General features: G+C 36.2%; 444 protein-coding genes, 19 pseudogenes and 1 riboswitch (1 of these 464 running past the window's edge). Of the genes and pseudogenes, 96 read left to right on the forward strand and 367 right to left on the reverse strand.

Annotated elements, in window-relative coordinates:
* Positions 1 to 479 precede the first annotated feature (479 nt).
* Positions 480 to 1,788: pseudogene (locus QRE67_RS15525) on the reverse strand (IS4 family transposase).
* Positions 1,789 to 1,894: 106 nt separating this feature from the next.
* On the opposite strand from QRE67_RS15525, the pseudogene QRE67_RS15530 reads away from it, so the two are divergent.
* Positions 1,895 to 2,101: pseudogene (locus tag QRE67_RS15530) on the forward strand (NUDIX domain-containing protein); the annotation flags it as partial.
* Positions 2,102 to 2,423: 322 nt separating this feature from the next.
* On the opposite strand, the gene QRE67_RS15535 reads toward QRE67_RS15530, so the two are convergent.
* From QRE67_RS15535 to QRE67_RS15545, 3 genes and pseudogenes are all read right to left on the reverse strand, one after another.
* Positions 2,424 to 2,798: a DUF3888 domain-containing protein gene (locus QRE67_RS15535; protein WP_286121063.1), complete on the reverse strand. Its 375-nt coding sequence runs from the start codon at positions 2,796 to 2,798 to the stop codon at positions 2,424 to 2,426.
* Between the two features lie 158 nt (positions 2,799 to 2,956).
* Positions 2,957 to 3,454 (reverse strand): annotated as a pseudogene (locus QRE67_RS15540) (transposase); the annotation flags it as partial.
* A gap of 152 nt (positions 3,455 to 3,606) precedes the next feature.
* Complete coding sequence (locus tag QRE67_RS15545; RefSeq protein ID WP_286121064.1) at positions 3,607 to 4,029, reverse strand: Lrp/AsnC family transcriptional regulator; 423 nt, start codon at positions 4,027 to 4,029, stop codon at positions 3,607 to 3,609.
* A 156-nt stretch (positions 4,030 to 4,185) separates the two neighbouring features.
* Here QRE67_RS15545 and QRE67_RS15550 point away from each other — a divergent pair, with 156 nt between their 5' ends.
* From QRE67_RS15550 to QRE67_RS15560, 3 genes are all read left to right on the forward strand, one after another.
* The gene (locus QRE67_RS15550; protein ID WP_286121066.1) at positions 4,186 to 4,386 is read left to right on the forward strand and encodes a DUF1272 domain-containing protein; all 201 of its coding nucleotides are present in this window, start codon (positions 4,186 to 4,188) and stop codon (positions 4,384 to 4,386) included.
* Positions 4,387 to 4,513: 127 nt separating this feature from the next.
* On the forward strand, positions 4,514 to 5,071 hold the full coding sequence (locus QRE67_RS15555) for a cysteine hydrolase family protein (RefSeq protein ID WP_286121068.1): 558 nt from the start codon (positions 4,514 to 4,516) through the stop codon (positions 5,069 to 5,071).
* 439 nt (positions 5,072 to 5,510) lie between these two features.
* Positions 5,511 to 5,933: a YfmQ family protein gene (locus QRE67_RS15560; protein WP_286121069.1), complete on the forward strand. Its 423-nt coding sequence runs from the start codon at positions 5,511 to 5,513 to the stop codon at positions 5,931 to 5,933.
* A 240-nt stretch (positions 5,934 to 6,173) separates the two neighbouring features.
* Here the strand turns inward: QRE67_RS15560 and yeiL are convergent, their stop codons facing one another.
* Positions 6,174 to 6,866 carry a transcriptional regulator YeiL gene (gene yeiL / locus QRE67_RS15565; protein WP_286121071.1) on the reverse strand — a complete coding sequence of 231 codons (693 nt, stop codon included), beginning with the start codon at positions 6,864 to 6,866 and terminating at the stop codon, positions 6,174 to 6,176.
* A 133-nt stretch (positions 6,867 to 6,999) separates the two neighbouring features.
* Here yeiL and QRE67_RS15570 point away from each other — a divergent pair, with 133 nt between their 5' ends.
* Both QRE67_RS15570 and QRE67_RS15575 read left to right on the forward strand, forming a co-directional pair.
* The gene (locus QRE67_RS15570) at positions 7,000 to 7,422 is read left to right on the forward strand and encodes a DMT family transporter (protein WP_286121072.1); all 423 of its coding nucleotides are present in this window, start codon (positions 7,000 to 7,002) and stop codon (positions 7,420 to 7,422) included.
* A 14-nt stretch (positions 7,423 to 7,436) separates the two neighbouring features.
* A complete protein-coding gene (locus QRE67_RS15575; protein ID WP_286125298.1) occupies positions 7,437 to 7,883 on the forward strand; it encodes a DMT family transporter in 447 nt (148 codons plus the stop codon).
* A gap of 168 nt (positions 7,884 to 8,051) precedes the next feature.
* Here the strand turns inward: QRE67_RS15575 and QRE67_RS15580 are convergent, their stop codons facing one another.
* The 14 genes from QRE67_RS15580 to QRE67_RS15645 form a co-directional block, all read right to left on the reverse strand.
* Positions 8,052 to 8,798: a hypothetical protein gene (locus QRE67_RS15580; RefSeq protein WP_286121073.1), complete on the reverse strand. Its 747-nt coding sequence runs from the start codon at positions 8,796 to 8,798 to the stop codon at positions 8,052 to 8,054.
* 12 nt (positions 8,799 to 8,810) lie between these two features.
* Positions 8,811 to 9,419, reverse strand: a complete 609-nt coding sequence (locus tag QRE67_RS15585) for a DUF58 domain-containing protein (protein WP_286121074.1) — start codon at positions 9,417 to 9,419, stop codon at positions 8,811 to 8,813.
* Positions 9,356 to 9,856 carry a hypothetical protein gene (locus QRE67_RS15590; protein ID WP_286121076.1) on the reverse strand — a complete coding sequence of 167 codons (501 nt, stop codon included), beginning with the start codon at positions 9,854 to 9,856 and terminating at the stop codon, positions 9,356 to 9,358. The genes QRE67_RS15585 and QRE67_RS15590 overlap by 64 nt, the downstream gene beginning before the upstream one ends.
* Complete coding sequence (locus QRE67_RS15595; protein ID WP_286121077.1) at positions 9,853 to 10,782, reverse strand: AAA family ATPase; 930 nt, start codon at positions 10,780 to 10,782, stop codon at positions 9,853 to 9,855. Before QRE67_RS15595 ends, QRE67_RS15590 begins: the two co-directional genes overlap by 4 nt.
* Positions 10,783 to 10,977: 195 nt before the next feature.
* Positions 10,978 to 11,400 (reverse strand): arsenate reductase (thioredoxin), encoded by a 423-nt coding sequence (gene arsC / locus QRE67_RS15600; RefSeq protein WP_286121078.1) that lies wholly within the window; start codon positions 11,398 to 11,400, stop codon positions 10,978 to 10,980.
* Positions 11,401 to 11,427: 27 nt separating this feature from the next.
* Entirely contained in the window at positions 11,428 to 12,468 is a 1,041-nt protein-coding gene (arsB, locus tag QRE67_RS15605; RefSeq protein WP_286121079.1) for an ACR3 family arsenite efflux transporter, read from the reverse strand.
* A gap of 258 nt (positions 12,469 to 12,726) precedes the next feature.
* A complete protein-coding gene (locus QRE67_RS15610) occupies positions 12,727 to 13,122 on the reverse strand; it encodes an ArsI/CadI family heavy metal resistance metalloenzyme (RefSeq protein ID WP_286121080.1) in 396 nt (131 codons plus the stop codon).
* A gap of 63 nt (positions 13,123 to 13,185) precedes the next feature.
* Entirely contained in the window at positions 13,186 to 13,491 is a 306-nt protein-coding gene (arsR, locus tag QRE67_RS15615) for an arsenical resistance operon transcriptional regulator ArsR (RefSeq protein WP_286121081.1), read from the reverse strand.
* 182 nt (positions 13,492 to 13,673) lie between these two features.
* On the reverse strand, positions 13,674 to 14,570 hold the full coding sequence (locus tag QRE67_RS15620; RefSeq protein WP_286121082.1) for a pentapeptide repeat-containing protein: 897 nt from the start codon (positions 14,568 to 14,570) through the stop codon (positions 13,674 to 13,676).
* A gap of 527 nt (positions 14,571 to 15,097) precedes the next feature.
* Positions 15,098 to 16,033 carry a metal ABC transporter substrate-binding protein gene (locus QRE67_RS15625; protein WP_286121083.1) on the reverse strand — a complete coding sequence of 312 codons (936 nt, stop codon included), beginning with the start codon at positions 16,031 to 16,033 and terminating at the stop codon, positions 15,098 to 15,100.
* Positions 16,034 to 16,051: 18 nt separating this feature from the next.
* Positions 16,052 to 16,918: a metal ABC transporter permease gene (locus QRE67_RS15630; protein WP_286121084.1), complete on the reverse strand. Its 867-nt coding sequence runs from the start codon at positions 16,916 to 16,918 to the stop codon at positions 16,052 to 16,054.
* Entirely contained in the window at positions 16,915 to 17,664 is a 750-nt protein-coding gene (locus QRE67_RS15635; RefSeq protein WP_286121085.1) for a metal ABC transporter ATP-binding protein, read from the reverse strand. The genes QRE67_RS15630 and QRE67_RS15635 overlap by 4 nt, the downstream gene beginning before the upstream one ends.
* 977 nt (positions 17,665 to 18,641) lie before the next feature.
* On the reverse strand, positions 18,642 to 19,301 hold the full coding sequence (bshB2, locus tag QRE67_RS15640; RefSeq protein WP_286121087.1) for a bacillithiol biosynthesis deacetylase BshB2: 660 nt from the start codon (positions 19,299 to 19,301) through the stop codon (positions 18,642 to 18,644).
* A gap of 15 nt (positions 19,302 to 19,316) precedes the next feature.
* Positions 19,317 to 19,667, reverse strand: a complete 351-nt coding sequence (locus QRE67_RS15645) for a YojF family protein (protein WP_286121088.1) — start codon at positions 19,665 to 19,667, stop codon at positions 19,317 to 19,319.
* A 240-nt stretch (positions 19,668 to 19,907) separates the two neighbouring features.
* On the opposite strand from QRE67_RS15645, the gene QRE67_RS15650 reads away from it, so the two are divergent.
* Positions 19,908 to 21,233 (forward strand): ArsB/NhaD family transporter, encoded by a 1,326-nt coding sequence (locus QRE67_RS15650; protein WP_286125299.1) that lies wholly within the window; start codon positions 19,908 to 19,910, stop codon positions 21,231 to 21,233.
* 33 nt (positions 21,234 to 21,266) lie between these two features.
* On the opposite strand, the gene QRE67_RS15655 is transcribed toward QRE67_RS15650, so the two are convergent.
* Together QRE67_RS15655 and QRE67_RS15660 are read right to left on the reverse strand one after the other, a co-directional pair.
* Positions 21,267 to 21,497, reverse strand: coding sequence for a hypothetical protein (locus QRE67_RS15655; protein ID WP_286121089.1), 231 nt, complete (start codon positions 21,495 to 21,497; stop codon positions 21,267 to 21,269).
* A 271-nt stretch (positions 21,498 to 21,768) separates the two neighbouring features.
* Complete coding sequence (locus tag QRE67_RS15660) at positions 21,769 to 22,179, reverse strand: VOC family protein (protein ID WP_286121090.1); 411 nt, start codon at positions 22,177 to 22,179, stop codon at positions 21,769 to 21,771.
* A gap of 391 nt (positions 22,180 to 22,570) precedes the next feature.
* On the opposite strand from QRE67_RS15660, the pseudogene QRE67_RS15665 reads away from it, so the two are divergent.
* Positions 22,571 to 22,987, forward strand: a pseudogene (locus tag QRE67_RS15665) (DUF817 family protein); the annotation flags it as partial.
* A gap of 48 nt (positions 22,988 to 23,035) precedes the next feature.
* Here QRE67_RS15665 and narI read toward each other — a convergent pair.
* From narI to QRE67_RS15705, 8 genes are all read right to left on the reverse strand, one after another.
* Complete coding sequence (gene narI / locus QRE67_RS15670; protein WP_286121091.1) at positions 23,036 to 23,731, reverse strand: respiratory nitrate reductase subunit gamma; 696 nt, start codon at positions 23,729 to 23,731, stop codon at positions 23,036 to 23,038.
* A gap of 165 nt (positions 23,732 to 23,896) precedes the next feature.
* Positions 23,897 to 24,499, reverse strand: a complete 603-nt coding sequence (gene narJ, locus QRE67_RS15675) for a nitrate reductase molybdenum cofactor assembly chaperone (RefSeq protein WP_286121093.1) — start codon at positions 24,497 to 24,499, stop codon at positions 23,897 to 23,899.
* A complete protein-coding gene (gene narH, locus QRE67_RS15680; protein ID WP_286121094.1) occupies positions 24,496 to 25,998 on the reverse strand; it encodes a nitrate reductase subunit beta in 1,503 nt (500 codons plus the stop codon). The genes narJ and narH overlap by 4 nt, the downstream gene beginning before the upstream one ends.
* Complete coding sequence (locus QRE67_RS15685) at positions 25,988 to 29,668, reverse strand: nitrate reductase subunit alpha (protein ID WP_286121096.1); 3,681 nt, start codon at positions 29,666 to 29,668, stop codon at positions 25,988 to 25,990. Before QRE67_RS15685 ends, narH begins: the two co-directional genes overlap by 11 nt.
* Entirely contained in the window at positions 29,649 to 29,945 is a 297-nt protein-coding gene (locus tag QRE67_RS15690) for a hypothetical protein (protein ID WP_286121097.1), read from the reverse strand. The genes QRE67_RS15685 and QRE67_RS15690 overlap by 20 nt, the downstream gene beginning before the upstream one ends.
* An 18-nt stretch (positions 29,946 to 29,963) precedes the next feature.
* A complete protein-coding gene (locus tag QRE67_RS15695) occupies positions 29,964 to 30,275 on the reverse strand; it encodes a hypothetical protein (protein WP_286121098.1) in 312 nt (103 codons plus the stop codon).
* A 40-nt stretch (positions 30,276 to 30,315) separates the two neighbouring features.
* Entirely contained in the window at positions 30,316 to 30,738 is a 423-nt protein-coding gene (locus QRE67_RS15700) for a hypothetical protein (protein WP_286121099.1), read from the reverse strand.
* Between the two features lie 193 nt (positions 30,739 to 30,931).
* Positions 30,932 to 32,431, reverse strand: coding sequence for a nitrate/nitrite transporter (locus QRE67_RS15705; RefSeq protein ID WP_286121100.1), 1,500 nt, complete (start codon positions 32,429 to 32,431; stop codon positions 30,932 to 30,934).
* A gap of 836 nt (positions 32,432 to 33,267) precedes the next feature.
* Here QRE67_RS15705 and moaA point away from each other — a divergent pair.
* The gene (moaA, locus tag QRE67_RS15710) at positions 33,268 to 34,287 is read left to right on the forward strand and encodes a GTP 3',8-cyclase MoaA (protein WP_286121102.1); all 1,020 of its coding nucleotides are present in this window, start codon (positions 33,268 to 33,270) and stop codon (positions 34,285 to 34,287) included.
* Between the two features lie 352 nt (positions 34,288 to 34,639).
* Here moaA and QRE67_RS15715 read toward each other — a convergent pair whose 3' ends face one another.
* The 6 genes and pseudogenes from QRE67_RS15715 to QRE67_RS15735 form a co-directional block, all read right to left on the reverse strand.
* The gene (locus QRE67_RS15715) at positions 34,640 to 35,350 is read right to left on the reverse strand and encodes a Crp/Fnr family transcriptional regulator (protein ID WP_286121103.1); all 711 of its coding nucleotides are present in this window, start codon (positions 35,348 to 35,350) and stop codon (positions 34,640 to 34,642) included.
* A 499-nt stretch (positions 35,351 to 35,849) separates the two neighbouring features.
* The gene (gene rd, locus QRE67_RS15720; RefSeq protein WP_286121104.1) at positions 35,850 to 36,014 is read right to left on the reverse strand and encodes a rubredoxin; all 165 of its coding nucleotides are present in this window, start codon (positions 36,012 to 36,014) and stop codon (positions 35,850 to 35,852) included.
* 221 nt (positions 36,015 to 36,235) lie between these two features.
* On the reverse strand, positions 36,236 to 37,456 hold the full coding sequence (locus QRE67_RS15725; RefSeq protein ID WP_286121105.1) for an NAD(P)/FAD-dependent oxidoreductase: 1,221 nt from the start codon (positions 37,454 to 37,456) through the stop codon (positions 36,236 to 36,238).
* A 216-nt stretch (positions 37,457 to 37,672) separates the two neighbouring features.
* Positions 37,673 to 38,908 carry an FprA family A-type flavoprotein gene (locus QRE67_RS15730; RefSeq protein WP_286121106.1) on the reverse strand — a complete coding sequence of 412 codons (1,236 nt, stop codon included), beginning with the start codon at positions 38,906 to 38,908 and terminating at the stop codon, positions 37,673 to 37,675.
* 526 nt (positions 38,909 to 39,434) lie between these two features.
* Positions 39,435 to 39,565, reverse strand: a pseudogene (locus QRE67_RS28705) (SAM-dependent methyltransferase); the annotation flags it as partial.
* A 50-nt stretch (positions 39,566 to 39,615) separates the two neighbouring features.
* Entirely contained in the window at positions 39,616 to 40,338 is a 723-nt protein-coding gene (locus QRE67_RS15735; protein WP_286121107.1) for a YwiC-like family protein, read from the reverse strand.
* Positions 40,339 to 41,085: 747 nt separating this feature from the next.
* Between QRE67_RS15735 and QRE67_RS15740 the strand changes: the two genes are divergently transcribed.
* From QRE67_RS15740 to ric, 3 genes are all read left to right on the forward strand, one after another.
* Positions 41,086 to 42,954, forward strand: a complete 1,869-nt coding sequence (locus QRE67_RS15740) for an anaerobic ribonucleoside triphosphate reductase (RefSeq protein ID WP_286121108.1) — start codon at positions 41,086 to 41,088, stop codon at positions 42,952 to 42,954.
* Positions 42,951 to 43,415 (forward strand): anaerobic ribonucleoside-triphosphate reductase activating protein, encoded by a 465-nt coding sequence (gene nrdG / locus QRE67_RS15745; protein ID WP_286121109.1) that lies wholly within the window; start codon positions 42,951 to 42,953, stop codon positions 43,413 to 43,415. The genes QRE67_RS15740 and nrdG (QRE67_RS15745) overlap by 4 nt, the downstream gene beginning before the upstream one ends.
* A gap of 268 nt (positions 43,416 to 43,683) precedes the next feature.
* On the forward strand, positions 43,684 to 44,391 hold the full coding sequence (gene ric / locus QRE67_RS15750) for an iron-sulfur cluster repair di-iron protein (RefSeq protein ID WP_286121110.1): 708 nt from the start codon (positions 43,684 to 43,686) through the stop codon (positions 44,389 to 44,391).
* 129 nt (positions 44,392 to 44,520) lie between these two features.
* On the opposite strand, the gene QRE67_RS15755 is transcribed toward ric, so the two are convergent.
* Positions 44,521 to 45,642: a TIGR04053 family radical SAM/SPASM domain-containing protein gene (locus QRE67_RS15755; protein ID WP_286121111.1), complete on the reverse strand. Its 1,122-nt coding sequence runs from the start codon at positions 45,640 to 45,642 to the stop codon at positions 44,521 to 44,523.
* Positions 45,643 to 46,009: 367 nt separating this feature from the next.
* On the opposite strand from QRE67_RS15755, the gene QRE67_RS15760 reads away from it, so the two are divergent.
* The 3 genes from QRE67_RS15760 (at position 46,010) to QRE67_RS15770 (ending at position 48,930) form a co-directional block, all read left to right on the forward strand.
* The gene (locus QRE67_RS15760) at positions 46,010 to 46,699 is read left to right on the forward strand and encodes a Crp/Fnr family transcriptional regulator (protein WP_286121112.1); all 690 of its coding nucleotides are present in this window, start codon (positions 46,010 to 46,012) and stop codon (positions 46,697 to 46,699) included.
* Positions 46,700 to 47,460: 761 nt separating this feature from the next.
* Entirely contained in the window at positions 47,461 to 47,688 is a 228-nt protein-coding gene (locus QRE67_RS15765; protein WP_286121113.1) for a DUF1858 domain-containing protein, read from the forward strand.
* A 12-nt stretch (positions 47,689 to 47,700) separates the two neighbouring features.
* The gene (locus QRE67_RS15770; protein ID WP_286121114.1) at positions 47,701 to 48,930 is read left to right on the forward strand and encodes a DUF438 domain-containing protein; all 1,230 of its coding nucleotides are present in this window, start codon (positions 47,701 to 47,703) and stop codon (positions 48,928 to 48,930) included.
* A 273-nt stretch (positions 48,931 to 49,203) separates the two neighbouring features.
* Here the strand turns inward: QRE67_RS15770 and QRE67_RS15775 are convergent, their stop codons facing one another.
* Entirely contained in the window at positions 49,204 to 50,283 is a 1,080-nt protein-coding gene (locus QRE67_RS15775) for a DUF5105 domain-containing protein (RefSeq protein WP_286121115.1), read from the reverse strand.
* A gap of 743 nt (positions 50,284 to 51,026) precedes the next feature.
* A complete protein-coding gene (locus QRE67_RS15780) occupies positions 51,027 to 51,923 on the reverse strand; it encodes a LysR family transcriptional regulator (protein ID WP_286121117.1) in 897 nt (298 codons plus the stop codon).
* Positions 51,924 to 52,060: 137 nt separating this feature from the next.
* Between QRE67_RS15780 and QRE67_RS15785 the strand changes: the two genes are divergently transcribed.
* Together QRE67_RS15785 and QRE67_RS15790 are read left to right on the forward strand one after the other, a co-directional pair.
* A complete protein-coding gene (locus QRE67_RS15785; protein WP_286121118.1) occupies positions 52,061 to 53,026 on the forward strand; it encodes a quinone oxidoreductase family protein in 966 nt (321 codons plus the stop codon).
* Positions 53,027 to 53,572: 546 nt separating this feature from the next.
* Positions 53,573 to 54,226 carry a hypothetical protein gene (locus tag QRE67_RS15790; protein ID WP_286121119.1) on the forward strand — a complete coding sequence of 218 codons (654 nt, stop codon included), beginning with the start codon at positions 53,573 to 53,575 and terminating at the stop codon, positions 54,224 to 54,226.
* 43 nt (positions 54,227 to 54,269) lie between these two features.
* Here the strand turns inward: QRE67_RS15790 and QRE67_RS15795 are convergent, their stop codons facing one another.
* The 4 genes from QRE67_RS15795 to QRE67_RS15810 form a co-directional block, all read right to left on the reverse strand.
* Complete coding sequence (locus QRE67_RS15795; protein WP_286121120.1) at positions 54,270 to 54,620, reverse strand: hypothetical protein; 351 nt, start codon at positions 54,618 to 54,620, stop codon at positions 54,270 to 54,272.
* A 333-nt stretch (positions 54,621 to 54,953) separates the two neighbouring features.
* A complete protein-coding gene (locus QRE67_RS15800; protein WP_286121121.1) occupies positions 54,954 to 55,379 on the reverse strand; it encodes a thioredoxin family protein in 426 nt (141 codons plus the stop codon).
* Positions 55,376 to 55,816, reverse strand: a complete 441-nt coding sequence (locus QRE67_RS15805; RefSeq protein ID WP_286121122.1) for a disulfide oxidoreductase — start codon at positions 55,814 to 55,816, stop codon at positions 55,376 to 55,378. Before QRE67_RS15805 ends, QRE67_RS15800 begins: the two co-directional genes overlap by 4 nt.
* A 307-nt stretch (positions 55,817 to 56,123) precedes the next feature.
* Positions 56,124 to 58,022: an endonuclease MutS2 gene (locus QRE67_RS15810; protein ID WP_286121123.1), complete on the reverse strand. Its 1,899-nt coding sequence runs from the start codon at positions 58,020 to 58,022 to the stop codon at positions 56,124 to 56,126.
* Between the two features lie 613 nt (positions 58,023 to 58,635).
* Between QRE67_RS15810 and QRE67_RS15815 the strand changes: the two genes are divergently transcribed.
* Positions 58,636 to 59,427, forward strand: a complete 792-nt coding sequence (locus tag QRE67_RS15815; protein ID WP_286121124.1) for an arylamine N-acetyltransferase family protein — start codon at positions 58,636 to 58,638, stop codon at positions 59,425 to 59,427.
* 540 nt (positions 59,428 to 59,967) lie between these two features.
* Complete coding sequence (gene pepF, locus QRE67_RS15820) at positions 59,968 to 61,758, forward strand: oligoendopeptidase F (protein ID WP_286121125.1); 1,791 nt, start codon at positions 59,968 to 59,970, stop codon at positions 61,756 to 61,758.
* Positions 61,759 to 61,887: 129 nt separating this feature from the next.
* On the opposite strand, the gene QRE67_RS15825 is transcribed toward pepF, so the two are convergent.
* On the reverse strand, positions 61,888 to 62,670 hold the full coding sequence (locus QRE67_RS15825; RefSeq protein WP_286121126.1) for a Cof-type HAD-IIB family hydrolase: 783 nt from the start codon (positions 62,668 to 62,670) through the stop codon (positions 61,888 to 61,890).
* Between the two features lie 229 nt (positions 62,671 to 62,899).
* Here QRE67_RS15825 and QRE67_RS15830 point away from each other — a divergent pair, with 229 nt between their 5' ends.
* Positions 62,900 to 63,148 (forward strand): hypothetical protein, encoded by a 249-nt coding sequence (locus tag QRE67_RS15830; RefSeq protein WP_286121127.1) that lies wholly within the window; start codon positions 62,900 to 62,902, stop codon positions 63,146 to 63,148.
* 89 nt (positions 63,149 to 63,237) lie between these two features.
* Here the strand turns inward: QRE67_RS15830 and QRE67_RS15835 are convergent, their stop codons facing one another.
* The 3 genes and pseudogenes from QRE67_RS15835 to QRE67_RS15845 form a co-directional block, all read right to left on the reverse strand.
* On the reverse strand, positions 63,238 to 65,109 hold the full coding sequence (locus tag QRE67_RS15835; RefSeq protein ID WP_286121128.1) for a thioredoxin domain-containing protein: 1,872 nt from the start codon (positions 65,107 to 65,109) through the stop codon (positions 63,238 to 63,240).
* A gap of 41 nt (positions 65,110 to 65,150) precedes the next feature.
* A pseudogene (locus QRE67_RS15840) lies at positions 65,151 to 65,312 on the reverse strand (DUF255 domain-containing protein); the annotation flags it as partial.
* Between the two features lie 151 nt (positions 65,313 to 65,463).
* On the reverse strand, positions 65,464 to 65,721 hold the full coding sequence (locus tag QRE67_RS15845; protein ID WP_353507084.1) for a helix-turn-helix domain-containing protein: 258 nt from the start codon (positions 65,719 to 65,721) through the stop codon (positions 65,464 to 65,466).
* A gap of 44 nt (positions 65,722 to 65,765) precedes the next feature.
* Between QRE67_RS15845 and QRE67_RS15850 the strand changes: the two genes are divergently transcribed.
* From QRE67_RS15850 to QRE67_RS15865, 4 genes are all read left to right on the forward strand, one after another.
* Positions 65,766 to 66,323: a recombinase family protein gene (locus QRE67_RS15850; protein WP_286121129.1), complete on the forward strand. Its 558-nt coding sequence runs from the start codon at positions 65,766 to 65,768 to the stop codon at positions 66,321 to 66,323.
* 11 nt (positions 66,324 to 66,334) lie between these two features.
* Positions 66,335 to 66,613 (forward strand): recombinase family protein, encoded by a 279-nt coding sequence (locus QRE67_RS15855; protein WP_286121130.1) that lies wholly within the window; start codon positions 66,335 to 66,337, stop codon positions 66,611 to 66,613.
* 152 nt (positions 66,614 to 66,765) lie between these two features.
* Positions 66,766 to 67,872 (forward strand): response regulator aspartate phosphatase, encoded by a 1,107-nt coding sequence (locus QRE67_RS15860; protein WP_286121131.1) that lies wholly within the window; start codon positions 66,766 to 66,768, stop codon positions 67,870 to 67,872.
* The gene (locus QRE67_RS15865) at positions 67,869 to 68,111 is read left to right on the forward strand and encodes a hypothetical protein (protein ID WP_286121132.1); all 243 of its coding nucleotides are present in this window, start codon (positions 67,869 to 67,871) and stop codon (positions 68,109 to 68,111) included. The genes QRE67_RS15860 and QRE67_RS15865 overlap by 4 nt, the downstream gene beginning before the upstream one ends.
* Positions 68,112 to 68,282: 171 nt before the next feature.
* On the opposite strand, the gene QRE67_RS15870 is transcribed toward QRE67_RS15865, so the two are convergent.
* The 5 genes and pseudogenes from QRE67_RS15870 to QRE67_RS15890 form a co-directional block, all read right to left on the reverse strand.
* On the reverse strand, positions 68,283 to 68,735 hold the full coding sequence (locus QRE67_RS15870; protein ID WP_286121133.1) for a YrhA family protein: 453 nt from the start codon (positions 68,733 to 68,735) through the stop codon (positions 68,283 to 68,285).
* 16 nt (positions 68,736 to 68,751) lie between these two features.
* Positions 68,752 to 68,904: pseudogene (locus tag QRE67_RS15875) on the reverse strand (DUF6572 domain-containing protein); the annotation flags it as partial.
* A gap of 114 nt (positions 68,905 to 69,018) precedes the next feature.
* Positions 69,019 to 69,099: pseudogene (locus QRE67_RS15880) on the reverse strand (WXG100 family type VII secretion target); the annotation flags it as partial.
* 148 nt (positions 69,100 to 69,247) lie between these two features.
* Positions 69,248 to 69,370, reverse strand: coding sequence for a hypothetical protein (locus QRE67_RS15885; RefSeq protein WP_286121134.1), 123 nt, complete (start codon positions 69,368 to 69,370; stop codon positions 69,248 to 69,250).
* Positions 69,370 to 70,155 (reverse strand): TrmB family transcriptional regulator, encoded by a 786-nt coding sequence (locus tag QRE67_RS15890; RefSeq protein WP_286121135.1) that lies wholly within the window; start codon positions 70,153 to 70,155, stop codon positions 69,370 to 69,372. The genes QRE67_RS15885 and QRE67_RS15890 overlap by 1 nt, the downstream gene beginning before the upstream one ends.
* 396 nt (positions 70,156 to 70,551) lie before the next feature.
* Here QRE67_RS15890 and QRE67_RS15895 point away from each other — a divergent pair, with 396 nt between their 5' ends.
* From QRE67_RS15895 to QRE67_RS15910, 4 genes are all read left to right on the forward strand, one after another.
* A complete protein-coding gene (locus tag QRE67_RS15895; protein WP_286121136.1) occupies positions 70,552 to 71,070 on the forward strand; it encodes a GNAT family N-acetyltransferase in 519 nt (172 codons plus the stop codon).
* Positions 71,071 to 71,100: 30 nt separating this feature from the next.
* Positions 71,101 to 71,547, forward strand: a complete 447-nt coding sequence (locus tag QRE67_RS15900) for a DinB family protein (RefSeq protein WP_286121137.1) — start codon at positions 71,101 to 71,103, stop codon at positions 71,545 to 71,547.
* A 407-nt stretch (positions 71,548 to 71,954) separates the two neighbouring features.
* Positions 71,955 to 72,410: an SRPBCC family protein gene (locus QRE67_RS15905; RefSeq protein ID WP_286121138.1), complete on the forward strand. Its 456-nt coding sequence runs from the start codon at positions 71,955 to 71,957 to the stop codon at positions 72,408 to 72,410.
* A gap of 202 nt (positions 72,411 to 72,612) precedes the next feature.
* On the forward strand, positions 72,613 to 73,023 hold the full coding sequence (locus tag QRE67_RS15910; RefSeq protein ID WP_286121139.1) for a VOC family protein: 411 nt from the start codon (positions 72,613 to 72,615) through the stop codon (positions 73,021 to 73,023).
* A gap of 853 nt (positions 73,024 to 73,876) precedes the next feature.
* Here QRE67_RS15910 and QRE67_RS15915 read toward each other — a convergent pair.
* Positions 73,877 to 74,788 carry a VanW family protein gene (locus QRE67_RS15915; RefSeq protein WP_286121140.1) on the reverse strand — a complete coding sequence of 304 codons (912 nt, stop codon included), beginning with the start codon at positions 74,786 to 74,788 and terminating at the stop codon, positions 73,877 to 73,879.
* Between the two features lie 444 nt (positions 74,789 to 75,232).
* Between QRE67_RS15915 and QRE67_RS15920 the strand changes: the two genes are divergently transcribed.
* Positions 75,233 to 75,574 carry a hypothetical protein gene (locus tag QRE67_RS15920; protein ID WP_286121141.1) on the forward strand — a complete coding sequence of 114 codons (342 nt, stop codon included), beginning with the start codon at positions 75,233 to 75,235 and terminating at the stop codon, positions 75,572 to 75,574.
* Between the two features lie 116 nt (positions 75,575 to 75,690).
* A complete protein-coding gene (locus QRE67_RS15925; RefSeq protein WP_286121142.1) occupies positions 75,691 to 76,752 on the forward strand; it encodes a DUF3900 domain-containing protein in 1,062 nt (353 codons plus the stop codon).
* Between the two features lie 218 nt (positions 76,753 to 76,970).
* Here the strand turns inward: QRE67_RS15925 and QRE67_RS15930 are convergent, their stop codons facing one another.
* From QRE67_RS15930 to QRE67_RS16000, 15 genes are all read right to left on the reverse strand, one after another.
* A complete protein-coding gene (locus tag QRE67_RS15930) occupies positions 76,971 to 77,897 on the reverse strand; it encodes an NAD-dependent epimerase/dehydratase family protein (protein ID WP_286121143.1) in 927 nt (308 codons plus the stop codon).
* Positions 77,898 to 77,980: 83 nt separating this feature from the next.
* Positions 77,981 to 79,309, reverse strand: coding sequence for a glycosyltransferase family 4 protein (locus QRE67_RS15935; protein WP_286121145.1), 1,329 nt, complete (start codon positions 79,307 to 79,309; stop codon positions 77,981 to 77,983).
* 39 nt (positions 79,310 to 79,348) lie between these two features.
* Entirely contained in the window at positions 79,349 to 80,404 is a 1,056-nt protein-coding gene (locus QRE67_RS15940) for a phosphotransferase (protein ID WP_286121146.1), read from the reverse strand.
* A gap of 5 nt (positions 80,405 to 80,409) precedes the next feature.
* Positions 80,410 to 81,585, reverse strand: coding sequence for a carboxylate--amine ligase (locus tag QRE67_RS15945; protein ID WP_286121147.1), 1,176 nt, complete (start codon positions 81,583 to 81,585; stop codon positions 80,410 to 80,412).
* Positions 81,575 to 82,903, reverse strand: a complete 1,329-nt coding sequence (locus QRE67_RS15950; RefSeq protein ID WP_286121148.1) for a glycosyltransferase family 4 protein — start codon at positions 82,901 to 82,903, stop codon at positions 81,575 to 81,577. Before QRE67_RS15950 ends, QRE67_RS15945 begins: the two co-directional genes overlap by 11 nt.
* Positions 82,900 to 83,556 (reverse strand): PIG-L deacetylase family protein, encoded by a 657-nt coding sequence (locus QRE67_RS15955; protein WP_286121150.1) that lies wholly within the window; start codon positions 83,554 to 83,556, stop codon positions 82,900 to 82,902. Before QRE67_RS15955 ends, QRE67_RS15950 begins: the two co-directional genes overlap by 4 nt.
* Before the next feature lie 752 nt (positions 83,557 to 84,308).
* Positions 84,309 to 84,860, reverse strand: a complete 552-nt coding sequence (locus tag QRE67_RS15960; protein ID WP_286121151.1) for an AarF/UbiB family protein — start codon at positions 84,858 to 84,860, stop codon at positions 84,309 to 84,311.
* Positions 84,861 to 85,928: 1,068 nt separating this feature from the next.
* A complete protein-coding gene (locus QRE67_RS15965; RefSeq protein WP_286121152.1) occupies positions 85,929 to 86,762 on the reverse strand; it encodes an exonuclease in 834 nt (277 codons plus the stop codon).
* 450 nt (positions 86,763 to 87,212) lie between these two features.
* Positions 87,213 to 87,413, reverse strand: coding sequence for a cold shock-like protein CspB (gene cspB, locus QRE67_RS15970; protein ID WP_286121153.1), 201 nt, complete (start codon positions 87,411 to 87,413; stop codon positions 87,213 to 87,215).
* Positions 87,414 to 87,663: 250 nt separating this feature from the next.
* Positions 87,664 to 88,542 carry a WD40/YVTN/BNR-like repeat-containing protein gene (locus QRE67_RS15975; protein ID WP_286121155.1) on the reverse strand — a complete coding sequence of 293 codons (879 nt, stop codon included), beginning with the start codon at positions 88,540 to 88,542 and terminating at the stop codon, positions 87,664 to 87,666.
* 16 nt (positions 88,543 to 88,558) lie between these two features.
* Positions 88,559 to 89,002, reverse strand: a complete 444-nt coding sequence (locus tag QRE67_RS15980) for a flavodoxin (protein WP_286121156.1) — start codon at positions 89,000 to 89,002, stop codon at positions 88,559 to 88,561.
* 142 nt (positions 89,003 to 89,144) lie between these two features.
* Positions 89,145 to 89,762, reverse strand: a complete 618-nt coding sequence (locus tag QRE67_RS15985; RefSeq protein WP_286121157.1) for an acetate uptake transporter — start codon at positions 89,760 to 89,762, stop codon at positions 89,145 to 89,147.
* 68 nt (positions 89,763 to 89,830) lie between these two features.
* Entirely contained in the window at positions 89,831 to 90,247 is a 417-nt protein-coding gene (locus QRE67_RS15990) for an NUDIX hydrolase (RefSeq protein ID WP_286121158.1), read from the reverse strand.
* Positions 90,244 to 90,585, reverse strand: coding sequence for an ASCH domain-containing protein (locus tag QRE67_RS15995; RefSeq protein WP_286121159.1), 342 nt, complete (start codon positions 90,583 to 90,585; stop codon positions 90,244 to 90,246). The genes QRE67_RS15990 and QRE67_RS15995 overlap by 4 nt, the downstream gene beginning before the upstream one ends.
* Positions 90,586 to 90,650: 65 nt before the next feature.
* Positions 90,651 to 91,106, reverse strand: coding sequence for a ferritin family protein (locus tag QRE67_RS16000; protein ID WP_286121160.1), 456 nt, complete (start codon positions 91,104 to 91,106; stop codon positions 90,651 to 90,653).
* A 266-nt stretch (positions 91,107 to 91,372) separates the two neighbouring features.
* Here QRE67_RS16000 and QRE67_RS16005 point away from each other — a divergent pair.
* Positions 91,373 to 92,125, forward strand: a pseudogene (locus QRE67_RS16005) ((S)-benzoin forming benzil reductase).
* Between the two features lie 314 nt (positions 92,126 to 92,439).
* Here the strand turns inward: QRE67_RS16005 and argH are convergent.
* From argH to QRE67_RS16020, 3 genes are all read right to left on the reverse strand, one after another.
* Positions 92,440 to 93,948 carry an argininosuccinate lyase gene (gene argH / locus QRE67_RS16010; protein WP_286121161.1) on the reverse strand — a complete coding sequence of 503 codons (1,509 nt, stop codon included), beginning with the start codon at positions 93,946 to 93,948 and terminating at the stop codon, positions 92,440 to 92,442.
* Positions 93,949 to 94,047: 99 nt separating this feature from the next.
* Positions 94,048 to 95,157 (reverse strand): serine hydrolase, encoded by a 1,110-nt coding sequence (locus QRE67_RS16015; RefSeq protein ID WP_286121162.1) that lies wholly within the window; start codon positions 95,155 to 95,157, stop codon positions 94,048 to 94,050.
* Between the two features lie 123 nt (positions 95,158 to 95,280).
* A complete protein-coding gene (locus QRE67_RS16020; protein ID WP_353507041.1) occupies positions 95,281 to 96,228 on the reverse strand; it encodes a nucleoside hydrolase in 948 nt (315 codons plus the stop codon).
* A gap of 265 nt (positions 96,229 to 96,493) precedes the next feature.
* Between QRE67_RS16020 and QRE67_RS16025 the strand changes: the two genes are divergently transcribed.
* From QRE67_RS16025 to QRE67_RS16040, 4 genes are all read left to right on the forward strand, one after another.
* Positions 96,494 to 97,006 carry a DoxX family membrane protein gene (locus QRE67_RS16025; protein ID WP_286121164.1) on the forward strand — a complete coding sequence of 171 codons (513 nt, stop codon included), beginning with the start codon at positions 96,494 to 96,496 and terminating at the stop codon, positions 97,004 to 97,006.
* Positions 97,007 to 97,163: 157 nt separating this feature from the next.
* Positions 97,164 to 98,494, forward strand: a protein-coding gene (locus QRE67_RS16030; RefSeq protein ID WP_286121165.1) for an IS3 family transposase whose coding sequence is annotated in 2 segments (ribosomal slippage) — positions 97,164 to 97,536 and positions 97,536 to 98,494 — 1,332 coding nt in all. Because the reading frame shifts where the segments join, the coding sequence is not laid out codon by codon here.
* Between the two features lie 554 nt (positions 98,495 to 99,048).
* Positions 99,049 to 100,239, forward strand: a complete 1,191-nt coding sequence (locus QRE67_RS16035; protein ID WP_286121167.1) for a DUF2515 family protein — start codon at positions 99,049 to 99,051, stop codon at positions 100,237 to 100,239.
* Positions 100,205 to 100,612, forward strand: coding sequence for a CBO0543 family protein (locus QRE67_RS16040; protein WP_286121168.1), 408 nt, complete (start codon positions 100,205 to 100,207; stop codon positions 100,610 to 100,612). The genes QRE67_RS16035 and QRE67_RS16040 overlap by 35 nt, the downstream gene beginning before the upstream one ends.
* Positions 100,613 to 100,807: 195 nt before the next feature.
* On the opposite strand, the gene panF is transcribed toward QRE67_RS16040, so the two are convergent.
* Positions 100,808 to 102,235, reverse strand: a complete 1,428-nt coding sequence (gene panF, locus QRE67_RS16045; protein WP_286121169.1) for a sodium/pantothenate symporter — start codon at positions 102,233 to 102,235, stop codon at positions 100,808 to 100,810.
* Between the two features lie 3 nt (positions 102,236 to 102,238).
* Positions 102,239 to 102,517: a YhdT family protein gene (locus QRE67_RS16050; protein ID WP_286121170.1), complete on the reverse strand. Its 279-nt coding sequence runs from the start codon at positions 102,515 to 102,517 to the stop codon at positions 102,239 to 102,241.
* A gap of 278 nt (positions 102,518 to 102,795) precedes the next feature.
* Between QRE67_RS16050 and QRE67_RS16055 the strand changes: the two genes are divergently transcribed.
* A complete protein-coding gene (locus QRE67_RS16055) occupies positions 102,796 to 104,280 on the forward strand; it encodes an aldehyde dehydrogenase family protein (RefSeq protein WP_286121171.1) in 1,485 nt (494 codons plus the stop codon).
* Positions 104,281 to 104,499: 219 nt separating this feature from the next.
* On the opposite strand, the gene fabG (QRE67_RS16060) is transcribed toward QRE67_RS16055, so the two are convergent.
* Complete coding sequence (gene fabG / locus QRE67_RS16060; RefSeq protein ID WP_286125301.1) at positions 104,500 to 105,240, reverse strand: 3-oxoacyl-ACP reductase FabG; 741 nt, start codon at positions 105,238 to 105,240, stop codon at positions 104,500 to 104,502.
* 134 nt (positions 105,241 to 105,374) lie between these two features.
* Here fabG (QRE67_RS16060) and QRE67_RS16065 point away from each other — a divergent pair, with 134 nt between their 5' ends.
* Complete coding sequence (locus QRE67_RS16065; protein WP_286121172.1) at positions 105,375 to 105,524, forward strand: YfhD family protein; 150 nt, start codon at positions 105,375 to 105,377, stop codon at positions 105,522 to 105,524.
* An 80-nt stretch (positions 105,525 to 105,604) separates the two neighbouring features.
* On the opposite strand, the gene shc is transcribed toward QRE67_RS16065, so the two are convergent.
* The 5 genes from shc to QRE67_RS16090 all read right to left on the reverse strand — a co-directional run bounded on the left by shc (position 105,605) and on the right by QRE67_RS16090 (position 111,033).
* On the reverse strand, positions 105,605 to 107,467 hold the full coding sequence (shc, locus tag QRE67_RS16070) for a squalene--hopene cyclase (RefSeq protein ID WP_286121173.1): 1,863 nt from the start codon (positions 107,465 to 107,467) through the stop codon (positions 105,605 to 105,607).
* Between the two features lie 99 nt (positions 107,468 to 107,566).
* Positions 107,567 to 107,992, reverse strand: a complete 426-nt coding sequence (locus QRE67_RS16075; protein ID WP_286121174.1) for a divergent PAP2 family protein — start codon at positions 107,990 to 107,992, stop codon at positions 107,567 to 107,569.
* Between the two features lie 76 nt (positions 107,993 to 108,068).
* Complete coding sequence (rarD, locus tag QRE67_RS16080; RefSeq protein ID WP_286121175.1) at positions 108,069 to 109,010, reverse strand: EamA family transporter RarD; 942 nt, start codon at positions 109,008 to 109,010, stop codon at positions 108,069 to 108,071.
* A gap of 182 nt (positions 109,011 to 109,192) precedes the next feature.
* Complete coding sequence (locus QRE67_RS16085) at positions 109,193 to 109,447, reverse strand: DUF1294 domain-containing protein (RefSeq protein ID WP_286121176.1); 255 nt, start codon at positions 109,445 to 109,447, stop codon at positions 109,193 to 109,195.
* A gap of 200 nt (positions 109,448 to 109,647) precedes the next feature.
* A complete protein-coding gene (locus QRE67_RS16090; RefSeq protein WP_286121177.1) occupies positions 109,648 to 111,033 on the reverse strand; it encodes an APC family permease in 1,386 nt (461 codons plus the stop codon).
* Between the two features lie 783 nt (positions 111,034 to 111,816).
* Between QRE67_RS16090 and brnQ the strand changes: the two genes are divergently transcribed.
* A complete protein-coding gene (brnQ, locus tag QRE67_RS16095; protein ID WP_286121178.1) occupies positions 111,817 to 113,163 on the forward strand; it encodes a branched-chain amino acid transport system II carrier protein in 1,347 nt (448 codons plus the stop codon).
* A 30-nt stretch (positions 113,164 to 113,193) separates the two neighbouring features.
* On the opposite strand, the gene QRE67_RS16100 is transcribed toward brnQ, so the two are convergent.
* The 5 genes from QRE67_RS16100 to QRE67_RS16120 all read right to left on the reverse strand — a co-directional run bounded on the left by QRE67_RS16100 (position 113,194) and on the right by QRE67_RS16120 (position 120,090).
* Positions 113,194 to 113,331, reverse strand: coding sequence for a phosphonate ABC transporter permease (locus tag QRE67_RS16100; protein WP_286121179.1), 138 nt, complete (start codon positions 113,329 to 113,331; stop codon positions 113,194 to 113,196).
* Between the two features lie 56 nt (positions 113,332 to 113,387).
* On the reverse strand, positions 113,388 to 116,750 hold the full coding sequence (locus QRE67_RS16105) for a tubulin-like doman-containing protein (RefSeq protein ID WP_286121181.1): 3,363 nt from the start codon (positions 116,748 to 116,750) through the stop codon (positions 113,388 to 113,390).
* Between the two features lie 173 nt (positions 116,751 to 116,923).
* A complete protein-coding gene (locus QRE67_RS16110; protein ID WP_286121183.1) occupies positions 116,924 to 119,017 on the reverse strand; it encodes a vWA domain-containing protein in 2,094 nt (697 codons plus the stop codon).
* Between the two features lie 464 nt (positions 119,018 to 119,481).
* Positions 119,482 to 119,679: a hypothetical protein gene (locus tag QRE67_RS16115; protein ID WP_286121184.1), complete on the reverse strand. Its 198-nt coding sequence runs from the start codon at positions 119,677 to 119,679 to the stop codon at positions 119,482 to 119,484.
* A 75-nt stretch (positions 119,680 to 119,754) separates the two neighbouring features.
* Positions 119,755 to 120,090 (reverse strand): hypothetical protein, encoded by a 336-nt coding sequence (locus QRE67_RS16120; RefSeq protein ID WP_286121185.1) that lies wholly within the window; start codon positions 120,088 to 120,090, stop codon positions 119,755 to 119,757.
* A gap of 142 nt (positions 120,091 to 120,232) precedes the next feature.
* Between QRE67_RS16120 and QRE67_RS16125 the strand changes: the two genes are divergently transcribed.
* Entirely contained in the window at positions 120,233 to 120,586 is a 354-nt protein-coding gene (locus tag QRE67_RS16125; RefSeq protein ID WP_286121186.1) for a hypothetical protein, read from the forward strand.
* 56 nt (positions 120,587 to 120,642) lie between these two features.
* On the opposite strand, the gene QRE67_RS16130 is transcribed toward QRE67_RS16125, so the two are convergent.
* From QRE67_RS16130 to QRE67_RS16175, 10 genes are all read right to left on the reverse strand, one after another.
* On the reverse strand, positions 120,643 to 121,401 hold the full coding sequence (locus QRE67_RS16130) for a class I SAM-dependent methyltransferase (protein ID WP_286121187.1): 759 nt from the start codon (positions 121,399 to 121,401) through the stop codon (positions 120,643 to 120,645).
* Positions 121,402 to 121,457: 56 nt separating this feature from the next.
* Positions 121,458 to 123,152, reverse strand: coding sequence for a peptide ABC transporter substrate-binding protein (locus QRE67_RS16135; RefSeq protein WP_286121188.1), 1,695 nt, complete (start codon positions 123,150 to 123,152; stop codon positions 121,458 to 121,460).
* Between the two features lie 480 nt (positions 123,153 to 123,632).
* A complete protein-coding gene (locus QRE67_RS16140) occupies positions 123,633 to 125,339 on the reverse strand; it encodes a peptide ABC transporter substrate-binding protein (RefSeq protein ID WP_286121189.1) in 1,707 nt (568 codons plus the stop codon).
* A gap of 391 nt (positions 125,340 to 125,730) precedes the next feature.
* The gene (locus QRE67_RS16145; protein ID WP_286121190.1) at positions 125,731 to 126,993 is read right to left on the reverse strand and encodes a dicarboxylate/amino acid:cation symporter; all 1,263 of its coding nucleotides are present in this window, start codon (positions 126,991 to 126,993) and stop codon (positions 125,731 to 125,733) included.
* 459 nt (positions 126,994 to 127,452) lie between these two features.
* Entirely contained in the window at positions 127,453 to 128,904 is a 1,452-nt protein-coding gene (locus QRE67_RS16150; protein WP_286121191.1) for a GntP family permease, read from the reverse strand.
* A gap of 69 nt (positions 128,905 to 128,973) precedes the next feature.
* The gene (locus QRE67_RS16155) at positions 128,974 to 129,765 is read right to left on the reverse strand and encodes an enoyl-CoA hydratase (protein ID WP_286121192.1); all 792 of its coding nucleotides are present in this window, start codon (positions 129,763 to 129,765) and stop codon (positions 128,974 to 128,976) included.
* Positions 129,766 to 129,788: 23 nt separating this feature from the next.
* Complete coding sequence (locus tag QRE67_RS16160; RefSeq protein WP_286125302.1) at positions 129,789 to 131,354, reverse strand: ATP-dependent acyl-CoA ligase; 1,566 nt, start codon at positions 131,352 to 131,354, stop codon at positions 129,789 to 129,791.
* Between the two features lie 480 nt (positions 131,355 to 131,834).
* On the reverse strand, positions 131,835 to 133,301 hold the full coding sequence (locus QRE67_RS16165; protein WP_483298684.1) for a sigma-54 interaction domain-containing protein: 1,467 nt from the start codon (positions 133,299 to 133,301) through the stop codon (positions 131,835 to 131,837).
* A 301-nt stretch (positions 133,302 to 133,602) separates the two neighbouring features.
* Positions 133,603 to 134,409, reverse strand: coding sequence for an ABC transporter permease subunit (locus QRE67_RS16170; protein WP_286121193.1), 807 nt, complete (start codon positions 134,407 to 134,409; stop codon positions 133,603 to 133,605).
* A complete protein-coding gene (locus QRE67_RS16175; protein WP_286121194.1) occupies positions 134,402 to 135,295 on the reverse strand; it encodes an ABC transporter ATP-binding protein in 894 nt (297 codons plus the stop codon). Before QRE67_RS16175 ends, QRE67_RS16170 begins: the two co-directional genes overlap by 8 nt.
* Before the next feature lie 136 nt (positions 135,296 to 135,431).
* Here QRE67_RS16175 and QRE67_RS16180 point away from each other — a divergent pair, with 136 nt between their 5' ends.
* Positions 135,432 to 136,067, forward strand: coding sequence for a TetR/AcrR family transcriptional regulator (locus tag QRE67_RS16180; protein WP_286121195.1), 636 nt, complete (start codon positions 135,432 to 135,434; stop codon positions 136,065 to 136,067).
* Between the two features lie 46 nt (positions 136,068 to 136,113).
* Positions 136,114 to 136,296 (forward strand): hypothetical protein, encoded by a 183-nt coding sequence (locus QRE67_RS16185; protein WP_286121197.1) that lies wholly within the window; start codon positions 136,114 to 136,116, stop codon positions 136,294 to 136,296.
* A gap of 252 nt (positions 136,297 to 136,548) precedes the next feature.
* Here QRE67_RS16185 and QRE67_RS16190 read toward each other — a convergent pair whose 3' ends face one another.
* The 8 genes from QRE67_RS16190 to QRE67_RS16225 all read right to left on the reverse strand — a co-directional run bounded on the left by QRE67_RS16190 (position 136,549) and on the right by QRE67_RS16225 (position 147,704).
* A complete protein-coding gene (locus QRE67_RS16190; RefSeq protein WP_286121199.1) occupies positions 136,549 to 137,577 on the reverse strand; it encodes an oxidoreductase in 1,029 nt (342 codons plus the stop codon).
* A 183-nt stretch (positions 137,578 to 137,760) separates the two neighbouring features.
* Positions 137,761 to 140,184 (reverse strand): DNA topoisomerase IV subunit A, encoded by a 2,424-nt coding sequence (parC, locus tag QRE67_RS16195; protein WP_286121201.1) that lies wholly within the window; start codon positions 140,182 to 140,184, stop codon positions 137,761 to 137,763.
* A 1-nt stretch (position 140,185) separates the two neighbouring features.
* Positions 140,186 to 142,150 (reverse strand): DNA topoisomerase IV subunit B, encoded by a 1,965-nt coding sequence (gene parE / locus QRE67_RS16200; RefSeq protein ID WP_286121202.1) that lies wholly within the window; start codon positions 142,148 to 142,150, stop codon positions 140,186 to 140,188.
* A 377-nt stretch (positions 142,151 to 142,527) separates the two neighbouring features.
* A complete protein-coding gene (locus QRE67_RS16205; RefSeq protein WP_286121203.1) occupies positions 142,528 to 142,941 on the reverse strand; it encodes a CoA-binding protein in 414 nt (137 codons plus the stop codon).
* 72 nt (positions 142,942 to 143,013) lie between these two features.
* Positions 143,014 to 144,255, reverse strand: coding sequence for a S1C family serine protease (locus QRE67_RS16210; RefSeq protein ID WP_286125303.1), 1,242 nt, complete (start codon positions 144,253 to 144,255; stop codon positions 143,014 to 143,016).
* 447 nt (positions 144,256 to 144,702) lie between these two features.
* Complete coding sequence (locus QRE67_RS16215) at positions 144,703 to 145,380, reverse strand: response regulator transcription factor (RefSeq protein WP_286121204.1); 678 nt, start codon at positions 145,378 to 145,380, stop codon at positions 144,703 to 144,705.
* Positions 145,381 to 145,398: 18 nt separating this feature from the next.
* Positions 145,399 to 145,851, reverse strand: coding sequence for an anaerobic ribonucleoside-triphosphate reductase activating protein (nrdG, locus tag QRE67_RS16220; protein WP_286121205.1), 453 nt, complete (start codon positions 145,849 to 145,851; stop codon positions 145,399 to 145,401).
* Entirely contained in the window at positions 145,848 to 147,704 is a 1,857-nt protein-coding gene (locus QRE67_RS16225) for an anaerobic ribonucleoside triphosphate reductase (RefSeq protein WP_286125304.1), read from the reverse strand. Before QRE67_RS16225 ends, nrdG (QRE67_RS16220) begins: the two co-directional genes overlap by 4 nt.
* Positions 147,705 to 147,941: 237 nt before the next feature.
* Here QRE67_RS16225 and plsY point away from each other — a divergent pair, with 237 nt between their 5' ends.
* Together plsY and QRE67_RS16235 are read left to right on the forward strand one after the other, a co-directional pair.
* Positions 147,942 to 148,538 (forward strand): glycerol-3-phosphate 1-O-acyltransferase PlsY, encoded by a 597-nt coding sequence (gene plsY / locus QRE67_RS16230; RefSeq protein WP_286121206.1) that lies wholly within the window; start codon positions 147,942 to 147,944, stop codon positions 148,536 to 148,538.
* Between the two features lie 108 nt (positions 148,539 to 148,646).
* Complete coding sequence (locus QRE67_RS16235) at positions 148,647 to 148,937, forward strand: HesB/YadR/YfhF family protein (RefSeq protein WP_286121207.1); 291 nt, start codon at positions 148,647 to 148,649, stop codon at positions 148,935 to 148,937.
* A gap of 26 nt (positions 148,938 to 148,963) precedes the next feature.
* Here the strand turns inward: QRE67_RS16235 and QRE67_RS16240 are convergent, their stop codons facing one another.
* Entirely contained in the window at positions 148,964 to 149,383 is a 420-nt protein-coding gene (locus QRE67_RS16240; protein WP_286121209.1) for an acyl-CoA thioesterase, read from the reverse strand.
* Between the two features lie 109 nt (positions 149,384 to 149,492).
* Between QRE67_RS16240 and QRE67_RS16245 the strand changes: the two genes are divergently transcribed.
* Positions 149,493 to 150,785: a glycoside hydrolase family 18 protein gene (locus QRE67_RS16245; protein ID WP_286121210.1), complete on the forward strand. Its 1,293-nt coding sequence runs from the start codon at positions 149,493 to 149,495 to the stop codon at positions 150,783 to 150,785.
* A gap of 16 nt (positions 150,786 to 150,801) precedes the next feature.
* On the opposite strand, the gene tlp is transcribed toward QRE67_RS16245, so the two are convergent.
* From tlp to QRE67_RS16270, 5 genes are all read right to left on the reverse strand, one after another.
* The gene (tlp, locus tag QRE67_RS16250; protein WP_286121212.1) at positions 150,802 to 151,026 is read right to left on the reverse strand and encodes a small acid-soluble spore protein Tlp; all 225 of its coding nucleotides are present in this window, start codon (positions 151,024 to 151,026) and stop codon (positions 150,802 to 150,804) included.
* 101 nt (positions 151,027 to 151,127) lie between these two features.
* Positions 151,128 to 151,262, reverse strand: a complete 135-nt coding sequence (gene sspN / locus QRE67_RS16255) for an acid-soluble spore protein SspN (RefSeq protein WP_000527988.1) — start codon at positions 151,260 to 151,262, stop codon at positions 151,128 to 151,130.
* A gap of 43 nt (positions 151,263 to 151,305) precedes the next feature.
* On the reverse strand, positions 151,306 to 151,449 hold the full coding sequence (locus QRE67_RS16260; RefSeq protein WP_286121213.1) for an FbpB family small basic protein: 144 nt from the start codon (positions 151,447 to 151,449) through the stop codon (positions 151,306 to 151,308).
* A gap of 185 nt (positions 151,450 to 151,634) precedes the next feature.
* The gene (locus tag QRE67_RS16265; protein ID WP_286121214.1) at positions 151,635 to 152,591 is read right to left on the reverse strand and encodes a 3'-5' exonuclease; all 957 of its coding nucleotides are present in this window, start codon (positions 152,589 to 152,591) and stop codon (positions 151,635 to 151,637) included.
* Positions 152,592 to 152,727: 136 nt separating this feature from the next.
* Positions 152,728 to 153,303 (reverse strand): TlpA family protein disulfide reductase, encoded by a 576-nt coding sequence (locus QRE67_RS16270; protein WP_286121215.1) that lies wholly within the window; start codon positions 153,301 to 153,303, stop codon positions 152,728 to 152,730.
* A 200-nt stretch (positions 153,304 to 153,503) separates the two neighbouring features.
* Here QRE67_RS16270 and QRE67_RS16275 point away from each other — a divergent pair, with 200 nt between their 5' ends.
* On the forward strand, positions 153,504 to 154,091 hold the full coding sequence (locus QRE67_RS16275) for a DUF4306 domain-containing protein (RefSeq protein ID WP_286121216.1): 588 nt from the start codon (positions 153,504 to 153,506) through the stop codon (positions 154,089 to 154,091).
* 546 nt (positions 154,092 to 154,637) lie between these two features.
* Positions 154,638 to 154,949 (forward strand): YmzC family protein, encoded by a 312-nt coding sequence (locus QRE67_RS16280; RefSeq protein ID WP_286121217.1) that lies wholly within the window; start codon positions 154,638 to 154,640, stop codon positions 154,947 to 154,949.
* Between the two features lie 126 nt (positions 154,950 to 155,075).
* Here the strand turns inward: QRE67_RS16280 and acnA are convergent, their stop codons facing one another.
* Complete coding sequence (gene acnA / locus QRE67_RS16285) at positions 155,076 to 157,799, reverse strand: aconitate hydratase AcnA (RefSeq protein ID WP_286121218.1); 2,724 nt, start codon at positions 157,797 to 157,799, stop codon at positions 155,076 to 155,078.
* Positions 157,800 to 158,091: 292 nt separating this feature from the next.
* Between acnA and sspO the strand changes: the two genes are divergently transcribed.
* On the forward strand, positions 158,092 to 158,241 hold the full coding sequence (gene sspO, locus QRE67_RS16290; protein WP_020063103.1) for a small acid-soluble spore protein SspO: 150 nt from the start codon (positions 158,092 to 158,094) through the stop codon (positions 158,239 to 158,241).
* Positions 158,242 to 158,274: 33 nt separating this feature from the next.
* On the opposite strand, the gene QRE67_RS16295 is transcribed toward sspO, so the two are convergent.
* Together QRE67_RS16295 and QRE67_RS16300 are read right to left on the reverse strand one after the other, a co-directional pair.
* Complete coding sequence (locus tag QRE67_RS16295; protein ID WP_286121219.1) at positions 158,275 to 159,000, reverse strand: polysaccharide deacetylase family protein; 726 nt, start codon at positions 158,998 to 159,000, stop codon at positions 158,275 to 158,277.
* A gap of 47 nt (positions 159,001 to 159,047) precedes the next feature.
* Positions 159,048 to 159,311, reverse strand: coding sequence for a hypothetical protein (locus tag QRE67_RS16300; RefSeq protein ID WP_286121220.1), 264 nt, complete (start codon positions 159,309 to 159,311; stop codon positions 159,048 to 159,050).
* Positions 159,312 to 159,431: 120 nt separating this feature from the next.
* On the opposite strand from QRE67_RS16300, the gene QRE67_RS16305 reads away from it, so the two are divergent.
* Complete coding sequence (locus QRE67_RS16305) at positions 159,432 to 159,575, forward strand: small acid-soluble spore protein P (RefSeq protein WP_000414451.1); 144 nt, start codon at positions 159,432 to 159,434, stop codon at positions 159,573 to 159,575.
* 149 nt (positions 159,576 to 159,724) lie between these two features.
* Positions 159,725 to 160,105: an Hsp20/alpha crystallin family protein gene (locus QRE67_RS16310; protein WP_286121221.1), complete on the forward strand. Its 381-nt coding sequence runs from the start codon at positions 159,725 to 159,727 to the stop codon at positions 160,103 to 160,105.
* Between the two features lie 173 nt (positions 160,106 to 160,278).
* Here QRE67_RS16310 and QRE67_RS16315 read toward each other — a convergent pair whose 3' ends face one another.
* Entirely contained in the window at positions 160,279 to 161,520 is a 1,242-nt protein-coding gene (locus tag QRE67_RS16315) for an MDR family MFS transporter (protein WP_286121222.1), read from the reverse strand.
* Positions 161,521 to 161,801: 281 nt separating this feature from the next.
* The gene (locus QRE67_RS16320; protein WP_286121223.1) at positions 161,802 to 162,194 is read right to left on the reverse strand and encodes a hypothetical protein; all 393 of its coding nucleotides are present in this window, start codon (positions 162,192 to 162,194) and stop codon (positions 161,802 to 161,804) included.
* Between the two features lie 137 nt (positions 162,195 to 162,331).
* Here QRE67_RS16320 and QRE67_RS16325 point away from each other — a divergent pair, with 137 nt between their 5' ends.
* Positions 162,332 to 163,534, forward strand: coding sequence for an alanyl-tRNA editing protein (locus tag QRE67_RS16325; RefSeq protein ID WP_286121224.1), 1,203 nt, complete (start codon positions 162,332 to 162,334; stop codon positions 163,532 to 163,534).
* Positions 163,535 to 163,872: 338 nt separating this feature from the next.
* Complete coding sequence (locus QRE67_RS16330; protein WP_286121225.1) at positions 163,873 to 164,466, forward strand: DUF6434 domain-containing protein; 594 nt, start codon at positions 163,873 to 163,875, stop codon at positions 164,464 to 164,466.
* A gap of 6 nt (positions 164,467 to 164,472) precedes the next feature.
* Here the strand turns inward: QRE67_RS16330 and QRE67_RS16335 are convergent, their stop codons facing one another.
* From QRE67_RS16335 to QRE67_RS16375, 9 genes are all read right to left on the reverse strand, one after another.
* Positions 164,473 to 165,570: an acetyl-CoA C-acyltransferase gene (locus QRE67_RS16335; protein WP_286121226.1), complete on the reverse strand. Its 1,098-nt coding sequence runs from the start codon at positions 165,568 to 165,570 to the stop codon at positions 164,473 to 164,475.
* Positions 165,563 to 167,026 carry an acyl-CoA synthetase gene (locus QRE67_RS16340; RefSeq protein ID WP_286121228.1) on the reverse strand — a complete coding sequence of 488 codons (1,464 nt, stop codon included), beginning with the start codon at positions 167,024 to 167,026 and terminating at the stop codon, positions 165,563 to 165,565. Before QRE67_RS16340 ends, QRE67_RS16335 begins: the two co-directional genes overlap by 8 nt.
* Positions 167,027 to 167,182: 156 nt before the next feature.
* On the reverse strand, positions 167,183 to 167,758 hold the full coding sequence (locus QRE67_RS16345) for a biotin transporter BioY (protein ID WP_286121229.1): 576 nt from the start codon (positions 167,756 to 167,758) through the stop codon (positions 167,183 to 167,185).
* A 165-nt stretch (positions 167,759 to 167,923) separates the two neighbouring features.
* Entirely contained in the window at positions 167,924 to 169,534 is a 1,611-nt protein-coding gene (locus QRE67_RS16350) for a long-chain fatty acid--CoA ligase (RefSeq protein ID WP_286121230.1), read from the reverse strand.
* A 460-nt stretch (positions 169,535 to 169,994) separates the two neighbouring features.
* Complete coding sequence (locus QRE67_RS16355; RefSeq protein WP_286121231.1) at positions 169,995 to 170,144, reverse strand: hypothetical protein; 150 nt, start codon at positions 170,142 to 170,144, stop codon at positions 169,995 to 169,997.
* On the reverse strand, positions 170,141 to 170,344 hold the full coding sequence (locus QRE67_RS16360) for a hypothetical protein (protein WP_286121232.1): 204 nt from the start codon (positions 170,342 to 170,344) through the stop codon (positions 170,141 to 170,143). The genes QRE67_RS16355 and QRE67_RS16360 overlap by 4 nt, the downstream gene beginning before the upstream one ends.
* Positions 170,345 to 170,648: 304 nt before the next feature.
* Positions 170,649 to 170,897: a DUF2164 domain-containing protein gene (locus tag QRE67_RS16365; protein WP_286121234.1), complete on the reverse strand. Its 249-nt coding sequence runs from the start codon at positions 170,895 to 170,897 to the stop codon at positions 170,649 to 170,651.
* 15 nt (positions 170,898 to 170,912) lie between these two features.
* Positions 170,913 to 171,371 (reverse strand): peptidoglycan recognition protein family protein, encoded by a 459-nt coding sequence (locus tag QRE67_RS16370; protein ID WP_286121235.1) that lies wholly within the window; start codon positions 171,369 to 171,371, stop codon positions 170,913 to 170,915.
* 14 nt (positions 171,372 to 171,385) lie between these two features.
* Positions 171,386 to 172,189, reverse strand: coding sequence for a protein phosphatase 2C domain-containing protein (locus QRE67_RS16375; protein WP_286121236.1), 804 nt, complete (start codon positions 172,187 to 172,189; stop codon positions 171,386 to 171,388).
* A gap of 147 nt (positions 172,190 to 172,336) precedes the next feature.
* Between QRE67_RS16375 and QRE67_RS16380 the strand changes: the two genes are divergently transcribed.
* Positions 172,337 to 173,146 carry a YitT family protein gene (locus tag QRE67_RS16380; protein ID WP_286121237.1) on the forward strand — a complete coding sequence of 270 codons (810 nt, stop codon included), beginning with the start codon at positions 172,337 to 172,339 and terminating at the stop codon, positions 173,144 to 173,146.
* A 264-nt stretch (positions 173,147 to 173,410) separates the two neighbouring features.
* Here QRE67_RS16380 and QRE67_RS16385 read toward each other — a convergent pair whose 3' ends face one another.
* The gene (locus QRE67_RS16385; protein WP_286121239.1) at positions 173,411 to 173,779 is read right to left on the reverse strand and encodes a VOC family protein; all 369 of its coding nucleotides are present in this window, start codon (positions 173,777 to 173,779) and stop codon (positions 173,411 to 173,413) included.
* A gap of 518 nt (positions 173,780 to 174,297) precedes the next feature.
* Between QRE67_RS16385 and QRE67_RS16390 the strand changes: the two genes are divergently transcribed.
* Entirely contained in the window at positions 174,298 to 175,842 is a 1,545-nt protein-coding gene (locus QRE67_RS16390; RefSeq protein ID WP_286121240.1) for a PAS domain-containing sensor histidine kinase, read from the forward strand.
* Between the two features lie 75 nt (positions 175,843 to 175,917).
* On the opposite strand, the gene QRE67_RS16395 is transcribed toward QRE67_RS16390, so the two are convergent.
* From QRE67_RS16395 to hutP, 8 genes and pseudogenes are all read right to left on the reverse strand, one after another.
* A complete protein-coding gene (locus QRE67_RS16395) occupies positions 175,918 to 177,501 on the reverse strand; it encodes an FMN-binding glutamate synthase family protein (protein WP_286121241.1) in 1,584 nt (527 codons plus the stop codon).
* A gap of 158 nt (positions 177,502 to 177,659) precedes the next feature.
* Positions 177,660 to 177,839 (reverse strand): annotated as a pseudogene (locus QRE67_RS16400) (alkene reductase); the annotation flags it as partial.
* Positions 177,840 to 177,892: 53 nt separating this feature from the next.
* Complete coding sequence (locus QRE67_RS16405) at positions 177,893 to 178,147, reverse strand: hypothetical protein (protein WP_286121242.1); 255 nt, start codon at positions 178,145 to 178,147, stop codon at positions 177,893 to 177,895.
* A gap of 874 nt (positions 178,148 to 179,021) precedes the next feature.
* Entirely contained in the window at positions 179,022 to 179,993 is a 972-nt protein-coding gene (gene hutG / locus QRE67_RS16410; RefSeq protein WP_286121243.1) for a formimidoylglutamase, read from the reverse strand.
* Positions 179,972 to 181,243: an imidazolonepropionase gene (gene hutI, locus QRE67_RS16415; RefSeq protein WP_286121244.1), complete on the reverse strand. Its 1,272-nt coding sequence runs from the start codon at positions 181,241 to 181,243 to the stop codon at positions 179,972 to 179,974. The genes hutG and hutI overlap by 22 nt, the downstream gene beginning before the upstream one ends.
* Before the next feature lie 12 nt (positions 181,244 to 181,255).
* The gene (hutU, locus tag QRE67_RS16420; RefSeq protein WP_286121245.1) at positions 181,256 to 182,914 is read right to left on the reverse strand and encodes a urocanate hydratase; all 1,659 of its coding nucleotides are present in this window, start codon (positions 182,912 to 182,914) and stop codon (positions 181,256 to 181,258) included.
* A 21-nt stretch (positions 182,915 to 182,935) separates the two neighbouring features.
* Positions 182,936 to 184,453 carry a histidine ammonia-lyase gene (hutH, locus tag QRE67_RS16425; protein WP_286121247.1) on the reverse strand — a complete coding sequence of 506 codons (1,518 nt, stop codon included), beginning with the start codon at positions 184,451 to 184,453 and terminating at the stop codon, positions 182,936 to 182,938.
* Between the two features lie 102 nt (positions 184,454 to 184,555).
* The gene (gene hutP / locus QRE67_RS16430; RefSeq protein ID WP_286121248.1) at positions 184,556 to 184,996 is read right to left on the reverse strand and encodes a histidine utilization transcription antiterminator HutP; all 441 of its coding nucleotides are present in this window, start codon (positions 184,994 to 184,996) and stop codon (positions 184,556 to 184,558) included.
* A gap of 307 nt (positions 184,997 to 185,303) precedes the next feature.
* On the opposite strand from hutP, the pseudogene QRE67_RS16435 reads away from it, so the two are divergent.
* Both QRE67_RS16435 and QRE67_RS16440 read left to right on the forward strand, forming a co-directional pair.
* Positions 185,304 to 185,378 (forward strand): annotated as a pseudogene (locus QRE67_RS16435) (methyltransferase); the annotation flags it as partial.
* A 92-nt stretch (positions 185,379 to 185,470) separates the two neighbouring features.
* Complete coding sequence (locus tag QRE67_RS16440) at positions 185,471 to 186,421, forward strand: hypothetical protein (protein ID WP_286121250.1); 951 nt, start codon at positions 185,471 to 185,473, stop codon at positions 186,419 to 186,421.
* Between the two features lie 127 nt (positions 186,422 to 186,548).
* Here the strand turns inward: QRE67_RS16440 and QRE67_RS16445 are convergent.
* Both QRE67_RS16445 and QRE67_RS16450 read right to left on the reverse strand, forming a co-directional pair.
* Positions 186,549 to 186,810 (reverse strand): annotated as a pseudogene (locus tag QRE67_RS16445) (DJ-1/PfpI family protein); the annotation flags it as partial.
* Positions 186,807 to 187,385 carry an AAA family ATPase gene (locus QRE67_RS16450; RefSeq protein WP_286121252.1) on the reverse strand — a complete coding sequence of 193 codons (579 nt, stop codon included), beginning with the start codon at positions 187,383 to 187,385 and terminating at the stop codon, positions 186,807 to 186,809. The pseudogene QRE67_RS16445 and the gene QRE67_RS16450, both read right to left, overlap by 4 nt.
* A 455-nt stretch (positions 187,386 to 187,840) precedes the next feature.
* On the opposite strand from QRE67_RS16450, the gene QRE67_RS16455 reads away from it, so the two are divergent.
* Positions 187,841 to 188,137 carry a hypothetical protein gene (locus QRE67_RS16455; RefSeq protein ID WP_286121253.1) on the forward strand — a complete coding sequence of 99 codons (297 nt, stop codon included), beginning with the start codon at positions 187,841 to 187,843 and terminating at the stop codon, positions 188,135 to 188,137.
* A gap of 104 nt (positions 188,138 to 188,241) precedes the next feature.
* A complete protein-coding gene (locus QRE67_RS16460) occupies positions 188,242 to 188,673 on the forward strand; it encodes a DUF2621 domain-containing protein (protein ID WP_286121255.1) in 432 nt (143 codons plus the stop codon).
* 26 nt (positions 188,674 to 188,699) lie between these two features.
* On the opposite strand, the gene QRE67_RS16465 is transcribed toward QRE67_RS16460, so the two are convergent.
* Both QRE67_RS16465 and QRE67_RS16470 read right to left on the reverse strand, forming a co-directional pair.
* A complete protein-coding gene (locus tag QRE67_RS16465) occupies positions 188,700 to 189,206 on the reverse strand; it encodes a CcdC family protein (protein WP_286121257.1) in 507 nt (168 codons plus the stop codon).
* Positions 189,207 to 189,296: 90 nt separating this feature from the next.
* On the reverse strand, positions 189,297 to 190,004 hold the full coding sequence (locus QRE67_RS16470) for a cytochrome c biogenesis CcdA family protein (RefSeq protein WP_286121258.1): 708 nt from the start codon (positions 190,002 to 190,004) through the stop codon (positions 189,297 to 189,299).
* Between the two features lie 671 nt (positions 190,005 to 190,675).
* Between QRE67_RS16470 and QRE67_RS16475 the strand changes: the two genes are divergently transcribed.
* Positions 190,676 to 191,584, forward strand: coding sequence for an EamA family transporter (locus QRE67_RS16475; RefSeq protein WP_286121259.1), 909 nt, complete (start codon positions 190,676 to 190,678; stop codon positions 191,582 to 191,584).
* 48 nt (positions 191,585 to 191,632) lie between these two features.
* On the opposite strand, the gene QRE67_RS16480 is transcribed toward QRE67_RS16475, so the two are convergent.
* Positions 191,633 to 191,848 carry a glycerol-3-phosphate responsive antiterminator gene (locus tag QRE67_RS16480; RefSeq protein ID WP_483298685.1) on the reverse strand — a complete coding sequence of 72 codons (216 nt, stop codon included), beginning with the start codon at positions 191,846 to 191,848 and terminating at the stop codon, positions 191,633 to 191,635.
* A 582-nt stretch (positions 191,849 to 192,430) separates the two neighbouring features.
* Between QRE67_RS16480 and QRE67_RS16485 the strand changes: the two genes are divergently transcribed.
* Positions 192,431 to 193,591: a M20 peptidase aminoacylase family protein gene (locus tag QRE67_RS16485; protein WP_286121260.1), complete on the forward strand. Its 1,161-nt coding sequence runs from the start codon at positions 192,431 to 192,433 to the stop codon at positions 193,589 to 193,591.
* Positions 193,592 to 193,684: 93 nt separating this feature from the next.
* Here QRE67_RS16485 and QRE67_RS16490 read toward each other — a convergent pair whose 3' ends face one another.
* The 5 genes from QRE67_RS16490 to alsR form a co-directional block, all read right to left on the reverse strand.
* On the reverse strand, positions 193,685 to 194,629 hold the full coding sequence (locus tag QRE67_RS16490; RefSeq protein WP_286121262.1) for an ABC transporter permease: 945 nt from the start codon (positions 194,627 to 194,629) through the stop codon (positions 193,685 to 193,687).
* Positions 194,622 to 195,533 (reverse strand): ABC transporter ATP-binding protein, encoded by a 912-nt coding sequence (locus QRE67_RS16495; RefSeq protein WP_286121263.1) that lies wholly within the window; start codon positions 195,531 to 195,533, stop codon positions 194,622 to 194,624. Before QRE67_RS16495 ends, QRE67_RS16490 begins: the two co-directional genes overlap by 8 nt.
* A gap of 103 nt (positions 195,534 to 195,636) precedes the next feature.
* Positions 195,637 to 196,212: an FtsX-like permease family protein gene (locus tag QRE67_RS16500; protein ID WP_286121264.1), complete on the reverse strand. Its 576-nt coding sequence runs from the start codon at positions 196,210 to 196,212 to the stop codon at positions 195,637 to 195,639.
* A gap of 216 nt (positions 196,213 to 196,428) precedes the next feature.
* Complete coding sequence (locus tag QRE67_RS16505; RefSeq protein WP_286121265.1) at positions 196,429 to 198,327, reverse strand: FtsX-like permease family protein; 1,899 nt, start codon at positions 198,325 to 198,327, stop codon at positions 196,429 to 196,431.
* Between the two features lie 152 nt (positions 198,328 to 198,479).
* On the reverse strand, positions 198,480 to 199,382 hold the full coding sequence (alsR, locus tag QRE67_RS16510) for an acetoin biosynthesis transcriptional regulator AlsR (protein ID WP_286121266.1): 903 nt from the start codon (positions 199,380 to 199,382) through the stop codon (positions 198,480 to 198,482).
* Between the two features lie 144 nt (positions 199,383 to 199,526).
* Here alsR and QRE67_RS16515 point away from each other — a divergent pair, with 144 nt between their 5' ends.
* From QRE67_RS16515 to QRE67_RS16525, 3 genes are all read left to right on the forward strand, one after another.
* On the forward strand, positions 199,527 to 199,892 hold the full coding sequence (locus QRE67_RS16515) for a CidA/LrgA family holin-like protein (protein ID WP_286121267.1): 366 nt from the start codon (positions 199,527 to 199,529) through the stop codon (positions 199,890 to 199,892).
* On the forward strand, positions 199,889 to 200,566 hold the full coding sequence (locus tag QRE67_RS16520; RefSeq protein ID WP_286121268.1) for an LrgB family protein: 678 nt from the start codon (positions 199,889 to 199,891) through the stop codon (positions 200,564 to 200,566). The genes QRE67_RS16515 and QRE67_RS16520 overlap by 4 nt, the downstream gene beginning before the upstream one ends.
* 759 nt (positions 200,567 to 201,325) lie before the next feature.
* Positions 201,326 to 201,526, forward strand: coding sequence for a DUF3903 domain-containing protein (locus QRE67_RS16525; protein ID WP_286121270.1), 201 nt, complete (start codon positions 201,326 to 201,328; stop codon positions 201,524 to 201,526).
* Between the two features lie 294 nt (positions 201,527 to 201,820).
* Here the strand turns inward: QRE67_RS16525 and QRE67_RS16530 are convergent, their stop codons facing one another.
* The 16 genes from QRE67_RS16530 to QRE67_RS16605 all read right to left on the reverse strand — a co-directional run bounded on the left by QRE67_RS16530 (position 201,821) and on the right by QRE67_RS16605 (position 219,447).
* Positions 201,821 to 202,576, reverse strand: coding sequence for a sulfite exporter TauE/SafE family protein (locus tag QRE67_RS16530; protein ID WP_286121271.1), 756 nt, complete (start codon positions 202,574 to 202,576; stop codon positions 201,821 to 201,823).
* A gap of 144 nt (positions 202,577 to 202,720) precedes the next feature.
* Positions 202,721 to 202,867: a BC1881 family protein gene (locus tag QRE67_RS16535; protein WP_286121273.1), complete on the reverse strand. Its 147-nt coding sequence runs from the start codon at positions 202,865 to 202,867 to the stop codon at positions 202,721 to 202,723.
* A gap of 630 nt (positions 202,868 to 203,497) precedes the next feature.
* Positions 203,498 to 204,553, reverse strand: a complete 1,056-nt coding sequence (locus QRE67_RS16540) for a nuclease-related domain-containing protein (RefSeq protein WP_286121275.1) — start codon at positions 204,551 to 204,553, stop codon at positions 203,498 to 203,500.
* A 500-nt stretch (positions 204,554 to 205,053) separates the two neighbouring features.
* On the reverse strand, positions 205,054 to 206,631 hold the full coding sequence (locus QRE67_RS16545) for a lipase family alpha/beta hydrolase (protein ID WP_286125305.1): 1,578 nt from the start codon (positions 206,629 to 206,631) through the stop codon (positions 205,054 to 205,056).
* 565 nt (positions 206,632 to 207,196) lie between these two features.
* Complete coding sequence (locus tag QRE67_RS16550; protein WP_286121276.1) at positions 207,197 to 208,960, reverse strand: ABC transporter ATP-binding protein; 1,764 nt, start codon at positions 208,958 to 208,960, stop codon at positions 207,197 to 207,199.
* Positions 208,960 to 210,711, reverse strand: coding sequence for an ABC transporter transmembrane domain-containing protein (locus tag QRE67_RS16555; protein WP_286121277.1), 1,752 nt, complete (start codon positions 210,709 to 210,711; stop codon positions 208,960 to 208,962). The genes QRE67_RS16550 and QRE67_RS16555 overlap by 1 nt, the downstream gene beginning before the upstream one ends.
* Before the next feature lie 124 nt (positions 210,712 to 210,835).
* Positions 210,836 to 211,057 carry a YneF family protein gene (locus QRE67_RS16560; RefSeq protein WP_098217765.1) on the reverse strand — a complete coding sequence of 74 codons (222 nt, stop codon included), beginning with the start codon at positions 211,055 to 211,057 and terminating at the stop codon, positions 210,836 to 210,838.
* Between the two features lie 78 nt (positions 211,058 to 211,135).
* Positions 211,136 to 211,576, reverse strand: coding sequence for a sporulation inhibitor of replication protein SirA (gene sirA / locus QRE67_RS16565; protein ID WP_286121278.1), 441 nt, complete (start codon positions 211,574 to 211,576; stop codon positions 211,136 to 211,138).
* Positions 211,577 to 211,733: 157 nt separating this feature from the next.
* On the reverse strand, positions 211,734 to 213,734 hold the full coding sequence (gene tkt, locus QRE67_RS16570) for a transketolase (protein WP_286121279.1): 2,001 nt from the start codon (positions 213,732 to 213,734) through the stop codon (positions 211,734 to 211,736).
* Positions 213,735 to 213,957: 223 nt separating this feature from the next.
* On the reverse strand, positions 213,958 to 214,440 hold the full coding sequence (locus QRE67_RS16575; protein WP_286121281.1) for a coproporphyrinogen III oxidase: 483 nt from the start codon (positions 214,438 to 214,440) through the stop codon (positions 213,958 to 213,960).
* 152 nt (positions 214,441 to 214,592) lie between these two features.
* Entirely contained in the window at positions 214,593 to 214,991 is a 399-nt protein-coding gene (locus QRE67_RS16580; RefSeq protein WP_286121282.1) for a hypothetical protein, read from the reverse strand.
* Positions 214,992 to 215,126: 135 nt separating this feature from the next.
* Entirely contained in the window at positions 215,127 to 215,861 is a 735-nt protein-coding gene (locus QRE67_RS16585) for a MerR family transcriptional regulator (RefSeq protein ID WP_286121283.1), read from the reverse strand.
* A 162-nt stretch (positions 215,862 to 216,023) separates the two neighbouring features.
* The gene (phnE, locus tag QRE67_RS16590) at positions 216,024 to 216,827 is read right to left on the reverse strand and encodes a phosphonate ABC transporter, permease protein PhnE (protein WP_286121285.1); all 804 of its coding nucleotides are present in this window, start codon (positions 216,825 to 216,827) and stop codon (positions 216,024 to 216,026) included.
* The gene (gene phnE, locus QRE67_RS16595; RefSeq protein WP_286121286.1) at positions 216,824 to 217,621 is read right to left on the reverse strand and encodes a phosphonate ABC transporter, permease protein PhnE; all 798 of its coding nucleotides are present in this window, start codon (positions 217,619 to 217,621) and stop codon (positions 216,824 to 216,826) included. Before phnE (QRE67_RS16595) ends, phnE (QRE67_RS16590) begins: the two co-directional genes overlap by 4 nt.
* Complete coding sequence (phnC, locus tag QRE67_RS16600) at positions 217,618 to 218,391, reverse strand: phosphonate ABC transporter ATP-binding protein (RefSeq protein ID WP_286121288.1); 774 nt, start codon at positions 218,389 to 218,391, stop codon at positions 217,618 to 217,620. The genes phnE (QRE67_RS16595) and phnC overlap by 4 nt, the downstream gene beginning before the upstream one ends.
* Before the next feature lie 123 nt (positions 218,392 to 218,514).
* Positions 218,515 to 219,447, reverse strand: coding sequence for a phosphate/phosphite/phosphonate ABC transporter substrate-binding protein (locus QRE67_RS16605; RefSeq protein WP_286121289.1), 933 nt, complete (start codon positions 219,445 to 219,447; stop codon positions 218,515 to 218,517).
* Positions 219,448 to 219,634: 187 nt separating this feature from the next.
* On the opposite strand from QRE67_RS16605, the gene QRE67_RS16610 reads away from it, so the two are divergent.
* Positions 219,635 to 221,218, forward strand: coding sequence for a bifunctional metallophosphatase/5'-nucleotidase (locus QRE67_RS16610; RefSeq protein ID WP_286121290.1), 1,584 nt, complete (start codon positions 219,635 to 219,637; stop codon positions 221,216 to 221,218).
* 256 nt (positions 221,219 to 221,474) lie between these two features.
* Here QRE67_RS16610 and QRE67_RS16615 read toward each other — a convergent pair whose 3' ends face one another.
* Together QRE67_RS16615 and QRE67_RS16620 are read right to left on the reverse strand one after the other, a co-directional pair.
* The gene (locus tag QRE67_RS16615) at positions 221,475 to 221,714 is read right to left on the reverse strand and encodes a DUF896 domain-containing protein (RefSeq protein WP_286121291.1); all 240 of its coding nucleotides are present in this window, start codon (positions 221,712 to 221,714) and stop codon (positions 221,475 to 221,477) included.
* Positions 221,715 to 221,759: 45 nt separating this feature from the next.
* Positions 221,760 to 222,416: a YneB family resolvase-like protein gene (locus QRE67_RS16620; RefSeq protein ID WP_286121292.1), complete on the reverse strand. Its 657-nt coding sequence runs from the start codon at positions 222,414 to 222,416 to the stop codon at positions 221,760 to 221,762.
* A gap of 141 nt (positions 222,417 to 222,557) precedes the next feature.
* On the opposite strand from QRE67_RS16620, the gene lexA reads away from it, so the two are divergent.
* Positions 222,558 to 223,178 (forward strand): transcriptional repressor LexA, encoded by a 621-nt coding sequence (lexA, locus tag QRE67_RS16625; protein WP_286121293.1) that lies wholly within the window; start codon positions 222,558 to 222,560, stop codon positions 223,176 to 223,178.
* A gap of 29 nt (positions 223,179 to 223,207) precedes the next feature.
* On the opposite strand, the gene QRE67_RS16630 is transcribed toward lexA, so the two are convergent.
* The 6 genes from QRE67_RS16630 to QRE67_RS28710 all read right to left on the reverse strand — a co-directional run bounded on the left by QRE67_RS16630 (position 223,208) and on the right by QRE67_RS28710 (position 227,286).
* Positions 223,208 to 224,008 carry a DUF4097 family beta strand repeat-containing protein gene (locus QRE67_RS16630; RefSeq protein WP_286121294.1) on the reverse strand — a complete coding sequence of 267 codons (801 nt, stop codon included), beginning with the start codon at positions 224,006 to 224,008 and terminating at the stop codon, positions 223,208 to 223,210.
* A 5-nt stretch (positions 224,009 to 224,013) separates the two neighbouring features.
* Positions 224,014 to 224,556 (reverse strand): DUF1700 domain-containing protein, encoded by a 543-nt coding sequence (locus QRE67_RS16635; protein WP_286121295.1) that lies wholly within the window; start codon positions 224,554 to 224,556, stop codon positions 224,014 to 224,016.
* 4 nt (positions 224,557 to 224,560) lie between these two features.
* A complete protein-coding gene (locus QRE67_RS16640) occupies positions 224,561 to 224,872 on the reverse strand; it encodes a PadR family transcriptional regulator (RefSeq protein ID WP_286121296.1) in 312 nt (103 codons plus the stop codon).
* A 649-nt stretch (positions 224,873 to 225,521) separates the two neighbouring features.
* Positions 225,522 to 225,860: a YmaF family protein gene (locus tag QRE67_RS16645; RefSeq protein WP_286121297.1), complete on the reverse strand. Its 339-nt coding sequence runs from the start codon at positions 225,858 to 225,860 to the stop codon at positions 225,522 to 225,524.
* 522 nt (positions 225,861 to 226,382) lie between these two features.
* On the reverse strand, positions 226,383 to 226,640 hold the full coding sequence (locus tag QRE67_RS16650) for a hypothetical protein (protein WP_286121298.1): 258 nt from the start codon (positions 226,638 to 226,640) through the stop codon (positions 226,383 to 226,385).
* A gap of 547 nt (positions 226,641 to 227,187) precedes the next feature.
* Complete coding sequence (locus QRE67_RS28710) at positions 227,188 to 227,286, reverse strand: dUTP diphosphatase (protein WP_353507042.1); 99 nt, start codon at positions 227,284 to 227,286, stop codon at positions 227,188 to 227,190.
* Positions 227,287 to 227,324: 38 nt separating this feature from the next.
* Between QRE67_RS28710 and QRE67_RS16660 the strand changes: the two genes are divergently transcribed.
* The gene (locus QRE67_RS16660) at positions 227,325 to 227,555 is read left to right on the forward strand and encodes a site-specific integrase (RefSeq protein ID WP_286125388.1); all 231 of its coding nucleotides are present in this window, start codon (positions 227,325 to 227,327) and stop codon (positions 227,553 to 227,555) included.
* Between the two features lie 562 nt (positions 227,556 to 228,117).
* On the opposite strand, the pseudogene QRE67_RS16665 reads toward QRE67_RS16660, so the two are convergent.
* The 3 genes and pseudogenes from QRE67_RS16665 to QRE67_RS16675 form a co-directional block, all read right to left on the reverse strand.
* A pseudogene (locus tag QRE67_RS16665) lies at positions 228,118 to 228,786 on the reverse strand (SH3 domain-containing protein); the annotation flags it as partial.
* Positions 228,776 to 228,964, reverse strand: coding sequence for a hemolysin XhlA family protein (locus QRE67_RS16670; protein ID WP_286121300.1), 189 nt, complete (start codon positions 228,962 to 228,964; stop codon positions 228,776 to 228,778). The pseudogene QRE67_RS16665 and the gene QRE67_RS16670, both read right to left, overlap by 11 nt.
* 74 nt (positions 228,965 to 229,038) lie before the next feature.
* Positions 229,039 to 229,803: an SGNH/GDSL hydrolase family protein gene (locus QRE67_RS16675; RefSeq protein WP_286121301.1), complete on the reverse strand. Its 765-nt coding sequence runs from the start codon at positions 229,801 to 229,803 to the stop codon at positions 229,039 to 229,041.
* Positions 229,804 to 230,112: 309 nt separating this feature from the next.
* Between QRE67_RS16675 and QRE67_RS28930 the strand changes: the two are divergent.
* A pseudogene (locus tag QRE67_RS28930) lies at positions 230,113 to 231,272 on the forward strand (IS3 family transposase).
* 995 nt (positions 231,273 to 232,267) lie between these two features.
* Positions 232,268 to 232,852: a hypothetical protein gene (locus tag QRE67_RS16695; RefSeq protein WP_286121305.1), complete on the forward strand. Its 585-nt coding sequence runs from the start codon at positions 232,268 to 232,270 to the stop codon at positions 232,850 to 232,852.
* Positions 232,853 to 232,893: 41 nt separating this feature from the next.
* Here the strand turns inward: QRE67_RS16695 and QRE67_RS16700 are convergent, their stop codons facing one another.
* From QRE67_RS16700 to QRE67_RS16840, 29 genes are all read right to left on the reverse strand, one after another.
* Entirely contained in the window at positions 232,894 to 233,250 is a 357-nt protein-coding gene (locus tag QRE67_RS16700; RefSeq protein ID WP_286121307.1) for a hypothetical protein, read from the reverse strand.
* Positions 233,251 to 233,373: 123 nt separating this feature from the next.
* Complete coding sequence (locus QRE67_RS16705; RefSeq protein ID WP_286121309.1) at positions 233,374 to 234,177, reverse strand: N-acetylmuramoyl-L-alanine amidase; 804 nt, start codon at positions 234,175 to 234,177, stop codon at positions 233,374 to 233,376.
* Positions 234,178 to 234,238: 61 nt separating this feature from the next.
* Positions 234,239 to 234,481, reverse strand: a complete 243-nt coding sequence (locus tag QRE67_RS16710; protein WP_286121310.1) for a hypothetical protein — start codon at positions 234,479 to 234,481, stop codon at positions 234,239 to 234,241.
* 1 nt (position 234,482) lies between these two features.
* Complete coding sequence (locus QRE67_RS16715; RefSeq protein WP_286121311.1) at positions 234,483 to 234,716, reverse strand: hemolysin XhlA family protein; 234 nt, start codon at positions 234,714 to 234,716, stop codon at positions 234,483 to 234,485.
* A gap of 51 nt (positions 234,717 to 234,767) precedes the next feature.
* The gene (locus QRE67_RS16720) at positions 234,768 to 236,723 is read right to left on the reverse strand and encodes a hypothetical protein (RefSeq protein WP_286121313.1); all 1,956 of its coding nucleotides are present in this window, start codon (positions 236,721 to 236,723) and stop codon (positions 234,768 to 234,770) included.
* A 1-nt stretch (position 236,724) separates the two neighbouring features.
* Positions 236,725 to 236,970, reverse strand: a complete 246-nt coding sequence (locus QRE67_RS16725; protein WP_286121314.1) for a hypothetical protein — start codon at positions 236,968 to 236,970, stop codon at positions 236,725 to 236,727.
* A gap of 11 nt (positions 236,971 to 236,981) precedes the next feature.
* A complete protein-coding gene (locus tag QRE67_RS16730) occupies positions 236,982 to 237,368 on the reverse strand; it encodes a hypothetical protein (RefSeq protein WP_286121315.1) in 387 nt (128 codons plus the stop codon).
* Positions 237,365 to 237,583 carry a hypothetical protein gene (locus QRE67_RS16735; RefSeq protein ID WP_286125389.1) on the reverse strand — a complete coding sequence of 73 codons (219 nt, stop codon included), beginning with the start codon at positions 237,581 to 237,583 and terminating at the stop codon, positions 237,365 to 237,367. Before QRE67_RS16735 ends, QRE67_RS16730 begins: the two co-directional genes overlap by 4 nt.
* A 31-nt stretch (positions 237,584 to 237,614) precedes the next feature.
* On the reverse strand, positions 237,615 to 239,708 hold the full coding sequence (locus tag QRE67_RS16740) for a phage tail spike protein (protein ID WP_286121317.1): 2,094 nt from the start codon (positions 239,706 to 239,708) through the stop codon (positions 237,615 to 237,617).
* 56 nt (positions 239,709 to 239,764) lie between these two features.
* Positions 239,765 to 242,008, reverse strand: coding sequence for a hypothetical protein (locus tag QRE67_RS16745; RefSeq protein WP_286121318.1), 2,244 nt, complete (start codon positions 242,006 to 242,008; stop codon positions 239,765 to 239,767).
* Between the two features lie 18 nt (positions 242,009 to 242,026).
* The gene (locus QRE67_RS16750; RefSeq protein ID WP_286121319.1) at positions 242,027 to 242,851 is read right to left on the reverse strand and encodes a phage tail domain-containing protein; all 825 of its coding nucleotides are present in this window, start codon (positions 242,849 to 242,851) and stop codon (positions 242,027 to 242,029) included.
* Between the two features lie 5 nt (positions 242,852 to 242,856).
* Positions 242,857 to 245,748 carry a phage tail tape measure protein gene (locus tag QRE67_RS16755; protein ID WP_286121320.1) on the reverse strand — a complete coding sequence of 964 codons (2,892 nt, stop codon included), beginning with the start codon at positions 245,746 to 245,748 and terminating at the stop codon, positions 242,857 to 242,859.
* A 238-nt stretch (positions 245,749 to 245,986) separates the two neighbouring features.
* Positions 245,987 to 246,349: a hypothetical protein gene (locus QRE67_RS16760; RefSeq protein WP_286121321.1), complete on the reverse strand. Its 363-nt coding sequence runs from the start codon at positions 246,347 to 246,349 to the stop codon at positions 245,987 to 245,989.
* A gap of 13 nt (positions 246,350 to 246,362) precedes the next feature.
* Positions 246,363 to 246,935, reverse strand: coding sequence for a major tail protein (locus QRE67_RS16765; RefSeq protein ID WP_286121322.1), 573 nt, complete (start codon positions 246,933 to 246,935; stop codon positions 246,363 to 246,365).
* Positions 246,936 to 247,268, reverse strand: a complete 333-nt coding sequence (locus QRE67_RS16770; RefSeq protein WP_286121324.1) for a hypothetical protein — start codon at positions 247,266 to 247,268, stop codon at positions 246,936 to 246,938.
* Entirely contained in the window at positions 247,265 to 247,624 is a 360-nt protein-coding gene (locus QRE67_RS16775; protein WP_286121325.1) for an HK97 gp10 family phage protein, read from the reverse strand. The genes QRE67_RS16770 and QRE67_RS16775 overlap by 4 nt, the downstream gene beginning before the upstream one ends.
* Positions 247,617 to 247,916, reverse strand: coding sequence for a phage head closure protein (locus tag QRE67_RS16780; protein ID WP_286121327.1), 300 nt, complete (start codon positions 247,914 to 247,916; stop codon positions 247,617 to 247,619). Before QRE67_RS16780 ends, QRE67_RS16775 begins: the two co-directional genes overlap by 8 nt.
* Positions 247,913 to 248,185, reverse strand: a complete 273-nt coding sequence (locus QRE67_RS16785; RefSeq protein WP_286121328.1) for a head-tail connector protein — start codon at positions 248,183 to 248,185, stop codon at positions 247,913 to 247,915. The genes QRE67_RS16780 and QRE67_RS16785 overlap by 4 nt, the downstream gene beginning before the upstream one ends.
* Positions 248,186 to 248,187: 2 nt before the next feature.
* The gene (locus tag QRE67_RS16790) at positions 248,188 to 248,457 is read right to left on the reverse strand and encodes a hypothetical protein (protein WP_286121330.1); all 270 of its coding nucleotides are present in this window, start codon (positions 248,455 to 248,457) and stop codon (positions 248,188 to 248,190) included.
* A 12-nt stretch (positions 248,458 to 248,469) separates the two neighbouring features.
* Positions 248,470 to 249,630: a phage major capsid protein gene (locus QRE67_RS16795; protein ID WP_286121331.1), complete on the reverse strand. Its 1,161-nt coding sequence runs from the start codon at positions 249,628 to 249,630 to the stop codon at positions 248,470 to 248,472.
* A gap of 15 nt (positions 249,631 to 249,645) precedes the next feature.
* Positions 249,646 to 250,230, reverse strand: coding sequence for an HK97 family phage prohead protease (locus tag QRE67_RS16800; protein ID WP_286121333.1), 585 nt, complete (start codon positions 250,228 to 250,230; stop codon positions 249,646 to 249,648).
* A complete protein-coding gene (locus QRE67_RS16805; protein ID WP_286121334.1) occupies positions 250,196 to 251,410 on the reverse strand; it encodes a phage portal protein in 1,215 nt (404 codons plus the stop codon). The genes QRE67_RS16800 and QRE67_RS16805 overlap by 35 nt, the downstream gene beginning before the upstream one ends.
* A 15-nt stretch (positions 251,411 to 251,425) precedes the next feature.
* On the reverse strand, positions 251,426 to 253,111 hold the full coding sequence (locus QRE67_RS16810; protein ID WP_483298710.1) for a terminase large subunit: 1,686 nt from the start codon (positions 253,109 to 253,111) through the stop codon (positions 251,426 to 251,428).
* Complete coding sequence (locus QRE67_RS16815; protein WP_286121338.1) at positions 253,107 to 253,481, reverse strand: hypothetical protein; 375 nt, start codon at positions 253,479 to 253,481, stop codon at positions 253,107 to 253,109. The genes QRE67_RS16810 and QRE67_RS16815 overlap by 5 nt, the downstream gene beginning before the upstream one ends.
* Before the next feature lie 124 nt (positions 253,482 to 253,605).
* The gene (locus QRE67_RS16820) at positions 253,606 to 253,917 is read right to left on the reverse strand and encodes a hypothetical protein (protein ID WP_286121339.1); all 312 of its coding nucleotides are present in this window, start codon (positions 253,915 to 253,917) and stop codon (positions 253,606 to 253,608) included.
* Complete coding sequence (locus tag QRE67_RS16825; protein ID WP_286121340.1) at positions 253,917 to 254,216, reverse strand: HNH endonuclease signature motif containing protein; 300 nt, start codon at positions 254,214 to 254,216, stop codon at positions 253,917 to 253,919. The genes QRE67_RS16820 and QRE67_RS16825 overlap by 1 nt, the downstream gene beginning before the upstream one ends.
* Positions 254,217 to 254,226: 10 nt before the next feature.
* Positions 254,227 to 254,388 carry a hypothetical protein gene (locus QRE67_RS16830; protein ID WP_286121341.1) on the reverse strand — a complete coding sequence of 54 codons (162 nt, stop codon included), beginning with the start codon at positions 254,386 to 254,388 and terminating at the stop codon, positions 254,227 to 254,229.
* A 340-nt stretch (positions 254,389 to 254,728) separates the two neighbouring features.
* Positions 254,729 to 254,968, reverse strand: coding sequence for a hypothetical protein (locus QRE67_RS16835; RefSeq protein WP_286121342.1), 240 nt, complete (start codon positions 254,966 to 254,968; stop codon positions 254,729 to 254,731).
* Positions 254,969 to 255,611: 643 nt separating this feature from the next.
* Entirely contained in the window at positions 255,612 to 256,127 is a 516-nt protein-coding gene (locus QRE67_RS16840; protein WP_033675503.1) for a DUF3231 family protein, read from the reverse strand.
* A gap of 346 nt (positions 256,128 to 256,473) precedes the next feature.
* Here QRE67_RS16840 and QRE67_RS16845 point away from each other — a divergent pair, with 346 nt between their 5' ends.
* The 3 genes from QRE67_RS16845 (at position 256,474) to QRE67_RS16855 (ending at position 259,271) form a co-directional block, all read left to right on the forward strand.
* The gene (locus QRE67_RS16845; RefSeq protein ID WP_033675502.1) at positions 256,474 to 256,779 is read left to right on the forward strand and encodes a WGxxGxxG family protein; all 306 of its coding nucleotides are present in this window, start codon (positions 256,474 to 256,476) and stop codon (positions 256,777 to 256,779) included.
* A 181-nt stretch (positions 256,780 to 256,960) separates the two neighbouring features.
* On the forward strand, positions 256,961 to 258,343 hold the full coding sequence (locus QRE67_RS16850; protein WP_286120780.1) for an IS1182 family transposase: 1,383 nt from the start codon (positions 256,961 to 256,963) through the stop codon (positions 258,341 to 258,343).
* Between the two features lie 622 nt (positions 258,344 to 258,965).
* Complete coding sequence (locus QRE67_RS16855; RefSeq protein ID WP_033675502.1) at positions 258,966 to 259,271, forward strand: WGxxGxxG family protein; 306 nt, start codon at positions 258,966 to 258,968, stop codon at positions 259,269 to 259,271.
* A gap of 370 nt (positions 259,272 to 259,641) precedes the next feature.
* Here the strand turns inward: QRE67_RS16855 and QRE67_RS16860 are convergent, their stop codons facing one another.
* The 4 genes from QRE67_RS16860 to QRE67_RS16875 form a co-directional block, all read right to left on the reverse strand.
* Positions 259,642 to 260,184, reverse strand: a complete 543-nt coding sequence (locus tag QRE67_RS16860) for a site-specific integrase (RefSeq protein WP_286121344.1) — start codon at positions 260,182 to 260,184, stop codon at positions 259,642 to 259,644.
* Positions 260,181 to 260,654 (reverse strand): ArpU family phage packaging/lysis transcriptional regulator, encoded by a 474-nt coding sequence (locus QRE67_RS16865; RefSeq protein ID WP_286121345.1) that lies wholly within the window; start codon positions 260,652 to 260,654, stop codon positions 260,181 to 260,183. Before QRE67_RS16865 ends, QRE67_RS16860 begins: the two co-directional genes overlap by 4 nt.
* Positions 260,655 to 260,680: 26 nt before the next feature.
* Positions 260,681 to 260,851, reverse strand: coding sequence for a hypothetical protein (locus QRE67_RS16870; RefSeq protein WP_286121346.1), 171 nt, complete (start codon positions 260,849 to 260,851; stop codon positions 260,681 to 260,683).
* A 144-nt stretch (positions 260,852 to 260,995) separates the two neighbouring features.
* The gene (locus QRE67_RS16875; RefSeq protein WP_286121347.1) at positions 260,996 to 261,118 is read right to left on the reverse strand and encodes a DUF3983 domain-containing protein; all 123 of its coding nucleotides are present in this window, start codon (positions 261,116 to 261,118) and stop codon (positions 260,996 to 260,998) included.
* A 128-nt stretch (positions 261,119 to 261,246) separates the two neighbouring features.
* On the opposite strand from QRE67_RS16875, the gene QRE67_RS16880 reads away from it, so the two are divergent.
* Positions 261,247 to 261,543 (forward strand): hypothetical protein, encoded by a 297-nt coding sequence (locus tag QRE67_RS16880; protein ID WP_286121348.1) that lies wholly within the window; start codon positions 261,247 to 261,249, stop codon positions 261,541 to 261,543.
* A gap of 295 nt (positions 261,544 to 261,838) precedes the next feature.
* Here QRE67_RS16880 and QRE67_RS16885 read toward each other — a convergent pair whose 3' ends face one another.
* The 12 genes from QRE67_RS16885 to QRE67_RS16940 all read right to left on the reverse strand — a co-directional run bounded on the left by QRE67_RS16885 (position 261,839) and on the right by QRE67_RS16940 (position 267,912).
* Positions 261,839 to 262,033 (reverse strand): hypothetical protein, encoded by a 195-nt coding sequence (locus tag QRE67_RS16885; RefSeq protein ID WP_286121349.1) that lies wholly within the window; start codon positions 262,031 to 262,033, stop codon positions 261,839 to 261,841.
* A 934-nt stretch (positions 262,034 to 262,967) separates the two neighbouring features.
* Positions 262,968 to 263,507, reverse strand: a complete 540-nt coding sequence (locus QRE67_RS16890; RefSeq protein ID WP_286121350.1) for a dUTP diphosphatase — start codon at positions 263,505 to 263,507, stop codon at positions 262,968 to 262,970.
* 35 nt (positions 263,508 to 263,542) lie between these two features.
* Entirely contained in the window at positions 263,543 to 263,707 is a 165-nt protein-coding gene (locus QRE67_RS16895; RefSeq protein WP_286121351.1) for a DUF3954 domain-containing protein, read from the reverse strand.
* An 18-nt stretch (positions 263,708 to 263,725) separates the two neighbouring features.
* A complete protein-coding gene (locus QRE67_RS16900) occupies positions 263,726 to 264,085 on the reverse strand; it encodes a cell division protein SepF (protein WP_286121353.1) in 360 nt (119 codons plus the stop codon).
* A 38-nt stretch (positions 264,086 to 264,123) separates the two neighbouring features.
* Positions 264,124 to 264,312: a hypothetical protein gene (locus tag QRE67_RS16905; RefSeq protein ID WP_286121355.1), complete on the reverse strand. Its 189-nt coding sequence runs from the start codon at positions 264,310 to 264,312 to the stop codon at positions 264,124 to 264,126.
* Positions 264,293 to 264,487: a hypothetical protein gene (locus QRE67_RS16910; protein ID WP_286121357.1), complete on the reverse strand. Its 195-nt coding sequence runs from the start codon at positions 264,485 to 264,487 to the stop codon at positions 264,293 to 264,295. Before QRE67_RS16910 ends, QRE67_RS16905 begins: the two co-directional genes overlap by 20 nt.
* A 34-nt stretch (positions 264,488 to 264,521) precedes the next feature.
* Positions 264,522 to 265,397 carry an ATP-binding protein gene (locus QRE67_RS16915; RefSeq protein ID WP_286121359.1) on the reverse strand — a complete coding sequence of 292 codons (876 nt, stop codon included), beginning with the start codon at positions 265,395 to 265,397 and terminating at the stop codon, positions 264,522 to 264,524.
* A complete protein-coding gene (locus QRE67_RS16920) occupies positions 265,339 to 266,187 on the reverse strand; it encodes a phage replisome organizer N-terminal domain-containing protein (RefSeq protein WP_286121360.1) in 849 nt (282 codons plus the stop codon). Before QRE67_RS16920 ends, QRE67_RS16915 begins: the two co-directional genes overlap by 59 nt.
* A gap of 283 nt (positions 266,188 to 266,470) precedes the next feature.
* Positions 266,471 to 266,626, reverse strand: coding sequence for a hypothetical protein (locus QRE67_RS16925; RefSeq protein WP_286121362.1), 156 nt, complete (start codon positions 266,624 to 266,626; stop codon positions 266,471 to 266,473).
* Positions 266,623 to 266,937, reverse strand: a complete 315-nt coding sequence (locus QRE67_RS16930; protein WP_286121364.1) for a DUF771 domain-containing protein — start codon at positions 266,935 to 266,937, stop codon at positions 266,623 to 266,625. The genes QRE67_RS16925 and QRE67_RS16930 overlap by 4 nt, the downstream gene beginning before the upstream one ends.
* 13 nt (positions 266,938 to 266,950) lie before the next feature.
* On the reverse strand, positions 266,951 to 267,661 hold the full coding sequence (locus QRE67_RS16935) for a Rha family transcriptional regulator (protein ID WP_286121366.1): 711 nt from the start codon (positions 267,659 to 267,661) through the stop codon (positions 266,951 to 266,953).
* Positions 267,661 to 267,912, reverse strand: coding sequence for a helix-turn-helix transcriptional regulator (locus QRE67_RS16940; RefSeq protein WP_286121368.1), 252 nt, complete (start codon positions 267,910 to 267,912; stop codon positions 267,661 to 267,663). Before QRE67_RS16940 ends, QRE67_RS16935 begins: the two co-directional genes overlap by 1 nt.
* 139 nt (positions 267,913 to 268,051) lie before the next feature.
* Between QRE67_RS16940 and QRE67_RS16945 the strand changes: the two genes are divergently transcribed.
* The 3 genes from QRE67_RS16945 (at position 268,052) to QRE67_RS16955 (ending at position 270,264) form a co-directional block, all read left to right on the forward strand.
* Complete coding sequence (locus tag QRE67_RS16945) at positions 268,052 to 268,480, forward strand: helix-turn-helix domain-containing protein (protein ID WP_286121370.1); 429 nt, start codon at positions 268,052 to 268,054, stop codon at positions 268,478 to 268,480.
* A 22-nt stretch (positions 268,481 to 268,502) separates the two neighbouring features.
* Entirely contained in the window at positions 268,503 to 268,931 is a 429-nt protein-coding gene (locus QRE67_RS16950) for an ImmA/IrrE family metallo-endopeptidase (protein ID WP_018765233.1), read from the forward strand.
* A gap of 178 nt (positions 268,932 to 269,109) precedes the next feature.
* Positions 269,110 to 270,264 carry a site-specific integrase gene (locus QRE67_RS16955; protein WP_286121371.1) on the forward strand — a complete coding sequence of 385 codons (1,155 nt, stop codon included), beginning with the start codon at positions 269,110 to 269,112 and terminating at the stop codon, positions 270,262 to 270,264.
* Between the two features lie 130 nt (positions 270,265 to 270,394).
* Here the strand turns inward: QRE67_RS16955 and glnA are convergent, their stop codons facing one another.
* The 4 genes from glnA to hflX all read right to left on the reverse strand — a co-directional run bounded on the left by glnA (position 270,395) and on the right by hflX (position 274,883).
* Complete coding sequence (gene glnA / locus QRE67_RS16960; protein ID WP_286121374.1) at positions 270,395 to 271,729, reverse strand: type I glutamate--ammonia ligase; 1,335 nt, start codon at positions 271,727 to 271,729, stop codon at positions 270,395 to 270,397.
* A 48-nt stretch (positions 271,730 to 271,777) separates the two neighbouring features.
* Positions 271,778 to 272,167 carry a transcriptional repressor GlnR gene (gene glnR / locus QRE67_RS16965; RefSeq protein WP_286121377.1) on the reverse strand — a complete coding sequence of 130 codons (390 nt, stop codon included), beginning with the start codon at positions 272,165 to 272,167 and terminating at the stop codon, positions 271,778 to 271,780.
* Positions 272,168 to 272,341: 174 nt separating this feature from the next.
* Positions 272,342 to 273,613 (reverse strand): methionine gamma-lyase family protein, encoded by a 1,272-nt coding sequence (locus tag QRE67_RS16970; protein WP_286121378.1) that lies wholly within the window; start codon positions 273,611 to 273,613, stop codon positions 272,342 to 272,344.
* Positions 273,606 to 274,883 carry a GTPase HflX gene (gene hflX, locus QRE67_RS16975; protein ID WP_286125306.1) on the reverse strand — a complete coding sequence of 426 codons (1,278 nt, stop codon included), beginning with the start codon at positions 274,881 to 274,883 and terminating at the stop codon, positions 273,606 to 273,608. Before hflX ends, QRE67_RS16970 begins: the two co-directional genes overlap by 8 nt.
* Before the next feature lie 92 nt (positions 274,884 to 274,975).
* Between hflX and QRE67_RS16980 the strand changes: the two genes are divergently transcribed.
* From QRE67_RS16980 to QRE67_RS16990, 3 genes are all read left to right on the forward strand, one after another.
* On the forward strand, positions 274,976 to 275,599 hold the full coding sequence (locus QRE67_RS16980) for a trimeric intracellular cation channel family protein (RefSeq protein ID WP_286121381.1): 624 nt from the start codon (positions 274,976 to 274,978) through the stop codon (positions 275,597 to 275,599).
* A gap of 95 nt (positions 275,600 to 275,694) precedes the next feature.
* Positions 275,695 to 275,832: a hypothetical protein gene (locus QRE67_RS16985; protein WP_286121383.1), complete on the forward strand. Its 138-nt coding sequence runs from the start codon at positions 275,695 to 275,697 to the stop codon at positions 275,830 to 275,832.
* A gap of 12 nt (positions 275,833 to 275,844) precedes the next feature.
* A complete protein-coding gene (locus QRE67_RS16990) occupies positions 275,845 to 275,979 on the forward strand; it encodes a hypothetical protein (protein ID WP_286121385.1) in 135 nt (44 codons plus the stop codon).
* A gap of 11 nt (positions 275,980 to 275,990) precedes the next feature.
* On the opposite strand, the gene QRE67_RS16995 is transcribed toward QRE67_RS16990, so the two are convergent.
* Positions 275,991 to 276,602 (reverse strand): poly-gamma-glutamate hydrolase family protein, encoded by a 612-nt coding sequence (locus QRE67_RS16995; RefSeq protein ID WP_286121387.1) that lies wholly within the window; start codon positions 276,600 to 276,602, stop codon positions 275,991 to 275,993.
* 45 nt (positions 276,603 to 276,647) lie between these two features.
* Complete coding sequence (gene spoVK, locus QRE67_RS17000) at positions 276,648 to 277,604, reverse strand: stage V sporulation protein K (protein ID WP_286121389.1); 957 nt, start codon at positions 277,602 to 277,604, stop codon at positions 276,648 to 276,650.
* A 118-nt stretch (positions 277,605 to 277,722) separates the two neighbouring features.
* Between spoVK and QRE67_RS17005 the strand changes: the two genes are divergently transcribed.
* Complete coding sequence (locus tag QRE67_RS17005; protein ID WP_286121391.1) at positions 277,723 to 278,685, forward strand: tyrosine-type recombinase/integrase; 963 nt, start codon at positions 277,723 to 277,725, stop codon at positions 278,683 to 278,685.
* Complete coding sequence (locus QRE67_RS17010; protein WP_286121394.1) at positions 278,685 to 280,592, forward strand: Gly-Xaa-Xaa repeat protein; 1,908 nt, start codon at positions 278,685 to 278,687, stop codon at positions 280,590 to 280,592. The genes QRE67_RS17005 and QRE67_RS17010 overlap by 1 nt, the downstream gene beginning before the upstream one ends.
* Before the next feature lie 86 nt (positions 280,593 to 280,678).
* Here the strand turns inward: QRE67_RS17010 and hfq are convergent, their stop codons facing one another.
* On the reverse strand, positions 280,679 to 280,903 hold the full coding sequence (gene hfq, locus QRE67_RS17015) for an RNA chaperone Hfq (protein ID WP_275893665.1): 225 nt from the start codon (positions 280,901 to 280,903) through the stop codon (positions 280,679 to 280,681).
* A 25-nt stretch (positions 280,904 to 280,928) separates the two neighbouring features.
* Positions 280,929 to 281,879, reverse strand: a complete 951-nt coding sequence (miaA, locus tag QRE67_RS17020; protein ID WP_286121400.1) for a tRNA (adenosine(37)-N6)-dimethylallyltransferase MiaA — start codon at positions 281,877 to 281,879, stop codon at positions 280,929 to 280,931.
* A gap of 185 nt (positions 281,880 to 282,064) precedes the next feature.
* Here miaA and QRE67_RS17025 point away from each other — a divergent pair, with 185 nt between their 5' ends.
* On the forward strand, positions 282,065 to 282,307 hold the full coding sequence (locus tag QRE67_RS17025; RefSeq protein WP_286121402.1) for a hypothetical protein: 243 nt from the start codon (positions 282,065 to 282,067) through the stop codon (positions 282,305 to 282,307).
* 101 nt (positions 282,308 to 282,408) lie between these two features.
* On the opposite strand, the gene QRE67_RS17030 is transcribed toward QRE67_RS17025, so the two are convergent.
* The 12 genes and pseudogenes from QRE67_RS17030 to QRE67_RS17085 all read right to left on the reverse strand — a co-directional run bounded on the left by QRE67_RS17030 (position 282,409) and on the right by QRE67_RS17085 (position 294,115).
* The gene (locus tag QRE67_RS17030) at positions 282,409 to 283,281 is read right to left on the reverse strand and encodes a cell wall-binding protein EntA (protein ID WP_286121403.1); all 873 of its coding nucleotides are present in this window, start codon (positions 283,279 to 283,281) and stop codon (positions 282,409 to 282,411) included.
* A 387-nt stretch (positions 283,282 to 283,668) separates the two neighbouring features.
* Positions 283,669 to 283,872, reverse strand: a pseudogene (locus QRE67_RS17035) (PTS fructose transporter subunit IIC); the annotation flags it as partial.
* Between the two features lie 19 nt (positions 283,873 to 283,891).
* On the reverse strand, positions 283,892 to 284,803 hold the full coding sequence (gene pfkB, locus QRE67_RS17040) for a 1-phosphofructokinase (protein ID WP_286121405.1): 912 nt from the start codon (positions 284,801 to 284,803) through the stop codon (positions 283,892 to 283,894).
* A complete protein-coding gene (locus QRE67_RS17045; protein WP_286125307.1) occupies positions 284,800 to 285,552 on the reverse strand; it encodes a DeoR/GlpR family DNA-binding transcription regulator in 753 nt (250 codons plus the stop codon). Before QRE67_RS17045 ends, pfkB begins: the two co-directional genes overlap by 4 nt.
* Positions 285,553 to 285,731: 179 nt before the next feature.
* Positions 285,732 to 286,895 (reverse strand): iron-containing alcohol dehydrogenase, encoded by a 1,164-nt coding sequence (locus QRE67_RS17050; protein ID WP_286121406.1) that lies wholly within the window; start codon positions 286,893 to 286,895, stop codon positions 285,732 to 285,734.
* A 124-nt stretch (positions 286,896 to 287,019) separates the two neighbouring features.
* Positions 287,020 to 287,559: a DUF420 domain-containing protein gene (locus QRE67_RS17055; protein WP_286121408.1), complete on the reverse strand. Its 540-nt coding sequence runs from the start codon at positions 287,557 to 287,559 to the stop codon at positions 287,020 to 287,022.
* A 320-nt stretch (positions 287,560 to 287,879) separates the two neighbouring features.
* Positions 287,880 to 288,215, reverse strand: coding sequence for a hypothetical protein (locus tag QRE67_RS17060; protein ID WP_286121410.1), 336 nt, complete (start codon positions 288,213 to 288,215; stop codon positions 287,880 to 287,882).
* 90 nt (positions 288,216 to 288,305) lie between these two features.
* Complete coding sequence (locus QRE67_RS17065) at positions 288,306 to 289,721, reverse strand: BC_2427 family protein (RefSeq protein ID WP_286121412.1); 1,416 nt, start codon at positions 289,719 to 289,721, stop codon at positions 288,306 to 288,308.
* Positions 289,722 to 289,855: 134 nt separating this feature from the next.
* The gene (locus QRE67_RS17070) at positions 289,856 to 290,563 is read right to left on the reverse strand and encodes a CsxC family protein (protein WP_286121413.1); all 708 of its coding nucleotides are present in this window, start codon (positions 290,561 to 290,563) and stop codon (positions 289,856 to 289,858) included.
* Between the two features lie 492 nt (positions 290,564 to 291,055).
* Positions 291,056 to 292,456 carry a GABA permease gene (gene gabP / locus QRE67_RS17075; protein WP_286121415.1) on the reverse strand — a complete coding sequence of 467 codons (1,401 nt, stop codon included), beginning with the start codon at positions 292,454 to 292,456 and terminating at the stop codon, positions 291,056 to 291,058.
* 300 nt (positions 292,457 to 292,756) lie between these two features.
* Positions 292,757 to 292,942 (reverse strand): hypothetical protein, encoded by a 186-nt coding sequence (locus QRE67_RS17080; RefSeq protein WP_286121417.1) that lies wholly within the window; start codon positions 292,940 to 292,942, stop codon positions 292,757 to 292,759.
* Between the two features lie 273 nt (positions 292,943 to 293,215).
* Positions 293,216 to 294,115, reverse strand: a complete 900-nt coding sequence (locus QRE67_RS17085) for a metallophosphoesterase (protein WP_286121419.1) — start codon at positions 294,113 to 294,115, stop codon at positions 293,216 to 293,218.
* A gap of 501 nt (positions 294,116 to 294,616) precedes the next feature.
* Between QRE67_RS17085 and QRE67_RS17090 the strand changes: the two genes are divergently transcribed.
* On the forward strand, positions 294,617 to 295,432 hold the full coding sequence (locus QRE67_RS17090; protein WP_286121421.1) for a formate/nitrite transporter family protein: 816 nt from the start codon (positions 294,617 to 294,619) through the stop codon (positions 295,430 to 295,432).
* 99 nt (positions 295,433 to 295,531) lie between these two features.
* Positions 295,532 to 295,804, forward strand: coding sequence for a non-specific DNA-binding protein Hbs (gene hbs, locus QRE67_RS17095; protein WP_286121422.1), 273 nt, complete (start codon positions 295,532 to 295,534; stop codon positions 295,802 to 295,804).
* Between the two features lie 21 nt (positions 295,805 to 295,825).
* Here the strand turns inward: hbs and QRE67_RS17100 are convergent, their stop codons facing one another.
* The 7 genes from QRE67_RS17100 to QRE67_RS17130 form a co-directional block, all read right to left on the reverse strand.
* Complete coding sequence (locus QRE67_RS17100) at positions 295,826 to 296,305, reverse strand: GNAT family N-acetyltransferase (RefSeq protein WP_286121423.1); 480 nt, start codon at positions 296,303 to 296,305, stop codon at positions 295,826 to 295,828.
* Positions 296,306 to 296,686: 381 nt separating this feature from the next.
* On the reverse strand, positions 296,687 to 297,505 hold the full coding sequence (locus QRE67_RS17105) for an alpha/beta hydrolase (RefSeq protein ID WP_286121424.1): 819 nt from the start codon (positions 297,503 to 297,505) through the stop codon (positions 296,687 to 296,689).
* Positions 297,506 to 297,530: 25 nt separating this feature from the next.
* The gene (locus tag QRE67_RS17110; RefSeq protein WP_286121425.1) at positions 297,531 to 298,349 is read right to left on the reverse strand and encodes an ABC transporter ATP-binding protein; all 819 of its coding nucleotides are present in this window, start codon (positions 298,347 to 298,349) and stop codon (positions 297,531 to 297,533) included.
* A 15-nt stretch (positions 298,350 to 298,364) separates the two neighbouring features.
* Positions 298,365 to 299,387 (reverse strand): FecCD family ABC transporter permease, encoded by a 1,023-nt coding sequence (locus QRE67_RS17115; protein WP_286121426.1) that lies wholly within the window; start codon positions 299,385 to 299,387, stop codon positions 298,365 to 298,367.
* Positions 299,380 to 300,387 (reverse strand): FecCD family ABC transporter permease, encoded by a 1,008-nt coding sequence (locus tag QRE67_RS17120; RefSeq protein ID WP_286121427.1) that lies wholly within the window; start codon positions 300,385 to 300,387, stop codon positions 299,380 to 299,382. Before QRE67_RS17120 ends, QRE67_RS17115 begins: the two co-directional genes overlap by 8 nt.
* Before the next feature lie 27 nt (positions 300,388 to 300,414).
* Positions 300,415 to 301,383, reverse strand: a complete 969-nt coding sequence (locus tag QRE67_RS17125; RefSeq protein WP_286121428.1) for an iron-hydroxamate ABC transporter substrate-binding protein — start codon at positions 301,381 to 301,383, stop codon at positions 300,415 to 300,417.
* A gap of 572 nt (positions 301,384 to 301,955) precedes the next feature.
* Positions 301,956 to 303,020: a lactonase family protein gene (locus QRE67_RS17130; RefSeq protein WP_286121429.1), complete on the reverse strand. Its 1,065-nt coding sequence runs from the start codon at positions 303,018 to 303,020 to the stop codon at positions 301,956 to 301,958.
* Between the two features lie 503 nt (positions 303,021 to 303,523).
* Here QRE67_RS17130 and QRE67_RS17135 point away from each other — a divergent pair.
* The 4 genes from QRE67_RS17135 to QRE67_RS17150 all read left to right on the forward strand — a co-directional run bounded on the left by QRE67_RS17135 (position 303,524) and on the right by QRE67_RS17150 (position 305,098).
* Complete coding sequence (locus tag QRE67_RS17135; protein ID WP_483298711.1) at positions 303,524 to 304,090, forward strand: bifunctional transcriptional activator/DNA repair enzyme AdaA; 567 nt, start codon at positions 303,524 to 303,526, stop codon at positions 304,088 to 304,090.
* Positions 304,074 to 304,622 carry a methylated-DNA--[protein]-cysteine S-methyltransferase gene (locus tag QRE67_RS17140; protein ID WP_286121431.1) on the forward strand — a complete coding sequence of 183 codons (549 nt, stop codon included), beginning with the start codon at positions 304,074 to 304,076 and terminating at the stop codon, positions 304,620 to 304,622. Before QRE67_RS17135 ends, QRE67_RS17140 begins: the two co-directional genes overlap by 17 nt.
* Positions 304,603 to 304,767, forward strand: coding sequence for a hypothetical protein (locus QRE67_RS17145; RefSeq protein WP_286121432.1), 165 nt, complete (start codon positions 304,603 to 304,605; stop codon positions 304,765 to 304,767). Before QRE67_RS17140 ends, QRE67_RS17145 begins: the two co-directional genes overlap by 20 nt.
* A 112-nt stretch (positions 304,768 to 304,879) precedes the next feature.
* Positions 304,880 to 305,098 (forward strand): hypothetical protein, encoded by a 219-nt coding sequence (locus QRE67_RS17150; protein ID WP_286121433.1) that lies wholly within the window; start codon positions 304,880 to 304,882, stop codon positions 305,096 to 305,098.
* Between the two features lie 110 nt (positions 305,099 to 305,208).
* On the opposite strand, the gene pepT is transcribed toward QRE67_RS17150, so the two are convergent.
* From pepT to QRE67_RS17170, 4 genes are all read right to left on the reverse strand, one after another.
* Positions 305,209 to 306,441, reverse strand: a complete 1,233-nt coding sequence (gene pepT, locus QRE67_RS17155; RefSeq protein WP_286121434.1) for a peptidase T — start codon at positions 306,439 to 306,441, stop codon at positions 305,209 to 305,211.
* 746 nt (positions 306,442 to 307,187) lie between these two features.
* The gene (locus QRE67_RS17160; protein WP_286121436.1) at positions 307,188 to 307,907 is read right to left on the reverse strand and encodes a YebC/PmpR family DNA-binding transcriptional regulator; all 720 of its coding nucleotides are present in this window, start codon (positions 307,905 to 307,907) and stop codon (positions 307,188 to 307,190) included.
* Between the two features lie 761 nt (positions 307,908 to 308,668).
* The gene (locus QRE67_RS17165; RefSeq protein ID WP_286121437.1) at positions 308,669 to 309,553 is read right to left on the reverse strand and encodes an alpha/beta fold hydrolase; all 885 of its coding nucleotides are present in this window, start codon (positions 309,551 to 309,553) and stop codon (positions 308,669 to 308,671) included.
* Positions 309,554 to 310,185: 632 nt separating this feature from the next.
* Positions 310,186 to 310,590, reverse strand: a complete 405-nt coding sequence (locus tag QRE67_RS17170) for a DoxX family protein (RefSeq protein ID WP_286121438.1) — start codon at positions 310,588 to 310,590, stop codon at positions 310,186 to 310,188.
* A gap of 769 nt (positions 310,591 to 311,359) precedes the next feature.
* Between QRE67_RS17170 and QRE67_RS17180 the strand changes: the two genes are divergently transcribed.
* A complete protein-coding gene (locus tag QRE67_RS17180) occupies positions 311,360 to 311,548 on the forward strand; it encodes a hypothetical protein (RefSeq protein ID WP_286121440.1) in 189 nt (62 codons plus the stop codon).
* A gap of 36 nt (positions 311,549 to 311,584) precedes the next feature.
* Here QRE67_RS17180 and QRE67_RS17185 read toward each other — a convergent pair whose 3' ends face one another.
* From QRE67_RS17185 to QRE67_RS17220, 8 genes and pseudogenes are all read right to left on the reverse strand, one after another.
* Complete coding sequence (locus tag QRE67_RS17185; protein WP_286121441.1) at positions 311,585 to 312,445, reverse strand: MurR/RpiR family transcriptional regulator; 861 nt, start codon at positions 312,443 to 312,445, stop codon at positions 311,585 to 311,587.
* Positions 312,446 to 312,614: 169 nt separating this feature from the next.
* A complete protein-coding gene (locus tag QRE67_RS17190; protein ID WP_286121442.1) occupies positions 312,615 to 314,039 on the reverse strand; it encodes a PTS transporter subunit EIIC in 1,425 nt (474 codons plus the stop codon).
* 24 nt (positions 314,040 to 314,063) lie between these two features.
* Positions 314,064 to 314,951 (reverse strand): N-acetylmuramic acid 6-phosphate etherase, encoded by an 888-nt coding sequence (murQ, locus tag QRE67_RS17195; RefSeq protein WP_286121444.1) that lies wholly within the window; start codon positions 314,949 to 314,951, stop codon positions 314,064 to 314,066.
* A gap of 876 nt (positions 314,952 to 315,827) precedes the next feature.
* Positions 315,828 to 316,835 (reverse strand): hypothetical protein, encoded by a 1,008-nt coding sequence (locus QRE67_RS17200; RefSeq protein WP_286121445.1) that lies wholly within the window; start codon positions 316,833 to 316,835, stop codon positions 315,828 to 315,830.
* 455 nt (positions 316,836 to 317,290) lie between these two features.
* Positions 317,291 to 318,664: a lytic polysaccharide monooxygenase gene (locus QRE67_RS17205; RefSeq protein ID WP_286121446.1), complete on the reverse strand. Its 1,374-nt coding sequence runs from the start codon at positions 318,662 to 318,664 to the stop codon at positions 317,291 to 317,293.
* Positions 318,665 to 319,011: 347 nt separating this feature from the next.
* Positions 319,012 to 320,844 (reverse strand): fibronectin type III domain-containing protein, encoded by a 1,833-nt coding sequence (locus QRE67_RS17210; RefSeq protein WP_286121447.1) that lies wholly within the window; start codon positions 320,842 to 320,844, stop codon positions 319,012 to 319,014.
* Between the two features lie 1,064 nt (positions 320,845 to 321,908).
* Positions 321,909 to 322,814, reverse strand: coding sequence for a DUF2935 domain-containing protein (locus tag QRE67_RS17215; RefSeq protein WP_286121448.1), 906 nt, complete (start codon positions 322,812 to 322,814; stop codon positions 321,909 to 321,911).
* A gap of 378 nt (positions 322,815 to 323,192) precedes the next feature.
* Positions 323,193 to 323,465, reverse strand: a pseudogene (locus QRE67_RS17220) (DDE-type integrase/transposase/recombinase); the annotation flags it as partial.
* Positions 323,466 to 323,827: 362 nt separating this feature from the next.
* On the opposite strand from QRE67_RS17220, the gene QRE67_RS17225 reads away from it, so the two are divergent.
* Positions 323,828 to 324,250 carry a DUF1801 domain-containing protein gene (locus QRE67_RS17225; RefSeq protein ID WP_286121449.1) on the forward strand — a complete coding sequence of 141 codons (423 nt, stop codon included), beginning with the start codon at positions 323,828 to 323,830 and terminating at the stop codon, positions 324,248 to 324,250.
* Between the two features lie 125 nt (positions 324,251 to 324,375).
* Here QRE67_RS17225 and QRE67_RS17230 read toward each other — a convergent pair whose 3' ends face one another.
* Genes QRE67_RS17230 through QRE67_RS17240 form a run of 3 tightly spaced genes read right to left on the reverse strand, consistent with a single transcriptional unit; the run spans position 324,376 to position 325,524 of the window.
* A complete protein-coding gene (locus tag QRE67_RS17230; protein WP_286121450.1) occupies positions 324,376 to 324,810 on the reverse strand; it encodes an SRPBCC family protein in 435 nt (144 codons plus the stop codon).
* A 41-nt stretch (positions 324,811 to 324,851) separates the two neighbouring features.
* On the reverse strand, positions 324,852 to 325,331 hold the full coding sequence (locus QRE67_RS17235; protein WP_483298686.1) for an SRPBCC family protein: 480 nt from the start codon (positions 325,329 to 325,331) through the stop codon (positions 324,852 to 324,854).
* Between the two features lie 16 nt (positions 325,332 to 325,347).
* On the reverse strand, positions 325,348 to 325,524 hold the full coding sequence (locus QRE67_RS17240) for a hypothetical protein (RefSeq protein WP_286125390.1): 177 nt from the start codon (positions 325,522 to 325,524) through the stop codon (positions 325,348 to 325,350).
* Positions 325,525 to 325,795: 271 nt separating this feature from the next.
* Between QRE67_RS17240 and QRE67_RS17245 the strand changes: the two genes are divergently transcribed.
* Complete coding sequence (locus tag QRE67_RS17245; protein WP_286121452.1) at positions 325,796 to 327,469, forward strand: ribonuclease J; 1,674 nt, start codon at positions 325,796 to 325,798, stop codon at positions 327,467 to 327,469.
* 374 nt (positions 327,470 to 327,843) lie between these two features.
* Here QRE67_RS17245 and QRE67_RS17250 read toward each other — a convergent pair whose 3' ends face one another.
* From QRE67_RS17250 to QRE67_RS17320, 15 genes and pseudogenes are all read right to left on the reverse strand, one after another.
* A complete protein-coding gene (locus tag QRE67_RS17250) occupies positions 327,844 to 328,266 on the reverse strand; it encodes a YfmQ family protein (RefSeq protein WP_286121454.1) in 423 nt (140 codons plus the stop codon).
* A 163-nt stretch (positions 328,267 to 328,429) separates the two neighbouring features.
* Positions 328,430 to 329,101, reverse strand: coding sequence for an LrgB family protein (locus QRE67_RS17255; protein WP_286121455.1), 672 nt, complete (start codon positions 329,099 to 329,101; stop codon positions 328,430 to 328,432).
* A gap of 23 nt (positions 329,102 to 329,124) precedes the next feature.
* Positions 329,125 to 329,481 (reverse strand): CidA/LrgA family holin-like protein, encoded by a 357-nt coding sequence (locus tag QRE67_RS17260; protein WP_286121456.1) that lies wholly within the window; start codon positions 329,479 to 329,481, stop codon positions 329,125 to 329,127.
* Positions 329,482 to 329,636: 155 nt separating this feature from the next.
* The gene (locus QRE67_RS17265; RefSeq protein ID WP_286121457.1) at positions 329,637 to 331,115 is read right to left on the reverse strand and encodes an aminotransferase class I/II-fold pyridoxal phosphate-dependent enzyme; all 1,479 of its coding nucleotides are present in this window, start codon (positions 331,113 to 331,115) and stop codon (positions 329,637 to 329,639) included.
* A gap of 192 nt (positions 331,116 to 331,307) precedes the next feature.
* Complete coding sequence (gene pdxR, locus QRE67_RS17270) at positions 331,308 to 332,741, reverse strand: MocR-like pyridoxine biosynthesis transcription factor PdxR (RefSeq protein WP_286121458.1); 1,434 nt, start codon at positions 332,739 to 332,741, stop codon at positions 331,308 to 331,310.
* Positions 332,742 to 333,114: 373 nt separating this feature from the next.
* A complete protein-coding gene (locus QRE67_RS17275) occupies positions 333,115 to 333,309 on the reverse strand; it encodes a hypothetical protein (RefSeq protein WP_286121459.1) in 195 nt (64 codons plus the stop codon).
* 452 nt (positions 333,310 to 333,761) lie between these two features.
* Positions 333,762 to 333,911, reverse strand: a complete 150-nt coding sequence (locus QRE67_RS17280) for a hypothetical protein (RefSeq protein WP_286121461.1) — start codon at positions 333,909 to 333,911, stop codon at positions 333,762 to 333,764.
* A gap of 593 nt (positions 333,912 to 334,504) precedes the next feature.
* Positions 334,505 to 334,735 (reverse strand): hypothetical protein, encoded by a 231-nt coding sequence (locus QRE67_RS17285; protein WP_286121463.1) that lies wholly within the window; start codon positions 334,733 to 334,735, stop codon positions 334,505 to 334,507.
* Positions 334,736 to 334,910: 175 nt separating this feature from the next.
* Positions 334,911 to 335,246: pseudogene (locus QRE67_RS17290) on the reverse strand (Y-family DNA polymerase); the annotation flags it as partial.
* Between the two features lie 556 nt (positions 335,247 to 335,802).
* Complete coding sequence (locus QRE67_RS17295) at positions 335,803 to 337,194, reverse strand: amino acid permease (protein ID WP_286121464.1); 1,392 nt, start codon at positions 337,192 to 337,194, stop codon at positions 335,803 to 335,805.
* A 536-nt stretch (positions 337,195 to 337,730) separates the two neighbouring features.
* Positions 337,731 to 338,936 (reverse strand): Ger(x)C family spore germination protein, encoded by a 1,206-nt coding sequence (locus QRE67_RS17300; RefSeq protein WP_286121465.1) that lies wholly within the window; start codon positions 338,934 to 338,936, stop codon positions 337,731 to 337,733.
* Positions 338,917 to 340,023: a spore germination protein gene (locus QRE67_RS17305; protein ID WP_286125309.1), complete on the reverse strand. Its 1,107-nt coding sequence runs from the start codon at positions 340,021 to 340,023 to the stop codon at positions 338,917 to 338,919. The genes QRE67_RS17300 and QRE67_RS17305 overlap by 20 nt, the downstream gene beginning before the upstream one ends.
* Positions 340,023 to 341,564, reverse strand: coding sequence for a spore germination protein (locus QRE67_RS17310; RefSeq protein ID WP_483298712.1), 1,542 nt, complete (start codon positions 341,562 to 341,564; stop codon positions 340,023 to 340,025). The genes QRE67_RS17305 and QRE67_RS17310 overlap by 1 nt, the downstream gene beginning before the upstream one ends.
* A gap of 606 nt (positions 341,565 to 342,170) precedes the next feature.
* Positions 342,171 to 343,043 carry an alpha/beta fold hydrolase gene (locus tag QRE67_RS17315; protein ID WP_483298713.1) on the reverse strand — a complete coding sequence of 291 codons (873 nt, stop codon included), beginning with the start codon at positions 343,041 to 343,043 and terminating at the stop codon, positions 342,171 to 342,173.
* A gap of 527 nt (positions 343,044 to 343,570) precedes the next feature.
* Positions 343,571 to 346,923 (reverse strand): annotated as a pseudogene (locus tag QRE67_RS17320) (trifunctional glycoside hydrolase family 18/polysaccharide deacetylase/glycosyltransferase family 2 protein).
* A 713-nt stretch (positions 346,924 to 347,636) separates the two neighbouring features.
* On the opposite strand from QRE67_RS17320, the gene QRE67_RS17325 reads away from it, so the two are divergent.
* Positions 347,637 to 347,951, forward strand: a complete 315-nt coding sequence (locus QRE67_RS17325; RefSeq protein ID WP_286121467.1) for a hypothetical protein — start codon at positions 347,637 to 347,639, stop codon at positions 347,949 to 347,951.
* A gap of 64 nt (positions 347,952 to 348,015) precedes the next feature.
* Here QRE67_RS17325 and QRE67_RS17330 read toward each other — a convergent pair.
* A pseudogene (locus QRE67_RS17330) lies at positions 348,016 to 348,351 on the reverse strand (endonuclease/exonuclease/phosphatase family protein); the annotation flags it as partial.
* 214 nt (positions 348,352 to 348,565) lie between these two features.
* On the opposite strand from QRE67_RS17330, the gene QRE67_RS17335 reads away from it, so the two are divergent.
* The 5 genes from QRE67_RS17335 (at position 348,566) to QRE67_RS17355 (ending at position 351,113) form a co-directional block, all read left to right on the forward strand.
* Positions 348,566 to 348,985 carry a VOC family protein gene (locus QRE67_RS17335; protein ID WP_286121468.1) on the forward strand — a complete coding sequence of 140 codons (420 nt, stop codon included), beginning with the start codon at positions 348,566 to 348,568 and terminating at the stop codon, positions 348,983 to 348,985.
* 504 nt (positions 348,986 to 349,489) lie between these two features.
* Positions 349,490 to 349,831 (forward strand): PadR family transcriptional regulator, encoded by a 342-nt coding sequence (locus QRE67_RS17340; protein WP_286121470.1) that lies wholly within the window; start codon positions 349,490 to 349,492, stop codon positions 349,829 to 349,831.
* Entirely contained in the window at positions 349,824 to 350,306 is a 483-nt protein-coding gene (locus QRE67_RS17345) for a hypothetical protein (protein WP_286121471.1), read from the forward strand. Before QRE67_RS17340 ends, QRE67_RS17345 begins: the two co-directional genes overlap by 8 nt.
* Positions 350,303 to 350,830 carry a permease gene (locus tag QRE67_RS17350; RefSeq protein WP_286121472.1) on the forward strand — a complete coding sequence of 176 codons (528 nt, stop codon included), beginning with the start codon at positions 350,303 to 350,305 and terminating at the stop codon, positions 350,828 to 350,830. Before QRE67_RS17345 ends, QRE67_RS17350 begins: the two co-directional genes overlap by 4 nt.
* 73 nt (positions 350,831 to 350,903) lie before the next feature.
* Positions 350,904 to 351,113 (forward strand): DUF2933 domain-containing protein, encoded by a 210-nt coding sequence (locus QRE67_RS17355; protein WP_353507043.1) that lies wholly within the window; start codon positions 350,904 to 350,906, stop codon positions 351,111 to 351,113.
* Positions 351,114 to 351,833: 720 nt separating this feature from the next.
* Here QRE67_RS17355 and mutL read toward each other — a convergent pair.
* From mutL to QRE67_RS17795, 88 genes are all read right to left on the reverse strand, one after another.
* Positions 351,834 to 353,756: a DNA mismatch repair endonuclease MutL gene (mutL, locus tag QRE67_RS17360; RefSeq protein ID WP_286121473.1), complete on the reverse strand. Its 1,923-nt coding sequence runs from the start codon at positions 353,754 to 353,756 to the stop codon at positions 351,834 to 351,836.
* Between the two features lie 8 nt (positions 353,757 to 353,764).
* Positions 353,765 to 356,437, reverse strand: a complete 2,673-nt coding sequence (gene mutS, locus QRE67_RS17365) for a DNA mismatch repair protein MutS (protein WP_286121474.1) — start codon at positions 356,435 to 356,437, stop codon at positions 353,765 to 353,767.
* Between the two features lie 169 nt (positions 356,438 to 356,606).
* A complete protein-coding gene (gene cotE, locus QRE67_RS17370; RefSeq protein WP_286121475.1) occupies positions 356,607 to 357,149 on the reverse strand; it encodes an outer spore coat protein CotE in 543 nt (180 codons plus the stop codon).
* A 129-nt stretch (positions 357,150 to 357,278) separates the two neighbouring features.
* Positions 357,279 to 357,710, reverse strand: a complete 432-nt coding sequence (locus QRE67_RS17375; protein ID WP_286121476.1) for a YlbF/YmcA family competence regulator — start codon at positions 357,708 to 357,710, stop codon at positions 357,279 to 357,281.
* 3 nt (positions 357,711 to 357,713) lie between these two features.
* Positions 357,714 to 359,243, reverse strand: coding sequence for a tRNA (N6-isopentenyl adenosine(37)-C2)-methylthiotransferase MiaB (gene miaB / locus QRE67_RS17380; protein WP_286121478.1), 1,530 nt, complete (start codon positions 359,241 to 359,243; stop codon positions 357,714 to 357,716).
* 512 nt (positions 359,244 to 359,755) lie between these two features.
* Positions 359,756 to 360,622, reverse strand: coding sequence for a 2-oxoacid:ferredoxin oxidoreductase subunit beta (locus QRE67_RS17385; RefSeq protein ID WP_286121479.1), 867 nt, complete (start codon positions 360,620 to 360,622; stop codon positions 359,756 to 359,758).
* On the reverse strand, positions 360,609 to 362,366 hold the full coding sequence (locus tag QRE67_RS17390) for a 2-oxoacid:acceptor oxidoreductase subunit alpha (protein WP_286121480.1): 1,758 nt from the start codon (positions 362,364 to 362,366) through the stop codon (positions 360,609 to 360,611). Before QRE67_RS17390 ends, QRE67_RS17385 begins: the two co-directional genes overlap by 14 nt.
* Positions 362,367 to 362,621: 255 nt before the next feature.
* A complete protein-coding gene (locus QRE67_RS17395; RefSeq protein WP_286121481.1) occupies positions 362,622 to 363,545 on the reverse strand; it encodes a dipeptidase in 924 nt (307 codons plus the stop codon).
* 61 nt (positions 363,546 to 363,606) lie between these two features.
* On the reverse strand, positions 363,607 to 363,867 hold the full coding sequence (gene spoVS / locus QRE67_RS17400; RefSeq protein WP_286121482.1) for a stage V sporulation protein SpoVS: 261 nt from the start codon (positions 363,865 to 363,867) through the stop codon (positions 363,607 to 363,609).
* Positions 363,868 to 364,017: 150 nt separating this feature from the next.
* Positions 364,018 to 364,812, reverse strand: a complete 795-nt coding sequence (gene ymdB / locus QRE67_RS17405; RefSeq protein ID WP_286121483.1) for a 2',3'-cyclic-nucleotide 2'-phosphodiesterase — start codon at positions 364,810 to 364,812, stop codon at positions 364,018 to 364,020.
* 190 nt (positions 364,813 to 365,002) lie between these two features.
* Complete coding sequence (rny, locus tag QRE67_RS17410; protein ID WP_286121484.1) at positions 365,003 to 366,565, reverse strand: ribonuclease Y; 1,563 nt, start codon at positions 366,563 to 366,565, stop codon at positions 365,003 to 365,005.
* A gap of 457 nt (positions 366,566 to 367,022) precedes the next feature.
* On the reverse strand, positions 367,023 to 368,057 hold the full coding sequence (gene recA, locus QRE67_RS17415) for a recombinase RecA (RefSeq protein WP_286121485.1): 1,035 nt from the start codon (positions 368,055 to 368,057) through the stop codon (positions 367,023 to 367,025).
* 144 nt (positions 368,058 to 368,201) lie between these two features.
* Positions 368,202 to 369,440, reverse strand: coding sequence for a competence/damage-inducible protein A (locus tag QRE67_RS17420; RefSeq protein ID WP_286121486.1), 1,239 nt, complete (start codon positions 369,438 to 369,440; stop codon positions 368,202 to 368,204).
* Positions 369,441 to 369,460: 20 nt separating this feature from the next.
* The gene (gene pgsA, locus QRE67_RS17425) at positions 369,461 to 370,039 is read right to left on the reverse strand and encodes a CDP-diacylglycerol--glycerol-3-phosphate 3-phosphatidyltransferase (RefSeq protein ID WP_286121487.1); all 579 of its coding nucleotides are present in this window, start codon (positions 370,037 to 370,039) and stop codon (positions 369,461 to 369,463) included.
* Between the two features lie 64 nt (positions 370,040 to 370,103).
* Positions 370,104 to 371,024: a helix-turn-helix domain-containing protein gene (locus QRE67_RS17430; RefSeq protein WP_286121488.1), complete on the reverse strand. Its 921-nt coding sequence runs from the start codon at positions 371,022 to 371,024 to the stop codon at positions 370,104 to 370,106.
* A 21-nt stretch (positions 371,025 to 371,045) separates the two neighbouring features.
* Positions 371,046 to 371,831, reverse strand: a complete 786-nt coding sequence (locus tag QRE67_RS17435; RefSeq protein WP_242144577.1) for a DUF3388 domain-containing protein — start codon at positions 371,829 to 371,831, stop codon at positions 371,046 to 371,048.
* 138 nt (positions 371,832 to 371,969) lie between these two features.
* Positions 371,970 to 372,218 (reverse strand): DUF3243 domain-containing protein, encoded by a 249-nt coding sequence (locus QRE67_RS17440; protein ID WP_286121489.1) that lies wholly within the window; start codon positions 372,216 to 372,218, stop codon positions 371,970 to 371,972.
* Between the two features lie 80 nt (positions 372,219 to 372,298).
* Positions 372,299 to 373,012 carry an elongation factor P 5-aminopentanone reductase gene (gene ymfI, locus QRE67_RS17445; RefSeq protein WP_286121490.1) on the reverse strand — a complete coding sequence of 238 codons (714 nt, stop codon included), beginning with the start codon at positions 373,010 to 373,012 and terminating at the stop codon, positions 372,299 to 372,301.
* 217 nt (positions 373,013 to 373,229) lie between these two features.
* A complete protein-coding gene (yfmH, locus tag QRE67_RS17450) occupies positions 373,230 to 374,516 on the reverse strand; it encodes an EF-P 5-aminopentanol modification-associated protein YfmH (RefSeq protein ID WP_286121491.1) in 1,287 nt (428 codons plus the stop codon).
* Positions 374,517 to 375,791, reverse strand: coding sequence for an EF-P 5-aminopentanol modification-associated protein YfmF (gene yfmF, locus QRE67_RS17455; protein ID WP_286121492.1), 1,275 nt, complete (start codon positions 375,789 to 375,791; stop codon positions 374,517 to 374,519).
* A 243-nt stretch (positions 375,792 to 376,034) separates the two neighbouring features.
* Positions 376,035 to 376,994, reverse strand: a complete 960-nt coding sequence (locus QRE67_RS17460; protein WP_286121493.1) for an ABC transporter permease — start codon at positions 376,992 to 376,994, stop codon at positions 376,035 to 376,037.
* Entirely contained in the window at positions 376,995 to 378,053 is a 1,059-nt protein-coding gene (locus QRE67_RS17465; RefSeq protein ID WP_286121494.1) for an ABC transporter permease, read from the reverse strand.
* Positions 378,046 to 379,578 carry an ABC transporter ATP-binding protein gene (locus QRE67_RS17470; RefSeq protein WP_286121495.1) on the reverse strand — a complete coding sequence of 511 codons (1,533 nt, stop codon included), beginning with the start codon at positions 379,576 to 379,578 and terminating at the stop codon, positions 378,046 to 378,048. The genes QRE67_RS17465 and QRE67_RS17470 overlap by 8 nt, the downstream gene beginning before the upstream one ends.
* 120 nt (positions 379,579 to 379,698) lie before the next feature.
* Positions 379,699 to 380,772 carry a BMP family lipoprotein gene (locus QRE67_RS17475; protein WP_286121496.1) on the reverse strand — a complete coding sequence of 358 codons (1,074 nt, stop codon included), beginning with the start codon at positions 380,770 to 380,772 and terminating at the stop codon, positions 379,699 to 379,701.
* An 88-nt stretch (positions 380,773 to 380,860) separates the two neighbouring features.
* Positions 380,861 to 381,586, reverse strand: coding sequence for a GntR family transcriptional regulator (locus QRE67_RS17480; protein ID WP_286121497.1), 726 nt, complete (start codon positions 381,584 to 381,586; stop codon positions 380,861 to 380,863).
* 234 nt (positions 381,587 to 381,820) lie between these two features.
* Positions 381,821 to 381,922: riboswitch (purine riboswitch) on the reverse strand.
* A gap of 206 nt (positions 381,923 to 382,128) precedes the next feature.
* The gene (locus tag QRE67_RS17485; protein ID WP_286121498.1) at positions 382,129 to 384,519 is read right to left on the reverse strand and encodes a DNA translocase FtsK; all 2,391 of its coding nucleotides are present in this window, start codon (positions 384,517 to 384,519) and stop codon (positions 382,129 to 382,131) included.
* Positions 384,520 to 385,063: 544 nt separating this feature from the next.
* Positions 385,064 to 385,267: a YlzJ-like family protein gene (locus QRE67_RS17490; RefSeq protein ID WP_286121499.1), complete on the reverse strand. Its 204-nt coding sequence runs from the start codon at positions 385,265 to 385,267 to the stop codon at positions 385,064 to 385,066.
* Complete coding sequence (locus tag QRE67_RS17495; protein WP_286121500.1) at positions 385,264 to 386,001, reverse strand: ClpP family protease; 738 nt, start codon at positions 385,999 to 386,001, stop codon at positions 385,264 to 385,266. Before QRE67_RS17495 ends, QRE67_RS17490 begins: the two co-directional genes overlap by 4 nt.
* 101 nt (positions 386,002 to 386,102) lie before the next feature.
* Positions 386,103 to 387,773: a ribonuclease J gene (locus QRE67_RS17500; RefSeq protein WP_286121501.1), complete on the reverse strand. Its 1,671-nt coding sequence runs from the start codon at positions 387,771 to 387,773 to the stop codon at positions 386,103 to 386,105.
* 529 nt (positions 387,774 to 388,302) lie between these two features.
* Positions 388,303 to 389,181 carry a 4-hydroxy-tetrahydrodipicolinate synthase gene (gene dapA / locus QRE67_RS17505; protein ID WP_286121502.1) on the reverse strand — a complete coding sequence of 293 codons (879 nt, stop codon included), beginning with the start codon at positions 389,179 to 389,181 and terminating at the stop codon, positions 388,303 to 388,305.
* Between the two features lie 11 nt (positions 389,182 to 389,192).
* Positions 389,193 to 390,425: an aspartate kinase gene (gene dapG / locus QRE67_RS17510; protein ID WP_286121503.1), complete on the reverse strand. Its 1,233-nt coding sequence runs from the start codon at positions 390,423 to 390,425 to the stop codon at positions 389,193 to 389,195.
* Between the two features lie 23 nt (positions 390,426 to 390,448).
* Positions 390,449 to 391,495 carry an aspartate-semialdehyde dehydrogenase gene (asd, locus tag QRE67_RS17515; protein WP_286121504.1) on the reverse strand — a complete coding sequence of 349 codons (1,047 nt, stop codon included), beginning with the start codon at positions 391,493 to 391,495 and terminating at the stop codon, positions 390,449 to 390,451.
* Between the two features lie 150 nt (positions 391,496 to 391,645).
* A complete protein-coding gene (locus QRE67_RS17520; RefSeq protein WP_286121505.1) occupies positions 391,646 to 392,245 on the reverse strand; it encodes a dipicolinate synthase subunit B in 600 nt (199 codons plus the stop codon).
* Entirely contained in the window at positions 392,242 to 393,144 is a 903-nt protein-coding gene (gene dpaA, locus QRE67_RS17525; protein ID WP_286121506.1) for a dipicolinic acid synthetase subunit A, read from the reverse strand. The genes QRE67_RS17520 and dpaA overlap by 4 nt, the downstream gene beginning before the upstream one ends.
* A 424-nt stretch (positions 393,145 to 393,568) precedes the next feature.
* On the reverse strand, positions 393,569 to 393,820 hold the full coding sequence (locus QRE67_RS17530) for a YlmC/YmxH family sporulation protein (protein ID WP_286121507.1): 252 nt from the start codon (positions 393,818 to 393,820) through the stop codon (positions 393,569 to 393,571).
* A gap of 259 nt (positions 393,821 to 394,079) precedes the next feature.
* Positions 394,080 to 395,318, reverse strand: a complete 1,239-nt coding sequence (locus QRE67_RS17535) for a M16 family metallopeptidase (RefSeq protein WP_286121508.1) — start codon at positions 395,316 to 395,318, stop codon at positions 394,080 to 394,082.
* A gap of 88 nt (positions 395,319 to 395,406) precedes the next feature.
* Positions 395,407 to 396,306 (reverse strand): polysaccharide deacetylase family protein, encoded by a 900-nt coding sequence (locus QRE67_RS17540; RefSeq protein WP_286121509.1) that lies wholly within the window; start codon positions 396,304 to 396,306, stop codon positions 395,407 to 395,409.
* Between the two features lie 161 nt (positions 396,307 to 396,467).
* Positions 396,468 to 398,621, reverse strand: coding sequence for a polyribonucleotide nucleotidyltransferase (gene pnp, locus QRE67_RS17545; protein WP_286121510.1), 2,154 nt, complete (start codon positions 398,619 to 398,621; stop codon positions 396,468 to 396,470).
* Between the two features lie 168 nt (positions 398,622 to 398,789).
* A complete protein-coding gene (gene rpsO / locus QRE67_RS17550) occupies positions 398,790 to 399,059 on the reverse strand; it encodes a 30S ribosomal protein S15 (protein ID WP_286121511.1) in 270 nt (89 codons plus the stop codon).
* Between the two features lie 100 nt (positions 399,060 to 399,159).
* Positions 399,160 to 400,128 carry a bifunctional riboflavin kinase/FAD synthetase gene (ribF, locus tag QRE67_RS17555; RefSeq protein ID WP_286121512.1) on the reverse strand — a complete coding sequence of 323 codons (969 nt, stop codon included), beginning with the start codon at positions 400,126 to 400,128 and terminating at the stop codon, positions 399,160 to 399,162.
* Between the two features lie 42 nt (positions 400,129 to 400,170).
* Positions 400,171 to 401,094 carry a tRNA pseudouridine(55) synthase TruB gene (gene truB / locus QRE67_RS17560; RefSeq protein ID WP_286121513.1) on the reverse strand — a complete coding sequence of 308 codons (924 nt, stop codon included), beginning with the start codon at positions 401,092 to 401,094 and terminating at the stop codon, positions 400,171 to 400,173.
* A 234-nt stretch (positions 401,095 to 401,328) separates the two neighbouring features.
* On the reverse strand, positions 401,329 to 401,685 hold the full coding sequence (gene rbfA, locus QRE67_RS17565; RefSeq protein WP_018764703.1) for a 30S ribosome-binding factor RbfA: 357 nt from the start codon (positions 401,683 to 401,685) through the stop codon (positions 401,329 to 401,331).
* Between the two features lie 15 nt (positions 401,686 to 401,700).
* Positions 401,701 to 401,982 carry a DUF503 domain-containing protein gene (locus QRE67_RS17570; protein ID WP_251227822.1) on the reverse strand — a complete coding sequence of 94 codons (282 nt, stop codon included), beginning with the start codon at positions 401,980 to 401,982 and terminating at the stop codon, positions 401,701 to 401,703.
* Entirely contained in the window at positions 401,979 to 404,048 is a 2,070-nt protein-coding gene (gene infB, locus QRE67_RS17575) for a translation initiation factor IF-2 (protein WP_286121514.1), read from the reverse strand. Before infB ends, QRE67_RS17570 begins: the two co-directional genes overlap by 4 nt.
* A gap of 4 nt (positions 404,049 to 404,052) precedes the next feature.
* A complete protein-coding gene (locus QRE67_RS17580) occupies positions 404,053 to 404,364 on the reverse strand; it encodes a YlxQ family RNA-binding protein (RefSeq protein ID WP_286121515.1) in 312 nt (103 codons plus the stop codon).
* The gene (gene rnpM, locus QRE67_RS17585; protein ID WP_286121516.1) at positions 404,365 to 404,637 is read right to left on the reverse strand and encodes an RNase P modulator RnpM; all 273 of its coding nucleotides are present in this window, start codon (positions 404,635 to 404,637) and stop codon (positions 404,365 to 404,367) included. It abuts the gene before it with no gap.
* A gap of 11 nt (positions 404,638 to 404,648) precedes the next feature.
* Positions 404,649 to 405,749 carry a transcription termination factor NusA gene (gene nusA, locus QRE67_RS17590; RefSeq protein ID WP_286121517.1) on the reverse strand — a complete coding sequence of 367 codons (1,101 nt, stop codon included), beginning with the start codon at positions 405,747 to 405,749 and terminating at the stop codon, positions 404,649 to 404,651.
* A gap of 17 nt (positions 405,750 to 405,766) precedes the next feature.
* The gene (gene rimP / locus QRE67_RS17595; protein WP_286121518.1) at positions 405,767 to 406,237 is read right to left on the reverse strand and encodes a ribosome maturation factor RimP; all 471 of its coding nucleotides are present in this window, start codon (positions 406,235 to 406,237) and stop codon (positions 405,767 to 405,769) included.
* A 338-nt stretch (positions 406,238 to 406,575) separates the two neighbouring features.
* Positions 406,576 to 410,877, reverse strand: coding sequence for a PolC-type DNA polymerase III (locus tag QRE67_RS17600; protein ID WP_286121519.1), 4,302 nt, complete (start codon positions 410,875 to 410,877; stop codon positions 406,576 to 406,578).
* Between the two features lie 125 nt (positions 410,878 to 411,002).
* On the reverse strand, positions 411,003 to 412,703 hold the full coding sequence (locus tag QRE67_RS17605; protein ID WP_286121520.1) for a proline--tRNA ligase: 1,701 nt from the start codon (positions 412,701 to 412,703) through the stop codon (positions 411,003 to 411,005).
* Positions 412,704 to 412,869: 166 nt separating this feature from the next.
* Positions 412,870 to 414,126, reverse strand: a complete 1,257-nt coding sequence (gene rseP, locus QRE67_RS17610) for an RIP metalloprotease RseP (RefSeq protein WP_286121521.1) — start codon at positions 414,124 to 414,126, stop codon at positions 412,870 to 412,872.
* A 17-nt stretch (positions 414,127 to 414,143) separates the two neighbouring features.
* The gene (gene dxr, locus QRE67_RS17615) at positions 414,144 to 415,286 is read right to left on the reverse strand and encodes a 1-deoxy-D-xylulose-5-phosphate reductoisomerase (RefSeq protein ID WP_286121522.1); all 1,143 of its coding nucleotides are present in this window, start codon (positions 415,284 to 415,286) and stop codon (positions 414,144 to 414,146) included.
* A gap of 20 nt (positions 415,287 to 415,306) precedes the next feature.
* Complete coding sequence (locus QRE67_RS17620) at positions 415,307 to 416,098, reverse strand: phosphatidate cytidylyltransferase (RefSeq protein ID WP_286121523.1); 792 nt, start codon at positions 416,096 to 416,098, stop codon at positions 415,307 to 415,309.
* 17 nt (positions 416,099 to 416,115) lie between these two features.
* The gene (gene uppS / locus QRE67_RS17625) at positions 416,116 to 416,892 is read right to left on the reverse strand and encodes an undecaprenyl pyrophosphate synthase (protein ID WP_286121524.1); all 777 of its coding nucleotides are present in this window, start codon (positions 416,890 to 416,892) and stop codon (positions 416,116 to 416,118) included.
* A gap of 85 nt (positions 416,893 to 416,977) precedes the next feature.
* Entirely contained in the window at positions 416,978 to 417,535 is a 558-nt protein-coding gene (gene frr / locus QRE67_RS17630) for a ribosome recycling factor (RefSeq protein WP_286121525.1), read from the reverse strand.
* Between the two features lie 2 nt (positions 417,536 to 417,537).
* On the reverse strand, positions 417,538 to 418,260 hold the full coding sequence (gene pyrH / locus QRE67_RS17635) for a UMP kinase (protein ID WP_286121526.1): 723 nt from the start codon (positions 418,258 to 418,260) through the stop codon (positions 417,538 to 417,540).
* Between the two features lie 66 nt (positions 418,261 to 418,326).
* A complete protein-coding gene (tsf, locus tag QRE67_RS17640) occupies positions 418,327 to 419,217 on the reverse strand; it encodes a translation elongation factor Ts (RefSeq protein ID WP_286121527.1) in 891 nt (296 codons plus the stop codon).
* A gap of 80 nt (positions 419,218 to 419,297) precedes the next feature.
* Positions 419,298 to 419,999, reverse strand: a complete 702-nt coding sequence (rpsB, locus tag QRE67_RS17645; RefSeq protein WP_286121528.1) for a 30S ribosomal protein S2 — start codon at positions 419,997 to 419,999, stop codon at positions 419,298 to 419,300.
* A 531-nt stretch (positions 420,000 to 420,530) separates the two neighbouring features.
* Entirely contained in the window at positions 420,531 to 421,310 is a 780-nt protein-coding gene (codY, locus tag QRE67_RS17650; RefSeq protein WP_286121529.1) for a GTP-sensing pleiotropic transcriptional regulator CodY, read from the reverse strand.
* Between the two features lie 76 nt (positions 421,311 to 421,386).
* A complete protein-coding gene (hslU, locus tag QRE67_RS17655) occupies positions 421,387 to 422,778 on the reverse strand; it encodes an ATP-dependent protease ATPase subunit HslU (protein WP_286121530.1) in 1,392 nt (463 codons plus the stop codon).
* A 21-nt stretch (positions 422,779 to 422,799) separates the two neighbouring features.
* The gene (hslV, locus tag QRE67_RS17660; protein ID WP_286121531.1) at positions 422,800 to 423,342 is read right to left on the reverse strand and encodes an ATP-dependent protease subunit HslV; all 543 of its coding nucleotides are present in this window, start codon (positions 423,340 to 423,342) and stop codon (positions 422,800 to 422,802) included.
* A 43-nt stretch (positions 423,343 to 423,385) separates the two neighbouring features.
* Entirely contained in the window at positions 423,386 to 424,285 is a 900-nt protein-coding gene (gene xerC, locus QRE67_RS17665) for a tyrosine recombinase XerC (protein ID WP_286121532.1), read from the reverse strand.
* Between the two features lie 65 nt (positions 424,286 to 424,350).
* Positions 424,351 to 425,655: an FADH(2)-oxidizing methylenetetrahydrofolate--tRNA-(uracil(54)-C(5))-methyltransferase TrmFO gene (trmFO, locus tag QRE67_RS17670; RefSeq protein WP_286121533.1), complete on the reverse strand. Its 1,305-nt coding sequence runs from the start codon at positions 425,653 to 425,655 to the stop codon at positions 424,351 to 424,353.
* 49 nt (positions 425,656 to 425,704) lie between these two features.
* Entirely contained in the window at positions 425,705 to 427,783 is a 2,079-nt protein-coding gene (topA, locus tag QRE67_RS17675) for a type I DNA topoisomerase (RefSeq protein ID WP_286121534.1), read from the reverse strand.
* A 144-nt stretch (positions 427,784 to 427,927) separates the two neighbouring features.
* Positions 427,928 to 428,797 carry a DNA-processing protein DprA gene (gene dprA / locus QRE67_RS17680; protein ID WP_286121535.1) on the reverse strand — a complete coding sequence of 290 codons (870 nt, stop codon included), beginning with the start codon at positions 428,795 to 428,797 and terminating at the stop codon, positions 427,928 to 427,930.
* 88 nt (positions 428,798 to 428,885) lie between these two features.
* A complete protein-coding gene (gene sucD / locus QRE67_RS17685) occupies positions 428,886 to 429,788 on the reverse strand; it encodes a succinate--CoA ligase subunit alpha (protein WP_286121536.1) in 903 nt (300 codons plus the stop codon).
* A 19-nt stretch (positions 429,789 to 429,807) separates the two neighbouring features.
* Complete coding sequence (gene sucC / locus QRE67_RS17690; protein WP_286121537.1) at positions 429,808 to 430,968, reverse strand: ADP-forming succinate--CoA ligase subunit beta; 1,161 nt, start codon at positions 430,966 to 430,968, stop codon at positions 429,808 to 429,810.
* Between the two features lie 193 nt (positions 430,969 to 431,161).
* Positions 431,162 to 431,935 carry a ribonuclease HII gene (gene rnhB, locus QRE67_RS17695; protein ID WP_286121538.1) on the reverse strand — a complete coding sequence of 258 codons (774 nt, stop codon included), beginning with the start codon at positions 431,933 to 431,935 and terminating at the stop codon, positions 431,162 to 431,164.
* Between the two features lie 228 nt (positions 431,936 to 432,163).
* Entirely contained in the window at positions 432,164 to 433,027 is an 864-nt protein-coding gene (gene ylqF / locus QRE67_RS17700) for a ribosome biogenesis GTPase YlqF (RefSeq protein ID WP_286121539.1), read from the reverse strand.
* Positions 433,028 to 433,049: 22 nt separating this feature from the next.
* On the reverse strand, positions 433,050 to 433,601 hold the full coding sequence (gene lepB, locus QRE67_RS17705; protein ID WP_286121540.1) for a signal peptidase I: 552 nt from the start codon (positions 433,599 to 433,601) through the stop codon (positions 433,050 to 433,052).
* Positions 433,602 to 433,702: 101 nt separating this feature from the next.
* Complete coding sequence (rplS, locus tag QRE67_RS17710; protein WP_286121541.1) at positions 433,703 to 434,047, reverse strand: 50S ribosomal protein L19; 345 nt, start codon at positions 434,045 to 434,047, stop codon at positions 433,703 to 433,705.
* Positions 434,048 to 434,194: 147 nt separating this feature from the next.
* Positions 434,195 to 434,929: a tRNA (guanosine(37)-N1)-methyltransferase TrmD gene (gene trmD, locus QRE67_RS17715; protein ID WP_286121542.1), complete on the reverse strand. Its 735-nt coding sequence runs from the start codon at positions 434,927 to 434,929 to the stop codon at positions 434,195 to 434,197.
* Positions 434,929 to 435,444 carry a ribosome maturation factor RimM gene (gene rimM / locus QRE67_RS17720; RefSeq protein WP_286121543.1) on the reverse strand — a complete coding sequence of 172 codons (516 nt, stop codon included), beginning with the start codon at positions 435,442 to 435,444 and terminating at the stop codon, positions 434,929 to 434,931. The genes trmD and rimM overlap by 1 nt, the downstream gene beginning before the upstream one ends.
* A gap of 120 nt (positions 435,445 to 435,564) precedes the next feature.
* On the reverse strand, positions 435,565 to 435,792 hold the full coding sequence (locus QRE67_RS17725) for a KH domain-containing protein (RefSeq protein ID WP_286121544.1): 228 nt from the start codon (positions 435,790 to 435,792) through the stop codon (positions 435,565 to 435,567).
* A gap of 14 nt (positions 435,793 to 435,806) precedes the next feature.
* On the reverse strand, positions 435,807 to 436,079 hold the full coding sequence (rpsP, locus tag QRE67_RS17730; RefSeq protein ID WP_286121545.1) for a 30S ribosomal protein S16: 273 nt from the start codon (positions 436,077 to 436,079) through the stop codon (positions 435,807 to 435,809).
* A 101-nt stretch (positions 436,080 to 436,180) separates the two neighbouring features.
* A complete protein-coding gene (ffh, locus tag QRE67_RS17735) occupies positions 436,181 to 437,530 on the reverse strand; it encodes a signal recognition particle protein (protein ID WP_286121546.1) in 1,350 nt (449 codons plus the stop codon).
* Between the two features lie 12 nt (positions 437,531 to 437,542).
* Positions 437,543 to 437,875: a putative DNA-binding protein gene (locus QRE67_RS17740; protein WP_286121547.1), complete on the reverse strand. Its 333-nt coding sequence runs from the start codon at positions 437,873 to 437,875 to the stop codon at positions 437,543 to 437,545.
* Positions 437,876 to 438,162: 287 nt separating this feature from the next.
* Positions 438,163 to 439,152, reverse strand: coding sequence for a signal recognition particle-docking protein FtsY (gene ftsY, locus QRE67_RS17745; RefSeq protein ID WP_286121548.1), 990 nt, complete (start codon positions 439,150 to 439,152; stop codon positions 438,163 to 438,165).
* Positions 439,153 to 439,166: 14 nt separating this feature from the next.
* On the reverse strand, positions 439,167 to 442,736 hold the full coding sequence (gene smc, locus QRE67_RS17750) for a chromosome segregation protein SMC (RefSeq protein ID WP_286121549.1): 3,570 nt from the start codon (positions 442,734 to 442,736) through the stop codon (positions 439,167 to 439,169).
* A 276-nt stretch (positions 442,737 to 443,012) separates the two neighbouring features.
* Positions 443,013 to 443,750: a ribonuclease III gene (gene rncS, locus QRE67_RS17755; RefSeq protein WP_286121550.1), complete on the reverse strand. Its 738-nt coding sequence runs from the start codon at positions 443,748 to 443,750 to the stop codon at positions 443,013 to 443,015.
* Between the two features lie 59 nt (positions 443,751 to 443,809).
* Positions 443,810 to 444,043, reverse strand: coding sequence for an acyl carrier protein (acpP, locus tag QRE67_RS17760; RefSeq protein ID WP_286121551.1), 234 nt, complete (start codon positions 444,041 to 444,043; stop codon positions 443,810 to 443,812).
* 83 nt (positions 444,044 to 444,126) lie between these two features.
* On the reverse strand, positions 444,127 to 444,867 hold the full coding sequence (gene fabG, locus QRE67_RS17765) for a 3-oxoacyl-[acyl-carrier-protein] reductase (RefSeq protein ID WP_286121552.1): 741 nt from the start codon (positions 444,865 to 444,867) through the stop codon (positions 444,127 to 444,129).
* Entirely contained in the window at positions 444,861 to 445,811 is a 951-nt protein-coding gene (gene fabD, locus QRE67_RS17770) for an ACP S-malonyltransferase (RefSeq protein WP_286121553.1), read from the reverse strand. Before fabD ends, fabG (QRE67_RS17765) begins: the two co-directional genes overlap by 7 nt.
* A gap of 14 nt (positions 445,812 to 445,825) precedes the next feature.
* A complete protein-coding gene (gene plsX, locus QRE67_RS17775; RefSeq protein ID WP_286121554.1) occupies positions 445,826 to 446,818 on the reverse strand; it encodes a phosphate acyltransferase PlsX in 993 nt (330 codons plus the stop codon).
* Positions 446,815 to 447,408, reverse strand: coding sequence for a transcription factor FapR (gene fapR / locus QRE67_RS17780; protein WP_286121555.1), 594 nt, complete (start codon positions 447,406 to 447,408; stop codon positions 446,815 to 446,817). Before fapR ends, plsX begins: the two co-directional genes overlap by 4 nt.
* 89 nt (positions 447,409 to 447,497) lie before the next feature.
* Positions 447,498 to 449,546: an ATP-dependent DNA helicase RecG gene (gene recG / locus QRE67_RS17785; RefSeq protein ID WP_286121556.1), complete on the reverse strand. Its 2,049-nt coding sequence runs from the start codon at positions 449,544 to 449,546 to the stop codon at positions 447,498 to 447,500.
* Between the two features lie 507 nt (positions 449,547 to 450,053).
* Positions 450,054 to 451,730: a DAK2 domain-containing protein gene (locus QRE67_RS17790; RefSeq protein ID WP_286121557.1), complete on the reverse strand. Its 1,677-nt coding sequence runs from the start codon at positions 451,728 to 451,730 to the stop codon at positions 450,054 to 450,056.
* A gap of 22 nt (positions 451,731 to 451,752) precedes the next feature.
* Positions 451,753 to 452,115 carry an Asp23/Gls24 family envelope stress response protein gene (locus tag QRE67_RS17795; RefSeq protein WP_070144601.1) on the reverse strand — a complete coding sequence of 121 codons (363 nt, stop codon included), beginning with the start codon at positions 452,113 to 452,115 and terminating at the stop codon, positions 451,753 to 451,755.
* 377 nt (positions 452,116 to 452,492) lie between these two features.
* Here QRE67_RS17795 and rpmB point away from each other — a divergent pair, with 377 nt between their 5' ends.
* Complete coding sequence (rpmB, locus tag QRE67_RS17800) at positions 452,493 to 452,681, forward strand: 50S ribosomal protein L28 (RefSeq protein ID WP_286121558.1); 189 nt, start codon at positions 452,493 to 452,495, stop codon at positions 452,679 to 452,681.
* Between the two features lie 73 nt (positions 452,682 to 452,754).
* Here rpmB and spoVM read toward each other — a convergent pair whose 3' ends face one another.
* The 9 genes from spoVM to fmt all read right to left on the reverse strand — a co-directional run.
* On the reverse strand, positions 452,755 to 452,835 hold the full coding sequence (gene spoVM / locus QRE67_RS17805; protein WP_286125312.1) for a stage V sporulation protein SpoVM: 81 nt from the start codon (positions 452,833 to 452,835) through the stop codon (positions 452,755 to 452,757).
* A gap of 65 nt (positions 452,836 to 452,900) precedes the next feature.
* Entirely contained in the window at positions 452,901 to 453,542 is a 642-nt protein-coding gene (locus tag QRE67_RS17810; RefSeq protein WP_286121559.1) for a thiamine diphosphokinase, read from the reverse strand.
* Between the two features lie 116 nt (positions 453,543 to 453,658).
* Positions 453,659 to 454,303, reverse strand: a complete 645-nt coding sequence (gene rpe / locus QRE67_RS17815; RefSeq protein WP_286121560.1) for a ribulose-phosphate 3-epimerase — start codon at positions 454,301 to 454,303, stop codon at positions 453,659 to 453,661.
* 2 nt (positions 454,304 to 454,305) lie between these two features.
* Entirely contained in the window at positions 454,306 to 455,187 is an 882-nt protein-coding gene (gene rsgA, locus QRE67_RS17820; protein ID WP_286121561.1) for a ribosome small subunit-dependent GTPase A, read from the reverse strand.
* Positions 455,188 to 455,558: 371 nt separating this feature from the next.
* Entirely contained in the window at positions 455,559 to 457,535 is a 1,977-nt protein-coding gene (gene pknB, locus QRE67_RS17825; RefSeq protein WP_286121562.1) for a Stk1 family PASTA domain-containing Ser/Thr kinase, read from the reverse strand.
* Between the two features lie 8 nt (positions 457,536 to 457,543).
* Entirely contained in the window at positions 457,544 to 458,296 is a 753-nt protein-coding gene (locus tag QRE67_RS17830; RefSeq protein WP_286121563.1) for a Stp1/IreP family PP2C-type Ser/Thr phosphatase, read from the reverse strand.
* Between the two features lie 4 nt (positions 458,297 to 458,300).
* Entirely contained in the window at positions 458,301 to 459,389 is a 1,089-nt protein-coding gene (gene rlmN, locus QRE67_RS17835) for a dual-specificity RNA methyltransferase RlmN (RefSeq protein ID WP_286121564.1), read from the reverse strand.
* A 4-nt stretch (positions 459,390 to 459,393) separates the two neighbouring features.
* Positions 459,394 to 460,734 carry a 16S rRNA (cytosine(967)-C(5))-methyltransferase RsmB gene (gene rsmB / locus QRE67_RS17840; protein ID WP_286121565.1) on the reverse strand — a complete coding sequence of 447 codons (1,341 nt, stop codon included), beginning with the start codon at positions 460,732 to 460,734 and terminating at the stop codon, positions 459,394 to 459,396.
* On the reverse strand, positions 460,731 to 461,373 hold the 3' portion of the coding sequence (fmt, locus tag QRE67_RS17845; protein ID WP_286121566.1) for a methionyl-tRNA formyltransferase. 302 nt of this gene lie beyond the right edge of the window; only the last 643 of its 945 coding nucleotides appear in the window; its start codon lies off the right edge, out of view — the gene reads right to left on this strand; the stop codon is at positions 460,731 to 460,733. The genes rsmB and fmt overlap by 4 nt, the downstream gene beginning before the upstream one ends.

Consider the following 461,373-nt stretch of genomic DNA (forward strand, 5'->3'; position numbering starts at 1 on the left):
ATTAGATGTGAATAATTATATTTTCTGTCAAATAATGAATATGTAACTTTACAACTATTCCTACATATCTTTCTTATTTCTCTGAAAGCTACCATATATTTCATATATGAATTATATGGCATAAATAAACAACAGTCAATTTTTTATAATATTCTTACTTTCAAAGGGGTAGCGTCACATCACCATCAAGCTAAGGTTTTGAAGTATACCCTAAATGAAAATTCTCTTTCTCTACAATTAGTTATTTTGAGAATTCAGCTCATTTTTTCTTTTTGGGGGTATTTACTTTTCTTAAGTTGATGGGCATGGGGGTTATCCACTTTCTTAGCTTGATGGATATGTGGCGGGACCCCATCGCTATCAAGCTAAGGTTAGGAAAGGCCAGTTTCAGAAGAAAATTTTTTCTTTTTCTAAAAATCAGTGTAGATCATTGGAAATTTTGCATATCAAATAAACCCTAACGGGTTTCACTTTTTTTATTAAGCTGCTTGATTGTCCGACATGGTACAATTATAAACGACACCTAATATATCAAAGACTGTTTTCTTCTTGTATCGATGAGATTTCCGTCCGTTTCGCTGTAGGAGGTTAAACAGACGAAGAAGAATCTTTGATAATCCTTGGGTGTCTTTTTGCATTGCTCGAAACAGAAGAAAAAAATAGTCTTTAATCATATATATGGCTTTATATTCACTCAGCTCTTGTTTCTTTTTTATGAGAAGTAACTTCCGCATTTGAAACATAATAGAGGAACAGAGTAGAATGGCAATCGTGTACTTGCCCCATCGGGACAATATCTGTAGGGGTATTTGTCATATATACATTGATACCACTGAGTCGTTTACTACGAGGAGAATACTTCATTCCTTTCTTCTTTTCTCTTACAGCTTGATCTTGTAATCGTTTTTTTTGTTGTTCTTTTGTTAGTCGATGTACAATCACACGAGTTGGTACTTTATCAGTCATTCCTACATAGGCTTCGGATATTTCACATGTTTGTCCTGGCTGAAGAGAGTTCATTAAGACCTCCATATCTATCTGTATATACTCTGTACCTTTCTTAATTCTTCCATCTTGAAAGTAATCAGGGTTGGGATTTTTTTGATAAATACGTGTATTCGACTTGATACGAGAGATATAGTAAGCTTTTTTATCTTGTATATGTTGAAGATCTTTCAAATGAAAATAACCTAAATCTCGGATACATAAATCATTCGCTGTTATAGTTGGGACACACAGAGAACCGTAGGTTCGATCATGTTGTTTACCTGGACCTGTATGAATATGTAGGAACTGTCCGCTTAACAGGTCATACTCAAGTTGAATTTTCATCCCAGCTGTATGACTGCAGCCTCCTGCACCTGGATAAACGAATGAAAAGATATCTGGAAGTTGAAATGCGGTGGAATCCAGGATCCGAATACGCTTGAAAACAGAAGTGAATGGAGAAGAAATCGGTATAAATGAGGCTAATTTTTGGTTTAGAAGTTCGGCTAATATGTGTTGCAAAAATTGAACGGCCGCTTTATTAAATCGTTGATTTAGTCCCTCAGGACTGATGAGAACTTCTGTTGACGCTTCTAAACAGCTAGATAGCTGAGTTAAAGAAGTCGTAGCGACATTTTGACTCATCCATACACATAAAGCGACTAAATCTTTGGCTTGGTACTTACTTGTTCGTTGCACAAAGCCAACATCTCTAGCAAGATTCCGTAAGATATTAGGGGATAAAAAGCTTTGAATTTCTTGAGCAAATAGTTGTAATTCATCAGATACAGAAATTGACATACAAAAACGCCATCCTTTCCTATGATTCTACAGAAAGAATAGCGTATTTTTTCATTTTAGGGGGAATTTTGTTTTGTTAGCTTGATAGCGATGTGGCGGGACCCCTATTAGAGAAGTTAGAGAAGAAACTGGTCTTGAAGTTAGTAACCTTGTTTATAAAGGACTTTATGAATATGTTAATCCAATCGCAAAAGACCGATATATGATATTTAATTATCTTATAAAGGATTTTAAAGGTGAATTGCTTCAAGACTCACTAGAAGGAAAAGCTGTTTGGGTGAATATTAAAGAAGCTTATAATCTTCCTATACAAGATTGATCAAAAATACGTCTAATAATGTTGATTTTCCAAATATAAAAAAAACTGTTTTTGAAAAAAGATTGTTCAAAACAGGTTCTTAAAAGATTCCACGAAGACGCTTTTTATAAAAAAGTTTGATTATTTTCTACCTTTGTTGTTCAACAATCGCGCTCGTTTGTTGAATAAATACTTTTTTGTAATTTGGCCAGTAATTCTTTGTATCTAACAAAAAAGTCTTTTATAGATACGACAGCAAAATAAGAGGATACTTCTAAATTACCTAATGGAACTTCATCATAAACTAAACTAATATTTAATTCTTTTTGAGGTGAAATTACCCTTTGATTTCAGTTACAGTAACTCCTTCTGTTTTTACATCAAAAGTTATAGTAACAGGACCTTCTGGTGGATTATGTGGACCTGTATAAGTGTCATATTCAACTTTCACTATAAAATCAAATTGAGAAAATCCACCAGATACTCGTGTAACCTCTAATATTTCTGCATTCCATAATCCATAACTACGATTTGGATATTTTTTATTAATTGTTTCTTTGGCATAAGGGTCTAATAATACTAAAAAAGCATCATAAAAATCAGTGTGTTTTTCTCCAACTCTGGTTTTCTTAGTTTCAGCGGTTCCTTGATTCGGTAAAATTAATCCTAAAACTGACAATGTTATAATAAAAGCGATGAAACTGTATTTCATACTATTAGGCTACCTCCTTTTTTATCAGGTAGCCTTTCCACTTGATAAAATAATATGTGTTAATCGATAAATTAAAATGTAACCTGTATTAGGGGTAGCACCACATTTTGACGTAAAACCCACTCTAAGACATTTATTGGTAATAAAATAATGCGTTTTATTACCCTAAGCCGTTTACTGCGTTCTTTATAGGTAATTTGCTTTTTATGTTCTTTAGATGCTAAATCCTTTTGTCTACGTTTCATTTGCGTTTCAGTTAATTTATACAGAATTAGTCTTGTAGGAAGTTTTTGATACATTTCAATATAAATCTCAGGAATTTCATATGTTTCACCTGACTGTAATTGGTCAATGAATTGCTCCATATCTAATTAGATGTACTCAGTGTGCTTCTTTATGGTTCCATTTTGAAAGTATCCAGGCTCTTTATTCTTCTGATATATACGTGTATTGAGCTTTAACCTTGAAATAAAATAAGCATTACACTCTTCTATAGTATGTAAGTCTTTTAAGTCGAAGTATCCTAAATCACGTATATATACATCGTTCGATTGAAGAGACGTTACACAAGTAGAAGCATAAGTTTTATCATTGTGCTTTCCTGATCCTACATGAACATGTAGAAACTGACCACTTAGTAAATCATACTCTAGTTCATCAAAAATTGATAAGTTCATATCAAAAACGCCATCCTTTCCTATGATTCTACAGAAAGAATAGCGTATTTTTTTCATTTTAGGGAATTTTTTCTTTGTTAGCTTGATAGCGATGTGGCAGAATCTCTTAAATAGCTTCGAAGAACTCTTTTCTAAAAAATACATTTATATTTTACTGGTGATGATAAGTTAATTAAAGTTGATGGATAGCCAAACTCCATTGAAGCATCTATAAATTCTTCTAAATGTTGCACCGATTCTGTGACTATTTTCACCAAATAACTATATTGTCCAGCTAATCTGTGGCACTCAAAGACCATCGGATTTTCTTTACAAAAACTTCTGAATTGTTGGCATTTTTTTGATTCAAATAAAACAAAAGCCGTTACATTCTTATTTAATTTCTCTGGGTTTATAACTGCCCTATAGGCTGTAATAATATTTTTATCCTCTAATTTTTTCACTCTTTCTTTTACAGCAGGTGTTGATAAGTTCACCATTTTTCCTAGTTCAGTCATAGATATACGTCCATCTTCTTGAAGAATATGTAAAATTTCTCGATCAATATGGTCCATTCTAAACACCCCTTTAAATTTAAAGCAAAACGCTTATAATGAATAATTTTTTTAAGTCTTTTGGATGAAATAGCTAATAATTTGTATTTAAACAAAATTATATTATATTTATAATTTTATGTATATAATGAAAAACATGTTATGGGAGGAATAAAAATGGGACTTGAGATGAGGAAATGTTGTGAGCAATGTAGTAATAAGATTGAAGAGCAATCTTTGGCGTTTATTTGTACACATGAATGTACATTTTGTGAGGAGTGTACAAAATTAATGAATTATGTTTGTCCTAATTGTCAAGGAGAACTTGTCAAAAGACCTAGACCCCTATCTAGTAGTGTCTGCTCTCTTAACATATAACAATACTACTTATTAGGTTTGTAGCGAAATAGGTTCAAAAGATAAAAGGGGGCGATATTATGATTATTAAAATGAAGAAAGATATGGAGAACATATATATAAATCATAACATAAAGGAGTTTTTATATTGAACCAAGCTTTGCTTATTATTGATGTCCAACAAGAATTAGTTGATGGTAATAACGAAACTAAAAATGTGCTTAATAAAGAGGCATTGTTAGATAACGTTAATTTGGTTATTAATAAAGCACTAGAATCACATGCTTTGATTATCTTTGTGAGGGATAAAGATGTTGCTGATGGCAAAGGTCCAGGTTTTCAGATACACCCGAAAGTAAAAGTGCCAACCAATGCAAAAATATTTGATAAAGTAGCTACAAATGCGTTTTATGGTACACCATTAATGGATTTTTTAAAGGAAAACGAGATCGAACATCTTGTTATCATGGGATGTAAAACAGAACACTGTATTGACACAGCGGTGAGAACTGCAACGGTGAATCATTTTGATGTTACTTTAGTTGGGGATGGTCATTCAACGACAGATTCTTCAATCCTATCTGCTGAAAAGATAATAAGTCATCATAATGAAATACTTCATGGTCATTATAATGTTGACAATTTTTCTGTTGTTCGGATCAGCCAAGAGGATCTGTTTCAACCAATTCATAACAATTACCGATAAATCACTATTCACTCTGTTAAATTGAGAATCTGAAAAAAATTATTGATCTATAGCAATCGGGCGTGATTATGGGAGAACCCAAACCACATTTAAACGACTGTTTTATTATATTTTTAATATAGAATTATATTACACCAAAAACTAAACAAGTTTATTTTAACCCCGCTCTAATTTTAGGACGGGGTTATGCGTATTTAAGACATTAAAATAAAATACATTTATTTTAACTTTACATTTAATGGTTTATTTCTTAGATAGAAATTTCGTTTTGGGGACAATTCAAAATGTAAGCTTGATGGACATGTGGCGGAACCCCGATTTACCGTTGACACTTCCTCATAACTTGATCAAGTTTCACATAATGTACAAAAATTAACTAATTGCACTATGATAATATTAGTTATGTAATGATATTATTTTAGAACGGAGATGATAAAATATGACGACCTGGTTAATACTTTCGTTGATTCTTATGGGTTGTATTAAAATAATAGTGACGTGTCTTCCAACCTCTGTTGTGGAGTCGTTTGCCAGCAAATTTGAATTGCATCCAAAGCTTAATGACGCGACTGTCACTGTAACCATCGACGGAAAACGCTTGGAAGGTGAAGATAAAATTCAAGTTATTAATCATTTTAACCAAGCGCTATTTTTAGAGCGATATTATTTCCCTCCAAATAGCAGTGGGACTCCATTGGTCATTGATACTAAGAGGGGCAAAAACGATGTTAGGTTTTCTGTGTACAGTTACAACGATCACGTTGATGTAGTCAAACAGTACAAGAAGAAAGTAGTCGCGTATAGTCTGCGTTCCAAAAGCCTTCAACAACGTTCTATGTTAGTAACGGGGGATGTAGTTTAAAAGGATCGTCAAAGAGACGGTCTTTTTTCACTTATCATTATAAATACTGATAAGTGAATTTAAAAATAATTCCTAAGCTAGATTATTACCGTGAATATGTGAAATGATATCTATCTTCTATTTCATTACATCCCCACTATTCTCAAAGACTTGAAATAAACCTGTGTTTTTCAAAAAAAATCCTAGTCAACAAGAAAAGGCATCCATATAACTTATCAAATTAGAGCTATACATCTAGCTTTATTTGTAAACATCCGCCGCAAGCTCATTTAAAAACCGCATGTCCATTACCTCAAAGTACCCGTTGTTCTTTTTTATTACCCCTTTATCACAAAGAATATTTAATGTTCGTAGTAAATGTCGGTAGCTTGTCCCTAACAGCTCCGATGTTTCAGTTAAATTCCCATTAAATATAATCTTTTTTTCTTTATGAATAACACTTTCTCCTGTTGCAAGAATATAGCTCGCTAATCTGTTTTCGAGAGGATAAAGTAAGTTAATTGAACTATTTTTTGAAAGTCTGTTTAATTTTTCAGCTAAAGAATCACAAATACACCTTAAAAATGTCGCATCATGAAGCAATTGCACTCTAACCTTTTCTAAAGGTATACCAATACAATATGAATCTTCCATTACCTGAACATTTGAAGATGTTTTTTGAGAATGAATCAATTCTACATCTCCTAACACTTGCAATCCGTCATAGAAACATAATAATAAGGATTTGCCATTACTTAATGTGTTATATGCCTTTGCTTTTCCCTCTACAAAGAAATAAAGATAATGAATTTCTTCATTCTCCTTACAAATATGCTCATTCTTTTTAAAGAGTAATAGTTCCATACATGATTTCATGTCGTTACTAAAAAATGCCCCAATATTATTCTGGTTAACATACTCATCTAACTTTTTAGAATTATACAGCTTTTTCATATATCTCCCTACCTCACCTTTGTGTCCCTTTACAATTATAAATAAGATTTCTTTCTCTCACTATGACATATGTCATAGTGATTCACAATTCAATCATGATACATTACATGTAAAAATGTAAGGGGAAAATGCTATGTACAACTTACTGTCTGTCCTTATAGGGGCTTTTATTGCCATTATGATTCCATTGAATGGCATCTTATCTGAGATTACGGGGAACTATACATCTAGCGTTATGATTCATATTGTTGGGTTAATTGCCATTATCATTGTTTTACTTATAAGTAAATCTAAACTTCGTATCCAACAAGGAATTCCTCTCTATCTTTATAGTGCAGGAGCTATTGGAGTTTTTACTGTACTGTTTAGTAATATAAGCTTCACTTCCCTTGGTGTCTCTATCACGATCGCTTTAGGTTTACTTGGGCAATCTGTTTCATCAATTATCATTGATCATTTCGGCTTATTAGGCATGAAGATTGTGAAATTTGAAAAGAAAAAAATCATTGGATTACTACTGATTTCTTCAGGAATCGGTGTAATGACTATTTTTTAATGGAGGACGAAATGATGCTATATATTTGTATTGCCATTTTAGTTGGGGTTTCCATTGTAGTCGCAAGAATTATTAACGCTAACTTAGCAGCTAAAATTGGTATTTTTCAAGGTACGCTTTTTAACTATATTACTGGACTATTTTTTTCTTTATTGTTTTTAATCTTTAGTAATGAATCTCTTCATATATCAACTTCAACATTGCAATCTATACCATTTGTAGTTTACTTAGGAGGTTTAGCAGGTGTAATTGTAATTGTATTATCAAACTATATCACTCCTAAAGTTTCATCTTTCTATTTAACATTGTTGATTTTTGTAGGACAATTATTTATGGGAGTTGCAATTGATTTTTTCACGTCAAACGATGTATCTATCGGTAAAATAATCGGTGGATTTCTAGTATTACTTGGTCTCACTTACAATTTAATGATAGATAAAACATACGAACCTATAAAGTAAAATTTTAAGCAGTGGGGGGTTTCTTCATCCCCACTGCTTATTAGCCCTCACCAATCGGGGTTTTACTGCCCGCGAATAGCGGGATAACTGCAAAACGAATCATTTTTTAACTATTCATAGGAAGGACTATATGCTCTTTTTATGGAAGTACATAAAAGCAAAAAGAGCTCATTTTTCATGAACTCTTTTTTCATTTTCTTTTATCCACCGCTGCATAATCTGCAGTTCGTCGCTTGAAACAGCTAACTCCCCATACCGCACTTTTTCATATATAGTAATAATGTCATCGTTTTTTTGTATACGAGAGAACCATTGTTGCATCGTCTCATAAATGCGCCGTTTCGCGAATGTTGGTAATGTACGTTCCCAGTTTACTAGCATTGCTCTCACTTCATCAGCTGGGAGGGGCGGAATATAATTGGTATCCTGGACATCTTCTTCAGATTCTTGTATTTCCATCTTTTCAGTAAGTTGTATGTTCGGTAATTGTTTCTTTTTTTGCATACGGCGGAAGACTAGAAATAGGATGATGGTTAACATCAATACAACCCCAAAAATCGTCAGTTGATTATTTTTTATAATCAGTGTGAAATTTTCTATTGCTTCTTTTAACTTTTGTATCACTGTTTTCTTATTACCATCAAATTTCCCCTTTTTAATTTTGTATTTATTTTTATCTTCACTAAAGTCCCACTTTCCTTTACGTGTAGGTTCCAATTCCGTAAGTTCACCACCACCCTTTGAAGGGGGAGGTGGTTCTTTATACGTTCTATTCTCCTTCTTTTCCTGTAAATGTTCTCCTATTTTTTCCTTTGTAAAAAAAACACCAATTGTTATTCCTATCGCTGCCACTAAACACAGTCCAATGACTATGAAACAAAATAAAATACGTTGTCCCTGCTTATTTTTTTCCATGCTCCCCTTCCTTTATTTCATGATTTGGACCCATCCCTTTTGTTTTTCTGGGGGATATCCAACAATCAGTGGAATACACCCTGCCGCTTGTTTTCGAAAACCAGTTTGATAGAAAAAATGTGAATTCAGCGGTGCATCCTTTTCTGTTAAAGAGGATAAGAGATCCATTGCTTTATAAAGTTGTTTCCGGTGTGTTCCTCCCGTTAAATGTATGACACCTTGTTCACGTATCCCGTTTATCCAAAGCTCAAAAGAGCAATCTTGTGAAATGAGTTGTCGGCAGACCCCTGCTGTTACTTGAATTAAATATTCCATATCAGGACGAAGTGTATAGCCTGTTTTACCTGATATATTCAAATACACTGCATAGCGGTCTCCTTGTGTATATTCATATTTTTTCGCACTGATGACACCTGTTTTTGCAGTAGCACCCCAGTGAATCGAACGAAATGACTCCCCTTCATATGCCTTCACACCAATAATTTTCGTTTCATCATATAACGGAGAGATGGCCGCTGGACGAAATCCATGTTTCCAGCTTGTCATTTCTGGTATTATTACTTTGGACATTTGAGGAAGAATATGAAACAATCGGAAATAATTAGCTCTGCGTCTCGCCATCCATGAACGCCTCTGCCCTTTGCAATACCTGTTAGCGTTATTGTTGTCATCCCTTTCCCCTCTATTTGCAAGGGGATTTGGTATAAGTTATGGGAGCGTTGCACTTCCAGCTCGCCCCTCCATAACAGGTGTTCATCAGAACGAAACTGCAGAGACATGTTGAAGATTGGAAAATGCGCTGGATTGATAACCTGCACCTCACAATTTCCTGTTTCTTCAATAAACAAACGCTCCTGTTCTTGAGAAATTTCCCACTTCACCCGCTTTACAGCTCTCATATACATATGTAAAAATCCCATTAGGAACAGATAAAGCAAAAAAACTACAAATATCAGGAACTGATTCGTAAAGATAACGATTACCAAATTAAGAACTCCCACACCTATCATGACAAATGGTTCCACGATAGGATGTTTCCTTACAATCATTCCATTCATACGCTCTCCACTGGCACGGATACTTGTTCCAAAATTTTTTTCATTACCCCTACTTTTGTTGTTTTCATATCACCTTCAATTGTAAGTGTAAGCCGATGTGCACAAACTGGGGTTGCTAACACTTTTAAATCATCAGGAGTTGTATATTCCCTACCTTTTAATAATGCTCGTGCTTGTGCCGCCCTCATAAATGCTAGAGAACCACGTGGACTCACCCCAATCTCTACAAGCTCATGATTACGTGTTGCCTCTACAATATCCAACAAGTACTCTTCCACTTCATCTTGCATATGGATTTTCTTCGCTTGTTCTTGCAGATTTAATATATCTACAAGAGAAACAACACTTTGTAATAATTGAAGCGGGTTCTGCTCTTTAAATCGTTGGAGCATTTCTTTTTCATGTCTACGATTAGGATATCCTTGCCGAATTGTCAGCAGAAAGCGATCCAACTGCGCATCTGGGAGTGGAAAAGTTCCCGCTGATTCTAAAGGGTTTTGTGTAGCCAATACGATAAACGGATTTGGTAATTGATGCGTTTCTCCTGCAATCGTTACTGTTCGTTCTTCCATCACCTCCAACAATGCTGATTGTGTACGAGGAACCGCTCGATTGATTTCATCTACAAGAACAAGATTAGCAAAAATCGGACCTTTTCTCGTTTTGAAATCACTCTCTTTCATATCAAAATATTCTAATCCTACGACATCTCCAGGCAATGTATCAGAAGTAAACTGCACACGTTGAAATTCTCCATCTATACTTTTCGCAAGGGTTTTGGCAAGCGTTGTTTTCCCTGTTCCGGGCACATCTTCTAATAACACGTGTCCGTTTGCCACTAATGCAATCATGGCTAAATCAATTACCTCTTCTTTCCCTACAATCACTTTTGAAACATTTTCTTTAATCTGATTTAATATAGACATGATAGAAACCTCCTACTCTTTATAATTAGATTATTCTGACTTTTAAAGGTATTGTATCACCTCTTCTGCGTTTTAGTAACCATGAAATACCATTTGTAATTTCTAAATTGTAGGTTCTTTCTTGTAAGCTCGAGCAAATTAAAAAAGCCGATTTCCTACAAAAGGAACTATCGGCTTTTCTTACATCAAATTGTTTTATTCACCTGTTTCCGCAAATTTCGTAATACGGTTCCCAATCTCGTCACGAACACGTTGGAAAACAGCCCACCTCTCATCTTCTGTTCCTTCAACTTTGGCCGAATCATCAAATCCCCAGTGGACTCGCTCTTTGTTTTTGGGAGTTGCTGGGCATACATCATTTGCATGACCACACAGTGTAACAACTAAGTCTGCACGCTTAAGAATATCTTGATTAATGATATCAGATGTCTGATTTGTAATATCAATATTTACTTCTTTCATTGCCTTTACAGCTTTTGGGTTTACACCATGCGCTTCAATACCAGCTGAGTATACATCCCAGCCCTCACCTAAAATCTTTTTTCCCCATCCTTCAGCCATTTGGCTGCGGCAAGAGTTTCCTGTACATAAGAAGTAAATCATTTTTTTGTTTGTCATGTGATCGAACCACCTTTATGTTTTAATTTAAAGTTTTTGATTTTGAAAATATTTACGCTGAAACCATAGCGCTACATTTACAAGTGCTATCATAACTGGCACCTCTACTAAAGGACCGATAACAGCTGCAAATGCGATGCCAGAATGAATGCCAAATACACCGACAGCTACTGCAATCGCTAACTCAAAATTATTACTACCAGCTGTAAAAGCGAGTGTTGTTGTAACTGGATAACCAGCACCTAATTTTTTTCCTAAGAAGAAAGAAACAAAGAACATGACAATAAAGTAAATGAGCAACGGAATCGCAATTCGAACAACATCTAGTGGTAAGTTAACTACCATTTCCCCTTTTAAAGAGAACATAACAACAATCGTAAATAGTAGTGCAATTAATGTGATCGGACTAATCTTTGGAATGAATACTTTTTCATACCATTCCCTACCTTTTGTTTTTACAAATATATATCGCGTTATCATTCCAGCAATAAACGGAATCCCCAAATAAATGAATACGGATTTTGCGACTTCCAGCATTGTAATACTTACAACAGCACCTTCGATTCCTAACCAATCCGGAATCACTGTAACAAACACATACGCATACACAGAGAAAAATAATACTTGGAAGACCGAATTAAAAGCAACCAGCCCAGCAGCGTATTCTGTATCTCCTTTTGCAAGATCGTTCCATACAATGACCATCGCAATGCAACGAGCTAATCCAATAATAATAAGACCAACCATATATTCTGGTTTATCTCCTAAAAAAATAATGGCAAGAAGAAACATTAGTATGGGACCAATAATCCAATTTTGAATAAGAGATAATAGTAGTATTTTTGTATCCTTAAAAACACGCCCCATTTCCTCATAACGGACTTTCGCTAGTGGAGGATACATCATAAGAATCAAACCAATAGCAAGCGGAACAGAAGTTGTTCCGACTTGGAAACTATTTATGCCATCTATAAAACTTGGAAAGATGAAGCTTAATGTAATTCCCACTATCATCGCTAAAAAGATCCAGAGTGTTAAATATCTATCAAGGAAAGATAATCGTTTCATTTTGTTCTCCTTTTTGTTTTAACAACATGAAGTTGGATTTACAACCTTTTCACTATGATCTATACAACAACTATATAAATCCATTTTGATTTTCGACATATAGCCGCGGCTATGGATAACAAAAGGTGACCTGCACTCGTTTTCTTTCTTTGTTTTCACTATGTCTGGGCAGAAAAAGGATCTGACCACTTCTATGCATAGCCGGATGCTCTCTCTCACCTAAAAAGAAGGGTTTTATGTCGGTTTTTTAATTTGTATTTATATAGAAGATTCTACTTTATGAATCTCACTGTTAGCCTTCGTGTAGAAAAACTCCCATTCATTACCATTAGGGTCTGTCACCCAAAACTTATCTTGCACAGCGTAGCAACAAGTCGTATCCATTTCTTCACGGGCAAAGAACCCTTCTTTTTCTAAGCGTTCTTTATGTAACAATATTTCTTCTTGAGTCTCTACCTGAAAGCCAAAATGGTTTACTTGATTTCCTTTCACTTCATCTCTTACGTTTAGCGTAAAATTTAAGCCTGGTTTTTCTAGTAAAAATTTTGCATAATCCTCTTTTACTTTGACAGGCGTTACTCCAAATACTTTTGTGTAAAACTCAATTGATTTTTCAAGATGAGTTACATTAATACCTACATGTACATATTTCATAATTTATTTCTCCCTTTCTCCATTTTTATTAATCAAAAAAAATTGATTTAAAAGATAAAAAAACTAGCAGCAACTGCCTTTGCCAGTTTTTCTAAACACGCAACAAAGTTCTTCTGACAATAACTTATTTACTTCATCATCATTTAAATCATAATAGCTCCACGTTCCCTTTGTTTCTTTTACAATGAGATTCGCATCAAGCAATATTTTTAAGTGATAAGACAATTTAGACTGTGTCATTCCAAATACTTCTGTTAAATCACACACACATGTCTGCCCTCGTTGACATAATTCATACATAATTTCTAATCTCTTTTGATCTGCGAGAGCTTTAAATTTTTTTTCATATTGTTCAAAATTTGGTTTCATTATGCCGAATCCTTTCATCAACTTTTTTTGATATTTCTATTATATGTACAGCTACCTAATAAATGCAATCAATAAATCAATTTTTTTTGATTTTAAAAAGCAATTAGCGTATTTTTATCTCGCTATTCGCAGGCAGTAAAAATCCAATCTCTCATTTATAACACAGAGAAATTGGGATTCTTTTAATTTATTTTATTTGTTCTTTTGCTCAAAGCAGACCAGTGTGTTGGACGAGAAAGCAAGTGAGGTAATTTTGTGTGTGCATCGCCCTTCGCCGAGTTAATCTGAACTTGGGTGAGAAAGATACGCTCTGCGAAATCTGCTCCTCTAAGGTCGGCATCTCGTAAATCAGCACCGATAAGGTCAGCCGCTCTCAAATCGGCGCCTCGGAGGTCAGCAGCAATCAGGTATGCTCCTCTTAAATTGGCTCCTCTGAGATCTGCTCCTCTAAGATTTGCACCCATAAGATCTGCTCCTCGATGGTCAATTCTCTTGCTTTTTTGGGAATTCTTATGCTGGCGACGTGCCTCCGTCCACACTAGCTCGCTTGTCCTTAAAAGTAAAGCGTTTACATCTGACCGGTGTGATGGAACGTCTAGCTCCATGAGTGAATCGGGACTAAGTTGAGAAAGTCGTTCCGTCTCGTCAAGGACAAAGCTAAGCTCTCTATGAATCGGACGAGACGCTTCCAACGTTAGAGCTTCGGTCAGATACCAGAGCATCTCATGCAGTTGTTGCATAATTGGGAACACATTGTACATTTTCTTCGCCTTTTCTGGACCTTCACGCCAGTCGATTCCTCCGAAAGTAACTTGGGAAACCTTTTGCCCCGCGCCGAAGCATTCAAAAACGGTACATCCTTTAAACCCCTGTTGTCTGAGGCCTTTATGAATACTGCAACGAAAGTCCGATTGCAGATTGGGGCAGGGCTTGCCAGCATCTTTATCAATTGCAAAATCTACTGAAGCTGCGAAAGGTAGTGCAACACAACACAAGCCGAAGCAGTTCTCGCAGTCAGCATGCAGACTGTTACGACTAATGTCACGTTTTGGATTTGGATAATCATGGTTCTCAAACAATATGTGCACATCCTTTGTTTTCGTATTACTTATATAATTTAATATACAGGTAATTATACAGGATTAACAGTTTGTTTGTTGCTTCACTTGTGTTAAAAAGCGTCTTCCAGTTCACTAATACTATCACTGAATAATTTCACAGTAAACTTCAGGTTATATTTAGGAAATAGTTTTAGAAAAGATGCTTTTAGATAATTACTTTAATTCCCCCCGCAGCGTTAGCACAATACGAAAAATCAAAATCTCTTTTTTATAAACGATACATTCTTTCCAATATATAAATCTATTTTGATTTTTCGACATATAAGCCGCGACTATGGATAACAAAAGGTGACCTGCACTCGTTTTCTCTCTTTGTTTTCACTATGTCTGGGCAGGGAAAGGATCTGACCGCTTCTATGCATGGCCGGATTCTCTCTCCCACCTAAAAAGAAGGGTTTTATGTCGGTTTTTTAATTTGTATTTATATACATTTATGTTTATAACAAAAACAAGCGCAAAATATGCGCTTGTTTTTTTGTATTATATTATTTTTGCAATCCATTAATAATCATATCCGTATTCCACTTCATCATTTTCAAATAAGTATCACCATCTTCCCCTTGTTGTCCAAGTGAGTCTGTAAAGATTGTACCAGCAATCGGTACTCCTGTTTCTTTTGATACTGTTTCCATACTACGCTTATCTACACTTGTTTCTACAAATAATGAGGGAATTTTATTAGATTGAATGAGACTAACCACATCGCGAATTTGATTTGGCGTTCCTTGGTTTTCTGAATTAATTTCCCATATATATCCCGTTTTTACTCCATACGCTTTACCAAAGTACTTAAAGGCACCTTCGCTTGATATTAAGAATCGTTTTTCTTCCGGAATTTGATTGATTTTACTAATTATTTCTTCATGAAGCTGCTTTAATTGTTCTGTGTATTTCTTCGCATTTTCAGTATAATATTCTTTATTTTTGGGGTCCTCTTTAATTAATGCTTTTTTTACATTGTCAGCATACGTAATCCCATTTTGAATATTCATCCACGCATGTGGATCTGGTTCTTTTTCTAACCCTTTTGTTTCTAAATAAATTGGTTCAACACCCTCACTTACTTTATAAACTGGTGCATCTTTCCCTGATTTATCAGAGGTCTTTAATAGTTTTTTAAACCAAGAGTTTCCTTCCTCTAAATTTAATCCATTATAGAAAATTACATCTGCATCTGTCATTTTCATAACATCTTTAGGAAGTGGGTCATATTCATGTGGGTTTTCACCGATTGCAACGAGACTATGAATCTCAACTTTGTCTCCACCTATGTTTTTGACCATATCATAAATAATGGAGTAAGTCGTAACAATGTGAAGTTTACCTTCCTTATCTCCCTTACCATTTGTACTACTAGAACATGCCGTTAAAGCAAACACACAAATACAAAGTATAGAAACCAAAACATTTTTCAATTTCATTCTTATCCTCCAATCTATTTAAGACAATTTTGCTTTATTTTTTCTAATTTTTAATGACTTCCAAAACAAACCTTGGGACGGTGAGAAAAAGAATGCCAATGCAAACAGGAACGCTGCGACAAGAACGATTGTTGCACCTGAAGCGAGATTGTATGTAAAACTAAAATATAATCCAACTACAGCTGAAAGTGCACCAATACCAGCGGCTAAATAAATCATCACCCATAAACGATTTGTTAGCAGATACGCAGTTGCGGCTGGTGTAATTAACATTGCCACAACAAGAATAATCCCTACCGTTTGAAGAGATGCTACTGTAACCATTGTAAGAAGAACCATTAAACCATAATGGATTAACTTATTAGGTAACCCATAGCTTTGTGCCATTGTTGGATCAAAAGTCGATACAAGCAGTTCTTTGTAGAATAAGTAGACAAGACTTATAATGACAATCCCAATGATCAATGTCATCCACATATCAGATGAACGAACAGATAAAACATTTCCAAATAATATATGGTACAAATCTGCACTACTTTTCATAAAGGTAATTAGGATAATCCCTACCGCAAATACGGACGTAAACATAATTCCAATCGCCATATCATGTTTAATCCGGCTATTTTGACTAACAAATCCGATTCCAATTGCGGTTATAACGCCCGTCACAACCGCACCTATGAAATAATTCACACCCATCATATAAGAGATAGCTACTCCGGGAAGGACTGCGTGTGAAATAGCATCCCCCATTAATGCCATTCCTCGTAAAATGATGAAACATCCAATTACACCGCAGATGACTCCCACCATAATAGAAGTTAATAATGCCTTCTGTAGAAAACCGTATTGCATGAGTGCATCTATAAATTCTAAAATCCTCATGATGAATGTACCTCCCCTGGACTATTAAAAAACATTCCGTGGTTCACATATGCTTTTGAAATAACAGTAGGTTCTAGTACTTGTTGTACTTCCCCGTAATGAATGAGGCGCTGATTTAATAAAAGCAACTCATCAAAATAAGCTTCTGCTTTACTCAAATCATGATGAACAACGATAATTGTTTTCCCTTCCTTACGCAATTCTCTCAGAATCTGAATAATCATTTCTTCACTTGTCACATCGATCCCAACAAACGGTTCATCTAAAAAGAAAATTTCTGCTTTTTGCGCGAGAGCTCTCGCCAAAAATACCCGTTGCTGCTGTCCACCTGAAAGTTCACCAATTTGGCGGTTTTTAAAGCTTTCCATACCAACTTTATGCAGACATTCAACAGCCCAATCTCGGTGTTCTTTTTTTGGCCTTTTAAGCATTCCTAGGGATGGATAGGTACCGATTAGCACGACATCTAAAACAGTAATTGGGAAATCCCAGTCAATATCGCTTCTTTGTGGTACATATGCAGCAAACTTCCTAGCGTTACGAATACTCTCTCCAAGAATACGAATATGTCCTTTATCGTTTGGTATTAAATCTAGAACCGCTTTCATTAATGTAGATTTACCTGCCCCATTTGGGCCAATAATTCCGACAAGCTTTCCTTTCTCTATACAGAAAGAAACATTTTGTATTACTTGATTCCCTTGATAAGAAACAAATAATTCATTCACAACTAAGGCTTCATTCATTTTTCATATGCACTCCTCTCTATTTTTGCTATAGGTTAATTATTTTGCATTAATGCAACTTTTTAACAAAAAAATATATCATCATTTTATACCTATAAAATAAACATATCTTTTTTTGCGTTAACGCAACTTTTTTATACGAGTCAAATTATATAAGCTTAGCGCAAATTTGTAAACTTATTTTTATTAGTCTACTAACGTAAGGTGAAAATTCATTCCAATTATATGAATTAAAAAACAAACATTTTGGATGTCTACACTCGAGACCTCTCAACCAATATAAAAAGGTTGGACAATCCTGCGGGAACACGGTTTGAATAATAGCAAATGTTTTTTAGTGGGAGGATAATAATTACTCTAAGAGAAAATATAAGGCATCTAATTTTACATTTTATGCTACTATCACTTGAAAGGGGATTGTATTTTGAAATTTAAAATACTATATAAATCCATTTTTATTTTTCGACATATAAGCCGCGGCTATGGATAACAAAAGGTGACCTGCACTCATTTTCTCTCTTTGTTTTCACTATGTCTGGGCAGGAAAAGGTTCTGACCGCTTCTATGCATGGCCGGATGCTCTCTCCCGCCTAAAAAGAAGGGTTTTATGTCAGTTTTTTAATTTGTATTTATATAGGCACGTCATTTTTATTGAGTTTATCAATTGTAAATGAGCATTTTTAGTTTATATAGACTGTAAGCTATTTGATACTTTAATTATGGATGTAGAAGATAAATAACCGTACACATCTTCATATGAATAATCCATAAAAATTATCCCCTCTTTTCAAGATTCGCTGTAGTATATGTGGCATATGATTAAGAAGTGCCTATTTATAAGAAAAAGAGATGCCCATACGTTGGCATCTCTTTTTTATGTATAACATGCTAGAAGGTGAATGACCCCTCCTTAACACTTTTACAAGTTGTTTGAAGAAGGGGACTTCTGTTGGAGTACTGTTAAAACTTCTAGCCCATTAAAATTTATATGTCCAAAACTGTTCAACTTGTAACCATTTTAATGTTGCTGCATCTTTGTTTTGCAGTTTTACTTGTGTTTCTTCAAGCATTGCTTCTGTTTGTGAACGGTGTGCACGCAGTGCATCTAGCTTTTGTTCGAACACTTCACTTACATTATTCACAACATCCGGTTCACCTAATACTTCTTCACGATTTTTCGTAATTGCAACCGCATGAATAACAGGGCGTGATTCTTTTGGCATACGTGAAACCGCACGAACTGTTGCACGACCAAATGCATCATGATCTGGATGAACGCCATGTTCTGGATAGAATGTAATGATTCGTGACGGATTCACATCACGAATAATCGCTTCAATTTTGTCTGCGACAAAATCTACATCTTCAAATTCTAACGTTTTATCATGGAAGCCAAGCATACGTAAATCTTCAATGCCCATCGCTTCACAAGCGTCTATTAATTCTTTCTTACGGATATTTGGAATCGTTTCGCGATTAGCGAAAACTTTTTTCCCCATATTACGTCCCATTTGGCCAAGTGTTCCGCACGCGTACGTAACAGGTATTCCTTGTTTTCTTAATAAACTAATTGTTCCTCCCGCTGCAAATGATTCGTCATCTGGATGCGGAAATACAACAAGTACATGTCTTTCCATACTGTCCTCTCCTTCTTACGCAAATGGCGTTAAGCTTAATTCAAGCGCTACTGCTAGACGCCCTTTGTCATCATGTCCTGCTAGTAATAGACGATCTTTCTCGTCTCTTTCCCAGTGCGTAACGCCTTCAGCATATACCCAGCCATGATCCATTTTCAAACCAATTCGGTATGGGTTCGTTCCTGTAATTTTCCCGCGTTCAAAACGAATGATTGCATTTCGAATAAATGCTCCTACCGTCATCATTTTTTCATTAAAGTGTGAAGCATATGCTCCGTTCGTTGTTTCTAAATGAATATATACATCTTTATTTACAAAACGTTCAATTTCATTTTGGATAACAGAAGTATCTTTGATTATTTCCATCGGATTTCACCTCTTTAAAACAGTTTACGCAAAAATAATGAGAATTGCTATCTCTATAATAGAGGACAATGCTTACTTTGCATAATTATTTGCCTTTATTTTCAATTTGGTATGTGAAATTTATACCTCCTCCTCATTTTTTCAAATCATTTTCTTTCTCTTTTTGAATTTGCTACAATAGAGCTTATGCGGAGGGATATTTTTCGACAATTTAATACATATTTTAAAGAAGGTGACATGTTGGAACATTCAGCACATGAAGTAGCAAATTGGCATTATTATTTTGCAATCGCCGTATTTTTAATCACATACGGATTTATTATTTCTGAGAAATTGAACCGTGCTGTTATTGCACTGTTCGGTGCTGCCATTATGATTATTTTTGGAATCGTAGACTTACATACTGCCTTTACATCACATATCCAATGGGAAACCATTACCCTGTTAATTGGAATGATGATTCTCGTACATATTACGAGTCAATCCGGTGTATTCGAATATGTAGCTATCAAAGCAGCAAAAGCAGCAGGTGGAAAACCAATTCGCATTTTATTATTTTTATCCCTTTTAACCGCCGTCGGTTCCGCATTTTTAGATAACGTAACAACCGTTTTATTAATCGTTCCTGTTACATTATCAATTACTCGTATCTTAAAAGTACAACCGGTTCCATATTTGATTTCTGAAGTACTGTTTTCAAACATCGGTGGTACCGCAACGTTGATTGGTGATCCTCCAAATATTATGATTGGATCAGCAAATAAACATCTTGATTTCAATGCATTTTTACTGAATTTAGCACCAATTGTAGTCGTTATTTCAGCTGTTACATTAGGCATTATTTATTTCATGTATCGAAAAAAATTAAAAACAACATCTGAGCAAATTGCTACACTTATGGCACTAAATGAAAAAGATTACATTCGTGATCGTAGCTTATTGGTAAAGTCCCTGTCGATTTTAGGATTAACGATTGTCGGTTTTGTTCTTCATTCCGTCATCCATGTTGATGCGGCAGTTATTGCGATGACTGGTGCTACAATACTTATGTTAATTGGTGTGAAACAACACGAATTAGAAGATGTTTTTGCTCACGTAGAATGGGTAACTATTTTCTTCTTTGCTGGATTATTCATTCTTGTTGGTGGGCTCATTGACATCGGTCTTATTTCATCAATGGCAAAAGAAGTGATTGATGTTACAAATGGAGATATCGGCTATGCGGCTATTTTAATCTTATGGGTATCAGGTGTAGCATCAGCTACCATTGATAACATTCCATTTGTCGCAACGATGATTCCACTTATTCAAGATTTAGCATCTGGGCTCGGTCTCTCTGTCGATTCCCCGCAAATAGAAGTACTCTGGTGGGCATTATCACTTGGTGCTTGCTTAGGCGGAAACGGCACGCTAATTGGCGCATCTGCTAACGTTGTTGTCGCTGGAATTGCAAGCCGTGAAGGTCACGGGTTTTCATACTTAGATTTCTTAAAAATTGGATTACCTTTAACAGTTATCGCATTATTATTATCACATGCGTATATATATTTGCGTTACTTACTATAAAAAAGGTTTGCAGCACCATGCTGCAAACCTTTTTTACATCCAAAATATCCCGATAATCGCAAGAGCCCCTAAAATAATCCCACCGATTTCACCAATAATTTTGGGTGTCAATTCAAATCCTTTCCTCACCTCGACAACTTGCTTTTCATGACGAAGTTGTTGTACTTCTGCTTGTAATTGATGCATGCTGCCGTGAAGTTCTTTGACCATTTCTTTTAACTCTACCAGTTCCTCCGCTGCAGGCTTTGATTTTTCTAAATTCATTTGAAACGACTCCTTTTACATAACGAGATTATTATTGATTTTCAGATAGAATGCCCTTTCATTTATACGTACTCATTTTAGAAACTACACTATATCACCAAGCTCACACTCTATATGCTGTAAAAATTCGACAACAATTGCTCCTTGTCCTGCAATTATATGTAGATTAGTGAATGTATTTAATTTTGGTCTTATAAACACAAATACCACCATTCAAGTTTTTAGAACGGTGGTATTTGTGTTTATCCTTATTTATTCAAAATTGAAGGAGTTAGCCTTTTGCAAGACTCAATTGCCATGAAACACCAAATTTATCTCCAACCCAACAAAATTTTTCACTAAATGGATAAGCTGCTAATGGCATGAGAACTGTCCCATCTTGTGATAGCTTCTCAAAAACTCGCTCTATTTCTTCTTCTGTATCACATGTTACATACAATGATATTGCAGGAGTAAATGTAAATCCATGCTTAACGCTACTATCTATACACATAAATTCTTGCCCATTAAGTGAAAATGTAGCGTGTAACACAGTCCCTTCCACACCTTCTTCGTTCGCTCCATAACGAGTTATACTAATTATTTCTGATTTGTCAAATATAGAAATGTAATGATTCATTGCCTCCTCAGCCTGGCCAGAGAACATTAAAAATGTAGTAATTTTTTGATTTGAATTTCCCACTTAAAACCACTCCTTTTATCAACTGTATGTACAACGTAAAATTACCATATTGGCAAGAGCGAACACATGTTCCTATTAATTATCTCCAAAGATATTCACATTGTCAACTCATTTAATTTTATCGTATTATTAATAGCAAAAAAACAATGTTCATTCCACTCCTTATGCACCATTATTATCCTTTTTATCAAGTGTTATATCTTCATTTTTTTGAAAGACAATCTATTTCTTTATACTTTTTTAAATTATAAAAAACATTTCAAGAAAAACCTTCCTCCCCTTACAAATACAGCAAAAATATAGTGATTTTTAGTTTTAAAAAGTTTATATTATAGTGGGCTTCCGTCATACTTTTCAAAAAAATGAACTTTATCATTTGAAAGGAGAAACAATGAAATATGTACGACAATTACTTTACTTTAGCTATCAACAAGCCTTATCTTGTATTTTCCCTGTAGCTATTTTTATAACGCTCGCCCTTTCAAAAATCATTCATATTCCCGGATTATATCGCTATGATTTCATTTTACTTGTCTGTCTTCTCATACAGTATGCAATGTATAAAACAGGCATGGAAACAAAAGATGAACTCAAGGTGATTGCGGTTTTTCATCTCATTGGACTACTACTAGAAATATATAAAGTATACTTCGGTTCTTGGGCCTATCCAGAACAAGCATGGACAAAAATTTTCGGTGTTCCGCTTTATAGCGGTTTTATGTACGCGAGTGTTGCGAGTTACATATGTCAAGCTTGGCGAAGACTGCATTTACAAATGCATAGTTGGCCGAATGCAATGTGGACAATACAAAAAGTTGGCTTTAGCATAGAAATCCTATTCTATTTTATAGATTCTTTATTGCCTGCTATTTTTATATCCATTACGAGATCGATATTGCTGAGGTGCCCGTGCCGGATAGCGTCCAGGAAAACTGAACATATGTATCAGTTGTGTAAAGGGAATGGACGCAAATAAGATGAAGGAAAAAATAACATGAACTTTAAAAAGCAATGGTACCGATAACATTAAATCAAACTGAGGTTGGAGTGTAAATAAACTTCTGAACCATGGACCGATTGATGTGCGGTATTCATAAGCCACAACGGTTGTGTTATAAATTAATGTCATATATGTTCCTAATCCAGCAATAATGATTAACATCACAATCACAAAATAGTCTCCGAATGTTGTATGTACACGAACTTTTGGAAATGATATTTTACGAATTATCATGACAACCAATCCAAATAAAACCATAAGTCCAGCAAATCCACCACCTGCAATAGCCAAAAAATGATACGTATGATCTGTAACACCTAACGCATCATATACACCTTTCGGAATTAAGACTCCCATTACATGTCCAACAAGAGCAAAAAGAATTCCAAAGTGGAAACTTACTGAGCCTAACCTTAACCACTTTTTCTCAAAGATTTCTGTTGATGGCGCATACCAGGTCATCCTTCGAAATACAAACCGGTAAATAGAACCTAATACGAGAATTGTACCTGAAATATAAGGAAAAATAACCCACCAAAAATTCTCTTCCATGTCTGACCTCCTTAGTAGATCATCAGTGTACTTTCATTCATTTTATCCCGCTATTTGCGGGCAGTAAGGCTCCCAGAGAGAAAGGAATAACTGCCCGTAAAAGCTCGATTGTGAAGGCTGATTATCGGCGAAGATGAAGAAAATCCCAATGATAAAAGCGTCACTTTATTGATATATCATAGGATACGGTAATGGCTCTAAATCAGCTTCCTCGCGCTGATTTTCTAACAAAGTAATTTCCTCTAATTTTGGTGCTTCGAAGACAAACATCATCAAAAGCTCCATCACTTTATGATATGGATTGCTGCTAGGAAGATTGTTTATGATTCGATGTATTGCGTAAGATAATCGATTCTTAAGCCGAATAAGGTTTTCATCCTCTGGTGCCACTGCCAAAAGCTCTAATAGCATCGGAATATAATCAGCCAATTCCTTACCAACATTTTCGTATCCAGCTTCACAGATCATCTTCTGTAATTTAATTAGTGCAGCACCACGCTTACGGCTGTCTCCTAATTCATGAGCCGTTAAATAGAGACTCGTTTTTTCTGTATAATCAAACGTTTCAACATAAAGTTCTTGAAGGTCTTTAAACGGTATTGTAAAAAGAGGTTTTAACCTCTCGAGAACTTCCTTTCGTACTTTCGACGTTGAAATCTGATTTTTTACGTATTCTTCGATAGTTGAATATTTATCATAAAAGGTATTATCTGGATAGTCAAAAACTCTAGACATTACAACTAAAATAGTTGATGCTTCATTCGTCATTGATTTTCACTTCTTTCAAATGGATAAGTTGTCATTCCTTCTGGTGGTGCTAAACTTTCGATACTACATGCCCCTTGCTTATAATGTAAATCCTCATCCATTTCGCGCCTTGCTGTTGGAATGACAAAACGTTCATTATATTTTGAAACCGCAAGTAATCTAGCCATATCTTCTAGTTCCTCTACTGTAGTACCAGCTTCTTCTAACAACTTACTTTTTTTCATCGCATCAATACCACCCACTGTTTGTGAACGCATATGAACACGCATAGCTGACATTTTTAATAATACTCTGCGGATTACATCGGTATCATCTGCTGTCAACAACGAAGCTAAATACTCCATTGGAATTCTCATTTGATCAACTGCTGGAATATATCCATCTGCACTGAGCTCACTCTCATTTGTGATATGATTCATAATCGGGCTAAGAGGCGGCACGTACCATACCATCGGTAAAGTCCGATATTCTGGATGAAGTGGCAAAGCAATTTTCCACTTCATTGCCATTTTATATACTGGAGACTGCTGTGCACTTTCAATCCAGCTTTGATTGATACCTGCTTCTTTTGCTTTTTCAATAACTTCAGGATCAAATGGGTCTAAAAATACTGAGAGTTGTGATTCATGTAGGTCTTTTGGATTTTCAACAGACGCAGCTTCCTTCACCCTGTCTGCATCATATAAAACAACGCCGATATAGCGAATACGGCCGACGCATGTTTCAGAACAAACTGTGGGTAGCCCTGCTTCAGTTCTTGGATAACAAAAATTACATTTTTCTGCTTTATGTGTATTCCAATTATAATATACCTTATGGTAAGGACATCCATTCATACAAAAACGCCAGCCACGACATGAATCTTGGTCAACGAGAACAATGCCGTCTTCCTCTCTTTTATACAAAGCTCCTGTGGGACAGGATGCCACACAAGATGGATTGAGACAATGTTCACAAATCCTTGGCAAATACATCATAAATGTTTTCTCATATTCCATCGAAATATGTTCCTGAAGCTTTTGGACATTTGGATCCATTGGGACAACTTCGCTACCACCTGCAAGATCATCATCCCAATTTGGCCCCCATTCTGGTTTATCAATATACTTACCAGTGATCATTGATTTAGGACGTGCAACAGGCAAATTCTCTTTCTTTGGACTTTGATGAAGATGCTCAAAATCGTATGTCCATGGTTCATAAAAATCAGTAATTCCGGCCATATTTGGATTGTAAAAAATGTTAGCCAATTTTGAAATAGGTCCCCCTGCTTTTAAATGCAGCTTTCCATTTTTTAATATCCAACCACCTTTGTAACGATCCGTATTTTCCCACTCTTTTGGGTAACCAGGTCCTGGACGTGTTTCGACATTGTTATACCATACGTATTCCATACCTGGTCGATTTGTCCATGTATTTTTACACGTTACAGAACAAGTATGACAGCCAATACATTTATCAAGGTGCATAACCATAGCAACTTGTGCTTTAATTTTCAAGCCAATCGACCTCCTTCAATGGTCGGATAATCGTCATCGTGTCCCTCTGACTTCCAGTTGGTCCGTAGTAATTAAATCCATAACTTAGTTGTGAATACCCTCCAATCATGTGTGTCGCTTTTGGATAAATTCTCGTTACACTGTTATGTGTTCCCCCACGTTTTTTATTAATCGTACTTCCTGGTACTCCCATCGTTCGGTCCTGTGCATGATACATATAAGCTGCACCTTGAGGCATACGGTATGTTAGAACAGCTCTAGCCACAACAACGCCATTACGGTTGTACACTTCAATCCAATCATTATCCTTAATACCAACTGATGCTGCATCCTTTTCGTTAAGCCATACAGTCTGCCAGCCTCGGAATAATTGTGCCATGTTAGTCGTATCCGTAAACATCGTATGAATTCCCCATTTTTGATGAGGTGTCAAATAGCGAAGGACTAGTGATTTCTCGGTATTTTCTACTTCTTTTTCACCTTTAATAAAAGGACCCTTTGTAATCGGTGGTAGATATAAAGGAAGTCCTTCGCCGAAATCTAACATTACCTCATGATCAAGATAAAAGCTTTGTCTACCTGTCAATGTATGCCACGGTATATGAAACTCCTTATTTACCGTAAACGGAGAGTAACGGCGATTATCATTCTCCAGACCACTCCAAACCGGTGTAGATATTGCCTGACGTGGTTGAATCGTTAAGGCGTCCAACGTATAATCCTCTTCTTCACGTCCTGCAGAAATATGTTCTAGTGATTTTCCTGTCTTTTCCTCCATTGATTTCCATCCCTCAACAGCACGTTTACCATTTGTTGCGCCGGACATAAGAAGAATCGCATTTATTGCTTGTTTATCTGAATGTAAATCTGGCTGACCTTTTCCAATTCCCTCACGCTTCGATATTCCCAGACGGTCAAGTAATTCTTTGTAGACTTTTTCCCCTGGTATTCGAACACCCTTCGTTCCATAGCCGTTTTTGATATTCGGTCCAACAGTTGTCCACATATCAAATACATTCGGATAATCTCGTTTTATGATATTGAAGTTTGGCATCGTTTTACCCGGAATTCCATCCACTTCACCTTTTCGCCAATCTTTGACTTTTCCAAAAGGTTGTGCAATTTCATTAATCGTATCATGTGCGAGAGGTGACATAACTAAGTCTTCATGTGCAGGCAGGTGCTCTTTAGCAAGTTCAGAAAAACATTTGGCAATTTCTCGGAAGCAGTCCCAATCACTTTTTGTATCCCACGGGGGTGAAATAGCTGCATTGAATGGGTGAACAAATGGATGTAAATCAGTACTACTAATATCGTACTTTTCATACCAGGTCGCTGCAGGTAGGATAATATCTGAGAAAAGACCGGAACTAGTCATACGAAAATCCATACTAACAAATAAGTCTGTTTTGCCTTCAGGTGGTTTTTCAGTAATATTGACATCCTCAGGTTGCCATGACTGTTCTATATCTGAAAGCACCGAGTCATCTGAACCGATTAAGTGCTTCACAAAGTACTCATGACCTTTTCCACTGTCGCCTAAGAGGTTCGAACGCCAGTTAAAAAAGACTCGTGGAAAATTTCGTGGATCATTTGGATTTTCAATGGCCCAATCTAGGGTTCCATCTGTAAGCTGTTTAGCTACATCTTTTATAAGTTCGTTGTCATCACTATTACGTGCACGAGCGTCTTTCATAACATCTAATGAGTTTTGTGAAAACTGCGGAAAGCTTGGTAACCAACCTAAACGTGCAGATAGTGCATTAAAGTCAGCTGGGTGTTTATTCGTGTATTTACTTCCCCACTCTGTTTCTTCCTCGTTTTTCTCATATTCATAGCGAAATTGTTCCGTAACAAAATAAAAGAACGACGTACCATTCATGAAACGTGGAGATTTTACCCAATCATTCGCAAATGCAATTTGAGAGAATCCTTCCAAAGGGCGCACTTTTTCTTGTCCAACATAATGAGCCCAACCGCCACCATTTACACCCTGAGAACCGGTTAATAAAACGAGATTTAGAATTGCACGATAAATTTGATCACTATGAAACCAATGGTTCGTGCCACCACCCATAGCAATCATTGATTTCCCTTTCGTACGGGCAGCATTATCAGCAAATTCTCTGGCAACTTGGATAACATGAGATTTATTCACACCAGTTATGCTTTCCTGCCAAGCCGGTGTGTAAGGTTTATTTGAATCATTATAATCTGAAGGATAATCTCCATTTAGTCCTCTACTGATACCAGTATGAGCTAGCATCAAATCATAAACAGTCGTAATTGTTAATTCGTTACCATATTGATCCTTAATATGTTTAGCTGGAACACCGCGTTCAACAGTTCCACCCTCTTTTTCTGCAAAATGAGGGAATTCTACCATAGCAATTTCATCAGCTTCGTTAAGAAAACTTAGTTTCGGATTAATTTCAATTCCATCTTCATTCTTTAAATCAAGATTCCATTTGTTACCTTTATCCCAACGTGAGCCTTGGCTCCCATTCGGAATAGAGAAATTATTCGTATTCTCATCCCACACAACTGTTTTCCACTCACCTAGTTCATATTGATTAGAAAAATCAGACGCCCTCAAGAAACGATCTGAACGATAACTACCATTCTTTTTATTCAATATGATTAAATAAGGTAAATCAGTATATTGCTTTGCATAATCTATAAAATAAGGTGTCTCTTTATCAACATAAAATTCTTTTAAAATGACGTGTGTCATCGCCATTGCAAGCGCACCATCAGTTCCTGCCTTTGCTGGTAGCCATATATCAGCAAACTTATCATATTCTGCATAATCAGGACTAACACCCACTACTTTCGTTCCGTTGTATCTTGATTCAACCATAAAGTGTGCATCTGGTGTTCTCGTTTGTGGAATATTCGTTCCCCATATAATGAAATACTTGGAGTTATACCAATCACCGCTTTCAGGGACATCAGTTTGATCTCCCCATACCTGCGGGGAAGCGGGAGGTAAATCAGCATACCAATCATAGAAACTGAGGATTGTACCTCCGATTAATGAAAGAAATCTTGTACCACCAGCATAGCTAACCATTGACATAGCTGGTATTGGACTAAAACCAACAATTCGATCTGGACCATATTTTTTGATCGTATAAATAGTAGAAGCGGCGATCATTTCACAAAGATCTTTCCAAGTTCCACGGACAAATCCACCTTTGCCTCGTGCTTTAACATATTGTTCACGCTTTTTAGGATTGGAGACAATATTTTCCCAAGCTTGAACTGGATTACCCGTCTGCTCTAATTCATTTTTCCATAATGCGTAAAGATCTCCACGTACATAAGGATATTTCACACGAGTTGGGCTATATGTATACCATGAAAAACTCGCACCACGAGGACACCCTCTCGGTTCATAATCAGGAAAATCATCACCCGTTGACGGATAATCAGTTTGCTGAGTTTCCCATGCGATAATCCCGTCTTTCACATGAATTTTCCAACTGCAAGATCCCGTACAGTTCACACCATGTGTTGAGCGCACTACTTTATCATGCTGCCATCGTCTACGGTATACATCTTCCCCCTCACGTGGACGAGGGCTTTCTTCTGTCCACCCGTCATTGATACGCTCACCACGCTTTAAATGTTTAAGAGCTTGTAGAAATTTATTTTGCTTCTTTTCCATCTATGCTTCCCTTCCCTTTCAGGTTATCACCTATTGGATTAAAATCTTCTCCCAAAAGTCGAAACGAATCTTTACCAGCTTGTAATTCCTCTAGAAACACATTCCAATTCATAGCATTTGCAGCAGCTAAAATAAGACGTTGTAAGGAATTCATATCATTAATATCATAGATTTTTTCTATAATTTCTCCGGATATCTCTCCAAATCTCATACGTAACACAGCAATTAAATCCTCACGGTCATCAATCAACATTGCATCCGTTTCAAATGAAAACAATGATCTTTTCAGCTCCTTCTACAGTTTGATCATTTTATAATAATCTTGCATTAACTGAGTCTTGCATCGCTTTGCTGTTTCCTCAAAAAAATGAATGACTTCTTCACCTGGGTGCATCGCTTGCTCAAAGCCTACAAATGTTGTTGCTGCATGTGAAAAAGATTGAGAAAATTTTAATATGACATCATAGCCATTTTCTTTTTTCAATATTGTTCCTTGAATGTCGAAAGGATGGATATGATACTTTTCAAATACTCCAAGCATCTGTTTATATAATGTTGGGAGCTCAAAACGTAATAATCTTTCTTCTACTATGTTATTTTCATTCATACTTATCCTCACTCTATATTCCCTTATTTTTCCTTGCTTATCATTCGTTATTTGATAGAAGATTATTCATTTCATCTTCATTATGTATTTCATCAATAACAATAAGACTATCTATTAACATAATCATCCGGTCATCAAGTTCTTTTGCTTGCAATCTTTCTTTCATTTCTTCCACAATACGACGCATAAGATCATGATCACGAGTAAGTTGAATAACGGTTTTCTCCATTTCTTGGTTTTCCTTGACGATATCCTTATATAATCCTTCTTCCTCAGACTCCGCATGTTTTAATGTCCGTGATTCCCAATGTTCAATTATTATTTCAGCAATCTGAACTGCCTTTTCCTTTTGATCTTTATGTAAACATTTGTAAAATAACTCTCTTAACTCCCTTGCTTCATTAAGAGCTGCTTCATGAATGGAAGAATGTGCATCTCGCTTTTTTAAACTAGGTCCTGACAATTACTTCACTTCCCTTCTGGTAATTAAAATAGATAATCAGATATACCTTAAATATTAAAGTTTGAAACTATTTCTATAAGCTTATCCATATACATTTTTTTTAAACTTCTTTGTCATGTTCTCGTTGGAGTCCATACATAAAAATGAATACATAAAGAACTCAAAAAAAGCCTAAGTTCTCTATGCATTCAAGTTACTTCCTCTCTTCTGTCAAATCGCTAAACAATCCGACATAGTATTTTACTTCTTCAGCTTCATTTTGCACTGCACTAATGGTGAGCCACTCTAAATAGATCTCATTATTCTTTCTTTTATTCATAATTTCACCCTGCCAATATCCATTAGCACGAATATTTTCCCACATTCTACGATAAAAGCTCGCATCGTGTAGTCCTGACCTTAAAATACTTGGAGTTTTTCCAATCACTTCTTTAGGTTGATAGCCTGTCACCCTCGTAAAAGCAGGATTCACCTTTTTAATAATTCCTTCTGTATTCGTAACCATCATTCCTTGTGCGACGCTTTCGATAATTTTTGTTTCTAAGTTCAGTTTTTCAAGATAATACATCCAGACAATAATAACAAAACTTACAAGTGAAAATTGTGCTAATGCCATAAAACCTATCGCATAATGTCCTGTTACATTAAATACTAATGATAGTACTAACGGTGGGAAAAAACCTCCTATTCCTCCCATAGCTGATACAATTCCGTTAACAATTCCTGCTTGCTTAGAAAAATAATAAGGAACAAGTTTAAAGATTGTTCCATTTCCAATCCCAGCACAGAAAGCAACAGTTAAGCACCCTATCGTATACAATGTAATCGTTGGCGAAAAGGATAAGAGCACACCAGAAAATGTTAATCCACCAAAAACAAATAATAAAATGAAAAATGGATTAAACTTATCACCTAACCAACCACCTACTGGTCGTAAAAAGGTTGCGATTGTAATAAAACCAGCTGTACGCATTCCAGCATCTACTGGAGTCAATTGAAAGTTTGAAACTAAAAAATTTGGAAGATAGACTGTAAAGGCAACAAATGAGCCAAATGTAATAAAGTAAAAGAAACTTAAAAACCAAAGTTTTTCGTTTCGATAGACAGCCTTAATTTGCTTTCCTAAAGGAGTGTTTTCTCTAGGTTCTTTTGAATCACCAAGAAAAAAATTTAAAATAGCAAAAATAAGAAGAGGTATTAGAAAAAGTCTTACAGTTGTAACCCAACCAATTGAATTTGCTAATATCGGAGCTGCAAATGAAGTAATTGCTGTACCAATATTTCCAGCACCATAAATTCCATTAATAAACCCATGTCTTTCTTTTGGATAATATTTTGGAAGTGAAGTTACACCTATCGAGAAGGTTGCACCACCAATTCCAAGTACCAAACCGCCAATAACTAGATCAGCAAGTGAATCAGAAATGCTAATATAAAAAACTGGGAAGAGTAATAGTAAAAAACTAAGGACAAAATTGATTCTTGCTCCAAAACGATTTGTCCAATATCCCAATAGAATCCTCATTAAAGATCCTAATATCACAGGGACTGCCGTAACCAATGCAACTTCATTATCAGATAATGTAATATCCTTTTTTATATTTGGCATTAAGGAAGAGATTAATACCCAAACCATAAATCCAACAATGAGACTAGAGGCTTGAAGAGGCAATTGCCATTTTTTTTTATTCATCTTATAAATTTTCTCCTTTCAAAGAGACCCTTTACTGTGGATTGTATTTAGTTTTTGGCAACATCGAAGATTTATTCCTTAATTAATTCAATCTCTGTATTCTTTAAGAAGATATGAATTCTTGATAAAGAAGCGAATATCCTATACTTCATCACAATACATATAGAATATGAAAGTTGATGAATTGTAATTTTTTTATAAATTAACAGAACATTGCTACCATGGTCTGTATACCTATCCACTTTAAAGAAATAATAGTGGAATTTTTAACAACTACAGATGTTATTTATTTATCCCGCTATTCGCAGGCAGTAACCCTCCCACTTTATAAGAATATCTTTCATCATTTAAATATTAATGGAATATCCAATTATACTCATGTTAAGTTAAATGCTAATGTTACAACGATCCAACATTCTTATTTTATTAAACCCTTTATTGATTCATAATTTGGTACAAGTAGGCAGTTTTATTCTCATAATGATGTTCACGCAACTAAAACATTGACTACCAAGCTAACACTCCCCCTTTCCAATGCACTTATCTCATGAAACAAGTAGCGTGCGTAATATTGCCCTATGTACATCAGATGAAATTATCGTTAATCAAACAAAATTCTAATTCGTGAAAAATCATTGTTTTTAGTGAAATAGTCTCACCAAAGGTATTAGTAAGGCAGTTAAAATTGAAATTAACATTGTACTTTCTAAATCTACATCAATTAGACTTTCGATGATCTAATTACAATAGTAGGATTTATACAGAGAATTTCATCTAATGTTTATTCGCGCCCTGAAATGGTTATAAATATTAAGCTTTAAAGGGAGAGGTTTTTATTGAAATTAAATAAGACGGTATATGATCACTTTAACCGTCCCCTTCGTGATTTACGAATTTCTGTTACAGACAAATGTAACTTTCGCTGTACGTATTGTATGCCAGCAGAGATATTTGGAACAGATTACCCTTTTTTAAATAAAGACGAACTTCTATCATATGAGGAAATAGAGCGCCTCACAAAAATTTTCGTTCATTCTCTGGGCGTACAAAAAATTAGAATTACAGGTGGTGAACCACTAATGAGAAAGGATTTACCTGAACTTATTAAAAAAATAAATCAAATTAACGGCGTGAAAGATATTAGCATGACAACAAATGGTTACTTTCTGTCTAAACATGCATATGCATTAAAAGAGTCCGGATTAAAACGTGTATCCATTAGTCTAGATTCGTTAAACGACGAAGTATTTGGAAGTATAAATGGTCGAGGAGTTACTGTAAAAACTGTGCTGGATGGAATTGATGCAGCAGCTGCAGCTGGTTTAAAAGTGAAAATTAATATGGTTGTAAAGCGTGGTATGAATGATCAAGAAATTATTCCAATGGCTAAATATTTTCTTGAAAAAGGCCATATTTTAAGATTTATTGAATATATGGATGTTGGGAATACTAATAAATGGAATCTTAAAGATGTTTATCCCAAAGAACAAATAATTAAAGACATCCATCAAGTAATACCTGTTGAGGCAATTGATCCGAACTACACAGGTGAAGTAGCTACTCGTTATCGGTATGTAGGAACAGAATCTGAAATCGGTATCATATCATCTGTTTCAAATGCATTCTGTTCAACATGTACTCGTGCCCGCCTTTCTGCAAATGGAACATTGTATACGTGCTTATTTGCAGAAAACGGTTATGAATTACGCGATTTTATAAGATCCAACCAATCAAACGAAGAACTAACAGAGCTTCTTCAAAACATATGGTTTAGAAGAAAAGATCGTTATTCTGTTGAACGAAGCGAATCTTCTACTGAACGTAAAAAAATTGAAATGTCCCATATTGGAGGATAATGTGGAAATAGATTCAGGTAAAGGATGTTGACGGTACTCCATTCACATCAGTTTTTTTGTTTACATATATGATAATTCATTCCTCGAACCGTTCGCATATCAACTTTTACTTTGGTATTCGTCTCATCCACTTGCCAAAAATCATTTGTTGGTGAGTGGATGACAACACATCCTTGTATCTAATTCCGGACCGTATTGATGAACGTTTTCTCTCTTTGTTTTCACTTGGCATGGGGCAGGAAAAGGATCTCACCGCTTCTATGCATGGCCGGATGCTCTCTCCCACCTAAAAAGAAGGGTTTTATGTCGGTTTTTTAATTTATATTTATATAGTTCAGTATAACCTATCCATCTACTCTATATATTCTCTAAAGGCTAACTTATTTTTAACTATTAGTCGCTTATTTCCAATTAATGTTATAAGCCCTAAGTCTTCAAATTTACTAAATTTACGACTGATTGTTTCCCTTGTCACCCCTATATAGTTTGCAATTTCTTCTCGTGTCAACGGTAAATTTATAAGTATTCCTTTATCAGTATCCTCCCCGTACCTTTCGCAAAATTCTAGAATTATATAGGCAATTCTAACTTCTGGATTATTTGTTGCAAGATTTTGAGCTAAATTTTCTGTATGTGCTAACCGTTTTGTAACGGTTTTCAGCAACTTTAATGCAATACCTGGATTCCGCTCCATTATATGATCCATATTATCTTTTGTTAACATACAAATTTTTGTATCTTCCATAGCATACGCACTAAAATTACTCTTCTCATCACAATTAAATATGTTTAATTCACAAAAGCACTCTCCACTCGTTAAAATATGTAAAATTTGCTCTTTCCCTTGAATGGTTAATTTAGATAGCTTTACTTGTCCTTTATTAATAATAAATAATGTGTCTGATTTCTCTCCTTCATGAATTAATGGTTGTCCCTTTTTAAATTGCTTATGTTTTGTCATCGAAGCTATTTTTAAAATTTCTTCATCAGATAGGGATTTAAAAATTAGAACTTTTCTTGGACAAGGCTTCACTAGATTTTTATGATAACAACGCTCTTTCATATTACTTTACCTCACCTAACTTTAAATATATTACATAAAGTGAAACTTTAATCAGTAGGTTTTTTCTTCATCCCCACTAATCAGTAACCCTCACCAATTGGACATTTACGGGTAGTTATCTCCATCTATATTCTTTAAATACGGGGGGCTTACTGCCCGTGCATAGCGGGATAAAGTATCTTCGCACCTAAATTATTATATCTTTTCCAAAGGACCACACCAGTGACCCAAGTCACATAAGAAAACGTTTTCTATATAAATTCATTTTTATTTTTTGACATATAAGCCGCGGCTATAGATAACAAAAGGTGACCGGCACTCGTTTTCTCTCTTTGTTTTCACTATGTCTGGGCAGGAAAAGGGGCTGACCGCTTCTATGCATGGCCGGATGCTCTCTCCCACCTAAAAAGAGGGGTTTTATGTCGTTTTTTAAATTTGTATTTATATATACAAAAAAGGTAACGAGAAATTATTTAATATTCTCGTTACCTTTTTCTTTTTATTCTTCTACTGGTGCAAAGTGTTCAGTATCTTCTCCACATACTGGACATACCCAATCTTCTGGTAAATCTTCAAAACTTGTTCCTGGTTCTATATCTTCATCTGGATCTCCAATTGCTGGATCATAAATATAACCACATGGTAAACAAATATATTTTTTCATTATCATGTCCTCTTTCTATATATTAAATTAAGATTTTAGTTTCTCTATAAATCCATTTTGACTTTTCGAGATATAAGCCGCGACTATGGATAACAAAAGGTGACCGGCACTCGTTTTCTTTCTTTGTTTTCACTATGTCTGGGCAAGAAAAGGATCTGACCGCTTCTATGCATGGCCGGATGCTCCCTTCCACCTAAAAATAAGGGTTTTATCTCGGTTTTTTAATTTGTATTTATATTTTTTACCTTGCTCATTATTTCACTTATATTCGTATTTTTCATATCAATCTCTTCCAATGATACTTGTTTTTCAATAGCAGACTTGTAAGGAATGGATGCAGCAACTCCTTCTAATGAGATGACACCTACTATTTTATTATCCTTGATAAATAACCTTGTATACTTCTCTTTCCCATCTTCTTCAACGATAGTTGTATCACATTGTTTTTCATCAACGAATCCAATTGAGAATAAAGATACATCGAATGCATTAAAGATAGTAGTTGGAATTGCTTTCTTGTAAATTGCAGGATTAGAAACCATATTACTTCCTGCAATTTTCCCTTGATCCATTGCGCGTCCCCATAGTCCGCCAATTTCACCATTTACTTCTGCTACATCCCCAGCAGCATATACAGATTCCACATTCGTTTCCATCTTCTCATTGACAACAATACCTCTATTTACATGAATAGGCGTATTATTTGCTAAAGAAATGTTAGGATTGACTCCAATTGAATAAACAACACTATCACAATCTATTAATTGTTCACCGTTCACTTTAATTCCAGTTACTTCTTCTTCTCCAAGAATAGAATCAATAGTCGTATTTACATATACCTTTACTCCGGCACTTTCAATTTTTTGTTTTAATAGAAGAGACATTTTTTCATCTAATTGTCTTCCCATTAGTGTAGCGGCAACTTCTACAATAGATACTTTTTTACCAGCTTTCATGATAGACCAAGCTGTTTCTAATCCTTGTACGCCCCCACCAATGTTTACAACATGCTTTTTATCTTCTAAACATGCTTTAAAGTTATCTGCTTCATGCATGTCTCTAATAGTAAAGACATTTTTTTTATTTATTCCATCTACTGGTAGCCTTCTATTATTTGCACCTGTACAAATTAATAATTTGTAATAAGAAATTTTTTCATTATTTGATGTAACAATATGTTGCTGCTCTGTATCAATTTTTACTACCTTTGTATTTGTGAAAACTGATATATTATTATTTTGGTACCATTTTTCTTTTTTGATTAAAACTTTTTCACTATGTAAATCTGAATATAGCTCTTTTGATAGTTTAATTCTGTTATAGGGTAAAGATGATTCTTCACCAAAAATGAATATATTTGAATCCTTGTCATGGTCTCTAACTATTTTTGCAGCATTTACAGCAGCTACTCCGCTTCCGATAATAACAAAATTCTTTTCCATGTTTTCACCTACGTTTTTCTATTAAATATATAAAATCCATTTTGATTTTTCGACATATGAGCCGCGGCTATGGATAACAAAAGGTGACCGGCACTCGTTTTCTCTCTTTGTTTTCACTATGTCTGGGCAGGAAAAGGATCTAACCGCTTCTATGCATGGCCGGATGCTCTCTCTCACCTAAAAAGAAGGATTTTATGTCGGTTTTTTAATTTGTATTTATATAGAACTTAATAATAAATCTGTGACAAATGTTGTTGCATGTTTGATTCGTTTTGTTTTCTCTTCATCCTTTGGAGAGAATCTTACACGAATAGGGAATTTAACGTGAGTCATACCTGTAGATTTAATAACGTTTGATGTACTTTGTACATTCATGTTTGTTTTATTTAGGTAATCTTGTACTACCTCAATTGCTTCACCACTCCAACCATATGATCCGAATGCAGCTGCAATTTTCCCTTCTAAGTTTATTTCTGTCATTTCTTTTAAAATTTCTTCTAAGTTTCCAATCATATCTCCATATTTAGTTGAAGATCCAATGAAGACTGCATCTGCTTCTTGAATACTCTCTATAATTTCATATTTATCTGATTTTTCAGTGTTGAATACTGTTACATTAATGTTATCTGCTTCGAATATTTCTTTGATAATATTTGCTATTTTTTTCGTATTGTTTTTAATTGTTGTATATACGATTGTTACTTTTTTACCTTGGGTTGTATCCTTGCTCATTTCTTCATATAAATCGATATATTTTTGTACATCTTGACGTAAAATGTATCCATGAGATGGAGCGATCATTTGTACATCTAAATCTTTTAATGCTTCTATTAACGTTCTAACGTATCTTCTATGTGGATGCATAATTGCATTATAGTAGCCAATAAAATCTTCTGTAATATCTACATTCGCTTCATCGCTAAAAATTTCATTATTCGCTACGTGCGTACTAAAGATATCACATGGGAATAAAATTTTATCTTCTACGCAATATGTAATCATCGTTTCTTCTGTATGGAGATATGGGGTTTCTTTAAATTTCAATGTTTTTCCGCCAATATCTAATGTGTCACCATCTTTTACAACTAAGAAATTTCTATTATGCAGCTTATACATTTCTTGTAACTCAGGTACTGCAATTTCTGTGCATACAATTGTAGCATTCGTAGCTCTTGATGCTAATGCTGCTAAACCACCTGAATGATCGGGTTCTGAATGATTCACTACTATATATTGAATTTCTTGTGGATCAATTAATTCACTTAAATATTCTACAAATTCTCTTCCAAACTCTATGTCAACTGTATCAATCACTGTTGGTTTTTCAGTTTTTAGAAGATACGCATTATAAGTTGTTCCTTTTGCTAAGATTAAACGATGAAACGGAACTTCCCTATTATCAATCTTCCCTACCCAATATATATCTTCTGTTAGCTTAATTTCTCTATTCATATTTTTTAATTCCTCCTGATTGTTATCTCTTAACAACACATTTATTATAAAAATTTTCCTAAGATAAAAAGAGGACTTGAATCACATTTTGCAAAAACAAATAAAAAAATACTTTAGTAAATGAAAATCTTTTTCTTTACTAAAGTATTTTTTATTACATATTTATTTTGTAGCCACAAGAACTAAAGCTGGTCCATTCGGTGAATAAGCTACTTTCTCAAAACTGGCATAAGCTTCTACGGACTGAAAACCACACTCTTTTAATATAGGCAGTAATTGTTTTTTTATAATAGGATATAACGGAATACTAGTTGATAATTCTTTATCATCTACATAAATCCATTTTGATTTTTCGACATATAGCCGCGGCTATGAATAACAAAAGGTGACCTGCACTCGTTTTCTCTCTTTGTTTTCACTATGTCTGGGCAGGAAAAGGATCTGACCGCTTCTATGCATGGCCGGATGCTCTCTCCCACCTAAAAAGAAGGGTGTTATGTCGGTTTTTTTATTTGTATTTATATACATTCAATGTTGCAATAAATAATACTCTTTCTCCCTCTAACGTATAATCACGCTTAAATGAGAAATGTTCCTTCTTAAGCACTGGAAATATGAAGTTTTTTTATCTAATACTTTTTCAAAATTTACAATTTGATGGTTGGAAAGTTAATGGACAATAAAGAGCTTGCTTTAATAATTGTAAGTTACATAAAGGCTTTGACTAATAATATTGTTGAAATAAAAAAATAAATGGAATTTAAGGTCTCCAAAACGCCCACTTTTAAAATCGAAATATTTCTACCATAAAGGAGTATGGATCGTACCAAACTTGGTATAAAGGCAATGGTAAACCACGGTGATACAATTAAAGTAGCAATTACAAGTAAAGAATGATACCCCCATGAAACAAAGCGATACGTTGGATTCTTTTTTTCACGAATCATCGTTTTTACATAAAACGTACTTCCCATAAAATATAAAAATGATATAGTCGCAATCACCCATATCTTCTCATCAACTGTTTTCATTGTGAAATAATAACTAATTATTCCCCCTATACAAAACAAAATAATAGCACATATATCATTTAATAAAGCTCGTTCGTTTTTTTGACGAGAATAATAAATATTTATGAAAAAACATGGAATCATGATAATAGAAAAGAACACAATACGCCATTCATACATAAGAGCAATGATCGCACATACAAAGGCCACACTAAAATAAAGAAAGAAACAATGTAAGTAATACTTCTTTCGTGGTTGTTTTACGTACATTAATAAAGGATACGTGGCTAAATATACAAACAGCCATGCTAAAAAGAGTGGTATGTGATACCACGTCCCTTTACCAATTAAAATCCCCAAAACAAATGGAATAAGCAACATTCCCCATGCTCCATGCTGCTTTGGAATAATTAACTTCATTCTTTCAACACCTCACACTCAAAATTTTTTATCAACAATGTCATATACTGATACTTACAAAAAAATTCATATGATGAACTCTATAAAGTGAAACTTTTATCAGTGGGGATTTTCTTCATCCCCCACTGATTATTAGCCCTCACCAATCGGGCTTTTACGGGCAGTTTATCCCTCCACCTATCTTCTTTTGTTTCCTTAGAATCTTGAGGTGGGAGTATTACTGCCCGCAAATAGCGGGGGAAAATTTTGTAGAAGTGATATTTCAAATAGTTTTTTCATAATAATTTGCTACTGAATCAAACAAAGAGCTTGAGAACAATGTCTATATAGAATAAATTCCCCATACTCTCTCTTCCATTAAGGATAAACTACGCTGAAAAAGGATACTGTGAATAAAATCACTGCATTATGTTTTTATACCTTTTATTTTATAAAGTGAAACTTTTATCAGTGAGGGGTTTTTTCATCCCTCGCCTAACTTCCTTGCTCCCGCTGAATTTTGAGGTGAGGGTATTACTGCCCGCGAATGGCAGGATAAACCTATTAAGTTCTAAAGCAATATCCACAAAAATCATTTAATAGACAATACTAGTTTATTAAAAACAATTCACATTTCCCATATATACGAATCATTAATTTTATATTGTTTTATAAGTACTATACTTTTTTGATATCCTTGCAAAACAATTCTATATGTAGTATTATTTCAACGTCACAAACACTACATATCGATAAGGAGTGGATCGAATGAATCCATCAAGTAGAATAAAAAAACAACCGTGGGATAATTTATGGACAACATTTAACACTATTGTACAGGATAACGATCAAGATTTAATGCAAGAAAATGCAAATGTCGACGGTCGGTCTCCAATGGGAATGATGGGAACATTTGCATCTGAGAGTGCAAAATATTATGCGATGGAACAATTACTTTCTGAACAAGTGAAAAAAGCGATAGATCAAAATATTTTATATCCGCACGATTTAGATTTTTATGCAACGGGTACGACAACATGCTCACAAATTCCATTAGCACAAATACTAGAAAAAGGGTTTCATACAGGTCATGGACATATGCGACAACCACAAGATATCAAAAGTGCGTTGGCGCTCTCTTCTATTATTTTTCAGGCAAATCAAAATATGCAGCACGGTGGACAATCCTTTGCACTGTTTGATATGGATTTAGCACCCTATGTGAGAAAAACGTTTGAAAGAAATAAAAAACGTTTAGAGACGTACCCATTAACAGCCGAGCAAGTAGAAGAGTTTGCGTGGAGAGAAACAGAAAACGATACGTATCAAGCTTGCGAAGCGTTTATTCATAATTCTAACAGCATGCATAGCCGCGGTGGTGGACAAGTACCGTTTGTTTCTATTAACTACGGAACGGATACATCAAAAGAAGGAAAATTGCTAATTAGACAGTTATTACGAGCAACCCAAGCTGGGTTAGGAAAAGGAGAAACACCAATCTTTCCAATTCAAATCTTTAAATTAAAAAAAGGTGTGAATTTTGAAGAAAGCGATCCGAATTATGATTTATTTGAACTAGCATTAGAAACGACAGCGAAACGATTATTTCCTAATTTTTCGTTTTTAGATGCACCATTTAATGCAATGCATTATGATGGTCGCCCTGAAAGTGAAGTGTGCTATATGGGCTGTCGTACCCGTGTGATGTCTAATATTCATGGAGAAGAAACAGCCATTGGAAGAGGAAATTTATCGTTTACGTCTATTAACTTAGTAAAGTTAGCATTAATAAGTGACTCAAAAGAAGTATTTTTTGAAGCATTGAATCATTATGTAGATCTCGGCATTCGCCAGCTACTAGAAAGATTTGCTTACCAATCTACAAAAAAAGCAAGGGATTTTCAGTTTTTATATTCACAAGGAGTATGGCGCGGTGGTGAAAAACTTCAACCAGAAGATTCTGTTGCTGAAATTTTGAAACAAGGTACGTTAAGTATCGGCTTTATTGGTCTGGCAGAATGTTTAGTTGCGCTAACAGGAAAACATCATGGAGAAGACGAAGAATCATGGAATCTAGGATATGAAATTGTTACATATATGAGAAAGAAAATGGAGCAAGCAACGGAAGAATATCAATTGAATTTTTCATTAGTCGCAACCCCTGCGGAAGGATTATCAGGAAAGTTTATAAAAAAAGATCGAGATGAATTCGGGATCATTAGCGGTGTAACAAATCATAACTATTATACAAACTCATTTCATATCCCGGTTTACTACTCCATTCAAGCGCTTGATAAAATTCGTTTAGAAGGACCGTTTCATACACTTTGTAACGGCGGTCATATTACATATATTGAATTGGACGGAGCAGCAATTCATAATCAAAAAGCATTAAAGCAAATTGTGCAGGCAATGGCGCAACATGGAGTTGGATACGGCTCTATTAATCACCCGGTGGATCGCTGTAAATGCTGTGGCTATAATGGAGTGATTGAGAATGAATGCCCAGGCTGCGGGAATGAAGATGAACACCATATTGAAAGAATCCGCCGTATTACTGGATACCTTGTCGGGGACATGTCGAAATGGAACAGTGCGAAGCGTAGTGAAGAAGCGGATCGAGTGAAACATAAATGAGAGTAATGAATATTATTCATGATAGTGTTGTAGATGGAGAAGGACTTCGGACAGTTGTGTTTTTTGCGGGCTGTCCGCATCATTGTTTTGGCTGTCATAATCCAAAATCTTGGAATCTTTGTAATGGTACTGAGATGAGTGCAGAAGAAATTATAAAAGAGATCGCAACAAATTCGCTGACTGATGTAACATTTTCAGGTGGAGATCCATTTTTTCAAGCTGCCGAAGTGAAAAAAGTGGCAAAGGCTGTGAAAGGTTTGAAAAAGAATCTATGGATTTACACTGGTTATACGTTAGAAGAGATACAGAATTCGCGAAACAACGATATGATAGAGTTGTTACATTATGGAGATGTTTTAGTTGATGGAAGGTTTGAACTCGAAAAAAGAGATTTGACACTTCCATTCCGCGGGAGCTCCAATCAACGTATTATAAGATTAAAACAAAAACCATCTATTTGAATATATTATCTCTTAAATAAACTAAGAAAAGACATAGATTGTATTTATAAAGTGAACCTTTTATCAGTGGGGGTTTTCTTCATCCCCCGCCTATCTTCTTTGTTTCTCTCTGAATCTTGAAGTGAGAGTATTACTGCCCACGAATAGCGGGATAAAATTACTGATGATGAAATTAACACATTACAAGTGATATATATCACCACGTGGATGCAAAATTATTGATATTCTTAATCCAGATACTAAATTTAAACTTTATGGAGGCATTCATATGGAACATACATTTACTGAGACTTCTGTTATTGGTGAGATTGTTACAAAATTTCCAAAGGCTAGCGATCTTTTTAAATCATATAGAATAGACTTTTGTTGTGGTGGTAATAGACCACTTATCGACGCTATTAATGAAAGAAATTTATCAGCAGAAGAGGTTTTAACAAAGTTAAATACTCTTTATCATGAAACAAAACTATTAAACGAATCGGAAATTGATTGGAAAACTGCTTCTTATAACGAATTGATTGACTATGTTGTGAATAAGCATCATCGCTATTTAAATGAAGAGTTACCACTGTTAAGTCCATACGTGACAAAAGTGTTACGTGTTCATGGAGCAGGACAACCTCATTTAGCTCAAATTCACAAGTTGTTTCATGAATTAAAAACTGAATTAGAGCAACATTTAATTAAAGAAGAAACAGAAGATTTCCCATTAATTTTAGCATTTGAGCAAAATCCAAGCGATGAAAATTATGTAAAATTACGCAAAGTAGTGGATGAATTGGAAAATGAACATAACCATGCTGGCGATATTATTAAAGAACTTCGTAAAATTACAAATGACTTTACTCCTCCAGTAGGTGCTTGTGGTACTTATCGTCTTGTCTATCAGCGACTTGAAGCTCTTGAATCCGATTTGTTCCAACATATTCATTTAGAAAATAATATTTTATTTCCACGTGCAATTGCAAAAGCTTAAATAAGAAAAAAGGTGAACCCTTAACTTGAGAGTTGTGGGGGATAACTTAAAAGGGGGCCATCCCCCTTTTCTTAGTTCCCTTCGTATAAAAAAATGGGACATGAGTAAAAAGTGCTCATGTCCCATTTTTTATACGTTTTTTTTCTGTTTTCGTAATGCTTTTGGAATGTATACACAGAAAGGTTCACTTTCCATGTAATCTCCAGTCATGGCAAAAGCTCTGGAACGAGATCCTCCGCAAACATATCGAAACTCACAAACCCCACACTTTCCTTTATACTTGTCCGGATTACGCAAGTCTTGGAAGACAGGGGAGTTTCGATAAATATCAGCTAGTGGTGTTGTTCGAACATTCCCGGCTTTGATAGGTAATAACCCACTTGGATACACATCTCCAATATGAGAAATAAATACAAAACCGTTTCCATCATTCACCCCTTTTGGAGCACGTCCAAGCCCATTAATCTGCCCCGTCATTCCAGTCATCAATACATCCTGATATTGAATAGCCTGATCTATTTTTTTATTTTCTCTCATTTTTTGTTGAATAACAACACGTCTATAGTGCTGAGCAGCTGTTGTTTTAATATCAAAAGAGACCTTCTTACTTAATTGATATAGCCATTGGAATACCCTTTCATGCTGAGCTGGTGAAATCATATCTGTTTCCTTGCCGCGCCCCGTTGGCACTAAGAAAAATACACTCCAAAGCACACAATCTAATTCCTCTACTAATTTTGCCATATCTTCAAGTACATTCACATTATAATTAGAAACAACAGTATTAATTTGAATAGGAATTTTCAATTCATGCAAATAACGAATCGCATTCATTGTTAATTCAAATGACCCCTCTGTCCCCCTAAAATGATCATGTATTTCAGCTGTTGGCCCATCCAAACTAAATGCCCATCTAGCAAGCCCTACTTCTTTTGCTTTTTGAATCGTTTCTTTCGTAACGTTTGGAGTAGCACTTGGTGTCATGGATACCCGAACACCTTTTTTTATCGCATAATCTGCAATCTCATATACATCCGGACGCATTAACGGATCACCACCGGTAAAAACAAGCATCGGATTATCCATTTCATATATATCATCAATTAGGTTTTTTCCTTCTTCAAATGTTAGCTCAAGAGGATGCCGATGATATTGAGCTTCCGCACGACAATGAAGACATTTTAATTGGCATGCTCTTGTTAACTCCCATATCACAATGAATGGATTTTTGTTAAAATCACGATTAATCAAGATTAAACCCTCCTATCGATTTATATTCTAATTGTAAAGTTATATAGACATTAATGTTGTGAGATACATCACGAATAAAATTCTCATTATAAAGTGAAACTTTTATCAGTGGGGATTTCTTCATCCCCCACTGATCATTAGCCCTCACCAATCGGGCTTTTACGAGCAGTTATCCCCCACCTATTTTCTTTATTTCTATCTGAATCTTGAGGCGGGAGTCTTACTGCCCGCGAATAGCGAGATAAATTTGTAAAAAAATGTTCACACTTTCTATCACAAATGTGATTTTTATTACTGTTTCATTTAACGGCTTGATATAACTTTATTATAGAAGGAATATGCCTGAAATTATTAAGGAGTTGTATATATGAAAGAAGAAATGATTAAAAAACATTTACGGGGAGTCTCCCTCTTTAAAGAACTTTCAGAAGAAGAACTTCAGCCATTTGTGGATATTTCACAAATGCGAATTTATAAAGCGAAGTCATTTGTATTTATGCAGGGTGACATACTTGACCGTGTGTTTTTTATCCACTCAGGTAGGGTGAAAATTCAAAAAACGGATGTAACTGGAAAAGAACAAATTGTTTCTGTGCTTCAAGCTGGAGAAATGTTTCCCCACGCTGGTTTCTTCCGAGAAGGTACCTTCCCCGCACATGCCGAAATACTTGAGTCCGCACAATTAATTGTTACTCCAATCGCTGATTTTGAGAAAATTTTGATTCAGTACCCTGAACTATGTATTAAATTGTTTAAGGTTCTTGGAGAGAAAATTGTGGATCTTCAGAACCGATTAGAAGAACAAATTCTTCATGATACATACGAACAAATTATTATGTTATTACTTCGCTTATGTAAATCAAATGGTACACAGATAAATGATACATATACATTAACGACCCATTTTACAAATCGAGAACTCGCCAATATGATTGGAACATCAAGGGAAACGGTTAGTCGCACAATTAATCAGTTAAAAAGAAAGAAATTAATTCATATTGATGAAAACGGCTGTTTCATTATTATTCCAGAGAAATTAGAAGAAGAAATCATCTGATCGAATACTAATAAATAAAAACCACCTTAATAGTTCAATATTACATAGATAAAGAATAATACGTTCAATAACTAAAGAGAAAAACAAAAAACAGGCTGTCGATAATTTTTTCGTAAGCCTGTTAATCGCTAATTATGATTATCGCTACTTTAAAATAAGAAAATCAGTATCCCCATAATAAATAGATTGGGGGTTCTTTTGTTGAATAAAATTTTCTCTTTATTACAAATAGTATCATTCAATTCTTTCTTTTGAGTTCTATATAAATCCATTTTGATGTTTCGACATATAAGCCGCGGCTATGGCTAACAAAAGGTGACCTGCACTCGTTTTCTCTCTTTGTTTTCACTATGTCTGGGCAGGAAAAGGATCTGACCGCTTCTATGCATGGCCGGATGCTCTCTCCCACCTAAAAAGAAGGGTTTTATGTTGGTTTTTTAATTTGTATTTATATATATCAACACTCCTTTTATGCAACGTACTTTCTTAACGCGACCTAGTTTTCTCTTCAAATTTTCCGCTTGGTTATTTTTATGAGCCTCATTCATTTTAACTCCAATTTTCGATTTTTTAGCAATTCTTTATTTGATTCCCTTATCAAAGTAAGTAAAAAAATTGATTGGATTATTAAAAAATCACACATGTACTTTTTTAAAAAATCTTTTAAAAAGTACATGTGTGATTTACCTCACAACCTATTCATTATCTCTATGTTACATTATTACTGAGAATTAATATCACTTGTTTCCGAGGTGAGAATGATGACAAAGATGATTGATTTTAGTCAAACAGTTTGCGATTTGGCTATCGAATACCCTGAAATCATCCCTATCTTAAAAGAGCTAGGCTTTGAACATATAACGAAACCCGGCATGCTGCAAACGGCCGGCCGTGTGATGACTATTCCAAATGGATGCCGAATGAAGGGAATTTCGTTCGATATAGTAAAAAAAACTTTTAAAAATAATGGATTTAACATTAAAGAATAGAGGAGAGTCCTTATGAGCGAGATAATTAACAATCGTGAACAAGAAAGTATGAATAAATTTGAACGCCAGGCAATCTTAAAGGAGATTATTAAAAATCTTCATAATGGAAAAAGTGTAGAAGAAGTAAAAGCACAATTTGAAGAAGCAGTCGGGAATATTACCGTTGCGGAAATTTCAAAGCTTGAACAGGCACTCATGGAAGAAGAAGGAATTCCAGTGGAAGAAGTACAACGTTTATGCTCAGTGCATACAGCTATTTTTAAAGGTTCCATTGAAGAAATCCATAGATCCGATAAACCCGAAGACGAACCTGGACATCCAATTCATACATTTAAGCTTGAAAACAAAAAAATCGATAAGCTTGTTAACTTCAAGCTTCAACTTCACTATGAACGATTCGAAAAAGAAGATAGTGAAGAAAACGTCTATAAACTAATCGAAGATTTAAATCTGTTGCTGGATGTGGATAAACACTACAGCCGCAAAGAAAATTTACTTTTCCCTTATTTAGAAAAATACGGAATTTACGGACCGACACAAGTAATGTGGGGGATCGATGACGTCATTCGTAACGCCATTAAAGATGTTAAACAAAAATTAACAAACTATAACGGAGATAAAAAGACAGTCTTAGACGGCGTTTACTTTGTCATCCGTGAGGCAAGTGAAATGATTTTTAAAGAGGAAAATATTTTGTTTCCGATGGCACTTCAAACTCTTACGGAAGACGAATGGATTAAAATCGCTCATGAAAGTGAGGAAATCGGCTATTGCTTAACAGGTCCTGCAGGCGTATGGAAACCTGAAAGAAAAGCGATACAAGAGCAGGCTATGTCTGAAGGATTCATTCGTTTAGAAACAGGTATACTATCTTTAAAACAATTAGAGCTAATGTTGAACCACTTGCCTGTGGATATTACGTACATTGATCAGGATGATGTTGTACGCTACTTCTCTCATGGAAAAGAGCGGATCTTTGCTCGCACAAAAGCGATAATCGGCAGAACAGTCCAAAACTGCCATCCTCCAAAAAGCGTTCATGTCGTTGAAAAGCTCTTAGAAGACTTCAAATCTGGAAACAAAGATTGTGAAGATTTCTGGATTAAGTTCAAAGATAAATATGTATACATTCGTTATTTCGCTATACGGAGTGAAGATGGAGAATACATGGGCGCCCTTGAATTCACACAAAATATTAATCCAATTCAAGAAATCCAAGGAGAAAAACGCATTCTCTCATAAGTTGAGATTGTCACAAGTCCCTTGATCTTTCCTCCTTTTGGAATAGTATTTTGCCAATGCAAAAAGACCTTCCGGTGAGATAAGAATTATTGCAAACTTCATTAACAATAATTCTTATAACCCGAAAGGTCTTCTGTGATATTTAAAGCAAAAGTTTCTTACGAATTTAATACTGAAAATACCGATTTTTATCAAGTATACGCATTTACTTATAGTTAATTACATTTCAAAAACTAAATCCTACAATTTATTAAAAGGACCCGTCCATCCTAACTAATTTTTATATAGTATTGGCGAAAGTCTCTTTATATCATATTCCTCTATGCGCCATTGATTTTCTCCATGTTTTTTCATGTTTACAGTTACAACTTCTTCAGTATCAGATGTTTTTGCTTCAGGTAATTGAGATGAAGTGAAATCAAATAAACGTTTCACTAATTCAGGATAAGAAATATTAGGATTCTCATTTCTAATTTTGTTACGCTCACTTTCTACTTTTATTTGCAAGTCAGAAAGCACAATAGGTTTCGATTTTATTTCGACTTCTGCTGTATCGCTTCCTGGGTTTACAGATAATACTTTCGTTTCAAATTTCACATTTTTTTGAAGTGCCGCCTTCAAATTTTTGAAGTAATTTGTAAATGATTGTTCATCAATACTAGAGTAAGTGTAAGAACCTGAAAGGGATGACGTTTTAACTGAGTTTTCTATCATGCTTGCAAATTGCTTACCATCTTCACCTGTTAATTCATTCATTTTTTCTAAATCTTTATCGTAAAAACCCGCATTTAAGTATGCAGCTAACGCTTCAGCTGGTCTATTCAAATCTTTCGCCTTCTTCACTAGCTCTTTACCATCAATTGTAAAATTAGTTTTCTCTAGTTTTTCTTTATCTGGATCCACACGATATTTTTTGTATTCAAGTTCATAGGAAGGTGCCTCTTTAACATCGAAATACAGCGTACCAGATACTTTTCTCCCTTTATCGATTTCTTCATAATTAAGTAGATCCTCGTCATTAGAATCGTATAGTTTCATTTTTTCGTCTTTTATGTACAATGAGAAATCCTCTTCCATTAATAACAAAGGTTTATCCCCTGTATTTTTAATATTCACTTTCACTTTAAGGATACGCTCATTTATTGATTTTTCGTATCTTTCTGGTAAAGCAAATTCCGCGTTTTCAAATTCCAATTCATAGCCTTTTTCCTTCGTCTTTTCTCCTACTTTTTTTACTTTTGCCGTATTGTCCTGTTTTACTTCTTTTGAACTTTCTGTTAAATTACAACCACTTACAACCCCTACTGTAAGTGCTGCTGCTAAACATGCTCCTGTGATTTTCTTAAACTGCACAACTATCTCTCCATTCTCCCTATTTGTAGGATATTTTGCAAGATTATCTATATTATATCATTAAATCTGTCTGTATTTATTTCTTAATATATCGAATTTAAAACGTTGTAGTTCTTACTTTAAAATTTTGAAATTAAAATAGGTGTAGAAACTTATGACATGTATTACTTACTTTTAACCCTTTGGAAAAATAAAAAGAAAACAAAGGTAAGTTATTAAGGTACTCAATTGAGGGTTATGGTGCAAGGAGTGTATTTATTTGAAAAAGGTATATAGATTCCTAATGAAATCTGTTCTTATGTAGCCGTTCCAAATAGTTGATGAATTCACTTCACTTGATTTTGGACACAGTTGTCCTGTAAAGCAAGTTGTCCTTTTTTAAAGTACTAGTATTAGTATGGATTTGGGTCAATATCTTGGTCACAAAAAATTTAGATTCAAGCTTATATAGTTCCCTCCTTTCACACTTTCTAGTGGAATCTTACATAACAGGCTAAACATTGTAAATCACCTTACGATTATTGGAATACATGAAGAATTTTACTTATTTCTTTGAAAATAAAAGTTGAGAAAGTATTCATATTTATGTGGCCTGATATAGTAAATTTGAGATTAGTATAACCACTGTCCTTAAAAACATGGAAAAGCCGATACTTGTTTTTCATCCAAATATCGGCTTCCTCTTCTTTAAAAACATCTATTATTCACTTTTCTTATTGAGTGTAAAACAAATATTTTCCCACTCAATAAGCTTTACCAAACGATGTTCTTGTTGCATCTATAAATTGCTGTAACGGCGAGGTTATCCACTTATCCTTATGCCAAGCAATTTGTGTAAAAATAGGAGCAATTGTACTTCCTAAAACTAACTCCTTCATTGTACCTTCTTGTATATCTTTTTCTACTACCATTGCTGGTAAAATCGCTATGCCTAGCCCTGCAATTACACATTGCTTAATTGCTTCCACACTAACAAACTCAATTTTATTTATAGGATATACGCCTTCTGCACGGAATGATTCTTCAAATATAGTACGATACGAACAGCCAAGTTCTGTTAATAAAAGCGTTTCGTTTTCAAAATCTTTTGTGGAAATTGTAGATTTCTCAAGTAAAGGATGATTAGGAAAAACCACTATTTTTAATTCCTCTTTGATAAGCGACTCTATATGTAAAGCATCTTCTGTTTTACATTCATCTAAAATAAACGCAAGGTCTAGTTTCCCTTCCATCAGTTGCTCTTTTGCATCCTCATTTGAATGCGCAGGCTTAAATATAAGCTTTATTTGAGGAAATTGTGCCTTAAACTCCTTTAAAATTGAAGGAAGTCGGTATGTACATTGACTTTCTTGCGCGCCAATAATTAATGTACCTGATATTTCTTCATCCTCTTTCACAGCCATTTTAGCCTCATAACTTAGCGCAATCATTTTATCTGCATATAGTTGAAACTTTCTTCCCGCTTCAGTCAAAAAGAGACGCTTACCTAGTCGCTCGAATAATGGTGTACCCAGTTCCGCCTCTAATGCTTTTATTTGAGCAGTCACACTCGATTGAGCAAAGTTTAATTTCTTCGCAGTCTGCGTAAAGTTTAAATTTTCTGCAGCAGTTTTAAATGTAATTAATTGTTTTATCTCCAATGCCATTCCCTCTTTTCAATCGATATTTCCGATTGATTTCATCGAAATAATCCTCTTTGTTGATTGATATATATATTGTAAGATAAGAATCATTAACAAACAATATTAACACACGTTACAAATTGGAGGTATTTCATATGAAAGCACTTTGTTTCAAGGAATTCGGAAATGCTGATGTATTAAAATATAAAGAAGTGTCAGACCCAATTATAAATCCGAATGAAATTCTTGTTCGCACAAAAGCGATTGGCTTAAATTTTGCTGATATATATAGACGTAGAGGTGCTTATCATCTCGCAGGAAAACCACCTTATATATTGGGTTATGAAGGGTCGGGAATTGTAGAGCAAATAGGTAGCGAAGTAACTAACGTCAATATTGGCGACCACATTGCATTTGCAGATGTCCCATTTGCAAATGCGGAACTCGTAGCTGTTCCTATGGAAAAAGCGATTCCACTACCAGATGGTATTTCGTTTAAAATAGCTTCTTCTGTTTTACTGCAAGGATTAACAGCACATTATTTAACCAAAGATAGTTATGAAATAAAAATAGGCGACACAATTCTAATTCACGCAGCAGCTGGAGGAGTTGGTCAACTTCTCATTCAAATTACTAAAATGCTTGGCGGAAAAGTTATTGGTCTCACCTCTTCTCCGCAAAAAGCTGCAGCAGCTTATTCAGCTGGAGCAGACCATGTATTTTTATATGAAGGACCATGGCCTGAAAAAGTGATGGAAGTAACAAGCGACCGAGGTGTAGATGTTGTGTATGAGTCAGTAGGTTCTACATTATCAGATAGTTTTCAAGTTACAAGAATCGGTGGCACGGTCGTTTTTTACGGGATGGCTGGAGGAGACCCTGCTCCCGTTGATCCACGAATGCTTATGGATACTTCTAAAACATTAACTGGCGGAGACCTTTGGAACGTTTTGACTACCTATGAAGAACGAGAAAAACGCTCAAAACAATTATTTGACTGGATTACTGCTGGAAAATTAAAAATTGCAGATCCTACTACTTTTTCTTTAATGAATGGTGCTGAAGCACACCGATTGTTAGAAAGTCGAAAGAGTACAGGGAAAATTTTATTGCTACCATAAAGTGAAACTTTAATCAGTGGGGTTTTCTTTATCCCCCACTGCTCGTAAAAGCCCTCACCTATCTTCTTGACTTCCTGCCCAATTTTGAGGTAGGGTACTACTGCCTGCGAATAGCGGGATAAACCATCTGTAATTAGTGATTCCTCAAAGTGCTGTTTTGTGTATTCGCTTAAAGAAAAGTAAGTGAAAAACTAAAATCGGTAAAGATTTCTTCAAAAAGAAGAGTAGGTAAGGTACTTGAGGGTATTCTAGTGAAATATACTATGATCTTGAAAATTTTTGCACCAGAACCGCTTTAACTCACTATCTAATACATGATAAAAAAAGAATCCAATGGGAGTGCTTCTTTTTTCACATCAGTAAGACTTTCTAGATAATCCTAACTATAGTTTTTAAAACATTTGTTTATAAATTTTCTCAATGTAAAGAGTACGTATATTTCCAGTTTATTTATTCAAAATTATAAACTATTAATTTACAATAATTTAAGAACCATATAACAAGAGAAAATGTATGAATAATATTCTATAGTAAAGGAGTCTATAAATGAAAAAAGCATCTTCCCTCTTCATGACTGTATCGTTATGTATATTTATATCTGCTTGTTCCAATCAAACGAAATCTGAAACAGAAGTAGAATCTGAATCTAATAAGGTTCCCGTGACGTCTCAACCCAATGTAGGGATTAGGCCTTATACAGAACCGTTATCTCAAGTGGGTCAAGAAGCAAAACATCCGCTCGGAACATTTATTTTAAAGCAATTAAGTGAACCAAATACAATGATAGAAGCGGGACCACTTCATATTCAAGTAGAAAGAATTAAAGTTACTCAGAGTACAGAAGTAAGCGGAATTGGAAAATACAACCTAAAAGAACGAGGATTAAGTACAGAGCAAATGAATGCAATACAATTAACAACCACTTTAGAAAATACTTCAGATCAAGCACTGGATTTGGAAAAAGGACCCTTCAAAACACTTATTTTAAGTAATGGAGAACAAGTAGATGTGTATAAAATGAGCGCAGATCCAAAAAATCGGACCTTACAAGCAAAGGAGAAAATGAAGCTCACACTCATCTGCTTCTTATCTCAAGTTCCAAACGATTTAAAATACATAAAGGTGATTACAGACGCGGTACGAGATCAACAAACCAAAAGTGAAGTGAGCCCTTTAACAAATACGGAGATTACCATGTAAACAAGAAAACAGCCTAATGAGGCTGTTTTCTTTTATTTTTTAATTAAAAACTACAGTATCCAACAACTGGTTTAGACGAACCTGTTTTAATGAAATAATCAGGAGCATAGCCATAGTTAAAACTGCCACCGTAACCATTATCATCTACATAATCCCAAACTTTACTTCCCATATAGGATTCGCCATTCACATAGCAATATAACCAAAGGTTAGTCCCATCTGGAATATTACTTTGAGTCCGTGTACCATTTATTGTTGGTGTCGTACGAATATCCAAACCAGAACCAGTTTTTTGTACCGGATAATAAGCAGCCTCTGTTACCGTTTGACTTGCAAATAAAACTGAACCTGCTACTGCTACTGAAGCAATGGATAATGCAACTTTTTTAAACATGTGTTACCTCCTAATAAATTATATTTTATTGCATATGGGGAATCCCCCTCATACCTATCAAATAAAAATTAGTCTTTACTCAACCTTGGTAAGCATGAGGGGGAAACCTCTAAAATAAATAGTTCTCCTATAAATTAAAAGAGTTTATTGTTAAAAACAAGAATAAAAATTAATATTTTCATATTTATCAACTTTTACATAGCAAACTAGAAAACCATTCATATATACATTCCATATCCTATCTGCATACAAAAAAGAGCTTAATAGAATTTTTCTAAAATGGATAAATCAACAAACTGATTTACATTCTTTACATACAAAACATCCAAACTCTTATTTGTTGTTTTCAAACCATGCTTGAAACGTTTCTCGAGACTGTTCTCCTAAAATTCGATTCATTTCTTTCCCGTTTTTGTAAGAAATAATTGTAGGTGTCCCTTTTATTTGAAACATATCCCACCCCTGTTGATATTCCTCTAAATTCATAACTTGCAAATCAATATTCATATTTTTTGCTAAAGGAACTACAATTGGAGAAACCTTCAAGCAATGAGGACAGGTTGTTTTATAAAAATAGACTATTTTTTCTTTGTGATTTGAAAGGTCTTGTTGCAATTGTTCTGGTTTAATTTGATTCTGATAATAATTTATCTTTTCTGTACTTGTTGTTTTTTCGCTTTTCGGTTCCTTATTTGTGATAAAAGTAATAACTGCAAATACCAATATAATAGCGGTACTAAAAATAAGCATTCTTTTCATATACTTCTTCTCTCCTTGCTTATTTTAATAAGGATAAAACTGCAAATAACAATGATAAGAAAGGCTATTAGAGCGAGCAGTGGAATCGTAATAAATCCAAACCAGTCTAAATAGTCTCCTGTACAAGGTATTCTTCCACATGTTGCTCCATTTGTAGAAAAAAAGAATACTTTTTGAAGCAAATAATGATAGATAGATATACATGCTCCTACAATGGCAATGATTAAACTGTAAATTCCAATTTTATAATCCTTTCGTATAATAGCTGCTCCTAATAAGACCACTAGTGGATACATGAGAATACGTTGATACCAACATAATGTACATGGTTCATATTTCATTACTTCAGAAAGATACAAACTGCCAATGGTCGCGATAAAAGCAACAGCCCATGCGTTGAACAATATGTATTCCAGTTTTTTTTCTTTATTATCCATGATCTCACCTTCCCTATTTGAAACATACAAATGCTCATATATAGAGCATTTGCAATGACAATAACCGTTTCAAAAGTTATTATAAATTAGTGATTCATTATTTCGAATACTTCCATCATGTTTCTCAACAACCTGCCTATTGAGAAACTTTTTCATATAAATTGATGAACAATAAAAAGCGTATTCGTTTCATTAAGTTTCATTACATACAAACTTGAACAAAATAAAAAGAGTGAAACAGCTATACTGTTCACTCTTTAGGACGATTCGTTTACTATTCTCATTCTTGTTTAATTGCCATACATCATTATTTCCTGTTTCTAATTTCCTTTTGTATTTTTCTTAGTGCTTTTTTCGATCCTCGTTCTATATCATGCTGTAGTTTTCGATCTTTATAAGTAATGAATAATGTATCTAAGTCGTACCCCTCTGGGTATAATTCAGTTGCTTTCAATTCCAGAGCGACTCGCTTACAATTCACTTCAATAAATTCTTCATTATATAGCACCACGATGTTATAAAAATTGTCTTTTTCCTTATATACAATCCCGTAATCATCGTACTCTAATAATTTTACTTTGTCCCCTTTCTCGAATTCATACTGTTCTTCTTTTTTCACTATGACCATTTTCGGTTTCTTTATTTTGTTTTCTTGCACTCGCTCTAAGCTATAATCTTTATTTTCCATATAATTCTTTGCTCGATCTAAAACACTTTCTCTTACATTCATTTTCTTAGAAATCCAAAGGGCGTTACTTTCTCCAGATTTTCCGATGATAAGCTTATACATCGGCTCTATTGTTTCATTATTAAATTGCATTGCCGCATTCATAAAATCACTATGAATTTCTGAAAAACGTTTAATTTCACCATAATGAGTCGTAGCAATTGTCATACATCCCATATGATAAAATTCTTCTAAAATGGAAATTGCCAGTGCAGCACCTTCATTTGGCTCTGTACCGCTACCAATTTCATCAAATAATAGCAGCGTGCTATTATTGGCTTCCCTCATAATTTCTGAAATATTTTTCATATGAGATGAAAAGGTACTTAATGCATTTTCAATACTTTGGTTATCACCAATATCAACAAAGATATTCTCAAAAAGCGAAATCTCTGTAGCTTTATCTGCAACAATATGAAACCCTGACATCGTCGCTAAAGTTAGTAATCCAATTGTTTTCAGCACAATTGTTTTCCCACCAGCATTTGGCCCTGTTATAACCAAGCTGCGATAATCTTTCCCGATTTCAAAATTCAATGGTACAATCTTTCCTTGTAACAGCGGATGTTTACATTCAACCAACTTTATATATCCGTGATTATTTAACTTAGGTTCTATCCCACCAATATGTTTGCTAAATTTAGCTTTCGCAAACACCATATCATATTGACTGATGAGTTCAATATTAATCTTGATATCACTCATTTCTTCATATACCATTCCTGATAAGGTTGCTAATATTTGATACTCTTCCATTGCCTCTTCCGCTTTTAAACTTGCTAACTCCACGTTTAATTTCGTAATTATAGTCGGTTCCATAAAAACAGTTGAACCTTTAGAAGAAACTTCAACAATCGTTCCTGCAACTTGATTTTTGTAAGAAGCCTTAATCGGAATTGTATATCTGTCGTCTTTTTTACTTATAAAGAATTCTTGAATATATTTCTTATTTGCACTACTATTTAAAAACTTATTTAATCGCTCTTTAATCTTTTCTTCCGTTGTTTCAATTTGGTTTCTAATTCGTTTCAATTCTTTACTTGCCGCAGAATCTACACTGTTCCCTTTAATGGAAAAGTTTATCTCTTCTTCAATACTTATAAACTCCGACATCGAATACGCATATGAACTTAATACTGGTGCAAAGAATTCTTTATCCAGCATGAATTTCTTAATTTTTCTACATCCTCTTAAAAAGTCCGATATGCTAACTAACTCTGTTGGATCTATAATCATACCCTTTTCAAGTTTTTGAATGATACTTTCAATATTAGAGATGCCCAAAAATGGCACATGACTTTCCGCATCTAATATAGCTCTTGCTTCCGTCGTTTCATTTAATCTATTTTTCACTACCTTAGCATTAGAACTCGGTTGTAACTTATCAAGCAATTGTTTGCCAAGTCCACTTACACAATAAGACTTCACAATTTCCTTTAACTCGTTATACTGCAACTTTTCAAATGTGATTGTATTCATTTTCATTCTCCTCACTATGATTTCATCATATATGAAGATACCTAATCATTAGATTTCAACGGGTTTCTTTAAAAATGAACATAAAAAAGCTGTGGGGATACCACAGCTTTACTTACATTACAAGGCAAGTGTAAAATAACGCATTATTAAATAAACCAACATTTTAAAAATGTATCGTTACTCCATAACACATACGATTACATGCTTTATAAAGTATTGTAGGTATCTTCATAGGTTTTGAAATAAATCCATGACAAATCTAGGGGTATAGAACGCTATAAAAATCCCCTGTCATCATTAGATTCATTTCATTAAATTTTTCCTATTTAGAACCTACCGCACTCACAAAAAGCACCTCTCATAATTTATGATTATTTTCATTGAAATCTAATTTATTGAAGTTATCATACTATATGCTTTGAAATAAGTAAAGGTACTTCTGTACGCTCATTTAGTTCGTTACCATTGTTTCACTTCTACACTACTTTAGTCGTAAGTATATTTACTTATGTATGACTAAACGTATTACGGATGTTTTCTTATCCATATTTATATACAATATATATGTACAAATTGTCTTGTTACACAGTAAAGCGTACAAGGAGAGATTCCAATGACAGAATTACAAAAGTACTTCTTTGCAAGATTGAATCTAAAAGAAAAAGAATCTATCGCATTTGAAGATTTAAGTGAACTTCTTATTTCAATGGCGCAAGCAGTTCCGTTTGAGAATTTAGATATTGTTAAAGGAAACGTAAAAGCAATTTCTAAAGAAAATCTTCAAGAAAAAATTTTAATCAACCAGCGTGGTGGCCTTTGTTATGAACTAAATCCGATTATGTATTATTTCCTGAAAGATTGTTGCTTCGATGTTCATTTAGTCTCAGGAACTGTTTATGATTCAGCATCAGAAACTTGGGCTGTTGATGAAGGGCATGTAGCAACTGTTTTAATACATAATAACGAACTATATTTAATTGAAGTTGGATTCGGTTCATTCCTTCCCCTTATCCCGGTTCCATTCACTGGCGAAGTTGTTCATTCTGTTACAGGAGACTATCGCATACGAAAAGAAACGACTGAAAAAGGTACTTACATTTTAGAAATGAGAAAGAACAATGATTTTTTAGATGTAGCATCATCCGAAGAATGGAAATTAGGTTATGCATTTGACATAGAAAAAATCGATGAGCAAAAATTAAATCAAGCTCAAAAAATAATTGTAGAACACGAAAGATCTCCCTTCAACAAAGTTCCTATCGTTGTAAAGCTCACTGACGATGGGCATGTTTCTTTAACAAAAGACAGCTTTACAAGAACTAAAAATGGTGAAAAAAGTAAGGAATTGATCACTGAACAGCAGTACACAGAATTACTACATACAGTGTTCGGCATTAAGCTTTAACATGAATCTATATAAATACAAATTAAAAAACCGACATAAAATCCTTCTTTTTAGGTGGGAGAGAGCATCCGGCCATGCATAGAAGCGATCAGATCCTTTTCCTTCCCAGACATAGTGAAAACAAAGAGAGAAAACGAGTGCAGGTCACCTTTTGTTATCCATAGCCGCGGCTATATGTCAAAAAATCAAAATGAATTTATATAATTTGAAGTATCTTCTAGTCTTGTCATTTTCGACAAAACCTTTTATTTTTTAGAAGGAATTTTTTATTATTTGTTGTATATCATTATTTGACATATTATCGATCGAATCGTGACCTATATCACATGAAGACATGTTACACTCATACAATATGAAATCCATATTAGAGGATGTTCAAAAAGTCCAGTAAAGATAGCTGCCCTATTTCTTCGTTACGTCGCCAGTCCGGTACTCATGTAGTTCACTCTACATTCCGTGTCCTCCTGGCTTCCGCGCCTCGAACTACTTGGCTCTCTTTATCCTCCTTTTTGAACACCTACTATTAGAAAGGAACTGATTATGACAACTTATAAAAGTAGATTAGATGTTCAAGAAGAAGAAAAATGGGATTTAACAGATATTTATGAGACGATTGAACACTGGGAACAAGACTATCAAAAGATCGAATCCTTAACGAATGATTTAGTAACATACGATGGTAATATTACTGACGGTACTAGCCTACTTGCATATCTTACTGTCAGTGAAGAGATATCTAGTTTGTTCAATCTGGTATATGCGTATGCTAGGCTTCAATTAGATCTAGATACACGTGAAACTGAAGCACAATCTCTTGTGGACAGAGCATCGCAACTACACGTTAAAATAAATGCTGCACGTTCTTTCTTCTCACCATTTTTACTAAGTATAAAAGAAGAAGTACTACGTTCCTATATTGAAAAAAACGAAGGATTAAAATACTTTGAAAAAGATTTATTTGAATTCTATCGATTTAAGAAACATGTTCTAAATAAGGATAAAGAAGAAATCCTATCGCAAATGGGGGAAGCTTTGTCCGCTCCTCAAAATACTTACGGAATGCTAAATAACGCAGATATTAAATTCGGAGAAGTCACAGCAGATAATGGAGAGAAAGTGGAACTAACTCGAGGTATGTTCTCGAAATTAATAAAACATGAGAATAGAGAAAAGAGAAAAGAAGCATATAAAGCCTACTATCAGCCCTATCTTCAATTGAAAAATTCTATTGCTTCTACTTTATCAGCAGCTATAAAAAACAATATAACAGTTTCAAAATTAAGAAATTACCCATCTGCTTTAGAGAAATCTCTATTTGGAGATATGGTACCTAAAGAAGTGTACGAAAATCTTATTGATACAACTAAGAAAAATATTCATACACTACATACATATAATGATATTCGAAAAGAAAAACTGAATTTAGACGAATTAAGACAGTATGACTTGAATGTTGATTTAGTAAAGGGTGTAAAACAGGATATTTCGTATGATCAAGCATTTGACATGATGTTACAGGCTTTATCTCCATTGGGAGAAGATTACATTCAGACGCTTCAATCGTTCAAAGGGAAACGATATATAGATGTGCGAGAAGTACCGGGTAAACGCTCAGGTGCCTATAATTTTGGTGTATATGGAATTCATCCCTTCATCCTTCTAAATCATAATGATGATTTGAGTAGCCTGTTTACACTTACACACGAATGTGGGCATGGTATGCACACGTACTATTCACATAAATACCAACCTAGAATTTCTGCTCATTATTCCATTTTTGTAGCTGAAGTAGCTTCAACGGTTAATGAAGTACTATTAATTCATCACTTATTAAAAGAAGCAAAAGACAAGGAAGTTCGTAACCATTTAATCAATTACTTTATTGAGAATTTCAAAGGTACCTTTTTTACGCAAGTCATGTTTGCAGAGTTTGAAAAGATTACACATGAAATGGCAGAACAAGGTATTCCATTAACTGTTCAAGCATTCAATGATGTCTACGAAAAGCTGTTTAGAGAATACAATGGGGATACATTATTATTTGATGAAGAAGTGAAATATGGATGGTCGAGAATCCCTCACTTTTATCGACCATTTTATGTCTATAAATACGCTACTGGTTTTGCTTCTGCAATTCAAATTGCAGATAAGCTTTTGAGCGGAGATCGTATCTGTCAAAAAAATTATATAGAATTCTTGAAGGGTGGAAGTTCTGATTATCCACTAAATCTTTTACAAAAAGCAGGTGTAGATTTAACTACCCCTGAACCGATTGAAAACGCAATAGCCAGTTTCAGAAAACTAGTCGACGAATTCACTTCTTTTGAATAAGGTTTACCTGTAGCAAAAGCCTCTAGATTCTAGAGGCTTTTCGTATATAAAAACACTTTTTCCACTCTAGCTTTGGAGATTTCCGGTTTGAAATAATTCTCTTTCTCCAAAAGGCTTTTCAATCATTCTTTATTTTAACAAGCCCACAAGTTCTAAGCCGTATGCAATCCCATTTTCACCTACATCTTTTGTTACATGCTTTGCAATTTTCTTTACTTCATCGTGCGCATTTCCCATCGCTACCCCATATCCTACGTATTGAAGCATTTCTAGGTCATTTAGCCCGTCACCAAACGCGTACACGTTCTCTTTCGTCAAACCAAGCTTTTCAATTACTTTTTCAATACCGATAGCTTTTGAACCACCTTTTGGCATGACATCCATTGAAAATTCATGCCAGCGAACAAAGTTAAGATTCTGAAACTGATTTATATAAGTGGACTCTTCTTCACTCCTGCAGAATAACAATGACTGATAAATCTCACTGTTCTTAAAGTACTCTGGATCATAGCTAGGATGCGAGAACCCTAACTTCAGTGGAGCGATGCTCTGCTCAATATGAGCGTGATACGCAACACTGGATTTTATATCTTTATGACCCATATATACAATTGGATGATGATTGGAAGCTGAAAAATCTGTCAGTGTCTGAAGTTCCTCGATAGAAAGAGGATTCTTATAAATGACTTCACCGTCTAACACAACATATTGCCCATTTAAACTTATATAGGAGTTAATATCTAATTCCTCACATATCTCTTTGAATGCAAAAGGAGCCCGTCCAGTGGCAATCGCAACCTTATGCCCGTCTTGCTTTAATAAGCGAATCGCTTCTTTAGTAGAAGTAGGAATCTTTTTATCGTGATCTAACAATGTTCCATCAATGTCAAAAAATATAATACTTTTCTCCATACTTATCCCCTTATTTCTAGCCAATTTTCAATTAGAACGATAATTGAATCATTATTAGTATATAAAGTTTTCTTTCACCTGTCATGCATAATCTCTAGTAGGGAGAGCGCCCGCTTAGTAAGCGATTTAGCAATTTTTAAAATCTAATTTTTCTAATAATTAACTTGGCTTTTGTAGTAAAATTAGTGTTACTTGTTATAAAGGATTCTTACAAGAGGAGTTGAACCAATTGAGAAACATCGATAAACGCAATCGATTAGATGAAGAGATTTTCAGCTACCGCATAACGAAAAACAATACCGTTTTTATTGATTATTGCGGGAAACAAGTGACCACTCTAAAAGGAAAAGAAGCTGAGAAATTTTTAGTAAAAATCAATCAAGCTAACAGTGAGAAAGAGATACAGCTTATAATGGCTAAAGTAACAGGGAACTTCAAAAGAGGCAATGAACGAAGTGCGGATTCTAAGAAAATGTAATTTTTAATTTCCTTTGATTGAATGACAATAGCAATGATTTTTATTTTCATTAAAAAGGTATACCCTTTATTTCAGGTATACCTTAATTTTCATATTTTCTTTAATATGTCAGCTATGTCTGTCAGCGGCCGCTCACATGCATAGTTTTGACAAATATAAACGGTTAGTTCGTTTCCAATCTTCTTATGATTTACTGCAAAATCTGCGATTCCTGCAAATTCATCTGGTGATGCAGCGACTAACACTGAATAATTCGGTGCAAATTCCCCCTGCAGTTTTTTCACAATCATTCGTCTTTCATCACTGTCTTCTCCAACAATTACGATTTCTTTTTTAGGAGATTCCATTAACAACAAGCTTTGTAAAAATTGCGCATGTCCACTGCCATAGGAAGATAATGCTTTTGAGAACGTTGTAAACATTTCTTCTACTTGCTGACGAAGGGCTTCATCCCCTACTAATGAAGCTAAACGAAGAAGTTCGACCGCCGCCACGCTATTTCCAGATGGCATTGCCCCATCATACACTTCTTTATCACGAATAAGCAGTTCTTCCGCATCGTTTCCTGTAAAGAAAAAGCCACCGTTTTCTTGGTCCCAAAATAATGTATTCATTTGTGAAACAATCTCTTGTGCCTTCTTCACATATTCTAGATCAAATGTTGTTTCATACATCTCCATATATGCCCAGAGTAAATACGCATAATCATCAATGTAGCCTTTATATTTCACTTCTCCGTCACGATAGCGAGCCATGACACGCTCTTCTACTATTAACTGTTCTTCAATAAATGCAAGAGCACATTTCGCAAGTTGTACGTATTCTTCGTTCCCAAACACACGACTTGCTTTCGCTAACGCACTAATCATCAATGCATTCCATGAAGTTAACACTTTATCATCTAAATGCGGATAAATACGAAGCGAACGCTTAGCTAACAATACCTCACGAGCTATCTCAAGCTTTTCTTTGATCTCCGCAATAGACAGCTCGAACTGCTCGGCAATTTTCTGCCAATCTGTATGAATTAAGTTTGGAATATTGGCACTTTCAAAATTGCCTTCTTCTGTTACATCATACACTTTACAATATAATGCTCCTAACTCATCGCCAAGTGCCTCTATTATTTCATCTTTTGACCAGACGTAGTACTTTCCTTCTACCCCTTCACTATCTGCATCAAGTGCAGAATAAAAACTACCATTTTTATCGATCATTTCACGTTTAATAAACGTTACGATTTCCGCTGCAACCTGTTTATACCGATCATCATGAAAAACTTGATACCCTTCTGTATAAGCATGAAGAAGCAATGCGTTATCATAAAGCATCTTTTCAAAATGCGGTACAAGCCATGTTTCATCTGTGGCATAACGTGCAAACCCGAACCCAACATGATCATAAATCCCGCCGTTTACCATGCCATCGAGCGTTCTCTTCACAAAATATAGCGCCTGTTCATTTCCCGTTAACAAATGATAACGAAGCAAATACATCAACATATGGGGCGATGGAAACTTAGGTGCCCCGCCAAACCCACCGTAAATCGTATCAAAATTACTTGCGAGTTGCTGGAACGTGCTATGTATTATTTCATTATGTAATACTGTTTCCTTACTTGCTTTTACTTTATTCTGTAGCCCTCCCATAAGCTGCTCCGTTACAGTAGTGATACGTTCTTGATCACTTTCATAAATATGAGCAAGCTGCGGCAAGATGTCCATCATACCAGGACGGTTATAATGGCTATGTTTCGGAAAATAAGTCCCCGCATAAAACGGCTTTTGATCCGGTGTTAAAAACATATTTAGTGGCCAACCACCCTGCCCTGTCATCATTTGACACACACTCATATAAATGGAGTCGATGTCTGGACGTTCTTCGCGATCTACTTTAATTGGGATAAAATATAGGTTTAAGAGTGATGCAACTTCTTCGTCTTCGAAGGATTCCCCTTCCATCACGTGGCACCAATGGCAAGTACTCAAAAGAACGGAAGTTAACTATACCCAATAGATAAGAAAATAGGTTTATTCTCTCGTTTCGCCGCTTCAAATGCTTCTTCTCCCCAAGAGTACCATTTAACAGGATTGTAAGCATGTTGAAGTAAATACGGAGATTTCTCAGCGATTAATCTATTAGGTATTTGTTTACTTTTGTTCATGAGCACCACCTCCTTTTTTAATATGATGATTTTAGTATACGGTATATTTATTCTTTGAGACAAAGAATAGAAGGTGCAGCCACTCTCCTCTTCGTTTTACAACCTTACCTAAAGTATTAACAACTCCTATATTTCCCTTTACATCAAATAGTTAATTAATTCCTTTGATATTCATTTCCACCTCAAAAAGATCATTTGGAGTTACATTCAAGTGTATACATAGCTTTGCAATTAATCGTGCTGGAATTTGACGTTTATCCATTTCTTTATTATTAATTAAATTATTTATGGTTGGTCGTCTTTCCTCTATTGTAATTGCCAATTGATTTGCAGAGATCTTTTGTGCTTTCATTATTTCTTTTAATTTACAATGTAAAACTAGTTGTGTGTTTTTATATAGCTGATATATTCGTTATTGAACGATTAACGTACAATAAAAAGGCGGTATACCCTTTGGAGATATATTCTAAAATACGAAAAGTTGCCATTTATTCTCGTAAATCTCGAAATGACACGGGAACAGAATTCGATGTTTTAGAAAAACATCGTGCAATCTTAATTGATTTTGTTATGAAGTATGGTTGGGAATATTGTTTATTTGAAGAAATAGGTACTTCTTACACTGTTGAGTTTCGTCCTGAATTTAAACGAATGCTTACAGATATTTCACTCGGTATCTTTGATGCAGTGGTTGTACTTCATTATGATCGAATTTCACGTGGTAGTACCAACGAATACGAATTTATAAAAAGCATATTCAAACAATCTAACATATTATTTTTAACTCCATATGGTGAAATAATTAACTTTCATGAAAATAGTATTAATACCGATAGTCAAGCAGTATTTTCTCATTACGAATTGCAACGAACCCGAGAACGTCTTCTTACAGGAAAAATACAAGGGGCGAAACAGGGACATTTGGTTATGAATACCATCCTATCTCTAAGAAACTACAACCACCCCCTCAAAAATCTCAAATATATCAGCGCATCGTTCATGAATATCTGAATGACAAATCTATGATGGAAATAGCTTTTTCTTTAAATCGCGAAAAAATCCTCACGAATAAAAACGCATTTTGGTCTGAAATTTCTATTCAACGTTTGCTCACAAACGAAACTTATTTGGGTAAAATAATTTATGGTAAAACAAAAGGTTCAGGTCATAAAAACAAAAACACCTCTCCCTTATTCCATAAAGAAAAAAATAACTGGATTATTGTTGAAAACGCACATATACCCTTGATTTCACAAGAAAATTACACCATGTGGAATTATTTCACTGTACCAATTATTTGAGTTTACTAAATACAAATAATTAATGAAGTTTTCTTTCGAATTTTAAAATAAAATTGTTAAACAAATGTTGAGAAATATAAAAAATTCATTTCTATTAAATCTTATTCTTGCTATTATTATTTATAAGAATATTCAAAAAGCGAGGGGATTTCATGAACGTTCAAATAAAAGGGAATGAACAAATTTCAAAATTACTAAATGACTGGTATCAAGTAATGATACACAAACAAGTGTTAAAAGCAACAAATTTAAAACAGGAAATTGACGAACATATCAGCATTTTAAAAGCTGCAGAAAACACAGAACTACAAGACCAAAATTTACTATTGTATTACTCTTTACTAGATTTCCGTTATAAGATGCTAACAAATAGTACATGTATTTCTCTTGACGAACTTGAAGTAATTGAAAAACTCAATAAAAAATCAGTTGATAACTACTTATCGTATTACTACCATTTTTACAAAGCAATCCATAATACTATGTTAGCTAACTATATGGAAGCTAGCGAACATTTTGAAAAAGCAGAAAAACTTTTAATGTACGTTCCTGATGAGATTGAAAAAGCAGAATTTAATTACAAACTAGGGGTACTATACTACCACATTCACCAGCCTCTATTAACAATTAAGCATGTACTTAAGGCAAAAGAATTATATGAGAAGCCGTCAAGTTATAAACTTAATCAGTTAGAATGTGACGTCACTTTAGGACTAGCAAGTATTACATTAAATCAGTTTGAACAAGCTGAAGAGTATTTTGTAAAAAGTTTAGAATCGGCTAAGAAGCAGAATCATGAAAATTTAATTATGTTGATTCGATACAATCTAGGTTTTCTCTATGCAAAACAAAATTTATCAGAAATCGCTATACGTTACTTAACAGATGTTTATAACAATGAGAAACCATACCATAAGACATTATTCTTGTTAGCACAGGAACACTACAAGATAAATCAAATCGAGAAAGCTAAAGCCTTTTTAGAAGAAGGTATTAAGATAGCTGACACGGAATATACACACCATTTCCGCATAATACAGGCGTTATATGACGTAGAATATAAACAGAATTTAGAAGCTGTTATTAGTGCAGGTATTAATTACTTTGAAACACAACAACTGTATGGCTTTATTGAAGAATACGCAGGATATCTTGCAAAACACTTCTACGATGAAGGTAATTCCGAAAAGGCTAGTAAATATTTTAATATTGCATATGAAGCAAAACAAACACTTATAAAAAGGAGTGCATTAAAATGAAAAAATTATTAGCTGGTTTTGTTAGTTTTGCGGCTGTATTAACTATAGGCAGTTTTACAGCTTCATATTCGCCACAGGCTGACCATGGTAGACCGCCTGCACCACAAAGACCTGACTTAACGTACAATATAGGTGATACACCTGCACCTGCTGAAAACCGTGGTGACACCTGGTCTGCTGATGGTGACACTGGTTCATCTGCTTACAATAAAGGCGATACACCTGCACCACAAGCGTAATATTTTAGTTAAAAAGAAAAGTCATACTAATTTGTATGACTTTTTTATGTTGGATACACTAATTAATTGTTGTTTCCAATTCTACATTTATAGTTTTAATACCTCCAGTATCAAAGAGAATGCTTGGGATTTATCTTTGTAATTAAATTACGCTCTGATTTTAATTTACTCTCAACTAAGACTTGTTTTTAATGCTTCCTCAAGCATCGTATTAAAATCACTATATGTTTCCATCAATGTACCAGATGGTTTATCTAGTTCTAAGTAAGTTCCATCAGATAATTTCTTACAATACCACGCAACATCTGAATCTCCTAGGAAAAGGTATACTTTTTGAAACCCATTCTCATACCAAATCTCATTCGTTTCTAAAAATCCATAAACGGTTTCGTTCCTTTCTGCATCTAGTAAAGAAGAATCAACTCCATAAATCACCAGACCGTTAAATTCTAAGCCATTTACAGTTTTAAGAAACTCTTCATATTCACTCAGTAAGTCAACATTAAAACTTTCTTTAACACGTTCTCTTAATTTCTGAACTTCGGCATTCGTTGCTGGTGTATTGAGTTTACTGTTATACTTTTTCTCTATTTTTTCAATTTTTAAAAGCATATCTCTCCACATATAAAATTCTTTATACTGTATTAATTTTGTCCTGTAAAAGTAAAATGTGTTCATTTTCCGTTTCTTCGCCTTCCCAATCCAAAGCGTCAAATATAGTTAAGTATACATTGTTTTTGTTTTCATTATCTACTAAAACCAAATCTACTTTATCTGTATCATGTAATGCCATGCAGTACCCTCCTTATTCTTCTTTTCGTATTATTTTCACTTTAGTTGGCGGTATTTTTTCTAAATGTTCAAATGGTGGCTTATTTCTACTTTTAACAATCGTACCCGATTCTGCTATTTGTGGCTTTGCTCCATTAAACATCTGATAGAATCGGTCGCTAGTTGTACCTGCCCATTGAGAAGCTATATATTCCGTATTTAAAATTATACTCTAAAGTAGACCTTTAACCTTACATTCAGGCAGGAATCCCAGTAGATAATATTGAAAAAGTCAAAATCCCGTATAAAAAATAGCAAAAAGCCAAATTCCCTACGATTAGGAATTTGGCTTCTTCGTTTATTTCTTAAAAATAGTCGAATAAATCATTAACAGACGAAGGTCGATCTTCTCCTTTTGCAATTTCAAATAAGTTTGCTCCTGCATTCCGTATCACTTCACTACAAAAATGAAGATCCATCGCAGTCATTATATATGCCAACCTTTCTCTTTGAAATAGCTTAACATTTTACGATAATTTTCTCCGTACTTTTCTTGAAATTCTTTTCCAAAATCCTCTTCGATATGTTGCATCATCATATCATGGTAAAAAGCATTTTTAATTACTTCAATTACTGCTGGATGATCTGTCTCTAATGCAGATGGCTTAATCTCGCCTCCGAAACTACCAATTAAGGCTGAACTAGAATCACAGAGAATCGAAAATTTCCTTTCATCAGTAGGCCAATCTTCATCTCTATAATGTTGAAATACATGTTTAAGAGGCGTTTTACATGTTCCAATTGTAATTAGGATGACACTAATCCCCTTGCATTCCGCTACAAGTAGCGCTTCCTCCACATAATGCAAGTCTTCTGACCATATATCAACAATAATCGATGTTTCAGCATTTGCAATGACCCGGCGTACAGCTATATCTAACGTATTACTCCCTTGCCAGTTGTAAAAGGCCGGTGCAGGTTTAGGTGGTGACTTTAATTGATTGATAAGAGCTTTTGAAGTTTGTTCAAATTCAGTTTGAAACAGACGTATTAATTGTTCAATTGGAACAGCATTATAGAGAACTGTTTCTCCTTCAATACTACGACAAGCTCCTTTTTCTGTGAGTGATCGCAGAGCAGAGTAAACATTCGTTCGAGAGACAGATACTCGTTTTGCAACCTCATAACCCGATAAATCAGACTCTTCATGTAGCGTAATGTAGCACCGCGCCTCAAGATCAGACAATCCTATCTTTTTAAGTAAATCAATCATTGAACACCCTCCTAATGCGTATATTTAATATATAGATTATAAGTAGTATTTAACCACACTCCTAATTAGAAGTATGATTAAATACTACTTATGTCTGCAAGTAAAGTCAATAAGCATCTGCTTCATTTTTTAAATTAATACATAGCGTAAAAAAAGCTAGGCGAAACATGAACAATCTGCTCCGCCTAGCCTCTTTGTATTCACATTCTAAATCGTCATCAACATTTTTATCATTACATAGATTCAGCAATTCTCATTACATCCTCCTCTGTGCTCTTTTTTCTTCTCCAACGTGGTTCAAACTTAAATTCAAATTATATAATTGCAGAAATCCCTTTTATCCTCTCCTAATTATGCTAAAATTATAAATATTCCATCTCAAAGGAGCCTATTAATATGACTGTCTGTTTAGCAAAGCCTACAATTGACTTAAAAGATGAATACTTAGAATTCTATCAAGAATGGAAAGAGAGTGGTGAAACGATGATCCCTTGGGTAATCGAAAAAGATCCTTCTAATTTCCATACAATGGTTCAAGAACTACTTGATGCAGAGCAAGGTAAAAACCTTCCTGAAGGCTGGGTTCCGGATTCTACCTACTGGCTTGTGACAAATGATAAGAAAATCGTTGGTGCTGTAAATATTCGCCATAGTTTAACAGAGCACTTATTCAACGCTGGTGGCCATATCGGTTATGGTATTCGCCCCTCTGCAAGACGAAAAGGATATGCTACAAAACTATTAGCTTTATCATTGAAAAAAACGAAAGAACTGGGCGTAACAAAAGCGCTTATTGTTTGTGATGAAAGTAATATCGGTTCTGAGAAAACAATTTTACATAATGGAGGTCTTCGTGATAATGATTTTATTGAAGAAGATGGGAATATTGTGAGAAGGTATTGGATTAACCTATAGAATATGACTCGTGAAAAAGGAGAGGATTACTTGTCTACATTAGTACTCCAATTGGAAAGCACGATTGATACTGCCTCTAAAAGGATTAAACTTCTTTCAGACATAGATACAAGACCGCAGCCATCTAAGTGGTCTAAAAAAGAGATATTGGGCCATCTTTGTGACTCTGGAACAGTAAATCATAAACGCTTTGTTAATATTCTTACGTCAAAAGAATCAATAACAATAACTGGTTATAATCAAGAGTTATGGGTGCAGGCACATAATTATCAGCGTTCTTTTTCATCCGATGAAATACTACAGTTATGGCAATCTATAAACAAGCAAATTATAAAACTCCTAACTAATGTAAAAGACGCACAATGGCAGCTTCCATGTAAAACAGAAGAGCAAAACATAGTAACATTCGAATGGCTCGTTACCGATTATATTGACCATATGGACCATCATCTGAAACAAATATTTGCAGATTATTAAAATAACACACCGCTTTTTCACCTAGCAAAAAGAGGTATTTGTAAAAACCGCTAGAATCGTTATTATAGACTCCCCCCTTTCATACATCAAAAACAATTTGGATAATTCATCCCATAAAGTGAAACTTTAATCAGTGAGGGTATTACTACACGTTAATACGGGATACATTTCGATCTCTATAAATCAAGAAATGAAAACATTGTGAACGAGTTAGAAAAAGTAATAACGAATCATGATCCAGTTATACAGCCATAAATCATTGAGTAAGTAGTCTATAAAACGTACTCCCTATTTTTAAAAAACTTTCAAACTAGAGTTGGCAAGATTTAAAAACAAAAGAATATTTATACCTTGACCGATGCGAACGTTTGTTTGTATAATGACGAAGTATATAAAGGAGGAATGATATGAAAATTTGGACTGAAGAAATTCAAATTGACACGCCTATCGAACATTTATTTTCGTTTTTAGATGGTTCATTAGAACAAATGCAAAAGCTGATGCCTCATGTGATAGAGAATACACCGATTAAAGAAACTGAGGCTGTTGTTGGAAATGTGTATCGCCAGAAATACAAAGAAGGTGAAGAAATTCAAGAATATGATGTAGAGACACTTGAATACGTGAATACACCTACACATAAAACATTAAAAATTGGTTTTGTTCTTGCTAATATGTTTGATGTCACTGCTACATACGAATTAAAACAAACAAATGAAAATCAAACGTTATTTAAATATACAGCTACAAATAAAGCGTTAACTGAGCAAGCTGAGTTCTTTATGAAATCAGCAACAAATCAAATTGCTGTAGACTTTGTTAATCGTTTTAAAAAAATTGCTGAGTCTGAATACAACAAGTAAACGAAAATTTGGGTAAAATAATAAAGTGAAACTTTGATCAGTGGGGGTTTTCTTCATCCCCTACTGATCATTAGTTGAACCAATCGGGCTTTTACGGGCAGTTTATCCCCCACCTAACTTCTTTGCTTCCTGCCGAACTTTGAGGTGGGGGTTTTACTGCCCGTTAATGCGGGATAAATAAAACATTAAAGGAGCGTTACAAATGAAACAACAAGCAACTCCATACCTTACATTCAACGGCAATGCTAAAGAAGCATTGGAATACTATAAAGAAGTTTTTGAAGGCGAAATTGAAGGGATCCAAACTTTTGGTGAGGCTGATTATCCGACACCACCAGAAATTGACGATAGAATCATGCACGCACGTTTCAAAAAAGATGGTTTATTCTTTATGGTATCAGATGCATTTTTAGGTCAATCTATTGAAGTTGGAAATCATATTTCGCTTGCTCTTGAATTGGACAGCGAAGAGGAAATTCAAAAAATTTATGATGTACTAAGCGAAAAAGGAACTGTATTTATGGAATTACAAGATACGTTCTGGGGAGCAAAATTCGCGAAAGTGCAAGATAGCTTCGGAGTAATTTGGGATCTAAACTATACAAAAGCTTAATCCATACTTCATACAAAAAGGTGCTTCCTATTTGAAAGCACCTTTTTGTATACATAATTTTTTATGACTATACATTCCTAGTCACTCATCTTTTTTATCCCTCTTTTTTCGATTCATATCTTTTAGCGTTTGACTATACGCCAAGATTAAGATAATAAATAGTATCCCCGCAATCGCAACCATTCCAAGAAAATATTCCATATTTGTCCCTCCTCTCTCAAAATGTTTCAATAGTTATGATTTCAGCTACCTTTATTCCTTTCTATCTTCTTTTATGACGTGTAAGAGTTCTCTTAAAAGCTCATTTTGCTCTTGTTGAAGTTTTTCAATATTCCGCAGTGCAGACGTTTTATAAGAGTTATTTTTGAGGAGTGTTTGCAGGAACGAAACAAAAGAAATAAAAAATACTACAATAAGCCCTGTGAAAAGCAACGACGAAATGATCCCAAATATGTTAAAACTCTCAAACAACTAATCACTTCCTTTTACTTCCATTGCAACAAAAGTATTCTCTCATAACAGTAATAATTGTTTTTATATACAAAAAGCCAACCTTTCTAGAAGTTTGCTAGAAAGGTTGGCTAATAAATATATAAATCCATTTTGATTTTTCGACATATAAGCCGCGGCTATGGATAACAAAAAGTGACCTGCACTCGTTTTCTCTCTTTGTTTGCACTTGGCATGGGGTAGGAAAAGGATCTAACCGCTTCTATGCATGGCCTGATGCTCTCTCCCACCTAAAAAGAAGGGTTTTATGTCGGTTTTTTAATTTGTATTTATATATATACAAAAAGCCAATCTTTCTAGAAGTTTGCTAGAAAGATTGGCTAATAAATAGCTAAAATAACACTTATCTCGCAGCACGTACCTCAGCAACTAATTTGCCGCCATCTACATACATAATGAGCTTAACAGGTATGTCGTTTGTATTTTCAAACACTAAATCTAAATATGGATACGCAATCGTAGCATCTCTTCCTTTCGGTACATAGCCTACTACTTTTGAGTGAGTCGTTCTCTCTACCATTTTTAATCCCGCATGATCTGCAGCATTATATAATGTAGAAGACGTTTGACATACGCCTCCACCGTATCCATCTACTAATTTACCATCTACAATCTCTTTCCCTAACTGATAGCCTTTATCTGGTGTTGTATCCCCTATTAATGCGTTAAAAGAGAATTTATCTCCTTTACCTAACACAACTCCACTGATACTATTTGCAGATAAACGAATATTTTCTATTCTGCCACCAGTAGAGCCACCTAAATTCGTTTCATATCTACCTAGCACTGCTCCGTTTGCACTAGCATCTTCCGGCTTCGCTACAGGTTTTTTCTCAACAATTGGTAATTGGTAAGAAGAATCCCACATTCCTACGTTCATCAATTTATCTACTAGCTCTTTCTCCATTAACTCATAAGAAGGCTTTCCTTCCTGCCAAGTTCCATCACTTGCCATTCGAGAAGGAACCATCTTCTTATCTACGCTCTTTCCAACCTCACTAGCAACCTTCGTTACTTCTTTTTTAAACTTATTTTCATCTTCAAAATAACCTAAGCTTGATAAATTTATATTTTTCACTTCTTTACCACTTCTTGTATCAACTAAACTTACACTTTCATTTACACCCGTCTTTGCTTCTACAACATGCTCACCCATACCACTCACTAATGCAATATCACTAGCTTTTGCACCACAACCACTTACTACACCTACACATAACGCCCCTATTACTAAACTTTGTACCTTACGTGACAATATACTCTCTCCTTTTCCCCATAATCTTTTTCTTATGTTTACCCATTTTATGTATGTATTATTACATTACTTTACAATATCACTCATATGTATTACAAATATATTTCCTTTATATTAAAATTACTCTTTTCTTTCCTAAATGTCTACACATATCCCCTTAAAAATTTTTAACTTTGTTAAAAATTTAAGTAATCCCTTATATATCCAGTATATACCAAAAATTACTTTGAAGACAATTTTTATATTTGAACATTTCACTACAGTGGCAATACTTTTATTTGTAATTGTTAATGATACATTATGGAAATAACTTCTTATTATACCTCCTTCTATTCTTATATACAAGAATTTATTGTATAGCATATAGGTGTTCGCCGTGTCATCCATCCGCTCCTGCACATACATTATGATGAATTCAACCAATCTTTAGAACGGAGGATGTTTATGTATCCCTACAATTCATATGACCCTTACAATCCTTATATATACCAACAGCAATACGATGCACAACCTCAATACCAACAATATGTAGAACAGGCAAGTCAGATTGATCCATACGATCCAAATCGTCAATTTCAAATGCCTATCTCATTTCCAGGTGGGCGTCAACTAGAAAGACGCGTAAATGAACTAGAGCAACGAGTAAACCAATTAAATCGGCAAGTAAATCAGCTTCAACAGCTCACAGAACGTCATACACGTAGATTGAATCGCTTAAATCAACGCTTACGTGCTGTAGAAAATAGACTAAACATTTCATTTACACCGCTTGAAGATGGATTTTAATTAGTAAAATGAAAAATTATATAAGGAAGGGATTCCCCCTTCCTTTATTAAATTGACGAAAGTTTTCTCCATCACTATACTGGTAAGAGTCAATGAAATGAAACAAGGTGATAAATATGGATTTTGAAATAAATTTTCTCTCCTTCTATGTTGTACAAGTAGAAGGAAAAGGAGAGCAAGCAGATAAACGCTACAAACATTTTCAAACGTTAGATGCTGAAGAGTATGAGGACAGTCCTTTAAAAGACTTCCTAGACGGAGAATTATTAAAAATCTCCAAACGAAAAGTAGAGCGCCATGCAAAAACAGAACAAGCTCCAACAAAAATCGGCCGTTTTATCGTAGAAACTGGGCATGAATTAGATTCAAACCCACACTATAATTTATTTAATCGTATTCGCTTTGCGGAAACAAAAGAAAACTTTAAAGATACAAACGAACCTCTCGTTTATACATACATCGATACGAGTGCAGTACGTGGAGGCGTATTTTTAGTGGCTCAAGCAAAACTTCGTAAATACTTCGACGATCCATTTGTATTCGTTATGAAGTGTGACTTTGAACCGAAAGTTGCTTCCATCTCTGACGAAGCAACACTCATTCGTAACGTCGAAATGGCCATTACGACAAAAAATATGAAATCTATCCAATATCCATACATGCCAGAGGACGGAATTGTCGAAGTGGGCGAGCTAAAAATTCACCAAGCATCGCACGCTCGCTACTTCGAGGACTTCTTAAAATTCGTAGAATACGAGCGTTCCATGCCTGAAATTATGAAAACACAAGTTATGGATATGGTTTACGACCAAATTGAAGATGTGTTTGAAGAAGGTACAGAAGAACGGGAGCAATTTGACCAAGCGATGGAAGTATGGGCTGCGAGTCCGAAACGTGAACTACAGGAACATTTCACAACAGAAGAAGTAATGGAAGCTACTGCACAACTTGTGGAGCATGCGCCAGAGGTTGAATTAAAAGTGAAACTGGACCATATTTCTGTGAAGAGCTTACTTTCTGATTTCGGAGATTCGATACATATCGCAAAAGTAAACGACCGCTATGTGTTTATGATTGAGGCGGATACGATTACGTTTGAAAAAGGATTTTCTCCGATTGAGTTTTTGAAACCGGATGAGTTAGAGAAAGTGATAGAGCGGATTGCAAGCAAGACGTGAAATAAAAGACATTTTAGTGTCACTAAAGCGATTTTTGTATTTAGTAATCTAAAGGTAAGCCAGTACAATCGTTAAAAACCCAGCCGTTCTTCTTCAATTACTTCGAAGAATTGGCTGGGTTTTTAATGACAAAATGGCTGGATTTACAATTGACAAATACACTAGCCCCTCACATATGAGTTATCTATTCACTCTTCATACATAAAAATTTATTTGAGTCAGCCTTTACTTTGATTTGCTTTCTTAAAGTAAGAAATCGTTTGGTCTAAACCAAATGAGACGTCTGAAGCAGGCTTCCATTTTAATATTTCAATCGCTTTACTATTATCTAACTGGCTATGAAGAATTTCTCCTTTTAATGAGGGTTTGTATATAGGAGAGACAGATGAACCCAGTTTTTCTGATATCATTTTGTAAAGTTCATTAATACTTGTTCGTTTATTATATCCTATATTAAATATTTCGTTTGCACCATTAGTAATGGCTAGTACGTTTGCATGAGCCACATCTTCTACATAAACGAAATCACGTGTCTGCCGCCCGTCTCCATTGATAAATGGGACTTGTGCATTCGTTAATTGATTTATAAAAATACTAATTACTCCCCCTTCTCCATTTGCTTTTTGTCTTGGGCCAAATACATTCGCATAACGAAAAATTGTAAAAGGAATCCCATATAACTGGTTGAAGAGCTTAATATAGCTTTCTGCAATTAACTTTGAGTTGCCGTAGAAAGAAAGTGGGGCAGTTGGAGTTTCTTCATCGATAGAACGATTCGATTCACCATAAACGGCACTGGTGGATGAAAATATGAATTTTTTCACTTTAAATACTTCACAGCATTTCAATAAATGAATGGTCCCTAGAATATTGGTTGTTGCATCTACCAGTGGTTTTTCTATTGATTTCCCCACATTGGCTTGCGCTGCCAGATGTATAACCATGTCTGGTTTTTCTTTTGCAAACATGATTTCTACATCCTTTGAAAGTAAATCCAACTCATAAAACTGCACTCCGTATGGAACATTACTAATATCGCCATTGGATAAATCGTCAAGTACAATTGGAGTATAGCCTTCGTTTAGTAATAACTCTACAATATGTGATCCGATAAAACCCGCTCCACCGGTAACTAGTATTTTCATTTTCTTTCACATTTCTTATTCATAATAATTCTCCTTTATAGATTGAGTCATCATTCCTTTTATTATGACATTCAATACGTGGTCTACCTATTGTTTATAAACGAGGAATAGATTCTTTCTATCTTTGAAATCATCACATCTTGAGTTAGATGTTGTCGTGAATATTCCTGAGCATTTCTTCCTAAACGTTCACGAAGACTCTTGTTTGTTAAAAGCAATTTAAGAGCATCGGAAAGTTGTTGTACATTTCCCGGTTCACAAATGATCCCTGTTTTTCCGTTTTGAATCATTTCTGGTATACCACCGCAATTTGTTGTAATTATAGCTTGACGAGAAAACATAGCTTCAATAATTGAAATCGGAAAATTATCGTTAATGGTAGGTAAGACATAGATAGCAGAAGAGGAAAGGATTTCTGGTATATCTGTTCTTCTGCCAAAGAACTTAATATTGTCAAGACTAAGCTGTAGTACTTGGTTTTCTAGTCTTTCTCTCATGACACCATCACCAACAATCCATATTTCTACATTAGATAAATCTTGTTGAATTTGTGAGAGCGCTTTTAGAAAAATGTCATGACCCTTTCTGGGAGAAAGGCGGGAAACACAGGAAATTACAAGATTATCATTACACTCTTGTTTAGATATAGAAGCTTGATGAAAATGTATGCCTGTATGAACAGTAACCAGTTGTTCTATCTTTGCACCATACTCTTTTAAAGGGGAATGAAAGGAATTACTGATCGTTATAATTTGATCGGATGCTCTTATTCCCTGTTTTTCAATTTCACTAAAATAAGCTTCTTCAATTGATCCTTTTTTTATTTTATCGAACTTTAATCGGCTTTTTGTAAAATGTCCATGTGGTGTGAAAAAAAGAGGTTTCTTATATTCTAGATTTAGTTGTCCTAATAAAAAGACAGAAAATAAATCTTGTGCATGAAACACATCATATTGTTCTAGGCTTCTTCCTCTTAAAAAAGACTTAAACACGTTCAAGAAACTGGTGTTTTTTATAATTTTTTCATTGGCTGTACCATACCGTTGTAGCATAAAGTCCCTTGCATGTTCAGCAACCTGCGGGATATCTTGCTCTAGGTGAACTGCTGTCATTTGAGTAGGTGAGATGACATCTACGTCATGACCATACTTTTCAAAACCTGTTTTTACGGACGTAATATAATTTGATAACCCTCCAGTATTTGGATATCGCAAAAACGTTACGTAGAGGATCTTTAGTTTATTTGTTTTACTTGGTATGCGATTCTTTTTGATTCCAAACGTCTGAAATGGTTCAATTAAGTGATTCGTTTTACTATCTATTTTATAGTATTCATCCATGACTTTTAGCAGGCTCGCATGGAAAGGACAGATGTATTCATTTCGCTCTTCCTTTATTGCATCCAGAAGCATCTCCTCCTAACTCCGCTGATGATGAAAATTTTATTTATCTTATAAACCTAATTCTCTTCCCCAGATTGAAATTTTTTCAAGGTGGTACGTTAATAACTCACCGCCGCGGTTATCGAATATTCTTCGTAACTGGGTATGCAACCCCTTTTCTAATGTTCTCTGCAAATACGCCATTTTATAAAGGTCAATTGGAGCTGTCTTAAATTGAATGCCATTCTTCTGCATTTGTTTTGTATATAATTTCACACAATGTGTGCGAATTTCTTCTGCATGGCTCTGCCAATCTTTTCTAAAACCTAATAATATTTCGACTAAAACAACCATATCAAACCAGACGGGTGCATATTTGATAGACTCCCAATCGATAAACTGGATGTTCCATGGTGCACCCGGTGTCACATTGTTACTGCATATGTTTTGCATATGAAGATCACCATGCGTGATAGATGAACCATTTTCAAATAGTTCTGGGAAAAAATCCGGTCCCTTATGACATAGTTTTATTAGCGGTTTATGATAGGGTTTAATAATCTCCCTTAACCGGTCGTCTTTCGCTGCGTCATCGAGAAAAGCAATCGTCTTTCCAATATATTTGGCTCGATTACTTCTCATGTGGCTTGATTCATAAATAGGAAGCCAAGATTTCCAAACATCTTTATGCTTTTTAAAATTGTCTTCAAATGTGTGTGCGTGCAGTTTGGCAACGGTGGGGATAATGTAGTCAAAATGTTTCGGTGAGAAAGTGATCTGGCCACGTACTTGCTGAACAAATTCCATGAATATCCAGGTGTTATTTCCATTTTTTTCAACATGGTATATTTGAGGAAGAAACTCTTTCAATATAGAATAAGCTCTCTGATATACATTAATCTCTACTTCATTTTTGTAATTTGTTGAATGATATATTTTTAAAATAATAGGATAGTGATTCGTTTTTTTTCGAAGAGATAATTTGTAGATATTCATTCTTGTTGTTGATTTTAGACACTCGATTTTAGCAGGGTCTATTACAACCCTCTCAGCCATTGAATAAGAAAGCTTTTCTGAAATCTTTAACTTCTCAAAATGATGGGATAATACTTTTGCCTCGTACAACGCTTTCATTCCTTTCGTTTTCGTTTCCAGGCGTTCTTCAAATGAGACCACGTGCTTCTAATGAATGGCATTGGATCATCCCATGCAAACAAAGCAAACTCTTTTTTGCCTCGCAAGCCTTCATAAAAATCTTTCCACGTCATTTCGGCTCTTTTTTTCTTATGGCGGAACGTTAAATAATACCGCACAAGATAAATCCATTTGACACCGTCTATTTGTTTGAGTCTCGGCACGGGGTTTTGCTTGGTTAAATATAAATAGTACATGTAAACAAAATCGAGGCCTGCAGGTTCTGTCAGGCTATGCGTTAACCAAAAACGAGGGTTTATTTCAATAAACTTATAAACCCCATCTCGGGGGTCCTTTTTAAACTCTGCCATGCCAATACCTTTAAGGTTCATTTTTTTAAAAAAGGGTAAACATATATCCACCAATTCTGGAACTTGTTTACTAACAATATGAGCTCCCGTTCCAAATTCAGCTGGGAATTGATGGTTCTTTTGCAAAGAAAATAACGCTAGTAGCTCCATATTGTCGTCATAAAAAGTGGCCACTTTATAAAAATGCTGATTGTCGCCAGGAATGATTTCCTGAAGGATGAGTTTTCCATGCTGTCGGTACAATTCATACTCATTTCTTAGTTGATCTGGATCTTTTATGAATATGGCCTTTTTATTTATTTTTTTTCGAAACTCATGACCCAAAGTTGGCTTTAATATACATGGGAAATCGAGGGCCAATATCGCTTCTTCCAGTTGTTCTTTATGTTCGACCACATACGTTTTAGGACATGGAATATTATGCTTCACTGCTAATTCATACATTTTATGTTTATCCAATATTTCTTCAATTAACGAATGTTCAGGAAATAAAAATAAATAGTAGTTAGCCAGCTCCATTCGATATTTTGAAATGAACACCACATAATCATCCGCACCTGTATACAAAACTGGTTTCAGTTTAAACTCTTTAGCCAAATTGATTAAAAAAGTTAGTAATTCCTTTTCTTCCGATAAAGGACTTGGGCATACTCCGCATGAAGCAAGGCGTGATTTTCCTATCTTATAAGGTTTCTCTATATCGAACGCATAAACGTCGATCCCTTTTCTCGCTAAGCTTCTGATGATTCCGATTCCATTGGCACTTAAGTCCAGTACAACTGCTGCGTGTTCATGATACATAGAATTCTTCCTCACTCAAATACTTTTTGTATATTTTTTCGATATGAGCTGTCATTGTCTCTCTAGTTAAATGCTTTTTAGCGAAGTTTCTTGCATTTTCACCCAACTGCACCCGATCTTGCTGATTTGCAATGACGAACTTTAATGCACGTGCCAGTTTAGTTGTATCTCCTGGAGCGACTAGAATGCCTGTCTTGGAGTGATTCACCAGTTCAGGTATACCTCCCGATGTTGTCGAAATGACACAAGCTCCACTATGCATGGCCTCAATGATAGAAACAGGCAGGCTGTCGTTTAGGGTTGGAAGTACAAAAACATCGGTTTTGCTTAAAATGTTTGGCACATCATCTCTTTCCCCTAAAAACTCCACCATGGAAAGATCTAAAGAATCGACTTGCTTTTCTAACGTGTCTCTCATCTCACCATCTCCGACAATGAGTACTTTAATGTTGTCAGTATATTTTCTTTCCATCTTTGAAAGTGCGTCAAATAATACATTATGGCCTTTTCTTGGACCTAATCTCGCCACACATGTAATAACGACCTTCTTGTGTGCTGATGTATTTTTTGTGCGATACTTCTCAGGATAATCAATGCCCGTAAGTACAGTTGTCATGTTCTCTTGTTTGGCTCCTAGCTGCATTAATGGATAACGAAATGAATCACTGAGAATGATAACGTGATTGGCAAATTCAATGACTTTTCTTTCTAATGTTTTATAATAGACTTCTTCCAGCGAACCTTTTTTAAATATGCCAAATTTCAGCCGATTAAAAGTAAACATCCCATGGGGTGTAAATAACAAAGGTTTTCCGTAATATACATTGATTCTTCCTAATATATTCGCTGTAAACAAATCTTGCGCATGGAAGATATCATATTTTTTTAAGTCGATATTGTGAAGCAGCATCATTTCATAGATATACATATGTCTGTGATTTTTCACAATCATGCTGTTATAACTTCCATAACGTGTATGAAAGAAATCTTTTAATTTGGGAACAACTGTTTCACGCATGATCTCTACTTTACTCTGAGGAAATTGATTAGGGGAGATAATGTCGACTTGATGTCCTTGTTGTCTTAACCCTTCACTAAGTGCTGTAATATAATTAGATAAACCTCCAGTATGAGGATAATCCCAAAACGTAGCAATTAATATAGAAAGGCTTTTCTTTCGGGCCGTCTTTGGCCCTGTATTTGTATAACGTTCGTGCATTTCATTCTTCTTTTTTTGAAATGAGGACGAATGAATTCCAAAATATTTATCCATTTCTTTAATTACATAGGGATATGGAAACATAAGCTTCTTTTTCATCGCCAGATCCTCCTTACCACTTCGAACGCTTCAGCATATTGTACGCCAATTGTCATTCCCCTAACTCTTCCTAAATACTGAACTCCTTCATATGAACGAGGATGAGGGAAATCTCTCATTTCTACGTCATAATGTTTGAGCGCCGCAATCTTTGAATCCATTTGATCTGTAATGTCGACAAAATAATTAGGTTTGAAAGCTTTATCATTCGTGTGGATGTTCCACTCACTAGAGGAAACCGTTTCAAATGTAATTAATTCTATCGGTTTTTGATTCGGCAGAGGTCGAGTCGCGGTCAAAACCGCCTGAAAAGTAATTAAATGATCAATATTGACATCTCCATAATGGTGGGTGAAGATTTTACTCGGTTTATAGGTCTGTATTAATTGTTCTATTTCTTTCGTTAACTGATACAGCGGAATTAATTCTAACTCTAAATTAGCATGCTTGAGGAATATCACTTCTTCAATACCAAGTACCTTATTTGCACGCTGGCTTAGCTGCTGCATATGATGAGCTTCCTCTTTTCTTCCTAAAGCAGTAATGATTGAAATTACCTGATAGCCATCTTCTACTAGTCTTTTTAAAGTCCCGCCAGATCCTAATAACTCATCGTCAGGGTGAGCACCAATGACTAAAACACACTCTCTCATTATTATTATCACTCCTTGTACTACTTAATTTATGATTTATGCTGTAAAAAGAAACTGTCATTAGCGGAGAGTCTGCTTGATCGTTTGTCATCTTTTAATGATCCTGCCAGTCTATCCCCCACCTATATAAATCCATTTTGATTTTTCGACATATAGCCGCGGCTATGGATAACAAAAGGTGACCTGCACTCGTTTTCTCTCTTTGTTTTCTTTTGGCATGGGGCAGGAAAAGGATCTGACCGCTTCTATGCATGGCCGGATGCTCTCTCCCACCTAAAAAGAAGGATTTTATGTCGGTTTTTCAATTTGTATTTATATAACTTCTTTGCTCCCTTCCCCACTTTAATGTAGGGGGATTACTGCCCGCAAATAGCGGAATAAAATAAGCCTGTATTAAAGACTGATCACTACTACTAATCAATCTTTAATACAGGCTTATAGTCTATTGAGATTTGCATGTTTATTTCTGCCTCTATATAAATCCATTTTGATTTTTCGACATATAGCCGCGGCTATGGATAACAAAAGGTGACCTGCACTCGTTTTCTCTCTTTGTTTTCTCTATGTCTGGGGCAGGAAAAGGATCTGACCGCTTCTATGCATGGCCGGATGCTCTCTCCCACCTAAAAAGAAGGGTTTTATGTCGTTTTTTAATTTGTATTTATATATGATGAATTCTAGAAGGGAATGATTAAAAAACAAAGTGGGGGCTTCAATATTTAAAAACGTTATGCGCAAAATACTCCGGTTTTTTATCTATGTTTCGCCCATGTCTTGTAAACAGAAGAACGTATATTCTTCACACAGTTCAAAAAATCTTGTGACAGTCCAAATTTTTCAAACCCTTTTAATAACTTAGTAGGAGTCTTACTATTTGAGGTAAAAGCTCTTTTATGATCAATGACTTTTAACTGACCTTCTTCATTTATTAACACGTGTCTTACTTCCGTGTCCCATCTGGTAAATCCAATCTTTTTTAATTCATCCAACATTGTTAATATCTTTTCAGTTAATTCTTCTGTGATCTGTTTTTCTCTTTTCAAGTGACGTGCAAGTGAAATTCCATGTATATACTCCATGACAATATAATTTTCTCCATATTCATAAAGTCGTGGAATAATAGGTGATGATTGTCCAATTACCAGAGCTTTCAACTCTTTTTTTTGAGTTTCTTCCAGGAAAAACATTTTCACACATGTATCATGGGTTAATTGATATACTTCTCCATCCTTCCCATCTCCAATGAGCTTATATTCCGCCAAGTCTCTTCTACTTATTCTTCTTTTGTTAAAGTACGTTTTCATTTTATAGCTCCTTAATAAGTATTTCGTGATCTTACAATAGCCTCACCTCACATTCTATGATTCATCACTTACATATGTAACCTAGACCAATATATATTTTTATAACTTGGTTCAATTCATAGGGTTTTTAGTAGATATTATTTTAAAACCTTAAAATGCAATAAAGTGAAAATTTGATGAGTGGGCAGTTTATCCCACACCTAACTTCTTTACCTCTACCGAACTTTGAGGTAGGAAGCAAATAGCGGGATAAACCACCGCTTAAAACCATAAAAAACGCCCATTGTTCAAACTTCTTCGGGACCAAGTCATTTCTCAACATTTCAATTGAATTTCTGAAGCCTAATGAATTGCAGGGTATGAATACTTACTGTAATATTCCATAGAAATTCTTAATCCCAACAATTTATAAAAAAGAGAAGAGCAAGCCCTTCTCTTTTCGTTCTATTATTTCTTAACTGCCCTTGTTGGCTATCTCGATCTACTTCAAGTAACTTCTTGATTCAATCCTCTCTAAAACATAGAAGTGGCATGGATATAGAGGGGGATCAGAATAAATAACTAAGGTAATCAATAACAATATTACTTGACTACTTGATATATAAGAAAAGCAGGGGCTATATAAAGTGAAACTTCCATCAGTGGGGGTTTTCTTCATCTCCCACTGATGGTTAGTTGAACCAATCGGGCTTTTACGGGCAGTTATTCCCCACCTATCTTCCTTGCTTCTCTCTGAATCTTGAGGTGGGGGTCTTACTGCCCGTTAATGCGGGATAAATCCATTTTAATTTTTCGACATATAAGCCGTAGCTATGGATAACAAAAGGTGACCTGCACTCGTTTTCTCTCTTTGTTTTCACTTCGCATGGGGCAGGAAAAGGATCTGACCGCTTCTATGCATGACCGGATGCTCTCTCCCACCTAAAAAGAAGAGGTTTATGTGGGTTTTTTAATTTGTATTTATATATAAAAACACCTGTATCTTCCTAAGGAGTTTCTCTCAGTCTGTAGTTTTCTATTCTAAAAGAGACTATGTTAACTTCATAATGCCTTCATTGTTATTTCCTATTATTCATTATTCATTGCAGCTAATATCTGCAGTTGCTGCTTAGCTTTCTTCAAAGCAGTTTTGAAATAACCTTGTAATAACTGCATAGTCGTATTATCGAAATCGTATTGATCTGAGACATTCTCCCATGTCCCACTATTTAGAAACGTCTCCCAGGTCAATTGCATACCTCCGTTTTTCTTTAGCTCTTTAAATACCCATCTCTTCATTTTCTTTTTTCCCTTATCAGTTAAAGAACCATTGTTTACAAGTACGAGTTCTATATTTCGCTTATATCGCTTGCGGATATCCTTTTGCTTCGCGACTGTAAGAAAGAGATTTGCAGTATTCTTTGCATCTGCGAAGGCACGATGCTGTGTTCCTTCCCATTCTAAATCAAACTGTGTCACTGCAGACATCAAGCTCGGATGACTTTGAAAAACCTCTGTATACGCCTGAAGTACAAATCCTTGTAAATCAAACCTTCTTTCTTTCTCAAGACAAGGACATTCTACATTATGGAATTTACAATCTTGTGTTAAAAATCCATAATCCTCTCTCCCCCATGTTACAAGCATATAATCTTCTCCAACAAACTCACGGAATCGCTCCATTACATAAGGGAATTTTTCTACACCTTTTAAATCCTGCTTTGTAATTCCCGTTAATTTTGTTGTATGACGGGATAGAGATGCAGTTGGTTTAACAAGTGAAGAGAAAACTTCGATGATACTCATTGTTCCTGCTTCAATCTTAATAGCTCCAATATCAACAATTTCCGTTGGAGCATGCGATTGGTAAGGTCTAAAATTCCGTTCAATATCAAATACAATATAATACTTTGGTTCATACATATTACTTACCTCTTCCTTATCTCTTCTTACTATTATATCCCTAATCTCTACTATGTAATAAAAAATGGTCTTGTTTGCAATTCAGCTATTATAGGCTTCAAAAATTACATACATTGTTACACTACGCATGAAGTGAAACTTTGATCAATAGGGGTTTTCCTCATCCCCCACTGATCATTAGCCCTCACCAATTGGGCTTTTACGGGCAGGAGAAAACGCAGTTGTAGTATGGGTGAAACTTTGATCAGTGGGGGTTTTCTTCATCCCCCACTGATCATTAGTTGAACGAATCGGGCTTTTACGGGCAGTTTATCCCCCACCTAATTTCTTTGCTTTTTGCTGAACTTTGAGGTGGGGGTATTACTGCCCGTTAATGCGGGATAAAATGAGGATCCAAAACAAAAAGAACGCAAAAAAAAGAGAAGGGTAAGCCCTTCTCTTTTTGTTTAATTACTTCTTAACTACGTTAGTAGCTTGTGGTCCACGGTTACCTTGTTCTACTTCGAAAGTAACTTCTTGACCTTCTTCTAAAGATTTGAATCCGTCGCCTTGGATAGCTGAGAAATGAACGAATACGTCTTCTCCGCCTTCAACTTCGATGAAACCGAAACCTTTTTCTGAGTTAAACCATTTTACTTTACCGTTTTGCATGAAAAAATCCTCCTACAATGTACCTATATGTACATATTCATTTTCAACCACTTTACAAGAATAACAAAAACATTAAAAAACTGCAACCGCAGAGGAGATTTAACATTGCTATCCTCTTCTGAAGTTACAGCTCATTTAAATCTCTATATTATTAAAAGTAAAATGGTTTATAATCACTATAGCATATCAATATAATAAAAGTAAAGCGGAAGTTGTTATTTTTTTGCAAGGCTCAAATAACATTCTTCCACTACATCACTTTTGATTCTCCTGATCCAGCAACAACATAGCCTTCATTTCGATTCACAATTCGCCAACCATGCCCTTTTATGGATCCACACGCTGTCATGGTTCCCTCTTCTAAACACACGCGGCAAATTGTGCTGATTCCAGCTTTATTTTGTGTTGAAGTTGTATATAGCACTTGTTGGTCGACACTTAAGTCTAAATAGCTACTTTCGTTCTGTTCACTTTGACATATGTGCCAGTTCAGCTTTTTATGTTTAATAATTTCATCTATGACGCAAAATGAAATACTACCGCTCTTTCCTCGGCATGAGCCACTCGCAGCTACGAGATAGGAGTTGTGCAGTGTCAAAGCAGAAATCATTTGGTTGCTTGCTGCCTTAATTCTTTTTAGTTTACAACTTTGAAGGTCAAAAAGCCAAATGCCACCGTATTTAGCATGTATCTTTGTACCAATAAACAAAAGATGTTTGTATAAAAATAACGAGCGAATAGATGGTGCACCGGAGCCATAACACTGGAATGGAAGAACTGTTTCCCATGTAGAACCAAAGTTGTTAGAAAGATATAACGTTTTATCACCGTGAGCGATAACCGTACCTTTCGTATCACTGCACACGCTCCAGCTAGTTGCTTTTGTTGGAAAGCGCTGAATGGTCCAGTTTTCACCACCATTCATACTACGAATAAAAATCCCTTCGTCTCCTACTCCGTAAATCATATCTCCATCACTATGTAAATCCCGGATTCGTTTTTGAAATCCATTTAAAATTTGTTTCCATTCTCCGTTCTCTTGGACAAAGAGACCATCATATGTAGTAGCTAAAATTAACTTTCCATCTTCTAATGTCGTTACAGCAGTTGCACTTAACAATGTCTCCACGATGACACTCCCATTCCTAGAACTTTTCAGCAAATGCGATTGCGAAGTTACTACACTTTTCGATATCTTCCTCCTCTTCTGGAGATAACTCGATTTTCAATCCTTCTTGTACAAGCTCTGCCCCACATTCCACAAGACGTTCTTCAAAAATTGTTACGGCTTCACAAAATTGTTCATAAGCTGTATCACCAGAACCAAAAACAGCCACTTTTTTCCCTGCCAAATCTACGCTTTCTAAATCATCATGGAAATCTTCCGCTTCAAAAGGTAATTCACCATCTCCCCACGTATAAGATCCAAGAATGATGCCATCATATGCTAATAGTTCTTCAGCATCCATACCTTCCATTTCTTTCAATTCCACTTCGTGATCAAATGCATCCAAACTCACTTTAATTAAATCAGCAATACTTTCTGTATTTCCTGACATACTCGCAAACGCAATTAAAATTTTGGCCATATTGACATTCCCCTTTGTTATTGATTATGATTCTCATTATAATAATAATGAGAATCATAATCAATTGTTTTTTTGAATCCATTTTTGACCAAATTATAAAAAAAGCACGAATTGACGTTATTGTCATTCGTGCTTTTTTGTCTTATTTTTTAAAAATACCAAACGGCTTTCCTACTGGTAATACAACTTTTCCAAAGTGTGTATTTAACACAGCTGCTCCTGAACCATAAAAAGATAATAGTGAGATACATAGTTCAGAATACGCCGCTAAATTGTGCATGGCATGTGGCATAACACCTAAAGTACTAAATGAAAGACCGATAAATAAGAAATCAATAAGTACAAAAATCATAAATAATACTTTATGTGTTTCCATTGCTCCAATTGTCATGAAGAGTGTAAAGATAAGATATCCGATAAAGGCTACACCAAGTTGTTTCGGATCTGCAGCCTGTGCTAGTTTTTCTCCGAATACACCAAACTGAATTAACCATGATGTACCAACGCCTAGCCAAAATAGACCATACGCACCAAATGCTGTTGTACCAAATGTATTGTTATGCTTTGCATCATGAATACATGCAAAGAGTTGTGCAAATCCTCCTAAAAAGATTGCCCATGGTAGTATAAATGAAACACCGTCTGTTAAACCTAACTTTTGTGATGATGCTACAAGCGTTACCATTGCTAATCCAAATAGACCAATTCCAGATGGATCTGCTGTTGTCATTTTCACATGATGCGTAGTTTGATTACTCATAAAAACCTCCTGATTTTGAACACATACTTGAATACAATACTGAAATCAGAAGGCTGTGTCAATGGTTTTTATTGTATGTTGTCGGACTTCACATCTTTGTAACATTGAAATATAATTTCGCTTACTTCATATGGCTTTATATCTATGTTTAACATGTCTTTTATAGGGACCCAAACCGGAATATATTGTCCACTTTCAACCTTTTTAAATTCTTCACCTTTTCCTGTACCAAATATACCACTCGTTATATGTACCTTATAAAAGTACTGTGTACCTTCGTATTCATACTTGGCCAAAAGCTTTTCAACTTCTACATGAATCCCCAATTCTTCATACACTTCTCGAATCGTCGCTTCTTCCGGCGTTTCATGTTCTTCTATTCCTCCACCAGGAAAAACAAAATATACTTCCTTGTTTCGAACACGTTTTATAAGAGCGATTTTATTTCCTTGCACAATAATAGCTGAGCCACGATCCCGCATCATGATATGACTTCGATTCCAATCGCAACCGTTCCCCACTGCTGTTCTTGTTCTTTCGTATATATTTCATATGTACTTTCGAGCATTTCTTCCATTTCCGAGTTTGTACAGTCTAACAACTCTTTATCAATGTCTTCATACATCTTTTGAAAGGTTGGATAACATTTTAACTCAGTTACTTTCACACAGAGCGTTTCTTTCGTTACTAAATTTGTAAATTCAATCTCATCGTCACTTTGTATTTTCCGACGTTTTTCATCATATAAACGTACTTCAAATATCTTTTTACCGGATTGAATGGATTGAAAAGGTTCATTATATAATCCCATTGTATGTATCATTTCTTCATCACCCCGACTTATTATATCACGAAAAAAAACTAGACAATCTTGCCTAGTTTTTCACTTTATGATAATGAAGATTGTAAAAATCCAAACCGCATGGCATGCTCGATTTCATCTGTAAAAGCTCTCAAGAATACATCTCGAATCGTTTGATTTTGCGTTAATAAAAAAGCATTTCGGTATTCTTCATAGGCTTCTAATTCATCCTCATACGCACGCTCTAACCCTTCTTTATAAGAAGCATACTGCACCGGGACTATTTGATACGTCGGTTGTTGTCCTGTTAATGTACTATATAATTGTGTAAAGAGCTGTAAATGTATTTTCTCATCTTCTAGTGCATGTAAAACTGCTTGCTTATGTTTTGCGTTCGGTGCTTCATTAGCTAAACGCGCATAAAATTCTATTGCAGTAGCTTCTCCTTGAACCGCTTTTAAAATTGCTTGTAACACTTCTTGATACGTTCCTTCCGGTCCCCTCGTTAAGTAATTATAGTAATATGGGTGTACATTGTACAAAAGGATCCCCTCCACGAAATAAACTTCCCTTTGCATTCTATGTGCAATGAGAATTTTTGTGCCCATATAGTGAAACTTTGATCAGTAGGGATTTTCTTCCTCAGGAAGCACTATGAATAACAATGCAGAACACCCCCTAATACATTTGTACTATTTTTATTCCATTTCTATAAAACAATGCCCTATACTATAGCATGTAGACAACAAAGACAAGATACATTGTCCACACAATTTGTTTCATTCAATATGAGAGGAGTTAAATAGAAATGCGCTATGTCATTTTAACAGGTACTTCACAAGGATTAGGAGAAGCAATCGCTATAGGTTTATTAGAGGAACATACAAGATTGATTTGTATTTCCAGAAAACAAAATGAACAACTCATTGAGAAAGCACAGCAGCTAGATATTCCTTTAGATTTTCACTCATTTGACCTCCAGGACGTACATAACCTTGAAAATCACATGGAAACCGTCTTCTCATCAATAGAAAAAGAAACGGTCTCCTCTATCCATTTAATTAATAATGCTGGCATGCTGGCACCAATGAAACCTATTGAAAAATCAGAGAGTGATCTTTTGATTTCAAACGTAAATGTCAATTTAATCGCACCTATGATTCTCACATCTTCGTTTATGAAACATACGAAAGATTGGCAAGTAGAAAAACGTGTCATTAACATTTCGTCAGGAGCTGGCCAAAAACCTTACTTTGGTTGGGGGGCTTATTGCACAACGAAAGCTGGCGTGAACATGTTTACACAATGTGTGGCGACCGAAGAAGCCGGAAAAGAATACCCTGTCAAAACGATTGCATTCGCACCAGGCGTAGTGGACACAGGCATGCAGCAATAAATTCGTCAAACAGAAAAAGAAGATTTCATTCACTTAGATCGCTTTATTGCTCTAAAAGAAGAAGGAAAATTACTCTCTCCTGAGTATGTCGCAAAAGCAGTAATCCATTTATTAGAAACAGAGGATTTCGAACAAGGCGGCGTCATTCGAATTGATGAAAAATAGTTTTATATGCATATACAAAAAGGCTCGCATACACGCGAGCCTTTTATTTCATCGGTTCTATATAAATCCATTTTTATTTTTCGACATATAAGCCACGGCTATGGATAACAAAAGGTGACCTGCACTCGTTTTCTCTCTTTGTGTTCACTTGGCATGAGGCAGGAAGAGGATCTGACCGCTTCTATGCATGGCCGGATGCTCTCTCCCACCTAAAAAGAAGGGTTTTATGTCGGGTTTTTAATTTGTATTTATATAATAATAACAACACTGATTCTATAATGAAGTATTAGTGATTACTCCCTAAATCCCTTCTTTTACGATTTCATAATATTCATAACTGTATCCATCACCTCTTTTTCAGCTTCTACAACTTGCCTTTTTTCCCTTTCAAATTCAGCTTCCGATTTCACAAACTGTTCTTTCCTCTTTTGAATCATACGCTTCATTTCTTTCTTACTTGGCCCTCCATATACAGTTCGTTTTTCAACAAAGGCTTCTGGTGAAATAATGTTACTCCATTCTTTTTCAGTGAGTACCATATGAAATTTTGCTTGCAAATACATATTTACATCTTTTAAATCCAGTTCATGTAACTCTTTTTCCTGCTGTGCAGACATTTTTGCTATATCACCTGCAGCATGATGAGCAAGACGAAATGGAATATCGTACTGCTTTGTTAATGTATCAGCAAAATCCGTAATCGTAATCGCATGTTTGGAAGAACGACTTCTTAGTGTTTCTGTTTCAACTTTCATCGTCCGGACGACTGCATTCATGATACAAAAAACACGGATTGCTTTTTCAAAACCTTCATATAAAAGTGGTTGCAAGTCGTCTTCGGTATCAACTATATCCCCAAACGGTGTATTATGAATCATTTGAAATACAGCAAAAGCTTCTCCAAACGATCTGCTGGTGAGAGCACGGGCATGTTCAATAGAAACTGGATTTCTCTTTTGCGGCATAATACTACTGATTTGTACGTAAGGATTTGCAACGGTAATACCGCTATATTCTTTTGTTGCTAATAATAAGAAATCATGAAGCCACCTACTACTATTCGTCATCGTAATCATGAGTGCCGCACTCGTCTCTAGTAAATAATCCGCACTGGCAATCGCGTCATATGAATTTTCAATAACATTTGAAAAACCAAGCAAATTCGCAACACGCTGTCTATTAATAGGAAAGCTTGTTGTAGAAAGTGCCGCCGCCCCTAGCGGAGAACGGTTGACAATATGATAGGCCTTCCATACTCTCTCTAAATCACGCTGCATCGTATCGTAAACAGCCAAAATATAATGACCAAATGTTGTTGGCTGTGCAGGCTGCGTGTGTGTGTAGGCGGGCATGATTGTTTCCATATGTTCCGCTGCAGTGTCCAACATACTTTCTTGCAATAACATAAAATGCTCCATAAAGCGTAATAGAAAACGTCGTAAACTCATGCGATACATGGCTACTCCCATGTCATTTCGGCTCCTACCAATATGCATATTGCTTACAAAATCTTCATTAGCTTCTTTTTGCATCAAATGTTCAATTAAGAAAAAAAGATCTTCATGCTCAGGCTCATACAGTAATTGATTTTCTGGAATTTGTGCAACCTTCTCTAATGCTGTTAAAATAACTTTCGCATCCTGTTGCTTCATTAATTTTTCTTCAACAAGCATAATGATATGAGTACGATGTACCATAAACATATCCTGTAATAAATAGTCTCGCTGAAATTGAAAGACATGCTGCAAAATACAATTTGCGTATGTCTTTCCTGGAAATTCCACACCTTCACTCTGCAAAAATTCTTCCTTTCCCCTTTGCATTCCCTTGTCCCCTTTCGCCCACATATTATTAATCATCATACCCAACGATTACGAAAAGGTGCTTATACAAAAATAAAACCGATGCTGGACGCATCGGTTTTATTTAATAACAGTTGCTTTATATTTTTCGCTCTGCAACACTTGAAAATGCAAGTTACGTAAGTGCTTGCGTAACTCTGCACTATCATCTTCTTCTAAGTTATTTGCTAAAAATACAATTTCTGTACAATTTCCAGGTTTATCCGTTGCATACACTGCTTTTGCTAACGTCCACGGTGTATAGCCATTTTTTTGCCCTGCATGACGGAACGATTTGCGATACTTTTTTGCTTTCATGTCTGTTTCAACAAGACTTGCCCACTCTTGTTCTTCTTCTTTTGTAAGACCTTTTTTATGATTCGCTTTTTCAAGTAGTACCATATAATCATTGGCTGAAGCAGCTGGCAATTTATCCGACCAGATTTTTTCATATTTTTCTTCTAAAAACAAAGGAATTTCTTTTTGTAATAATGGTCCTTTTTCCTTCAAACGCTCATGTATCAGTACTGCATAGCCACGATATTCTTCTGGAGACATTTCTTTTAACTTCTTTTCCAGTTTATATTTCGGAACATGTAATTCTTTATGCAAATATCCTGGAATATATAAAGAAGAAACGATAGGAAATAAAGGTTGATGTGAAGGCAATGATAGATTTTGTAAATTTTGATTAATATGATCTAACCCAAGTCGATCCATTAAATATTCAGTATTCGCATTTGAACTAAATTTCACCATACCTTTAGCAACTTCTTCTAAAGAAACTGTATTTTCATCCATTTTCTCTGTTCTTATTAAATATCTTTGCCAACGATCCTGTGCACCACCATCTGTATTCGGAATATAATAGCGATTCACATCATCAATAGATACAATGGTATTCGGATCAATTCTCCCATCTACAACCTGTTTCGTAAATTCTAATGCGACAATTAATTTCATCGTACTTGCGACAGGTAATACAACATCCGGATTCACAGAATAAACAACTTTATCATTTCGTTTTATAAGTAGGGCACTGTTTTTTTCATCTTTATGTTCTTCAACAAACGAAGCAATATATTGAGCATCATCGTTATTTGAACTCCAAACTTTTTCCACTAAAAAGTTACCCGATATAAGCAATATGAATACACTAATGATTCCAGCACATACTATAACTTTCTTCAAGTGAATTTTCTCTCCCAATATTTATCTTTTAATCTATTTATATATAAAATTACAGGCAAAACAATAGAGACGATTTCCTAAAGAATCGTCTCCACCATTGTAACTTGCAATCTCCTATTATGTCTATGTCATAATTCGAACGAAATTTTCAAGAAATTTTTTATAATTTAAACTCCAGCCAATTCTCACCCACTTCTGCAACGCTTTTGCATCAGGTTGGGGACGAAAATCAGCAATACTTTCTCCTTCGGCGCTTCCTTCCAAATCTATATCAACCCTACGATATACATACTCAATAAAAGAAGAATCTACAACAGCCATCATCGTTACAACATCATGAATTGGACTGCCTGATATTTTCGGGTTCATTTTCTGATATGCTTTATAATAATATTTAAAAATTGGTTCAATTAGCTTATTAAATTGTGTTTTCGAATGTTTTGCAATATACTTTACAGTTTCCGGGATAATAATCGCCTCATTTGTTACATTAAGTGGAATCAGTGTCAAATTCTTTGCATGTTGCATCACTAAATTCGCAGCAATTGCATCACCATGAAAATTTGCCTCTGCTACAGGAGTAACATTTCCTGGAACAAGAAAGGCCCCGCCCATACTATAATATTCTTTTACATTTTTCATTACATCTTTCTCCAAAATAAATGCTGTTGCTAAACTTGTCAATCTCCCTGCATCAACAAGAATAATTTCATTTTTATAACGATTAATAATATCAAAGATTTCACAAAATGGTTTAATATTTGGGCGAATTGTTTTTGGCGGGCGAATCGGTCCCAATCCTTCTGGTCCATGAATTTCAGGATAGTACGTTGTAAATTCACCAGATAACGGCATTTTAGCTCCGTTAATAATCGAAATGTCTTCTCTACCAGCGAGTTGCAGCAAATAAGCAGCGTTACTCGTTGCTTTCTCTTGCTTCACATTTCCGTATCCAGTGACAATACCAACAATTTCAATTTCAGGATGCAACAAGCCATACATAATTGCTAAAGAATCATCAATACCGGGATCCCCTAAAAAAAGAATTTTTTTCATGGCCTTCAACTCCATCCCCTCAATTGTTATTACTATATGAAGGAACAAAAGTATGCAGAATAAAAAGGTACATATTTTCCCCCGTGCTACCGTAACAATAATACCTCCACCGATAAGCGTTTCACTTCATCACACCAACACTTTTTGAACAAACGATGAATCCTTTATATAAATTGTATCTTTACATCATTTGTTCAAATTTTGTTCATTGTGATTCGCTTCACAAAAATACATAATAAACTTGTACATACATTTTATATTGCATTAGGAGGGATTTATTATGTTTATTGATTTTTTACGCAATGATAAAAGAGCACTATTTATCCTGTTACCGCTTCGTTTATATTTAGGATATACATGGTTATCTGCCGGTATAGGTAAGCTTTTGGGGCAATCATTTGATGCAAGCGGATTTTTAAAAGGAGCAATTGCAAAAGCTGGCGGAGATCATCCAGCTGTACAAGGCTGGTGGGCTGATTTCCTACAAAATTTCGCGCTTCCAAATGCCGATTTATTTAGTTTCCTTGTACAATGGGGAGAAATTTTAGTTGGACTTGGACTTCTTCTAGGTGGGTTAACAAAAACAGCTGCATTTTTCGGAATTGCCATGAATGCCGCTTTCTTATTAAGTGGAACTGTCAGCACAAATCCAAATATGATGCTGTTATCCATACTCATTTTAGTAGCCGGATATAATGCCGGACGTATCGGTTTAGATGGGTATGTTTTTCAAAAGGTTTTCCATAAAAACAATAGTAATCCAAACCCTTCAGCACGGAAATTCGCATCATAAATCAACGACATACTCATTACAGCTTCCGATAACACTGATTGTGTGAATGAAAAGTCCCTTCAGATCTTAAAATGTACCCTATAGAGTAGACACTAAAAAAGTCTCCCTATAGGGTTTTTGTATATAATTAAGAAAAACATAAAGACTGGGGAAATTTATGAGTAAAAAGGTTTTTACAGAGAAAGAAATTAAGCTGTTATCATCTAATCAATATGTTAAATCTGTCAGTTCAAAAAGTATCACATATACGGATAAATTTAAGCGTATATGTATTGAGGAAAAAGAGAAAGGCAAGTTTCCAAGACAAATCTTTGAAGAATGTGGGTTTGATGTAGAAATCTTAGGAATGGATAGAATTAAGGCAGCGAGTAAAAGATGGAAAAAGGCTTACAATGAAAATGGGATTAGCGGCCTACGTGACACTAGATTTGGAAATTCAAAGCGTTCTAGAGAAAGAGAACTGACTCTAGAGGAGAAAAACGCTCGCTTAGAAGCTCAAATTAACTTACTAAAGGCAGAAAATGAACTGTTAAAAAAGATTCGTTTGATAGAAAGGGGGCTAAAAAAGTAGTCCTTCTTTCTAGCCAAAAATATATCCTGATTCGTTCAGTGATAGAAACATATCAACTCAAACATATGGTGAAATACCTATGTGGAATAGCCGGTGTCTCAAGAAGCGGTTATTATAACTATTTCTCTGTGAAATCACAGGAACGAAGACATCAAAAAGATGAAAAGGATGAGGTAGTAAAAGGGCTCATCCTAAAAGCCTTCCATTTCAAAGGTCGTAAGAAAGGGGCTCGCCAAATCAAAATGACTTTGGCGGGTCAATTTCAGGTTGTCTACAATTTGAAACGTATACGACGAATCATGAAGAAATACGACATTATATGCCCAATTAGAAAGGCAAATCCTTATAGACGAATTAGGAAAGCTACAAAAGAACATCGAGTTGTGCCAAACCTATTGAATCGCCAATTTAAGCAAGGAATCCCTGGTAAAGTCCTCCTAACAGATATCACATATTTATTTTATGGAAAAGGTCAGAAAGCCTACTTATCAGTCATTAAAGATGGTTCAACTGGTGAAATTTCAGCCCATCATATATCAGAACGTATGACTGTAAAATTAGCTACAGATACTCTTCTAAAGTTAAAAAGGAACAAAAACTTTCAGAAAGCCAAAGATGCCTTGATTCACTCAGATCAGGGAATTCAGTATACGCACCCTAATTTTCAAAAAGCAGTTAAGAAACTAGGATTACAACAATCCATGTCAAGAAGAGGAAACTGTTGGGATAACGCTCCCCAAGAATCTTTCTTTGGCCATCTTAAAGATGAAGCTTCTATTCAAGCATGTACAACTCTAGATGAATTAAAAAAAGAAATTAAACAATATATGATCTACTACAATTATTACAGATATCAATGGAATTTAAAAAAGATGACTCCTGTGCAATACAGAGATCATCTTCTTCAAGCTGCCTAGGCTTTTTTTTAATGTCCTTTACAAAGGGTACATTTTACAATAAGACAATTTTCACCATAAAAAAAGCCGATTTTCCCACGTTAAGGAATTTCGACTTTTCTGTTTTACAGCATATTTACATATCGTTTATTAAATAATATATGGGTACGTCCGAGATACTTTCAAAAAAAATAGAAAGACCTCATTTATTCATAGCGTTCGTAATAAAATGATGATAACTGTTCTATTAAACTACTTTTAAAAATTCTTGCTATATAAATCCATTTTGATTTTTCGACATATAGCCGCGGCTATGGATAACAAAAGGTGACCTGCACTCGTTTTCTCTCTTTGTTTTCACTTGGCATGGGGCAGGAAAAGGATCTGACCGCTTCTATGCATGACCGGATGCTCTCTCCCACCTAAAAAGAAGGGTTTTATGTCGGTTTTTTAATTTGGATTTATATAGTTAAGAGATTGATTTCTACTAAATAAATCGAAAAAATCGACTATCTGATACTTACTGCAATAACCTACTCATCTTTTTTAAATTCATGTTAACGGGAGGAAAAGGGATGCACCACAACGATCAGAAAAGGAAATGGAATGGGGGTTCCAAAGTGAGCCCGTATTCTCTTTTAGATGTAAAAGATGAATTAAAGAAAAAAAGTAAAAACAAACAGACTTCTATTAAAACATGTAAATTAACGGAAGAAGAGACAATACTAATCCATGAAATTAAAGAACGAACAAGACAACTCAACAAAAATAATGTGACGAGAACACGTGCTTATTATCAGTTTTACCTCCGATGCCCAGAAATACACTGGGCCCTACTTGGACACATGGTATCTCGTAACGGTGGTTGGAATATGACGGATTTAAAAGGCGAGTTATATACAAGACTATTGTCAGAAAAAGATCAACTCACCTTCTTTTCTTTTCTAGAACGAGGAAACTGGTTAATCTTCCAGGATGTGTACCCACAATTTTTAGTGTATGAACAAAGTGTTAAAAAATCCAAAGGACTGTTTCATCTTCTACCACTTTTCAATGTATCAACGTTTATGGAAACGATGTGGAACCATTTTTGGAGAACAAGCAATCACTATACATTAGCCATTGCGACTATTATTAATGAACAAAGCTATTTAGAAAAAAGGGTTATTCAAAATGCACATTTTAAAAGGACCGTACTAAATAGTGTTGGATTCAAATTTTTTGACTTTTTTCGTTTTAATCATATCCTTTTTCCATTCTATGAAGATAAGACTAAACAAAAAATATTATTATTTGGCGATACAATGACACATTTCACCTCCCTGCATGAGCGGATTTTGTTGGGTAAGCGATTATACTCACTGTTGTTTCGCAATGAGAATATCTTATCAAAAGTAGTAAATTGGGCTCATGACCATCCACATACTGGTTCGCGAAAAGACTACTGGCCCCATTTGTTTTCTGATATAAATGAATCATTTTCTCGTGAATTTTATAAACGTCGGACAAAAAAATGTCAATTAAGAAAAGGTACGGATCGTTTATACAGTCCGCGATTAATATATGCATGGAAAGATCTTAATCATGAAGAAGCGGAAAGCGGAGACTGGTTTGAAGACTGGCATATCGTGGACTATTTAATCGATAAGGGAGAAAATACAAATGGAAAGATTAATGATGAATATTGCAAAACACTTGAAAAAATTGAACTTGCAATTCTGGCAAAAAAAAATGTCCTTCTCAGAGAAGAAGAAACAGAAGAGTAATCATCTGGCATTTGTAGTCACCATCATTTTCTCTTATTTCATTGGAACGTATTTAGACTTACTATTTGTCAGTAAACAAATGTATACCTTCCCAGTAAGACCATTCCCAGATATATTTACAATCAATGTCGCTTTTACATTATTGATATTGCCAATCTTTACTGCGCTCTTTTTACGAATCGCAAAAACGTTGTCTGCATTTTCAAGAATCCTGTTTATCGTTTTGATTGGACTTTGTGCAAGTGTATCCGAACAATTTGCTGAAAACTTAGGATGGTTCACTCATAGCGAAGCATGGCATCATTCTTATTCTTTTTTCGGATACATGATTTTCATGCTCCTTATATGGAAGATTTATCGATGGTTTCAATAACAAGCGACAGCGTTAGGCAAACCTAAAACAAACTTACTAAGATTTTTTTGCATATGCCTGTAACAAAACACTGTATCAAAAATAATTCGTAACATTATTGATTTCAGACCTTTTTGTTACAACAAAATATACAAAAAGGTAAACACAACTCATATGTGCTTACCTTTTTATTTATAAAAATTTCTCTTTATGCTACTACTTTTTTGCCGTTAACACACTACCAATTACATAGGCAATGAAAGCAAAACAGATTGGAAAAACAACCGTATGGATTCCAAATGGATTTGGGAGAAAGAGATGAACAATTATATAAGAACCTACTCCAACAATTATGGAGGCAATCGCACCAACTGCATTCCCCCTCTTCCAGTATAACCCTAAAACAATCGGCCAGATAAAGGCCGCTTCTAAACCACCAAAAGAAAATAAGTTTAACCAGATTAAGAAATCTGGCGGTTTAATCGCCGCGGCATAGACAAGTAAACCAACGATGGCAGTAATCCATAAACTCCCTTTTTTCACCACCGTAGCCGCCGCATTTTCATTGACATAGTTCACATATATGTCCTTTATGATTGAAGAACTCACAAGTAACAAGAGTGAGTTTACTGTTGACATAATTGCTGCCATAGGAGCAGCTAAAAAGATCCCTGCAAGCCAAGGCGGTAATACTTTCATTGCTAAGAGCGGCATCACTTTGTCTGGAACAGTTACACCAGGAAGCACAACGCGAGCAAATACACCTGTTAAATGCATTCCAATCATTATTGTACCAACAACAACCGTCCCTATAATTAATGCTTGATGCATTGCTTTTGAGTTTTTATATGACATCGCCCGGACACTAATTTGCGGTAAACCGACCACACCTACACCTATTAAAATCCAAAACGATGTGACATACGTTTTCGTTAAGCTACCATCGGCTCCAAACGGTGTAATTAAATTTGGATTTATTTGAACAAGTTCTTGCATAATCTTTTCAATGCCGCCACCAGCAACGATCGTAGCAATTAAAATGATTGTTGTACCAACTAACATAATAATGCCAAGTAAGGTATCAGATAAGGCAACCGCACGAAAACCACCAATTAACACGTAAACAAGTACAGAAAATGTAAAAAGAAATAAAGACGTTGTATACGAAAGACCTGTTAACGATTCGATTAACCTTCCACCGCCAACCCACTGGGCAACAGTTGCTGAAAATAAAAAGATAATAATACATAATGCGGAAAGAATCACAACACCCTTATGATTATATCGTCCTTTCAGATAATCGATTAATGTGATAGCTTCCATCTTTCTTGCGATAATGGCAAACTTTTTACCTATCACTGTTAATACAATGTAACCTGTTACAACTTGGATTGCCGATAATAGCACCCAGCCAAGTCCCATATTATAGGCAATACCCGGGCCCCCAATAAAGCTACTTGCACTACCATATGTCGCAATCATTGTCATCGCTAATAATAAACCGCCAAGTTCACGTCCACCAAGAAAGTATTCTTGTAAAAATTTATTATGGGCGGTTGCTTGCACGCGTTTTGATGCATATACACCTATTAAAAATACAATGATAAAAGAAATTATCATTGGGATTATTACATACCAGTTCATCTATCATTCCTCACTTTTTTCTTCCTCATCGAGCGAAATATCTTGAAATACAAAATGTATAACAACAACAAGAAGTATAACCATTACAATAAAACCGACTATACAACTATAAAAAAACCACGCTGGAAAGCCTAATACATATGTATATTCCTTTGGATCTTTACTTCCAAGCCCATAAGCAAAGCCATACCATATCATAAAATTAATGACAGCAAGTCCAAGACCAATCCAAGCTTCTCTATGGGCAATTCGAAAGCGCGGATCATCATGATAATCCTTCATTTTCCTCCTCCTCTCACGAGGTATAATTGTACCATTGTTTTTCTAGTTTTTCCTACTTGAAAAGAAAAAGGTGCAGGAATTTTTACTAGGATGAAGAAGCTACCTGTATATTACATAATTTTAACAATTGTAACGCAAATGAAATTTGAATTTTCAGTCTTTATTGATTATGATTCAAATTAGAGGTCTTTCACCTAGTAGTTTCTTTACAGCTCCTATTTCAGGAATAAACGCTGTTATATACTGCGTTTACAATATATTTTCAAGGGGGTTATACAATGAGTCAACTAGCTGTGAATCTTCATGAAAAAGTAGAGAAATTCTTACAAGGAACGAAGAAATTATATATAAACGGAGCGTTCGTTGAAAGCGCTTCTGGTAAAACGTTTAAAACGCCTAATCCAGCAACTGGTGAAACATTAGCTATCGTTTCAGAAGCCGGTCGCGAAGATATTCATAAAGCAGTCGTAGCTGCAAGACAAGCATTCGATGAAGGTCCATGGTCACGAATGAGCACTGCAGAGCGCAGCCGTCTGATGTACAAGCTCGCAGACTTAATGGAAGAACATAAAGAAGAATTGGCACAACTTGAAACATTGGATAACGGTAAACCAATCCGTGAAACGCTAGCAGCAGATGTTCCTCTTGCAATTGAGCATATGCGTTATTACGCTGGATGGGCAACAAAAATTGTTGGTCAAACAATCCCAGTCTCCGGAGAATACTTTAACTACACACGCCATGAAGCAGTTGGTGTTGTCGGTCAAATCATTCCATGGAACTTCCCACTATTAATGGCAATGTGGAAAATGGGAGCTGCTCTTGCAACTGGATGTACAATCGTCTTAAAACCAGCAGAGCAAACACCACTCTCAGCTCTATACTTGGCTGAATTATTTGAAGAAGCTGGCTTCCCGAAAGGCGTTGTCAATATCGTACCTGGATACGGTGAATCAGCTGGACAAGCTCTTGTGAATCATCCTCTCGTCGATAAAATTGCATTTACAGGTTCCACTCCAGTCGGGAAACTAATTATGAAACAAGCTTCTGAATCATTAAAACGCGTTACATTAGAGCTCGGTGGTAAATCACCAAACATCATCTTACCAGATGCTGATTTATCACGTGCTATTCCAGCAGCACTTTCTGGTGTTATGTTTAACCAAGGACAAGTATGCTGCGCGGGCTCACGCTTATTTATTCCAAAGAAAATGTATGATAATGTCATGGCTGACCTTGTTCTGTATTCAAAGAAATTAACACAAGGCGCGGGCTTAGATCCAGAAACAACGATTGGACCGCTTGTATCACAAGAGCAACAAAACCGTGTTATGGGCTATATTGAAAAAGGCATTGAAGAAGGTGCAGAAGTACTTGTTGGTGGAAACAAGCCTTATGAGCAAGGGTACTTTGTTTCACCAACGATATTTGCAGATGTAAATGACGAAATGACAATTGCGAAAGAAGAAATTTTCGGCCCAGTCATTTCTGCATTACCGTTTAATGATATTGATGAAGTCATTGAGCGTGCAAATAAATCTTCATTTGGCTTAGCTGCTGGTGTATGGACAGAAAATGTAAAAAATGCACACTACGTTGCAAGTAAAGTTCGTGCTGGCACAGTGTGGGTTAACTGTTATAACGTCTTTGATGCAGCATCTCCATTTGGAGGCTTTAAGCAATCTGGTCTTGGACGTGAAATGGGTTCCTATGCATTAAATAACTATACAGAAGTAAAAAGTGTTTGGGTTAACCTAAACTAAATGAGAGAGCCTGACCAAAATTGGTCAGGCTCTCTTTATTATGTATTGAAAGTGTTTTTATAGAAAACTAATTATCTTTATCCGCATACTATTCCACAGCATTTTAACGTACTTCCCGAAAGAAGTCCCCACCTTCAAGTGCGTAGTGGGTAGTTGACTACATGTGGAACTATTTCTTTCTTTTTAATACGAGCGCCACTTTATGATTGTTTACTCCTCTTACACTTGCAATCCTCCGCTAACATTCAGAACCTCTCCTGTAATGTAAGAAGCATGCTCTGATGCAAAAAAGGCTGCGGCGTTTGCAATATCTTGTGGCGTTCCAATTCTACCTACTGGAATTGCCCCGATCATCTTTTCCTTCACTTTATCTGGTATCGTCTTTGTCATATTTGTATCCATAAAGCCTGGACAAATCGCATTACACGTTATACCAAATGTACCTACTTCTTTTGCCGCTGTTTTTGTTAAACCAATAACCCCTGCTTTCGTTGCCGCATAATTCGCTTGTCCAATATTTCCTTGCCAGCTGATCGAAGAAATATTAATAATGCGGCCGTATTGTTGTTGTCTCATATAAAGAAGTGCTGGTTGCATACAATAAAACACGCCTGTCAAATTCACTTGTAACACTTGTTCCCATGCCGCTTTCTCCATCTTATGTAACATCGCATCTCTTGTAATGCCAGCGTTATTAACTAAAATATGTAATTTACCAAACGTTTGTACAGCATATTCAATTAGCGATTTTGCTTCATTTTGATTACTCACATCACAAGCATATAAGCTAACTTCATATCCTTGTTCTAAAAATTCATTTGTCGTTTCCCTTAATTTCTCCTCGTTCACATCACTAATTAGAACCTTCGCCCCTAATTTTGCAAATGTACAAGCAATTTCTTTTCCTATCCCTTGTGCAGCTCCTGTTACGACAGCTGTTTTCCCTTTTAAAAACTCCATCATTCTCCCCCCTATTTTTCTAACTTACTATATATATTTCGTCTTTTCCCCTTTTAACTCCTTTTTTGTATAAAATGGTCTATTTGTGTAAAACTAAAGTTGCAACGCAACATAACACAAGGAGATTGTGTCGAATGAATAAAAAAAGTATACAACAAAACAAAACTTCTGATGGCATTGATGTTGAGTTTTCTCGTGAACTCGCTGATCAAAATGATTTAGAAGCAAATGCACGTGCAGATGCCGCCGATGCACGTCAAAAACACCAAGCAAAACAAAAATAAGGTGCTTTTTTGTTCCTTATCATTTGACAATTGGGTCCTACTACCCATGAACATGAAATAAACCGAGAGATTCTCTCGGTTTATTTCATGTTATATTTTTTCATATAATGTGCAAATGTAAGCAATGGAAATAAACGATGGTAACTATGATAACGAATATAAAATCCACCCGCCAAGCCCGTACCAGTTGGATAATTTTGATTCTGAGAAGAGTGTGCCAACAAATACGAAATACCTTTTCGAATGACTGGTGTTTCTGTATCATGAAAAGAAATAAGTGCATCAAGAGCCCATGCCGTTTGTGCCGGCGTACTAAAAGGTAACGAAATAAATCGTTTCTCCTCACTACTTCGGCATGATTCCCCCCATCCACCATCACGATGTTGAATCGCTTCTAACCATGTAACAGCTCTTTTTAAGGCTGGATGATTAGATGGTACATGAGCAGCACGTAAACCCGTTACCGCCGCCCAAGTCCCATATATGTAGCATACTCCCCATTTTCCGTACCATGATCCATCCTTCTCTTGCTTCTGCAACAGCCATTTAACAGCTCGATCTTTTTGTTCCTTTTTAAGCGCATGCGGTGCATATGTCCCAAAAAACTCTAATACTCTACCGGTTATATCTGGTGTGGACGGATCAGTAATCATGTCCCCGACGTTATCAAGAGGCAAATGGGTAAGAATTCGACTCGTTACCCCTTTTTCAAATGCTCCCCAGCCACCATCACTATTTTGTAAACCGCTCACCCATTGTATCCCTTTCTTCCATGCTTGTTCCGCCTTATGATTTCCTTTCGCACTCTGTGCCAACGCTCTAAGTACCGCTGTTGTATCATCAATATCTGGTATCGTCGTATTCGTATCTGAAAATCCCCAACCACCCGCCACAAGAGATGGGGCATGCACGCTCCAATCTTTCTGCTCTGTATGTTGCTTTTGCAGCAAATAATCTGTTGCCTTTTGAATTACTCGATCATTACGTGGTACATTAGCTTCTTGCAATGCATAGCTCAGTAGCGCTGTATCCCATACGGTAGATGGAGAATTTTGCAGATGTGCTCCTGCCTCCATGTTCCATACATAAGACTTCAGCCCTAATACTGCATTTGAAATAATAGGTGACGCAGCGGAATGTCCAAGTGCAAGCAGTGCATAAATCATATAGAACGTTGCACTTGCATAACTGTAAAGCGTTCCATTTTTCTCGATTCGTTCTATCATAAAACGCTCCGCCTCATTATACCCTTTATGATGTAACGAAAGCGGATACAATAGATTTTTTTTTACATCATCCAGTATTGTTTGCAACGGGGGAGATCGTTCTTCTCGGAACCACTGCGTTGTACTTTCTCCTACTATATTGTCCAGATTTGGAAGCACACTTTTTGAAACAGAAAAACGTTTATTCATACACATTATCATGGGAACAAGGTGAATACGTGCTGAACTACTTAACTCATAGATGCTCAACTGTGAATCATCTGGCAAAAAGAAGATTGGTGTGGGAAAATGGAACAACGGCGGATACTCGTATTTTCCGTGGACAGCTAACATAAACTTTGTCATAAAATGCGCACGAGTAACTCCGCCCTGATGACGAATAAATGCTTCGGCTCGCTTCATATTTGCATCCTCTTTTGTATACTTTTTTGATGCAAGTAACGCTGCATAAGCCTGAATCGACGTTGACAAATTCCCGGCTGTTTCATCTTCATATAACTTCCATGTTCCTTCATTTGTTTGGAGGGATGCAATTCGAGCAACAAATGGTTCTATTTCTTCATCTTTCCCTAGCATTCGTAGTAATAAGATCATATGACAGTCCGTTAAAGGTGAACCTTCAAAACAAAACCTCCAAGTCCCATCTTCATGTTGCATCGTGCGAAGTGCAGTAGTTTGCCGTTCGATTTCTCGCTGTACTTTGTCATATAGTAACATCCTCTTCACCTACCTTTTACAATCCGTATACGATATTCGTATCGGCTCACAAATATGTATGAAACAAAAAAGCAAAGCGTATAAAAGTACACGCTTTGCTTATGAACAATACCAAATCGCCACAACAATTCCTAAAATTGCTCCGACAACAACCTGATAAGGTGTATGTCCTACAAGTTCATTTAATTTTTTATAATCTGTTTGTCTACCATGAAAAAACTCGTTTAAAATTTTTGCCTGTTTACTTACCGCAAGTCTTACTCCTGAAGCATCATACATAACAATAATCGCAAAAATAGCTGCAACTGCAAAAAATGAGCTCATTATCCCTTCTACCATACCAACTCCTGTTGCCAGTGCAGTAACAGTTGAAGAATGCGAACTTGGCATTCCTCCAGAAGCAAAAAACTGTGCAAAATCAAATTCTTTCATTTTTACTAATTTAAAGATGACTTTCGCAAGCTGTGCTATAAACCATGCAAGTACAGCCGACATAAGTGGATCATTATGTAAAATTGTTTCCATGTTTCAGCACCTCACTGATTGTAATGGAAATTCCATATTTACAGTATAAAGAAAAAAGCGTAGAAAATACTACGCTTTACGATACTTTTGCTGATTTATTTTTTAGAAACTTCGGCTGTTTGTTCAGCATAAACTTTGTTTTTGCCATTGAAAATACCAATAGGGCAATCCAAATTGAGAAGAACGCTGTCATATGAGCTGATGTGAAATGCTCTTTAAAAACAAAAACACCTAAAATAAGATTGATTGTCGGCGCAATATATTGTAAGAAGCCAATCATATATAGCGGAATGAGCCTTGCTCCTTTTGCAAAATAAAAAAGCGGTAAAGCCGTAATAATACCTGCTCCCATCAAAAGAAATGTTGAAGTAAGTGAAACCGAACCAAATGAGCCAAATCCATACTCACCAATCATAAATAGATAAATGAAAGCGATTGGTGTAACGATCATTGTTTCCATTGTTAGCCCAATCATAGCATCATAATCTAACAATTTCTTAGTTAAACCATATAACCCAAATGTAAATGCTAATGAAAGGGCAATCCATGGAATCGATCCAAAGCGAAAGGTCAAAATAATAACTCCTACTGCCGCTAAACCAACTGCAACATATTGCCAAAAGTTGAGTTTTTCTTTTAAAACGACTGTACCAAGTAAAATACTAACAAGCGGATTAATATAATAGCCTAAACTTGCTTCAATTATATGGTTATGATTCACAGCCCATATGTATACAAACCAGTTCCCACTAATTAAAATGGAAGCAATCGTTAATGAGATGAATAATTTAGGTCGTTTAAAAAGACTCACAAGTTCACCAAGAAATTGCCCAAATCGTTTCGATACACCTAAGATAAGTAACATAAAAACAAAAGCCCAAACGATGCGATGTGCTAATATTTCTTCTGCAGGAACTGCCTCTACCCATTTCCAATAAATAGGAAGGATCCCCCACATCATATACGCACCAGCCGCATAGATAATCCCTTGCTTTTGCACTGTCTTTTGACTCTCCATTTGCTCTTTTCCCCTCTTCTCTTTTTCTCTCCATTATAAGGTGTCTTTCTAGACCTTTACAAATATCCCCTTTGTAACTTTTTCGACAAAAATACTCATGTTATTATTTCAAGTCAGCTTTCACATTTCATAAATCTTAGTTTTTTCTAAGTATCTTTCATAATATGTAATCTTACTTCACCTTAAAGTATCCAAAATAGATACGCTGTTACAACTACAAGAATTGGGATACCTATTTTAAACTTATTTTTATGTGTTTTATGATGAAAGATATACATTCCAATCCATGCTCCTAATGCTCCGCCTGCTGCAGAAACTAAAAACAATGTATTCTCTGGGGTGCGCCATTGCTTTTTCTTTGCTTTTCGTTTATCTAATCCCATCATACTAAACGCAATAAGATTGATACATAATACATACAGCCATTTTACCATCATTGCTTACTTCCACATCGCTTTCTGTTTTAATCATGAATCCTTCTACAATAGTAATGTATTCTCTCGTTTTACAAAACAGAAATTATAATTACACATAAAGTGAAACTTTGATCAGTAGGGGTTCTACTCCCCGTTAATACGAGATAAAAAATAGTTGCAAACAAAAGAAGTCTACTTTTGTCTACAACTATTTCTTCACACTATTTGTTCAAGATTCCTTTTCTTGCATTGCTATGTTTTTTAGAATACATAAAATAAACCAAAACACCTATTACGATCCAGACGCTAAAACTAATTAAAGTCACGGAAGAAAGATTGAGTGCTAAATATATACAACATAAAATAGAAAATATCGGTAAAATAGGAACCAATGGTGCTCGAAATGGTCTCGGTAAATTTGGATTTGTTTTTCGTAAAACAATAACCGCAATAGATACAAATATAAAAGCTGTTATCGTTCCCATATTTACTAAATTCGCTAATAGGTTTAAATCTACAAATCCAGCTAGTAAAGCGGCGATAATACCTGTAATCCACGTATTTAGGAATGGAGTTTGAAATCTTTTATTTACACTAGAAAGTTTTTTAGGAAGTAAACCATCACGGCTCATCGAATACGAAACACGCACAAAAGCAAACATTGCTACTAAAAGAACGGTAGTCAGGCCGGCTATAGCCCCTACAGATAAGAAGCCAGCTACTTTATCTTCCCCAACAACACGAAGAGCATATGCAACTGGATCTGCTACGTTCAATTCAGTAAAAGGTACAATTCCAGTCAGTATAAACGAAACGCCAATATAAAGGACTGTACAAATACATAACGATACAATAAGACCGATTGGAACATTGCGTTGCGGGCGCTTCACTTCTTCTGCTGCAGTAGCAACTGCGTCAAACCCTAAAAAAGCAAAAAATACAGTGGCTGCCCCTCCGACAACTCCATGATATCCGTATGGAAGAAATGGTTGCCAATTTTCCGGTTTTACATACTGTGCCCCAACTACAATAAATCCAATGATAACGATAAGTTTAACAAGAACCATGATGTTATTAATTCGTGCACTTTCTTTTACTCCACGGCTTAACAAAAATGTAACGACTAAAATAACAAGAACGGCAGGCAAATCAATCATTCCACCTTTCCCCATACCAGGGGCTGAGGCCAAAATGGTCGGAATTTTAATATGAAATCCTAACAGTAATGATTGAAAATAAGCAGACCAGCCTGCGGCAACAGCCGAAGTTGCTAATAAATATTCTAACATTACACACCAACCGACTATAAAAGCAAAAACTTCTCCTAGTGTAATATATGTATACGAGTATACACTACCAGCAACTGGAACAGTAGAAGCGAATTCAGCATAACAAAATGCTACGCATGCACAGACAATAGCTGCCAGTATAAAGGACAGAATAATAGCAGGGCCCGCATGTTTTGCTGCAACAATTCCTGTTAATACAAAAATTCCTGTTCCAATGATTGCTCCAATTCCTAAAAGAGTTAAGTCAAATGCTCCTAGCGTTGGATTTAATACTTGCTTCTTTTCTTGGTCAATTTCTTTTTTCACTAGTAAACTCATTAGCGGAAACCTCTTTTCAACATAATCCCATACAACGCGGAACTCCCATCACCAACTGATCTCTTATAGGTAATTTATCTCTCGTCTAACGTCTTTGATTTCTCATCACTTTGAGGCAAGGATGTTACTGCCCTTTAGTGTGAGATACACAACATAGGTATAATTATTTTGATCCAATAATTAAATACTTTATCTTTTCCTTTTATAGTATAAAAGGAAAAGATACTGAAAAATCCAAACAAAAAATATACACTTGCTAATTAGAAAATTTTACATAAAGAAACACTTTTTCCAATGGTGCATCATTGAAAACATGATTGAATTTATCATATTCTTAATTGTATTGTCAATAATAAGATTTTTCACTTCTGTTTGGATAATTATGTGATATGAAGTATTATTTCACAAATACAAAATCATCAAATCCCTATTATTTCAAATAAAATGTTTGGTTTTATTTTTTTGATATTAATAATATATACATTCGTCCCCCAACAAGATGTGATATATTCAGTGAATGAATACCTTTCATTGTTATCGTAAGATAAATACAACAATAGTTTGTTTTTTCTCATAGCATAGTATTTGCTATATATTATTTATCCAATCAAAAATCACATTTATTATTTATTTAAAAAAATTTCAAATAAAAATATTTTTTGTTGCTATATAAATTTCATATCAGTATAATAAAAAACGTTGTGGTTATTCTCGTTTTAATATTCAGAATTTTCTTTGTAATATTATGGTATTTCTAATAAATATTTTACTGGAGGGTTTAACTTGGCAAATAAAGTACCATTTTCTCGTGTTCTTGTAATCGGACTTATGTTGTTTGCTCTTTTCTTTGGAGCTGGAAACTTAATTTTTCCAGCTATGTTAGGTCAAACAGCTGGACATAACGTTTGGATTGCTACGGCTGGATTTTTAATTACAGGAGTGGGTCTTCCGTTGCTAGGGGTACTAGCATTCGGCATTTCTGGTAGCGATGATTTGCAAACACTTGCAAATCGGGTTCACCCTTGGTTCAGTGCCGTATACACTTTTGTTCTTTACCTAGCAATCGGTCCCCTGTTTGCATTACCTAGAGCAGGAAGCGTTTCTTTTGAAATAGGAGTGAAGCCATTTTTACCTGAAAACACCGGAAGTATTCCATTACTTGTTTTCACAATCATTTTCTTTGGTATTACTTGTTGGTTCTCATTCAATCCAACAAAAATTGTTGATGTTGTCGGTAAGTTTTTAACACCAATCAAACTTACATTCATCGGTATTTTAGTGGTTGCTGCTTTTGTACAACCTATCGGCCCTATTCAAGCCCCTACACAAGAATATGTCAGCAATTCTTTTTTTAAGGGATTTCAACAAGGCTATTTAACAATGGATACACTCGCATCCTTCGTGTTTGGTATTATCATTATTAATGCCATTAAAGAAAAAGGAAACTATGCTAAAAAAGAAATTGTTGGCGTTTGTGCAAAAGCAGCTGCAATTGCCGCAATCGTACTAACTATTGTTTATACTTCGCTTTCCTATATGGGTGCTGCTAGTGTATCTAAATTAGGCCATTTAACAAATGGTGGCGAAGTGTTAGCAAAAGTAGCTAATTTTTATTTCAGTTCTTTAGGAAACTTATTGTTAGGCTTGATGATTACTGTAGCCTGTTTAACAACTAGCGTTGGGCTTGTGACGTCTTGTTCTTCATACTTCCATAAAGTATTTCCGAAGATTTCATATAAAACATTTGCAGCAGTTCTATCTATTTTTAGTGCGGTTATTGCAAATATGGGCTTAACAGAGTTAATTTCCATTTCTGTACCGGTACTTACTGCAATATATCCGCTAGCAATTATGTTAATTGTCTTAACATTTTTACATCCACTATTTAAAGGAAGAACGGAAGTATATCAATGGAGTTTATCTCTCACTTTTGTCGTTAGTATATTTGATGGATTGAATGCAGCGAATTTACCAATTCAAGCTATCAATACTTTATTTTCGAAAATTCTTCCTTTATACGATGCCGGTTTAGGTTGGATCTGTCCAGCTATTATTGGAGGGTTTATCGGATATTTAATTTATGTATTCCGAATAAAATACATTGCTAGTACACCGAAAACAAATCATTGAAAAACCATGCAGATAATTCCTGCATGGTTTTTATTCTTCATTTTCTTTTTCTATTTCCTCTTTACAATCTTCAAAAACTAACTCATCTTTCATTTCCATGCAAATCATCGCATGATAAATTTCTGGATATAACCCGAACACTTGATATACACTTCCTAGAAACGGCATGAGAATCCCCCTTTTTAAAGTAATTATTCCATACTTAAGGATTCCCTATCTTCACGCTACACATTCGTTTTTGACTCTTGTTCCTCTTCTTGAATGTTTAGAAGATGCAGCCATTTTTTATACGGTGCACTATTCGGATCGACATAGCCTTTTGCATAGGAGCGATCCCATAGTTGCCGTACAAACATCGCCGCTTCTTTTTTTGCAACCATTTCAGATCCCGTTCCATAGTAAGCTTGAAAATATGTTTTGATTTCATCAAGAAGCAATCGTAATAGTTCATCGGATGTTTCTTCTAACGTAGGATCATATTTCGCCTCACGATCGTACATTAAAATCATGTCTAAAATATTATGGACGTGTTCCTTTCTTAACCACCGTACATCTTGAGCACCTAACACAAAAGACTGCGTATACAAATGTCCACCTTGCTGCATTGCTTTTTCCTGTTCTTCTTCAAAACGTGAAAGAATATTTTCGTAAATAAACGGATTATGGAGCAATGCACGGTGTAATTTATAGCTTTCACTCGAAATATTTTTCCCCATAGATTGAATCAAAAAGCTGCGACCCACTCCGTTATATTGATAAACAAACTGACCATCCACTGCTACAAGACTAATCCAACGGTACATATATGCATACAGAAGGGCACGGTTACATTTATCATAATCTAGCTTCGTTTGCGTTACATTTAAGTCAGGCATAAAGGCCGGCAAGTGCCAATATTTATCTAAATGCGGTGTTAAATTGGATTTCTTTATATTTAATTTGTTAACGCGGCGATAATAGGATTGAAAATAGTCACCTTTATCATTCATAAACCCATTTGCAATATGACCAGATGAAAGCTTTGGAAAATCTTGCAATGATAAACCGTAATGAGCCCGGTAACAAATGACTTCGAACGGTGAAAATGCTGTATTCACTGTATCTTTTTCTTGAAACATTTCCTGAAGAAGCTCTTCCTGTAATTCTTGTTTAAGAGAAGGATGTACCCCCCAATACTGTAATTCACGATGATGAGCTACTTTCGGGATAAATGGACTTGCTAGATGAAAGAGATCTTCAATTTTTTCTCTCACATATTCATTGCGATCACGCTTCTCGAAATCGGCTTCTTTTCGCAACGCTTCAATAATATTAAGTTCAAGTTTATCACGATAACGTACTTGTAGTTCATCATAGCAATACGTTAAAATATGTTCTCTATAAAAATCTTCTACTTTTTGCGATTGACTTTCTTCCGCTTGGGCATCTCGGCAATACTCTCCATACAAGCTCATATAAATCTCAGCGGATATTTCTTTCGGCAGTACACCTAGATTTAAATGATGTTGAATGTCATGCCATATTTTCTCTTGTAATCGTTCGTTCGCCAGCACATATACATTTGTCGGATTTGTTTTTCCTTCAAACTCTTTGCTCCGTTTTTGAATTTCAAGAAGTAAATTTTCACGTGTTTCCTGCAAGTTATCAAAGAATCGCTCCCAATGTTGAATCATTTTACTAATCGTCTGGTAAAGCGATTGATAAACGAGTTCAAGTAACATTTCCTTTCGATATTCATTTAATTTATGCACATATTGCGTAACAATATCTTCAAATTCTTTCCGGAACATACGCTGCTGATTATAAAACATTTTTCCAAACCAGTTTTGTTGCTGTGCAAACTCTACACGCCGCACTGCCGTTACTGTACCATCTATATTGCTTACATTAAATTTCTTATCATAGTTTTGAATTAAATTCCGCTTCTGCTCATTGCTTTCATGTAACCGGTTCATCCGTTCTACTAACTGCTTCCGGATTTCATACAACATAAAACGTGCCGCAACTGGATGAACAGGATCCGTTTTCTTTAAAAACCATGTATTCAGTTGATACGACTGCCCTTCTGAACCGCTTGGCGTAAAACGATCCGCTTCTATCATGTCATACATAAGCGTTGTGACATGTTCATGCACACGGCTCGGTATCGCGTATGCATATAAGCGGACAGCATGATCCACTCTTGCCACTTCGCCCTTCATTTGTTCAGTAATTTTGAGCTTTGCGGCAGAAATTTTACACTCATGCTGCAATCGATTTAATTCTTCATCTTTTTGCACCGTACGCTGTACATAGCTTTCCACTGCCTCTAAAAACATTTTCGATTTTGCAACACCGATTTTCCCGCCCTCAGCACCTTCACGCGTTTCATAATACATTTGCTTATAAAAGATGTGCGCCTGCTCTGGACGGGTTGCAAGATGCTCTAAATCTTCTAAATAACTTTTCCCACGCTCTGGTTTTTCACGCTGCATACCGCGGCGAACATCTTGTTCATAGCGCTGTTTTTTATCTTGAAACAGTTGATCTAAATGAAGCCAAGATTCATCTAATCCTTGCACCGCCCATTTTAATGCACAGTATTTCAAGACATGTTCATATGGATAAATTAACTTTGCAGTCCCGGCCCCGCAGTATCGTGCTTTCCCGTTTGATTCAGCCAATTGCTGAATTTGATTATCTTCTTGTGCAAAATGGCTTGTAGACATTGGACTAAATAATTGCAAATAGATGGTATTCGTCATCTGCTCCATATAATCCGATAAATTATGCAAGTGATGACCATGTAAATTTTCATAATCATATAAGAAACAATAGTTATACGGTAAATGATGCTGTTTAATGGTATGATTCGTTCGTCCATCTTCATCCACCTGATCTGGACGATACTCTAGTTCAATAGTCACACCGCCTCGCTTTGATAATTCACCGGTGGAACCGAGCGTAATCGCATGAAGTTCTTTTAAAGAAGCATAACCATTCGCCTGCACGGTTTCAAACTCTTTTCCGCTAACCGTACGCGTCTTTACGAGTACATCTGGCATTAAAAATGCACCGCGTATTAAAATGTTATGATGCTGCAGCTTTTTCCGAAGCATTTCGCGTAAATACAATGCAATTTGTAGAAACATACCTGATCCCGTGCCACCAGCTAACGATGTAATAATAATAACGCGAACACCATATTCTGTTTTATCGCTAGTTACGGGGAAGATTTTTTCAATTTCCTGCCAAAAGGTGGTTAACTTATCATCTTTCATTGCTGCTCGTAATGCTAAACGCGAAATAACACGAAGTTGCCCTGCGCCCTCTGTTAATGGCTTATCAAGAACGGTATGATCCATCGGAAACCATTCTGGAATCGTTGGGTCTTCTGCAATATATTCTCTCGGAGTTTTGCTTGAACTTGTTTGCGTCATAAATTTACGAATATGCTGGAACTTACTTAACGTATTCACATCTGTATCAAATACATGCATCGCTACTTTTTTACGACGTTCTGGCGGCAACTTCTCATATATTTGATGCGTAATTGTACTCCCGATTCCACCTAAACCAATTAAAATCGTTGGAACTTGTAATGTCATGTGAACCACCTTCCTATTAGTGCGTGTTCAAAAAGGAGGATAAAGAGAGCCGAGCAGTTCGAGGCGCGGAAGCCAGGAGGATACGGAGTGTAGCTGGAACTACATGAGTACCGGACTGGCGACGTAACGAAGAAATGCGACAGCTATCTTTACCGGACTTTTTGAACTTCCTCTTATTCACATTCATATCGATATATTTCTTTTCCATAACCACGATCTATCAGTAGTATTTCATTCGGATATAATGTTTTGTGCTCATTTCCTACCTCTTCTTCTGTAACAAACATGCCATCGATTATCATCCCAAGCACTTGCGACTCCTTCGCTACAAAAACCGATTTTGAACCTTTTTTCGCTATAAATGTCACCGATTGTACCGTTTTACGTTCCGCTCGAAACGGAATACCAAAGTAATGTTTCCACCATCTATTTCTGAGTAATTCTGGCTCAGATTGATAGAGCCAATCTTTCGCAACTTCCTGATCCCATTCGTAATACAGCAGCGCTTTCCGGTGAAAACGAGGCCGTACAATCCATCCTAAAATAAGAATGGCAAGTATGAGTAGTAATATTGTGAATGGGATTACGAATTGAAAAATTGTCGCATAGCGCTCCCAAAATGGCACATTACGAATATGAAATGAGATATTTTTCTTCACTTCTTGTAACTTAGAATCTCGTACAGTGATGGTAGCTTCTACGGTGCCAGTATCTGTAAAATTGAATGTATCGGAGTAATAAGGACGAGGGTATACATAGATTTGATTGCCATGTTGCTGTAATTCATAGTTGATTGATTGATGAGATGCGACACTAGTAGATTGTAATAACGCCTTTACTGCTGCTTCTGTCATCGGCTCATCGTCCAATAATGGCTGTACGACAAACGGTCTGCTCACTTCTAAATTTGTCACCTTTTCTTCATAGTCTTTTGTAATAACTTGTAAAGATAGTTTTGGTTTTGGCATAGAATCAATCCGAAACTCTTTCGTCTGCCTATAAAATCCTTTTATATTCATATGAACTTTTCCGCGGACTGCCTGTTTTTTTATTTGCATTTCGTAGTAAAACACATGTCGTTTTTCATCCCATTTCATCGGGTACAATTGGCCATCTAACTCTACTTGTGCTTCAAAATAAGAAGCCTGAATCGGTAAGTCCGTCGGCTTTGCTTCAATAACAGCCTTCGTTTCTTCATACATTCCCTCTACATCCTTCCTTTTTTTATCCTCTTTGTCATAAGTAGAAACAGTATAGTCTAACGCTGGTTCAACAAGTACTTTCAATCCATCTTTTCCGATATCTTTATCAATTTCTAATGAGTATGAACCCGGTTTTATAACCGTATGATTTGTAGAACCGATATGAGCAATATCACCATATAATTTCGATTCTGCTGGAGCTTGAATCGAAAAAGCCGATTGTAATGCTAATGGTTTTGATAGTTGTTCTATATGGTATTGTGATGCGTCAACAGATTGTTGCACAAGCGTAATTCTCTTTAATGGAAAAGGTGTCGTAATTTCTAATTTTTTTCCTGCGATGTTCGTTTTTACTGCAGATTCGGCAGAAGAAAATGGATCTCGATTCGCTACTAAAGCAGCAGCTTGATTGACACTTTGAATGACACCATCTTCCCCGCTAGTCGGCATGACAATACCATTCGTTTCTTGCTTCCAAATCTCTTTAAATGTGTTCATTTGCAGTTGCTCTTGCCGTCCTAAATTTTCTTCCATTGTAATTAATACTGGATGTAATGAAATTTTTTTCGCTTCCATTTCTTTTTTAAATTGCCGTAATTTCTGAGCAATCTGCTCTTTACCACTATCTTTTTCTAATTCATTAAATGCCCCGTCAGTTAATACAATAAGCCAAAATTCACGCTTTCCATTTATGCTCGCTTCCTTTTTTATAGATTGCATCGCCGTTTCTACTGCTCCAAATGGAGTATTTAAATAATTTTTCCACGCTCCAATTTGGTCGATTTCTGTTTGCCGTTTTTCATTTGTAAGGGAAACATTTACTTCTTGAGATGGACGACTCATTGGAACATATGAAAAAGTATCTTTTTCATCTAATAATGCAACTAAACTTTGCAAGGCATAATTGGCATATTTCCAACGATCGTTATTCCTCATACTTCCAGAATCATCATATACGAGTGAAACGACCCGTTCTTTTGCCTCCTCCCCTTTTGCAAAAGTTGAAAAAGGATTAAAACATATTAGTAGAAGAAAGATGAATGTGGCAACAATTCGATTCTTCATGATGAGGCTTCGCCACCTTTGTAGACAAATTCCTATGTTTAAACTTATGAAAAGAAACAAGATATATGACTTGTATTTTCGGACAATAATCTATATAAATACAAATTAAAAAACGGACATAAACCCCTTCTTTTTAGGTGGGAGAGAGCATCCGGCCATGCATAGAAGCGGTCAGATCCTTTTCCTGCCCAGACATAGTGAAAACAAAGAGAGAAAACGAGTGCAGGTCACCTTTTGTTATCCATAGCCGCGGCTATATGTTGAAAAATCAAAACGGATTTATATAATCATAATTTCATTATGTAAACTAAATAACAAAAAATAAAACTGCTCATTGCAGCTTTATTTTCTTCTATATTTCATCGTTACATGTTCATTTATTTCTGTACGCCGCTTTAATAGTTCATTGCCCTCTACTGAATATTCTATGCAGAATGTATTTCAACTTTCGACGCCGGACATATTCATTCACCTTTACATGCTTTCTCTTTTCCTATAATAAAAATTTGCACATCGATTTCTTTTCCACTGTGCGGATGAAAAGCTGACATTTTTACTTTATAATCTAAACCTAAAGGTAAGAGACGTATAACCATTTCTACCGAAAGTGTTTCAAACGTTTGATTTTGAAAATGACATATTTTATGGTCCTTTCCATTCATAAGCGGCGCTGTTTGCTCACCATAATTTACCCCGCAATAACAGGCAGTAAAAAACACGCTTAAAACAGCGTGCTCTCATTGTTTCACATATACTTGTACGATCGGATTTTCCTTATTATCTGCATGTAAACGAATATTCCCTTCACTTGTATGATAAATTCCTGACAATAACATAATGGTTAGCACATTGGGCACTTTCCCATCCGTCCCATACTTTCGTTCAAGAACTTCTTTATATTCAAAATCAAGGTCTCCTTGTATATATGTATACACTTCAAATCCATCCTCTAAATCACAAACAATCCTGTCAATAATATCTGCACCCACTTGACGCTCCATTTCGTTACGAAGTGCATCTGTAAATTCATTCCAAGGGACTTCATATGTTTGAAATTGGTCTGTAGACTTCATATTTCTCACTCCTTTTTTTCATACACATTAACCATATAATTCCCCTTTCTCGTAACAATTATGAAACTTAGGTCAATCGTACAAGCCGTTCTTGTCCCGATAACATATCGTATTATTGTGGATACAGAAGGAGGCAAAAAACATGCATCGTCGACGATGTTACAACACATGTCAACGTTATTTTGGAAAAGTTGTACGAATTGAAGATCGTGATGGTTATATTCATCTTGGAAGAATTATTGATATAACAGATGATTCCGTTTGGATTGAACCAGTTCATCATTCATCTTTTGATACCGGTTTTGGTTACTATGATGCAGGTGATGGTGCATATGGAGGTGGCGGCTGTGATTTTTGCGGTGGGCTACGTCAATGTGACCGTTGCGGATTTGGTTTTGGTGGCGGCTTTGATGGAGGCTTTTTCAGAAGGGGCGCCTTTGAATTAGCTTTTGGATTTATTTTTGGAATTGCTTTAGCTGCATTATTTTTCATTTAATAGAAAAACAAGCTGACTTCAAAGACCGCTTCTTGCGGAATTTGCGTCAGCTTTTTTTATTTTTCACAAATAAATACGCGATGCCCTAATACATGCTGATACATTTGCAATACTTTTTCATGCTGAACCCAAGCATCATACAACTCTTTTGGAATATAGTGTGACACATTCCACTCTGGCTGTTCAGTTTGTGCTGCTATCGTCTCAGCAATGGTACCTCCACCAGCTATTGATATATGCTTGAAGTTTTCTTTTTGGAATAAATGTAGCCATTCTTTTTCTGTTAACAATTGCTGCATTCCATATATTTGTAATAGCTTCTTTTCTTCTTCTTGTGCTAAATGATTCTCAATCACCATCTCAATCACAACTAGTTTCCCAGCATCTTGTAACACACGGTAACATTCAGATATCACTTGCTCCTTATTTGTAAAAGCAAGTACAGACTCCCCTAAAACAAGATGAAACTGCCGATCATGAAACGGTAATTGCTCCGCATTGCCTTCTACCAGCTCAATCTGCACGTTTTCTTGCACCCATCTATTTTTTGCTTTTTGAATCATGATTTCATTATTTTCAATTGCTGTAACCTTATAGCCAAATTGCTTTTGCATATAAGCTGCTGTTCTTCCTGTACCGCAGCCAATCTCAAGTACATCCGCTTCTCGTTGCAATTGAAGCTGTGTTAATAATTGCTTCGTTAACGTAAACCCTCCTGGATGCGCACTCCCAATTCCGAAATAAGCTAAAAAATCAATGTATGTGTTCGGTTTCATTGGATTCTCCTTATACTTTTCTATTGTATGTATATTCAAAGGAGAAAAAGCAGTGCATAAAAAAGAGGGCGCGCCATCGCGTCCTCTTTTTTACCTTACTTATCTTCAGAAATATAAGCCCATTTATAGCTATAATCTCCACCAACTGGGTGAAGAATGATGTCTTTCACTTTTGGTTTTTGGATAACTGCATTACCACGTTGGTAAACCGGTGCAATTGCCGCCTCATCAAGCAATATTTTTTCAGCTTTTAGTAATGCTTCCCAACGATCTTTTGTTTTCGTTAATAATTCGCCTTTTCCTTTTTCAACAAGCTCATCATATTTTGCATTCGAATAACTCATTTGGTTATGTCCGCCTTTTGTAATGAACATATCGATAAATGTCATCGGATCTAAATAGTCTGGTCCCCAGCCTGCATAAGATAATTCATAATCTTGCTTTGTTTCTAATTCTAATTTTTGCTTAAATGGTTGGTTTTTCAAATTGATTGTTAATCCTGGTAAGTTTTTCTCTAAATCACCTTTTAAGAACTCACCTATTTTTTTCGCATTGTCAGTGTCGTAATTTAGTAATTCAATTGTTACTTCTTCTTTACCAAGTTCTTTTTTCGCCTTATTCCAGTATTCTTTCGCTTTTTTCACATCTGTTTTTAAAATATCTCCGTTTTCTTTACGGAAATCTTTCCCATCTGGACTCTTCGCAAAGTCTTTCGGAACTAAATAGTCAGCTGGTGTAGAGCCATCATTTATAACTACATTTGTTAAGCCCTTTTTATCGAATCCTATAGCAATTGCTTTACGTAAGTTTTCATTTTTCAATACTGTATCTTGTCCACCACGTTGTTGGTTTAGACGTAAGAAGAATACAGATGGTGTTTTTTCTGTAATAAAGTCTGGACTAGATTTGAATTTATCAACATATTCCGCTGCAAGTACTGCTCGATCAATCTGTCCGCTTTCATATAAATTCACACGAGTACTAACCTCTTTTACAACGTTAACGTTGATTTCTTCCAGTTTCACTGTTTTCTTATCCCAGTATTGTTCATTTTTCTTCATTTTCCAGCCTTCTTCATGCTTCCAATCATTTAATGTAAATGGACCATTATATAATGTTGTATCTGATTCTAAGCCAAATTTATCTCCTTTTTCTGTCACGAATTTCTCATTTAACGGATAGAATGTGCCAAATGATGTTAATTCAATAAAATAAGGAATTGGATTGTCTAACTCTACTTCTAATGTATAATCATCAACAGCTTTTACACCTAATGTGTCCAAAGCTGCTTTTCCTTCATTAATTGCTTTTGCATTTTTCAAATCATACATGATATACGCATACTCTGCTGCTGTATTTGGATCTAGCGCACGCTTCCAAGCAAAGACGAAATCCTTCGCTGTTACCGGATCGCCATTTGACCATTTCGCATTTTTATTTAATTTAAATGTATATTTTTTGCTATCATCACTTTTCGTATAAGATTCAGCAACACCTGGTGTAGCCTTATTATCTTTATCAAGGCGGTATAACCCTTCCATTACGTTGTTCATTACTTGAAACGATACTTGGTCTGTTGCTTTAGAAGAATCCATAGAAGGAATTTCGTTTGTCTCTGTTAAGTTTAATACTTGTTTCGCTGCTAATTTTCCACCTGACTTCTTATCGTCTTTTGGAGACGTATTTGCTTTATCTTTATCCCCGGATCCCGAACATGCTGATAATGCCATGCTTACTGCTAGAACTGGTGCTACAACTGCTGTTAGTTTTTTCATCTTTTTCTTATTCATTTTTGTACCCTCCCTAATTTATATGTACGATGCTAATTTTGAGAGATTTTCAGGTAACTCCCTATATAGTTATCTGAAGATTCTTATTAGTTAATATTCTACTATTTTTTTCAACTTTGTAAAGTATTATTTAAAAATTCCGAAAAATATTTTTCATTACAATAACTTTTATAAACATTCTGTTACATTTTTATATTCATTCTTCTCTCCACTATATGAATAGCTCATTCTTCCTATTCTTCTCTAGTTTTTTGAAGTTCTATTCTCTCTTCACATATATTTCCAATATATGCGAAGGAAAAATCTCATCATTTTGAGGTTTGGATATCACTACACCTATGAAATATTTCGCACATATTGTACATTCTTGCAGATAGAATCAATTCTTATGATGAAACACTTTTCGAACAAAATTTTTGTCATAGAAAAAAGCATTTCTAAAGTAGATTTTCTACTTTAGAAATGCTTTTTAGCTTAACATTATTTTCCGTCTTTTTCAGTTACATAAGCCCACTTAAAGCTGTATTCTGGACTAATATTATGTTTTACAATACCTTTAACATTTGGTTGCAGTACATAAGATCTACCAGATTGATATAGTGGTACAAGCGCTACATCTTCTTCAATTAATATTTTTTCAGCTTTTCCTAGCTCTTCCCAACGTTTCTTCGCATCAGACATTAACTCTGTTTGACCTTTTTTAATAATCTCATCATATTTTGGATTTGAATAGCTCATTTGGTTGTGAGAATGCTTAGATTCAAACATATCTAAGAATGTCATTGGATCCGCATAGTCTGGGCTCCAGCCACCAAAGGAGATATCATAGTCTTGTTCTTGTTCCACTTTTAATTTTTGCTTAAACGGCTGCAGTTTTATATTAACTGTTACACCTTTTAAATTTTTCTCAATTTGGTCTTTTACATATTCTCCAACTTTTTTCGAACTACCAGTATCATAGTTTAACAATTCAATTGTAACTTGATCTTTACCAAGTTCTTTCTTCGCTGCTTCCCATGCCGCTGCTGCTTTTTTCGCATCTGGTTTTAATCCATTTTTAAACGTTCCTTGGAAGTCCTTACCATCCGGGCCAGTTGCTAATCCTTTTGGTACTAAGAAATCTGCTGGTTTTGAACCGTCATTTAAAATAACAGTTGCTAAATCCTTTTTGTCGATTGACAATGCAATTGCTTCACGTAATTTTTTGCTTTTTAGCGGTGTATCTTGATCACCACGCTTTTGATTCAAGCGTAAGAAGAATGTACCTGTTTCCAAATACTCTCCAAATTCATCTTTCTTCGCTTTATATTTATCAACAAATTCTCCTGTTAATAGCGTGAAATCAATTTGACCACTGTCATATAAGTTTACATTTGTCGCTGGTTCTTTTACCACACTAAAGTTAATTTCTTCAAGCTTTACATTCTTCTTATCCCAATACGTATCGTTTTTCTTTAACTGCCAGCCTTGTTCATGCTTCCATTCAGACATTACAAACGGCCCGTTATATACTAATGTATCCGCTTCTAATCCATATTTATCGCCTTTTTCCTTCACAACTTTTTCATTTAATGGATAGTAGTTTACGAATGCCGTTAAATTCAAAAAGTATGGAACTGGCGTTTCTAATTCAACCTCTAATGTATAATCATCTACCGCCTTTGCACCTAACGTTGATACTTCCGCTTTTCCTGTATTAATCGCTTCTGCATTTTTGATAGAATATGCAATAAATCCGTACTCAGCAGCCGTTTTCGGATCTACTAGACGTTGCCAAGCATAGACGAAATCTTTCGCTGTTACTGGATCACCATTTGACCATTTTGCATCTTTACGAAGTTTAAATGTATATTTTTTGCCATCCTCACTTTTCGTGCTTGATTCTGCCGCAGCTGGGATTGGCTTATTATCTTTGTCAAGACGATATAACCCTTCCATTGTGTTCCCTATAATTTGTGATGATAGTGTATCTGTTGATTTTGAAGAGTCCATAGATGGAATTTCGTTTCTTTCTGTACGATTCAGTACTTGTTTTGCTGCATATTTAGCATCTGATTTACTATCACTACTTGACGATGTACTTGTCTTTTTATCCCCACCTGATCCCGAACATGCTGTTAATGCCATACTCATTGCTAATACTGGTGCTACGACTGCTGTTAGTTTTTTTATTTTTTTCTTTTTCACTTCTGTACCCTCCCTATTTATCTGCGCAATACTAATGTTAAAACACTTTCCGATAACTTTGTTTTTTTATATAGTTATCTGAAAATTCCTATTAACTAATATTCTACTAATTTTTTAGGTTTTGTAAAGTGTTATTATTAAAAATTTTTTAAAAATTATTTTATTACAGTAATATTTATAAAAATTCTACTCATTTTTACGATCTTTTCCTTCGCCTCCTATCAATCTCTATTTCGTTTATTAATTCTCATTTTCCCAAAATAAAATGAGAAATTATGTTACATAAATAATGTATAAATCTATCAATTTCTTTTTAACAAAAATAAAAACAGCCAGCAATGCTGACTGTTTTCTCTACACGAACGAACTCTAATCTTCTATTTTCCAACTCCTATCCGGCCATTTTCTCTTTCTGCATATTCACTAATAACCTCTCATGTTTCGCTTCATCAAATTCATTTTCACTTTTAGCAACAACAACAGTTGCAATACCATTCCCAATTAAATTAACAATGGCACGCGCTTCTGACATAAATCTGTCTACCCCTAGAAGGAGTGCTAACCCTTCTAACGGAATAACTTGCATTGCTGATAACGTGGATGCAAGTACGATAAAGCCTCCCCCAGTTACAGCGGCTGCACCTTTTGATGTAACCAACAAGATTGCTATTATAGTTAATTGTTGACCAAGTGAAAGATCGATATGAAAGACTTGCGCTAAAAAAATAGTAGCCATCGATAAATAGATTGTAGTTCCATCTAAGTTAAAAGAATACCCGGTTGGAATAACTAATCCTACCACTGGTTTTGAACATCCGAATTGTTCCATCTTCGTCATTATACGTGGTAATACAGATTCAGAGGATGACGTACCAAGTACGATAAGCAGTTCTTCTTTTATATGGGATAAATATTTCCACAAACTAAATTTATATAATTTACAAATCAGATTTAAAACAATAAACACAAACAGCGCCATTGTTGCATACACACAAATCATTAATTTTCCAAGTGGAATTAGCGTGCTCAAACCATATTTCCCAATTGTAAATGCCATTCCTCCGAACGCCCCAAGAGGTGCTAACTTCATGACAATTGATAAAATATTAAAGAAAACTTTGGATAATCGCTCAAAAAAGTCGATAACAGGCTGCCCATTTTTCCCAAGCATTGTCAAACCTGCTCCAAATAAAATAGAAAAGAATAATACTTGTAAAATATCACCTTTAGCAAACGCCTCAAACATATTAGACGGTACGATATGTAAAAAGAAATCGAGCCACTTCATTTCCTGACCGCTTTGTACATACTGCGAAATATCTCCACCTTTTAATTTGGATGGATCTAAACCATCACCCGGACGAACAACATTCGCAACGACGATGCCTATAATTAGAGCAAATGTAGTTACAATTTCAAAATATAAAAGTGCTTTTCCGCCAACACGTCCCACTTTTTTCATATTTCCCATGCTAGCAATTCCAAGCACAATCGTTAAGAAAATGATTGGTGCGATAACCATTTTGATCATATTAATAAATGTTTCACCAATTGGTTTCATTTGTTGCCCCGCACTAGGCCAAATCGCTCCAACTAAAATACCACAAATAATTGCGACAATAACTTGGAATGTTAAATTTCTTACAATTTTCATCTGTCAATTCTCCCCTGTTTTCTTCGTCTCTCCCCTATGTAGATAAAGCCATTATGAAATATATCTTTTTAAAATCCCCCTTGTTACTGAACTAGAACTATAATATTATGTTACACTATTAGGAGTTAAATTTAAATAGTATATCTTATTTATTTAAAAATAACATACTAATAGATAAAAAATCTATATATATCAATTTTGTTTTTTCGACATATAAGCCCCGGCTATGGATAACAAAAGGTGACCTACACTCGTTTTCTCTCTTTGTTTTCACTTGGCATGGAGCAAGAAAAGGATCTGACCGCTTCTATGCATAAACGGATGCTCTCTCCCACCTAAAAAGAAAGGTTTTATGTCGTTTTTTTAAATTTGTATTTATATATTATAAAAAGCAGACGCTCCACAAGACGTCTGCTTTACTTACCAAATATAAATCTTTCCTATACAGCAAATAAAAAGTTAGACAATTGAGAACGTTACGTACATACCAATTACAAAAAAGACAGCCATTGTTTTGATTATTGTAATTGCAAATATGTCTTTATAAGCTTGACGATGTGTTAATCCCGTAACTGCAAGTAACGTAATAACCGCTCCATTATGCGGTAAAGTATCCAATCCACCTGCTGACATTGCAATAACGCGATGCAATACTTCTAATGGAATCTGGAATGTACTAGCCGCTTCAATATATTTGTCTGCCATTAAGCTTAATGTAATACTCATACCTCCTGAACCCGAACCTGTAATTCCGCATAAAATATTCGTCATGACAGCTCCATTCACTAACGGGTTTGTAAACATCCCTGTAAGAGAATGCTGCACTGCTGCAAATCCTGGTAAAGCAGCAATTACTCCCCCAAATCCATATTCAGCTGCTGTATTCATTGTCGCAAGTAAAGAACCACTAATACCAACATTCATACTCGTATTAAAATTTAGTCTAACCTTCTTTATATTTAATAGAATCGTTGTTATGATTCCCATTATAAGAGCTAGTTCTACAGACCAAATACCGATAACTTGAGCCATATCTATTTTTCCGTACGCTTTTAAACCAATCACAGCAAAATCAAATCCACTCGCATACCACGTTGGTATTGCTTCCGTAAAAAACTTATTCATTACACCTACAATTAGCAATGGTAGAAAAGCAAACCAATCCTTTCCTACTATCCTCTCTTCCATAATACCCGGTGTTGGTACAGACATAGCAGCTTCACTATTCGCTGCCATTTCCGACTCCGCCTTAATCGCTTTATCTCCCATTCCGTAATACCCCTCACCATTTGCAAGAGCTTTCCGTCGGCAACGTTCCAAATACAGCATACCCAGTATAAAAATAAACAATGCACCAATAATCCCTAGTGTTGGTGCGGCATATATGTTTGTTTTAAAAAAAGTAGTTGGAATTACATTTTGAATTTGTGGAGAACCTGGTAGTGAATCCATTGAAAAAGTAAAAGCACTGAATGCAATTGTAGCTGGAATTAAGCGTTTTGGAATATTAGCTTCACGAAATAATTGTGCTGCAAATGGATAAATGGCAAATACTGCAACAAACAAACTTACACCACTATACGTTAAAATCGCTCCCATTAATACGATTGCTAAAATGGCTTGTTTCGCTCCAATAAAACGAACAATGATTTTTGCGATTTTTTCTGCAACCCCAGTTACTTCAACTAACTTTCCAAAAATAGCACCCAGTAAAAATACAGGAAAGTATAATTTTACGAAACCTACTAGTTTCTCCATAAAAATATTCGAGAAAAATGGTAATACGTGAGAAGGTTCTGTCAAAAATACTGCCAACAATGCACACAAAGGAGCAAATAAAATGACAGAAAAACCTCGATACGCAAAAAACATCAATAAGCTCAGAGCAATTAAAATAACGACAATGTCCATATACTTTCCCTCTTTTCACTCACATATAAAGTACGCTAAAAATGAAGTTACTAACCTACAAAGAATTCATTATTTATTGCTGAAATGCGGCACTCTTTTCTCAATAAATGCCGTAACACCTTCTTTTACATCTTCTGTTTGAAACACCTTTCCAAAATATTTCGCTTCAATATGAAGCCCATCTTCCAAAGATACTGCTGTTCCTTCATAGATTGCTTGCTTCATATAAGAAAGAGCTGGGAGAGAAAACCGACTTATTTCATTCGCGATTTCTTTTGCTTTTTCAAGCGCTTGCCCTTTCGCAACAACAAAGTTAGCCAATCCAATTTCTTTTGCTTCTTGCGCAGAAATAGGTTTTCCGATAAACATCATTTCTTTTGCTTTTCCTTCTCCAATTAATCTAGGTAAACGTTGTGTCCCTCCTGCACCTGGAAACAATCCTAGCGTAATTTCTGGAAGTCCTATTAAAGCATGTTCTTCTATTACTCTTAAATCACAAGCAATTGCCAATTCACAACCTCCCCCTAAAGCTAAACCATTTATAGCAGCAATTGTTGGCTTAGAAAGACGTTCCACTTTATTAAGAGGATGTTGCAGCCCCAGCGATTTCATTTCTGCATATCTTTCTCCTTTTCCGATCCAATCAGGAAATTCTTTTATATCCCCTCCTGCTACAAAGGCTTTCTCTCCTGTCCCTGTAATGATTACGGCAACTACATCCACGTCATTTTCAATTTCTTTTAATGCATCTGCTAGTTGTTGAATCACATACATATTCAGCGTATTTACGGGTAGATTATTGATTGTAATAATGGCTATTTTCTCCTCTTTTATCCAGCTCACAACACGACCATCCTTCATGAGAAATCCCCCTTTTCTTCAATTTATTTTTTTAGAATATAACCGGCTTCCTCACGATCCCACGCTTGTCCAATTCCTTCTTCTTTTAACTTAAACTTTTGAATACGTTCTGTGGCGGTCTTCGGAAAACACTCAATATATTGGATGTAACGTGGTATCATAAAATACGCCATTCGCTCTTCACACCACTTTATAATTTCTTCATAAGGTATTGACTCCCCATCCTTACAGACAATATATACTTTTACATCTTCTTCTCCTACTTCTGAAGGTACACCTACTGCCGCTGATTCTAACACTTTTGGATGAGCATCTATAATCGTTTCAATTTCCCATGAAGAAATATTTTCTCCTCTTCGTCTAATGCATTGTTTTAAACGGTCGCAAAAATAAAAATAACCAGCTTCATCTTCATAGCCACGATCGCCTGTATGGAACCATCCATCTTTCATCGCCTCTGCCGTCTTTTCTGGCATTTTATAATAGCCTTCCATTAAAACATTTTTCCTTAATGGTTGAATCATTAATTCACCAATCTCCCCTTTTGGTAAACTCTCTCCTTTTTCATTAACAACTTTTATATCTACATAGGGAAAAGGCTTTCCGATTGAGGAAATACGATTTGCAGCTAATGGATTCGATACACAAAAACCTGTCGTTTCTGTTAATCCGTATCCTTCAATAATTTGAACACCGAAACGCTCTTCAAACTCTCTCCAAAATTCCTTCGGTGTAGCAGCACACGCTGTCACTCTGGCTGGGTTATTACGATCGCTTTCCTTCTCTGGCTGTTTACAAAGTATAGGAATCATTGAACCTAATGAATTAAAAATAGTCGCTCCATGAAAGCGAATTTCATCCCAAAATCGCGAAGCACTAAACCGGTTACTCATTGCTGCTGTAGCATTCACATGAAGAGCACCTAATACGGTATGAGCTTGTGCATTAATATGAAATAACGGTAATGTTGTAAATAATATATCTTCTGATCTGGCATGTACCATCTTTTCAGCAAACGCTTGAGCAGCATTGATATATGCAGCATGACTTAACATAACGCCTTTTGGTAAACCCGTTGTTCCAGATGTATAGAGAATACTATTAATGGTTTTAGAAGAAAAAGAAGAATTTGGTACGTACTGATGATTATGTAGTAGCAATTGCTCTAAACGTATAGTTGAAATTTCTATTCCCTTTTCTTGGCGGATGTCATTCTTTTTTTGTCCTTTTACAATCATTTGAATCGTTTTCGATATAGAAGGAAGACATTCCAATATTTGTTTCATATACTGTTCCTCTAACACGATTGCCTTACACTCTGAATGAGATAATATGTATCGTAATCCTTCCCCTTTTATATGTACATTTAACGGAACAATCGTTGCTTCTAAAGTTGATAATGCAAACCAAATGTCCAAGTATTCAGGAGAATTATTAAGCATAACGCAAACTTTATCCTCTTTCCGAATACCTAATTCATAAAATCCTGCTGCTGTTTTTATAACCCGATTATAAAGTCCTTCGTACGTGATTTTTTCTTGTTCAAATTGTAAATACACTTTGTCGGGTGTTCCTTCAATGCGACTCATTAAAAATTGTGCTAAGTTTTCATTGCTCAATAGAATAGCCCCCTTTATCTAAAAACGTATATTTTATTCAAAAATTTATAATAATCAGTATTTATTATAAGCAAAAATTGTGCCAACCTTTATTTATCAATATAAACCCTTACATAACAAGATTTTCTATAGAGAAATCCCTATTTATTTTTCGCAAAAATGAGCCATAAAGTTACATAACCTTTCTTATTCATAGATTCGCAAATTTGCTACACATGTCTCATATTTGCAACAAACAGAAACACTCATTGTCTATATTCCGTAAAAAATAAAAAAGCTACTGGATTCAGTAGCTTTTCATAATCTCGTAAGATTCGATTAAAATATTCATTAAATTGTTATGTTTCAAATCTTATCAACCTCCTTCTATCACGCAAATACATTAGATACTATTACATTCTATTTGATACATAAATGACATCCTTTTAGGTTACTTCGTATTATAAAAATTCATGTATTTGCTAAATACGAATTACTCAATAAGTTGTACTTTTCTAGCTTTCTATATAAACTAGCTCGGTGTATCCCTAACATTTTAGCTGCTTCTTGTTTATTTCCTAATACTTTTTGTAACGCTTTAATAATCGCTCGCTTTTCCGCTGCTTCTACTTCTTCCTGCATTGAGAGAACCCCAGGATCATTTTTTTCTTCTTCCCTTTCCATTCTTACATAAACAGGTAGATGCTGCGTTTGTATCATATTTTCTTCCAAAACATTGATAGACCGCTCCAATATATTTTCTAATTCTCTAATATTCCCTGGCCAATTATATTCCATAAATATAGACATCACCTTTTCATCAACAGAAGGTATTCCACCTCCAAATTCTAGATTGAGTTTTTGAATTAAATAATTTGTAAGTAGTATGATATCTTCTTTTCTTTCTCTCAATGGTGGAATCTCTAACATAAACACATTTAACCTATAATACAAATCTTCTCGAAACTTCCCTTGCCGTACCATTTCTCTTAAGTCTTGATTCGTTGCTGCAATAAATCGAACGTCAAGCTGCGTTACTTTTGCTCCACCAACTCTTTCAAATTCTTTCTCCTGTAAAACACGTAATAATTTTGCTTGCATATCAAATGGCATTTCTCCAATTTCATCTAAAAACAAGGTTCCATGTTGCGCTAACTCAAACTTCCCTTGTCTTCCTCCTTTTTTCGCTCCAGTAAATGATCCTTCTTCATATCCAAACAGTTCTGCTTCAAATAGCTCTCTAGGAATTGCAGCGCAATTTAATCGAATCAGCGGCCCTTCAGCACGAGGACTAGCAAGATGGATTGCATGTGCAAATAATTCTTTCCCTGTTCCCGTTTCTCCTTTTATTAAAACTGTTGAATTACTTTTTGCTGCTTGCTTAGCATTCTTCTTCACTTCTTGTATTTTCTTACTATTTCCTATAATGCTTTGAAAAGAATATTTGGCACCTTGAATACGTTTGAGCTCTTTTTGATAATAGGCAAGTTTTGACTCAATCGCCTGAATTTGCGTCACCAACACTTTTAACTCCCGAACATCACGAAACATAATTTTCCCAACTGCCCCTATCGCCCTTCCTTCTTTCATAATTGGAATTCGCGTTGCAATCACATTTCTATCTCCTACTCGTTGTATATGTCCAATTTCCGCTTCACCAGTCTGCGTTACAATATGCATCCGTGTATTCTCAACCACCTCAGTACAATGCTTTCCAATTGCAGAATCAAGATTATCGATTCCTAATAAATTTGCGTAAGAACGACTCAAGAAATCGATGTTTCCTTTTTCATCAACACCTAAAATACATTCTGATAATAAATTTAATGCTTCTTCATACTTTTCAAGTGTTTCTTTTAAATATTCTTTCGATTTCTCTTCATTTGTTATGTTTTGAAACATGATTAACAATCCACTCCATTCTCCATTTCTATACATCCGCTCTCTAACATGACGAACCTCAATATAGTCTTTCACTACCTTTATACGATTCTATTTTAAAATCCCCTCTATTTTTCAGTCATAACAAAAGAAGTCCACTTTAATAGCAGACTTCTTTTATTGTGTTATTACTATTCTTTTATAGAGGATGTTTAAAAAGTCCGGTAAAGATAGCTGCCCTATTTCTTCGTTACGTTGCCAGTCCGGTACTCATGTAGGTCCTGCTACACTCCGTATCCTCCTGGCTTCCGCGCCTCGAACTGCTCGGCTCTCTTTATCCTCCTTTTTGAACATGTACTTATAGTGGTAAATCTCTCTTTTTAAACAACACAATCGCTGCAGTAAAGATGCAAAGTGCCCCGCATACTAATCCGATGCTTACTGGCCATATATTATATGTTCCTGCTACAATTTCTTCTGGACGAAACAATGTAAATAATGATATATTTCTCATCCATTCTAACTTATCACTTAATTTTCCCACCATATCTAATAAATAAAATAGAATCGTAACACTAGCAGAAATGCTGAGTGCTTTTCTTTCATCATTACATACACACGAAAACAAGAAAGAATAGGCACTAACAACAAGGAACACGAGACCACCGACTAGATTCATTTTGAAAAATAATTCTTGGTTTAAATTGTTGTCTTTCAAAAACCACTCTGCTCCTAGTACGCCCGCCCCATACGTAGCAAGAACAATAATCACTAAGCCTATAACGAGAACACTCCCTTGTGTAATCGCAATTCTTACTCTCGATACAGGTGTTGCTAATAAATACGCCATTGCTCCTTTATCAACATGACGGGCAATTAACTGCGTCGCAACTGTCACACTAAAAATAGTCAATATGATAATAAATAACATTCCGTAATATTTACCAGCTAAAAAATCATTTACATTTTGAATTGGATTTTCCATACCCGCAATCTTTTTTAAACTGTCTGGCATAGCATTCATCAATTCATTTAATCCTTTTGCGGATACGAGTGATGGAAATACCCATATTAATAGCCATAAATAAAGAGCTGAACCTATTGAATAACTCCATATATTTTTTTGATTTTCTTTGAAGCTAGCGAAAAACAGCTGTTTATTCATGCTTAGCACCTTCTTTCGCATCATAATAATGCATAAATAAATGTTCTAAGTCCATCGCTCTCGTTTGCAGAGCCGTAACATGATATTGCGCAAGTGTTTGTAATACAGTTTGATAATTGCCTTGGACAATAATCGAAGCTGTATTTCCTTTCACATTTTCAAATTGTAGATTTGTCTTTTGTAAAGCAATGATTTCCTCTTGTGAGGATAATGTTACATCCATGACTTGTCTTCTCATCCCTTGTAAATCATGAACATTTTCAACTGTTACGAGACGTCCATCTTTAATGATGGCTACGCGATCACACGTCCGTTCAATTTCTGTAAAAATATGAGACGACATGAAAATTGTTTTTCCTTTTTGTTTTTCTTCGAGTATTAGATCTATGAAAAGCTGCTGCATAAGTGGATCTAAGCCAGATGTTGGTTCATCTAAAATCAAAACTTCGGGATCATGCATAAATGCAGCAACAATTCCTACCTTCTGCTTCATCCCTTTCGACATTTTTCGAATTGGTGTTTTTACATCAAATTGGAGTCGTTCAATCAGCTCATCTCGGCGACTCGTCTGTTTCAATCCACGCATTCCTTGCATAAGTTTTAAAAATTCTAGTCCGTTCATTCCGTCTATAAAAGAAATTTCACCTGGTAAATAACCGACTTCTCTTTGAATTTTCGCTGCTTCATTCCAGCAATCCAATCCGAAGATTGTCGCATGACCAGCAGTAGGCTGTATAAATCCCATTAAGTTACGAATCGTTGTTGATTTTCCAGCCCCGTTCGGTCCTAAGTAACCGAATACTTCCCCTTCTTTCACTTGAAATGAAACATCAAATAAACCTTTTCCATTTGAAAATTGTTTCGTTACATTTTGAACTGAAATCATTATCCCACCTCATTTTTTGAAATATTATATGTTGTATATTTCAAAATTATTGTACTCCTCTTTTAAAACAGAAGCAACATTTTTTGAAATATATATACACCTAAATTTCAATTTTATTGTCTTCATTCTTTTTTTCTTGTATATTTTAAGTGAGGTGATCGAAGTGAACGGTTTTGAAAAAGTAAAAGAAAAGAAAAAGCGTGCTATCAAAGATGCTGCATTATTATTATTTTCGGAACGTGGATTTAACGAAGTAAAAATAGAGGATATTGCCAAGGAAGCAAAAGTATCGCAAGTTACCATTTATAATCATTTCGGTAGTAAAGATGCTCTTTTTAGGGAGCTTATTCAAGAATTTACGATAACTGAATTTCAATTTTATCAAGAGATAGCAGCTGAAAACATGCCCTTTCAAGACATGATGCATAAAATGATACTACGAAAAATGAAACGCGGAAGTTTATTTCATCCTGAAATGCTATTGCAAGCAACTCAAAAAGATCCAGAGCTTCGTGAATTTCTATATCGTTATCAAAGCGAAATCGTCATCCCTTGGTTTTTCGAAATATTAGAAGATGCACAGCGTAAAAATGAAATTAACCCACACCTTTCAAAAGAAATGATGCTATTATATATCAATATGTTTAATAAATTAGGTGAAGAGCACGGTATCCAGCTCTTAGAAGGAAATCGTGAAGAACATATAAAAGATATTGTCACGATGTTTTTTTATGGACTATCCAATCCTGAAAGCACGACTCCCACTAATTAGATCGACGACTAGAACTGATTCCATGTTAATCAAAGGGGAATGTTACATGCCATTAAGCTGTTTTTATTATGAAGTAGTTTGTATGTGTTGCAGAAAAATGTTTAGGGTATATGAAGGAACCCAGAAATATAAGCAGTTTAAAGAAAATATGAAAGGAAAATATACTTGTGAAGAATGTAGTCATAATATACGTATAGAAGCTATAATGAATTTCTTCAACAAATATTAAATATTTTCCCTTGAGAAAATTCCGATTATGTGAACCGATCATTCACCCATCTGGATGGCTTTTTTTGTTATTTTTTTGCTTAATGTCCCCAGGATGCCAATAAGTACATTTTGATTGAAATGAAAAACCTTTTCATTCTAAAACACGTTTTAATGAAGCACAAAAAAGTACTTTGTATACCCTGTTTATTATTAGGCTAATCCTACTGATCCTTATTATTGGTATGAAAAAAAGACACGGATTCGTGTCTTTTTATAGTGAAATGACTTTTCCTTTCTCACTGCTTTCAATAGCAGCTTGAACGATACGGATAACTTGTAAACCTTCCTCAGCTGTTACAGGAAGTGGCGATCCATTTAATATACTATCTCGAATCCCTTTATAATACATGTCGTAACATCCAACTTCTGTCGGAATACGAACAGTCTCCTCTTCTGTTTCCAAAGTAGCATAATTGTTAGGCTCATCTTCTCCATACAGGGAATCTCCTGGCTGTTTACCAGCTTTTAATTGCTCTTCTTGTGAATCCATACCAAACTTCACAATGGAACCTTTTTCTCCATGAATATTGAAATGAGGTCCTGCATGTTTCACATAACTGCTGCTATGTAAAATAACACGCTGTACCCCATAATGAAGTACAATGTGAAAATAGTCATCTGTCTGCGCTCCTGGTCGTTGTTTTACTACATCAGCGCTTACAGCATCAGGTGTTCCGAATAAATGAAGTACTTGATCAATTAAATGGGAACCTAAATCATACAAAATCCCTGACCCTGGCAAGTTCTTTTCACGCCAGCGATCACGGACATGCGGACGAAAACGATCAAAATGCGCTTCATATGTAAATATATTTCCAATTTGTTTTTCTTGGATTAATTTCTTAATTGTTAAGAAATCATTATCCCAGCGACGGTTATGATATACACTGACAAGTACATTATTTTCTTTTGCAAGTGTAATGAGTTCTTCTCCTTCTTCTATTGAAACAACGAATGGTTTTTCTACCACAACATGCTTTCCATGTAAAATTGCTTCTTTTACATATGGAAAATGCGTTGTATTTGGTGATGTAATTACAACAAGATCAATATCATCTTGCTTCACCAATTCCTCTATTTTGCTGACAACTCGTACAGTGGGTAATGCTTCTTTCACTACTTCTTCTTTCGAAGAAACAATGGTACGAATATCATATTCACCTATCGTTTGTAATAAGGGGATGTGAAATGTTGTGCTAGAAAATCCAAATCCAACAATCCCTACGCCTATTTTTTTCATATATTCCCTCCATCTATGAGAACGATTTCATTTTTATTATATCAAGATTGCTTTCATATACATAACTATTTGCTCGGATGCTCTCTCCCACCTAAAAAAAAAGATTTTATATCGGTTTTTTAATTTGTATTTATATACAAAAAGATCCTCGCTAGATTTAAACTAGCAAAGATCTTTTTCATTCTATTCAATTCGTTTCTTCGTCCACGTCTCAACCACTTCACCAACATCGCTTACATCTAAAACTAAACTACCGTTACTGTAGCGATCTTTGTTACGAAACGCCTTTGGATCAATTTCTTCTATCGCTTGTTTCTCTGTTCGCATATAGACAAGTTCATCATCACGAACAATTTCAACACCAACAATGCGGTATGGATTACGTTTTAACTCTTTAAAGATAACAAGGCCTCGCTTCGCCCTCGTTGATTTTTCGATTTCCGAAGCTTTAATCCGTTTCACAGCACCTCGCTGCGTCACAAGGAGAAGCTGATCTTTTTCACTGTCTAGTGGGCGACCACTGGCAACATAGTCATCCTCTTTTAAGTTAATTCCTTTTACTCCAGCAGCCCTAACACCAACTGGACTCACTTCTTCTTCGTTGAAAATAAGAGCATATGCTCCGTGCGTTGCAAGCAGAATATCTTGCGTTCCATCCGTTACAAATATATTAACAACTTCATCATCTTTTTTCAGGTTCACAGCAACAAATGCCCTTGAATAACGCTGTACTTTATATTGATTTAGTTCAGTTTTCTTAATCATACCATTGCGCGTTACAAACACAATAAATCGATTTTCTTCTTCAAAATTTGGAATAACCGTTGCCCAAATTAGCGTTTCATCCCGGTCAAGTGAGACAATATTGGCAACATGTTGACCTAAATCTTTCCAACGAATATCTGGCATTTCGTATACCGGGAGATAAATATAGTTTCCTTTACTTGTAAATAAAAGAATTGTCGCTGTTGTATTTGTATCGAAGCGTTCGAGTAAGATGTCGCCCTCTTTCATACCGAAGTCTTTTCCGTTCGATGCATTATGCGAGCGCCACCCTGTTCGCTTTACATATCCTTCTTTCGTTACAGTAACGATGACATCTTCATGTGGAATCATCACTTCCACATCGATTTTAATTTCTTCAATTTCTTCTTCAATTACAGCACGACGATTATCACTATACGTTTTCTTTACTCTCTTTAAGTCTGATTTAATAACTTGAAGAAGTCTTTTCTCACTTTGTAAAATCGCTTGTAATTCTGTAATTTTCGTTTGTAGCTCTTCAGCCTCTTTTTCTAACGCTGTAATATCTGTATTTGTTAAACGGTACAATTGCAATGATACAATTGCTTCCGATTGTGCTTCTGTAAAGGAGAATCTTGTACTTAAATTATTTTTCGCATCACGTTTATCTTTAGAAGCACGAATTGTTTCAATGACTTTATCTAAGATTGATAAAGCTTTCATCAAACCTTCCACAATATGCTGACGAGTTTCCGCTTTTCGCAATTCATATTGCGAACGACGTGTTACAACTTCTTTTTGATGCCCAATATAAGCATCTAAAATCTTTGGTAACGTCATTAATACAGGACGGCGATTATGAATTGCTACCATATTGAAGTTATATGGTATTTGTAAATCTGTGTTTTTATATAAGTACTTTAAAATACCTTCTGCATTTGCATCTTTTTTCAATTCGACAACAATACGGAGACCTGTACGATCCGTTTCATCACGAACTTCAGCAATTCCATCTAGCTTTTTATCTAAACGTAGCTCATCCATTTTCTTTACAAGATTTGCTTTGTTTACTTCGTAAGGAATTTCTGTAATTACAATCTGCTGCTTCCCACCACGAATCGTCTCAACTTCCGCTTTTCCGCGGATGATGATTTTTCCTTTTCCTGTTTCATACGCCTTTTTAATCCCATCAAGACCTTGGATAATTCCCCCTGTCGGGAAGTCTGGCCCTTTAATAAGCGTTAATAAATCGTCTACAGTGCTGTTTGGTTTATCAATTCGCAGCATTGTTGCATCGATAACTTCTCCAAGGTGATGTGGTGGAATTTCAGTTGCATAACCAGCTGAAATTCCCGTAGATCCGTTCACTAACAAGTTAGGGAACATCGCTGGCAATACAACTGGCTCTTCACTTGTATCGTCAAAGTTTGAAACAAATTCTACTGTTTCTTTATCAAGATCACGCAATAATTCAGAAGCAATAGGAGATAAACGAGCTTCCGTATAACGCATTGCCGCTGCTGGATCACCGTCGACACTACCATTATTCCCGTGCATTTCAACTAATACGTTACGTACTTTCCAATCTTGACTTAAACGTACCATCGCTTCATATACAGAAGAATCACCGTGCGGATGATAATTACCAATTACGTTACCAACTGTTTTGGCTGATTTACGAAACGGCTTATCATTTACGTTTCCTTCTACATACATAGAATACAAAATACGACGTTGTACCGGCTTTAAACCATCGCGTGCATCCGGAAGCGCACGATCTTGAATAATATATTTACTGTAACGTGCAAAGCGGTCACCAAGCACGTCTTCAAGTGGGAGGTCATGAAACTTCTCTGCTTGCATGTTATTCCACCTCCGTTGTTGAAATCATTTCATTTTCTAAAATGTTACCTTCTTCTTGCATACCAAATTGAACATTACGCTCAATCCATTTACGACGAGGCTCTACTTTATCCCCCATCAATGTAGCAACCCGGCGATCTGCTCGTGAAGCATCATCAATTTTAACGCGAATTAACGTACGCGTCTCTGGGTTCATCGTTGTTTCCCATAATTGGTCCGCATTCATTTCACCAAGACCTTTATAACGCTGCAGTATATAGCCTTTTCCGACCTTTTTCGTGACACCATCTAGCTCTTCATCAGACCAAGCGTATTCAATGACTTCGCTTTTTCCCTTTCCTTTACTTACTTTATATAAAGGAGGAAGTGCAATAAATACTTTACCCGCCTCAATTAGCGGCTTCATATAACGATAGAAGAACGTTAGCAACAGGACTTGAATATGCGCGCCATCTGTATCAGCATCGGTCATAATCACGACTTTATCATAGTTAATATCCTCTACAGAAAAGTCCGTTCCAACACCGCCACCAATTGCATAAATAATCGTATTGATTTCTTCGTTTTTAAAGATATCCGCAAGTTTTGCTTTTTCCGTGTTAATTACTTTACCACGCAGAGGCAATACTGCTTGAAAACGACGATCGCGTCCTTGTTTTGCAGAACCACCAGCAGAGTCACCCTCGACTAAATACAATTCGTTCTTTTGTGGATTACGAGATTGTGCAGGAGTTAACTTCCCGCTCAATGTTCCTTCCGAACGTTTTTTCTTTTTACCAGTTCGTGCTTCTTCTCTTGCTTTACGTGCTGCCTCTCGTGCTTGTGCAGCTTTTATTGCCTTTTTCACAAGAAGTGTTGCTACATCAGGATTCTCTTCTAAAAAGTAAGCTAAGTGCTCTGAAACAACAGCATCGACAGCTGAACGACCTTCACTTGTACCGAGTTTCCCTTTCGTTTGTCCTTCGAATTGTAGTACATCCTCTGGAACACGAACAGAAACGATTGCAGCTAACCCTTCACGAATGTCTGTACCTTCTAAATTTTTATCTTTTTCTTTCAGCATGGAAACTTTACGAGCATATTCATTAAAAACACGTGTCATTGCTGTTTTGAACCCAGCTTCATGTGTCCCGCCATCTTTCGTACGTACATTGTTAACGAATGAAAGAATATTTTCTGAATAAGCATCGTTAAATTGAAATGCAAGCTCCGCTTCAATTCCATTTTGTTCACCAGCAAAGTACACGACTGGATGAATAGAGTCTTTTTCTTCATTTAAGTAAGAAACAAACGCTTCGATTCCTGTTTCATAATGAAAGACATCTTCTAAATCATTACGTTTATCTGTTAAAACAATTTTCATTCCTTTTAACAGAAATGCTGATTCACGTAATCTCTCACATAACGTTTCATAATTATAATTTGTTGTACTGAAAATAGATGGATCTGGTTTAAAATGAATTGTTGTTCCGACTTGTTTCGTTTTCCCAATTTTCTCTAATGTTGTTACAGGAATACCACCATTTTCAAAACGTTGTTCGTATATATTCCCATCACGTTTGATGGTTACAATTAGCCATTCTGATAAAGCATTTACAACAGAGGCACCAACACCGTGCAAGCCACCACTTGTTTTATAACCGCCTTGTCCGAACTTACCCCCTGCATGAAGTACTGTTAAGATTACTTCAGGAGTTGGTTTCCCAAGCTTATGCATTCCCGTAGGCATCCCACGCCCTTTATCAATAACACTAATACTATTATCTTTATGTATTACGACAGAAATTTCGTCGCCAAATCCCGCTAATGCTTCATCAACGGAGTTATCTACTATTTCGTATACTAAATGATGCAATCCACGGCTGTCCGTACTCCCGATATACATACCCGGGCGTTTCCGAACGGCTTCAAGACCTTCAAGCACTTGAATTGCATCTTCATTATATTGAAACTGATGCTTCGCCAAACTCCTTGCCCCTTTCAAAATCAAAATAAGAACATATGTTTCTATTATAGGATAACGCCTTACCCTTACTTTTGGCAAGTCGTGTTATGTCTTTTATATACCATTTTCATAAGAAAAATCCTTGTTTTTTCACAAGGATTCCTCTAGGCTACTATTTCAGAAAAATAATCGTTTGTCAACGAGAAATGGATATGTATTCCAAAATCACACATTCCACCATTTTACAATCACCCAAATGACAAGTATCCAAAATGGGATGACAAGTAGCAATCCCCAAAAACAGCCTTTAAAAAATCTCATGATGAACACCTCGTTCATCGGCCCAGTTTACAAGGTTAACTAGAGCTGAATCGACCTTTCCCTTTCCAATGTCTATACTACCTTGTCATCGCATGTTCTACTTTAATACAACGATCCATTATAACAGTATAGCCTTGTTCTTTTAATACCTTATATGTATCTTCGTCTTGCACTCCTAATTGTGCCCAAAAAATATCCGCATCAATCTCTACAAATTCTTTTGCAACATCCATTAAAAACTCAGAGCGACGGAATACATTTACAATATCGACATGTTCCTTAATATCTTTTAATGACGGAACTGCTTTTTCTCCTAGCACTTCATCTACTGTCGGGTTAACCGGAATAATACGATACCCAGCGTCCTGCATCGCTTTTGAAACCATATATGATGTACGTTCTGGTTTGTTAGATAATCCAACAACCGCAATTGTTTTACTATTTTTCAACACTTCACCAATTTCCGTACGAGTTGGGTTTTCAATTACCATATTAAATCCCTCCTATTCCTTTAGTATAGCCGATAAAGAAAGTCTCTTTCAATACGAAAGAGACTTTCTTTATTAATTCGTAGCAGCCGAGTTATCTGCTAGTGTAGCTGTTTTCGTCATTTTTTCACCATTTCGATAGAATGTAACTTCAATTTTGTCTCCTACTTTTTTCTTCTCATACAAGTATTTACGGAATTGAAGTGCATTTTCAATTTTTTTCCCGTCTAGTGCTACAACAACATCATATTGTTCAAGTCCCGCTTTTTCAGCTGGTGAAACGGAATAAATTTTACTTAAGAGAACACCATTTGTTACATCTTTTGGTAACTTTAATTGATCTAATGCATATGGTTGTACCTCTTCAAGAGATGCGACTCCTACCCCCATTGCTGGACGTTTTACTGTTCCATCCTTTTCAAGAGATTCAATGACTGGCTTTGCTACATTAATTGGGATAGCAAATCCAATCCCTTCTACTTCCTGCTGTGCGATCTTGCTAGAGTTGATTCCGATAACTTCACCATTTTGATTGAATAATGCTCCCCCACTGTTACCAGGGTTGATTGCTGCATCTGTTTGAATAACTTGTGCTTGCCAATCTGCACGTTTGTCGCCATTAATATCAACTGGAATTTCACGTTCCTTACTACTAATAATCCCTTCGGTTACACTGCCATCGAAGCCTAGCGGATTACCAATTGCGATTGCTGATTCACCAGCACGAATTTTACTAGAATCACCGAGAGTTGCTATTTTTTTCACATCAGTACCATCAATCTCTACAACAGCTAAATCTAACCAAGGATCTTTCCCAACTAATTTTGCATCAACCATTTTGCCATTACTTAGCCTAACTGACAGTTTATTAGCTCCATCTACTACGTGATTATTCGTTACAATCAGAGCCTTATTCCCTGCTTTTTTATAAATTACACCAGATCCTGATCCAGCCTGTGCTTCTTGCTCCGCCGGCTGCGTGGCAAATGGATCAATATTTTGTTGCATATTGAATACACCAACAACAACATCTTTTGCTCCTTCAATCATACCTGGCAAATCTGTTTCATTTTTTGCTTTATTCACAACAGGAACCACCGTTCCCTCTACTTTTGAATTAGAAGATACTGGCGATGAAACAGCCGCTCCGTTTCCATTTGCCCATGGCATATATGGTGTTGCAAAACTAATTGTAACAGCACCAATCACAGCACCAACTAAACCTGTGAAAAAATAACCTTTTTTACTACCCGACTTTCTGATTTCCCTCGTTTCTTTATGCTCTTCATTCATATTTGGTCCCTCATAATATCCCATCATTCATTTCCCCTATCTGCTAAATTCATATTTTCAGTATAGTCACAGGTTGTGTCCTTCTTGTGAACTCATCGTGAAATCCGATTAAAAAAATACTTCTATACGTATTGTAGACAAAAAATAAGTAAATTGTACATATTTGCGCATACAAAAGAGAGTGTCATATACTATGATTTTTATCCCGCTATTCGCGGGCAGTAAGACCCCCACTGATAAAAGTTTCACTTTATTTGACTCATGTTATATAAATCCATTTTGATTTTTCGACATATAAGCCGCGGCTATGGATAACAAAAGGTGACCTACACTCGTTTTCTCTCTTTGTTTTCACTATGTCTGGGGCAGGAAAAGGATCTGACCGCTTCTATGCATGGCCGGATGCTCTCTCCCACCTAAAAAGAAGGGGTTTATGTCGGTTTTTTTATTTGTATTTAATAAATGCAAGTACTACTCCTCAAACTTATACCCGACACGAATGACAGTTCCAATATGCTTCGCTTTGTCACCTAGTTTATTTCGCAATTTTTTTATATGTGTATCTACTGTACGGTCATCACCATAATAATCATATCCCCACAATTGGTCTAGTAAATGTTGACGTGATAACACGATTCCCTTATTCTCCATTAAATAAACAAGAAGTTCAAATTCCTTGTGAGTTAATATAATCTCTTCCCCGTTTACCGTTACTGTACGTGAAAGACGATTCACATCAATTCCAGCCATAGAGAGTACATGCTCTTCTACCACGCCAACTGCTCCATCCGCACGCTTTAATAAAGTTTTCGCACGAGCTACCAACACTTTTGGACTAAATGGCTTTGTTACATATTCATCGGCCCCGAGTTCAAAGCCTAACAATGTATCATCTTCATCGGAACGTGCTGTAAGCATAATGATGGGTACCGCAGATTCTTTCCGAATACGACGGCAAACAGACCAACCATCAATTTCCGGTAACATTATATCTAACATAATTAAATCAATTGTATGTTCAGCAAATAATTCTAGCGCTTGTTTTCCATCCTCGGCTTCTACGACTTCAAAACCTTCATTTCGAAAATAATCGCTAACGATTTCACGCAACCTTCTTTCATCTTCAACAAGTAATACCGTTTTATTCATCTGACCTATCCCGCCTTTTTACTCTTTCAATCGAATGATACGTTGATTGGAGCTTCCGCGAAATGGAAGTGTTAGATCTCTTTTTTCGAGTTCAAACCTTCCATCGACCAAAACATCCCCATAGTGTAACAACTCCATCATATCATTATTTCGCGAATTCTGTATCTCTTCTAACGTATAACCTGTGTAAATCCATAAATTTTTTTTCAAATCTTTTACAGCTTTTGCTGCCTCTTTTACTTCAGCAGCTTGAAAAAATGGATCTCCACCTGAAAACGTTACATCAGTAAGCGGATTTTTTGCAATTTCTTTTATAATTTCTTCTGCGGTCATCTCGGAACCGTTACAAAGATTCCAAGACTGCGGATTATGACAGCCAAAACAACGATGCGGACAGCCCGCAAAAAACACGACTGTCCGCAATCCTTCTCCATCTACTACACTATCATGAATAATATTCATTACTCTCATTTATGTTTCACCCGATCCGCTTCTTCACTACGCTTCGCACTGTTCCATTTTGACATATCTCCTACAAGATATCCTGTAATGCGGCGTATCCTTTCAAAATAATGTTCATCTTCATTCCCACAACTTGGGCATTCATTATCAATAACACCATTATAGCCGCAGCATTTACAGCGATCCACCGGGTGATTGATGGATCCATATCCAACTCCATATTGTGCCATTGCCTGCACAATTTGCTTTAATGCTTTTTGATTATGAACGGCCGCTCCGTCCAATTCAATATACGTGATATGTCCGCCGTTACACAGTTCATGAAACGGTCCTTCTAAACGAATTTTATCAATCGCTTGAATCGAATAATACACCGGAATATGAAATGAGTTTGTATAATAGTTATGATTCGTTATACCTGTAATCATTCCAAATTCATTTCGATCTTGTTTAATAAACTTCCCTGATAACCCTTCTGCAGGAGTTGCGATTAACGAGAAATTTAATTGATGATATTCCGTTGCATGATCCATTTTCTTTCTCATACATGTAACAATTTCATACCCAAGTTTCCATGACTCTTCATCTTCCCCATGATGTTTTCCTGTTAGCGCAACTAAACATTCCGCCAGGCCAATAAAGCCGATACTTAACGTACCTTGTTTCAAAATTTCAGCAACAGAATCTTCTGGTTCAAGCTTTTCACCACCGCGCCATACTCCTTGTGAATATAAAAACTGAAAATCTCTTGCTCTTTTTGTGGACTGATAAGCAAATCTTTCTAACAATTGTCGAATGCCAAGGTCCATATAATAATTCAGTGCTTCAAAAAAGGCTTCTTTTGATCCACTTATTAATGCTAATTTTACTAAGTTAATGGATGTAAATGATAAATTCCCTCTTCCAATGGCTGTTTCTTCCCCATGAATATTAGACATAACACGAGTACGACAGCCCATATAACACACTTCAGTTTCAGGACGACCATCGTAATGCACCGCATTAAATGGTGCATCTAAGAATGAGAAATTCGGGAACAATCGTTTCGCTGTCGTTTCTAATGCCAGTTCAAACAAATCATAATTCGGATCACTTTCTTCAAAATTGACACCTTTTTTTAATTTAAAGATTTGAATTGGAAAAATTGGTGTTTCTCCTTTTCCTAATCCAGCTTGAGTCGCCCGTAATAATTGTCTAATTAACAATCTTCCTTCTTTTGATGTATCCGTCCCGTAGTTAATGGAAATAAACGGTACTTGTCCACCACCGCGGCTATGCATGCTGTTAGAATTATGAATAAACGCTTCGCAAGCTTGATACGTATCGTTTTCCGTTTCTCTCCACGCAAACTCTTCTACTTGCTCGGCTGTTAATGGGTACGTCTCTAAACGTTTTTTATTTCTTTCAAACGTTTTTCTCACATAGGGTGCTAAATCCATATCAAACAGTGCAAAGGATTGACCGCCGTGCTGCATATTTTGGTTTGCTTGAAAAATAATAGAAGAAAGCGCCAGCGCACTTTTGATATCTTGCGGCTGTCGCATATGTCCATGACCAGTATGAAACCCTTTTTCTAGCATTTGTGCTAACGGGATTTGTGAACACGTTGTCGTACCCGTTGCATAAAAATCTAAATCGTGCGGATATAAAATATTTTGATCTATCGCTTTTTTCACTTGTTCAGAAAGCAAATTTTCTATCGCATAATATTTTGCACTCTCAGATGCAAATGTCCCCATCATTCCCATTGGAGACCGACCGTCAACGTTTGCATTTTCTTGCATTAAATCTTGTTCATTCGCATGGATGATTCTTCCAAAAATGTCCATCAGATTCTCTTCACGGTCACTATTTTTTGTCATTACTTGATTCATTTCCTAACCTCCAACAACATCTTGTTAATTCAATACCAAAATGATACAACATATAGTTTGAATGAATCTGTGAAAAATGTAACATTCTTGTGAAAGTTTTTTTAAGAAACTTTGAACATTTCATTTTTAAAAAAGAAATGTTCTCTTTATAAATGTGTGGTACAATATGTAGGAAAAACTCTTTTTACCCTTTATCAACACATTTGAATAAAGGAGACTGAACTTATGCTTATTACATATCTTTTATTTGTCGTTGCTTATTTGCTCGGCTCGATTCCATTTGCACTTGTTGTTGGGAAAATTGGTTACGGAATCGATATTCGCGAGCACGGTAGCGGAAATTTAGGAGGAACGAATACATTTCGGACGTTAGGAAAAAAAGCGGGCTTTATCGTTACAATTGCTGATATTTTAAAAGGAACGTTAGCAACAGCTTTGCCGTTAATTTTCGTTTTAGATATCCATCCTCTTTGGTTCGGATTAGCAGCAGTACTTGGACATGTGTATCCAATTTTCGCAAAGTTCCGTGGCGGAAAAGCAGTTGCTACTTCTGCTGGTGTACTATTATGCTATGCCCCAATTCTCTTTGTGATATTAGCCATCGTCTTTTTCGTCCTGCTATTTACGACGAGATTCGTTTCACTTTCTTCTATGGTAACAGCTGTCATTGCTGTTATTGCAGCAATTATTACCGGGGATAAAATCTTCATTGTTGCGATGTGTTTATTAGCTGGTATGGTTATTTATAGGCACCGTGCTAATATTGGACGAATTATAAATAAAACTGAACCAAAAGCAAATTTAACGAAGAAACAAAAGTAAGGTTGTGACCCACATAACGCAAAAAGAAAACGCAAAGCATATAAATGGCGTCTTTTTGCGTTATTTTTTATACTAAAGAAAAAGCGATATAGCTTGGAGGAACCCTACATGAATATTTCCGTATCAAAAGAAGCAGTAAACTGGTATAAAGATGAACTAAATTTACAATCCGGCGACGCGCTTCGCTTTTTCGTACAATATGGTGGCTGTAGTACTGTACAAAAAGGACTTTCCCTAGGAATTCGCAAAGACGATCCTGCTCATCCAGCTGCCCAAATCCAAGAAGAAGGCATTTCATTTTTTGTTGAAGGCGATGATGAGTGGTTCTTCGACGGTCACGACTTATCAGTTATATTTAACGATGGTGATGACTTCCCTCAATTTCATTATGAAAAATAAAAAGCGTGGCTTATGCCACGCTTTTTTTATTGTTTCTTAATTTTTTCATATGTTGCATACCACTCTGGATATATTTTTTTTAGTGATACTGGACGAAACCCTTCTCTTTTTGCACAAATATTTGTTGTAGATGCTGTAATGCAAAGATCTCCATCTCCGTTATAAATTTCATATCCATATACAACACGCAGTGGGCTAACAGAATCTACCCATGTTTTCACAATTGCTTTCTCTCCATAACGCATTGCTTTACGATATGTAATCTGTAAATCTAGAACGGGTGAAACAATTCCGTCTTTCTCCATATCAATATAGGAAAATCCTAATTCTCGAATAAATTTTGTACGCCCTAATTCAAGCCATACTAAATAATTCGCATGATAAACGACACCCATTTGGTCTGTTTCCGCATAGCGGATATCAATTTCGTGTTCTGCTACAAACATATTACTATCTCCTTCTCGTTCATGTTTCCTCGCATACATTTAATCATAATACAGAGAAATCAAAAATAAAATAGAAACGGTGGATCTTTTTACTGAAAGGAGCGAGTATATGCTTCAAATCATAACTGTTCGTAGCGGAGATAGCGTCTACAGCTTAGCCTCTAAGTATGGTACAACACCTGAAACAATTGTAAAGGATAATGGATTAAATCCAGCGGAAACACTCGTTGTGGGTCAGGCGTTAATCGTGAATACGAAAGGAAACAATTACTACGTTCAACCGGGTGATAGTCTATATCGGATTTCTCAAACATATAACGTTCCTCTTGCTAGCTTGGCCAAAGTAAACAACTTATCATTAAAATCAATCCTTCATGTCGGTCAACAACTATATGTACCAAAAGGAACAAAACAAACGATAGAATCCATTGCCTATTTACAACCTTCTACTATTCCAATTAAAGAAAGCTTAGTCAACTCTACAAAGGCAATTAATCCTTTTTTAACATATTTAGCCTACTTTAGCTTTGAACCACAGCGAGATGGAACATTGAAAGAACCGACAGACACTGCAAAAATCGCTGGAATCGCCACACAAGGTCAAACCATTCCAATGCTCGTCATTACAAACATTGAAAGTGGAAATTTTAGCGCGGAGTTAGCCTCTATTTTTTTACGAAGTCCTACCATTCAACATAAATTTATTACCAACATTCTGCAGACCGCGGAAAAATACGGTATGCATGATATTCATTTCGACTTTGAAAACGTCGCACCAGAAGATCGCGAAGCATACAATCGCTTTTTACGAACTGTAAAAACACGATTACCTGAAGGTTATACATTAAGTACAACACTCGTTCCAAAAATAAGTTCGACACAAAAAGGAAAATTTTTTGAAGCACATGATTACAAAGCACAAGGAGAAATCGTTGACTTTGTTGTCATTATGACCTATGACTGGGGCTGGCAAGGTGGACCGCCGATGGCAATTTCTCCAATTGGTCCTGTCAAACAAGTACTTCAATATGCAAAATCACAAATGTCGCCGCGAAAAATTATGATGGGACAAAATTTATACGGTTTCGACTGGACGCTCCCATATAAAGAAGGAAATCCTCCAGCAAAAGCAATTAGCTCCGTCGCAGCCGTTGCACTTGCCCGAAAATACAATGTTCCCATTCGTTATGATTTCACTGCACAAGCACCTCATTTTAATTATTATGATGAAAATGGTGTGCAACACGAAGTATGGTTTGAAGATGCCCGCTCCATTCAAAGTAAATTTAATTTAATAAAAGAGCAAGGTGTCCGCGGTATTAGCTATTGGAAAATTGGTCTTCCATTCCCGCAAAACTGGCGTTTGCTTGCAGAAAACTTCTCCATTACAAAAAAAGGCTGACAACTGTCAGCCTTTTTTACGCATCATATCCAGATTCGTCTTTTATTTCACTTTTTAACGATTCAATACTTTCTAAACGCCGCTGATTTTTCGCTTCAATCGCAGCACGATCTTTTTCATTGGAAAGCTCTGCAGTTTCTTTTGCCTCATTAAAGTTGTCAATTGTGTTTTGCACCATTTCTTGCAACTTCTCTACATTATCACTACGATCATCTGGATTTGCTTTATATTGTTCTGACATGCTGTTCCCTCCTATATGAAATATACATACTACGTTAGTTTGTATAAAATGAACTAAATTATGTACGTAAAAAAAGGAGAATGAAACCATTCTCCTTCTTTTTAGCCATTATCTACAATTGGTTGTTTACCTGTTTGGTCTTGCATTTGTTTCCCTTTATTTCCACCGGCTTTTTTTGACTGTGTGCCAATTTGGTTTGGTGCAAAATCTTTTGAATTCTTTTTCGGATTTCCCATAACTTTCGCCTCCTTACAACTAGTATCATACTAGTTGTAAGAATTATTCAGCCTGTTTAAAAAGACGCATTTCATAACGCTTTTCAATCCGTTCTTCAATCCGTTCAATTGCATTACGATCGCTTAATAATTGCTGCTTATTTTCCTTCACAAGCTCTTCAAACGATTTCCGACGATTTCTTCTCATGCTGCTCATCCTTTCTCCTTCTCTTTCTTACCAGTTAGTATGAGCAAACGAAAAACTTTTTAATCAGATTTGCGAGAAAATTTTATATTTTGTTAAAGCAACATTTATTAGTAATAAAAAATTCCATCAGTAAGTCTTCAGCTACTGATGGAATTTAAAAACAATCAACTGATATAGATTCATTACTACCCATTCGTGCGAGATAAACTTAAATACTTTTCAATTTCTTCTTCTGCATTTGTTTCGTTTTGTTTATAATTATTCAACACCTGCATAACCGCATCATAAGACTCCAGAATATACGCCTCTAACCGAGCGATATCGTCTAAACATTCAATCATAATTCGCGTTACACCTATTTCACTTTTCAAAGCTGTTTCACACATTACAGCCGGGTATGCCGCTAATACTTCCTGTTCTGTCTTTGCTGTCAACACATATTTCTTTCTTCCTTTTACTTTCAACCTTACAATTGGATAAAAAGCTTTTATATCCATATAACTTCCAACGTTCGTATAACGAATCCACTCTACGTCTTTATTATGTTTCGCTAGCATTTCCTTTATCATTTCATACACTGCTTCTTCTTCAATCGTTTCCTTTGCTACTCTCTTTTGCCCCTCTTCTTGTATTGCCGCACATTTTTGATACACCGCTGCACATGTAAAACAATCATCAAGTGCATTATGTGAATTTAAGCGAATACCAAGCATTCGTTTAAGTGTTTCTAGCTTATGATTCGGCGCGTGCTTCATATATTTCTTTGCTAAAAACACTGTATCAATCACGTGATTATCAGGCTCTGGTAATCTCAGCTGTTTCGCATTACTTTTTAAAAAACGCATATCGAACGATGCATTATGAGCAACAATTGTATCTTCTCCTAAAAAAGCTAAAAATGCCGGCAATACATCATGAATGGTTGGCGCATCCGAAACACGGTAGTTTGTAATTCCTGTTAAACTTGTGATTCGGTCAGGAATAAATCGTTCTGGATTCACAAAAGAAACAAATTGTTCAGCAAACTCATGATTCCGATATCGAACCGCTGCCACTTGAATGATTCGATCGTTATACGGGTTAAATCCTGTCGTTTCAAAATCGATAACAACATAATCTCCTGTCATTGGTAAATGTCCCACATCATTCGCTCCTCTTACTATCATATAAATTTCTTTCATCATATCACGAACAAGCTATTTGATAAAAAAGAAAAGACAGAACTGGCTTCTTGCCAGCTCTGTCTTTTCTACATCTATTCAAGTGTGAAAAACTACACTACTTTACTTGCGCAATCCGCTTTTCCATCTCTTTTAATGTCATCGGTCCAATAAATTTATCTTGAATTACGCCTTTTGTATCCACAAAATATGAAGTTGGGATTGTAATTACTTTATACGTCGTTGTAACCGTTATATCTTTATCGAGTAAAACAGGAAATGTGATTCCCTTCTCTTCGGCGAATTTTTTCACTTTCTCCTCTCCACTAGCACCTTCAGAAACGGTATAATTTACAGCTAATATTTCCACATCTCCCTTATGCTTCTTATAAAAAGCTTCCATGTCTGGCATCTCTTTCTGACACGGACCGCACCATGTTGCCCAGAAATTCAAAATAACTTTCTTCCCTTTTAAATCAGAAAGCTTTACCTTTGTACCATCTAATTTTGATAACTCAAAATCTGGCGCGCTCTTCCCTACTTCTATTCCATTCTTTGCAATAACTTCTTTCATTGCTTCTTCACTTTGCACAGGTTTGTCTATCACCTGTTGTTCTTCTTTTCCGAACTTTTCATATACTGCGTAACCAGCTAAACAAAGTAACACAACAACAATCGTAAGTTTTCGCCACATGTACATCATTCCTTATATTTTGTGTCGTTTTATATGTCATTCCTAAAAAAATCTATACTGTATACTTTATTTTAGCTTATACGGACAGCCTTGGAAATATTCCCCTTCAAAATAGATAGAATATTTCTTACATTCATAAAAATATTTCCTTTTTATCATATAATAGGAATAATTACAATTTGGAAGGAGGATTCATTCCTTTGAGCAAAACCGTTATACACTGGCTGCAATATATCATCATTCTTCCCATCTTATTTTTCTCATTGTTTATTACAAGTTGGACTGCCAGCTACTTAAGCATTTCAGAGGACTGGAAAAAACATCTCGTCTTCACTCCTAAAACAGCAGACAACTCTAATCAAATTTATGAAATTGATAAATTGCTGTATGCTTTTAAGTACAATCCGCCTTTTACTACAATTTGTGTATTATCAATTGTATATTTGATTGGGATTATTATCGTTCGCGCCTTATATTGGCGAAAAAATAAAACAGGGCTGTTCAGTTTACAGCTTATGATTCTTCTCCCTATTTTTCTATACACGTGGCTTGTCACAAATTCTATGGGAGCGATGATCTATGGAGAAGAAGATTGGAAAAATTATCTCGTCTTTTCACCAAAAACAATCACGGATACAAATCAAATTTATTATATTGATAGATTAATATACGTTTTTCAACATTCTCCTATTTTTAGCACAATTTTTGTTCTTACTTTTCTGTATATCATCGTACTCTTTGGAATCAAAATTTCTCGTCGAATTCATTTAAACAAAATAAATAGATGAGGTGTTACATTTCCATTATCATAGAAGACTACGAAAACAAGCATGGCAATACTTTTTAATAGAGTAATAGTGCATGATTTTAGCTCACGAAAATACAAATGAAGAAAGGAGAGATTTTGTGCATAGACTCGAACAAATTATTCTATATAAATCCATTTTGATTTTTCGACATATAGCTGCGGCTATGGATAACAAAAGGTGACCTGCACTCATTTTCTCTCTTTGTTTTCACTGTGTCTGGGCAGGAAAAGGATCTGACCGCTTCTATGCATGGCCGGATGCTCTCTCCCACCTTAAAAGAAGGGGTTTATGTCGGTTTTTTAATTTGTATTTATATATATCTTTTGTTTTTTATTATTCCCAGTTGGAATTATTGTATGGCTCGTATCTTTTATAAGTAAGAATCAAACGAAACGAAAAACAGGCTGCATTTGTCTATATATCGCGATGTTTTCCTTTATTTTCTTCACTGTAATCGAATACGTAGCCTTTTACTCTATGACAAGCGTTACTACGGGATAAATATGTGATGAAAGGTTGATTGCTATGGGAGAACATCCAATCGCTAAAGAACTTCGCTATATGCGTATATGCTTTGTTATCTTTATTATCATTACATTATTTTCTAGTGGAGGAAAAGTTGTTGAAATTTCTTCAAATCATGATTCTTCTCCGGTTAATTTACAAACCAACAATATGACACAAATTGGTGAAAATATATTTGCGATAAGAGTAGAAAGTGAGAATGTCATCAAAATTTTCAAATATGATCCAACTACAAATAAAATTACGCAGATGAAAGAATTTAATCCTGAAGATGGTTCCACTTATGAATATCAACTAAATAAAGCTGAATGATGAAGTGAAACTTTATATAAGAAAAGGAAAGGGATGAAACCATGTAGTTTCATCCCTTTCCTTTTCGGCAACTAGTTCGCAAAATAAAAGAGCACCCTGTGCGAGTACTCTTTTATTTATATTTAATTAGTTAGATACCTTAGACTCTTCGATTTTCTCACGAAGAACCATTTGTAAAATACCACCGTGACGATAGTAGTCGATTTCAACTTCACTATCAAAGCGTGCTACTACTTCGAATTGTTTCGTATTTCCTTCTGGATCAATTGCGATTACTTTTACAAGATCACGTGGTTTAACTGTTTTGTCAATTTGAATTTCAAATGACTCATTACCAACAAGACCTAATGTTTCAGTACTTTCGCCATCTTTAAATTGCAATGGTAGTACACCCATTAATACAAGGTTACTACGGTGAATACGCTCGAAGCTTTCTGCGATAACTGCTTTAATTCCTAGCAGGTTTGTACCTTTCGCAGCCCAGTCACGAGAACTTCCCATACCGTAGTCTTTACCAGCTACAACAAGAAGACCTGTGTTATCTTGTTTATATTTCATCGCTGCATCATAGATTGACATCACATCACCTGTTGGCCAGTATGTTGTGAATCCACCTTCTGTGCCAGGTGCGATTTGGTTTTTGATACGAATGTTTGCAAATGTACCACGCATCATCACTTCATGGTTACCACGGCGAGAACCGTAAGAGTTGAAGTCAACCGGCTGCACGCCATTTTCTAATAAATAACGACCTGCTGGTGTATGTTTACCAATTGAACCTGCTGGTGAAATATGGTCTGTCGTTACAGAATCGCCAAATTTACCAACTACGCGTAAGCCTGAAAGTGTTTCCACTTCACCTGGCTCTTTTGATAAACCTTCAAAGAACGGTGGGTTTTGAATATAAGTTGAATCATTATCCCAAGTATACAAAGCTTCATTTGAAGTTTGAATTTCGTTCCAGCGTTCATTACTGTTAAATACTTGTGCATATTCTTTTTTGAATAATTCAGATGTTACAACACTTTGCACCACGTCTTCGATTTCTTTCGCTGTTGGCCAAATGTCGTTAAAGTAAATTGGATTACCGTTTTCATCTTTACCAATTGCATCGTTTTTCAAATCGATATCAACTGTACCAGCAAGCGCATATGCCACAACAAGTGGTGGTGATGCCAAGTAGTTTGCTTTTACAAGCGGATGGATACGACCTTCAAAGTTACGGTTACCAGAAAGAACAGATGTTACTAATAAATCATTTGCTGCAATTGCCTCTTCTAATTCTGGCGCTAATGGACCAGAGTTACCGATACAAGTTGTACAGCCGTAACCAACTGTTTGGAAACCTAATTGATCTAAGTAAGTTGTTAATCCAGATTTATCTAGATATTCTGTAACAACTTTAGATCCCGGTGCTAATGATGTTTTTACATATTCAGGTACTTTAAGTCCTTTTTCAATTGCTTTTTTCGCAACTAAGCCTGCACCAATTAACACGTACGGGTTAGATGTGTTTGTACAGCTTGTAATTGCTGCGATTGCAATTGCACCTGTTTTCATCGTTACTTCCTGATCTTTTAATGCAACTTTCACTTCTTTATCGAATTCTTGTTCATTGAACCCAAGTCCTTGCGTTCCAACTGGTGCCACAACTGCTTTATGGAACTCATCTTTCATGTTTGAAAGAGGAATTAAATCTTGTGGACGCTTTGGTCCAGAAAGGTTAGATTCAATTGCATTTAAGTCGATTTCAACAAGATCTGTATAAATTGGATCTTTGCTGTCAGCTGTATAGAATAAGCCGTTTGCTTTACAATATTCTTCAACGATGCGAATTTGTTCTTCGCTTCTTCCTGTTAAACGTAAGTACTCTAATGAAATATCATCGATTGGGAAGAATCCACAAGTTGCACCGTACTCTGGTGCCATGTTTGAAATTGTTGCACGGTCAGCTAATGGCATGCTTTGTAAGCCGTCACCGAAGAATTCAACAAATTTTCCAACTACGCCTTTTTGACGTAATACTTGTGTAACTTTTAATGCAACGTCTGTTGCTGTTGTACCACTTGGAAGTGTGCCTGTTAATTTAACACCGATTACTTCTGGAACTGGGAAGTATGATGGCTGTCCAAGCATACCTGCTTCTGCCTCAATACCACCAACGCCCCATCCAAGAACGCCAATTCCGTTAATCATTGTTGTATGAGAATCAGTTCCGACTAATGAATCTGGGTATGCAACAAGTTCACCTTCAGCATTTTTCACTGCATGAACAACAGGTGCTAAATACTCAAGGTTTACTTGGTGAACGATACCTGTTGCTGGTGGCACTGCACGGTAGTTATCAAATGATTTTTGTGCCCAGCTTAAAAATTTATAACGTTCTTCATTACGTTTAAACTCTAAGTCCATGTTGAATTGAAGCGCGTCTGGTGTACCCGCTCTATCAACCTGTACAGAGTGGTCAATAACAAGGTCTACTGTAATTTCAGGATTAATTTTATCTGGGTCTCCACCCATGTCTGCCATTGCTTTTCGAAGTGAAGCCAAATCAACGACAGCTGGAACGCCCGTGAAATCTTGTAAAATTACGCGAGATGGTTTGAATGGAACATCGATGTCTTGAACACTTTTTGTTCCCCATTTCGCTAAATTTTCAACATGCTCTTCTGTAATCACACGTCCGTCAACTTGACGAAGTACAGACTCAAGCAATACTTTAATTGAATAAGGCAATTGTGATACGTTGCCAACCCCTGCATTTTCAAGCGCTTTCAATTGATAATAATGATACGTCTTTCCATCTAGTTCGAATGTTGCACGAGATTGAAATGGATTATGTTTTACCATTATGTTTCCCCCCTGTTAAACGTGACTGAAGTTGTCTGAATATAAAATGTAGACAAATTTTTCAATACCTTACGATAATATCTTATTACAACTTTTTAAATAAGTAAATAATAAGAAACTTATAGTTATTCATAAGTTTTCTTTATCTTAACAAATTTGAATAGTCTTGGTTCCTCTTATGAATACTATTATCATAAAGCAAAGCTTTCTTTTCAGGAGCTTTTCTTCCCTGTTCATGAAACCGTGGACAGCTTACCATCCATTTAATATTTAATTGTAGAGGTGAAAACATATGGGTAAACGGAAAGCCAATCACGTTATTCCAGGAATGAATGCAGCATCAGCGCAAGGGCAAGGAACCGGTTATAATGAGGAATTTTCAAACGAACCACTTACACCAGCGCAGCGTCAAAATAATAAAAAACGAAAAAAGAATCAATAACAAAAAGTCCCAAAAGTATATCTTTTGGGACTTTTAATGTTTATAACGTAGTAGCTCAGAAACTTTCACAAATCTGTAGCCTTTCTTTTGAAGAGCAGGTAAAATTTTTTCTAGCGCCGCTACAGTTTGGCTCCGATCGCTCCCGCCATCATGAAGCAAAACAATATCGCCGCTCTTCGCGTTTGTTACAACATGCTTTACAATAGATTCTGTGCCCGGATTCGCCCAGTCTTTCGGATCCTGATGCCATGACCATAATACAATTTGATAGCCTGCTTCTTTTGCTATTGTAAGTACAGCATCATTAATATATCCACCAGGAGGACGGAAAAGTAATGGGTTCTCTACCCATTGTTGCAAATACTTTTTCCCTTCTAGAATATCATTTTTTAATTTCTCACCTGATGCATCCCGAGCATACAAATGGTTCATCGTATGATTTCCAATTTCATGCCCTTCCTTTAGCACCTGTTTTACTAAATACGGATTACGCTCAATTCGAAAGCCGATCATAAAAAATGTTGCTTCAGCTTTGTATTGATGCAATATTTTCAGCACCTGCGGGGTATATTTCGGATCAGGCCCATCATCAAAAGTAATCGCAATGACTTTTTCAGTGGTAGGTACGTCCCACGTTACATTACCTGTAGGCTCTAATTCTGTTCTCTCTAGCATTTTCGCTTCCACTTTATCCACTTGAACTATATGTATAACACAAATCATACAAATAATTAGTACAGCAATTTTGTTTTTCATCATAATTACTCCAAAGTTGAACAGGTTATTGAAATAAAATAACAACCTGTTCAATCAGTTAGTTGATCTACGTCTTGCATAATAGTTTGTAAATTACTTTCAAATTGCTCTAATTGTGGACGTTGTGTTTCAGATGCAACTTCAAGTGCATTTTGAATTTGTTCATACGCTTCTTGTACTTCTTCTCGTAAATGTTTTAAATCATGACCGTAATTCGGATCATTTCTCACAATATTGTTGTATAAATTCTCTGCTTGTACAACTCCTTGTTGTGCTGCTTGAAAAGCTTGCTGTTTATCTTTATGATACGGCATACGCTTTCCCCTTTCTGTATAGTTAGTCCTACTTATCTTTACCCTTTTTCATAAAAACATTCTCGTATAAATTTGCGAAGTTCTCTCATTCTAAATACAAGAGGGGAGGTGTACAACAATATGGAAAAGAACAACAGTAAATCCATTCGTCAAAATACAAAAAAAGGGCAGCCTTCTGGACAACCCGAACCATTAAGCGGCTCACATAAAGTAAAAAATCGAAATCATTCCAGACAAAAAAATCACGCTCACCACGATATGTAAGAAGAGGACAATGCACGCGCATTGTCTTTTTCACATAACATATTTAGAACAAATCTAATTTCCTCAGCATATTTTCCAGTTTCCTCTTCACCTCTAATCTCTATATGCATATCATAGTATGAATTGAGATTTTACGGAGGGTGTCTTACATGGACAAGAAAAAGAAAAGTTGTCTTTTTCATGTGGATGGTTTTGAAGAATGGATGGATCAATTTTGCTCCGATTCATATGCAAACTTCAGTTTTCCTAGTCATATCCACATCGACCTTTTCGAAACCGAACAAGAATACATTTTAGAAACTGATGTCCCTAACGTTTTAAAACAAAATGTACTTATAAAAAAGATGGAGACAGGCCTACAAATCCACATATTTCATAAAAATTCGTCCCTGCAGCGAACCATTACTTTACCTACCAACATTATCTATAAAAAAATGCTTGCCTGCCTGGAAAATGGTTTTCTCGCCATACACATTTCAAAAACAGAAGTAGCAAAAGCAAATGAGCGAAAAGTTCTCTTTTCCGATTAAAGCATCATACAAACAAAACGAAAACACTGTTTTTCATAAAAAACAGGATAGAAGAAAGCAGATTGTCCCCTGCTTTTTCTATCCTGTTTATTTTGTCTCTGTCTATGATGTAGTGTACTCTGAATCAAAAGGATTAACAGTATACAACCTTCATTCTGAACCATAAACACTTGTTATTTCACTTCAACCTCTACCTTACAGTTTTCATGAAGATTTCTTTTGTACAATAAATTTTTTGTCAATAAAAGGACCGGGAATGCACAAACAGAAAAAATGGCTAATATCGAAAAAACAGCAAAACCATTTTGATAGCCGTAATAATCTAGCAAAATCCCGCCAAACCAAGGGCCTATCACACCACCAATTCCGGAAAATCCCATAGCTCCAAAGTACGTTCCTTTTAAATGCGGGACTGCGATATCATCAATAAAAACATCTGTCATCGAAAACATCAATACTTCTCCCATTGTAAAAAGAATTGTACAAGCAAAGACACCCGACAACGACTGTGTCATACCAAATCCCAATAAACCTCCGCTAACAAGCAATGTTCCCATCATAATAGATACGAGCGGTGTATACTTCTTGCAAAATCGAATCAGTGGATATTGTACAATCACTACCGTAATCGCATTTAACGTTAACACATATGAAAATAATGTAACGCCATCTTGAAACACGTGCGAGTTCGCGAAATATTGAGATAATGTCGTTGAAAAGTGTGCATACCCAGTATTACTTAAAATAATTCCAACTAAGGCGATTAAAAAAATAACATCTTTTCGTAAAACACGAACCGCATTCATCATCGTAACTGGTTCTTTCGTATCTAGTTCCTGTTCACCAATCCGATATTTTTTAAATTGTAGCGCTAATACAATTGTATACAGGATATACACCACAGCCGCTACTAAAAATGGTGTTGTTGATTTCGCACTACCAAGCTGTAATCCAACAAGCGGGCCAATTGCAACACCAACATTAATAGCTCCATAGCGTAAATTATAAACAAGTAAACGATGCTCTGGCTTTGTTAAATCAGATAGCAGCGCCCTCGATGTCGGTTCAAAGAACGAACGACACATCCCATTTAAAGCATTTAACAAAAAGAATGATAGAACATGATCTGCAAATGAAAAACCAATAAATACAAAAATCCAAATGATGATGGACCATAACATAATTCTTTTACGGCCAAAGCGATCAGATAAATTCCCACCAATAAAACTAGCAAATACACCAACCAATGCACTCGTTCCAATAATTGCTCCTGTCATTCCAGCTGATATTTCTTTTACCGTTGTTAAATAGATTGCTAAAAACGGAATGCTCATTGAAGTTGCAAACCGTGCAAATAATGTCCCTAGAATAATGCTCATCCCAACCGGATGAATTTGTTGTAACTTGCCTCTCATCCTCTAAACCTACTCTCCTGATATCATACATATATAAATACAAATTAAAAAACCGACATAAAACCCTTCTTTTTAGGTGGGAGAGAGCATCCGGCCATGCATAGAAACGGTCAGATCCTTTTCTTGCCCCATGCCAAGTGAAAACAAAGAGAGAAAACGAGTGCAGGTCACCTTTTGTTATCCACAGCCACAGCTTATATGTCGAAAAATCAAAATGGATTTATATAGAAAAAGAAAGCTAAAAAGCGGCTTCCTCTTCCATTTTTCTATTATTAAAGTAGTTATACACGAGCTGTTCTAGATAGCTCCATATCAATCCCATATGTAAATTGTAATTCTTTAAAAACACTCTCGATTGAGATATTCATCTTATATTTTTCATTAAATTCAATAACCGAGCTTTCCACTTCTTCATGTGTATACTTATATTCTCCTGTTATCAAACTTTTCAAATCAAAACAGTCATTGATACAAATCTGTACCAACAGCTGATCGTACATAGACAATAAGTCTTCTTTCTTCCACAGTAGTTCTTTCACGTATAATCGATCAAATGTTACACTTCCACGATTACATTCCGTTAAAAGACGGGTCATTTCATGCAATTCTCGATATAGTTCAGAAATATTTGTATTAAGACGAATCAATTTGTCTACACCATTTTCATACAACATATCATCAACCCCCGCGTATTTCCTTTTTCTTATTATAGCAAGAAAATTCTAAAAAAGAGATTTTTTCTTCTGAAATGTTAGAAAACTCATTCAGATTGTTTTACAATGAAAACAGTTAATTTGAAAGGAGTACGAAAGTGAAACAAAAATTATATTACAACGATGCATATCAACAATCATTCACAGCACACATTACAAAACAAGAACGCGATAATGAAGGAAACTTATATGTCATTTTAACAAAAACGGCATTTTATCCAACTGGCGGTGGTCAACCACATGATATAGGGACGTTAGATGAAACTCCTGTCTTCCGTGTAGAAGAAGTCGACAGCGAAATTCGTCATTTCATAACAGAAGAATTACATACAAAAGAAGTAACTGGTCAAATTGATTGGCAACGTCGTTTTGATCATATGCAGCAACATGCTGGCCAGCATATTTTATCAGCTGCTTTTTGGGATCATTTCAACATTCCAACAATCGGTTTTCATCTTGGGAGAGAAACTGTAACAATTGATTTAGACACGCCTAAACTCTCTAGCGAAATAGCTGCACAAGCACTGCAAATCGCAAACCAAATTGTCTTTGAAAATCATCCAATTCACATTCAATGGATGAATCTAGAAGAAGCAAAACAGCTACCTCTTCGAAAAGAACCAACTATTACAGAAAATATTCGCGTCGTAATTATTGAAAACTATGATTACAACGGCTGTGGTGGCACACATCCGAAATATACGAGTGAAGTAGGAACCATTCATATTATCGGATGGGAACGTAATAAAGGTGGCATTCGATTAACCTTTGTTGCTGGTTGGCGTGCCATTCAGTTATTGGGACATTATCAACAAATTATTAAAGACGTTTCCCAGCAACTAAATAGTAGTGAAGAAGATATTGCAAACAAAGTTGAACAGCTTCTTACATCGCAAAAAGAAAGTGAAAAAGCCTTGCAAGCTGCGAATGAAAAACTACTATTGGTAGAAGCAAATGAATTACTACAGCAATCCGAAGAAACATCTGCTGGAAAACTGATTTCCGCAGTCTTTACAGATCGTACAATGCAGGAAATTGCGAAATTATCAGCAGTCATTACCGAACAAAATGAAAATGCGATTACATACTTCGTTACCCAAAACGAGGACAACTTACAGTGCGTTTGTGCATGTGGTAAAAACGTGACAGCAAATATGAATACGATTTTAAAAAGTGCCCTTCCCTTCATTAAAGGAAAAGGCGGCGGCAACCCGAAAAGTGCTCGCGGTGGTGGAAAAGCGATTATAACGAGCAAAGAATTCTTAACTCACTTGGTTCATTTGTTAAAAGAAACTGTTTAACCGTAAAAAAGGATAGCAACATGCCTATCCTTTTTTATTATTATCCCTCCTTATTTCACATAAGGGTTGATATCACTACTTATAAAGTGAAACTTTAATCAGAGGGGGGTCTCTATCCCCCTCTGATTATTAGCCCTCACCAATCAGGGTTTTACGAACAGTTTATCCCCCACCTAACTTCTTTGCTTCTGCTGAATTTTGAGGTGGGGGTATTACTGTCCGTTAATACGGGATAAACCAATATTTTATTTCAATCCTTTATAAATAAAACACTTCAATTAATAGAACATGTGTTTTATAATTAAAAATGGAAATTTTGGAAGAAAGAAGTGATATCTATGCGTCCTCCATTAACACGTGATATACAACTTAAAGACTTTTCAAATTATTATTGGCTAAAAAAAGAGTTACAGGAATTTTGCCGTGAACACGGTTTGCCAGCAGGTGGCTCTAAAGTGGAAATTACTGAACGAATTACAACTTTTTTGACAACAGGTAAAATACAGAGAAGTCAACTTGTACAGAAAAAGATAATCTTCTCCCCTTCTCATGAACCATTTAGTTTACAAACAATCATTACTGAAAATCATCGTTGTAGTGAAGATGTTCGTGCTTTTTTCCAGGAAATCATCGGATCAAAATTCCGTTTTACAGTCGCACTACAAACCTTTTTCAAAGAAAACGTTGGCAAAACATACGAAGATGCTGTGCAGTTTTGGTATGAAGAGCAAGAACGAAAAAAGAATCCTTCTTATAAAACAGAAATTGGTGCTCAATTTGAGTACAACCGCTTTACACGTGCCTTCTTCCAAGATCCAAATAATAAGGGAAAATCAAGAGAAGACGCGATTGCCGCATGGAAAGAAGTGAAATCAAAACCTGGAAGTAATGCATACGAACCACAAAAAGATAAGCTAAGAAGATCCTTTTGATCTATCCTAGCTTCCTACTTTTTCGAATAAGAGGGCAAGTCCAATTCCACCACCGATACCTAAAGTAGCAATGACATACTTCACCTGTCCTCTTTGTGCTTGATAAAATAGCCTAGTTACAAGCATCGCACCCGATGCACCATATGGATGCCCCAGTGCAATCGCACCACCGTTTACATTTAACTTTTCATATGGAATTTGCAGCTCTTGTGCACATGCAACTACTTTAGCTGCAAAAGCTTCATTCATTTCGATATAATCAATATCTTCTATTGTAAGATTCAATTGCTGCAATAATTTTTGCACAGCAAATATAGGTCCACTTCCTGGAAAAAGTGGATTTACACCAACTACTGCACTATGAACAAATCGAAGAACTGGCTTGTACCCAAGTTCACGCGCCCGATTTTCTTCCATAATAAGTACCGCACATGCCCCGTCATTCACACCACATGAATTGCCTGCTGTAACCGTTCCAGCTTGTAAAAAAGCAGGACTTGTTCGCTTTATGATCCTTTCGTAATTTATCCCACGCTTTATCGTTTCATCTTCTTTTATTTGAAAAGAAATGGGTATAATTTCTTCTTGTAAGTACCCTTTTTCCAGCGCTTCTAATGTTCGTTTATAACTTAGACAGGCATACACATCTTGCATATCCCTAGTAATGCCATAGCGTTTCGCTACATGTTCTGCTGCGATTCCCATATCAGGATCTCCGATATGATGGGGTGAAAAACGAGCTCGTTGTTGGAACGATGACGTACTTGTACTTTCAACACCACCGGCAATATAACAACTTCCCGCTCCCCCTTGAATGAAATGACAAGCCATTCGAACCGCCTCCAATCCAGCACCACACTGGCGGTCAACTGTCACACCTGGAACTGTGTATGGAAAACCAGCCTCCAGTGCTGATAAACGAGCAACATTTCCACCTGGTCCAACAACATTCCCTAATATCACATCATCTATTTCATGCTGAATCCCTTTACTCATATGCAAAAGTAAAGGTGCCGCTAATTTCTCAACCTGGTATTCTTTAAACACTCCATTTCGCTTACCGATTGGTGTTCTTTTTGCTTGTACAATAACCGCTCTATTCATATACTTTCTCCTGTTTCCCAATCCTATCTCTCACTACTTCACGGGCGATCTTCCCGCTGCTTGTATAAGGAATTTCATCTACGAAATACCACTCTTTTGGAATTTTATAAGAAGATAATTGTTGTAAACAAAAACGTTTTAATTCCTGTTTTGTTGCCCTTCCCCTTACCATCGCAACAGGTCTTTCACCCCAATAAACATCTTGTACGCCAACAATCACTACTTCTTCAACATTTGGATGTGTTAACAATACACTCTCTACCTCTTCAGGAAAAATGTTAATGCCACCATACAAAATCATATTTTTTTCTCGCCCTACTATATATAAAAAACCTTCATCATCCCTATATCCGATATCCTGAACTGTCATCCAGCCATCTTCTGTCTCTTGATAAGATAATTCACCGTCTTGTAAATATCCTATAAAAAATTGTTCACTTTTCACATAAACAGTACCAACTTCTCCTGGCTGTAATTCCTGACCGCTTCCATTACATATTCGAACCTGCACATTATGGCATGGTTTTCCCACTGAAGAAGCTTTTCTTTCATTCTCTTCATCTGTTAATGCAGTTACAAAACTTAATTCAGAGGCACCATAAAATTCATACCTTTTGGCATACGGAAACATTCTCTGTACGTTCCTTTTTGCTTCTGCTTCCCATTTCGCACCTGAAGAAATGATTTTTACTTCTTGTTCTATAGCTCTTTCTTCTTTATATAAAGCTTCTAGCATCGTGGGGACCGTGTACATTACTGAAATTTGTTCCTGTTCCAGTATAGAAAGGACGCGATTCGGAATAAACTTTTCTACGATATGTACCGTCTGTCCTAAGTACAACGCGCTCATTGCACCGTATAAAAAAAGTGAATGAACAAAAGTACCTGCAAGCAAGACAGAATCCTCATTCTTCATATGAAAATCATACACGTTACAATCAAAACTTTTTACCCATGATTGCTGTGCTCGAAGAAATGCCTTTGCTTTCCCGGTAGATCCTGATGTAAATCCCATATAAAAAGGTAAATCATCCACGCTTAATGAAGAATCATATCCATTCGATCTCTTGCATAATATTTGAGCCCATTCATTTAAAGTGAATACTTTCCCATTTATTTTTGGTAGCTCACTCATCTTATATTGTTCAGTAATCACAATAGATGGATTTGCAACCTTTAACTTTTCATCCAGTTCATCATGTTTCCATTTCAAATCCAGCGGAACACAAACCCACCCTGCCATCGCTGCCCCAGCAAAAATCTGTAAAAACTCAATCTGATTCTCTAGTAAAATCGCAATCGTTTTATTCATTGATTTCTCTTCCGTAAGCCAATTCGCAACTTGGCACACGGCACTATACCATTCTTTATAAGTTACTACTCTATCATTTTCCTTTATTGCCACTTTATTTGGATGCACACAAGCATGTTTCTCATAAGAAGTTGTAATTCCCACTGTTCTCTTCCTTTCTTGTAAAGTGAAACTTCTATCAAAGCTATCAACATATATTAAAACGAGATAAGAAAAAGAAACACGTAAATACGTGTTTCTTACATTCTTTTATACAACGAAAATTTTATCTATAGAAGAGTTTTCCTTCCCATAGATTTTTCAGCCAGCCTTTGAAATTTTATTATTCTTTAAAGCAGGAGTAATGATATGTTTCAATGAACGGTGCAGCCTTGCTACAAGAATTGCCGCAAACACAGCTTTTATTACATCTCCTGGTAAAAACACAACGCTTAATTTAGCTGCTTGCCATACCGCGATATCCATTACAAATGCCTGTACAGTAACACCAAACACATAGACAACAAAAATGCCACCAACCATGTTAATGAAGAATACTTTGATAACAGATACATGCCGTAAACGTTCTACGAGGTAACCGACAACAAATGCTCCCACAATGTATCCCATTAAATAGCCAGCACTCGGTCCGACAAAAACCGATGGGCCACCACGTCCACCCGCTAATAACGGTGCTCCGGCTGCTACAATGAACAGGAAAATCATTTGGCTTAATGCACCAAGACGTGATCCTAACAAGCCACCTGCAAGCATAACACCAAGAGACTGCAATGTAATTGGAACAGGTGTAAGGGAAAGTGCAATCGGTGGTATTAAACCTAACACACCCATAATCGCACTAAATAATGCAACAAAAACTAAATTTTTTGTATTCATCTTTCCATTTCTCCTATTTGTAAACTATAAACATTTTTTAGATAACATATTATATGTGATATCTTACCTTCACCTTTTTATATTGTCAACAATATTTTATTTATAGTTAACAAATGGAGTTATTCCGATTATAGTCACCAAAAGATACCGAAATAGAAATTCGACTTATTCTTTTATATGGTTTGCTAACTCTTTTCTCAAAGCTTGTTTCAAAAATTTCCCGACTGATGTTTTTGGAATCTCATCCATAAACACAATATCATCTGGTAACCACCACTTCGCAAATTGCGGTTGTAAAAACGTATATAACTCTTCTTTTGTCACAGAACTATTTTGCTTTATTACCACACATGCAACTGGCCGCTCTTGCCATTGCTTATGAGGAATTGCTACAACAGCTGCCTCAAATACCGCTTCGTGTGCCATCAGAGCGTTTTCTAAATCAACGGACGAAATCCATTCACCACCACTTTTAATCACATCTTTCGTCCGGTCTACAATTTTTATACAGCCTTCCTCATCAACAGTAACAACATCGCCTGTATATAACCAACCATCTCGGAATCCTTCAACCGTACGTTCATCGTTATAATAGCTTGCTGCAATCCACGGTGCACGCAAACATAATTCTCCCATCTCGTTTCCATCCCATTTTACTTCTCCATCAGCTCCAACAACTTTCATTTCAACACCAGGCACTAAGTAACCTTGCTTTGCACGAATCGTAAGTTGCTCCTCGTATGGTAAATCACACTCATAACTTTTCAAACGAGCAAGTGAAACAAGTGGACTTGTTTCAGTCATTCCATATGCATGCACAAAAGGCACGTTAAATTTTTGTTCAAATGCAGTTATGACACTTTTAGGTGCTGCTGCACCGCCGCATAAAATCCGTTTCATACTTGATAAATCATAACTATTGTTTTCTAATTCCTGCAGTACACCGAGCCAAATCGTTGGGACACCAGCAGCTAATGTTACTTTTTCTTCTTGCATCATTTCAAGCAAAATTTTCGGTGTAAACATCGGACCTGGCAAAACTAATTTTGATCCAAACCATGTCGCTGCAAAAGGTAAACCCCAAGCGTTCACATGAAACATTGGAACAACTGGCATCGCAGCATCACTTTCGGAAAGTGCAGCAGTATCGGCTAATCCGAGTGCCATACAATGAAGAACTGTACTGCGATGCGTATACACAACACCTTTCGGATTACCAGTTGTTGCGGACGTATAACACATGCCAGCTGGCATATTTTCATCTATATCCTTTATAAACGGGAAGTGAGGATCTCCCTCTTCAAGAAGTTGTTCATAGTGATAGACAGGATGAAGTGAAGTTGCTGGAAGCTCTTTTTTGTCAGTCATAATGATATATGCCTGTACAGTCGATAGTTCATCTTGAATTTTTTCTACAAGTGGTACGATATCTTCATCGACAAATAAAATGCGGTCTTCAGCATGCCTAATAATATAGGAAATGTGCTGAGTAGATAGCCGAATATTAATTGTATGCAATACGGACCCAATACTCGGAATCGCAAAATACGCTTCCACGTGACGATGATGATTCCACGCTAAAGTTCCAACACGCTCTCCTTCTTTTATACCCAACTTCTTTAATGCACTAGAAATCCTTCTTGTTCGTTCTCCTAATTGTTTATACGTTAGCGTTGTGATTGTATCATGCGTGCGTGAAACAATTTCTTTCTTTGGAAACAATTTTTCTGCCCTTTCAATCATTGAGCTAATTGTTAATGGTACATTCATCATCATATTCGTTCCGCCTCCCATTAAAGCGTTTTCACTTTTTGAATATTATATCAGACTTTCCTGATAAATAATGTAATTTTTCGGTATTTTCTGAATTATTTCCACAGAAATAATTATTAGATGTATATAACGTTCTTTATCTCTATTTTTCATAGTATCTCCCTACTATATAAGTGCTTATTTCATATCACTAGGTGTAGTATCTTTTTCCACAACTATATAAATCCATTTTGATTTTTCGACATATAAGCCGCGACTATGGATAACAAAAGGTGACCTGCACTCGTTTTCTCTCTTTGTTTTCACTATGTCTGGGCAGGAAAAGGATCTGACCGCTTCTATGCATGATCGGGTGCTCTCTCCCACCTAAAAAGAAGGGTTTTATGTCGGTTTTTTAATTTATATTTATATACACTCCTTTCATTTTCCTTCACAAATAATAGAGAGCAGTAACCTCGTAAGGTTACTGCTCTCTATTATTTGTATTATATGTATCTCGATACGCACCCTTTACAAATATATCCGAAACATCTGGTATCTGTAATGTCCGTAATATAAGACGGTTTGTATACAGGATTGGATATGCTTTATATGTAGGATTATCTTTCATCATAGTGGCTTCTTCTTAAACTTTTGATGATTTCGTACTTTTAAGAGAAGTACACTTCCGCAATCTGTACAAATATATGCATCAACTGGAGAAGACGTAAACATCGTCTCTTTCTTTCTTATTTGTGCATATCCAATAAACTCTCCTTCTCCAATATGATTAGACCCACAATAAGAGCATATGTGTATTTCTACCTTTTGCATGAGAGCACCGCCTTTGTTCTTTTCTACTCCTTTCGACAACAACCCATTATTTCCCTTCTATTAAAATTGATCCTTTTCTCACCACAAGTTAGAAGGAAAACAACCATAAAGAACATAAAGTGAAACTTTGATCAGTATGGGTTTTCTTCATCCTCCACTGATCATCAGCTCTCACCAATCGAGCTTTTACGGTTAGTTTATCCCCCACCTAACTTCTTTGCCTCTTGCAGAACTTTGAGGTGGGGTATTACTGCCCGCGAATAGCAGGATAAATAGAAAAGAGCCTTCGAAAGGCCCTTTTTCATTATTCTTTAATTTGCTTTTCTAATACATATAAATCTTCTTCTAAATTCGATAGTTTATCTGTAACAAGCTTTCTCGCATCTCCAATTGCTTGATTATATGCATATGGTCCAAGTAATTTTATCATCTCTTCTATTAAACGCTCCGCTTGAAAACGGCCAATCGCTGCTAACTCTTCTTCTTCAAAAAGTTGCTGAATCTGTTCTACGAGCTGTTCTTTTTTCTCATTTGGTATTTTCACAACCATCATTTGAAATCTTCTCCTCTATATTTTGGATAGTACTCTACGTAAATATTGCATAGAAAAGCGTGTTCCCGGGCATGTTTTCGTTACACCTTCTAGTTCTCGGTGACCGAGAATATCCTCTACACATAAAGAAAACTGTTGCATAAAAGTATAACATAAACGATGTAAGGAATGAACTTGTTCCGAAGTCGGATCATACTTATCAAAGTTACCTGTCATACAAATACCTATTGTTTCGCTGTTATGTCCCTTCGCATGTGCACCGATGAACAAACCTCTTCCTTCATATACTGTCCCATCTTCTTCGATAAAATAATTATAGCCGATTCCGCTCCATCCTCTCACTTTTTGATGAAATGCATGGGTTTTATATACGTCCCATCCTTCTTTAGCAGTATGATGAATAATAATCTTCGTTACATTTTGCAACGGCTGAAGTTCATCTTGGAAAGATAGCTGTGCTTTTTGAATATCCATCTATGATTCCTCCTTTACATATGAATCATAATTACTGTTTTATCATCTGGACGAATCCATTTTTTCTGTTCTAGTTCTTCTATTATATTAACGTAAGCCGCCGCACCCTTTTCCATCATATATTGCGCTGTTTGTACAAGTGACCAATCTGGATGAAATAGTCCATCAGAACAAATAAATATGTCAGTAACTTCTGCACGAGGCAATGTTCCTTGCTGAATAAGTGCAACCGCTTCTGGCATCCCGTTTGCAACCGAATAACCATTTGGCATATTTGCTAAATACCGATTGTACATGAGTTGTTCACGTATATCGTTAAATACATGTTCACCCGGTACAGACAGGCTATTTTTCCGATCTTCTTCACGTTTCTTCTTTGCCCGCCTACTAATTCCTTTCACTGTGTCTTTCGTCAATACCTGCACTGTTCCATCACGAAATGTAGCAACAATCATACAATCTCCGAGCTGTGCGTATTGAATTGTTTCATCTGTTATATGCACCACTGCGATACACGTACTCCAAAGCTGTTCTTTTTTTGTTATATCAACATCGTAAGCTTTCATTTTTTCTTGTAATATTCGATTCACATTTGCAATTTCCTTTTGTAACCCTTCTATTCCTTCAAGTGATTCAAAATACTGTTTAAACAAATGAGAGGCAAGGTAAGCTCCATTATGACCATTCTCATCTTGAAATGGTACAAGTGGTGTTGCTCCATCGCATACACCGTATACTTTTAATCCTTCATTGCGAATGAGTGCATCTTCACATTCTTTTTTTGTGGGACTTTTTTGCTGAAACGTTACAGTTTGCATGATTTCACTCCTTTTTCACAACTCCAGAAACCGATTTCATTTTTTGGACTAATCTAATTTTCCAAAATAAACTGTTTTCCCGCAAATCTCACAATTTCATATATAATCTTGAAATAATATGATTTTTTAGTGAAGGACGGGAAAAAGATGGTCAGATTTTTCGGCATTATCATTGGTTCTATCATTATAGCAATTTCCTTTAATCTTTTCCTTATTCCCCACAAGATTTTAAGCAGTGGAATAGGCGGAATTGCTATTATCTTGGGCATTGCAACTCCTATAAACACAGGTATTATTAACTTTGCTTTAAACTTACCTATTCTTATTTTAGGGTACATAGGACTTGGAAAAAAAGTAATTTTTAATACGATTGTTTCTGTCATTGTATTATCTGCTGCACTGTACTGGATTCCTGTAAAAATAGTCGCAACTGATCCGCTTCTTTCTTCATTATTTGGAGGCGTAATTGCTGGTGCTGGAATCGGCCTTGTATTTAACTGTGGTGGGTCAACAGGTGGCTTTGATATCATTGGTATGTTATTATCTCGCAAAAAAGATATTAAACTTGGTGGATTTCTTATTATTTTAAATACAGTGGTTGTTGTCATTGCTGGATTTTTCTTTAACTGGGATGTAGCATTAACAAGTTTACTATCCATCTATGTAACAGGAAAAGTAATTGATGCCATTCATACAAAACATCGTAAAGTAACACTTATGATTGTAACAAACCATGCTGAAGAAATGAAAAAGCAACTCCTATCAACCGTTATACGTGGGATTACACTCCTTGATGGTGAAGGCGCCTATTCAAGTGAGAAAAAACGTGTACTTATGACCGTTGTTTCACGCGAAGAGCTTGCTGGCATGAAATTAACAATTTCTGAAATTGACCCGCAGGCATTTGTCAATATTACAGAAACCGTTGAAGTATTGGGGTTATTTAGAAAAGTTTAAAACACTAGGTATAATCCACCTAGTGTTTTTATTTACTAGAAGCCAACTCAAAACCCTTCTTATCGCTCCATCAATTTTTTGATTCGATACCAATAGACCACAAAACACCATTTATCCCGCTATTTGCAGGCAGTAATACTCCCACCTCAAAATTTAGCGAAAGCAAAGAAGTTAGGTGGGAGATAAACTGCTCGTAAAAACCCGATTGGTGAGGGCTAATAATCAGTGGGAGATGAAGAAACCCTCACTGATTAAAGTTTCACTTTATTTATACTCCATAAATTCAATTCTGTTTCCAAATGGATCAAATACGTAAAACCGTAATACATCTGGACGAGCTTTATCATCTATAACTTGAACTTCCTTTTGAATTAAAGCGGCTTTAAATTCTTCAATCTGTTGAACGTAAAAGGCTGGGTGCGCTTTTTTAGCTGGAGAAAAATTCTGCTCTACTCCTATGTGGATTTCTTGATTTCCACAGCGAAACCAGCATCCCCCGCGCTTTCGTAACTCTTCTGGTTTTGGAATTTCTTCTAGACCAATCTTGTGTCCATAAAACTCCCTTGCCTTTTCTTCACAGCCTGCTGGTGCTGCAACTTGTACGTGATCAATTCCTTGAATATGAAATGACATAATCATCTCCCCCTTTTATATCTTTATTGTATATAAGGTTGCTTCATAAGCAACTTATGTAATTCTTATAGAAGTTTATAAGAAAAGTGAAAGTTTAAGATACATATAATTACTACATCCCAACGACCACGTCAATTCTGTTTAAAACAACCCTTACATTTATTTATCTATCCTTTAAGTTATATAAATACAAATTAACAAACCGACATAAACCCCTTCTTTTTAGGTGGGAGAGAGCATCCGGCCATGCATAGAAGCGGTCAGATCCTTTTCCTGCCCAGACATAGTGAAAACAAAGAGAGAAAACGAGTGCAGGTCACCTTTTGTTATCCATAGCCGCGGCTATATATCGAAAAATCAAGATGGATTTATATATTAAGATTTAAAAAACAAAATAAAGCGAAAATATATTCTACAACAGTAGCTTTTTAAAAAAATGTATAACGCATTTCATATAATATGTCTATAATAGATTACAGTGAATCTTTTTTAGATGTTAGTTGTACGGAGGAAAAGTTATGAGTAGGAAAAAGTTATCATCCATAAAAAAAAGTGATCGTTCAGTTATTCACCGTCGTTCCCGAGATCATATACAAAAAAACATTATGAAACAAAACCAATCTTTAAAAGAAATGTATGCTTCTCTTTTTGAATATAATCCTGATAGTATTATTTCATTTGACTTACAAGGGAACATATTACATGTAAATCCTTCTGCTGAAAAAATATTAGGATATTCTACGAAAGCACTAGAAGGAAAAACAATAAAATCTTTTGTGTTAACACACAGTTACGACCAAGTATTACAATATATTAAAAACGCAGTAATTGATAACCAACAAGAATACATACTTTCTATCAATCATAAGGATGGCTATCAAATTGACGTAGTCACAAAATTTGTTCCTATTTATGTAAATAATCAAATTATAGGTATTTATGCGATTATGAAACATCTGGAAAAATCAGAGCAAATCGAAAAAATGTTACAAGAAAGTGAAAAACGTTTACGTACTTTACTAAACTCCATGCCAGCTTTTGTGTTATTTAAAGATCATAAAGGTCGATGGTTAGAAGCAAATGACTACGCAGTTTCCAGTTTAGGCTTTGAAAATGTGCCCTATCGTGGAAAAAAAGATAGTGAATTAATCCAATATAACGAATCCTATCGGAATTCTTTCTTATACTGTGAAAAATCTGATGAATTCGCATGGGAGAACAAAGAGAGTATACGTGGTGAAGAAATTATTATACATGCTAGTTCTACGCCTCTCATTCTTGATATAATAAAAGTCCCTCTTTTTCATCCTGATGGATCACGGAAAGGGATCGTCATTATGGGGCGCGATGTTACAGATTTAAAGAAGACCGAGGAACTATTACGGAAATCTGAAAAACTGGCAGTTGTTGGACAGCTAACAGCGGGAATTGCTCATGAAATACGAAATCCATTAACTTCTTTAAAAGGATTTCTAACATTATTAGAACCTGATATTAGCAAAAATAACAAATGGTATGTCGATGTCATGTTAAGTGAAATTTCCCAAATGGAATCTATTACGAATCAATTTATGGCAATGTCTAAACCACAGGCTTTATCTATACAATCCTGTCAAATTCAGTCATTAATTGAAGAAGTGGTAACATTTATTTTACCAACAGCGATTATGCATAGCGCACATATTATTATGGATCATGCACCAACACTACCGACAATTCAATGTGATGGAAATCAATTAAAACAAGTATTTATAAATATATTAAAAAACGCAATAGAAGCAATGCCTTATGGAGGAAATATTTTCATTCAAACAATGCACGTAGAAGACAATTTTGTGTTAGTGCGTATTTCAGATGAAGGCTGTGGTATACCACAAGATCGAATCTCCCGTTTAGGCGAACCTTTTTATAGTTTAAAGGAAAAAGGAACAGGACTCGGTTTAATGATGTGCTATAAAATTATTGAGGAACATGGTGGCAAATTACAAATCGCAAGTGAATTAAATAAAGGAACCACTGTAGACATTCGGTTACCTATTCTTTCGGAAAAAACGGATGATTAAAATCAACCGTTTTTTCGTTAATCCTTTGCAATACTTCAGCCAATATTGCAAGAGGCTTTTCGCGCCATTAATTACTCATTTTTTCTCCCCATAAGGTACAACAGGGAATAACTTCGATAATGGAATAATGTTCCCTACTTCATCTTTAAATACAATATGACCTCTTGTTAAATGACGTGGACTTTTTGCACCTGCAGCTGCCGCTAAAGCAAACAAACTATATCGCATGCTAATAATATAGTTCATCACGCGCCATTGTTTTTCATTGGGATCCAATGCTTTTTGAAAGCGTGGATCTGTTGTCGCAACTCCAGAAGGACACTGCCCGGTATGACACTGAAGTGCCATAATACAACCATTTGCCATCATAAAACCACGTGCAGAATTTATCGCATCGGCACCAATCGCTAAAGCAATCGCTACTTTATCAGGGGTTACAAGCTTTCCAGACGCAAAAACTTTAAACTTGTCACGAACCTCAAAACGGCAGGCTGTGTCAATAAACGTAATTAAAGCAGGCATGAGTGGAATGCCCATACTATCTGCCATTGATTTATACGTTGCACCTGAACCACCTTCTGAGCCATCAATTGTAATAAAATCCGGATAAACATCTAATTCTTTCATCATTTGAAGTAACTCTTCCAATGGCTTTTGTTGTCCAATCACTAATTTCATTCCTATTGGCTTACCGCCACTTTCCTGTAAGTCTTGAATAAAAAGTAACGCTTCTGTTGTATTATGCAAAAAGGCAAAACGGTTTGGTGAATTTATCGTCTCCCCTTCTTTCACCTTTCTGACAGCAGCTATTTTCTGATTCACTTTTTTCCCTTCCAAATGACCTCCACGTATTTTCGCACCTTGCCCAAATTTCAATTCAAATGCTTTAATATTGGGCTCTTTTGCTTTTTCGATAAATTCTTCCATAGAAAAATTACCGTTTTCATCACGATAACCAAACAAACCTGGACCTATTTGTGCAATAATATCAGCTCCAGTTTGTAAATGCTCTGGAATCACGCCACCTTCCCCCGTATTCACCCATGAACCACCAGCCATTTTTGCTCCATTTCCAGTTGAAAGAATATAATTTTCTCCAATTGCGCCGTAAGAAGTTGCTGATGCTCCAAACATCCCGTTTACTTTCCATGGATATTTGCGACTCGGACCTACTACAATCGCATCATTTTCTTCGTATAACCAAAGATTTGTTTGATCTACTGTGAGTTTTTCTCTTCTAGAGAACACTCCTTCTTTATGAATAATATATTTCTTCGCGGGACGCTCTATAGAAAGATTCACATTTAATTCCTCAGTAAGTACGGGAAAAAGAGTGTTAGAAATATAGTACCCTGCTTTATCAAAATTACGTTTTGAACCAAATCCAAGAACTTCAGATCGATATTTTGCTAGAAACATAATACTTTGAAAATCATAACGAGAAAATGGTTTTCCATCTGTATCATGATCAAACCAATATTGCCGAAATTCTGGACCTATTTTTTCAAGTAAAAAACGCATTCTTCCCAAATACGGATGAAGTTTCAAAATCGAATGGTGTGTCCTTTTCTTAATAAAGAAAGTAACTACAAAAAAAGTAATGAATAGTACTATTAACAACAATAATACACTTATGATTACGAGCAGTGTTTGGCTCATCAGCTTGCTTCCCCCTAGCGGTTCTTTCCTTTTATTTATGTATATCCCCTATCACGTCACTACAGTACATAACAAAACATTCAACTGAAAACAGAACCACCATTTTTTCTGAAAACCATAAAAAAAGGAAGCATCACGCTCTCCTTTTCTGTCAACGATTATATCAGCTCAGCAAGATGTTGTTTCGCATCATACTCGACTAAACATTTCCCATTCTTTACACGATAGACAAAGTCTGGATTTGCAATTAGCGGCCGACCGAATACAGCTACATCAATGCTTCCTTCCTGCAATGCATCCTCTGCTTCTTGCGGATTTAAATTATCCACTCCAACAATTTCATTAAAAGCGAAATGAAAAAGAAGCTAGAAAATCACTTTTCTAACTTCTTTTAACTATCCCAAATTTGTGCTTTCACTATATGATTGAAATGTTTATAAAAAAGACTTCCATATACATTATCACCAGGCAGTGAATTGTGTACAGGATTACTTGGTACAGAATGCATTGAGTAGGATGAAGCAGAAGTTGTTGGTACGTATTGATAATAAATCGGTTTTATATAAGTGTGCACAATCGGGTAACTGCCGTATAAAGGATGAAATATAAGGTGAGGGACATGCATTCTATTCAAAAAAACATTCATTTTCTATTCTCCTCATTATAAAATACAGTATATGTGATTTCAGCTTTGTAGTTGAAATGTTTATTGATTAGCAAGTGCTTTTCAATATGAATTAAAGGCAATAATTACAGCAATCAATGATTCAGTCAAAAAAATACTGACCCACCTAAGGTAAATAAACGACCGATTAAAGTGTTTCTCTCTTCGATAATGTTTTCTTGATTCAGGAAAAACACCCCTTCCTTTTTATCTTATATAGTCTAAATTATATGAATTCCATATTATTTTGTGCATATCATGAATTACATAATAATTTATCGATTATTTTTTTGAAACATCCAATATTACCACTTTACTTTCCTCTAGCATCTTAAGGCTAATATGGTAAGCTACAATTTCATTGTTATAAAGATCTTTAATGGTAGACAAATATATATAAATCCATTTTGATTTTTCGACATATAAGCCGCGTCTATGGATAACAAAAGGTGACCTGCACTCGTTTTCTCTCTTTGTTTTCACTATGTCTGGGCAGGAAAAGGATCTGACCGCTTCTATGCATGGCCGGATGCTCTCTCCCACCTAAAAAGAAGGGCTTTATGTCGGTTTTTTAATTTGTATTTATATATTTTTTTCCTTTGAAAATGAGATAAGTAATATCCGTTACCCATTTTTCGTTGAGCTGTAAAGCTTTAAAATCTCGATTTAAGTAATTTTTTGAAACTACATATGCTTCTTTTGATACAAAATAAGGACGCTTTTTTCTTGAATGATACGTCATATGTTCTTCTAATTTTCCCCATAAAAAAATCCCCCTTATAGTAGACAGATATAAGGCTTTCTTTTCTCTGTCTACTATAAGGGGATCATATCAATATGAAGAGGCTTCTTTATGTTAAATGCTAACTTGCTTACTAATCGTTTCTCTTGCTAATAGAAAACTCATAATAACCTGTGCAGCGACCCGGCTTGTCATATCACGAAAATCAAGTGTTGGATCAATCTCCACAATATCCATACCTGTAACGAGAGGTTCTTGCCCAAGCGCTGTCATTGCATCAAGTAATGTCGTGCTATCCATACCCCCCGGACCGATTGCCGGGCAACCTGGTGCAAACGCTTGGTCTAACACATCCATATCAACAGAAACATAAATAGCAGTAACCCCTTGCCTACGCAGATTTTCAATACTCTCTGTAATAATATCTTTTATAAGACGTTCCCGAACATGTTGTATCGTATATACCGTTACACCATGTTCTTTCGCATATTCATGATACGTACGAGCATTCGAGAAGTTGCGAATGCCAATTTGGACAAGTTGCTTTCCGGTAATAACATCATTCTCTAGTAAACTACGAAATGGTGTTCCGTTCGATGGTCCGCCATCATCTAAGTTACGTAAATCATGATGGGCATCAAATTGGATGATCCCAATCTTTCCTTTACTACTCGCAAAACCACTTATACTTGGAAAGCTAATTGAATGGTCACCGCCAAGTACGATGGGTACCATTTGTGGATTCAACTTTGTCAGATTTCCTAGCGTCTTTGCAATGCGAGCATGACTTTCTTTTATATCCGTGACATGCATCGTAATATCACCGCAATCATACAAGACACTCTCTTTCATATCATGCTCTTCTGTAATAGCATACGTACTATATGCATCTAACATTGTCCGGATCGTTTTCGGTGCAAAACAGGCACCTGAATGACTAATGGATGGTTTCGAAAGCGGCGCACCAATTAATGCTGCTCCGAAAATTTCTTCACCCTCATCCCAATTCTTAATCATATCGCTCCATTTCGTTACTTCACGGTCGATAAACTTTGCATTTTTCTTTAAATAGTGGTCACGCTCCACACTTTTTCACCTCTTGTATATGCAATATTTCCTTGCTTCCATACTGTATTCACATGGCTTACACCGTAATGATACGGTACATAGGCATAATTATATGCATCCCATAATACGATGTCTGCCTTACGTCCAACACGAATTTTCCCAGCAACATCACCGCGATTAATTGCGTACGCTGAGTTTACTGTTACTGCGTTCCATACTTCTTCAGGTGTCATTTTTAGCTTCAGCATCGCAATGCTCATTATCAGCTGAATATTTTCAGTTGGACAACTACCAGGGTTAAAATCTGTCGCTAATGCAACTGCTACACCTTCATCAATCATTTTACGACCTCGTGCAAAGCTTTCTTTATTTAAGTAGAAAGTTGTTCCTGGTAATAACGTTGCTACTGTATTTGAATTCGCGAGCATGTCAATTCCTTTATCCGATGCGCCAACTAAATGATCAGCAGATGCTGCTCCAATTTCTGCTGCTGCTTCCGCGCCGCCAAGTGGGTCGATTTCATCGGCGTGAATTTTCACATCAAAGCCAAGTTCTTTCGCTTTTAATAAAAACTCTTTTGATTCTGCAACAGAGAACACGCCTGTTTCACAGAAAATATCAACGAACTCTGCTAATTGTTTTTCTTTCATTTCTGGCAATAAATCTAACATCCATTGTAAAAACTCTTTTGACTTGCCTTTATACTCTTTCGGAACAGCATGCGCTCCTAAAAATGTTGAAACAACGTCAATTGGATGCTCTTTTTGCAGCTGTGCTGCTGCCTCTAATTGTTTCCACTCTGTTTCATCATCTAATCCGTATCCGCTTTTCGCTTCCACTGTCGTAACACCAAATGATAACATGCGGTCTAAATGGAACTTCGCCTTTTGCACAAGTTCTTCTTTTGACGCTTGTTTCGTTGCATTCACAGTCGATAAAATCCCGCCGCCTTGCTCTAAAATTTCTAAGTATGGCACCCCTTGTAACTTAAGGGCAATTTCGTTTTCACGAGACCCACCAAATACAAGGTGCGTATGCGGATCAACAAGTCCTGGTGAAACCATTTTCCCTTGGCAATCAATGATTTCTTTCGCCTGTAATTCTTTCGCTTCTTCCGCGGTACCAACGAAAGCAATCACACCATTTTCAATTCCGACCGCACCATTTTCAATGAAAGGAAGCGTATTCATCGCTTCCTTTCTTAACAAGCCATCTTCTTGATCCATTGTCAGTAATTGACCGATATTCGTTAGTAAAATGTCTAGCATGTTTTCTCCCCCTTATTTCATCATCGGAATGTTAACGCCTTTTTCTTTCGCTGTCTCTACCGCTAAGTCATAGCCCGCATCAACGTGACGAACAACACCCATTCCAGGGTCAGAAGTTAATACACGTTCAATACGCTTTGCTGCTGCCTCTGTTCCGTCAGCAACAATCACCATTCCAGCATGAAGTGAATAACCCATACCAACTCCGCCCCCGTGGTGAACAGATACCCAGCTTGCACCGTTAACACTATTGATTAATGCATTTAAAATTGGCCAATCCGCTACTGCGTCACTGCCGTCTTTCATCGCTTCTGTTTCACGATTTGGTGATGCTACTGAACCACAATCTAAATGATCACGACCGATAACGATTGGCGCTGACAATTCACCACTAGCAACCATTTCATTAATAATACGTCCGAATTTCGCACGTTCTCCGTATCCTAGCCAACAAATGCGTGATGGAAGACCCTGGAATTCAACTTGCTGACGTGCCATACGGATCCAGTTACATAAATGCTCATTATCTGCAAATTCGCGTAAGATGACTTCGTCAGTTTTATAAATGTCTTCTGGATCGCCAGAAAGTGCTACCCAGCGGAATGGGCCTTTCCCTTCACAGAATAATGGACGAATAAATGCTGGAACGAATCCTGGGAAATCAAAAGCGTTTTTTAACCCTTCATCAAAAGCAACTTGGCGAATATTATTACCGTAATCAAACGTAATCGCGCCTTTCTTTTGCATCTCAAGCATTGCTTCTACATGTTTTGTCATACTTTCTTTTGCTAATTGTACGTAGCGCTCTGGATCTTCTTCACGAAGCTTTGCTGCTTCTTCTAATGAATAACCGACTGGAATATAACCGTTTAATGGATCATGTGCAGACGTTTGATCTGTTACTAAGTCTGGTGTAAAGTCGCGCTTAACTAACTCTGGTAAAATTTCTGCCGCATTTCCTAATAGTCCAATTGAAATTGGCTCTTTCTTTTCTTTGTATTCTTTCGCAACAGCCAATGCCTCTTCTAAAGATTCTGTGTACATATCACAATATCTTTTTTCAATACGGCGATCAATGCTACGCTTATCGACGTCAATTGCAATGACAACACCACCATTCATCGTTACAGCAAGTGGTTGTGCACCACCCATACCGCCTAAACCAGCAGTTAGTGTTAATGTACCTTTTAATGAACCACCAAAGTGCTGACGTGCTGCTTCACCAAACGTTTCATAAGTTCCTTGTAAAATCCCTTGTGTTCCAATATAAATCCAGCTACCCGCTGTCATTTGGCCATACATCATTAAGCCTTTTTTCTCAAGTTCACGGAAGTGCTCCCAGTTTGCCCATTTCGGTACTAAGTTTGAGTTTGCTAAAAGAACACGCGGTGCATCTTCATGGGATTTAAAAATAGCAACTGGTTTCCCAGATTGAACCAATAACGTCTCATCGCTCTCTAATGTTTTCAAAGACTCAACAATTGCATGGTAGCTATCCCAATTACGAGCTGCACGGCCAATACCGCCATATACAACTAGCTCCTCTGGTTTTTCAGCTACTTCTGGATCTAAGTTATTCATTAACATACGAAGTGCTGCTTCTTGTACCCAGCCCTTTGTTTGTAGTTCTGTTCCTCTTGGCGCGCGAATTGTTTGTTTTACGTTTTCCATTCTAATCTCTCCCTTTTCCCTTTATAGTGCTGCATTTACATCAATGCGTTCCATTGTCCAATGACTTGTTTTTAACCAGTGCGCAAGATTTTCAATATCAGTTGAGAAAACGCGGTCGTTTGTAATAGAAGGCACTTGCTGGCGACCTTGGTGATAAAAGATTTTTGTTACTGTACTCATTTCTTCAATACCACGGTATTCAGCCGCTTGCATCGCACAAATCATTTCAATCGCAATAACGCGTCTTACGTTTTGAATAATTTGATACGCATGACGTGATGCAATTGTCCCCATACTTACGTGATCTTCTTGGTTTGCTGATGATGGAATAGAATCAACGCTTGCTGGGTGTGCTAACGTCTTATTTTCTGAAACAAGTGAAGCTGCTGCATATTGCATAATCATCGCACCAGACTGTAAACCTGGCTCTGGACTTAAAAATGGTGGTAAATCATTTAACTGCGGATTCACAAGACGCTCAATACGGCGCTCAGAAATATTTGCAAGCTCAGCCATTCCAACCTTTAAAAAGTCCATTGCAAACGCAATTGGCTGACCGTGGAAATTACCACCGGAAATTACTTTTTCTCCATCATCAAAAATAAGTGGATTATCTGTTGCTGCATTCATTTCAATCTCTAGTTTTTCTTTTACATAATTTAAAACTTGCCAAGATGCACCGTGTACTTGCGGAATACAGCGAAGCGAGTAAGCATCTTGTACACGTAGTTCTCCTTGTTTTGTAACAAGTTTACTATCCTGAAGAACATTACGAATGCGACTTGCAACTTCTACTTGCTCTTTATAACCACGAGCTCTATGAACATTTTCATCAAACGCATCAATGATGCCACGTAATCCTTCAATTGTCATCGAAGCAATTAATTCTGATTGATTTGCAATTTCTTCAGCCTCTAGGTATGCAAGAATCCCTTGTGCCGTCATTGCTTGCGTTCCATTGATAAGCGCAAGACCTTCTTTTGCTTCTAATGTAATTGGTTCTAAGCCTTCTTTCGTAAGGGCTACCATTGAATGAACACGTTGCCCTTTATAGAACACTTCTCCTTCTCCTAATAGAACAAGAGCCAGGTGAGATAACGGAGCCAAGTCGCCACTTGCACCAAGTGAACCTTGCTGTGGAATCACTGGATGAATTTGACGATTCACAAATTCTAGTAACATATTTACAACAAGCGGACGAACACCAGATACACCTTTTAGCATGGTGTTTGCACGTAAAATCAACATTCCTCGTGATACTTCTTCCGGGAAAGGATCACCAATGCCACATGCATGCGATTGAATTAAATTGTGTTGCAGAGCTTTTACATCATCCTTTTGAATGAGTACATCACTAAACTTTCCAAACCCTGTTGTAATGCCGTAGACAACTCTTCCCTCTTCTACGATTTTTTCAACAACTTCACGGCATTCCGCAACTTTTTGCATGCTAGTTGAGCAAGCCGTTACCCCTTCTCCTTTAAATAACAACCGTTTCATTTCTTGTACTGTTAATGAATGTCCTGTTAACGTAATCATTATTTTTCCTCCTTATAAAGACAGAAGGAGGCCTTACCTTTTTAAGACAGACTTCTGTCCTAAAAAGCAAGGCCCCCTTCTAACTAATAGACTATGGGCAAATCATATGTGATTAATTCCTAAACCAATCGCCTCATGCTCAGATCCTTTTACAGGTGCACCTATCGTTCCATAAAGTGCAACAGCAATCCATTCGCCTTCTTTTTTACCGTCGTATGGTGTGCCGCGCACAATTGCAAACCGAAGACCTACTGTACGAAGAACGTCTGCTAACTGAATTTGACCTCTCGTTACCCCGTACAACGCTTCCATGATTGCATGATAAAGTGCATGCGTTTCTCTGTAAACATCTGTTTCAATTACATTGTTGCTTCGAGCCGCTGTTTCTATTGCTGCGACAACTTTTTGCGAATTCATAGAACCGACCTTCCCTGTACAATACTTCCAACCTTTTGGAAGTGATAATACCGGACTTTCTTGTTCCTCCGCAAGTGCCAGCAACATCGCCATGCGACCAATTCGATGTGTTCCTTGAAGAAGCATGTGACTCTCTCTTTTCTTTTGAATTATTTGAATATTACTTACTTTAAGAATATATGAAAACGGTTAAATCGTCAATGGTTTTTACTATAATAATTTGAATGAAAACTCCCGCCACTTATCTCCTTCGGATTTTGAAGTGGGGGTTTCTCGTGTATCATCTGTGGCAGATGCTTAACATGAGTGGAGTTGACTCGGCTGCCTGATGGCACAACCCCTCTATTCCATTGGCAAACGCCTTTGGAACTACTTTTTTCAATATGTTATAGGAACCATTCACATCTGCGTTGAGTAGGATGTTCACTTTCGAATTGATGAAAGATTACTAGAAAGATTTGAAGCATCACTTGCCTATGAAGGACTAAATAAAACAGATATTTTAACCTGTTTTTTATCAAATTATTTTCGTGCCTGCCCCCCCTCTGACACGATCCAAGCAATACCATCATATCTTTATTATGGAAAGGATGTGATAAATTGAATTACTATACTTGTGCCCCGTATTACCCGGTCTATCCTTACTTATATTATCCCCCCTACTATGAAGTTCGAACAGCTTATCCAATGAATGCCTATTATGCTTATTCACCTTATTACCATTATCGTAATGACCTGGTTTCTCCTTTATATGAAGGAGAATATTATTACGATAACCTTCGTCAAGATAATGTCTTGTACACGGCCATCTGGGAGAAACGGGATGGCCCGGACTGGCAAGCCCGACATGGCCTGACCGCAGAGCAATATCAGCGGACGTTTAACGAACTGGTTGCGCAAGGCTACCGCTTGATTCACATAAGTGGCTATACCGTGAACGGGCAGGATTATTATGCTGCAATCTGGGAAAAACGAGGTGGTCCTGCGTGGCAGGCTCGTCATGGTCTGACCGCCGACCAGTACCAGCAGACGTTTAACAGTTTGGTTGCACAAGGTTACCGCCTGGTGAGCGTGAGTGGCTATGGCAGTGGTGGGCAGGATCGCTATGCTGCGATCTGGGAGAAACGGGATGGCCCCGAATGGCAAGCTCGGCATGGTTTGACTGCAGAACAGTATCAGCAGACGTTCAATGAACTAACGTCTCAAGGTTATAGGCTCATCTACGTTAGTGGTCACACAAACGATGGCAAAGATCGTTATGCTGCAATCTGGGAGAAACGGGACGGTCCCGAATGGCAAGCCCGACACGGCCTGACCGCAGAGCAATATCAACGGACGTTCAACGAACTAAGCTCTCAAGGCTATCGGCTGATACAAGTAAGCGGCTATGGTAGTAATGGTAGAAGTCGTTTCGCGGCTATTTGGGAAAAACGAGGTGGTCCCGCATGGCAGGCTCGGCATGGCTTGACGGCCGACCAGTACCAGCAGACGTTTGACAGTTTAGTTGCGCAAGGTTACCGCCTGGTGAGCGTGAACGGCTACCAACTATGATAGCAATGTTTACTTATTAGATTTTTTAGGCCATATGTAAATGATATGGTCTTTTTTTATAGACAACAATAGACATTTGGAAATTTCAGAGGAAATAGCGTTCAAGAGGGATGCTACTATTCTGTTTCTTTTCTTTTTCATGAAATTGACGTACGATGGAAAGCGAATGCTTTGAATCCTTAATATGTATTACGTCCCCAACAGGAATAATGATTGCCTCATAATCTTAATTCATAATGCGGTTGCACCTGTAATCCCGTTTCACTTATAACTACCTCTTTTGTTAATCCCACTGTTTCAATTGTATAATACTCCTTCAACAAAGCTGTTACCACAGTAATCTCAAATTCAGCAAACGTCGGATATACAAATAATGGTATTTTTTTCATATTCTTTTCTCCTTCATCCATCGCATAAAATATAATTCGATTTTTTCTATTGTCACTTCATCAGTATTCACATATGTAACTGGAAATTGTTTATACCACTGTTTTTCAGTTTCTACTAACTCTAGCTGCTCTTCAAATGTACTGCGCCTTCTCGTTTTATCCTTCTCCTTTCTCTCTTGCAATCTCTTTTTAGAAACATCCAAATAAAAAATTGCATTTGAACGGCATTCTCTTAATTTATCTAATTCATTTTTTAGTTCGTTTTCAATATCCCAATCCACTCCTATAAGTTTTGGAAAATGTATTGTATAAAATTCAATATCTTCCGGACCACGATCAAATATTGCTATACGTCCCTCTACATCCTGATATTCTTTTATTTTTGCCTCAATAAATAGTTTTTGATTTGTAATAAACCCCTCTTTTGTATAAATATCAAAATTCAATTTTCTTCTTTTTTCTATAATTGCATGAGGATTTTCATATACAATTGATATTCCCCTCTGTTCTAATCTCCTTGCTAGCGTTGTTTTTCCACTTGCCATAAACCCTTGAAGTGAGATTACATACGTCATTACAATCATTCCTTTCCCACTATGATAACACTCAATTTTACAATAAACAGAATTTTACAAACAATCAACAAAATACTTCCCACCTTGTTTCCTATTTCTATCTGGCTTATAATAAAAAACAGAGACTATCATGAACGTATTGTATGTAAGCTTGGAGTTCCGAGCTTACATTATTTTTTGCTTTCTCTTTTCTATATAAATCCATTTTGATTTTTCGATATATAAGCCACGGCTATGGATAACAAAAGGTGACCTGCACTCGTTTTCTCTCTTTGTTTTCACTATGTCTGGGCAGGAAAAGGATCTGACCGCTTCTATGCATGGCCGGATGCTCTCTCCCACCTAAAAAGAAGGGTTTTATGTCGGTTTTTTAATTTGTATTTATATAGTAAAAGAGGTATACTAAAATAGAACATATGTTCTTAACGATTACATATAGTAAGGAGATAGAACAAATGGTATACGACACAAAAGTAATTTCTTGGAACGCATCTTTAAAACAACTACAACGCCGCTACACTAAAAAACAAGTGGATCGAAAACATTTTGAAGATGTTGAACTTATGAATTTCTTCCGCGACAATGACTACATTGTCCTTCCTACACATATTAGCGGCTTATCAACAAAACGTTTTACTTCTTATTCTGTTTTTACAACTGAAGATAAAGATCGTAAAGTTGGTACACTAATCATTGAATATTTACAAGATGAAGATAACATATTACGTGTAGAGCAACTATACTTCGTTTAATTCACAACGCTTGGCCAAAATGGCTAAGCGTTCTTGCTTTCTATCAATCTCACTGCTTATAATACAAGTAAAGGGAAAATTGCTATCGTAAAGGGGGTATACGATTGCTTGAAGGATGGTTTAGTTGGTTTATCGTCATTTGGACTGTTATATTATTAGGTCTTATGTCGATTGGTGGATACTTTATGTTCCGAAAATTCTTAAAACGATTACCAAAAGAAGATGGAATGTCTATTTTAGATTGGGAACAGCGCTATATTGATGAAACACGTCACTTATGGGATGACAAACAGAAGCAATTATTAGAAGAACTGGTCAGTCCTGTTCCTGAATTATTTCGCGATGTCGCACGTTCTAAAATTGCCGGTAAAATTGGAGAGCTTGCCTTAAAAGAAAGAGCTACAAAAATAACAGAAGATTTAATTATTAAAGGGTATATTGTTGCAACACCAAAGCGAGATCATAAATTTCTCGTTAAAAAGCTACAGGAAAAGCAAATTGATTATTCTCGTTACCAATCATTGCTGGCTAAGTAAAAAACCTCAAGGGCTCTTGAGGTTTTTTACGTTAACTTCATATCTTTTTCATTATAAAATCCGTCTTCTTTTTTCATTTCCTTTTGCAATTTCGTAAATGAACGATACATTGCGATACGCCAAGAGATAATCATCGCAAAGGCAAGCAAGAAGAACATACCGCTTAATTGTCCTAAATCAAGTGATTGACTTAAATACGTTTTAAAACCGATACGAACAACAAGCAAACCGATTAAAATAAATACAAATGCCTTTGAGCGCTTTAAATAAATGTCTTGTTCACGCACTTCAAATTTTGATGTTTTAATAAGAAAAATGGAGAAAAACAAACCAACACCAATTGATTCTAATATTTCTGCTGGTGTTAATCGAAATTCTGGGAAGATATACATCAGTGCCCCTGTACTCATAAAAAACGGTGGGAGTATAATTTTTTTCAACGTTGCCGGTTTCTTTGCTGCTTTTAAACGAATAAACATCGCCCCAACAGCCATACACACGGCAACAATACTTGATAAAAGAACTAAGTTCATACTTTCTCATCCTTTTTTGTGGAAATATGAAACATATAGTTTTATTATATGCTTTTCTATTAGTATTTCCAACATTTTCACAGGATAATACTAAAAACCGGTGAAACCACCAAATAAACTTGAGAAATATGCAATAATTTTTGTCATCCAGTTAAAGTATAGGAATATCCCCATAATGATCATGATATATCCGCCGATTTTCACAAATGCCCCGCTATGTTTTTTAATCCAAGACATTTTCGTAATAAAAAATGATAGGATAAAAAATGGAATGGCAAACCCCAATATATAAGCAATCATATATATCATTGCTGATTCTGGATTCGTTGCAGCAAGAGCAATTACAGAAACTAAAATCGGTCCTGTACAAGGTGTCCAACCAGCAGCAAATGCCAAACCTATTAAAACAGATCCGATATAACCACTTGGCCGGCTTTTAAACGTGAATTTACGATCTTGCATTAAAAAAGTAGGTTTAAAAAGACCAATTAAGACAAGTCCAAAAGCAATAATAAAGATGGCACCTAACTGTCTTATTAAATCTTTATAATCTTGGAAGAACGATCCGAGAAAACTTGTACTAAATCCAATCGCGATAAACACAATTGAAAATCCAAGTAAGAAAAACGCTGTATGTGTCATACTTCTTCTGCGAAGCATTGCATTTTCTTCTTTCAATTCTGAAACTGACATTCCTGTTATGTACGATAAAAACGCCGGGTAAAGTGGTAAACAACACGGTGAAATAAACGATAAAAACCCAGCCCCGAACGCTAAAAAGATATTAATATCCTGCATCGTTTCACTCCTCTCCTCTACAATATTGTAGCAAAAACGAAAGAAAATAGTATGAACAATTCATGAATTCCCTATTTACAACATTTTAATAAGAGAAATTCTACTATAACTGCACACAATCGTTTTCTGTAAAACGGTTTCATTTTCCTTCTATTATAAATATATTCAACCTTTCATTAACATAACAAAGCTTCCTTCATTCAACAAATCATTTGTTTATATAAATCCATTTTGATTTTTCGACATATAAACCGCGGCTATGGATAACAAAAGGTGACCTGCACTCGTTTTCTCTCTTTGTTTTCACTATGTCTGGGCAGGAAAAGGTTCTGACTGCTTCTATGCATGGCCGGATGCTCTCTCCCACCTAAAAAGAAGGATTTTATGTCGGTTTTTTAATTTGTATTTATATATCTTCCACCTCGTTCTATACATTTCTTGTAAAAAAATATTTTTTTACAATGAAAACTTTATACACCCTTTTCCTTATTTTACGATACTTCTATAAGAATAAATTTCAAGATTATGCATAAATATCATACTTTTATTATTATTCTATAAAATGTCATACTTTTCTTTCAGTTGACCCTTCATTTTTAATTTTGTATACTTCCATCTAGTTATACATGTCCGTTTTTGAAAAAACACATATATAGATGGGAGGAGTTTTCATGCTTCGTTATTCTCTTTTAGTTTTATTAGGAGCATGTAGTTACGGGATTTTAGCTATCTTCGTTAAACTTGCATATGCAGAAGGCTTTTCACTTGGAGAAGTCATTGGTAGTCAATATTTGTTCGGTTGGTTTATTTTACTTGGCATTACACTACTGGTTTCTAGACATCGCGTGCCACTAAAACAAATGCTTATTTTATTTATCGCCGGAACTTCTGCTAGCTTTACTGGTATTTTTTATTACGGTTCTTTGCAAACTGTTCCTGCATCTATTGCCATTGTTCTCTTATTCCAATTCGTTTGGGTTGGCATTATCATTGAAGCTGTCGTGACAAAAACGTTACCTTCAAGAGAAAAAGTAATTTCTGTTATCTTTTTACTTGCTGGTACATTCTTATCGAGCGGATTATTGGAATCATCAGCCGGCAGCTTTGAGATGAAAGGGATTCTATTAGGCTTATTATCAGCGGTTACCTTTGCAACTTATATTTTTGTAAGTGGTAAAGTTGCTATCGAAGTACCATCATTACCTCGCGGTGTACTATTAATGGCTGGGGCCTTAACGTTAGTTATGATCGTTTTCCCACCAACATTTATTTTTAATGGTGCCATTACACAAGGACTTTGGAAATACGGATTAGCATTAGGAACATTTAGTATTGTTATTCCATCCATCGCCTTTACAATTGGTATTCCAAAAATCGGTTCTGGTCTAGCAACCATTCTTGGCGCAGCAGAACTTCCTGTTACAACAATTATGTCTGTATTCATATTAAAAGAAGCAGTACTGTCTTCTCAGTGGTTTGGTGTAGGTCTTATTCTGGTCGGAATCGCTATTCCACAAATTGCGTATACAATGCGCGGAAGATACCAAAAACATCCTACTCATAAAAAAGTTGCTGCATAATGAAAAGAGGCTTCTCAGTTGAGAAACCTCTTTTTTCGCAAGCTGAATTTAACTTCCTTTCGTGCTAATAATGCCTGTCGGTTGTACAAGCTTTGCAATAAATTTGATCCCCTCCTTGTTATAACTAATACCGGCAATTTTCTCTAGATGAAGAAACACTAAACGGTTATGTTTCTTTAGCACATCAACATATCGTTTGATGACACTTATATTTCCAGTTATCAGAAATGCAATGCGAAGATTCCTTGATCTTCCGCTAAACAATTGAAAAATTCCTCTCTCATATTCACTTGTCTCCTTTACATACAAAAAAGACCATAAATAACGATAACTATTGGAAATTTCCCAGTTGCGTTATAATAGAGTCTCTCGTATTCACACCAATGTTATATTCACTTATCATTTACATGATTTAGTACACTGTATTTTTATGAATTTTCCGTTAATAAAACCGGCGAATTGTAAAGGTTTTTATATTTATATGTAAAAGATTGTAAATCGTATATTTTAACGTTCTGATAAAGTGAAACTTTGATCAGTGGGGGTTTTCTTCATCCCCCACTGATCATTAGTTGAACGAATCGGGCTTTTACGGGCAGTTTATCCCCCACCTAACTTCTTTGCTCCTTGCAGAACTTTGAGGTGGGGGTATTACTGCCCGTTAATGCGGGATAAAAGATTTATCCTAAAGAGATTTATTAAACACCCTATTTTCCTATATAATTACTTACGAAATCATTTTTTCTAATTCCCTTACTTCTTGAAATGAATGATACCATCCATCAACCGAAGCTTACCGTCCGTTCATAAGAGATAAAATGCGTCTTTAGAAAGAAGGTAACGACCATGAAAGCAATTCATTTGCAAAACGAAACGATTGATTTAACTGAAAAACTAATCTCCATTCGTCGTCATTTACACCAATTTCCCGAATTATCATATGAAGAAATTGAAACGACGAAATCCATTAAAAATTGGTTAGAAAAAGCTGACATCACCATTATTGATTCCAATTTAAAAACAGGAGTCATTGCAGAGATTTCTGGTAATAAAAACGGCCCAGTTGTCGCTCTCCGTGCTGATATTGATGCCCTTCCGATTCACGAAGAAACAGGGCTTCCATATGCTTCACAAATTCCTGGTAAAATGCATGCATGTGGTCACGATTTTCATACATCGTCTATTATCGGAGCTGCTTATTTATTAAAAGAAAAAGAAGCTTCACTTAACGGAACTATCCGATTGATTTTTCAACCTGCTGAAGAAAGTGGTGGCGGTGCCTCAAAAGTAATAAAATCTGGCCATTTACAAAATGTAAAAGCTATCTTTGGAATGCATAATAAACCAGATTTACCAGTCGGTACAATCGGTATTAAGGATGGTCCACTCATGGCGGGAGTAGATCGTTTTGAAATTGAAATTAAAGGGGTTGGAACGCATGCAGCTGTACCTGATGCTGGTGTTGATCCAATAGTTGCCTCTTCACAAATTGTCATGGCACTGCAAACCATTGTGAGCCGAAATGTAAGTTCTTTTCATAACGCTGTCGTAAGTGTAACAAACATTCATTCAGGAAATACATGGAACGTTATTCCTGAGAAAGCAACACTAGAAGGAACCGTTCGTACATTCCAAGATGAAACGCGCCAAAGAATCCCTGAACTGATGGACCGTATTATTAAAGGTGTCGCAGCTGCGCTTGGCGTTGAAACAAAACTTCATTGGTATCCGGGCCCACCTTCCGTTCATAATAATACAGAACTTACCGAATTATCAATTGGCATTGCACAACAAATGGGGCTTCAAGTTGTTTCACCAAAGCCCTCTATGGCGGGAGAAGATTTTTCATTTTATCAACAAGAAATTCCTGGTTCATTTGTCTTTATGGGAACAGAAGGTACACATGAATGGCATCACCCTTCCTTTACATTAGATGAAAAGGCATTACCTATTAGCGCACAATATTTTGCCTTGTTAGCTGAGGAAGCTATTAACAAATTATCATAAAGAAAAGCCGTTAAGCGTATCCTTAACGGCTTTTTCATATGTCATTATCTCGCTATTCGTAAGCAGTAATCCCCCACTGATGGAAGTTTCACTTTATGTTAAATCGCGCTTTAAAAATACAGTATAGGAAATCCCTAGGAATACGAATAAATAAATCATCAGAATACAAGACGCAAACGGAAATGATACACCTTGAACTAAATTTCCACTTTTTAATATTCCATACAAATCTGTATTTGCCGGTAATAAAAATTTCACCCATTCATATTTAGATGCTGGTATTAAAATGATTCCACCAGATAACGCCACAAATAAAGAGATACCTATTGCTCCCCCACTCGCTCTCGTTAAAACAGATATCATAAAAGCAAGTGCTGCATACACAAGAGTTGGCACCCATTCTAATATATAATACTGACTCACATCACCAAGTATATTTCGCTCGATAATGTTACCATTTTGTACAATAAATTCCGTCCATGCTGGTTGTTGAAATTTATAAATAATAAACCCATATAACAGTGAGAAAAGCATATTAAATATAAACATTAATGCAGAGAAAATAACAATTGCTACATATTTCGCTGTTAAAATTTTAAATCGATTTGCTGGGCGAATCATTAAAAATTTATAAGTACCCCAGTTGTACTCATTTGCGAAAATTGTACTGGCATATACAAGAATAAATGGTAATAAAATAGGAAAAACAATTAATCCGGTGTCTCTCATAAAGGCTAGAGGTGATTCACCCGCAGGTGGCGTATTCGTATCTAAGTGCTTCATTTTCAGTTGATACTCTTTAACAAGCTCATCTCCTGACCTTTGATTAATAATATCCTGTTTTGTACTTCCGAGTTTCTTTTCAATTTCTGTCGTTCTTTCTGTATACTCTGCTTTCCAATCTCCTGATGGAGACGGAAAATATTTAACAGACACCCAACCTAAGCCAATAACTAAAACTACAATAACGACAAACGGTATAATCGTCCGCTTCAGCTTAAAAATTTTATATATCTCATTATAAACTAAATTAAACAATATCCTTGCCCCCTGTTAACTCTAAAAACTTCTCTTCTAACGTTTTTCGTTCTTCATATACCCGGTAAATACGAATGTTGTGCTCTGTTAATATTTGAATAATCTTTGGAATTTCTTCATTATTCACTGTGAGAATCAATTCGTTGTCTTTCATTGTGACATCATATGTTAAGAACTCTGCTGCCTTCTTCACATCGTTGACACGTATATGGATTGTCTCCATCTCTACTTGTCCATCGTTTTGTACATTTTGTGTTGCTACGTATTGCCCGTGCTGAATAATGATAACTCGATCACACATTAATTCAACTTCAGATAATAAATGACTCGATACAAGCACAGCCTTTCCTTGCTCGTGGGCAATTTTCTTTATGTACATACGCATTTCATGAATTCCATTTGGATCTAGTCCATTTGTTGGTTCGTCTAAAATAAGTACATCTGGATTATGTATAAGTGCTTGCGCAATTCCTAAACGCTGTCTCATCCCAAGAGAATAGGCTTTGACTTTCCGATTGATAACCTGCTGCATTCCTAATAAATGAACAACTTCTTCAATGCGCTCTTCTGTCACATTTCCATTCATTCGTCCAAAGTATGTTAAATTCTCATAGCCGCTTAAAAATGGATAAAACTCTGGGTTTTCAATAACAGCACCAATTTTTGCAACTGTACTTTCAAATTGTTGTCGTACCGATTGACCATCAACCCATACTTCTCCTTCGGTCATACTAATCATACCGACCATCATTCGCATTAATGTCGTTTTCCCAGCACCATTTGGCCCTAACAAACCAACGACCTCACCTTTTTTAACTTCGAAGCTTATATTCTCTACTAACGTCTTTGAACCAATTCGCTTCGTTAGTCGGTCTACTTTCACAATGGATTTTTCATTTGTCATTCTATACAACCTTTCTTTTTAACACTTTTCTTCATACTCTAAGTTTCTTTCACTGTATCATGATTATTTTCCCCTGTAAAACGCAGAAAAAAGACATGATATTTCACGTCTTTTCCTCTACTTTATATGATTGTCCATATTGTGAGTCCTGTACAAACCGATAACATTGCCACATTGATAATACACTTGGCAAGCTAACGAATAGTGTTGTCACTGATAGTGCATATATTGTAATCGGTGCACTGCTTATCCCATGATAGCCTGTTGACTTTATAAAAATAACTGTGAATAATTTCAAAAACAACATGCCATGAATCAATCCAAAAAGAAGGGCTCCTCCCCAAAGTAACAGCTGCTCCTGACATAATAAACAGACAATTTTTCTTTTTTTCATACCGACAGTTTCATACGAGTGGCACTCCTGTCGTCTTTGTTTCAAGAATCCTTTTGTCATCTGGTATGTAACGAAACAGCACACAAAAAATAACAGGATAGACCCGTAATACAAAAGTCCAATTAAGAGCGGTATCTGTTTTATTTTCTCTATTACCGCTTCATTAGATTGAACCGATATGATAAAAAAATATAACATCGCACTCGTCGCAATACATATAAATTGCTTTAATCTTTGGGCAGCATAGTTTTGTATGTTTTTTTGTGCTAACCGAGATAAAGACATAATGATTCCCCCATCTTACTTCCTAACGTCAAACATTCTATACTACCAGTGTATACAAATATCATTTCATTCACATCGAACTACAATCGGAATCTTCCCTAAGACTTAAGTCTTAGAAAAACAAAACAGATACATTGTTAAAGCCGGGCGAATGCAGGAAACTTCACTATCGAATTAAAAAACGGAAATGTTTCACAATAACATTTCCGCTTTTCATCACATGATTTGTTTTTTGAGTCTTTTAAAATAACGATTTCTAAGCAGTAAAAAATAACATGTATGAATGAGTAAAAAAGCACCGATGACGATAACTGAAGAGATAAGAATCGGCGTTGTAAATACTTTTTGCAACGCTATGTAAGCTACACTTGTATGCAAAGCTGCCAATACAAATGGAATAAAAAACAAAGTTCCCATTTGCACCGTCATAATCCGCTTCATTTCCCCTTCATTCATACCTAATTTCATAAGAGATTGATAGTATTGTTGGTCCTGTTCCATATCTGTGAAAAAGCGGAAATATAAAAAACTTACTGCAGATAAATAGAAAATGACTCCAATAAATAAACCGATAAATAAAATTACACTTGCCACTTGCTTAGCCAGATTATGAATCGTCACACGAGAAGTAAATTCATATTGCCCCTCTTGCGTCATTTTCTTTTCCAATTGTTCTGCGAGCTTTGTTGTCTCTTCCCAATTCTGAATGGTATATGCTGTATAACTTGCTGTTTTACTGCTTCCTATAAGCAGCTCATCCACTTCATCTGATACCACATAGATTTTTCCTGAGAATATACCACCTGAAAAAATATTCTGTTCTAATGCACGTGTCACATGCACAGTCTGTTGACTTTCTTGTAAACTCATTTCAAAATCTGTAAAGTTACCACTCATCTTACCTTCCAATCCAAATGATGGAACTCGAACAGCTTCCTTTTCTTTTAATGATACTGTTTCAAAACCAAGCTTCCTTGCAATTTTATTATAGTTCGCCTGGGATAAAATAATAGCTAGTTCTTTTTTATTTTCAACAGATTGAAACTTTACTGGTGTCACTACTTTTTCATATACGATATGTTCTTTTTGAAAAGCCTTTTCGATTTCTGTTTCATATTGTTCCCGCTGCTGTTGATGCTCGTTATATGTAATGAAATTAAACGCAAATGGAATGTTTCGTACCATTTCTGATTTTTGTGTTCCAAGAAAGGCAGCAAATGTACCAATCGCACAAAATGAAACAGTTGAGACAATTGTCACCATAAAAAACATACGCGCGTTATCTTTCATTCGATAGGACAACATAGAAAACGATACTAAATTCGTTTTCTTCCAATATATATGTTTAAATCGTTTTAAAAATCGTATGATAAACACACTAAGCTGTGAGTATAAAAAATATGTACCAATTATTACGATTACAGAAACAGGTAATAATAAAAATGCAACAGTCCCAGGATTAGCTGTAACGGATAACCCATATCCAAGCAAAATAAAACTTCCTGCCAATACAGATAATAGTATAGAAGCTTTCGGTTCTGGTTTTGGTTTTTTATTCCCTTTTAATAGCGCAATGACTTTATTACTTTTCACGAAAAAGCTCGCTATGAAAGATACGAGAAAAAATAAAATAAAAAAGGAAATAACCGTGATTTTAACTGGCTGCATTGGCAAATATAACGGTAAATCTTTCACATGCATCATTGTGCTTGCCAACATAAAAAACAGTTTCCCAAACAAGATGCCCGCTCCTATCCCACTAATGAGAGCGCTAACACCAATTAACATATTTTCTACAAAAATCATCCAAGTCATTTGTATATTTGTCATACCATGAATCACAAATATACCAAACTCTTTATTCCGCATTTTTAAAAAGGTACTAACAGAATAAAAAACAAAGAAAAATGAAAAGAAATAAATAATGTACTCCGCAACAAACATTCCTTGCCGAATCGCTCCAGGAATTTGCTTTCCATTTATTACATCTGGATGATAAATAAAATATGCATATAGAAAAAAGATCATCACTGAAAAGGTACTACTTAGAAAATACGCTGCATACGTTCGTATATTTTGACTTACATTTTTACATGCGAGCTGAGAAAATGTCATATTTCTCCCCTCCCACATCTATTCTTATATTCATCATCATATTAAGTACGACATCTCCTTCTTCATTCTTCCCTTCTACTATAGTAAAAAACGACGGAAGAAAACATCGAACTTCCTTACATACCGCGCCATAGTCTTACAGTTTTGTCATTTTACTTGTCATTTTCAACTTCTATTCGCTTATTCTCTATTGCGATTTTTAAAAACTCCAATAGTTCAGGATTACTATTCGTTTTTCGATATGCAACTGCCATTTCAGCTACAAAATTCGTATCATATATTTCCTTATATACAACTTCTGTTTGATATAATTTATTCGCTGATACTGGAATGACTGTTATCCCAATACCTGCTGCTACAAACCCCATAACTGTTTGATATTCCGTTGCCTCTTGTACAATACGCGGACTGAATCCAGCCTCTCGACATAGTGATAAAATCGTATCATATAGTGCAGGCCAGACGTTCCTTGTTATAAAAACAAATGGTTCGTCCTGCAAATCTTCAATATGAATCTCTTGTTTTTCCGCAAGCGGATGCGCTTTAGGCAAACATAATGTGCATGAAAGTTTTTGAATTGGCTCTAATTCTATTAATTGGCTCATGATCGGCGGACGCAAAAATCCAACATCAATACGGTTGTCATGCAGTGCATCGACTTGTTCTGGTGTCGATAATTCATGCAATACAACAGATACCCTCGGAAATTTTTTTCGATATTCTCGAACAATAGATGGCAAAATATCATATATTGCCGCTCCTACAAATCCAATCGAAAGTGACCCAACTTCTCCCCTTTGTGCGCTCTGCGCAACTTCAACAGCTTTCTCAATTTGCTCAAATGCTATTTTCACTTCTTTTAAAAACATTCTCCCTGCTTCTGTCAGCTCAACTCTTCGCTTCGTTCTTGAAAATAACGTAACGCCCATCTCTTTCTCTAACTGCTGAATTTGTTGACTAAGCGGCGGCTGTGTCATTTGCAGGCGAGCAGCTGCTCGCCCAAAATGTAACTCCTCTGCCACAACAACAAAATATTGCAAATGCCGTAACTCCATTTCGGACACCCTTTTCCATTAATATGTATAATAAATTAATAACATACAATTTATATATTAGACAAATGTTTTTAAAAAACGTATAGTAGAAACTGTTAATTCTTTTTACATTTTTTATGTAAAAAACGAAAGAGGTGTTACTGTATGAAGTTTTTTAAATTAAGCGGACAAATTTTACTATTGTTTTGTTTCGCATGGACAGGTGAATGGATTGCAAAACAGGCACACTTCTCAATTCCAGGAAGTATTATCGGTATTTTTCTATTATTAATTTCATTAAAATTTAACCTGGTGAAAAAAGAATGGATTCAAGACGGAGCAGATTTTTTATTAAAAGAACTTATTTTATTTTTTATTCCTTCTGCCGTCGCTGTAATCCGTTACAAAGATACATTAATACAATATGGTATCGATCTCATAATGATTATCATGATTAGTACACTTTGTGTAACACTTGTAACTGGACTCTTAACTGAACTGCTTGTAAAGCGGAAAGGATCAACACAATGATCGGGCTTTTATGTTTACTATTAACACTATTCACATACTGGATTTCAAAAAAACTATATCAAAGTTGGAATTGGAGTATTCTTTCACCTCTTCTCGTCTGCCCAATTATTTTAATCGCACTTTTACTTGGATTAGATACATCATATGAAACATATGAATCTGGTGGCCAATGGTTAACCGAACTGTTAAAACCAGCAACAGTGGCCTTTGCTTGGCCGATATATAAATATTTCAATCTATTAAAAAAACACGCAAGTGCCATTTTAATTAACGTCATTGTTGGTTCTTTTTTATCCGTTATCACTTCGGCTCTTCTAGCAGATGCCTTTCAAATTAATTCGTCACTAGAACATAGCCTAGCACCACATATCGTTACAACACCAATTGCAATGGCAATCTCAGAAATGATTGGTGGTATGTCTCAATTAACAGCTGTCTTTGTCGTATTAACCGCATTAACAGGCGCACTCCTAGGTCCTTCTCTTATTCGCCTATGCCGCATTAAAACATCCATTGCGAAAGGAATTATGCTCGGCACAAGTGCAAATGGTACCGGTACATCAAAAGCATTTGAAATCGGTCCAGTTGAAGGTACTATTGCAAGTTTATCTATGCTATTAACTGCCGGAGCAAGCTTAGTCATTGTACCACTTATTTTATCTTGGTTACATTAATAAAAAGCAAGTATTCTCTTCTTTTATTACAAAGGAGGATAAAGTAATTATATAAATACAAATTAAAAAACCGACATAAACCCTTCTTTTTAAGTGGGAGAGAACATCCGGCCATGCATAGAAGCGGTCAGATCCTTTTCCTGCCCAGACATAGTGAAAACAAAGAGAGAAAACGAGTGCAGGCCACCTTTTGTTATCCATAGCCGCAGCTATATGTCGAAAAATCAAAATGGATTTATATACAATCTTATGAGAGCAAAAGAGCAGGATAGATTTAAGCAGAAAAAGACGCATCCTTTATGCCACAAGGAATGCGTTTTTTTGTTTGCTACTGCTAATGACATGTTATGTAAACCTCACATGTATATGATATACAAAGGTTTTTCGTGATTTAATATTTTAATTTGATGACCGTAGATATTAATTAGGTTCGGTTATGGTGAAGAGGTTGTTCCCCATACTAAGAAGATATGACTTTATTAGGAATATCAGTATGAACAACCAGCAGAATTCAAGTAAAAGCATTATGAACCAGAAATAATGAACGTTGCTGTACGAAAAGATTTCATTCTTTTCATTTGTACATATCTTAGCGGTACCAATCCATTCTTTCATCTTTTTCTCCTCATCCATACATAGCATTCTCTTTTTTCTTATTCTTCTCCTCGAAAAAAGAGGTGAAAACTTGAAATATATCGAATCATTATATCAACTTCAAAGACGGCTTATTCATGGAAACTCGGACGGAAGGATGAGAGGATGATTTCTAAATATGTCGTGGAGTGTGTCTTTTGTGAGGAGAATCGAAAATCCCGACAAGCAACTGTTACCGTTTCTGCTAGCTCCCATGCATTCGCAATTCAAAAAGTAACAGAAGAGTGTCAGCGTCGCTTTGGGAAATCTTTACTATTACAAACAGAAATTACCAAGGAACTACTTTTACACCAAAAAGAAAGCTGACCAATGATTGGTCAGCTTTCTTTATCCGATCATATTTTCACATGAAGATTAGGGGCATCCTCTTAGAAATCGGGATTTTCCCATTATGTACGTACCATAATGGGTATCGAACAATATTTCTATACAATTATACATTGAATAGAATAGGGCAAAACTTGTTCGCATTTTTAGAAAAGGGATAGGGATATATTACTAGTAGTACGTCGAACATTCGAACGTTACATTCATTATATTATAGTAAATCCTTTTATATGGGAAATATGAATTACTTACATAATCCATACGCAAAATATATTACTCTATTAATAGCATACATCCTGCTAAAAGCGGGGTCATGATCATCGCAAATTTCAAAATGATTTGCGGTGCAAAATTCGTAAACTTCGCTCCAACATATGCTCCAAACATCGTTCCAATTAAGACTTGTCCTAATAACATATAATCTAAATACCCTTCTGAGCTATATCCAGCTCCTCCGCCAATTGCAATCGGAAGAATAACGAGCATTGTTGTCCCTACTGACTGACGAATCGATAATCCTAGCAACACCATCAACCCAAGTTGAATGAACGGAGCAGATCCAATTCCAAATGCCCCTGCTAATAAACCCGTTACAATCCCTAATACAACTCCTTTTCCTAATACATACGGGGATAACCGATCTGATAAACTTGCAGACAATTTATTTTGATTTTGAAAGAAAAACAATCGGATCAACATGAATATTGCTGATAAAAATAACATTCCCGCTGTAAACCAATGTAGAAGATGCGCAGGAATGATTGCCCCAATTTGAGATCCAGCATACGAGCCAATCGCTCCAAACCCGCCTACAACACACCCAATCTTCACCGCAACATTTCCTTCTCGGTAATGGCTAATCATCCCTGATAGCGTCGTAAATGCCATTGCCGTCAATGATGTTGCGAGTGCAGCATGAATGGGCACATGAAAGACTAAAGTAAGCACAGCAATAATAAACCCAGCTCCCCCAGCTCCAACAAGCCCTAATAAAACTCCCATCATAAACATTGTTACAATAATTGCCACTATACTTCCCTCCATTAAGTCTATTATCTAATACCTATCAGCTGGTAAGCAAATAAAAAAGCACCCTGTGTGGATGCTTTCTCACTTAATTTCTTTACATCTATAAAAAGCGAAAGTATTTTTCAACAAAATTTATCTATTCATTTAATCTTGATTAATTAAGATAATCGCCGGACCAGACACAACCACTCCGGCAACTTCAATTTTTTCGAATTCTTTCACCGTAATCGATATAACACCTTCTCGTTCCATTAACTCCTTACTCAGGGTTTCAGTCGGTATTTGTTTCACCGTCTTACCTCCTTTTCATTCTTGTTTCCTAACACCTTTACACGCTCGCTGTAAAGGAAAATAATCCCAAAATAAGATAAAGTGAAACTTTAATCAGTGGGGTTTTCTTCATCCCCACTAATCATTAACCTTCACCAATCGGGTGTTTACGGGCAATTTATCCCCCACCTAACTTCTTTGCTTTTTGCTAAACTTTGAGGTAGGGGTATTACTGCCCGCGAATAGCGGGATAAAACCAATTAGGTTGAAGTATGTATCACACAATATTTTTTCCAACTAGAACACCTCCATTTATATTCCCACACCACACTCCTTATTCCATACAGAATATGCGATTCCTTTCTATAATATATTGAAAAATAAAAAAAAGCATCCTCTCCGGATGCTTTAATCATTTCGATTCACGTGAAAATTTCGTATACACGCCAATTCCCGCAAGCAGAACACCAAATCCTGCAAATACGGTACCTAATCCTAAAAAGAACGAACCTAATGTTTGTAAATCTCCCATATGTATATTCTCCCTTTTGTCGCATTATATATTTCATCTATATATTCGACTAAACGATTATATACTCCTTCTCATTTTTTATTTTCTATTGTTGAATTTTGGTCTTCGTCTCATCTCTTTTAAGCATTCACATAATTCATCCGTTCAATGACTTCTTTTATCTCTTGCAATTCTGCAACTGTGTATAACGCCTTCCCCTTCAAACGTTCATTTCTAAAATATGAAACAAGTTGTTCTCTCTTACTAAACCTAGGTAACGATTCATTTGAAAGGTCGATTACTTCATTCGTATTTCCCTCAGCCTCATTTGCAAAATATACAATTGGCTTAACTACATCCTTTAACTCTTTTTTTGAACCCTCTTCGAAATAATTATATAAAGCAGTTGCTAGATTTTTCACTTTATATGCAGGATTCCCTTTGTTTTCTACTCTCATAATTGTTGCCCCATCATTTGAAGACGATTCTTTTACAAAAACAAATGTTTCTTCTTTTAGCTGCTCTTGTTGGTACTTACCAATTTCATCAATCATAAATGTATACAGCCCTGCGTTTTCTTTCGTCACCCCGTGAATCATTCGTCCATTCCAATCCTTCGTCTCAATCACGTAGATTCCTGTAGTAAATAGTACCACATGGTCAATTTGACTATTTCCGCTCTGAACACCATTTCGATTATCTGCATTTGGCACAAAGACGTTTGGTAAAATATGAAATTCATTTTCAGATATGATGCCTTGCTGAACAAACCCTCTTTTCATATAATGCAACATTTCATGCGTGTTCAATTCTTCACTATTTATAGAGTATGTTCTTAGCTCCGTAATCAAATTTTGTAACATATGTATATCGTTGTTATGTTTCTTTTGAATTTCATTTCTTTCTTTATTGTGCTTCACTACGAGCTGATTCTTCAGTTCCTTTATCTGTTCAACCTCTCGATTCGTACTGATCTTAAGTTCGTGATATTTTTTTCTCTCTATACTTTTTAAGGTTTCTTGTTGCTGCTCATAATTCGCTACAGTTGCGGCAATTTCACCTTGATAACTTTCTATCGATTGCTTCTTTTCAAACTCTACTTGTTGATTATCTGACTCTAACTGCTTATTTCTGTAAAATAGCACAAAAACTGCCGCTAATAAAACTAGACTCACACATATTAGTACATATTCCATCTTCTCTTCTCCTTTATTACACCGTAAGTTCTTTCCGTACCTTAAGGTTCTTCAAAGCCCAAATGACTTTCTCTCTAAATAGCAGAATTCATTTAAAAATCCTATTTTTATATTTTATAAAACTACACTTATTCTATTATACTATGCAACAAGAAAACTCTCTTCAAAATTTATACATATTTTCATTTCGTATGATATTGAAACCTTTCTTCACAAAAAAGACTTCAAAGACCTTGTTTTCGCAAGGCCTTTTTAAGATTTTTTTGTGAAGCAATTATATATTTTAATATGGTATATTTTTCACAAACCTTTATCCCGCATTAACAGCAGTAAGACCCCCACTGATCAAAGTTTCACTGCATTTGTAACTGTTTGTTAAGCATCTTTTAATCGTTATTTTTACGTATCTCCAGATCTTTTGAAAAGAATACGTTCAAAAATATGATCAACAATCCAATTATGGAATAAGCTCTACATCAACATACTCATGTAGATACTTTTTATTTTTCAATATAGACAGAACGTACAATTGTACGAGTATAGGCTTTACCTTCTGTATTAGGCCCTTTCATATCAATAGTCACATTATACACACCTGATTGTGTGATGTTATTCAAAAAGCCCGTGAATGTAATTGCATCTAACTTTCGTAATTGACTCGATTGTGATACTAATTTCCCTTCCCGATCAACAACTCGTACAGTGACAGACAGGTTATCTTGATTTATTGACGATTTAGTAGATTGTTTCAATTGAAACTCTGCCTTTTCCGCCTTGATTTTCCCTGGCATTTTCAAAGTAAAAGGAGCATCTTGTTTATAATCGGTAATAATCATATACGCATCTTTTTGACCAGTCGTCAGTATTTTAACATGCCATTGTCCTATTTCCATTTGATCTATTTTGAATATCCGAATCGAAGCTCCCTTAAAATAAGAATCCTCGTTTCCTACAGTTTCTTTACTATCTTTATTCGTATATACTTTTCCAGATGGGGATATAAGTTGTATTTGTACTTCTGAAGATGCGGTTAAGACTGATACAACTCCTTCTGTTTTTGTATCTACCGCAAAAGTTTGATCAACCCAGTTATTTTGTATTAGTTCTCCACCCAACACGTTTTGATTAGAAGTTATATTTTTACCATCAGTTGTTTCTTGAGAACTATTGTTTGAAGTAAATGGAACTGATGTAACAACAGAAGTACGCAAATAAGGTTCAATTCGAGAAAACACGGCTGATCCTTTCCGGATATTATCATGATCAAACCTAGAATCAGTAAATAAATGTGTTCCATATGGTAATTTTGCACTCCACTCATTAACCAATCCATCATTGGAACCATATGCAGAAAGATATAACCCTCCCAACGATAAGGCAGAGAAAGCTGGTCCCCAACTTGTACCTGCTACCGTATAATAGCGATTCAATTTAGCATTCGGGTTGTTATCTATTATGGAACGAAATTGTGCCATTTCTCCTGTTTGTAGAGAGTATGTTCCATTATCCCTTTGTCCTAACAATGAAGCGAGCCATCCAGCCCACCAGCTGTATGATAAATCTGCCAGATTTGATCCATAATGCGGGGAAGCAAGTGTAATGGCTTTTCCTACAAAACGATTCGCACCATATTGAATAAGTGCCGCTTGAGTGTCAATCCCCCCTTTACTGTGTGCCACAATATTAACTTTCTTGCCAAAGTGGTTATAAATTTCCTCTAGCTTAGCAGCCAATAATTTACCGTTATCCCACTGACTAGCAGATCCCTTCCCTGCTGCATCGTATAGTTGAACAAAAACAGCTTGATATCCCGCACGATAAGCATAATCATACATATCATTCATACTGTGATAGACTGTTTCTCCATACCAACTATCCGCACTTCCATTTCTCCCTTGAACAAAAACAATAGGAGGCCTATTTTCATCATAATTTAAAGGTGTTTCTCCTAAAAACCAATCTCCTGGAGTGAAAGTTTCTGCTGGTGGAAACATTTTCCCATACGCAGGTGCAGTATTCGCCTCAACGTTTGAAATACCAAAAGTAGTAAAAAGTAAAATGGATGCAGCAATCAACATCACACATCTTTTAAACGTATACACAATAAACCCTCCCTTTCCTGAAAGGTGATGCAGAGTTTACACGTATCTCGTTATTTCATCTGAATATAATAGCAATTATCCTCTTAAAATTGCTAAATTAGATATTCAGCTGCATTATGAATAGTAGATTTTTGCAGCACCTTTTTATTCTTAATAGACGATATTCTCCCTATAGATCTCAATTCCTTTCATCAATAAAAATTAAGGATGTTTCTCAATACACCTTAGTTTTCCTAGATTTCTCACAAGATCATTTCATCATAATATTAAATTTCATTTTACAAGGAAATGTACTTACTATGAAAAATATTTAGCCATCCGAAGTACTAGGACACCATGCATAGAAACATGGTAAAACTTTTTCTATAAGACATAAAATATTACAAATTAGATGGATTAAACCTAATTGAAAAAGAGTTAAACCTTTATAATAAATTCGAAAACAAAGAGTTTGTACACTGTTGCATAATCTGAAAAAAGACCTTCAAATGAATGTGATCATTTTCAAAAGAATAAAAAAAAGGCCTTCAAAACCTTAATATTACAAGGCTTTTTGAAGGCTTCCTTTATTTTGTAGTAAATACATATTGTAATACAATCCTTGCTGTCCCAACAATTCTTGATGCGTACCTCTCTCCACAATTTCCCCATCATGCATGACAAAGATTTGATCAGAATCTTGAATCGTAGATAAACGGTGTGCGATAGCAATTGTTGTTCTTCCTTTTCGCATACGCTGCAACGCTGTTTGAATTGCTTCTTCCGTTTCTGTGTCAATATTTGCTGTTGCTTCGTCTAATACGAGTACTTTCGGATTTGTTGCAATCGTTCTAGCAAAAGCGATCAGCTGACGTTGTCCACTTGAGAACGCTGCTCCTCTTTCTACCACTTCTGTATCATACTGCTCTGGTAACCTTTCAATAAACGCATTTGCTTGCACAAATTTTGCAGCTTCTTTTATTTCTTCATTTGTAATACTTTCATCATACATACGAATGTTTTGATTGACATTCCCTGCAAATAAGAAAGCATCTTGCAAAACGAGTCCAATTCGCTTTCGAATTTCCTTCTCTTCGAATTTTTCTAAGTTTACACCGTCTATGAGAATACTTCCTGATTTAATATCATAAAAACGCATCAGTAAGTTCATAATGGTACTTTTTCCACTTCCAGTATGACCAACAAAAGCAACCGTTTGCCCTTGTTTTACATGGAAAGATACATTTTTCAAAACATCACGTTTTCCATCGTATGAAAATGTAACATCTTTAAATTGAATTTCTCCGTCAAGTACTTCCGGTTTTGCATTTCCTTTTTGAACAGGTGCTAAATCTTTTTCATCCATTAAATGAAAGACACGTGATGAAGAAACAAGTGCTTGTTGGAAGAAAGATAGTTTCATCATCATCTCATTGACAGGTTGAAAAAAACGGTGGATATAGTTAACAAAGGCATATAATACCCCAACTTCAACTGGGCTATTTAATGCATCAACTCCAAATAATGTGAGCACTAATACGATAGCCATAATATGAACAAGATCTGTTGCTGGGCGTAAAAATAATGCATCTAGTTTTAATGTACGTCGCCCCGCACCGTAATGTTTATTATTCACTTCTTCAAATTCTTTCCGCATCCGTTTTTCTTGGCGGAACACTTGCACAATGTTCATTCCTTGAATGGATTCATTAAGCTTTGCATTTAAAAAACTTAATTGATTACGGAGTTCTAAATAAAAAACCGAACTTTTCCGGCGATACACTGTCATAATTGTAAGCATAATTGGAATTAATACGAGAGAATATAATGCAAGTTTGACATCGAGTAAGAACATTGCCACTAAAATCCCGATTAAAAAGAAGACATTTTTAACAAATGTTGATAAAACACCGACATAGAAATCTTTAATTGCTTCTGTATCGTTTGTCACACGAGATACAAGGGTACCAATTGGCGTACGATCAAAGAAGCTGAGCGATAATCGTTGTACATGCTCATACACTTCGACCCGCATATCTTGTACAATTTTAAATGCAATGTTTTGGAAATATAATAAATTCAAATACGTAAACAATACTTTTAACAAATGAGCAACCATATATACCACAAAGAGCGTTATGAGTGCAGATTGCTCAAAGCTGCGTGGCACTAAATGTTCGTCAAGAAACTGCTTAATTAAAAACGGTCCCATCATTTCCGTAACAGTTGCACCAACTAGGAATAAAAACGCCAGTGACAACAACCCTTTATATGGTTTCATATAAGAGAGCAATCGCCATAAGTCGCTTCGTTTTTTCTCAGCCATTATATGCCTCCTTGCTCAACTAACGCTTCTAACTGTTGGCTTTCATACATGTCTTTATACCAACCTTCTTGCTCCATTAGTTGTTCATGTGTACCACGCTGCACGATTTTCCCTTCATCAATAACAAGGATGAGGTTTGCATGTTGAATTGCACTTAATCGATGTGCTGTAATAATCGTCGTTTTCTGTTCACGTTCACGTTTGAGCGCTGTTAAAATTGTTTCTTCCGTCTTTGCATCAACTGCGGATAAGCAATCATCTAATACTAAAATTTCGGCATTCGTTAATAAAGCACGAGCAATTGAAATACGTTGCTTTTGTCCGCCTGATAAAGAAACGCCTCGCTCCCCTACTACCGTATCATATCCTTCTGGGAACTGAACGATATCGTCGTGAATACAAGCAATATCAGCCGCATGTGCAATTTCTTTATATACGGCATCCGCTTTTCCAAATGCAATATTTTCACCAATACTTGCGGAAAATAAAAAATGATCTTGCGGAACGTATGAAATAGCAGATCGAACGCCGTGAAGCGTCATATCACGAATATCCTTATCTCCAATTTGCAGAGTTCCATTGAAATGATCATATTCCCGAATTAAACATTTCAATAACGTTGTCTTTCCTGCACCAGTACGCCCAACAACGCCTAACGTCTCACCTTTTTTCAAAGAAAAATGAATATCTTCTAAATTCAAGACATCATTTTTCTTATAAGAAAACGAATGAATCGCAAACGTAATATTACCGCTTGCCGTCGTTTGTACCGCTTCCTCTTTATTCTGGACATCTGAAGTTTGTGATAGTATCTTCTGAACGCGATCATAAGAGGCACGCCCACGCTCCATAATATTAAAGAGCCAACCGAATGCAAGCATCGGCCAAACAAGTGTCCCTAAATAGGTTGTAAATGTAATAAGTTCACCGATTGTCAGTTCACCACGAACAACTAATAATGAGCCATAACAAACAGCTATTAAAAATGAAAAACCTACAATAAGAGCAATTGTTGGATCAAATAATGAATCAATGCGAGCCACTAGCATATTTTTATGTACAACATCTTCTGACTTCTTACGAAACGCCTGTAAATCTTCTTTTTCTTGACCAAGTGAACGAATGACTTTCATTCCACTCATACTTTCTTGCACTTTATCATTAATTTCGGAAAACGCTTGCTGTGCTTTATGAAAACGTCTGTGTAATAAAGTACCATAATAGTTCGTTGAAATGGCTACAATCGGCATTGGGATTAAACTTAGTAATGTTAACTTCCAACTAATTGTAAAGCCCATCGCAACTAGCACACATCCACCTACTGCTAATGAATCGACAAGCGTCAATACACCCGCACCGGCTGTTTGTTGAATCGCCTGAATATCATTCGTTGCATGTGCCATTAAATCTCCTGTACGATGTGATTGATAAAAAGACGGGCTCATGTTTGTAAAATGTTCATATAGCTTTTTTCGTAATTGTCTTGCTAACTTTAAGGAAGATCCAAAAATCATAATGCGCCATATGTAGCGTAATATATACATCGTAACCCCGGCAACAACTAAAATAACAACCCACTGTAACAGCTTTTCAGATGTTAACGTTTGATTGCTAATTTCATCTACGACAATCCCAATTACTTTTGGTGCAACAAGCTCAAGCAACGCCACGCCAAACAACAAAATAATCCCCATTATGTACGCTCGTTTTTCTTGTTTAAAAAACCACGCTAGGTCTAAAAAGACTTTCATGATATCCCCCCTATCTCAAAATGAGCGATGTTTTCAGTTTACCAAAAATACAGAATTTTTAAAAGTTTTAAACACTTATTTTTAACAAAACGAAAGGGCACTCGGTGAGAGTGCCCTACAGCGCTTATTTTGTTTGTTGTTTGTTCATTGCGCTCATCATTTGATTGATTTTCTTTTGGGATGGTTTTTGTCCCATCTGCATCATCATCATTTTTAACATTTGTTCATTAATAGGTGGATTTTTTTGTAAATAATTCATCATATATTTACGGGCGATGAAAAATCCTAACGCCACGCCTGCTACTAGTGCTAATACGCCCACTAGCACAACTACCCAAATCGACATATATTTTCCTCCTTCATGTTGTCTACCTTACAGTGTACTAAAACCTTTTAAATAAGACAAGATTGTATTCGACATTTTTTACACATATGTTCGTGCTTGTTTCAGAGGATTTAACCAACCATACTGTTTACTATCATAATCCATTGCTAAAAATGTCAATTCGCATTTCCTTAACACCTCAAAGAAAGTCGTTTCCATTGCTACATTTCCTGACGTATTCATACGAATATATTGTGATTTTACCGTTACTTCTCCATATTCATCGCCTTTATGAAACATGTGCGTATGATGTGTTCTTTCATATTTCCCACAACCATGCAAAGTTTGTTCTAATTTATGATGAATTTTCATCACCTGCAGTGGTATGGTAATATACTTCATCTGCTTGTATAATACTTTCTTTTCCGAAAGGGATCGAGATGCCGAAAAGCGAGCAAACAGATCAAACAATAAAAATTCACGACCAAAATACTTCTTCGCAATATCTTCCTGAATTAAATACAGTTCATACGTTTTCATTCTTTCCCTCCCGATCTGGACAACCTTTTTCTCTTCATTATATAGAAGGAATTATGCAATGATTGTCTGACTGTGGAGAGAGAAAAAACTTTTTCTGTCGAATAGACTTATTTACAGAGAAAAATCCCTCCATGCCGGAGAGATTTTTCAAAAATCATTAAAGCATTTCTTTTACTTTGCGAACAACGTTTTCTACAGTGAATCCGTATTCTTCAATAATCTTTTCACCAGGAGCAGAAGCACCGAATGTATCGATAGCTAATACGTCTCCATCTAAGCCAACATAACGATGCCAACCGAAAGAAGCTCCCATTTCAATCGCAAAACGTTTTGTTACTGTTTTTGGTAATACAGATTCTTTATACTCAGCAGATTGTGCTTCAAAGCGATCCATAGATGGCATGCTGACAACAGCTGCGTCAACGCCCTCTTGTGATAATGCTTTTTGTGCTTCAATTGCTAAGCTTACTTCAGAACCAGTTGCAAGTAAGATTGCATCAGCAGTTTCTTTCTTGCTTGCAGAAATTACATATGCACCTTTTGCTACTTTTTCGTACGTATCGTCTTTTGCACCTTCTAATGTTGGAAGATCTTGACGAGTTAAGATTAATGCAGTTGGTGTATTTGTAGATTCTAATGCTAACTTCCATGCTGCAACAGATTCGTTACCGTCAGCAGGACGAATAACAGATACGTTTGGCATTGCGCGAAGAGCTGCTAGTTGCTCAACCGGTTCATGCGTTGGTCCATCTTCTCCAACTGCAATACTGTCATGTGTGAACACATATGTTACTGGTAATTGCATTAACGCCGCAAGACGAATTGCTGGACGTAAGTAATCAGAGAATACGAAGAACGTACCACCATAAGTTTTTAAACCGCCATGAAGTGCGATACCGTTCATTGCTGCACCCATTGCGAACTCACGTACACCGTACCAAATGTTTTTACCGCTGTAGTCTGCTCGTGTGAAGTCTTTTTCGTTATTCATGTATGTTTTGTTAGAACCAGCAAGGTCTGCAGATCCACCAAAGAATGATGGTACAGCTTCTGCAATTGCATTGATTACAGCACCTGAAGAAGAACGAGTTGCTGTTTTTGATCCTAATTCATAAGTTGGTAAGTTTTGATCCCAACCTTCTGGAAGAAGACCTTTCATTGCTGTTTGCAGTTCGTTTGCTAATTCTGGATGTGCTTGTGCATATTCACCGAACATTGTGTTCCACTCAGCTTGTGCTGTTTCACCAGCATTTTGTACTGATTTGCGGAAATCCTCGTACACTTCTTCTGGTACATGGAAATCTTGTTCAAATGTCCAAGTATATGATTCTTTTGTTAATTTTGTTTCGTCTACACCAAGTGGAGAACCATGTGAAGCAGATTTTCCTGATTTGTTTGGAGAACCGAAACCAATTGTTGTTCTTACTTCAATTAGCGTTGGACGTGTTTCGTCAGCTTTTGCTTCTTCAATTGCTTTCGCAACTGCTTCTACATCATTTCCATCCTCAACACGGATTACTTGCCAGCCGTATGCTTTATAACGATCTTCTACACTTTCAGAGAATGAACGATTTAAATCGCCATCTAATGAAATGTCGTTAGAATCATATAACACAACAAGTCGGCCTAAACCTAAGTGTGCAGCTAATGAAGAAGCTTCAGAAGAAACACCTTCCATTAAGTCGCCATCACCGCAAATTGCGTATGTATAATGATCGACAACGTTGTATGCATCACGGTTGTATTTCGCTGCTAAATGTCTTTCAGCCATCGCCATACCAACAGCAGTTGAAATACCTTGTCCAAGTGGACCAGTTGTTGCGTCTACGCCTGCAGTATGACCATACTCAGGGTGACCTGGTGTTTTACTTCCCCATTGGCGGAAACTCTTTAAATCATCCATTGTTACGTCGTAACCAGACAGATGAAGAAGGCTGTATAATAACATTGAACCATGACCTGCAGATAATACGAAACGATCACGGTTAAACCACGTTGGGTTATTTGGGTTATGTTTCATAAATTGCGTCCATAATGTATACGCCATTGGTGCTGCACCCATTGGCATTCCTGGGTGACCAGAGTTTGCTTTTTCAATCGCATCAATGGATAATGTGCGAATCGTGTTGATAGAAAGTTGTTCGATTGAATGTGACATGCTATTCTTCCCTTCACTTATATTAGTAAACGTTTTACACATCTATATGATATCTTTCCTTGCAAGATTATACAACATGTATCGACAAATATGTTGATGTTTTTTCGATTTTTTATAAAAAACTTAGTGAATTCCGTAATGTATGGGCATTCAATATGTTATACTTTTTCAATATCTATATTTTTCAAACAAAAGGAATTATCTGTTCATTTTGTTTTGATCATTAAACTCCGAAATGCAAAAGATATCCTTCCCCCTCTTTCACTTTATAGCATAGTTTAACTAAAGACTCTAATTCCGCACAAAGAATATCCCGATTTAAAAAAATCTTTTCATACTCTCCATCCGTATTACAATCACTCGTCCATTGAAATGATCCCGTGAGTTCTATTTTTTCAGGTGCTAACGAAAATATACTGATTAATGATTGATATAAATCAATCGCTTTTTCTGCTCCTTCTTTTTCAAATTTTGTAATACCATAATAATGAATTCCAAATCCCTTTTCTCTTTTTGCAGGAATGTATGTTGGAAGCCAATTTAAAAAATCTAACAAATATAGGACAATTTCATCACTTAATATGACACAGTCTTCAACTGCCGCATCTTTTTTATAACCAAAACTTTTTGCAATCCAATCAAAATCTTCAAAACTTAACTCTCTTTTTTCATGTGAAACAAACACAAATTCATGTTGTAAGGCCATAGTATCCCCTCCGCTTTTTCATCATCTCCCTTCATCATATAATAACCTGGAAGCATTTCCTTATTTTTCACCTAGAATCTGACCTTTTCACTAGTTACCGATAATCCCATATATAAATTGAGGGAACGTTTTTGTTAAGAGTGTCCTTCTCTTCATTTGAATTGCGAATGGACATTAATTGAATCATTACTTATTGATGTAGAACCAAGTGCTTGTACATGGATATGATCATGTAATATCCTCCCGCTCACATGCCACTTCAGAGACCATCCATCTGTTCCATCAGTATCATATCCGAGTAATTTCCTTTCTTTCCACGTAGCTGTACCTGTTGGAATAAGCCAGAACAACATAGTTTCTGTATGTTTTGCTTTCACATATATAATAATTTCTTTGGTGTCTTTTGGAACAGTAACCCAATTATCTATTTCAGGTATGTTTGTATATGTCTTTATAATCTCTGGAGCTTGTTCTTGTATCTGTGGTACATTCGCTAGATGCCAAGTGCTTATAGCGCCAAATAAGAATAAACTTTTACAAAAATGAAACATCCTATCACCTCATCGTCCATTAGCATTTCCTGAAACCTTCGTTATATAAATAACACTACAATTCCTTCTAATGGAACGAAAAAAGACGAACTTCTATATAGATAGAGAAGCTCGTCTTTTCAGTTATAAACAATCCTACTTTTTATTACGATCCGCATAAACCGCCATCGCATCACACATAAATTTTGCTAACCCTTCACCAAATCGATCGATATTTTTCGTAAAACGTTCATCATCGACATACATTTGACCTAATCCTTTGAATGCATCCAGTGAATACTCCCCAAAGTTTTGTAAATAGTCATACCATTCTTGAATTGCTTCTTGAGATTCTTCTGATTCAGGTGAACCATTGCGAAGAGTTGCAAGCTTCCTATAAATTGCATTAAATTCTTCTTGTGCCTCTTTCGGCATATTCGCTGCTTTTTTATTCGCCTTGTCGACTGCTTTATCCCCCCAACGCTCACGTGCTTCTTGTTCATATGGGTTATGGCTAAAGTCAAAGCCTTCAAATTTTTCTTTGTTCGTCATTTGAATTTCTCCTTTTGTATGTTGAATTGTCTTATCAATCGTCGCAATCACTTTATCCAGTCTAGAACGCTTCTCCACCAACATTTTACGGTGTAACATGAGCGCTTCCTCACGATTAAATGAAGGATTATTGATAATTTCTTTAATTTTCTTTAAAGGGAAACCAAGTTCTTTAAAAAACAAGATTTGTTGCAACATCTCCAGATCCTCATTGGAATAAAGGCGATAACCAGATTCGGTCGTTTCTCCCGGGGTTAACAACCCGATTTCATCATAATGATGTAGTGTGCGCACACTAATACCAACTAAATCCGCTACTTCTTTCACTCTCATTTTCATCGTTTTTGCCCTCCCTCAGTACATACAATAAAGTATAACGTAACGTTAGAGTCAATAAGAAAAGATAAAAATAATAAAGATTTATGAAAGAAAGACCTTCCTCCTTTTTAGGCAATGTATATACCTAAAATAGAGGAAGGTCTCTCACATGAATAAGGCGAACTATACAATCCGTTTTCGAATAGAACTAGAAATAAAGTCAATGATGATAACCATTATTATAATCCCAAGCAAAATAATCCCTACACGTGACCAGTTACGAGAACTTAAGGCAAAAATTAGCGGTGTTCCAATTCCACCCGCTCCGATTACACCTAAAATAGCCGCTGAACGAACGTTAATTTCAAAGCGATAGAGCGTGTAAGATAAGAAGTCCGGTAATACTTGCGGCAATACCGCATACCAAAGCACTTGAAAGCGATTTGCTCCAGTAGCAACTAGCGCCTCGGTAGGTCCCTTATCTATATTCTCAATCCCTTCAGAATATAATTTCCCAAGCATACCAATTGAGTGTAACCCTAAAGCTAAAACTCCGGCGAAAGAGCCAGGACCTACTGCTTTTATAAATAGAAGTGCCATGACTAATTCGGGGAACGTGCGGATAAAACTTAATACAAATTTCCCTGTGCCAGAAGTCATTTTTCCTGTACTCATATTTGTTGCAGCCCAAAACGCAAACGGCACACACAGAAAAGCAGATATAAATGTTCCTAAAACAGCAATCGCCAATGTATCAACAAGTCCGTGCAGTAAGTCCTCACCATCTGGTAAAGATACATAGCTCCAATCCGGATTAAATATTCCTGTCATAATGGCCTTTGTAATTTGACCAGCCGTTTCCTTAATACCATCAATTGGAACACCTGAAAACGCCCATATATATATTACCGCTAGTGCACCAATGATAATCCAGCGATATAAACTTGGTTTCTTTGGCTTTGGAATTGGTTTTGTCGTCCCATTCATAATAATTTCTCCCGTAGTATCGTACTCATATAGTCAATCATTAATACCACAATAAGTGTATAAATAATAATGGAAGCAGTTTGCTGATATTGTAAAAACCCAAGTGTTCGATCGTAATATAAACCAATTCCCCCAGCTCCGACTAAACCTAAAACAGCTGCGGCACGTACATTTACTTCAAATGTATACAATACGTAAGAAACAAAATGTGCTGTTACTTGCGGAATAACTGCATAAGCAATCCACTGCACTTTATTTGCCCCCACTGCTGTCATCGCTTCTAGCGGACCTTGATCGACAGCTTCAATCGATTCGTAAAGTAATTTTGCGACAATCCCAACTGAGAAAAAAGTAAGAGCTAAAATGCCAGGAAGCGGTCCAATCCCAAAGATTGCAACAAAAATTGCTGCCAATAATAAATCCGGTATCGTACGAATTAAATTTAATATAAATCGAGTTGGTCCATATAAAAAAGTAGAGGGGAACACGTTACTTGCTGATAGCAAGGCGAGCGGAATAGCGAGAATCGACCCTAAAGTCGTTCCGATAATCGCCATTCGAATAGTATCCAAAATTGCATTCGTAATTGCCCCAAAATAACTCCAGTCTGGTGGTACCATTTCTTTCAGCAAGTCCAGTATATTCGGAAGACCTGTTAACAACTTTGAAAAAGACGCATCTACTTGTACACTACTCCCCCAAAACAACAAAATCATAAGGATGATTGTTAACATATGTTTCAATTTCTTTGGAGGGGGTGGCATTGTTTTTCTGTTCAGGGTTACTTCGCTCATTTTGCTGCCCCTCCTAAAAACTCGTCTTTATGAACAGGGCGGTCATAAATTTCAGCGAACTTTTCATCTGTCGCTTCTTCTACTGGCCCATCGAAGACAATTTCTCCTGCATGTAGCCCAATGATACGGGTTGCATATTCTCTTGCTAAATCGATAGAATGTAAATTTACAATTGTTGTAATCCCGAATTCTTGATTGATTTGCTTTAAGTCATCCATAACCTGTTTCGTAGTGAGCGGGTCTAAAGAAGCAACTGGTTCGTCAGCTAAAATAATTTTTGCCTCTTGCGCTAGCGCTCTAGCAATGGAAACACGCTGCTGTTGTCCACCCGACAATTCATCAGCGCGTGAATATGCTTTTTCTAAAATGTTTACACGGTCTAATGCGCGAAATGCTAACTCCACATCTTCTTTTGGAAAGAGTCCAAGTGTTGTGCGCAATGTAGAATGGTATCCAACACGCCCGGCTAGCACATTTTTCAACACAGTAGAGCGCTTCACAAGATTAAAACTTTGAAAAATCATACCGATATCTCGGCGCATACGACGTAATTCTTTTCCTTTTGCCGCTGTAATGGATTGACTATCAATGATAATTTCCCCATCTGTAATTTCATGAAGACGATTAATAGACCGGAGTAACGTTGATTTCCCAGCTCCTGATAATCCTACTGTAACAACAAATTCCCCTTTATGTATCGTTACATTAATACCATTTAACCCTTTTGTACCATTGGAATATACTTTAGAAACATTACGAAACTCTATCACAAACCTTCCCTACTTTCCTAACGTTATATAAGCATAAAGTGAAAAAAAGGCTAACTAGCGGAAACCGAAAGTCGTTTCAGCTAGTTGGCCATCTTCAGTTATCATTTCAAAACATCATATATGTTACTGCGTTTTTACTTTCTTTCCGTAATCGCGAACAATATCAAATTTACTATCATCAGATTTGATATATCCTTCATGTGAATACACTTCTTTAATAATTTTATGCCCTTCTTCGTTCTTTCCAATTTCAATAAATGCATCTTGTAGTTTTTTCACCCAATCAGCATCCATGTCAGAACGTACAGTAATCGTATCGTTTGGAATTTCCTCTGTAAATTTCACAATTTTTGTTTGATCAAATACGTTTGGATAGTCTTTTTTTACAATGTTACGAGCATCCTGGAATACAACTGCCGCATCCACATCACCATTGAGAAGAGCAATAATAGATTGGTCATGCCCTTTTAATGTAACAGGTTTCACATCTTTTAATGGATCAATACCCTCTTTCATTAGAACAGCTGCAGGCCATACATATCCAGCAGAAGATGTCACATCTTGATAACCAATTTTTTTACCTTTTAAATCCTTAATACTATTAATGTTAGAATCTTTCTTTACGACGAACTCAGATTTATAAAAATCTACTAGATCTTTTGTCGGTTGTCCTGTTGCATCATCAACTCCAAAACGCTGTGCTTGAAGTATCACATTTGCTGCTTTTTTTTCATGTGCTAACACATATGCAGTTGGAGGTAAAAAGCCCACATCTACTTGCTTAGATGCCATTGCTTCTACAATTGTGTTGTAATTTGTTGAAATACTTACTTTGACAGGGATGTCAAGCTTATCGCTTAATAATTTTTCTAACGGTTTTGCTTTTGCTTCAAGCGTATCTGCATTTTGCGAAGGGACAAATTGAACATTTAATGTTTTGGGAACATACCCTTTTTTCGTATCTTTACTTCCACTTGTTTCCTTTGTTCCACACCCGCTTAATAGACCTACCGCTAATGCTACTGACGTACCCAATGCTAAAACTTTCTTAAACATGTCAAAGCCTCCAATTTTCGAATTATAAAATGACGAGCTGTAAACATGTAGAAATATAGCATATATTTTTCCAGTTCTTCTTTAATTTACAGAATCTTTACACTTTCTAAACATTCTATATATTACTCAATCATAATTATCTGTTATGCTTTATGAATAAGATAACAGTAAAAGAAGGTTGATAACATTGACTCCCGAAAACATTGTAAATATAGACATTTTGCTAACAAGTGATGTACATGGCACTATTTTTCCTATTCAATATCGGAATAACGAGAAAACAGAACGAGGAATCGCAAAAATTTCTACACGTATCGCACAAGAACGTGCTCAAAATGAACATGTACTCGTAATTGATAATGGTGATTTCATACAAGGAACTCCACTCACCTATTACTACGCCAAATATATGCAGGAAGAAAAAAATCCAATGTCCATCATAGCCAATCATATTGGTTATGATGCAGCGATTATTGGAAATCATGAATTTAACTATGGAATGGACATATTAAACAAAGCTGTTATGAACGCAAATATGCCTTACCTAGCCGCTAATATTTTAGATAAACAAACAATGAAGCCTTACTTTGGAAAGCCCTATCTCATCAAACACATACATCCTGATATAAAGGTTGCAATATTGGGCGTAACAACTCATTACATCCCAAACTGGGAACAGCCACATCATATTGAAAACTTAACATTTGAAGACGCTCTAGAATCAACAAAAAAATGGGCAGCTTACATTCGTGAAAAGGAACAGCCACACTTACTGATTGTGGCATACCATGGTGGATTTGAACGTGATTTACAAACAGGAGAGCCAACGGAAGTTTTAACTGGAGAAAATCAAGGATACGTAATGTGTCAAGAAGTAGAAGGAATCGATATATTGTTAACAGGACATCAACATCGTTATATTGCTCATACAAAAGTAAACGGTGTGGCAGTCTTACAGGCAGGCTGCAATGGGCAATTTTTAGGAAAAGTACATGTCTCCTTTACAAAACACAATAATAAGTGGATTGTTAAAGATTGTTATTCTGACTTGTTATCTGTAGAAGATGTTCCAGCAGATGAAACGGTACTTTCACTCACATCTACATATGAGAAAAAAACGCAAGAATGGTTAGATCAGCCAATTGGTACGATTGTTGGTGATATGCTGATCCACGATGTGATGCAAACGCGTTTACAAGATCATGCCTTTATTGAATTCATAAATAACGTGCAGATGCACGCGGCTGGTGGAAAGATTTCTTGTACGAGTCTGTTTCATAATGAAGCACCTGGCTTTCCAAATCGCATTACAATGAGAAATATTGTTTCGAATTATATTTATCCAAATACATTACAAGTGATTCGTGTTACAGGAAAAGATATAAAAGAGGCTCTTGAGCTATCTGCTACATATTTCACGCTAGATATGGACGGAAATATCATTGTAAATCCTTCTTTCATTGAACCAAAACCACAGCATTATAACTACGATATGTGGGAAGGAATTTCATATGTATTAAACATTTCAAAGCCAGTTGGACAAAGAGTCATTTCTTTACAACATGAAGGGTCTCCTATTCGATTTGATCAAGAGTATGATGTGGTCATGAACAATTATCGTGCAAGTGGTGGTGGAAATTATTCTATGTATCAAAATAAGCCCATTATAAAAGATATACCAATTGATATGTCTGAGCTTATTGCGAATTATATATTAGACCGAGGTACAATTGAAGCAACAACCAACCAAAATTGGCATGTTATCAAATAAGAAGTGATGAGTATATAAATACAAATTAAAAAACCGACATAAACCCCTTCTTTTTAGGTGGGAGAGAGCATCCGACCATGCATAGAAGCGGTCAGATCCTTTTCCTAAGTGAAAACAAAGAGAGAAAACGAGTGCAGGTCACCTCTTGTTATCCATAGCCGCGGCTATATGTCGAAAAATCAAAATGGATTTATATAGTACTAACATCCTTATCTATTTCTACTAAAATCAAAAAAAGATGGGCTATGCCCATCCTTTAATTTAGCTTTTCATTACCTTGCTTTTTTAACGCTTTTAATTTCGCCGGTGTAATGTCTTTACCTTCTTCGTTAACGACTTTGATCCCTTTTAATTCGTTTAACATATTTTGACGAAATCCTTTTAAATATTGTTCACGGAGCGATTGACGCTCACGTTGTTCTTCTTCAGTTAAACCTTCTGCTTTTGCCTTTTTCGCTAAGAAGTTAATGCGTTCAATGAGTTCGTGACTTAGCATCTCGAATCCCCTTTCTACTTAAAACTGTTTATTATCATACAATAGTTACTCTTGTTTATCAAGCATTTGCTTCGTATGCTCCACATAACGACGATGTACTGTCGCTTTTGATACATCATGCCCAAAACCACGGAGCGTTGCTGCAATTTCCTCAAATGTTAATTCATTACGGCGCAGACGAACAATCTCTTCAATTGGTACTTCTTTTTTTTCACGCCCTGTACTTAAATGACGGTTTTTTAAATTTTTCTCTGGACGAAATCCTTTTTCTACAGCTCGTTTCATCCCACGTTTTATCTTCAAATTATGAATTTTCCTCTGATATTCTTCTACTATACCAATAATATTTAGAACCATAGAATCAGAATCAGACAGCTGTAATTCACCATTATGTGTATGTGTATACACTTTTACCTCTTCTTTATGTAAACAGTGCATTAAAGCAATTTTTGCATTTCCTCTTCCGAGACGTGTTTCATCTTGAATCAAAAGCACATCGACCTGTTCATCACGAATCATATCCAGCACTTCTAATATCCCATCACGTTCAATGCTATAGCCACTCGCTTTTTCTTCTACAACTTTTATAACATTCATTTGATACAGCTTAGCTAAATGCAACAATTCATCTTTTTGGCGTGCTAATGATGTTTCCTGCGCTTCCTTCGTTGTGCTTACACGGGCATAAATGATTGCATTCATTTCGAAACCCTCTTCCTTATTTCGATTTTTCTATTAGTGTATCATGAATTGTCGTTTTGTTCGAACTTATGTTTGTAGAATGTTTTTTCGCATGTTATACTTATAAGTAAGAAAATTGAAAGAAAACGAGGTGTTGAAATCATGGAAAAGTTAACAAAACGACAGCAAGACATTCTCGACTTCATTAAGCTAAAAGTACAAGAAAAAGGCTATCCACCTTCCGTACGTGAAATCGGTCAAGCGGTTGGCCTTGCTTCTAGTTCTACTGTGCACGGACATTTATCTCGTCTAGAGGAAAAAGGTTATATTCGCCGCGACCCAACAAAGCCAAGAGCAATTGAAATTTTAGGATCCGACCGAATCGAAACGGATACGCAATCGGTCGTTCACGTACCGATTGTCGGAAAAGTTACAGCTGGTTCACCAATTACAGCAGTTGAAAGCGTAGAAGAACACTTCCCACTTCCTGCAAACCTCGTTTCTGGATCCGATAAAGTATTTATGTTACGTATTTCTGGAAATAGTATGATTGAAGCGGGTATTTTTGATGAAGACTTAGTTGTTGTTCGCCAACAGCAATCTGCTTACAACGGGGAAATCGTTGTTGCTTTAACAGAAGAAAATGAAGCAACTGTAAAGCGCTTTTATAAAGAAAAAGATCATTTCCGTCTGCAACCAGAAAACTCTTCTTTAGAACCTATCCTTTTGGATAAAGTGTCTATTATCGGAAAAGTAATTGGTGTATATCGTCATTTACACTAAAAAATAGACCAGTCGGACTGGTCTATTTTTTAGTTCGCTTCAATTGTTACATCCCCACCAGAAGTTTGTCCACTAATCTTTACTTTACCACTTCCAATTGTTACACTCTTCGTTTCTTCCTTAAAAATCTCCACTTCTCCAGCGAATGTTTTCCCACTTACTGTTGCATCTTTTGGTTTTTCTAGTAAACGAATATCGACATCTCCTGCTGTTGTGCTTGCTTTCACATCATATTTCGGATCATGATCGATAACATCCACATCTCCACCAGTTGTTTCTGCCACAACTTTACCACTTACTTTTTTCATATTCACTTCTCCAGCTTTTGAAGATCCTTCCACTTCACTTGCCGTTACTCGCTCTACTTCTACATCTCCACCAAGCGTTGACGCATTCACACGATCACTTTTCACATCAATTACTCTTATATCACCTGCTGACGAACTCGCTTTTATTTCCTGATATGAACGTTCCGGAACAATAACCGTTACTTTTGGTGTTTTAAATCCAAAAGATAAGAATGAAAAATCAAATGAAACTCCTTTTTTAATTTTCCCCTGAACTTTCAATGTATCTCCTTCTTCATCAATACTTACTTTTTGTTTCGCAACTCGCCCTGATTGCTTTACGTAAAAGGAAGAATTATTTCCTTTTTGAATCATAACATCTCCGGCATCTACATCAATTTCTAACTTTTTAATTGCTTTATTTTTAATAACTTTTTCTGTATCCCCTTTTTCCGCTTCTTCTACTGTTTTGGCATATGTTTGCGATATACCAATAACACCAACAATAATACAAGCAACAGCCCCTAACAATATCTTTTTCATCTCATCTACTCTCCTCTAATCATTTTGAGATTCCAATTGACATATTTCATACAAAAATTCCCAAACCATTTTGTACAGTAGTAAGCACCTATGCATAACAACAAACCAAGTCCGACAAACGTAATAGAAACAAATACCTCAAGCCATAAGAAAGTACCAGTTAATATTTTAATTACTACCAATAGTGGTGCCACAACGCTAACAACCCCACCAACCCAAAGTGCAAATATAAAACTTACTATTGCAATTAAAGGCCCTAATACAATAATAAAATTTAATAAACTAAGCCCGACCGCTGCCATCACAGCTCTTGTTATATTCGAAGCAGACGGATCTTTTTTCATCTCATCAAAACGATATAATGCCAACATTTCTTTCGCAATTGCTTTTGGTGAACCGAGCCCTTTAACAATTTCCCCTTCTGTCTTTCCTTCTTCTAGCCCAAACTGAAAATGTTCCTCATAATCGTATAAAATATCTTTTCTCTCTTCTTCCGGTAGCTTTCTAAGATGTCCCGATAATTCTCGAAGAAACTGTTCTTTATGCATTTCATCACACCTCTTCAATAATTTCTTGTACCCCTTTAGCAAAATCACGCCACTCCGTTACAAGTAAATGGAGTTGCTCTGCCCCTTGATTTGTTAATTGATAATATTTACGCGGTGGTCCTTCTGTCGATTCTTTTAAATACGTCTGAAAATATCCCTCTTTTGTTAATCGACGTAACAACGGATATACCGAACCTTCCGATATTAAAAATTTATTGGAAATTTGCTGAACGAGTTCATAACCGTAGCAATCTTTTCTTTTGACAAGTGCCAGTACACAAAGCTCTAACACACCTTTTTTAAACTGGACGTTCAAAGACAATCCTCCCTTCAATCAGTACTACTCAATACAAGGTACTTCCGTTACCAATAATATACCATTTACTATTATTCAATGCAAGGTACTAATGAATATTTAAAGGTGATTATTTCCAGTGATAGTCTTCATCTAGATTAACCTCATAAAGTGAAACTTTATGAGGTGGGGTTTTCTTCATCCTCCACACTAATTATTAGCCTTCACCAATCGGGCTTTAACGGGCAAACTAGCAACCTATCCACTAGTCAGCTCATTAACACTATCGTAATTTTTACTATATATAAATACAAATTAAAAAACCGACATAAAACCCTTCTTTTTAGGTGGGAGAGAGCATCCGGCCATGCATAGAAACGGTCAGATCCTTTCCCTGCCCCATGCCAAGTGAAAACAAAGAGAGAAAACGAGTGCAGGTCACCTTTTATTATCCATAGCTGCGGCTTATATGTCGAAAAATCAAAATGGATTTATATAGATACACCGAAAACTATCTTTTCTTCTACTATAATAAAGAACATTTTATAAAAAGGGACCATCCACTTTGTTTCGAGAGGTATAATGAAAAATTCCATATTTAACAATTTTTTAAAAAAGGAAAAGCTCACGGCATATTGAGACGTGAGCTTTTCCTTGAAGAATCATTTTCTTATTTATTACCTGGGGCGGGCTGATCTACTCCCTTAATACGATGCCTATGACCATTATCTTCGGTGGTATAAAAGTCGTAATAATGAACATGCATCCCATTTCCAACTGGAATGGCTGGTCCCGATTGTGCCTTATAATAATGGTTATGCCCATCTTCGAATACCACATATCCTTCTGTATAGTGTATATGTCCCCCCTCCTGTACTGGAATTGGTGGAGATGTTACATCTAAGCATTGATGCACATGACCTGCCTCAACAGATGTATAATCTACGGACCCATGATTATGATTCGGTACAAACCCAGAAACAAAATCACTTTTCCCTACCCTGTTCACACTAATCACTCCTTGTCCATAAATACAAACTCTATAAACTTATATGCTTAGGATAAGAAATGATTCCTAACACCAAGACCATATTAAGCTTTACTTTTCTAATTTATTTCATATCGCTTTAACATACCTCTTCCAAAACGTTTTCTTTCATAAAGTGAAACTTTGATCAGTAGGGGTTTTCTTCATCCCCCACCGATCATCACCCCTTACCAATTGGGCTTTTACAGGCAGTAATACGAGATAAAGTGAAACTTTAATCAGTGGGGGTTTTCTTCATCCCCCACTGATTATTAGTTGAACCAATCGGGCTTTTACGGGCAGTTTATCCCCCACCTAACTTCTTTGTTTTCTGCAGAAATTTGAGGTGGGGGTATTACTGCCCGTTAATGCGGGATAAATATATGCTTGTCTCATCCAAGCGTGCACGATGCTTCCACAATGGCATTTCTACTTATGTGCTCAATACTTACACACGTTTGTGAAAGGTTTACTCATGCAATAAAAAAAGCACCCATAGGATGCTTACACTGTTTCAACAATATAAACTAGTGATTTTTGTGAAGGAATTACGTATGAATTCCTTTCATGCCTATGAAGATAAGCACTGTACTTCTGAATGACTTTAAACTCTTTTAAACTTTTACTATTGAAGTGAGACACTCCATCACATAATACAAATATTCTGTCATTACCAAAATACAGTAAAGTAGAAATTTCTCTTTCGGTGTACGTGTCTCCTATTTCTAATTCTTTTTGGATCCTATCTTGATAAATTGACATTTGCTCACCTCCTTCTATCTTATAGATAAGATAAAGAGGATATGCCTACAATTAAAAAAAAGCGCCCGTAATGAATGCCCAGAGAAATTATTTTAATGTAGCGTAGATATCAAGTATTAGATTATAAAATTTGTGACTCCAATGTTCATTGGTATCTGCTCTAGTAGGAAAAGAAGTTCCTTTTCTTCGTAATCTGGATGCGGGGACTTCTTTTGTAGCTGAAAGTACTATCTTTAAAGAATTTAGATACCAAATAACGCTTTTATATAAATTAACTAACTACACCTTCCACAACTGTAGCTTTATTTTTTCGTTTCTATTCCGCACGAAATTTGTAACAATTCAGACACAATTATCATGTTTCTTTTCAGAAAATTCGTGTTAATATTTACTTGTTGAACCCGCCAATATTCGACAAAATACAACACGATTTCCAAACTCTTGAATCCCTGTCCTAACGGGGATTCCTCTCCTTATTTATGATTCATTTGTTGATTCCACTGAAGTTTCATTCTCTAGCTCCTTTTTGAACAAAATTCAAACTTGATTAGTATCCGTTATCTTGTCGTTTGTGGTTCTTTTCGTTTTTAGAAATATACGCTTGTATAACTTCTTTCCAATCAAATCCTAGAGATTCACCTTCCATTGATGAAGATGAATTACTTTCCCTTATTGAGCATTTAAATGGAAAAGTGGAAAGAGAATATATTGAAGAAAAAAGGCAGTATTTTAAAACATATTTTATTAATAATCTCACACAATCAAACAGACTCAATTACGATGACAAAAGTACAAGAAAGATTAGGTCATGACTCCATTCAAATCACATCAGATATTTATGCTCATATCTCAAAAAATATGGTCATGAAAAGTCTTAGTAAATATGAAGAGTTTGCAAAAGAAAATTTGCAATGAATATGGTCATTAAACGGTCGACAAAACATAGCCTGCTTTTGCGGGCTTTTCTTTATTCACAATTCTCCCTTAAAACATTTCCATTTATTTGCTATACTTGATAACGAACGATTATATTTCGCATAAGGATATATGCCGTTAAATAATTCCGACCGCTGATATAGCAATAAATATTGTTTTTTTATGTTTTGTTAATACAGATTAAAACTGATATAAAAAGAAATACATGTGGGCAAATTGTGGGGGAAACACTTAGATACTCTGTAATATTAAACTCTAAGTGTTTTTCTCTTTGTAACTTCTATTAGAAAATGTAAAAAAAGCGATCCCATAAGAAGTCACTTTTTATTTTACTTCCACATATGCGCCGTATAGAGTATATCATAGCGTTTAGATACATCTTTGTTACTCCTTTGCATTCTATCGCAAACTAAATTTGTGTTATTGTTATGTATTGTTATCAAATGTATTTATTTTGTGTTCAGTGTGTGGTCTTTTTTGTGGTCGGTGGTCTTTTTAAAATAGAGGGTCTGCTCATAGTTCAGTAGACCCTCTATTTTACTTACTTCACATATACATAGGCTTCATTAGCTGTTACATAGTATGTTGTTCCTTTGCTGTTGTGTACTTTGTATTGTGATGATCCGTTGACAGTTACTTTCGCATCAATTGTAAACCCTAATCCTGCATCTACAGAGCCAGCAACATCTTTATCCTGCCAAGATGGGGACTCATAGAAACGTAGGTTGTCCACTTTTGATACAACACGTTTACCTACAATAGATGAATCTACTGTGCTTTTCTTATTGAACTTTACATAAGAAGGATCATACTTAATCCATTGCTCCCCACCTAAATTAAGCCATCCATTTTTTTCAGCCCACACGATGTAGCTTTCTGGTTTGTTTAATTGACGAATTTTTGAATAGCTTGCATCTGGTCCTTTGCGTAAGTTGACGTTGTACCCTTCGATGTACGCAACTCCATCAGTAATAGCCGTTGGTATTTCTGCTGGTTTAGAAGGTTGTTCCGGAACAGATACATCTACACTAGAATTATTGTATGCACGTTGTACATCAGCACGGAATTGTGTTTCTGATACACCATGGCTACGTAAATAATCTAATGGATCCTCATGATCTGTACCACCTAACTTGTAAGTGATATCTTTATGTGTCCATAATCCTGTTACTGGGCTGATGCCTCTATCACGTAAAATCTTAGCCAATAAGTGCTGTTACAATTGCTCCAATAATAATTCGAAGAATCCATGTAGTGTTGGCACTGATTTTTTCAATACTTTCTTCAATTTTTATTACTTTACTTTCCACAACCGCAAGACGTATTTCCATGTTTTGAATCTTTGTTTTGTTTGTCTCACAATCTTTACATTTATCCAACGTTCTCATCTCCTTTGCAAAATAAAAAAGACCAGCTTATTGCTGCTCTTTTTTCTAAAAACCTTATTTTATTTAACAATCACTTATCGATAAACATATTTCTTTATTTCATTTTCCCATGCTTTATAGCCTTCGCCAGTTATATGAACGCCATCAACTGTCCATTCTCCCTTTAACTGACCGTCTTTATCTGTAAATAAAGAATGTAAGTTAATAAAAGTATGCCCATTTTCTTTAGCTACTCTTTCAAGTTCTTTATTCAGCCAATTGATGTCTTCATTGCTTAAATTTTTGGATTTAGCTAAAGGTTTAGTTGGAAGTATACTTTCAATGAATATCTTTGTATCTGGTAACTCTGATTTCATTTTTTCAAGAATAGCACTATAGTTTGTTACTATTTCCTCTTTTGGTGTTTTGGCTCCTAAGTCATTAATCCCAATCATAATAAATACTTTAGATGGTTTTAAAGCAACAATTTGATTTAAACGCTTCATCACACCAACAGTTGTATCCCCGCTAATTCCACGGTTATATGTCTTAACATATGGAAAGGCTTCTCCCCATTCATTAAAATTCGTTAAACTATCACCTAAAAACACCACTCCAGTGTCTACAGATGTAGCATTATTGAATAAAGATGTTCGCACTTTATACGATGGAGAACGTTCTCGTTTGTTGTCATTACTATCACTTGTAGTTGACGAAACTTCAGATGATTCTATTTTGTATTCTGGAGATGCTACTACTTTTCTATCATCACTTATATTTGAATAAACAAAATAACCACCTACTAGCAACAATGCTGTGTTTAATGCTATAGATATAGTTGCTATCTTCTTAAAATTCATGTTAGTAAATCCTCCTAGGTAAACTTCATTAAGTTAAATTTAACATACTAAACAATGAAATTATATATCGTTTCACAACAGCAATTTTAAAAAGGATCTCTATATCTACTGTTTGCGCCCCTTTCTGAAATAAAAAAGAGAGACAGTTGTCCCTCTTCGTTTTAAAAGCATTTTGTTAAAGATACTTAATGTACAATTCCATCTAAAAATGTGACTAAGCATTCATCAAAACATAAAGGTCTGATGCTAGACTAAAAAGTAGACACGGATTGTTATAATAAAAGAAATAACAATTAAGAGGTGTGTCTAATGACTAGAGGAAAAGGAAAACGTTATGATGAAACATTTAAACAAGAAACAGTAAAGTACATCTTAGAAAACAATAAACCAGTAGCTCAAGTAGCTAGGGAAACTGGGATAAATGAGAATACTCTACATGGTTGGGTAAAGAAATATAGTCAACAACCTGAAATCAAAGCTGTACAAACATTTTCTACACCTGATGCTGAATTGAGAGCTATGCAAAAACAGCTACGCGATCTACAGGAGGAAAATGGAATCTTAAAAAAGGCGATGCACTACTTCGCGAAAAGCCCTCGGTAAAATATGAATTTATTCAAAAGAATTGCTCCCATTACCGAGTGGAGAAGATGTGCTTAATTTTGGAAGTCTCAAAAAGTGGTTACTTTAAATGGTTAAAGCGTCCAAAAAGCAATCGCAAAAAAAAGCATGAAAAGCTAACTCAAAAAGTTTTACAAACTCACCTAGAACATAACCAGCGATATGGCAGCGTAAAAATTGCCAAAACATTAAACAAATGTGGTGTAAAAGTAAGTGAGCGAACTGTTTCTCGTATCATGACAAACAACCAATGGAAGTCTTGTACGGTTAAAAGATATAAAGCGACAACAAATTCAAAGCATTAACATCCCGTAAGTGAAAATACTTTGAATCGCCAATTTAATCCTGACAAACCAAATCAATCTTGGGTAACGGACATTACTTATATTCCAACCAACGAGGGCTGGTTGTATTTGGCAAGCGTAATGGATCTCTATTCACGAAAAATCGTTGGATGGTCAATGGAGAAAACGATGACTAAAGAGTTAGTAATCAGTGCCTTAAAAATGGCTTACAAGCGTCAGAAGCCAGAAAAAGGGTTAGTTCATCATTCAGATCGTGGTGTTCAATATGCTTCCAATGAATATCAAAAACTATTAAAAGAATATGAAATGATCGGTAGTATGAGTCGAAAAGGAAACTGTTATGATAACGCATGTATTGAATTGTTTCATGGAATTCTTAAGCGAGAATTAGTCTATCAAACGAGGTATAAAACAAGAATTAAAGCAAAAAAGTCCCTCTTTGAATATATCGAATTCTTCTACAATTCAAAGAGAATTCATTCAACGATTGACTACTGTACACCAAATGAATACGAACAACAATATTACATTCAAGTAGCTTAAGATTAGTGGAGAAATCTGTGTCTATTTTCTTGACGTAGTATCAATTCACACATCAGTAAAAAGTTAGATAAAGAAGCAATGAATAAATTCGAGGAGCGTATGCGAGATGTTCTTAAATAATTTTTCATTTATTTGTGGGCATTTCGTGGGCGCAAAAATAAATCACTAATCCCACAAATAAAAAAGACCCCGATACCGAAGTATCAAGGCCTCTCACTCTTAATAAAGAGTCATATATTGATCGCGTTCCCATTGGTGAACTTGTGTGCGGAACAAAAATCACTAAAGATTTATATCTATTAAGCTATGCATAAATGTTGTAGCACCAATGTTTAACGACAATTGTTTGTATATTGACTTTCGATAATATTCGTTTGCTTTTGAAATAAATATGGTCAAAATATGGTCATTAAACGGTCGACAAAACATAGCCTGCTTTTGCGGGCTTTTCTTTATTCACAATTCTTCCTTAAAACATTTCCATTTATTTTCTATACTTGATAACGAACGATTATATTTCGCATAAGGATATATGCCGTTAAATAATCCCGACCGTTGATATAGCAATAAATATTGTTTTTTTTATGTTTTGTTAATACAGATTAAAACTGATATAAAAAGAAATACATGTGGGCAAATTGTGGGGGAAACACTTAGATACTCTGTAATATTAAACTCTAAGTGTTTTTCTCTTTATAACTCTATTAGAAAATGCAAAAAAAAGCGACCCCATAAGAAGTCACTTTTTATTTTACTTCCACATATGCGCTGTATAAAGTATACCACATCACTTATAAGCGTTTATGTCATTCTATCGCAAGAGAAAATAAATTTATTGTTGTGTGAAGATATATAATGTATTTATTTTATATTAAGTGTGTGGTCATTTTTGTGGTCGGTGGTCAAATACAAAAACGTGGTGAATAATATAAACGCTAAATATCCCAAAAGTTTGATATAATGAATCCGTTATTATATATCTGGAGGGAAAGAATATGAAAAAACCTTTTTATAAAAAGTGGTGGTTTTGGGTTATTATTTTTGTAGTCTTGGGTGTTCTGGGAACTAACATAAACAATAAAAATAAAGATGCGAAACCAGCTGTAGCTGAAACCAAGAGTAAAGATACTAAAAAAGAAGCTAAAAAGACAGGGTTAACAGTGGATGAATACACTAAAAGAATCAATAGTGCATTGGATGAAATGGGTGACAAGACAAAGTTGAAAATTTCTTCATCCGAGGTTGTGGAAGACGGAAGAACAGCTATAGCTTTATCGAACAATATTTTTATCTTTCTAGAAACTGATAAGGATAAGATTATTAAAAAGGTTTCATTAGGGATGACTTCTAAAGCTTATTTTACTGAAATGGAAGATTTTAAATTCGCTTTCTTATTATTAATAGGAACAGTAGATGAATCTTTAAGTTTCGGTGAACGTAATTTAGTTAAGCAAGAACTTGGTATCAGTGACGAAAAAGTATTTAGCAAAGACCATACAAAGTCTTATAAAAAGAACGGAATAATGTATACATACAAAGGAAACATTAAAGAAGATTTTATTTTACAAGCAAAATTTTAGAGGAATAAAAAAAGCCCTTCTCACACGAGAGGGCTCTTATACTACTCTTCCAAACTAGCTGCCATTTCTTCCAAAACGTTTTCTTTCATATATAGAAACGCCGCTTCCTCATCCTTTGTCATCCCTCTTTGAGAAGACATTCCATCTAATAATAACCATTCCGCATCACCAACGATGTTTCTGTATTTCACCTTGTCCTCTTCGTGTAACAACATCGCTAACATTTCTTCAGTACTGGCGATAGATAGTGTTCTCCCACTTTCATCAACAAAATAAACTCCTATGGTATCAATTGCTTTGTAAATTTCAAAACGATATTCTTTGTGGCCACGTTTTACTGCCGCATGATAAAAAGTTAGTTGCTGCCCGCTAGACATCGATAATTCGTATAGATTCAATATCTCCATCTCCTTATGTAATAGTCAGTTACATGTAAAATTTTAACAGACATATATTAAGAAGATGTAAATTGGAAGTTAAGATAACAAAAAAAGCCGACTCATAAGAGCCGGCACTTTTTATTACTTCACATGTACATATTCACGCGCTTTAGTGATATAAAAATATTTACAACGATAGAATTCAGGTAACTCTTCTAAAATCGTAAATGCTTCACCTTTTTCCACGGTCTTTAATACTGCTGATTCGTCCCAAGATGGACGACTTCTTACGTTAAGACCATCATGATCAACTACCACTAATTTACCTGTGGCGTTTGCTCCTCCTGGTTGTGGATTAGATGGTTGTCCCCCTCCCATTTCATGAAGCTTAAATCCGAATACTTTGGAATAAGCACGTGCATATACCCATGCAAGCTTATCTAAGAAACCACCGTTCCCACCGTTTTTTAATAGATTGTTAGTCATAAGGTTGTCAATAAATCCATTTTCATGGAGAAACGCATGCATATGAGTTTCACGAAGTACAGCAAAGTTATCTCGTCTTACGCCTCCTCGTCCAATGCCAAACTGCTCAAAGAACGGATAAATTTCATTGAATAGTTTCCACGCAATATCTTCAGTAGATTTTGGCGCATTAGTATGGATATAAATTGTATATCTATTACCTCCACCGGAATCGACATGATAAGAGTTAAAGTAATCTGCTCCCCATTCATTAGCTCGTCTAGCACGCTCAGATAACCCTACATACTCATCTGTATCTCGAGTAGAATTAACTTCTACACCTTCTGTTTTATTCGCTAAAATCCAATCAATACGATTCCCTAGGTTCAATACAACGTCTTCTTCTGCTAATCCAAATGAAGCTGCACCAGGATCATATCCACCGTGTCCTTCATCATTCAAAAGTTTAAGTTTAACCATTATTCAACATCTCCTTCTAATTTAGTGAAAACAAAAAGAACACTGTCTAATGACAATGTCCTTACAGTAAACCTTTATTTTTAAGCGTCTCTTTTTGCTTCTGACGGTTTTTTGATAGATACGTATTAGTTACCATTGTGCCAATTGCAATTCCCCAACAGACGAAGCTCACGACTGCACTAATGATATCATCAGTAATGATATGATATCCTAGTGAGTCCATAAGTAATTTGATAGAGCCTAAAAAACCAAATAGCAAAATAGAAATCTCAGGATTTACGTATTTTTTTAGTATTTCATTCATGTTACACACCTCCCTTCAGTAACAAGCCAATAAGCGCTGCTACAATAGACCCTATGATGATTCGAAGAATCCACGTAGTATTGGCACTTATTTTTTCAAGCTGCTTATTAATACTCACGATATCTTTTTCATTGACAGTAGTACGTGTTTTGAGGTTTTGAATATCTTCCCGCATATCTTTTTGTTCGGACTTTATTTGTTGGATCTCTTGCTTTAAATCGAGAATTTCTTGCATTGTTCTCATCCCCTTTTTAGCCATAAAAAAAGAAGCACATGTATGCTCCTGTTACCTTGTGGCTGACAATATTCTTTTTGCTGGTTTGTTCCCAAGAGCTGGTTTAATATTTAGTGCTGGGCGGTTGACTTCCATGTATGGTTCAAAAACATAGAATTCTAAACCCTCATAAAGAAATAGGTTTTTCCATTCAAGATAACCTGTCGCATTACCATTAACGTTGTTGTTATCTATTGTAATTATCACGCTTGTTTCATCTATTGGCACTGTGAAAACAAAGTATGTTGAACCTGATCCACCTGTCGATGTACCTGCAATTAACCCATCATTGGAACCTCTTCCAACTCTAATCCTTTGTTTTGTTGTATCGTATGTTCCACCTACACGATACATAGTGTTAGGTTTTAGGTTATATATTTTAATGCTTGAACGTCTGTATGTTGCTTCGAAAATTCCACCTATTGTGTAATCATCTTTTACGACGAAAGGTGCGAGAATGTCCCACCGTCCACTTGTGAATGGCGGTATTAAATTCTTCCCTGGCACCAACTTAGCTTTTCGATTATCTAGTCGATAAGGTTCGAATGCAGTTACTTTGTCCCCTTCTTCCACCATCAATTCATGGAAAATAGTTCTTTCTGTACCTCCTTTTCTAGTAGCGAGGTTAAAATATAAACTATCTGTATTAGCTGGGATAAGGTAAAACTTTGATTTTGCTGTATCACTAGTAATACTAGTATCACTTATTGTATAAGTGCTTCCAGCTTTACCGATGAAATTGATGTTAGCGTTCTGCAAGAACGAAGCACTAACTGTAATTGTCTTACCACGAACTCTATTTAATTCCTCAGGTGTGAAGAAGTATTGCACGCCACCACTAGAAACATCCCCTTCAAATGATAGTTCGCTAGGTGTTTGTTGAACGTCATACGCCCAATTTGGGTTAGTTGATAACTTAATATTTTTTAAGTTAATAACATTCTTACCTGGCACCAACTTAGCTTTTCTATTCTCACCTTGCGTATCTAGGAAGTAGGTGGTATTTCCGTTACGGTCTTTAATGATGAAGGATTGGATGGTACTATTCAAAAAACCAATATCATTGAACCTTCTACCGATGTGCAATTTCGTTATGTTAGATGTTCCAATATGCGCCCCTTGACCCACTAACAAATCATTTACATATAAATAACAAGACGCGTTATTCCATTCTAAGCGAACTTTGTTCCTCCCTTCGACTAATGGAGACGACACACGGATTCTTTCTGTACCTTGTAGATACACCATCAAAAAAGAATTTTGTCGGAATAGCAACCACCTTGCACCATCTGTATCGAAAATAAATTGGTCTGATTCATTATATTTATAATCAGCGATTACTTCGATACTTCCGCCTGCTCCATCTAAATTTATAGAAGTAGTTAACTTTTCCATTTTACGTTCCCCGATTGTCTGGCTTGTTGGATATGGTTTAGGCTCAACCTGTAAACCCGCAATATAGAAAGATACTACATCGCCATTTACTGTGGTAGGCGGAAAAATAATTGCTTGCATATTGGTAATAGGCGTTTCTCGATATGTGATTTCGTTCCACTCTCCTACTTTTAAGTTAAGAAAAGTTTTGTCGATCCCTGTGCCTGCACCACCACGGAACCCCACGCGAATAGAATTATGTTTAGAATCTGTTGGCATTATATAAAAACGTAAAGTATGCATTACATTAGACGCCGTAATAGTGCCATGCATTGTATACGGTGTACTTGCATTGTTTGTATAAGTAACTTTGTAAACGTCGTATTTGCTCGGATGTTTAACATCTGTTACCAACTCTTTTTCACTTGATGACCATGTTCTTAAATCGGGATTAATTATATTTATCGTCCCTTCCTCAACCATAACCCCGCCATCTTCAGTGATTCGCGGCTGGTTCAATCCGAATTCACCTTCTACGCTTTCACGTTGAAAAGAAAAGTTATAATTTTTAACTGCACGTTTTAAGAAAGGCATATTACATGCCCTCCATTTGCTCTGTCTCATAAGCAAGAATCATAGAAGCTGTATCACCATTGATTTTCGTTGTATTTGCACTGTTATCATTGTAACGTTGTACCAATCCTTGTGTTGTCAGTACTCCTTCATTCACTGTAGGAACGAATGCACTTTGAATCGCTTGTAATTTTGTTTGAATTTCTAAAATCTCCGACTCCGATAAGGTCATAAGACCGCCAGTGGAAGGTGGATTTTCAAATAACATGTTCCTCACTCCTATGCTTGCAATAGTGTATAAGTTGTTACAGTTCCGGTTGCTGTCAGGTCCACACGTACCCATGGCAAAGCGACTTTTGCTCTGGCGATCTTTGTTGTCGAGAAAGATTCATCACTTACTACAGTAGCTCCATCATTTGACCATTCCAATTTAATCGTTCCGGCAATATTGCTGTTTACTGTAATCTCGGAATAGGATCCAGTAGCTGGGTCAATACATTTGATCCATGCAGATTTAGAAGCTGCCGGATTAGATACTGCATTATGTGTTTGGATTAATTGTGATAATCGTCCTTGTACTTCCACTGGAACCATAATCTCACTATCTGCAATACTTATAAGTCGTGCCCAATCTTTGACTGTTTCTATGAATTTGTTACCAATCATTCAATCACTTCCACTTCTGGTTGCTGGGATACTGTTTCGATTGGAATAACTTGTTTAATATCAATTTTAGAAAAAATTAATTGTCCAATTAAAACAGTCATTACATCATTACTGTTTAATTGTTCGTTTAATTTTTGCGCTTCTTCAATACCGTATTTTTCTACCTGTACTGTATGTTTTACTCCACCATGTGTATGGATTTCAACTGTTTGCATGTTCAACCATCTCCTTTTGTGATTTTTCGTTTTAGAATGTACCCCCTGTACGAGATTGAATGAATAAACGTGAAATAATATTTGCATTTACTCGCCCGAGCTTGTCCGGTGTAATCGTAATTTCATGCCATTGACCACGTTTAATTTTACCGCTATCATCTTTCGATAAATACGGGATTAAATTAATGTTTTGTGCAGAAGTAGACTCAACCGGAACTACGTTTCCATCTACTTTAACAACTACCTTGCTAGGTTTTTCGGAAAGCTTATAAATACCATGCAGAATTTCATGCGTATGATCCGGCAAAGTGATGGAATGAGTATGATTCGGTATACTAATTTCATGCGTGTGCGATGGGATGCTGACTTGATGACTATGCTCTGGAATACTGACATTATGCGTGTGCGATGGAATATTCACGGAATGTGAATGCGATGGTACATTAACTTGATGTTTATGGGCCGGTACAGAAACGCTATGAGAATGGTCGCCAGATGCAGTATAAGTCCATAAGTCTGATTCGTCTCCTGTTGGAATCGCAGAACCAACAGCACCTCCACCATTGTTAACTGCTGATATAAAGTTTCTATAAGGCATTCCTGCTGGATTGTCTCCAATCGTTGTTTGGAATCCAAACATCATATGACGATGATTACCACCGCCACTAGATGTACTAACTGAACCTCCACCTGCTTCGCTCGTATATGAACCGCCACCGCCTGCAGAACTAGTTTGAGTTGAACCGCCACCACAACTGCTTGTCTGTGTAGAACCGCCACCGGAAGATGTTGAATTTACTACTCCGCCACCTGCGCTTGTAGAATCTACTACTGCACCACCTGCACTTGTAGATTGTACGGTTGCTCCTCCGCCTCTTGTAGCTTTGGAATATGCTCTAAATTCTTCTGTTTGATAAGTTAGTATAAGAGAATTTATATTTACTAAGTCATCCGGCAAATAGAATCTAATTACAGCAGGATTTTCCGGATCGCAGTTGTCATTATAATCATGAGAATCGATATTCGTAGATCCTTGCGAATAGGTTTCGTTCACTAATTGTTTCTTCTGTAAATCAGTAATTGTGGTTCCGATATCGTCCCGAACGTTCCCAATCTCAAGCTGGATATTTGACGGATCACCATAGATGTCAGGCTTTGTTATTTTCATGATACGTAGATCGACGTTCGTATCAGTATCCTCATCATACACACCGACTATTTTAGAAACGTCATATCTTACAAGTTTGTATGGATCAATAAGCTCATAATCGATACAATCCACAGAGACAGTGACTTGTGGTTTCTTATATTTGTCTAATAGACCACCGCCAGATGCCTTTAATGATGGAGCGTCTTCAAAACGTCTATCCACCCATATTCGTTTATGAATGCCATATTCATCAATAATAGATTGCTCTGCTTGTAAATATGGCACACCACCATTTACTTTCTCAATGCCAAGTTGATTTACGCCCTCACCATATCCCAAAGGATAAATTCTAGTTATTAACCCTGTTGGATCTTCATCTTTCTCAATGCCTTTTAAATTCTTACCATATCGAATGATATCGACTTTTTCATCAGTTGGACGAACTAGATTAAGAGTAAAAGGATACTGAGTATCATCCCAGGTCCACAAATATGACTCATTAAAAGGCTTAGGCACACTTATTAGTGCATTTAAAAGGGAGTCTTCATTTTCCCATGCATAATGAAAGTACCGTGTAAATTCAACTACTCCGAGTTTCCAATGTTTTATTTCTTGCTGATTAAAGAGGTATTCAAGTACGTCTCTTGTTGTCCAATTCGTTAATTGATGGTAACGAAAAAGCACGTCTGAGTGGAATGTACTCAAAACGTGCTCGCAATTATACGTTATGCTATTGTCACTTTCGTTTTTTACTGTTTTCTTTGGATTGACAATAAACTTACCAATATATTTATCATGATCATACAGTTCGATAAATCGTTTCGGTTTAACTTCAAAACGTTTCGGATCGTTAAGAGGCAATGAAAATGAACACGTCCACAAATTATTGGTCTCTTTAACATATCCAATTTTATAAGCATTTTCTAAAATGGCTACTAAGTTCATATTAATGTCATAGACTTTTATATGTCGCAAGATATCACCTTCTTTTTATATAAAAAGTAGCCGTTTATATTGTTTATAAACACCACTTACTTCATTTTGAAAAATACTTGTCCGTATCCTGTGGACGTTACTTTAACGCCCTTTCCTGTGACAAAGTTATCAATAGTAATTGTGCTTGATTTCTGAATCACTTCAATTTCTCTGTTCAAATCTGTCGCATCTGGCACAAAAAAGACTTCTCCAGCTTGGAAGAAGTCTAATACATATATTTTGTTTCCATTTTCGTAATACGAATATGCACTTTCAACAACTGTTTTCGACAAATCAGGTGAAAATACATAGCCGCCAGCATAGTAAGCGATATTACCCGTGTTCAAAGCAAGATTCTTCTTTTTCACAAGATGCGCATATACTTTCCCCATATCTGATAAGAAAATCATAGGTTCATTTTCTGCGATGTAGTCTGTTTTAATTCCTAGTTCATGTTTCATGTATACCATCAATACATTGCTATCTTTCTTTAATACGAAACGATTTGCTTTTGAAGCAGGGAAAAGTCCGCTGTTTATAGGAGTTGTTTTTTCAATATCAAACACTGTTTTTGTTGTATCTTCCATGAAATACAGATATTTCCCCCATAAACCGGACGTAGATTGTAATCCTGTGTAACGGTTAAATTCTACATTTTCAAAAGCTTCAAGCAAGACGGAAACTTGAATATGACGCGGTGAAATAGTGTAAGTTACAATTTCTTTTACACTGTCCCGTTTTACCCCAGTGTCCACATTAATCGTATTTGAAGCTGCAATCATATGGGTTGCCACAATGACAATTTTACTACCAGAAACTGATTCGCCATCTTTTAATTCTTTATCATCTGCATATACTTTTGTTTCAACATGCCTTGCTGTCGCGAACCCACCAGAATCAACTGTTCCATGATTCCCTCCGACTGTACCTCCAAAACTACTTACGGTGTTGTTTTTTGCGATAATACCATAAGGACTGACCCAGTCTGTTGCTAGTTGATCAACAGGAGGTAACGAAGGAAAATTATTATCCATAATAGAGCTGGTTTCAAAGTAAAATCGCTTGATATGAGTTAATTCGTTAATTCCTAATTTGTCGAAATCGATGATCATATTTCTACTCGCATCATACTTGAATTTAATAGATATTTTTCTACCATTTTTCAATACAGCTACTTGACTGCCCGGCACCTCAACAATGGATTGATTTTTAGTTTCTAAATAATAGCAACTTGCATCAATGATGTAACCATATCCATCTCCTTCAAAATTCAGTGGATAGCTAGTTTTAGATAACTTAGAATAATCGATAGTAATAGTTAGAATGACACTTTCACTATTATTAGAAATAGTTTGTGTTTCGATAGTTCTTTTAGGAGCAGGAGTATTTTGATTGTATCTCTCGAATATAACCCTCTTGTTAGTAAAGTCAGGGTCATATTCGTATAGATAAACAGAATAGTTCGGATCACCCCAAGCTGTCGTACCGTTACCTAACCATTCAATTCTATAAATCTTTCCTGGACGCGCATTAAAAACTTTGCAATCTAGAATAGCATTGTTAATTTCTTCAATTTCATTATATGACACCCCGTTTCGAGGTGTATTTTTTAACGGGTAGGTAATACCTTGATTTCCTACTAGATATCCTGTTTTTTCATCATAAATGTAGTTATTTTCATGAATTACACACCCTTTTGATGTGCCATATACAGAATCTGTTAAGTTTAAAAATTTACCTGTTATTTTAGATGTGTCATATGTTACAACAATTGTTAATAATTCATTTTTGAAATGAAAAACACGATTTACAATAGATGTTGTTGGTTTAGGAAATAAATCGGAACGATAATGTTGTAATACTCTCCTTCCATTTGCACTATTAGAACCAAAATTGTTAATAGTGTATTCTACAATTGAAACTCCCCACTGCTCTTTATCATCTAACACTACACCATTAGCGATATACTCTATCACATAATACTTACCACGCTTTGCGCCGATTACTTTCGTATACAGAATAGTTTTTTTCGCTTGTTCATCTACATTATTTAATACACCATCACGAATGATGTTATCTAAAGGGTACACAACGCCACTGTTAACCTCTAATCCTTTAGCTACTATAATTGGTGTATTTCCAGCCATCGCTTGTAAAATCTCATCCGACAGTAAAGATTTCGGTATTTTTGTACCGCTACTTTCCATTGCCCCAAGAGGGTTGCTTGTTTTTGCAGAAAGCTCACTAAAATTATCATTAAGCGGCTGCGCTTGTACGTCTCCAATAATCGGTTTTACCATGATGTCCTCACCTCGTCTCTATATGAAAAGGTGATTCCATTCAAATGAGACGGTTGCAACAGGTTCTGTTTCGCTTTCAAACATAAAACCATTGTCCCCTTCTACCAATTGAATAAAATCACCTGTATATTTTGTTAATAAGTTGATGCTACTGTTTTTCACAACAGTCCATGTTTTCGCATCTATAATAAACTGATCTGCATCAGTGAATGTTTCAGTAATTTGAATCCATTTTCCAGTTGTTAAGTTCGTTATTTTTGGATTCTTACAACGGCCTTTTACAATGATTTTCAAAGGCGCTTCATAGTAACTATGATTGTGTACGCCGGAATAATGTATTGTATAGCGCCAATCAAACTCTCTTGGATTAGGGTATATAATTCCGCTGTTATATTTGGCACCACTATCGTATAAAGTTTTTTTGTCATACGCTGTATCGAGTGCGTATGCACGCGGATCATACGCAGTTAACGGAAAAACAAGATTAGCCATTGTTTTATAACGAGTTGTATCTAAACTACCACTATACCTAACCTTGTAATATTTATCTGGCTCATAATCAAAAATCAGTTTTACTGTTTTAGGTTTTCCATGTGAGTCAAAAAAGGTCTTCATGACTTCTCTTATTTTTAATGCCGATAGGTAATTATTTGGTTGGGGTTTAACCAATATTGGCAAAGTAAAAGGTCTTGCTTCTAAATCTGCACCAAAATCATATGCGCCAGGAACTCCTGGAATTGTAACCGTATAATCACGAGTAGATGGTGCTGCTGGATGTTGATGTTCTGGTAAAAGCGCTAAACCTAATTCATTTAACGTTTTTCCATCGATTGTTAGACTCATTCCTGTCACACCTTTCTACTCGACCCTTTAATAAGATTATTTATTTCTCTTGCTAATTTGTTAATATCTGCTTCTTCTCTAACCACAAATGTTGAACCTCTAAACATGTCAGCGAAGTTGTATGAGTTCATGTCATTTGATTTTGAAGAAGAACTTCCCTCCACAGTTGATGGGGTTGTATTTCTATTCATTGCTTGTGTACTGTTTGCCATACTGCTATAAACGCCACTCATTACACTTCTTAAACCAGCTAATTGATTCATAGAATTAGCCATTGTATAGCTCATATCACCAACTAATTGTCCTATAGTACCTGTAATACCAAGCGACTTTTCTGAAGAGGATAATGGTGTAACTGTGATTGAATTACCTCTTTTGGTAAACAATTCAGGTCCAGCTTCACCAGCTATAAAGGATCCATTACCTACAGGTTTCCCACCTGTTGCAAGCATTGGAATAGTTGAAACGTTAGGTGAAGAACCACCAAAGCCTGGAACCCAATCTGGAATAGAAATACTATTAATACCCTTAATAACTCCATTAATCAATGAAATCACAGCATTTAGTGGTGCTTTTGCAGCTGCTTTGATACCCTCGAATATTCCGCTAAAAATTTGAACAATACCACTCCAGGCTTTTTCCCAATCCCCTGTGAACACGCCAGTAATAAAATCGATAATCCCATTTAAAATAGGTTTTAAAACATTATTCCACACACTTTCAATTCCACTAAATGCATCGGATACTACGCTACCAATAGCACCAAAGACGAATTGAAATGCTGGCAAAAGGATTGTTTTAATTATTGTCGCGATAATTGAAAATACAGGTGATAATATTTCATTCCAAACACGTTGAATGATTGTGAATGCATCCTTAACGATATTCTGTATCACTGAAAAACCTTGTTCGAATGCTGGCTTTAAAGTTTCATTTATGGTGGCTACAATTTGATCTACCGTCGGTTTCAAATACTCGTTATATACCCGCATTATTTCATCACCAAATAATATCAAAATGGCAATAACTGCGGCTATTGCGGCGGCTATTAATGTGAACGGACTAGTTAATACAGCCATAATTCCTGCAAAAGTAAGTGCTTCAGTTGCTACTAATAAAAGTACGGGAGTCAGTGCCATGAGTGCCCCCATAATTATTCCAATAGCTACTGCAATCGCTGTAATAGTTGCAGCTAAAACAGGATTGTTGCTTATCCACTCTGCAATTTTAGCCATAATACCAGCTATAACGATTAATATAGGTTCAAGTGCTATTTTCAGATCAGCCATCGCTTGTTGCATCATTACAGCTGGATTTGCATCCATTTTTTTTACGGATTCATTTAATTGATCTTGGTTATTCTTAAAGTCTATTGTTTTTTGCGAAGCACCTATTAAAGTATTAGTGATATTCTGCCCTTGGTCTTCGTAAAGGGTCCCAAAAAGCTTTACCCCTACCTCATTGCGTTTCGTTTCATCTTCAATACTAGCTAAAGCTTTAGCAATCTCTGTCATAGCAGCAGATCCTTCTTTACCACCTTTAGCAACAGATTGACCCCATTTTTCCAACTGTTCAGCAGATATACTAGTACCTTGAAGAGCTTCTTTCATGGCCTTGTCGACACCTTGACCAAATTCAGCCGCTTTAATACGACCTTCCTTCAATGAATCTAAGAGATTATCGATATTCCAAGTTCCTGTTTCAACACCAGCAGCCATGATTGCTTGTACTTCCTGTGCATCATAGCCAGCTCGTGTTAGCTGCGCTCCGTACTCTGCAAGAATGTCCAATTGCTCAGGAGGGAAGCCAACTTTTAAAAGTGCATCTGTTAACCCCATCGCACCTTCCTGTGAAATACCTAATTCACTAGCAATCTCATTTGTTTCTTGTATAAGTTCATTGAAATCAATTCCGGCATAAGAATTCGCAATAACAGCTGCACTCTTAACAATAGCCGTGTTTGCTTCATCGGAAGCTGTTTTGTTTAATGCCCATTGTCGTCTTACACCCTCTAATGAAGCTTCACCATCTACTCCATACGCTTCAATGCCTCTTACTGCTTCCTCTACTGACTTTTTAGATTCCTCTGGTACATTAAAAGTTATATCAATTTTTGTTTTTAATTTCGATGTATCAAGAGCTTGTTCGATAGCTCCAGCAATACCGCCGCCAGCTAATGCAGCACCTAGCATGTTTTCTAATTCAATATTCAAATCATTAACGTCATTTTGAGCCATTTCAGCCCCTCGTGATAAATCTCGTAATTCATTTCTCACATTTTCAATTGAATTTCCATCGTCAAGAGATGATAAGGCTCGTCTTAATCTTTCTAAATCTGCATCTGCACCTAATGCCTCGCGTCCAATACGCTCAATTGCTTCGTCTAGTTGTGCAGATGTAGCTGTACCTTGCCGGATTGCCGTTGTCAATCGACCACCTAATATATCAGCGAATTGATCAACACTCGTACCTGTAGCATCGAAAAGAGTATTTAATTCACGAGTAGTGCGCGCTGCTCTTTCTTCCTCAATCCTCATGTTGTTCAGTTGGTTTTGAAGTCCACCGAGGGAACCTTCTGTAAACTCAAGTTCACGCCTAAACGCCCGATATTGCTCTTCTCCAATTTCACCGCTATCGAATTGCGCCTGAACTTGCTGTTCGGCAGCACGTAATTGGTTTAGTTTATCTGTCGTGGTCTCGATACGCTGAGTTAATAGTTGCTGTTTTTGCGCCAAAGCTTCGACGTTACCGGGGTTAAATTTCAATAGGCGTTCAACATCTTTTAACTCTTTAGCTAAGTCATTACTACGTTTATTTACGTCTTTTAAAGCATTCTGTAAACCTACCGTGTCTCCACCAATCTCGACGGTAATGCCTCGTATTCTACTTCCTGCCATAATTTCACCTCTCTTCTTTAGAAAGCATCGTAATCAGATTGAGTGGCTTTTCTCTTATTTTCTTTTTCTTTTTGTGGATTCTGCATTTCAACATACTCGTCAATGTAATCTAAGCAGTCACCTATGGTCATATCATCTAAATCTATTTTTGAAAGTTTACATGAATAGCAAAGAGCAAGGAATGTATCAACGGAAAATTCACCGTCACTTCCTTGCTCTTGCTCTTGCTCATTTCCTGTTATTTTTTTTTTGATTGAACAGTGCTTTTAATTAAATCTTGAATTTCAGTAATAATCTCGGCAATCGGAAACTCTCCAAATGTATCAAGCCAAGTTAATGGATCTGGAACCCCTTTATTTGCCGTTTTAGCAAATGCCCAAACTAAGTTATAAATAACTTCAAAATCCAATTTACTTAAATCAACATTAGAAAGGTCAATGTTAGTTTGCTCACCATTAGGTGAAATATATGAAGAAAGTACCCCTAAACCAAGAATATCCGCAAACATGTCACGTCTGAATTGTGACTTATAACGAATAGCTGTACCCGCAGTGCTTTTTACAAGTACATCTCTATCATCAATTACAATTGTTTTTTCCATCTAATCACGCCCCTTATGGTGTTGTTATCTTTTCATAAACTTTTGTATACCAAGCATCGTAAATAGCGGCAGGCGTATCCGCCGTTGTAGATGTCTTAACTTTAAGGTCTGTCGGACGTTGCGCTGCCACAAATGATAATTCTGTAGTGTTTGGTTCTGTTTTATCGCTCTTAGTTGTTGAAGACATACCAGGACGAGATACAGCAACGTTGTATAAAACATGTCGTATTGCTTTAACGTCTCCATCAAATTCGAACATCATAGCTATTTTCTTGATTTTAGCATCCGAACTCTCTGTGATTACTTTATCAACCTCATCTAAAACTTCACCTAATACTTCTGTTCGAAATGCTTCCGTGACCTTAGCAAAGGTTAATGCCCCTTCGTATCCTTGGTTAGATGATTCTGTATAGTAGTTCATATCATCTGCAAAGAAGTCTGATTGTTCCCCTTTAGGATCTAGTTTCATTTCAACAGCACCTGGATGCTTAACAACTGGCCCATAATCAAACGTGCCAGTTGTTGTATCTTCCGTAATGACAGAGTAGTGTACATTCTTTAACCCAAATACCACTTTATTTTCCATTTATATCAACCTCACTTCATAAAATTTTTGAAATAATTTCTCTGATTCAATAAAAGTCTCAAATGGCGAGTCATAAGGTATCTCATGCTCATCTAAGACGTTTTCTAAACGAGCCTCTGCTACTAAATCTTTTTTAGTTGTATAAAGCTCAATGTTTACATCATTTACTTTTTGATAAACTTTATTATCCGCCATCATGTTGGGAGATCCGTCCACAAGATAACAAATGTATGGTGGCAAAGGCACAGGCTTTGTTGCTGTCGCGGTGAAATGCGAATAAGCCACAGGATAACCTGTAGCATCTAGTATCTTTTTCAATTCAGCTAATGTCATTGTCGTATCGCCCTTTCCACACGCTCTAAATAGTCATTTATCGCACGTTCTTCCGCTGGGGCAATATGCACTTTAGCCGGAACGCGTCCACCGCCAGCTTTTGCATGCCCTTTCTCTAATAAATGAGTCAATTGATAGTCAGTTGCATTGTGGACAATGGTCTTATTTCCTTCTTTCTTCTTACGCCACCCTTCGCGATAATCACCTGTAAGTTCAGGCGTAGGATCTGTTTCAAGCTCAGATACAAGATTATCCGACACTTCTTCTTGAGCTACTTCAACATCTTCCACAACTGTGTTCGTGTATCGCCGCATCTCTCTTACAATCTCATTCGCTAAACTATCAATACTAGCCACCGGCTTTCACCTCGCAATATAGCTCAATCTTTTCATCATTCCGTTTATAAGTTCGGTATATATGATAAGAAATTTCGTCATACTTCACTTTTTGTTCTTTTTGATAATCCATTGAATACACGACCAGGATGCAACTTACCTTCATACCACTTTGTCCCGCGAGAAAAAACTCACTTTGAGGAATACTTTTTTCCTCACAGAAAACTTGTCTACTAAATGTTTCAACTTCCTCAATCTGTCCTAAATCATCCTCAACAGTTGTAACCTCTGGAAAAAATAGAATATCGTTCATTTGTAATCACCTGCTAATGTTAAGTGATTTTTAAGCATGTTATAAGATGACTGGAAGCGTTCTGCTTCTTTTGCATCTGGAATAAAATTAGCTTTAACATAAGTTATAATTGCCCGCTTAATAAGCGGATCAGTATCATCATTTGTTTTTAAACTAGAAACGCCAGAGAGCATAAGGTCATGCCTTCCCGCTTCAATTAAATCTGTAATCTCATCATCGAGAGCATCATGTGAAATACGCAATGCTTTCTTAACATCTCCAAGCATCATAGTTATTCACCTTTTTGATCAATTTCTTTTAAGGCTTCAAGTGCTGCTTCTTTCCCTTTAACTTTCTCACCATTAGGGAGCTGATAATAGCCCCCACCTGCATGCTTAAGTCCATCGGAATCCTCTTGCTTTGATTCTGGTACTCTAAGGAATCTTTTTTCTTGTAAAAAAGCGATGCGTTCCGTGTCTTTTGACTCGTACACATCGCCTTCTGAGTAACCTTGTAACGTATCTTTATCAATAAAAGCACTAATAATTAAATGTTTACTCATGAATTATCCTCCTTAAACTGTTGGAGCTTTTATCACACGTAAGAATCCATTGTGTGCTGCAACGTTACCGCCAATAAATACTGAACCACGGTGTGCAACCATACCTTGCTTAAATTTATAGTCGTCAGAACGACGAATATCTGTTGGTGAGAATGTAGCAAGTTCATAGTTTGATAATGGTCCATATGCCATAACATAAGAATTATCTGCTGTTGTTGCATCAGAAACTGCTTTACAAGCACTATTAATGATGTATGGTACACTATCAATCGTTCCAGTATTTCCGCTCGATTTCACCTCATACTGTTTCTTACCATCAGCATCACGTAACATAGCAAATGCCTTTAAATCCTTTTTACTAAGGATTAACACTGCTGTATCTTCAACATCCTCATCGCCACCATAAGAGAAAATAATATTATCTAATGTATCAGCATCAATTTTCGAAAGACTTAAATCCGTAGAAGCTGCAATCGCTGTTGCTTGTGCAGAAAAGATTCCAACTAAATGACCTGCTCCACCGTCACCAATTAGAATTTCTCTAGTGATTTTCTTACGAAGCGCTTTGTTTACTCCGCCTACAATGACGCCACTATAATTAGCATTAGGAAGCTTTTGAACCTCTTCTGACTCTTCGCTGTACGCTGTAATTTTCGTTTTATTGATTGTTGCATAACCAAATTGAACATCAGCTTCTTTGTAATCCGCGGCTTCAGCCGTGTAATCCCCTTCACCATGTCCTTTTTCATATGCTCTTTCATAACTCTCTCCACCGTTCAATGGAACAAGAGCTACACGATCAATAAGACTAGATACTTGATTAAATGTACCTTTAATGTCGCTCGCTGTATGCTTCGGTAAAACTAAGTCTCCACTAGAAACAGTAATAGAGCGATTTTCTTTTAGGTCTTGTCCGCGTTTTTCAACTTCTTTTTCGGCTTCTTCTCGCTTTTCTGGGTTAGCATTGAACGTTTCAATAGTACGTGTTTCTGTAGCAGTACCGTTATTGATATCACGAGCTTCATTCAAAAGGCGTTGACGAGTTTCAATTTGACTTTTTTTATCATTCAATTCACGAAGTTCTGTATCTAATGCTGTAAGATCTACTTCTTGATCACTTTCTAATAAACTACGAATCTCTGTCATACGTGCTAAAATTTGTTCTAATGTCATATTAAGATTTCCCCTTTATAAATAAGTTTTTAAAATAAGTTTTTTGCGTAAATTACTGTGTTTACGTTCTTCTACATACTGCTTATATGGATCATTACTTCTTGCTGAAACTTGTGAATCAGGATAGGCTGGGAAAGCTACAGGGCTAATTTCCATTAGTTTTGCTGTAACAATTGTTCGAGTGATATTGTCTGGATCGGATTCATCCCACTCTTGTTTTTGCATTTGGAAACCAAAACTTACTCCATCTACGTCACCGCGTTTGATTGTTTCGTATGCATCATTACCTAACGAGGTGTTTGGTAAATCTAATTCAAAACGCAATCCAATTTCATCTTCAAAAAGTCGAAGGGTTCCGTTTTTAGTGCGACCTAGCACTTTTGAAGTATCATGACTCCACAGTGCTCTTTGGTCCTCTTTGGTTAATGATTCAGTAAAAGAACCTTTTTTAAATTGCTCTTTAAATCTCATCCAGTAACCCATTGTCTCTGATTTCATTTCCCACTTCACTGCATATCCATATAAAGTCCTGGTACCATTTTCAGATTCTCTAATTTCAATCCCACTAGTTACCAGTTCCCTCTTCTCCGTCTGCTCCATCGTCATCACCTCCTTCGCTAGTAACGTTTCCTTCTTTAACTAAAGCTGTATCCAATCTTCGAATTGGTTTGTCTCCACCTTCTATAGGACCTAATGACAAGATTGAACGCCATTCATTAGGTGTCATAGCTCCTCTATCAACCATTTGAACGAGATTCATCTTAGTAGACATAGAAGCGTATTGAAGACTTGAAGCTTCGTATATTATTTTGTTTCCAAACCCTCTTTCTCGACGAGAAAAAAGCTTGCGGGTCATTTCACCTGCAAACTGCATTGCTAATGGTTCTATTTCAGATTCGTAGTATGCATTCCACTCATCTTCTGTGTACTTACTTTGTATAATTTGTTCATTTGTATTGAAGAAGTTATAAATCCTTTGAGTCGTTTCTTGCATTTGCTTAGAATCTGGAACAAAAGCTTCTGGCTTAACTTGTTCTAAGTCATAACGTGGATCAGATGAGGCAGCTCCACCGTTAACATTATCGATACTTAAATAATTGTTAACAAAGTTTTTCACTTGTGTATCAATGTCTTCTTGCTTTAAAACAGACTTGAATTTCAATATCCATTTCACTACTGCGCTATTTTTAATTGCTTTGACAATCCCTTGATCGGTAGTTGTAACAATTTCCATCAACGATGATAACGCTTCGCCTGGATGTTCACCAAAGAAATCATTCTCATTGAAATCTTTTCTAAGATGAATAATGTCTGTATAAGGAACCGTCATTTGCTTTCCATTTTTAAAATAAAACTTTAAGAAAATATCGCCTTGTGCCCCTTCTACAACTTCGACATTCGTACAAGGGATAGGATAAATCTCAGAAGCATAACCAAGTTCATCGCGTTTAATATAAGCAAAAGCATTATGATTAAGTTCTAATTGTACTGTCATTTTCTCTTGGAACATCTGACCTGTCATTAATAGATTCGGTTCTTCCAAAAGAAATCGCATATAGGAGTCAGGATTCACCTTAAACTCAGTCGAATTGTCTCTGATATGTTTAGCAATTAACTTGCCGACTGCTTTTGCTTTAGGGCGTATACAGGCTCTGATAATATCACTCTGATAAATATCTCCATTCCACGAAAAAAAGACTCCTCCATTGTCGTTTATCATTTCCAAACGAGTCGTGGTAGGGGCTTGTTTCCTGCCAAATATCTTATCGAATAATCCCAATTTCTCACCTCCCTCTTAGATCATATTGAGATAATCATTACGCTTTTCTTGAAGAACTACATATGCATTTAAAAGTGCCGCTGCGCCATCGATACGGCGACGCTGATTTTTAGTTTTATTTGGCTGTATGTTCAAATTCTTATCAATGTCAATTGCAGTATTAGAAAGACACCATTTATCTAAAGGGTTGTTATTATAATTTACTAGTTTCGATTCTAAGTCGGCTCCTAACAGCTTCATAGGGCTAGAAAGTGTTTGTTTACCTTGCGCGATTGGAATCATAGACTCTTTACCAAAATAACTTTCCATTTCTTCAACCCAGTACTTAGCGGACCATCTATCATAACCAATCCAAGGAAGATAAATGCCACACTCATCTCGTATTTCTAAGAACCACTCAGTAACAAATTTATAGTGCACAGAATTTCCTGGTGTAGTCCTTAATAATCCTTGATCGTACCATAAATCATACGGGATTTTATCTTCTTTACTCCTTTGTTCAAGTAGATCCTCAGGAAGCCAATACATTTGTTTAACGTAAATTTGTGGATCGTTCGGAACCATAAAAATAACCTTCGCTGCGGTAAGGTCTGTTGTAGAAGATAAGTCACAACCACCAATACCGTAAGAAGGTTTTAGTTCTGCTATATCAAAAATAGCTGGGTTATTTAATTGTTCAAAGGTTAACCAAGCTTCTGTTGATGTTTCTCGAATATTAAAGTCTTTGGTTAGCAAGTTCTTTACTAATAATGGATTCGCTTTTGCTTTTTCAACCTTACTTCTTAATTGATCAAGATTTTTAATCGTACCTAGTCCAGGATTAGCCTTCTTCCAACAAGATTCATCAATCCATTCTTCCCGTTTATCCAGTTCATAAATAATCGGAAGGGTTCTTTCATCGTGGTAACCGTCTGGATCATCGTAACCATTAATAATACGTTCAGCTTCTTCATACTTAATATCAAAGATGCCTTCTCGAACAGTTCCTGCAGTTGTTGTAATGATGGAGATTGGTTGTTCACGTGCTGTCATACCATCAACAATAACGTCATAAAGGTTTTTGTCCTCGATTGCGTGCAACTCATCGATTAAAGAGCAATGAACGTTAAGACCATCTAATGTATTCGAATCGCTTGATAGAGGCTTAAATGAACCATCATTAAAGTCTGAAATCATTTCAGCTACTAACGTTCTAATACGTTTGCTAAGCACGGGAGATTTCTTGACCATTCGTTTCGCTTCGGACCATATAATTTTAGCTTGGTCTTTTTTCGTAGCCGCACTCACAATTTCTGGTCCTGCTTCACCGTCAGCAACCATCAAATAAAGAGCAACAGCAGAGCCCCAAGCAGATTTCCCGTTTTTACGTGCAACGATTAACATGAACTCGCGGTATTTTCTTATACTATCTATTTTATGGACAAAACCAAAAAGGGCGGCGGTCATTGCTTTTTGCCATAACTCTAGTAAGAATGGTTTACCTCCCATTTTACCTTTACTGTGTTTGCAAAAGTTTTCAATGAACTCTATTGCATGATTTGCTCGTTTTGCGTTATATTCCCATTCAATATTTGAGTTATTTAAATCATCGACAAGTTTTTTATAAACTCGTCTTACTTTGTTTGATACAATCTCTTCTCCACTTTCGATTTTGTACCAGTATTCTAAAATAGGATTATAAGATAATGGATATTCTTTAATCACGTTTATTCACGAATGAATCAAATCCATCATCTTTCTTTTTCGGTTCTGGTGGTATTTTAGGAACATAGTCGCCAAGTTGTTTCATAATAGATTGGTAATTTTTATTCATTGATATATACCGCCGAGCCTGCGGGCGTTCTCTTTCATACGGCTCTTGATTTTCTGATTGTGAAAACATTTCATCATATCCGTTTTCATCTAAGTCTTTTCGGATATCTTCAAGTCGAACTCTTAAGTCAGCTGCTTCAACAATTAACCCCTCTACTACCAAGAGGGTATCTTTTGGCATCTCTTTGTATATCCGTTTAAGTCTAAGTATTTCTTTTCTAACACGTTCTTCTTTTGTTAATTCTTTCTTTCTCGCCATAAATAACACCTCATCTCTTTCGTTTTGGGGTAGGGGGTCACACGGAATGACCTGTGTGTTACATGAAGCTCCCCCCTCGGTCCCTATCAGATTTAAAAATAAAATTTTTATAGGGGGGCTTGGGCTATTCTGAATATCCAGTAACCTTTTCTTTTATAATCTGCTGCGCTTGTTTAATTGCAATAATTAATCTTTCATCAGCTACATCATTAATTAATTGATTTTTTAATACATCAAGCCATACATAAACCAATGCATTATTCATATCATTAACCTCATCATCTTGATTAGCGTTCACTATATCTATGTATCCGCACTGATCACAATGGATTGTATAATGATCAAATACATTATCACAATAAACAGGGATAACTCTCATACTCTTATTACATTGAGGACAAGAAGCATTTAGATGATTGTTCGTACTTTGTACCATTACTCATCTCTCCTAATCAAATCTCCATTACTATCAAACATTACACCTTCTACAACTGGACTGTTCTTCTCATGATGTTCACGGTTATGACAGTCCTGGCACAATAGTTCTAGATTACTAAAGCTTAATGTAATCTCTGGATCATTAATGGTCTCAGGTGTTATGTAATCCTTGTGATGAACTATCTTCCCTGGGTCTTTACATCTTTCACATAAGCCATGCCTGAAATTGAAATACGAATCCCTGCACTTCTTCCATGCTGTTGACTTATAAAACTTCTTTGCATATTCCTTTGCCATTCACCCACCCTCACTCCTTATCTTCCCTGGTCTCTTTCAACTGTCTCATTTCTTTTATTACTAACTTATCATTATCAGTCATTTCCTTTACTTCCCTTGCTTTTATAAGTTGAGTTGCAACCACCAAGCAAAGTATGAATCCCATTCCAAACCCACAAAAGATGTTTAACATCGCTTCATCACTTCCTCTTTAAAATAAAATAAGACGCTGTACCGATCACGGCAGCGCCTAAGATAGTATTTCACTCGCTATCTTGCCATCCTGTGTGCCACTGTGTTTTACACTTCCAACACGAATACGTTCTTTTTCTTTTATTTTTTGTGAAAAGCCCGCCGATTTTTGATTGTATTGTTCCTATACAAAATTCACCACATGTCGGACAAATGTTACTCGTATCCGCCGCTGGCTTAATTCTCCCTTTTCTCGGTGCTTTGATAATACGTTTCATAAACACCTTCCTTTTTACATAAGAAAAAGCCACATCTTATTTGATGTGACTTCTTATGAAACTTTATTTTATTTTTTCTTTTGATTGTTCCAATTCCTTCAATTGCTCTAAGACTTGATTAGTTTCTTCTAATCCGCTTTTGATTTTTTGAATCAGTTCTTCTTTTTCCTGTTCTTGTTTTTCAATGGCTTCATTTACTACATTGTTTATCCCTTGACCAAATTCAGAAAAAGCTTTAATGTTCTCCATACTTTTTTGAATTTGCTCAATTAACTCGATTAAATTTTGATTCGGATTATGCATTTTATCATCTCCTCTCAGCCAAACAATATTCGACAAAAGAAGATGATTTCCTGCTTATAACTTCTTCATTTTACATAATAAAAAGAGCAACCATGCATCAGTTGCCCTTTTTCTCAAAACTCTATGCTATTACTATAAATACGGTAAATGAAGTTTTTACTCTCTATCGAAGAAAATAAAAAACCGCTACCTCAATTGGATAACGGTCTTTCATAAATAGACAAGTCATGTGTACTTCATATTTCATTAAGTTTGGTTAAGGTGCTTTCACGCCTCTTTCAATCGCTAAACAGTATATGACTTTCTCTAATACATATGCCCCAACATTAGCGACTGAAAGAAGAGCAAAAGCTCTCCTGTATCAACGGGTTTCATTCAACCTGCACCATTAATCTGGTTACGGATTTTTTAATGTACCGTCAATATGAACCGTTTAGAATTCAAGAATTAACATTGTGAGTTGTGTTTTCCGCCACTTCTCACAATACAAATATATCATACTGAATCCAAAACAACCGGCACATTTGCGGTCAAAAAGCGGTCACGACTCTGCCACTTTATTTTAATTCGCCAATAACCTTTATTTCCCTAGACAAGCTCATTGCAACAACCATAAAAAATAAATTGGATTACTATTAAGATATTATGCTTGTTCTGATTGTTGAACATGTAATGGAGGCGGAATAATCCAGCCTTTTTTCTTATTCAGACGAAGCAAAATAGCTCCAGCTTGTGCTTTTTTCATATGGAATTGACCAAACATCATTCCTACATCTTCTCGAAGAGATTGTCCCATAGCTTGGCTACATGCTACTAATCCAGCAGCAAGATCCATAGAAACTTTAGTTGCAATTTCTGCATCATTAATACGAGCACCAGGAGGAATCGTTTCAATAGATGCAACTGGTCTTTCTGGAGGTGCTGGTGGTAATGCAACACCATTTAATTTTAATAAATTTTTTAATTCTTCAACTTCTGATTGGATATCGTTCTGTACAAGATTTTCTAAAAATTTCTTTAAATCGTCGTCTCCTGTGTGGTTAATAAGAACTTGATAGCCAGCAATTGCACCTTGTGCCGCTGCAAGATAACTCCAAATCCCAAAGACTTCTCCGTAGTGCATTGGTTCATTTTGTGGATTTCCACTTAAAATACCCATTAAAATATTCCTCCTTAAAGAAATTAAACTCTTAACAAAAATGCTTACTATAGAAAAAATTTTCCCAACCATGTTCCTGATTAAAGAAAATAAGTTCTTATAACTCATAAGGAACACCTTACCCAAATATAGTAATTACACCTTATAGAATGTACTGTTACAAAAAATTTATTCTTATAAATAACACATATATTTCAATTAACATAATCCATTATTATCAGTACTTTTAATAATAGAAATTAAAGATATTTATCATAATTTTAACTCAAATGGATTTATAATATTCTTAAACGAATATTGTCTAAAGGAACGGGAGACATTACTAAATATGAAAGGAGGGAAAACCATGAAGAAAAAATTGTCATCTATTTTAGGTGCCCTATTACTAACTATTATGGTTTTTGGTACAAGTGTCCATGCTGAATACGATGGAAATAATATGGATAGAGTTAACAATAATGATATTACAACTCGAGTTAATGACAATAACATGAATAGAGTTAATAATGATACTAGAACTCGAAATGTGAATACAACAAATGATTTGAATAATGATCGTGATGATAATAATAATTGGGCGTGGCTTGGTTTATTAGGACTAGCAGGTTTATTCGGTCTTAGAAGAAAAGAAAAAGAACCTGAAACACGTTAATGTAGAACATTGCATTTAACTTTAAAAGATACTTATTTATCAAAAGAATGCAAAATGAATAAACTATGAATCGCCTTTAATAAGGCGATTCATACTGTTGAAAAACAATCTAGTCAATAGACAAAACCTGAAAATTTCGATAAAATCTCCTCGTGAATGAAATGAAGCGAGGAGATTTTTTATGTACGTTACATATTCCATGAAAGAAATTGAAGAAAATCGAAAGTACTATGAAATGATGTATGATGCTTCGCATCATTTAGTAAAGATGGATCAAGTGATGGATTGGGATTTTGTGACAAGGCGATTGGAAGTGTTCTATCCACATCGTATCGGTCGACCAACGAAAGATCCGATTATGTTAGTGAAAATCTTATTAATTCAGTATTTGGAAGGCTTTCGCTCGGTTCGTTTTACATGTAATCAAGTAAAACAGAATGCGACGTATCGTTGGTTTTTAGGGATTTCCTCGAATGAGAAGATTCCAGATCACTCAACAATCTCTAAGTTTCTCTCGCAACGTCTACGAAATGCGACGTTTTGGGAGGAGCTTTTTCAGCATTGCCTTCGTGTGATTCAACAAGAAGGGTTTATCGCAAACGAAACATGGGTGGCGGATGAAACAGAATTAAAAGCGAATGCGAATAAGCGTGTACGCGAAATCTTGGCGGAAGAAAAAGTAATAGAAGAAAAAGATGAGGATTTAGTGATGATTAACGATCACCGTGTGCGTCATGGGAAGAAACCTTTACAAGCGAAAGGCTCAAAAATAGAAGAAAAACAGACAAACATTAGCCCTGTAGATTCTGACGCTCGCTTGTCCGTCAAACACGATCAACGCGGACGCTTTGCCTATTTTGAGCACCGTATCGTGGATTCGCTTCATAACTTTATCATCGCCACAGATGTCACCGCCGCGAATGTGCCTGGGCATCGTAAATTGATCGGACAAGTTGAACGGTTAAATCAATTATTGGGGAAGTATGCGAAAGAAATCGCCCTTGATTCAGGCTACTACAACGCTTCCCTCGCGCGAAGGTTGTTTCAACGTGGCTTCTTCGTCTACATGTCTTATCGTCGATTTACAACGAAGGATCATCCAAAGTGCCGTCGTTATCAATTTAAACAAGTAAACGAGGATCTCTACGCCTGTCCTTGCGGTGTACCGTTTTATTATAAAACAACGAATCGTCAAGGTTATCATGAATTCAGACCACCTAAAGGAAGTTGTCAATCCTGTCCATTTGCGAAAAAAGAAAACCAAGATCGTGTGTTGCGAATTTCTATCCATCAAGAAATTTACGATCAGTTAAGAGAACAGCGCTTATCAATAAGAGGAAAAATTCTCCGTTCCGTTCGTCCGTCTACGGTTGAACTGAGTTTCGCACATAGTAAAGAACTCCACGGTTTGCGCTATGCACGATACCGTGGAGTTCAAAAGGTTAAAGTACAAGTTTTGATGACCGCCATCATACAAAACTTAAAAAAGTGGACCAAACTACGCTCGCTTAAGCAAGTTGGTTTACACCTAACACATCAAATTATAGAAGAAACCATTCTATAAAACAAATAGAAATCAAGAAAATGCCAAAAAAATTCGGCATTTTCTTAACATAATCTTTTTTCAACAACGTGAATCGCCTTTAATAAGGCGATTTTTTATTTTTTCAAAATCAATAATAATTACATAAAAACGGATACTATTAATCGGAAACAATGAATTTCTTAACTTGATGGTAATGAAGCGTTACGTCCATTTGACGAACTACGCTTCTTCTTTTTATGCCGTTGCTTCACTTACCCATATCTTATATTGTGGATTTCCACTTAAAATACCCATTAAAATATTCCTCCTTAAAGAAATTAAACTCTTAACAAAAATGCTTACTATAGAAAAAATTTTCCCAACCATGTTCCTGATTAAAGAAAATAAGTTCTTATAACTCATAAGGAACACCTTACCCAAATATAGTAATTACACCTTATAGAATGTACTGTTACAAAAAATTTATTCTTATAAATAACACATATATTTCAATTAACATAATCCATTATTATCAGTACTTTTAATAATAGAAATTAAAGATATTTATCATAATTTTAACTCAAATGGATTTATAATATTCTTAAACGAATATTGTCTAAAGGAACGGGAGACATTACTAAATATGAAAGGAGGGAAAACCATGAAGAAAAAATTGTCATCTATTTTAGGTGCCCTATTACTAACTATTATGGTTTTTGGTACAAGTGTCCATGCTGAATACGATGGAAATAATATGGATAGAGTTAACAATAATGATATTACAACTCGAGTTAATGACAATAACATGAATAGAGTTAATAATGATACTAGAACTCGAAATGTGAATACAACAAATGATTTGAATAATGATCGTGATGATAATAATAATTGGGCGTGGCTTGGTTTATTAGGACTAGCAGGTTTATTCGGTCTTAGAAGAAAAGAAAAAGAACCTGAAACACGTTAATGTAGAACATTGCATTTAACTTTAAAAGATACTTATTTATCAAAAGAATGCAAAATGAATAAACTATGAATCGCCTTTAATAAGGCGATTTTTTATTTTTTCAAAATCAATAATAATTACATAAAAACGGATACTATTAATCGGAAACAATGAATTTCTTAACTTGATGGTAATGAAGCGTTACGTCCATTTGACGAACTACGCTTCTTCTTTTTATGCCGTTGCTTCACTTACCCATATCTTATATTGTGTGTAACTGACGGAAACGCTGAATCCCTTGATACTAGTAACTTTATGAGACTTTTTATTTCGAGTTACACAATACGAAATTTATGAGTAACTGTATAAAACAAAAAAGAAAAAACAATGATTAGATTTTGAACCTAGTCATTGCTTTATCCATTGCATCTTGATTTACACCTATATAACGAAGTGTTACTTTCTCAGATGAATGATTGAATATCTCCATAAGCAAAGCAATGTTCTTTGTTTGCATGTACATATGATATCCGTAGGTCTTTCTCAGAGTATGTGTACCTATTTCATCTAATCCGAACTCTGCTGCAGCTCCACTTAATATCTTATATGCCATGCTACGGCCGATAGGACGATTCTTAGCTTGTCTGCTTTGCAATAGATATTCATCATCTTCCCTTTCTTCATTGAACCACTTAAGCTCTCTTTTTAGTGTAGATGTAATTTGAATTCGTTTTTGTTTACCCGTTTTCTTTTCTCGCATAGATATATGACTACCTTTGACATCACCTACCTTCAACTTTAAAATATCACTGATTCGTAAACCTGTATTAATTCCCATAATGAATAAAATATAATTACGATCATTCTTTTCCTTAAAGTACTCTTTTAGCTGTTGTATTTGCTCTGGATCACGTATTGGTTGAACAAAATTCATTGATCATCCCCTCCATAATGTTCTTCTATCTCATACACTTCTAATCTAAGAGCAAAAGCCAACTTATAAAATGCTCTGGATTTATTACGTCTATACGTGCGCTCACTCATGCCAATCTTGTTATAAACCATATAATCAAAGACTTCTTCATCTTCTAAATAACGCTTTACAATAATATCTCTTTGATTCTTACTAAGGCGACTTACTGCCTGGTCAATTCGAAAAGACATCTTCTCTAACCATTCTTCCCTTTTACTTTGTTGTACATTTGCTAGCGCTACGTCTTCTAAAGGTTTGCCAACTGCATGTGTAGGCCCATGTTCTCTAATTTCATAAGAAGGAGTGACTTTCATTTCTTTACGAATCATTCCAAACTGCCTGTATATCCGTACACTTTCAAGAACACCTTCCAAACGTTCCTGTGTTGCTGCGCGATCAATTTTTGGTAAGAAAGATAATTGTTTAGTCATGTAAGACCACTCCTTATTATTTTTAATTACTTTTGTCTTAAAGCTCCACGTCTACGTTCATAACGTGGTCCACGAATCCCCATCAAATCTTCAATGTCACGTGTGCTCAATTTCTCTTTTCTTTTTTTCTTCTTTTTCTTTTTTACTTGATTCGCTTGCTTTTTCCATTCACGTAACTGATCTTTTAATGCTTTCATTCCCCACATCTCCCTTTTATAAAATAAAAAGGACACCAATCCATAGTGCAGCAATTGTTACTGCTCTAATGATCTGGTGTCCTCTAGTTTTCTAGCCGGACTATATTTATATGTAATGTGATATCGTCACTATGAGGTAGCTTATCATTTCAAAATACCGATCTGTACAAAGATATTTCTCCATGCATTTGCAACTCTATATTTATCAACCGATTTCGCACGACGTAAAACAGCTTTTCTCATCTTTCTTTTCTTTAGGCTAGTCATTACCCTCTTCTCCTCTCTACAAATGGATTATTTTGTTAAGAACTTTATTCCAATTTATAACCGCTATCTTTTTCTTTTATTTTCCATTAAAATTAAATAAAAATATTTTGATAACATAGGAGAAAGCTATGAAACATAACATCAATCTATGGTCCTTTATTTGTTCCTTGATTTGTATTGGTTTATTCTGTTTATATTTTGAAATTCCATCTGAAATATTCAAATTTTTTACAGATTCACTACACATTCACCCTTTATTCATTTTACTAGTTTTAACAATAGGAACTTTTTTTGCTGGCATTAAAGGGTTTTCTAAGATGAATAATTGGATTGCGATGCTTAGAAGCGTAGCAACAGTCTTACTAACATTGTCATTATCAGTGTTTTTAACACTAACTTTGATCGTGGGCTATGCATTAAGTTAAACGTAGTTCTTCACGAATAAAACCCAATATTCCGTCAATACTATAGACAACCCATTTCTTAACCATATTCCATGGTTGGAGCAGTTAGCTTTTGCTAGCTGCTCTTTTATTTGTGACAAAATGAAATTTTTATTAAGTTCACTTTCACTCCCGCATAACATTTCCAACTCCGTTTATACTATAGCTGTAACTTAAAGTTACAAACCATTGCTGTAAGCGCGGCGCTTCTTTTGTACAACAGGCAGTTAGCTATGGAGTTAGCTGCTTTGTTGTGCAAAATGAAGTTTTTGTTCATTTATACCTCAATAATCTCAAATTCCTGAGACGTATCCGCATGCCACATTTGAACGAATTCAGCATGTTCTTTTGGCGGATGCTTTTCCGCTTCTTCTGTGGTCTTAACATCGCTAAAGTGATAAGCGTCTGGATTGTAGTTGCCATTGTGTTTAAGATATTTCTTTGTTTTCACGTTTTGGATTACATACTTCATTTCCCATTTCCCCTTTGTTCATTATTTTGTAAAATCTATTTATCAGATCTTCTAAAATCACGTGTTACACTTAAAAAGTAGATCTGTCATATTCGGCAATCTAACACCCTTAGTAGCTCTAGCTTACCCTGGCTAGGGCTTGTCTTATTTGGACACATTTACCATTTTTATTTCCAAGAAATTCATGTTACGATTTCTTTGTTGAGTACGACACATCTCAGCTGTACGAAGCCCTGTAACATTTCCTGCAGGGCTTCTTTTATTTGATTAGTCGTAAATTTGCAGGAATTTCCTCTTTTAACCTTGCGATTTGTTTTTCCATTTCCAAAGACCTCCTTTGCTACTAAAATAGCGTTTTTGTTCAAAGTGATATGCCTTATTTATTTGGACATATTTACCAATATTATTTTTCGAAAATTCATGTTACGGTTAATCAGTCGAGTACGTCATTACTTGACGATTACCCTTAGAAACCCTGTAGATAAACGGGGTTTCTTTTATTTAAATAAGGATTTTGTTCAAATATTAGATAGATGTTAATATTCTTAATAAAGGAGGTCTATTAATGAAAGAATTATGGGAAAAGATTTCTTTAGTTATTTTCATAGCAATTTTCCTTTTAATAATTTTATATTTTGTTGGTATGTCACTTTTTTGGAATCAGCCCTAAATTAAGCCCAGCAGTTAGCTTTTGCTAGCTGTTCTTTCTCTGTGAAATAACGCTTTTATATGAAACCCGTACACATTGTTGACACATCCACTATCACAATCCCCTGAAAATTCGTGATAATATTAATTTGTTGAATACGCCAAATTTCGACATCGCACGACAACAATATCTCCTTTATCGAATCCCTGTCCCCCAGGGGTTTTTCCTTTTATTCATTACTTTTTGTTTCACTAAATTTTCATCCTGAACAAAATTCAAATTGTATTAATATCCGACCGCTAATCTATTTAAATTTTCTTCATTCTTTTCTTTATACATTTGAACTACATCATCAAACGTGTACCCTTCATGTCTAATGATTTTGAACCAAACATCTAATACAGCAAGTAAATCCTTTTTAATCCCCTTAACATCATGACAAACAACTTTGTTAAACATATGGCTTGCGTATTTATCCATAAAGAAGAACATCTTATTAACATTAGAAAATCCGCTTGGCGTTATGAATAATTCTTTCATTTCTACATCCAATTTGTATTCAATAGCAATAGAGAGTACAAAATGAAGCGAATCAATCATTTCTTCTAAGAAACTATCTTTAATTACCTTGTATTGTGTGGACCATCGTTTGAATCCCCTAGTATCATTCCACGCTTCATGAATCTCAACTTTTAAAGCAAATACTTTATCTTGGAGTACAGCCACATGATCATTGTAGTTTTGCGGATATTTTGCTTTAATATCCTGATCTAATACCTTTTGCATTTTGAATAGCTCTGATAAATTAATTCCTTTATTGTTCATTACATATCAACTCCAAACTTTATTTATAAAAATAATTATTTTATCTTTTCAGTAAACTTAGTGTCCACACGATCAACTTTTCCATTAAGCCAAACAGCAACTTGTTCACCGTATCCACTAGATGGTGGTTCTACTGCAATTACACGACCATCTTTCACAACGTAAATTTTATTATTTGTAACATCAATCTCAACTTTCACAGACGCATCTCCCTTTTCTTATTTCATATACTCAACAACGTTAGGTTTAAATCCACTTTCTAAATGAATCCTTACCGGAATAACTTCCTTATGATCTCTTGCTGCTTTACACAATTCTTCAGCGGTTTCCCAGTTAAATAATTTGTCCCGTGCTCTTTGGAAACGCCATATTCCCATTGTGTAATCTTCAAATGTTTCATACCGATCATCTGGATTCGTTGTGCGCGGAAGCTCGTCTGTACTTTTAGCATTATTAGGAATCTGCACGCGTACATCTGTGTATGTAATCTTTCCAGTCCCTCTTTTCACACTGGCTTTTAATACATCGAATTGAATAATTTCCGGCTCTACATCAAAAATATTTAACTGTTTAGCCATTTGCATCTACACCCCTTATTAAATTAGTAGTCTATAATTTAAACCGCATAAACTCCTTTTCTTGTATCCTTAACAATCCGTTCGGCTTCTCCTTTTTGAAGAAGGAGGTCCATTAATTCTTTTGCTCCTTCCTTACTAAGAGCAATTCGTCCACCCAACAACTCCACATTGTCATTGGAAAGCTTGCCTGTCACGAAGCAAGCTTTTTTAACTGACACGTTGTTCATGGTTTATCCCTCCAAACCTCATTTCAGCTTCTTTAAGACACTTTTCAAAATCCAGCCACTCTTGCGATTGCTTTCTCCGTTCCACACTTCCTACTTCACAAGAACATGGTTCGACTATCCAAGTTCCTAAAAATGGTGAACTATATACTTTACCAGCGCCATTACATGAGCACATCGCAATTCCTCCTTTGTTTTATTCCGTTCTATAGTTAAAATGGCAACTCTTTCCGACGTCTATCCGGTGTATTTTTGAATGTCATAGCGGACTTGCATCCAAGTATCCTAGAGGTAATCCGTTGATCATAACAATATGTAATGGCTGCACCTACTAGATTTGTAGCAATTCCATTCGCTTTACCCTGTCTTCCGTCAAAAATTGTCATGTAAGTGTCGTTCATATATTTTGTTGCTCTTTGAAGATCAGCAATATTCCCTTGTCCTTTTTGGTTATGGAACTCTACAGCTTTCAAGTTGATATCCCGGTAATCTCCTAAAGTTGAGCCAAAATCATCAAAAATAACTACATCTGCATCAATTATCTTTTGAATATAATCATCCTCAGACCGTTCGGAATCTTTCTTGAATGTCGCTTTTAATTTTTTGAATAAGATACCTTCGCTTACGAATAAAACTGTTTGCAATCCGCTCTCATTAATTTTCTCAGCTATCGCATGCATTAAATGACTTTTTCCTCGTCCAGCATCTCCTGAAGCTACTAAGGTATATTTCATTTTGTTTATAAAATTATGAGCATGTGTTTTTGCTTGATTTTTATTGTTTATTTCTTCATCACATTTCGGTATAAAACTATCAAACGTTGCATTCATGATAGTAGGATCACTAATCAAACTATGGTTATGGAAAAATGCTTTTCTTTTGCGTTCTTCTTCGCCTTTGTAATACTCGTTACATTCCGCATACAATCTATCGTGATCTTTTTGTAAATAACACTTAGGACAAACTTCCTCGTCTTGAAATATCATTGTTCGCTGTTTAATACCTTTTTTTTTACACACTTCGCATAGATTAGAAGTCAAATTCAGTTTCGTTGTAGTAAGCCGCTCCATTGTTGGCAATAGTGTCATTAGCTTTCGCTCCTTTTTTAGAATTCATCTGTATTGTTAGTTGATCAAATTTTTCACGTAGCTTTTTAGCTGATAAGATATTACCTTGCCAAAACGCATCTGCTTGGCACCAATCAATAATGTCTTTAATCTCTTGTGGTTCGCGATTATCTTTTTCACGCATTAACCTAAAGTCATTAGACCAGGAATCAAGGCTAGGTTCCTTTTGTTTTGGGTTATTACCCTTAATCTTTTCAAAAAGATATTTAGCAGCATTGGTGTCGCAAGTTTCAAACTTGTGACGGGAAGTCTTCTCTTTCTTTTTATCTTTATCTATATCTAATTCTTTATCTTCTTCTATATCTGTAGCGTGAACTTGCGTGACTGGAACGTGACCGTCACGTGACATACCTAATAAAACTTGTTGCTCACGTTCACGTTGTTTTTGCTTACGCAATCTGTTCTGTTCCCGTATCTTTTCTAAGCCATCAACATTCTGATGTTTCTCCCAGTTTGAAATGCAAATGTATTGATCATCTGTAATTTCAATCATTCCAAACTGTTTAAATGTTTGCAGCGCTAGCCTAACTGTTGCGATAGGTCTATTAAAAAGTGTTGCGAGCATTTCGTCTGTATAAGGAATGTTTTTACTAAGGAAAATATATCCACTTGCATTTGTCTTACCAGCCTGTGCTAGTAACCTAATCCATATAATGAGTAAAGTATCCGCTTCAGGCATACTCTCAATTAAACGGATTTTTTCATCCTCAAACATGCTAGTTGATAACTTTATCCATTTAACTTCTGCCATTTTTATTACCTCCGTACACAAATCGCCATATGTGATTCTCCGCTTTCAATAATTTCTTGAACCTCATAATCCGGATAACCCACACTGAAATATTGTTTAATCATCTGATTTAATTCTTTTTCATTTTTACTTGTTCCCAAAATTTCCGAGGTAACAGTACTTGATAAGGAACTAGATTTATCTGCATGTACTACTTACTCACTTTCCGTGATATACTAAATTAAAGTGTTTTTTCTAAGATACCCATTGCCGTGGGTTTCTTTTTTATGCATTTTGCACATATTCAATGATGTTCACCACTTTTCCGAATAAGAGCGTTTAAGCACACGAACCGATTCTCAATAAGACGTCGCTGCTTTTTATTTGGTAATTTGTAATGAGCCAGTAGCTTGAGATAGTCAGCTACTTTTACGTTGTTGTAGTTGATTATTAGATTCATTGGTTATCACCTCTTCCATTGAGATAATGAAAGTTTTGTTCTAAAAACTCGCGCATTTCTTTCGCCTTGAACATCCAACGCCCACTGCTTTTATTATTCGAAATTTCTTTCATCTCATTTTGGAACCTTGGATTAAATAGAATGTTTTCCGCTATCCAGTCATACTTACGATTTGTTTCTAACTTTAAGCGTTCCATGTTCCACCATGTTCCGATCCCCATTTCTTCTAAAATACTTTGAACCTTTTGTTCCGCTAGATTACGAACATATTCTTCGTCAATAGCAACATTTACAACCGCTGTTCCGTTCATTAGGTATCCTCCCTTAAACCATCGGTCTCCAACCGTTAATAAAGTTCAGTGCTTCATTGAAATCTTTCTTCAAGATGTCACGATAACTGTTTACATTGAATGCATCTTTCAAATTACGTCCTAGCAATCCGAATAACTTTCGAGTAGAATCATGTACATCTCTATCTACATGTCCGTATTCCCATAAGAAGTAAATCCGTTTAGCTTTTACTTTTTCAATTACTCGTTGTTGCCCATAATCAACAGTAAGTTGCTTTTCAACCACCTGTTCCAATGAAGAAACTCTTTTATTCAAGTTACTAGTTCCTGCCGCTAACAACTCTATTTGACCGAATGTATCCCTAGGAATTTCCATCTTTTTTTCAATATGTTCTTTCATCCTTTTAAATTCTCGCAGAAATTCTACTTTCATTTTCATAGCTTCTGGAGTCACGTATGACATCGCAACAATTACGAACGCATCTTCTGTTAAAAGATATTTTTTATACCTCTGTTTATTTTGAGGATGTTGATATTGGGTCTGCCCAAAGTTGAGCATCCCCCATTTTATTTCATTAGCTTCCGCTAGCTTTTCTAATTGAACCTCGATATCACGAATTACATTTTTATGTTCTTTTCCAAACATTTCAGCAACAGTTAAACTATCTGTTACAACCTCTCCATTATTGTCAAAAACTAATTTATTATTTTGTATTTCGTCATTTACTACCGCTAAATTTCCCATTATGAAACCTCCTTGTTACCATTATTTTTTTCAGACCAACAGGAAACTAAAAAGAACTTAAAGTTCGATTTGTTACTAAAAAAAATATCATCAATGTTCATATCAAAGAACTTTGCAATTTTCTTAGCTGTTTCCATTGATGGATTCCTTTCTTTTCGATCAATCATTCGGATATATCTTTCAGTAACTCCACAATAGACTGCAATTTCTTTATATAAGTTTCCTTGTGAGAAGCTTATTTTATTTTTCATGTAATCATCCTCCCAAAAAGAACTATATGTTCTAAATATAGAATATAGAACTTTTTGTTCTATGTCAATGCAAAAAAGAACATTTTGTGCTAAACTTTAAAAAAAGTGAACAATTAGTTCAATTAGAGAGGTGAACAATATGATAGGTCTTAGAATAAAATCTTTGAGAAAAAAAGAAAATTTAACACAAAAACAACTAGCTGAAAAGATTGGAGTCTCCCAAAGAATGATAGGCTATTATGAATCCGAAGAAAGATTTCCTCCACATGATGTGCTAACTAAATTAGCTGATTGCTTTTCAGTCTCCGCCGACTATTTATTAGGTAGAGCTGTTACGGATCAACCAAAAGAGCAATTAACACAAAAAGATGAGAAAGATATAGCAAAAAGAATGGAAGAAATAAAAAGAGACCTTCAAGGTGAAGACGGCTTAATGTTCTCTGGTGAACCTATGAGTGAGGAAGCTGTTGAATCATTATTAGATGCAATGGAGTACATCGTGAAACAAACAAAAGTAATCAATAAAAAATACGTTCCTAAGAAATATCGTAATAACGACAAGAACTGATGCGAGCTTAGGAGGGAAAACATTGAAATTCGTCATAAGAGATCTAGTCACACAACTTTGCACAAAATATAACACGAAAAATCCCTTTGAGCTTGCTGATTGTTTAAATATCATTGTATTTTTTCATGATTTACATGAAGAAATTAATGGTTTTTACAAATGTGAAGAAGGAAATAAGTTTATCGCTATTAATAATAATTTATCAGAAACTATGCAAAGGACAGTTTGTGCTCATGAATTGGGACATGCTGTCCTTCACGAAGAAGTAAATACTCTATTCTTACGAAAAAATACTTTTTTATCTGTTGATAGATTAGAAATAGAAGCCAATACCTTTGCTGCATTTTTATTAATAGACAAAAATACCATTATTCCAGGTGATACAAAAAAATGTATAGCATATAAAAATAACATTCCTATAGAACTCTTAAAGTTTTATAAAATTTATTAAAAGAGGAAGTTGTTTTGATTATTGATTTAGCGATCGAAAGAGAAAAAAGAAAATCAACTTGTAAAATTGCCTATCGTTACGCGAGTTTACAAAGAAGATGGAGAAATTAAATACGAAATAGAAGGATATATAGACACACCTGTTTCTTGGTTAGAAGAAAAATAAAGGAGGGAAAATCATGGCATCTTTCCAAAAATACCAAACAAAAGATGGAGCTAAATGGCTCTACAAAATTTACACCACTATCGATCCGAAAACAGGAAAGAAAAAACAAACAACAAAACGTGGTTTTAAAACAAAGAAAGAAGCTCAACTTCATGCTGCGAAGGCTGAAACAGAATTAAGTAACGGGACTTTTATAGAAGATAAAAATGTGTTGATTTCTACATTTTTGAATGATTGGCTTATAACCTACAAAAAAGGAAAGGTTAGAAATCATACATACAATCTTCACAAAACAGCAATAAACAAACATATCGTTCCGTTTTTCGGACCGTATAAGGTATTCGATATTACACCTTCACTCTGTCAAAAATTCGTGAATCACCTTTTGGAAGAAGGGTATAGTGAAAATAGTGTTAAGAATTACACTGCGCCTTTAAAAGGATCTTTGCTCAAAGCTGTTGATTTGCAGCTTATTCAACAAACACCTTTCCGCGGAATTGTCATTGCTAAAAGTGATACTGAAGACAAAAAAATTAAGCATTTAGAAGGACAAGAAGTGAATACATTTGTTCAAACATTAAAAGAAACAGAACCTCATTATTTCTCGTTGTTCTTTACACTACTTCACACAGGAATGCGCAAGGGTGAGGCACTGGCTTTACGATGGGATGATATTGATTTAGAGGAAGGAACAATAAGTGTCCGTCACACCTTCACTTATGATTATAAAAACTTAGATAATCTATTCGCTAAACCCAAAACAAAAGCATCTTACCGTACGATAATCTTAGCAGATTTTTTAATCCAAACCTTAAAAAACCATAAACTTGAACAGAATAAATATAAACTAAAATTAGGAGGATTATACCATGATCTTTCATTAGTATTCGCACGTGAAAATGGACTTCCTTATCCAAAGTCTACTTTACAAAGAGCGATGACTCGCATTTTTAAAAAAGCTAATGTAACAAATATCACGATTCATGGTTTACGTCATACACATGCCGTTCTTTTATTAGATGCCGGATATTCAATGAAAGAAGTGCAAGAAAGATTAGGGCATGATTCAATTCAAATTACTTCTGACATATATGCCCACATTTCAAAAGAGATGAACAAAAAGAGTCTTAATAAATACGAAGCGTTTGCGAAACGCAACCTACTTTAAAAAGGTCATGGTATGGTCATGAAATAAATATGGTCAAAATATGGTCACAAGCTAAAAATAATTGATACCTCTCCCTTTATCCACGCATAAAAAAACCCTCAACACGTTATGTGTCAAGGGTTTGAGACTCCTAGTAAAGAGTCATATATTGATCGCGTTCCCATTGGTGAACTTGCGTGCGGAACATATCCCACTCAATTTCTTTCGCTTCGATGAAGTGCTCAAGTAAATGCTCACCTAATGCATTACATACGATTTCGTCAGATTGTAGTGTGATTAATGCTTGTGCTAATGTTGCTGGTAAATCAACGATACCTGCTTCTTCACGTTCTTCTTTTGTCATAACATAAATGTTACGATCTACTGCAGCTGGTGGCGTTAATTTATTTTTAATTCCTTCAAGACCTGCTGCTAGTAATACCGCCATAACTAAGTATGGGTTTGCCGCTGGATCAACGCTACGTACTTCTACACGTGTACTTACACCACGAGACGCTGGAATACGTACTAATGGACTACGGTTTTGTGCAGACCATGCTACGTAACAAGGAGCTTCATATCCAGGTACTAAACGTTTGTAAGAGTTTACAGTCGGGTTTGCTACAGCTGTAAATGATGGTGCATGTTTTAAAATACCTGCGATGAAGTGACGAGCATCATCACTTAATTGTAAGTCACCGTCTTGATCGAAGAATACGTTTTTTCCATCTTTAAACAATGATAAGTTACAGTGCATACCAGATCCATTCACTCCGAATAATGGTTTTGGCATAAACGTTGCGTGTAAACCGTGTTTACGAGCGATTGTTTTTACAACAAGTTTGAATGTTTGAATGTCATCACATGAGCGAATTGCATTTGCATATTTAAAGTCGATTTCGTGTTGCCCTGGTGCAACCTCATGGTGAGACGCTTCAATTTCAAAGCCCATTTCTTCTAGTTCAAGAACGATATCACGACGACAGTTTTCCCCTAGATCCATCGGCGCAAGGTCGAAGTATCCACCGTTATCGTTTAGTTCTAATGTTGGATTTCCTTTTTCATCAACTTTGAATAAGAAGAACTCTGGTTCTGGTCCAAGGTTGAACTCCGTAAATCCTAGTGCTTCCATTTCTTTTAGCATACGTTTTAAGTTGTTACGTGGGTCACCTTCAAATGGAGTGCCATCAGCGTTGTAGATATCGCAAATTAAGCGAGCTACTTTTCCTTTTTCAGCAGTCCAAGGGAATACTACCCAAGTATCTAAGTCTGGGTATAAGTACATATCAGACTCTTCAATACGTACAAATCCTTCAATAGAAGATCCGTCAAACATCATTTTGTTATCTAGAGCTTTTGTTAACTGACTAACTGGAATTTCTACGTTTTTAATACTTCCTAAAAGATCCGTAAATTGTAGACGGATATACTTTACATTATCTTCTTTTGCCAAACGGAAAATATCTTCTTTTGTGTACTTTGCCATTTTAAATTCCTCCTTAGTCCCTCTAAACACCTTCAGAATCAGTCATCTTTAGTGAAAAAACCTTGAAATATCACCTTGTCGTAATGAAGTTCGATTAAATCTGCCTGTATGCTGCAGTTCATCACGAAGAATTCTACGAAGCTCGGATTTTGAAATTTCTTTCGTTTCTTCTTTTATTTTCACTGCTTCTGTTTGATTTTCTTTCATTTGTAATACTTGTTTAATACCAGCCATATTTAAGCCTTGATCTAACAAATCTTTAATTTCTAACAATTTATCTACGTCGTTAAATGAAAACAATCTACGATTTCCCTTTGTACGGATTGGGAAAATTAAATTGTGTTCTTCATAGTAGCGAATTTGACGCGCAGATAATTGTGTTAAATCCATTACAATACCAATTGGAAACAGCGGAGCAGAACGTCTATCTTCTTTCATTACTTCAGTTCCTCCTTCGCCTTAACTGTTTCTCATTTTATACCATGTTATGTTTCATGTCAACAGATGTGAGCTTTTCTTACATGGTTTTTTTATAAATTTTTTTATTCTTTTTTTTAATGGGACAAGTGCCTACTCCTATACAAAAAAACTGCCGAAATCGACAGCTTTTCCTTACAAAATTGTTAATAGATTTTTTTCAATTAGTGCATCAATTGCCGAGCAAATTGCAATTTTCACATGAGAGTACGTTAACCCACCTTGTACATAAGCAACATATGGTGGACGAATTGGACCATCTGCTGACAGTTCAATACTTGCACCTTGAATAAACGTACCCGCAGCCATAATGACATCATCTTCATAACCTGGCATATAGGCTGGATACGGTGTAAAGTGCGAATTAATCGGAGATGCATATTGAATCGCTTGGCAAAACGCAACCATACGCTCTTTATCATCAAATTGAACAGATTGAATTAAATCTGTTCGCGGAGCATCCCAAGTTGGTGAAGTATTCATTCCTAATTTCTCTAAAAATGCCGCTGTAAAGATTGCTCCTTTTAACGCTTGGCCAGCAACGTGCGGCGCTAAGAAGAAACCTTGATACATTTCTTGTAAACTATATAAAGAGGCTCCTGCTTCTGCTCCAATACCTGGAGATGTTAGCCGGTATGCACAAGCTTCTACATATTGTTCTTTTCCGACGATATAACCACCCGTTTTAACGATACCGCCACCTGGGTTTTTAATAAGAGATCCCGCCATTAAATCCGCACCAACGTGACAAGGCTCTAGTTCTTCAACAAACTCTCCGTAGCAGTTGTCCACAAATACAACAACATCCGGCTTAATCTCTTTTACAAACGCGATCATTTCTTTAATTTCTGCAATTGTAAAGGACGGACGAGTTGCATAGCCTTTTGAACGCTGTATGCCAATCATTTTCGTATTTTCATGAATGGCTGCTTCCACAGCCGCATAATCAACGCGACTTTTTTCTGTTAACGGTACTGCATTGTAGCCAATATTATATTCTTTAAATGAACCGACACCTTTACCGCGAACACCGACAATCTCTTCTAATGTGTCATATGGTTTCCCCGTCACATATAACAGCTCGTCACCAGGACGTAAAATACCAAATAAAGCTGTTGAAATGGCGTGTGTACCTGAAATGATTTGTGGACGAACAAGACCTGCCTCCGCCCCAAACACATCAGCGTATACTTTCTCTAACGTATCGCGACCGATATCATCATAACCATATCCTGTCGTTGGGATAAAATGAGAGTCACTAATTTTATGTTCGCGAAAACTTTCTAATACGCGAAATTGATTACTTTCAATTACTTCATCAATACGTTTATGTACATCTGTAATTTGTCCCTCTACTTCTTTTACAATCGGAGCTATCTTTTCTCCATTCTTCAAACGATCAAACATTTTTATTCTCTTCTCCTTTTTGCATCAAAAATCTCTTCAGTTGTCCATTAAGTGGCGAATGAGCAAAAATATATCCTTTACATTCATACGAAAGTCCATCTTCTTGGAACATCATTTCCGTTAGTACCGTTTCTGTTTTTAGAAGGTTTAACAATCTACCTTCGCTTGGTGGAATCGTTACTTTGTAAGACTCCATCCGCTTCATCATTTTCGTTTCTACCGCTATTTTTAACTTTTCTAAATCCATTTCCTCAAAAGCGTTCGTCATAAGAAAGTCACTTTTTGGAAACGGAATAAAATTTTGGTGTAGTTTATCTTTTTTGTTATACACAGTAATGATTGGAGTATGATCAACTTCAAGATCTTGTAGTAATTTTTTCACCGTCTGTTCATGTCCAACATAGTTCGGATCAGCAGAATCAATGACATGTAAAATGACATCCGCTTCATTTACTTCTTCTAACGTCGAACGGAACGCAGCAACTAACGATGTTGGCAAGTCTTGAATAAACCCTACTGTATCAGTTAGTAACACCGTATATCCGCATGGCAACTGCATTTTTCGTGTTGTCGGATCAAGCGTCGCAAAGAGCAAATCCTCTTCAAACGTATCCGCCATTGTTAATCTGTTAAATAAGGTCGATTTTCCAGCATTTGTATAACCGATTAAGGAAACTTGAAACACTTGATTATCTTTTCGGCGCTCACGATATCTTTTCCGGTGTTCCACAACAACTGACAGTTGTTTCTTAATTTCATCAATCCGAGAACGAATATGACGACGATCCGTTTCTAGCTTTGTTTCTCCAGGACCTCTCGTACCAATACCACCACCAAGGCGCGATAGTGCCAATCCTTGTCCCACAAGGCGCGGCATGGTGTATTGCAGCTGCGCAAGTTCCACTTGTAACTTACCTTCTCTTGATTTCGCGCGCTGAGCGAAAATATCTAATATAAGCTGGGTACGATCAATAACTCTTGCATCTAACTGCGCTGACAAATTTCGAATTTGACTTGGTGTTAACTCATTATTAAAAATAATAACATCTGGTTCTAGTTCTTCTGCCAGCAAAGCAAGTTCTTCTAATTTTCCCTTTCCCACATAGGTAGCCGGGTGAAACTTCGGGCGTTTTTGCGTTGTAGAAATCAATACTTCTGCACGCGCTGTCTTTGCTAGTGATGCGAGTTCTTTCATGGAATGCATAAACCGTTCATCATCATCTTTCGGCAATTGACAGCCAACTAATATGACTTTTTCTTTTTCTTCCATCAAATATGTTCACTCATCCTTTTCGAAAATTAAACCTTCTAATATAATAGCAGAGGAAGCACATTTCATCTAGTTAGCGGGGGAGAAAATTCATGGCATGGGAGCTTTTTAGCATCATAGGTACAATCGCCTTCGCTTTAAGCGGAGCCATTGTGGCAATGGAAGAAGAATACGATATTTTCGGGGTATATATTTTAGGAATGGCAACCGCATTTGGGGGAGGCGCCCTTCGAAACTTATTAATCGGTTATCCAATCGTCGCGTTTTGGCAACAAGATATGTTATTCCAAATCGCACTCTTATCAATGACAATTATCTTTCTGTTTCCTAACAAATTAATTACACATTGGAAACGATGGGAAAACATTACAGACGCGATTGGTTTATCAGCATTCGCTGTTCAGGGGGCACTTTATGCACAAAAATTAAACTTACCGATTAGCGCTACAATCGTCGCTGCTGTTTTAACAGGAATTGGTGGCGGTATTATTCGTGATTTATTAGCACGACGCAAACCTCTCGTCCTTCGTGCAGATGTATACGCGTTTTGGACAATTTTAGCAGGCTTTTTAATCGGTGCCAAAATCGTCGTTGGTGATTGGGCCCTATACATCTTATTTATTTTAATTGTTTGCTTCCGAATGGTTTCTATTCATTATAAGTGGCACTTACCGCACAAACGTTTGAATAGTAAAGAGCATTCCGTTCACAAATAACAACTTCACCCTTTACATTCGTAAAGGGTTTTTCATTTCTTACGTGTTTTTCTGTTCGTAGTGTAAATACTAAGCCTTAAAGCGAGGTGAACACAATGACAAAGCATGTAAACAAAGGTGCTCAAAAAAGTTCTGTTGATCAAATTAGTCATGATCCGAATTCCGCACATGAAAAAAGCAAAAAGATGGAGCGGTATCATAATGCATATCAACAAAAGGCAAAAGAAGAATAGGAGTGATACAGGATGGCAAAAGGAAATAATAAAAGTAATCGCGGACAACGCAGCAGCGTTAACCCACAAGGGCTTGCATCAGACGTAGCAGATCAAAGTCCGAAAAGCCAATTAGAACAACGTGCCAAAACAAAGAATACAAAATAGAACACGAAGCATTACGCTTCGTGTTCTTTTCTATATGATAGCGCCGCTTCACTTATCGCTTTTACATACAGCCAAAAGAATTCACTATACTGATCATCATTTGTTACAAAACGAGATCGCTCTGCTTCAGTAAGCTCTAATTGCAACCCCTTACCTCTTTTATTTCGATTTACAATATTATTAGGATGATCACCATCAATACTATCCGGAGCACCTTCAACTACAAATCCATACTCTTTCAATTTCTTAGTTGCAATTTCAATAAACACTTCATCACGTCCACCAACATATGTATGCATCTCTTCTCCCCAAGCTCCGTGCACAGAAATTGTAAAATGAGATTGTCCCACAAGAGAAATCGCATAAGGTTCTTCAAAATAAGCTGACGTAACATGCAATTTTTTATTATGAAATCCTTTTCGTCCTTTAAAAGTATAAAATGTCGCATCTAATCTCTCTGCAATTTTTTCCGCTAGTTCCGAAGTCATCTTTTCAATTTCTCCACCATGAATGGCTATAACCGTTTCACTCGGATTTCTCTTTTTATATACAATTTCATAATCTATCCCTTCCACTTCATGCTTTTGCAACTCCTCAAAGCTACCATATGTATCATGACTCATCGAAACACCCCTTCCACCTTCTAGTGTGACAAAAAAACGCACAATTTATGAACTGTGCGTCTCTTCTTCCAGTGTTAAATCACTACTTGATATCGCAATTAAATCATATTTATCATACGTATCCTCTTGCAACAGACGCATCGCCTGTGAACGAATCGATTTTTCAACAATATTTCGAACATAACGTCCATTACTAAACGATGTAATCTGCGATGAGTACTTGACTGCATGTAAATGATCGCGAAATTTCCATTCCGCCTCTTTTGACAGCTGATATTCCCGATCATCATACATTCTCTTCCCTATTTCCAACAGCTGGTTTACTGTATAATCTGCAAACTCAATAATAAATGGAAAACGTGATTGTAGCCCTGGATTTAAAGAGAGAAAATGATTCATTTCTCTTGAATACCCTGCTAAAATCAAAACAAATCCATGTTGCTTATCTTCCATATGTTTCACAAGCGTATCAATTGCTTCTTTTCCAAAATCTTTCTCTCCACCACGAGCTAACGAATAAGCTTCATCAATAAATAAGATGCCACCCATCGCCTTTTTGATCAAATCCCGCGTTTTTTGTGCTGTATGACCAATATATTCTCCTACGAGATCTGCACGCTCCGCCTCTACTAAATGACCCTTTGATAAAATATTCATTTCAAACAGTAATTTCCCAATCATTCTTGCGACAGTTGTTTTCCCCGTTCCAGGATTTCCTTTAAACAACATATGAAGCACTTGTTTTTCTGATTTCAAACCAATTTCTTGCCTTTTTTTATTCACATAAATCCATGCATATATTTCTTTTATAATTTTTTTAATATCATCCATCCCAACAAGTTTGCTCATTTCCTCTTCAATCCGCTGCAGCATTTCATGTTTCGTAGCCGTTTCATTCGAAATAACCGATTTACTTTCTGAAGAAGGTACTGAAATTTTTTTCCGGTGATTTAGCACAATGTTAATTTGGTTATTATTTTTCTTTCGCATTGATTGTTCCATACAATCACCTCATTTTTATCAACTTACCAAATATTATTATCAATATTTCCGCTTCCCCTATAAATGACTATTTTCAGAAAAATTTGTTATAATATAAGAAAACTAGGGTGGTGGGACTATGAAAACAACGGAACTTCATGATACGGTACAAGCTTTTTCCGCTTTTTTATTAAATAAAGGTCGGAAGCCTTCAACCATTAAACGTTATGTCTATGACATTGAAGATTTTGGACATTGGTTACAAAAGAATAAAAAACTTTCTTCTAGTAATATATGGGCGACACTTTGTACAAAAGACTATGAAGATTATTTTTCGGATTTAAAAACGAAACGACATTACTCCGAAAAGACTATGCATCGCGTATTTATTGTCCTAAATCGGCTCCATCAGTTTTTAAACCTACCAAGCCCCTTGAAAGATATGGAAATTATTATTCAACCTGACCGTACGTTACGCAATGAAGATTTTATTTCCAAAGAGGACGAACAACGATTAAAGCATATTTTGACTTCACTAGAAGGGTTATCAGATAAACAACGCCCTGTTCGTCCCCTATTAATGGATCGGAATGTTTGTATCATTACCTTACTAATTGATTACGGCTTATCTCTTCAAGAGCTTGTATCGCTCCATATGAATCACGTGCATTTTGAAAATAATACACTATCTATTCCAGCGGTATCGGGTATCGAACGAACCATCCAATTAACCAACGAAGATAAAAAACAACTGTATAACTATTACAAAAAGATCCCAGAACCAGTTCGCCCAAAGTACCATAGTGACGACCCATTATTTGTCGCATTCGATTTCAACCGCAATACCTATCGCTGGGTATACGAAAATGACGCCCCAAAAGCGTTAACAGAAATTGCAGTTCAAAAAATGATTCGCCTCGAAGTGGCCCGAGCCGGGCTACGAAAAGGTATTTCTGGACAACATTTACGAAATACATTCATTTTACGACTAATCAAACAACACATTCCAGAGCAAGAAATCATGAAACGCATTGGTTTCAAATCAAAAATTTCATTAAAAAGGTATTATCATTATGCCAAGCAAAAAGAAAACGCCTCGTAATGGGCGTTTTTACTATTTTTACAAAAACAGCAAGTTCTCCTATTCCTTTTTACACTTTACTTGCATTTACTATGATAGGCTTTTCACCATCCCAATTAGAAAGGAGAATTTTAATGTCTGATTTTAACAATAATCAAAAAGAACTCTCAAAACCTTATTTTCCAATGCACCCTCGCCGTATTCCATCAGTTCACTACACCCCAATTCCAGAATCACACGTGAATATCTTTTCAAAAACCTTAAGTAACTTAACCGATATTATCCCATCCACATTTTCAGACCCCTCATCATCTAATATTGAAGAACTTATACACATATTAAAAATAACAAAAGGTTTTTTAGAACATGTAAGATTAACACTTACACAGCGAGAAGCTGGCATTGCGATTGTCGAAAATTTAATTACTATTTTGGATAATCAACCATTTGTAGCAAACGCAGTATATATTGAATTACAAAATTTACTCAATTTCTCACTATATATCATAAAGTTATTTAGATTAAATCAGCATACATTCACAAAAATCAATACGCAAATAGAAAAATTACAAATTACTTTACTACAAATTGCATCAATCGGAGTGACTGGACCTCAAGGAGAACAAGGACCCCAAGGCAAACAAGGACTTCAGGGCGAACAAGGTCTTCAAGGGGAGCAAGGACCCAAAGGCGAACAAGGACCTCAGGGCGAACAAGGTCTTCAAGGGGAGCAAGGACCCAAAGGCGAACAAGGACTTCAGGGCGAACAAGGTCTTCAAGGGGAGCAAGGTCTTCAAGGGGAACGGGGACCCCGAGGTTTTCAAGGGCTTCAAGGGAAAATAGGACCTCAAGGCGAACAAGGGCTTCAAGGCGAGCAAGGGCCTCAAGGCGAACAAGGACCTCGGGGCGAACAAGGACTTCAAGGGCCTCAAGGCGAAATAGGGCCTCAAGGCGAACAAGGACCTCAGGGCGAACAGGGCCTTCAAGGGGAGCAAGGACTTCAAGGGGAGCAAGGACTTCAAGGCGAACAAGGACCTCAAGGCGAACAAGGACCTCAAGGCGAACAAGGACCTCAAGGTGAACAAGGACCTCAAGGCGAACAAGGGCTCCAAGGGGAAATAGGACCTCAGGGCGAACAAGGGCTTCAAGGCGAACAAGGACCTCAGGGCGAACAAGGTCTTCAAGGAGAGCAAGGCCTCCAAGGGGAGCAAGGACTTCAAGGCGAACAAGGGCCTCAGGGCGAACAAGGTCTTCAAGGCGAACAAGGGCTTCAAGGCGAACAAGGGCTTCAAGGCGAACAAGGGCTTCAAGGCGAACAAGGGCTTCAAGGCGAACAAGGGCCTCAAGGCGAACAGGGGCCTCAGGGCGAACAGGGACCTCAAGGCGAGCAAGGTCTTCAAGGCGAACAGGGGCCTCAAGGCGAACAAGGACCTCAAGGCGAACAGGGGCCTCAGGGCGAACAAGGACCTCAAGGCGAACAGGGGCCTCAAGGCGAACAAGGACCTCAGGGTATTCAAGGACCAAAAGGTTTTAACTTTCCAACAACTACAGGCGTACTGAAAAACACACTTCCTCAAACAGTGGGACCAAATCAGAACATCCAGTTTAATATCGCTTCAAACATAAATAACATAAATTTCAACGGCATAGATACACTTACAATTCTTGATGATGGTGTATATGTCATTGACTTTTCAGCTTCAACTACATTTCCAGGAACAACTCCCTTTGGCTTTGGTATATCCATTAATGGCGGAATACCTTCAGATAATTTCTCAACAACCGCAATCGGAAGTGCAATTACCTTTTCAACAATAGAAACTTTCACAACTGGAACCACTTTAACTGTCCAATCTATCTCGAACACAATTTCCATTCCCGCAACAGATGACACAACAGCTAGACTTTCTATCTTCCGCATTAATTAACGAATTTTGGGTAGAGGTTCCTATATACATTTTAAAAATAAAAAAGAGCGAAGGATTCGCTCTTTTTTGTTATGTACAATTCGTTACTATTCTAATTCAATTGAAACATTCTTTTGCGGAACAAATGTAGAAATTGCATGTTTATAAATAAGCTGTTGCTTACCTTCTGTTTCCAATAAAACCGTAAAGTTATCAAAACCTTTAATTAACCCACGAAGCTGGAAACCGTTTAATAAGTACAGCGTCGCAAACGTATTCTCTTTACGGAGTTGATTTAAAAACTGATCTTGAATATTGATTGATTGCTTCATGTCGAATCCTCCTCTTTTTCTCTACTTACTTATTATTCGACTTAAGTTGTAGATTTCCTTCTATGTACTGCAAAATTTCTACTGTTTTTTCACCGTCTGTCACATCAAACCACGCGACATCCATTTTGTTGCGGAACCATGTTAATTGACGTTTTGCATAGCGGCGTGAATTTGTTTTTAATTGCGATATTGCCTCTTCTAATGAAACATGGCCTATGAAATAATCATACAGCTCTTTGTAGCCAATCGCTTGGATCGATTGACAATCTCGAACTCCATTTTCATATAAACCCTTTACTTCTTGTAATAACCCTTGTTCCATCATAATATCGACGCGCAAGTTGATGCGATCATATAACATTGCACGATCCATCGTCAAGCCAATTAACGAAACATCATATAGTAATTCATTTTCCTGTTCTTCTAACTGATTACTCATCGTTTCGCCTGTCGTATGAAAAATTTCTAAAGCACGGATAACACGCCTCACATTATTTGCATGAATACGGTTCGCACTTTCTGGATCCACTTCTTGCAGTTTCTTATGTACATATTCCGCACCACGTTCTACTGCGAGTTTCTCCAAATTCTCTCGATACACAGAATCTCCAGCTTGATCCGTGAATTGATAATCATATAAAACAGATTGTATATAAAGACCGGTACCACCAATAATAATTGGTAATTTCCCGCGCTCTGTAATCTCTCGAATATGACCGCGAACCAGCTCTTGAAATTCTGCCACAGAAAATGAATCTTCTGGATCTTTTATATCAATCATATAATGCGGAATTCCTTCCATTTCTTCCTTCGTTACCTTAGCCGTTCCGATATCCATCGTACGATAGATTTGCATTGAATCACCACTAATAATTTCACCATTTAATTCTTTTGCAAGATCAATGCTAAGCTTCGTCTTTCCTACTGCAGTTGGTCCAATAATGACAGCAACTTTTTCACGCTGCATTTCTCCCATATACTTCAACTCTCTTTATATAATGTTTATCCATCTGATCATTATATCCAATCTTACCAATTTTAATAGCTGCAATGCAAGTTCTTTCAATACGGTGAATGAAATTATAAATATGATAATTATAAAATAGACATAGTTTGTCCCAAATTTCATATACATGATAAAAAAGGATCGGAGAGGATACAATGAAAATTGGACAAGCTACTATTGATTACCCTACCTTAATAGAAGACCTTATTTTAGCAACAGCTATAAAAGAAAAGAACTGTTCGCAAGAAGAATTATATTTCGCTTTAAACTGTCTACTGCGTTCCTTTCATACAATGATAGACGATCAAATATTAGATGAATCATCCACACAATATACACAAACCCAGTTTTGCAGTGCTTATAAGATTATTACAGGGCGGACAATATATCCCTTTTAACAATCCGGAAAAGATAGCTGTTCTGAACTCAAATTAATATATAATAAAAATACCAGCTCACAATATACGAGAGCTGGTATTACTTTTTAACAACAATAGCATTATTTTAAAATTTTTACTTTTACGGATTTACGTCCCCAGTTGTTAGCAGCTGAATCAGAACCAACTAGAACGTCGATACGGTTTCCTTTAATTGCGCCGCCAGTGTCACCAGCGATTGCTTCTCCATATCCTTCTACCCATACTTTTGATCCAAGTGGGATCACTTTCGGGTCAACAGCAATCATCTTCATGTTCGGGTTTGCTGTTAGGTCATGACCCATTGCAGTTAATACACGGCCACCATATGTGCCACCGTTTTCGCTTGGATGAGCTGTATATGCTGTAGCTTCAACTGTTAGCTCACGGCCACCTGCAGGTGCGCTTGCTACTCCTTTTACAGCAGGCTTGGCTGCTGGTTGCGTTTGTGCTTGCGCCTGATCTTTAGCTGGTGCTTCAGCTTTAGCAGGAGCTGGCGTTTCTTGTTTTTCAATAACAGGTGCTGTACCTGTTAAGAAAGGAACATGAACGTAAGCCGTTTTTCCGTTATATTCGAATTGTAACCAACCGTTTTGTGCTTGATTTGTTGTTTCGATGATATCATCTTTTTTCAACGTACCAAAAATTTCTGAGTTTGTGTTTGCTTCAGCACGTACGTTTAATACGTTTGCTGTTACATAATAGATGCTTTTTGTAAATTCTGAGCTTACGAATGCGTCTTTACCGTTTAATTTAACTTGTAACCATCCGTTTTGTGTATTTGTAACATCTAATTTATGACCATCTAGTAATTTTCCTACAACTTGCGATTCAGTAGTTGGGTTTTCACGTACATTTAATACGTCTGTTGTGACAACAGTTTCCGCTTGTGCAGATGATGTGAAAATCCCAAGACCAAAAACTAACGCTGTTGCTATACCAATTAATTTTTTCATGAATAGCCTCCAATGCTTTTGTTTTCGTGTCCTCATTATAGCAACACTTTTTTCGCGAATTTGGGATATCACACAATTACAAACGATTCGTAACAAACCATTAATGCTTTGTAATATGAAGGTGAATGAAGAAAAACGGTTTTCTATACGTATTTTTAAGAGTTTTAATATATTTCTCTCTTTCTAGCACAAATATTTTTTGCAATAAAAGTAACACTATTACCGTCCTGTTACAAAAAAAGTACTGAAATGTTACGTTTCTTGATTACAATGTATATTTCACCCTAATTCATTATGTAAACATTACTATTTTGTTTACATATGGACAAATAAGCTACAATTTGAAAAGGACAGCTATCATAAACGATAGCTGTCCTTTTCAAATTTTTATGAGACTTTCTTTTTCCATACACCGAGCATAAGAGCTGATACAATTGAACCAATTAATATAGAAAGAATATATAACATAGGTTTATTTACTAACATAATTACAAATAACCCACCGTGAGGAGCTGGTAATGTAATCCCAAATAGCATTGATAATGCACCGGCAAGACTTGATCCAACAACACAACTTACAATAACATGAATTTTTTATATTCTGTTTCCCCTACCGCTTGATAATAATCACTTGCGATAATAATCCCTCTACTTTATCTTTTGTACATAAATCAGCTGAAAAAGCCGTTGCACTGCCTGTTGCTACACCATAACGAAATGCCTCTTCAACATTTTTTGTTTTCTCATACATCCCTACAAAACCTGCAACAAGTGAATCACCCGCTCCAACAGAATTGATCACTTCCCCTTTTGGTACAGTCGCTTCATATACACCTTCTTTTGTAAATAGCAGCGCCCCGTCCCCTGCCATAGAAACAATCACATGTTGTACACCTTGTTCAACTAGTTTTTTCCCATAAGGAATAATTTCTTCTACTGTTGAAAGCTTTGTCTGAAACAACTCTCCCAGCTCATGATGATTCGGTTTAATTAAAAATGGCTTTTTCTGAACAACATATTCAAGTGCACTTCCGCTCGCATCGACGACGATGTTAATATCATGCTCTGCTCCATAAGCAGCAATTGTTTCATAAAACGTTTTTGGAACTGATTCCGGAAGACTACCAGCTAATACAAGACAATCACCAGCCTGCATATTTTCAATTTCTTTTACCAACTGTTGTAGCTGTTCATCCGTAATAATTGGACCTTGTCCGTTCAACTCTGTCTCTTCTTTTCCCTTTATTTTCACATTAATACGTGAGTCGCCATTTACATGAGTAAAATTTGTGTTAACACCTTCTTTTTTTAGTACATCCTCAATAAATTGACCTGTGAAACCACCCTTAAAGCCAAGTGCTGTATTATGGATGCCAATACGATGGAGAACACGAGATACATTAATTCCTTTTCCACCTGGAAACTTCATATCTTTTGTCGCTCGATTAACAGATCCTAACGTAAAATCATCCATTTGAACGACATAATCAATCGATGGATTTAAAGTAACTGTATAAATCATCTTTTATCAACCTCAATTATATTTGTTTTTCGTTTATATTCTTCTTGTTCTTCTTCCAATACATTTGTAATAATTGCCGCTTCTTCTATACTTGCAATTTTCGCAAATGCAACTTCTGAAAATTTGCTTTCATCTATTAAAAAATAACTTTCATTCGCTAATGTTAATGCCGTCTTTTTCAGTAATGCTTCTTCCGGATCTGGCGTTGTATAGCCAAGCTGCTCATGCACACCGTTTGCCCCTAAAAAACATGTATCAAATCGGTAATGCTGCATGCTTTCCTGTGCCATTGCACCAATTAATGCTTTTGTTTGACTCTTCATCATTCCGCCAAGCAAATAAGCACGAATATTATGTTCGACCAACGCTTCAATATGCATTAATCCATTTGTGACAACCGTAACTTCTTTATTTATTAAATACGGAATCATTTCAAATGTTGTACTTCCTGCATCTAAATAAATGCAATCACCTTGCTCCACCAATGAAGCGGCATATTCAGCAATTTGTTTTTTTATATGAACGTTTTTGGCTGATTTTTCAACCATCGTAGGCTCTTTACCTTTTCCAGTTAACATAGCCGCACCGCCATGTACCCTTTTCAGTAAACGCTTTTTTTCTAATTGTGCTAAATCACGACGAATTGTTGATTCTGAACTATTCGTTCGTTCCACTAATTCTTGTAATTTCACCACTTGTTGTTCTTTCACAAGGTCCAAAATAAGCTGATGACGTTCAGGAGTTAACATATCATTCACCTCTTCTTTGATTACAGTATAATGAAATCGCATTCAAAAATCAACCAAAAACACTCAAATACAATCAAATAAATTCACAAAAACATTCAATAACAATCATAAAACAAAAAAACCTTGATATGCATACCAAATACATATCAAGGGGAATGTTCCAATTATCCTATATTTTTTTATAGTGAAGCCTTATAAATTGCTACCACATCTTCTTTATTTAATTTTTTAAAATTACCAAATTCACCGTGAGCCATCGCTTTATCAGCCATCACGTCAATTTTTTCTTCTCCAATTTCATAGTCAGCTAAACGAGACGGAGCCTCAATAGATATCCAAAATTGGCGCAATTCTTCAATACCTTCTACTGCAATTTCTTTATCTGTTTTTCCTTCTGTCTCTACATCAAAGACACGTACTGCAAATTGTTTAAACCGCGCTACATTTTCATCTAGAACATGCTTCATCCAATTTGGGAATAAAATAGCTAAACCACCGCCATGTGGAATATCATACACAGCTGAAACAGCGTGCTCAATATTATGCGTTGCCCAATCACCGCGTACACCCATTGCTAAAATGCCGTTTAATGCCATCGTTCCGCAATATAAAACTGTTTCACGATGTTCATAGCTTTCTAAATCGTTTAGAAGCTTCGGAGCTGTTTCAATTACCGTTTTTAAAATAGATTCACAGTAACGGTCTTGTAGTTCTGTATTTGTACCTTGATGAAAATATTGTTCCAATACATGCGACATAATATCAACCATGCCGTAAATTGTTTGATTACGTGGTACAGAAGCTGTATGAGCTGGATCTAAAATAGAAAACTGCGGGAATGTAACTGGACTTCCCCAGCCATACTTTTCATTTGTTTCCCAGTTCGTAATAACAGATCCTGCATTCATTTCAGATCCTGTTGCCGCAAGTGTTAATACGGTACCAAATGGTAAAGCTTCATTTGCGAATGCTTTCTTCGTCACAAGCTCCCATACATCCCCATCATATTTACTACCCGCAGCAATTGCTTTCGTACAGTCAATTACACTCCCGCCACCTACAGCTAAAATAAATTCAATGCCATTTTCTTTACAGATTTGAATTCCTTTATTTACAGTGGATAAACGTGGATTTGGTTCAACACCTGTTAATTCGAATATCTCTGCATCAATTTCTTTTAATGTAGAAATCACATTATCATATACGCCATTTCGCTTAATACTTCCTCCGCCATATACGAGAAGAACTTTTTTACCAAACTGTGGTACTTCTGTTTTCAATTGCTCTAATTGCCCTTTACCAAAAATAAGCTTTGTTGGATTACGAAATACGAAGTTTTGCATAATTCTCTATCCATCCTTCCTTCTGAAAAGTAACTATACTTTTGTATAACATACTTTGTTCATTTTACAAAAACATTTGCTTTACAAAAAAAAGAATCTCAGCCCTTTGGCTAAGATTCTTTTTTTAGTAATAAGGTGAAATCATTAAGTAAACAACAACACCAGTAAGACTTACATATAACCAAATTGGCATCGTCCAGCGTACAATTTTACGATGGCGAGTTAATTGGTTTGTAAAGCCAAATACAAGCGAGAATAATGCAAGTGGCACAATGATAGCAGCAAGGAAAATATGCGTAATTAAAATAAAGAAGTACACATATTTAATAATCCCTTCCCCACCAAAATGCGTTGCTGGTGCTAAGTAATGGTACGATAAATATGACACACAAAACAGCAGTGTGGATATAAATGCTGCCAGGATAAATCCTCGATGTAGCTTCACATTCTTTTTAATAATTGAAAACAATGCTATCAGTAAAAACACAAATGTAAAGCTGTTAAAAATTGCATTTAACATTGGCAAAATTGTTACATCAAAATGTAATTCTCCTTTGTAGCCAACGGGTCCAAAAAACAAAAATAAAATAATCGCATTGACGAGCACAGAAAGCGTTATCACAATAGGAGCATAGCTCTTTTGATTAGCAGAACGATCTGTCAAATTGGTCACTCCCTCTTTCTCTTTTACATATGTATAGGTAACCTCATTATTTTAACATATTATTCACGGTGCAAATGTGACAAAACTTTGACACAGTCAGATGTAACAAAGAAAAAATCCTTCTTAACCATACATCTTAAGAAGGATTTTATCGCTTTATTATTAAAATAGCAATTCATTTAGTTTTTATTAGAAAACATATCGGTATATGCTTGGAAAATCTCCGATACTTGATATCCCATTAAAGAAATTGCAGTTAATGAAAAGAAACCAATCATAAGAAAACGAAACCACATATAAATCTCCTCCTTGTATTTAGCTTATAAATAATACGCTGACTTACAAGTCGGGTAGCAGTCTTCTTCGCCTTCCTTTTTCTTCACAATAGCCGCTATAAAACGGATGATGAAAAATGAAACCAAAGGCAGTGCGGTATATTTTAAATTGGCATCATTAAGTAACGACTCACGTTGCAAATCGGACGGGGATGTACTGAAAAAGAAAACACCTTGCTCTTCCATATACACAATAACTAGTTTCATACAAAATAAAATACCGAGAAATGAAACAATATCTTGCCAATCTGTTGTGTACAATACATTATAAAGATCCAGCACGTACTCTTCCACCATCACCCCTCCTTCCTTTTGTATCATTTCCCTAGTCAACGCATAAAAAGTCAAGAAAAATGTTTTATATACACTATGATAATATAAATTACACATAATGGAATAATTTCTTCAAAATTAAACGATTTCCACTTGCACTTCTTGCTCTTGTAATAATTGGACAATCAACTCTAACACCATTTTTTGTAGTAACTGATATACCTTTGACACATTTTGTCGAGTCCTTATCCTATATTCAATACGTTGCAAAACATAGCCTTCTACAAGTAATGTCCCTTTTTCAATTGTTATAGGGTGCTGATTTGAATTTATGACTTCTTTAGGCGAGAATTTACTATTTGTCAAAACAATCTCCTTTGAGACTTTTTCAATCTCTACTTCTTCTTCAAACATCACTTTTTCCTCTAGAGCTATTTCCATTTTATACTTTCCTATTTCAATTGGTAACTTTGTTATGATACAGCTACTAGTTTGTTTTTTTTCCTCTCTCTGTTTTGAAACCAAATTGTGCACAGGAATCCACGAAGGTTGCTGCAAATGATTTGTTTCCATACTCTTCACATAATTATGGGTGAACAACTCTACAAAAGCCCTCTGTTCAAAGAGCTTGGAAGAAGCTAAACAACAATATGGCTGTTCATAATAATGATGAACTGTAGCTAACAACTTTGTATCTAACTCACGGAACGTTTCATCCGTTTCGTTATGGAATGCAAATACTTCTTCATCCACACTGCTCAAAATAGGCAGCTTTAAAAACTCAGCCACTTCAGCAACAGTAGAAAATGGGGTTTTTACCATCATAGAACGTACCACACTTCCTACTTTTAATTCAGGAGGTGATCTTTCTTCCTTCTCTAACTCTTGAGACGATCTTTCTTCCTTCTTTAACTCTCGAGGCCCTCTTTTTTCCTTCTCTAACTCTCGGGGCCCTCTTTTTTCCTTCTCTAACTCTCGAGACCATCTTTTTTCCTTCTCTAACTCTCGAGGCCCTCTTTTTTCCTTCTCTAACTCTCGAGGCCCTCTTTTTTCCTTCTCTAACTCTCGAGGCCCTCTTTTTTCCTTCTCTAACTCTCGAGACCATCTTTTTTCCTTCTCTAACTCTCGAGACCATCTTTTTTCCTTCTCTAACTCTCGAGGCCATTTTTTTTCCTTCTTTAACTCTCGAGGCCCTCTTTTCTCCTTCTCTAACTCTCGAGGCCCTCTTTTTTCCTTCTCTAACTTTTGAGGTGATTTTTCTTCCTTCTCTAACTTTTGAGGTGATTTTTCTTCCTTCTCTAACTTTTGAGGTGATCTTTCTTTCTTCTCTAACTCTTGAGACGATCTTTCTTCCTTCTTTAACTCTCGAGGCCCTCTTTCTTCCTTCTCTAACTCTCGAGGTCCTCTTTCTTCCTTCTCTAACTCTCGAGGCCCTCTTTCTTCCTTCTCTAACTCTCGAGGCCCTCTTTCTTCCTTTTCTAACTCTTGAGTCACTTTGTGCTCAGAAAAAATTTTATCTATCATTTTATTGTCAATCCACGGCTTACTCATCATCAATCACTTCCTAACTGATGAATTGAAAGACATATGTATTTTTTAAAATATATAACTGTTTTCAACATTATATATGTTTTATAACAATAAAAAAGACATCATCTTTCATACGAAAGATGATGTCTTTTTTTGTTTTAAGCCTGTACTTGCTGTACTTGTAAGACTTTCAAAGTAAGATCCAATACAATTTTTTCGCGAAGTTTATCAAATGGTTCATTTAACTTTGTAGGACATGGAGAGAAATCAAGTTCAAAGAAATTAGCGCTAATTAATTCACAAAACGGTTGTTCGTTATAAACCACTGAATTTTCAAAGAAATACTTATCTAATCGCGGTTCATCACCATTCTTAGGATTAATAAAGTGAGATGTAGTATCTGAAGAAGCTGCGATTAAAGGCTGTGTCAGAAAATCATTTCCTGATAACTCTGCAAATCCAGAAAAATTAACATTAGCAATGCGATCATACAGTACTCCATTACACTCATCACTAGCAAATTCAATATTCTTACGAATAAAGCCCTCTACAAATAATTTTGCTCTTGTAACTCGGCGGAAATTTGTATTTTGTACTGGTGTAAAGGCTACGGGTACTAACTTACATTGTGTTAAAAATACATTTTTTAACACACGTTTAATTTCGACCGCTGGAGGATCCAATGGAATAGTCGATTCTACCACAATTTGAATTGTTCTCTCAGCCAAAACAACTGGCACTTTCACCAGTGCATTTTGCGTAACAATAGGTGTTGCCGCTATATCGTTAAGTGGAATTTGAGTCTTTCCTTTAACTGGACATGGCACCTCACTCGGACAGTGTTTATCACCTTGAAGTTCACTCATAATTTATACTCTCCTTTTAAGATAATTTTAGAGTTTTAAAAACTCCTTACGCTTCTAACATATGCATGTCTTTCTATCGTTGTGTAGGTTTGTATAATAGTCATTTTTATTATTTATAGAAAAAAACTAACTTTATAATAGTCACTTTTACGTATATGATAGAAGCCTTAATGAATACTTACCTATCATTTTTGAATGAAGTCTGATTACACATATACGTATACACCTAAAAAGAACCTTCTTTCGTACTTTAAGTAACTTTTCCTATTACTTAAAGTACGAAAGAAGGTATGTGTTCTCTTTTTCTTTATACATTTGCAACATTTATCCCGCTATTCGCGGGTAGTAAGACCCCCACCTCAAGATTCGGGGAGAGAAACAAAGAAGATAGGTGGGGGCTAACTGCCCGTAAAAACCAGATTGGTGAGAGCTAATTATCAGCGGGGGATGAAGAAAACCCCACTGATAAAAGTTTTACTTTATCAAATATTATTATAGATTAGTCGATTCTTCATCTCTTTTTTGATGATAAGAAATTGAAATATTTCCTTTTCTATTAAAAAGAAAATAGGACACGATAATAAAAACTGTAACAAGCGTCGTTAAAAGAGCTTGTGAACGTAATGACTCGATAACAAACATAGCAATTAATACCGCTGTTATCCCAGCAATTGTGACATATGTTAAATAAGGAAACAGCCACATCTTCACCTTCAAAGCTTCCTGATTTTTCTTATCCATTTTCTTACGCATACGTAAATGTGAAAAAGCGATAACAAGATACACTAACAAGGCAATCCCACCAGATGCGTTCACTAAGAATAAAAATACTTTATCCGGAGAAATATAACTGAAAATAACGCCAATATAAGCAAAAAATGTACCAAACAACACAGCTCGAACCGGTACTCCGCTGCTACTTAATTTTAAAAATACCTTCGGAGCATCTCCTCTTCCAGCCATTGAAAAAAGCATTCTTGAATTTGTATACAAACCTGAATTTAAACAAGAAAGCACTGCGGTCAATACGATAAAATTCATAATTTGAGCTGCTGCTGGTATACCGATATGTTCCAGTACCGCTACAAATGGGCTTTTTAGTATATTAGCTGAATCCCAAGGAAGAAGAGTCACAACTACCGTGATAGAACCTATGTAAAATACAAGAATACGCCAAATCACACTGTTAGTCGCCGTTTTTACTGCTTTGGCAGGCTCTGTTGATTCCCCTGCTGCTACCGCAACAATTTCAGATCCCATAAATGAAAATATAACGACTGTAATTCCAAGAAGAACAGAACTTATACCATGAGGAATAAATCCTCCTTGCCCGACTAAATTAGAGAAACCGGGTGCTGAAGTTCCTGGTACAAGCCCCATAATAACAGCTAGTCCAAGACAAAGAAACAACACAATACTTACTACTTTTATAAAAGAAAACCAATATTCAAATTCTCCAAATGATTTCACTGAAAACACATTTGTAAGGGTCAAAAGAACAGTTAAAATTAAGCTTAATAACCAAAGTGGAACTTGTGGAATCCAATATTGAATAATCCCTGCTCCTGCCGTTGCTTCTATGGCAATAACGATTACCCAAAAAAACCAATACAACCAGCCAATTGTATACCCAGCCCACGGACCAATTGCCTCACGTGCATAGGTAGCAAAGGAACCACTTGTCGGATTAGCAACTGCCATTTCGCCTAGCATCCTCATTACAAAGATAACCAGCAGTCCAGCTAGTGCATACGAAAGTATAGAACCAGGACCGGTAGAATGAATAACCGCACCACTCCCAACAAATAGGCCAGCTCCAATAACTCCACCAATCGAAATCATTGTAATATGACGTATCTGTAAATCCTTCTTTAATTTTTTATCCGTCTTCATCTTATACCCCTCCCATTTTTCAGAATCCATGTAAAAGCATTAAGTATTACGTCTTGTTTTTATATGTAAAAACTGTGTTTCTTCATCTTATATTTCATCCCCCCTTTTTACCCCATGATGAAATTCTTTTTTATACTTTCGTTTTCTTTTTAATGTGCGACACTAATTTAAAAATATCAAAATATTCTAAAAATAACAAATAGTATCTTTTTCCATAAAGAAAAAGATAGTCCTTGAACTTAAAAAACACATTTATTTAGAGTTTTTCTATTCTATTAATGTAACAAATAGTTCTTACAATTATTGCTTCGGCGAAATCCCCAACCAAAACAAATCAACTAACTCTTCTGCTACTTTTTCTGGTCCGCCCAGCTGTTCCATCAGTGAATGTTTGTTAGAAATTATCGTAACGGCAGAAAATGAATGTGCAAGTAGCAAAGGATTTTTCGGAGCAACTTCACCATTCTTTATCGCCGCTTGAAACAAATTTTCTAAAATGCACTGATCAAAGTTTTATTTTATTTTCTCAACAATTTTTTTAGTTAATTATGGTAAAATATAAATGGGATGGGAGTCCCCAATACATAAGTGGTTATTCAAGTCAGAGAAAAGGCACTCGAAATGAGTGCTTTTTCTCTGTTTAAGATTTTAATAGAAGGCATGAAATTGATTACATTTAGTACAAAAAGTACAAATGCATTCTCAAAATGAGAAAATTATTATTTTCTACTAACTTATCCATTTGGAATTCCTTTCAACTCAAATCTCTTTATTCGTCCGTTTCAACACGAAAACAGAGAGCTCAGGTTTACTTAAAAACCGCAAAGGCATTCTCGTAGTTCCAATTCCACGATTGACATACAATTGTAATGGTTTACTTCGATCTTTGAATGAATACAATCCTTCCACATATTTTTCAGCTAATGACGTAGTCACAATAGGTCCTATGAACGGAATTTGGACTTGCCCGCCATGACTATGCCCGGAAATCTGAAAATCTACTGGATATTTACGAATTTGATCTGCAACATCTGGTTCATGTACCAATAGTAAGTTAAAATCTTGACTTCGGAGCTGTTGCAACGTACGTTGAATTTGTGGCTTTCCGAGTAAAAAATCATCTAGTCCAGACACTGTAATATGATTACCATTTGCTACTGTTATCTTTTTCACTTCATTTACTAAAACAGTGAAACCCACTTCCTCCATATATTTCTTATATAATCTACTCCCCCCTCCACCACGATCATGATTACCAAACACTGCATATTTTCCAAACGGAGCACAAATTTGGTTCAAAATAGCTTTTGCCTGTTCTCTTTCAGAATGGTACGTACCAAAATGATCAATTAAATCACCCGTAAAAACAACAATATCAGGCTTTAGTATATTTATTTGTTCTACTAGCCCTTGTAGCTGTTGAAGAGTAAAATTTGGTCCTAAATGTGTATCTGACAACTGTACAATTTTTATATTATGAAAACCCTCTGGAATATTAGGGTTTTCAATATCATTCCATGTGATTGATATTGATTTAGGTTCAAATTTTGTGGCATATAAATAAACTACCACTGGTAAAATAAAAATGGCTAGGAAGCTAATTACAATTATTTTCTTTGAAATTATATCTTTCTTTTTTCTCTCTATATTAACACTCATGTTTTCACCTCTAGATGTATCATAAGAGCTTAATGTTACATCTGTGTTACAAAATGAGAAGGTAATACTACTATACGAATTTAAACACATTGTAAGGTATTAATTGCTTTTATTATGCATTTTTATCCATCATAAAGCCGCACCCAATTGACAAGATTTTGAAAATTATGTAACATAAATTTATAATTTCTATATTCAATAAAAACGTTATTATTCCTAATACACTGTTCATTATGCTCCTACAAAATAAAGCTATTTCAACCAGTATAAATAGTACATTTTCTACAAAAACAGGTCTGATTTATGTTGGTTTTTATATTTATTCCGCATTAATAGGCAGTACGACTCCCATCTCAAGATTCTGAGAAATTCAAAGAAGATAGATGGGGGGTAACTGCCCGTAAAAGCTCGATTGGTGAGGACTAATGATCAGTGGAGGATGAAGAAAACCTCCACTGATCAAAGCTTCACTTTATTACCATAAATATGGAGGGGTTATTTATGTCTGTCTATGCACCACAAGAAATTACTGAATTGGCTACCAATTCAGGACAAAAGAAAGCTCTTTTACCGCTACTGCCTATGCTAATTCTCGGGTTTCTAGGTGGCGCTTTCATTGCATTAGGTTATTTACTCGATATTCATGTAATTGGAACTGTGCCAAAGTCTTGGGGATCGTTTGCTAGTTTTCTAGGAGCTGCTGTTTTCCCGATCGGTCTCATCTTAATTATCCTTGCCGGCGGTGAATTAGTAACCGGTAATATGATGACCGTACCAATTGCTTGGTTTTCTAAAAAGATTACCTTCTCTAAAGTATTAAAAAATTTAACGATTGTTACTGTTAGTAATTTTATTGGAGCTGTATTTGTTGCTTATTTTTTCGGACACATTGTTGGGTTAACGGAAGGACAGTTCTTAACAAAAACCGTAGCCATCGCTCAAGCAAAACTACATGATACACCTTTGCAAGCATTTGTCTCTGCTATTGGCTGTAACTGGCTCGTTTGCTTAGCTGTTTGGCTCAGTATGGGTAGCAAAGATTTTAGCGGAAAAGTGATTGGCATTTGGTTTCCTGTCATGACCTTTGTTGCCATTGGCTTTCAGCACGTTGTAGCCAATATGTTTGTCATTCCAGCAGCTATCTTTGCAGGGCATCTAACTTGGATGGAATACTTCCCGAATTTCATTGTCGTCTTTTTCGGAAATTTAGTCGGTGGTATGATTTTCGTTGCCTTACCTTATTTTTTAGCTTATAACAAACAGGTGCAGTCTAAAAATGAAACAGCTGAATTAAAGAAAAAATCTGCGACTGCTTAACAAAATAATTTAACAGAAAATCAATAGTACACTTGTTCTCTTCCCTTTTATACGTTATAATAACAGCTTATAATCAATATTTACATATGAGGTGAAGATATGAATAAAACAGAATTAATTAAAAATGTAGCACAAACAGCTGAAATTTCACAAAAAGAAGCTACTGTAGTTGTGCAATCTGTATTAGAATCAATCACAAACACTTTAACAACTGGTGAAAAAGTACAACTTATCGGATTCGGTACATTTGAAGTTCGTGAAAGAGCTGCTCGTACAGGCCGTAACCCACAAACTGGTGAAGAAATGCAAATCGCAGCTTCAAAAGTTCCTGCATTCAAAGCTGGTAAAGAATTAAAAGAAGCAGTAAAATAATGAAAAAAACAGCCTTCTCTCTTATGAGAAGGCTGTTTTTTTCATTATATAATTGATAAAAATTTGTCCATTATGTTTCTTGTTTTGCTCCTCTATGCACATATATCCCTTTTTCTCAAAAAAAGGTCTTGCTGTAATACTGGCTTCTGTGTATATTTCCTGTTGTTCTAGCTGGGTTGCCTCTTTCTCCAGCATTTGCAATATTTGAGAAGCAACTCCCCACCCCTGATAATTTTTATGAGTAAATAATCGATCTATGTAAGCTTCATCATTATAATCCCCAAAACTAATTATCTTTCCTTCAAACTCAGCTACATAACATATATTCTTTTCTAAAGAATTCAACCATTTCGTACGATCTAAACCTTTTGGTGCCCATGCATCTAATTGCTTTTGATTATAATCTTTCGCATTAATTGTATGAACCGTATCATAAAAGAGCTGTAACACTTGGTCTAAATCATTTTTATTAAATCTTCTTACTAAAACATTTCTGATCATTTTTAGTACCCCTTATATTCCCTAATAGATAAAATTAAACCAAAAATAAAAATAAATACCAGACTACCAACTCCAACTGTATAATTTATAAAAGTTCTTCCAACACCTTCATGTGGACTAAATAACAGCAGGATAGCCCATGGGTAAAAAGTATTTCCCGATGCATTTACCAATATTAAATTGAAAAATAACACGAGACATAAGAGGATCACAACTGCTAAAAAAAATTTCCACTTTATAGCAAAAAATGAGGCGATTAGAATTAAACCAAAATGCATTATTACCCGCAAATAGCGGGATAAAAAAGGTAAGCGCATAACGAATATGTGCTTACCTTTTTTGTTTTAGATTTTAATCATGTATAGAACCCTTTATCTACAATTATTGATTAAATACAAACCGTAATGCCCTACTTAAAACGGTCGGTATTACAGATGCATGATTTTCTCCGTCAGCTTCATGGAAAGCAAATCGTAATCTACTATGTTGTAAATCAACTAAACGCTCCGATAGTGCATTTGCATCAAGAACCATATGATCTTTTTCTAATGATCCCACGGTTAGAAAAACTCCAATCTCAGAATCTACTTTGTCTAACTCATTTATAAAAGCTGACTCTTTTTCGAGAATGGATTGGTTATTCCACCAAATAGAAGGACTGCTTATAAAATATGTTTGAAAGGCATTTATATTTGTAAACAATACGTACAAAGCAAATAATCCACCTAATGAATGTCCAAATATTGTTTGTCTCTTACAATCAATTTGAAACTGTTTATTGATTTGTGGTTTCAATTCTTCTTGAATAAAATCAAAAAAAACATTCGCTCCTCCTGTTTTCGGCCATGGTTTTCCATCTGGTCTTGGCGGTAAAGTAAGAGAAGACGATGGAAGTGTAAAATCATAAAATCGGTAGGCAGCAGCAAAATTTTCTTCTACTGGATAACCGATACCAACAATAATAGCTGGTATAACTCCCGTTTTTTCAGATCTAACAGATTGTACCCGCACAGCCTCTTGAAACGTTTGGAAAAAAGCATTCCCATCTAATACATAAATCACGGGATATCCAGAAGGTGGAGCTGGTTGCTTCGGCTTCGAAACATAAATTTGATATTGACGATTGTCTTTTTTGGAATGCATATTCCATTGTTCTGTATTCGAAATGATAGCATCTTGTTTTTCAATACTGAAATTCATGAGATAAAATCCTCCCTCTTACTTTTTAACTCGTTACATAAATTTCTGTATTTTCCTCTTGGAATACACTGTCGTAACCGAAACATACAGGAGCACCATTATAAGGATCTATCATTACTCTTGCATCAATATGAAATACATTTTTTAACACTTCATTTGTAATAATTTCTACTGGTCTTCCAGTTGTAACGATTTTTCCTTCTTTCATTGCAATAATCTCATCTGAGAATCGTGCCGCATGATTAATATCATGTAAAACCATAACAACCGTACATTTATGTTCCTTATTTAATCGTTCAGCTATTTGCAGTACTTCTAATTGATGAGACATATCAAGATAGGTAGTTGGTTCATCTAATAATAAAACTTCTGTTTCTTGCGCTAAAGCCATTGCTAGCCACACTTTTTGTCTTTGCCCACCTGATAAATTCGCGATTTGACGTTTACGAAAAGCAGTCGTTTTTGTAATATCCATCGCCCATTCAATGATTTCTTTATCTTTAGATGATATTTTATTGACATTGTTACGGTGTGGATATCGCCCGTAAGAAATCAGTTCTTCTACCTTCAATTCTCCTGGAGCAATTGGGTTTTGTGGTAATAAAGCCAGCTGCTTCGCAATTTGTTTTGTCGGGATGGTGTGTAAATCCTGCCCTTGTAAATACACTTTACCATTCTTCTGTTTTAAAATTCGGCCCATTGTTTTTAACAAAGTAGATTTTCCACATCCATTTGGTCCGATAATCGTCGTTACTTTGCCTTCCTGTATTTCTACATTTAAATCACGAAACACCGTAAATTTTTCATAGCTTGTTTCTAAATTCTCTACGCATAAGACATTCACTTCTTATCACTCCTTTTACGCCTTCGCTTTGTATAATAAATATAAGAAATATGGTACACCAATAATTGAAATCACGATTCCAACTGGTAACTCTGCTGGTGTAAAAATTGTTTTCGCAATAAAATCAGAGGCAATAACAAGTAGCATTCCAATTGCTCCGCATACAGGAATAACATGATTATGATGAATGCCAACAAGACGTTTCGCAATATGCGGCGCCATTAAACCAACAAAACCAATGCTTCCTGAAACAGAAACGCAAGCACTTACTAATCCAATACTACTTAATAATAAAATGGATTTTTCTCTTTCTACTGAAACTCCTAAACTTGTTATACTCGTCTCTTCCAATTGAAATAAATCGAGCAAGTACGCTTTTCTTTTGATAATTGGAATTAAGATAATGAGCCATGGCAATATTGCAATAATATATTTCCAGTTTGCATTATATATACTTCCCGAAACCCAAACCGCAGCCATTTCAAAATCAGTAGCTTTCATTTTCAATGATACATACATGGAAAATGCTCCAAAGCCTGAACCTATTGCAATCCCTGTTAGCAAAAGACGCTGCGAATCTAATTTTCCATCTCGCCAAGAGAACATATATATTAATATAGCGGCCCCTATGCCACCGACTAAACCAAATAGTGGCATCATCATGATAGAGATCCAATCTGTAATTTTTATTTGGCCTTGAAAGAAAAACATAAAGATAACGATTGCAGTTCCTGCTCCTGCATTAATCCCTAAAATACCTGGATCTGCTAAACCATTTCGTGTAACTCCTTGAATAACAGCACCTGCAATTCCAAGTCCTACTCCTACTAATCCAGCAATTACAATTCTAGGAAGCCTAAAATCAAATATAACTAAATCATGCTCAGGAACTGGATCAATCCGAAATATCGTTCGAAATACATCTGTAATCGTAATATCAAACGTACCATTTGTTAAACTTATATAAATTGCACTCAAAATTAAAAATATGATAATACTCATTGTCATTACATAACGCTGGGTTGAACCTCTAAGCATGCTTCTCTCCTCCTCTTGTTCTAATTAAGTAAAGGAAGAAAGGAATTCCAATTAATGACGTAACGATCCCTATTGGTGTTTCAAATGGATAATTTACAAATCTACTTAACACATCACATAAGGCTAGAAAAACTCCACCGATTACACCAGCACACGGTACAATCCATTTATAATCTACTCCAATTAAAAAGCGAGTAACATGAGGAATAATTAGTCCTACAAAACCAATTTTTCCAACTAAAGCAACCGCAGTACCTGTTAAAAACACAACAGATATAATTGCAGCAGCTTTTACAAGTTTTGTACGTTGGCCTAAATTAATAGAAACCTCTTCTCCTAACGAAAGAATCGTAATAGATTTTGAAATAAGAAGCGCCAGAATAATACCAGCTAAGCCAAACGGAATTGCTAACTTGAGTATATTCGGATCCACTTGATGTAATTTCGCATTATACCAGAAGCTAATATTTTGCGAGACTTGAAAATAGGATGCAATTGCAGCAGAAATACTACTTAAAAATGTTCCTATAACAGTTCCTATAATAGCCAACCGAACTGGTGATAATCCATTTCGAAGCAATGAACCAAATCCAAAAACAATTCCAGCTCCTAATGCTGAGCCAAGCATAGAACATAAAATCATACCCACTGAAGACATGCCTGGAAGGAACACCATACAAATTGTAATAACAAATGCAGAGCCATCTGTAACACCCATAATAGAAGGGGATGCAAGATAGTTTCTTGTCATCCCCTGCATAAGTGCTCCTGATATGGCTAGAAATGCTCCGACTAATAGAGCTCCAACTACCCTTGGTAAACGAGAAGTAATAATAATATTATGATTTACATTTCCTGAATCAAAATGAAACAGTGCATTCCAAGCTGTTTCAAAATCAATATTTTTCGCCCCATATAAAATAGATAACATAATCGTCAGTAAAATAAATATGGGTGCTAAACATACAATTATCATTGGTACTGAATTTATTTTCCGCATATCATTCAACGCACCTTACTTATTTAATTATTTAGATAAATTTTTCACTGCTTCTTTTAAGAATGCTGTTTTACTCCAAGCAGTACCACCTTGTGCCATTGGATCAACAGTGTTTACAAATACTTTTTTATCTTTGACAGCATTAATACTTTGCCAAATTGGATTGCTTTCTAATTCTTCTAGCGCTTTTGGCTTATCTTTATTTTCACTTGCTTCAAATTGTAGGAAGACATAATCTGGATTGATTTCAGCGAATTTTTCTAAAGAGATTGCTTCTTGTGCTTTTACAGCTTTAATTTGTTCTGGAACAGTTAATCCTAAATCTTTGTAAATAACAGGGTTGAAGTATACGCCTTCTGGATAAAGATACAAGCTACTAGCTCTTAGTCTTACTACCAGAACCTTCTTATCTTTTAACTTGTCTGATAGTTTTCCTTTTGCTTTCTCAGCATCTGCTTTGTAATCCTTAATAATTTTTTCTGCTTTATCTTTCTTACCAGATAGCTCTCCCATTAACTTTAAGTTATCTTCCCAATTTGTAGAAATGTGTGACACTGGGAATGTAGGAGCTACCTTCGTAAACTTCTCAAACGTTTCTGGTGGGAATTTTGAACTAGATGTAATTACATCTGGTTTTAATTGAAGTAACGTTTCAAAATTGGGTTGCATTTTCTCACCAACAGATTTTGCACCTTCTAAATCTTTTGCTAAATACTCAGGTAACTTTCCACCTACTGTAATTGCTCCTACTGGCTTAATACCTAGTACAGCTGCATCTTCCATTGATTCTAAACTAGCTGTTACAATTTTTGATACTTTTGCAGGCACTGTATATTCTTTCCCAAGATATGTGATTTTCTGTTTCTCATCCTTCTTCGTTTCAGTCGCTTTACTTTGCTGCTTTTGTTCTCCTGAACTCTTTTCTGCACTGTTACATGCTGCAAGACCTACACTTAATACCGTTACCATTCCTAGCGCAAATAACTTCTTCTTCATGTTTCTAACTACTCCTCTCCAAATTTACAATCTTAAAATGTATAAAATACACCATTTTAATGATTTTTATGAATCAAATGAAACATCGTCTTTATCTATGTATTTCCTTAGCGTACATCTATTCAACATTGAAAATCATTTACTTCACTTCCTCTAATAACAAATCATCTTTTCTATCTTCACCAATTGATAATGATTATCGTTATTAAGTATATATTTATATACCAATTATTTCAAGAATAATTTTAGAAATTTGAACAATTATGTGTACACTAACAATAGAGTTTAATTTCGAAACCGTAACACCGTCCACTTTTGTAGAGGGTGTTACAACAAACAACACTTACATTTATATCCACTTTACCATTATTTTTAATATTAATATCTTTCAAAGAATCCCTCCTAAAAAAACAAACGTTCGATTACGCCTAATGTAATCGAACGTTTGTTTTTTTAGCTTTATTGCATGGCCAGATGCTCTCTCCCACCTAAAAAGAAGGGTTTTATGTCGGTTTTTTATTTTGTATTTATATAGACGCCTACAACATATCTACTTCAATACTATTTATAACTTAAGTATTCAAAAACTTCACACATACCGGGTCAGGCACAACAACAACATCAGACTGCAAAAGCGTTAGCTTTCCTGTAGACTCGTTTCTTGAAAATAACACAAGATTACTGGATTTTTCATTTAAAGCAACAAGGAATTTTTCAGTAGGATCAAGTACAAAATCTCGTGGCCAATTCCCTTCTGTAGATATAGATTCAACAAAAATAAGTTTACTTGAATCTTGATTTACACGGAAAACAGCAATACTATTATCTCCCCGGTTTGCTGCATATACAAAGCGACCATCCGAAGAGATATGAATCGCACTACCTTGGTTGTTCTCATTATATTCTTCTGGAATGGTAGAAATGTATTGTAACTCTTTAAAACTGCCGTCCTCAGCATTATATGTTAAAACGATTACTTCTGAACTAAGTTCAGTCATCATATAAGCGTATTTTCCATTTGGATGAAACACAAGATGTCTTGGACCACTTCCTGGATTGACAGATAAATTGCTAACTTCCGTTAAAATACCGCTATTTACTTCATATGTAATCAATTTATCGATTCCTAAATCAATAGCTACTACATATTTTTCATCAGGAGTAAATCCCGCGTAATGTGTGTGCGGCTTTTGTTGTCTTTCTTTATTTGGGCCCGAACCTTTATGTTCAATAATGGATGTTGCAGAACTTACAGTTCCATTTTCCTGATTTACTAGATAGGATTCAATTGTCCCTTTATGGTAATTTGCTGTAACTACTGTGTGATTTTTTCTGTCAACACTAACATGGCAAGGGGGTGCTCCTTCTAACAATTGGTTATTTAGCACTTCAAGATTTTTGGTCTGATCGTTAATTGAATAAGCCGTTACACCTCCTGATTCCTCTTTTTTTATTACCGAATAGAGATATTGATTGTCTTGACTAATGGTTAAGTACGTGGGGTTGTCTAAATGAGCCGCTTCCTTTACATCCAAGATTCTTGCTGTTTCTGTATCCAGCGTAAAGCTGTAAATACCTTTGCTGTCACCTTTCGTATAAGTTCCGATATACCCAAAAAACTTACTTTTATTCATCATCTTTGTATGCTCCTTTCAGAAAATTTTATTCATATTATTACATTCTAAGTTGGCTGTAAATAATCCCTTTATTTAAACACTGAAACAAATCCTCATGCTTCTAATGCAAGTTTACTATCTATAGAAACAGTAAACAAAGATATACTTACACACACTCGTTTACAAAATAATTTTTTTAATAAAAAGCCCCTTTATCAGGACTCTGGTGTAACCCATCTTACCTGATAAGGGAATCATCCTTTTAACAATTATATTTATTTAGGTAAAAATTTCAGTGTGAATTCTTGTATTTTTTCGTTCTAAATAAAGTTCAACTCTATCTTGTCTTTCAGTAGAATATCTTTGTAATCTTGCTCTTATATTCTTACATGCGTACATACGTACTTCTTTCGGGGTATACTGATTTCGGAGGTGTTCACATGAAAAATGAAGGGCCACAAGATCATGAAAACATTCAGAGAGAAACTCCGAATTCTTTTGGGACAGATACGTGTGCGGATAGCATGACAGACGAAAGATGGCAAGCAATTGTACACAATGATTCATCATATGATGACAAATTTTTTTACGCAGTAAAGACCACTGGTATTTTTTGTAGACCATCATGTAAATCCAGAACTCCTAACATAAATAATGTACGAATTTTTCTAGATGCACAGCAAGCTCTATCGGAAAAATTCCGCCCCTGCAAACGATGTAAACCGAATGGACTGAGATTGCCCGATGAAGATTGGGTAACACAAATTACGGAATACATTGATAATAATTACAATGAAACATTAACGTTAGAAACGCTAGCAGATATGTGTCACGGCAGTCCTTATCATTTACAGCGTACTTTCAAACGAGTTATGAGGATCACCCCAATTGAATATATCCAGCAAACACGAATTTCCAAAGCGATTCAACATCTTACCAACACGAAAAAAACCATTATGGAAATAGGTTTTGCGGTAGGCATACCTAATACAGCCCATTTTGCAACATTATTTAAAAAGAAAACAGGATATACGCCTACAGAATATCGACAATCAAATGTGGAGGTGTTAGGCAGTGGAATTGAAAAATAATCAAACCTTGCATTGGACATTATTTGTTCACGAGCAATGGAATATACATATCGCAACGACATCAGAAGGACTCTGTTTCGTGGGTTCTCAAAATAAGGATTTTGAAGAATTGTCAAATTGGGCTAAGAACCGATTTCCACAGCACATTTTGGTACAAGATGACCAAAGATTATATCCATATGTTGCCGAATTAATAGAGTATTTTGAAGGGCAACGTAAGATTTTCACATTACCTATTGATATTAAGGGTACTCCGTTTCAATTATCAGTTTGGAAGGCATTACGTGAAATTCCTTATGGGCAAACCTATTCATACTCTGATATTGCGGAGTTGATTCAAAGACCAAAATCGGTACGTGCTGTTGGAGCAGCTATTGGCGCCAATCCAGTTTTGATTACAATTCCTTGCCATCGGGTCATTGGGAAAAATGGAAAATTGACTGGTTTTAGGGGTGGTTTAGAAATGAAGAAGTATTTATTGTTATTGGAAAAAGTAGGGGTAGATATGAGAGATGGAACCGAAAGTGCCTAGTTGTATTAAGGAACGCATTGTATTCCTTGATTGGGATGCGTTGCAACATTCTCTAGACGACCATGGCTATGCCACAATTCCAGCCTTATTGGACAAAGAACAGTGCCAGAGAATTATAAATATATATGATGAAGATTCATACTGAAAACAAATTTCCAGCTTCCAAAAGTTCAACACATAAAAGAAATGTACATAAAAACTGAGATAAGAGAAAATCATATAAGGGTACAAAAAATGCAATACAGGAGGAAACAAAAATGCCACAACAAATTGATATTAACCAATTAAAAAAAGCTCAAGCAGCAGTATCCCTTTCTAAGGGACTGATTACACAAGCAATTGAACAATCTGCTGCAGATCAAGTACTATGTGAGGAAGCTTTAAAACAAGCTTCAACTGAGATAGCTCAAGCTCAAACCTTTGTGAGTCAAGTACAATCATCCCTTCAAACACAGTCAGCTCAACAATCAGAATAAAATCAATCTGATATGAAAAGAAAACACTGAAGATAGTAATCCAGCGTTTTTAGATTTAAAAGAATTTTAAAACCCAGATAGTAATCTAACACTATCTGGGTTTGTTTCTTTTATGCTTTTTCTTCAAATAACCGCGCTATCTCGATAATAACTTGAACAGCTTTTTCCATATTATCTACAGAAATATATTCAAATTTACCGTGGTAGTTTTCCCCACCGGTAAAAATATTTGGTGTTGGCAGACCCATATACGATAATTGGGAACCATCAGTACCACCACGGATTGGTTGGATTTTCGGCTCGATATCGAGGTTTTTCATTGCTTCATAAGCAATATCGACAATTTCCTTGACCGGTTCAATCTTTTCAAGCATATTGTAGTATTGATCATTCATCTCGAGGATAATATTTTCAGCACCATACTTCTCCTGCATCTGATTCGCGATTGCTGCCACTTTTTCTTTTCGGGCAATAAAGTTGTTACGGTTAAAGTCACGGATAATATAATTGGATTGACTTTGTTCAACATCACCATTTATCGAGATAAGGTGGTAGAATCCTTCATAACCATCTGTATACTCTGGTGCCTCTACTGCCGGTAGTTGCTCGTGGAACTCCGTCGCTAGCTTATTTGCATTGACCATTTTATTCTTGGCTGTACCAGGATGAGTATTGTTTCCTTTGAAAATAAGTTTGGCACTTGCAGCATTGAAACTTTCATACTCTAGTCCCCCCAGCGGTCCACCATCCATCGTGTAAGCAAATGTTGCCCCAAAAGCTTTCACATCAAAATGTGCTGGTCCACGACCAATTTCTTCGTCAGGTGTAAATGCCACTCTAATTTTCCCATGTTTGATTTCCGGGTGATGCAATAAATAGTCCATTGCGGTCATAATTTCCGTAATTCCAGCTTTATCATCTGCGCCAAGAAGTGTTGTTCCATCAGTAGTAATCAATGTATGCCCTTTATAAGAAGGCAACTCCGGGAACATTTCTGGCGTTAAAATAACGCCTAATTCCTTGTTCAGTGTAATCGCTTTACCATCAAAATTTTGATGGACTTTGGGCTTAACATTTTCCCCTGTAAAATCTGTTGCAGTATCCAGGTGCGCTAAAAAGCCAATCACCGGTACCTGCTTATCCGTATTTGCAGGAAGTGTCGCCATCACATAACCATTCTCATCCATCGTTACTTCTGATAATCCTATCTCTTTTAATTCTTCCACTAATTGTTTAGCGAACTCAATCTGCCCAGATGTTGATGGTACTGTATGACTTTCTTCACTGGATTGTGTGTCTACTTTGACATATCTTGTAAAACGTTCTATGATTCCTTGTTTCATGCTAATTCACTCCTTTTAATGTTATCTCCCTTTATTATAGACCCTGCTGCACAATATTTTTATTTATTTCAACTGTAATTGTACTACTATTCTCACTACATCTAGTATCTCATATCCTCCTTTACAAAAAACACAAAAAACTCCCGTTCCTATAAAAGAGACGAGAGTTAACCCGCGTTGCCACCCTAGTTGAAAGCATAAACATATATACTTTCCCCTTAAAACATTAACGACCTTTTAGCCGGAAATGATTACTACCTTCATAATGAAGCGTTCCACATTTTTCTCAAGGATGGATTCATACTTGGTATTGGAAAACAGACATATCTATATAAATCCATTTTGATTTTTCGACATATAAGCCGCGGCTATGGATAACAAAAGGTGACCTGCACTCGTTTACTCTCTTTGTTTTCACTTCGCATGGGGCAGGAAAAGGATTTGACCGCTTCTATGCATGAACGGATGCTCTCTCCCACCTAAAAAGAAGGGGTTTATGTCGGTTTTTAAATTTGTATTTATATATCTCATCGTTCCTTGTAATACGTTTCACCATAACACTTCTATACACTTTCTCACAACAAAAGACATTCATCATATTTTAATTTGTTTCATTTTGATTGTACGTACACGGCGATATGTTCTAACATTAACAATAAAATCATTGAAAAACTACTCTGTCAGGCTTTCATGAAAAATCTAAAAAAGCAGACCTTTGTTACATAATAAAGGTCTGCTTTCATGTATTATTCCCCTAAATCCACATTGTGGTACACTTGTTGCACATCTTCTAAATCTTCTAATGCATCAATCATTTTTTCAAATTGTTCTTGTGCATCTTCTGGAAGTGTTAGCTCATTTTGCGCAAGCATTGTTAATTCTGCAACTGTAAATTCAGTTATACCAACATTCTTGAATGCTTCTTGTACTGCATGGAACTGGTCAGGTTCAGCATAAACGATAACCGCTTCATCTTCTTCTAAAATGTCACGTGCGTCTACATCTGCTTCCATTAATATTTCAAGCACTTCATCTGCTGTTTTACCTTCAAGGCCGATGACAGCCGTTACATCAAACATATATGTTACAGATCCATTTACTCCCATGTTACCACCGTTTTTACTAAATGCAGCACGCACATCTGCCGCAGTACGGTTCACGTTATTTGTCAGTGTATCCACGATTACCATTGATCCATTTGGTCCGAAACCTTCATAACGAAGTTCGTCATAGCTTTCTTCTGAACCACCTTTTGCTTTTTCAATCGCACGGTCAATAATCGTTTTCGGTACACTGTAAGTTTTTGCACGCTCAAGTACAACTCTTAAAGTTTGATTTGATTCTGGATCTGGTTCACCTTGCTTTGCTGCTACATAAATTTCGCGTCCAAACTTTGCGTATATACGACTCGTATTTGCATCTTTTGACGCTTTTTTTTCTTTAATATTGTTCCACTTACGGCCCATTCTGTTCCACTCTCTTTCAACTTTGAATCTACACAAATATATTACTATGAAATACTATACTTCTTCAACATAACGATAATGAATTCGTTACGATTTCATATTATTGACAAACAATATGAATTGAAGATGTTGCATTCATTCACTAGATTCTATTATACCTTAATTTTATAATTTATCGCGAGTTTAATATTGAACTCCCCGTGACTAAAGTCGCAGTATTCGAAAAAACAGCGTATTTGTTTAGTCTAATATCTACACGGATTGCATGTTCGATATCAATAGAAATAGATAAAGTGAAACTTTTATCAGTGGGGAGTTCTTCATCCCTCACTGATAATTAGCCTTCACCAATCGGGCTTTTACGGACAGTTATCCCCCACCTATCTTCTTTGTTTCTCTCTGAATCTTGAGATGGAGTTCTTACTGACCACGAATAGCAGGATAAAAAATAAAGTTATCTAAAAAGATAATTTTATTCTATATAAATCCATTTCGCTTTTTCGACATATAGCAGCGGCTATGGATAACAAAAGGTGACCTGCACTCGTTTTCTCTCTTTGTTTTCACTGTGTCTAAGTAGGAAAAAGATCTGACCGCTTCTATGCATGGCCGGATGCTCTCTCCCACCTAAAAAGAAGGGTTTTATGTCGGTTTTTTAATTTGTATTTATATACATATAAAAAAGAAATCTTTATTATTCAAACAACTTTATTTCAATTTTAAAGTAAAGATTTTTATTTCATTAAAACATAATGTCCATATTAATCATTTTTAGCAAGGCGATGTTTTTCAAAAAATGTTTGTACATATTCCATAAATTCTTTTGGCTCTTGACGGAATGGGGCGTGATAACCTTGTTCAATAATATGGAAGGTACTATTTTTTAATAATTGATGATATGTTTCGCCGTTTTTCCATGAAACGCTTTTATCATGTCTTCCCCAAATAATCAAGGTTGGCACATGAATTTCATTCGCATCGATAATAAGGCGACGCTGCCGCATTTTACTCAATTCTGTATAATGTTCTGTATCCTCACGTTTATATTTCACTTTATTTTCATGATAGTCTGTAATTGCAGATACGGTATGTAAGTCAGTCGATAAATTGGGTTTTATTGATCCTTCTCCTTGCTGCAAGGATTCTATCCCTGTTGCATCAGATAAAATAAGATGTGTGATTGCATTTGGATATAAGTACGTTAAATTGAGAGATATTTCTCCCCCCATCGAATGACCCAATATCACAAACTTATCATAGCCTAACTTTTTCATTAATTTATAGTATAAATTTGCTTGGTTTGGAAATGAATATTGAAAATCCATTGGCTTCGAAGAGTGACCGAAACCTAAAATATCGACCGCGATAATAGTATGATCTTTTGCTAATTTCGGATAAATATCACCAAAGCCATTAGAGGAACCTCCAAAACCATGAAGCATAAGTAAAGGTGGTTTATTTTCACCAATTTGTTTAAAATATATCGTTTGGCCATCAATTTCTACCATTTTTTCTTTTGTATTCAATTTTGTTGCCATTGTTTCTTTCACTTGTTTTGCCTTTGCTGTTGGTTTTTCTATAACATTACAGCTCACTAATAATGCGAGAGCAAGACAACTAATTATATAAAGCTTTAATCGTTTCAAATTCAGTTTCTCCTTTCTAATCTATTGCTGCATCCAGCATAGCAAGTAACATATTCCAATTATCAGAAAATTGGAGTGCTTATCATAAGAGGTGAAATAACAGTTTCTTAAAACTACGAGAGTTGTAGCTACTTTGGAGATTAGATTGAGAATATGGAATGTGTACGAATGCATGCCATCAAATTCATTGACTTTAATTTTTACAGGCATCTTATATTCCCTCACTTTTTTATTATCACTCTTTATTGTAACTTAATCAGTTACAATAAAGATAAAAAAATATGTACAGTAATTGTAAAGATGCTACTAGTTTTCATATTTATCGTCTTTGTTGTAATCATTATAGTTACAACTAGAATAGAAGTCAACTCTTCTTCACACAAATTTATACAAACAATTCTAACCCCATTAAAATAAGAAGATTACGAGCTGCTAACGCCTTACAAATACCTTAATACAAGATAAATACTCCAACGCATGTAGTAACATATTTCATTTAAATTCTTTAAATAGTAATGATTGCACAAAAAAACGCCGTCTTTTTGCAAATTTATTTACCAAAAGAACAGCGTTTTTTACATATAAAAAATCGTGTGAATTTTTTCTTGTTAGCACTAGGGACAAAATCCCTTTTAGTTTTTTTTCATTACTTTTTCCTTTAGGAAACGATCTACATACCCTTCTGCTTTTGCAACGAATAAGTAAGCACCCATTGCTAATAAAGCAAGATCTAGTTCATATCCAGGATTCTTTCCATCTCCTAATAACCCAGCAGCTCCATTTACCTTTACAATTGCTCCAACTAAAATAAGTGCAAATAATAATCCAACATATCTTACACCTAAACCGATAATTAATAACACACCACCGACTAATTCAAATGTTGCTACTCCATATGCAAAGCCACCTGGTAATCCCATGCTTGTAAACCAGCCTGCAACGTTATCAATCCCTGATTGAAACTTTGCTAAACCGTGCGCAAAGAACGTTACCCCTAACACGATACGAATAATTAAATTCCCAATATATTGATTCATTTTGAACTCCCCTTTATTGTTTTGTAATAAGAAACTTTTATTTACATAACAAAACATACAGTATGTTTTGTTATTCGTCAATTCTTTTTTGAAAGAAAGTAAAAAAAGAAGGTCGCCGTTATATGAATGTTAATTAACAGAAAGACGGAATAATTATTATGAATATTGGTTCTGCAATACACGAAATACGTACAAGAAGCAGCATTACACTCACACAAATTTGTGAAAAAACAGGACTTTCAAAAGAGTTCTATCGCAAGGATAAATCATATTCAGAACAGTATTATGGAAGGTTAATGCTTCAAAATGAATTAACTTTATTATTACTAAACACCTATTAAAAATTTTTATTAATAAATTTATATATTAATATAAATGACTTGATTTCTCAGACTTATTCATCTGATATGTATATAATTGTATATTTAAAAAGAGCGGTGATAAAATGGGACTGAGACTCTTTCGGTATTTTCTTTTTTTCTTAGGATTGACTTTCTTCGGACTCGGCAACGCTATTGCGGTAAAGGATAAAGTGAAACTTTAATCAGTAGGGGTTTTCTTCATCCCTCACTGATTATTAGCCCTCACCAATCGGGCTTTTACAGGCAGTTTATCCCCCACCTAACTTCTTTGCTCCTTGCAGAACTTTGAGGTGGGGGAATTACTGCCCACAAATAGCGGGATAAACAAATAATTGCGGACTATAATCTGCAGAGCGCAAAGGATTACTCTCTCAAAATTGTCTTATAAAGATAAGGAGAATGATCTCTTGAAAATTGAAGAGGCATTTGGAGTTACGTTACAAAAACACAGAACTCTTTCCAAAATGAGTCAAGAACAATTAGCACTTAATTCTAGCTTAGATAGAACTTATAGTACAATCTTTGCACCAAAACCCCTTTTCGGCATTTCAAGATTTCTTCCTTGCCTAGCACTCGCTAATTCAATAGTGACGTGACTACTTATTTTTTTCAACTTTGTAACAGAAAGGCATTTATTCATGCAGGTGCTGTATAGCATGTTTTGTTTTTTCTAATTGCTTTACTGTAAATTCATATTGAGAAGACGAGTATGCAAAGAAAACAACATCGACTACTAATAGTTGAGCAAATCGAGAACTTGTTGCTGCACTACGAAATTTCGCTTCGGGTGCACGTGCTGTAAATAAAGATACATCTGCTAGCTCAGAAATCTTACTGTTCCCTAAACGAGAAAGACTAATTGTTTTCAGCCCAAGCTCTTTTGCTGTTTTCATTAGCTCTATTACATCCCTTGTTTCTCCACTATAGGAGACTCCCCAAAGTAATGCATTTTCTGATTGAGTAGCCATTGCTACTGCTAACAAATGGCGATCTGAAATTGCATAAGCTTTTTTACCTAGACGAATCCATTTCTGTGCTACATCCTCTGCAATAAGAAAAGATGCCCCTACTCCATAAATATAAATAACTTCTGCATCTCTTAGGAAATTCACTGCTTTTCCAATAGATTTCGTTTCTAATTGACCCACTGTATCATGAAGTGTTTGTACTGTATTAGATAACGTTTTATCAATAATTGACTGCGCTTTTTCATTAGGTTCAATATCAAAATACCCTACATGATGCATATGCTCTACTTCAGCGTATAGACGTGCTTTCAAATCCGGAAAACCCGTCACCCCTAATGATCGACAAAAGCGAACAACAGCCGCACTACTTGCTTCTGCTTCTTTTGCTACTTGATGTATTGTCATATGGGTTACTTCTTTTGTATGAGAAAGAATATATTCTGCTATCTTTTTCTCTGAGACAGGTAACTCACCTAAAATTAATTCTATTTGTGTTCGAATACTATTTACTGCCAATTGTTTCATCTTCTTTCCATTTATACTTTTCCTATTTAACTCCAGCGTTTCGCTTCCTTTGTAAAAAAATTTACCTATTACTTGCTCGTGAATGATTAACAGTTTTTTCTAGTTTATTATATAAAAAAAAGTACGACTATCCAAAGGATTAATCGTACTCTCTCAAAATTCCGCACTATTATTCTTGTTCCACCATTGCTTCTTTTGGTACACCAAAGAAATATGTGAGAACAAATCCAGCAGCATATCCAGCAAATAATCCAATTACATAGTTCAACCATGCTCCGTTTGCAATTAATGGAATTAAAGCCATACCCGATGGTCCAATTGCAATTGCGCCAACGTGACCCAATAAACCAATAACTGCTCCGCCAATACCTCCGCCAATACAAGCTGTAATAAAAGGACGTCCTAGTGGCAATGTTACACCGTAAATAAGCGGTTCACCAATTCCAAGGATACCAACTGGAAGTGCACCTTTTATCATATTTGTTAATGACTTATTCTTTCTGCAGCGAAGCCATAATGCAATTGCTGCACCAACTTGTCCAGCACCTGCCATTGAAAGAATAGGAAGTAATTGTGTCGCACCTATTGTATTAATCATTTCAATATGAATTGGTATTAATACTTGATGCAGCCCTAACATAACAAGTGGTAAGAACGCTGCTCCAAGTACAAACCCTGAGAATACACTTCCGTGTACTAATGTCCAGTTAATTGCACCAATTAAATTATTTGATATAAAACCAGCAAATGGCATAATGAAGAAAATTGTAATTAGTCCAACTACTAACAATGCAATTGTTGGTGTAACAATAATGTCTATTGCATCAGGAACAAATTTACGTAATTGCTTTTCAACAATTGATAAAATCCAAGCAGCTAATAGAACACCAAGTACTCCACCTTGTCCTGGTGATAGTGGTTGACCGTTGAATATATTGTGTATTGGAAGGTCAGCTGTTACGCCTGTTAAAAGCGTTACACCACCGATTACTCCACCAAGAGATGGTGTTGCCCCAAATTCTTTTGCTGCATTAATTCCAACATAAATAACCAAGTAACCAAATATTGCATTTTTAATAACGTTAAAAATGGTTACATATTGCTGCCATGTAGCACTGTCTAAGTTTCCCGCAGTAATGTTATTTGACAAAATCGATGCAATCCCCGCAATTAAACCAGCTCCAACAAATGCTGGTATTAAAGGGATGAATATACTTCCAATTTTCCTCAAAAATGTTTTGAAAGGTGTACTATTCTTTTTCTTTAATTCAGCTTTCATTTCTGCACCTTTTGCTTGTAAATCTTCAGCAGAAGAAGATGGTGCGCTAACAGATTTATCTTTTTTCTGTGCTACAGCAATATTGAACTGCTCTGCTACTTTTGTAACAACACCCGGCCCAAGAATAACTTGATACGTTTCATCATCAACAACTCCAAGAACTCCGTTAACTTTTTTTACAGCTTCTTCATTAATTTTGCTTCGATTTACTGGTGTTATACGAAGACGTGTCATACAATTTGTATAAGATGCTACATTCTCACTTCCACCAATAGCCTCTAATATTTCAGATGCCATATTATGATATTTACTCATGATAAACACCTCGCTCACTTTCTATTATTTAACTGCTTGACGAATAAAACCTTGAGTTTCTTCTAATCGTTGCACTGCTTCTTCTTTTGAAAAACCTGTTAAAATCATTACAATTGCAATTTTCGGCTTATTATCAGCCTTTGCTAAATATAATTCAGCTGTTTCATAGTCACAAGACGTAGCTTCCATTACAATACGTTTGGCACGTTCTACAAGCTTTTTGTTTGTTAATTGTACATCTACCATCAAGTTTCCATATACTTTTCCAACCCCAACCATAGATGCTGTTGAAAGCATATTACAAACTAATTTTTGAGAAGTACCAGATTTCAATCGAGTAGAACCCGTTAATACCTCTGGTCCATTATTAACTTCAATAGCAATATTTGCCTTTTTCCCAATTGCTGAACCTTTATTACAACTTACTGCTACTGTTTGTGCTCCAATAGAATTCGCATATTCTAAACCACCAATTACATATGGAGTACGTCCACTTGCAGCAATTCCTACTACGATGTCTTTATTCGTTAAATGAATGTCCTTTAAATCTTGAATTCCTAATTCTTCACTGTCTTCTGCGCCTTCTACTGCTTTGATAAAAGCTTTCTCGCCACCAGCAATTAATCCAACTACTTCTTCAGGTTCTGTACCAAAAGTTGGCGGACATTCAACTGCATCTAGCAAACCAATGCGACCACTTGTTCCAGCACCAATATAAATTAAGCGTCCTCCTTTTCTTTTCGCTTCTACAATTGCTTCTACTGCCTTTGCAATTTGTGGAAGTTCTAACTTCACTCCCTCTGCTACTTTTGCATCCTCTTCGTTCATTACTGTAAGAAATTCTATTGTTGACATTTCATCTAAGTTCATTGTTTTTTCATTACGGGTTTCTGTTGTTAAATTTTCTAACATATCTATATCATCCTTTTCTTTTTATTGAAAGCATTTACTGAAATCGTTTTCTTTTTCTTGAAAGTATTTACCGAAAACGTTTTCTTTATCTGAATACAGAATACCATCTTTGAAATATAATTTCAATATTTTTTTACATAACTTAAAATTTAATTTCAATAATTATAAAAAAAACACCTATACCGGGTCTGTGTAGCGATACTTCTTTGCTTTTTGCTGAATTTTGAGATGGAGGTTTTACTGCCCATGAATAGCGGGATAAACCTATAAAATGAAATTTTTAGACCTTAAAGGGGTCCCTCCATCGCTATTAAGTTAATAAATTCGTTGTTCCCAAAACGAAAACAATGAGCTGAATTCTCATAGACAAATGTGGAGGAACTGTCCACGTAAGTTGTACAACCCCAACATCTTTAGCTAGATTCTGTAAGGTATTTGGGGATAAAAAGCTCTGAATCTCCTGTGCAAACAGTTGTAACTTGTTATATAAATACAAATTAAAAAACCGACATAAAACCCTTCTTTTTAGGTAGGAGAGAGCATCCGGCCATGCATAGAAGCGGTCAGATCCTTTTCCTGCCCAGACATAGTGAAAACAAAGAGAGAAAACGAGTGCAGGTCACCTTTTGTTATCCATAACTACGGCTATATGTCGAAAAATCAAAATGGATTTATATAGATACAGAAACAGACATACAAAAAACGCCATCCTTTCCTATGATTCTACAGAAAGAATAGCGTATTTTTTTGTTTTTGGGATATTTCTTTTTGTTAGCTCGCTAGCGATGTGGCGGTACCCTATAAAGTGAAACTTTGATTAGTGGAGATTTATTCAGCTTAGATTGTTTCTATATCCGCCTTAATTATAAGTTTATATTATTTCATATAAACATAATATAAACTTAACATTGTAAATAGCATAAAGAAAAAGTTAATAAATATGAAGAATACTTGTTTTATTCTCTTTTCATGTATTTTAATTGGCATAGGATAATCTGTTGCTCCTTCAATTAAAAATACAATTAATACAATATGTAACATAAAATGACCAATAATCTCTGGTATACCAAATATAAGTGTTGTTAATATGAAAACAATGGTTACAATAACAGCAAGTGTCCTATTTAATATCCCGATAAGCAATAAATAACCAATTATAATTTCAATAAATGCACACAATAAGATAAAAACATCGGGTGTAAAACCAAATGTTGGAACACTATGTTTTATTACAACATCCACAGCCATTAATGGATAGACAAGTTTTTCAATTGCAACCCAACAAAGGGAAAAACCTGTACCAAAATATAATATGGGGATACCCCACTTTTCTTTTTTGGTATGACTTAAAAATAATGCAATTGCAATGGCTACATAAAATATATAATCAATTGTGCATGTAAAACATTTTTCTATTGTAAGCCATGAATATAAACTTAGTATTCCAAAGGCACCAATTTTAGTTGCAATATAATGAGGGATCGTTAATGAAATAATAATTCCCCATATCATCCAAATTATTATCTCTGATTGAATAGGAAATTCAGGTGCGAAAAGAGTACCTGATAATATTTGGAGTGTTAGAGATATTGCGGTTCCATATTTTAAGATATATTGGGAATAATTATTGTAAGATTTCAATCTTGCTTCAGTTTTTTGTGACCATTTCCATTCCGTCATTTTAGCTAGAACGAAAGGTAAAATGGCTAATAGAATAGCTGATAATAGCGCAACCATCATAAACAGTGGATTTATTATATCTTGTAGGTTTTTTTTCTCTGGCTCAACTGTGGTAAACCATTTTACATGAGCCTTAACCCAGTGAGGAGAAAAGACAATCAATGTTATTACAAGTATTTTTATAGTTATATATTTTTTTGTCATTCTTTTTGTTCCCTTCACGGTGAAATTACAATGTTCCAAAAAACAAAAAAATGAGCTGAATTCTTATTAACAACTGCGAAAAGATAATTGAAGGTACTTCAAAATCTTATATTGATAGACATGTAAATACAGGCGTAATAAAAAATAATTTATATATAAATACAAATTAAAAAACCGACATAAACCCCTTCTTTTTAGGTGGGAGAGAGCATCCGGCCATGCATAGAAGCGGTCAGATCCTTTTCCTGCCCAGACATAGTGAAAACAAAGAGAGAAAACGAGTGCAGGTCACTTTTTGTTATCCATAGCCGTGGCTATATGTCGAAAAATCAAATGGATTTATATAGTACTAAAAAAGAGTTAAAAAATATTATAACTCTTTTTTAGTATGTTTATTTTCAGCTTTTTGCACCAAAACCCTCTAGGCTCTCTATTTCTATTGAATTGTACTTAAATTAAATTGCTTTCCATAACGATAAAGCAAATATCCAGCTTGGATCGCCGTTTCCTTGATAACTTTGAACCGCTTCATAAGCTTTCCCCTGATGTTCTACTCTATCACCCTTTGTATATGCTTTATTTGGATCCCATTGTTCATAAGATGAACTCTGCTCTTTTGTAGTTACAGTCAGAATATTACTTTGAATCGATTCATTTCCTGCTGCATCAACCGCCGTAACTGTGTACTTATATGTTGTATTTGCTTGTAAGTTCTTGTCCATAAATGATGCAGTGTTAGATGTTCCAACTACTACCATTTGTCCACTTTCTGTTTCTCTGTATACAGCATAATGATCAACTGCTACATTGTCTTCTGATGGACTCCACATTAAGTCTACACTAGATGATGTTTCCCCCATACTATGTAGTCCTTTTGGCTGCGTCGGTGCTTCCGTATCTGGAACTTCGTTTCCTGTCTTTGCAACAACAGATTCACTTTCCTCAGAAACATTTCCTGCTGTATCTACAGCCTTCACTGTATATGTATATTCTGTATTAGCCGTTAATTTTCCATCTGTAAATGTTGTTCCTGGTACAGTTCCAATTACTTGTCCATCACGTAATACTTGATACTCTTTCACCCCTACGTTATCTGTAGAAGGCTCCCAGCTTAATCCTACACTGTTTGCTGTAACTTTCTCTGCATGTAATCCTTGTGGTTGTGTTGGAGCTTCTGTATCTGGATTTTCATCATTAATTAAATTAACATCGATTACATTATAAAAAGCGTTCGCAGTATCATATACATCCCAAACAGCCAAAATCACATGGTATCCACTACGGTCTGTCGGTACGTTAATTTTATGCGATAGATTATTATATGCTGCAGAACCGTCATGTTCGATAACTCCAATAGGTTCAAAATCAGCACGAGTTAGAGGTTGATTAGGATCCCATCCTTTTTTTGTAATATAATAGTGCCATTGGCTTGTTAAATGCGGTGCATTATATTTCCATGTAAAAGTATTTTCACCACCAGTAATTGTATTCTTAAACCAACGATCAGCTGTTTGTTGGTCTAGAATTCCACCAAATTTACCACCAGCAGAAGCAATCTGTCCATCTGCCGGCCCACCATCTAGTGGAAATCCTTTCGGTGCTTCTAAACTCTGTGGTTCATACATTACATCTCCGCAATTTAAGTTAAGTGCTCCATAAGTTGGAGCACTTAATGCAGCTCGGCTACCAGGTTTTTCGACAAATCCATGTGCATATGCATTTTCAGGTATTAAAGTAGTTCCCACAATACCAGCTGCTAATACGACAGCACTTACACCCATTTTTTTTACACTCTTTTTTGTAAAACCAAATGAAAATTTATTTTCCATCTTATTAATCCCCTTTACTTTCTGTTTGTTACATGATAATCAATTTTTTATATACGAGGGCTTTGATGCAAAAAGATAAAAAGAAAACTAGATTCTGGTTGTTATATTTTTTATTCTTGGTCAATCACAGTCAAAACAGAAGAAACATTCAAAAACATCCCTTCTATTTTGTACTAACTTCTATCCATATAGATTAATAGCCTTAAAAAAGATAAAAAATGTATCATTATATTATTAATATAATTCGAAATTTTAATAAAAAAGGTGGCTTCATCACCCACCTAACTACTTTCCTTCTTGCAAAACTTTGAGGTGGGGATATTACTGCCCGCGAATAGCAGGATGAATTAGTTAACTTCTTTCCATAAAGCTAGAGAAAATATCCAATTTGGATCTCCATTTCCTTTATAACTTTGGACCGCTTCATAAATTTTCCCTTGGTGTTCTACTCGGTCTCCCTCATTATATGTTCCATATGGATCCCACTGCTCATATTCAGATGAGATATCTTCTTTTGTTGTTACTGTAATTTTATTACTTGCTTCAGATGTTCTTCCTTCGATATCTACCGCTTTAACTGTATACGTGTATGCAGTGTTTGCTTGCAATCCTGTATCTGTATATTGAGTAGAAGAGGTTGTTCCAACTTTTATACCATCTCGATAAATCTCGTATTCTTTCACCCCAACATTACTTGTAGAAGCACCCCACATTAAGTCTACGCTATTTGTCGTAACTCCAGTTGTATGCAATTCTGTTGGAGCAGTCGGTGGTACTTCATTTACATCTTCACTTTTCGTTGTTGCAGTCACGATTTCGCTATTTTCAGATGTATTTTCTGCAGCATCTACTGCTTTAACTGTATAATTGTACGTAGTATCTGCTTGTAAGCCTGTGTCGGCATATTCAGTAGAAGAGGTTGTCCCAACTTTTGTACCATTTCGATAAACCTCGTATTCTTTTACTCCAACATTATCCGTAGATGCACTCCACTGTAAACGAATTGTTGTAGCAGTTTGTTCTGTGGATACAAGATTCATTGGAACTGTTGGTGCTTCTTGATCTGGCGTAGGATTTGTGCCATCATGAATCATTGGACCATACGTTTTCACAAAACTGTTATTATAGCTATTTCCATTTTTATCCTTACCTGCATCCCAGTTAATGGACCAAGTCATTAATCCCTTAATTGGATTTCCATCTTGCTCTAAGCGTGATAGTACGTTCGACACAGCTTGAGGATCTTTTACATAACCATTTGCTGCTGCATCTGGGTTACTTGGTAAACCAATTACAAATTTATCTGCTGGAATTTGAAGAAATCCTTGCTTTCCATGAATAAAAAAGTCCGCCATATTATATAAAAATACTGCTTTTAATGCATCGTTATCTTGTGAAACCCACTGATTAAGTTCCTCTGACCAAAAGCCATCGCCAGCTTGATTATAAAATTGTGGATTAATAAAGTCATAATATCCTTCTAATCCTTGGATATACGGTGCGTAATTTCCATCTTTTTTCAAATAAGGAAATTCAGGTGCCATCGTGATCATAAAGTTTAATCCTTTAGATCGATAATGATCTTTAACCATTTTTAATGCTTTAGGAATAACAGTTTGATTGTCTCCAGCAGTAATAGCTGATTGTTCCAAATCAATATCTACACCATCAAAGCCATACGTTTCAACTAGACGAATAATTTCGTCAGCTAAAGCTTGCTCATCACCTGTTTTTAGTTCAATATGTGCATCCGCACCGCCTAATGCAATTAAGACTGAGCGACCTCCAGCATTTAGTTTTGCGACTTCTGCACGGAATTCTGTGTCTGACATCCCATCTGGTTTGAATGTAGGGATAGGTTGGCTACCGTTTGCTTTCATAAAAGAAACATCAATGACATTATAATCTTGATGAACTTCAGATAATTTAACATTTGCAGACGTCCCCTGTTGATAACCATCATTACCATCAGAAGTCCAATTATGCCAATACCCTACTAAAACGTTTTTATTCTCTTGAGAAGGCATTAATGCTGCCGCATCAACTGTCTTTTCATTTTCCTTCGCATGTGTTACTTCTGGCTGTGTTAATGTTGCCATCCCAGTTGCTAACATAGCTGCCGTTAAAGAAAGCCCTATCATTTTTTGTTTGTTTTTCATCTTAGCTGCTTTGTGTTTCATTTTATTTCCTCCCTCTCTATCTTTCATTCTAAAAATCCCCAATCAAATTTACTTGATTTTGATTCAAAAAGATAAAACATCGTATTCTAGTCATTTATCCAATATACAAAATAGCACAGTCACTCAGCATTACTTAGTTTTAATAATTATGCATAAATTTAAGAATTATATTATTTACTTTATAAAACTAGTTAAATTTGGATCAATTTAAACTTCCAAAAAGACTATCGCTAATATTATATTAATATAAATTTTTATAGAATAGATATTCATATCTTTTTGAGATTAACTCTCTATATACATAAGAATAATCTTAATCACAAAATTAAACAAACTATTTATAAATACTATTATATCGTTATAAAATTAACATGTTTTCATTGTTTTTTATTATTATAATGATAATAAATTATACAATTACTATGCATTATGATATTATTCATTGTCCTTAAGAGGTTAGGAATTTCATTGCTTCTCATAAAAAATTCATAATAAATTATATATATACATTGATAAAACAAGCGTTTTAGTTCAGATACATGTAAAATGATAGTAACTAATTTAGAATTTTTTATAAGTATATATTTCAAAGTGTAAAACCAAAGAGGAATCCAAAATGGATTCCTCTTTTTATAGATCTTAAGTTTATTTTTCAAGTAAAAACAATCCTCCCTCAACACAACTACTGTGTCAGTGGAAAAATTATCTTTACTAGCTTTTTTTGATTTTATCAGTTTTCACTCTGTAGTAAAGGTAACTTTCACATTACATTTTTTCTCTTTTTAAACTAATTTATTTTCTAATAAATGCATATCTCATTCAAATATACATTTATTAAAAATAGTTATAATTCTTCTATTAAATTCAAATATTTTTTTAAAAGTTATATTAAAAATACTCCCTGGAAGATACTACAAAAAAATTGTTACAATGTTTATAGCAAAGCGATCATAAGAGGCTATAATGGGATACATAAGCTCTGACAAAGCATTTTTAATTCCTTACATAAATATATTGTATCCACAATACTGTAAGTAATTAATGCCGGAGATTACGTAATAAAGTTATTGTATAGATTGTTCCATTTGTTTTTGTTTTACTCGTTGTTCTAAAACATGAATCATAAAGAGGAAATGCTCAGCTTCTCTTGTAACATGATCAGCTAATAATGGATTAATTACACTTCGAATTTGACATGTTTGAATGAGTTCCAATCCAGCTTTTTTGAAGTTTCTTAATTCAACAGTAGCATTCTCACTATCCTTATTCATTTTCCCAATAATCGGATATGTTGGTTCTTTCTGATAAAGCATTGATTCAACATCCCTAGCTTGATTGAGAAGAACTTCAAAATCATCACCGAATTTTAAAGCAGTATGAACTAAATTCCTCTCTGATTGATCAAGCAAAGAAGCAATAAAACGAGAATGTTCCATCATGATTCGTAACCAAAATACATTTTCACTAATGATTGCATCTTGAATTGGATCCATCTTTCCTTCATTAAATTTTTGAAGACTCCTCATAAAATATTCTGCTTCGCGTGCAATATGATCTACTAATAACGGAAAGTTAAATCCTTTTACCTTACAATTAATAATTAAAATTAAAAGATTCCTTTTATAATTACGGAAAGCGTAAACAAGCTGAATACTTTCTTCGTTTAATTGTCTAACCGCTTGAACAGTTTGAGGAATAGAAAATGCTTTTTGTAAATGTCGATCAAAAAGGTGAAAAAACTGATTTACTTGTTGAATTAAATTTTTATCATTTCGATTAAATCCTTCACTAAGAAAAAGAGCATGTTCCTTCATAATCCGTAACCAAAATTGATTTTCAGTTAAGGACCTTTCAATAAATAGTTGTTCTGTTAATGATTCGGAAGGTGCGGCTTTCAGTTCTGGAGGTAGAAGCATGGCACGTTGAGGATCCATAACAAAGTGTCCGGGAATAGGCTGGTCTTTAGACATTAAAATCACCCCTTACCCCTATTCATATCCATACTATACTATGTATATGAATAGGTTATATATAATATGTTTAGTAGGTGAAGTGAACCCTGAAAATGGGACACACATCAAAACACCTAAACTACCTGTTCTCTATATTCTTTAGGGAACAGGTAGTTTAATTTTTCTTGAATTCGCACACAATTGTATATAAATCCATTTTGATTTTTCGACATATAGCCGCGGCTATGGATAACAAAAGGTGACCTGCACTCGTTTTCTCTCTTTGTTTTCACTATGTCTGGGCAGGAAAAGGATCTGACCGCGGCTATGCATGGCCGGATGCTCTCTCCCGCCTAAAAAGAAGGGTTTTATGTCGGTTTTTTAATTTGTATTTATATAGTAATGAATGTACTCTAGCACAATCTTTCGCACAGTTGTGTTGGATACTTTTGTTATCTTTTGTGAGTAGAAAGCTTCACTCTTCAAATGTCCGAAGAAGCTTTCCATCACAGCATTATCATGGCAGTTTCCTTTCCGAGACATGCTTGTGATAATGCCTTTTTCTTTTGCGTATACTTGAAATTCTTTCGCTGTATAAATACTTCCTTGATCAGAATGAAGAAGGACACCTCGTACATTTCTTCCTCGTATTGCTTGTTTCAACATATGTGGTTCCAATTTGGAAGTGTGAACGAACATTTTTTGGTTTACCTACTTCTAGAAACATACCTGGATCTAGGATTATAGGAGAATTTATTAGTGAACTATTAGAAGAAGTTTTAGAGGAATTGAAAGAACATATTGAAGAAATATGGACAGATGGTTTATTTACTAATACTGTTTAATTCCCTTTTTATTTATCACGTTTTGAATGTATACTTTTGTTAGTGATTTTAGAGAAAATGGGTAAGTTGCGATAAAATCAAGGAAATGAATGTAAACTATACCTAAGGTTCTGTGACTTTGATTCAAACTCTGTATTATAATTACGTATATGGTGAAACTTATTTCTAAAAAGGAGCGACTCTATTATGTACAAACTCAAAACAACAGAAACCAACAATAGTGTAATTGAGTTTATTGAAAATGTTGACAGCCTTAAAAAACGGGAAAACGCATATCAATTATTAGATATATTTACTGAAACAACAGGTTATACAGCGAAGATGTGGGGACCGAGCATTATTGGATTTGGTACGTACCATTATAAATACGCATCCGGTCATGAAGGTGATGCACCATTAGTAGGCTTTTCACCCCGAAAAGCCAAAATTAGTTTATATTTTGCAACTGGTGATCCTAAACGAGAAGAACTATTAAAAGACTTTGGAAAATACACGTCTGGAAAATCGTGTATATACATTAATAAAGTAGCAGACATTGATATTAATATTCTAAAAGCGATAATCAAACAATCTGTAAGTTTTTTGAAAGAAACGTATCCAAATCATTAATGTGTGTATAGCAATCGAATGAATTAAGCAACAGGTATTTTGAACACACATCAAAATACCTGTTTTTAGGGTTCGAGTGCAAATATATAATAAAAAGAGCCAAAAGGCTCCTTTTAGACAAAATGTTATTTAAGTAATCCTGCTCTCAATTTATTAATCCCAAATTCTAAATAACCCTTCAAACAGGTTAACATATAAACCCATCCCTCTTTATTATCTACCAATTGACTTATTAACTCATCATCATTTTCTTTAAAACCTTCTTCGTTAACTTCAATAATTGTACTCGAATTATCCAACTCTTTTAGCGTAATCGTAACAATATGCCCTTCCCCATTTGCACCCCACTGAAACACGATTTTCTTATTTACCTCTACTTCCAATATTTTTATATCCCCTTGAGCATCGTATTCGTCATATCTCAATGTAACCGTCTTGCCTTGTTCCCATCTTTCAGAACTCGAAGAGAACCAAAAGTTCCCGATTTTTGCAGGATCTACGAAAGCTTCAAATACTTCATTAGCTGGCTTTAATATTTTAAATTTCGTCAAGTTATTCATACCTAAATTACTCCCTTTTGATGCATGTAATGAATCTCTTATTATTTATTAAATTGGTCCCGTTCTCTCATACACCTGTCTAGCTGTTCAAGCACAATCGGCCATGCCTGTTCGTGCTGGTTCTTTGACTCCTCATCTGGAAACCCTGCGTGCGCAAGGCGTAGTTGGGTGCCATTGCCGAAAGGTTCAAGTTCAACTGTGACAACGGTCTCAGCACCCTTTGTTCCCCCAGTACCAGTAACCCACGTCATTTCGACGAGACAGTCTTGCTCAAGCCTCAGAAATCGTCCGTAATGAGGATGACGCTGTGCCTCACTATGCATTTCGGGTTTGTAGATTGTCTCAAAAAAGAAGACCGTGTTGACTTCCCCCTTCATTAACATCGTTCCAGGTGCTGCAAACCAATGGTCAAATTGTTCCGTCCAAGCTCGGAAAAGCACTTTAGGCGATGCATCCATCAGGCGTTCAATCTTCACATGAAACGGCCTTGACGAAAGATCAGGTATTGTAATAGGTATCATTATAAATTCCTCCATTTCATACAAATCGTTTTCTATATGTATTATTATCAACGACACACAAACAAAATACAAGAACGTATGTTTGTTTGAATGGAAATCCATAAAAATTATTGGCTTCAAAAATTGTCCTTTTGCTAGAAAAATCACCGTGTTCTTCTAATTCATGAAAAACTTGAGAAATCCATTCTTTCATTAATTTTCCCGCCTTCTTTACTTAGACTGTTCTTGCCCTCTCACCTTCCAATAATGTTCCCTAAACCACATGGAGCCTTATATCATCAACCTTATAAAAATGTAATCTTAATGTAAGGAAATTAAATTGTGAATGTATGGCTAAACACATAGAAAAATGAATATTTATTTCATCATAAATTGGAATAACATTTAGTTAGATGGGTAATCATAAAAAAAATTCCGTATTTCTTCGGACATACTTGCATGTTTTAAAAAGGAGGATATTAATTTTGAGTACAGTAGAAAATACATTATCCATTTTTGCTTTAGGCGGCGTAAATGAAATAGGCAAAAATATGTATGCAATACAATATGCAGACGATATCGTGGTAATCGATTGCGGTTCTAAGTTTCCGGATGAGAGTTTATTAGGAATTGATTTGGTTATCCCTGACATTACATACTTGCAAGAAAATAAGGATAAGATTCGGGCTTTAGTTGTTACACATGGACATGAGGATCATATTGGGGGCATCCCGTATCTATTAAAACAATTGAATGTACCAATTTATGCAACACGCCTAACGCTAGGGTTAATTGAAATGAAATTAAAAGAACACGGACTTCAAAATCTAACGCAGTTGTTTGTTATTAACTCTGAATCATTAATTGAGTTCGGACAGATAAGTCTAACTTTTTTCAAAACGAATCATAGTATTCCTGATTGCCTTGGTATTGCTTTTCATACACCAGAAGGTACAGTCGTACATACAGGCGACTTCAAATTTGATTTGACTCCTGTAAATAATCAATATCCGGATATTCATAAAATGGCTAAAATCGGAAGTAATGGCGTTTTAGCTCTACTCTCTGAAAGTACGAATGCGGAACGTCCAGGATTCACTCCATCAGAACGATTTGTAGGCGAACATATTGAAGAAGCCTTCATCAAAGCTCGCAGAAAAGTTGTTATCTCTACCTTTGCTTCTAACGTTAATCGTGTACAGCAAGTGATAAATGCTGCTTTAAAAACAAATCGAAAGCTCGCCTTGCTTGGGAGGAGCATGGTAAATGTAGTGTCTGTTGCACTGGAGCAAGGTTATTTGGATATTCCTGAAGGGATGTTAATTGAAGCAAATGAAATCAATCGAATGGATCCAGAAAGAGTAGCTATTCTTTGTACTGGTAGTCAAGGTGAACCTCTAGCTGCTCTATCTCGTTTAGCCAGTGGAAACTATCGACAGGTGGATATCCTGCCTGAAGATACTGTGATTATAGCTGCAACTCCTATACCAGGAAATGAACGCAATGTTTCACGTATTATAGATAATTTATTTCTATTGGGAGCTAATGTTATTTATGGATCGGGAAGTTCAACGGGAATGCATGTTTCCGGACATGCCTATCAAGAAGAATTAAAATTAATGCTCACTTTAATGAAACCAAAATATTTCATTCCTATTCATGGCGAATTTAGAATGTTACATCATCATCGCTTATTAGCAGAATCCGTTGGTGTTAAGAAAGATAATATTTATGTTATTAACAATGGTGATGTTGTCGATATAAGCAACCAAGTTGCTCGTCAATCTAGACGAATACCTGCAGGGAATATATATGTAGATGGATTGGGCATTGGTGATGTTGGAAATATTCTTTTACGTGACCGCAAACAGCTGTCTGAGGATGGTATGCTTGTTATAGTTATCACTCTTAGTAAAACGGATGGGAAAATTATTTCTGGTCCAGACACGATTTCTCGTGGATTTGTATACGTTCGCGATTCGGAAGATTTCTTGAAGAAAATTAATCAACTAGTTGTAACAACCATTAACAATTTACAAAAAGAAAATATTAGCCAATGGAATGTTCTTAAAAGAGATATAAGAGAAACACTTGGTCAGTTTATATACTCACATACAAAAAGAAAACCAATGATTCTTCCTATAATAATTGAAGTTTAAAATGACTGCTTTCATGTACTAATCAAATAGTCGAATTAATTCAAAGTGTAGCTTTATAAAAAATTTTGATTAACAAGATCTTATAAACACTTATTTTAGTCCAAAGAAAAAGAATCCATTTAGACAAAGACTGCTCAAAATGGATTCTTTCATTGCGCATGATGACTTGATTTTTATAAAAAAACGACTTCTAGTAACTTATCAAGACCTAAATTGTAAAAAAACAAAAAAATATAGGACTACACATTGTAGGAATCCTCTTTTTTTATTTCGAACAGAGGTAAGGTAGCAAACTTACTTAGGAATTATTTTCAAATTAACTTATCAGTATTTATAATGAGTATTTAAAAAAAGACCGTCTCTTGATGATCCTTTTAAACTAAATCTCCCGTTACTAACATAGAACGTTTTTGAAGGCTATCGGAACGCAGACTATACGCGACTACTTTCTTCTTGTACTGTTTGACTACATCAACGTGATCGTTGTAACTGTACACAGAAAACCTAACATCGTTTTTGCCCCTCTTAGTATCAATGACCAATGGAGTCCCACTGCTATTTGGAGGAAAATAATATCGCTCTAAAAATAGTGCTTGGTTAAAATGATTAATAACTTGAATTTTATCTTCACCTTCCAAGCGTTTTCCGTCGATGGTTACGGTGACAGTCGCGTCACTAAGTTTTGGATGCAATTCAAATTTGCTAGCAAACGACTCCACAACAGAGGTTGGAAGACACGTCACTATTATTTTAACACAACCCATAAGAATCAACGAAAGTATAAACCAGGTCGTCATATTTTATCATCTCCGTTCCGTTCTAAAATAATATTGTTATATAACTCATATTATCATAGGACAATTAGTTAATTTTTGTACATTTTCCCCATACTAACCGCATACTTTAGTGAGAATACTAGTATCAGTATGTCCAAAATTTAGAGTTTAATTATCAGGCTATTCAAAACAAAAGTCCCATTCCATACGGTACTAATATACTTATGAGTAACCCTGTTACAATCATTGTCACTGAACCTATAGTCGCTTCTTCCTCGCTTTCTTTCAACATACGGCTAACGCCAATAATATGGGACGCACACCCCATCCCAACTCCCTTTCCAATCGTACTTGTTATGTGGGAAAATCTTAGCACAGTTGGACCCATAACAGCTCCAGTTATGCCTGCAACCACTACAAAACTAGCTGTCATAGAGGGAATACCACCTATTTGGTGAGATAATGAAATAGCAATTGGCATCGTTGTCGATTGTGGTATAGCGGTTAATATAAGTTCTTTATCCAGTTGGAACACTTTACCAAAAAACACATTTAAACTTACTAGGGCAATTATACCGACTACCACCCCTGTAAGTATCGATAAAAAATTTTTAATTAGTATATTTCGCTCTTTAAACAACGGAATAGCTAAAGCAACGATTGCTGGATTAAGAAGATCAGAAAGCCACTTCCCACCATTCTCCTTATAATAATCATGGGAGATTTCAAGAGTGAGAAGCAAACAAATCATAATTGTTGTAACTGTTAACACCGGTAAAGTAAAAGGAGATGTAAACCTTTTATATATTTTTATTGCCAATAGATATAAAATAACAGTTATAATAATCCAACTCATATTAAAAACTCATCCTGTCGTTTCTATTTTTTTGAGGTCACCAACAATTGACTGACATATCCTGAAATGAGCAATGTTACTAAAGTGCTCAAAATAACAATAAAGAACATTACACTTCCCTTGCTTAAAAGAAAAGAACCGTACTCCATTAATCCCGTTGTAGAGGGAATTAAAAATAAAGGTAGGAATGCTATTAATTTTTCTGCGCCTAGCTCAAGCCATCTCACCGGTAAAACACCGGAATAAAGAAAAATGAAAAGCATTAACATTCCTATTAAGCTCCCTGGCATTGACAGACTAAATGTCTTCTGGATCCATTCTCCAGTCAAGCTAAACGCATATAACATTCCTACCTGAAGTAAAAACGCTATGAACTTCAACTAGATACCTCCAGACATTTGATAAGTTTTTATAATAGTAACTATAAAAGATAAGATATCCAATTCTACAATACTTTAGCTCAGTGCTTTTTTAAAAAGTTTTTGACTTCTTATATATTCCTCTTTTTTCCTCTAAAAAATATAATTCTTTGAAACTATTCATTTATAGCACGATCTTCTTTTATTACGCGAAATGATTTCAGCTCATAATCTTCAGCACCTTGAACAGGAAGACCTACTTCCTTATTCTTTTTCGTATATATTAGGTTTTCTTCCATAATAATTTCACCGGGAATGAAGATAGGAATGCCCGGCGGATAAATCATGACAAATTCGGCCATAATTCTTCCGACCGCTTCTTCAAATGGAATCATCTCCGTTTCGGCATAGAATGCTTCCCGCGGCGTTAAAGCGAGTACTGGAATGTCTGGTAATAATACAGACGCATTTATATTTGAATTCGTCTGATTTTCAAACGCAACCGACAGTTCTTTCAACGCATGAACAAGCTTTAATAAGTCTTGTTCGGTATCACCGGGTGTGATAATACAAAGAATGTTATACAGATCTGACAGTTCAACCTCAATGTTAAACTTTTCACGAAGCCATTTTTCCGCATCATAACCAGTAATGCCAAGATCTTTTACTGAAATAAGAAGTTTAGTTGGATCCATGGTAATCGCAGCATTTGTTCCTAAAATCTCACGGCCGACACAGTACAGATATTCAATTCCATTAATTTGTGCACGGGTTTGTTCAGCCAAACGAATCGTAGTTTCTATTAAAACTTGTCCTTCAGTCGCTAGTCGTTTTCTAGCCACATCCAAAGAAGCTAGCAAGATATATGAAGTCGATGTAGTTGTTAACATACTTAAAACCGCTTGTACACGCTTCGGTGAAATACGACTTCCTTGCAAATTTAAAATGGAACTTTGTGTCAGTGATCCCCCTAATTTATGCACACTTGTCGATGCCATATCAGCGCCTACTTGCATTGCAGAAAAAGGAAGTTCATCGTGGAAATGAATATGGGCACCATGCGCTTCGTCTACCAGAACCGGAATATCACGTGTATGAGCGATGTCTACAATTTTTTTCAAGTCTCCAGAGATTCCAAAATAGGTAGGGTTAATTACAAGTACAGCTTTAGCATCTGGGTGCTGTTCCAACGCTTTTTCTACAGCTTCAGGTGTAATCCCGTGTGAAATACCAAGATTCTTGTCAACCTCAGGGTGAATGAAAATAGGAGTTGCACCTGAGAAAATAATACCGCTCATTATAGATTTGTGTACATTACGGGGTACCAGAATTTTCTCTCCCGGTCCGCATACACTCATTACCATCGTCATAATGACACTACTCGTTCCTTGAACAGAAAAGAAGGTATAGTCAGCACCAAATGCTTCAGCAGCCAGTTCCTGTGCCTGTTTAATTATTTCTTTTGGATGATGTAAATCGTCCAATGGTGCGATGTTGATTAGATCTATGGAAAGAGCATTTTCGCCAATAAACTCTTTAAATTCAGGATCCATCCCTCTTCCTTTTTTATGGCCCGGAATATGGAATTGGATTGGTTGTTTTTGTGCATGTTCTACAAGTGCAGTAAACAAAGGAGTTTTAAATTGAGAACACATTTTTAGTATTCACCTCTTAATAATTTAATTTAATAAATATAAATATTCAGAATCATCAATACATATCCTAGGGGCAATAAGCTCCCAACAAAGACACATTTCATAGTGACAATTTGAATGATAATAAAACATGTATTATGCAACTATTTTGGCATACACCATCTCCCTTTCTTTACTTTGTTATATGCATTATTATCGAATGCTATTTAGAGTCTCCACAAATCTTGTAACCCCTACATGAATGTGGTTCGTGTTTACTCTTCCAAAAGTAAAGCGTACATACTCTTTTTCCGAACCCAAAACACTCCCTGGAACAAAAGCTACACCATTTTGTATAGCTCTTCCTAATAAATAATGTTCATTAATTGAGTCCTGCACCTTACACCATAAATGGATTCCACCCTCTGGAACAAAAAATTCAATCCGATCACCTAAAAGTTCACCAAGACTTGTGATTAATTGATTCCTTCTCTGTTTAAGTTGTTTGCGAAGCATAGAGATATGTGCATGAAAATTTTCTGATTCTAAAAATTGATTTGCTATCCATTGAGTGAAAACACTATGTCCAAAATCTACTTGCTGCTTTGCATCTGCTAAACGTTCAATGACTCGCGGAGGACCAATAACCCACCCAATTCGCAATCCAGATGCTACGATTTTCGATAATGAACTTATATACAGAACATTTCCATTAGGATCCATGGATTTTAAGGTTGGATTTACTTCTCCATTGAAGGAAGTTAAGCTATAAGGATCATCTTCCACAATTGGTATACCAAATTCAGATGACAATTCCAAAATCTTTTTACGACGGGACAATGAAAGAACCGTTCCGGTTGGATTTTGATAATCCGGATTTAGAAATATCATTCGAATTCGGTGCTTTTTGTGTAAATTTATCAGATCATCCGGATTCATGCCATGTTGATCCACAGGTAAATGGAATATTTTTAACCCAGCAGATTTGAACATCGGAAGCGAAAAACAATAAGATGGATCCTCAATAGCAATAGCATCTCCCGGTTTAAGCAAGCATTGAACAATAAGATTAAGCGCTTGTTGAGCCCCCGATGTGATTAAAATAGAACATGGATCAGCATCTATGTTTTTATATGCATCAACATGTGAAGAAATTGTTTTCCTTAACATTTCATTTCCTTGTGGATGATCATAACCCAGATTCCCCGTAAATGTTTGTTCTGAGAGAATAGTACGAAACTGATCGGTTGGAAACAAATCTGGTGACAATTCACCGCTAGCCAAATTAATCAAATCATCCTTTTGAGTTTCAGTTCGAATTCGTTGAACCAGTGGCAGATTCGGGAGAAATGAACCATCTTCTACATATCTACCCCAGTTTGGGATACGTTTACGCGATATCCCCCATATATCTGTGTTTACACGCGTTCCGCTTCCTTTTTTTCTCTCTACTACCCCAAGTGATTTCAGTTCCTCATATGCTGCTACTATCGTACTGCGGTTAACTTGCAACTCTTTTGCTAAAGTACGTTCCGAAGGTAACATACTATCTGAAGAAAATTCTCCTGAAGAAATTCCCCGTTCTATATAGTCAGCAATTTGTTTGTAGAGCGGCGTCTTATCTGCACGATTGGGTTTCCATTCCATCTAGTCCCCTCCCCCTTACCATCAAGTTTTTTGTTGATTTAAATAAAGTTCAGGTGTTAACCTCTTTTTACTATATACTAAGTACTTCTGTAAGAAAGTTAGTTTGAAAGTATTTCCCTTTTTAGATTTAGCATAGTTTGCCCCATTTATTAAGATATTCATTAATTCTACAATATGAATAGTAGTAACTAAGCATAAATACAAAGTGAACTACCGCTCCTGCCGCACATTCACATACTTGAGGAATGGAACTTCTTTACGTTTTCGTTAAAAGGTAATATATCTTTCCATCCTTATAATAAAGAATAGTTCTAAGAAATAAACATCCTATTTGATATTATTTTGACCATCCACTTTCACAAAAATGGAAAGACTACAAGACGGCAATCGCATACCACGTAACTCCTATGAGAAGGCTTAAAAGAAGTACGATATAAATAGTAGACAAATTAGTCACATTCTGCTTCGTAGACTGATCGTAATTTCCCTCCACGTTTCTTGCAACTAATACCGTTCCCAAGAGTGATACAATTACAATAATAATGACTAATGAAATTGCAAATTTCATTGGCTTTCCCCTCTCTAAAACCAGTCTATTTGAACAGAAAATCTAATAGTTAAACTTAAAAAACTTTATATTTTCTGGATAAGAACATAACCAAGATACTAAAAAAATACTACCTTTCCCTTTTATAATAAGGGATATTTGTTAAAAAAGGACCATCCACTTTCACAACTTTTTGCTCATCCACTTTACAAGTAAAAAGTATTGTAATTCTAAGCAATTGCTATCACTAAAAAATAAAAAAGAAATTTAAACTTCTTTTTAAAGTAACTAAAAAGAACAGTACAAAAAAAAGCAAACAACCTACTGAGTCTTTCTCATCGGTCGTTTGCTTTTTATTAGCACTCTGAAACATTCGGTTGTCTTTATACCGCATCAAAAATTTTTAATATTATTTAAAGTAGGATTCATTTGTCATTTCTCAAATACAAAATTAATCTTCCCATCTTTCTACTCTAACTCCACTCAAGAAGCATAATTGTTGCTATAATTAATAATGCACGAATCAAACCTTCCCTGCTTTCTTCAAAATGATGATGTCCAATGAGAAAAAAGTTCGCTACTGATAAATCGCATAAGAATGTGATTTTTAAAGTTAGTTGCACACTTTTTTACTTTTATTGTTAATAATTTCGCAAAAGTAAGCTCTTATCTACTCTCATTTTGATAATATATTTGAGTATTTTGTTGCTTTGAAATAAAGTTTGATTAAAAGTGTCGCACAAAACCTTATGTTATAAAAAAAGTGAAAATGCACTTTTAACAAAGTTTGATAATTTGATGGCATTTAATTCAATTATCGAATTTCCCACAAAAGCTCCTATTGAACAATAAATTAATTTACAAGTTGTTTATTAAAAATAGAAATTGAATATAAATTATTATGTAGTAGATTATTTATTATTTGCTTGTTTACATCAGCGTTACGTAGTACTTCATTTTCAATATTTATAAGTTCTGAAAGCTGAATCCATTTATAATCTACAATTTCATCTTCTTCGAGTTTAATTGAACCTCCAATTATTTTACGTGTATTCTTATGATTCTAAAGCTGATAATCATCGAGATACTCACCCAAGTTAGTATACTGAGGGGGAGAACAATTGTGTAAAATGCTAATTTCCAGATTATATATTCCTAAATTCCATTTATATCTATATTACATTATCAAAAACACAAATTTATAAGGATAGTACTTTTAAAATACTATCCTTATTAGATTAAATACGGCCGCGACAAGTCCAATGACAACAAGGATAGAACCAATTGTGCCTTTTTTTTGACGGTTCTTACGGATTTTAATTAATACCAAACCAACAATGATTAAAGTAATACCAAAAATAACATTAAAAATAAGATTTGCAGCCAATAATGTAGAGTTATTTCCTCCCAAAAGGACATCTAATGTTTTATCAATAAAGTTTTCCATATATTATACCTCCATTTTTTTACTTCTAATCCATATGTATCTTGATACTCCACTCTACAATTCCCACCTCGTTTTCTTAATTTAATAAATATTTTACTATAAATTACCTAGTAAATTATTAAAATATATACTTCTTAAGAAAAAAGTAAACAATTGGATATATTTTACTTTAATATAACAGAACATCAATACTGTACTGGTGGAAATCTTCAAGCGCTAATTTCGTTATGTAATTCGAACATCTGATATACGTTTCCATTATCGGATTTACAATAAGTACATCTTGCCGCCGTGGGATTTCATATAGCCGGCTCATTTTCTTAACACCGAGGTTCTTAAGTGATGACGTTGCTGCTAAAACAATTGAACCGTTGCAATTGACGTCCCCTACTACCGCTAGTTTTGTACGTAAAGGGTCAAGTCCCATTTTGATACATGATACATTCGCATAAAAGTTACGAAGATCTACACATAAAACAATACGATTTAGTAAAAGAGAATAATCATACAAGGTAATGACTCCTAATATATACAAAACATTTGTTTTTTTAGAGGTCTTTTTTAAGAAAATATTGGTTAAAACAAAAGAGAGTTGGCTCATCGACTAACAGTGATTACAGTAAGAAACTTCTCAATGCTATCAATACTTCTTTCGTAAATACATGGGGAATTAGTACTGCGGGTATCATACAAGATGGGAATACAGTGCTCCATTTCCAGTTTTTCTGGAGTCCACTTGCCCCAGCATAAAAAGAAAGTAAATCCGACTCCTATTACAAAGCCAGTTTATTTTTCGTTTTATTAGCTTTCCAATAAAAAAACTCTGCGCCAATACATTACTCATCATATTTCCCTTAAATTTCCGCATAAAAAAACCACCCGTTGAGTTGATGGGTGAGATTTTCTTCTTCATAAAAACAATAAATTGTAACAAAGCAATTAAATAAAAAACTCAAAAAGCTAAAAAGGAGTGGTTTATTAATATCACTCCTTTTTCACCTATAATTTTACTTTATTGATTTTTTTACTCGCTATTACTTACTCTAACGTTAACCAAACAAAGTGAATTATCGGTTAGTCACTTCATCATCTGTTTGAGCATCTACTGGAACACGTTTGCCTATTCCAAAAGCATAAAAACTAATGATAACGATAGCCAGAAAAATAACTCCTACAATAAGGGAGATCCGTGTGTCTTCATTGAACCACATACCAATTAGTACCATAATTAAAAAGACAATCGTTAAATAGTTTGTAACAGGCGCAAAGGGCATTTTGAACGGATGATTGTCCATTTCAGCTCCTTTTGCTTTTCTGAATCGAATTTGACTAATCAGAATGACAAACCACGGAACCATACCAGGAAGCACACTTGCACTGTATACATACACGAATAAGTTTTTTGGTGCAATATAACTTAAAATAACGCCAATCGCTAAACCAATTAAGACACCAATCGTACCGAATAAAGGCACACCGTTACGGGAAATTTTTGCAAAGTATTTTGGCGCTTGTCCGTTCACTCCTAATGTATAAAGCATACGTCCTGCACTGTAAATACCACTGTTACAGCCAGACATTGCAGCTGTGATTACGACAAAGTTAATCAGTCCAGCAGCTGCTGTAATCCCAACTTTTGCAAAAGTTGCAACAAACGGGCTACCAATTGAGCTTAGTTGATCCCAAGGGTAAACAGTTACAATAACAAAAATCGCACCAATATAGAAGATTAAAATACGCCAAATCGTACTTTGAATCGCTTTAGTTAACGTTTTTTTCGGGTCTTTTGCTTCGCCAGCTGTAATCCCAATTAATTCGACACCTTGATAAGCCCCAACAACTAGTGATAGTGCAAAGAAGAACCCTGACCAGCCACCCGTAAAGAAGCCGCCATTTTCCCAAAGGTTAGATAAACCGATTGCATTCCCTCCGTTACCAAATCCGAAGAAAATAAGTCCAAACCCCGCAATAATCATCAACACAATTGTAACGATCTTAATCATCGCAAACCAAAATTCAAATTCACCAAATGATTTAACAGAAATTAAGTTTGCCGCACCAAGAATCACCATTGTGATGATACCTGGCACCCAAGCCGGCAGATCCGGGAACCAATACTGCATGTATGCCCCAACTGCTATAATTTCTGACATTCCAACAATTACCCACTGGAACCAGTTACTCCATGCTGTCATATACCCTGCTAATGGATGTATATACTTATGGCCAAACGTCGCAAATGAACCTGTACCTGGCTCTACATACAACATTTCTCCCATTGCACGCATAATGAAGAATATAAAAATCCCTGCGATTGCATAAGCAAGCATTACTGACGGGCCTGTCCATTGAATCGTGCTGGCTGAACCCATAAATAAACCAACACCAATTGTACCGCCCAAAGCAATCATCTGAATATGACGCGCTTCCAAGCCTCTCTTTAGTTCTTTGTTTGCCACTCCATTTCCCCCTCTTACGCTATTAAATCCCAAGCTGAACACTATACTACAATTTCTATTAGGTATCAAAATGATGAAGCAAGCGTCACTTTTTTAATCTAACTTAAAAGCTGCCCCTAAAATCATTCTTCACTTCTTATTAATCATTCCGAACAGTTAGAAAGATTCTTCATCTTCCTTTCGTTATACAATCGCCAAATTACTTATTTATAATAATTGATTTATTTGAAAAATACAATTGTTTTTTCAGATAAATCAATATATAAATTAAATACAAAATAGTAACTATATTAGAAACAAAAAACATCATTTCAATATAATTGAAATGATGTTGAAATTATCTAAACATACTTCGTAGCTGTAGAAAACCTAGATGAATGATTATTTGTAATTGAACCTAAGGTTAAACATCAGCATCTAGCTTCTATTAATATCTTTCTTTCCTTAGATGATGTTGATTGTAACCGCTTTTTTTCTAAAGCCTTGTTACTCTTGGCGTCAATAGATAAAAACCTATTGAATAAAGGCTCCTACTTCTAATCCCCTTCTGCACCATAATCCTTAATAGTTAATTTTACGCTGTATTTGATTGGAATCTCACTAAATGTTTTATCCCAATCTTTTTTAACCTTTTCCCATACTTTTGGATACTCAATTCTTAATCTGTTACCGAAGCCAGCAACATCGACCTGATATTCCTTTTGAGTCTTTTTTAATGTATGCTTCACCAATCGATTCACTTCTTGTTTCGCAGCTTTTTCTACACTTTTTAGAAACTTATTTTCAAAAGCTTTTCCCGAAGTGACCCAGTTTTCAGATAGCCGTCCCTCTGATTGGATATCCACATCAAAAGAGATATTATCCCCTTTAACGTGGGGTTGAATTTTACTTTTCATAGATTTCACTTCATACATGATGGGTTTTCCTGTCTTTTTATCAAAACTTTTCACCAAACCGCTTTTCCCTTTCCCAGTTAGCCATGTTAAGCCTTCCAACTCATTTTCATTCAAAAAGCCACGCAGCTTTTTTGTCTTCCCTTTGATTACAGCAGCGCCCGCAAATTTCACTTCTCCATTTACCGAAATCACATTTGGCAAAAGAAAACTAGCTCCTGACCGTATCTTTCCTGGTAATTTAGCAAGCGGCATAGGAGGTAAAATCCGCGATGATCTATATTGATTATCCGCAATTCCAAGCAAAAGGAACGCTGGAATTTCTCCTTTTCCCCTTGATTTCAATGTCTCGCTAGCTCGCCCTTTACTAATCAACACGAGACAATTTGGTCTCATCTCATTATCACGGATATAAATATCCAGTAATTCTTTCAAACTATACGTACGTGCAAGATTTGCACTAACAACAATCACTTTCGTGTGATGGAAGATTATAGGACGCTGCCGTCTTAATGAAACTTCACGAATCGATTGGTGAAGGGAATCTCCAGTTTCAGAAATATTCGTGTAAGGTTTTTGTTGTGATATTCCACCTTTTCCTCCTCCTGATGATGATTGTGGTGTAACAAATTGATAGGTTGATGTTACAAGATTTTTTTTCTGATAACCTCCTCCTTGTTCTTCTATCTCTCTCTCAACATTCGTCTCCTTCCCTTTATCAAATGCCAAACCTACCGCGAAACCGAGTTCTTCAATTTCATGACTGCTCCAACATCCTGTAAGAGCCAGAAGCAAAAGAACTGATGATACAACGAAAAGAAATCGTACATTATTCACACTTCGGTTCATTCTTTCTCTTCCTCCATCTCGAAATTACAAGGAGAAGCAGTGGTAGGATACCAAATAATATTATCGCCGCATTACCGATCACATCCCCAAATTTAAATAGATCATTAATGTTTTTCGGTATCCCAGCAATGATATAAATAACCGGAAGTAACCCGTACATAAATGAGTGACTATTCTTGTTAAAAAGCTGTGCCAATCCCAAGGCAGCCGCATAGTAGCAGATTGTATAAGTTGCAAATATTTGCATGATCCATATCACAAGTAATAAAGACTCAAACCGTTCAAATATCAAACCGGGGATTTCAAAACTTCGCATAAGATCAATTGAAGGCCAGGTTCTCATTACCACCCCATCAACTGAAAACGCTCCTATCACCATAACAACTGTAATGACATAAAAGATTAAGGGAATAGCAGTTCCGATGAGAACGACTTTTACAGCTTGGAGTGGATGTTTCATAAATGCCAAAAGGAGTAACATGATTTCGGCTCCTGAATATGCGAGAGTTGTTGTTTTTATGCCTTTTAATACTGGCATAACTCCTAATCCTAATACAGGACGGAGATTATCTAACTCAAATATTCCAATACTCATAAAGGAAATTACCAAAAAAATGAGGACTGTAATTGGAAATATTATTTCAAACAGACGAGCTATCGAGTTTATACCGCCTAAGTTCAAATAAATACTCACCCACATAAACGGCATGATAATAGCCCACCCAGGGGTGCCTTCCAGTAAAAAAAAACTTGTTACTTCTCCTAGCACTCTAACTTCAAATGAGGAAAGTATAACAAAGTAGCCTACAATGAGTAGACTAAGTAACGCCCCCACCCATTTTCCTACAATGTCTTGACTATATTGATAAAAAGTTTTTCCAGGAAACTGTTGACTTAATTTAACGATGATTACCCCTGCAACCATCGCAATTAACCCCCCGACAATAACAGTTATCCAAACATCTGGTGTCTTGACTTTCTCCGCGGCTGTTCTAGGTAGAGTGAGAATTCCTACTGCAAGTACATAATTAATAAGAATGACAACTGCTTGCGAAGTAGGAATTCGATCTTTCGGGCCGGTAATCATCACTCTTCACTTCCTTTTCGTATTGAATCTTTCGGATTCAACATTTTCGGACGACGTTTCATCATCTGAAGTGGCATACGAATCACGAAATCCTTCCAATCATTAAATCGATAAAGAACGGCTGGGCTGGCATAGGGCACACCAAAACTCTTCAATCTCGCTACATGACTGCATAAGAAAAGAAAAAACAAAATGACCCCATATAATCCAAATATGGCAGCACAAAACATAACTACAAAACGAAGAATACGTAGTGGAATTGCTGTACTATAATGTGAGAGCGCGAAGGAGGAAATAGCGGTTGCTGCTACTACGATGACCATAACTGGACTGACAATCCCTGCCTGTACTGCAGCCTCTCCAATGATTAATCCACCGACAATCCCCATCGCTGAACCAATCGGTTTAGGCAGACGCAATCCTGCTTCCCGTAAAATTTCGATGGCTATTTCCATAAACAGCGCTTCTATAAGTGCAGGAAACGGAACCCCTTCTCGGCCTCCTATAATTGAAATAGCTAACTTAGTTGGAATCAATCCGGGGTGAAATGAGATAAAAGAAATATATAAAGCAGGTACAAAAAGAGAAATTATCGCTGCTCCAAAACGCAATAAACGGATAAATGTGCCTGGAATCCAACGCTCATAATAATCTTCAGGTGATTGCATCAGCATGCTAAATGTAACTGGTACAATTAAAGCAAAAGGCGTTCCATCCAATAAAATCGCAACCCGACCTTCCATTAATGCAGCGATGACCCGATCAGGGCGCTCCGTACTCTGTACTTGCGGAAAAGGACTGAGGTAATTATCTTCGATGAGCTGCTCTACATATCCTGATTCCGGCACATTATCAATATCGATTTTCTGAATTCTTTTCTTAACCTCTTCTACTAATTCCGAATCAGCAATTTCTTTCATATAGGCGATGACTAGTTCTTTTTTTGCCCGCTTTCCTACTTGAAATTTTATTAATGCTAAGCCCTCATTTTCACCATGGCGTCGCAAAAGGGCGGTATTATCACTTAAAGTTTCTGTGAAGCCTACCCGTGGACCTCTAACCGATACCTCTGATATGGGTTCTTCAACATTCCGCGTTTTCCCTTTCGTTGTACCAAGAATTAATACATCTGATAATCCATCAATCAAAAGTGCCGTTGAACCTATTAACACTTTTGACATCAACTCTTTTATAGAATGAGCTTCTTCTATGCCACTAATAGAAAGGACCCGATTCTTAATAAACTCTTTTGAAATGGTACCTTCCACATAAAACGGTGTCCCCTTATACTCTTCATAAAAATTAAGCATCAATGACTTCATAATATGCATATCGATAAGATCTTTATCCGACAGTCCTTCCACAAAAACAAGCGCCGCTCGAACGTCTGTACACCCAATGTTAAACTCGCGAAAGTGTACGTCCGAATTATAACGAATTTCTTCTTTTACACTCGTTAAATCCATCGTGAAATTTCCTGTAAAATGGCCTGTTGCGCTTTGCTCCTTATATGTATCAGCTTGTTTTTCTATCTGCTTCATCTGTGATTCCTGTTCTTTCATCCTCATCACTCTTTCTCTAATGTACGGATCCAGCTAAAAACTCGTGAGGCCACATAAGGAACGAAAAATACGATAAAAGCTTGCACAAACACTTTCCAATCTAGAAGATAAGAAACAAGCGTTTTCCACATTTTAATCACCCAATATCCGCAGTTGACACTGCGATTTTTTACCCTAATTGGAATTTCTTAAGCATTATTATGCCTTACATGTGGAATTTTAATCCAATCAAAATTTTATAATGACTTTCTGATTGCTGTTAGATATACTTTTTGCAACATATGTCTACTAATAATGTAATTAGATACATTCAGCTCTCAAACTCCTAAGTTCTGTAAAAAATAGCTATGACGTTTTCGGTATTATTGCAAATCATCAAAAGGAATTTAACCAATATTAGGATGATGCTCTCTTGTAAAGAGATTAAAAGCGTTTGTATAAGGGGATGAGAAATGCATTTGTAATTCAAATTTATCAAAAGATAGTATTCTTTCAAAAGAAGCAAGATTTAGTGAATGACCCCTCCCTACCACCTGGGCTATGCCCTGCACGTGCTTGAGGAAGGGGACTTCTGTTGGAGTACTGTTAAAATGTATCTATAAAATCATTAACGGTTTCGCTTATTTCCTTATAACAAGACCAATGTAGATAGTGATGTCCTTCTAATACAACGAGCTTATTAAAAGGTAAATGGCTTATTTGCGTTTGATAAAAAGATACAATTGTTTTCCCATCTTCCGTCACTTTGTCATCTTTGTCAGTAAATATCATGACAGGAATCTCTGAAGGAAATGACATATCAATTGTTTTATCGATATTATGTTTCATTTCATTTACTTCAGCAACTATATTTTTGTTACCTAGATTCCAGGCAGAAATGCTCTTAGTCATCTTTAAATTATCATCAGAATAAGCTCCTTTATCCGTAATGGGAAGGTACTTCTCTGGATTCATACTTACTGCCAGCCTTGCAATTCCAGTCGGGGCTACAACGCTCAAATACCGGGGCATGGTTGGAGCAGATTCGTTAAAATACTCCACTACTTGCGGCAAAGTGCAATCAATACCTATGATCGCTTTAATTTCATCAGGGTATTTATTGGCATAATACATGCTGTAAATGCCAGAAACGGAATGAGGCATTAATATGTATGGCCCTTCTATATTGGCTTTTTTAAGTGCGTCTCTTATTTCCTCTACAATGTTTTCAACTGTTCGTTCCTTATTTGTGATATCACTCCAGCCATATCCAAATGTCTCTATCACTACTATTCTATTATTCTTTGCCATTTCATTCATTAAAGGTTCATAATCCAATGCAGGCGCTGAGGTACCCGCACCACTTAATAAGACAATAGTGTTTTCACCTTCACCCTTTGTATATACATGCATATTCTCACCATTCACTTCAACTAATTGACCTAACGGAGGATATTTATTTCGTTCATATGCAATCATAATCTGATTAAATATTATCCAGATAAAACATATTGCCGTAACAATCAATAAAATATTTCTAATAAAAATCCAAAATCTAAAATTTTTCCACGTTCTCACTATTTTCACTTCTTTCTGTAATAAGTAGTTATATCAGATATACTGTTCTCCTTTTCTATAATTACTTAACATTTTATAACCCTTTTTTTAAATCTTATTTATGGATAGTTTAAATATAGTTTAAATTTATTCTAGAGCCTTTCTTAAATCAGAACCTATACTAATCTAATGCAAGCATTTGAAAATGTTATCCAACAATCTGACCCTTTAGTGGAGTAACATACTGGTGTTTTACAACATCGACAAGAACATAAAAAGAAAAATCCTGTTTAAATTAATACAGGATTTTAATCAAACTTTATTTTAAAGCTACAACGAATTTTAACAATATACTTTATAAACTCGATTATAGAAAATGTTATCAGCAAAGTATGTTGAGTAAATTGTATTCTTTCTTTTAGCAAAAAGAGAGCAGATAGTCTGCTCTCTTATGATGCCTCATTATGTTCAGAGGAATGCTCAACACTTCCCATTCTCTTCAGTTTATTCCATCCTACCGCTACTCCTCGAATAGATGAAAATACAGATTTAATTACAACATAAGTCATAATTTGACGATAAATAACGCGTTGTAAAATTAACCAAGCTAATGGTTTAGGATTCTCCTTCTCTAATTTAAACGCAAAAAGAGAAGCGAGAAGATCCATTACAAAGAACACAAGATAAAATCCCAAAACTTTTAGAGGATTACTACCAAATATACCTATAATCATTAATATATCTGCTAAAGGCGCAATGAATTGCAGAACATATTGGAATAACCACATGTTAGGTAATGCAACAAACCCTAATGTTTTATGCTTGGGATTAAACAGTGCCTTTCGATGTTTCCAAAGACATTGGAGTGTACCATACGACCAACGATATCGCTGTTTAATGAGACTTTTCACATCTTCAGGCGACTCCGTATAAGCATATGCTTTTTCTTCATATACAATTCGATGCCCTTGACGTAAAAATGTTATAGTAAGATCCGTATCTTCTGCAAGTGTATCTTCGCTTAAATATCCAGATTCAACTACATTCTTTTTACGCCATGCTCCAATAGCTCCAGGAACTACCGTGATACAATTCAACTCATCAAAAGCTCTGCGTTCTAAATTAAATCCTGTAATGTATTCAACATGTTGCCAAGTAGTTAACAAATTTCGTCTATTTCCCACTTTGACATTGCCTGAAACTGCTGCTACATTATGATCTTCAAAGTGTCTAATCATTAGAGAAATAGCATCTTGCGCAATAATAGTATCCGCATCTAAAGTGACAATGATTTCTCCTCGTGATTTTTGAAATCCTAAATTCATTGCGGATGATTTCCCACCATTTTCTTTCTGAATTAAACAAACTTTAGGATGTTTATGGAATGCTTCTTGAATTACTTTTGACGTACCATCTTTCGATCCGTCATCAACAACAATAACTTCAAACTCTCTATAATCACTATCCAAAATTGAGCGAATCGTCTTGGTTATAACCTTCTCTTCATTATATGCTGCTATCACAACACTAACGAAAGGTTGATAAGACGAATTAGTAAACAAACGAGATCTTGTTTTCCTTTTTTGCTTGAATGCAAAATAAATTAAAAATAGGAATCGGAAAATACCTAATCCAATAGCAATATAAAAAATAGTTGTTAATATATGTTTAGAATATCCCGCTCCTGAAAAAACAGCTTTATTGTAAAGTAAATATTGCTTATCCTCAGAAGAAACGGGAGGCATGACTTCATCTCGTTCTTTATCCATTAAATCTGAAATTGTCACAAAACTATATCCATGCTTTTTAAGGTCTTTAATAATAATTGGCAGCGCCTCTACCGTATGGGTACGATTCCCTCCTGCATCATGGAGAAGAATAACATTTCCCTCACCCTTATAAATGGGATTAACAGCACGCTTTACTAATTCATTTGTTGATGGCGTCGCCCAGTCTTCAGGATCAACTTTTTCTGCCACCATTGTATAGTTCATATTTTGCGCACGCAAAATAGGTAATATTTCATTTCGTGAATTCGGATCAGCATCCGCTTCATATGGCGACCTAAATAAAACCGTAGAATGTCCAGTTATTTCCTGAATCAGGCGCTGAGTTGTATTCAGTTCTACTTTTGTTCGTAGTAAAGACGTATCAGCTACGTTAGGATGTTTGAAGGTATGATTGCCAATTTCATGGCCTTCATCGTATATTCTTTTAACAATACTAGGATTTAGTTGGGCGTTTTCACCAAGTACAAAAAAGGCTGCTTTTATTTTATACTCTTTTAATATATCTAGGATTTCCGGTGTGTATTTAGGATCTGGCCCATCATCAAATGTTAGTACTACTTGTTTTCCTTTCGGTTTTCCATAGCGTTTCACTTGATATGAAGATGGTAGTGATTGATACACTTCATCTGTAAGATAACCTTCTTTGCTTACTTTAAAATCTCTGAATCCATTTTTCTTTACATTCTCAATCTGTAAAATTTCGCCTTGTCCAGAATATTTCACTTCATCTAAACTAGCGATTTTATGTAATGTGTCAGAATTATTTTGTACCTCTATAGGATCTTTTAAAGCTTTCCATACAGTAGGATCTTCTGCTCCTAGTCTCCATAATGCAAATCCCTTTGCATTGTTGTTCATTGCGATTTTTACTTGATTATAAAGAGTAACACCATCTAAGAACCAAGCAGTATGTTCTTTCGCTCCTTTTTTATATCGAAAATAAGGATTTCCACTGATCTTATCCCATTGAATTTTTATATTTGAATCATGAGCCATTGTCATAACTTCTGAGAAAGTTAAAGACTTCGCAGGTTTTTTGCTATTTACTTCCCAATCATATCCATAGTTACCGAAAGCAACTATAAGTTTCTCAGAGGGAATATTTAAATGATTGAGCGTATGTTCAAACCATTTATTTGAAGCAATTGGTCCTGGTGTCCCTGCTCCATAGTACTCATCATACATCATTACAATCATACGATCTATTACTTTGGCTAATGCACCATAATCAAAGGCTTTATCATTAGCAGGTACATCTTGCGTTACGAGCAAATGATGTTTGTGAAAGACCGTAGTAAGTTCTTTCATGAAATTTGTTAATTTATCTCTATCGCCTTTAGGTATTGACTCAAAGTCAATATTAATACCTGCAAATTGATTCTCTTCAATTCGCTTTACTAAATCATTAATAAACTTTGTCTGTACATTATCTGGAGCATTCAGTAACTTATGAATAAGTTTACTATCAGGACCAGAAGCTTCTTGAGTATAGTTAGTAAGCAAAGGCATAATTTTTACATGATTTTTTTTGCTAACTGTACAATCTCAGGTTTAATCTCACTACTAATTGTTAAGTTTGCTTTTAAGTGATACCATTCTGGTACTAACATGGTTAATGAATCAATATTTTCTTTTAAAGAAGCAGTACTATTTTCATCCCAGTTTACATAAAAACCATAAACTTCTTTAGGTTGTTCACTATTATTACTTGAATTTTCCAAATTTTTACCGCCGTATATTTCGGTATTAGGAGATTTGAATTCTTCCTTCTTTAACTGCTGGTTGCTGAGTTTTTGATTAATGGGTACAAGTTTAGTATCTTGCTTTACAGCAGAGTTCATATTTGGAATTTCTGGTGTTGAAAAAATACTTCGAAAGAAAAAATAGAATACAATAATCATGGTAACTATTGAGATACATAGAAACCAACTAAAAGCTAGTTTTCTTCTTCCTTTAGGATCATAAAAAATGGGTTTTGAGGTATCTTTCTCTTGTTGAATTTTTTTCTCCATTAGTTTTTAATATACTCCTTTTTTTATTTTGAACACAAGCATAAACTATTGTATTTCATCCTAAACACAAACACAAACTATTTTAATAGGTGGGCTTTCCAGATTGACTGATTGCTACAAGTTCTGGTGCAAGAAATCTATAAAGCTTGAACATACCGATACTAGTTAAGCGTTGAAATAAAGTTAGATCAAACATCCTTCTTAAACTCTCATATTGCGCCAAAACAAAAGAATCCATTTTGAAAAAATTGATCAAAACTCATGGGCATGTCTATTATAAAAATCTCAATTGAAATTGTGCTATTGGGTTTTGAGAATCTCTTAACGTATAAAAACGTTAAAATGTGTGTGCTCCCCCTCTTATTCGTCCCCAATATCAAATATGTTGTCTACCATTTTAGCCGATATGATCCTGTAATGTGAATAGTGTTGGTTTTAAAAAAAGTTTAATTAAAATAAGCTGATAAAAGCTAATTTAACAAAAGAATAAGGGCCTGCTGTTGAAAAAAGATTGATCATTTTCTACTTGTGTTATTCCATTAAAGCGCCCTTTAGCTCAATAAGGTATCGAAAAAAATTTTAATTGTTCCACCAATCGGAATATGTATTCCCCCATGTTTCTGCTTCGTCAATGAGGACGGGGTGAGTTAGGAATCATTGCGAAGTCTTATAGAAAGGGTATAATTGTAGCAAAAAAGTTTGGAGGCAGTATTATGAAACCGTCGGTATCCAAGATTTTTGAGCAAAAGCCTGAAGTATGGGGACTTAGAGGTGATCCTTATTTATGGGATGAACTTCAACAGGTTTTCACCACAATTCCATTACCTTGCTCGAAAACGTGTTTTATCCACCATTTTGAACAGTTTTTTCAGGAACTCACAAATCACCCGTTGAAGACGGAATCCGCTTTTTGGGTAGAAAAATACGCCCATGGGGGTATGTCAAGTGGGCGTATTAGTGTAGAGTTTTGGCAAAAAAACGCTCTACCGCTTTTAATCACCCGATTACAAAAAGTAAGCAAAGAATAATAGAAGCAATTCTAAAAGCATTAAGAAAATAAAAATAAGAAAAAAGCTGCTAGAAAATTATGATTCACTTATCAAATACCGTACTTATTGGGATGTGATCACTGAACTTGATCCATTTTTCAAAGGAACATATCTCAAAAAAGCTTAACCGTTTAAGGATTATCTCAGAAGCAAACAAAAAATCAATATGAAAAGGTCTAGCCTTTTCTTTTCTAAAATAATGGGTCGGTATGGATTCTTGCCCGTGTTCTTCATTAAAATAATAATGGTAAGCACTCATAATGCCTACACTTTTAAGAAGTTCAACAACCTCTGAGTGTGTTCCAACCCTTTTGATATGATCAAATATCTTATTACTGTTCCAGTCACCTACAATGACACAGGGCTCCTTTAGTAAAGTTAGTTAAGTGTAACACTTAACTAACAATCTTTAATTAGAATTCTTACTCTTCCTATTTCCTCAAGAATATGGCCCTTTAGTGGAATAAAGATGGGCTACTTGTTCAGCTAACGGGCAGAATACTTCAGTTTAACCTTTGCGGGAAATAGCAGCCAAAATGTAGAAATAGCTATAGGAACAGCAAATCGGAAATTACCTTGAGGAGGAATCGATTATGAGCGACACACAGACATTACGAGGACTCACTACCGTCAGTTTTTGGGCGGCTGATCTAGCGGCGGCAAAGAAGTGGTATGCCAAGCTGTTGGGCATCGCCCCATACTTTGAACGCCCAGGATATGCCGAGTTTCGTCTCGGCGATTACCAGCACGAGCTGGGCCTGATCGATAGCCGCTACGCGCCCGATGGTTCGGCGAACAGCCGCCCGGGCGGTGCTGTCGTGTATTGGCACGTCGACGATGTGACAGCAACTTTCGAGAAGCTGCTGTCTATGGGAGCGAAAGAGTACGAAGCACCCACAGAGCGTGGTCAGGGGTTCATTACTGCCTCCGTGGTTGATCCCTTTGGAAACATTCTAGGCATTATGTACAATCGGCACTATTTGGAGGTTCTGGGTTCGACCGGAAAGGTGTGACCCGCATCATCGGCATTTAGCTTAACACAGGTCCAGTTTGTACTACTCACATCGCTGGTATGTTTACACAAATCTATTTTACAGACTTGATTACTCGAACAAATGAATATGACTAATTAGCATTCCGCAAACGGATAACAATAGTGAAATAAGCAAAGCCCGATTTCTCTAAACATTGTTGAGAAAAATCGGGCTTTTTAATAATGGAAAACTCTTAACGTTGTAAATCTGCATTTTCCTGACGCTACCCCATCTATAGATGACATCGCATTCATTTCTGTTGACTTTGTCAATTCTTCGGTAGTATTTGCAATTGAATTCATGTTATCAGAAAGATAAAAAAACATGTTGTTTACTTTTAGAATTGACATGATACTATATTAAATTTACACTGTCAGTAACATATTACTGTTAATGACAGTATAATGTTATTAACAGTAATAATTTTAATGTTATGATGACAAAAAATATTTTTTACATTTAATTCAGGAGGTTAGATATTTTATGAAACATACAGGGAGACATACAGGTGCATTTCTTTTGCTGTTTTTAACAGAGGGAGATAGCTATGGAGGGAAACTTCTGCAGAAATGTGAAGAAGAGCTTCCCATCAATCCAATTGACAGTGCCATCATATATCGCACACTAAAAAAATTAGAGAAAGAAGGTGCTGTTGAGTCTTATTTGGATACATCTGATCAAGATAAGCCGATAAAAATGTACAAAATTACTACAGTTGGAAAAAGAAAATTAGAAGATTTTCAAATAGATATTGAAGAAAAAATTAAGAATTTATCATTTTTCTTAAATAAATACAAAAAATGGAAGGGGTCTAATCATGATTAATGGTGCTATCCTTTACACTATAGCTATTATTCTTACCAGTATTTCTCTTATAAAAGATCGAAATAAAACAAAAGATGCTCTATTAAAGTCATGGGAAATGTTTCGTAATATTATACCTGACATGTTATCAATTATGCTTTTCGTTGGACTATCACTATCTATATTAACGCCATCCTTAATCTCTTCAATCATTGGAGAAAAATCTGGATTAATAGGTATTGTTTATTCGACAATAATTGGCTCTGTTGCACTAATTCCAAGCTTTGTTGTATTTCCTCTTGGAGATACATTAGTCCAAAATGGTGCGGGTCTTCCTCAAGTAGCTGCATTAATGTCTACATTAATGTCAGTAGGAATCACAACTTTACCTATGGAACAAAAGATATTTGGGCGAAGTTTTGCTTATTCTCGTAATGCATCTGCATTGTTAATGTCTCTCATATTTTCGTATATTATTTGGGTGGTGATGGTATGAATGAATTAAGAAAATATCGTTTCTTTTTCATTTTATTATTTGGGCTCATTATATTTACTTTTATAAATCAATCGGTGGGATGGAGGGCATTTCAATTAACAGGAAACAGCATTTTAGATATGCTATTTCTACTTCCACCTGTCTTAATATTCGTAGGGTTGCTTGACCAGTGGGTGAAGAAAGAAACATTAATTAAATATATGGGGGAAAAATCTGGCATCTATGGCATCTTATTCTCCCTATTATTAGGAGGAATTGCAGCTGGTCCCCTCTACGTCGCTTTTCCAATCGCGGCACTTTTATTAAAAAAAGGAGCAAGTATACGATACATTGTATTTTTTCTAGGAGTTTGGACAACCGCAAAATTACCAGTTATTATATATGAATTTACTTCATTTGGAATTAAATTTACACTCATTCACATTTGTTTTGGTCTATTATTTTTCTATGTAATGGGCATTATTTATGAGAAGTTTTATGACCAACGACAATTGTTAAAATATGATATAACTAAAAAAGTTTAGATTTAAATCACAGGAAACTTATCCTGTAATTAACACGGCATAAACACTATTTATTAAATGGAGGTTGAATAATATGCAATGGTTAAACCTTCTTCTTGTCTTACTATGCCCTCTCATGATGTTCTTTTGCATGAAAGGTATGCATAAAGGAAATCATCATCAAAAAGGAGGAAAGTACACTTCTCAAACAGATTCAAATCAAAAATTGTTAAATGAAAACAACAAGCTTCGAAATGAAATACAACAGCTAAAACAATCTATAAATCAAAATGATATTGCATAAAGTGAAACTTTTATCAGTGGGGTTTTCTTCATCCCACACTGATAATCAGCCCTCACCAATCGGGCTTTTACGGGCAGTTATCCCCCACCTATCTTCTTTGTTTCTCTCTGAATCTTGAGGTGGGGGTTTTACTGCCCGTTAATGCGGGATAAATTGATTACCAATGTCCAAATCAATCCCTCAGGTACAGAAAAACCGTACATCCAAAAGAGATGTGCGGTTTTTTTGTAGAAAATTCAACTAAAATTCTTTTAAATCTACTTCTCTTTCATAGTCTGATATAGAGGGCTTGTACATATATTATATTCGCTATAATTTTTAAATTACAAAGGGTTGGATGCCTCCTTGTAGACTATAGTCCGTTACATTATTCATCATATTTCTCCTGAATTTTTGCATAGAAAAACACCCGTCGAATTAATAATTTTTCCCAATACCAAAACTATCGTTTATTTATCAATCCAACGGGTGAGATTTTCTTCTTCATAAAAACAATAAATTGTAACGAACCAATTAAATAAAAAATTCACAAAGCTAAAAAGAAGTAAATTATTACTATTGCTCCTTTTCTATTCACTTTTTATTTTCTTAACATAATAAAGCAAAAAAGCATTAATTTCACAATACTTTTCATTTTATATACTAATTTTCAACAGTACGAGGAGTTTTCAATCCTTTAAAATGCTCAGTAGCGGACTTTTTTCCCTTTGGACAAAACACCTACATCACCCGCTTAAACATCTTCTCCAGTTCATAAGTCGAATGATGTACAACAATTGGTCTACCATGCGGACATGTATACGGATTTGTTGTTGTCCGGAGTTCTTCTAGTAAAGCAAAGATTTGATCGTTCGTTAAATATTGATTGGCTTTGATCGATGCTTTACAGCTCATCATAATAGCTGCTTCTTCGCGCAGTTTTTTAATATCGACTTTTTTCAACTTCACTACTTGTTGCATCATGTCATCAATGATTTCCGTTTCTTGTCCTTTTGGAAACCATGTTGGATGAGAGCGGACAATGAATGATTGATGACCGAATTGCTCTAAGAATAATCCTACTTTTTTTAGTTCTTCTAATTGCTCTTCTACTCGTAAAAATTCATTGAGTGATAGATCAATTCGGTACGGTACAAGTAATTCCTGAACTTCTGGTGCTACCTGTCCTACTTTGTCACGGAAGTATTCATAGTTGATACGCTCCTGTGCCGCATGCTGGTCAATCATGTATAGTCCTTTGTCATTTTGAGCGAAAATGTACGTCCCATGCATTTGCCCAATTGGATAAAGCGGCGGTAAATCGTTCCCGTTCATCTCAATTTCTTGCATTTCTTCTAATTCCTCTAATTCAAAATCTTCCTCGCTGCTTTCCCACTCATTCTCTTCCCGGACAGGTTCTTCAATTATTGGCTTAGATGGCTGCCAACTGTTTTCTTCTTTTATAAGAGACTGCGGCGACTCCCATTCCTGTTTTGGTTGACTCCACAGAGGTGGTTGTTGCTTCGGCTGTTCCTCTTGTTTCTCATCCATTCCAGTCGGTAAGATGATATTTGGCATCGGTGGTTCTTTCAGTTTTGCATGCTCGAACTGAAACTGCTCTTGCACGCTCTCATCTTTTTCTTTTTTCTTCGTTGTGATCCCGGCATCCGGAATAAGCTTTATTTTTTTAAATGCATCCTGCAATGTTTTTTCAATGAGCTGCAGTAGCTCCTGTTCTTTACTAAAACGAACCTCTAGCTTTGCTGGATGAACGTTCACATCGACTAACATCGGATCCATATCAATCGATAAGAAACCAATTGGGTAACGTCCAACAGGAAGTAATGTATGATAACCTTGCTGCACAGCTTTCATTAATACATAGTTTCGAACGTAACGGCCATTTACAATCGTTGACATATAGTTACGAGATGCACGCGTTACTTCAGGCAACGTCACATAACCACGAATCGTAAAGTCTAACGATTCCACTTCAATTGGGATCAGCTTTTTCGCAACTTGAATGCTATAAATCGCTGCAAGTACTTGTCTTACATCACCATTTCCTGATGTATGGAGCAATTTTTTCTCATTATGAAACAAACGAAGTGATACTTCTGGGTGTGACAGTGCAATGCGGTACACAATATCTGTAATATTTCCAAGCTCTGTATGAATCGTCTTCATATATTTCAAACGTGCTGGTGTATTGAAAAACAAATTTTGAACCGTAATATCTGTTCCTTTACGGCTCGCTGTTTTTTCTTGTTTGATAATGTAGCCACCTTTAATGACAAGGTGCGTACCCGGTGCATCCCCCGTGCTCGTAATGAGCTCTAATTCACTGACAGATGCAATACTTGGCAGCGCTTCTCCGCGAAAGCCAAGCGTTCGAATTCGGAATAAATCATTTTCATCTTTAATTTTGCTTGTAGCATGCCGTTCAAAAGCAACAATGCAGTCTTCTTCAGCAATGCCATCTCCATTATCGATAATGCGAATTTTAGATAATCCAGCTTCCTCTAAGTGGATTTCAATAGATGTACTATTCGCATCGATGGAATTTTCGACAAGTTCTTTTACAACTGAGGCAGGGCGTTCAACTACTTCCCCTGCCGCAATTAAGTTTGAGAGTTGGTCATCGAGTTTGCGAATTTTCCCCATCTACTTACTCATCCTTTCTTTAACTTTTTCTGTAAGCGGTACAATTCATTTAACGCTTCTAGTGGTGTCATATCAAGTAAATCAATTTTTTTAATTTGCGTTAATACAGCTGTTTCTTTTTGGTCAAGCATCGGTTTTTCTTCATTCTTCGCAGTTTGTTCCGCCGCAAAGAATGATAGCTGTGATTCTTCTACTTCCTCTGGTTCTTGTGGCAGCGTCTCTACCTCTTCTTTTATGACTACTGTTTCTTGCACTGTTTCTTTTTGAACTTTTGTTTCCACTCGCTTCGGAAGCGTAACTTCCTCTTGCCCTTCAAGCTGAGCTAATACTTCTTTTGCACGAGCGATTAAGCTATCTGGAAGCTCCGCAAGCTGTGCAACGTGAATACCATAGCTTTTATCTGCTGCTCCATCTTGAATCTTATGCAAGAAGACAACTTTACCATTTTCTTCAATAGCTGAAACATGTACATTTTTAAGCTGCTCTAAACTTTCTTCTAGCACTGTTAATTCATGATAATGCGTTGAAAATAATGTTTTTGCCCCGATTTGATCATGAATATGCTCGATAATCGCTTGCGCTAGTGCCATACCATCATACGTAGATGTACCGCGGCCAATTTCATCAAATAAAATTAAACTTCTTTCTGATGCATTCGCAATTGCGTTTTTCGCTTCTAACATTTCGACCATAAATGTACTTTGTCCAGAAATTAAATCATCCGCTGCTCCAATTCTCGTGAAGATTTGGTCAAAAACAGGCAGCACAGCTTCTGTCGCCGGTACAAAGCAACCAATTTGCGACATCACAGTGACAAGTGCTAATTGGCGCATATACGTACTTTTACCAGACATATTTGGACCAGTAATTAAAAAGACATCCATATTTTCAGGCATAATACAATCGTTTGGAACGTAAAGCTTTCCATTTAATACTTTTTCAACGACAGGATGACGACCATCTTTAATAAAGATTTCTCGTTTATTTGTTAACGTTGGTTTTACAAATTGCTCTTCTTCACTAACTGTCGCAAAGCTTTGAAGTACATCTAGTTCACTAATAACTTTCGCTAATTGCTGCAATTTCGGAATAAACACTTTCACTTCTTCACGAAGCGCAGTAAATAGATCGTATTCTAGCTGAACAATTTTTTCTTCTGCTTCTAAAATCATCGTTTCTTTTTCTTTTAACTCATCCGTAATATAGCGTTCTGCATTTGCAAGCGTTTGTTTTCGTTCATAACGACCTTCTGGAAGTGATGCAAGGTTTGCTTTTGTCACCTCGATATAGTATCCAAAAATACGATTGTAACCAATTTTCAGAGACTTAACCCCTGTTATATCACGCTCGCGCTTTTCAAGCTCTGCAATCCACGTTTTTCCATTTTTACTTACATAACGATACTGGTCTAACTTGTCATTATAGCCGTCTTTTATAATGTCACCATCTTTTATAGAAAGCGGTGGATTTTCTTGAATACTTCTTTCTAGTAGCTCCGTTAAACTTTCACATGGATCAACACCTTGAATTAATTGGGATGCATATCCATTCTCTAAACGCTCTACTGTCTCTAAAATAGCAGGCACTTGCAGTAATGAGCGCTTTAATTGTAATAAATCACGAGCATTCACACTGCCGTATGCAACTTTCCCTGCTAAACGTTCTAAGTCGTATACTTCTTTTAATTTTTCTTTTAAATCTTCACGTAAGAAATAATCATTCACAAACGTTTCAACCATTTCTAAACGCTCTTCAATTTTTTCTTTTTGTATGAGCGGACGTTCCATCCACTGCTTTAACATTCTTCCACCCATCGCTGTTTTTGTCTTATCTAACAGCCATAATAGAGAGCCTGTTTTTTCTTTTGTTCGAATGGTTTCTGTTAACTCCAAATTACGTTTAGAATGAACATCAATCTTCATAAATTGATTTGTATAATAAATATCGACTGGCTGCAGATGATCTAGCGAACGTTTTTGTGTTCGTAATACATAATTAAATAAGCGCCCAACTGCTGCAACTAATTTCGTTTGCGTCACATTTTGAACAAGATGTTCCAATCCTTCAGGAATTTTTGTTTCATCCTCATAGGAAATTGTCATTTTCAATGTTTCTGTCAGCTTATTTAGCTCATCTTTTGAAAACGTAGATGCCACAACAATTTCTTTTGAACCTGTCGCATATACTTCTAATAAAACATCTTCTACAGTACCAGTTAGCAATGTAACGGTATTTTGCCCTGTCGTTAAGTCATTGCAAGCCAATGCATAGGAACCATCTTCAAAGCGTGTTAACGCCGCTAAGAAGTTATTTTCTTTTTCATCAATCGTACGCCCCTCCATCATCGTTCCAGGCGTAATTAATTGAACCACTTCACGGCGTACAACGCCTTTTGCTGTTTTCGGATCTTCTACTTGTTCACAAACAGCCACTTTATATCCTTTTTCAACGAGCTGTTCAATATAATTTTTAGCAGCGTGGTGCGGGACACCGCACATTGGAATCCGATCGCTGCTCCCTCCATCTCGGCTTGTTAACGTAATTTCAAGTTCATGAGCCGCTTTTACTGCATCCTCAAAGAACATTTCATAAAAATCACCTAAGCGAAAAAATAAAAAGGCATCTTGATAGTCTGCCTTGACTGTTAAATATTGTTGTATCATCGGGGTATACTGAGCCATTTGTTTCCTCCACACTTTATACATAATTAGCTATATATTATATGCCGTACTTCACTGACAATCATATCTCCACTGATAGGAGTCTCTCTTTATTATAACACGAAAAAATTCAATTGAGCATCTCTGACCTTATGTAAAAAAAGCTAGGAAGAATCTCCCTAGCTTTCTTTTATTCCTCTTCTGCGTCTACAATAAAGTTTGGATCTAAATCTTCAAATTCGTCATCATCCACTTCAAAATTTTCTTCCTCTTCCGGACAGCCATCAGGATTTACACTTACACAAATTTTTGTTTCTCCAACAACTTCTGTTACAAATTCACGCTCTACAGTTACAACTATTTTGTTACCATTTGGTGAAACAATTGCTTCTAAACAATTCGGATGCTGAATAACACGAGCAATAATCTCTAAATCGTCACCAGAAAAGTTTTTGTCGCGATAGCCAATTTTCACCTCATCTGTGTAATTCACACGTTCTGTTACAACTTCTGTTTTGGTATTTTCATCAAATGAGTACCAAGTATTAATATCATAATATCCTTCAATTTCTACAGTTTTACCATTCTTTTTCGCCTCATATGCGTGATTAATTACCCAACATCCGAGAATACTTGTAGGTTCATGATTTGATTCGCATGTATGAGTGGTTTTCATATACTTTCGTCCTTTGCCCACAACGGCTTTCGTAATGATCTCTCTAAATTCGGACATTCGGAACCCTCCTCAATCAATATTCACTTAATCATATGCGTGACAAGAGCGGAATGTGTCATTCTTTTTTTGACAAAACAATATATACCCTAAATAAAATAAAAAAGAGATGTCCATAAGACATCTCCTTTAACAGCCACAGTTCCCTTTTTTACTCGCTACTTCAGCACCAGTTTCTCCTTTTAACACATCGCCACCCGTTGAAATTAAAATTTCATCCGTTACGTTATTTGAAATGGTACTTGCTACAAGTTGTAGCAAATCATTTACATAAGTTTGAGACGATTTAAACTCCTGCACAACCGGAATGCTATCCAGCTTATCTTGCAATGCATCAATTTCCGCTTCTACTTTTTTCAATGCTTCCCACTTACCATAATGCTGCAAATTAACTGCTTGTTTTTGCAGTGCTTTAATTTCATCAATCGCACGTTTTACATTTTCATTTTTATGAATTTGCGCCTCCGCACGTTTAAAAAAATCTACTTCTTCTGTTTCAGCAATCAGTTTCGCTAATTCTTTTGCACGCTCTACAATTTCATCTTTTGAATAAGCTGTCATTTATTATTTCACCTCGATTGGCTCCTCAACCAATTCCCCGTTTAGAGACCAAGTATTTGCTTTTATCACTTTTACTTTTACAAGCTGACCAATTGTTGATTTTGGTGCTGCGAAGTTTACGAGCTTATTAGCACGTGTATAACCTGCCAGCACATCAGGATTGTTCTTACTTTCTCCATCAACAAGCACTTCAACAATTTGCCCTTCATATCGTTTATTCTTCTCTACAGAGAATTCATTTACTAATGTATTCAAGCGTTGTAAACGCTCTTTTTTTACTTCCATCGGTACATTATCTTTCATTTTTGCAGCGGGTGTACCTTCACGCGGAGAATAAATAAATGTAAATGCACTATCAAAGCCTACTTCGCGATATAACGACAGCGTTTCTTCAAATTGTTCGTCTGTTTCATTTGGGAAACCAACGATAATATCAGTTGTTAAAACAGCATTCGGAATCGCTGTTTTAATTTTACGTACAAGTTCTAAATAATGCTCACGCGAATATTTACGCGCCATAATTTTCAACATATCTGTACTTCCAGATTGCACTGGTAAGTGAATGTGTTCAACTAAATTACCGCCTTCTCCAAGCACTTCAATCAAGCGGTCATCAAAATCACGCGGATGGCTTGTTGTAAAACGAATACGCGCTATATCAATCTTACGAAGTTCCTCCATCAGATTGCCTAAGCCATATTCTAAATCTTCAAAGTCTTTTCCGTATGCGTTTACGTTTTGACCAAGTAACGTAATTTCCTTATAGCCATTTGCGGCTAAATGACGTACTTCGTTAATAATATCTTCTGGGCGACGGCTACGCTCTTTCCCACGTGTATACGGTACGATGCAGTATGTACAGAATTTGTCGCACCCATACATAATATTTACCCATGCTTTAATATCACCACGGCGTACTTTTGGAAGGTTTTCAATTACATCCCCTTCTTTTGACCATACTTCAACAACTGTTGCTTTTGAGAACATGGCATCTTTTAAAATGTAAGGTAAGCGATGAATATTATGTGTACCAAATACCATATCTACATGCTGATTTTTTTGCATAATTTTGTTTACGACAGATTCCTCTTGAGACATACAACCACATACACCAATTAAAAGGTCAGGGTTCCTTTGTTTTAACGGTTTTAAATGCCCCAGTTCCCCAAACACTTTATTTTCAGCGTTTTCACGAATTGCACAAGTATTTAATAGGATCACATCTGCATCTTCTGTTGAGAATGTTGGTTCATATCCAAGTGCTGTAAAAATACCAGCCATCACTTCTGTATCATGCTCATTCATTTGACACCCGTAAGTGCGAATATAAAATTTTCTTCCTGTACCAAAGTTACGAAATTCTTCTGGTAAGCCAAAATCACGTTCAATTTTAACTTCTTCTTTCCCACGTTTTTTCGCATCTTTTAAGGAAGGTGGCTGATATACATTTTCAAAGTATTTGCTATAATCTTTTTCTTCTTTTTTCATAGAAGAATTGGCTTGTTGACTTGCTAATCGTTGTTGCTCGTTCATGAGTAATCTCCTTTCAACCCAAACTATACACAATCTTTTTAGCTCACTCTAATGGGCAATAAGACCCCATCTCAAAGGTTATGAAGCTAGTTGAGAGATAACTGTCCTAAGAGCCCAATCCACCGAGCTAACCATCCGTAAAAGTGAAATTTCTTCCTACTGATGGACATTTCCCTTTATCCTTGTTGTTTTACCTTGTCTTTGTCAGAAACATATTGCTTATATACATTATCATAGTATATAGCGTTTAGCGAAATTAAACAACAAAGAGGCACTTGTCCCATAACCGATTCCTACAGGGAATGAACACCGTCTCATGTTATAACCGTTCATTCATTATTCTATCATTCTGAATTTTCCAAGTAAACAAAGCCTTTGAAGATAAAGTAAAACTTTTCTCAGTGGAGGTTTTCAATCTTACTGATGGATATTGCGGTGCACTATATTCTTAGAACAAATAAAAACAACATCCTACTATAACTAAAAAGGCTGCCAGTTGGCAGCCTTTTTTATTACATAAACTCAGCAACGAGTTCATCAAACATTTTTTGATCCATTTGTAAATCAGCTTGAACTAAAGGTTTTTCACTGTAGTCTTTTACAAGTTCTTGATAAGAAGGCTGCTGTGTATTTTGATAAATTAAGCCCGTTACTAAACCTTTGTTTTCCATTAATGTTTGCATTGCAACCATACGGTTAGATGGGTCATACCCTTCTACTGTACTTAGTTTTGTTAAATTCTCTTTAAACCAATCGTACGTATTTACTTTATTGTAAGTTACACATGGGCTAAATACGTTAATTAAAGAGAAACCTTTATGTTGAATACCAGCTTCAATCAGCTGCGTTAACTCTTTTAAGTCACTAGAGAAACTTTGTGCAACAAATGTTGCACCAGCAGTTAACGCCATTTCCATTACAGATAATGCTGGCTCAATTGAACCTTGTGGCGTACTTTTCGTTTTAAATCCAGCTTCACTACGTGGTGAAGTTTGACCTTTTGTTAAACCGTAAATTTGGTTATCCATAACGATATACGTAATGTCAATGTTACGACGAATTGAATGGATCGTATGTCCCATACCAATTGCAAAACCATCACCGTCACCACCAGATGCGATAACTGTTAAATCACGGTTTGCCATTTTCACACCTTGTGCAATTGGAAGTGCACGTCCATGAATACTATGAACACCGTACGAATTAATATAACCCGAAATACGACCAGAACATCCGATACCAGAAATAACCGCTAATTCATCTGGATTTAAGCCGACGTTAGCAGCCGCACGTTGAATTGCTGCTTGCACTGAGAAGTCACCGCAACCTGGACACCAATTTGGTTTTACACTGTTACGAAAGTCCTTAAATGTTGCCATTTAATACAACCCCTTTTTTGCATTCGTTGTAAATTTCTTTTGGTAAGAATGGATTTCCGTCGTATTTTAACAGACTAGAAATTTTCTCACCAAAGCCAAGATTCATCTTCATAATATTAGTAAGCTGACCCGTTGCGTTATTTTCTACAACAACAACACGTTTTGCACTCTTCACAAGCGGAAGAATTTCATTTGTTGGGAACGGATGAATTAAACGAACGTGAGCGTGGTTTACTTTTAACCCTTCTTGCTCTAAGCGCTCCATCGCTTCTTCAATTGCACCGCGTGTAGAGTTAAAGCCTACTAGTAGTACATCAGCGTCATCATACTTGGCATTTTTATAAACAGGGGTATTAAACTTCAGATTTTCCATTTTACGGAAACGTTTGTCCATTTGTGATTTACGATTCAGTGCGGATTCAGATGGTTTACCCGTTTCATCATGTTCTACACCTGTTACATGGTGAACACCATTTTTCATACCAGGTATAACTCGTGGTGAAACGCCGTCTTCTGTCACTTCGTAACGTTTGAAATATGCTTTATTTTCACGCTCTGGTAACTCTGCTTGTAAATCAAGCTTACCGCGGCGAATTTCTACTTTGTCTAATTTCAGTGGTTCTACTGTTTGCTTACCTAAAGAAAGCTGTAGATCTGTTAAGAAGATAACAGGAACTTGATATTCTTCTGCTAAGTTAAACGCTTCGACAATGTCATAGAACGCTTCTTCAACAGTACTTGGCGCCATTACGATTTTTGGAATTTCACCATGTGTACCGTAAATCATCGCCATTAAATCAGATTGCTCTTGTTTTGTTGGTAACCCTGTACTTGGACCACCACGTTGCGTATCAACAATAACAAGAGGTGTTTCTGTAATACCAGCTAAACCAATTGCTTCCATCATTAAAGATAGACCAGGACCTGCTGACGCTGTTAACGTACGTACACCAGCGTAGTTTGCACCAATTGCCATTGTACAAGCAGCAATTTCATCCTCTGTTTGAATAACTGTTCCGCCTACTTTTGGTAGCTTCTTAATTAAGTATTCCATAATTTCAGATGCAGGTGTAATTGGATATGCAGACATGAAGCGAGCACCACCAGCTACTGCCCCAAACGCAATTGCATCGTTACCAATCATGAACATACGTTTTTGACCATCTGCTTTTTCAAGCTGCATCATATTTACTTGCTCGCCAAGTAATTCTTTCATATATTGAGAGCCGCGTTTAATTGCTTCCATATTCTTTTCAACAACTGCTTGACCTTTGCGGCCGAAAATTTCATCTACAACATCTAAATAAACAGTTTCGTCTAATCCTAATACTGCACTAGATGCTCCAACAGCAACCATGTTTTTCATTAATGATGTACCAAGTTCAGAAGCAATATCTGTAAATGGAATTGCATATAGCGTCACATCTGTGCTTTCTGGAATGCTTGGATTAAATTTTGCATCAGCAACGACAATTCCACCCGGACGTAATTCGTGGAAGTTAAAGTCAATTGTTTCTTGGTCAAACGCAATTAAAATATCTAAGTCATCGGATATCGCGCGCACTTCTGTCGTACTTACGCGAATTTTATTATTTGTATGACCACCCTTAATCCGTGATGAAAAGTGGCGATAACCGTATAGATAATAACCTAATCGGTTTAATGCAATACAGAAGATTTCCCCTGTACTTTCAATTCCTTCACCTTGTTGTCCTCCAACTTTCCATGAAAGTTGACTAATCATCTCCTACACCCCTTTGGCTGCATTCATTGTAGTGTATTTTTTTACAGTATTAGTGTAGCACTTTTTATGCAAAGAAACTACAATGGACGCAAATTATACCTCTTCTGACTTCCCTGAATGTTTTGCATAATCTTAATTCGTCTACAATTCTAGCCTTACCACAGAAAAAATGCAATAAGTTGGCCTGATTTTATTTTAATTTTTTAATTTTTCTAACTTTTGTTTTTCCTTAGAAATACAGCATAAAATAAGCGACTAGAAAGACATATGATTGATAAAATTATCATATAAAAAGCGCTGAACATTTGTTTCACTATATCGCTTACTTAATTCGTTGATTATATATTCATAATGATTGTATGTTTTCACACCTACAACCATCTCCGAAATACCATCAAAATCAGAACCGAATCCAACATTACGCTCTCCTCCAAGTGAACAAATACGCTCCACATGCCGTAATATATCATCTATATAGGCTGGCCTGTGATTTGTTAAAAATTCAGGAACAAATGTCACACCAATTACACCATCTTTTTGAATGAGTGCCTTTACTTGTTCATCTTTTAGATTGCGCGGATGCCCACAAAGGTGATAACAATTTGAATGTGATGCAATCGGATATGTAGCGATTTTCATCACATCCCAAAATCCTTTTTCATTCAAATGAGATACATCCGTCCATAAATGACATGAGTTGAGCTCTGCTACGACCTCCTTACCAAAGGTAGTAAGTCCCGCCCCTCTTGTCTCCATTGCTCCATCAGCTACTAAATTCGCATGGTTCCACGTTAATCCAACAGATCGGACCCCTAAACGATAGAGCGTGCGTAATTTCATTATTTCTTTTCCTATCGATTCGCATCCTTCTAACGTTAAAACAGCACCAATTTCATTTTCCCCTAATTGTTGTAAGTCTTTTTTTGTCTGTATCAATTTCATGTTAGGCAACGACAAAATTTGCTTATAAAATATATCTACCATAGCTAACGCAACTTCAAAGCGCTGTTCATATGGTACTGTTTCGGGAACATATATTGCAAAGCATTGTATACTTCCTTTTCTTTGCTGTAATTGTTCAAAAGTAATATGTAAAGAAGAATCATTTTGAAAATCCTTCTTGCCATTCGCTCTCCATAGTTGCCATAGCACATCACAATGTGCATCAAAAATTTTCAATTCCGCTCCCCCTTCTCCATAAAAACAACCTGTTTGCTTAAAGCAAACAGGCTGTTCAAACTTAACGAGGTTCTACAATTAATTTTATTGCCGTACGTTCTTCACCATCAATCATAATATCTGTAAAAGCGGGGATACAAATCAAGTCTAAACCACTAGGCGCTACAAACCCTCTTGCAATTGCTACTGCCTTCACCGCTTGATTTAATGCACCTGCGCCAATAGCTTGCATTTCTGCCGAGCCACGCTCACGAATAACTCCAGCAAGTGCACCAGCTACAGAGTTAGGGACCGAAGTTGCTTTAACTTTTAATATTTCCATTGCTCGTTTCCTCCTCGTTTCTTTAAAAAGTATTAGCGATTGATTTCACTTTTAACTTATATTCACGAGGAACAGCATGTATTCCTGCTAAATCTCTGTAATTTTTCTAAAAAATTAAAATATAATGTTTTTTCTAACTTTTATAAAATACTATTCAAAAAAAGGTTGATCATCATTAATTAAAATACGCTCGATTCTTTTTGCTTTTCCTGTATTCGGGTCCACATCAATTAACACCGCACTTAGCTGCGTTCTACCATTTGTTACTTCAAAACGTACAGGTAGATTCGTTAAAAATTTCTTCAATACAGCTTCACGATCCATACCTAAAATACCATCGTATGGACCTGTCATACCTACATCTGTAATATACGCTGTCCCACTTGGTAAAATACGATTATCTGCTGTCGGAACATGCGTATGCGTTCCAACTACTGCCGTAGCACGACCGTCTACATACCAACCAAGCGCCTGTTTTTCACTCGTTGTCTCAGCATGAAAATCAATAAAGATGATATTTGTACGTTTTTTCGCAATGTTAATTAATTCATCTACTTTTCTGAACGGACAATCAATTGGTGGTAAGAATGTACGTCCTTGTAAGTTAATAACCGCTACTTCTGTGCCATTACAATTCACAAAGATAAGTCCTTTTCCTGGCGTTCCTTCCGGAAAATTAGCGGGTCTTGCAAGATATTTTGCATCATCAATAAACTCAAAAACTTCACGATTATCCCAAGCGTGATTTCCAAGCGTCACAGCTTGTGCACCGCACTCTAAAAAGTTCCGGTAAATTTTTTCTGTAATACCACGTCCACCTGCAGCATTTTCTCCATTAATGATTGTTACAGTAGGCGTATACTTTTTCTTTAACGCCGGTACGTATTGTTGAATCATACTTCTTCCAGGAGATCCTACTACATCCCCAACAAATAAAATTCTCATATGTCTTACCCTCTCTATGTACTACTTATTTTATTCTTATCATACAAGCTCATCACGTATAAAGGAACAATATTGCTCGTGTATACAGTGCAACTTTTCTCAGTGAGAGATGAAAAAATTCTCATCACTAGAAGCTTCATTCTATATTACCCAATCCCAACACAAAAAAATAAAGTGGCGTAACACCACTTTATTTTGCGTATTCCACTGCACGAGTTTCACGAATAACCGTCACTTTAATATGTCCTGGATAATCCAATTCATTTTCAATGCGTTTTCGAATATCACGTGCTAAACGATGAGCTTCTAAATCATCGATTGTATCCGGTTTTACCAAGATGCGAACTTCACGTCCTGCTTGAATTGCAAAAGATTTTTCTACACCTTCATAGGATTCTGAAATCTCTTCTAACTTTTCAAGACGACGAATATAGTTTTCAAGAGTCTCACTTCGAGCTCCAGGTCTTGCAGCTGATAATGCATCCGCTGCTGCAACTAGAACTGCAATGATAGAAGTTGGTTCCGTATCACCATGGTGAGATGCAATACTGTTAATAACAACAGGATGCTCTTTATATTTCGTTGCAAGTTCAACACCAATTTCAACGTGACTTCCTTCTACTTCATGATCAATTGCTTTACCGATATCATGCAATAGACCTGCACGTCTTGCGAGTTTTTCGTCTTCGCCAAGTTCTGCTGCCATAAGTCCCGCTAAATACGCTACTTCCATAGAGTGTTTTAAAACGTTTTGACCATAGCTTGTACGGAATTTCAAACGTCCTAAAATCTTGATTAAATCTGGATGTAAGCCATGTACACCCACCTCGAAAGTCGTTTGCTCTCCTACTTCGCGAATATACTCGTCCACTTCACGTCTTGATTTTTCAACCATTTCTTCAATACGTGCTGGATGAATGCGTCCATCCTGAACGAGCTTATCAAGAGCAATACGAGCAGTTTCACGACGAATTGGATCGAATCCTGATAAAATTACCGCTTCTGGCGTATCATCAATAATAAGATCAATACCAGTTAATGTTTCTAGCGTACGAATGTTACGACCTTCACGTCCGATAATACGGCCCTTCATTTCGTCATTTGGAAGATTTACAACCGAAACGGTTGTTTCAGCAACATGATCAGCTGCACATCTTTGCATTGCAAGAGATAAAATCTCCTTCGCTTTCTTGTCTGCTTCTTCTTTCGCACGAACTTCGGTTTCTTTTACCATAACGGCAATTTCATGAGAAATTTCACTTTCGACTTTACCTAAAATGATTGCTTTAGCTTGTTCGCGTGTCAGACTAGAGATGCGCTCTAATTCTGTTTGTTGCTTTTGTACTAACTCTCCCACTTTGCTTTCCAACTCTTCAATCTGTTGTTGTCTCGCTACAAGAGATTCCTCTTTCTTTTCTAACATATGCTCGCGTTTATCGAGCGTCTCGTCTTTACGATCAAGGTTCTCTTCTTTTTGCATTAAACGATTTTCTTGCTTTTGCAATTCGCTTCTACGGTCACGAATTTCTAATTCAGCTTCTGTACGAAGTGTATGAATTTCATCCTTTGCTTCTAAAAGCGCTTCCTTCTTTAGTGCTTCTGCTTCACGACCCGCTTCTTCTAAGATGCGTCTCGCTTCATTTGCTGCACCGTTAATCTTCGCTTCTGCAATAGACTTTCGAACAAAAAAGCCAACAACTGCACCGACTGTTGCAAGCAAAATGGAGATGAGTATCCAAACTGTGCTGCTCATGATTTCACCTCCCCTTGCTATGAATGAAAAAAGACTGTCGGCATGTACATTGATTTGCAACGTACAGCAAAGACCGTCGCCCCGCTTTTTTAAGGGACTTTCTTCATTTCACGATTAAAATGTCATATTATTATTTCGGAAAGATTCACAATCTACTCCGAATGTTACTTCTCTTCTAGAGAAGAGTGTATCGTATATAAGAAAAAATATACATTCTCATTGTATCTATCGCAATTTTCATTGTCAAGCGTTGTCTACTTTTACTTTCTTTACCTTTGTGAAGCGAAACTTTTCTTAAATAAGAATTTTCTTCCTTCTAATCCATCATTAAAAGAAAAATTCGGACTTTTTGAGGCATTTCCCTCCCATTTCGCCTTATTAATTCCTTATTTATTACCTCTAATACTCACCCTATAGATTCCATGATAAAAAAATAAAAGACACGAAATCGTGTCTTTTATTCATTAGAAAGATCCGTATTTTCTCCACTTTCAGAATTAGATCCTTCACCAATACCATGATGCTCACGAATAAAGAATGCAATTTCATCTGTTAGCTCTGGATTTTCTTTTAAAAATTGCTTTGAATTTTCACGACCTTGCCCTAAGCGCTCCTCATTATAGGAATACCATGCTCCACTCTTTTGGACAATATCAAGTTCAGAAGCCATATCTAAAATCTCACCTTGTCTTGAAATCCCTTCTCCGTACATAATATCAACTTCTGCTACGCGGAAAGGAGGTGCCACTTTATTTTTTACTACTTTTATTTTTGTTTTATTACCAACAATGTCGTTACCTTGTTTTAACTGCTCAGCACGACGCACTTCAAGACGCACTGTTGAATAGAATTTCAACGCACGACCACCTGGAGTTGTTTCTGGGTTCCCGAACATAACCCCAACTTTTTCACGAATTTGGTTAATAAAGATAGCGATTGTTTTAGACTTGTTAATTGCACCAGAAAGCTTACGAAGCGCTTGTGACATTAAACGTGCTTGTAAACCAACGTGAGAGTCACCCATTTCACCTTCAATTTCCGCTTTTGGAACAAGAGCTGCTACAGAGTCAATAACGATAATGTCAACTGCACCACTTCGTACTAATGCCTCTGCGATTTCCAAACCTTGTTCACCTGTATCTGGTTGTGATAATAGTAATTCATCAATATTAACACCTAATTTTTGTGCATATACCGGATCCATCGCATGCTCTGCATCAATAAATGCTGCTTGTCCGCCTTGACGTTGCACCTCTGCAATCGCATGTAACGAAACTGTTGTTTTACCTGAACTTTCAGGCCCGTAGATTTCAATAACACGACCTCGTGGATAGCCACCGACACCAAGAGCTACATCAAGTGCTAACGAGCCACTTGAAATCGTAGAAATTCTACGTTCCGCTTGCTCCCCTAATTTCATAATAGAACCTTTACCGAATTGCTTCTCTATTTGTTTTAACGCCATATCTAATGCCGCTTGACGATCACTCATTCAAATTCCTCCTTAACGTTATTGCTAATCTTATTATACCTATTTTCGTTTCAATTTGCCAACAAAAATCGAACGTTTATTCGATTTTTTTATTTTTTCTAGAGAAATGTCTTATTTTCAGCCACAAAAAAAGCTAAAAGAGACTTACATCTCTTCTAGCTTTCTGTATAAATGATAAAACCCATATTTTACAGAACGTTCTCGAATTTGCTGGCGGCTTCCACTTAATATAAGTGGAAAAGCAAGCGTTGGTTTCCCTTCTATTGCTAAGCCAACAAAAACAGTCCCCGGATCTTTTCCTTCTGAAGCATCCGGACCTGCAACTCCAGTAAAACTAATACCAATATCTGCCTTCAAAAGTTTTTTAACGTTTTCAGCGAGGTATCGAGCACATTGTTCACTAACAGCACCCATTGTTTGTAATGTTTCCTCTGGTACTTGCAAAATGTGTTGCTTCACATCGTTATGATAACAGATCACGCCGCCTTTAAATACAGAAGATACACCAGCACTTTCAGTCACTTGATCGCCAAAAAGGCCACCAGTTAAACTTTCCGCACATGCCAATGTTAACCCTTTTTGCTTCAATAGAGCAATCGCTTTATGATGAAGCAAATCTTGATTATATCCGTAGAAGAATTCCCCTACTCTTTCTAAAATTAAATCCTCCACATGCTGAATCAACACTTCTGCTTGCTTAACATCATGATGTTTCGCAGTCAGGCGAAGTGTTACTTCTCCTTCAGAAGCAAGCGGCGCAATCGTTGGATTTGTTTGGTTATCAATTAAATCTTGAACTTTCACTTCTAGTTGAGATTCTCCAATGCCGAAAAAGCGGAGAACGCGAGAATATATATGTTCACCAGTTGTAAAGTTACGTAAAAACGGCTCTACATAACTTGTATACATCGGCTTCATTTCTTTCGGTGGACCTGGTAATAAAATAAATACCTTCTCGTTCTTGGTCAATCCCATACCTGGAGCCATACCGTGATCATTTGCAAATACAGTCGACCCTTTTAAAACAAGTGCTTGCTTCTTATTATTTTCTGTAAACTCACGCCCTGTACGCTTGTAATACGCGCCAATTGACGTTAGTGCTACTTCGTCATACACAAGTTCTTCTTGTAAGGAAGATGCAATCGTTTCCTTTGTTAAATCGTCTTTTGTCGGCCCTAATCCTCCAGTGAAAATTAACATATCTGCTCGCTTCTCAGCAATTTGAATTGCTTCTTGTAAGCGGTGATTATTATCACCTACAACAGTATGATAATAGACATTAATTCCAAGTAAGGCCAACTTCTCAGATAAAAACTTCGCATTTGTATTTGTGATTTGCCCGAGTAATAATTCTGTTCCAACCGCAATAATTTCGGCATTCATTCCGATTCCCCCATAAGCTGTTATTTTGAATTCATAAACACAGCTCTATTTTTCCAGAAATAATCCCATCCTGAAATAACCGTAAAAATAAGTGCAATCCAAATTGTGATTTCCGCAACTGGAATATGAAGTAGATTGAATGGTACATCATGAAGTAGATATGCAGAAATTGCAATCACTTGCATCCACATTTTTATTTTCCCAGGCATCTTTGCAGCTGCCACTTCCCCTGTACCAGCTAATACAAGACGTAGTCCTGTAACCGCAAACTCACGGCTAATAATAACAACAGCGATCCATGTCGCCACATAATGTAAATCCACAAGTGTGATTAATGCGGCAGATACCAACAATTTGTCTGCTAAAGGATCTAAAAACTTCCCTAAATTCGTCACAAGATCGTGTTTTCTTGCATAATGTCCATCAATCCAGTCAGTAGCTGAAGCAATGATGAAAATAATCGCTCCTACCAAATGCTGAATTGGTAAATCCACATTTCCAATTGAATAAGTTCCCCAATTAAAAGGAGCAAGCATAATCACTAGAAAAATTGGGATCAGGCAGATTCGAGATATTGTAATTTTATTTGGTAAATTCACAGCTATTCCTCCATCATGTCAAAAACATTTGTTCATTGCAAAAAAGTCATCGAAGCGATGACTATTATTGTGCTGGTTGTTCTGTCCCTAAGTTTTTAATCACCAATCTTTGATGATATTCTTTTTCTGGATCTAATGGGAAAGCAACAACTTGGCCATTCAGTTTAATTTCAACATTCGGTGCACTTCCAATGTTAAGGCGCACTTCTTTTTCTGTTGTTAAATCACGTTTTTCTGTCTGGCCTTCTTGTAACGTACCATTAAAAATAACATTTTCACCGTCATTTTTAATATCTACATAACTTGCACCTTTCGCTGTAATTTCTAGCTGTAATGCTTTATTATTATGAATTTCCAAAGTAGATACCTTTCCACTTGTTCCAACAACTTTAACTTCCTCTTGTGTTGAAGCTGGTGGCTCTTCTTTTTTTGGTTCTTCTTTTTTTGGTTCTTCTTTTTTAGGCTCTTCTTTTTTGTCTTCTTCCGCTTTTACTTTATCTTTCTTTTCATCAAGCGGAGAATTTTTTGCTTTCTCTACTTCTATTTGTTCACTTTTACTTTGTTTTACTTGTACATCATCTTTTCCAGTCAATGCTTGGAAAATAAACCAAACCGCAATCCCGACTGCTATCACTAACAATGCAATCAAAATCTTTGGCATATGATCTGCAATTGGAAGTGATACTGCTTTTTGCATTGTTTCTTGTGTTTTTTGGCCTTTTGATACTTGTGGTACATCATGAGATACTGATTGTGGTACTACGCTTTGATACTCTACCAACAATTCTTCCCCGTTCAAACCAACGGCGTCCGCATATTGTTTAATAAATGCACGTGCATAAAAAGCACCAGGCAATATACTGTAATCGCCCTCTTCAATCGTCACTAAATATCGTTTTTGAATTTTCGTAACTTCCTGTAGCTGATCAATAGACAAGCCTTTCGCTTCTCTTGCTTCCCTCAGCTTTTGTCCTAATTCCGTCACTGCTAACACCCCAATATTTCTTTAAAAGTCAAACATAGAGAAATTATTTTGCGTTCCTTGCTCAATTTCATCTACTAAATTATATTGAATTTCTTCATCATAATCGTTACGCAACTCAATAATATAATCAAAATCATCAAGTGTATATTCTGATTGACTCACAAATACATCTGGATGTTCGACAACCTTTGTTGCTGGTAATCTCATAATTTCACGAACAAGCTGCCAATGCCTTTCATTCGCACGCTTTGTTGAAACAATTCCATCTAATATAAAAATATTGTCGTCGCTATACTCATCTTCAATCAGTTGACTACGTACGGTTTGTTTAATGAGCGTTGATGAAACAAACAGCCAACGCTTATTTGCACAAACACTTGCAGCAACGATAGATTCTGTTTTCCCAACGCGAGGCATACCTCGAATCCCGATGAGTTTATGGCCCTCTTTTTTCATCAATTCTGCCATAAAATCAACCAGTAATCCTAATTCATCACGTACAAAACGGAATGTCTTTTTATCATCTGCATCTCGTTGTATGTACCTGCCGTGCCGAATTGCCAACCTATCTCGAAGCTTCGGCGGACGATATTTCGTTACCGTTATATTATCCATCGTATTCAAAATTGATTCAAGTCTAGAAATTTGCTCTTGATTATCACACATAAGCAACAGCCCACGTCGAGCATTATCTACACCGTTAATTGTGACAATATTAATGCCAAGCATACCGATTAACGAAGAAACGTCACCAAGCAAGCCAGGTCGGTTTTTATGTATTTCATATTCAAAATACCATTCAATCATTCAAGACCACTCCCCTTGCTTACTTTACACCTACGTACTATATTATATGATTTTACGTTAATAGGGAAGATAAATGTACAATCGAGTCACGGTATTTTCTATCGCTCAAAAAAAAGAGAGGATTTTCTCCTCTCTCTTTTACTTATGTTGTACAAATTTCACCATTAAATTCGCAATTGTATGCTGCTCTTGCTCATCAGCAACTTTCCAAAGCTCCGCTAAAAGCTTTTCTTGGTCATTGCGTGCCTGTACTTCATTTGCAAGATAATCTCCAACGCGGTATGCCATATCTGAAACAGTACCACCATCAAGACCTTTTCCTTGCGCTTGCTCTAGACGCTCTCCTAAAAAGCCTTTCCATTGTTCAAAGTTATCTAATACTGACATGTTTAAGCACCTCACTATTAAGTAATAGAATCATGCTTAATTTGTACAATTTCTTGCTTTTTATGTATTTATTTTTTATTTTAACAATGCCAACCACCGTTGACTCCAATAATTTGTCCTGTTATATAGGAAGAGTTCGGGGAAACAAGGAAAGAGACGGTTTTTGCAACCTCTTCTGGCACTCCTAATCGTCCAGCTGGAATTTCTTCCGCGATCCCTTTCTTATCCTCCTCTGAAAATACGCTTAACATTTCCGTTTCTATTGCTCCTGGAGCTACTGCATTTACACGTACACCACTTAAAGCAACTTCCTTTGCCAAGGCTTTGACATAAGAATTTTGTGCACCTTTTACCATAGAATATAGTACTTCACAAGAAGCCCCTATTTGCCCCCATATAGATGAAATGATAACGATATTTCCATAACGCATACGAATCATTGATGGAAGTGCAAATGACAGAAGTTTATATACACTTTTCACCTGCAATTCCACCATTTCATTCAATTGCTCATTTGTAACATCTGTCGCTAACCCAAATATACTTTTTCCAGCTGCATACACAATGACGTCAATTGGATGATGAATTTGTGCCCAAAGCTTTTCTGCACCATCTGGCGCTGCCAAATTCGCTTGGACTGGAATAATCGTACCAAACCGCAGCTCTAATTCTTTAACTTTCTCTTCACTTCGATTGTAATGAACATATACTGTATAACCATCTTCAATTAACTGTGTTGTAATTGCGGAGCCAATTCCTCCGCTTCCCCCAGTCACTAATGCAAACTTTTTCATGTCTTTCCTCTCTTGAATCCATTCGTTGTTCCATCAATATAGGAAAGGCCCATATTGATGACTTTATCCCGCATTAACGGGCAGTAATCCCCCCACATCAAAGTTATGCCAAAAACAAAAAAGTTAGGTGGGGGATAAACTGCCCGTAAAAGCCCGATTCGTTCAACTAATAATCATTGGAGGATGAAAAAATCCCCCCAATGATTAAAGTTTCACTTTATTTCTTCGGCAATACTTGGCAAACGCTTATTCTTTCTTCTGATAAGAGTGTTTTTGCTACTTCTTGCAAATCTCGAACCGTTAAGCTCTCTAAAGTCGAAAGTGCATCAAATAAACTAGAGCCATTGAAAGCATATCGTGTAAATTGATTTGCAATATATTCTGGCGAGTTGAGCGAGCGTAAAAAGCCACCAATTTTCTTTTTCTTTACACGTTCTAACGTTTCTTCGCTTAACTCATCATAATTTGTTTCCAGCAAAATACTGATTAAACGATTTGCTAACTCGTCGGGTTGTTTCGTGTCGCCCCCAACCATTGCAAAACCAAAATTACTTTCTTCCGTGTAATCATAAGCGAACGTATCATCAATTAAACCTTCATTATATAAAGACTCATAATGCGTAGAACCTTTTCCAAATAAATAATCTAAAAGCAGTGTCAATGCAATTTCCTGCTTTAAAAGTTCATCACCTTTTTGTTTTAGTTGATTTGCTTTCACACCAACTAAACATTTTGGAGTTTGAACAGGCATGGAAATGACCATTTTCCTCTCATTTACTTCTTCTGGTTCTTCTTCAAAAGAACGAACGATTTCTGGTTGGTTTTTATAATCTTTCTTCGCCTGATTTTCACGTACTAAATCCATTGTTTTTTCTGGATCAATTGCGCCTACAACAAACATCAGCATATTGCTCGGATGATAAAAAGTTTCGTAGCATTCATATAATAAGTCTTTTGTAATGTTGCTAATGGACTCAATCGTTCCAGCAATATCAATCTTAATCGGATGTTTGACAAATAAGCTATCGATTAAGCCGAAATATAAGCGCCAATCTGGATTATCTTGATACATTTGAATTTCTTGACCGATAATTCCTTTTTCCTTTTCAACGGTTTGTTCAGAGAAATAAGGTTCCTGTACGAAATTCAATAATGTATTTAAATTTGTTTCTACATTTGATGTACACGAAAACAAATAGGCCGTTCTCGTAAATGACGTAAACGCATTAGCAGAAGCCCCTTGTTTACTAAACAGTTGAAATGCATCATGATCTTCTTTCTCAAACAACTTATGCTCAAGGAAATGGGCGATTCCATCCGGTACTCGAATCATTTCTTCTTTTCCAAGTGGAACAAACGTATTATCCATAGAACCGTATTTTGTTGTAAATGTTGCAAATGTTTTATTAAAACCCTGTTTTGGTAGAATGTATACTTCTAATCCATTCGGAAGCTTTTCATAATAGAGTGTTTCTTTTAATTGTTCATAAACGATTTTTTCCATTTATTCTCCCTCCGTTCCGTGTAAAAAGTAAATGGTATCTAACTCAATGCTATTCGCAACTTTTACAACATCTTCTTTTGTAACACGTTCAATTCCCGTTAACCATTCCTCTACCGGGCGCGTACGTTCTGCAATGACACCATGATAAAGGAGCTCAACGAAACCGCGCGGTGTATCAATTGCTTCTAAAATTTGATTTTGAATCACGCTTTTTGTTTGTTTCATTTCCTCTTCTGAAAAATCACCATTTTGCATCGCTTTCATCTGCTCTTTAATGATCGTAACTGCTTTTTCATAATTTTTTGCTTCAATTCCAGACATAACAAAGAGGAGTCCTTTATGGCTTTCAAAGCGAGATGCTGCATAATATGCTAAACTGTTTTTTTCACGTACATTGACAAACAATTTCGAATGTGAAAAACCTCCAAATAAACCGTTGAACAACTGCAGTGCAAAATAATCTTCATCGCGGTACGTAATGTACGTGCGATATCCAATATTTAATTTACTTTGCTTTAATTCTTGTTTCTCCACTATTTCTTGTTCTTCATTATTCCTTTTATGAAGAAGGACATTTTTTTCTTTCGGCGCACGAGGCGAAATTGAAAAATATTTACCTACAAGATCAATTGCATCTTCTCCAATATCACCAATGATATATAAATCCATTTCATCTTCTGCTAACACTTTTTGATAATATTGATATAAAGTTTCACTGGCTATACTTGTTACGCGCTCCTTTTGTCCATTCGCACTTAAACGATATGGTTCCACTTTACACATTTCTTCTATTAATCGTTCATTTGCATAACGCATTTTATCATCATATGTAGCTTCAATTCGTTGCACAAGTGCCCTTTTCTCGCTTTCTACAATCGATTGCAGAAAGCCGTTTCCTTCTGTTGCCGGATGTAATACAATATCCGACAGCATTGCAAGTGCTTTTTCAAACAGCGGCGGTGCATCTTGTAAATACGTTTCATTTGCAATGTCTACATAAATAGAGATAATATGATCTTCCCCTTTTTTACTTACATCCACCGCTAGGGAAGAACCGTATAATTCCTCTAAATATTGACGAAGACGAATAACAGATGGTAGTTTTTCTGTTGCGCTTTGTAATACATATGGCAATAGCGCTCGCTCTGTCACCGTTTCCTCGTTTAAAGGTGCTTTTAAGCGAAATACAAAGGTATTCGTTTTATATTTGTCTGTTGGAATAATATGTACACGCAAACCACCTAGTTCATGCATTTGCTGTTCCATTAATTTCATTATATAGCCCTCCTTTACATATGTAGGAATATTCCTCTTCAATATACAGTTTTTAGAAAAGAAAAAGCAACTTTTCTTACCTTTTCACTTTATCCTACTATCACATCATCTCTTATAATGTAAGTATCGTATAAAAGGTATTTTACTGTATTAGACATATTGTATGTAAAAAAGCTCGCACTAATGTGCGAGCTTTTTACATCTTACTTTTTTATTACAAATACTTTTAACTGCAAGAGGTCTTTATCGTTTCCCTTTTTCATATGGCGTTCCAAGTGCTTTTGGAGCTTCTGAACGTCCTACAAAACCAACGAGTGCCAAAATCGTGAATACATATGGTAATATCGTTAAGAAAATACTTGGAATTTGATCTAATATAGGAATCGTACCACCTGTTACACCAAGAGATTGTGCAAAACCGAAAAACAGAGCAGCACCAAGAGCACCGAGCGGATTCCATTTACCAAAAATCATAGCTGCTAACGCTAAAAATCCTTGTCCTGTAATCGTTACACCTGAAAAGTTATTTGAGATCGACATTGCGAAGATGGCACCACCAACCCCAGCAAACATTCCTGAAATACAAACAGCGATATAACGCATTTTGTACACATTAATCCCCATTGTATCCGCCGCCATCGGATGCTCACCAACAGCACGCAGGCGAAGACCAAATGGAGTTTTATAAATAATGTACCAAACAACAAATGCTAAAATAATGGCAATATACGATGTTAATGGTACATTTGAGAAAAAGATTTTTCCGATGACCGGAATATCAGAAAGTCCTGGAACATCAATTTTTTCAATACGATATTGAATAAAATCAGTTTGTCCTTTTCCAAATATCTTCTTAATTGCAAAGACTGTTAAACCGAGCGCTAAAAAGTTAATGGCAACCCCACTTACCACTTGATCAGCACGGAATGTAATGGATGCAACCGCATGAAGAAGAGCAAATAGTCCACCGCCAATTGCAGCAAATATAAGTGCAATCCAAGGCGTCATCGGACCCCACGTATCACCCATTAACAAGGTTGTAACAATACCAACAAATGCACCAAATAACATTAACCCTTCTAATGCAATATTTACAACACCGGATTTTTCGCTAAACACTCCGCCGAGCGCTGTAAAGATAAGTGGTGCTGCCGTATATAACGTACCTGTCACAAGAATGGCTAAAATATCTAGGAAACTCATTTATTTCCCCTCCTTGCTCATGCGTGTAAGCGCCCACCGTAAAACATAACTACAAGCAACAAAGAAGATAATACATGCAATGATTACATTAATTAACTCAGACGGAACATCTGCTTCGAAGTTCATTTGTGGTGCTGCACTTTTTAAACCACCGAATAATAATGCTGCTAGTAAAATACCAAATGGATTATTTCCTCCAAGAAGTGCTACTGCGATTCCATCAAATCCAATTCCCGTAAACGAAGACATGGCCGTCATATTTTGGAATGTTCCAAGCCCTTCCATTGCACCGCCGATTCCTGCAAACGCGCCAGCAATTGTCATCGATAATATAACGTTACGAGATACTTTCATACCAGCATATTGAGAAGCATGTTGGTTAAATCCAACTGATTTCAATTCATATCCTAAAGTAGTTCGATCTAATAAGAACCACATGAGAATTGCAACTAGAATCGCAACTACAATTCCCCAGTGAAGACGAGATCCTTCCGTTAAAGAGGATAACCACTCAGATGATAAAGATGCGCTCGACTGTATATCATATGATTTCTCATTTGCTTCATGTAAAAAGCGTTTAATAAGGTCATATGTGACATAAAGTGCAATATAGTTCATCATAATAGTCACAATAACTTCATTAACCTTAAATTTTCCTTTCAAATATCCAGGAATAAAGCCCCAAAGTCCGCCAACAATTGCTGCAACTAGAATCGATAAGGGAATATGAAGAAATGCTGGTAATGAAACAGCATATCCAAACCAAACCGCTGCAAGCCAGCCCACTAATAGTTGGCCTTCAACACCGATATTAAATAGTCCAGTACGGAACGCAAATGCAACAGAAAGACCAGCTAAAACAAGTGGAATCATCGTACGAAGCGTTTCACCTAAAGCCTGCGGATTTCCAACCATACCTTCCCATAACGCTGTATAGCCGACAATTGGATCGTATCCACTGACTAACATGACAATGGCGCCAACAAGCAAACCAAAGATAACGGATAACACTGGAACTAAAATATTAATCGTTCGCTCCGTTAAAAATTTTTTAGCCATTTGTATTCACCTTCTCTTTCCCTGTTCCCCCAGCCATTAAAAGACCAAGCTGTTGCTCGTTCGTTTCTTTCGCATCAATAATCGCAACGATTTTCCCTTCATAAATAACAGCAACGCGGTCACTTACATTTAAAATTTCATCAAGTTCCAACGAAAGAAGAAGCACTGCTTTTCCTTTATCTCTCTGCTCAATTAATTTTTTATGAATGAATTCAATAGCTCCCACATCTAAACCACGTGTTGGCTGTGCTGCAATTAATAAATCTGGGTCACGATCTACTTCACGTGCAATAATTGCTTTTTGTTGGTTCCCACCAGATAATGCTCGAGCTAATGTTTGTTCACTTGGCGTACGCACATCAAACTGCTCAATAAGCGCTTTAGCTTTTGCTGTGATTTTAGCAAAATTCAAAACACCTTTATTAGAAAATGGATTTTTATAATATGTTTGTAAAACCATATTATCTCTTACTGAAAAATCGAGAACGAGACCATGTTTATGACGATCTTCCGGAATATGACCGATACCCTCTTCTGTAATCCGCCTAACAGGCCAATTTGTTATTTCCTTCTCTCTAATTGCAATAGAACCTGACTCAACTTTTCGTAAACCAGTAATCGCTTCTATTAGTTCACTTTGTCCATTGCCATCAATCCCTGCAATACCGATAATTTCTCCTGCACGAACAGTTAAGTCAAGCCCTTTTACAGCAGGCAATTGACGTGCATCATGAACCACAAGGTTTGCAATAGAAAGTACCTCTTCCTTAGGTTTGGCGTCTGACTTTTCTGTTTTAAAATTCACTTGACGTCCGACCATTAATTCTGCAAGTTTATGTTCATCTGTATGTGCAACGTCAACAGTTCCAATTCCTTTACCTTTACGAATAATCGTACAACGATCGCAAACTTCCATAATTTCTTTTAACTTATGTGTAATAAGAATGATAGATTTGCCTTCTTGCACAAGTTTTTTCATAATTTGAATCAGTTCATGAATTTCTTGAGGTGTCAATACAGCTGTTGGCTCATCAAAAATTAAAATATCCGCCCCACGATAGAGCGTTTTTAGTATTTCCACACGCTGCTGCATCCCAACAGAGATATCTTCAATTTTTGCATATGGATCCACCGCTAAACCGTATTGTTCAGATAACTTTTTAATTTCTTTTGCCGCTTCATCAATGGCAATCTTCCCTTTTTTCTTCGGTTCATTTCCTAGAATAATATTCTCTGTAACTGTAAAATTATGAACAAGCATAAAATGCTGATGCACCATCCCAATACCAAAGTCATTTGCAATATTAGGGTTTGTAATTTTTACAGATTTCCCTTTAATTTTAATTTCTCCCTGCTCCGGTTGATACAAACCAAATAGTACATTCATTAACGTTGATTTCCCTGCACCATTTTCTCCAAGTAAAGCATGTATTTCTCCCTGTTTTACTTGCAGCGTAATATTATCATTCGCTACAATTCCTGGGAATACTTTTGTAATATTATTCATCTCAATTACGTATTCCATATTGTTCCTCCTTTTAGCAGGGAACAGTCCCCTATTACACTCTATTAACAGCAACCTTAGTACACACTTTATATATGCAAAGGTTAGTTCTAAGAACTAACCTTTGCTATTTCTCTATAATTATTTTTTAAGAGAAGCTTCATATGTTTTGTACTCTTCTGGAGTAGCTGGTACTTTAATTTCACCATCTGTAATTTTCTTTTCAAACTCTTCCACTTTTGTTAAAATTTCTGGATTTACTTTTTTCACGTTATCAGTTGTTTTCGCAATACCAATACCGTCATCTTTTAAACCAAACTCTTCTATTTTTCCACCTTTTAACTTACCATCTTTTGCTTCTTGTGCTACTTTCTCAACCGCAATGTCAACACGTTTTACCATAGAAGTTAAAGTTACGTTTTCAGGCATACCTTCTTGATTTTGGTCACGGTCAACTCCGATTACCCAAACGTTTTCACCTTTTTTCTTACGGTTTTTTGCTTCTGTAAATACACCGTTACCAGTTGCACCAGAAGCATGATAAATTACGTCAATGCCTTGACCATACATTGCTGATGCTAATACAGAGCCTTTTTCCGGTTTATCAAATGCATCTGCATATTGCACTACAACTTCAATGTTAGGATTTACCGCTTTGGCACCAGCTTTAAATCCAGATTCAAACTTCTCAATTAATGGACTTTTTACTCCACCGATAAATCCAACTTTATTTGATTTCGTTGTCATTGCTGCTACAGCTCCAACAAGGAAAGAACCTTCATGGTCTTTAAATGTAATGCTTGTTACGTTTGGTTTTTCAACAACTGTATCTACAATCGCAAACTGTTGTTTTGGATATTGATCTGCTACTTTTTCAATTGAATCTTGCATTAAGAATCCAATACCGAATGTTACATTATAATTACTTTTCGCAAACTTTGTTAAGTTTGGAATATAGTCTGAATCCTTGCTTGATTGAAGGTAACGATATCCTTCATTTTTTTTCAAGTCGTTGTCTTTACCAAAACTCGTTAAACCTTCCCAAGCGGATTGGTTAAATGATTTATCATCTACGCCCCCAACGTCTGTAACCATACCAACTTTAAAGCTTGTATCTGCTTTTTTGTCACTTGCCTTATCCGAGTTGCCACATGCACCTAAAACTGCAGTTGCTGCTAAAGTTAATGATAATAAAATACCTGTTTTTTTCTTCATACTAGAAACCCCTCCTAATTTATATATCTATCTACTAATATGCCATTGTCCCCTTCTTCTTGCTGTCACCTCCCTAAAAAGGGACACATTACATACGCTTTCTTAATACGTGAAAGCTAAATTTATCTGCTCTAAAATAATTAATAGAATATAAGATTGCTTCGTCATTTTGATCATAGTGCATTTGCTTTAAAATAAGCAGCGCTGTTTCTGGTCCACATTGTAAAATCGGCGATATTTTTGGATGATAGCCCATCGGTTCAATATGTGCAACCGCATATGTAATACGTTTATGCGTGTTATTGTGTATGACTGTAAGAAGCGATTCCTCATTGTATTCCGATAAATTTGGTAATACTTCTTTTGCTAATTTATCAATGCAATAGACAACAGGTTCTCCGTCTGCTGTACGAACGCGTTCAATCATTAACGCCTCAAAGCCTTCTTCACTATTAAACTTTTCTTTTTCTTCTTCTGTTAAGCTCGTAGTAGATGATGATAAAAAGATTGTTCCCGGTGTTTTCCCCACACTAGTAATCATATCTGTAATACTTGAAAGCTGTTCAATTCCAGAAGAAAACAAAGGTTTTGCATTCACAAAAGTACCAACACCATGTCTACGAATGACAACATTTTCTTCTTCTAAAATACGTAATGCTTCACGTAAAGTAGCTCTACTTACGCCGAGTTCTTTCGCTAAATCAAATTCTGAAGGCAACTTCTGTTTCTCTTTATATGCCCCGCTTTTGATTTTTTCTTTAATATGGTCGATCACCCGTAAATATAAGTGTCGACTATCGGATTTGACTGACATAAGACTCCCCCGCATTCCAATTATTCGACCTCTGATGTAAGACTTCTGTTCTCTTTTTCCAACGGATCATATAGTATGAAGCGCCCTAAATTAAAATAGAAAATAATGATTTGTCGAATAAGTGTTAATAATTTTGTAAGGTGAAATTTTCTATCTTTATTTTATAAAAAAAACTTTGCACCCAACATTTCTCTTGTAGAGAAAAAGTTAGGCACAAAGATCCTTACATCCTTTGTTACACACTTTTCCCCTCATAGTCCAGCAATTCATGGTTGCTAGGTAGAAACTTATGGACCTTATTTCCAAGATTATATGAGGTACTGATTCTTTTCGAAGTAATCGTACCACTTGTCCCAATATGTGTCAACACAATTCGACACTTTTCCAAGATAAATATCGAACGTTTTCCAAACTAACCATAAAAGCATTCGTATTCTAAAGATATCCCTTTGAATGAAAGCCCTTTCTTTCTAGGTGACTATAGTATATAACAAAATTCCCATATAAAAAAGCCCAATTGTATAAACAATTGGGCTTTTTTATTAAGAACTTTTTTCTTGTATATCTGTAATCAATACTTCTCTTGGCTTGCTACCTTCGTATGGTCCAACTACACCGTTCATCTCCATCGCATCAATGAGGCGTGCCGCACGTGTATATCCAACTCGGAATCTACGCTGCAACATAGAAACAGACGCCGTTTGCATTTCTACAACAAGTTGAACTGCTTCATCATATAAACTATCTTCTACTTCTCGCTTTGTATCTGGTACATCTTGTGGAATCATATCTTCTTGATATTGTGCTTTTTGCTGTGCAACAACGTATTCCACTACTCTTTCTACTTCATCATCTGATAAAAATGCACCTTGTACGCGAACTGGTTTTGAAGCACCGATTGGTATAAATAACATATCTCCGCGTCCTAATAGTTTTTCTGCGCCTCCGCCATCAAGAATCGTCCGAGAATCAGTTTGCGAAGAAACCGCAAAGGCAATACGAGATGGAATATTCGCTTTAATAACACCGGTAATAACGTCAACAGACGGACGCTGCGTCGCAATAATTAAATGAATGCCAGCAGCACGTGCCATTTGCGCAAGACGCATAATTGCATCTTCTACATCAGAAGAGGCGACCATCATTAAATCTGCTAACTCGTCCACAATAACAACAATGTATGGAAGCTCTGGCTGTTTTGCTTCTGATTGATCATTATGGTTTCTAACGTATTCGTTATACCCTTCAATATTACGCGTACCACTATGAGCAAACAATTCATAGCGACGCTCCATTTCACTGACAACTTTTTTCAGTGCTTGTGATGCTTTCTTTGGATCCGTTACAACGGGCGTTAATAAATGTGGGACACCATTATACACATTTAACTCTACCATTTTCGGATCAATCATCATCAATTTTACTTCATGCGGTTTTGCGCGCATTAAAATACTAACGATAATGCCATTGATACATACACTTTTTCCGCTACCAGTTGCTCCAGCTACTAATAGATGGGGCATTTTATTTAAACGCGCTAACACGGCTTCACCGGTAATATCACGACCAAGACCAATTAATAGCTTTTCTTCTGGATGATTGTTTGCTTTCGAATCCAGTACTTCTCTAAGTGTTACCATCGCAACTTCTGAATTCGGTACTTCAATCCCCACTGCTGATTTCCCGGGAATTGGTGCTTCAATTCGAATATCTTTTGCAGCTAACGCAAGGGCTAAATCATCACTTAAACTTACAATTTTACTTACTTTAACCCCCATATCGGGATAAACCTCATATTTCGTAACCGCAGGACCTTTATGCACTTTCGTTACTTTTGCTTTTACACCAAAACTTTGGAATGTGCGTTCCAACTTACGGGCATTTTCATAAATTTTCTCATTCTCATTTGAAACTTGTTTATTTTTTGGAAACTTCAATATGTCTAAAGATGGGAGCTTATAATCTTTATTTTCCACATTTGCAAATTGCATCGGTGGTGCTTTTATTTCCCCTTCAAGAGACTCAACAATTTTTTCTCCTCTTTTTTTCTGCGGTTGCTCTTTTTGTACAGGAGGAATTTCTTCCTCCACCATATGCGACGGAGCAATTAAATTGTTTTCATTTTTGTTATCCTTATCTTTCTCTTCACTTACAGGATAATTCTCTGTAAAATTCGAAATAATAGGTGGTCCGATTTCTATTTCTTCTATCGGCTCATCAATTTCTTCTTGAACGTCTTGACGTGCACTATGCGTACGCCTTGCTGTTTTTTTCTTTTCTGTTTGCTCAGCAGCACGTTTCGTTCTCCAGTCCTTATAATCTCCCTGCATGTCTTGAAACTGACTTCGTAATATCCGGCCAATCGGAGCGAGTACTTCTCCGATATGTTTGTTCGTAATACAAAGTATACCAAGAATAACAAGAATAATACCGACGATATAGGCCCCTACTTCATCAAATAAAAAGTAACATGTTGCAAACATAAGGGCACCAAACATACCACCGCCTAGATGAACAGATTCTACACCTTTTTTCATCTCATAAAAAAATAAATCTTTCGTACTAACAATCACAGATGCATTTTCTACTGTTCCCTCTTTTGAGAGAAGGTTAAATAATGTAATATGACTAAACATTAATATTGCTAATATAATTAAATATACACCAATTAATCGCTTATTTAATAATGTTGGCCATGCTCGTTTTATGACAAATGCAATTGATAACGCAATTACACCTAGCACGCCAATTATGTACCATTCTCCAAAGAAAAAGCGAAAAAATAACACAAACGCTTTACCTACAACACCTAGCTGTAAAATTGTAATAATTGAAAGTGCAAAAAGAGTCAAACCGACGATTTCATAATACAAAGTTGGTTTTATCGTACGTCTTGCTTTTGCTTTCGTCCCTCTTTGCTTTTGTTTTGCCATTTCTTCACCTCAAATTCCTAAATAAAGTAAAACTTTCGTTCATAGAAAATTTTCTCTATATATCGTTCGCTACATCAATCTGATCTTTCCAAACAGCCTTTCACCATCTATTTCTCATACTTCTTTTGAAATGCAAAATAGACAGAAGAAAGCAGCCTAATCATGGCTGCTCAACCGTCTTGTTTTTTATATTATACCATAGCCTCTGAACAAAATCCTGCTTTTTACTAAAAGTACGTGTTCAAAAAGGAGGATAAAGAGAGCCAAGCAGTTCGAGGCACGGAAGCCAGGAGGATACGGAGTGTAGCTGGAACTACATGAGTACCGGACTGGCGACGTAACGAAGAAATGCGACAGCTATCTTTACCGGACTTTTTGAGCTTCCTCTAGTACGTGTTCAAAAAGGAGGAGATAAAGAGAGCCGAGCAGTTCGAGGCACGGAAGCCAGGAGGATACGAAGTGTAGATGGAACTACATGAGTACCGGACTGGCGACGTAACGAAGAAATGCTACAGCTATCTTTACTGGACTTTTTGAACATCCTCTAAAAGGTTATTTTCTGTCCAGGCTCAAATTGTAAATAATGAGAGGGATTCGTACTTAGTACACGAACAATAGAATAATGCTGTCCACTTTCTTCGGTCACGACCATCTCTATACCATTTACATTCACTATTTTTTGCTGCGCACACTGCGAATAGTCGGCCGGATAAACAAGTTGCTCTGGCATAATTGTATATAAAATCATTGTAGCAACTTCCCTTCCTGATTCATCTCTGCTCGCATATCTATTAATTCATTTAATTTCCGAACCGCATGCCCAATACCACCGACATCATCTATTAAACCATACTTCACTGCATCTATCCCAATAACATTTGTCCCAATATCGCGTGTTAAGTTACCCTTCGCAAACATAAGCTCTTTAAAACGATCTTCCGTCACTTTTGAGTGTTTTGTTACAAACCTGATAACGCGTTCTTGCATTTTATCCAGATACTCAAATGTTTGCGGCACACCAATGACAAGACCCGTCAGACGAATTGGATGAATTGTCATTGTAGCAGTTTCTGCAATAAACGAATAATCTGTTGATACCGCAATTGGTACACCAATCGAATGCCCTCCACCTAAAACAAGAGATACAGTTGGCTTTGAGAGCGAAGCCACCATTTCGGAAATCGCTAAGCCTGCTTCTACATCGCCACCTACTGTATTAAGCAATAAAAGCAAACCTTCAATTTTTGGGTTTTGTTCAATCGCTACAATTTGTGGTATCACATGTTCGTATTTGGTTGTCTTATTTTGTGGTGGTAACTGGACATGCCCTTCAACTTGTCCAACGATTGTTAAACAATGAATGCGCGACTCGTTCATTTGTGGAACATTCGTTTGACCAAGCTGTTGAATTTTTTCTAACACTGATGCCTCTTTCGCATCAGGCTCTTTCTCTTCATTTGTGAAACCATCACGTTCTGTCATATCGCATCCCCTTTCGCTCGTATACAACTATTATCTCTTAAGTTATAAATTTCATTCGATAGAGGAGAAAAAGAAAAAGCCGCCCGTAAAGGCAGCTTTCATTACACTTCCATAATAATTGGTAAAATCATCGGCTTTCTCTTCGTTTCTTCATATAGGAATTGACCTAACAGTTCACGAATATTTTGTTTTAGCATAGACCATTCAATTGAATATTCTTTAATCGATTGTTCTACAATTGTACGTACAATATCTGTAGATCTTTCAATTAATGCTTCAGATTCACGAACATAGACAAAACCTCGTGAAATAATTTCTGGTCCAGAGACTATTTTTTTCTCATCTTTTCCAAGCGTTACTACCACTACTAAAATTCCGTCTTGTGATAGCATTTTCCGATCGCGCAAGACGATATTTCCAACATCGCCTACCCCTAATCCATCAATCAGAACATTGCCCGCTTGCACCTTACCAGCTGGCTTTGCTTCTTCACCTTCAAATGCAATTACATCGCCTTTTTCTACGATAAAGATGTTTTCTTTTAAGACGCCCACATCTTCCGCCAAATATGCATGTGCTTTTTGCATGCGAAATTCACCATGTACGGGTATAAAATATTTCGGTTTCATTAAATTCAACATTAATTTAAGCTCTTCCTGACTACCATGACCAGAAACATGCACTTTTCTTTCTCCATAATATATAACTTCTGCACCAGCTCTAAATAGTAAATCAATAATTCTAGATACTGATATTTCATTTCCTGGAATTGGAGAAGCTGCAATAATAACTGTATCACCTTTACGAATAGAAATTTGTTTATGAGCTTGCTTCGCCATACGTGAAAGGGCTGCCATTGGTTCCCCTTGACTACCAGTCGTTAATATCGCTACCTTTTTCTCAGGGAAATTATCAACCTCTTGCAATGAAATGACCATGCCATCTGGAACTTCTAAATAGCCAAGACGTCTCGCAATATCCACTACTTTCACCATACTGCGACCAACAACGGCTACTTTACGCCCAGTTTCGGCAGCTGCATCAAATACTTGTTGAATGCGATGTACGTTAGATGCAAAAGAAGCAACGATAATGCGTCCTTCTGCATTATAAAATACTTTTGAAATCTCTACGCCAACTTCTTTTTCAGATCCTGTATAACCAGGACGTTCAGCATTTGTACTATCAGATAATAAACAAAGAACACCTTCATTTCCGATTTGTGCCATCTTTCCAAGATCTGCCCCATTGTTGCCAATTGGTGTTTGGTCAAATTTAAAATCTCCTGTATACACAATAGCACCTTGTGATGTATGGAAGCACACACCAACTGAATCCGGAATACTATGCGTTGTTCCGAAAAATGAAACCGTTGTCGTATTAAATTCCACTGTAGAATTCGAATCAATTGTTTTTAAGTCTACACGCCCCAGCATTCCTGCTTCACCAAGTTTTTCTTGTATAAGACCTAATGTTAACTTTGTTCCGTACACAGGAATAGATAGTTTTCGTAAGACATAAACAATACCGCCAATATGATCTTCATGTCCATGTGTGATAAATAGGCCTTTTACTCGATCTTGATTTTCTACTAAATATGTAATGTCTGGAATAACAATATCAATGCCAAACATTTCATCTCCCGGGAACATTAATCCTGCATCTACGATAAAAATTTCAGAATCAATTTCCACACAATACATATTTTTCCCGATTTCACCTACGCCACCGAGCGCAAATACTTTTATAGCATCAATCTCTTTTCTCTTCATGTTGTTGCCTGGTTTAAAAATCTTGCAAACACTGATTTCACTAAAATCGTAGAGACACCAGGGGAAACTCTACAACCACCATATTTTCACCGTCCAAGACGAATGTCCTTACCGTTATGCGATATCATGTTCTTTTTTGTTTTTAAACCAGGTTTCACCTCTCTTTCATTATATAAATCAAATATCTTATGCGATATGATATAGAAATTCCATTAAACCTTAATTTTTCCAATTTTGCTAAGCATACCCGTACTAAGCTACTTAGCCATATTATAACTGATACAAGAAATAGAACACAAGTTAAATTGTGAGAAAGAGAAAAGAAGCATCTAAATTCCATATGAAGTAAAACTTCCATCGGTGAGGTTTTTTTCCCTCCTTCATCTAACTTCTTTCACGCTGGAAAACGTTAAGGTAGTGGTCTTATTACCTATTTGTAATGGGAAATAAGAGATGTTATTTATATTGATATAAGGAAATAATTGAGGAAAAGAAAAGTGGCTTAGTTTTTTACTAAGCCACTTTCTCATTAGCGAGGAATCGCCTGCATTACACCATGTAATGTTATTCGTTCTTCTTCTGTTAATGGAAGAAGAGGTAAACGAACAGATCCTACGTCCAATCCAAGCATTTGTAACGCTGTTTTTACTGGTGTTGGGCTTGGTGCCATAAATAGGGCATTCGTTACTCTTACAAGTAATTGATGCAATTTCTGTGCTTTTTTGAAATCTCCAGCTTGAAATGCAGCAATCATTTCTTGCATTTCATTTCCGATCACATGAGATGCAACAGAGATAATACCATTTGCCCCAACCGCCATTGCTGGTAACGTTAAACCATCATCACCGCTGTATACAGCAAAGTCGTCCGCTGTTTTTTCAATAATTTCTGTCATCGTTAATACATCGCCGCCAGCATCTTTAATTGCAACAATGTTTGGTATGTGTGATAAACGAACAACTGTATCAACGGAGATTTGTACAATAGATCGTCCTGGAACATTGTATAGCATAACCGGAAGTACTGTACTTTCAGCAATTGTTTTAAAATGCTGATACATTCCTTCTTGACTCGGTTTATTATAATACGGTGCAACTAGCATAATTGCATCGACACCAACTTCTGTTGCTTTTTTCGTTAATTCAATAGAAGCATGTGTATTATTGCTACCTGTTCCAGCAATTACGGGCACCCTTTTCTCGACAACAGATACAACATGGCGATATAACGCTACTTTTTCTTCTGATGATAATGTAGGAGACTCTCCAGTCGTTCCTCCTACAACGATTGCTGTTGTACCGTTATCAATTAAATAATTTACCAGTTTTGTTGTCTTTGCAAAGTCGATATTTCCATTCTTATCAAACGGTGTCACCATCGCCGTCGCAATTGTTCCAAAATCTAGCATAGTCTCACTCCTTATTGTTCCAGTTGCTTTTCTTTTGAAAGCTCAAATGCACTATGTAATGCATTAACAGCTTCCACTAAATCTGTTTCTTTTACAAGCACCCAAATTGTCGTATGACTATCTGCTGATTGTAAAATTTGAATCCCTCTTTCAGCTAAAGCTGTGACGATTTTAGCGGTAACCCCTGGGTAACCAGCCATCCCAGCTCCCACAATGGATACTTTCGCACAGTGCTCTGTCACAATTGGATCATATCCAAGTTTTTGAAGAAGTTCAACAGCACGGTTCGATACATTGTCCTTCACTGTATATGCCACACCTGTAGGTGAAATATTAATTAAATCTACACTAATTCCTTCATTCGCCATCTCTTTAAAAACGTGCTTTTGCAGATCATACGATCCTTCTTTTGCAAGTACTTTAATTTGCGTCACATTTGATACATGGGCGATTCCTGTAACAGGCCGTTCTTCTACGTCACGGCCCTTTGTAGCGCCATCGTATGCCGCAATAAGTGTACCTTCACTATCAGAGTACGTAGAACGCACACGAAGTGGTACCTTTGCGTGCATTGCAATTTCAACTGCCCGCGGATGAACAACTTTTGCACCTTGGTAAGCCATATTACAAATTTCATTGTATGTTACGTTTTGAAGATGACGTGCATCTTTCACAATACGCGGATCAGCAGTCATTACACCTTCTACATCTGTAAAAATATCGATATATTCAGCGTGAAGCGCAACACCTAAAGCTGAAGCTGAAGTGTCACTTCCACCACGCCCAAGTGTTGTCGTATCGCCATTTTTTGTTTGTCCTTGAAAACCTGTAACAACAACAACGTCTACTTCTTGTAATTCCGCTAGAATACGATCGCAATTCATTTCAATGATTTTTGCATTCGTAAAGTCATTGTTCGTTACAAAACCAGCTTGTGCACCATTTAATGCTGCTGCTTTTAATCCATTTTCATTTAACATATTAGAAAAGACGATTGCTGAAATTAATTCGCCACATGATAGCAATAAATCTTGTTCACGTTTTGAAATGTTAGATTCAGTTTGTTTAACAAGACCTAATAGCGTATCCGTTGCATATGGTTCGCCTTTACGTCCCATAGCTGATACAACCGCAACTACTTTATAACCAGCGTCTAATGATTTTTTAATGTGGTGAAGTGCATGCTTACGTCCGTTTTCATCACGCACAGATGTACCACCAAATTTTTGAACAATAATTTTCATTTTTTGCACCTTCTTTTAGCCGTTTACACTAATTGTAATTTTACTAATCGTTCTGCAATTTGAACAGAGTTCCATGCAGCACCTTTTAATAAGTTATCAGATACGACCCAAAGATGGAATCCCTTATTGTTATTTAAATCTTTGCGAATACGTCCAACGAATACTTCGTTTTTGCCTACTGCCGTAGATGGCATTGGATATAACTGTTCTGCCGGATTATCTTGCAGTACAATTCCTTCTGCATTCGCAAGCAAGTTTTTCATTTCTTCTACTGTTACACCTTCTTTTTCAACTTCAATGTAAACAGATTCAGAATGACCTGATACAACAGGTAAACGTACGCATGTTGCTGCTACTTCCAACTCTGGCATATGCATGATTTTTTTCGTTTCATTAATCATTTTCATTTCTTCGAATGTAAAGCCATTATCTTGAAACTTATCAATTTGTGGGATTGCATTAAAAGCAATTTGATAATGTTTTTCGTCACCTGATACAGGTAAAACATTTGCTTTTGCTTCTTCCCCATTTAAGATTGCTTGTGATTGTTCATGAAGCTCTTCAATTGCAGCAGCACCTGCACCTGACACAGCTTGGTATGTGGAAACGATTACTCGTTTTAAACCAAATTGCTGACGAATTGGCTCAAGAGCGACTACCATTTGAATTGTAGAACAGTTTGGATTCGCAATGATACCATTGTGCTCCTTTAAGTCCTTTTCATTCACTTCGGGTACAACAAGCGGCACATTTTCCGTCATACGGAATGCACTTGTATTATCAACAACAATTGCACCACGTTTTGCTGCTTCTGGTGCTAATTGTTTAGATACAGATCCACCTGCACTAAAGAGTGCAATATTCACTCCTTCAAAGCTTTCAGGAGTTGCTTCTTGTACTGTGAATTCTTCTCCCTTAAATACAAGTTTCTTACCTGCAGAACGTTTAGATGAAAGTAACGTTAACTTTCCAATTGGAAAATCACGTTTCTCTAAAGTATTTAACATTTGTTCACCAACTGCGCCGGTTGCTCCAACTACAGCGACATGAAAAGATTTTTTCTTTTCCATCACTATGCCCCTTTCTAGATACCAATCCTTCTATACTTAGAATGAGAAGGAGTATAGAATACTCCTTCTCATTCTTAATATCATTAATTTTATCATATTCTGCGATAAGAATGATGATTTCACAAAAAATTGTCTGTTTTTTTTCGTTTTTTAATTCATATATCTGAATTTTTCTACAACTACAGGTTGTAGTTGTTTTCCCTCCATCGCTTCTACAATTGTATCTTGAAGAAGTTCCATACGTGCTACCATTGAATTTGGTTTTTTCTCTGGTGCATCTTGCCCAAATGGTACAAAATAAATATCTTTCGTGGCCATAAGACGCATGAGATTCACACCATTTAGTCCAAGTGCATCATTTGTGGAAACAGCTAACACAACTGGCTTTCCATTTCGAAGTGTTGCCTTTGCTGCCATTAATACTGGCGAATCTGTCATTGCATTTGCAAATTTACTCATTGAATTTCCTGTTAACGGGGCAATAATCATGCAATCCAAGGGGATTTTCGGACCAAGTGGCTCTGCTGCTACAATCGAATTAATCACCTTATTTCCTGTTATCGCTTCGATTTTTTCAATCCACTCTGCTCCTTCACCAAATCTTGTATTTGTCGTTTGCAACGTATATGATACAACAGGCAATACTTCTGCTCCTTCGGCGACGATTTTCTCTACATACGGCATTACTTCGGCGTACGTACAATGAGACCCTGTAAATCCAAATCCAATTCGTTTGCCGTTTAAACTCATTTTCCATTCCCCTTTCTTGCTTCCATATCGGTCAATAATAGTTGAGAAAGAACATTCGCTAAGATTTGTCCTGCCGTTTTTGGCGCAACGATTCCTGGAAGACCAGGTGCCAACAACGCTTTAACCCCTCTCTTTTCTGCATAACGAAAGTCTGTTCCACCAGGTTTAGATGCTAAATCAATAATTAGGGTATGAGCTGGCATACGTGAAATCGCATTTGCAGTTACAACAAGATGTGGAATCGTATTAATTACAATATCAACATCACACACTTCTTTCTCAATATCCTTCATCTGAAACGGAGAAAACATCATTTCCGAAATACGAGCAATATGTTCTGAACGCCGCGCCCCTACTTTGACATGAGCTCCTAACGCTTGAAAAGCTCTTGCTACACTCATTCCCGTTCTACCAAAGCCTAAAACCATTACATTCGACCCATGAATGGTATAATCTGTATGTTGAATGACCATCATTATCGTTCCTTCTACCGTTGGAATAGAATTGTAGATAGCCACATCATCACGGTCGAATAATTTCACAAGCTTTCGATTCGTAGCAGAGACAATATCCTCTAAATGCGAAGTTCCAATACCTGAATATATAGTAAAATTTGCTGGTGTTTTTTCAATCTGGTCTTTCGTAATAGAAACTTTTTCATTTGAAAAAATAGTATCTACTTCCCCTTTTGCATTTGTTCCAGCCACCGGTAAAATAATTGCATCTAAAGAAGTGAAATCTAGATTTTGCATACTCTCTTTTGCTGCCCCTGTAAAACCATGATCCAGTTGATCAAATCCTATCAATGAAAGTTTCGCATCCAGTTCAACCAGCTTCCGAATCACTTCAAGCTGTCTTGCATCTCCACCTATGACAGCAATGTGCATCTCAGTCAACATTCCCTACTTCACCTTCTTTTTCTTTCATTTATAAGAAAAGCGCCTACTTTTTCTTTTTCCTCCACATCATATGTAATGTACGAGTCAGAGGTGATTGAAAAGCAAAAAGCATACACCATTTCCAAATATCTATCCTTCTATAAAGTGAAACTTTTTTCAGTGGAGGTTTTCTTCATCCCCCACTGAGAATTTGTTCTCACCAATCGGGCTTTTACGGGCAGTTATCCCCCACCTATCTTCTTTGTTTCTCTCTGAATCTTGAGGTGGGGATCTTACCGCCCACAAATAGCGGGATAAAGTGGGATTCTCCTCCAGTCGCGACCTTCATTCTTGCCTAACTTCTACGCCTTCTCTGTATTTTGAGTTGAGGATACGACTACCTGTTAAAACAGAATAAAAAAAAGACAACCAAAACGGTTATCTTTCACTGTGAACTTGAATGATTTGCAAGATCAAAAATAATCATATCATGCCCAACTTTTTTAATTCGGCTCCATTCTACACGTATTTCCTGCTGTTCTCTTTTAAATCCACCCCATTTTCCCACCGGTATGATGAGAGCTTGGATTTTTCCATCTTTCTCGTTTATTTCTAAATCAGCGTGGCCTAAAACTCCCATTTTTTCTGCGCGTTCTAAATCCACAATTTCTTTTCCACTTAATTCACTTAAACGCATATCATTCTCTCCTTTACAATCATCTATAAAATAATATCTCAAATTCCACTCTATAATAACTACGTATTCTGCATGTCTTTAAAAAATACCAAGAAAATTGAATGAACTTCCATTACCAGAAGTCTTTGATGTTTGTAACAGGTTTACCAAAAAAAAATAGCCGTATCTCATTATAATGAGATACGGCTATTTTTATCTAACAGGTAGTGTTCAACTAACTATTAACGGGAGATGAAACCCCACTAATGGAAGTTTCACTTTATTTCATTCCTTTTGGAAGCTCACCAGTTGGACTAATGAGCGCTGCAGAAAATTCGTTTGTAAACATGTTACGAATCAATTCGTCTACATTCGTTTTTGTAACAAGGTTCACGCTTTCAATAATTTCATCAAGCGAACGATGTTTTTTCAACAGTAATTCATTTTTTCCATTACGGCTCATACGGCTATTCGTACTTTCTAAGCTTAACATAAGGTTGCCTTTAAGCTGCTCTTTACTATTAACCAATTCTTTTTCTGTAATACCTGTATTTTTCAATGTTTCTAATGTTTCCTGCATTGTTTCATATAAAGTATCTAATTGTTGACTTCCTGTTCCGCCGTAAAGCGTTAACATCCCTGTATCTTCATAAGAAGAATGGTAAGAGAATACGGAATACGCTAAGCCACGTTGCTCACGCACTTCTTGGAATAAACGGCTACTCATGCTACCGCCTAATACATTATTTAATACGATTAAGTTATAAATATCCTCATGACCCATTTGCAGTCCTTGGAAACCTAAACATAAATGAGCTTGCTCCGTTTCCTTTTTACGGGCTACTTTATTAAAATGGAAAGTTGGACTATGTACTTGTTCACGATTTGTTGTTCCTTCATAATTCCCAAAATATTGTTCCACTGTTTGAACAAATGTTTCATCAATATTCCCAGCAATCGAAACGACGACATTTTCAGGTGTATAATGATCTTTTATATATTGACGAAGCGTATCTCCTGTAAATGTCTCAAGTGTTTCTTCTGTTCCTAAAATGGGATATCCAAGTGGATGTGTTTCATACGTCGCTTTCGTTAACATATCATGTACGATGTCATCTGGTGTATCTTCATACATTTTAATTTCTTCAAATACAACATTCTTCTCTTTTTTTAATTCTTCTTCATCGAATGTTGAGTTAAAGAACATATCTGCTAAAACATCTAGCGCATAGTTCGCATGCTCATCAAGCACTTTTGCGTAGTAACATGTATATTCTTTTGAAGTAAATGCATTCACTTGACCACCTATGCTATCAAATGATTCTGCAATTTCTCTCGCACTGCGTGTCTCTGTCCCTTTAAAAAACATGTGCTCCAAAAAGTGAGAAACTCCATTGTTTTTTTCATTTTCATTTCTCGATCCCGCATGAATCCATATTCCAATTGCAACAGATCTTACAGTTGGAATATTCTCCATTACAATTCTTACTCCATTTTTACAAGTATATTTTTTAATCAAAAACCTTCCTCCTAATGCCAGTTTCTCTATAAAAATTTTCTATTGTTTAATGATAACAAGTTTAAAGACGAATGTCATGCAAATGTATTTAATCGATTCGCTTTTCATCTAGTAATTCTGTAATATTTCCTACTTTATAACCTTGTTCTTTCAACTGTGAAATCATCGTATCTAATGCGTGTGCTGTTGATGACGTAGGATGCATGAGCACAATTGCACCTGGATGCACTTTACTCATAACACGCTGCAATAGCACTTGTGGTTCCGGTCGTTTCCAATCAATCGTGTCAACTGTCCACATAATCGTTCCCATTCGCAAATTAGCAGCCGATTGAACAACTTCTTCACGAAAACTTCCGCTTGGAGGTGCAAACCAACGTACTTTTTGATTCGTTACCGCCTCAATAATTTGATTTGTTTTCTGTAATTGCTCATGTATCGCTCCTGCAGATAGCGTTTTCATATCAGGATGTGTATAGGAGTGATTTCCTACCTCTTGCTTTGCATCCACAATCATTTTCGCAAACCTTAAATTTTCTTTCACCCAACGACCTTCCAAAAAGAAAGTTGCCTTTACACCATGTTTTTGTAGTGTCTCTAATATACGAGGAAGATACTCATTTCCCCAAGCAACATTTATCGTTAAACCCACCATTTTTTTATGTGGATGCCCCCGATAAATGGGAGAGGGTGATAAATCTGCTAAGTGTGTGTATGGTGAAACCTCCCGATATACAAGTTGTTTTTCGTCAAATTCACCGACCTTCTTCATATTTTGATATGATGCCTCAATATCAACCTCTTTACCATTATATCCCGGTGTTGCTTTCCAAATCTTATCAATGACTGCATTTTGCGGGGCAATTCTATACTGTTTCGCTTGTTTCTGAATTTCTTCGTAAAGATGGTCTTTTGCAAATACCACATATGAACATGGTCCCATACAGAATAATAATATAGATATAGATAAAAATATACGAATTCTCATGTAAACCCTCCCATTAACTATACAAAAAGAAATAATCCATTTTCTTCTTATTGTTGTTAATTTGAGCGTTCTCAGTAAAACTATACCTCATTCCCTACAAAAATCTCTCCATCTAATGTTTTTATATAATAAAAAAAAGCCAGGATTCCTGGCTTTTTCACTTATTTTTGCTCTTGCTCATTTTCTTGTTTTGAGGCTTCTTCTTTTGCAGCTTCTTTTTCTTGCTCTTCTTTAAGCAATACTTTTCTAGACAAGTTTACACGACCTTGTTTGTCAATCTCGATAACTTTTACTGAAATCTCATCACCGATTTTCACAACGTCTTCTACTTTGCCTACACGTTCAAGTGCAAGTTCAGAAATATGGACAAGACCATCTTTACCACTGAATAATCCAACGAAAGCACCGAATTTTTCAACGCGTTTTACTTTTCCTAAGTAAATTTCGCCTACTTGTACTTCACGAACAATATCTTCAATGATTTTCTTCGCCTTTTCATTCATCTCTTGATCAATAGAAGAAATAAAGACTGTACCATCTTGTTCAATATCAATTTTCACGCCAGTTTCTTCAATAATTTTGTTAATTTGCTTACCGCTCGGTCCAATAACATCACGGATTTTGTCCGGATTAATTGTCATTGTAATAATTTTCGGAGCATACGCAGATAACTCTTTACGAGGCTCGGCAATAGCAGATAACATATGATCTAGAATGTGCATGCGGCCAACTTTTGCTTGTTGCAATGCTTCCTCTAAAATTTCACGAGATAAACCAGCAATTTTAATATCCATTTGTAGCGCTGTTACACCTTGAGCTGTACCTGCTACTTTAAAGTCCATATCACCTAAGTGATCTTCCATACCTTGGATATCAGTTAAAATTGTGTAGTGCTCACCAGACTTCACAAGTCCCATTGCAATACCAGCAACTGGTGCTTTAAGCGGAACACCTGCATCCATCATCGCTAACGTACTTCCACAAATACTTGCTTGTGAAGTAGAACCATTTGATTCTAATACTTCTGATACAAGACGAACTGTATACGGGAAGTCTTGCTCGGATGGAATAACTGGTTCAAGCGCACGTTCACCTAATGCACCGTGACCAATTTCACGACGACCAGGTCCACGCATTGGTCTTGTTTCTCCAACACTAAAGGACGGGAAGTTATAGTGATGCATAAAACGTTTTGATTCCTCTACACCAAGACCGTCTAAAATTTGCACATCGCCTAATGCACCTAACGTACAAATACTAAGCGCTTGTGTTTGTCCACGTGTAAATAAACCAGAACCGTGCGTACGAGATAAAATTCCTACCTCTGATGCTAAAGGACGGATTTCGTCACCTTTACGTCCATCTGGGCGGATTTTTTCAACTGTAATAAGACGACGTACTTCTTCTTTTACAATTTTATATAAAATCTCATTTACTTGTCCTAATGTTTCTCCATCAGCTTCATTTGCTTCATAGTGCTCAATCACACGCTTTTTCACTTCGTTAATTGCATCTTCACGTGCATGTTTTTCATATACTTGAATCGCAGCATGCATATCTTTCTCTGCCATTTCACGTACATTTTGATTGATTACAGCATCTACTTCATATAATTTCACTTCTGTTTTTTCTTTACCAACTGCTTGTACAATCTCTTCTTGGAAAGCAACTAGACGTTTAATCTCATCATGACCGAACATAATCGCTTCTAACATTATTTCTTCAGGTACTTGATCAGCTCCTGCTTCTACCATGTTAATTGCATCTTTTGTTCCAGCTACAACAAGGTGAATATCACTTTGTTCTTGTTGTGCTACTGTTGGGTTAATAACAAATTTTCCGTCAATACGACCAACTGTCGCGCCAGCAATCGGACCTTCAAATGGCACATCTGAAATCGATAACGCTAAAGAAGAACCAAGCATAGCTGCCATTTCAGAAGAACAATCTTGGTCCACACTCATAACGATGCTGACAACTTGCACTTCGTTACGGAATCCATCTGCGAAAAGTGGACGAATTGGACGGTCAATTAAGCGACTCGCTAAAATTGCCTTTTCACTTGGACGACCTTCACGTTTAATGAAGCCGCCTGGAATTTTACCTACTGCATATAAACGCTCTTCATAGTTTACTGTTAATGGAAAGAAATCTACATTTTTAGGCTCTTTTGATGCAGTTGCTGTAGATAGAACCGCTGTGTCGCCATATCTTACTAATACTGCTCCGTTTGCTTGTTTTGCAAGCTGACCTGTTTCAATTGTAAGCTGACGACCAGCTAAATCTATCGAGAAGACTTGCTTTTCGTGACTCATTTAAGTACCCCTCTCAATTTAAAATATTAAAATATTCAATTCTTCTATGTAAATGGATAATATATCACAATATTCTTCCTCTAGTATTACCGAAATATAAGTAAGCTATTAAGAGTAGAAGATATATTTTTACCTAACAAAAAAGCGGGAATATTCCCGCTTTTTTGACTATCGACGTAAGCCAAGCTTTGTGATTAATTCACGGTAACGTGTGATGTCATTGTTACGAAGGTAAGTAAGTAAGTTACGACGTTTACCAACCATCTTTAATAGACCACGACGTGAATGATGATCCTTCTTGTGAGTACGTAAGTGCTCATTTAGAGTGTTAATTTGCTCTGTTAGGACAGCAATTTGAACCTCTGGAGAACCAGTATCAGTCTCATGAGTTCTAAATTGTGCAATGATTTCATTTTTACGCTCTTGTGTTAAAGCCATCCTATTTCACCTCCTAATTATTAAACCCCCAATTACCTAGCAAGCGTCGGTGAGTCGCAATGCCAAGCAATGGTTGTCATAAAGTACATAACATAGAATACTACTTTTCATTTGAAAAAGCAAGTATATTCTTCGCAGTGCTAAAATATTCTTGCGCCGTCTGTTTATCTTTCGCGATTTGCGCAACTAACTCATCGATACCATTAAACTTTTTCTCTTCCCGAATACGCACACGCCACTCCACAACAACAGATTGGTCATATATATCTTGATGGAAATTAAATAGATGTACTTCAATAGAAAGCTGACGCTCTTCTTTAAATGTTGGCCTATAGCCGATGTTACATACGCCATCATGCCACTCATCATTTACTTTCATTCTCACCGCATATACACCAACAGGTGGCAGAAGATATTCATCCTTTAAAGCAACATTTGCTGTTGGAAAACCAATTTGACGTCCGCGTTTATCTCCGTGAACGACAGTTCCTTCCACAGTATAGGCCCTACCTAAAATAGACGGAATTTTGTCCATTTCCCCATTACGAATCAACTTTCGTAATGATGTGGAACTTACTTTTTCTTCTTGAAATTCTACTTTTTCAATCACGGTCTGTGCAAACTCCCCTCTTGCATGAAATGGCAAAGTTTCCATCGTCCCTTTTCCTAAACGTCCATACGAATAATCAAAGCCAGCTACAATATGTTTTGCATTCAACCCAATAATATATTCATCTACAAATTGTTGTGGCAACAAATTAGCAAATGATTCATCAAATTTCACAACGTATAACGTGTCAATTCCTAAACTCGCAATTACTTTTTCTTTTATGCTCATTGGAGTAATGTACTCCACATGTGCTTCTTTTTTCCCTAATACAACAGATGGGTGTGGATGAAACGTCATAACAGCACTTTTACATCCTCTTTCGTCCGCCATCTTTTTTGCTGTTTGAATTACACGCTGATGTCCTAAATGAATGCCATCAAAATATCCTAATGCCATTACAGTAGGCGGTAATTCTATTTTATTTTGTGCATGGGGATGAGTTAAATGAATGAGTTTCACGCTTGAATCCACCTTTTCTGTAATAATTCTTCTAATAATTCATTATAGCTGTAGTTCTTGATTATTCACAAGTACTTTCATTGGCTTTAACATTCCAGGGTGCTTTGGATGGTGTTCATAAATTGCTAAGCAACGTTCATTTGTATCAAATACTGTAATAAATGGCGCTGTCACTTGCAACTCATTCTTTAAAAACATGCCATTTTTTATTTTTTCTGCTTGCTCATCATCTACAACCATTTTTGGAAACTTACTTAATGCTTCATCAATGGAAATAAAAATAGAATCCACTGTTCCATTTTGCACCGTTTGTTCAATTTCTTCAAATGATATGCAATCTTCTAAGTTAAATTCTCCTGATGCTGTTCGCACAAGATGTGACATATGTGCCGGGAAACCAAGCTTTTCACCAACCATAACAGCTAACGTTCTCACATATGTTCCTTTACTACATGTAACGCGGAAACGGAATGAAACCGCCTTTCCTTCAAATACTTCCCGGTCATCAAGTAGCGCAAATTCATGAATTGTAATCGTACGTACTGGACGTTCTACTTCTTTTCCTGCTCTGGCATATTCATATAGTTTCTTTCCGTTTACTTTTACAGCTGAGTACATCGGCGGCACTTGTTCAATTGTCCCCGTTAATTCTGCTAATACGGATTCCACCTCTTGGCGTGTAATAATACGATTTACATCTTGTTTTTCCACAACTTCACCTGAAGCATCTTCTGTCGTTGTTGAGAAACCAAGGGTAACTTCACCTTCATACGTTTTTGTTTCACTTGTTAAAAATTGCGCAATCTTTGTAGCACGCCCTACACAAATTGGTAATACACCTGTCACATCTGGGTCTAATGTACCTGTATGACCTATACGTTTCTCTCTTAATATCTTTCTTAACTTAAATACACAATCATGTGACGTCATGCCTTTTGGTTTATGTAGTAATAATACACCTTCCATATGTTCACCTCATCGTTATACTTTTGTATAGGATGTTCAAAAAGTCCGGTAAAGATAGCTATTGCATTTCTTCGTTACGTCGCCAGTCCGGTACTCATGTAGGTCTATCTACACTCCGCACTTTCCTGGCTTCCGCGCCTCAAACTGCTCGGCTCTCTTTATCCCCTTTTTGAACAAGCACTTGAATGCAAAATTACTTCCCATTGAAAAAATGGATAGACAATTGTCTATCCATTATTCTTCGCGTTTACCGTCTTTATTAATTTCATGTAAAAGCGTGTCAATTCTATGTCCATAAGCGATAGACTCATCAAATTCAAAGGTAATTTCAGGTGTTTTACGAAGACGAATACGCTGCCCAATTTCAGCACGAATAAATCCTTTTGCCTTCGCTAAGCCTTTTAATGTATTTTCTTTCTGTTGTTCGTCTCCTAAAACAGAAATATATACTTTGGCAATCTGTAAATCCCCACTTACTTGCACATCTGTTACCGTCACAAAACCGATACGTGGATCTTTAATTTTGCGACTAATAATTTCGCCTAGTTCTTTTTTCATTTGCTCGCCCACGCGATTTGCACGTAGCTTCATAACTAATCACCTCATTCAATACCATTCCAATTGCGTTATCGTACGTTCAATCTCAGGAAATGAGTCAACATACGCAAGTACACGATTCATTTCTTTTTCGCAGACAACACGATTTGAGGATACGGAAACAATTGCAATTTCTGTACGTTGCCATACATCCTGGTGTCCAACTTCTGAAACAGATACATTGTACCTTTGTTTCACACGAGTTAAAACACGCTGTAAAATTGCTCGTTTCTCTTTTAAAGAATGCACATCATAAATCATACACTCAAATGAGAGTGAAGCGATAATCATCGCTTCACTTCTTCCATAATGTACGCCTCAATGATGTCCCCTTCTTTAAGATCATTATATCTTTCAATTGTAATACCACACTCATAGTTTTGTGCAACTTCTTTTACGTCATCTTTGAAACGTTTTAACGTATCAAGTTGTCCTTCGAAAATAACTACGCCATCACGAATGATACGTACGCCGCTATCACGTGTGATTTTACCATCAGTTACGTAACAGCCCGCAATTGTTCCAACTTTAGTAACTTTGAATGTTTGACGAACTTCTGCTTGACCGATTACTTTTTCTTCGAATTCAGGATCCAGCATACCTTGCATTGCTGCTTCAATCTCTTCGATTACTTTGTAAATAATGCGGTGTAAGCGAATATCAACATTTTCTAATTCAGCTGTACGTTTCGCATTTACATCAGGACGTACGTTAAATCCAATCACGATTGCATTTGATGCAGAAGCTAAAATAATATCAGATTCTGTAATTGCACCTACGCCTGTGTGAATGATTTTTATTTTTACGCCTTCAACATCGATTTTGCGAAGTGATGCTGCCATTGCTTCTACAGAACCTTGTACGTCTGCTTTCACAATTAAGTTAATTTCTTTCATTTCGCCTTCTTGAATTTGTTGGAATAAATCTTCAAGGCTTAATTTAGATTTTTCACCACGTTGTGCAACCAATGCTTGTTGTGCACGTGACTCACCGATTTGGCGTGCTTTCTTCTCGTCAGCAAATGCCATAAAGCGATCGCCTGCTTGTGGTACTTCGTTTAAACCTGTAATTTCAACAGGAGTAGACGGACCAGCAACTTTCACACGACGACCAATATCATTTACCATCGCACGAACACGACCGAATGATGTACCAACAACAATTGGATCTCCTACTCGAAGTGTACCGTTTTGCACAAGTAATGTTGCGATTGTTCCTTTACCTTTATCAAGCTGTGCTTCGATTACAGTACCAGCCGCATAGCGATTTGGATTTGCCTTATATTCTTCAACTTCACTTACAAGAAGAATCATTTCTAACAAGTTGTCAATTCCTTCGCCTTGAATTGCAGAAATTGGTACGAAAATTGTATCTCCACCCCAAGCTTCTGGCACTAATTCGTACTCTGTTAACTCTTGCATTACGCGGTCTGGATTTGCTGATGGTTTATCCATCTTATTCACAGCAACGATAATTGGTACTCCAGCTGCTTTCGCATGGTTAATCGCTTCAACTGTTTGCGGCATAACACCGTCATCAGCTGCAACAACAAGAATTGTAATATCTGTTACTTGTGCACCGCGTGCACGCATTGTTGTAAACGCTGCGTGACCTGGTGTATCTAAGAACGTAATTTTCTTGTCACTTACTTCAACTTGGTATGCACCGATATGCTGTGTAATTCCACCAGCTTCACCAGCAGTTACTTTTGAATTACGAATAGAATCAAGTAGTGTTGTTTTACCATGGTCAACGTGTCCCATAATTGTAACAACCGCTGGACGTTCTTTTAAGTTTTCTTCATTGTCTTGCTCGTCCATGAAAGTTTCAAATTCTGTTTCACTAACAATCACTTCTTCTTCTACTTCAATACCGTAATCACTAGCAATTAGCTCAATTGTATCTTTATCTAAATCTTGGTTAATTGTCGCCATAATACCTAGCATAAAGAGCTTTTTAATAAGTTCAGATGGCTCTTTTCCTAGTTTTTTTGCAAGTTCACTTACTGTAAGAGAGCCAGAGAAAGTAACTTTATCCGGTGTCTCTACTGTTTGTGTTGGTTGTCTTCCAGCAAAGTTTTCTTGACGTTTGTCTTCATTTCCTTTGCCTTTTTTCTTCTTCTTATTATTGCTGTTCTTTTTGCTGCGAACAACTTTTTCTTCTACTTCAAACTCATCTGCAACAGAAGGTTTTTCTGTTCCATTATTATATTGATTATCTAAATTATTTACTACTTCATCGTCTAACATTGTCATATGATTGGAGACCTCAATATTCATTTCTTTTAGTTTTGTAATAATATCTTTACTTGAGACATTGTGTTTCTTCGCATATTCATATACTCGAATTTTACTCATACCTTCACCCCCGGTAAGTTGTATCGAGCATGCTACGCAGCTTTTTCGCAAAGCCCTCATCTAACACGGCTACAACGACTCGCTCATCTCTCCCAATCGCATGCCCTAATTGTTGTCGGTTTTCGACTTTTCTCATTGGTACGTTGTAGTACGTTGTCTTGTCAGTGATACGTTTTGTTGTATTCGCTGACGCATCTTCGGAAAGCAATACGAGCTTTGCTTTGCCACCTCGTACTTCTTTTAAAACAAGTTCTTCACCCGAAATAATTTTCCGAGCACGGTTTGCTAGTCCTAAAAACGATTTCCAATCGGACACTTACTTCGACTCCTTCTCAACAAGCTCAAGAAGCTCTTCATAAAGAGAATTGTCGACCTTCGCTTTTAGATGATGTTCCAAAACGTTTTTCTTTTGCGCTTGTAATATGCACTCTTTATCTTTTGACAAATATGCACCGCGTCCTGATTTCTTTCCACTTAAATCAATTGACACTTCGCCCTCTTTGGAACGAACAATGCGAACGAGCTCGCGCTTTGACTTCATTTCTTGCGTTGCAATGCACTTTCGTAACGGAACTTTTCGATTGCTCACAATCATCACCTCTATTCGATTTCGTCTTCAACTGAATCGAATGCGATTATGTTGTCTTCTTCTGTTACAATGCCTAGTTGCTTCGCATCAGACTCGCTTTTAATATCAATTTTCCAGCCCGTTAATTTCGCTGCAAGTCTTGCGTTTTGTCCACGCTTACCGATTGCTAATGAAAGTTGGTGATCTGGAACAACTACAGTCGTTGCTTTTTCCTCTTCGTTCACAAGTACTTTTACAACTTGCGATGGACTTAAAGCATTTGCTACATATTCAACTGGATCATTTGACCAGCGAACAATATCAATTTTTTCACCTTTTAGTTCATCTACAATACGTTGTACACGTTGTCCTTTTGGACCTACGCAAGAACCTACTGGATCAACATCGATATTCTCTGCATATACAGAAATTTTAGAACGATCGCCTGCTTCACGTGCTACAGAACGAATTTCTACTGTTCCATCATAAATTTCTGGTACTTCAATTTCAAATAAACGTTTTAAAAGACCTGGGTGCGTACGTGATACGTAAATTTGTGGGCCTTTTGTCGTTTTTTCTACTTTTGTAATAAAGACACGGATGCGGTCATGCGGCTTATATTGTTCGTTTGGCATTTGCTCACTTACAGGTAATAGTGCTTCTACTTTCCCTAAGCTTACATAAATAAAACGAGCATCTTGACGCTGCACAATACCAACCATGATGTCTTCTTCACGGTCGCTAAATTCTGAATAAATAACGCCGCGTTCCGCTTCACGTACACGTTGTGTTACAACTTGTTTTGCAGTTTGTGCTGCAATACGTCCGAAATCTTTTGGCGTTACTTCAATTTCTAATATGTCGCCATCTTGATAGTTCGGATTAATATGTCTTGCCTCTTCTACAGAGATTTCAAGACGTGGGTCAAACACACTGTCTACAACATCTTTACGTGCTAAAACTTGAATTGTTCCCACTTCAGGGTTAAAGCTAACACGCACGTTTTGTGCTTGGTTAAAATTGCGTTTATAAGCAGAGATTAAAGCTGCTTCAATCGCATCAATAATAATATCTTTGCTAATACCTTTTTCTGATTCTAATACGAGCAAAGCATCTAACAACTCCGTGCTCATGAAGATCCCCCTTCTAACTAAAACGTAACAGCAAGTCGCGCTTTCGCAACTTTTTCCATCGGAATTTGGATTTCCTTTTTACGTGTTTTAATTGTTAATAATAGTGTAATTGTTGTACCATCATAGGACAGTAGCTTTCCTTCAAACATTTTTTCACCATCAATTGGCTCATATGTTTTAATTGCCACTTGTCTTCCTACCGCTTGCTGGAAGTCTTTTTCTTTCTTCAATGGGCGCTCTGCTCCAGGAGACGATACATCCAAAAAGTAAAGGTGAGGAATTGGATCCTCTTTATCTAAAGCTTCGCTTAAACGTTCGCTTACCGCACCACATTCTTCAATATCTATTCCTGTCTCAGAATCGATGAATATGCGTAGAAACCAGTCTTTTCCTTCTTTCACATATTCTACATCTACAAGTTCAAGATTTAATTCTTCAACAATCGGCTGTGCAAGTGCTTCAACAACTTCTGTGACTTTCTTATCCATAAACAGCCTCCTTTCTGCCGCCATGTACCATTCGAAAGAAAACATTCCGCTACATTTGTTAGATCGCGGTCTATCTTATTCTTTCTCGTTAGCTAACAAAAGCCCCTGCCGTTAAGCAGGGAATATCTGTCTTAGTATTACCAAATTTAAGAAGTAAAACTTGTAACAAATTATGTATATACGACAGAAATCTCTCACCTAATAGGTATAGAAACATAGATAGTAACACGAAAGAGTGGGTTTCCCCACTCTTTTTTTTGCAAAATATACATGACATGGTTATCTCGCTTCATAGTATAACATAGCAAATACCGTTTTGCAAAGAATTTTCCTGCCTACTAGAACAGCGATAACTGGTTTTGATCTGGCAGATCACCTAAACAACCTTGACTATCTAAATACTCTATGACTGTTTTAGAAATTTTACTCCGTTGCTGTAAATCCTCTTTTGATAAGAACTCACCATTTTGACGCGCTGCTACAATATTTAATGCAGCGTTTGTGCCAAGACCAGGTATAGCATTAAATGGCGGGATCAATGTATCCCCATCAATAATAAAGTCAGTTGCACTCGAACGATATAAATCAACCTTTTGGAATGAATAACCGCGTTCACACATTTCAAGTGTCATTTCTAACACTGTTAGTAAACTTTTCTCTTTTGGTGCAGCATCTAACCCTTTTTGCGCAATTTCATCAATTCTCGCGCGGATTGATGCTGAACCTTTTACCATCGCATCTAAATCAAAGTCATCTGCACGAACTGTGAAATATGCCGCATAAAACAAGAGTGCGAAATGTACTTTGAAGTAGGCAATACGTACAGCCATTAGTACATAAGCGGCCGCATGTGCCTTAGGGAACATGTATTTAATCTTTTTACATGAATCGATATACCAACCAGGTACATTGTTCGTACGCATGTCCGCTTCCCATTCTTCAGGTACACCTTTACCTTTACGCACTGATTCCATGATTTTAAACGCTAATGATGGATCTAATCCTTGATAGATTAAATACACCATAATATCATCACGACAACCGATAACTTCGCTCAGCGTACATGTACCGTTATAGATGAGTTCATTTGCATTACCAAGCCATACGTCCGTACCATGAGATAGTCCAGAAATTTGGACGAGCTCTGAGAATGTCGTTGGTTTTGTTTCCTCTAACATTTGTCGTACGAATTTTGTACCAAACTCCGGTATACCGAGTGTACCCGTTTTACAATTAATTTGTTCTTCTGTAACCCCTAGAGACTCCGGTCCTGAGAAGATTTTCATCACTTCGGGGTCATCTGTTGGTATTGTTTTCGGATCAACTCCACTCAAATCTTGGAGCATACGAATGACGGTCGGATCATCGTGGCCAAGTATATCAAGTTTTAACAAATTATCATGGATCGAGTGGAAGTCAAAGTGTGTCGTTCTCCACTCCGCTCCTACTGAATCTGCTGGGAATTGAATTGGTGAAAAATCAAATATGTCCATGTAATCAGGTACAACGATAATACCACCTGGATGCTGCCCTGTTGTACGTTTTACCCCGGTACAACCAGCGACAAGCCGATCAACCTCAGCATTTCGAATTGTTAAGTTATGATCTGATGCATAACCTTTGACATAACCATAGGCCGTTTTCTCCGCAACTGTACCAATTGTTCCAGCACGGTATACATAATCCTCACCAAACAGTACTTTCGTATAGTTATGGGCACGTGGTTGATATTCCCCAGAGAAATTCAAATCTATATCCGGTACCTTATCTCCTTTAAATCCAAGGAACGTTTCGAACGGAATATCATGGCCATCTTTTACATATGGCACATGACAAGTTGGACAATCTTTATCCGGTAAATCAAAACCAGAACCTACAGATCCATCATTAAAGAACTCAGAATGCTTACATTTTGGACAAACATAATGCGGTGGCAATGGATTTACTTCCGTAATTTCCATCATCGTTGCAACGAATGATGAACCTACAGATCCACGTGAACCAACAAGATAGCCATCTACAAGTGATTTTTTCACGAGTTTATGTGAAATTAAATAAATAACGGCAAAACCATGTCCAATAATACTTTTTAATTCTTTTTCCAAACGTGCTTCTACAATTTCTGGTAATTCATCACCATAGATACTGCGTGCCATTTTATAACTCATATCCCGTGTTTCATCATCTGCACCTTCAATTTTCGGTGTATATAGATCATCTTTTACCGGATGAACTTCTCCAATCATCGATGCAACCTTGTTCGTGTTTGTAACAACAATTTCTTTTGCTTTCTCTTCCCCTAAAAAGGAGAAGCACTCTAACATTTCATCTGTTGTTCGGAAATACACGGGCGGCAGAGAATGACGATTTAATGGGTTTGCCCCGCCTTGCGAACTCACTAAGATTTTACGGTACATAGCATCTTCCGGATCAAGATAATGTACATTCCCAGTTGCAACTACGGGTTTATTTAACGTTTCACCTAATTTTACTAGGTTAGAGATGATCGTTTTTAGCTGTCCCTCATCTCGAACAAACTCGAGCTCCACTAAATGTCGTAACACGACTGGAGGCATAACCTCAATGTAATCATAAAACTGTGCAATTTCCTCTACTTCTTCCGGCGCTTTTTGCATCATCGCTTCAAACACTTCGCCCTTATCACAAGCTGTACCAACTATTATGCCTTCGCGATATTTCTTTAATAAGGAACGAGGAATACGAGGCACACGATAAAAGTAGTTTAAATGTGCATACGAAACAAGCTTATATAAATTTTTCAATCCAACATCTGATGTTGCAAGTAGCGTTGCGTGACTTGGACGACCACGTTTATACGCATCACCTTGTCCCATACTGTCATTCAATTGATCGTGATATTCAAACCCTTTTTCAATGACATCTTTTAGCATTTTAACAAGTAAATAACCTGTTGCTTCTGTATCATAAATCGCACGGTGATGCTGCGTTAATTCAATATCAAGCTTTTTACACATCGTATTCAAACGATGATTCTTCATATCTGGAAATAGAAAACGAGCTAACTCCAATGTATCAATAACCGGATTTTTCGGCTTTTCTAATCCACTCTTCTTAAAGCCAACATTTAAAAAGCCCATATCAAAGCTTGCATTATGGGCAACAAGTGTATGATCACCCATCCACTGCTCAAACTTTTTAAATACTTCTCCTACTTCTGGTGCATCAGTTAACATATCATCCGTTATACCCGTTAACTCAATAATTGTTGCAGATAGCGGTTGATGCGGGTTTGCAAACGATTCAAATCGATCAATAATTTCGCCGTCTTTAATTTTTACAGCAGCTAATTCGATGACCGTATCATACACAGCCGATAACCCAGTCGTTTCTACGTCAAAGACGACGTATGTTTCATCTGCCAATAAACGATGTTCCTCATTATAAGCAATCGGTACACCATCATTTACAAGATTAGCTTCTACACCATAAATCACTTTTATTCCTGCTTTTTTTCCGGCTGAATATGCTTCTGGGAAGGACTGTGCAACTGCATGATCTGTAATTGCTATCGCTTCATGTCCCCATTTCCCTGCTTGAGCAACAAGTCTAGATACTGAAGTGACTGCATCCATTTGACTCATCGGTGTATGCAAGTGGAGCTCTACCCGTTTTTCTCCTTCAGGTGCTTTATCTTTACGAGACGGGCCTGTAATTTCATTAATATCGTTGGCAATCATGACTAAGTCACGGACAAACGTATCGTTTTGTACCGACCCACGTGCTTTCACCCACATACCTTTTTTCAATGATTGTAGGAGCGGAATATCTTCTTTATCACGCGAAAACATTTTAATCATGATTGAATCGGTATAATCTGTTATTTTTAACGTTAATAACGTACGGCCGCTTCGAAGTTCTTTCGTTTCCACATGAAAGACATAACCTTGTACAGTTTTTCGTCTTTCTTCATCTTGAATTTCGCGAAGTGGTGTAATCTCCTCATCGGGCTTAATGAGATATCCAAGTACAATTGGCCCTTCATGTACTGTGTCACTCTCTTCCGCTTGTCGTTTTGCCATTTCTTCCATGGCTTGTATGACACGCTGACGATCTTCTTGCTGTGTTTGTTCACGAAACTTTTGAACTTCCTCATCATTTTGTTTTACATTTGTTTCAAGCTGAAAGCGTGGGAACCCAAATGTTTCATATTGATCTCCAATCGGTTTCGCAAGATTTTTCTTCAATGTTGTAGCCTCTAAATCATTATTTACATTTAACGACAGCTTGACCCCATTCACATGTGGAAGCTGCTTTTTTAAATATGCAAACATAGGAGAAAATGTAATTCTATTTGTACAAAGTGGCCAATATGCTTGTACCTCTTCCTCCGTAAATTGTTTATTCTCTGATTCTAATGCAAAAGTTGTTTTTGCAATATGTGAAAATGACTGCCTGAGTTGCGTTTCTAACAATTCATATAGATCTGTTGGCAAAATGCGTGGCACTTGTAAATCAAAATGCCAACTTTTATTTACTTTATCAACAACCAATCTTTGAATACCACCGCCTTGCAAATATTGACTTACAAGGTTTTCCGGCATTTGCAACTGCTGCAATAAAATTTGAAACCGTTCTTGTTGTTCATTCGTTAACGACATAAGCAACCTCCTTCCATTCGCTATTATAAATTGAAACTTTCAGCAAGGAAAGATTTCTTCCTTCTAATTAATAATTTTTCACTTCACATAGCAAGAGAAGGTACCTCATAATGAGGTACCTCGTCTTATTTTAAAATATTTGCAATGTATGTGTGAAGTTCTTCAACTTTTACTTCAGCAGATTCATTTGTAGCACGTACTTTTACTTCAACGATACCTTCATCGGCTTTTTTACCAACCGTTACTCGAACTGGAAGACCGAATAGATCAGCATCAGCAAATTTTACACCTGCACGCTCTGCACGATCATCTAATAATACTTCATAACCTTGCTCTTGTAATGAACTGTAGATGTTTTCGCCTACTTCACGTTGTGCATCAGATTTCATATTTACTGGAATCACATGCACATGGTACGGTGCAACAGCTACTGGCCAAATCAAACCATTTTCATCATTAAATTGTTCAGCAATCGCTGCTACTGTACGAGATACCCCAATACCGTAGCATCCCATGATAAGTGGCTTAGCTTTTCCGTTTTCATCTAAGAACGTTGCATTCATCGCTTCACTATAACGTGTACCTAGTTTAAATACATGTCCAACTTCAATGCCACGTGCAAAGCGGATTACTCCATTTCCATCCGGAGATTGATCTCCTTCTTGGATGAAACGTAAATCTGTATATTGACTTACTTTAAAGTCACGCTCTGGATTTACATTTACATAATGGAAACCTTCTTCATTTGCACCACAGCAACCATTTACAATTGCTTGTACAGCATGGTCAGCAATTACTTCTACATCTCCTGCTACACCAATCGGTCCTAAAGAACCAATTTCACATTGTAACAGCTCTTTTACATCCTCATGAGAAGCAAGTTCCACAACTGAAGCACCGTATACGTTCTTCACTTTTACATCATTTACTTCATGATCTCCGCGAACAAGTACAACGACAAATTTCTCATCTACTTTAAAAACCATAGATTTAATGCAATTTGAAGCTTCAATATTTAAGAATGCAGATACTTCTTCAATTGCTTTTTGATCTGGCGTTACTACTTTTTCAAGTTCCTTTTCCGCCTCATCACGTTTTTCATAGGAAGTGACAACAGGTGCCATTTCAATATTTGCAGCATAATCAGATGTATCAGAATACGCAATTGTATCTTCTCCAACATCGGATAATACCATAAATTCGTGTGTATCCTTTCCGCCCATTGCTCCAGAATCAGCAATAACTGCACGGAAATTTAAACCACAACGAGCAAAAATATTCGAATACGCTTGATAAAGACGATTATATACTTCATCTAAACTTTCTTGCGTCGCATGGAAAGAATATGCATCCTTCATTAAAAACTCTCTTCCGCGTAGCAAGCCAAAACGAGGTCGCTGCTCATCACGGAATTTTGTTTGAATTTGATATAGTGTTAAAGGTAATTTTTTATAGGACTTAATTTCGTCACGTACAAGATCAGTAATTACCTCTTCATGTGTTGCTCCTAAAGCAAACTCACGATCATTACGATCTTTCATACGCATTAATTCGGAACCGTAAGAATACCAGCGGCCCGACTCTTGCCATAATTCAGCCGCTTGAAGAGCTGGCATTAATAGTTCCACTGCTCCCGCTCGTTCCATTTCTTCTCGAACAATACGTTCTACTTTATGCAATACTTTCAAGCCAAGTGGGAGAAAGCTATAAATACCTGAAGCATTTTGACGCATAAATCCTGCACGGAGTAATAACTGATGACTTTTAATCTCAGCATCAGCTGGCACTTCACGTAGTGTAGGACTAAATACCATACTTTGTTTCATCTATTAGCACCTCTTTATTCCGCTCTAAGGGGCAGCCCCCTCCTCACCTTAAGATTCAGAGAAATCAAAGAAGTAAGGTGGGAGATAACTGCCCCAAAGAGTCCGATTGTTGAAAGCTTTCTATCAGTGGAAGATGAAGAAAACTCTCTTTGATAGAAGTTTCACTTTATAAGAAAAACTTCCGAATATCATTCCATGTAACAACTAACATAAGTAGCATTAATAAAGCAAAACCAATAAAATGGACCATTCCTTCTTTTTGGCGATCAATCGGTTTCCCGCGCAAGGCTTCAATTAAGAAGAAGAAAAGGCGTCCTCCGTCAAGAGCTGGAACTGGCAATAAGTTAAATAAACCAAGGTTTATACTTAAAACAGCCGCTAAGCTAAGAACACGAATCGGCCCATACTCTACCACCTGATCTGTTAAATTATAAATACCTACTGGACCAGATAAATCATCAATTGAAAAATGTCCTGTTACCAATTGAATAAGGGAAACAAAAATCATTTTTGTCCATGTATATGTTTGTTCAAATCCAGATTTAATAGAACCAAAAATAGATTTCTCTACTGGAGAGTATACACCAATTCTACCAACTTCCTCCTTGCCCTCTTTATCAGCAGAAGGCGTTACTTTTACAGTAAATGGCTTATCGTCACGTTGTACTTTCATCGTAATTTCTTTATTTGCGTTTTCACGCACGATTGTTACAACATCTTGCCAAGTGTTTGTATCTTTACCATTAATCATTTGAATCGTATCATCTTGCTTTAATCCTGCCTGCTCTGCAACACTATCTTTCATTACTTTCCCAATCATCGGCTTATCTATAGGAATCCCTTGTACCAATCCAATGATGACAAAGATAACAAATGCCAGTATAAAGTTCATAGCAGGTCCTGCAAAAATTGTTAACGCTCGCTGTCCTAACGTTTTAGAACCAAACTGTCTTTTAAACGGAGCGATTTGTATTTCTTCCCCCGCTGAAACAATACGTGCTTTTTCATTCACACGAAATGTTTGTAAATCTTCCTCATACTCTTCGTAACCAGAAATGGTGAGATTATGTTCTAAATCAGCTTGTTCCACTTCAATCACACGAACATTTGGATACTTTTCACGTTGGTCTAAAACTAATTTTATAACCTCTTCGTTCTCATTTAAAACAAGTCCAACTTTTTTCCCTGGTTTTAATTCCACCGTTTCCGCATCTTCACCAGCCATTCTAACATAGCCTCCAAGTGGAAGTAGTCGAACTGTATAAACTGTTTCATTCTTTTCAAACGAAAATATTTTTGGTCCAAAACCAATTGCAAACTCACGACATAAAATGCCTGCTCTTTTTGCAAAATATAGATGCCCTAGCTCATGGAAAAATACGAGTGCACCGAAAATTAATATAAAGGCAATCGCTGTATTCAATTCCATAACCACCTTTGCTAAATTTGTTCCATCACAAACCGTCTTGTGGCCGCATCGATTTCCTGAATTTCCTCTAAGCTCGGACGTGCAATGACATTGTGATGGTGCATTGCTTTTTCAATAAGGTCTTCTATTTTTAGGAAACCGATTTTCTTTTGTAAAAAAGCTTCTACAGCAGCTTCATTTGCCGCATTCATCACAGTTGGCATACTTCCTCCTGTTTTCCCTGCTTCATATGCAAAACGGAGACAACGGAAACGCTCTTGATTCATTTGCTCGAAGTGTAATGTTCCTATTTCCCATAGGTTTAACTGTTTTGTATTCTGAAGTGGTAAACGATCTGGATATGTAAGTGCATATTGAATTGGTACACGCATATCAGGTGAACCAAGTTGTGCCATTACACTGCGATCTTTAAATTCAACCATAGAATGGATGATGCTCTCTTTATGTAAAACAACATCGATTTGCTCATAAGAAATACCGAAAAGCCAATGTGCTTCGATAACTTCCAATCCCTTATTCATCATTGTAGCAGAATCAATTGTAATTTTCGAACCCATTGACCAGTTTGGATGACAAAGTGCATCTTCTACTGTCACATGATGCAATTCATCTCTCGTCTTATCACGAAAGCTTCCACCGGATGCTGTCACAATTAGGCGAGAGATACGCTTTTCATTTTCTCCATTCAAGCATTGAAAAATAGCCGAATGCTCGCTATCTACAGGAAGTAAGGACACGTTATATTTTTGCGCAGCTTCCATTACTAAATGTCCAGCTGTTACTAACGTTTCTTTGTTCGCAATTGCAATTGTCTTTTTCGCTTCAATCGCACGCAATGTCGGCAATAGTCCTACGCTTCCTACAACAGCATTTACAACAACCTCTGCCTCTGAATGAAGGGCTACTTCTAAAAGACCTTCTTCACCGTATACGACTTTCGTATTTCCAGAAACAGATTGCAACCGTACAACATCTTCCTCTCTTTGCACTGACACGAGATGAGGAGAAAATTCTTGAATGACTTGTATTGCATGGTCAATATTTTTCCCTACAGAAAAAGCAACGAGACGGAATTGGTCTGGGTGCGAGCGCAATACGTCCAATGTTTGCGTTCCAACCGATCCACTTGCACCTAATAAACTAATGTTTTTCATTACTCCAACCCCTCGTTCGTTTATGAAATGAAATGTAAGAAATGTAAAATAGGTAATACGAACAACCAGCTATCTGTTCGATCTAATATTCCGCCATGTCCAGGTAAGATTGTACCTGAATCTTTCACACCATAATGACGCTTAAATGCGGACTGTACTAAATCACCAATTTGTCCAAAAATTGAAATGGCTATCGTAACAACAATTAACATTCCAATGTTCCCATGAACTTGGAAAAACATGTTGTATACAAAAGCAACTACAATTCCACAAATAATACCGCCCAATGAGCCCTCTATCGTTTTATTCGGACTAATCTCTGGCCACAATTTTCTTTTTCCAATTGCTTTTCCAATGAAATATGCACCTGAATCAGTTGCCCAAATGACAAATAATGCATAAAACACATAATGAATCCCAGCGATTCTTGTTTCATTCAAATATAAGAATCCCATTGCAACATAAGTCGTTGCCATAAGCAAAAATGAAGCATTGTCAAAAGTAAATGTATTCTTCGAAAGGACAGTATATGATAAAAGTAACAAAACAATCACAAATGTGATTTCTAATTTATCTAATCCAATCCAACCAAACATTCCCAGTGCATTACTTGGAACTAAAATAATCCACAATAATAATGCAGCTAAAACTGTCGGCACCGAAATAAGTGTAAGCTTGTTCATACGAATTAATTCATATAGCCCAATTGAAGCAAGTGCATACACTAAAACTGTAAAAGGCACGCCACCGTAAAATACGATGGGAATGAATAGTGCGGCAGCAATCACTCCAGTAATAATTCTCTGTTTCACTACCAAACCCTCTCTTTCTACACGCCCCCGAATCTGCGTCCTCTATGTTGAAAGTCTGTAATTGCATTTAGTAAATGTTCTTCCGTAAAATCTGGCCAATATACATCCGTAAACCAAAGTTCTGAATATGCAATTTGCCATAGCATGAAATTGCTAATACGAAGTTCTCCACTCGTACGAATAAGCAGGTCTGGATCAGGTAATGTTCTCGTCATTAAGTAAGAAGAAATCATTTCTTCATTTACTTCTGTCGAACGAATTTTCCCTTCTTCGTTATCCTTCATCATATTTTGCACAGCAGAAACAATTTCATCACGACTTCCATAGTTTAACGCAAAATTGAGAATTAATCCTGTATTCTCTTTTGTATCTTCCATGGCTTTTTCCATTGCTCTGCGCGTATGCGTAGGAAGACGATCTTTTTGCCCAATTACTCGAACTTGTACATTTTCCTCAATCAACTCTGGTAAAAATGCACCTAGAAATTCTTCTGGAAGCTTCATTAAATAATCGACTTCTATTTTCGGTCTTTTCCAGTTCTCGGTAGAAAAAGCATAAAGAGTCAGTACTTTCACATCAAGTTTACTAGCAAACTTTGTAATTTTTTTTACAACTTGCATCCCTTCATGATGTCCTGCAATGCGAGGCATCGCTCTTCTTTTTGCCCATCTTCCATTACCATCCATAATAATAGCAATATGCTCTGGGATATGCCCCTTTTTTGCTTCTTCAATGAGATGATCAAACGATGTGACCTTTTTGCCCTTAAAAAAAGGAAGCTTTTTAAACATCATTCATACCCTCCAACAAGCAGACGTATGCCTAAAAGTGTAAAAAGACCCCCTTAAGAAGAGGGTCATATTTGCGAAGGAATCGCTATTACACTTCCATGATTTCTTTTTCTTTGTTTTTCGCGATTTCGTCAACTTTTGCAATATATTTATCTGTTTCTTTTTGGATATCTTCTGCATATCCTCTTAAGTCATCTTCTGTGATATCGCCAGATTTTTCAAGTTTTTTAAGATCATCATTTGCATCACGGCGTACGTTACGAACTGCTACTTTTGCTTCTTCAGCATATTTTTTAACAGTTTTCACAAGATCACGGCGGCGCTCTTCTGTTAATGCAGGGAACGCAATACGAATTACTGTTCCATCATTAGAAGGATTTAGACCTAAATCTGCTTTTAAAATCGCTTTTTCAATATCACCAAGAGAAGATTTATCATACGGTTGAATTACAAGTAAGCGTGCTTCCGGTACTGTAATGTTTGCTAATTGTACAACCGGAGTTGGCGCACCGTAGTAATCAACTTGTACTTTATCTAATACAGCTGCGCTTGCACGACCAGCACGAACTGTTGAAAGCTCACGTGAGTATGCTGAAACTGCTTTTTCCATTTTTTCATTTGTTGCTTTTAATACTTGTTGTCCCATTTTTATTTCCCCCTTACAATTGTTCCGATATTTTCGCCAAGAACGGCACGTTTAATATTTCCTTTTTCCATAACAGAGAATACAATCAATGGAATGTCATTGTCCATACATAAAGAAGAAGCAGTAGAGTCCATTACACCTAAACCTTCTTTTAATACATCTAAATATGTAAGTGACTCATATTTTGTTGCTGTTGGATCCACACTTGGATCTGCACTATAAACACCATCTACATTATTTTTCGCCATTAAAATAACATCAGCTTCGATTTCCGCTGCACGTAATGCCGCAGTCGTATCTGTAGAGAAGTAAGGGTTACCTGTACCCGCTGCAAAGATAACAACACGCTTCTTCTCTAAGTGACGAATTGCTTTACGACGAATGTAAGGCTCTGCCACTTGACGCATCTCAATAGAAGTTTGAACACGTGTTTGAATGCCGATATTCTCCAAGCTATCTTGAAGAGCTAACGAATTCATAACTGTCGCTAACATGCCCATGTAATCTGCTCCTGCACGATCCATGCCCATTTCGCTTCCAATTTTCCCGCGCCAAATGTTTCCGCCGCCAACAACAACTGCAACTTCAACATCTAATTCAGCGATTTCTTTTACTTGCTCTGCAACTGATTTAATAACAGATGGGTTAATGCCAAACCCTTTTTCACCAGCTAAAGCTTCACCGCTCAGCTTTAAAACGACACGATTATATTTCGGTTGACTCATAATGAACCTCCAATTGCTTACATCTTTATTTTAAAAAAGGGAACACAATGTGTTCCCTAGTCTTTATTAGTTGTTACCTTTTACTTGGTTCATTACTTCTTCAGCAAAGTTGTCTTCACGCTTCTCAATACCTTCACCAACAGCGTAGCGAACAAATCCGCGTACTGTGCCACCTTTAGACTCTACGAATTGACGAACTTTCAAGTCAGGGTTTTTAACGAAAGCTTGATCAAGTAAGCAAATCTCTTCGAAGAATTTACCTAGGCGACCTTCAACCATTTTTGCAACGATTTTTTCAGGCTTGCCTTCATTTAACGCTTGTTGCGTTAATACTTGACGCTCATGCTCAACCTCTTCAGCTGTTACAGCATCACGGTCAATGTATTTAGGGTTAACAGCTGCAACGTGCATTGATACGTCTTTTGCTGCATCTTCTTCTGTAGTTCCTTCAAGAACTGTTAGTGCACCAATGCGGCCACCCATGTGTAGATAAGCACCAAATGCATCAGCATCAGTTTTTGATACGATTTCGAAACGACGAAGTGTAAGTTTTTCACCAATTTTAGCGATTGCTTCGTTGATGTGAGCTTCTACTGTTTTGCCTTCGCTTCCGATTGTTTGAGCCATAGCTTCTTCAATAGTTGCAGGCTTGTTAGCTAATAAGTGAGCAGCTAATTCTTTTGTTAATGCTTGGAAACCTTCGTTTTTAGCAACAAAGTCAGTTTCAGAGTTAAGCTCTAAAATAACTGCTTCATTTCCATTTACTTCGATATAAGTTAAACCTTCAGCAGCAATGCGGTCTGCTTTGTTCGCAGCTTTCGCAATACCTTTTTCACGTAAGAAGTCAATTGCTTTCTCCATGTCGCCGTTAGTTTCTGTTAAAGCTTTTTTGCAGTCCATCATACCTGCGCCAGTTTTTTCGCGAAGTTCTTTTACCATTTGTGCAGTAATTGCCATACTTTTCATCCTCCTAAAATATGTATATACCTTAAAAAAGGTGATAAAAGGCCGAACCCCTTATCACCTTTCCAAATTTGTTACGCAGTAACAGTTTCTTCACCTTGTTTTGCTTCAAGGATCGCGTCTGCCATTTTAGATGTAAGAAGTTTTACAGCACGAATCGCATCATCGTTTGCTGGAATTACGTGATCGATTTCGTCTGGATCACAGTTCGTATCAACGATACCGATGATTGGAATGTGTAATTTGCGTGCTTCAGCAACTGCAATACGCTCTTTACGAGGGTCTACTACGAATAATGCACTTGGAAGACCTTTCATATCTTTAATACCGCCTAAGAATTTTTCAAGACGTTCTAACTCTTTTTTAAGTTGAACAACTTCTTTCTTAGGAAGTACTTCGAAAGTACCATCTTCTTGCATTCTTTCGATATCTTTAAGACGCTTGATACGTTTTTGGATTGTTTGGAAGTTTGTTAACGTTCCACCTAACCAACGTTGGTTAACGAAGTACATACCAGCACGAGTTGCTTCTTCTTTAATAGCTTCTTGTGCTTGCTTTTTTGTACCAACGAATAAAATGTTACCGCCTTCTGAAGCGATGTTTCTCATTACGTTGAAAGCTTCTTCAACTTTTTTCACAGTTTTTTGTAAGTCGATGATGTAGATACCGTTACGCTCTGTGAAAATGTAACGTTTCATTTTTGGGTTCCAACGACGAGTTTGATGTCCGAAATGAACACCTGCTTCAAGCAATTGTTTCATAGAAATTACTGCCATGATTTTGTTCCTCCTAAATGGTTTCTGATATCCTCCGTTCACTTCATCTTTAAGTGAAACTACAAGCGTAGCACCAACACTTAAATCAGTAAACGTGTGTACTTTGTACTGACACCACTGATTACTATATCATAATGAAATATCACAATCAAGTTGAAAATACGAACATTGTAAAACTTTCTTTTTTTATTATGATTTTACACGTCCATTTCAAAGGTTCATTTTCAGTATTACCACTCTTTTTCTACTTTAAGCGCCCCTACTATTATAAAGTGAAACTTTGATCAGTAAGGCTTTTCTTCATCCCCCACTGATCATTTACCCTCACCAACCGGGCTTTTACGGGCGGCTTATCTCCCACCTAACTTCTTTGCTTCTTGCAGAACTTTGAGGTGGGGGTATTACCGCTCGCAAATAGCGGGATAAAGTGGGCCTTCTTTTAGCAGAGGAATTTATTACTTATTAGGAGACGATGAGTCTCTTATAGAATAAAAAAAGCTCTCCTCATACGAAGAGAGCTTTCCCTAACAATTAGTTAGTTTTTAATTTCGCAAGTTCTTGTAAAAACTTGTCGTTTAATACTTTAATGTACGTTCCTTTCATACCTAAAGAACGCGATTCAATTACGCCCGCACTTTCTAATTTACGAAGTGCGTTTACGATTACAGAACGAGTAATACCTACACGATCAGCAATTTTACTTGCAACAAGTAAACCTTCTGTTCCGTTTAACTCTTCGAAGATGTGCTCGATTGCTTCTAACTCACTGTATGATAATGAGCTGATTGCCATTTGAACAACTGCTTTGCTACGAGCTTCCTCTTCGATTTCTTCTGCTTTTTCACGCAGAATTTCCATACCTACTACAGTAGAGCTATACTCAGCAAGGATTAAATCATCATCTAAAAACTCTTGACCAAGACGAGCTAACACTAATGTACCTAAGCGCTCACCACCACCAACGATTGGTACGATTGTAGTTAAGCCTTGACCAAATAATTCTTTATTTTCGACAGGAAATGCTGTGTATTGACTTTCAACACCTAAGTTTGAAGATGTTTCTGTTACGTGAAATAAGCTTTGTGTATACTCTTCTGGGAATTGACGCTCTGCAAGCATTTGTTTCATACGTTCGTTTTCGATTTGTTGATGAATTGCATATCCTAATAATTTACCGCGACGGCTTACAACAAATACGTTTGCTTCAATTACTTCACACATTGTATCTGACATTTCTCTAAAGTTTACAGGTTTTCCTGCTGCGCTTTGTAATAACGCGTTTAATTTTCTCGTTTTTGCTAATAATTCCATTTCAAAAGTTCCTCCTACATGTTACTTACATATTTTTCATCACTTGGAAACTAGGGCGAGTCACCTGATGATACTATTACAAAATAAACTGGCTCACATCTTTATTTTTAGCAATTGTCGCTAATTTTTCCTCTACATATTGAGGTGTTATCGTTATCTTTTCTAACGTAATTTCAGATGCTTCAAATGATAAATCTTCAAGAAGTTTTTCCATAATCGTATGAAGTCTTCTTGCTCCAATGTTATCCGTATCTTGATTGACTTGATAAGCAATCTCAGCAATCTTACGAATAGCTTCGTCTGAAAATTCAATTTCTATACCTTCAGTTTCTAATAATGCTATATACTGTTTCACTAAAGCGTTATCCGGTTCCACAAGTATTTTCACGAAGTCATCCACTGATAATTTCGTTAATTCAACTCGAATTGGAAATCTTCCTTGCAACTCCGGAATCAAATCAGAAGGTTTGGACATATGAAAAGCACCAGCTGCAATAAATAAAATATAATCCGTTTTTACTGAGCCATATTTCGTTGCAACGTTTGAACCTTCTACAATCGGTAAAATGTCACGTTGTACACCTTCACGCGATACGTCCACGCTATTCGACTGCTTACCAGCAATTTTGTCAATTTCATCAATAAAAATAATCCCGAGCTGTTCAGCACGATAAACAGCCTCTTGTGTAACTTCATCCATATCAATTAAGCGCTGTGCTTCCTCATTTGTCAAGAGTTTTCTTGCTTCTTTCACAGAAAGTTTGCGTTTTTTTGTTTTTTTCGGCATAAAACTCCCTAATGCATCTTGGAAATTCATACCCATTTGTTCCATACCTGTTCCTTGAAGCATATCAAACATGGAAGACTGTTGCTCCGTAACTTCAATCGATACAATTTCATCTTCAAGCAGACCAGAAGCAAGTTGTTTTTCGATATCTTGACGTTTTTTTTCAATTTCCATATCATCTTGCGTTTCAGTAGTCTGATTTGTATTTTGGTTTCCACCAAATAACATCTCTAACGGATTTTTAAATCCAGATTGTTTTTGTGGGCTTGGTACCAAAATTTCTACAAGTCGTTGATTTGCTTGTTCTTCAGCTTTATCTTTGACTTTGACCATCATCTCTTCTTTTACGATTCGAACTGACGTTTCTACAAGGTCACGCACCATAGACTCAACGTCACGGCCCACATAGCCAACTTCTGTGAATTTTGTTGCTTCAACCTTAATAAAAGGTGCTCCAACGAGCTTCGCCATTCGTCGTGCTACCTCTGTCTTTCCAACCCCTGTCGGTCCGATCATTAAAATATTCTTAGGAGCGATTTCGTCGCGCAAATTTTCGTCTAACTTACTGCGGCGATATCGATTTCTCAGTGCTACTGAAACCGCTTTTTTCGCATCTTTTTGACCAATAATATATTGATCCAACTTCTCTACAACTTGACGCGGAGTAAAATGTAAATGCATAGAAATGCCTCCCTTACGATTCTACAATTCTTCAACAATAATGTTGTTATTTGTATACACACAAATATCGCTAGCAATTTCTAAACTTGCTTTTGCAATCGCCTTTGCTGTTAAATATTCACTCGCATGTTGTTTCAAAGCACGCCCGGCTGCAAGCGCATAATGTCCACCTGAACCGATTGCTAAAATACCATCATCCGGCTCAATCACTTCTCCTGTTCCCGATACGAGAAGTAACGTTGTTTGATCCATAACAATTAACATCGCTTCTAATTGGCGTAGCATTTTATCGCCTCGCCATTGTTTCGCCATCTCAACTGCAGCACGTTGTAAATTCCCGTTATACTCTTCTAATTTCCCTTCAAACATTTCAAAAAGAGTAAATGCATCCGCAACAGACCCAGCAAAGCCAGCTAACACTTTTCCTTGAAATAGCTTTCGGACTTTACGTGCTGTATGCTTCATTACAACAGCGTTTCCAAACGTCACTTGCCCGTCACCAGCCATTGCACACTCTCCATTATGGTGAATCGCAAATATCGTTGTAGCATGGAAATTTCCCATAGAAAAAACTCCTTTATATGTTTTTATAGCTTTTAAAAGCAATTTATGCTCGTGGGTGATGCTTCATGTAAACAGAACGCAATCTTTCTTTTGAAACATGCGTATAAATTTGCGTCGTTGATAAATTTTCATGCCCTAACAACTCCTGTACAGTTCGTAAATCCGCCCCTTCATTTAGCATATGTGTAGCAAAAGTATGTCTTAACATATGTGGGCTGATTCGCATTGTAAGAGAAGCTTGCTTAATGAGTTCATTTAAAATATAACGGACACCTCGATCTGTTAACGGCGTACCCTTTGCATTTAAAAACACCATTTGAGAGTGTTCCTCTGTTTTTTTAGCTAACTTCTTTCTCCCGTTTTCTATATACGTAATTAAAGCATCTTGTGCATAACTTCCAAACGGAACGTATCTTTGCTTTTTGCCTTTCCCCGTCACTAAAATTGTCCCAACGGAATAATCAATGTCATTGAGTTGTAAACTTACACATTCACTTACACGAATCCCTGTTGCATACATAAGCTCCAGCAAAGCTTGATTTCTTTGTCCTAACGGTTCTTCTGTATCAGAAACTTCAAACAATTCTTCTAACTCTTCAACGTACAAAAACTTTGGGATTGACCATTCTTTTTTGGGGAGTGACGCAAGTGCAAACGGATTATCCTCTCGATATCCTTCACGCATCAAAAAGCGATATAAACTTCGTAAACTTGATACTTTTCTTGCGACAGATTTACGGGCTAACTGTTCATCATGCAAGGTTGTTAAGTATAAACGAACATCTATGTATGTAACGTCTAAAAAAGAGGATATGCCTTCTTGCTCCATAAATTGCACAAAATGTTCTACATCATTCTGATAACTTACAATAGTATATTTTGAATAATTTCTTTCAATTTGTAAATATCCGACGAATAATTGTAACAAATTGTTCACATCCATACATCTCACCTCAATAAAGGCTACTAAATCGTATCACAACCTAGTAACCTTTGCAAGAAATTTAACTAAATATTTACAAAATTTTGAATTGTTTCTAAAGCGCGTGTTGCATACGCTTCATTGCGTTCTTGTTTCTTTTTAATTTTCTTTTCTAGTGGCATAAATAAACCGAAGTTCGCATTCATCGGCTGGAAGTTTTTTGGATTTGTTGCAGTAATATAATTTGCCATGCTTCCCATTGCAGTTACAGGAGGCAGAACAACAGGCTCTTCTCCTTTAACAAGGCGTGCTGCATTAATACCTGCTAATAGTCCTGAAGCAGCTGATTCTACATACCCTTCTACACCCGTCATTTGACCAGCAAAGAATAAATCATCACGATTTTTATATTGGTATGTCGGGCGAAGTAACCTAGGTGAATTAATAAAAGTATTACGATGCATGACACCGTAGCGTACAATTTCTGCATTTTCTAATCCAGGAATCAATTGCAACACTTCTTTTTGCGGTCCCCACTTTAAGTGTGTTTGGAAACCGACAATATTGTAAAGCGTTCCCGCTGCATCATCTTGACGTAATTGAACAACCGCATACGGCGGTTTTCCTGTTTTCGGATCTTCTAATCCAACTGGTTTCATTGGTCCAAATACTAATGTTTGTCTACCGCGGTTTGCCATTACTTCAACCGGCATACACCCTTCAAAGAAAACTTCTTTTTCAAACTCTTTCAGCGGAACTGTTTCTGCAGCAATTAAAGCCTCGTAAAAACGATCAAATTCTTCTTCTGTCATCGGACAGTTCAGGTACGCCGCTTCCCCTTTATCATAACGGGATTTCAAGTACACCTTATTCATATCAATGCTGTCTTTTTCAACAATCGGTGCAGCAGCATCATAGAAATAAAAATAATCTTCACCCGTTAACTCTTTTAGTTGTGCAGAAAGCGATGGAGAAGTAAGCGGACCCGTTGCGATAACAGTCGGTCCTTCTGGAATTTCTGTAATTTCTTCATTCATTACCGTTACGTTCGGATGATTTTTTACATACTCTGTTACTTTTGCTGCAAATTCATGGCGATCCACTGCTAAAGCTCCCCCTGCTGGTACAGAGCATTCATCCGCTGCACGAATAATAACAGAATCCATAAGACGCATTTCTTCTTTAATTACACCAACAGCGTTTGTTAATGTATTCGCACGAAGCGAGTTACTACATACAAGTTCAGCAAACTTATCTGTATGATGTGCTGGTGTTTGCTTCACTGGTCGCATTTCATATAGCCTTACTTGGACACCACGTTTTGCAATTTGATAAGCAGCTTCGCTTCCTGCAAGACCTGCGCCAATGACGTTTACCACTTGTGTTGTCATATATATCACCATTCCTTTTCTATCCCGAAAAAAATGTGAGCAGTTACGCTCACATTTGTTGTTCTTCTTCATAATCACAAGAAATACACTGTACTTGAACACCTTTTTTCAATTTCTTCTCTACGAGCATTCCTTCGCACTTCGGACATTTCCGACCAATCGGCTTATCCCAAGAAACAAAGTCGCATTCTGGATACGTACCACATCCATAAAAAAGACGTTTCTTTTTGTTGCTTCGACGTTCAATAATTTGTCCTTTATCACATTTCGGACACGTTACACCGATTTCTTTCACAATCGGTTTTGTATTGCGGCAATCTGGGAAATTAGAACAAGCCATAAACTTCCCGAATTTACCCATTTTAAAGACCATTGGATGACCGCACAATTCACAGTCTTCCCCGGCAGGTTCATCTTTAATTTCTACTTCACGCATTTCCTTCTCCGCTTTTTCCAAACGCGGCTCAAAACCTACGTAGAAATCATCGACAATTTTTACCCAATTTGCTTTTCCCTCTTCTACTTCATCAAGATTTTGCTCCATATTAGCAGTAAACTCAATGTTAATAATTTCTGGGAAGAACTCTAAAATAAGTTCAATTACAATTTGACCAAGCTCAGTAGGAACAAATCGTTTATTATCTAAACCAACGTAACCTCGTTTTTGAATCGTTTCTAGTGTCGGTACATATGTAGACGGTCTACCGATTCCAAGCTCTTCTAGCGTTCTAACTAAACGAGCCTCCGTATAACGTGGTGGCGGTTGTGTAAAATGCTGCTTCGGTTCCATATCTTTTGAAAGTACCGTCTCCCCTATTTCTAAAGGAGGAAGCATTTTATCTTTCTCTTCCGCACCATCATCTTTTGATTCCACGTATACTTTCATAAAACCAGGAAATTTCACTACTGATCCGCTTGCACGGAATTGAACATCGTTATTAATGAGTCTAGCTGTAACAGTATCCATTATAGCAGATGCCATTTGACTTGCAACAAATCGCTCCCAGATCAACTTATACAAACGATGCTGATCACGACTTAAGTAACTTTTCAACTCATCTGGCTTTCTCATTACGGAAGTTGGACGAATCGCTTCATGCGCATCTTGCGCATTTGCCTTTTTCGTTTCCTTCCTTTTCTCTGTTCCTATGTAATCTGAACCAAATGCTTCGGTAATATACGAACGTGCTTCTCCTTGAGCAGTCTCTGAAATACGTGTTGAGTCTGTTCTCATATACGTAATAAGACCTACAGTTCCTTGTTTTCCAATATCTATTCCTTCATACAGTTGCTGCGCAAGCATCATTGTTTTCTTTGCTCGCATATTTAATTTACGTGCAGCTTCTTGCTGTAAAGACGATGTTGTGAACGGCAGTGCAGGATTACGCTTTCGCTCTTTTTTTGTTACATTTTCAACTGAAAATGCATTGTCTTTCATCTTTTCAATGATGTCATTTACTTGCTCTTCATTTGTTAACTGAACCTTTTCCCCGTTTACACCGTAAAAAGATGCTTCAAATGTGTCTTTTCCTTTTACAAATTCCGTTTTAATTGTCCAGAATTCTTCAGGAATAAATGCTTGAATTTCTTTTTCACGATCGATAATTAAGCGAACCGCTACAGATTGTACGCGTCCTGCACTTAATCCTTTTTTAACTTTCTTCCATAATAAAGGACTAATATTATAACCAACAAGACGATCAAGTATACGTCTTGCTTGTTGTGCATCTACTAAATCCATATTAATTGCACGAGGGTGTTTAAATGACTCTTTAATTGCGTCTTTTGTAATTTCGTTAAATACAACACGGCAATCTGACTCGACGTCTACATTTAGCGTATTCGCTAAATGCCAAGCAATCGCTTCTCCTTCGCGATCTGGATCGGCTGCGAGATAGACTTTCTTTGCTTTTTTTGCTGCCGTTTTTAAATCTTTTAAGACAGGACCTTTACCACGAATGGTAATATACTTCGGGGTGAAGTTGTTTTTCACTTCGATCCCCATTTGGCTTTTAGGTAAATCGCGAACATGTCCCATAGACGCGACGACTTTGTATTTTTTCCCTAAATATTTCTCAATGGTTTTCGCCTTAGAAGGCGACTCCACGATTACGAGGTAATCTGACATGCTAGTGCCTCCTTAAGAGGTGGATTCAAGTCTTCATTAATCTTAGTGATTTCTCTTGTTTTTGTCAATCAAGAATGAGTATAACATACAGCGACAATCTACCATTTGTCAATAATTGTTTAATAAAAACATAAAAATATAAGGTTAATTTAGAAATTCTTCTAGAATATCCTCTGCTTTTTGAACAAGTTTTGCTCCTTGCTGAATGAGCTGATTCGTTCCCGCTGCACCCTCCGCATAAATAGGGCCAGGAACGGCAAACACCTCCCTATTTTGTTCTAAAGCGAGGTCAGCAGTAATGAGTGAGCCACTCCGCGCTTTCGCTTCCACAACTAATACACCTTTACTAAGACCGCTTATAATTCGATTTCGTTTTGGGAAATACCATTTTCGCGGAGGATAATGGGGTGGATATTCTGTTAATAAGAGCATGTGTTCTTTCCACGTTTCATAAAGCAGGTGATTTTCCTTCGGATACATATACTGTAGTCCATGTCCTAACACCGCAATCGTCGGACTCTGCTGCTGAACTGTAATTTCATGAGCAAACGTATCAATTCCACTTGCAAATCCGCTAACAACCATCCATTTTTTGCATAAAAGCGGTTGTAAAATAGATTGTATGCTATCTTTCCCATACAAAGACGGATTTCTCGTTCCAACAACTGCAATTTTATTACCTTTTGCTAATAGTTCCCTCTTTCCTCTTCCATATAAAACATACGGTGGATCTGAAATTTCACGCAGTAATGGTGGATAATCTTCATCCCATATCGTGACATAAAAAATATGATTTTTTTCTAAATGGCGTATACAAGTGGCAGGAGTTGATGTTTGCAAGAAAGAAGCAAGTTCAGAGGATTTTTCCGAAGATAGTCCCGCATACTTTTTAAATTGAGCGGAACTAAACGTATAGATACGATTTATATCTGGATCTATTTTTAATAGTTGATTCAACGCTTTCCAATGATCCGCCAACATATAATGAAGATGAAGTAATCTCTCATTTTTCACGTTCATTCTCCTTACCCATAATTTTTATTATGTTAACAGTAAAATGTGTAAAAAGACACCCTCTAAACGAAGGTGCCTTTCAAAAAGATTAGTAGTTTTTACAAGTTTCAAATAATCCCTTTTCTTTTAAAACAGAGATTAATGTTTCACCCATAACAGCTGGTGTTTCAGCAACTTTAATACCACAAAATTCCATTGTTTTAATCTTTTCAGCAGCTGTACCTTTACCACCAGAAATGATTGCACCAGCATGGCCCATACGTTTGCCTGCAGGCGCTGTTTGGCCACCGATAAAGCCAACAACAGGCTTCGTCATATTTGCTTGTACCCACTCAGCAGCTTCTTCTTCTGCCGTTCCGCCGATTTCACCAATCATAATAACAGCATGTGTTTCTTCATCTTCATTAAATGCTTTTAAAGCATCAATAAAGTCTGTACCATTCACAGGGTCACCACCGATACCAACTGCAGTTGATTGACCGATCCCCTCTTGTGTTAATTGATGCACAGCTTCATATGTTAACGTACCAGATCTAGACACGATACCCACATGACCTTTTTTATGAATATATCCTGGCATAATACCAATCTTACATTCATCTGGCGTAATAACACCTGGACAGTTTGGTCCAAGAAGACGTGTATTTTTACCTTCCATGTATTTCTTCACTTTTACCATATCTAATACAGGAATACCTTCTGTAATACATACTACTAAGTCAACCTCTGCATCGACAGCTTCCATAATTGCATCTGCCGCAAAAGCGGGTGGAACATACACAACAGAAGCGTTTGCACCTGTTGCTTTTACAGCGTCTTCTACCGTATTAAATACTGGTACACCTTCAATGTCAGTACCACCTTTACCAGGCGTTACACCACCGACAATTTTCGTACCATATTCAAGCATTTGTTTTGTATGGAATAAACCTTGAGAACCTGTAATACCTTGTACAATAACTTTTGTATCTTTATTAACTAATACGCTCATTTTTCTCCCCCGCTTTCTATTAGCCTACTAGTGAAACAATTTTTTGTGCACCGTCCGCCATAGATTCTGCTGCAACAATATTTAGACCAGATTCATTTAAAATTTTCTTTCCTAACTCTACATTCGTACCTTCTAAACGAACAACAAGTGGTAGTTCAAGACCGACTTGTTTTGTCGCTTCGATAACACCTTCTGCAATTACATCACATTTCATAATGCCACCGAAAATGTTAACAAAAATACCTTTTACATTTTTGTCAGAAAGAATAATTTTGAAAGCTTCTGTAACTTTTTCAGCTGTAGCACCGCCACCAACATCTAAGAAGTTAGCTGGATCTCCGCTATAATGTTTAATAATGTCCATCGTTGCCATCGCTAAGCCAGCACCATTTACCATACAACCAATATTTCCATCCAAAGGAATATAGTTTAGGTCATATTTAGAAGCTTCAATTTCTTTTGGATCTTCTTCATCAAGATCACGAAGTTCTAAAATATCTTTATGGCGATATAACGCATTAGAATCGAAGTTTAATTTTGCATCTAACGCCATAACTTTCCCATCACCTGTTGTTACAAGTGGGTTAATTTCTGCGATAGAACAGTCTTTTTCAATAAATGCACGGTATAAGCCCATCATAAACTTCACAGCTTGACCTACGAGCTTGTTTGGAATGTTGATGTTAAACGCAATACGGCGTGCTTGGAATCCTTGCAGACCTACTGCAGGATCAATATATTCTTTAAAGATTTTTTCTGGTGTTTTTTCTGCTACTTCTTCAATTTCTGTTCCGCCTTCTTCAGACGCCATTAAAACAACTTGAGAAGTTGCACGGTCTAAAACAAGACCAACATAATATTCTTTTTTAATATCGCATCCTTCTTCGATAAGTAAGCGTTTTACTTCTTTACCTTCAGGACCTGTTTGATGCGTAACAAGTGTAGTACCTAATATACTTTCCGCATATGTACGAACTTCTTCTACATTTTTCGCAACTTTTACACCGCCAGCTTTGCCGCGTCCACCAGCGTGAATTTGTGCTTTTACTACACATACACTCGTTCCTAGTTCCTTCGCTGCTTCTACAGCTTCTTCTACTGTAAAGGCAACCTTCCCGTTCGGAACGCTAACCCCATAGCTTCTAAGGACTGCCTTACCTTGATACTCATGGATATTCATGGTCCCATCCTCCCCTGTTTTCCTGTTTTACTCGAAAAGTTTTTTAATGTTTAAAAAACACTACATTGCCATTGTATAAAATGATTGCCACGCTGTCTACAATAAAGTGTCAGAAAACTGAAATCGCTTTATTCTTTTTTGAAAATAGTAATGTTGGTATATAAAAATAAAGAATAAGCTATGGATTCATAGCTTATTCTTTATTCATATCTTTAATTGGAGCAAATGTTTTTCTATGTTCCTCTAATACACCGTGTGTTTCAATTGCTTGTAGATGCTGCTTCGTTCCATAACCCATGTGTTGCTCGAATCCATACTGCGGATATTGTTTCCCGAGCTCCTTCATCATGCGATCACGTGTTACTTTTGCAATCACAGATGCAGCTGAAATAGAAATACTTTTCGCATCTCCCTTAATAATGGATGTTTGCGAAATTGGTGTAGGAAGTTTCATTGCATCAATGAGCAAATGCTCTGGTGTACATGATAAATTTGCAATGGCATCTAACATCGCTCGTTTCGTTGCTTGATAAATATTTATCTCATCGATTACCTGAGGTGGTATAATTCCGATTCCAATCGCTAGTGCATGTTCTTGAATCTCCTCATAAAACCGTTCACGCTTCGCTTCACTCAGCTTTTTAGAGTCATTTAACCCTGGCATATAGAAATCATCTGGAAGCACGACAGCAGCAGCAACAACAGGCCCTGCTAATGGCCCTCTTCCTACTTCATCAATTCCAGCAATATACGATATTCCCTTTTTGCGTAACGCCCGTTCAAACTTAGACATCACTATAAATTGTTCTCTTTCTTTTTCCGCATGCTCTTTTTGCTTGCGCCATTTCACAATCTGTTTTTGAACGCCTTTTCGCTCATCCTTTACTAACAGTTGAAAACGTTCATCTGCTTCTGCTGTAATTTCTTGCAATAAACATGCTACTTCTTGAATCGTTAGCTTTTGCATTTTGTGTGTCCTCCTGTAAAGTGCGCTCCAACAGCGAATGATACATCTACTATTTCTCTATAAAGTGAAACTTCTATTAATCAAGGCCTTCTCTCTCGTCGATAGACAACTGGATTCTTACGGTGAATGTACCCACCTAACCTCTTTGCTTCCTCTCAGTTTTAAAGCAATAATTACCGTTACAGCGTAATCAAACGCAAAAAAGAAAAGACGTACAAACGCACGTCTTTATACCTCTTCTACAAATTCTTCTGGTGTTTCAAATGTCATTTTCCCAAGTTTACCACCGCGAAGTTCACGCAGAATAAGTTCTGATGTCTTATCATAATCAATCATTCCGCCGCCCATTAAGCAACCTCTATTTTTCCCAACTGCATCAAATAGTTCCACAATATCTTCTGGAATTTCATTTAATTTATAACGCTCTTTTAAACGTTCTGGATAATACTTCTCCATAAAGCGCAGTGCGTACACAGCTACATCTTGTAAATTTAAAATAGAATCTTTAATCGCGCCAGTTGTCGCAAGGCGAAGTCCAACCATTTCGTCTTCAAATTTCGGCCATAAAATACCTGGCGTATCTAACAATTCCATTTCTTTACCTACTTTAATCCATTGCTGAGCTGTTGTAACACCTGGACGATCGCCAGTTTTTGCAATGTTTTTCTTCGCTAATTTATTAATTAACGTAGATTTTCCAACATTCGGAATCCCAACGATTAAAGCACGAATTGCTCTTGGTCTAATCCCTTTTGCGATCATTTTATCAAATTTTTCTTTCACAAGTAATTTACATGCTGCTGTAATTTCTTTCATACCTTGTCCAGCTTGCGCATTAATCGAAATTGCTTTATGACCTTTTTCTTCAAAATAAGCGATCCATTGCTTCGTTACACGATCATCTGCCATGTCTGCTTTATTTAAAACAACTAATCTTGGCTTATGCGTAATAATTTCATCAATCATCGGATTTCGGGAAGATAAAGGTAATCGAGCATCTACGAGTTCAATAACAACGTCAATTAACTTTAACTTCTCTGTTACTTGACGTCTCGCTTTTGCCATATGTCCTGGAAACCATTGAATTACCATGTTGCCACCTTCTTTTTTTCGTTTATTTCACAATACGTGCATCTTTTAATGGCCAATATAACATATTTGCTTCTCCAATTACTTGGTCGATTGAGATTGTCCCAATTGTGCGACTATCTTTACTAAAACGACGATTATCGCCTAATACAAATAATTGACCTTTTGGAACAGTTGTTTTACCTGTAATTTCTTCAAGCTTAAAATCATATGTAAGAGGTCCATCAGCTAGCTGTTTTTTCTGTTTCTCTAAATACGGCTCCTCGTAAGGTTTTCCGTTAATATAGAGCTTATCATTACGATATTCAATGTGATCGCCTGGCAAACCGATAACACGTTTAATATAATCTTTGTCTTCCGTTGCTTGGAACACAATAATATCAAAGTGCTTTGGCTCTCCAATGTGATAGCCAATTTTATTTACAATCATTCGATCACGGTCATGAAGCGTCGGTGACATCGATACACCATCTACAAGAATGGGTGCAAAGAAAAACTGTCTAATCACAACCGCTAACACAACAGCGATTAAAATCGCTTTTATCCATTCCCAAAGTGAGCTCTTTTCTTTCTTCATGCATTTCCCCTCCACAGTTATGTAAGCTGTTGGTATTATATCAAAAATCCATATAGATTGGAAAAAGGGAGCTTGTGCAATTACAAGCTCCCATACATGTCTTATCGAATTTCTTTAATACGCGCTTTTTTACCGCGAAGGTTACGTAAGTAGTATAACTTAGCACGACGTACTTTACCACGGCGAAGTACTTCGATGTTCGCGATTCTTGGTGTGTGAACTGGGAATGTACGTTCAACACCTACGCCGTAAGAAATCTTACGAACTGTGAACGTTTCACTGATTCCGCCACCACGACGTTTAATTACAACACCTTCGAAAATCTGAATTCTCTCACGAGTACCCTCTACTACTTTTACGTGTACACGTAAAGTATCACCAGGACGGAATGAAGGTAGGTCAGTTTTCAATTGGCCTTTTGTAATTTCTGCGATTAATTGTTGCATATTCAATTCTCTCCTTTAAACAGATGCTCTTGCAAAGTCTATACTAAATTACAGCGGAACATCGTTAATACGGCTACTTCTTTGAGTAGCACAAGTGTTATAATAGCATATTGCTAGTTCTGTTGCAATAGCAAATATATGAAGCCGTTACTTATCTGTTTTGATTTCCTTAAGCCATTTTTCTTCTTGTTTCGATAGAGGACGTTCTTCCAATAAGTCCGGTCTACGTGTATACGTACGACGCAGCGACTCTTTATGACGCCATTCGTCGATATGCTTATGATTTCCAGACATGAGCACATCTGGCACCTTCATGCCGCGAAAATCAGCAGGACGTGTATAGTGCGGATGTTCTAACAAGCCTGTACTAAAAGAATCTTCCACTTGTGAATGCTGATTTCCCAGTACGCCTGGCAAAAGACGCACCACGCTATCCGTAACGACCATAGATGCTAACTCTCCACCCGTTAACACATAGTCCCCAATGGAGATTTCATCTGTTACAAGATGCTCACGAATCCGTTCATCGTATCCTTCATAGTGACCACACACAAAGATAACATGTTCTTCTTGTGCTAATTCTTCGGCTTTTTTCTGCGTAAAGCGCTCACCTTGCGGACACATTAATACAACCCGTGGTTTACGTTCCGTTTCCTTTGTTAAATGCTCTACTGCATTAAAGATAGGTTGCGGAGTCAAAACCATTCCAGCCCCGCCCCCGTATGGATAATCATCAACACTATTATGTTTACTTGTCGTGTAATCACGAAAATTCACAACTCGAAGCTCAACTGCTTCTTTTTCTTGTGCTTTTTTTAAAATAGAAGACCCGAACACACCAGTAAACATTTCTGGAAACAATGTTAAAATATCAATTTTCATTATAGCAATCCTTCCATTACATGAATGGTTACTAATTTATTTTCAATATTTACTTGTAGTACAACATCGTCAATATACGGAATTAAAAGTTCTTGTCCTTTCGGACGCTTAATCACCCATACATCATTTGCACCAGGAGATAAAATCTCTTTTATTTCCCCTAATGTTTCTCCATCTTCTGTTACAACAGTACAGCCAATAATCTCATGGTAATAGTATTCACCTTCAGCTAATTCACCAAGTTGATCTTCAGGTACCTTTAATAGGGAGCCTTTAAATTGTTCCACTTCATTTACATTGTTATAACCTTCAAACGTCAATAGATCAAACGTCTTGTGCTGACGATGAGAAGTTATTTTTACAGGAAGTGGTTCCGTCCCTTTATCATTCCATATGTACAACACATTTCCTATTTTATAGCGTTCTTCTGGAAAATCCGTACGAGAAATGACGCGTATTTCTCCTCTAACTCCATGAGTATTTACAATTTTCCCTACATTAAACCATTTTGTCATAAACAGCATGTCACCCCTGTTTTCTATATAAGTTAAGCATCTCCATTCCATATATGGAACATGCAATTTCTCTTAAAATGTTAAAAAAGGGAGAGGAACAGATCCTCGCCCTTTTTACATTTATTGAATTTCCAGTGTAACTTTTTCATGATTATGATGTCCCACTGAATACAAGAGCATTCGAATTGCTTTTGCAACTCGCCCTTGCTTTCCAATGACCTTACCCACATCCTCAGGATGTACGGTTAATCGATACTTCATCTCTCCGCTGCACAGTTCCTGTGTAACCTTTACATCTTCAGGATGATCGACAAGAGGCTTGACAATCGTTTCGATTAACCTGTTCATAGCCATCGTCTCAATTACTTACCTTGTTTAGATAAGTGGAATTTCTCCATGATACCTTGGTTAGAGAAAAGATTACGAACTGTATCAGATGGTTTCGCACCGTTTCCTAACCATTTTAATGCTGCTTCTTCATTGATTTTCACTTCAGCTGGTTGAGAAACCGGATTGTAAGTACCGATTTCCTCGATGAAGCGTCCGTCACGAGGAGAACGAGAATCTGCAACAACTACACGATAGAAAGGAGATTTTTTAGCTCCCATACGTTTTAAACGAATTTTAACTGCCATTTATAAAGCACCTCCGAATTTATTTCACACAGATAATTATATTAGCAAAAAGACTAATGCTTTGTAAAGTATTTTTTCTTAACAGAGCCATCTTTTTTTCCTTACATAAATGGAAACTTCAATCCACCTAGTCCTTTTTTCTTACCTTTTTGCATGCCTGTCATCGTCTTCATCATTTTTTTCATATCTTCAAACTGCTTTAATAGACGATTGATTTCTTGTACCGTTGTACCGCTACCTTTGGCAATGCGTTTTTTACGACTAGCATTGATCATTTCCGGTTGTTCCCGCTCTACTTTTGTCATAGAGCGTATAATTGCCTCAATATGCCCAATTTGTTTTTCATCAACTTGCGCATTTTTTAGCCCTTTAATTTTATTTGCACCAGGAAGCATTCCAAGCAATTCATCAAGCGGTCCAAGTTGACGCACTTGTCCAAGTTGCTCTAAGAAATCATCTAGCGTAAACGAAAGCGTACGCATTTTCTGCTCAAGCTCTTTTGCTTTTTCTTCATCAACTGTAGCTTGTGCTTTTTCAATTAACGTTAAAACATCGCCCATCCCTAAAATACGGGATGCCATGCGCTCAGGATGAAAGGCTTCTATTGCGTCTAATTTTTCACCCATACCAGCAAATTTAATTGGTGTATTTGTAACAGCTTTAATAGATAATGCCGCACCACCGCGCGTATCACCATCTAACTTTGTTAAAACAACACCCGTTAAACCTAACTGTTCATGAAAACTTTGCGCAACATTTACCGCATCTTGCCCTGTCATCGCATCGACAACAAGGAAGATTTCATCTGGCTTAGCAATTTCTTTCACTTGCGCTAATTCACCCATTAGTTCTTCATCGATATGCAGACGACCTGCTGTATCAATTAAAACATAATCATGATGATCTTCTTTCGCTTTCACAATCGCTTGTTTCGCAATCTCAACTGGACTTACTTGATCTCCTAATGAGAAAACAGGCATGTCCAATTGCTTCCCTAATGTTTCAAGCTGTTTAATAGCTGCTGGACGATAAATATCAGCTGCAACAAGCATCGGCTTACGATTATGCTTTTTACGAAGCAAATTCGCAAGTTTTCCTGTTGTTGTTGTTTTACCTGCCCCTTGCAATCCAACCATCATAATAACAGTTGGTGGTTTCGTGGAAACAGCAATTTTACTTTGTTCCCCGCCCATTAATTGTGTAAGTTCTTCCTGTACAACTTTGATAACTTGTTGTCCAGGTGTCAAACTTTTCATTACATCTTGTCCGACAGCACGCTCAGACACACGCTTTACAAAATCTTTTACTACTTTAAAGTTAACGTCTGCTTCTAAAAGAGCAAGACGAACTTCTCTCATCATTTCTTTTACGTCGGCTTCGGATACTTTCCCTTTACCGCGGATTTTTTGCATCGTCTGTTGAAGTCGGTCGGCTAATCCTTCAAATGCCATATTGCCGCCCTCCTAATCTAATTTTTCGATAGCTTCAACAACTTGTTTCATTTCTTCATTTACATGCTCTTCTTCGCTGAGTAGCTGTTTTAGCTTTGCAACAAGTCGCTGTCGCTCTTGAAACTTTTGAAGTAATACTAATTTGTCTTCATATTCTTCAAGCATCGCTTCAGTCCGTTTAATGTTATCATACACGGCTTGGCGACTTACATCAAATTCTTCTGCAATTTCACCAAGAGATAAATCATCCAAATAGTAAAGCGACATATAACTTCTTTGTTTTGGCGTTAACAACGATTGATAAAAATCAAATAAATAATTCATTCTCGTTGTTTTCTCGAGCATGTTGGATCATCCTTTGTTAAGTGATTTCCCTTTACATGCATTAGTTTACATGGAGTAGAAAAGGGTGTCAAGTTTTTTTCTTAACATCGTATAAAATTTTATCCCGCATTAACGGGCAGTGATACCTTCACCTCAAGATTCTAAGGAAACCAAAGAAGATAGATGGGGGATAAACTGCCCGTAAAAGCCCGATTGGTGAGAGCTAATAATCAGTGGGGGATAAAGAAAACTCCCACTGATTAAAGTTTCACTTTATAAACAAGAAGCGGTTACGCCTCTTCTTCCTCTTATGCTTCTTCTGTTTCTACGAGATTTGCAAACAAACCATAGACATATTGTTCCGGATCAAATTGCTGTAAGTCGTCCATTTGCTCTCCAAGACCAACAAACTTCACGGGTACATCCATCTCATTACGAATCGCTAATACAATACCACCTTTAGCGGTTCCATCTAATTTCGTTAAGACAATACCTGTGACATTTGTCACCTCACGGAATGTTTTCGCTTGGCTTAAGCCATTTTGTCCTGTTGTTGCATCAATTACGAGCAATACTTCATGAGGAGCACCTGGAATTTCACGCTCAATCACACGTTTTACCTTTTCCAGCTCTTTCATTAAGTTCACTTTATTTTGCAAACGACCTGCTGTATCACATAATAACACATCTACTTTACGTGCTTTTGCCGCTTGAACTGCATCGTACATAACAGCCGCTGGATCAGAACCTGATCCTTGTTTAATGACTTCAACACCCACACGGTCACCCCATACTTCTAACTGCTCGATCGCTCCTGCGCGGAACGTATCTCCTGCTGCTAACAATACAGACTTGCCTTCCGATTTAAATTTATGAGCCATCTTTCCAATTGTTGTTGTTTTCCCAACGCCATTAACACCAACAAATAAAATAACCGTTAATTGATCTTGTTGCACATTTATTTCATTACTAAAGTCAGTATCACCTTTGTAAATACCCACTAACTTTTCAGAAATGACTGCTTGCACCTCTTTCGGATCTTGAATGTTTCGACGCTGTACTTCTTCCTTCAGCTGCTCGATGAGTTCCATCACTGTCCCAACACCAACATCTGCACCAATTAAAATTTCTTCTAGTTCTTCAAAGAAATCTTCATCAATTTTACGGTAGCGATACACTAGATCATTTACTTTTTCCGCAAACGAATTTCTCGTTTTTTCTAATCCATGTTTAAATTTCTCTGTTACTGTATCCGTTTGTTTCGCAATCTTTTCTTTCAGTTTTTTTAAAAAGCTCATTCTTCCCATCCTTCCTATTTATTCGTAACAACCTCTTCTTCGTCAGCTAAACGCACAGAAACAAGCTTAGAAACACCAGACTCTTGCATCGTTACCCCATATAGTACATCAGATTCTTCCATCGTACCTTTTCGGTGTGTAATGACAATAAACTGTGTTTCATCACTAAACTTTTTCAAATACTGTGCAAAACGAGCTACGTTCGCCTCATCAAGAGCCGCCTCAACCTCATCTAGCACGCAGAACGGAACAGGTCGTACTTTTAAAATACCAAATAACAAAGCAATCGCTGTCAAAGCGCGTTCTCCACCTGAAAGCAAACCTAAATTTTGTAATTTTTTACCTGGTGGCTGCGCTACAATATCAATGCCAGTATTTAATAAATCTTGCGGGTTTGTCATCACTAAATCAGCTCTGCCACCACCAAATAATTCACAGAAGACCGCTTGGAACTCTGTACGAATCGCTTGGAATGTAGTAGAAAAACGTTTTTTCATCTCTTCATCCATCTCAGTAATGACTTGATGCAACGTTGACTTCGCTTCTTCTAAGTCATCCCGTTGCTCCAGTAAGAACGTATGGCGCTCTGCTACACGCTCATACTCATCAATCGCTCCAAGATTTACCGCGCCTAGCTCTTCGATTGATAGCTTGATTAATTTTACTTTTTTACGTGCATCTTCTGCAGGCATCGTCATTATGTATTTCAGTTTTGCTGCTTCAAATGAAATGGTATACGTTTCACGTAAATGTTGCAATCTATTTTCTAATTCAACATCAAGACGATTGATTTTCACTTCTTGATCTTTTAAAACCTCGAGTACATATTTATGTTGCCCTTTTGTCTCTTTTACTTCGCGATCTAAATGCTCTACTCGTTCTTGCAGCGTAAGGCGTTGCTCACGACGAGAACTGATTAATTCCGATGTCTGATTCCGATCATGCGCTTTCTTTTGAATCATATTCGTAATTTGTTCTTCACCGCTTGAATTTGATGTCATCTCTTGTTTTAAGAACGCTAAATCCTCTTTCGTTTTCACAAGTGTCCGCTCTGCTTCCTCTTGCTCTTTCGTCAGACGATCTACTTTCTCTTTTTGATTAGATAAACGTTGTTGTTGCTCTGCCGCTTGTACTTTCAACTCCGTCATTTCCGTCTGCACTTTTTCTTTCGAAGAATGCTGTTCACTCTTTTGTTTCGTTAAAGCAGCGATTTTTTCATCAAGCTGTGTAATTTCTTCTTGAAGACCCGATAAAATTTCTCCCAGCTCTTGCTTTCGCCCTTGCATTTTGACTTGATCCTGTAAAAATCCTTCTATTTCTAAATCATAGATAGATAAGCGATCATTTATACGGTGCTCTTCTAATGTTAGTTGATTTACTTCTTCTTTTAATTTTTGTTCATCTACACGCTCTTCTTCTACATTGTGACGCAATTCTTTCACTTTCAATTCTTTTTCTTGAATTTCCTGTTTTAATGCTTTCACATAGTTTTCTAGCTTAGACGTCTTTTCTTCCATGTCAGTAAGCTTCTTACTCCACTCTTCTAATTCACGCTGACGTCCTAATAAAGAAGATTTAGCTTGTTTTACAGCTCCACCGGTCATAGAGCCACCCGGATTTACAACATCACCTTCCAGCGTTACAATGCGGTAGCGATATTGCAATTGCTTCGCTAATTCATTCGCCCCTCTTAAATCTTTCGCAACAACTACTGTTCCTAATAAATTCGAAACAATATTTTCATATTTTTTGTTGTAATGTACAAGCTCTGCTGCAACTCCAATAAATGATGGATGTTGGTTTACAGTGCGTTGCTGATCAAAAGATAACGATCTACCTTTTATAACCGCTTGCGGTAAAAATGTCGCACGACCATGCCTGTTTTGTTTCAAAAAGGCAATCGCTTGACGAGCATGCTCTTCTGTTTGTACAACAACATGTTGCATCGCTGCACCGAGTGCAATCTCCATTGCTACTTCATATTCTTTCGGCACAGTAAGAAGCTCAGCTACCGCACCTTCAATTCCATGAAGCCGACCATCGCGTGCTTTTAATACTTCCCTTACACCTTGATAGAATCCTGAATAGTCTTCTTGCATCTCTTCTAACATTTCTTTTCGGGAACGAGCCTGCTGAACAAATTGATACGCTTGGTACAATTTCGTTTCATTTTCACTATATTGCGCTTTGCAGTTTCCAAGCGTAGCTTCCGTCTTTTGTATGTTTGTAATGGTGTTTGCAATTTTCTCTTTTACTTGTTCATAATTCTCTACAAGCTTTGCTTTTTTTGTTGAAATTTGCATACGCATCTGTACATACTTTGCATTTTCTTCATCAAGACGTTGATTTTTAGAATTTTGTTGCTGGAATTGTTCCTCTAGCATAGACAGTTCATTACGATAACTTGCTTGTCGATTTAAAAGCTCAATATAATCACCTTTTAAATGTTCAATTTGTTCTTCCAAATCCTCTGCATATGTAGAAAGAAGTTTCTCGTTGTCTTGTAGTTTCTGTTCTAACTCTTTTACTCGGCTCGCAAATTTCATTAGTTCTTCTGTGCTTGCCTCAATATCACCATCATAGGTTCCAACTTTTTCTGTTAACTCACGAATAGATTGCTCAAGCTGTGCGCAATGCGAAGTTGCATTTTGCTTTCGCTCCTTCAATAACTCACGCTGCCCTTCTAATTTCTCTAACTCTTTACTAGAAAGAAGAAGAACCTCTTGCAACGAATCCACTGATTCATCGATTGCTTGCAGTTGACCACGGAATTCTTCTAACTCTACTTCACTTTTTTGTAAGTGCGTTGACATTTTGACTTCTTCATCTTTATTATGTCCAAACTGCTTACGAAGTGTTTCCCATTTTTCATGTAATTCTTCAATTTCATATACAATGAGAGCCGCTTCTACTTTTTCTAACTCTTCTTTTTTCTCAAGATAATCCTTCGCAATCGATGCCTGTCTTTCAAGTGGCTCCACTTGACTACTTAATTCGTGAATAATATCTTGCACACGATTTAAATTTTCTTGCGTTTCCGCTAATTTTCCTTCGGCTTTCTTTTTACGGAGTTTATATTTTAACACTCCAGCTGCTTCTTCAAATACGCCACGACGCTCTTCTGATTTACTGCTTAAAATCTCTTCAACTTTCCCTTGGCTAATAATCGAGAAAGCTTCCCGTCCCATACCAGAGTCCATAAATAAATCAATAATATCTTTTAAACGACAAGACTGCTTATTAATACGAAAATCACTATCTCCTGAACGAGAGACACGGCGCGTAACACTTACTTCGTTATATTCAATTGGCAAACGCTGATCTTCGTTATTTAAGGTTAATGTTACTTCTGCAACATTAACCGCTTTACGTGTATCACTTCCAGCAAAAATTACATCCTCCATTTTTGCTCCGCGTAATGATTTTACAGATTGTTCACCAAGTACCCAGCGAATCGCGTCCGTAATATTACTCTTTCCACTTCCGTTTGGACCAACTACAGATGTTACACCCGGAACAAAGTCAACGGATACACGCTCTGCAAAAGATTTAAATCCTACTATTTCTAATCTCTTTAAAAACACGAAAGGCCTTCCCCCTTTTCTCGGTTGTCATAGACGATTTCTTTCCATGTGTTACAAAAACAACCTAAAATACGGATCTATATTTATCTTTTATATACAAGTAAGAATGAACTCTTCTTTTTCTAATAAAGTGAAACTTTAATCAGTGGGGAGCTTCATCCCCCATTGATTATTAGCCCTTACCAATCGGGGTTTACTGCCCGCGAATAGCGGGATAAAGTTTCATTCTATGCATAAGGAATCCCCCTCATTTAAAGGGGGATTCCTTATGCTTCTTTATAATTGTTCTTTTAATGTTTTCAATGCTTCTGCAGCAGCTTGCTGTTCTGCTTCTTTTTTAGACTTCCCGCTTCCAAGACCTAAAGCCACGCTATTTAACGTTACACGTGACACAAATTCTCGATTGTGCGCTGGTCCTTTTTCTTGCAGAATTTGATATTCAATGTTACCGCTACCATCACGCTGAATTAATTCCTGCAGTTGACTCTTATAATCCATCACATGAGAAAAAGCACCTTCATTAATTTTTGGATATACAATTTCTTTTAAGAATTCCCAAACTGTATCCAATCCTTGATCAAGATAAAGGGCACCAATAAACGCTTCAAAGACATCCGCTAATAAAGCTGGTCGTTCACGTCCACCCGTCATTTCTTCCCCTTTTCCTAATAGAACGAGGTTACCAAATGACATTTCATTAGCAAAACGGACAAGAGATGGTTCACACACAACAGCTGCACGCAGCTTAGTTAATTCCCCTTCGCTCATTGTCGGATATTTTTGAAACAAATACTGCGATACAGTTAGTTCTAATACAGCGTCTCCAAGAAATTCAAGACGTTCATTGTCTTCATGTGGCTTTTTTCGATGCTCATTCACATACGATGAATGCGTAAATGCTTGAATCAATAATTTTTCATCCGTAAACGTAATACCTATTTTTTGTTGAAACGTTTTAAAAGCTTCACGATACTTTGTTTCATATTTTTTTTCTTTATATTTTCGGTACGGCATAGGTCCCTCCAGATATAAGCCGAGAAAGCCCCGCTATAAAACGGGACTTCACTCAAACATTATAGATGACTCTCTATGTAAGTCACAGCATCGCCAACAGTAGCAATCTTTTCAGCATCTTCATCAGAAATTTCCATTTCAAACTCATCTTCTAATTGCATAACAAGTTCTACTACATCTAGGGAGTCTGCACCTAAATCTTCTTTAAAGCTAGCAGCTTGTACTACTTCTGTTTCGTCTACTCCAAGACGATCTACGATGATTTTTGTTACACGCTCTAAAACATCTGCCATTTTCCATTCACCTCCCCTCAAGTATTATATTAAATATTGAACAAAAAAACTAGGCAAAATCAATTCTTTCCTCGTTTCTTTTGTTACATTACCATACCGCCATCGACATGTAGCGTCTGTCCCGTAATATATTTACTGTGATCAGCAGCAAAAAATGTTACAGCATTCGCGATATCTTGCGCTTCTCCAAACTTTGCAGCAGGAATTATTTTCAACATTTCTTCTTTCAAGTTTTCAGCTAATACCTCTGTCATATCTGTGGCGATAAACCCAGGCGCAATGGCATTTACTGTTATATTACGGCTAGCCAATTCTTTTGCAGACGTCTTTGTTAACCCTATAACCCCAGCTTTCGCTGCCACGTAATTTGCTTGTCCTGGATTTCCTGTAACCCCAACAACAGAAGCAATATTAATAATACGACCGTGACGCTGACGCATCATATAACGCGATACTGCTTTCGTACATAAGAAAACACCTTTTAAGTTTGTATCAATAACTGTATCCCATTCTTCTTCTTTCATACGCATCAATAAATTATCTCGCGTTACACCTGCATTATTTACAAGAATATCAACTTGTCCAAAAGTATCTACAGTTTGTTTCACCATATTTGTAACTTCTTCAGCAATTGCAACATTTGCTTGTACTGCAATTGCTTCCGAACCAAGATTTTTAATTTCATCCACAACTTCGTTTGCTTTTTGTTCATTTCCAGCATAGTTAACTACAACTGTTGCACCTTGCTTTGCTAAATCGATAGCAATTGCACGGCCAATCCCGCGTGATGCACCTGTTACTAATGCAACTTTCCCTTTTAACATCCGCTTTCTCCTCTCAAACTTGAAATGGTCTCTTTCAACGTCCCCTCATCATATATTGCATATACCTTTGTAGAAGGAGCAATTGATTTCATAAGGCCAGCAAGAACTTTCCCAGGTCCAATTTCAATAAATGTGTCCACACCATATTCTACCATACGTTCAATTGACGGATACCATAAAACAGGTGAATAGAGCTGTTCAATTAGCTTTTCTTGAATTTCTTCTTTACGAGTGATGCAATCTGCCGAAACATTTGCAACAACCGGAACTTTTGCATCTTGAATTGCAATTTCATTTAAAACATCTTGAAATTTCTCAGCTGCCGGCTTCATTAATGATGAATGAAACGGACCGCTAACACGAAGTGGAATCGCGCGTTTCGCACCGTTTTCTTTTGCCTTTTGCGAAGCTAGTTCTACACCTTGCTTCGTCCCAGAAATTACAATTTGTTTTGTACTATTCATATTCGCAATTTGCACAGCATAACCTTCTTTTGTAACTTCTTCTGTTACTTCCTTAAGCATAGCTGGATCTGCTCCTAAAATAGCGGCCATTGCACCTTCTCCGTTTGGAACAGCCTCTTCCATATACTCGCCTCGTTTTCTTACAGCGTATACACCATCTTCAAATGACAATGCTCCAGCTGCAACGAGTGCGCTATACTCACCTAAACTATGTCCTGCAACATAATCAGGCGTAATGTCATATTGTTTTAAAGCTGTTAAAATTGCAATACTCGTTGTTAATAACGCCGGCTGTGCATTTGTCGTTGCTGTCAACTTCTCCTGAGGCCCTTCAAAAATTAATGATGAAAGAGACTCATGTAAAATTTCATCTGCTTTCTGAAATACTTTCGCAACCTCTTTATCATTTCCCGCTAATTGTTGTCCCATTCCAACTATTTGTGAACCTTGGCCTGGAAAAAGAAATGCTAGTTTTCCCATTTCAAATCCTCCTCTTATTGAAGCGGCTCTTTCTCCATTACGTTTGAAATCATAGGAATCACTTCTTTCGCTACCATCTCTCTCGTTTGACGAATCGCACTAAAAATCGATTGATCATTGGAAGAACCATGAGCCTTAATGACAGGTGCTTTTAATCCAAACAATGCCGCACCGCCATACTCCGAATAATCCATTTTATCTTTCAATACCATAAGCTTCGGTTTTAAAACCGCCGCTGCTAATTTACTTGTAAACGAACTCATTAATTGTTCTTTTAACATAGAGAATAACGCAAGCGCTGTTCCTTCAAGTGATTTTAACGCTACATTCCCTGTAAATCCATCACATACAACTACATCTGCCACACCTTGTAATAAGTCCCTTGACTCGACGTTCCCAACGAAGTTAATTGGGGCATCTTTCAGCATTGCAAATACTTGCTTTGTAAGTTCATTTCCTTTTCCATCTTCTGTCCCAACATTTAAAAGACCAACGCGTGGATTGTTAATTCCTCTTACCTTTTCGGCATATACAGAACCCATGACAGCATATTGATATAAATGAATTGGTTTGGCATCAACATTTGCTCCAACATCTAACATAACAAACCCTTTGCCATCAATTGTCGGCATTGTAGGTGACAATGCTGGACGTTCAATCCCTTCCATACGTCCAACAACAAATAACCCAGCTGCCATCAAAGCTCCTGTATTACCTGCCGAAATACAAGCATCAGCCGCTTCTTCTTTTACTTGCTGCGCTGCAAGTACCATCGAAGCTTGCTTTTTGCGACGAACCGCTCTTACAGGCTCATCTGTTCCTTCAATGATTTCATCCGTATGAAGCACTGTAATGCGTTCTTCGTTCGTTAAATATTTACGAATCTCATCTTCTTTTCCTACCAATGTAATATGTAAATCTGAATACTGCCTAATTGCTTTCATTGCTCCTAATACGGCTGCTTTTGGAGCATGATCTCCGCCCATTGCATCTATTGCGATTTTCATAACTTATTACCTTCCTCACTATAATTACTAGATCGATACATTTCAAAAGTGCCTGAAAAAACAAGTTCTTCTCCAACAAAGCTGTGCACTTTGATAACCGTTCGACCTTTATCATTCTCAACATCTTCAACGCGTGCTTTTGCGACAACGCGCTCTCCCAATTTTACAGGGCGAATATATCGAATAGTAGACTTTGCAGTTAAAGCAAGTTCTTCATCAATAACCGCAACAGCTAGTGAGTTTGCTTGGGCGAACAAATGATGCCCACGGGCAATTTGATTTCGTTTAAACACATGCTCCACCTTTACTTCAAAGATGGAAATTGCGTGTCTATCTAATTCTATATCAATAATTTCTCCAACTACCTCTTCTAGAGGCAAGGATTTTACATCTTCTTCATGTTGTTTCGTTGCCACATGCTTAATTCGCTCTCTTAACTCAGGAATAGATAATTCCATGCGATCAAGGCGAACTGTTTGTATGCTTACTTGAAACTGCTCTGCTAATTCTTCATCCGTGACAAACGGATTCGTTTCTATCGTTTGTTGTAATAACGCTTGTCTTTCTTTTTTACTTTTTCTTTTTTTCATACCGCACCATCCAATTTTTATGACTAGGTACTAACAGTAGTATATAATCATTAAAAGTAGAATGCAACAAAAATTTTATACATTCCCTTTTAATCGAGCTTCTCTCCTTGAAATACACCTGTTCTTTCTAGATAAACGCGCAATGTTGCATATTGTTCATTATGCCAAAACGCTTCCGAATCAACGAGCAATGCTGCATCTTGCCTTGCCGTTTCTAACGCTCGATAATCATGTACCATATCAGCCACCTTAAACTCTGGTAGACCACTTTGTTTACTTCCAAAGAAATCACCAGGACCTCGTAACTCTAAATCTTTCTCCGATAATACAAATCCATCATTCGTTTCTGTCATAATACGCATGCGCTCTTTCCCAGTTTCCGATTTGGGATCTGCAATTAAAAGACAATAAGACTGTTCATCCCCACGCCCCACACGTCCTCTAAGCTGATGAAGCTGAGATAAACCAAAACGCTCTGCATCATAAATGACCATAACCGTTGCATTTGGCACGTTAACACCAACCTCAACTACCGTTGTCGAAACGAGGATTTGTAATTCATTTTCACTAAACTGCCCCATCACATCTTCTTTTTCCTTTGAAGATAGGCGCCCGTGCATTAACCCTACTTGAAACTTCCCTTGATAATGATGCATAAGCATACTGTGCAAATCAATCGCATTTTGCACATCCAATTTCTCAGATTCTTCAATTAGTGGACAAATAACGTAAGCTTGCCTTCCCTTCTTCACTTCTTTTTCAACAAAGCTGAGAACACGATCTAACATGTCGTGCTTCGCCCAATATGTTTCAATTACTTTACGGCCAGCTGGCATCTCATCAATAATCGAAACATCCATTTCTCCAAAAGCAGTAATTGCCAGCGTTCGAGGAATTGGAGTTGCCGTCATAAATAACACATCTGGACTTTCTCCTTTTTCCCGCAAGACGCGGCGCTGCGCCACTCCAAAACGGTGCTGTTCATCCGTAATAACAAGTCCTAGCCTGTGAAAAATGACCTCATCTTGAATTAAGGCATGCGTTCCAACAAGAATATCTATTTCTCCCTGCTCGAGTTTCGCTAAAATTTCACGACGACGCACTCCTTTTACTGAACTTGTTAATAATTCAACATTCATACCAAAATGAGAAAACGTATCCGCTAGCGATTGATAATGTTGCTCTGCTAAAATTTCTGTAGGAACCATTAACGCCCCCTGATAATGCGCTAACTTTGCTGCATAAAGAGCAATAGCAGCTACTACTGTTTTCCCAGACCCTACATCTCCTTGCAACAATCGATTCATTCGATATGGAGACTGTAAATCTTTCATAACCTCAGAAACAACGCGGCGCTGGGCACCAGTTAGCGGAAACGGAAGCGCCTCGATAAACTCTTCTAATTTTTCGGTAGAAATTGTTTTTTCCGTTCCTTTCGAACTCTCTCTTTCCATTTTACGAAGAGCTTGCATCTTAAGTTGAAATAAGAAAAACTCTTCATATACAAAACGGCGACGTGCTTGCTTCAAGTCTTCTTGTCCAACAGGAAAATGCAGCCCCCGAAGCGCCTCATAACGTGGTAATAATTTATAACGCCCTAGCAAACCCTCCGGTAATACTTCTGTTATAGTAGAACCGTATTCTTTTAGTGCTTGTGCGATAAAACGGCGTATTTGCTTCACTGTTAATTTTCCTTTTACAGAATACACCGGTTCTACTTCTTGCTGTCGTACCACTGGGCCAAAGTGAAGCTCAGATACAGAAATAGTTTGGCGATGTTGATCCCACTTACCAGTAATCGTTACCGTCTCATCCAGGTTTAATTTTTGCTTATAATACGGTCTATTAAAGCAAACAGCCGTAATTAAATACCGTCCGACAAGAACACGAACTGTGAGACGCGATTTTTTCTTTCCATAATATTGCAATAAGGGAGCACTATGCACCTTTCCTTCTACTGTCACTCGTTCATCGTGCTTTACTTCTGCTAAATCCTTCATCGCATAGTCTTCATAACGGTACGGAAAATGCTCTAATAAATGGGAAACTGTATAAATCCCCATCTCATGTAATAATTCAGATGTCTCTTCCCCGATTCCCTTTACAACCGTAACAGGAACTTGCACAACTTCATTCAAGATTTTCACGCTCCGTCACTTCATTTTCTTATTGTCACTATATCGTTACTTTCGATACTTATATTCATAGTAATTCCACACAACTTGTAATTGCTCTCTTCTACCATCTCTATTTTATCATAGGCATTCTAAGCGCAACTACTCTCATATACTCTTCACTCTATCCGTCGTATGTAACATATTTGAAAATCAGCAAACTGAATAAGGGACAACTATGAGTATGAACCAATTCATTCAGCGAGATCTCATAAAGTGAAACTTCCATCAACGTCGTTACCTTCATCTCACCTCTTTGAGGCGGGAGTCTTACTACCCAAGCTTTCCACGAGCGATATACAAAACGAAGAAATATATACGAAAGAAAAGAGCCTCACTATAACAGCAAGGCTCTTCTTTATCATCATTATGCTAGCCTTTTGAAGAAGAGCCACTGACAACATCCCGTCGCTAGCCCTCACTCATTAGCAGATAAACAGCTCATCCCTCAACAAAAATAAGGATTTCAGCTTATTCTACAGAGAAGATGAAAGAATATACAGGTTGATTTCCTTGGTGAACTTCTACCTCTACATCTTCGAATTTTCCTTCTACAAATGCAGCTAATGCAGCAACTTCTTCATCAGTTGCATCTTCACCTTGTAGAATCGTTAAAATCTCAGAATCTTCATCCAACATACTTGCTAGCAATTGCTCTGCTGCAGCTACTTTGTCTCCATTTGTAGAGACAATTTTGCCGTCTGCAATGCACATGAAGTCATTCTTTTGAATTGCTACACCGTCAATTTCTGTATCGCGAACTGCATACGTAATTTGACCTGTTTTCACATGAGCAAGTGCTTCTTTCATGCTTTCTTCGTTCTCTTCTAACGTTCCTGCAGGATTAAACGCTAGCATAGCAGCCATCCCTTGTGGAACAGTTTTAGAACGAACAACGATAACATCTTGATCAACGACAGACGCAGCTTGCTCTGCTGCCATCACGATATTCCCGTTATTTGGTAAAATAATAATTTTTTCAGCGTTAGCTTCTTCAATTGCCTTTACGATATCCTCCGTACTTGGATTCATCGTTTGGCCACCCTCAATCACTTGTGTCGCGCCGATGCTCTCGAATAGGTTTTTAATACCAGATCCCATCGCTACTGTTACAATGCCGTACTCTTGTTTCTCTTTGGGTTGCTTTATTTCCTTATGCATTGGTGTTGGCTCATCCAATAAAGCAGTATGCTGCTCACGCATATTTTCTACCTTGATTTTAATTAAACTACCGTAACGTTGCCCGTAGTTCATCGCATCTCCAGGATGTTCTACATGAATATGAACTTTTACAACTTCCTCATCCGATACAACAAGTAACGAATCACCATATGCACTAATATCTTCGCGGAATTTTTGCTCAGAGAAATTATGTTCTTTCATTTTCTCCGGCTCCAATTTCACCATAAATTCAGTACAATATCCGTATGTAATATCTTCTGTACTCAATTGGCTTTGTACACTACGGTGATGCTCTGCACGTACCATTTCATTCATAGATGGTTGCGCTGGTGCATCAGAAGAAATTGTTTCTCCTTTTAAGTCAGCTAAAAAGCCCTCATATACCACAACAAGACCTTTACCACCGCTATCTACAACACCAACTTGTTTTAATACAGGTAATAGATCTGGCGTACGATTTAACGATGCATTTGCTTCTTTCACAACATCTTCCATAAACAAAACAAAGTCGCGCTGTTTTTTCGCAACTGTGACTGCATGTTTACTCGTTTCTCTCGCAACTGTTAAAATAGTTCCCTCAATCGGTTTCATAACCGCTTTATATGCCGTTTCTACACCAGCTTCTAAAGCTGCTGCAAAATCAGCTGTTGTTAACTCTTCTTTTTGTTCAATTGATTTAGAAAAGCCACGGAACAACTGAGATAAAATAACACCCGAGTTACCACGTGCTCCCATTAATAATCCTTTTGCTAAACTTACTCCGACTTTACCAGCGTGTTGTGACGGTTTCTCTTTAACTTCGCGCGCACCTGAAGTCATTGATAAATTCATATTTGTACCGGTATCGCCATCTGGAACTGGAAAAACGTTTAAAGCATCAACAAGCTGAACATTGTTTGTTAAATTATTCGCTCCTTGTATGATCATTTGTGACAAACGTTTTCCATCAATTTTTTGAATTGACACAGTTCTTCCTCCTTAATGCACATTACAAGTTTATTACTTTAACTCCTTGGACATAGATATTTACAGAATCTACTGCTAGTCCTACCGTTTGATCTAGTGTATATTTCACTTTCGTTTGGACGTTATGTGCTACCTCTGAAATTTTTGTACCATAGCTCACGATAATATACATATCAATATGTACTTCATCTTCGTCTTTACGAACGATAACGCCTCTAGTGAAGTTTTCTTTTCGTAAAATGTCTGTTAATCCATCTTTTAATTGGTTTTTTGAAGCCATACCAACGATACCGTAGCAATCTACCGCGGCACCTCCAGCAATTGTTGCAATTACCTCTGTACTAATATCAATTTGACCGTACTTCGTTTTAATTTCAATTGACATCTCGTTTCCCCCTTCAGAAATGGTGAAAGTGAGCTAGACTACTTTAGTTACTATCATATAATCTTTTCAAAGAAAATTCCATCGTTCTTTCTTTTCGCTCTCACATTTATACAATAAAGTAGCACTTTTTATGATGAGCACAATAGTCCATTGTTATTATACAACATGTATCACTATAATATGTCAAGTGATTTCTCTTGATTTCTACCTTTCTTTCTTTTCATATAGTGTCAAGTAATTTTTCTTGATTTCTTTTTTATACACTGTTGCATTCTCTTTTTAGTTGTGTTAAATTATAGTAGTGTTTTTAGCATCGCATAAAAGACTAACATTGAAAAAAATACGTATGTTACGGTAGTTAAGGGAGGGAAATATAGATGGCTCGTGTTTGTGCTATTACTGGAAGAAAATCTCGTTCTGGGAACTCACGTTCTCACGCAATGAACAAAACAAAACGTAAATGGGGCGCTAACCTTCAAAAAGTTCGCGTACGCATCGACGGTAAAGTTCAACGTGTTTACGTTTCTGCTAGAGCGTTAAAATCTGGCAAAATCGAACGTGTTTAATAATAAAAAAAAGAGCCTATAGGCTCTTTTTTTATTATCTCCATGAAAAAAGCACCGGTAATAGGCGCTTTTTTTATCCCTTTTTAAAGGTATTTAACATCGCACGAACAATTCCACCAAGAAATTTTGGCAACTTAATTGTATAAAATCTCATGGTTTCCCTCCTAATCCCCATTACTCCACTTGTTTACTATATGGCGTAGCAGCAAAAATGTTTCTTCAATCAGCGCTTCTTATCACCATTAATATGCCAGAAGTAAATGAAAAAGTACCTTTTTCCGCAACGAGTTCATTACTAATACAAAGTGTCGATCCCCATTCTATCGTTTTATCCGTAAGAGGATATTTAAAACCGTGAAGTGTAATGCCTTTTACAATTTCCGTAACCGGTACAAATGATACATATGGAAACTGGTTATTTGCTTCAATTATATATGTACCCACTTTTTTTACAGCTATTTCATTTTGATTATCAACAATATGCATTTCAGTATGTGCATGCAAACCTTTTAGCAGCATTTGTATGTTCGCTAAACCATGATCAAGCCTTCCACCTGTAGCACCAAAAATACGAACTAGTTTTGGCTTTTGCTCCAATGCCCAGTTAATTGCAATTTCTAAATCAGTTTGATCCTTTTCCCGCGGAACAATATGTAACTCACTTGTTTGTTTTTGCATCCATGCTAATTCCTCAGCTGTAACTGAATCATAGTCACCAAAAGCGACTGACGGTATGATCCCTCTCTGCAATAAATGGTACACCCCTCGGTCTACCGCAGCCCATACAACCTCTTCACTTTTATATTTGGAGAAATCAGCACAATACTCGACGGGTCCACCAGCTAAAATATGAATAATCATGTTCTCTTCTCCTTCTATAGAAAAAAGGCAATCTGCCAGTCGGTAGATTGCCTTTTTCACACTTTCCCCGTTCTAACGGTCATAAAACTCTCAAGTCATAAGTGTTACTTGTATCTTTATCCACGAATTACTCGAATTGCTTCACCACGGTCTTTTTGATTGTATACTGCTGAACCTGCTACAAGGACGTTTGCTCCTGCTTCCACACAAAGCCTAGCAGTCTCAGCATTTACACCACCATCAACTTCAATTTCTACTTGCAAATTACGCTCCCTGACCATTTCTGCAACTTGCTTAATTTTTGGTAATACAGAATGAATAAATTTCTGCCCACCAAAGCCTGGATTTACTGTCATAAGTAATACCATATCTATATCTTCTAATACATGTTCAATTATAGAAACTGGTGTATGCGGATTTAAAACGACTCCTGCTTTAATACCATGCGATTTAATTAATTGAATTGTACGATGTAAATGTGGACAAGTTTCCACATGAACAGTAATAATATCTGCTCCTGCTTTTGCAAAAGTAGGAATATAATTATCAGGATTTTCGATCATTAAATGTACATCTAATGGTAAAGATGTAATCGGACGAATTGCCTCTACAATTAATGGACCGATTGTAATGTTCGGAACAAAATGTCCATCCATTACATCAACATGAATGTAATCCGCTCCGCCTTTCTCTACATCTTTAATCTCTTCCCCTAATTTCGAAAAATCTGCTGATAAAATCGATGGTGCAATTTTAATCATGATTAATACCTCGGCTTTCTCTCTCTAATTTCTTCTACAAACTGTTTGTAATTTTCATAACGATAACGAGTAATCTTACCTTCTTCAACCGCTGTCTTTACCGCACATTTCGGTTCCGAAAGGTGTGTACACCCTCTAAATTTACAGTATTGACTCTCTTCTTTCAACTCTGGAAAACAATGTGTAAGATCTTCTACTTCTATATCAATGAAATCGAGAGAACTAAAACCTGGTGTATCTGCGACCAGACCACTTCCCACTTCAATTAATTCCACATGTCTTGTCGTATGCTTACCGCGGCCTAAATGAGTTGAAATATCGTTTGTTTTCAATGCTAAATCCGGACGCAGTACATTTAGTATTGATGATTTTCCTACACCCGATTGCCCCGCAACAACAGAAACACAACCTTCTAACAATGGTTTTAAAATATCAATACTGTCCGATGCGATTGTAGAAGTAAATATTACGTCATATCCCATTGCACGATAATCATTTGCATACGATTCAACCGTTTCTCGCATTTTGTCATCTACTAAATCCATTTTACTAATGCAAATAATAGGTGTAATGTTATGAAATTCAATTAATACTAAAAAGCGATCTAATAATCCCGGATTAAAATCTGGCTCGACTGCAGAAAAAACAAGAATCGCCTGATCGACGTTTGCAATTGGTGGTCTGACAAGTTCATTTTTACGCTCAAAAACCTCTAAAACATACCCTTCACTCGGATTATCCGCTTGAAAAATGACTTGATCTCCAACAAGTGGTGTAATTTTATTTTTTCGGAATACACCACGGCCACGGCACTGTGTAATACCTTCTTCATGCTGTACATAATAAAAACCACTTAAAGCTTTTATAATTTTTCCTTCTGCCATATAATCCTCCTTTATTCTATATAAAGTGAAACTTTAATCAGTCGGGGTTTTCTTCATCCCCCACTGATTATTAGCCCTCACCAATCAGGCTTTTACGGGCAGTTTATCCCTCACCTAACTTCTTTGCTTTCGCTAAACTTTGAAGTGAGGGTATTACTGCCCGTTAATGCGGGATAACTCCAATTTGTAACTAATTGTTTAAAGTTATACATTCATCAGTTCAGAGCTTGCTTAATCCTCTATATTTTGAGTCGCAAAGCTTTACTATCTGCTAGAGCAGGATATGCAACCTAAATTCTCGTAGCGTATAGAAGCAATAGGATCCACTCATCATACAAGGAAAGTGGAATCCAACGAATGGAGACTCCCCTTTATTGAGTTGGATATGGCACTTCTTTATCAATGATAGTCGTTCCATCTCGAACAATTTTATAATGTCCTTTTGTTTCCTCTTGAATTACAAACTCTAGAGAAATAGTAGCTGATTCTGTTATCGTTCGCGTCTCAATTGGCTTATCCATCTTCTGCTGCATATCTTCTTTATAGATCTCAACTGTTTGTGGTTTTTTTTCACCAGCTAGAGAAGCTTCATATGGAATCACAATATTATCTACTTTTACAGTTTTCGTTACTTTTGGTTTCGGTCCATCAGATACAATAATTGTTACTTTATCCCCTTCTTTTAATGGTATTCCTGGTTTTGGGGATTGCGAAATCACCAGTCCTTTATCAACTGTATCTGAATATTCCCTTTTTACATCTGGGATAATTTTTTTCTCATTCAAATAGCTATTCACGCTATTTTCTGTCCACCCCGAAAAGTTAGCAGGGCGAATTTCATAAGGACCTTTACTTACCCAAATTTTTATATCTTGCTCATTTTCTACAATCAACTCATCTGCATTTGGCGTTTGTTCTACAATTTCACCTTTCGGCTTTTCGCTTTCAATATAATAGGGGACAACAATTTTATATTGTCCTTCTAATTCATTCTTCAGACCTTCAAAATCTTTGCCAATTAAATTACGCATTTTATTCTTCTGTTTTCCACCAGATTGATAAATAGTAATTTTTGTATCTTCCTTCACAACACGTCCTGCTACTGGACTTGTTTTAATAACCTTCCCAGCTTCCACATCATCTGTATAGACAATATTAGGTTCGGCCACATCAAACCCTTTCTCAACAAGAGAATTGACCGCGGTTTCATATTTCATACCGGACACATCTGGAACTTTTACATCTTTCGGTATAAAAAATCCTGGAATTACAGTAAGAGCTAACGTAGTACCAATAGCTAAAAGTAAAAATGTTGTGATTAAAACTTTAAACCATTTATTACTTCGCTGTTTTTTCTTTTTTGGTTTCACTTGCTCATCTTTCGTCTGTTCATCCGTCTTCTTTTCAGTTAGTATGATTGTTTCATCACTCACATTTTCCAGTAAATGTTCCTGCTGAATGATTGGAATTGCTTTTGTCGCTTCCATATCTTCAGGTATATAGAACGGCTGCTCATTAATTCGCTCTGGATATAATGCTGTTTCAATATCTCGCTTCATCGCATTTGCAGACTGATAACGATGAAATGGATCTTTGGCAGTCGCTTTTAAAATAATATTTTCCACACTTTGCGGAATATCCGGATTCCATCGTTTCGGAGATGGTGTTTCATTTTGTAAATGTTTTAATGCAATGGCAACTGCAGACTCTCCAGAAAATGGCAGGCGTCCCGTTAACAATTCAAACATGACAATTCCAAGAGAATATATATCTGACTGTTTATTCGCTATTCCCCCGCGCGCTTGTTCAGGTGACAAATAATGAACAGAACCAAGGACTGAATTCGTATGCGTAATTGTTGTTGCACCATTCGTTGCCGTCGCTATTCCAAAATCCGTCACCTTTACAATCCCATCACTTCGAATTAAAATATTGTGTGGTTTTATATCCCGATGTACAATTTCAAAATGATGGGCGTGTGCCATTGCAGATGTTAACTGCTCCATAATATCAAGAGCTTCTCCTATAGGTAGCAGCCCTCGCTGATTTATGTATTGTTTTAATGTTTGTCCCGGGACATATTCCATGACAAGATAGTAAATGCCATCTTCTTCCCCAACATCATACATATTCACAATATTTGGATGCGACAACGTTGTGACAGATTGCGCTTCTCGATGAAAACGTTTAATAAATTCATCGTTATTTGCATAATCGAGCCGCAATATTTTTACCGCCACATCCCGGTCCAGTATATCGTCATGAGCTAAATATACATTGGCCATTCCGCCGCCGCCAATCATTTTCAGCAATTTATAACGGTCATTTAGGCGTTTTCCAATCATCACGTTGTCATTCACCTACTTTCGTTTGCCGGATCCGTATAATCAACAATGACAAGAGTAATATTATCTTCTCCACCAAGATCGTTCGCAAGTTGAACAAGATGTTTTCCCTTTGTCTCTAGCTGTTGGTTTAATTGCAAAATCTTTTTCATATCATCCATTGCAACTTTATTTGATAATCCGTCAGAGCAAAGAAGCAGTTGATCGTTTTCTTCTAACACTAATGTTTTGACATCTAATTCAACTTTTTCTTCTGTTCCAAGTGCCCGTAATAGCACATTCTTTTTCGGATGGTATTCCGCATCCTCTTTTGAAATCTCTCCATGTCTTACAAGTTCATTTACGAGTGAATGGTCTTCCGTTACAAGCGATATATGTCCATCTGATACCATATAACAACGGCTATCTCCTATATGTCCAATCGTTACAAATCCCGCTGTACAAACAGCCACAACAATTGTTGTCCCCATTCCACTGCACTCTGTATGCTTCTTAGAGTACTGATATACTCGCTCATTAATCATCTCGACATACGTATGTAGCCACTGCTCTGCCTTTTTTGGTGTATCCATATTATAAGATTGTTTCCAGTAATCACGGAATAATTGAATGGTCATCGAGCTAGCGATATCGCCTGCTCGATGACCTCCCATTCCATCAGCCACTACTACTAATATATTTCCATCTAAATTCTGAAAAACTCCTGCACTATCTTCATTATGTTGACGAACTTTTCCTTTATCCGATAGAAACACGGTTTTCATCTTGTCACCTCGTCTCTTCTTTGCGCTCCTTCGCACGCAACTGGCCACAGGCAGCATCAATATCATGTCCTTGTTCACGACGAATCGTTACATTCACACCACGATCTTTTAACGTTTTTTCAAATAAGAAAATTTGTTCACGTGGCGTTCTCACGTAATCGCGTTCCGGTACATAGTTAACCGGAATTAAGTTCACATGACATTTAACACCTTTTAACAGTTGAGCAAGTTCTTCAGCATGCTCAACTTGGTCGTTTTCTCCTCCAAATAAACCATATTCGAATGTAATACGACGCCCGGTTCTATTTACATAATATTTAATAGCTTCCATTAAATCAGGTAGCTTATAAGCACGGTTAATCGGCATTAATTTTGAACGCAATTCTGAGTTAGGAGCGTGCAGCGAAATCGCAAAGTTAATTTGTAAATCTTCCTCAGCGAACTTATAAATTTTCGGGATAATTCCACTAGTTGAAACCGTCATATGACGCGCACCGATATGAATTCCTTTTTCATGATTTACAATGCGTAAAAATGCCATTAAATTATCATAGTTATCAAACGGTTCTCCAATTCCCATTACAACAAGAGAACTAACACGTTCTTCTGTTTCATCGAGCGCACGCTGTACTTCTACAACTTGTGCTACAATTTCTCCAGCTTCTAAATTACGCTTTAAACCACCAAGCGTTGATGCACAGAACGTACAACCAATTCGGCAACCAACCTGCGTTGTTACACAAATGGAATTTCCATATTCATGTCGCATTAATACCGTTTCAATGGAATAGCCATCATATAATTGAAATAAAAATTTAATTGTACCATCGGAAGATGTTTGTTTTACTAACGTAGTTAACGTAGTAATATCAAAGGAATTCGACAATTTATCACGCAATCCTTTGGAAAGGTTTGTCATATCCTCATAATTTTTCACACGTTTTTTATATAACCAATCAAAAATTTGGCCTGCACGGAATGTAGGTTCTCCCTGTTCCTTTAACCAATCTTGCATCTCATGAAGTTGTAAAGAATAAATAGACATTTTTTTTGTTTCTAGATTTTTCTTTTGTTTTTTTACAGTCGTTTCCATGATGCTACACCCTCTTTCTTAAACAAGCAATATAAAAGCCATCTGTTGCAAAATAATGCGGTAAAATTTGTAATTGTCCTTCATTTATATACGGGCTTACCTTTTCTGGCATGCGCTCTTTCACAGTAGAATCCCATTCAAATTCAGGATGTGCTTGTAGAAATTGCTCTATCACTTGTTCATTTTCTATTTTTTCAATTGTACACGTACTATAAACGAGTCGGCCGCCTTCTTTTAAAAGAGGTGCTACTTTTTCTAGTATCGCTAGCTGGATTGTCGATAGTCTTTCGCTATCTTCTTTTCCTTTTCCTTTACCTAATTTAATATCAGGTTTGCGGCGTATTACACCAAACCCAGAACACGGTGCGTCTACTAATATTTTATCAAAGCTTTCGTTTTCGAAATGCTCTTGTACTTTTCTTGCATCCAACGCTTTTGTTTCCACGTTTTCTAAATCAAGGCGCTTCGCCTGCTGCTGAATTAAACGCACTTTATGTGGATGTAAATCCAGTGACATTACCTGCCCAGTTCCATTTAACAGTTCTGCAATATGCGTTGTTTTTCCACCTGGAGCAGCGCAACTATCAAGAACTGTATCTCCTGCTTCTGGATTTAAGGCACGTGCAACAAGCATAGAACTTTCATCTTGAATGGAAAGAAAACCTTTTCGGAATGCTTCTGTATGCGCTACATTCCCCTTTTCAATTTGAATGGCATCTTCCGATAAGTCGCCACGCTTCGCTTGTACACCCTCATTTTGCAGTAAGGTAATAGCCTCTTCTACCGTTCCTTTTGCCACGTTTACACGTGCAGCAGAAACAGGCGGAAGCAAGTTCACTTCACACATTTTTTGTGCCGTATCTAGATTATATGCTGTTACCCACTCATGAATAAGCCACTCAGGATGACTTGTTGCAACTGCAAGTCGCTTCTCTGGATTTTCGATTTCATCTACAGATGGAACACCTTCACGCTGAATAGAACGAAGTACCCCATTGACCATTCCTGCAATTCCTTTATGACCACGACGCTTTGCAATTTCAACCGCTTCATGAATGACCGCTCTTTCTGGAACACGGTCTAAATATAACATCTGGTATAAAGAAAGGCGTAATAGAACTTTTACCCATGCCTCTACTTTTTTTCTTAAAAATGGTTGCAAGTAGTAATCAAGTGTATCACGGCGTTGAATCGTTCCATATACAATTTCTGTTAATAATCCGATGTCTTTTTTATCAATTTCACTTTTTTCAATCAAATTATTTAAAAGTAAATTGCTGTATGCACCGCTTTTTTCTATCTGTATTAAACCATCAAGGGCTAACTCACGAACATTTTGCCTCATGCTTCTTCTCCTAACTTCGTGCCAATCTCAGGTTTTGTTCCACGTAAAAATTGTGCACAGTTCATACGTTTTTTACCCGATGGCTGCAATTCAGTAATTTTGATTGCCGTTTCATTTCCTGTTTTCACAACAAAACCATCTTCTTCAACTGCTATAATTGTGCCCGCTTCAGCTTGCTCTTTTATTAGAACTTTTTCACCCCACCATACTTTTACAACTTGTCCTGCTAAAGTTGTATAAGCAACCGGCCAAGGGTTTAAGCCACGAATGTGATTGTAAACTTCTTCACCTGTTTTCGTCCAGTCAATTTTTTCTTGCTCACGTTTAATATTGTATGCAAAAGTTGCTTCCTCATTATTTTGTTTGATAGGTTCTAATTTCCCTTGTAGTAAAAGCGGCACTGTTTTCGATAATAAATGTGATCCAGCCTCACTTAATTTATCAAATAATGAACCTGTTGTTTCACGTTCCTCAATTTCAACTTCTACTTGCGTTAAAATATCACCAGCATCCAATTTTTCAACCATATACATAATTGTAATGCCTGTTTTTTCTTTTCCTTGCATGATGGAATAATGAATTGGTGCACCACCGCGAAGTTCTGGGAGTAATGAAGCATGGACGTTAATACATCCGTAC

It is taken from the genome of Bacillus sp. DX3.1 (assembly GCF_030292155.1).
Lineage (GTDB): Bacteria > Bacillota > Bacilli > Bacillales > Bacillaceae_G > Bacillus_A.

Excerpts from the sequence above, each read along its gene's own strand:
- QRE67_RS15535 (WP_286121063.1), bottom strand. The coding sequence starts at position 2,798 with ATGAAATACAGTTTCATCGCTTTTATTATAACATTGTCAGTTTTAGGA.
- QRE67_RS15545 (WP_286121064.1), bottom strand. The coding sequence starts at position 4,029 with ATGGACCATATTGATCGAGAAATTTTACATATTCTTCAAGAAGATGGA.
- QRE67_RS15550 (WP_286121066.1), top strand. The coding sequence starts at position 4,186 with ATGGGACTTGAGATGAGGAAATGTTGTGAGCAATGTAGTAATAAGATT.
- QRE67_RS15560 (WP_286121069.1), top strand. The coding sequence starts at position 5,511 with ATGACGACCTGGTTAATACTTTCGTTGATTCTTATGGGTTGTATTAAA.
- yeiL (WP_286121071.1), bottom strand. The coding sequence starts at position 6,866 with ATGAAAAAGCTGTATAATTCTAAAAAGTTAGATGAGTATGTTAACCAG.
- QRE67_RS15570 (WP_286121072.1), top strand. The coding sequence starts at position 7,000 with ATGTACAACTTACTGTCTGTCCTTATAGGGGCTTTTATTGCCATTATG.
- QRE67_RS15575 (WP_286125298.1), top strand. The coding sequence starts at position 7,437 with ATGCTATATATTTGTATTGCCATTTTAGTTGGGGTTTCCATTGTAGTC.
- QRE67_RS15580 (WP_286121073.1), bottom strand. The coding sequence starts at position 8,798 with ATGGAAAAAAATAAGCAGGGACAACGTATTTTATTTTGTTTCATAGTC.
- QRE67_RS15585 (WP_286121074.1), bottom strand. The coding sequence starts at position 9,419 with ATGGCGAGACGCAGAGCTAATTATTTCCGATTGTTTCATATTCTTCCT.
- QRE67_RS15590 (WP_286121076.1), bottom strand. The coding sequence starts at position 9,856 with ATGAATGGAATGATTGTAAGGAAACATCCTATCGTGGAACCATTTGTC.
- QRE67_RS15595 (WP_286121077.1), bottom strand. The coding sequence starts at position 10,782 with ATGTCTATATTAAATCAGATTAAAGAAAATGTTTCAAAAGTGATTGTA.
- arsC (WP_286121078.1), bottom strand. The coding sequence starts at position 11,400 with ATGACAAACAAAAAAATGATTTACTTCTTATGTACAGGAAACTCTTGC.
- arsB (WP_286121079.1), bottom strand. The coding sequence starts at position 12,468 with ATGAAACGATTATCTTTCCTTGATAGATATTTAACACTCTGGATCTTT.
- QRE67_RS15610 (WP_286121080.1), bottom strand. The coding sequence starts at position 13,122 with ATGAAATATGTACATGTAGGTATTAATGTAACTCATCTTGAAAAATCA.
- arsR (WP_286121081.1), bottom strand. The coding sequence starts at position 13,491 with ATGAAACCAAATTTTGAACAATATGAAAAAAAATTTAAAGCTCTCGCA.
- QRE67_RS15625 (WP_286121083.1), bottom strand. The coding sequence starts at position 16,033 with ATGAAATTGAAAAATGTTTTGGTTTCTATACTTTGTATTTGTGTGTTT.
- QRE67_RS15630 (WP_286121084.1), bottom strand. The coding sequence starts at position 16,918 with ATGAGGATTTTAGAATTTATAGATGCACTCATGCAATACGGTTTTCTA.
- QRE67_RS15635 (WP_286121085.1), bottom strand. The coding sequence starts at position 17,664 with ATGAATGAAGCCTTAGTTGTGAATGAATTATTTGTTTCTTATCAAGGG.
- bshB2 (WP_286121087.1), bottom strand. The coding sequence starts at position 19,301 with ATGGAAAGACATGTACTTGTTGTATTTCCGCATCCAGATGACGAATCA.
- QRE67_RS15645 (WP_286121088.1), bottom strand. The coding sequence starts at position 19,667 with ATGGAAATAATCAAAGATACTTCTGTTATCCAAAATGAAATTGAACGT.
- QRE67_RS15655 (WP_286121089.1), bottom strand. The coding sequence starts at position 21,497 with ATGAATTTAGAAAAATCAAAGCCTGCAGCGGAGGAACTGGTAGAGTTA.
- narI (WP_286121091.1), bottom strand. The coding sequence starts at position 23,731 with ATGGAAGAGAATTTTTGGTGGGTTATTTTTCCTTATATTTCAGGTACA.
- narJ (WP_286121093.1), bottom strand. The coding sequence starts at position 24,499 with ATGACGAATGAAGCATCAACTATTTTAGTTGTAATGTCTAGAGTTTTT.
- QRE67_RS15685 (WP_286121096.1), bottom strand. The coding sequence starts at position 29,668 with ATGGAAAAGAAGCAAAATAAATTTCTACAAGCTCTTAAACATTTAAAG.
- QRE67_RS15695 (WP_286121098.1), bottom strand. The coding sequence starts at position 30,275 with ATGAATGAAAATAACATAGTAGAAGAAAGATTATTACGTTTTGAGCTC.
- QRE67_RS15705 (WP_286121100.1), bottom strand. The coding sequence starts at position 32,431 with ATGAATAAAAAAAAATGGCAATTGCCTCTTCAAGCCTCTAGTCTCATT.
- QRE67_RS15715 (WP_286121103.1), bottom strand. The coding sequence starts at position 35,350 with ATGAAAGAGCGTTGTTATCATAAAAATCTAGTGAAGCCTTGTCCAAGA.
- rd (WP_286121104.1), bottom strand. The coding sequence starts at position 36,014 with ATGAAAAAATATATTTGTTTACCATGTGGTTATATTTATGATCCAGCA.
- QRE67_RS15725 (WP_286121105.1), bottom strand. The coding sequence starts at position 37,456 with ATGGAAAAGAATTTTGTTATTATCGGAAGCGGAGTAGCTGCTGTAAAT.
- QRE67_RS15730 (WP_286121106.1), bottom strand. The coding sequence starts at position 38,908 with ATGAATAGAGAAATTAAGCTAACAGAAGATATATATTGGGTAGGGAAG.
- QRE67_RS15735 (WP_286121107.1), bottom strand. The coding sequence starts at position 40,338 with ATGAAGTTAATTATTCCAAAGCAGCATGGAGCATGGGGAATGTTGCTT.
- QRE67_RS15740 (WP_286121108.1), top strand. The coding sequence starts at position 41,086 with ATGAATCCATCAAGTAGAATAAAAAAACAACCGTGGGATAATTTATGG.
- nrdG (WP_286121109.1), top strand. The coding sequence starts at position 42,951 with ATGAGAGTAATGAATATTATTCATGATAGTGTTGTAGATGGAGAAGGA.
- ric (WP_286121110.1), top strand. The coding sequence starts at position 43,684 with ATGGAACATACATTTACTGAGACTTCTGTTATTGGTGAGATTGTTACA.
- QRE67_RS15760 (WP_286121112.1), top strand. The coding sequence starts at position 46,010 with ATGAAAGAAGAAATGATTAAAAAACATTTACGGGGAGTCTCCCTCTTT.
- QRE67_RS15765 (WP_286121113.1), top strand. The coding sequence starts at position 47,461 with ATGACAAAGATGATTGATTTTAGTCAAACAGTTTGCGATTTGGCTATC.
- QRE67_RS15770 (WP_286121114.1), top strand. The coding sequence starts at position 47,701 with ATGAGCGAGATAATTAACAATCGTGAACAAGAAAGTATGAATAAATTT.
- QRE67_RS15785 (WP_286121118.1), top strand. The coding sequence starts at position 52,061 with ATGAAAGCACTTTGTTTCAAGGAATTCGGAAATGCTGATGTATTAAAA.
- QRE67_RS15790 (WP_286121119.1), top strand. The coding sequence starts at position 53,573 with ATGAAAAAAGCATCTTCCCTCTTCATGACTGTATCGTTATGTATATTT.
- QRE67_RS15795 (WP_286121120.1), bottom strand. The coding sequence starts at position 54,620 with ATGTTTAAAAAAGTTGCATTATCCATTGCTTCAGTAGCAGTAGCAGGT.
- QRE67_RS15800 (WP_286121121.1), bottom strand. The coding sequence starts at position 55,379 with ATGAAAAGAATGCTTATTTTTAGTACCGCTATTATATTGGTATTTGCA.
- QRE67_RS15805 (WP_286121122.1), bottom strand. The coding sequence starts at position 55,816 with ATGGATAATAAAGAAAAAAAACTGGAATACATATTGTTCAACGCATGG.
- QRE67_RS15810 (WP_286121123.1), bottom strand. The coding sequence starts at position 58,022 with ATGAATACAATCACATTTGAAAAGTTGCAGTATAACGAGTTAAAGGAA.
- QRE67_RS15815 (WP_286121124.1), top strand. The coding sequence starts at position 58,636 with ATGACAGAATTACAAAAGTACTTCTTTGCAAGATTGAATCTAAAAGAA.
- pepF (WP_286121125.1), top strand. The coding sequence starts at position 59,968 with ATGACAACTTATAAAAGTAGATTAGATGTTCAAGAAGAAGAAAAATGG.
- QRE67_RS15825 (WP_286121126.1), bottom strand. The coding sequence starts at position 62,670 with ATGGAGAAAAGTATTATATTTTTTGACATTGATGGAACATTGTTAGAT.
- QRE67_RS15835 (WP_286121128.1), bottom strand. The coding sequence starts at position 65,109 with ATGGAAGGGGAATCCTTCGAAGACGAAGAAGTTGCATCACTCTTAAAC.
- QRE67_RS15855 (WP_286121130.1), top strand. The coding sequence starts at position 66,335 with ATGATGGAAATAGCTTTTTCTTTAAATCGCGAAAAAATCCTCACGAAT.
- QRE67_RS15860 (WP_286121131.1), top strand. The coding sequence starts at position 66,766 with ATGAACGTTCAAATAAAAGGGAATGAACAAATTTCAAAATTACTAAAT.
- QRE67_RS15865 (WP_286121132.1), top strand. The coding sequence starts at position 67,869 with ATGAAAAAATTATTAGCTGGTTTTGTTAGTTTTGCGGCTGTATTAACT.
- QRE67_RS15870 (WP_286121133.1), bottom strand. The coding sequence starts at position 68,735 with ATGTGGAGAGATATGCTTTTAAAAATTGAAAAAATAGAGAAAAAGTAT.
- QRE67_RS15885 (WP_286121134.1), bottom strand. The coding sequence starts at position 69,370 with ATGACTGCGATGGATCTTCATTTTTGTAGTGAAGTGATACGGAATGCA.
- QRE67_RS15890 (WP_286121135.1), bottom strand. The coding sequence starts at position 70,155 with ATGATTGATTTACTTAAAAAGATAGGATTGTCTGATCTTGAGGCGCGG.
- QRE67_RS15895 (WP_286121136.1), top strand. The coding sequence starts at position 70,552 with ATGACTGTCTGTTTAGCAAAGCCTACAATTGACTTAAAAGATGAATAC.
- QRE67_RS15905 (WP_286121138.1), top strand. The coding sequence starts at position 71,955 with ATGAAAATTTGGACTGAAGAAATTCAAATTGACACGCCTATCGAACAT.
- QRE67_RS15910 (WP_286121139.1), top strand. The coding sequence starts at position 72,613 with ATGAAACAACAAGCAACTCCATACCTTACATTCAACGGCAATGCTAAA.
- QRE67_RS15920 (WP_286121141.1), top strand. The coding sequence starts at position 75,233 with ATGTATCCCTACAATTCATATGACCCTTACAATCCTTATATATACCAA.
- QRE67_RS15925 (WP_286121142.1), top strand. The coding sequence starts at position 75,691 with ATGGATTTTGAAATAAATTTTCTCTCCTTCTATGTTGTACAAGTAGAA.
- QRE67_RS15930 (WP_286121143.1), bottom strand. The coding sequence starts at position 77,897 with ATGAAAATACTAGTTACCGGTGGAGCGGGTTTTATCGGATCACATATT.
- QRE67_RS15935 (WP_286121145.1), bottom strand. The coding sequence starts at position 79,309 with ATGCTTCTGGATGCAATAAAGGAAGAGCGAAATGAATACATCTGTCCT.
- QRE67_RS15945 (WP_286121147.1), bottom strand. The coding sequence starts at position 81,585 with ATGTATCATGAACACGCAGCAGTTGTACTGGACTTAAGTGCCAATGGA.
- QRE67_RS15950 (WP_286121148.1), bottom strand. The coding sequence starts at position 82,903 with ATGAAAAAGAAGCTTATGTTTCCATATCCCTATGTAATTAAAGAAATG.
- QRE67_RS15955 (WP_286121150.1), bottom strand. The coding sequence starts at position 83,556 with ATGAGAGAGTGTGTTTTAGTCATTGGTGCTCACCCTGACGATGAGTTA.
- QRE67_RS15960 (WP_286121151.1), bottom strand. The coding sequence starts at position 84,860 with ATGAAAACGTACTTTAACAAAAGAAGAATAAGTAGAAGAGACTTGGCG.
- QRE67_RS15965 (WP_286121152.1), bottom strand. The coding sequence starts at position 86,762 with ATGTATGAACCAAAGTATTATATTGTATTTGATATTGAACGGAATTTT.
- cspB (WP_286121153.1), bottom strand. The coding sequence starts at position 87,413 with ATGCAAAACGGTAAAGTAAAATGGTTTAACTCAGAAAAAGGTTTCGGT.
- QRE67_RS15980 (WP_286121156.1), bottom strand. The coding sequence starts at position 89,002 with ATGGCCAAAATTTTAATTGCGTTTGCGAGTATGTCAGGAAATACAGAA.
- QRE67_RS15985 (WP_286121157.1), bottom strand. The coding sequence starts at position 89,762 with ATGAGTAATCAAACTACGCATCATGTGAAAATGACAACAGCAGATCCA.
- QRE67_RS15990 (WP_286121158.1), bottom strand. The coding sequence starts at position 90,247 with ATGATGCGGGATCGTGGCTCAGCTATTATTGTGCAAGGAAATAAAATC.
- QRE67_RS15995 (WP_286121159.1), bottom strand. The coding sequence starts at position 90,585 with ATGATACATACAATGGGATTATATAATGAACCTTTTCAATCCATTCAA.
- argH (WP_286121161.1), bottom strand. The coding sequence starts at position 93,948 with ATGCAAAGGGGAAAGGAAGAATTTTTGCAGAGTGAAGGTGTGGAATTT.
- QRE67_RS16020 (WP_353507041.1), bottom strand. The coding sequence starts at position 96,228 with ATGGAGTTGAAGGCCATGAAAAAAATTCTTTTTTTAGGGGATCCCGGT.
- QRE67_RS16025 (WP_286121164.1), top strand. The coding sequence starts at position 96,494 with ATGTTTATTGATTTTTTACGCAATGATAAAAGAGCACTATTTATCCTG.
- QRE67_RS16035 (WP_286121167.1), top strand. The coding sequence starts at position 99,049 with ATGCACCACAACGATCAGAAAAGGAAATGGAATGGGGGTTCCAAAGTG.
- QRE67_RS16040 (WP_286121168.1), top strand. The coding sequence starts at position 100,205 with ATGTCCTTCTCAGAGAAGAAGAAACAGAAGAGTAATCATCTGGCATTT.
- panF (WP_286121169.1), bottom strand. The coding sequence starts at position 102,235 with ATGAACTGGTATGTAATAATCCCAATGATAATTTCTTTTATCATTGTA.
- QRE67_RS16050 (WP_286121170.1), bottom strand. The coding sequence starts at position 102,517 with ATGAAGGATTATCATGATGATCCGCGCTTTCGAATTGCCCATAGAGAA.
- QRE67_RS16055 (WP_286121171.1), top strand. The coding sequence starts at position 102,796 with ATGAGTCAACTAGCTGTGAATCTTCATGAAAAAGTAGAGAAATTCTTA.
- fabG (WP_286125301.1), bottom strand. The coding sequence starts at position 105,240 with ATGGAGTTTTTAAAAGGGAAAACAGCTGTCGTAACAGGAGCTGCACAA.
- QRE67_RS16065 (WP_286121172.1), top strand. The coding sequence starts at position 105,375 with ATGAATAAAAAAAGTATACAACAAAACAAAACTTCTGATGGCATTGAT.
- shc (WP_286121173.1), bottom strand. The coding sequence starts at position 107,467 with ATGTTACTATATGACAAAGTACAGCGAGAAATCGAACGGCAAACTACT.
- QRE67_RS16075 (WP_286121174.1), bottom strand. The coding sequence starts at position 107,992 with ATGGAAACAATTTTACATAATGATCCACTTATGTCGGCTGTACTTGCA.
- rarD (WP_286121175.1), bottom strand. The coding sequence starts at position 109,010 with ATGGAGAGTCAAAAGACAGTGCAAAAGCAAGGGATTATCTATGCGGCT.
- QRE67_RS16085 (WP_286121176.1), bottom strand. The coding sequence starts at position 109,447 with ATGATGGTAAAATGGCTGTATGTATTATGTATCAATCTTATTGCGTTT.
- QRE67_RS16090 (WP_286121177.1), bottom strand. The coding sequence starts at position 111,033 with ATGAGTTTACTAGTGAAAAAAGAAATTGACCAAGAAAAGAAGCAAGTA.
- QRE67_RS16100 (WP_286121179.1), bottom strand. The coding sequence starts at position 113,331 with ATGCCGTTTCTAGGAAGTGTATATCAAGTGTTCGGGTTATATCCAGAA.
- QRE67_RS16105 (WP_286121181.1), bottom strand. The coding sequence starts at position 116,750 with ATGACATTACAAGTTCCAACGATTTTAATTGGTTTAGGTGGAATCGGG.
- QRE67_RS16110 (WP_286121183.1), bottom strand. The coding sequence starts at position 119,017 with ATGAAGAATCGAATTGTTGCCACATTCATCTTTCTTCTACTAATATGT.
- QRE67_RS16115 (WP_286121184.1), bottom strand. The coding sequence starts at position 119,679 with ATGAATGGAAAGGACCATAAAATATGTCATTTTCAAAATCAAACGTTT.
- QRE67_RS16120 (WP_286121185.1), bottom strand. The coding sequence starts at position 120,090 with ATGAAGTCTACAGACCAATTTCAAACATATGAAGTCCCTTGGAATGAA.
- QRE67_RS16125 (WP_286121186.1), top strand. The coding sequence starts at position 120,233 with ATGCATCGTCGACGATGTTACAACACATGTCAACGTTATTTTGGAAAA.
- QRE67_RS16135 (WP_286121188.1), bottom strand. The coding sequence starts at position 123,152 with ATGAATAAGAAAAAGATGAAAAAACTAACAGCAGTTGTAGCACCAGTT.
- QRE67_RS16145 (WP_286121190.1), bottom strand. The coding sequence starts at position 126,993 with ATGAAAATTGTAAGAAATTTAACATTCCAAGTTATTGTCGCAATTATT.
- QRE67_RS16150 (WP_286121191.1), bottom strand. The coding sequence starts at position 128,904 with ATGGACATTGTCGTTATTTTAATTGCTCTGAGCTTATTGATGTTTTTT.
- QRE67_RS16155 (WP_286121192.1), bottom strand. The coding sequence starts at position 129,765 with ATGAAGGATGGTCGTGTTGTGAGCTGGATAAAAGAGGAGAAAATAGCC.
- QRE67_RS16160 (WP_286125302.1), bottom strand. The coding sequence starts at position 131,354 with ATGAGTCGCATTGAAGGAACACCCGACAAAGTGTATTTACAATTTGAA.
- QRE67_RS16165 (WP_483298684.1), bottom strand. The coding sequence starts at position 133,301 with ATGTATAGAAATGGAGAATGGAGTGGATTGTTAATCATGTTTCAAAAC.
- QRE67_RS16170 (WP_286121193.1), bottom strand. The coding sequence starts at position 134,409 with ATGAATAAACAGCTGTTTTTCGCTAGCTTCAAAGAAAATCAAAAAAAT.
- QRE67_RS16175 (WP_286121194.1), bottom strand. The coding sequence starts at position 135,295 with ATGATTTCAGTTCAAAATGTAACGAAACAATTTTCAAATGGAAAAGGT.
- QRE67_RS16185 (WP_286121197.1), top strand. The coding sequence starts at position 136,114 with ATGCCATTAAGCTGTTTTTATTATGAAGTAGTTTGTATGTGTTGCAGA.
- QRE67_RS16190 (WP_286121199.1), bottom strand. The coding sequence starts at position 137,577 with ATGAAAAAAATAGGCGTAGGGATTGTTGGATTTGGATTTTCTAGCACA.
- parC (WP_286121201.1), bottom strand. The coding sequence starts at position 140,184 with ATGCAAGCAGAGAAGTTTCATGACCTCCCACTTGAAGACGTGCTTGGT.
- QRE67_RS16205 (WP_286121203.1), bottom strand. The coding sequence starts at position 142,941 with ATGGTAATTGAAAACCCAACTCGTACGGAAATTGGTGAAGTGTTGAAA.
- QRE67_RS16210 (WP_286125303.1), bottom strand. The coding sequence starts at position 144,255 with ATGGGATATTATGAGGGACCAAATATGAATGAAGAGCATAAAGAAACG.
- QRE67_RS16215 (WP_286121204.1), bottom strand. The coding sequence starts at position 145,380 with ATGAATAAAACGGTATTACTTGTTGAAGATGAAAGAAGGTTGCGTGAA.
- nrdG (WP_286121205.1), bottom strand. The coding sequence starts at position 145,851 with ATGAGAGTAATGAATATTATTCATGATAGTGTAGTAGATGGAGAAGGA.
- QRE67_RS16225 (WP_286125304.1), bottom strand. The coding sequence starts at position 147,704 with ATGACAAAAAATAGTGACCGTGAAGAGAATCTGATGGACATTTTTGGA.
- plsY (WP_286121206.1), top strand. The coding sequence starts at position 147,942 with ATGCTTATTACATATCTTTTATTTGTCGTTGCTTATTTGCTCGGCTCG.
- QRE67_RS16235 (WP_286121207.1), top strand. The coding sequence starts at position 148,647 with ATGAATATTTCCGTATCAAAAGAAGCAGTAAACTGGTATAAAGATGAA.
- QRE67_RS16240 (WP_286121209.1), bottom strand. The coding sequence starts at position 149,383 with ATGTTTGTAGCAGAACACGAAATTGATATCCGCTATGCGGAAACAGAC.
- QRE67_RS16245 (WP_286121210.1), top strand. The coding sequence starts at position 149,493 with ATGCTTCAAATCATAACTGTTCGTAGCGGAGATAGCGTCTACAGCTTA.
- tlp (WP_286121212.1), bottom strand. The coding sequence starts at position 151,026 with ATGTCAGAACAATATAAAGCAAATCCAGATGATCGTAGTGATAATGTA.
- sspN (WP_000527988.1), bottom strand. The coding sequence starts at position 151,262 with ATGGGAAATCCGAAAAAGAATTCAAAAGATTTTGCACCAAACCAAATT.
- QRE67_RS16260 (WP_286121213.1), bottom strand. The coding sequence starts at position 151,449 with ATGAGAAGAAATCGTCGGAAATCGTTTGAAGAGCTTGTGAAGGAAAAT.
- QRE67_RS16270 (WP_286121215.1), bottom strand. The coding sequence starts at position 153,303 with ATGTGGCGAAAACTTACGATTGTTGTTGTGTTACTTTGTTTAGCTGGT.
- QRE67_RS16280 (WP_286121217.1), top strand. The coding sequence starts at position 154,638 with ATGGGAGAACATCCAATCGCTAAAGAACTTCGCTATATGCGTATATGC.
- acnA (WP_286121218.1), bottom strand. The coding sequence starts at position 157,799 with ATGGTAAAACATAATCCATTTCAATCTCGTGCAACATTCGAACTAGAT.
- sspO (WP_020063103.1), top strand. The coding sequence starts at position 158,092 with ATGGGTAAACGGAAAGCCAATCACGTTATTCCAGGAATGAATGCAGCA.
- QRE67_RS16295 (WP_286121219.1), bottom strand. The coding sequence starts at position 159,000 with ATGATGAAAAACAAAATTGCTGTACTAATTATTTGTATGATTTGTGTT.
- QRE67_RS16300 (WP_286121220.1), bottom strand. The coding sequence starts at position 159,311 with ATGCCGTATCATAAAGATAAACAGCAAGCTTTTCAAGCAGCACAACAA.
- QRE67_RS16305 (WP_000414451.1), top strand. The coding sequence starts at position 159,432 with ATGGAAAAGAACAACAGTAAATCCATTCGTCAAAATACAAAAAAAGGG.
- QRE67_RS16310 (WP_286121221.1), top strand. The coding sequence starts at position 159,725 with ATGGACAAGAAAAAGAAAAGTTGTCTTTTTCATGTGGATGGTTTTGAA.
- QRE67_RS16315 (WP_286121222.1), bottom strand. The coding sequence starts at position 161,520 with ATGAGAGGCAAGTTACAACAAATTCATCCGGTTGGGATGAGCATTATT.
- QRE67_RS16320 (WP_286121223.1), bottom strand. The coding sequence starts at position 162,194 with ATGTTGTATGAAAATGGTGTAGACAAATTGATTCGTCTTAATACAAAT.
- QRE67_RS16330 (WP_286121225.1), top strand. The coding sequence starts at position 163,873 with ATGCGTCCTCCATTAACACGTGATATACAACTTAAAGACTTTTCAAAT.
- QRE67_RS16335 (WP_286121226.1), bottom strand. The coding sequence starts at position 165,570 with ATGAATAGAGCGGTTATTGTACAAGCAAAAAGAACACCAATCGGTAAG.
- QRE67_RS16345 (WP_286121229.1), bottom strand. The coding sequence starts at position 167,758 with ATGAATACAAAAAATTTAGTTTTTGTTGCATTATTTAGTGCGATTATG.
- QRE67_RS16350 (WP_286121230.1), bottom strand. The coding sequence starts at position 169,534 with ATGATGATGAATGTACCATTAACAATTAGCTCAATGATTGAAAGGGCA.
- QRE67_RS16355 (WP_286121231.1), bottom strand. The coding sequence starts at position 170,144 with ATGATGAAAGATAATCCTACATATAAAGCATATCCAATCCTGTATACA.
- QRE67_RS16360 (WP_286121232.1), bottom strand. The coding sequence starts at position 170,344 with ATGCAAAAGGTAGAAATACACATATGCTCTTATTGTGGGTCTAATCAT.
- QRE67_RS16365 (WP_286121234.1), bottom strand. The coding sequence starts at position 170,897 with ATGATGGTTGTGAAAATACCAAATGAGAAAAAAGAACAGCTCGTAGAA.
- QRE67_RS16370 (WP_286121235.1), bottom strand. The coding sequence starts at position 171,371 with ATGGATATTCAAAAAGCACAGCTATCTTTCCAAGATGAACTTCAGCCG.
- QRE67_RS16375 (WP_286121236.1), bottom strand. The coding sequence starts at position 172,189 with ATGCAAACTGTAACGTTTCAGCAAAAAAGTCCCACAAAAAAAGAATGT.
- QRE67_RS16380 (WP_286121237.1), top strand. The coding sequence starts at position 172,337 with ATGGTCAGATTTTTCGGCATTATCATTGGTTCTATCATTATAGCAATT.
- QRE67_RS16385 (WP_286121239.1), bottom strand. The coding sequence starts at position 173,779 with ATGTCATTTCATATTCAAGGAATTGATCACGTACAAGTTGCAGCACCA.
- QRE67_RS16390 (WP_286121240.1), top strand. The coding sequence starts at position 174,298 with ATGAGTAGGAAAAAGTTATCATCCATAAAAAAAAGTGATCGTTCAGTT.
- QRE67_RS16395 (WP_286121241.1), bottom strand. The coding sequence starts at position 177,501 with ATGAGCCAAACACTGCTCGTAATCATAAGTGTATTATTGTTGTTAATA.
- QRE67_RS16405 (WP_286121242.1), bottom strand. The coding sequence starts at position 178,147 with ATGAATGTTTTTTTGAATAGAATGCATGTCCCTCACCTTATATTTCAT.
- hutI (WP_286121244.1), bottom strand. The coding sequence starts at position 181,243 with ATGCTAGACATTTTACTAACGAATATCGGTCAATTACTGACAATGGAT.
- hutU (WP_286121245.1), bottom strand. The coding sequence starts at position 182,914 with ATGGAAAACGTAAAACAAACAATTCGCGCGCCAAGAGGAACAGAACTA.
- hutH (WP_286121247.1), bottom strand. The coding sequence starts at position 184,453 with ATGATTACGTTAACAGGACATTCATTAACAGTACAAGAAATGAAACGG.
- hutP (WP_286121248.1), bottom strand. The coding sequence starts at position 184,996 with ATGCTTCTTCAAGGAACACATCGAATTGGTCGCATGGCGATGTTGCTG.
- QRE67_RS16450 (WP_286121252.1), bottom strand. The coding sequence starts at position 187,385 with ATGACGTATGTAATCTCACTTCAAGGGTTTATGGCAAGTGGAAAAACA.
- QRE67_RS16455 (WP_286121253.1), top strand. The coding sequence starts at position 187,841 with ATGGTATACGACACAAAAGTAATTTCTTGGAACGCATCTTTAAAACAA.
- QRE67_RS16465 (WP_286121257.1), bottom strand. The coding sequence starts at position 189,206 with ATGAACTTAGTTCTTTTATCAAGTATTGTTGCCGTGTGTATGGCTGTT.
- QRE67_RS16470 (WP_286121258.1), bottom strand. The coding sequence starts at position 190,004 with ATGCAGGATATTAATATCTTTTTAGCGTTCGGGGCTGGGTTTTTATCG.
- QRE67_RS16475 (WP_286121259.1), top strand. The coding sequence starts at position 190,676 with ATGCTTCGTTATTCTCTTTTAGTTTTATTAGGAGCATGTAGTTACGGG.
- QRE67_RS16485 (WP_286121260.1), top strand. The coding sequence starts at position 192,431 with ATGAAAGCAATTCATTTGCAAAACGAAACGATTGATTTAACTGAAAAA.
- QRE67_RS16495 (WP_286121263.1), bottom strand. The coding sequence starts at position 195,533 with ATGACAAATGAAAAATCCATTGTGAAAGTAGACCGACTAACGAAGCGA.
- QRE67_RS16500 (WP_286121264.1), bottom strand. The coding sequence starts at position 196,212 with ATGTCTTTATCTCGGTTAGCACAAAAAAACATACAAAACTATGCTGCC.
- QRE67_RS16505 (WP_286121265.1), bottom strand. The coding sequence starts at position 198,327 with ATGACATTTTCTCAGCTCGCATGTAAAAATGTAAGTCAAAATATACGA.
- alsR (WP_286121266.1), bottom strand. The coding sequence starts at position 199,382 with ATGGAGTTACGGCATTTGCAATATTTTGTTGTTGTGGCAGAGGAGTTA.
- QRE67_RS16515 (WP_286121267.1), top strand. The coding sequence starts at position 199,527 with ATGAAGTTTTTTAAATTAAGCGGACAAATTTTACTATTGTTTTGTTTC.
- QRE67_RS16520 (WP_286121268.1), top strand. The coding sequence starts at position 199,889 with ATGATCGGGCTTTTATGTTTACTATTAACACTATTCACATACTGGATT.
- QRE67_RS16525 (WP_286121270.1), top strand. The coding sequence starts at position 201,326 with ATGATTTCTAAATATGTCGTGGAGTGTGTCTTTTGTGAGGAGAATCGA.
- QRE67_RS16540 (WP_286121275.1), bottom strand. The coding sequence starts at position 204,553 with ATGGAATATGTACTAATATGTGTGAGTCTAGTTTTATTAGCGGCAGTT.
- QRE67_RS16545 (WP_286125305.1), bottom strand. The coding sequence starts at position 206,631 with ATGTTGATTGCTGCATCCATTTTACTTTTTACTACTTTTGGTATTTCA.
- QRE67_RS16550 (WP_286121276.1), bottom strand. The coding sequence starts at position 208,960 with ATGGCTGAGAAAAAACGAAGCGACTTATGGCGATTGCTCTCTTATATG.
- QRE67_RS16555 (WP_286121277.1), bottom strand. The coding sequence starts at position 210,711 with ATGAAAGTCTTTTTAGACCTAGCGTGGTTTTTTAAACAAGAAAAACGA.
- QRE67_RS16560 (WP_098217765.1), bottom strand. The coding sequence starts at position 211,057 with ATGTCGATTTGGGTAGTTGTGCTAGTGGGCGTATTAGCACTAGTAGCA.
- sirA (WP_286121278.1), bottom strand. The coding sequence starts at position 211,576 with ATGAAAACGTATGAACTGTATTTAATTCAGGAAGATATTGCGAAGAAG.
- tkt (WP_286121279.1), bottom strand. The coding sequence starts at position 213,734 with ATGTCACATTCAATCGAACAACTTTCTATCAACACGATTCGCACATTA.
- QRE67_RS16575 (WP_286121281.1), bottom strand. The coding sequence starts at position 214,440 with ATGGCCTTACAACATGAATTTGTGTTTGTTTCACATGAAAAAAGAGAG.
- QRE67_RS16580 (WP_286121282.1), bottom strand. The coding sequence starts at position 214,991 with ATGTTTCATTTTTGTAAAAGTTTATTCTTATTTGGCGCTATAAGCACT.
- QRE67_RS16585 (WP_286121283.1), bottom strand. The coding sequence starts at position 215,861 with ATGAAAATGAGAGTGAAAGAAGTAGCGGATTTAGTTGGTATTAGTGTG.
- phnE (WP_286121285.1), bottom strand. The coding sequence starts at position 216,827 with ATGAATGGGACGACAAAACCAATTCCAAAGCCAAAGAAACCAAGTTTA.
- phnE (WP_286121286.1), bottom strand. The coding sequence starts at position 217,621 with ATGAGCGAAGTAACCCTGAACAGAAAAACAATGCCACCCCCTCCAAAG.
- QRE67_RS16605 (WP_286121289.1), bottom strand. The coding sequence starts at position 219,447 with ATGTTTAAGAAAGTTTTAGCATTGGGTACGTCAGTAGCATTAGCGGTA.
- QRE67_RS16615 (WP_286121291.1), bottom strand. The coding sequence starts at position 221,714 with ATGCTAAGTCACGAACTCATTGAACGCATTAACTTCTTAGCGAAAAAG.
- QRE67_RS16620 (WP_286121292.1), bottom strand. The coding sequence starts at position 222,416 with ATGAATGCAATCATTTATGCCCGTGTAAGCACAACGAAGGAAGCGCAG.
- lexA (WP_286121293.1), top strand. The coding sequence starts at position 222,558 with ATGGAAAAGTTAACAAAACGACAGCAAGACATTCTCGACTTCATTAAG.
- QRE67_RS16630 (WP_286121294.1), bottom strand. The coding sequence starts at position 224,008 with ATGAAAAAGATATTGTTAGGGGCTGTTGCTTGTATTATTGTTGGTGTT.
- QRE67_RS16635 (WP_286121295.1), bottom strand. The coding sequence starts at position 224,556 with ATGCATAAAGAACAGTTTCTTCGAGAATTATCGGGACATCTTAGAAAG.
- QRE67_RS16650 (WP_286121298.1), bottom strand. The coding sequence starts at position 226,640 with ATGTCAATTTATCAAGATAGGATCCAAAAAGAATTAGAAATAGGAGAC.
- QRE67_RS28710 (WP_353507042.1), bottom strand. The coding sequence starts at position 227,286 with ATGGAAGGTGAATCTCTAGGATTTGATTGGAAAGAAGTTATACAAGCG.
- QRE67_RS16660 (WP_286125388.1), top strand. The coding sequence starts at position 227,325 with ATGGAAAAGTGGAAAGAGAATATATTGAAGAAAAAAGGCAGTATTTTA.
- QRE67_RS16670 (WP_286121300.1), bottom strand. The coding sequence starts at position 228,964 with ATGAGAACGTTGGATAAATGTAAAGATTGTGAGACAAACAAAACAAAG.
- QRE67_RS16675 (WP_286121301.1), bottom strand. The coding sequence starts at position 229,803 with ATGAATTTTAAGAAGATAGCAACTATATCTATAGCATTAAACACAGCA.
- QRE67_RS16695 (WP_286121305.1), top strand. The coding sequence starts at position 232,268 with ATGAAAAAACCTTTTTATAAAAAGTGGTGGTTTTGGGTTATTATTTTT.
- QRE67_RS16705 (WP_286121309.1), bottom strand. The coding sequence starts at position 234,177 with ATGGTTAAACTTAAACTTTTGAATGATGAAGGACACGGTGGATATGAT.
- QRE67_RS16710 (WP_286121310.1), bottom strand. The coding sequence starts at position 234,481 with ATGAATGAAATACTAAAAAAATACGTAAATCCTGAGATTTCTATTTTG.
- QRE67_RS16715 (WP_286121311.1), bottom strand. The coding sequence starts at position 234,716 with ATGCAAGAAATTCTCGATTTAAAGCAAGAGATCCAACAAATAAAGTCC.
- QRE67_RS16720 (WP_286121313.1), bottom strand. The coding sequence starts at position 236,723 with ATGCCTTTCTTAAAACGTGCAGTTAAAAATTATAACTTTTCTTTTCAA.
- QRE67_RS16725 (WP_286121314.1), bottom strand. The coding sequence starts at position 236,970 with ATGTTATTTGAAAATCCACCTTCCACTGGCGGTCTTATGACCTTATCG.
- QRE67_RS16730 (WP_286121315.1), bottom strand. The coding sequence starts at position 237,368 with ATGATTGGTAACAAATTCATAGAAACAGTCAAAGATTGGGCACGACTT.
- QRE67_RS16735 (WP_286125389.1), bottom strand. The coding sequence starts at position 237,583 with ATGCAAACAGTTGAAATCCATACACATGGTGGAGTAAAACATACAGTA.
- QRE67_RS16745 (WP_286121318.1), bottom strand. The coding sequence starts at position 242,008 with ATGGTAAAACCGATTATTGGAGACGTACAAGCGCAGCCGCTTAATGAT.
- QRE67_RS16750 (WP_286121319.1), bottom strand. The coding sequence starts at position 242,851 with ATGAGTCTAACAATCGATGGAAAAACGTTAAATGAATTAGGTTTAGCG.
- QRE67_RS16755 (WP_286121320.1), bottom strand. The coding sequence starts at position 245,748 with ATGGCAGGAAGTAGAATACGAGGCATTACCGTCGAGATTGGTGGAGAC.
- QRE67_RS16760 (WP_286121321.1), bottom strand. The coding sequence starts at position 246,349 with ATGGAAAAAACAATTGTAATTGATGATAGAGATGTACTTGTAAAAAGC.
- QRE67_RS16765 (WP_286121322.1), bottom strand. The coding sequence starts at position 246,935 with ATGGAAAATAAAGTGGTATTTGGGTTAAAGAATGTACACTACTCTGTC.
- QRE67_RS16770 (WP_286121324.1), bottom strand. The coding sequence starts at position 247,268 with ATGACATTAGCTGAATTGAAAAAGATACTAGATGCTACAGGTTATCCT.
- QRE67_RS16780 (WP_286121327.1), bottom strand. The coding sequence starts at position 247,916 with ATGAACGATATTCTATTTTTTCCAGAGGTTACAACTGTTGAGGATGAT.
- QRE67_RS16785 (WP_286121328.1), bottom strand. The coding sequence starts at position 248,185 with ATGATGCTTGGAGATGTTAAGAAAGCATTGCGTATTTCACATGATGCT.
- QRE67_RS16790 (WP_286121330.1), bottom strand. The coding sequence starts at position 248,457 with ATGAGTAAACATTTAATTATTAGTGCTTTTATTGATAAAGATACGTTA.
- QRE67_RS16795 (WP_286121331.1), bottom strand. The coding sequence starts at position 249,630 with ATGACATTAGAACAAATTTTAGCACGTATGACAGAGATTCGTAGTTTA.
- QRE67_RS16800 (WP_286121333.1), bottom strand. The coding sequence starts at position 250,230 with ATGGAGCAGACGGAGAAGAGGGAACTGGTAACTAGTGGGATTGAAATT.
- QRE67_RS16815 (WP_286121338.1), bottom strand. The coding sequence starts at position 253,481 with ATGGCGAGAAAGAAAGAATTAACAAAAGAAGAACGTGTTAGAAAAGAA.
- QRE67_RS16820 (WP_286121339.1), bottom strand. The coding sequence starts at position 253,917 with ATGGTACAAAGTACGAACAATCATCTAAATGCTTCTTGTCCTCAATGT.
- QRE67_RS16825 (WP_286121340.1), bottom strand. The coding sequence starts at position 254,216 with ATGGCAAAGGAATATGCAAAGAAGTTTTATAAGTCAACAGCATGGAAG.
- QRE67_RS16830 (WP_286121341.1), bottom strand. The coding sequence starts at position 254,388 with ATGTTAAACATCTTTTGTGGGTTTGGAATGGGATTCATACTTTGCTTG.
- QRE67_RS16835 (WP_286121342.1), bottom strand. The coding sequence starts at position 254,968 with ATGCATAATCCGAATCAAAATTTAATCGAGTTAATTGAGCAAATTCAA.
- QRE67_RS16840 (WP_033675503.1), bottom strand. The coding sequence starts at position 256,127 with ATGGGTATTTTAAGTGGAAATCCACAAAATGAACCAATGCACTACGGA.
- QRE67_RS16845 (WP_033675502.1), top strand. The coding sequence starts at position 256,474 with ATGAAGAAAAAATTGTCATCTATTTTAGGTGCCCTATTACTAACTATT.
- QRE67_RS16850 (WP_286120780.1), top strand. The coding sequence starts at position 256,961 with ATGTACGTTACATATTCCATGAAAGAAATTGAAGAAAATCGAAAGTAC.
- QRE67_RS16855 (WP_033675502.1), top strand. The coding sequence starts at position 258,966 with ATGAAGAAAAAATTGTCATCTATTTTAGGTGCCCTATTACTAACTATT.
- QRE67_RS16860 (WP_286121344.1), bottom strand. The coding sequence starts at position 260,184 with ATGAATTTTGTTCAACCAATACGTGATCCAGAGCAAATACAACAGCTA.
- QRE67_RS16865 (WP_286121345.1), bottom strand. The coding sequence starts at position 260,654 with ATGACTAAACAATTATCTTTCTTACCAAAAATTGATCGCGCAGCAACA.
- QRE67_RS16870 (WP_286121346.1), bottom strand. The coding sequence starts at position 260,851 with ATGAAAGCATTAAAAGATCAGTTACGTGAATGGAAAAAGCAAGCGAAT.
- QRE67_RS16875 (WP_286121347.1), bottom strand. The coding sequence starts at position 261,118 with ATGACTAGCCTAAAGAAAAGAAAGATGAGAAAAGCTGTTTTACGTCGT.
- QRE67_RS16880 (WP_286121348.1), top strand. The coding sequence starts at position 261,247 with ATGAAACATAACATCAATCTATGGTCCTTTATTTGTTCCTTGATTTGT.
- QRE67_RS16885 (WP_286121349.1), bottom strand. The coding sequence starts at position 262,033 with ATGAAGTATGTAATCCAAAACGTGAAAACAAAGAAATATCTTAAACAC.
- QRE67_RS16890 (WP_286121350.1), bottom strand. The coding sequence starts at position 263,507 with ATGAACAATAAAGGAATTAATTTATCAGAGCTATTCAAAATGCAAAAG.
- QRE67_RS16900 (WP_286121353.1), bottom strand. The coding sequence starts at position 264,085 with ATGGCTAAACAGTTAAATATTTTTGATGTAGAGCCGGAAATTATTCAA.
- QRE67_RS16905 (WP_286121355.1), bottom strand. The coding sequence starts at position 264,312 with ATGAACAACGTGTCAGTTAAAAAAGCTTGCTTCGTGACAGGCAAGCTT.
- QRE67_RS16910 (WP_286121357.1), bottom strand. The coding sequence starts at position 264,487 with ATGTGCTCATGTAATGGCGCTGGTAAAGTATATAGTTCACCATTTTTA.
- QRE67_RS16915 (WP_286121359.1), bottom strand. The coding sequence starts at position 265,397 with ATGACACTATTGCCAACAATGGAGCGGCTTACTACAACGAAACTGAAT.
- QRE67_RS16920 (WP_286121360.1), bottom strand. The coding sequence starts at position 266,187 with ATGGCAGAAGTTAAATGGATAAAGTTATCAACTAGCATGTTTGAGGAT.
- QRE67_RS16925 (WP_286121362.1), bottom strand. The coding sequence starts at position 266,626 with ATGAATCTAATAATCAACTACAACAACGTAAAAGTAGCTGACTATCTC.
- QRE67_RS16930 (WP_286121364.1), bottom strand. The coding sequence starts at position 266,937 with ATGAACGGAACAGCGGTTGTAAATGTTGCTATTGACGAAGAATATGTT.
- QRE67_RS16935 (WP_286121366.1), bottom strand. The coding sequence starts at position 267,661 with ATGGGAAATTTAGCGGTAGTAAATGACGAAATACAAAATAATAAATTA.
- QRE67_RS16940 (WP_286121368.1), bottom strand. The coding sequence starts at position 267,912 with ATGAAAAATAAAATAAGCTTCTCACAAGGAAACTTATATAAAGAAATT.
- QRE67_RS16945 (WP_286121370.1), top strand. The coding sequence starts at position 268,052 with ATGATAGGTCTTAGAATAAAATCTTTGAGAAAAAAAGAAAATTTAACA.
- QRE67_RS16955 (WP_286121371.1), top strand. The coding sequence starts at position 269,110 with ATGGCATCTTTCCAAAAATACCAAACAAAAGATGGAGCTAAATGGCTC.
- glnA (WP_286121374.1), bottom strand. The coding sequence starts at position 271,729 with ATGGCAAAGTACACAAAAGAAGATATTTTCCGTTTGGCAAAAGAAGAT.
- glnR (WP_286121377.1), bottom strand. The coding sequence starts at position 272,167 with ATGAAAGAAGATAGACGTTCTGCTCCGCTGTTTCCAATTGGTATTGTA.
- QRE67_RS16970 (WP_286121378.1), bottom strand. The coding sequence starts at position 273,613 with ATGTTTGATCGTTTGAAGAATGGAGAAAAGATAGCTCCGATTGTAAAA.
- hflX (WP_286125306.1), bottom strand. The coding sequence starts at position 274,883 with ATGGAAGAAAAAGAAAAAGTCATATTAGTTGGCTGTCAATTGCCGAAA.
- QRE67_RS16980 (WP_286121381.1), top strand. The coding sequence starts at position 274,976 with ATGGCATGGGAGCTTTTTAGCATCATAGGTACAATCGCCTTCGCTTTA.
- QRE67_RS16985 (WP_286121383.1), top strand. The coding sequence starts at position 275,695 with ATGACAAAGCATGTAAACAAAGGTGCTCAAAAAAGTTCTGTTGATCAA.
- QRE67_RS16990 (WP_286121385.1), top strand. The coding sequence starts at position 275,845 with ATGGCAAAAGGAAATAATAAAAGTAATCGCGGACAACGCAGCAGCGTT.
- QRE67_RS16995 (WP_286121387.1), bottom strand. The coding sequence starts at position 276,602 with ATGAGTCATGATACATATGGTAGCTTTGAGGAGTTGCAAAAGCATGAA.
- spoVK (WP_286121389.1), bottom strand. The coding sequence starts at position 277,604 with ATGGAACAATCAATGCGAAAGAAAAATAATAACCAAATTAACATTGTG.
- QRE67_RS17005 (WP_286121391.1), top strand. The coding sequence starts at position 277,723 with ATGAAAACAACGGAACTTCATGATACGGTACAAGCTTTTTCCGCTTTT.
- QRE67_RS17010 (WP_286121394.1), top strand. The coding sequence starts at position 278,685 with ATGGGCGTTTTTACTATTTTTACAAAAACAGCAAGTTCTCCTATTCCT.
- hfq (WP_275893665.1), bottom strand. The coding sequence starts at position 280,903 with ATGAAGCAATCAATCAATATTCAAGATCAGTTTTTAAATCAACTCCGT.
- miaA (WP_286121400.1), bottom strand. The coding sequence starts at position 281,879 with ATGGGAGAAATGCAGCGTGAAAAAGTTGCTGTCATTATTGGACCAACT.
- QRE67_RS17025 (WP_286121402.1), top strand. The coding sequence starts at position 282,065 with ATGAAAATTGGACAAGCTACTATTGATTACCCTACCTTAATAGAAGAC.
- QRE67_RS17030 (WP_286121403.1), bottom strand. The coding sequence starts at position 283,281 with ATGAAAAAATTAATTGGTATAGCAACAGCGTTAGTTTTTGGTCTTGGG.
- pfkB (WP_286121405.1), bottom strand. The coding sequence starts at position 284,803 with ATGATTTATACAGTTACTTTAAATCCATCGATTGATTATGTCGTTCAA.
- QRE67_RS17045 (WP_286125307.1), bottom strand. The coding sequence starts at position 285,552 with ATGTTAACTCCTGAACGTCATCAGCTTATTTTGGACCTTGTGAAAGAA.
- QRE67_RS17050 (WP_286121406.1), bottom strand. The coding sequence starts at position 286,895 with ATGCAAAACTTCGTATTTCGTAATCCAACAAAGCTTATTTTTGGTAAA.
- QRE67_RS17060 (WP_286121410.1), bottom strand. The coding sequence starts at position 288,215 with ATGATACAAAAGGAAGGAGGGGTGATGGTGGAAGAGTACGTGCTGGAT.
- QRE67_RS17065 (WP_286121412.1), bottom strand. The coding sequence starts at position 289,721 with ATGATGAGTAAGCCGTGGATTGACAATAAAATGATAGATAAAATTTTT.
- QRE67_RS17070 (WP_286121413.1), bottom strand. The coding sequence starts at position 290,563 with ATGAGTGAACTTCAAGGTGATAAACACTGTCCGAGTGAGGTGCCATGT.
- gabP (WP_286121415.1), bottom strand. The coding sequence starts at position 292,456 with ATGAAGACGGATAAAAAATTAAAGAAGGATTTACAGATACGTCATATT.
- QRE67_RS17085 (WP_286121419.1), bottom strand. The coding sequence starts at position 294,115 with ATGAGTGTTAATATAGAGAGAAAAAAGAAAGATATAATTTCAAAGAAA.
- QRE67_RS17090 (WP_286121421.1), top strand. The coding sequence starts at position 294,617 with ATGTCTGTCTATGCACCACAAGAAATTACTGAATTGGCTACCAATTCA.
- hbs (WP_286121422.1), top strand. The coding sequence starts at position 295,532 with ATGAATAAAACAGAATTAATTAAAAATGTAGCACAAACAGCTGAAATT.
- QRE67_RS17100 (WP_286121423.1), bottom strand. The coding sequence starts at position 296,305 with ATGATCAGAAATGTTTTAGTAAGAAGATTTAATAAAAATGATTTAGAC.
- QRE67_RS17105 (WP_286121424.1), bottom strand. The coding sequence starts at position 297,505 with ATGAATTTCAGTATTGAAAAACAAGATGCTATCATTTCGAATACAGAA.
- QRE67_RS17115 (WP_286121426.1), bottom strand. The coding sequence starts at position 299,387 with ATGCTTAGAGGTTCAACCCAGCGTTATGTAATGACAATGAGTATTATC.
- QRE67_RS17120 (WP_286121427.1), bottom strand. The coding sequence starts at position 300,387 with ATGCGGAAAATAAATTCAGTACCAATGATAATTGTATGTTTAGCACCC.
- QRE67_RS17125 (WP_286121428.1), bottom strand. The coding sequence starts at position 301,383 with ATGAAGAAGAAGTTATTTGCGCTAGGAATGGTAACGGTATTAAGTGTA.
- QRE67_RS17130 (WP_286121429.1), bottom strand. The coding sequence starts at position 303,020 with ATGATGAATAAAAGTAAGTTTTTTGGGTATATCGGAACTTATACGAAA.
- QRE67_RS17135 (WP_483298711.1), top strand. The coding sequence starts at position 303,524 with ATGACAGACGAAAGATGGCAAGCAATTGTACACAATGATTCATCATAT.
- QRE67_RS17145 (WP_286121432.1), top strand. The coding sequence starts at position 304,603 with ATGGAACCGAAAGTGCCTAGTTGTATTAAGGAACGCATTGTATTCCTT.
- QRE67_RS17150 (WP_286121433.1), top strand. The coding sequence starts at position 304,880 with ATGCCACAACAAATTGATATTAACCAATTAAAAAAAGCTCAAGCAGCA.
- pepT (WP_286121434.1), bottom strand. The coding sequence starts at position 306,441 with ATGAAACAAGGAATCATAGAACGTTTTACAAGATATGTCAAAGTAGAC.
- QRE67_RS17160 (WP_286121436.1), bottom strand. The coding sequence starts at position 307,907 with ATGGGCCGTAAGTGGAACAATATTAAAGAAAAAAAAGCGTCAAAAGAT.
- QRE67_RS17170 (WP_286121438.1), bottom strand. The coding sequence starts at position 310,590 with ATGAATCAATATATTGGGAATTTAATTATTCGTATCGTGTTAGGGGTA.
- QRE67_RS17185 (WP_286121441.1), bottom strand. The coding sequence starts at position 312,445 with ATGAAACAATTGGCAGTAAATAGTATTCGAACACAAATAGAATTAATT.
- QRE67_RS17190 (WP_286121442.1), bottom strand. The coding sequence starts at position 314,039 with ATGAGTAAATATCATAATATGGCATCTGAAATATTAGAGGCTATTGGT.
- murQ (WP_286121444.1), bottom strand. The coding sequence starts at position 314,951 with ATGTTAGAAAATTTAACAACAGAAACCCGTAATGAAAAAACAATGAAC.
- QRE67_RS17200 (WP_286121445.1), bottom strand. The coding sequence starts at position 316,835 with ATGACAAAAAAATATATAACTATAAAAATACTTGTAATAACATTGATT.
- QRE67_RS17205 (WP_286121446.1), bottom strand. The coding sequence starts at position 318,664 with ATGGAAAATAAATTTTCATTTGGTTTTACAAAAAAGAGTGTAAAAAAA.
- QRE67_RS17210 (WP_286121447.1), bottom strand. The coding sequence starts at position 320,844 with ATGAAACACAAAGCAGCTAAGATGAAAAACAAACAAAAAATGATAGGG.
- QRE67_RS17215 (WP_286121448.1), bottom strand. The coding sequence starts at position 322,814 with ATGTCTAAAGACCAGCCTATTCCCGGACACTTTGTTATGGATCCTCAA.
- QRE67_RS17225 (WP_286121449.1), top strand. The coding sequence starts at position 323,828 with ATGTACAAACTCAAAACAACAGAAACCAACAATAGTGTAATTGAGTTT.
- QRE67_RS17230 (WP_286121450.1), bottom strand. The coding sequence starts at position 324,810 with ATGAATAACTTGACGAAATTTAAAATATTAAAGCCAGCTAATGAAGTA.
- QRE67_RS17235 (WP_483298686.1), bottom strand. The coding sequence starts at position 325,331 with ATGATACCTATTACAATACCTGATCTTTCGTCAAGGCCGTTTCATGTG.
- QRE67_RS17240 (WP_286125390.1), bottom strand. The coding sequence starts at position 325,524 with ATGAAAGAATGGATTTCTCAAGTTTTTCATGAATTAGAAGAACACGGT.
- QRE67_RS17250 (WP_286121454.1), bottom strand. The coding sequence starts at position 328,266 with ATGACGACCTGGTTTATACTTTCGTTGATTCTTATGGGTTGTGTTAAA.
- QRE67_RS17255 (WP_286121455.1), bottom strand. The coding sequence starts at position 329,101 with ATGAGTTGGATTATTATAACTGTTATTTTATATCTATTGGCAATAAAA.
- QRE67_RS17265 (WP_286121457.1), bottom strand. The coding sequence starts at position 331,115 with ATGTGTTCTCAATTTAAAACTCCTTTGTTTACTGCACTTGTAGAACAT.
- pdxR (WP_286121458.1), bottom strand. The coding sequence starts at position 332,741 with ATGGAATGGAAACCCAATCGTGCAGATAAGACGCCGCTCTACAAACAA.
- QRE67_RS17275 (WP_286121459.1), bottom strand. The coding sequence starts at position 333,309 with ATGAAATTTGCAATTTCATTAGTCATTATTATTGTAATTGTATCACTC.
- QRE67_RS17285 (WP_286121463.1), bottom strand. The coding sequence starts at position 334,735 with ATGGAAAACTTTATTGATAAAACATTAGATGTCCTTTTGGGAGGAAAT.
- QRE67_RS17300 (WP_286121465.1), bottom strand. The coding sequence starts at position 338,936 with ATGAACCGAAGTGTGAATAATGTACGATTTCTTTTCGTTGTATCATCA.
- QRE67_RS17305 (WP_286125309.1), bottom strand. The coding sequence starts at position 340,023 with ATGATTACCGGCCCGAAAGATCGAATTCCTACTTCGCAAGCAGTTGTC.
- QRE67_RS17310 (WP_483298712.1), bottom strand. The coding sequence starts at position 341,564 with ATGAAGCAGATAGAAAAACAAGCTGATACATATAAGGAGCAAAGCGCA.
- QRE67_RS17315 (WP_483298713.1), bottom strand. The coding sequence starts at position 343,043 with ATGATTGCATATGAACGAAATAAATATCCTCCGTTAGGTCAATTAGTT.
- QRE67_RS17325 (WP_286121467.1), top strand. The coding sequence starts at position 347,637 with ATGAAACCGTCGGTATCCAAGATTTTTGAGCAAAAGCCTGAAGTATGG.
- QRE67_RS17335 (WP_286121468.1), top strand. The coding sequence starts at position 348,566 with ATGAGCGACACACAGACATTACGAGGACTCACTACCGTCAGTTTTTGG.
- QRE67_RS17340 (WP_286121470.1), top strand. The coding sequence starts at position 349,490 with ATGAAACATACAGGGAGACATACAGGTGCATTTCTTTTGCTGTTTTTA.
- QRE67_RS17345 (WP_286121471.1), top strand. The coding sequence starts at position 349,824 with ATGATTAATGGTGCTATCCTTTACACTATAGCTATTATTCTTACCAGT.
- QRE67_RS17350 (WP_286121472.1), top strand. The coding sequence starts at position 350,303 with ATGAATGAATTAAGAAAATATCGTTTCTTTTTCATTTTATTATTTGGG.
- QRE67_RS17355 (WP_353507043.1), top strand. The coding sequence starts at position 350,904 with ATGCAATGGTTAAACCTTCTTCTTGTCTTACTATGCCCTCTCATGATG.
- mutL (WP_286121473.1), bottom strand. The coding sequence starts at position 353,756 with ATGGGGAAAATTCGCAAACTCGATGACCAACTCTCAAACTTAATTGCG.
- mutS (WP_286121474.1), bottom strand. The coding sequence starts at position 356,437 with ATGGCTCAGTATACCCCGATGATACAACAATATTTAACAGTCAAGGCA.
- cotE (WP_286121475.1), bottom strand. The coding sequence starts at position 357,149 with ATGTCCGAATTTAGAGAGATCATTACGAAAGCCGTTGTGGGCAAAGGA.
- QRE67_RS17375 (WP_286121476.1), bottom strand. The coding sequence starts at position 357,710 with ATGACAGCTTATTCAAAAGATGAAATTGTAGAGCGTGCAAAAGAATTA.
- miaB (WP_286121478.1), bottom strand. The coding sequence starts at position 359,243 with ATGAACGAGCAACAACGATTAGCAAGTCAACAAGCCAATTCTTCTATG.
- QRE67_RS17385 (WP_286121479.1), bottom strand. The coding sequence starts at position 360,622 with ATGGCAACATTTAAGGACTTTCGTAACAGTGTAAAACCAAATTGGTGT.
- QRE67_RS17390 (WP_286121480.1), bottom strand. The coding sequence starts at position 362,366 with ATGATTAGTCAACTTTCATGGAAAGTTGGAGGACAACAAGGTGAAGGA.
- spoVS (WP_286121482.1), bottom strand. The coding sequence starts at position 363,867 with ATGGAAATATTAAAAGTTAAAGCAACTTCGGTCCCTAACTCTGTAGCT.
- ymdB (WP_286121483.1), bottom strand. The coding sequence starts at position 364,812 with ATGAGAATTTTATTTGTTGGGGATGTAGTAGGATCTCCTGGAAGAAGT.
- rny (WP_286121484.1), bottom strand. The coding sequence starts at position 366,565 with ATGAGCAGCACAGTTTGGATACTCATCTCCATTTTGCTTGCAACAGTC.
- recA (WP_286121485.1), bottom strand. The coding sequence starts at position 368,057 with ATGAGTGATCGTCAAGCGGCATTAGATATGGCGTTAAAACAAATAGAG.
- QRE67_RS17420 (WP_286121486.1), bottom strand. The coding sequence starts at position 369,440 with ATGAATGCCGAAATTATTGCGGTTGGAACAGAATTATTACTCGGGCAA.
- QRE67_RS17435 (WP_242144577.1), bottom strand. The coding sequence starts at position 371,831 with ATGATTGAATGGTATTTTGAATATGAAATACATAAAAACCGACCTGGC.
- QRE67_RS17440 (WP_286121489.1), bottom strand. The coding sequence starts at position 372,218 with ATGTCAGTATTAGATAACTTTGAACAATGGAAAGGCTTTTTAGGAGAG.
- ymfI (WP_286121490.1), bottom strand. The coding sequence starts at position 373,012 with ATGAAAAAGTTTGCATTAGTGACTGGGGGAAGCGGAGGAATTGGCTCC.
- yfmH (WP_286121491.1), bottom strand. The coding sequence starts at position 374,516 with ATGGAAAAAATCGTTTATGAACAATTAAAAGAAACACTCTATTATGAA.
- yfmF (WP_286121492.1), bottom strand. The coding sequence starts at position 375,791 with ATGAAATTAATGGAACAGCAAATGCATGAACTAGGTGGTTTGCGTGTA.
- QRE67_RS17460 (WP_286121493.1), bottom strand. The coding sequence starts at position 376,994 with ATGAGTTTCCTAGATATTTTAGCCATTCTTGTGACAGGTACGTTATAT.
- QRE67_RS17465 (WP_286121494.1), bottom strand. The coding sequence starts at position 378,053 with ATGGCTAAAAAATTTTTAACGGAGCGAACGATTAATATTTTAGTTCCA.
- QRE67_RS17470 (WP_286121495.1), bottom strand. The coding sequence starts at position 379,578 with ATGGAATACGTAATTGAGATGAATAATATTACAAAAGTATTCCCAGGA.
- QRE67_RS17475 (WP_286121496.1), bottom strand. The coding sequence starts at position 380,772 with ATGAAGAAAAAAACAGGTATTTTATTATCATTAACTTTAGCAGCAACT.
- QRE67_RS17480 (WP_286121497.1), bottom strand. The coding sequence starts at position 381,586 with ATGTCAGTCAAATCCGATAGTCGACACTTATATTTACGGGTGATCGAC.
- QRE67_RS17485 (WP_286121498.1), bottom strand. The coding sequence starts at position 384,519 with ATGGCAAAACAAAAGCAAAGAGGGACGAAAGCAAAAGCAAGACGTACG.
- QRE67_RS17490 (WP_286121499.1), bottom strand. The coding sequence starts at position 385,267 with ATGATTTTATATACAATTATGCCAGAGCAACTTGTTTATCCGGCCGAC.
- QRE67_RS17495 (WP_286121500.1), bottom strand. The coding sequence starts at position 386,001 with ATGACAGAACGTGATGGTTTCACAAATGAAGAGAAAGAGCCTGATGCG.
- QRE67_RS17500 (WP_286121501.1), bottom strand. The coding sequence starts at position 387,773 with ATGAAGAGAAAAGAGATTGATGCTATAAAAGTATTTGCGCTCGGTGGC.
- dapA (WP_286121502.1), bottom strand. The coding sequence starts at position 389,181 with ATGCTAGATTTTGGAACAATTGCGACGGCGATGGTGACACCGTTTGAT.
- dapG (WP_286121503.1), bottom strand. The coding sequence starts at position 390,425 with ATGAAAATTATTGTTCAAAAATTTGGTGGTACATCTGTGCGTGATGAA.
- asd (WP_286121504.1), bottom strand. The coding sequence starts at position 391,495 with ATGGAAAAGAAAAAATCTTTTCATGTCGCTGTAGTTGGAGCAACCGGC.
- QRE67_RS17520 (WP_286121505.1), bottom strand. The coding sequence starts at position 392,245 with ATGAGTTTAAACGGCAAACGAATTGGATTTGGATTTACAGGGTCTCAT.
- dpaA (WP_286121506.1), bottom strand. The coding sequence starts at position 393,144 with ATGTTGACTGAGATGCACATTGCTGTCATAGGTGGAGATGCAAGACAG.
- QRE67_RS17530 (WP_286121507.1), bottom strand. The coding sequence starts at position 393,820 with ATGCGTTTAAGTGAATTAAGTGGAAAAGAAATTGTGGATTTAGAACGC.
- QRE67_RS17540 (WP_286121509.1), bottom strand. The coding sequence starts at position 396,306 with ATGAGAATTCGTATATTTTTATCTATATCTATATTATTATTCTGTATG.
- pnp (WP_286121510.1), bottom strand. The coding sequence starts at position 398,621 with ATGAGTCACGAAAAGCAAGTCTTCTCGATAGATTTAGCTGGTCGTCAG.
- rpsO (WP_286121511.1), bottom strand. The coding sequence starts at position 399,059 with ATGGCTTTAACACAAGAGCGTAAAAATGAAATCATTGCACAATTTAGA.
- truB (WP_286121513.1), bottom strand. The coding sequence starts at position 401,094 with ATGGAAGGTGTATTATTACTACATAAACCAAAAGGCATGACGTCACAT.
- rbfA (WP_018764703.1), bottom strand. The coding sequence starts at position 401,685 with ATGAAGCTACGTGCAAATCGCGTGGGCGAGCAAATGAAAAAAGAACTA.
- QRE67_RS17570 (WP_251227822.1), bottom strand. The coding sequence starts at position 401,982 with ATGATTATCGCTTCACTCTCATTTGAGTGTATGATTTATGATGTGCAT.
- infB (WP_286121514.1), bottom strand. The coding sequence starts at position 404,048 with ATGAGTAAAATTCGAGTATATGAATATGCGAAGAAACACAATGTCTCA.
- nusA (WP_286121517.1), bottom strand. The coding sequence starts at position 405,749 with ATGAGCACGGAGTTGTTAGATGCTTTGCTCGTATTAGAATCAGAAAAA.
- rimP (WP_286121518.1), bottom strand. The coding sequence starts at position 406,237 with ATGGATAAGAAAGTCACAGAAGTTGTTGAAGCACTTGCACAGCCGATT.
- QRE67_RS17600 (WP_286121519.1), bottom strand. The coding sequence starts at position 410,877 with ATGTCGTTAACGAATGAACAACAAGAACGGTTTCAAATTTTATTGCAG.
- QRE67_RS17605 (WP_286121520.1), bottom strand. The coding sequence starts at position 412,703 with ATGAAACAAAGTATGGTATTTAGTCCTACACTACGTGAAGTGCCAGCT.
- dxr (WP_286121522.1), bottom strand. The coding sequence starts at position 415,286 with ATGAAAAACATTAGTTTATTAGGTGCAAGTGGATCGGTTGGAACGCAA.
- uppS (WP_286121524.1), bottom strand. The coding sequence starts at position 416,892 with ATGATGTTTAAAAAGCTTCCTTTTTTTAAGGGCAAAAAGGTCACATCG.
- frr (WP_286121525.1), bottom strand. The coding sequence starts at position 417,535 with ATGGGACAACAAGTATTAAAAGCAACAAATGAAAAAATGGAAAAAGCA.
- pyrH (WP_286121526.1), bottom strand. The coding sequence starts at position 418,260 with ATGAGTCAACCGAAATATAATCGTGTCGTTTTAAAGCTGAGCGGTGAA.
- tsf (WP_286121527.1), bottom strand. The coding sequence starts at position 419,217 with ATGGCAATTACTGCACAAATGGTAAAAGAACTTCGCGAAAAAACTGGC.
- rpsB (WP_286121528.1), bottom strand. The coding sequence starts at position 419,999 with ATGGCAGTAATTTCTATGAAACAATTGCTTGAAGCAGGTGTTCATTTC.
- codY (WP_286121529.1), bottom strand. The coding sequence starts at position 421,310 with ATGGAATTATTAGCAAAAACGAGAAAATTAAACGCGTTATTACAAAGC.
- hslU (WP_286121530.1), bottom strand. The coding sequence starts at position 422,778 with ATGCATTTACATTTTACTCCGCGTCAAGTTGTAGAGAAGTTGGATCAA.
- hslV (WP_286121531.1), bottom strand. The coding sequence starts at position 423,342 with ATGGGAAATTTCCATGCTACAACGATATTTGCGATTCACCATAATGGA.
- xerC (WP_286121532.1), bottom strand. The coding sequence starts at position 424,285 with ATGGATGTGAACAATTTGTTACAATTATTCGTCGGATATTTACAAATT.
- trmFO (WP_286121533.1), bottom strand. The coding sequence starts at position 425,655 with ATGACAACACAAGTGGTAAACGTCATTGGCGCAGGTCTTGCAGGAAGC.
- topA (WP_286121534.1), bottom strand. The coding sequence starts at position 427,783 with ATGTCAGATTACCTCGTAATCGTGGAGTCGCCTTCTAAGGCGAAAACC.
- sucD (WP_286121536.1), bottom strand. The coding sequence starts at position 429,788 with ATGAGCGTATTAGTTAATAAAGATACAAAAGTTATTGTACAAGGTATT.
- sucC (WP_286121537.1), bottom strand. The coding sequence starts at position 430,968 with ATGAATATCCATGAGTATCAAGGTAAGGCAGTCCTTAGAAGCTATGGG.
- rnhB (WP_286121538.1), bottom strand. The coding sequence starts at position 431,935 with ATGCAAAAGCTAACGATTCAAGAAGTAGCATGTTTATTGCAAGAAATT.
- ylqF (WP_286121539.1), bottom strand. The coding sequence starts at position 433,027 with ATGGTAATTCAATGGTTTCCAGGACATATGGCAAAAGCGAGACGTCAA.
- lepB (WP_286121540.1), bottom strand. The coding sequence starts at position 433,601 with ATGAAGAAAGAAAAGAGCTCACTTTGGGAATGGATAAAAGCGATTTTA.
- rplS (WP_286121541.1), bottom strand. The coding sequence starts at position 434,047 with ATGCAACAATTAATCGCAGAAATTACAAAAGGCCAATTGAAAACTGAC.
- trmD (WP_286121542.1), bottom strand. The coding sequence starts at position 434,929 with ATGAAAATTGATATTTTAACATTGTTTCCAGAAATGTTTACTGGTGTG.
- rimM (WP_286121543.1), bottom strand. The coding sequence starts at position 435,444 with ATGACAAAATGGTTTAATGTAGGGAAAATTGTAAATACTCATGGAGTT.
- QRE67_RS17725 (WP_286121544.1), bottom strand. The coding sequence starts at position 435,792 with ATGAACAGGTTAATCGAAACGATTGTCAAGCCTCTTGTCGATCATCCT.
- rpsP (WP_286121545.1), bottom strand. The coding sequence starts at position 436,079 with ATGGCAGTTAAAATTCGTTTAAAACGTATGGGAGCTAAAAAATCTCCT.
- ffh (WP_286121546.1), bottom strand. The coding sequence starts at position 437,530 with ATGGCATTTGAAGGATTAGCCGACCGACTTCAACAGACGATGCAAAAA.
- QRE67_RS17740 (WP_286121547.1), bottom strand. The coding sequence starts at position 437,875 with ATGCTCGAGAAAACAACGAGAATGAATTATTTATTTGATTTTTATCAA.
- ftsY (WP_286121548.1), bottom strand. The coding sequence starts at position 439,152 with ATGAGCTTTTTAAAAAAACTGAAAGAAAAGATTGCGAAACAAACGGAT.
- rncS (WP_286121550.1), bottom strand. The coding sequence starts at position 443,750 with ATGCCGTACCGAAAATATAAAGAAAAAAAATATGAAACAAAGTATCGT.
- acpP (WP_286121551.1), bottom strand. The coding sequence starts at position 444,043 with ATGGCAGATGTTTTAGAGCGTGTAACAAAAATCATCGTAGATCGTCTT.
- fabG (WP_286121552.1), bottom strand. The coding sequence starts at position 444,867 with ATGTTAAAAGGGAAAGTTGCATTAGTAACAGGTGCATCACGCGGGATT.
- fabD (WP_286121553.1), bottom strand. The coding sequence starts at position 445,811 with ATGGGAAAACTAGCATTTCTTTTTCCAGGCCAAGGTTCACAAATAGTT.
- plsX (WP_286121554.1), bottom strand. The coding sequence starts at position 446,818 with ATGAAAATCGCAATAGATGCAATGGGCGGAGATCATGCTCCAAAAGCA.
- fapR (WP_286121555.1), bottom strand. The coding sequence starts at position 447,408 with ATGAAAAAAAGAAAAAGTAAAAAAGAAAGACAAGCGTTATTACAACAA.
- QRE67_RS17795 (WP_070144601.1), bottom strand. The coding sequence starts at position 452,115 with ATGTCAATTGAAATTAAAACGAAGTACGGTCAAATTGATATTAGTACA.
- rpmB (WP_286121558.1), top strand. The coding sequence starts at position 452,493 with ATGGCTCGTGTTTGTGCTATTACTGGAAGAAAATCTCGTTCTGGGAAC.
- spoVM (WP_286125312.1), bottom strand. The coding sequence starts at position 452,835 with ATGAGATTTTATACAATTAAGTTGCCAAAATTTCTTGGTGGAATTGTT.
- QRE67_RS17810 (WP_286121559.1), bottom strand. The coding sequence starts at position 453,542 with ATGATTATTCATATTTTAGCTGGTGGACCCGTCGAGTATTGTGCTGAT.
- rpe (WP_286121560.1), bottom strand. The coding sequence starts at position 454,303 with ATGATTAAAATTGCACCATCGATTTTATCAGCAGATTTTTCGAAATTA.
- rsgA (WP_286121561.1), bottom strand. The coding sequence starts at position 455,187 with ATGGCAGAAGGAAAAATTATAAAAGCTTTAAGTGGTTTTTATTATGTA.
- QRE67_RS17830 (WP_286121563.1), bottom strand. The coding sequence starts at position 458,296 with ATGAAAACCGTGTTTCTATCGGATAAAGGAAAAGTTCGTCAACATAAT.
- rlmN (WP_286121564.1), bottom strand. The coding sequence starts at position 459,389 with ATGGAAACGACTGTAAAAAAACAAAAGAAAAATCTAGAAACAAAAAAA.
- rsmB (WP_286121565.1), bottom strand. The coding sequence starts at position 460,734 with ATGAGGCAAAATGTTCGTGAGTTAGCCCTTGATGGTTTAATACAGATA.